373 protein-coding genes, 2 tRNA genes, 2 pseudogenes, 4 riboswitches and 1 other annotated feature (2 of these 382 running past the window's edge) are annotated in these 461,373 nt (G+C 52.6%); of the genes and pseudogenes, 287 read left to right on the top strand and 90 right to left on the bottom strand.

Annotated elements, in window-relative coordinates; genetic code table 11:
* A protein-coding gene (locus MKY96_RS20145) for a peptidoglycan D,D-transpeptidase FtsI family protein (RefSeq protein ID WP_340942719.1) crosses the window boundary here: on the top strand, positions 1-655 show its 3' end. 1,163 nt of this gene lie to the left of the window's left edge; the window shows 655 of its 1,818 coding nt (coding positions 1,164-1,818); its start codon lies beyond the left edge, outside the window; it ends in the stop codon at positions 653-655.
* Here the strand turns inward: MKY96_RS20145 and MKY96_RS20140 are convergent.
* The gene (locus MKY96_RS20140; RefSeq protein WP_340942718.1) at positions 604-1,845 is read right to left on the bottom strand and encodes an AI-2E family transporter; all 1,242 of its coding nucleotides are present in this window, start codon (positions 1,843-1,845) and stop codon (positions 604-606) included. The two genes, MKY96_RS20145 and MKY96_RS20140, sit on opposite strands and share 52 nt — an antisense overlap.
* A gap of 225 nt (positions 1,846-2,070) precedes the next feature.
* Here MKY96_RS20140 and MKY96_RS20135 point away from each other — a divergent pair, with 225 nt between their 5' ends.
* On the top strand, positions 2,071-3,441 hold the full coding sequence (locus MKY96_RS20135) for a polysaccharide deacetylase family protein (protein WP_340942716.1): 1,371 nt from the start codon (positions 2,071-2,073) through the stop codon (positions 3,439-3,441).
* A 185-nt stretch (positions 3,442-3,626) separates the two neighbouring features.
* On the opposite strand, the gene ilvD is transcribed toward MKY96_RS20135, so the two are convergent.
* Both ilvD and MKY96_RS20125 read right to left on the bottom strand, forming a co-directional pair.
* Positions 3,627-5,312 carry a dihydroxy-acid dehydratase gene (ilvD, locus tag MKY96_RS20130; protein ID WP_340942714.1) on the bottom strand — a complete coding sequence of 562 codons (1,686 nt, stop codon included), beginning with the start codon at positions 5,310-5,312 and terminating at the stop codon, positions 3,627-3,629.
* A 259-nt stretch (positions 5,313-5,571) separates the two neighbouring features.
* On the bottom strand, positions 5,572-6,612 hold the full coding sequence (locus MKY96_RS20125) for an acyltransferase family protein (protein WP_340942713.1): 1,041 nt from the start codon (positions 6,610-6,612) through the stop codon (positions 5,572-5,574).
* 213 nt (positions 6,613-6,825) lie between these two features.
* On the opposite strand from MKY96_RS20125, the gene MKY96_RS20120 reads away from it, so the two are divergent.
* From MKY96_RS20120 to mgrA, 4 genes are all read left to right on the top strand, one after another.
* Entirely contained in the window at positions 6,826-7,575 is a 750-nt protein-coding gene (locus MKY96_RS20120; protein WP_340942710.1) for an alpha/beta hydrolase, read from the top strand.
* 46 nt (positions 7,576-7,621) lie between these two features.
* Positions 7,622-8,392 carry an HAD family hydrolase gene (locus MKY96_RS20115; RefSeq protein WP_340942707.1) on the top strand — a complete coding sequence of 257 codons (771 nt, stop codon included), beginning with the start codon at positions 7,622-7,624 and terminating at the stop codon, positions 8,390-8,392.
* A gap of 40 nt (positions 8,393-8,432) precedes the next feature.
* Positions 8,433-9,173 (top strand): NAD-dependent protein deacylase, encoded by a 741-nt coding sequence (locus MKY96_RS20110; protein WP_340942704.1) that lies wholly within the window; start codon positions 8,433-8,435, stop codon positions 9,171-9,173.
* A 93-nt stretch (positions 9,174-9,266) separates the two neighbouring features.
* The gene (gene mgrA / locus MKY96_RS20105; protein ID WP_340944657.1) at positions 9,267-10,265 is read left to right on the top strand and encodes an L-glyceraldehyde 3-phosphate reductase; all 999 of its coding nucleotides are present in this window, start codon (positions 9,267-9,269) and stop codon (positions 10,263-10,265) included.
* Between the two features lie 96 nt (positions 10,266-10,361).
* On the opposite strand, the gene MKY96_RS20100 is transcribed toward mgrA, so the two are convergent.
* The gene (locus MKY96_RS20100; protein WP_340942703.1) at positions 10,362-11,219 is read right to left on the bottom strand and encodes an AraC family transcriptional regulator; all 858 of its coding nucleotides are present in this window, start codon (positions 11,217-11,219) and stop codon (positions 10,362-10,364) included.
* 235 nt (positions 11,220-11,454) lie between these two features.
* Here MKY96_RS20100 and MKY96_RS20095 point away from each other — a divergent pair, with 235 nt between their 5' ends.
* The 14 genes from MKY96_RS20095 to pulA all read left to right on the top strand — a co-directional run bounded on the left by MKY96_RS20095 (position 11,455) and on the right by pulA (position 31,072).
* Positions 11,455-12,633, top strand: coding sequence for a galactokinase (locus MKY96_RS20095; RefSeq protein WP_340942702.1), 1,179 nt, complete (start codon positions 11,455-11,457; stop codon positions 12,631-12,633).
* Between the two features lies 1 nt (position 12,634).
* Entirely contained in the window at positions 12,635-13,621 is a 987-nt protein-coding gene (galE, locus tag MKY96_RS20090; protein ID WP_340942699.1) for a UDP-glucose 4-epimerase GalE, read from the top strand.
* A gap of 81 nt (positions 13,622-13,702) precedes the next feature.
* Positions 13,703-15,286: a UDP-glucose--hexose-1-phosphate uridylyltransferase gene (locus tag MKY96_RS20085; protein WP_340942698.1), complete on the top strand. Its 1,584-nt coding sequence runs from the start codon at positions 13,703-13,705 to the stop codon at positions 15,284-15,286.
* 426 nt (positions 15,287-15,712) lie between these two features.
* Positions 15,713-16,876 (top strand): iron-containing alcohol dehydrogenase, encoded by a 1,164-nt coding sequence (locus MKY96_RS20080; RefSeq protein WP_340942696.1) that lies wholly within the window; start codon positions 15,713-15,715, stop codon positions 16,874-16,876.
* Positions 16,877-17,055: 179 nt separating this feature from the next.
* Entirely contained in the window at positions 17,056-17,592 is a 537-nt protein-coding gene (locus MKY96_RS20075; RefSeq protein WP_340942694.1) for a protease, read from the top strand.
* Positions 17,592-19,178, top strand: a complete 1,587-nt coding sequence (locus tag MKY96_RS20070) for a flotillin family protein (RefSeq protein WP_340944655.1) — start codon at positions 17,592-17,594, stop codon at positions 19,176-19,178. The genes MKY96_RS20075 and MKY96_RS20070 overlap by 1 nt, the downstream gene beginning before the upstream one ends.
* A gap of 116 nt (positions 19,179-19,294) precedes the next feature.
* Entirely contained in the window at positions 19,295-20,002 is a 708-nt protein-coding gene (locus tag MKY96_RS20065; RefSeq protein ID WP_076082681.1) for an ABC transporter ATP-binding protein, read from the top strand.
* The gene (locus tag MKY96_RS20060; RefSeq protein ID WP_340942692.1) at positions 19,995-21,614 is read left to right on the top strand and encodes a hypothetical protein; all 1,620 of its coding nucleotides are present in this window, start codon (positions 19,995-19,997) and stop codon (positions 21,612-21,614) included. The genes MKY96_RS20065 and MKY96_RS20060 overlap by 8 nt, the downstream gene beginning before the upstream one ends.
* Before the next feature lie 147 nt (positions 21,615-21,761).
* Positions 21,762-22,625 (top strand): glucose PTS transporter transcription antiterminator GlcT, encoded by an 864-nt coding sequence (glcT, locus tag MKY96_RS20055; RefSeq protein WP_340942691.1) that lies wholly within the window; start codon positions 21,762-21,764, stop codon positions 22,623-22,625.
* 239 nt (positions 22,626-22,864) lie between these two features.
* Positions 22,865-24,922, top strand: a complete 2,058-nt coding sequence (gene ptsG / locus MKY96_RS20050; protein WP_340942689.1) for a glucose-specific PTS transporter subunit IIBC — start codon at positions 22,865-22,867, stop codon at positions 24,920-24,922.
* Positions 24,923-25,022: 100 nt separating this feature from the next.
* Positions 25,023-25,298, top strand: coding sequence for an HPr family phosphocarrier protein (locus MKY96_RS20045; protein ID WP_036696683.1), 276 nt, complete (start codon positions 25,023-25,025; stop codon positions 25,296-25,298).
* Complete coding sequence (gene ptsP / locus MKY96_RS20040; protein WP_340942687.1) at positions 25,291-27,003, top strand: phosphoenolpyruvate--protein phosphotransferase; 1,713 nt, start codon at positions 25,291-25,293, stop codon at positions 27,001-27,003. Before MKY96_RS20045 ends, ptsP begins: the two co-directional genes overlap by 8 nt.
* 124 nt (positions 27,004-27,127) lie before the next feature.
* A complete protein-coding gene (locus MKY96_RS20035; RefSeq protein WP_340942685.1) occupies positions 27,128-28,405 on the top strand; it encodes an MFS transporter in 1,278 nt (425 codons plus the stop codon).
* Positions 28,406-28,672: 267 nt separating this feature from the next.
* Entirely contained in the window at positions 28,673-31,072 is a 2,400-nt protein-coding gene (gene pulA / locus MKY96_RS20030; protein WP_340942684.1) for a type I pullulanase, read from the top strand.
* Positions 31,073-31,172: 100 nt separating this feature from the next.
* Here pulA and MKY96_RS20025 read toward each other — a convergent pair whose 3' ends face one another.
* From MKY96_RS20025 to MKY96_RS20005, 5 genes are all read right to left on the bottom strand, one after another.
* Complete coding sequence (locus tag MKY96_RS20025; RefSeq protein WP_340942683.1) at positions 31,173-32,777, bottom strand: sensor domain-containing diguanylate cyclase; 1,605 nt, start codon at positions 32,775-32,777, stop codon at positions 31,173-31,175.
* 531 nt (positions 32,778-33,308) lie between these two features.
* Positions 33,309-34,481, bottom strand: coding sequence for an ABC transporter permease (locus MKY96_RS20020; RefSeq protein WP_340942680.1), 1,173 nt, complete (start codon positions 34,479-34,481; stop codon positions 33,309-33,311).
* Positions 34,478-35,179, bottom strand: coding sequence for an ABC transporter ATP-binding protein (locus MKY96_RS20015; protein ID WP_340942677.1), 702 nt, complete (start codon positions 35,177-35,179; stop codon positions 34,478-34,480). Before MKY96_RS20015 ends, MKY96_RS20020 begins: the two co-directional genes overlap by 4 nt.
* A complete protein-coding gene (locus tag MKY96_RS20010; RefSeq protein WP_340942675.1) occupies positions 35,176-36,480 on the bottom strand; it encodes an efflux RND transporter periplasmic adaptor subunit in 1,305 nt (434 codons plus the stop codon). Before MKY96_RS20010 ends, MKY96_RS20015 begins: the two co-directional genes overlap by 4 nt.
* Positions 36,477-39,023 carry a hypothetical protein gene (locus tag MKY96_RS20005; protein ID WP_340942674.1) on the bottom strand — a complete coding sequence of 849 codons (2,547 nt, stop codon included), beginning with the start codon at positions 39,021-39,023 and terminating at the stop codon, positions 36,477-36,479. The genes MKY96_RS20010 and MKY96_RS20005 overlap by 4 nt, the downstream gene beginning before the upstream one ends.
* Before the next feature lie 220 nt (positions 39,024-39,243).
* Positions 39,244-39,520 (top strand) — a binding site (T-box leader).
* 59 nt (positions 39,521-39,579) lie between these two features.
* Here MKY96_RS20005 and pheS point away from each other — a divergent pair.
* The 9 genes from pheS to MKY96_RS19960 all read left to right on the top strand — a co-directional run bounded on the left by pheS (position 39,580) and on the right by MKY96_RS19960 (position 54,477).
* Positions 39,580-40,614, top strand: a complete 1,035-nt coding sequence (gene pheS, locus MKY96_RS20000; RefSeq protein ID WP_340942672.1) for a phenylalanine--tRNA ligase subunit alpha — start codon at positions 39,580-39,582, stop codon at positions 40,612-40,614.
* 341 nt (positions 40,615-40,955) lie between these two features.
* The gene (gene pheT, locus MKY96_RS19995) at positions 40,956-43,400 is read left to right on the top strand and encodes a phenylalanine--tRNA ligase subunit beta (RefSeq protein WP_340942670.1); all 2,445 of its coding nucleotides are present in this window, start codon (positions 40,956-40,958) and stop codon (positions 43,398-43,400) included.
* Between the two features lie 204 nt (positions 43,401-43,604).
* Positions 43,605-45,923, top strand: coding sequence for a hypothetical protein (locus tag MKY96_RS19990; RefSeq protein ID WP_340942667.1), 2,319 nt, complete (start codon positions 43,605-43,607; stop codon positions 45,921-45,923).
* 427 nt (positions 45,924-46,350) lie between these two features.
* Positions 46,351-47,340 carry a sugar-binding protein gene (locus MKY96_RS19985; RefSeq protein WP_340942665.1) on the top strand — a complete coding sequence of 330 codons (990 nt, stop codon included), beginning with the start codon at positions 46,351-46,353 and terminating at the stop codon, positions 47,338-47,340.
* On the top strand, positions 47,337-48,770 hold the full coding sequence (locus tag MKY96_RS19980) for a sensor histidine kinase (RefSeq protein WP_340942663.1): 1,434 nt from the start codon (positions 47,337-47,339) through the stop codon (positions 48,768-48,770). The genes MKY96_RS19985 and MKY96_RS19980 overlap by 4 nt, the downstream gene beginning before the upstream one ends.
* 36 nt (positions 48,771-48,806) lie before the next feature.
* A complete protein-coding gene (locus MKY96_RS19975; protein ID WP_340942661.1) occupies positions 48,807-50,387 on the top strand; it encodes a helix-turn-helix domain-containing protein in 1,581 nt (526 codons plus the stop codon).
* 248 nt (positions 50,388-50,635) lie between these two features.
* Positions 50,636-51,682: a D-xylose ABC transporter substrate-binding protein gene (gene xylF, locus MKY96_RS19970; protein WP_340944654.1), complete on the top strand. Its 1,047-nt coding sequence runs from the start codon at positions 50,636-50,638 to the stop codon at positions 51,680-51,682.
* 87 nt (positions 51,683-51,769) lie between these two features.
* Positions 51,770-53,281, top strand: a complete 1,512-nt coding sequence (locus MKY96_RS19965; protein ID WP_209878383.1) for a xylose ABC transporter ATP-binding protein — start codon at positions 51,770-51,772, stop codon at positions 53,279-53,281.
* Between the two features lie 2 nt (positions 53,282-53,283).
* Positions 53,284-54,477, top strand: a complete 1,194-nt coding sequence (locus tag MKY96_RS19960; protein ID WP_340942657.1) for a sugar ABC transporter permease — start codon at positions 53,284-53,286, stop codon at positions 54,475-54,477.
* 69 nt (positions 54,478-54,546) lie between these two features.
* Here the strand turns inward: MKY96_RS19960 and MKY96_RS19955 are convergent, their stop codons facing one another.
* The 4 genes from MKY96_RS19955 to MKY96_RS19940 all read right to left on the bottom strand — a co-directional run bounded on the left by MKY96_RS19955 (position 54,547) and on the right by MKY96_RS19940 (position 56,154).
* Positions 54,547-54,837: a hypothetical protein gene (locus MKY96_RS19955; protein WP_340942654.1), complete on the bottom strand. Its 291-nt coding sequence runs from the start codon at positions 54,835-54,837 to the stop codon at positions 54,547-54,549.
* A gap of 65 nt (positions 54,838-54,902) precedes the next feature.
* Complete coding sequence (locus MKY96_RS19950; protein ID WP_340942648.1) at positions 54,903-55,643, bottom strand: IS3 family transposase; 741 nt, start codon at positions 55,641-55,643, stop codon at positions 54,903-54,905.
* Entirely contained in the window at positions 55,628-55,789 is a 162-nt protein-coding gene (locus tag MKY96_RS19945; RefSeq protein ID WP_340942646.1) for a hypothetical protein, read from the bottom strand. Before MKY96_RS19945 ends, MKY96_RS19950 begins: the two co-directional genes overlap by 16 nt.
* 50 nt (positions 55,790-55,839) lie before the next feature.
* Positions 55,840-56,154: a helix-turn-helix domain-containing protein gene (locus tag MKY96_RS19940; protein WP_340942644.1), complete on the bottom strand. Its 315-nt coding sequence runs from the start codon at positions 56,152-56,154 to the stop codon at positions 55,840-55,842.
* A 238-nt stretch (positions 56,155-56,392) separates the two neighbouring features.
* Between MKY96_RS19940 and MKY96_RS19935 the strand changes: the two genes are divergently transcribed.
* A complete protein-coding gene (locus MKY96_RS19935; RefSeq protein ID WP_340942642.1) occupies positions 56,393-56,764 on the top strand; it encodes a hypothetical protein in 372 nt (123 codons plus the stop codon).
* Between the two features lie 8 nt (positions 56,765-56,772).
* On the opposite strand, the gene MKY96_RS19930 is transcribed toward MKY96_RS19935, so the two are convergent.
* Complete coding sequence (locus MKY96_RS19930) at positions 56,773-57,159, bottom strand: cytochrome C oxidase subunit II (protein ID WP_340942641.1); 387 nt, start codon at positions 57,157-57,159, stop codon at positions 56,773-56,775.
* A gap of 241 nt (positions 57,160-57,400) precedes the next feature.
* Here MKY96_RS19930 and MKY96_RS19925 point away from each other — a divergent pair, with 241 nt between their 5' ends.
* A complete protein-coding gene (locus tag MKY96_RS19925; RefSeq protein ID WP_340942640.1) occupies positions 57,401-58,534 on the top strand; it encodes a GGDEF domain-containing protein in 1,134 nt (377 codons plus the stop codon).
* A gap of 44 nt (positions 58,535-58,578) precedes the next feature.
* Here MKY96_RS19925 and MKY96_RS19920 read toward each other — a convergent pair whose 3' ends face one another.
* Positions 58,579-58,926: a phage holin family protein gene (locus tag MKY96_RS19920; RefSeq protein WP_076083650.1), complete on the bottom strand. Its 348-nt coding sequence runs from the start codon at positions 58,924-58,926 to the stop codon at positions 58,579-58,581.
* Between the two features lie 152 nt (positions 58,927-59,078).
* Between MKY96_RS19920 and MKY96_RS19915 the strand changes: the two genes are divergently transcribed.
* The 10 genes from MKY96_RS19915 to MKY96_RS19870 all read left to right on the top strand — a co-directional run bounded on the left by MKY96_RS19915 (position 59,079) and on the right by MKY96_RS19870 (position 83,482).
* Positions 59,079-61,445, top strand: a complete 2,367-nt coding sequence (locus tag MKY96_RS19915; RefSeq protein ID WP_340942639.1) for an endonuclease MutS2 — start codon at positions 59,079-59,081, stop codon at positions 61,443-61,445.
* 32 nt (positions 61,446-61,477) lie between these two features.
* Positions 61,478-61,897 carry a DUF350 domain-containing protein gene (locus tag MKY96_RS19910; RefSeq protein ID WP_036696710.1) on the top strand — a complete coding sequence of 140 codons (420 nt, stop codon included), beginning with the start codon at positions 61,478-61,480 and terminating at the stop codon, positions 61,895-61,897.
* A gap of 129 nt (positions 61,898-62,026) precedes the next feature.
* Complete coding sequence (locus MKY96_RS19905) at positions 62,027-62,572, top strand: hypothetical protein (protein WP_340942638.1); 546 nt, start codon at positions 62,027-62,029, stop codon at positions 62,570-62,572.
* A gap of 81 nt (positions 62,573-62,653) precedes the next feature.
* Entirely contained in the window at positions 62,654-63,871 is a 1,218-nt protein-coding gene (locus tag MKY96_RS19900) for an MFS transporter (protein WP_340942636.1), read from the top strand.
* A gap of 84 nt (positions 63,872-63,955) precedes the next feature.
* Positions 63,956-64,057: riboswitch (cyclic di-GMP riboswitch) on the top strand.
* Positions 64,038-68,234: a fibronectin type III domain-containing protein gene (locus tag MKY96_RS19895; protein WP_340942634.1), complete on the top strand. Its 4,197-nt coding sequence runs from the start codon at positions 64,038-64,040 to the stop codon at positions 68,232-68,234. (Overlaps the previous riboswitch by 20 nt.)
* Before the next feature lie 27 nt (positions 68,235-68,261).
* On the top strand, positions 68,262-71,585 hold the full coding sequence (locus tag MKY96_RS19890; RefSeq protein ID WP_340942633.1) for a fibronectin type III domain-containing protein: 3,324 nt from the start codon (positions 68,262-68,264) through the stop codon (positions 71,583-71,585).
* Between the two features lie 21 nt (positions 71,586-71,606).
* Positions 71,607-72,545 carry a hypothetical protein gene (locus MKY96_RS19885; RefSeq protein WP_340942631.1) on the top strand — a complete coding sequence of 313 codons (939 nt, stop codon included), beginning with the start codon at positions 71,607-71,609 and terminating at the stop codon, positions 72,543-72,545.
* Between the two features lie 14 nt (positions 72,546-72,559).
* Positions 72,560-73,354, top strand: coding sequence for a hypothetical protein (locus tag MKY96_RS19880; RefSeq protein WP_340942630.1), 795 nt, complete (start codon positions 72,560-72,562; stop codon positions 73,352-73,354).
* Between the two features lie 26 nt (positions 73,355-73,380).
* Positions 73,381-83,151 (top strand): RHS repeat-associated core domain-containing protein, encoded by a 9,771-nt coding sequence (locus MKY96_RS19875; protein WP_340942629.1) that lies wholly within the window; start codon positions 73,381-73,383, stop codon positions 83,149-83,151.
* Positions 83,138-83,482 carry a hypothetical protein gene (locus MKY96_RS19870; protein ID WP_340942627.1) on the top strand — a complete coding sequence of 115 codons (345 nt, stop codon included), beginning with the start codon at positions 83,138-83,140 and terminating at the stop codon, positions 83,480-83,482. Before MKY96_RS19875 ends, MKY96_RS19870 begins: the two co-directional genes overlap by 14 nt.
* Before the next feature lie 241 nt (positions 83,483-83,723).
* Here MKY96_RS19870 and MKY96_RS19865 read toward each other — a convergent pair whose 3' ends face one another.
* A complete protein-coding gene (locus MKY96_RS19865; RefSeq protein WP_340942626.1) occupies positions 83,724-84,407 on the bottom strand; it encodes a Crp/Fnr family transcriptional regulator in 684 nt (227 codons plus the stop codon).
* Positions 84,408-84,520: 113 nt separating this feature from the next.
* Here MKY96_RS19865 and MKY96_RS19860 point away from each other — a divergent pair, with 113 nt between their 5' ends.
* Together MKY96_RS19860 and MKY96_RS19855 are read left to right on the top strand one after the other, a co-directional pair.
* Positions 84,521-85,198 (top strand): lactate utilization protein, encoded by a 678-nt coding sequence (locus MKY96_RS19860; protein ID WP_340942624.1) that lies wholly within the window; start codon positions 84,521-84,523, stop codon positions 85,196-85,198.
* A 146-nt stretch (positions 85,199-85,344) separates the two neighbouring features.
* A complete protein-coding gene (locus tag MKY96_RS19855) occupies positions 85,345-86,064 on the top strand; it encodes a response regulator (protein ID WP_340942622.1) in 720 nt (239 codons plus the stop codon).
* Between the two features lie 135 nt (positions 86,065-86,199).
* Here the strand turns inward: MKY96_RS19855 and MKY96_RS19850 are convergent, their stop codons facing one another.
* Entirely contained in the window at positions 86,200-86,658 is a 459-nt protein-coding gene (locus MKY96_RS19850; RefSeq protein WP_340942621.1) for a hypothetical protein, read from the bottom strand.
* A gap of 184 nt (positions 86,659-86,842) precedes the next feature.
* Here MKY96_RS19850 and MKY96_RS19845 point away from each other — a divergent pair, with 184 nt between their 5' ends.
* The 4 genes from MKY96_RS19845 (at position 86,843) to MKY96_RS19830 (ending at position 92,163) form a co-directional block, all read left to right on the top strand.
* Complete coding sequence (locus tag MKY96_RS19845) at positions 86,843-88,273, top strand: flavocytochrome c (protein ID WP_340942619.1); 1,431 nt, start codon at positions 86,843-86,845, stop codon at positions 88,271-88,273.
* A gap of 25 nt (positions 88,274-88,298) precedes the next feature.
* Positions 88,299-88,658 (top strand): FMN-binding protein, encoded by a 360-nt coding sequence (locus MKY96_RS19840; RefSeq protein ID WP_036696731.1) that lies wholly within the window; start codon positions 88,299-88,301, stop codon positions 88,656-88,658.
* Positions 88,659-88,862: 204 nt separating this feature from the next.
* On the top strand, positions 88,863-90,476 hold the full coding sequence (gene dcuS, locus MKY96_RS19835) for a DcuS/MalK family sensor histidine kinase (protein ID WP_340942617.1): 1,614 nt from the start codon (positions 88,863-88,865) through the stop codon (positions 90,474-90,476).
* A gap of 127 nt (positions 90,477-90,603) precedes the next feature.
* Complete coding sequence (locus tag MKY96_RS19830; protein WP_340942615.1) at positions 90,604-92,163, top strand: flavocytochrome c; 1,560 nt, start codon at positions 90,604-90,606, stop codon at positions 92,161-92,163.
* Positions 92,164-92,262: 99 nt separating this feature from the next.
* Here MKY96_RS19830 and MKY96_RS19825 read toward each other — a convergent pair whose 3' ends face one another.
* Positions 92,263-93,501 (bottom strand): NAD(P)/FAD-dependent oxidoreductase, encoded by a 1,239-nt coding sequence (locus MKY96_RS19825; RefSeq protein WP_340942613.1) that lies wholly within the window; start codon positions 93,499-93,501, stop codon positions 92,263-92,265.
* Positions 93,502-93,689: 188 nt separating this feature from the next.
* On the opposite strand from MKY96_RS19825, the gene MKY96_RS19820 reads away from it, so the two are divergent.
* The 6 genes from MKY96_RS19820 (at position 93,690) to MKY96_RS19795 (ending at position 98,070) form a co-directional block, all read left to right on the top strand.
* Entirely contained in the window at positions 93,690-93,923 is a 234-nt protein-coding gene (locus MKY96_RS19820) for a hypothetical protein (RefSeq protein ID WP_036696741.1), read from the top strand.
* 36 nt (positions 93,924-93,959) lie between these two features.
* Positions 93,960-94,358: a spore coat protein gene (locus MKY96_RS19815; RefSeq protein WP_076083710.1), complete on the top strand. Its 399-nt coding sequence runs from the start codon at positions 93,960-93,962 to the stop codon at positions 94,356-94,358.
* A gap of 168 nt (positions 94,359-94,526) precedes the next feature.
* Positions 94,527-95,018, top strand: coding sequence for an Lrp/AsnC family transcriptional regulator (locus MKY96_RS19810; protein ID WP_036696743.1), 492 nt, complete (start codon positions 94,527-94,529; stop codon positions 95,016-95,018).
* Positions 95,019-95,031: 13 nt separating this feature from the next.
* Positions 95,032-96,249, top strand: a complete 1,218-nt coding sequence (locus tag MKY96_RS19805) for an aminotransferase class I/II-fold pyridoxal phosphate-dependent enzyme (protein ID WP_340942610.1) — start codon at positions 95,032-95,034, stop codon at positions 96,247-96,249.
* Between the two features lie 194 nt (positions 96,250-96,443).
* Positions 96,444-96,704 carry an aspartyl-phosphate phosphatase Spo0E family protein gene (locus tag MKY96_RS19800; protein ID WP_340942608.1) on the top strand — a complete coding sequence of 87 codons (261 nt, stop codon included), beginning with the start codon at positions 96,444-96,446 and terminating at the stop codon, positions 96,702-96,704.
* 463 nt (positions 96,705-97,167) lie between these two features.
* On the top strand, positions 97,168-98,070 hold the full coding sequence (locus MKY96_RS19795; protein ID WP_340942605.1) for an alpha/beta fold hydrolase: 903 nt from the start codon (positions 97,168-97,170) through the stop codon (positions 98,068-98,070).
* Between the two features lie 57 nt (positions 98,071-98,127).
* Here MKY96_RS19795 and MKY96_RS19790 read toward each other — a convergent pair whose 3' ends face one another.
* Positions 98,128-100,149, bottom strand: coding sequence for a methyl-accepting chemotaxis protein (locus MKY96_RS19790; protein WP_340942602.1), 2,022 nt, complete (start codon positions 100,147-100,149; stop codon positions 98,128-98,130).
* Between the two features lie 312 nt (positions 100,150-100,461).
* Here MKY96_RS19790 and MKY96_RS19785 point away from each other — a divergent pair, with 312 nt between their 5' ends.
* The 5 genes from MKY96_RS19785 (at position 100,462) to MKY96_RS19765 (ending at position 104,531) form a co-directional block, all read left to right on the top strand.
* The gene (locus tag MKY96_RS19785) at positions 100,462-101,241 is read left to right on the top strand and encodes a class I SAM-dependent methyltransferase (RefSeq protein ID WP_340942600.1); all 780 of its coding nucleotides are present in this window, start codon (positions 100,462-100,464) and stop codon (positions 101,239-101,241) included.
* Positions 101,242-101,480: 239 nt separating this feature from the next.
* The gene (locus MKY96_RS19780) at positions 101,481-102,047 is read left to right on the top strand and encodes a cob(I)yrinic acid a,c-diamide adenosyltransferase (RefSeq protein WP_036696754.1); all 567 of its coding nucleotides are present in this window, start codon (positions 101,481-101,483) and stop codon (positions 102,045-102,047) included.
* A complete protein-coding gene (locus MKY96_RS19775; protein WP_340942599.1) occupies positions 102,044-103,105 on the top strand; it encodes an RluA family pseudouridine synthase in 1,062 nt (353 codons plus the stop codon). Before MKY96_RS19780 ends, MKY96_RS19775 begins: the two co-directional genes overlap by 4 nt.
* Positions 103,106-103,195: 90 nt before the next feature.
* The gene (locus tag MKY96_RS19770) at positions 103,196-103,561 is read left to right on the top strand and encodes an arsenate reductase family protein (protein WP_076083731.1); all 366 of its coding nucleotides are present in this window, start codon (positions 103,196-103,198) and stop codon (positions 103,559-103,561) included.
* A 28-nt stretch (positions 103,562-103,589) separates the two neighbouring features.
* Positions 103,590-104,531, top strand: coding sequence for a 5'-3' exonuclease (locus MKY96_RS19765; RefSeq protein ID WP_340942598.1), 942 nt, complete (start codon positions 103,590-103,592; stop codon positions 104,529-104,531).
* A gap of 43 nt (positions 104,532-104,574) precedes the next feature.
* Here the strand turns inward: MKY96_RS19765 and MKY96_RS19760 are convergent, their stop codons facing one another.
* Both MKY96_RS19760 and MKY96_RS19755 read right to left on the bottom strand, forming a co-directional pair.
* Positions 104,575-105,552: a hypothetical protein gene (locus MKY96_RS19760; protein WP_340942597.1), complete on the bottom strand. Its 978-nt coding sequence runs from the start codon at positions 105,550-105,552 to the stop codon at positions 104,575-104,577.
* Positions 105,549-105,962: a peptide deformylase gene (locus tag MKY96_RS19755; protein WP_340942595.1), complete on the bottom strand. Its 414-nt coding sequence runs from the start codon at positions 105,960-105,962 to the stop codon at positions 105,549-105,551. Before MKY96_RS19755 ends, MKY96_RS19760 begins: the two co-directional genes overlap by 4 nt.
* Before the next feature lie 189 nt (positions 105,963-106,151).
* On the opposite strand from MKY96_RS19755, the gene MKY96_RS19750 reads away from it, so the two are divergent.
* From MKY96_RS19750 to MKY96_RS19740, 3 genes are all read left to right on the top strand, one after another.
* Entirely contained in the window at positions 106,152-107,645 is a 1,494-nt protein-coding gene (locus tag MKY96_RS19750) for an alpha-N-arabinofuranosidase (protein WP_340942593.1), read from the top strand.
* A 12-nt stretch (positions 107,646-107,657) separates the two neighbouring features.
* Positions 107,658-107,933 carry a DUF6171 family protein gene (locus tag MKY96_RS19745; RefSeq protein WP_340942591.1) on the top strand — a complete coding sequence of 92 codons (276 nt, stop codon included), beginning with the start codon at positions 107,658-107,660 and terminating at the stop codon, positions 107,931-107,933.
* 133 nt (positions 107,934-108,066) lie between these two features.
* Positions 108,067-108,363 (top strand): hypothetical protein, encoded by a 297-nt coding sequence (locus MKY96_RS19740; protein WP_340942587.1) that lies wholly within the window; start codon positions 108,067-108,069, stop codon positions 108,361-108,363.
* Positions 108,364-108,609: 246 nt separating this feature from the next.
* On the opposite strand, the gene MKY96_RS19735 is transcribed toward MKY96_RS19740, so the two are convergent.
* Complete coding sequence (locus tag MKY96_RS19735; protein ID WP_076079751.1) at positions 108,610-109,542, bottom strand: ArsR/SmtB family transcription factor; 933 nt, start codon at positions 109,540-109,542, stop codon at positions 108,610-108,612.
* 139 nt (positions 109,543-109,681) lie between these two features.
* Positions 109,682-109,875, top strand: a riboswitch (cobalamin riboswitch).
* Between the two features lie 385 nt (positions 109,876-110,260).
* Between MKY96_RS19735 and MKY96_RS19730 the strand changes: the two genes are divergently transcribed.
* From MKY96_RS19730 to MKY96_RS19660, 16 genes and pseudogenes are all read left to right on the top strand, one after another.
* Positions 110,261-111,025, top strand: coding sequence for an energy-coupling factor ABC transporter permease (locus MKY96_RS19730; protein ID WP_340942585.1), 765 nt, complete (start codon positions 110,261-110,263; stop codon positions 111,023-111,025).
* Positions 111,025-111,318, top strand: coding sequence for an energy-coupling factor ABC transporter substrate-binding protein (locus MKY96_RS19725; RefSeq protein WP_036722466.1), 294 nt, complete (start codon positions 111,025-111,027; stop codon positions 111,316-111,318). Before MKY96_RS19730 ends, MKY96_RS19725 begins: the two co-directional genes overlap by 1 nt.
* Positions 111,315-112,103, top strand: coding sequence for a cobalt ECF transporter T component CbiQ (gene cbiQ / locus MKY96_RS19720; protein ID WP_340942583.1), 789 nt, complete (start codon positions 111,315-111,317; stop codon positions 112,101-112,103). Before MKY96_RS19725 ends, cbiQ begins: the two co-directional genes overlap by 4 nt.
* A gap of 4 nt (positions 112,104-112,107) precedes the next feature.
* Positions 112,108-113,022, top strand: coding sequence for an energy-coupling factor ABC transporter ATP-binding protein (locus MKY96_RS19715; protein ID WP_340942581.1), 915 nt, complete (start codon positions 112,108-112,110; stop codon positions 113,020-113,022).
* 14 nt (positions 113,023-113,036) lie between these two features.
* A pseudogene (gene cobJ, locus MKY96_RS33970) lies at positions 113,037-114,662 on the top strand (precorrin-3B C(17)-methyltransferase); the annotation flags it as partial.
* Positions 114,639-115,934 carry a sirohydrochlorin chelatase gene (locus tag MKY96_RS33965; RefSeq protein WP_445671492.1) on the top strand — a complete coding sequence of 432 codons (1,296 nt, stop codon included), beginning with the start codon at positions 114,639-114,641 and terminating at the stop codon, positions 115,932-115,934. The pseudogene cobJ and the gene MKY96_RS33965, both read left to right, overlap by 24 nt.
* Positions 115,931-116,725 carry a precorrin-6A reductase gene (cobK, locus tag MKY96_RS19705; RefSeq protein WP_340942579.1) on the top strand — a complete coding sequence of 265 codons (795 nt, stop codon included), beginning with the start codon at positions 115,931-115,933 and terminating at the stop codon, positions 116,723-116,725. The genes MKY96_RS33965 and cobK overlap by 4 nt, the downstream gene beginning before the upstream one ends.
* Positions 116,726-116,727: 2 nt before the next feature.
* Positions 116,728-117,393 carry a precorrin-8X methylmutase gene (locus tag MKY96_RS19700; protein ID WP_340942578.1) on the top strand — a complete coding sequence of 222 codons (666 nt, stop codon included), beginning with the start codon at positions 116,728-116,730 and terminating at the stop codon, positions 117,391-117,393.
* A 691-nt stretch (positions 117,394-118,084) separates the two neighbouring features.
* Entirely contained in the window at positions 118,085-119,383 is a 1,299-nt protein-coding gene (locus MKY96_RS19695) for a cobalt-precorrin-5B (C(1))-methyltransferase (protein WP_340942577.1), read from the top strand.
* Complete coding sequence (gene cbiE, locus MKY96_RS19690) at positions 119,376-120,602, top strand: precorrin-6y C5,15-methyltransferase (decarboxylating) subunit CbiE (RefSeq protein WP_340942576.1); 1,227 nt, start codon at positions 119,376-119,378, stop codon at positions 120,600-120,602. The genes MKY96_RS19695 and cbiE overlap by 8 nt, the downstream gene beginning before the upstream one ends.
* Positions 120,603-120,633: 31 nt before the next feature.
* Entirely contained in the window at positions 120,634-121,509 is an 876-nt protein-coding gene (cobI, locus tag MKY96_RS19685; RefSeq protein WP_340942575.1) for a precorrin-2 C(20)-methyltransferase, read from the top strand.
* The gene (gene cobM / locus MKY96_RS19680) at positions 121,506-122,309 is read left to right on the top strand and encodes a precorrin-4 C(11)-methyltransferase (RefSeq protein WP_340942573.1); all 804 of its coding nucleotides are present in this window, start codon (positions 121,506-121,508) and stop codon (positions 122,307-122,309) included. Before cobI ends, cobM begins: the two co-directional genes overlap by 4 nt.
* Entirely contained in the window at positions 122,302-123,441 is a 1,140-nt protein-coding gene (locus MKY96_RS19675; RefSeq protein WP_445671491.1) for a cobalt-precorrin 5A hydrolase, read from the top strand. The genes cobM and MKY96_RS19675 overlap by 8 nt, the downstream gene beginning before the upstream one ends.
* A 70-nt stretch (positions 123,442-123,511) precedes the next feature.
* Positions 123,512-125,035, top strand: a complete 1,524-nt coding sequence (locus tag MKY96_RS19670; protein WP_340944651.1) for a cobyrinate a,c-diamide synthase — start codon at positions 123,512-123,514, stop codon at positions 125,033-125,035.
* Between the two features lie 481 nt (positions 125,036-125,516).
* On the top strand, positions 125,517-126,398 hold the full coding sequence (locus tag MKY96_RS19665; protein WP_340942571.1) for an ROK family protein: 882 nt from the start codon (positions 125,517-125,519) through the stop codon (positions 126,396-126,398).
* Between the two features lie 168 nt (positions 126,399-126,566).
* Positions 126,567-127,583: an HRDC domain-containing protein gene (locus MKY96_RS19660; protein ID WP_340942570.1), complete on the top strand. Its 1,017-nt coding sequence runs from the start codon at positions 126,567-126,569 to the stop codon at positions 127,581-127,583.
* A gap of 169 nt (positions 127,584-127,752) precedes the next feature.
* Here MKY96_RS19660 and corA read toward each other — a convergent pair whose 3' ends face one another.
* The gene (corA, locus tag MKY96_RS19655; RefSeq protein ID WP_036696789.1) at positions 127,753-128,688 is read right to left on the bottom strand and encodes a magnesium/cobalt transporter CorA; all 936 of its coding nucleotides are present in this window, start codon (positions 128,686-128,688) and stop codon (positions 127,753-127,755) included.
* A 426-nt stretch (positions 128,689-129,114) separates the two neighbouring features.
* Positions 129,115-129,246: riboswitch (SAM riboswitch) on the top strand.
* A gap of 116 nt (positions 129,247-129,362) precedes the next feature.
* Here corA and metA point away from each other — a divergent pair.
* The 25 genes from metA to MKY96_RS19530 all read left to right on the top strand — a co-directional run bounded on the left by metA (position 129,363) and on the right by MKY96_RS19530 (position 162,458).
* Positions 129,363-130,280, top strand: coding sequence for a homoserine O-acetyltransferase MetA (gene metA / locus MKY96_RS19650; protein ID WP_340942568.1), 918 nt, complete (start codon positions 129,363-129,365; stop codon positions 130,278-130,280).
* A 48-nt stretch (positions 130,281-130,328) separates the two neighbouring features.
* Positions 130,329-131,495 (top strand): aminotransferase class I/II-fold pyridoxal phosphate-dependent enzyme, encoded by a 1,167-nt coding sequence (locus MKY96_RS19645; protein ID WP_340942567.1) that lies wholly within the window; start codon positions 130,329-130,331, stop codon positions 131,493-131,495.
* Between the two features lie 228 nt (positions 131,496-131,723).
* On the top strand, positions 131,724-132,860 hold the full coding sequence (gene mqnC, locus MKY96_RS19640) for a cyclic dehypoxanthinyl futalosine synthase (RefSeq protein WP_340942565.1): 1,137 nt from the start codon (positions 131,724-131,726) through the stop codon (positions 132,858-132,860).
* A gap of 573 nt (positions 132,861-133,433) precedes the next feature.
* A complete protein-coding gene (locus tag MKY96_RS19635; RefSeq protein WP_340942564.1) occupies positions 133,434-137,831 on the top strand; it encodes a bifunctional 2',3'-cyclic-nucleotide 2'-phosphodiesterase/3'-nucleotidase in 4,398 nt (1,465 codons plus the stop codon).
* 518 nt (positions 137,832-138,349) lie between these two features.
* Complete coding sequence (thrS, locus tag MKY96_RS19630; protein WP_340942562.1) at positions 138,350-140,287, top strand: threonine--tRNA ligase; 1,938 nt, start codon at positions 138,350-138,352, stop codon at positions 140,285-140,287.
* 171 nt (positions 140,288-140,458) lie between these two features.
* Positions 140,459-141,160, top strand: a complete 702-nt coding sequence (locus MKY96_RS19625; protein WP_445253484.1) for a 3D domain-containing protein — start codon at positions 140,459-140,461, stop codon at positions 141,158-141,160.
* Positions 141,161-141,293: 133 nt separating this feature from the next.
* Positions 141,294-141,440 (top strand): hypothetical protein, encoded by a 147-nt coding sequence (locus tag MKY96_RS19620; protein WP_156949683.1) that lies wholly within the window; start codon positions 141,294-141,296, stop codon positions 141,438-141,440.
* 266 nt (positions 141,441-141,706) lie between these two features.
* Positions 141,707-142,786 (top strand): cell wall-active antibiotics response protein LiaF, encoded by a 1,080-nt coding sequence (gene liaF, locus MKY96_RS19615; RefSeq protein ID WP_340942559.1) that lies wholly within the window; start codon positions 141,707-141,709, stop codon positions 142,784-142,786.
* Entirely contained in the window at positions 142,787-143,827 is a 1,041-nt protein-coding gene (locus MKY96_RS19610; protein ID WP_340942556.1) for a sensor histidine kinase, read from the top strand.
* Positions 143,828-143,891: 64 nt separating this feature from the next.
* The gene (locus MKY96_RS19605) at positions 143,892-144,545 is read left to right on the top strand and encodes a response regulator transcription factor (RefSeq protein WP_340942555.1); all 654 of its coding nucleotides are present in this window, start codon (positions 143,892-143,894) and stop codon (positions 144,543-144,545) included.
* 267 nt (positions 144,546-144,812) lie between these two features.
* The gene (locus tag MKY96_RS19600; RefSeq protein WP_340944649.1) at positions 144,813-145,808 is read left to right on the top strand and encodes an ROK family protein; all 996 of its coding nucleotides are present in this window, start codon (positions 144,813-144,815) and stop codon (positions 145,806-145,808) included.
* Positions 145,809-145,962: 154 nt separating this feature from the next.
* The gene (locus MKY96_RS19595) at positions 145,963-147,174 is read left to right on the top strand and encodes an MFS transporter (protein WP_340942554.1); all 1,212 of its coding nucleotides are present in this window, start codon (positions 145,963-145,965) and stop codon (positions 147,172-147,174) included.
* A gap of 263 nt (positions 147,175-147,437) precedes the next feature.
* A complete protein-coding gene (locus MKY96_RS19590) occupies positions 147,438-149,102 on the top strand; it encodes a S1C family serine protease (RefSeq protein WP_340942552.1) in 1,665 nt (554 codons plus the stop codon).
* A 130-nt stretch (positions 149,103-149,232) separates the two neighbouring features.
* Positions 149,233-149,919 (top strand): response regulator transcription factor, encoded by a 687-nt coding sequence (locus MKY96_RS19585; RefSeq protein ID WP_036722376.1) that lies wholly within the window; start codon positions 149,233-149,235, stop codon positions 149,917-149,919.
* A gap of 1 nt (position 149,920) precedes the next feature.
* Positions 149,921-151,369, top strand: a complete 1,449-nt coding sequence (locus tag MKY96_RS19580; RefSeq protein WP_340942551.1) for a sensor histidine kinase — start codon at positions 149,921-149,923, stop codon at positions 151,367-151,369.
* A 57-nt stretch (positions 151,370-151,426) separates the two neighbouring features.
* Positions 151,427-152,383: a 4-hydroxy-3-methylbut-2-enyl diphosphate reductase gene (locus tag MKY96_RS19575; RefSeq protein ID WP_340944648.1), complete on the top strand. Its 957-nt coding sequence runs from the start codon at positions 151,427-151,429 to the stop codon at positions 152,381-152,383.
* Between the two features lie 264 nt (positions 152,384-152,647).
* Positions 152,648-153,694 (top strand): 3-deoxy-7-phosphoheptulonate synthase, encoded by a 1,047-nt coding sequence (gene aroF, locus MKY96_RS19570; protein WP_340942547.1) that lies wholly within the window; start codon positions 152,648-152,650, stop codon positions 153,692-153,694.
* Between the two features lie 100 nt (positions 153,695-153,794).
* Positions 153,795-153,998 carry a hypothetical protein gene (locus tag MKY96_RS19565; protein ID WP_340942544.1) on the top strand — a complete coding sequence of 68 codons (204 nt, stop codon included), beginning with the start codon at positions 153,795-153,797 and terminating at the stop codon, positions 153,996-153,998.
* Positions 153,988-155,412 (top strand): type I glutamate--ammonia ligase, encoded by a 1,425-nt coding sequence (glnA, locus tag MKY96_RS19560; RefSeq protein WP_340942542.1) that lies wholly within the window; start codon positions 153,988-153,990, stop codon positions 155,410-155,412. The genes MKY96_RS19565 and glnA overlap by 11 nt, the downstream gene beginning before the upstream one ends.
* A gap of 141 nt (positions 155,413-155,553) precedes the next feature.
* On the top strand, positions 155,554-155,748 hold the full coding sequence (locus tag MKY96_RS19555; RefSeq protein ID WP_340942539.1) for a hypothetical protein: 195 nt from the start codon (positions 155,554-155,556) through the stop codon (positions 155,746-155,748).
* A 627-nt stretch (positions 155,749-156,375) separates the two neighbouring features.
* Positions 156,376-159,105, top strand: coding sequence for a GH36-type glycosyl hydrolase domain-containing protein (locus tag MKY96_RS19550; protein ID WP_340942537.1), 2,730 nt, complete (start codon positions 156,376-156,378; stop codon positions 159,103-159,105).
* 145 nt (positions 159,106-159,250) lie between these two features.
* Positions 159,251-160,135, top strand: a complete 885-nt coding sequence (locus tag MKY96_RS19545) for a hypothetical protein (protein WP_340942534.1) — start codon at positions 159,251-159,253, stop codon at positions 160,133-160,135.
* Between the two features lie 106 nt (positions 160,136-160,241).
* A complete protein-coding gene (gene serC, locus MKY96_RS19540; protein WP_036722639.1) occupies positions 160,242-161,333 on the top strand; it encodes a 3-phosphoserine/phosphohydroxythreonine transaminase in 1,092 nt (363 codons plus the stop codon).
* Between the two features lie 252 nt (positions 161,334-161,585).
* Positions 161,586-162,050, top strand: a complete 465-nt coding sequence (gene trmL, locus MKY96_RS19535; protein WP_036697752.1) for a tRNA (uridine(34)/cytosine(34)/5-carboxymethylaminomethyluridine(34)-2'-O)-methyltransferase TrmL — start codon at positions 161,586-161,588, stop codon at positions 162,048-162,050.
* Between the two features lie 153 nt (positions 162,051-162,203).
* The gene (locus MKY96_RS19530) at positions 162,204-162,458 is read left to right on the top strand and encodes an AbrB/MazE/SpoVT family DNA-binding domain-containing protein (RefSeq protein WP_036697751.1); all 255 of its coding nucleotides are present in this window, start codon (positions 162,204-162,206) and stop codon (positions 162,456-162,458) included.
* A gap of 386 nt (positions 162,459-162,844) precedes the next feature.
* On the opposite strand, the gene MKY96_RS19525 is transcribed toward MKY96_RS19530, so the two are convergent.
* Both MKY96_RS19525 and MKY96_RS19520 read right to left on the bottom strand, forming a co-directional pair.
* On the bottom strand, positions 162,845-163,912 hold the full coding sequence (locus tag MKY96_RS19525; RefSeq protein WP_209872933.1) for a phosphodiester glycosidase family protein: 1,068 nt from the start codon (positions 163,910-163,912) through the stop codon (positions 162,845-162,847).
* Entirely contained in the window at positions 163,909-164,316 is a 408-nt protein-coding gene (locus MKY96_RS19520; protein ID WP_036722356.1) for a hypothetical protein, read from the bottom strand. Before MKY96_RS19520 ends, MKY96_RS19525 begins: the two co-directional genes overlap by 4 nt.
* Before the next feature lie 369 nt (positions 164,317-164,685).
* Between MKY96_RS19520 and MKY96_RS19515 the strand changes: the two genes are divergently transcribed.
* The 5 genes from MKY96_RS19515 to MKY96_RS19495 all read left to right on the top strand — a co-directional run bounded on the left by MKY96_RS19515 (position 164,686) and on the right by MKY96_RS19495 (position 171,588).
* Entirely contained in the window at positions 164,686-165,342 is a 657-nt protein-coding gene (locus tag MKY96_RS19515) for a response regulator transcription factor (RefSeq protein ID WP_340942532.1), read from the top strand.
* Positions 165,343-165,409: 67 nt separating this feature from the next.
* Positions 165,410-166,627 carry an aminotransferase-like domain-containing protein gene (locus MKY96_RS19510; RefSeq protein ID WP_340942530.1) on the top strand — a complete coding sequence of 406 codons (1,218 nt, stop codon included), beginning with the start codon at positions 165,410-165,412 and terminating at the stop codon, positions 166,625-166,627.
* Between the two features lie 267 nt (positions 166,628-166,894).
* Positions 166,895-168,352 (top strand): glycoside hydrolase family 1 protein, encoded by a 1,458-nt coding sequence (locus MKY96_RS19505; RefSeq protein WP_340942527.1) that lies wholly within the window; start codon positions 166,895-166,897, stop codon positions 168,350-168,352.
* A 247-nt stretch (positions 168,353-168,599) separates the two neighbouring features.
* Positions 168,600-169,451: a BglG family transcription antiterminator LicT gene (gene licT / locus MKY96_RS19500; RefSeq protein WP_340942525.1), complete on the top strand. Its 852-nt coding sequence runs from the start codon at positions 168,600-168,602 to the stop codon at positions 169,449-169,451.
* A 238-nt stretch (positions 169,452-169,689) separates the two neighbouring features.
* Positions 169,690-171,588 (top strand): beta-glucoside-specific PTS transporter subunit IIABC, encoded by a 1,899-nt coding sequence (locus MKY96_RS19495; protein WP_340942523.1) that lies wholly within the window; start codon positions 169,690-169,692, stop codon positions 171,586-171,588.
* A gap of 292 nt (positions 171,589-171,880) precedes the next feature.
* Here MKY96_RS19495 and MKY96_RS19490 read toward each other — a convergent pair whose 3' ends face one another.
* The gene (locus tag MKY96_RS19490; protein ID WP_340942521.1) at positions 171,881-172,771 is read right to left on the bottom strand and encodes a DUF2161 family putative PD-(D/E)XK-type phosphodiesterase; all 891 of its coding nucleotides are present in this window, start codon (positions 172,769-172,771) and stop codon (positions 171,881-171,883) included.
* Positions 172,772-172,942: 171 nt separating this feature from the next.
* On the opposite strand from MKY96_RS19490, the gene MKY96_RS19485 reads away from it, so the two are divergent.
* Positions 172,943-174,838, top strand: a complete 1,896-nt coding sequence (locus MKY96_RS19485) for a PrkA family serine protein kinase (protein WP_340942520.1) — start codon at positions 172,943-172,945, stop codon at positions 174,836-174,838.
* 234 nt (positions 174,839-175,072) lie between these two features.
* Here MKY96_RS19485 and MKY96_RS19480 read toward each other — a convergent pair whose 3' ends face one another.
* The gene (locus MKY96_RS19480; RefSeq protein WP_340942518.1) at positions 175,073-175,954 is read right to left on the bottom strand and encodes a hypothetical protein; all 882 of its coding nucleotides are present in this window, start codon (positions 175,952-175,954) and stop codon (positions 175,073-175,075) included.
* A 162-nt stretch (positions 175,955-176,116) separates the two neighbouring features.
* Here MKY96_RS19480 and MKY96_RS19475 point away from each other — a divergent pair, with 162 nt between their 5' ends.
* The 4 genes from MKY96_RS19475 (at position 176,117) to MKY96_RS19460 (ending at position 179,309) form a co-directional block, all read left to right on the top strand.
* Complete coding sequence (locus MKY96_RS19475) at positions 176,117-176,701, top strand: TetR/AcrR family transcriptional regulator (RefSeq protein WP_340942516.1); 585 nt, start codon at positions 176,117-176,119, stop codon at positions 176,699-176,701.
* 77 nt (positions 176,702-176,778) lie between these two features.
* Positions 176,779-177,678 carry an AraC family transcriptional regulator gene (locus MKY96_RS19470; RefSeq protein WP_340942514.1) on the top strand — a complete coding sequence of 300 codons (900 nt, stop codon included), beginning with the start codon at positions 176,779-176,781 and terminating at the stop codon, positions 177,676-177,678.
* A 24-nt stretch (positions 177,679-177,702) separates the two neighbouring features.
* On the top strand, positions 177,703-178,665 hold the full coding sequence (locus MKY96_RS19465) for a VanZ family protein (protein WP_340942511.1): 963 nt from the start codon (positions 177,703-177,705) through the stop codon (positions 178,663-178,665).
* Between the two features lie 38 nt (positions 178,666-178,703).
* Positions 178,704-179,309 (top strand): DJ-1/PfpI family protein, encoded by a 606-nt coding sequence (locus MKY96_RS19460; protein ID WP_340942509.1) that lies wholly within the window; start codon positions 178,704-178,706, stop codon positions 179,307-179,309.
* Between the two features lie 58 nt (positions 179,310-179,367).
* On the opposite strand, the gene MKY96_RS19455 is transcribed toward MKY96_RS19460, so the two are convergent.
* Complete coding sequence (locus MKY96_RS19455) at positions 179,368-181,782, bottom strand: transglutaminase domain-containing protein (protein ID WP_340942505.1); 2,415 nt, start codon at positions 181,780-181,782, stop codon at positions 179,368-179,370.
* Between the two features lie 152 nt (positions 181,783-181,934).
* On the opposite strand from MKY96_RS19455, the gene MKY96_RS19450 reads away from it, so the two are divergent.
* Positions 181,935-182,186 carry a Uma2 family endonuclease gene (locus MKY96_RS19450; protein ID WP_340942503.1) on the top strand — a complete coding sequence of 84 codons (252 nt, stop codon included), beginning with the start codon at positions 181,935-181,937 and terminating at the stop codon, positions 182,184-182,186.
* A gap of 78 nt (positions 182,187-182,264) precedes the next feature.
* Here MKY96_RS19450 and MKY96_RS19445 read toward each other — a convergent pair.
* The 5 genes and pseudogenes from MKY96_RS19445 to MKY96_RS19425 form a co-directional block, all read right to left on the bottom strand.
* Positions 182,265-182,702: pseudogene (locus MKY96_RS19445) on the bottom strand (SpoVR family protein); the annotation flags it as partial.
* Between the two features lie 7 nt (positions 182,703-182,709).
* Entirely contained in the window at positions 182,710-185,160 is a 2,451-nt protein-coding gene (locus MKY96_RS19440; protein ID WP_340942501.1) for a hypothetical protein, read from the bottom strand.
* Between the two features lie 377 nt (positions 185,161-185,537).
* Positions 185,538-186,935, bottom strand: coding sequence for a SpoVR family protein (locus MKY96_RS19435; RefSeq protein WP_340942498.1), 1,398 nt, complete (start codon positions 186,933-186,935; stop codon positions 185,538-185,540).
* A 156-nt stretch (positions 186,936-187,091) separates the two neighbouring features.
* Positions 187,092-187,511, bottom strand: a complete 420-nt coding sequence (locus MKY96_RS19430) for a hypothetical protein (RefSeq protein ID WP_340942496.1) — start codon at positions 187,509-187,511, stop codon at positions 187,092-187,094.
* Positions 187,512-187,586: 75 nt separating this feature from the next.
* Positions 187,587-188,504 carry an ArsR/SmtB family transcription factor gene (locus tag MKY96_RS19425; RefSeq protein WP_339255000.1) on the bottom strand — a complete coding sequence of 306 codons (918 nt, stop codon included), beginning with the start codon at positions 188,502-188,504 and terminating at the stop codon, positions 187,587-187,589.
* Between the two features lie 227 nt (positions 188,505-188,731).
* Here MKY96_RS19425 and MKY96_RS19420 point away from each other — a divergent pair, with 227 nt between their 5' ends.
* The 3 genes from MKY96_RS19420 to MKY96_RS19410 all read left to right on the top strand — a co-directional run bounded on the left by MKY96_RS19420 (position 188,732) and on the right by MKY96_RS19410 (position 192,429).
* The gene (locus tag MKY96_RS19420; protein ID WP_340942492.1) at positions 188,732-190,528 is read left to right on the top strand and encodes a glycoside hydrolase family 2 protein; all 1,797 of its coding nucleotides are present in this window, start codon (positions 188,732-188,734) and stop codon (positions 190,526-190,528) included.
* Positions 190,529-190,560: 32 nt separating this feature from the next.
* Positions 190,561-191,679 (top strand): glycoside hydrolase family 88/105 protein, encoded by a 1,119-nt coding sequence (locus tag MKY96_RS19415; protein WP_340942490.1) that lies wholly within the window; start codon positions 190,561-190,563, stop codon positions 191,677-191,679.
* Between the two features lie 120 nt (positions 191,680-191,799).
* Positions 191,800-192,429 (top strand): hypothetical protein, encoded by a 630-nt coding sequence (locus MKY96_RS19410; protein WP_340942488.1) that lies wholly within the window; start codon positions 191,800-191,802, stop codon positions 192,427-192,429.
* A 294-nt stretch (positions 192,430-192,723) separates the two neighbouring features.
* Here MKY96_RS19410 and MKY96_RS19405 read toward each other — a convergent pair whose 3' ends face one another.
* Positions 192,724-194,976 carry an FAD-dependent oxidoreductase gene (locus MKY96_RS19405; protein WP_340942486.1) on the bottom strand — a complete coding sequence of 751 codons (2,253 nt, stop codon included), beginning with the start codon at positions 194,974-194,976 and terminating at the stop codon, positions 192,724-192,726.
* A gap of 137 nt (positions 194,977-195,113) precedes the next feature.
* On the opposite strand from MKY96_RS19405, the gene MKY96_RS19400 reads away from it, so the two are divergent.
* From MKY96_RS19400 to MKY96_RS19385, 4 genes are all read left to right on the top strand, one after another.
* Entirely contained in the window at positions 195,114-195,911 is a 798-nt protein-coding gene (locus MKY96_RS19400; RefSeq protein ID WP_340942484.1) for an AraC family transcriptional regulator, read from the top strand.
* A 103-nt stretch (positions 195,912-196,014) separates the two neighbouring features.
* Positions 196,015-196,791 carry a GNAT family N-acetyltransferase gene (locus tag MKY96_RS19395; protein ID WP_340942482.1) on the top strand — a complete coding sequence of 259 codons (777 nt, stop codon included), beginning with the start codon at positions 196,015-196,017 and terminating at the stop codon, positions 196,789-196,791.
* A gap of 223 nt (positions 196,792-197,014) precedes the next feature.
* A complete protein-coding gene (locus MKY96_RS19390) occupies positions 197,015-198,580 on the top strand; it encodes a glycoside hydrolase family 43 protein (RefSeq protein WP_340942481.1) in 1,566 nt (521 codons plus the stop codon).
* A gap of 30 nt (positions 198,581-198,610) precedes the next feature.
* Complete coding sequence (locus MKY96_RS19385) at positions 198,611-200,062, top strand: glycoside hydrolase family 28 protein (RefSeq protein WP_340942480.1); 1,452 nt, start codon at positions 198,611-198,613, stop codon at positions 200,060-200,062.
* Between the two features lie 25 nt (positions 200,063-200,087).
* On the opposite strand, the gene MKY96_RS19380 is transcribed toward MKY96_RS19385, so the two are convergent.
* On the bottom strand, positions 200,088-200,957 hold the full coding sequence (locus MKY96_RS19380) for a helix-turn-helix domain-containing protein (RefSeq protein ID WP_340942479.1): 870 nt from the start codon (positions 200,955-200,957) through the stop codon (positions 200,088-200,090).
* Between the two features lie 73 nt (positions 200,958-201,030).
* Here MKY96_RS19380 and MKY96_RS19375 point away from each other — a divergent pair, with 73 nt between their 5' ends.
* The 16 genes from MKY96_RS19375 to MKY96_RS19305 all read left to right on the top strand — a co-directional run bounded on the left by MKY96_RS19375 (position 201,031) and on the right by MKY96_RS19305 (position 218,664).
* The gene (locus tag MKY96_RS19375; RefSeq protein WP_340942476.1) at positions 201,031-201,921 is read left to right on the top strand and encodes a pectinesterase family protein; all 891 of its coding nucleotides are present in this window, start codon (positions 201,031-201,033) and stop codon (positions 201,919-201,921) included.
* 54 nt (positions 201,922-201,975) lie between these two features.
* Entirely contained in the window at positions 201,976-203,010 is a 1,035-nt protein-coding gene (locus MKY96_RS19370; protein ID WP_340942475.1) for a dienelactone hydrolase family protein, read from the top strand.
* A 35-nt stretch (positions 203,011-203,045) separates the two neighbouring features.
* The gene (locus MKY96_RS19365) at positions 203,046-204,173 is read left to right on the top strand and encodes a glycoside hydrolase family 88/105 protein (RefSeq protein ID WP_340942473.1); all 1,128 of its coding nucleotides are present in this window, start codon (positions 203,046-203,048) and stop codon (positions 204,171-204,173) included.
* A 129-nt stretch (positions 204,174-204,302) separates the two neighbouring features.
* Entirely contained in the window at positions 204,303-204,920 is a 618-nt protein-coding gene (locus tag MKY96_RS19360; protein WP_340942472.1) for a uridine kinase family protein, read from the top strand.
* A 202-nt stretch (positions 204,921-205,122) separates the two neighbouring features.
* Entirely contained in the window at positions 205,123-208,032 is a 2,910-nt protein-coding gene (locus MKY96_RS19355; protein ID WP_340942470.1) for an S-layer homology domain-containing protein, read from the top strand.
* Positions 208,033-208,485: 453 nt separating this feature from the next.
* Positions 208,486-209,892: a transposase gene (locus tag MKY96_RS19350; protein ID WP_340938816.1), complete on the top strand. Its 1,407-nt coding sequence runs from the start codon at positions 208,486-208,488 to the stop codon at positions 209,890-209,892.
* 474 nt (positions 209,893-210,366) lie between these two features.
* Positions 210,367-211,116: a response regulator transcription factor gene (locus tag MKY96_RS19345; RefSeq protein ID WP_340942468.1), complete on the top strand. Its 750-nt coding sequence runs from the start codon at positions 210,367-210,369 to the stop codon at positions 211,114-211,116.
* On the top strand, positions 211,113-212,048 hold the full coding sequence (locus tag MKY96_RS19340; protein ID WP_340942466.1) for a sensor histidine kinase: 936 nt from the start codon (positions 211,113-211,115) through the stop codon (positions 212,046-212,048). Before MKY96_RS19345 ends, MKY96_RS19340 begins: the two co-directional genes overlap by 4 nt.
* Positions 212,049-212,152: 104 nt before the next feature.
* Positions 212,153-213,070 carry an ABC transporter ATP-binding protein gene (locus MKY96_RS19335; protein WP_340942464.1) on the top strand — a complete coding sequence of 306 codons (918 nt, stop codon included), beginning with the start codon at positions 212,153-212,155 and terminating at the stop codon, positions 213,068-213,070.
* The gene (locus MKY96_RS19330) at positions 213,063-213,749 is read left to right on the top strand and encodes an ABC transporter permease (protein WP_340942463.1); all 687 of its coding nucleotides are present in this window, start codon (positions 213,063-213,065) and stop codon (positions 213,747-213,749) included. Before MKY96_RS19335 ends, MKY96_RS19330 begins: the two co-directional genes overlap by 8 nt.
* 242 nt (positions 213,750-213,991) lie before the next feature.
* A complete protein-coding gene (locus tag MKY96_RS19325) occupies positions 213,992-215,827 on the top strand; it encodes a PAS domain-containing sensor histidine kinase (RefSeq protein ID WP_340942462.1) in 1,836 nt (611 codons plus the stop codon).
* Between the two features lie 295 nt (positions 215,828-216,122).
* Positions 216,123-216,923, top strand: a complete 801-nt coding sequence (locus MKY96_RS19320) for a class I SAM-dependent methyltransferase (protein ID WP_340942461.1) — start codon at positions 216,123-216,125, stop codon at positions 216,921-216,923.
* Between the two features lie 133 nt (positions 216,924-217,056).
* Entirely contained in the window at positions 217,057-217,185 is a 129-nt protein-coding gene (locus MKY96_RS19315) for a hypothetical protein (protein WP_340942459.1), read from the top strand.
* A gap of 62 nt (positions 217,186-217,247) precedes the next feature.
* Positions 217,248-217,550 carry a transposase gene (locus MKY96_RS33960; protein ID WP_445671425.1) on the top strand — a complete coding sequence of 101 codons (303 nt, stop codon included), beginning with the start codon at positions 217,248-217,250 and terminating at the stop codon, positions 217,548-217,550.
* Positions 217,472-218,425, top strand: a complete 954-nt coding sequence (locus MKY96_RS19310) for an IS3 family transposase (RefSeq protein WP_445671478.1) — start codon at positions 217,472-217,474, stop codon at positions 218,423-218,425. The genes MKY96_RS33960 and MKY96_RS19310 overlap by 79 nt, the downstream gene beginning before the upstream one ends.
* Before the next feature lie 29 nt (positions 218,426-218,454).
* Positions 218,455-218,664 (top strand): hypothetical protein, encoded by a 210-nt coding sequence (locus tag MKY96_RS19305; protein ID WP_340942457.1) that lies wholly within the window; start codon positions 218,455-218,457, stop codon positions 218,662-218,664.
* 24 nt (positions 218,665-218,688) lie between these two features.
* Here the strand turns inward: MKY96_RS19305 and MKY96_RS19300 are convergent, their stop codons facing one another.
* From MKY96_RS19300 to MKY96_RS19290, 3 genes are all read right to left on the bottom strand, one after another.
* Positions 218,689-219,534 (bottom strand): DegV family protein, encoded by an 846-nt coding sequence (locus tag MKY96_RS19300; RefSeq protein WP_340942453.1) that lies wholly within the window; start codon positions 219,532-219,534, stop codon positions 218,689-218,691.
* Positions 219,535-219,696: 162 nt separating this feature from the next.
* A complete protein-coding gene (locus tag MKY96_RS19295) occupies positions 219,697-220,539 on the bottom strand; it encodes an AraC family transcriptional regulator (RefSeq protein WP_340942450.1) in 843 nt (280 codons plus the stop codon).
* Between the two features lie 157 nt (positions 220,540-220,696).
* Positions 220,697-222,382, bottom strand: coding sequence for a glycoside hydrolase family 13 protein (locus tag MKY96_RS19290; RefSeq protein WP_340942449.1), 1,686 nt, complete (start codon positions 222,380-222,382; stop codon positions 220,697-220,699).
* Positions 222,383-222,445: 63 nt separating this feature from the next.
* Between MKY96_RS19290 and MKY96_RS19285 the strand changes: the two genes are divergently transcribed.
* Entirely contained in the window at positions 222,446-223,138 is a 693-nt protein-coding gene (locus MKY96_RS19285) for an HAD family hydrolase (RefSeq protein WP_340942448.1), read from the top strand.
* Positions 223,139-223,143: 5 nt separating this feature from the next.
* Here MKY96_RS19285 and MKY96_RS19280 read toward each other — a convergent pair whose 3' ends face one another.
* From MKY96_RS19280 to MKY96_RS19265, 4 genes are all read right to left on the bottom strand, one after another.
* Positions 223,144-225,462: a glycoside hydrolase family 65 protein gene (locus MKY96_RS19280; RefSeq protein ID WP_340942447.1), complete on the bottom strand. Its 2,319-nt coding sequence runs from the start codon at positions 225,460-225,462 to the stop codon at positions 223,144-223,146.
* A gap of 636 nt (positions 225,463-226,098) precedes the next feature.
* Positions 226,099-226,761: a beta-phosphoglucomutase gene (pgmB, locus tag MKY96_RS19275; protein ID WP_340942445.1), complete on the bottom strand. Its 663-nt coding sequence runs from the start codon at positions 226,759-226,761 to the stop codon at positions 226,099-226,101.
* A gap of 663 nt (positions 226,762-227,424) precedes the next feature.
* Complete coding sequence (locus tag MKY96_RS19270) at positions 227,425-228,468, bottom strand: LacI family DNA-binding transcriptional regulator (RefSeq protein WP_340942443.1); 1,044 nt, start codon at positions 228,466-228,468, stop codon at positions 227,425-227,427.
* A 448-nt stretch (positions 228,469-228,916) separates the two neighbouring features.
* Complete coding sequence (locus MKY96_RS19265; protein ID WP_340942441.1) at positions 228,917-230,665, bottom strand: alpha-glycosidase; 1,749 nt, start codon at positions 230,663-230,665, stop codon at positions 228,917-228,919.
* 898 nt (positions 230,666-231,563) lie between these two features.
* Between MKY96_RS19265 and MKY96_RS19260 the strand changes: the two genes are divergently transcribed.
* The 7 genes from MKY96_RS19260 to MKY96_RS19230 all read left to right on the top strand — a co-directional run bounded on the left by MKY96_RS19260 (position 231,564) and on the right by MKY96_RS19230 (position 241,238).
* On the top strand, positions 231,564-232,898 hold the full coding sequence (locus MKY96_RS19260; protein ID WP_340942439.1) for a sugar ABC transporter substrate-binding protein: 1,335 nt from the start codon (positions 231,564-231,566) through the stop codon (positions 232,896-232,898).
* A 101-nt stretch (positions 232,899-232,999) separates the two neighbouring features.
* On the top strand, positions 233,000-234,313 hold the full coding sequence (locus tag MKY96_RS19255; RefSeq protein ID WP_340942437.1) for a sugar ABC transporter permease: 1,314 nt from the start codon (positions 233,000-233,002) through the stop codon (positions 234,311-234,313).
* Positions 234,310-235,158 (top strand): sugar ABC transporter permease, encoded by an 849-nt coding sequence (locus MKY96_RS19250; protein ID WP_340942434.1) that lies wholly within the window; start codon positions 234,310-234,312, stop codon positions 235,156-235,158. The genes MKY96_RS19255 and MKY96_RS19250 overlap by 4 nt, the downstream gene beginning before the upstream one ends.
* Before the next feature lie 134 nt (positions 235,159-235,292).
* Positions 235,293-237,461 carry a methyl-accepting chemotaxis protein gene (locus tag MKY96_RS19245; RefSeq protein ID WP_340942433.1) on the top strand — a complete coding sequence of 723 codons (2,169 nt, stop codon included), beginning with the start codon at positions 235,293-235,295 and terminating at the stop codon, positions 237,459-237,461.
* Between the two features lie 120 nt (positions 237,462-237,581).
* Entirely contained in the window at positions 237,582-238,235 is a 654-nt protein-coding gene (locus MKY96_RS19240) for a Type 1 glutamine amidotransferase-like domain-containing protein (RefSeq protein ID WP_340942431.1), read from the top strand.
* A gap of 448 nt (positions 238,236-238,683) precedes the next feature.
* Positions 238,684-239,580 carry an AraC family transcriptional regulator gene (locus MKY96_RS19235; protein ID WP_340944647.1) on the top strand — a complete coding sequence of 299 codons (897 nt, stop codon included), beginning with the start codon at positions 238,684-238,686 and terminating at the stop codon, positions 239,578-239,580.
* Between the two features lie 152 nt (positions 239,581-239,732).
* Positions 239,733-241,238, top strand: coding sequence for an alpha-glucosidase/alpha-galactosidase (locus MKY96_RS19230; protein WP_340942429.1), 1,506 nt, complete (start codon positions 239,733-239,735; stop codon positions 241,236-241,238).
* 242 nt (positions 241,239-241,480) lie between these two features.
* Here MKY96_RS19230 and MKY96_RS19225 read toward each other — a convergent pair whose 3' ends face one another.
* From MKY96_RS19225 to MKY96_RS19200, 6 genes are all read right to left on the bottom strand, one after another.
* Positions 241,481-242,056 (bottom strand): DUF2812 domain-containing protein, encoded by a 576-nt coding sequence (locus tag MKY96_RS19225; protein ID WP_340942428.1) that lies wholly within the window; start codon positions 242,054-242,056, stop codon positions 241,481-241,483.
* The gene (locus MKY96_RS19220) at positions 242,056-242,388 is read right to left on the bottom strand and encodes a PadR family transcriptional regulator (protein ID WP_340944645.1); all 333 of its coding nucleotides are present in this window, start codon (positions 242,386-242,388) and stop codon (positions 242,056-242,058) included. The genes MKY96_RS19225 and MKY96_RS19220 overlap by 1 nt, the downstream gene beginning before the upstream one ends.
* Before the next feature lie 285 nt (positions 242,389-242,673).
* Entirely contained in the window at positions 242,674-243,834 is a 1,161-nt protein-coding gene (yhbH, locus tag MKY96_RS19215; protein WP_209872814.1) for a sporulation protein YhbH, read from the bottom strand.
* Between the two features lie 114 nt (positions 243,835-243,948).
* Positions 243,949-245,634: a hypothetical protein gene (locus MKY96_RS19210; RefSeq protein WP_340942425.1), complete on the bottom strand. Its 1,686-nt coding sequence runs from the start codon at positions 245,632-245,634 to the stop codon at positions 243,949-243,951.
* The gene (locus tag MKY96_RS19205; protein WP_340942423.1) at positions 245,631-252,350 is read right to left on the bottom strand and encodes a DUF7507 domain-containing protein; all 6,720 of its coding nucleotides are present in this window, start codon (positions 252,348-252,350) and stop codon (positions 245,631-245,633) included. The genes MKY96_RS19210 and MKY96_RS19205 overlap by 4 nt, the downstream gene beginning before the upstream one ends.
* 131 nt (positions 252,351-252,481) lie before the next feature.
* Positions 252,482-253,126: a methyltransferase domain-containing protein gene (locus tag MKY96_RS19200; protein WP_340942421.1), complete on the bottom strand. Its 645-nt coding sequence runs from the start codon at positions 253,124-253,126 to the stop codon at positions 252,482-252,484.
* A gap of 171 nt (positions 253,127-253,297) precedes the next feature.
* Here MKY96_RS19200 and MKY96_RS19195 point away from each other — a divergent pair, with 171 nt between their 5' ends.
* A complete protein-coding gene (locus MKY96_RS19195; RefSeq protein ID WP_340942418.1) occupies positions 253,298-253,726 on the top strand; it encodes a hypothetical protein in 429 nt (142 codons plus the stop codon).
* Positions 253,727-253,924: 198 nt separating this feature from the next.
* Positions 253,925-256,201 carry a copper amine oxidase N-terminal domain-containing protein gene (locus MKY96_RS19190; RefSeq protein WP_340942416.1) on the top strand — a complete coding sequence of 759 codons (2,277 nt, stop codon included), beginning with the start codon at positions 253,925-253,927 and terminating at the stop codon, positions 256,199-256,201.
* An 85-nt stretch (positions 256,202-256,286) separates the two neighbouring features.
* Here MKY96_RS19190 and MKY96_RS19185 read toward each other — a convergent pair whose 3' ends face one another.
* Entirely contained in the window at positions 256,287-256,742 is a 456-nt protein-coding gene (locus MKY96_RS19185) for a hypothetical protein (protein ID WP_340942415.1), read from the bottom strand.
* Positions 256,743-256,909: 167 nt separating this feature from the next.
* Here MKY96_RS19185 and MKY96_RS19180 point away from each other — a divergent pair, with 167 nt between their 5' ends.
* Positions 256,910-257,287: a DUF423 domain-containing protein gene (locus tag MKY96_RS19180; RefSeq protein WP_036721421.1), complete on the top strand. Its 378-nt coding sequence runs from the start codon at positions 256,910-256,912 to the stop codon at positions 257,285-257,287.
* Between the two features lie 87 nt (positions 257,288-257,374).
* On the opposite strand, the gene MKY96_RS19175 is transcribed toward MKY96_RS19180, so the two are convergent.
* Entirely contained in the window at positions 257,375-257,908 is a 534-nt protein-coding gene (locus MKY96_RS19175; RefSeq protein WP_340942413.1) for a hypothetical protein, read from the bottom strand.
* A gap of 213 nt (positions 257,909-258,121) precedes the next feature.
* On the opposite strand from MKY96_RS19175, the gene MKY96_RS19170 reads away from it, so the two are divergent.
* Both MKY96_RS19170 and MKY96_RS19165 read left to right on the top strand, forming a co-directional pair.
* The gene (locus MKY96_RS19170) at positions 258,122-258,424 is read left to right on the top strand and encodes a YunC family protein (protein WP_340942412.1); all 303 of its coding nucleotides are present in this window, start codon (positions 258,122-258,124) and stop codon (positions 258,422-258,424) included.
* Between the two features lie 276 nt (positions 258,425-258,700).
* Entirely contained in the window at positions 258,701-259,162 is a 462-nt protein-coding gene (locus tag MKY96_RS19165) for a Dps family protein (protein WP_036692784.1), read from the top strand.
* Between the two features lie 131 nt (positions 259,163-259,293).
* On the opposite strand, the gene MKY96_RS19160 is transcribed toward MKY96_RS19165, so the two are convergent.
* On the bottom strand, positions 259,294-259,803 hold the full coding sequence (locus MKY96_RS19160) for a MarR family transcriptional regulator (protein ID WP_340942411.1): 510 nt from the start codon (positions 259,801-259,803) through the stop codon (positions 259,294-259,296).
* A 209-nt stretch (positions 259,804-260,012) separates the two neighbouring features.
* On the opposite strand from MKY96_RS19160, the gene MKY96_RS19155 reads away from it, so the two are divergent.
* The 8 genes from MKY96_RS19155 to MKY96_RS19120 all read left to right on the top strand — a co-directional run bounded on the left by MKY96_RS19155 (position 260,013) and on the right by MKY96_RS19120 (position 270,486).
* Entirely contained in the window at positions 260,013-261,041 is a 1,029-nt protein-coding gene (locus MKY96_RS19155) for a nitroreductase family protein (protein ID WP_340942410.1), read from the top strand.
* A gap of 173 nt (positions 261,042-261,214) precedes the next feature.
* Positions 261,215-261,997: a Fe-S cluster assembly ATPase SufC gene (sufC, locus tag MKY96_RS19150; RefSeq protein ID WP_340942409.1), complete on the top strand. Its 783-nt coding sequence runs from the start codon at positions 261,215-261,217 to the stop codon at positions 261,995-261,997.
* A gap of 25 nt (positions 261,998-262,022) precedes the next feature.
* Complete coding sequence (sufD, locus tag MKY96_RS19145; protein ID WP_340942407.1) at positions 262,023-263,324, top strand: Fe-S cluster assembly protein SufD; 1,302 nt, start codon at positions 262,023-262,025, stop codon at positions 263,322-263,324.
* Positions 263,321-264,547: a cysteine desulfurase gene (locus MKY96_RS19140; RefSeq protein ID WP_340942405.1), complete on the top strand. Its 1,227-nt coding sequence runs from the start codon at positions 263,321-263,323 to the stop codon at positions 264,545-264,547. The genes sufD and MKY96_RS19140 overlap by 4 nt, the downstream gene beginning before the upstream one ends.
* On the top strand, positions 264,534-264,962 hold the full coding sequence (sufU, locus tag MKY96_RS19135; protein ID WP_036721441.1) for a Fe-S cluster assembly sulfur transfer protein SufU: 429 nt from the start codon (positions 264,534-264,536) through the stop codon (positions 264,960-264,962). Before MKY96_RS19140 ends, sufU begins: the two co-directional genes overlap by 14 nt.
* Positions 264,963-264,992: 30 nt before the next feature.
* Complete coding sequence (sufB, locus tag MKY96_RS19130; RefSeq protein WP_340942403.1) at positions 264,993-266,390, top strand: Fe-S cluster assembly protein SufB; 1,398 nt, start codon at positions 264,993-264,995, stop codon at positions 266,388-266,390.
* A gap of 461 nt (positions 266,391-266,851) precedes the next feature.
* Positions 266,852-268,621 carry an ABC transporter ATP-binding protein gene (locus MKY96_RS19125; RefSeq protein WP_340942401.1) on the top strand — a complete coding sequence of 590 codons (1,770 nt, stop codon included), beginning with the start codon at positions 266,852-266,854 and terminating at the stop codon, positions 268,619-268,621.
* Positions 268,618-270,486, top strand: coding sequence for an ABC transporter ATP-binding protein (locus MKY96_RS19120; protein ID WP_340942399.1), 1,869 nt, complete (start codon positions 268,618-268,620; stop codon positions 270,484-270,486). The genes MKY96_RS19125 and MKY96_RS19120 overlap by 4 nt, the downstream gene beginning before the upstream one ends.
* A 92-nt stretch (positions 270,487-270,578) precedes the next feature.
* On the opposite strand, the gene MKY96_RS19115 is transcribed toward MKY96_RS19120, so the two are convergent.
* Complete coding sequence (locus MKY96_RS19115) at positions 270,579-270,824, bottom strand: DUF7667 family protein (protein ID WP_340942397.1); 246 nt, start codon at positions 270,822-270,824, stop codon at positions 270,579-270,581.
* Positions 270,825-271,092: 268 nt separating this feature from the next.
* On the opposite strand from MKY96_RS19115, the gene licT (MKY96_RS19110) reads away from it, so the two are divergent.
* Together licT (MKY96_RS19110) and MKY96_RS19105 are read left to right on the top strand one after the other, a co-directional pair.
* Entirely contained in the window at positions 271,093-271,938 is an 846-nt protein-coding gene (licT, locus tag MKY96_RS19110; protein WP_340942395.1) for a BglG family transcription antiterminator LicT, read from the top strand.
* A 230-nt stretch (positions 271,939-272,168) separates the two neighbouring features.
* Entirely contained in the window at positions 272,169-274,031 is a 1,863-nt protein-coding gene (locus tag MKY96_RS19105; RefSeq protein ID WP_340942392.1) for a beta-glucoside-specific PTS transporter subunit IIABC, read from the top strand.
* 113 nt (positions 274,032-274,144) lie between these two features.
* Here MKY96_RS19105 and MKY96_RS19100 read toward each other — a convergent pair whose 3' ends face one another.
* Together MKY96_RS19100 and moaD are read right to left on the bottom strand one after the other, a co-directional pair.
* Positions 274,145-275,185, bottom strand: coding sequence for an HD-GYP domain-containing protein (locus tag MKY96_RS19100; RefSeq protein ID WP_340942390.1), 1,041 nt, complete (start codon positions 275,183-275,185; stop codon positions 274,145-274,147).
* Between the two features lie 158 nt (positions 275,186-275,343).
* The gene (gene moaD / locus MKY96_RS19095; protein WP_340755251.1) at positions 275,344-275,592 is read right to left on the bottom strand and encodes a molybdopterin converting factor subunit 1; all 249 of its coding nucleotides are present in this window, start codon (positions 275,590-275,592) and stop codon (positions 275,344-275,346) included.
* Between the two features lie 152 nt (positions 275,593-275,744).
* On the opposite strand from moaD, the gene MKY96_RS19090 reads away from it, so the two are divergent.
* The 15 genes from MKY96_RS19090 to MKY96_RS19020 all read left to right on the top strand — a co-directional run bounded on the left by MKY96_RS19090 (position 275,745) and on the right by MKY96_RS19020 (position 293,692).
* Positions 275,745-277,184 carry a bifunctional metallophosphatase/5'-nucleotidase gene (locus MKY96_RS19090; protein WP_340942389.1) on the top strand — a complete coding sequence of 480 codons (1,440 nt, stop codon included), beginning with the start codon at positions 275,745-275,747 and terminating at the stop codon, positions 277,182-277,184.
* Positions 277,185-277,259: 75 nt separating this feature from the next.
* Positions 277,260-278,081, top strand: a complete 822-nt coding sequence (locus tag MKY96_RS19085; RefSeq protein ID WP_036721455.1) for an undecaprenyl-diphosphate phosphatase — start codon at positions 277,260-277,262, stop codon at positions 278,079-278,081.
* Between the two features lie 58 nt (positions 278,082-278,139).
* On the top strand, positions 278,140-279,246 hold the full coding sequence (locus tag MKY96_RS19080) for an HD-GYP domain-containing protein (RefSeq protein ID WP_036721458.1): 1,107 nt from the start codon (positions 278,140-278,142) through the stop codon (positions 279,244-279,246).
* Positions 279,247-279,415: 169 nt separating this feature from the next.
* Entirely contained in the window at positions 279,416-280,555 is a 1,140-nt protein-coding gene (gene yfkAB, locus MKY96_RS19075) for a radical SAM/CxCxxxxC motif protein YfkAB (protein ID WP_340942386.1), read from the top strand.
* 18 nt (positions 280,556-280,573) lie between these two features.
* Complete coding sequence (locus tag MKY96_RS19070; RefSeq protein WP_445671450.1) at positions 280,574-281,932, top strand: hemolysin family protein; 1,359 nt, start codon at positions 280,574-280,576, stop codon at positions 281,930-281,932.
* Positions 281,933-282,221: 289 nt separating this feature from the next.
* Positions 282,222-282,437: a spore coat associated protein CotJA gene (locus tag MKY96_RS19065; protein ID WP_036692819.1), complete on the top strand. Its 216-nt coding sequence runs from the start codon at positions 282,222-282,224 to the stop codon at positions 282,435-282,437.
* A 3-nt stretch (positions 282,438-282,440) separates the two neighbouring features.
* Complete coding sequence (locus MKY96_RS19060) at positions 282,441-282,707, top strand: spore coat protein CotJB (protein WP_036721463.1); 267 nt, start codon at positions 282,441-282,443, stop codon at positions 282,705-282,707.
* Positions 282,708-282,756: 49 nt separating this feature from the next.
* Positions 282,757-283,326: a manganese catalase family protein gene (locus MKY96_RS19055; protein ID WP_036692823.1), complete on the top strand. Its 570-nt coding sequence runs from the start codon at positions 282,757-282,759 to the stop codon at positions 283,324-283,326.
* A 164-nt stretch (positions 283,327-283,490) separates the two neighbouring features.
* Entirely contained in the window at positions 283,491-284,372 is an 882-nt protein-coding gene (locus MKY96_RS19050; protein WP_340944641.1) for an Rpn family recombination-promoting nuclease/putative transposase, read from the top strand.
* Positions 284,373-284,809: 437 nt separating this feature from the next.
* Positions 284,810-285,994, top strand: a complete 1,185-nt coding sequence (locus MKY96_RS19045; protein ID WP_340942385.1) for an acetyl-CoA C-acetyltransferase — start codon at positions 284,810-284,812, stop codon at positions 285,992-285,994.
* Between the two features lie 34 nt (positions 285,995-286,028).
* Complete coding sequence (locus tag MKY96_RS19040; RefSeq protein WP_340942382.1) at positions 286,029-286,769, top strand: acetoacetate decarboxylase; 741 nt, start codon at positions 286,029-286,031, stop codon at positions 286,767-286,769.
* 40 nt (positions 286,770-286,809) lie between these two features.
* Positions 286,810-287,478, top strand: coding sequence for a CoA transferase subunit A (locus MKY96_RS19035; RefSeq protein ID WP_340942381.1), 669 nt, complete (start codon positions 286,810-286,812; stop codon positions 287,476-287,478).
* A complete protein-coding gene (locus MKY96_RS19030; protein ID WP_340942379.1) occupies positions 287,471-288,127 on the top strand; it encodes a 3-oxoacid CoA-transferase subunit B in 657 nt (218 codons plus the stop codon). Before MKY96_RS19035 ends, MKY96_RS19030 begins: the two co-directional genes overlap by 8 nt.
* Positions 288,128-288,225: 98 nt before the next feature.
* Entirely contained in the window at positions 288,226-292,557 is a 4,332-nt protein-coding gene (locus tag MKY96_RS19025) for an S-layer homology domain-containing protein (RefSeq protein WP_340942378.1), read from the top strand.
* 205 nt (positions 292,558-292,762) lie between these two features.
* Complete coding sequence (locus MKY96_RS19020) at positions 292,763-293,692, top strand: Rpn family recombination-promoting nuclease/putative transposase (protein WP_340944640.1); 930 nt, start codon at positions 292,763-292,765, stop codon at positions 293,690-293,692.
* 85 nt (positions 293,693-293,777) lie between these two features.
* Here the strand turns inward: MKY96_RS19020 and MKY96_RS19015 are convergent, their stop codons facing one another.
* Both MKY96_RS19015 and MKY96_RS19010 read right to left on the bottom strand, forming a co-directional pair.
* Entirely contained in the window at positions 293,778-294,539 is a 762-nt protein-coding gene (locus MKY96_RS19015) for an SDR family oxidoreductase (RefSeq protein ID WP_340942376.1), read from the bottom strand.
* Positions 294,536-294,922 carry a MerR family transcriptional regulator gene (locus tag MKY96_RS19010; RefSeq protein ID WP_340942374.1) on the bottom strand — a complete coding sequence of 129 codons (387 nt, stop codon included), beginning with the start codon at positions 294,920-294,922 and terminating at the stop codon, positions 294,536-294,538. Before MKY96_RS19010 ends, MKY96_RS19015 begins: the two co-directional genes overlap by 4 nt.
* A 388-nt stretch (positions 294,923-295,310) precedes the next feature.
* Here MKY96_RS19010 and essC point away from each other — a divergent pair, with 388 nt between their 5' ends.
* From essC to MKY96_RS18890, 24 genes are all read left to right on the top strand, one after another.
* Positions 295,311-299,300, top strand: coding sequence for a type VII secretion protein EssC (essC, locus tag MKY96_RS19005; RefSeq protein ID WP_340942373.1), 3,990 nt, complete (start codon positions 295,311-295,313; stop codon positions 299,298-299,300).
* A 19-nt stretch (positions 299,301-299,319) separates the two neighbouring features.
* Positions 299,320-300,030: a hypothetical protein gene (locus MKY96_RS19000; protein WP_340942371.1), complete on the top strand. Its 711-nt coding sequence runs from the start codon at positions 299,320-299,322 to the stop codon at positions 300,028-300,030.
* Positions 300,031-300,049: 19 nt separating this feature from the next.
* On the top strand, positions 300,050-300,301 hold the full coding sequence (locus MKY96_RS18995; protein ID WP_340942370.1) for a hypothetical protein: 252 nt from the start codon (positions 300,050-300,052) through the stop codon (positions 300,299-300,301).
* A gap of 27 nt (positions 300,302-300,328) precedes the next feature.
* Positions 300,329-301,786, top strand: coding sequence for a hypothetical protein (locus tag MKY96_RS18990; RefSeq protein WP_340942369.1), 1,458 nt, complete (start codon positions 300,329-300,331; stop codon positions 301,784-301,786).
* 45 nt (positions 301,787-301,831) lie between these two features.
* Positions 301,832-302,137, top strand: coding sequence for a hypothetical protein (locus MKY96_RS18985; protein WP_340942368.1), 306 nt, complete (start codon positions 301,832-301,834; stop codon positions 302,135-302,137).
* 21 nt (positions 302,138-302,158) lie between these two features.
* Positions 302,159-303,205 (top strand): SAF domain-containing protein, encoded by a 1,047-nt coding sequence (locus MKY96_RS18980; RefSeq protein WP_340942366.1) that lies wholly within the window; start codon positions 302,159-302,161, stop codon positions 303,203-303,205.
* A 5-nt stretch (positions 303,206-303,210) separates the two neighbouring features.
* The gene (locus MKY96_RS18975; RefSeq protein ID WP_340942364.1) at positions 303,211-303,780 is read left to right on the top strand and encodes a hypothetical protein; all 570 of its coding nucleotides are present in this window, start codon (positions 303,211-303,213) and stop codon (positions 303,778-303,780) included.
* Positions 303,781-303,786: 6 nt separating this feature from the next.
* Positions 303,787-304,620, top strand: coding sequence for a hypothetical protein (locus MKY96_RS18970; RefSeq protein ID WP_340942362.1), 834 nt, complete (start codon positions 303,787-303,789; stop codon positions 304,618-304,620).
* Positions 304,613-306,460, top strand: coding sequence for an ATPase, T2SS/T4P/T4SS family (locus tag MKY96_RS18965; RefSeq protein WP_340942361.1), 1,848 nt, complete (start codon positions 304,613-304,615; stop codon positions 306,458-306,460). Before MKY96_RS18970 ends, MKY96_RS18965 begins: the two co-directional genes overlap by 8 nt.
* Entirely contained in the window at positions 306,457-308,538 is a 2,082-nt protein-coding gene (locus MKY96_RS18960; protein ID WP_340942360.1) for a hypothetical protein, read from the top strand. The genes MKY96_RS18965 and MKY96_RS18960 overlap by 4 nt, the downstream gene beginning before the upstream one ends.
* A gap of 13 nt (positions 308,539-308,551) precedes the next feature.
* On the top strand, positions 308,552-309,064 hold the full coding sequence (locus MKY96_RS18955; RefSeq protein ID WP_340942358.1) for a hypothetical protein: 513 nt from the start codon (positions 308,552-308,554) through the stop codon (positions 309,062-309,064).
* Positions 309,065-309,075: 11 nt separating this feature from the next.
* Positions 309,076-309,570, top strand: a complete 495-nt coding sequence (locus MKY96_RS18950) for a hypothetical protein (protein ID WP_340942357.1) — start codon at positions 309,076-309,078, stop codon at positions 309,568-309,570.
* A 23-nt stretch (positions 309,571-309,593) separates the two neighbouring features.
* Positions 309,594-310,121, top strand: coding sequence for a hypothetical protein (locus MKY96_RS18945; RefSeq protein WP_340942356.1), 528 nt, complete (start codon positions 309,594-309,596; stop codon positions 310,119-310,121).
* Positions 310,118-310,483, top strand: a complete 366-nt coding sequence (locus tag MKY96_RS18940) for a hypothetical protein (RefSeq protein ID WP_340942354.1) — start codon at positions 310,118-310,120, stop codon at positions 310,481-310,483. The genes MKY96_RS18945 and MKY96_RS18940 overlap by 4 nt, the downstream gene beginning before the upstream one ends.
* Before the next feature lie 15 nt (positions 310,484-310,498).
* Positions 310,499-311,050 (top strand): hypothetical protein, encoded by a 552-nt coding sequence (locus MKY96_RS18935; protein ID WP_340942353.1) that lies wholly within the window; start codon positions 310,499-310,501, stop codon positions 311,048-311,050.
* Positions 311,037-312,023, top strand: a complete 987-nt coding sequence (locus tag MKY96_RS18930) for a hypothetical protein (RefSeq protein WP_340942352.1) — start codon at positions 311,037-311,039, stop codon at positions 312,021-312,023. The genes MKY96_RS18935 and MKY96_RS18930 overlap by 14 nt, the downstream gene beginning before the upstream one ends.
* A gap of 15 nt (positions 312,024-312,038) precedes the next feature.
* The gene (locus MKY96_RS18925; protein ID WP_340942351.1) at positions 312,039-312,203 is read left to right on the top strand and encodes a hypothetical protein; all 165 of its coding nucleotides are present in this window, start codon (positions 312,039-312,041) and stop codon (positions 312,201-312,203) included.
* On the top strand, positions 312,200-312,979 hold the full coding sequence (locus MKY96_RS18920) for a hypothetical protein (RefSeq protein ID WP_340942348.1): 780 nt from the start codon (positions 312,200-312,202) through the stop codon (positions 312,977-312,979). The genes MKY96_RS18925 and MKY96_RS18920 overlap by 4 nt, the downstream gene beginning before the upstream one ends.
* Before the next feature lie 66 nt (positions 312,980-313,045).
* On the top strand, positions 313,046-314,266 hold the full coding sequence (locus MKY96_RS18915; RefSeq protein WP_340942346.1) for an S-layer homology domain-containing protein: 1,221 nt from the start codon (positions 313,046-313,048) through the stop codon (positions 314,264-314,266).
* Positions 314,267-314,285: 19 nt separating this feature from the next.
* Positions 314,286-317,666, top strand: coding sequence for a DUF5704 domain-containing protein (locus MKY96_RS18910; protein ID WP_340942343.1), 3,381 nt, complete (start codon positions 314,286-314,288; stop codon positions 317,664-317,666).
* Between the two features lie 193 nt (positions 317,667-317,859).
* Entirely contained in the window at positions 317,860-318,159 is a 300-nt protein-coding gene (locus tag MKY96_RS18905; protein WP_076079049.1) for a WXG100 family type VII secretion target, read from the top strand.
* 109 nt (positions 318,160-318,268) lie between these two features.
* The gene (locus tag MKY96_RS18900) at positions 318,269-320,044 is read left to right on the top strand and encodes a deaminase domain-containing protein (protein ID WP_340942340.1); all 1,776 of its coding nucleotides are present in this window, start codon (positions 318,269-318,271) and stop codon (positions 320,042-320,044) included.
* 18 nt (positions 320,045-320,062) lie between these two features.
* Positions 320,063-320,398 carry an Imm3 family immunity protein gene (locus tag MKY96_RS18895; RefSeq protein WP_340942337.1) on the top strand — a complete coding sequence of 112 codons (336 nt, stop codon included), beginning with the start codon at positions 320,063-320,065 and terminating at the stop codon, positions 320,396-320,398.
* 103 nt (positions 320,399-320,501) lie between these two features.
* On the top strand, positions 320,502-321,107 hold the full coding sequence (locus MKY96_RS18890) for a DUF1349 domain-containing protein (protein WP_340942335.1): 606 nt from the start codon (positions 320,502-320,504) through the stop codon (positions 321,105-321,107).
* 40 nt (positions 321,108-321,147) lie between these two features.
* On the opposite strand, the gene MKY96_RS18885 is transcribed toward MKY96_RS18890, so the two are convergent.
* Positions 321,148-321,693, bottom strand: a complete 546-nt coding sequence (locus MKY96_RS18885; RefSeq protein ID WP_340942333.1) for a hypothetical protein — start codon at positions 321,691-321,693, stop codon at positions 321,148-321,150.
* A 123-nt stretch (positions 321,694-321,816) separates the two neighbouring features.
* Here MKY96_RS18885 and MKY96_RS18880 point away from each other — a divergent pair, with 123 nt between their 5' ends.
* The 14 genes from MKY96_RS18880 (at position 321,817) to MKY96_RS18815 (ending at position 338,184) form a co-directional block, all read left to right on the top strand.
* Positions 321,817-322,416, top strand: a complete 600-nt coding sequence (locus tag MKY96_RS18880; protein ID WP_340942332.1) for a TetR/AcrR family transcriptional regulator — start codon at positions 321,817-321,819, stop codon at positions 322,414-322,416.
* A 107-nt stretch (positions 322,417-322,523) separates the two neighbouring features.
* Positions 322,524-323,462 carry an aldo/keto reductase family protein gene (locus tag MKY96_RS18875; protein WP_340942331.1) on the top strand — a complete coding sequence of 313 codons (939 nt, stop codon included), beginning with the start codon at positions 322,524-322,526 and terminating at the stop codon, positions 323,460-323,462.
* Between the two features lie 18 nt (positions 323,463-323,480).
* Complete coding sequence (locus tag MKY96_RS18870; RefSeq protein ID WP_340942330.1) at positions 323,481-324,503, top strand: SDR family oxidoreductase; 1,023 nt, start codon at positions 323,481-323,483, stop codon at positions 324,501-324,503.
* Between the two features lie 187 nt (positions 324,504-324,690).
* Entirely contained in the window at positions 324,691-325,431 is a 741-nt protein-coding gene (locus MKY96_RS18865) for a MerR family transcriptional regulator (RefSeq protein ID WP_340942329.1), read from the top strand.
* Between the two features lie 3 nt (positions 325,432-325,434).
* Positions 325,435-326,043, top strand: a complete 609-nt coding sequence (locus MKY96_RS18860) for a CPBP family intramembrane glutamic endopeptidase (RefSeq protein WP_340942327.1) — start codon at positions 325,435-325,437, stop codon at positions 326,041-326,043.
* 96 nt (positions 326,044-326,139) lie between these two features.
* Positions 326,140-326,799, top strand: a complete 660-nt coding sequence (locus MKY96_RS18855) for a class I SAM-dependent methyltransferase (protein WP_340942326.1) — start codon at positions 326,140-326,142, stop codon at positions 326,797-326,799.
* An 80-nt stretch (positions 326,800-326,879) separates the two neighbouring features.
* Entirely contained in the window at positions 326,880-327,344 is a 465-nt protein-coding gene (locus tag MKY96_RS18850; RefSeq protein ID WP_340942324.1) for a YfbM family protein, read from the top strand.
* Between the two features lie 69 nt (positions 327,345-327,413).
* Complete coding sequence (locus tag MKY96_RS18845) at positions 327,414-328,418, top strand: CapA family protein (protein WP_445671490.1); 1,005 nt, start codon at positions 327,414-327,416, stop codon at positions 328,416-328,418.
* A 274-nt stretch (positions 328,419-328,692) separates the two neighbouring features.
* Positions 328,693-330,414, top strand: coding sequence for a sensor histidine kinase (locus MKY96_RS18840; protein ID WP_340942319.1), 1,722 nt, complete (start codon positions 328,693-328,695; stop codon positions 330,412-330,414).
* A 37-nt stretch (positions 330,415-330,451) separates the two neighbouring features.
* Positions 330,452-332,011, top strand: a complete 1,560-nt coding sequence (locus MKY96_RS18835; protein ID WP_340942316.1) for a response regulator — start codon at positions 330,452-330,454, stop codon at positions 332,009-332,011.
* Between the two features lie 192 nt (positions 332,012-332,203).
* Positions 332,204-333,130, top strand: a complete 927-nt coding sequence (locus MKY96_RS18830; RefSeq protein WP_340942315.1) for an ABC transporter permease — start codon at positions 332,204-332,206, stop codon at positions 333,128-333,130.
* Between the two features lie 19 nt (positions 333,131-333,149).
* Positions 333,150-334,079, top strand: a complete 930-nt coding sequence (locus tag MKY96_RS18825; protein ID WP_340942314.1) for a carbohydrate ABC transporter permease — start codon at positions 333,150-333,152, stop codon at positions 334,077-334,079.
* A gap of 69 nt (positions 334,080-334,148) precedes the next feature.
* Complete coding sequence (locus MKY96_RS18820; RefSeq protein ID WP_445671489.1) at positions 334,149-335,720, top strand: DUF3502 domain-containing protein; 1,572 nt, start codon at positions 334,149-334,151, stop codon at positions 335,718-335,720.
* 109 nt (positions 335,721-335,829) lie between these two features.
* Complete coding sequence (locus MKY96_RS18815; RefSeq protein ID WP_340942312.1) at positions 335,830-338,184, top strand: beta-galactosidase; 2,355 nt, start codon at positions 335,830-335,832, stop codon at positions 338,182-338,184.
* A 694-nt stretch (positions 338,185-338,878) separates the two neighbouring features.
* Here MKY96_RS18815 and MKY96_RS18810 read toward each other — a convergent pair.
* Positions 338,879-339,715 carry a carbohydrate ABC transporter permease gene (locus MKY96_RS18810; RefSeq protein ID WP_076079033.1) on the bottom strand — a complete coding sequence of 279 codons (837 nt, stop codon included), beginning with the start codon at positions 339,713-339,715 and terminating at the stop codon, positions 338,879-338,881.
* The gene (locus tag MKY96_RS18805) at positions 339,715-340,605 is read right to left on the bottom strand and encodes a carbohydrate ABC transporter permease (protein WP_340942311.1); all 891 of its coding nucleotides are present in this window, start codon (positions 340,603-340,605) and stop codon (positions 339,715-339,717) included. The genes MKY96_RS18810 and MKY96_RS18805 overlap by 1 nt, the downstream gene beginning before the upstream one ends.
* 206 nt (positions 340,606-340,811) lie before the next feature.
* On the opposite strand from MKY96_RS18805, the gene MKY96_RS18800 reads away from it, so the two are divergent.
* The 4 genes from MKY96_RS18800 (at position 340,812) to MKY96_RS18785 (ending at position 348,212) form a co-directional block, all read left to right on the top strand.
* A complete protein-coding gene (locus MKY96_RS18800) occupies positions 340,812-342,674 on the top strand; it encodes a cache domain-containing sensor histidine kinase (RefSeq protein WP_340942309.1) in 1,863 nt (620 codons plus the stop codon).
* Positions 342,667-344,313, top strand: coding sequence for a response regulator transcription factor (locus MKY96_RS18795; RefSeq protein WP_340942308.1), 1,647 nt, complete (start codon positions 342,667-342,669; stop codon positions 344,311-344,313). Before MKY96_RS18800 ends, MKY96_RS18795 begins: the two co-directional genes overlap by 8 nt.
* A gap of 122 nt (positions 344,314-344,435) precedes the next feature.
* Entirely contained in the window at positions 344,436-345,761 is a 1,326-nt protein-coding gene (locus MKY96_RS18790) for an ABC transporter substrate-binding protein (RefSeq protein WP_076079030.1), read from the top strand.
* Between the two features lie 354 nt (positions 345,762-346,115).
* Entirely contained in the window at positions 346,116-348,212 is a 2,097-nt protein-coding gene (locus MKY96_RS18785) for a glycoside hydrolase family 36 protein (protein ID WP_340942305.1), read from the top strand.
* A gap of 399 nt (positions 348,213-348,611) precedes the next feature.
* On the opposite strand, the gene MKY96_RS18780 is transcribed toward MKY96_RS18785, so the two are convergent.
* From MKY96_RS18780 to MKY96_RS18770, 3 genes are all read right to left on the bottom strand, one after another.
* Positions 348,612-348,920, bottom strand: coding sequence for a hypothetical protein (locus MKY96_RS18780; protein ID WP_340942304.1), 309 nt, complete (start codon positions 348,918-348,920; stop codon positions 348,612-348,614).
* A 17-nt stretch (positions 348,921-348,937) separates the two neighbouring features.
* A complete protein-coding gene (locus MKY96_RS18775; RefSeq protein ID WP_340942303.1) occupies positions 348,938-349,573 on the bottom strand; it encodes a hypothetical protein in 636 nt (211 codons plus the stop codon).
* Between the two features lie 143 nt (positions 349,574-349,716).
* The gene (locus MKY96_RS18770) at positions 349,717-350,136 is read right to left on the bottom strand and encodes a MarR family winged helix-turn-helix transcriptional regulator (RefSeq protein WP_340942301.1); all 420 of its coding nucleotides are present in this window, start codon (positions 350,134-350,136) and stop codon (positions 349,717-349,719) included.
* 385 nt (positions 350,137-350,521) lie between these two features.
* On the opposite strand from MKY96_RS18770, the gene MKY96_RS18765 reads away from it, so the two are divergent.
* The 9 genes from MKY96_RS18765 (at position 350,522) to MKY96_RS18725 (ending at position 361,573) form a co-directional block, all read left to right on the top strand.
* The gene (locus tag MKY96_RS18765; protein WP_036721536.1) at positions 350,522-350,779 is read left to right on the top strand and encodes an AbrB/MazE/SpoVT family DNA-binding domain-containing protein; all 258 of its coding nucleotides are present in this window, start codon (positions 350,522-350,524) and stop codon (positions 350,777-350,779) included.
* Positions 350,780-350,952: 173 nt separating this feature from the next.
* On the top strand, positions 350,953-351,681 hold the full coding sequence (locus MKY96_RS18760; protein ID WP_340942300.1) for an HAD family hydrolase: 729 nt from the start codon (positions 350,953-350,955) through the stop codon (positions 351,679-351,681).
* A gap of 270 nt (positions 351,682-351,951) precedes the next feature.
* Complete coding sequence (locus MKY96_RS18755; RefSeq protein ID WP_340942299.1) at positions 351,952-352,692, top strand: response regulator transcription factor; 741 nt, start codon at positions 351,952-351,954, stop codon at positions 352,690-352,692.
* Between the two features lie 38 nt (positions 352,693-352,730).
* On the top strand, positions 352,731-354,080 hold the full coding sequence (locus tag MKY96_RS18750) for an FAD-dependent oxidoreductase (protein WP_340942298.1): 1,350 nt from the start codon (positions 352,731-352,733) through the stop codon (positions 354,078-354,080).
* A 104-nt stretch (positions 354,081-354,184) separates the two neighbouring features.
* Positions 354,185-355,468, top strand: coding sequence for a citrate transporter (locus MKY96_RS18745; protein ID WP_340944638.1), 1,284 nt, complete (start codon positions 354,185-354,187; stop codon positions 355,466-355,468).
* A gap of 42 nt (positions 355,469-355,510) precedes the next feature.
* The gene (locus MKY96_RS18740) at positions 355,511-357,655 is read left to right on the top strand and encodes a hydantoinase/oxoprolinase family protein (RefSeq protein ID WP_340942296.1); all 2,145 of its coding nucleotides are present in this window, start codon (positions 355,511-355,513) and stop codon (positions 357,653-357,655) included.
* A 15-nt stretch (positions 357,656-357,670) separates the two neighbouring features.
* Positions 357,671-358,339, top strand: a complete 669-nt coding sequence (locus tag MKY96_RS18735) for a hypothetical protein (RefSeq protein ID WP_340942295.1) — start codon at positions 357,671-357,673, stop codon at positions 358,337-358,339.
* A 118-nt stretch (positions 358,340-358,457) separates the two neighbouring features.
* Positions 358,458-360,257, top strand: coding sequence for a sensor histidine kinase (locus MKY96_RS18730; RefSeq protein WP_340942293.1), 1,800 nt, complete (start codon positions 358,458-358,460; stop codon positions 360,255-360,257).
* 2 nt (positions 360,258-360,259) lie between these two features.
* Entirely contained in the window at positions 360,260-361,573 is a 1,314-nt protein-coding gene (locus tag MKY96_RS18725; protein ID WP_340942292.1) for an ABC transporter substrate-binding protein, read from the top strand.
* 380 nt (positions 361,574-361,953) lie between these two features.
* On the opposite strand, the gene MKY96_RS18720 is transcribed toward MKY96_RS18725, so the two are convergent.
* The gene (locus MKY96_RS18720) at positions 361,954-362,619 is read right to left on the bottom strand and encodes a hypothetical protein (protein WP_076079130.1); all 666 of its coding nucleotides are present in this window, start codon (positions 362,617-362,619) and stop codon (positions 361,954-361,956) included.
* Positions 362,620-362,887: 268 nt separating this feature from the next.
* Here MKY96_RS18720 and MKY96_RS18715 point away from each other — a divergent pair, with 268 nt between their 5' ends.
* From MKY96_RS18715 to MKY96_RS18695, 5 genes are all read left to right on the top strand, one after another.
* The gene (locus MKY96_RS18715) at positions 362,888-364,879 is read left to right on the top strand and encodes a Na+/H+ antiporter (protein WP_340942289.1); all 1,992 of its coding nucleotides are present in this window, start codon (positions 362,888-362,890) and stop codon (positions 364,877-364,879) included.
* 52 nt (positions 364,880-364,931) lie between these two features.
* Positions 364,932-365,513 carry a CueP family metal-binding protein gene (locus MKY96_RS18710; RefSeq protein ID WP_340942286.1) on the top strand — a complete coding sequence of 194 codons (582 nt, stop codon included), beginning with the start codon at positions 364,932-364,934 and terminating at the stop codon, positions 365,511-365,513.
* Between the two features lie 677 nt (positions 365,514-366,190).
* Entirely contained in the window at positions 366,191-368,152 is a 1,962-nt protein-coding gene (locus tag MKY96_RS18705) for a serine hydrolase domain-containing protein (RefSeq protein WP_340942284.1), read from the top strand.
* Positions 368,153-368,174: 22 nt separating this feature from the next.
* The gene (locus MKY96_RS18700; RefSeq protein WP_340942281.1) at positions 368,175-368,852 is read left to right on the top strand and encodes a response regulator transcription factor; all 678 of its coding nucleotides are present in this window, start codon (positions 368,175-368,177) and stop codon (positions 368,850-368,852) included.
* On the top strand, positions 368,849-370,207 hold the full coding sequence (locus tag MKY96_RS18695) for a HAMP domain-containing sensor histidine kinase (RefSeq protein WP_340942279.1): 1,359 nt from the start codon (positions 368,849-368,851) through the stop codon (positions 370,205-370,207). The genes MKY96_RS18700 and MKY96_RS18695 overlap by 4 nt, the downstream gene beginning before the upstream one ends.
* Here the strand turns inward: MKY96_RS18695 and MKY96_RS18690 are convergent.
* On the bottom strand, positions 370,182-370,799 hold the full coding sequence (locus tag MKY96_RS18690; protein ID WP_340942275.1) for a TetR/AcrR family transcriptional regulator: 618 nt from the start codon (positions 370,797-370,799) through the stop codon (positions 370,182-370,184). The genes MKY96_RS18695 and MKY96_RS18690 overlap by 26 nt on opposite strands.
* A gap of 46 nt (positions 370,800-370,845) precedes the next feature.
* Positions 370,846-372,036, bottom strand: a complete 1,191-nt coding sequence (locus MKY96_RS18685) for a pectin acetylesterase-family hydrolase (protein WP_340942273.1) — start codon at positions 372,034-372,036, stop codon at positions 370,846-370,848.
* A 167-nt stretch (positions 372,037-372,203) separates the two neighbouring features.
* Between MKY96_RS18685 and MKY96_RS18680 the strand changes: the two genes are divergently transcribed.
* Both MKY96_RS18680 and MKY96_RS18675 read left to right on the top strand, forming a co-directional pair.
* On the top strand, positions 372,204-372,554 hold the full coding sequence (locus MKY96_RS18680; protein WP_340942272.1) for a hypothetical protein: 351 nt from the start codon (positions 372,204-372,206) through the stop codon (positions 372,552-372,554).
* 565 nt (positions 372,555-373,119) lie between these two features.
* Entirely contained in the window at positions 373,120-373,884 is a 765-nt protein-coding gene (locus MKY96_RS18675) for a phosphotransferase (protein WP_340942270.1), read from the top strand.
* A gap of 205 nt (positions 373,885-374,089) precedes the next feature.
* Here MKY96_RS18675 and MKY96_RS18670 read toward each other — a convergent pair whose 3' ends face one another.
* The 7 genes from MKY96_RS18670 to MKY96_RS18640 form a co-directional block, all read right to left on the bottom strand.
* Positions 374,090-374,527: a DUF6843 domain-containing protein gene (locus MKY96_RS18670; RefSeq protein WP_340942268.1), complete on the bottom strand. Its 438-nt coding sequence runs from the start codon at positions 374,525-374,527 to the stop codon at positions 374,090-374,092.
* A 259-nt stretch (positions 374,528-374,786) separates the two neighbouring features.
* On the bottom strand, positions 374,787-375,917 hold the full coding sequence (locus tag MKY96_RS18665; RefSeq protein WP_340942266.1) for a YheC/YheD family endospore coat-associated protein: 1,131 nt from the start codon (positions 375,915-375,917) through the stop codon (positions 374,787-374,789).
* Positions 375,899-376,417: an N-acetyltransferase gene (locus tag MKY96_RS18660; RefSeq protein ID WP_340942265.1), complete on the bottom strand. Its 519-nt coding sequence runs from the start codon at positions 376,415-376,417 to the stop codon at positions 375,899-375,901. The genes MKY96_RS18665 and MKY96_RS18660 overlap by 19 nt, the downstream gene beginning before the upstream one ends.
* Positions 376,418-376,445: 28 nt before the next feature.
* Positions 376,446-377,558 carry a YheC/YheD family endospore coat-associated protein gene (locus MKY96_RS18655; protein WP_340942264.1) on the bottom strand — a complete coding sequence of 371 codons (1,113 nt, stop codon included), beginning with the start codon at positions 377,556-377,558 and terminating at the stop codon, positions 376,446-376,448.
* A complete protein-coding gene (locus MKY96_RS18650) occupies positions 377,555-378,928 on the bottom strand; it encodes a YheC/YheD family endospore coat-associated protein (protein ID WP_340942263.1) in 1,374 nt (457 codons plus the stop codon). The genes MKY96_RS18655 and MKY96_RS18650 overlap by 4 nt, the downstream gene beginning before the upstream one ends.
* The gene (locus MKY96_RS18645; protein ID WP_340942262.1) at positions 378,929-380,107 is read right to left on the bottom strand and encodes a YheC/YheD family endospore coat-associated protein; all 1,179 of its coding nucleotides are present in this window, start codon (positions 380,105-380,107) and stop codon (positions 378,929-378,931) included.
* A 10-nt stretch (positions 380,108-380,117) separates the two neighbouring features.
* Positions 380,118-381,485, bottom strand: a complete 1,368-nt coding sequence (locus MKY96_RS18640; RefSeq protein ID WP_340942261.1) for a YheC/YheD family endospore coat-associated protein — start codon at positions 381,483-381,485, stop codon at positions 380,118-380,120.
* Between the two features lie 354 nt (positions 381,486-381,839).
* Between MKY96_RS18640 and MKY96_RS18635 the strand changes: the two genes are divergently transcribed.
* On the top strand, positions 381,840-382,181 hold the full coding sequence (locus MKY96_RS18635; RefSeq protein WP_340942260.1) for a YlbF family regulator: 342 nt from the start codon (positions 381,840-381,842) through the stop codon (positions 382,179-382,181).
* A 93-nt stretch (positions 382,182-382,274) separates the two neighbouring features.
* On the opposite strand, the gene MKY96_RS18630 is transcribed toward MKY96_RS18635, so the two are convergent.
* Positions 382,275-382,856 carry a hypothetical protein gene (locus MKY96_RS18630; protein ID WP_340944636.1) on the bottom strand — a complete coding sequence of 194 codons (582 nt, stop codon included), beginning with the start codon at positions 382,854-382,856 and terminating at the stop codon, positions 382,275-382,277.
* A gap of 178 nt (positions 382,857-383,034) precedes the next feature.
* Between MKY96_RS18630 and MKY96_RS18625 the strand changes: the two genes are divergently transcribed.
* Both MKY96_RS18625 and MKY96_RS18620 read left to right on the top strand, forming a co-directional pair.
* The gene (locus MKY96_RS18625) at positions 383,035-383,319 is read left to right on the top strand and encodes a hypothetical protein (protein WP_036721603.1); all 285 of its coding nucleotides are present in this window, start codon (positions 383,035-383,037) and stop codon (positions 383,317-383,319) included.
* Positions 383,320-383,626: 307 nt separating this feature from the next.
* Positions 383,627-384,961 carry a DRTGG domain-containing protein gene (locus MKY96_RS18620; RefSeq protein ID WP_340942257.1) on the top strand — a complete coding sequence of 445 codons (1,335 nt, stop codon included), beginning with the start codon at positions 383,627-383,629 and terminating at the stop codon, positions 384,959-384,961.
* A gap of 148 nt (positions 384,962-385,109) precedes the next feature.
* Here the strand turns inward: MKY96_RS18620 and MKY96_RS18615 are convergent, their stop codons facing one another.
* From MKY96_RS18615 to MKY96_RS18605, 3 genes are all read right to left on the bottom strand, one after another.
* Positions 385,110-385,412 carry a YtpI family protein gene (locus MKY96_RS18615; protein ID WP_076082940.1) on the bottom strand — a complete coding sequence of 101 codons (303 nt, stop codon included), beginning with the start codon at positions 385,410-385,412 and terminating at the stop codon, positions 385,110-385,112.
* Between the two features lie 106 nt (positions 385,413-385,518).
* Complete coding sequence (locus MKY96_RS18610; protein ID WP_340942256.1) at positions 385,519-386,022, bottom strand: hypothetical protein; 504 nt, start codon at positions 386,020-386,022, stop codon at positions 385,519-385,521.
* 51 nt (positions 386,023-386,073) lie between these two features.
* Positions 386,074-386,394, bottom strand: coding sequence for a YtrH family sporulation protein (locus tag MKY96_RS18605; protein WP_036721610.1), 321 nt, complete (start codon positions 386,392-386,394; stop codon positions 386,074-386,076).
* 145 nt (positions 386,395-386,539) lie between these two features.
* Between MKY96_RS18605 and MKY96_RS18600 the strand changes: the two genes are divergently transcribed.
* From MKY96_RS18600 to pyk, 6 genes are all read left to right on the top strand, one after another.
* Positions 386,540-390,268 carry a DNA polymerase III subunit alpha gene (locus MKY96_RS18600; RefSeq protein WP_340942255.1) on the top strand — a complete coding sequence of 1,243 codons (3,729 nt, stop codon included), beginning with the start codon at positions 386,540-386,542 and terminating at the stop codon, positions 390,266-390,268.
* Positions 390,269-390,886: 618 nt separating this feature from the next.
* The gene (locus tag MKY96_RS18595; RefSeq protein ID WP_036725608.1) at positions 390,887-391,387 is read left to right on the top strand and encodes a phosphatidylglycerophosphatase A family protein; all 501 of its coding nucleotides are present in this window, start codon (positions 390,887-390,889) and stop codon (positions 391,385-391,387) included.
* Positions 391,388-391,534: 147 nt separating this feature from the next.
* Complete coding sequence (locus MKY96_RS18590; protein WP_036725605.1) at positions 391,535-391,723, top strand: hypothetical protein; 189 nt, start codon at positions 391,535-391,537, stop codon at positions 391,721-391,723.
* 84 nt (positions 391,724-391,807) lie between these two features.
* Entirely contained in the window at positions 391,808-392,701 is an 894-nt protein-coding gene (gene accD, locus MKY96_RS18585; protein ID WP_036725603.1) for an acetyl-CoA carboxylase, carboxyltransferase subunit beta, read from the top strand.
* A gap of 1 nt (position 392,702) precedes the next feature.
* Positions 392,703-393,704: an acetyl-CoA carboxylase carboxyltransferase subunit alpha gene (locus tag MKY96_RS18580; protein WP_340942250.1), complete on the top strand. Its 1,002-nt coding sequence runs from the start codon at positions 392,703-392,705 to the stop codon at positions 393,702-393,704.
* Positions 393,705-394,079: 375 nt separating this feature from the next.
* Positions 394,080-395,504: a pyruvate kinase gene (gene pyk, locus MKY96_RS18575; RefSeq protein ID WP_340942247.1), complete on the top strand. Its 1,425-nt coding sequence runs from the start codon at positions 394,080-394,082 to the stop codon at positions 395,502-395,504.
* 134 nt (positions 395,505-395,638) lie between these two features.
* Here pyk and MKY96_RS18570 read toward each other — a convergent pair whose 3' ends face one another.
* A complete protein-coding gene (locus MKY96_RS18570; RefSeq protein ID WP_340942245.1) occupies positions 395,639-396,382 on the bottom strand; it encodes a G1 family glutamic endopeptidase in 744 nt (247 codons plus the stop codon).
* 102 nt (positions 396,383-396,484) lie between these two features.
* On the opposite strand from MKY96_RS18570, the gene MKY96_RS18565 reads away from it, so the two are divergent.
* The 3 genes from MKY96_RS18565 to MKY96_RS18555 are packed head-to-tail and all read left to right on the top strand — an operon-like array spanning position 396,485 to position 398,634.
* Entirely contained in the window at positions 396,485-397,666 is a 1,182-nt protein-coding gene (locus MKY96_RS18565; protein ID WP_340942243.1) for an MFS transporter, read from the top strand.
* Between the two features lie 48 nt (positions 397,667-397,714).
* Positions 397,715-398,206, top strand: coding sequence for an acyl-CoA thioesterase (locus MKY96_RS18560; RefSeq protein WP_340942241.1), 492 nt, complete (start codon positions 397,715-397,717; stop codon positions 398,204-398,206).
* 29 nt (positions 398,207-398,235) lie between these two features.
* Positions 398,236-398,634, top strand: a complete 399-nt coding sequence (locus MKY96_RS18555) for an FxsA family protein (protein WP_036695825.1) — start codon at positions 398,236-398,238, stop codon at positions 398,632-398,634.
* A 177-nt stretch (positions 398,635-398,811) separates the two neighbouring features.
* On the opposite strand, the gene ytvI is transcribed toward MKY96_RS18555, so the two are convergent.
* Positions 398,812-399,927 carry a sporulation integral membrane protein YtvI gene (gene ytvI, locus MKY96_RS18550; protein WP_340944635.1) on the bottom strand — a complete coding sequence of 372 codons (1,116 nt, stop codon included), beginning with the start codon at positions 399,925-399,927 and terminating at the stop codon, positions 398,812-398,814.
* A gap of 392 nt (positions 399,928-400,319) precedes the next feature.
* Between ytvI and citZ the strand changes: the two genes are divergently transcribed.
* From citZ to MKY96_RS18525, 5 genes are all read left to right on the top strand, one after another.
* Entirely contained in the window at positions 400,320-401,432 is a 1,113-nt protein-coding gene (gene citZ / locus MKY96_RS18545; RefSeq protein WP_036725592.1) for a citrate synthase, read from the top strand.
* Between the two features lie 102 nt (positions 401,433-401,534).
* Positions 401,535-402,830, top strand: coding sequence for an NADP-dependent isocitrate dehydrogenase (icd, locus tag MKY96_RS18540; protein WP_340942239.1), 1,296 nt, complete (start codon positions 401,535-401,537; stop codon positions 402,828-402,830).
* Between the two features lie 101 nt (positions 402,831-402,931).
* Positions 402,932-403,873 (top strand): malate dehydrogenase, encoded by a 942-nt coding sequence (gene mdh / locus MKY96_RS18535; RefSeq protein ID WP_340942236.1) that lies wholly within the window; start codon positions 402,932-402,934, stop codon positions 403,871-403,873.
* A gap of 49 nt (positions 403,874-403,922) precedes the next feature.
* A complete protein-coding gene (locus tag MKY96_RS18530) occupies positions 403,923-404,348 on the top strand; it encodes a hypothetical protein (protein WP_036695834.1) in 426 nt (141 codons plus the stop codon).
* A gap of 181 nt (positions 404,349-404,529) precedes the next feature.
* Entirely contained in the window at positions 404,530-405,780 is a 1,251-nt protein-coding gene (locus MKY96_RS18525) for an S-layer homology domain-containing protein (protein ID WP_340942233.1), read from the top strand.
* Between the two features lie 59 nt (positions 405,781-405,839).
* On the opposite strand, the gene MKY96_RS18520 is transcribed toward MKY96_RS18525, so the two are convergent.
* A complete protein-coding gene (locus MKY96_RS18520) occupies positions 405,840-406,370 on the bottom strand; it encodes a GNAT family N-acetyltransferase (protein WP_340942232.1) in 531 nt (176 codons plus the stop codon).
* 303 nt (positions 406,371-406,673) lie between these two features.
* On the opposite strand from MKY96_RS18520, the gene MKY96_RS18515 reads away from it, so the two are divergent.
* The 5 genes from MKY96_RS18515 to thiH all read left to right on the top strand — a co-directional run bounded on the left by MKY96_RS18515 (position 406,674) and on the right by thiH (position 410,739).
* Entirely contained in the window at positions 406,674-407,546 is an 873-nt protein-coding gene (locus MKY96_RS18515) for an SDR family oxidoreductase (RefSeq protein ID WP_076082909.1), read from the top strand.
* 148 nt (positions 407,547-407,694) lie between these two features.
* Positions 407,695-407,797: riboswitch (TPP riboswitch) on the top strand.
* Positions 407,798-407,925: 128 nt separating this feature from the next.
* The gene (locus MKY96_RS18510; RefSeq protein WP_340942230.1) at positions 407,926-408,594 is read left to right on the top strand and encodes a thiamine phosphate synthase; all 669 of its coding nucleotides are present in this window, start codon (positions 407,926-407,928) and stop codon (positions 408,592-408,594) included.
* A complete protein-coding gene (thiS, locus tag MKY96_RS18505; RefSeq protein WP_036725578.1) occupies positions 408,591-408,794 on the top strand; it encodes a sulfur carrier protein ThiS in 204 nt (67 codons plus the stop codon). Before MKY96_RS18510 ends, thiS begins: the two co-directional genes overlap by 4 nt.
* A 30-nt stretch (positions 408,795-408,824) precedes the next feature.
* Positions 408,825-409,589: a thiazole synthase gene (locus MKY96_RS18500; protein WP_340942227.1), complete on the top strand. Its 765-nt coding sequence runs from the start codon at positions 408,825-408,827 to the stop codon at positions 409,587-409,589.
* Positions 409,590-409,617: 28 nt separating this feature from the next.
* Entirely contained in the window at positions 409,618-410,739 is a 1,122-nt protein-coding gene (gene thiH / locus MKY96_RS18495) for a 2-iminoacetate synthase ThiH (RefSeq protein WP_340942225.1), read from the top strand.
* A gap of 344 nt (positions 410,740-411,083) precedes the next feature.
* Here the strand turns inward: thiH and yfbR are convergent, their stop codons facing one another.
* Positions 411,084-411,728: a 5'-deoxynucleotidase gene (gene yfbR / locus MKY96_RS18490; protein WP_340942224.1), complete on the bottom strand. Its 645-nt coding sequence runs from the start codon at positions 411,726-411,728 to the stop codon at positions 411,084-411,086.
* Between the two features lie 104 nt (positions 411,729-411,832).
* Between yfbR and MKY96_RS18485 the strand changes: the two genes are divergently transcribed.
* A complete protein-coding gene (locus MKY96_RS18485) occupies positions 411,833-413,536 on the top strand; it encodes a fumarate hydratase (protein ID WP_340942222.1) in 1,704 nt (567 codons plus the stop codon).
* Between the two features lie 86 nt (positions 413,537-413,622).
* Here the strand turns inward: MKY96_RS18485 and bioB are convergent, their stop codons facing one another.
* Positions 413,623-414,621 carry a biotin synthase BioB gene (gene bioB / locus MKY96_RS18480; protein ID WP_445671449.1) on the bottom strand — a complete coding sequence of 333 codons (999 nt, stop codon included), beginning with the start codon at positions 414,619-414,621 and terminating at the stop codon, positions 413,623-413,625.
* A gap of 407 nt (positions 414,622-415,028) precedes the next feature.
* Between bioB and MKY96_RS18475 the strand changes: the two genes are divergently transcribed.
* From MKY96_RS18475 to MKY96_RS18425, 11 genes are all read left to right on the top strand, one after another.
* A complete protein-coding gene (locus MKY96_RS18475) occupies positions 415,029-418,040 on the top strand; it encodes a carbohydrate binding domain-containing protein (RefSeq protein WP_340942219.1) in 3,012 nt (1,003 codons plus the stop codon).
* An 86-nt stretch (positions 418,041-418,126) separates the two neighbouring features.
* The gene (locus MKY96_RS18470) at positions 418,127-422,035 is read left to right on the top strand and encodes a carbohydrate binding domain-containing protein (RefSeq protein WP_340942217.1); all 3,909 of its coding nucleotides are present in this window, start codon (positions 418,127-418,129) and stop codon (positions 422,033-422,035) included.
* 972 nt (positions 422,036-423,007) lie between these two features.
* Positions 423,008-424,801 (top strand): two-component system histidine kinase PnpS, encoded by a 1,794-nt coding sequence (pnpS, locus tag MKY96_RS18465; RefSeq protein ID WP_340942215.1) that lies wholly within the window; start codon positions 423,008-423,010, stop codon positions 424,799-424,801.
* Between the two features lie 130 nt (positions 424,802-424,931).
* The gene (locus MKY96_RS18460) at positions 424,932-425,660 is read left to right on the top strand and encodes a response regulator transcription factor (protein ID WP_076082862.1); all 729 of its coding nucleotides are present in this window, start codon (positions 424,932-424,934) and stop codon (positions 425,658-425,660) included.
* Positions 425,661-425,820: 160 nt separating this feature from the next.
* On the top strand, positions 425,821-426,576 hold the full coding sequence (gene pstB / locus MKY96_RS18455; RefSeq protein WP_036725565.1) for a phosphate ABC transporter ATP-binding protein PstB: 756 nt from the start codon (positions 425,821-425,823) through the stop codon (positions 426,574-426,576).
* 80 nt (positions 426,577-426,656) lie between these two features.
* Positions 426,657-427,316, top strand: coding sequence for a phosphate signaling complex protein PhoU (gene phoU / locus MKY96_RS18450; protein WP_076082856.1), 660 nt, complete (start codon positions 426,657-426,659; stop codon positions 427,314-427,316).
* Between the two features lie 236 nt (positions 427,317-427,552).
* Positions 427,553-430,225 (top strand): DNA polymerase I, encoded by a 2,673-nt coding sequence (gene polA, locus MKY96_RS18445; protein ID WP_340942213.1) that lies wholly within the window; start codon positions 427,553-427,555, stop codon positions 430,223-430,225.
* A 51-nt stretch (positions 430,226-430,276) separates the two neighbouring features.
* Entirely contained in the window at positions 430,277-431,119 is an 843-nt protein-coding gene (gene mutM, locus MKY96_RS18440) for a DNA-formamidopyrimidine glycosylase (RefSeq protein ID WP_340944630.1), read from the top strand.
* Between the two features lie 187 nt (positions 431,120-431,306).
* Positions 431,307-432,029, top strand: coding sequence for a manganese efflux pump (locus MKY96_RS18435; protein WP_340942212.1), 723 nt, complete (start codon positions 431,307-431,309; stop codon positions 432,027-432,029).
* Positions 432,030-432,038: 9 nt separating this feature from the next.
* A complete protein-coding gene (coaE, locus tag MKY96_RS18430; RefSeq protein ID WP_076082848.1) occupies positions 432,039-432,635 on the top strand; it encodes a dephospho-CoA kinase in 597 nt (198 codons plus the stop codon).
* Positions 432,635-433,198, top strand: a complete 564-nt coding sequence (locus tag MKY96_RS18425) for a lytic transglycosylase domain-containing protein (RefSeq protein WP_340944628.1) — start codon at positions 432,635-432,637, stop codon at positions 433,196-433,198. The genes coaE and MKY96_RS18425 overlap by 1 nt, the downstream gene beginning before the upstream one ends.
* Before the next feature lie 101 nt (positions 433,199-433,299).
* On the opposite strand, the gene MKY96_RS18420 is transcribed toward MKY96_RS18425, so the two are convergent.
* On the bottom strand, positions 433,300-433,518 hold the full coding sequence (locus MKY96_RS18420; protein WP_036695868.1) for an alpha/beta-type small acid-soluble spore protein: 219 nt from the start codon (positions 433,516-433,518) through the stop codon (positions 433,300-433,302).
* Between the two features lie 165 nt (positions 433,519-433,683).
* On the opposite strand from MKY96_RS18420, the gene nrdR reads away from it, so the two are divergent.
* From nrdR to MKY96_RS18375, 9 genes are all read left to right on the top strand, one after another.
* Positions 433,684-434,160, top strand: coding sequence for a transcriptional regulator NrdR (gene nrdR / locus MKY96_RS18415; RefSeq protein WP_036695870.1), 477 nt, complete (start codon positions 433,684-433,686; stop codon positions 434,158-434,160).
* A gap of 245 nt (positions 434,161-434,405) precedes the next feature.
* A tRNA-Ala gene (locus MKY96_RS18410) sits at positions 434,406-434,481 on the top strand.
* A gap of 9 nt (positions 434,482-434,490) precedes the next feature.
* A tRNA-Lys gene (locus MKY96_RS18405) sits at positions 434,491-434,563 on the top strand.
* Positions 434,564-434,749: 186 nt separating this feature from the next.
* Positions 434,750-434,983 (top strand): hypothetical protein, encoded by a 234-nt coding sequence (locus MKY96_RS18400; protein WP_340942209.1) that lies wholly within the window; start codon positions 434,750-434,752, stop codon positions 434,981-434,983.
* Positions 434,974-435,375, top strand: a complete 402-nt coding sequence (locus MKY96_RS18395) for a PIN domain-containing protein (RefSeq protein WP_340942207.1) — start codon at positions 434,974-434,976, stop codon at positions 435,373-435,375. Before MKY96_RS18400 ends, MKY96_RS18395 begins: the two co-directional genes overlap by 10 nt.
* A gap of 78 nt (positions 435,376-435,453) precedes the next feature.
* Positions 435,454-435,708, top strand: coding sequence for a hypothetical protein (locus MKY96_RS18390; RefSeq protein WP_340942204.1), 255 nt, complete (start codon positions 435,454-435,456; stop codon positions 435,706-435,708).
* Between the two features lie 129 nt (positions 435,709-435,837).
* Entirely contained in the window at positions 435,838-435,975 is a 138-nt protein-coding gene (locus MKY96_RS18385; RefSeq protein ID WP_340942202.1) for a hypothetical protein, read from the top strand.
* A gap of 214 nt (positions 435,976-436,189) precedes the next feature.
* Positions 436,190-436,783, top strand: a complete 594-nt coding sequence (locus MKY96_RS18380; RefSeq protein WP_076085127.1) for a TetR/AcrR family transcriptional regulator — start codon at positions 436,190-436,192, stop codon at positions 436,781-436,783.
* Between the two features lie 20 nt (positions 436,784-436,803).
* Entirely contained in the window at positions 436,804-437,256 is a 453-nt protein-coding gene (locus MKY96_RS18375) for a DoxX family protein (RefSeq protein ID WP_340942198.1), read from the top strand.
* Here MKY96_RS18375 and MKY96_RS18370 read toward each other — a convergent pair.
* Positions 437,239-438,135 carry a LysR family transcriptional regulator gene (locus tag MKY96_RS18370; RefSeq protein WP_340942195.1) on the bottom strand — a complete coding sequence of 299 codons (897 nt, stop codon included), beginning with the start codon at positions 438,133-438,135 and terminating at the stop codon, positions 437,239-437,241. The two genes, MKY96_RS18375 and MKY96_RS18370, sit on opposite strands and share 18 nt — an antisense overlap.
* 110 nt (positions 438,136-438,245) lie before the next feature.
* Between MKY96_RS18370 and MKY96_RS18365 the strand changes: the two genes are divergently transcribed.
* The 4 genes from MKY96_RS18365 to MKY96_RS18350 all read left to right on the top strand — a co-directional run bounded on the left by MKY96_RS18365 (position 438,246) and on the right by MKY96_RS18350 (position 444,457).
* Positions 438,246-438,632 carry a tautomerase family protein gene (locus MKY96_RS18365; RefSeq protein WP_340942192.1) on the top strand — a complete coding sequence of 129 codons (387 nt, stop codon included), beginning with the start codon at positions 438,246-438,248 and terminating at the stop codon, positions 438,630-438,632.
* 30 nt (positions 438,633-438,662) lie between these two features.
* Positions 438,663-438,989: a carboxymuconolactone decarboxylase family protein gene (locus MKY96_RS18360; protein ID WP_340942190.1), complete on the top strand. Its 327-nt coding sequence runs from the start codon at positions 438,663-438,665 to the stop codon at positions 438,987-438,989.
* Between the two features lie 321 nt (positions 438,990-439,310).
* Complete coding sequence (locus tag MKY96_RS18355; RefSeq protein WP_340942188.1) at positions 439,311-444,023, top strand: Ig-like domain-containing protein; 4,713 nt, start codon at positions 439,311-439,313, stop codon at positions 444,021-444,023.
* Positions 444,024-444,076: 53 nt separating this feature from the next.
* Positions 444,077-444,457 carry a hypothetical protein gene (locus MKY96_RS18350; RefSeq protein ID WP_340942186.1) on the top strand — a complete coding sequence of 127 codons (381 nt, stop codon included), beginning with the start codon at positions 444,077-444,079 and terminating at the stop codon, positions 444,455-444,457.
* 34 nt (positions 444,458-444,491) lie between these two features.
* On the opposite strand, the gene MKY96_RS18345 is transcribed toward MKY96_RS18350, so the two are convergent.
* The 4 genes from MKY96_RS18345 to MKY96_RS18330 all read right to left on the bottom strand — a co-directional run bounded on the left by MKY96_RS18345 (position 444,492) and on the right by MKY96_RS18330 (position 448,644).
* Positions 444,492-445,799, bottom strand: coding sequence for a TerD family protein (locus MKY96_RS18345; protein ID WP_340942184.1), 1,308 nt, complete (start codon positions 445,797-445,799; stop codon positions 444,492-444,494).
* Between the two features lie 55 nt (positions 445,800-445,854).
* Entirely contained in the window at positions 445,855-446,418 is a 564-nt protein-coding gene (locus tag MKY96_RS18340) for a hypothetical protein (protein WP_209874654.1), read from the bottom strand.
* A gap of 139 nt (positions 446,419-446,557) precedes the next feature.
* Entirely contained in the window at positions 446,558-447,940 is a 1,383-nt protein-coding gene (locus tag MKY96_RS18335; protein ID WP_340942181.1) for a sensor histidine kinase, read from the bottom strand.
* A complete protein-coding gene (locus MKY96_RS18330) occupies positions 447,940-448,644 on the bottom strand; it encodes a response regulator transcription factor (RefSeq protein ID WP_445671488.1) in 705 nt (234 codons plus the stop codon). Before MKY96_RS18330 ends, MKY96_RS18335 begins: the two co-directional genes overlap by 1 nt.
* Positions 448,645-448,816: 172 nt before the next feature.
* Here MKY96_RS18330 and MKY96_RS18325 point away from each other — a divergent pair, with 172 nt between their 5' ends.
* The 3 genes from MKY96_RS18325 to MKY96_RS18315 are packed head-to-tail and all read left to right on the top strand — an operon-like array spanning position 448,817 to position 451,221.
* On the top strand, positions 448,817-449,734 hold the full coding sequence (locus MKY96_RS18325; protein ID WP_340942178.1) for an ABC transporter ATP-binding protein: 918 nt from the start codon (positions 448,817-448,819) through the stop codon (positions 449,732-449,734).
* Positions 449,731-450,483, top strand: coding sequence for an ABC transporter permease (locus tag MKY96_RS18320; protein WP_445671448.1), 753 nt, complete (start codon positions 449,731-449,733; stop codon positions 450,481-450,483). Before MKY96_RS18325 ends, MKY96_RS18320 begins: the two co-directional genes overlap by 4 nt.
* Positions 450,484-450,495: 12 nt before the next feature.
* Positions 450,496-451,221 (top strand): ABC transporter permease, encoded by a 726-nt coding sequence (locus tag MKY96_RS18315; RefSeq protein ID WP_340942177.1) that lies wholly within the window; start codon positions 450,496-450,498, stop codon positions 451,219-451,221.
* 75 nt (positions 451,222-451,296) lie between these two features.
* On the opposite strand, the gene MKY96_RS18310 is transcribed toward MKY96_RS18315, so the two are convergent.
* The gene (locus MKY96_RS18310; protein ID WP_340942176.1) at positions 451,297-452,439 is read right to left on the bottom strand and encodes an asparaginase; all 1,143 of its coding nucleotides are present in this window, start codon (positions 452,437-452,439) and stop codon (positions 451,297-451,299) included.
* A gap of 588 nt (positions 452,440-453,027) precedes the next feature.
* Between MKY96_RS18310 and MKY96_RS18305 the strand changes: the two genes are divergently transcribed.
* From MKY96_RS18305 to MKY96_RS18285, 5 genes are all read left to right on the top strand, one after another.
* Positions 453,028-454,065, top strand: a complete 1,038-nt coding sequence (locus tag MKY96_RS18305; protein WP_340942175.1) for an ABC transporter substrate-binding protein — start codon at positions 453,028-453,030, stop codon at positions 454,063-454,065.
* 45 nt (positions 454,066-454,110) lie between these two features.
* On the top strand, positions 454,111-455,217 hold the full coding sequence (locus MKY96_RS18300) for an ABC transporter ATP-binding protein (RefSeq protein ID WP_340942173.1): 1,107 nt from the start codon (positions 454,111-454,113) through the stop codon (positions 455,215-455,217).
* Complete coding sequence (locus MKY96_RS18295; RefSeq protein ID WP_340942171.1) at positions 455,214-456,869, top strand: ABC transporter permease; 1,656 nt, start codon at positions 455,214-455,216, stop codon at positions 456,867-456,869. Before MKY96_RS18300 ends, MKY96_RS18295 begins: the two co-directional genes overlap by 4 nt.
* A gap of 94 nt (positions 456,870-456,963) precedes the next feature.
* Positions 456,964-458,682: a sensor histidine kinase gene (locus MKY96_RS18290; protein ID WP_340942169.1), complete on the top strand. Its 1,719-nt coding sequence runs from the start codon at positions 456,964-456,966 to the stop codon at positions 458,680-458,682.
* Positions 458,654-459,484 (top strand): response regulator transcription factor, encoded by an 831-nt coding sequence (locus tag MKY96_RS18285; protein WP_340942166.1) that lies wholly within the window; start codon positions 458,654-458,656, stop codon positions 459,482-459,484. The genes MKY96_RS18290 and MKY96_RS18285 overlap by 29 nt, the downstream gene beginning before the upstream one ends.
* 64 nt (positions 459,485-459,548) lie before the next feature.
* On the opposite strand, the gene MKY96_RS18280 is transcribed toward MKY96_RS18285, so the two are convergent.
* Together MKY96_RS18280 and MKY96_RS18275 are read right to left on the bottom strand one after the other, a co-directional pair.
* Positions 459,549-460,316 (bottom strand): ABC transporter ATP-binding protein, encoded by a 768-nt coding sequence (locus MKY96_RS18280; RefSeq protein WP_340942165.1) that lies wholly within the window; start codon positions 460,314-460,316, stop codon positions 459,549-459,551.
* Positions 460,316-461,373, bottom strand: the 3' portion of a protein-coding gene (locus MKY96_RS18275) for a FecCD family ABC transporter permease (RefSeq protein ID WP_340942163.1). It continues 49 nt past the right edge of the window; the window shows 1,058 of its 1,107 coding nt (coding positions 50-1,107); its start codon lies beyond the right edge, outside the window; its stop codon occupies positions 460,316-460,318. The genes MKY96_RS18280 and MKY96_RS18275 overlap by 1 nt, the downstream gene beginning before the upstream one ends.

The following is a 461,373-nucleotide window of genomic DNA, read 5'->3' as shown; positions in this document are numbered from 1 at the left end:
GAGCGGTGTGAAGCTTCAAGCTACCGCCCTTGCCCTTGGACTGGGCCGGAGCATCGGGTGGCAGGCGGAGAATACGCTCGGTTTGCCGTTGCTCCGGCCGCTGGCCGGAGAGCAGCCGGGTACTATCTTCACCACGCTCCTGCCGGATGACGGCGGGGCGAGAGTCCAGACGGCGATCGGCCAGCGCGATGTGCGGATCACTCCGCTGCAGGCAGCGAATCTGGTCGTCACACTGCTGCATGGCGGTGAGGTGAGAGCGCCGCGGATTCTGGAGCGGGTTGCTTTTGCCAATGGACAGACGCTTAAGGAGCTCCCGGGACATCTGACGCCAGCGCCGGAGGGCCGGATCGCTCCGGCCACTGCCCGTGTGCTGCTGGGTATGATGCGCAGCGTAGTCACAGAGGGCACAGGCCGGATGCTGAAGCCTTCCGCTTGGCCGCTCGCCGGCAAATCAGGCACGGCCCAGACGCTGGTGCATGGCACGCCGCGCAACAATCAATGGTTCATCGGCTATGGTCCGGTTGACCATCCGAAATATGCGGTGTCTGTGGCGATAGAGAATGTGGCTCCAGACAGTCCGCAGGCCGCCACCCGCCTGTTCGGTCAGGTGTTCGAGCTGTTGTCGGGGCTGGAAGGCGGATCAACCGGGGCCTGAGGGCCTGGACCGGCAGGCTGCGCATTAGACTCGGCATTCCCGGCTGGACTGCCGCTTACGGGACCGCCTGCCGTAGAGGTCCCCGAGGCCGCGAAGGGCGAGACGACGAACTCCTCCTGCGGCAGATAGATCCACTGCTGGAGATATCCCTGCTGGAGCAGCTCCTTGAGCAGAATCAGCAGAATCGGCGACAGAATGAGTCCTGCTATCCCGAACAGGGAGGAGGACAGAATCACGAAGGAGAGCATCAGGAAGGCGGAGGAGACACCGATCGAATTCCCTGTGATTTTGGGCTCCAGCAGCTGTCTAACCACCATTACCACCGCCAGCAGAACGATGAGCCCGATAGCCAGTGACGTATTGCCTACAATGAACAGATAGATGATCCAAGGGATCAGCACCGCAGGTACCCCGAGCAGCGGAAGCAGATCGACCACGGCGCAGACCAGCGCGATGGTGAGTACATTGCCCGTCCGAAGAATCAGCAGGCCAGCAAGAATAATGACGAAGGTGATGCTGATCAGGATCATCTGTGCTTTGATATAAGAACCGATAGCCTTGAACACATTTCCCTGCAGGAAGGCATAGGCGGTCTTGAACGTCTTCGGCAGCTTCTCATGGGCAATTCGGCGCCAGTCCTTAATCTCCATGCTGAGGAAAAAGGCGAGAATGATCGCAATCCCGAAATTAGCCATAAAGGAAGAGAAAGAGCCAAGCACTCCGACCATATATTTAAAGAAGGCGACCATCCACTTCGAGAGAATATTGGTGGCATCCGTGAAATAACCGTTCAGCTTATCCGTCACATCGGATGGAAGCGAATCGATTTTGAGCTGAAGATAGGTCGTAGTCTCTGCGAAATGCTGCTGGACCACGTATGTATATTTGGGCAGATTATTCTGGAGGTGAATCGCCTGGGTCGTTATCAGCAGTCCGGCACCGAACAGGACGCCCAGCAGGATGACCAGGAAGAGCACCACGGAGATCGCGGAGGCGAAGGGCTTGGCCATTCCCTTGCGGTTCAGGAAGCGGGCGAGCGGCTCAATCAGCAGAAATACAAAAAAGGACAGGAACACCGGCGCAGCCAGCTGGTACAATTTACTGAAGCCGAGCATCACTAAATATACGGTCAGAACAAGCAGCCCAATGTCGAAAAAGGTGCGCCAATATTTTTTGTACAGCGGCAGCATAGATTTAAACGACCCCTTTGTGAAGATGAATTTGTAACCTGCACTTCAACTCATTGTACACGATTTTAATAAAAAACGTCTATTTCTTTGGCAGCTGTGTTAAACTAGGAGGTGATGTTTTTTAAAGCTGTCGCTTCTACTTACTCTACTTGGCCGTATCACATCTATCTCTCTTAACAGACGTAAGGCGAGCCAAAGTCAACTCTGGAAAAGCGGTGATTGTACATGCAGACTTTGCTGCTCTGGCTATTTTATATCTCTACCTTTTATGCTTTTATTCCCGGTATGATCAGCCGTTTATTTGGTTATCGTGTCTTCCGCAAAGGAATCGGGCGTACGGATTACGGCCTGACCTTTGATGACGGGCCAGACCCGCATTATACACCGCTGCTGCTGGATCTGCTTAAACGCTACGATGCGAAGGCGACCTTTTTTGTCGTTGGCTCGCACGCGGAGCAGCACCCCGAGATCATCAAGCGAATGCATGACGAAGGGCATTTGATCGGAATTCATAATTATGTGCACAAGACGAACTGGCTGATGCGTCCCGCCACGGTGAGGAAGCAGATTGACCGGACGGACGAGATCATCTTCTCCATTACCGGCGAGCGCAGCACTTATTACCGTCCTCCATGGGGAATCGTGAACCTGTTCGACTTCTCCAAACGCCGTCAGGTGCAGATTGTGCTGTGGTCGGCAATGTTCGGCGACTGGAAGGAGAAGCTTGGAGCGGAGAAGCTGACCGAGAAGCTCATTGCGAAGCTCGGCCCGGGTGAGGTGCTGCTGCTGCATGACTGCGGGAAGACGATCGGCGCTGATCCGAATGCACCGGAGCATATGCTGATTGCGCTGGAGCGGATGCTGGCCGAGGCCGAGCGGCGCGGACTGCACAGCGTCCGGATTGACGAGATGATCAAGGCGGTGCAGCGCTCCCCGATCACGCATCTGTCCTTCCGCAAGCGGCTGCTTGTCGGCTTGTGGCTGGCGTGGGAGAAGCTGTTCCAGCTAATGTTCCAGCTCAAGACGATAACGCCTGCAGATCCGTTCCTTCATTACCGTCTGCGCAAGTATCAGGGTAATACAGTGCTGATGGACAACGGCGAGACCTTGAGCAAAGGCGACAAGGTCATTGAGCTGCATATCGACAACAGGCAGCTGTTCGAGCTGGGGATTCATTCCCGTTCTCCGGCCCAGCTGGCGATCCGCATGATCCGCCGGATGGAGAAGGATCTGCCGCTGCTCGCAGTGCAGATTGCCGGTGAACTCGAGCTGGCCGAAGCGAAGGCGCTCTACGGCGTGAGTATGATCAACCGCGGGCCGGAGAAATTCGGCTTCATGGTGGTGGATCTGCCCAGCGGCATGTTCGCCCGCTCGACCAAATTCTACCTTAGTGTTCTGCTGAGCGTCATCCACCCCTCGGGCGGGGCAAGGCTCAAGGTACGCAGCGAGGTACTGGTGCCCAAGATGATGCTGATGCCGGTGTCTCAGCTGCTGAACCAGATGAACCAGCGGCGTCCGCATAAGCATGTGGAGCGGGTACACGAAGAGGAACTGACGCTTGAAGCTGAGCTGCCCGGAGCAACGGTAGTTCATTGAAGAGGAAGCCTAAGCAGTTTAATGCACTTATATTGATTATAATCTCCGCTGGCCTATCTGGGCTGGCGGTTTTTTTGTGCGCCTCAAAGCTGCAATTCCATGCAACAAAAAGAGCAGCTCCGGCCGCATTCGCGGTTGGAACTGCTCTTCATCATTACATTTGCTTAAGGCTGCGGCTCTGACGATTAGATCTTCAGCACGCCGCCCTTGCTTGCATTGGTAACCAGCTTGGAGTAACGGGCCAGATAACCGGTCTTCACCTTCGGCTCGAATTCTTTCCAGCCCTGGCGGCGGACAGCCAGTACTTCTTCTTCCACCAGCAGCTCAATCTTGCGGTTAATCAGATCCAGTTCGATGATGTCGCCATCCTCTACAAAAGCAATCGGTCCGCCCTCGGCCGCTTCCGGCGAGATATGGCCGATGCTGATGCCGCGGGACGCTCCGGAGAAGCGGCCGTCGGTGATCAGGCCGACCTTGGCGCCAAGACCCATACCGACGATCTGTGAAGTCGGTGCCAGCATTTCCGGCATCCCCGGTCCGCCCTTCGGACCTTCATACCGGATAACTACGACATGGCCTTCTTTGACCTTGCCGTTCGCAATCCCTTCCAGCGCCTGTTCCTGGGAGTCGAAGCAGATGGCAGGCCCTTTGTGGTATCCGCCAACGGAAGCATCTACGGCACCCACCTTGATGATGGAGCCTTCGGGAGCCAGGTTGCCGTAGAGTACAGCCAATCCGCCAACTTGGGAATAGGGGTTGTCGATGGTATGGATAACAGATGTATCCTGGATCTCATGGCCGGTTACATTCTGGGCCAGTGTCTTGCCGGTAACCGTCATGCAATCGCCGAAGATTGCGCCCGGCTTCTTCAGTAATTCGTTCAGCACGGCGCTTACGCCGCCCGCCCGGTCCACATCTTCGATGAAGATATCGGAGGCCGGAGCCAGCTTGGCCAGATAAGGAACGCGGTTGGCTACTTCATTAATCCGTTCCAGCGGATAATCGATTTCGGCTTCCTGAGCCAGTGCCAAGGTATGCAGTACGGTGTTGGTCGAGCCGCCCATCGCCATATCCAGTGCGAAGGCATTGTCCAGCGATTCCTGGGTTACGATATCACGCGGCTTCAGGTCCAGCTTAATCAGCTCCATAAGCTGGGTTGCTGATTTGCGGACGAAGTCTCTGCGTTCTTCGGCTACGGCCAGGATAGTGCCGTTGCCCGGAAGCGCAAGGCCCATAGCTTCGGCCAGACAGTTCATGGAGTTGGCAGTGAACATGCCGGAGCATGAACCGCAGGTAGGACAGCCGAATTGTTCGAGTTCAAGCAGCTCGGCGTCATTGATTTTACCGACCTGATGTGCACCAACGCCTTCGAAGACGGAGGTCAGGGAGAGCTTCTTGCCTTTGCTGTCTACGCCGGCCTTCATCGGCCCGCCGCTGACGAAGATCGTCGGGATGTTGACGCGCAGTGCGCCCATCATCATGCCCGGGGTGATTTTATCACAGTTGGGAATGCACACCATGCCGTCGAACCAGTGCGCGGATACTACCGTTTCCAGAGAGTCGGCAATGATCTCGCGGCTTGGCAGCGAATAACGCATACCGATATGACCCATGGCAATTCCGTCATCTACGCCGATCGTATTGAATTCAAACGGAACCCCGCCGGCTTCACGGATGGCTTCCTTCACGATCTTGCCGAATTCCTGCAAATGCACATGACCCGGTACAATATCGATATAGGAATTGCAGACCGCGATGAACGGTTTGCCGAAATCCTCTTCTTTAACGCCTGCTGCCCGCAGAAGGCTGCGGTGAGGAGCGCGGTCGAAGCCTTTTTTGATCATATCTGAACGCATTTTCTTGTTTGCCATGATGACTTTTCCCCCTAACAGTATTGGTGAAGCGAATATAGTGCCGCATTAACGCAATGCAATCCCGAAATATACGTACTCTGCGGTGATTGGTTACGAACGTTAATAGAGAGTCTATCACAAAAAAGCTCTTTTTTCTACCGGACAATGTGAAGTTTGTCGGCGGGTTACGCATGTAAAGTCTGGGCTAATATACAGAAAGAAGCCTATTCCGTAAAGGATAGACTTCAGTAAATTGATATAGCATGGCAGCTTCATTCTATAGAGAGCGCCGGATGGCGGCACGCTGCAGGGAGATCATCCAGTCTACGGACGGCTCCACGAGCGGGTTCAGCAGACGTCTGACCGCAGGCTGGGCGAGCAGCACCGTACATCCTACTGCACCGGCGAGCAGCAATGCTGCTCCGGCAGGATTACTGATATAGGTATACAATCCGGAAATCACCGCCGTGCGGACCACAAAGCCATGCAGCAGAAAAACATAGAGGGTCCGGCGTCCCAGGCCGGTCATACGGCTTAACCCGTAAGGCACCAGACCCAAAAATGCCAGGGAAGCGATGAATTGCAGGCCATAGACCGCGAGCCGGAACAGCCCCGCGTACCATTCATGGGCACCAAGCTGCATATAAGTCATACTGCCGTATAGCCAGCCTATGGGGAGATTACCGTCAAGCAGGCCGATAGCAAGGAGCAGCAGGAGCGAAGCGGCGGCGGCAATGCTTTTGACATACCGCTGATACAGCTTCACGAATGCCCCGAAGGAGAAATGGTACCCGATCACAAAAAAGGGCAGGTAGACAAAGGTGCGGCTGATGCTGAACCAGATCCCGTCCAGTTGCAGATAACCTACGGCCACCCCTGCGGTAACAGCGAAGGACAACTGGGCGCTGACGGTCCAGCGGCTCATGCCCAGCATCAGCAGGCGCCAGCAGATGTGGCTGGCCAGGAACCAGAGCAGCAGATAGGGAGCGAAGAACGAATGCTGTATATTATTGACATGAAACAGGGAAGCGTCAAGTAGGGAGTAGAGGCTCTGAAAAATAACATATTGCAGGGCAATCTGCAGCAGGACTTTGCGTCCTGGCGCTCCATGTAAGCTTGAACGGGCGAAGTATCCGGTCACCAGCACAAACAGCGGCATATGAAAACTGAAGATCCACTGGTAAAGAGTGTGAAGTCCGCTCATTTCTTGAATCAGGGGTTCGATCGCATTGGCCACAAAGACAGTTACAATAAGCATGAAGCGCAGATTAAGAAAAAATGTCTCTCCGCGCTTGTTAAGCGGGCTTTCCCGGGTCATGACGTAACCTCCAATGAAATTAGGGTTTGCGCAGGGTACGATACTTTAATTTTAAAATACATGATTTCCGGACAATAAATTGTGAAATACATCACAATAGTAAGCGCTATCATTGGAAATGGATAGGGCCAGATGTGGCGAAGTCTTGAAGGTTGTTTGAATTCACCGATTCCCTTATAATTTTCAGTATGCAGGAATCGGGAGTGAACACTAATGAAAAAGAATATAATCAGACGCCGTGTGCTTATTGGAGTGGTATTGGTTCTGTTGACGGCGGGGGTGTTTATATGGAGATATCTGACTCCGTATACACCGGAAGCACGGGCGGAAACGGCTCTGATCTCTGCCGGGGGAGTCTCTGTCGAGCAGAATGACAACTGGATCTCGTTCGACCCTTCAGTGGTGCTCGGCACCTCCGTAATTTTTTATCCGGGAGCACTGGTCAAGGCGGAAGCATATGCGCCGCTGGCCCGTAAAGTTGCCGCTGCCGGTCACCCGTTCTATATTGCCAGAATGCCGCTTAATCTGGCTGTAATCAAAGGGGATGCCGCCGAAGAGATTATCCGCGTGCATCCGAAGCAGTCCTTCGTCCTGGGCGGACATTCGCTCGGCGGCGTAATGGCTTCACGCTTCGCTGCGGATCATGCCGGCCAGCTGGAAGGCGTTTTTTTTCTGGCCTCGTATCCCGATGAGAAAGGCAGCCTGAAGGACACCACGCTATCCGTCTTGTCTGTGCTGGGCACGCAGGATGAAGTCGTAGACCAGAAGAGCTATAACAAAGGGCGTTCCTATTTACCGGGCAATACCGTATATGTGTCGGTTGACGGCGGTAACCATGCCCAATTTGGCAGTTATGGAGCGCAAAAGGGTGACGGTACCGCTACGATTACCGAAGAAGAACAGCAGACACGGACCGCCCGGGCGATGCTGGACTGGCTGGGGAATCTGCGCCAGAGCAAATAAATACGAATACCTGAAGTAATATAACTTATGCGGAAGGAGCGCTGGAATGCCTGTATTGCACATCAATGAACTCTCTGTTCCCGTAAGCGGCCTCCTGTTCGATAAGGACGGCACGCTGCTTGATCTCCTGGCCACCTGGGGCAGCTGGGCTGAGCTGGTGCTTGAGGGGCTGGGCAGCCAGCTGACTTTAATAGGCAGCAGACCTGTAACGGGAGCAGATTTGGCCCCGGTGCTGGGGACGACGCATGATGCTTCCGGACGAATTACCGGTTATGATCCTGCCGGTCCGCTCTCCATGGCAACGGCTGAGGAATCCACCGGGATTCTGGCCTGGCAGCTCTATACAGCGGGTGTCCCCTGGAATGAAGCGGTGACGCGAGTGAATGCCATCTCCAAGGAGGCCATGAATGAGCTTCGCCGCCGCCCTACGGTTGTGCCCATGCCGGGATTATTGCCATTCCTGGAGCAGTGTGCTGCCGCCTCCCTGAAGCTTGGCGTTGTGACCTCCGACAATCTGTCCACCACCCGCGAGCATCTGGAATGGCTGGGCATCTCCGGGTACTTCGGGGCGGTGGTTACCCGCGACCGGGTAAAGTACGGCAAGCCTGCACCGGAGATGGCCGAGAAGGCCTGCCGGGAGCTGGAGCTGCGGCCTGAAGAGACGGTTATCATAGGTGACAGCAATGCGGATATGCAGCTGGGCCGGGGGGCGGGGCTGCGTCTTGCGGTCGCGATCTCCCCGGACGGAAATACAGACCATCTGCTGGATGCGGATATTGTGGTAACCGGCTATCCGGCGCTCCGCTTAACGATCTGAATTCATTACGATTTACGTACAGAGAGGACAGGTGTAGATTATGGAACAATTACAGCTACTGGCTTCCTGGATACAAGACAGCAACAATATTGTGTTTTTCGGCGGTGCCGGAACATCGACAGAGAGCGGCATCCCGGACTTCCGTTCGGCAGCCGGTCTGTACCAGACCCAGCACAACTCTCCCTATCCGCCTGAGGTGATGCTCAGCCGCAGCTTTTTTATGTCCTCGCCGGACATTTTTTTTGATTTCTACCGCAGCAAGATGATTCATCCCGGAGCGAAGCCGAACGGGGCCCACCGGCTGCTTGCGGAGCTGGAGGATAGCGGCAGGCTGAAGGCGGTCATTACGCAAAATATCGACGGACTTCATCAGATTGCCGGAAGCCGCCGGGTTCTGGAGCTGCACGGCTCTATCCACCGCAATTACTGCATGGGCTGCCAGCGCTATTACGGCCTGGAGGAATGGCTGGAGCAGGAAGGCTCTGTGCCGCGCTGCGAGGACTGCGGGGGGATCATCAAGCCGAATGTGGTGCTCTATGAGGAAGCACTCGATCATGAGGTGCTTGTTGAGGCCGTGGATGCCATTGCAGCGGCGGATCTGCTGATCATCGGCGGTACCTCGCTTACCGTTCATCCTGCCGCAAGCCTGGTCACTTACTTCAGGGGGCGGCATACTGTACTGATTAACGGCGAGCCTACCCCGTATGATGATCAGGCAGACCTGATTATTACAGAACGGATCGGAGATGTGCTGGGCAGAGTGCAGGGACTGCTGGGCTAACGCCCAGTCTTTTTTATTGAACAAGATTACTAATGACGCCGTGAGTTTATAGAAGGGTATTCACACATGAGATACGAGAGGCAGGGATATAACATGGTATATGTGGCTAGTGATGAACGGTATGAAGGAATGCGTTACAACCGCACCGGCAGGTCAGGTCTCAAGCTTCCGGCCATCTCACTGGGCCTGTGGCATAATTTTGGCGGCATTGATGCTTATGAGAACGGACGTGAGATGATTACCCGCGCCTTTGATCTCGGGATTACCCACTTCGACCTGGCGAATAACTACGGGCCTCCGGCCGGATCGGCGGAGGAGCTGTTCGGCAAGGTGCTGGCCCGGGATCTCGCGCCGTACCGTGACGAGCTGGTAATCTCCACCAAGGCGGGATATACGATGTGGCCCGGCCCTTACGGGGACTGGGGTTCACGTAAATATATCCTGTCGAGTCTGGACCAGAGCCTGAAGCGGCTGGGGCTGGACTATGTGGATATCTTCTACTCCCACCGTCCGGACCCGGACACGCCTATGGAAGAAACGATGGGAGCGCTGGATCATGCTGTACGCTCAGGCAAGGCACTGTACATCGGCTTGTCCAACTATACGGCAGAGCAGACGCAGCAGGCTATTGCGATCCTGAAGGAGCTGGGCACCCCGCTGCTGATTCATCAGCCAAGGTATTCCATGCTGGACCGCTGGATTGAAGGCGGGCTTCAGGATGTACTGGAGGAGCATGGGGTGGGCAGCATCGCCTTCACTCCGCTGGCGCAGGGCCTGCTGACGAATAAATATCTGAACGGCATCCCCGAAGATTCCCGGGCAGCCGGACCTTCGGCTGCGCTGAATGAGAGCCGGATTACGCCGGAGGTGCTGCGCAGAATCCACGCGCTGAACCAGATGGCCGTAGCGCGCGGCCAGAGTCTGGCCCAGTTCGCCCTGCTCTGGACGCTGCGCGGCGGCCGGATCACCTCGGCGCTGATCGGCGCCAGCCGGGTCAGCCAGATCGAGGAGAATATCGCCGCGCTGTCCCACAGTGACTTCACGCAGGAGGAGCTGGACCGGATCGAAACGATCCTTAAGACAGAGGAGTGAAGCCTAAGAGTTGCCATAAGGTCCGGCTTCCATAGATAACCATGCAAGCAGCCCGCTTCCTGTTCAGGAGACGGGCTGTTGCTCTAGGCGATAGGGCTATTTCTCTCCAGGGTTCACCGTGGCCTGGCGGTAAGCGGAGGGGGATTGGCGGTAGAAGCGCTTGAACTGCCGGGAGAAATACAGGGCATCAGTCAGTCCGACCGATGCCGCAACCTGCTCCACGGACAGCTCGGGACGTTCACGCAGCAGCTGGCGGGATTTCTCTACCCGCAGCTTGAGCAGGTAAGTGACCGGAGAGAGCCCCGTCTCCTGCTTGAAGATACGGGAGAGATAAGCGCGGTTATATCCCAGAGAGCCGCACATCTGTTCAATTGAGACCGGATGGGCATACTGGGAAGCCATGTAGTGAATCATCTGCTTCACCGTCCGCTTGATCTGTGATTCCGCACCCGGCAGCCGGGAGGATGAGACCAGCAGCTCCGCTGCCTCCCCTGCAATGAGGTACAGATATCCCAGAGAGGTCAGGGCGGCGCTCTCCTTATTGGCATAGAAGGCGGACATCATCCCGGCAAGCGCTCCGGGAATGACACTGCCGCCTGCGGTAGACAGCACCGGGGCTAGGGGAGCGAAGCCCGCCTGCTGCGCAAGCTGCCCGGCGTCAGCGCCGGTGAAGGCCGCCCAGCGGTAACGCCAGGGCTGCTGCTGATCCGAAATGTAGCTGACCAGCTGGCCCGGATGGATCAGGAAGCAGTCTCCTGCTCCCAGCTCATACGTGTGCTCCTCTGTCCGGAAGATCCCGGCGCCTGATTCAATATAATGGAGCAGATAGTAATCGTAGATCTTGGGACCCGCCTGATGCAGCGGGAGGGTCTGGCTCTCTCCCGCAAAGAGTACATGCAGCAGCTGCTTATCGTAATATACAGGATTTGATCCTACTGAATAGGTATGTTGCACTGCAAGCCGCCCTTCTTGAAGAGAACGCTCCTATAGCTAAGTGTATAAGGAGCGCCCGTTCACTTTTCTTCTTACTGAGTATAGTCTCTTCAGAGACGAAAGTCACATTTGTCCATATATTGCACACATGATTGCATTATCAGGGCAAGTCTGATTTTATTATAATGTAAGCATGAAGGACGCAAGCTATAATCCACAGTCCCAGCACAAGCAGCGAAAGGATGGAGTGTCAATAATGAGCATACAGGAACTTAACAGTACATTTATCAAGAAGTACGGGGAGAGCGGGGAAGCCGCGCGGGTATTCTACGCACCGGGCCGCGTGAATCTGATCGGAGAGCATCTGGACTACAACGGAGGTTATGTTTTCCCGGCCGCCCTGGATTTCGGAACCACCCTGATCGTGCGCCCGCGTACAGACGGCAAGGTTCAATTCGCATCCACGAATTTCCCTTATGAAGCTTCCATCGACTTCCGCGACATCGGCGCAGCCAAGACCGGCGAATGGGTGGACTACCCGGTCGGCGTAATGGTGGAGCTGGCTAAGAAGGGTCACCCGGTATCCGGGGGCTACGATCTTTTGTTCCATGGTGAGATTCCTAACGGCTCGGGCTTGTCCTCTTCCGCTTCGATTGAGGTTGTGACCGGCTATGCCTTCCTGACGCTGCTTGGCGGTGACACAGATACGGTGGAGATTGCACTGTTGTCCCAGCGTGCGGAGAACCAGTATGTCGGCGTGAATTCCGGGATCATGGACCAGTTCGCAGTAGCCAACGGCAAGCGCGACCATGCCATCCTGCTGATGTGCGATACGCTGGAGTACAGCCTGGTCCCATTCGTGACGGGCAGCTATAAGCTGGTCATCGGCAACACGAACAAGAAGCGCGGTCTGGTGGACTCGAAGTATAATGAGCGCCGCAGCCAATGTGAAGAGGCACTCGCTATTCTGAAGCAGGAGGTTCCATCCCTGTCCTATCTGGCTGAGATGAAGCCTGAGCAGTTCGAGCTTCACCAGGATAAAATCGCTGACGAGACCGTCAGACGCCGGGCCCGCCATGTGGTGGAGGAGAATCAGCGTGTGCTTGACTCGGTGGAGGTGCTGAAGAACAATGATCTGAAGCAATTCGGACTCTATATGAATGACTCGCACGTATCCCTGCGCGATCTGTATGAAGTCAGCTGCGAGGAGCTGGACGTTATGGTAGAAGAAGCGCAGCGCATTCCTGGCACACTGGGCTCACGGATGACCGGCGCAGGATTCGGGGGATGTACGGTATCTCTGGTGCACGAGGATGATGTGCAACGTTTCATAACAGAAGTTGGAGAAGCTTACAAGAACAGAACCGGCCTGACCGGCGAATTCTATGTATGCGGCATCGGCAACGGCGTGGAAGAATTGAAAGGAGTGAAATAAGATGGCGATTCTGGTAACGGGCGGCGCAGGATACATCGGTTCACACACAGTAGCAGAGCTGCTGGACCGCGGTGAAGAGGTTGTGGTGATTGACAATCTGCTGACAGGGCACCGGGAGGCGCTGCTGGGCGGCAAGCTGTACGAGGGCGACCTGCGCGACAAGGCGCTGCTGGCGAAGCTGTTCTCCGAGAATGAGATCGAAGCGGTGATTCACTTCGCAGCCAGCTCCCTGGTGGGCGAGAGCATGAAGGACCCGGTTAAATACTACGACAACAATGTGTACGGAACGCAGTGTCTTCTAGAAGCCATGCAGCATGCCGGTGTGGATAAAATCGTCTTCTCCTCCACAGCCGCCACCTACGGCGAACCGGAAAAGGTACCTATCGAAGAGACCGACCGCACCGAGCCTGCGAATGTCTACGGCGAGACCAAGCTGACCATGGAACGCATGATGGCCTGGTTCGACAAAGTGCTCGGCATCAAATACGTAGCGCTTCGCTACTTCAATGCCGCAGGCGCACACGCCAGCGGCAAGATCGGCGAAGACCACCGTCCGGAGAGCCATCTGATTCCGCTGGTGCTCCAGGCTGCGCTGAAGCAGCGCGAGAATATCGCAGTGTTCGGGGAAGACTATCCGACAGAGGACGGAACCTGCGTACGCGACTACATCCATGTCAGCGATCTGGCGGATGCGCATGTCCGTGCAGTCACTTATCTGCGCAGCGGCAGTGCAAGCAATATCTTCAACCTTGGCAACGGCCTGGGCTTCTCAGTGAAGCAGGTCATTGAGACTGCGAAGAAGGTTACCGGCCTGGACATTCCGGTTGTGGTTCAGGAACGCCGCGCCGGAGATCCGGCAGTGCTCGTCGCTTCCTCTGACAAAGCCCGCAAGGTTCTGGGCTGGGACCCGCAGCATGCCGACTTGGAAGGCATCATTCAGAGCGCCTGGAGCTGGCACTCTGCCAATCCGCAAGGGTACGGGGAGTAAGCAGCAATTCTGCTTGTTGCCCGAAGGTGAAATAGACAGAATGCAAAGCGCCGCATAAGGCACCATAGAAGGAGAAATGAAATGCAGAACGATAATAGTACGGCTTCTGCCGCTGAGAAGGCGCTGTATGCGATTGAACAGCTGGTTCTGTTTGCCGGACATACGGGACTTATCCAGCCAGCAGATGTGGATTACAGCCGCAATGAACTTCTGGACCAGTTCGGCTTCAGCGAGCCGTATCCCGGCGAGTTCACTGAAGGTCCGCTGGGCAGTCCGCAGGCCCCGCTGGACCAGCTGATTGATTACGGGTTCAGTCTCGGGCTGATCCCGGAGAATACCGATACGTACCGCGACCTGCTGGAGGCGAAGATTATGGGCCTTCTGATGGCCCGCCCGTCTGAGGTCAATGCGGAGTTCGCCGCGATCCAGGCGGCACAGGGCATTCAGGCGGCAACGGACCGCTTTTATAAGCTGAGCATTGATTCCAACTATATCCGTATGGACCGTGTAGCGAAGAATGTGTATTGGCTTCAGGAGTCGCCGTACGGGGATATTGAGATGACGATCAACCTCTCCAAGCCGGAGAAAAGTCCGAAGGAAATCGCCATGGCCCGGCTGCTTCCGCCTCCGGTCTATCCGAAGTGCCAGCTCTGCCGCGAGAATGTCGGCTATGCCGGCCGGGTCAATCACCCGCCGCGTCAGAACCTGCGCGTGATCCCGCTCCCGATGAACAACGAGAAGTGGTTCTTCCAGTACTCGCCGTATGTCTACTATAACGAGCATTGCATCGTGTTCCACCACGATCATGTGCCGATGAAGCTGACGAAGGATACGCTGAAGCGTCTGCTTAGCTTCGTGGAAGCCTTCCCGCATTATTTCATCGGCTCGAATGCCGATCTGCCGATTGTCGGCGGCTCGATTCTGACGCATGACCACTTCCAGGGCGGACGGCATACGTTCCCGATCCAGAAGGCACCCAAAGAGGATACCTTCACGCATGCCTCGTATCCCGGTGTCAGCTTAAGTACTGTGAAGTGGCCGATGTCCGTGCTGCGGATGCATGCGGAAGATCCGGCGGTGCTGCTGGAGGCAGGCAACCATATCTACGAGTCCTGGAAAAGGTATAGCGATCCGGCCGCCGAAGTGCTGGCGTTCAGTGAAGAGGACGGAGAGAGCGTTCCGCACAACACTGTTACCCCTATCGTGCGCCGGGCAGAGGACGGCGGCTACGAGATGGATCTGGTGCTGCGCAACAACCGGACCAGCGAAGAATATCCCGAAGGGATCTTCCACCCGCACCGGGAGATGCACCATATCAAGAAGGAGAACATCGGCCTGATTGAGGTGATGGGCCTGGCGATTCTGCCGGGACGGCTCAAGGAAGAGCTTGACGCCATCGCTGGCATACTGGCGGGCGATACTGCGCTTCTCGGAGCTGTCCAGAGCGAGGGCAAGGATCATCCGCTGGCGCTGCATGCTTCCTGGATTGTAGAGCTGGTAAGCCGCTTCAGTACCTCCCTGAACCGCGAAGAAGCGGTGAAGGCCGTGCAGAATGAGGTGGGTACGAAGTTCACCCACATTCTGGAGCATGCCGGAGTCTACAAACGCACGCCGGAAGGGCAGGCGGCCTTCCGCCGGTTCCTGAACAGCAGTGGTTTTAACTGAGAGCATACTTACTTAATTTAATGATCGCAAAATTTACTGTCCCTGCCGGATTCGGCGGGGGCATTTTTTATCATTGGGAAATGATGATATTCGCCTCTATTGTGGATTAATTACTGCTGCCTGCGGATGAAACGGACTGAGAAGACGTTATATCCCTCAGAAACTAATAAATGAGGATGTAACGGACTGAGAAGCGCTTATCTTGTTCATTTGAGCGTAATATGACGGATATCAGGACGCTTAGCGGAATCTCAGTCCGTTTATCCTGTCATCTGATCAGATTTGCCAACATAACGGAATCTCAGTCCAACTTACGGGTAGAGGAGTAAAGTATGCCTGTCTCTGTCCGGGCCATTTGAATGCGCCAAGCCGGAGGACTATAATAGACAGTGCTTCACATTCACATACTCATGGAGGTTTACCCATATGCGCAAGTTTGAATTTTATAACCCGACCAAGCTTATTTTCGGACAGGGAACATTGCAGGCACTCCGTACCGAGGTGCCGAAATACGGTAAGAACGTACTGCTGATGTACGGCGGCGGCAGCATCAAGCGCAGCGGCCTGTACGATAACGTCATCGCTGAGCTGGCTGTGGTTGGTGCCGTAGTTACCGAGCTTGCCGGAGTGGAGCCGAATCCGCGTCTCTCAACGGTACATAAAGGTGTAGCGTTGTGCCGTGAGAATCAGATTGACCTGATTCTTGCCGTCGGCGGCGGCAGTGTGCTCGATTGTGCCAAGGCGGTGGCCGTCGGAGCGAAATATGAAGGGGATATGTGGGACTTCGTAGAACGCAAGGCTGCACCTCAAGGTGCGCTTCCGCTGGGAACTGTGCTGACGATGGCAGCTACCGGCTCCGAAATGAACAACGGCTCGGTGATCACCAACGAAGTGACCCAGGAGAAAATGGGCTGGGGCAGCATCCATGCCTATCCGGCCTTCTCAATCCTTGACCCGGAGAACACCTTCTCTCTGCCGCGCGACCAGACGGTGTACGGTATGGTGGACATCATGTCCCATACGCTGGAGCATTATTTCCATACTGACAGCAATACGCCTTTACAGGACGGATTCTTGGAGACTCTGCTTCGTACGGTCATTGAGACGGCGCCGAAGCTGATTGAGGATCTGAACAACTACGAGCTGCGCGAGACCATTATGTACTGCGGGACGATGGCGCTGAACGGAATGGTCAGCATGGGCTTTGCCGGTGACTGGGCAACGCACAACATTGAGCATGCCGTATCCGCTGTGTATGATATTCCCCACGGCGGCGGCCTGGCGATTCTCTTCCCGCAGTGGATGAGATATAACCTCAGCACGAATCCTGCCCGCTTCCGCCAACTGGCTGTGAATGTGTTCGGCATTGACCCTGCCGGCAAGACCGATGAACAGACCGGCCTCGAAGGCATTGACGCGCTCCGCCGCTTCTGGGATTCCATTGGCGCTCCGAAGACGCTTGGCGATTACGATATCGACGACAGCGAAATCGGCAGTATGGCCGATAAGGCGGTCCGCTTCGGTCCGTTCGGCAACTTCCGCAAGCTGGAGCGTCAGGACGTAGTTGAAATTTATAAGCTGGCTTTGTAAGTTAGCCATCGTCATTACAGCCGCTTCCCATCTACGGGGGGCGGCTTCTTTGGTCTGTTAATTTTAACGCTTCCGGCATACATTAATGAGAGCAATACCCAACTTTGTGAAACCAAGGGCATGGCAGTTGCGTTTATACTAGTATGACAGTCCGGAAGTAATGACGGGAGGAGACTAACATGCAAACGCTGTATTTGGGCTGTTTGGCGCTGGGTATTCTTTTTGCTGTAGTCAGTGTAGTGGTAGGCGACCTGATTGGGAGCGCTCTGGACGGGATTTTTGACATCGTATCCTTTGATTTCCTGAATCCTACCCTATTGGCAGGAGGGATCACTGTATTCGGTGGAGCAGGTATGCTGCTGGGCCGCTACAGCGGACTGGAAGATGGCGTGATTCTCGCCTTGTCCCTGCTGGTTGCGGCATTCATGGGCGTATTGATGCATTTGGTGGTAGTGAAGCCAATGAGGAACAGCGAAATGTCGAACGGCTTCTCCATGAATGAACTGCCGGGTAAGATCGGTGAGGTTACCGTCCCGGTCCCCGGCACAGGCTACGGTGAGATTATGGTGAAGTTCGGTGCAGGCAACAGCCTGCATACTGCGGCCAGCTTCGAGCAGCATGCACTGCCGGCCGGAATCAAGGTTGTAGTAGTTGAGGTACGTGAGGGTGTAGCACTTGTGTCTGAATTCGAAGAGAGAAAAGGAGTGGACTTATGATGCTAGAGAATATTCCAGAATCCCTATTTATACCTGCGATAGTAATCGCTGTACTGCTTGTCCTCGGACTCGCCTTCTGGGCGCGTTACAAGACGGTTGGCCCGGATGAAGGCATGATCGTCACCGGTTCCTTCCTGGGCAACAATCACATATCAGATGATGGCTCCGGCCGCAAAATCAAAATCGTCCGCGGCGGCGGTGCATTCATTCTGCCTGTCTTCCAGAAGGCGGAGTTCATGTCGCTGCTCTCCCATAAGCTCGATGTGACGACCCCGGAGGTCTATACGGAGCAAGGCGTGCCGGTCATTGCCGACGGGGTCGCCATCATCAAGGTAGGCAGCTCCACGGAAGATGTGGCAACGGCAGCCGAGCAGTTCATGGGCAAGCCGATTGAATCCCTGAAGAGTGAAGCGCAGGAAGTGCTGGAAGGACATCTGCGGGCGATTCTTGGTACGATGACCGTAGAAGAGGTCTACCGCAACCGGGACCGTTTCGCCCAGGAGGTTCAGGGGGTTGCTGCCCGTGACCTCAAGAAGATGGGACTTCAGATTGTCTCATTTACCATCAAGGACGTACGCGATAAGCACGGATACCTGGAAGCACTGGGTAAACCGCGGATTGCCGCAGTGAAGCGGGATGCGGAGATTGCGGAAGCGGAAGCTGTCCGTGACGCGCGGATCCAGAAGGCCAATGCCGAGGAGCAGGGGCAGAAGGCGGAGCTGCTGCGTGATACCAACATCGCCGAAGCATCGAAGGAGAACCAGCTCAAGGTCGCCGCGTTCAAACGTGATCAGGATACTGCCAAGGCGGAAGCCGATCAGGCGTACCACATTCAGGAGGCGCGTGCCAAGCAGACCGTGGTGGAAGAGCAGATGAAGGTTGAGCTGGTCCGCAAGGAACGCGAAATCGATATTCAGGCGAAGGAAATCCAGGTACGCGAGAAGCAGTATGATGCTGAAGTGAAGAAGAAAGCGGAAGCAGACCGTTATGCGGTAGAGCAGGCGGCGGAAGCCGACAAGGCCAAGCGCATGCGTGAAGCCGATGCTGTGCAGTACAGCATTGAGACTCAGGCTAAGGCAACCTCCGAGCAGAAGCGGCTGGAAGGTCAGGCGATTGCGGATGCAGAGCTGGCCAAAGGTAAAGCAGAGTCCGAAGTTATCCGTCTGCGCGGTCTGGCCGAAGCGGAAGCCAAGGAGAAGCTGGCAGAAGCCTTTCAGAAATTCGGCGAAGCGGCGGTTCTCGATATTATCGTCAAAATGCTGCCTGAGCTGGCCGGGAAGATTGCCGAGCCGCTGGCGTCTATCGACAAGCTGACTGTGGTGGATACCGGCAACGGTGAAGGAGCTGCGCGTGTCAGTAATTATGTGACCCAACTGATGTCGACAGCCCCTGAGATGCTCAAAAGCGTGTCCGGTATTGACGTCGAGGCGCTGATTAAAGGGCTGACGAAGGGCAAGTCTGAACAGAAGGATGTTGTCAGACACACAGCAGCACCCATAACCTCTGTGGTCTCAAGACCGGCCCCGGCTGCTGCTCCGGTCCCTCCGGCACAAGCGGTGGAACCTTCAGAACACCCTGAAGGATAAGAGCAGAGCAAGCCACCAAGGTATGGCAGGCAGCAGTAACGCCAGCCATACCTTTTTTGTAAGTAATCCGCGCAACAGAGATTCCTTATCTTTCACGCTGAAACGGAGGCAGAGGCATGGAGCTTATACTGGATAATATACGCAAGAGCTTTGACGGCAGAGAGGTGCTGAAGGGAATTGACTTCACCTTCGAGCAAGGCAAGATATACGGCTTGCTCGGCCGTAACGGCGCGGGGAAGACCTCGTTGTTCAACTGCCTGAGCGGGGAGATCCAAATGGACAGCGGCGGGGCTTTTCTGCGGAGAGATGAAGTGAGTCTTCCGCTGCTTGAGGAGGAGATCGGCTACGTCTTTTCCTTGCCGATTCTGCCTGACTTCCTGACCGGTTATGAGTTTGTGAAGTTCTACATGGACATCAATAAAGGGAAGATCCAAGCGGACCGGACCATCGAGGAATATTTTGATATCATCCGTTTCGAGGAGGCGGACAGGCACCGTCTGATCAAGGGCTATTCCCACGGAATGAAGAACAAAATTCAGATGCTGTGCTTTATCATCTCCCGTCCGCCGCTGATCCTGCTGGATGAGCCGTTAACCTCGTTCGATGTGGTAGTTGCGCTGGAGATCAAGAAGCTGCTGCGGGAGATGAAGCAGGATCATATCATTATTTTCTCCACTCATATTCTGCAGCTGGCCGCCGATCTCTGCGATGAGCTGGTGATTCTGAATAACGGCACGCTGCGCGAGATTCCGGCGGAGACCCTGCACAGTCCGGAATTTGAAGAGCAGATTATCGCCCTGCTGAAGGATGAGGATCATGATTAGGACGCTGAAGGCGATTCTGGAAGTGCGGGGGATGTCCGGCGCTAACCGGCTGATGTTCTATGCCCGTAAGCTCCCTGTGCTGGGCAAGCTGATCCCGGCCTCGGTCTATTCGGAAACCACGCTGAAGCGGACCTTATCTGTTATCGTGCATATCCTCAAGGTACTTATGGCCTTTGTGACGAAGTTCGCTTATCTTGGGATCATGATCTATCTGCCGGTGAAGTTCATCGGTAATGATATCGCCTTATCCCTTTCTGTTCAGTACCAGCTTTATTTGCAGATGCTGCTATGTATAAGCTTCCTTACGGCCGGGGTTTCCAGCGCGGTTATTCTGGAGCCGAAGCGGGATAAATACATATTCGTGAAGCTGATGAGGCTGCCGGCAGAGCGGTATATGCGGACCACACTGACCTTGCGCGGGATCAGCTTCCTGGTTACTTTTATGCCGGCGATGCTGGTCTTCGGGAATCTTCTCGGTGCTCCGCTGTGGCATGGGGCGGTTCTTACGCTGCTGCTGACGTTCTGGCGTACGGCTTGCGAGGCGCTGCATCTGCGGGTGTTTGACCGCTACGGCATCGTTATTGTCAAAAAAACAAGCTGGATCTGGACCGCCATCGGCGCTGGCTACCTGCTGGCCTATCTTCCGCTGCTCCCCGGATTTGCGGTAGTAGAGAGCGGAATGCTGTTCAATCTGCCTGTGGTGCTTGGCGTGCTGGTGCTGGGAGCCTTAAGTGCGGTCTATATCGCCCGTTATAAGGACTATACGAATGCCGTCGATGCCGTCACCAAAATCGATGATCCGCTGCTCGACATGAGCCGGATGATGAAAGAAGCACGGGTGAAGGATGTGGCCACCCAAGATCAGCACTACTCGGCGGAACAACAGAATCAAGGCCAGTTCGAGGGGAAAAGCGGGTACGCTTACCTGAATGCAATCTTTTTCTCACGTCACCGGCGGCTGATCACCAGTCCGATAGAGCGCAGGCTGGTCATCATTGGCTCGCTTTTTGCCGCTGCTTTGCTGACGATGCTGTTGTCCCAATCCGCTTTTACCAAACTGACTCATTATCTGATTACCGCATTGCCGACCTTCCTGATCATTATGAACTATACGTCCATTGGCGAACGCCTCTGCAAGGCGATGTTCTATAACTGTGATCTCAGCCTGCTGCGCTACGGATTCTACCGTGAACAATCGGCGATTCTAAGCAACTTCCGCATCCGGCTGCTGCGTATCAGCGTGCTTAATCTGATCCCGGCTGCCGCGATCTGTCTGGCGGTGAACGTGCTGCTGCTGCTGTCAGCGGAGAACTGGGGGGCGGGGGATGCTGCACTCTTTTGCGTGACGATTGTGGCACTGTCCCTGTTCTTCTCGGTGCATCATCTGTTCATGTACTATATCTTCCAGCCCTATAGCACGGAGCTCAATGTGAAGAATCCGTTCTTTACGATTGTGAACAGTGTGGTGCTGGGGGTAGGATTCATCGCCATGCAGTTCAAGAGTGAGCTTGGTATGTTTGCCATGATCGTAGTGCTCTCTGCTGTGGTGTATATGCTGGCTGCCCTGATTATGGTATACAGGTTCTCGGGCCGGACGTTTCGGGTGAAATGAAGGGAGCCTGCGGGCGGGTTGCGGCACACTTCTAATTTGAGATTCTTGATGTTATGATAGGAGCTTAAGGGAACGAATCACACACGTTGAACCATGTATCGTGCTGCTGGAATAGATCAGGATTCAGAAGTAAAAGAGGTGTCGCAAGTGAGCAGCATTACCGTGGGCAAGGTGCTTAATAATAACGTGATCATTGCCGAGCATCCCCAGTATGCCGAGGTTGTGGTTATCGGCAAGGGGATCGGCTTCAACCGTAAGACGCGGGACCGGATCAATCTGTCCTCGGTAGAGAAGATGTTCATCCTGCGCAGCCAGGAGGAGCAGGAGCAATACAAGCAGCTGGTGCCGCAGGTAGACGAGAAGCTGATTGAGGTGGTCCAGGAGATTGTGCTGCATATTATGCAGAGCAGCCGCCAGACGCTGAATGAGCATATCCATATTGCTCTTACCGACCATATTTCCTTTGCGATCCGCAGAAGCGAACAGCATATGGCTATTCATAATCCGTTTCTGTACGAGACCCGGGAGATTTATCCGGAGGAATACAGTCTGGCGGAATATGCGGTGGAGCGGATCAATGAGGCGATGAAGGTGTCGCTGCCGCCGGATGAGATCGGCTTCGTGGCTCTGCATATTGTCAGTGCGCTTAGCAACCGCCATATCTCCGAGGTGAAGCAGCATTCCCAGCTTATCGGGGATATGGTGGGGCTGGTGGAGGATAATCTGGAATACCGTATTCCGCGGGATTCGCTGGATTATTCAAGGCTGGTGACCCATTTGCGGTTCGTTCTGGAACGTCTGCGCCGGGGAGAGACTGTGCGCGAGACCTCGTCCCTGGATGGACTAATGAAGCGGGAGTATCCCGAGATGTACATGCTTGCCTGGAAGCTGACGAAGGTGATTGAGCAGCGGGTGCGCATTCCGGTATATCCGGCCGAGGTCAGCTATCTGACGATTCATCTGCAGCGTATCGCCCAGAAGAAGGAAGATGAGCCGGAGCTGGACCTGTAGCCGATTTTAGGGGTTGCAACTTCAAATCAATGGTGCTACAATGATCCCTGTTATGAAATACAACAGAATACCTACGTGTAACTGATACGATCAGGCATGAGTGATTTACAGTATTATGGTTGTCCAGCCCCATCTCGGGGTACTCTAACGTTAGCGTTAGCCGGGCAATCTGCGTGCTGTATTGCTCATGCCTTTTTTGGCTTCTGTTGACAGAAATTAAGGATTAGGAAGTGACCCGAATGTTTAAAAAATTATTTGGCGTTCTGCAGAGAGTCGGTAAGGCGCTTATGCTCCCTGTGGCCATTCTGCCTGCGGCGGGCCTGCTGCTTGGAATCGGGAACATGCTGGTTAACCCGGACTTCCTGCAATATGTGCCTGCATTGGAGAACCATACTGTTCAGGCGATAGCCACCGTGCTTATGAACTCCGGGCAAATCGTATTTGATAACCTCTCCCTGCTCTTTGCAGTCGGCGTAGCCATCGGGCTGGCCGGAGGAGAAGGCGTAGCCGGGCTTGCGGCGATTATCGGCTTCCTGGTGATGAACGTAACCATGGGTACGGTAGTGGGCGTCAATGCTTACGTGCTGACCTGGAAGGATTTCTCGTATTCCAGCGTGCTGGGGATTCCCACCCTGCAGACAGGGGTGTTCGGTGGTATCCTGGTCGGGATCCTGGCTGCATCCATGTACAAAAGGTTCTTCCGTATAGAATTGCCGTCGTACTTAGGCTTCTTCGCGGGTAAACGGTTCGTACCGATTATGACGGCGGTGACCTCCCTGATGCTTGGTCTTGCGCTCACGATTGTGTGGCCGCCGATCCAGCACGGTCTGAACTATGTGTCACAGAGTATGATTAATACCAACCTGACGCTGTCGGCCTTTATCTTCGGGGTCATCGAGCGTTCCCTGATTCCGTTCGGCCTGCACCATATCTTCTATTCACCGTTCTGGTATGAATTCGGAAGCTACATTGACAAGGCGGGCGATCTGGTCCGCGGCGACCAGCGGATCTTCATGCAGCAGCTCCGTGACGGTGTGGAGTTCACAGCGGGTACATTTACAACCGGTAAATATCCGTTCATGATGTTCGGTCTTCCGGCTGCAGCCCTTGCGATCTACCACGAGTCGAAGCCTGAGAACAGACGGATTGTCGGAAGCTTGATGATCTCCGCAGCGCTGACCTCGTTCCTGACGGGGATTACCGAGCCGCTGGAATTCTCCTTCCTGTTCGTGGCTCCGCTGCTGTTCGCCGTCCATGCTGTATTCGCAGGATTGTCCTTCATGACCATGCACATCCTTGATGTTAAAATCGGCATGACCTTCTCCGGCGGGTTCATCGACTATGTGCTGTTCGGCGTCATTCCTAACCGTACCGCCTGGTGGCTGGTTATCCCGGTAGGTCTGGTATTGGCCGTGATCTATTACTTCGGGTTCCGCTTCGTCATCCGTAAGTTTAACCTGAAGACTCCGGGCCGTGAGGATGATTCCGGGGATGAGGATGAAGTAAGCACGGAGAGCGTGTCCAAGACGGGCGACGATCTGCCGCGCAACATTCTGTCCGCCCTGGGCGGCAAAGAGAACATCACCCATCTGGATGCCTGCATCACGCGTCTGCGGGTCGAAGTGAAGGACAAAGCAGGCGTAGACAAGAACCGTCTGAAGAAACTGGGTGCTTCTGGTGTTCTCGAAGTGGGTAACAACGTACAAGCGATCTTCGGCACACGTTCGGACACGATCAAGTCACAGATTCAGGATGTGATGAACGGCAGAACACCGGCTGCAGCCCCTGCTGCTCCGAAGCCGGAGCTTGAACAACAGGCCGGCGAGCAGGGCGATGCTATTATCCCTGAGGATATCGTATCTCCGGTAAACGGCCAGCTGATGGATATTACAGAGGTTCCTGATGCGGTCTTCTCGCAGAAAATGACCGGTGACGGCTTCGCCTTCCTGTCCGAAGACGGCAAGATTGCTTCGCCGGTATACGGCAAGGTATTCAACGTGTTCCCTAGTAAGCATGCCATTGGCATCATGTCAGACGGCGGCAAGGAGGTCCTTGTGCATATCGGGGTCAACACCGTTAAGCTTAAGGGCCAGGGCTTCACGGTTCTGGTGGAGGAAGGCGATCTGGTAGCTGCCGGACAGCCGATTATGGAAGTGGATCTGGAGTATGTGAAGGCGAATGCACCTTCTGTCATCTCTCCGGTCATCTTCTCCAACCTGCCTGAAGGCTCCTCTGTTACGCTGAAGAAGCCCGGCAAGGTAGTTATCGGCGACAAGGATATCATCACCATTCAGTAAAATGTGCAATGGCGAAGCGCTTCCATTATAATGAAGGGGAGCGCAAGCCTTCACTATAATTCACCATCCCAAATTAACAGAAAGCGAGTTGGATTATATTATGCAAACAACTTTCAGAATTATTGACGAAGACGGAATTCACGCACGCCCGGCAACAGCGCTGGTAAATACAGCTACAAAATTTAAAGGCACTGAAGCTTTTGCAGAAGCTAAAGGCAAAAAAGTTACCCTTAAATCCATCCTGGGCGTTCTATCCCTGGGCCTTGAAGCAGGAGATACCCTGACTCTTATTACTGAAGGCAGTGAAGAAGCAGAAGCATTGAACGCGCTACAGGAGGTTATGGTTAAAGAAGGGCTGGGAGAAGTTCATGAATAAAATTTCAGGAATCGCGGCTTCCGCAGGTATTGCAGTAGCCCGTGCCTTTATCCTGGAACACCCGGACTATACCATTACCAAAACAGCGGTCAAGGATGTGGACGCTGAGCTTGCGAAGCTGAAGGATGCCCTGGACAAATCCAGAGGCGAACTTCAGACCATCAAAGAGCGTACCCTGGCTGAGCTTGGCGAGAAGAAGGCGGAGATTTTCGAATCACATCTGCTGATCCTTGATGACCCTGAGCTCATTACCCCTGTAATGGACAAAATCCGTGAGGAATCGGTAAATGCGGACTACGCACTGAATGAAGTAGCTACTCAATTCGTGGAAATGTTCCAGAACATGAAGAGCGCATACCTGCAGGAACGTGCAGCGGATATGCGTGACGTAACCAAACGTGTGCTGAACCACCTGCTTGGCATTCACTATGTGAGCCCGGCTGAGATCAGTGAAGAGGTTATTGTTATTGCACTGGATCTGACCCCATCGGATACAGCACAGCTTAACCGCAACTTCGTCAAAGGCTTCACCACCAATATCGGCGGACGGACTTCCCATTCGGCCATTATGGCCCGTTCCCTGGAGATTCCGGCGGTTGTGGGCACGAAGAACGTGATGTCCCTGGTCAAAGCAGGCGATCTGGTTATCGTGGATGGTCTGAGCGGCGATGTGCTGATCAACCCTTCGGAAGCTGAAGTGGCCGAGTATACAGCGAAGCAGGAAGCTTACAATCTTCAGATTGCGGAATGGAAAAAGCTCCGCGACGAGCCAACGGTATCTGCCGACGGCAAGCATGTAGAGCTGGCAGCCAACATCGGGACTCCGAATGATGTGACTGGCGTGATTGAGAACGGCGGCGAAGGTGTAGGTCTGTACCGCACCGAGTTCCTCTATATGGGCCGCGATAAGCTGCCTTCCGAAGAGATCCAGTATAACGCCTACAAGACAGTGCTTGAGAATATGCAAGGCAAGCCGGTAGTAGTGCGTACGCTGGATATCGGCGGAGACAAGGAGCTGCCTTATCTGGAGCTGCCGAAGGAAATGAACCCGTTCCTCGGCTACCGTGCGATCCGTCTCTGTCTGGACCGTCAGGATATCTTCCGCACCCAGCTGCGTGCCTTGCTCAGAGCAAGTGCCCACGGCGACCTGCGCATTATGTTCCCGATGATCGCTACCCTTGGTGAATTCCGTGCGGCCCGTGATCTGCTGCTGGAAGAGAAGGCCAAGCTGCGTGAAGAAGGCAAAGAAGTGTCCGACAGCATCCAGCTGGGCATCATGGTAGAGATTCCTTCGACGGCTGTACTGGCGGATCAGTTCGCCAAGGAAGTGGATTTCTTCAGTATCGGAACCAACGACCTTATCCAATATACAATGGCTGCGGACCGTATGAATGAACAGGTTGCCTACCTGTATCAGCCATACAACCCGGCAATTCTGCGACTGGTCAAAATCGTCATTGATGCTGCACACGCCGAAGGCAAGTGGACCGGGATGTGCGGAGAAATGGCGGGGGATGCCACGGCTATTCCTCTGCTGCTCGGTCTTGGTCTCGATGAATTCAGCATGAGCGCTACTTCTATCCTGCCAGCACGCAGCCAGATCTCGAAGCTGTCTGCGGCCGACATGAAGGAAATGGCTGCCCAGGCCCTGCAGCTCGGCACGGCCGAGGAAGTAGCCGCACTGGTGCAATCCCGCGTGAATTAATTCTTTACTCAAGCATTGGTTATAACTCCAACTACTTTGCGGCCTCCTTTACAGGGGGCTTTTTTTTGCGGTTATTTGAATTTCAGCAAATCTGGAACCGCCCGCCCGGGCCTTATTTTATATAATGAGTCCATTACTTTCGGAGGGTGGAACCTTTGTGCAGAGATTCAGTGCTTCACAGATTTATTTGTTTATCGTATTTATGATGTCTTTGGCGGCCAGTACTATATTTACAACCTACAGTATTTACTATGTAACGGAGCTTGGGCTGAATCCGCTCCAGCTTGTGCTGGTGGGAACCGTTGTGGAGCTCACCGTGCTTGTGTTCGAGGGAATTACCGGAGTGGTCGCTGATACCTATAGCCGCAGACTGTCCGTCATTATTGCCGTGTTCGTTCTGGGGAGTGCCTTTGTTCTGGAAGGGAGTATTGTCTGGATCATGCATCCGGCTTCCCTGTTGCCTGCCTTCGGCTGGCTGCTGATCTCCCAGATACTGTACGGGATCGGCTGGACCTTCCTGAGCGGAGCGGATACCGCATGGATCGTGGACGAGCTTGGAGAAGAACATACGGGAAGCCTCTTCATGCGCTCCAAAATATTCGGCTTAAGCGCTTCCCTGCTAGGCATCGCGGTCAGCGTAGGTTTATCCCAGGTTGCGTCTAATCTCCCTTTTCTGGCGGGCGGAGTCATCTATTTCGTCCTGGGGTTCATACTGATCCGGTACATGAAGGAGACGGGGTTCATACGCCGGGAGCGTGCGCCGCATTCCTCTGCTATCCGTGAGCTGGGCAAGACCTGGGTCAGCGGCGCGGCTATCCTGAGGCATCATCCGCTGCTCCTGCTGCTGACGGTTGTAACTTTATTCAGCGGTGCTGCGTCTGAGGGATATGATCGTCTGTGGCCAGTCTTTCTTATGAATGAAATCGGGTTCCCGGAGATTGGAGTCTCGATGGCGGCTAGCTTCGGGCTGATCAGTGCGGCGACTACTCTGCTGGGTGTGCTGGCTGTCTATATGGCCGGGAAAATCATTGATTTGCAGAAGGAACGTCAAGTAGCGGCCGCCTTGTTCCTCCTGACCTCCGTCCGTGCTGGCTGCATTATACTGGTGGCGCTTGCGCCTAATTTCTACTGGGCGATCGGGGCGGTACTGCTCCTAGGGGTGGTCGCTTCGGTCAGCGACCCGATCTATACCACCTGGCTGAACACGAAGCTGCCATCCCAGAACCGGGCTACGCTCTTGTCGATGATCAGCCAGTCCGATGCCCTGGGCCAGAGCGCAGGCGGTCCGGTTGTAGGTTATATCGGCAGCCGGATCTCTATCAGAGCTTCGCTGCTGTCGGCGGGCTTCCTGCTGGTACCTGTGATTGCGTTATACGGCAGGGTGCTGCGGAGGCGGTCATGATGTTCTGGAACTTCATTAGCTTCAATCCCCGGCGATCCCTGCCGATATAGGATATATCCGGTGACATAATTCAACCCTTAACCCAGACCTGTGAACATAGTGTTACATATTATATAATGAACCCTATGTAGCAAATCCGGCGTCATCCGCTTGCAGAGCTGTGCAAGTACAAAGTATTAGTTAAGGAGAATGTGGACATAGCTTGATAGTAATAGAATGATAGTTCTCCGGGAGTATTACGGATGAGCGTAGGGATGGTGAATAGCAATGAGCAGCAATTATATACAAGCAGAACAAGAAATCGATACCTATCAAGGCAATGACCTCGGGTTAACCTACACGGCGGAATATAGTGTATTCAAGGTCTGGGCGCCAACAGCCTTCACAGTGTCGCTCGTATTATATGCAACAGGCGGAAACGGGTTGACCCCGCAGACCGCAGATTACAAGGACAGCGGCAAAATTCTTAGTATGGAGCGCGCTGAGGGCGGAGTATGGACGATCCAGGTTCCCGGTAACCTGAAGGGGAAGTATTATATGTACCGCGCCGTATTTGCTGACGGTTCGATTAATGAAGCGGCCGATCCTTATGCAGTAGCTGTATCGGCCAATGGAACACGGACAGCCATCGTGGATTTGTCCGAGACAGACCCGGACGGCTGGGAGAGCGATGCCTCTCCGGTGCTGCCGCATCCGGCAGATGCTGTAATCTATGAGCTGCATGTCCGTGATTTCTCGGCGGACCAGAGCTCCGGTATGACGTATAAGGGGAAATTCAAGGCCTTCACCGAGACTGGCCTGCGGGATGAGGCGGGTCATCTGCTGGGCATTGATCATCTGGCCGAGCTGGGCATCACGCATGTTCATCTGCTGCCGGTGTTCGATTATCAGACGGTGGATGAGCTGGGCAAGCCAGGGGAAGAACCGGCATCCTCCATCTTCACAGACTATAACTGGGGCTACGACCCCCAGCACTATAATGTGCCGGAAGGCTCCTACAGCACAGACCCGGCTAACCCGCTAACCCGTATCCGGGAATTCAAGGAGCTGGTTCAGGCGCTGCACAGCCGCGGCATCTCGGTGATTATGGATGTGGTATACAATCATACCTATGGCTTCCAGAAGGGACCCTTCCAGCCGCTGGTGCCGGACTATTACTACCGGCATGATCAGAGCGGCCGGCTCTCTAACGGCTCGGGCGTCGGCAATGAGCTGGCTACAGAACGGCCGATGGTCCGCAAGTATATCAAGGATTCCCTGTCCTACTGGGCTAAGGAGTACCATATTGACGGGTTCCGCTTCGATCTGATGGGGCTGATGGACAGCGTGACCATGCGCGAGATTACCGAGGAGCTGCGGCTGGAGATTAATCCGGGGCTGCTGCTCTACGGTGAGCCGTGGACAGGCGGCGACTCCCCGCTTGCCGCCAAGACGCTGAAGGGCGTACAGCGCGGCAAAGGCTACGCCGTCTTCAACGACAACTTCCGTGCGGCCATCAAGGGAGACAGCGACGGCTGGGGCAAAGGCTTCGTGACCGGGGAATACGGCAAGGAAGGTGCGATCGCGTCCGGGGTGAGCGGGGCGATTCATGAATTCACCGATGCGCCTACAGAGACTGTGAACTATGTAACCGCACATGATAATCTCAACCTGTGGGACAAAATTCTGGCGACCCAAGGACTTCGCGGGGAAGCCGGGCTGCCGGAGCTTGAGGGCGGCAAGCTGCGGAGCGGCGGGGATCTAAAGGCCGCACTAGAGCAGGCGAATCCGTATGTGGGAGTAGATCCCGAGAATGTGCTGGACCATGAGACGGTACGCCGTTCGTTGCTGGCTAACGGAATCATTCTGACCTCGCAGGGGATTCCGTTCCTCCATGCCGGGGATGAGCTCCTGCGCAGCAAATACGGAGATCATAACAGCTACCGCAGCCCGGACTGTATCAATGCGATCCGGTGGGAGAACAAAAGCAAATTCCTTGCAGTATTTCAATATTACAAAGGGCTGATTGAGCTGCGCCGGACACATCCGGCCTTCCGCCTGCACGGGCGCCAGGAGATTGAGCGCAGTCTGGAGTTCCTGCGCTGTGATGGCGGAGTCGTTGCCTATAGACTGAAGGATCACGCCGGCGGAGATACATGGAATAATATCGTGGTGATCTACAATGCCAATATGGAGCCGGTCACCCAGTGTCTCCCGGAGACCTCCGGCTGCTGGAACATCGTAGTCGATCATACCCATGCCGGACCTGAGGCCTTCCGGCAGACGGAGAACGGCAGTGTAGAGGTGGCCGGACTGTCGATGATGGTACTCTATGATAAATACGGGGAGCCTGAGCCGAGATCGAAGATTGTAGAAGTTCATTATGACCGTCCGGACGGCGATTACCGGGGCTGGAATCTCTGGGTGTGGGGTACAGGCATTCAGGATGGACAACGGGACTTCCAGTATATGGAGGAAGATCATGCCGTAGCACGGATTGAAGTGCTGCCGGGGACCTCCACGATAGGCTACATCCTCCGGCTGAACGACTGGGAGGAGAAGGACGGCACTGCTGACCGCTTCATCGACTGCTCGGGCAGCGGGGAGCAGGTTATCAAGGTGACGGTTCGGGAGCGTAGTCCGGAGCATAGCACCGAACTGGCTGATCCGCTGCAGCGGACCAGCTAGAACATTAGAAGAGCTGATTAGTTCCATCTCCTTGGGGGAGGGGAGCTAATCAGCTCTTTTTGGCTAGGAGTTATATGTAGGAAGTCAGCTTCTGCCGGTGCTAGTTCCGCTGATCGCTGTACTTCTTATCCACATGCTCGCTGTACAGATTAGCCTCATTGCCGCCATGGTTCTTGGAGCGGTACATCGCAAGATCGGCGGCACGAAGCAGCTCGTTGATGCTGCTGCCGTGCTGCGGGTACAGAGCCACGCCAATGCTGGCGGAGGTGTGGAAGCTGGAGCCCTGATTGACGGACCAGGATTTGTTGAACAGCTGGAGCAGACGGTTCAGCAGCTCGTCCAGCATTTGCGGGCTGGTGAACCGGTGCAGCACCACCGCGAATTCATCTCCGCCGATCCGGAAGGCTTGGCCGGAGCCCTTCACGGTCTGCTGCAGCTCCCGGGAGAGCAGCTGCAGGAACTCATCTCCGGCCAGATGGCCGAGTGTATCATTGAGCTGCTTGAACCGGTCGCAGTCCAGCAGCGCCACGGCGATCTCCTGCCGGCGCTCCTCAGGCTGGTTGATCAGGTTCTCCATGTACATTTTGAAATGGGCACGGTTGGGAATCGCGGTCAGATGATCATAGAAGGCCAGCTTGTGCAGGCGCTCCTCATATTGCTTGCGCTGGGTAATCTCACGCGAGACCAGCATGAACTGTGCCGGGAAATTGCGGCTGCCCGCAATAGGGGTAACCTTGGTCTCCAGCCACACCCAGTGCCCTTCGGCCGAACGCATGCGCAGCTCGGATATTCTCGGTGAAGACTGCACCACGCTCTTGAGCTTGGCCCAGGAGATTTCGGCTTCACGGATATAGTTGGAGAGCGGCGCCCCTTTGCTTGGCACATAGCCCAGTGCAGCTGCATGGGAAGGCGAGGCATACAGGATCAGACCGTTCGGATCTGTCAGCACAATGAAGTCGGACATCGTCTCACCGATCAGCTGGTAGAGCGATTGCTCGTCCTGCATTTCGTTCTGCAGGGAGATCAGTCTGCGGCTGAGATAGATGATGACCATAACCAGCATGAACAGAAATACAGAGTAGACGGCGAACAGGGAGCTTTTGAGATTATTGAACTCTGTCATCACTTGGCTTGCATAGGTGTCAATCTTGTCCTCTGCCTGATTCAAGCTTTCCCGTACTTCATTCAGCTCGGTATGTATGGTAAGGGCAGAATAAGAGGCGGGATTCCAGCTCTTCTGAACCCGCTGCGAGATCAGCTCCCGGCCGTTATCCCTCCACGCGGTAAGCGTGGTTCCGAAGTGATCCAGCTCGTTCCTCAGCTCGTCCAGCAGCAGCTCGCTCTGCTTCATTCCATTGAACGGGCTCTTCACAGCATCCAGATTGTAGCGGGCGGTATTGACCCGCTGCAGCGCCTGGGCATTATTGTCCTCGAATTCCTGCGACAGCGTACTGCGCTGCGCGCTGGTCAGCGCCCCGCCGACTGTGGTCTGAAGCGCAAGGGCTGCCTGATAGAGATCGCGGTCGGCATTCAGAATGAGCTCGGAATTCTGGTAGACGTCACTGTATAGGGAGTCGGATAATTTGTTCATCGTATGATTCAGAATCAGCAGGGAGGCCACACTGATCCCAACCAGAAGAACGGTGATGGACGTGAATAATATAATCAGTCTGCGTGTACTTGTGTTTTCCGAAAAAACTGCCACTGTCATCCTCTCCCCGCGCAGAACTTTTGCAAATCTCATGGGTGTAGCTTTGGTGCATGCGAAACTTATCCTTATGCGGAATATGGCTTCATGCAGGCATGTAAGAGAGTATACATTAGCGAGTCCTAGAGAGCAGGGGAAGAAAGAGGCAATAGAAAGAATAACTTCCGGTTAGATCGCGGTTTCTTTTCACCAGTATATAGGACATCCCTTAAGCAGAGCAATTGCTGAAAAAATAATAAGCCCCGTCAGCTTCCGCTGCGGATGCACAGGCCGTGAAGCACACCCTGGAGCCGGAGTGGAAACAGTGGAGACATATCCGTTACAGCCGATACAAAGAACTATTATGTATACCCTACTACTATGTAAAAGGTATTCTGACCTTTGAGTCCTATTACCCACTTTTGCTGCAAACGATACCCCTTTGGTATCAATTGTGCATTAAAAATAAAACAGAAAAATCCGCCAGCCCGGGAATCTGAGACTGGCGGATGGAACAGCAGATTACAAACTGCAGCGTCTAGGAGGACGCTACTCGTTGCGTAGCGCATGAATAGGGCGCATTCTTGCAGCCTTGCTTGCAGGAATCATTCCGAATACGACACCGATGATCAAGGAGAAGGAAAAGGAGATCAGGACCATATTCCAGGAGGGCGCCACATTCAAGGCGGTATAATGACCGACAGCCCAGCTAGCGCCAAGTCCCAGTGCGACTCCGATCAGGCCCCCGGTGCCGCTTAAGACCACGGACTCGATCATGAACTGCAGCATAATATTCTTTTTTTTGGCCCCGATGGCCTTGCGGATGCCTATCTCTCTGGTTCGCTCATTGACCGAGACAATCATAATGTTCATAATCCCTATCCCGCCTACAAATAACGAGATACCCGCGATACCACCAAGGGCCAAGGACAGAGTGGCGCTGGTCTCATTTACCGTTTCCAGCATCTCCCGGGAATCAAAAACAGAGTAGGCATTCTCGGCTGCACTGAATTTGGCAGTAAGGCTGGCCTCCAGCTTGGTTTTGACATCATCCACATTGTCATTTGAAGTGGTGGTGAGGGTAATGGAGCGGACTCCCTTGCTCTGCAGGAACCGTTCGGCTGTGGAGATGGGGATCAGCAGCTTTTCGTCGCTTGAGCCGACGCTGGTGGAGCCTTTACTCTCCAGCAGCCCGACGATCTTGAAGCTGCTTCCGTTGATCTGTACCTTTTGGCCTACAGGATTATCTGTACCGAATAGATCCTCCGCTGTATCTGATCCGATTAACGCAACCTTCTGCCGGTATTCTGTATCCATCTCAAGCAGGAATCTTCCGGATTGCACGTGGAAATCCTGAACCTCTTCGTAGGCAGGTGTAATGCCTTCTACGGATACGGAAACGTTCTCGGTACCGTGCTTGGCGGTAACGTTCCCGGAGATTACCGGGGATACATTGTCCACCCCTTCAATCTCACCCAGGGCCAGGGCCTCCTCGTAGGTTAGCGAAGTGGTGGCTCCGCGGCCCATAATGTTGACGGTCAGCTGGTTGGTTCCCAGGGAGCTTAGGGACTCTGTAATCTGTGAGGTGGTGCCCTGGCCCACAGCGACAAGTGCAATAACGGAGGATACCCCGATAATGATGCCCAGCATGGTAAGAAAGGCTCTTATTTTACTGCTGAGGATACTTTTGAAGGCCATTTTCATACTCTGGTACAGCATCATGAATGCGCCACCTTCCGATCCTCTACAAGATCCCCGTCCTGAATCCGGATCACCCGTTTGGCCTGCTCGGCTATCTCCAGGTCATGCGTGATCAGAATAATGGTATGCCCCTGTGCGTTAAGCTCCTTAATCATCTCCAGAACTTCCTTGCCTGTCTTGGAGTCCAGCGCTCCGGTTGGCTCATCGGCAAGAAGAATAGGGGGGGTTCCGGCAAGGGCGCGGGCAATAGCCACACGCTGCTGCTGGCCTCCGGACAGCTCGGAGGGACGATGATTCATTCTGCTCTCCAGGCCTACCCGGACCAGGGCACTGCGGGCAATCTCTCTGCGCTCCCTATGGGACATTCCACGATAGATCAAGGGCAGCTCTACATTCTCTACCGCTGATAATTTCGGCAATAGATTAAAGTTTTGAAATATAAAGCCAATCTTTTCGTTGCGGATCTGGGCCAGCCTGTTGTCAGACAGCCTGCGGATCTCCTGGCCGTCCAGGAAATAATCGCCTTCATTCGCCACATCCAGGCAGCCCAGCATGTTCATCAGGGTGGACTTGCCTGAACCTGACGGGCCGATGATCGCAACGAATTCACCGTGATGAATGTTGAAGCTCAGGCTTCTCAGAACCGTCATCGATTCTCCGGCCATCGTGTAGCTGTGCTGCATCTTCTCCACCCGGATCAGCGGCTCTGGTGAGGTCATCGTCCGCCACCGCCTCCACTGAAGCCACCGCCGCCGAAGCCGCCCATCCCGCCGCCAGCACCTCCACCGGTACCACCTCCGCCACCGAAGCCGCCCATCCCGCCCATGCCGCCTTGCTGCGGAAGCTGCGGGGAGGTAGCATTGCCTGAGGAGATCACGGTCGGGAGGATCACTTCATCCCCTTCACTTAAGCCGCTGACGATTTCGATGCTGCTCTCATTGTGGATACCAGCCTCTACAGCTATCCGTTTCATGCCTGAGGCGAGACCGGCTGGACCTCTGCTTCCGGCTGCTCTGCCGGGGAACTCCGCGCCAGCAGAGGGCTTGGTTTCAGCAGCACCTCTGTCCGCCCTGCCGGATTCTTCATCCCCGGTCCCCGGCACATTGACGAAGGATTTCCCGTTTATCTTCGTTACAGCTTCGATGGGAACGGTCAGAATATCCTTCTTCTCTTCGATCGTAATCGCCACCTCCGCAGACATGCCGATAAGCACACCCTCTGAGTCATTTAATCCTACAGTGACGTTGAACAGGGAGACACCATTAGAGGAGGTCCCTTCTTTGGCGATATCTATGACCTTACCGGTAAAAGACTTGTCCTCAAGGGCATCCAGTGTAATGGCCGAGGCTTGATTCAGCTTGATTTGGGGGATATCCAGCTCATCTACCTGTACGGTTACGCTTAGATTCACGTAGTCGGTCATAGTGAACAGCTCTGTGCCATTCTGGGCCTGTTCGCCGTCCGTAATATTTACGGCAGTGATCGTTCCGTCGATAGGAGCGGTCAGCGGATCAGGCGGAGCCATATCTTCATGGATGGCAGCGATGGATTCCTGCCCGTCCACGATATCGCTATTGGCTTTATCAATAGCTTTTTTTGCCGATTCCAGCTCCTCCTCTGTCGCGTTATTCATAGCCAGCGTCTTGTAGCTCTCCTGTTTATTCTTAAGCTCTGTCTTGAGATTCTCCAGTGACTTTGTCGCTTCCTTCAGCTTATCGTCCAGATCGCCCGCAACAAACGTGATCAGCACAGCACCTTTTTCAACAACATCGCCTTTCTTAACCATGACCGTATCGACCTTCCCGGCTTCTTTGGTACGGATGCTCTCGCTGTTGATCGCCGATACTGCACCTGAACCCGAGACACCCACCAGGATATCCCCCTTACTGGCAACTGCCGTATTCAGCGGAGCGGCATTGATCTGCCGGTTCTGATCCGGCCAGAGCCTATAGCCCGCAATCCCTGCAATAGCAACGAGGACTATCGCTGAAGCGATAATGATGATCTTCTTCTTATTCATTGTGCAGCTCCTTCGGGGGAAGAGGTGGTTGCTTTGGCGGTAACCTCAAGGGAATAGGCCTGGCTGGCGAGCTCTGTCCGCACTCCCTGGAATTCATCGTAGAATTTAAGGGCATAGGTGCCGGAGCTCAGATTTTTGAACAGGACGCTGGTAAGGGTCGTAGAATAAGAATTGTTTGTTCCCAGGGTCAAGTCGGTGCCGAGCATCAGTGCTTTCTCATGAGACTGTCCATAAGGATCTATAACCTGAAGGATGAGCTTATGCTGGTAAGCGCCTGTCTGATAGGTAGTATCCTGATTGAGATTGTAATTGAACGTCACTGCAATGCTGCTTGCACCCTTGGTGAGTTCCCCTGTAGAGCTGGTAACTGCCAGTGTATAAGGGAAGAGGGGGACAGAAGCCAGATTGGTCAAAGGGGTAACCTCTGCCGGTGTCAGTGTCAGCGCTGCCGTATTCACGTATCCCGTCGCAGCCGTTCCTGCGGCAGTCAGCTTGCCATCCGCAATCGCCTGGCTGATATACAGCTGAAGACCTGCGGTGTCCAGTGTGGCCGGGACTTTCGCCCAGAAGGTAACCAGTGTTTTGCCTTCAGGGCTGGTCGACAGCTCGGACTGGTTGGCGGTTGCTTCAAAATATTGCCCGTCAGCAGTCCTGAACTGCCCGTACAGACGGGCCAGATCTGCCTGCCGGACTTCGTCGCTGTTCATTTCCACTTCGCTGTACACCAGGTTCGAGCCGGTTCCTGTATACAGGAGGGTGGAACGTTCCTTCACGGTGGCTTTTTTGCCGGTGGCTGTGATCTTGAAGGCTTCCCCTGCAGCCAGCGGAGCTACACTCTTAACGGTACTGTCGCTTGTACTGAGAGAGAGGAATTGCGACACTTCTGTACCCTTGGTCTCCTGGAGGATGAGCTTGACTAGCCTGAAATCCAGAGTGTATGGAATATGGCCTTGAACCGTTATTTGAGTGCTGGCACCAGGGGCAAGGACTGAAGAGCTGTTGTCCGTATAAGTCTGCGAAGAGGAGCTGAGATCCTTCTGATCCACCAGGAGTATTCCTGTAAAAGCAGGCAAAGTAATGGTCTTGGACGTTGCATTGCGTATCGTTAGTACAGCCTGTACCAGATCCTCGCTGCCCCAAGGCAGACGCAGCAGGGAGTCCAGAGAGACAGCGAAGGTACCATAGGTATTGGTTACGCTGGTCTCGGCAGCGAGATGAATCTGGCTCTCCGGCGTGTAAGGGATGCGGAAATAGGCCACAGGCAGCGTTACTTTATCCGCGCTGGCCGCAGGAGCAATCATTTGCAGCTCCAGAGAATTCTGAGCCAGCTCCAGCGGAACATTCGCGCTCAGCTCAATCAGCTTCTCTTCCAGCGGCTTCAGGGTCAGGCTGCTCAAGGCAGTGGCCGTCACCGGGAAGCTATAGCCTTCCGCCGACTTGACGTTAAGCTCATAAGCAGGCAAAGTGACCGCTGTGCTGCCGGTATTCTTCACCCGGAGCTGATAGCTCCAGACACCGTTCCCGTTATCCGCATGCACATTTGCCTTCAGCAGCTGCATGTCCACCGTATTGCTGCCGATGGAGACCTTCTTGGTGTAGCCCGCCGCTACGGTGAAATCTGCGGTTACCGCAGCCGGAAGTGCGTAGGAAGAGACAGGCAGGTACAGCTTGAGTCCTTCATCCAGCTTGGCGATCTGTAGCGTCAGCTTGCTGACATTCATGTAAGAAGGGATCTCGGTCATATAATAGAGCGTCCTCTTCTCCTGAGGCTGGAGCTTGAATTCGGGGCTGCTGTCATCCAGCGTAAGCGTGAAGACAGAGCCGCCCAAGGATTTCAGGTACAAGGTATAGCCCGGATCTGTAAGCACTTTGTTACCCAGATTGGTTAGGCTAAGCCCGACCTTGGCATAGACTTTGCTGTTATATTTGTAGATTTGCACGGATTCGGCTTTGGTGCCGGCTGTAATACCGCCGAGTTCGACCTTTCGGGTCTCCCCTATCAGGGAAGACAGTGAGTAATTGGAAGGAATCGTGAACGTGCCTATACGCTGTTCATAATTAGCGGCGCTGAAATTCCAGCCGTAGATGTTGATTTTGAGTCCTTTGACTGAGGCGGCAGTTCCAATATTCGCATAGTATGTAAGACTGGTGCTTTGTTTAGCAGGGATTTTCTTGACCGCACTGTCTGCGCTGACCGGAATTCCCTTAATGATGCTGCCGCCCGCAGTTACAACTTTGGAGAAATAGTCCGCCAGATTGACGCTGCTGCCGGCAGTGTTGGTATAGGTAAGCGTGTAGGTGAGAATATTACCGCCGGTTTGGCTCTGAATCCCTACATGGCTCAGCTTCACCTGAAGCGCGGTGCCGAGCTTGAGCGCACTTAGACCGTTAAGTGTGGAGACTTCCGTGACCGCGCTTGCTGCTGTGGCAGCCGTTGAACCGGATGAAGCGGCATAGGCCGTGGTTCCCGTGCTGCCTGCGGTTTGACTTGCGGCAAATGTGCTGAGCAGCAGCAGAACAAATGCTTTTTTTCGTGTAAGCATGTAATTTCCTCCTTGTATGATCTCTTAAGGGAAAATATCAACATTGACTGAATGTCCGCTGAAAAAAAAGCCGTCAAACCGCGCTGAAGCTTAAAGGGAGCTTAAAAGAAGATAAAAAATAAGCGGAATGTGCGAGGCTTGTCAAACGGGCTGTTTTTGCATATAATAGATGGGTATATCTTCCCAAGTGGAGGATCGAAGTGCAGAGGTTATAATCCGCATACATGCAATGATGGAGAAGAGTACGCAGTGCCTGGCTTACAGGGAGGAAGCGCCGCAGATTGAGAGCGTTTCTAAGAGAGCAGAGCTGCCGAAGTTCACTCCGGAGCAGTTCCCTGAATGTGCTTGAAGAGCGCTAGTAGGGGGGACCGGCCGCAGACCGTTATTTCTGTATAAAGTGAGACAGGTCTTTGCCGCACCGAAAGAGGGAATATTGCTCTTAAGGGAAGCGTACGGCCGTCTAACAAGGGTGGTACCACGGTCTTTTCGTCCCTTTACCGGGAGGAAAGGCCTTTTTTTGTTGAACAATATGAGATTTGAGGGGGCAGTACAAGCCATGAAAGACAAATTGGAAGCACTGAAGGCTGAGGCGCTGACGAAGCTGCAGGCGGTAAACGATCCGCAGATTCTGAATGACCTTCGTGTCAAATACCTTGGCAAAAAAGGCGAGCTGACAGAGGTTCTGCGCGGTATGGGCGGACTAAGCGCGGAGGAGCGTCCGGTGATCGGCCAGGTGGCCAATCTGGTGCGCAGCGCCATTGAAGAGGTGATCGGCGCCAAGCAGGAGCTGTTCCAGCAGCAGGAGACAGAGAGCCGTCTGAATGCGGAGAAGGTCGATGTAACCCTGCCGGGCCGCGGCCTGCCGCAGGGCGGCATTCATCCGCTGAGCCGGGTGATCCAGGAGATCGAGGATATTTTCATCGGCATGGGCTTCCAGGTTGCAGAAGGACCGGAAGTGGAGACGGATTATTATAACTTCGAGGCGCTGAACCTGCCGAAGAACCATCCGGCCCGCGACATGCAGGATTCCTTCTATATCACGGAAGATATTCTGATGCGTACCCAGACCTCGCCGGTACAGGTGCGTACCATGCAGGCCATGAACGGGGAGAGTCCGGTCAAGGTCATCTGTCCGGGCAAGGTGTTCCGCCGTGACGACGACGATGCGACCCACTCCTTCCAGTTCCACCAGATTGAAGGCCTGGTGATCGGCCGCAATATCCGCATGAGTGACCTGAAGGGTACCCTGCAGCAGTTCACCAAGGAGATGTTCGGGCCCGCGGCGGGCATCCGCCTGCGCCCAAGCTTCTTCCCGTTCACCGAGCCTAGCGTTGAGGTGGATGTAAGCTGCTTCAAATGCGGCGGCGAAGGCTGCCGTCTCTGCAAGCAGAGCGGCTGGCTGGAGATTCTCGGTGCCGGTATGGTGCACCCGAATGTGCTGCGGATGGGCGGATATGATCCAGAAGAATACAGCGGCTTCGCGTTCGGCATGGGCGCTGAGCGGATCGCGATGCTGAAATATGGTATTGATGACATCCGTTACTTCTACACGAATGATATGGGCTTTGTGAAGCAATTCAAGGGTATTTAGGGATTTGGCGGGTGTGTGCGGGGGCGGGACGGATATTGTTAAGCCGGAGGGATGACGGCAGTGCTAATTAAATGACTGCGATTGAAGGACCGGAGGGGAATTTTGGAACTGGAGGAGCGGTAGCGTCCGCCTTTAGGATTGGATTTCTACTGCGGCCAGCAGTGTAATCAGGAAATTCAATCCTAACAGCGGCCGGAAGTCCAAATATTCTCTGTAGGAACACTGCAATGCAGAATTTTGTTGCGCGAAGTTGACGTGGGCTTGTTTATATCCGCTTCCGCGCCCCGGCGCAGGCCGGCATGGAGATCAATACATCTGAAACAAAAAGGAAGTGTGCGATTATGAAAGTATCAACCGCCTGGCTGGCCGATTATATATCGCTGGAAGGGGTGACCGCAGATGAGCTGGCGGATAAAATCACCACCGCCGGCATTGAGATTGACGGAGTAGAACGCCGCAACAAAGGGATTTCCGGGATTGTGACCGGCTACGTGAAATCCAAGGAGAAGCACCCGGACGCCGATAAGCTGAACATCTGTATCGTCGATGCAGGGCAGGGTGAGGATCTGCAGATTGTCTGCGGAGCTAAGAATGTCGCAGCGGGCCAGAAGGTTCCGGTCGCGCTGGTAGGCGCCAAGCTGCCGGGCCTGGAGATCAAAAAAGCCAAGCTGCGCGGCGTGCTGTCGCAGGGGATGATCTGCTCGGCCAAAGAGCTGGGCCTGAACGACAAGCTGCTGCCCAAAGAGCTGCAGGAGGGCATTCTCGTGCTGCCGGAGCAGACCGAGGTGGGCCAGGATATTCTCAAGCTGCTGGGTCTGAATGACGAAATCCTTGATTTCGACCTGACGCCGAACCGTTCCGACTGCCTGAGCATGATCGGTGCCGCTTATGAAGTAAGTGCAGTGCTGGGCCGTGAGCTGAAGCTGGCTGATCCGGCGGCAGAGCTCGTGGAAACGGGCGGGAAGGCTGCGGACTCCATCACGGTTACCATTGAGGACGAGGCATTCTGCAGCCATTACGCCGTGCGTTATATTGCCGGAGTGAAGACCGCGCCGTCCCCGCTGTGGATTCAGAACCGCCTGATGGCGGCCGGGGTACGTCCGATTAACAATATCGTAGACATCACCAACTATGTGATGCTGGAATACGGACAGCCGCTGCATGCATTTGACGGCGGGCAGGTCCAGGGCGGAACCATCGGTGTACGGTTTGCCCATGAAGGGGAAGGACTGGTTACCCTTGACGGACAAGAGCGCAAGCTGGAGCCGCAGATGCTGGTGATTGCAGATGGCTCAGGTGCCATTGGCCTGGCCGGAGTGATGGGCGGACTGTCTACAGAGGTTACCGCAGACACCGTTAATATCGTACTGGAATCAGCCAGATTCGATGGCGGAACAGTACGCAAGACCTCGCGTCAGCTGGGTCTGCGCTCGGAAGCATCCCAGCGGTTCGAGAAGGAAGTCGACCCGAATGCAGTCATCCCTGCACTTAACCGTGCGGCTGCCCTGATTGCCCAGTATGCCGGAGGAATGGTGCATGAAGGAATTGTTCAGGCCGGCAGTATCGCTGGTCAGGAGAAGGTGCTGCACTTATCGCTGGAGAAGCTGAACCGCTATCTTGGCACGGAGCTGTCGCTGCTGGAAGTGAAAACCTTGTTCGGACGTCTGCACTTCAAGTGTGGTGATGCGGCCCAGGGAATCGTCGAGGTCGAGGTTCCGACACGGCGCGGAGACATTACCCAGGATGTGGATCTGATAGAAGAGATCGCCCGCTTGTACGGCTACGACAACATTCCGACCACCCTGATCGAAGGCACTACGACGCCGGGCGCGCTTACCAGACAGCAGTCCCTGCGCCGTGAACTGCGACGCCTGCTCTCGCTCGGCGGGTATCAGGAGGTTATGGGCTATTCCTTCATCCAGCCGGAGCAGACCAAGCTCTTCCCGATCCTGGCGGAAGGCAGGCAGTCTGTGAAGCTGGCGATGCCGATGAGCGAGGAGCGCAGCGTGCTGCGTACCAGCCTGCTGCCGCAGCTGCTGGAAATTGCCCTCTACAATACGAACCGCCGCCAAGGCGATCTGGCGTTATTCGAAATCGGCAACGTCTTCTTCACGGAGGAAGAAGTCCTTACCCGCCAGCCGAGTGAGCTGCCGGTACTGGGACTGCTGCTGAGCGGTACGCGTGCAGCCAAGCAGTGGAACGTGACTGCTGAGCCGGTGGATTTCTTCGACCTTAAGGGTGGGCTGGAGACTGTATTTGCGCATCTGGGCCTTACGGATCGCGTAGTCTACGAAGGGGATGCGCCTGAAGGCTATCATCCGGGACGCTCCGCTTCCATCTATCTGCTTCAGGCAGAGGGCCGTGTGAAGATCGGTTCGATGGGGCAGCTTCATCCTGAGCTGCAGCGCCGGATGGATCTGGAGGATACGTACGTATCTGAAGTTCTGCTGCAGCCTCTCTATGATGCGGCACGCGCCCAGCTGCAGTACAGCGAGCTTCACCGCTTCCCGGGCATGGAGCGGGACATTGCGGTGGTAGTGGATGACGCGGTTCCGGCAGGCGACCTGATCGCGGCGATCCGTGAGCATGGCGGCACATTGCTGCAGAATGTGCAGGTATTCGATATCTACACAGGAGGCAAAATGGAGGCGGGCAAGAAGAGTGTTGCCCTGTCGCTCCTGTACCGCCATACCGAGCATACGCTGACAGACGAAGAAGTTGTGGAAGTGCATGACAAAGTGGTCTCAGCGCTTGAACAAACTTTTGGTGCAGAATTAAGAAAATAGCAGGAATTGTGCAAAGCCGCAGCGAATCCATTTAGAAACAGAGATTCGCTGCGGCTTTTCTGTACCCTTGTGAAGTGCGGAGGAACATGCAAATAAATGCAGTGGACGCGTGCTTTTGCCAAAGGTCAGGAAATCACGCTACAATAGGAGTAAGAGCAAAGAAACCAACTTAGAATCCGCACACATACAAAGGAGGGCACAACTGTGGCTATGGACCGGACCCGTGTCGCCGTGGAGATATACGGAACTTCCTACAAGCTTGTCGGAAGCAGCACAGAATATATGAAGCAGGTCGCCCGTCATGTCGATGAGCATATGCGTGCAATATCGAAATCACATTCCAGACTGGATACGCCGCGGATTGCGGTGCTTACAGCTGTACATATGGCAGAGCAGGCAATCCAGGTTCAGGATTTCAAGAATGAGCTGAATATGCTGACCGGTGAACGTACCGAGCTGCGAGTAGAGGTGTCACGCCTTCAGGAAGCGCAGCGTGAACAGCAGGAAGAATATGAGAAGCTGGAAGCGGCAGCGAAGGAAGAGGCGGCGCGGCTGATTGCCGCTGCCGAAGAAGAACGCTCAAGGCATCTGGAGCAGCAAGAGCAGGAGCGGCAGCTGCAAGCCCAGCTGCTGGAGGAAGAGAAGCAGGCTGCGGCCGCCGCCCGCGAGCAGCTAGTGCAGGAGCTGAAGGCACGCGAGGAAGAGCTTAAGGCGCTGCGCCAAGGTCATGAAGCAGAGCAGGCTGCAAGCCGTGAGGCGGCGCGGCAGGAGCTGGAAGCCGCAGAAGCCATGCGGCTGCAGCAGCTGGAAGAGTTGAAGTCTGCCCATCAGCAGGAATTGGAGCAGCTGCGCGAGACGCTGATCCGCGAGAAGACAGAGACGTTGTCTGCCCTGGAGCAGGAGCTGCATGAGACGCGGGAGTCGATGGGCAGCGAGATCGTGGAGATCCGCTCCACGCTCAGCAAGGAGCTGGCTGATACCAAGGCCGCGCTCACGAGTGAGCTTACCGGGGAACGGGAAGCGCTCGAGAAGGAGCTGGCCAAGAACAAGGAGCTGCGGCAGTCCCAGGGGACGCAGGAGCACCGGCACAAGCAGCAGCTTCAGGAGCTGGAGAAGCAGCTTGGCGAGCTGCGCGGCGGAACCGGGCAGCTCCAGTCCCGGCTGCGGGCGGCGGAGGCCGGGCTGAAGGGCGAACGCGATGCGCGGCTGACGCTGCTGGCGCAGTACGAAGCTGTGCTGAAGCGGGAGGAGCAGCTCGGGGAGGAGCTGCGGCTCGCGGCAGAGGGGGCGCAGCAGCATAGCGCCGAGCTGGAGGAAGCTCGCCAGCGCTATGGGGCTGTAGAGAGCGAAGCGGCAGAGCTGCGCGGCGCGCTGCAGGAGACGGCGGACAAGCTGAGCACGGCGCTTGAGGAGCTGCACACTGCTACGGAGCTTGGCAATCTGCTGAACGATGAACTGGAAGGGCTCCGCCAGCGTTATGAGCTGACGCAGGAAGAGGCGGCAGCTCTACGCACATCGCTGCGTGAGACCGCAGACAAGCTGAGCACGGCGCTTGAGGAGCTGCACACCGCTACGGAGCTTGGCAATCAGCTGAACGATGAGCTGGAAGGGCTCCGCCAGCGTTATGAGCTGACGCAGGAAGAAGCGGCAGCACTGCGCACATCTCTGCGGGAGACCGCGGACCAGCTCAGCCGGACGCAGGTCGAATTCGACCGGACGGCCGAGGAGGCTGCTTCCTGGCAGGAACGTGCGAACAAGCATATGGAGGATATCGGCGAGCTGGAGATGAAGCTTCTGGAAGAAGGGGAGAAGTCGGCAGCACTGCAGCGCGAAGTGGAGACCCTGCGCGGACAGGCAGACGGCATGGTTCAGCAGCTTGATCAGGAAGCGCGGCTTCGTGCCGAAGCGGAGCAGGAGCTTACCGTTCAGCAGGAGGCGGCAGAAGCAGCCCGCAAGGAACTGGCAGCGCTGCGCGGCCGTTACGAGGAGCTGATCGCGCAGTACGACGAGATTCTGCAGGACGGGGAGCAGCTGAAGGAACGCTGCGAGCTGCTGGAAGCTGAAGGCGAGGAAGCTGTGCGGCGAATGGAAGAGCTATACGAGGCAGGCCGTGAAGCTGCCGCTGCGGCGGCGGAGCAGCAGGAAGCACTCCGTGAGACCCGGGAGTACGAAGCTACCTGGAAGCAGAAAGTTGAGGAGCTTCAGCAGCGCGAGCAGCAGTGGAACGAGCAGGAGGCACAGCTGCGAGAGGAGATTGAGATCTGGCAGCAGGAGGCCGGGGAAGCCGAGGCTCAGGCGGAAGCAGTCAGCCGCTCGCGCACTGAGGCGGCGCAGCAGCTGGATGAAATCGGCGAGAGCTATGAGATGGTCCAAGGCCAGCTGCGGCTCGTTCAGGCCCAGTTCGAGCTGCAGCAGGGGGAGATGGAGAAGCTGTCCCAGGAGCATCGCAGCTTGCAGGCGGAATATGCCAAGCTGCAGAGTGAATATAATGAATGGATTCAACTGATCGAACAGGACAGTTGAATGGCGGATGCATCACAGGAAGAGCTGTTGTAAGCAGGAATGCTTAGAACGGCTTTTTCTGCTGTACAGGGACAGGGGGCGGCCTCCTATTAGGGGGACTGCAAGGGAGGGCTGCTGCTCTAAAGTTGGCTGAAGTGAAGTATTGCACCAATCCTGCACTAAATACAACATTTGTACCTCTGAGGCAGCAAATTGCGGGAAATCCTGCCTATAATGCAACATATCTTAGGCAATGACCCGCTCCACCGGTAACATTCCTGCAAAATGTGCAACATTAGGCGTTCTCATGCTGCAATCCGGTAGGAATCCTGCAAAAAATGCAACACTTGGCGAGCCCAGGCTGCAATGAAGAGCACAAGTGCCCTTGACATAATAAGTATTGCAACCGGTTACAACCCGGGGTAGGATGTTGGTTGAGGTGAACGGGATGGATAAGAAATGGGTTAGCGGCGCTGGGGTTATTGTGCTTTTTATACTGTTGTCATATTTGTTTATAGGCTTCGCGCGCCATTCTGCCCGGATGGGCAATATTGTCAAGGAATTAAGCGGCCAGCCCAGTCAGGACAAGCCCGGATATCATATTGTGCTGATCGAGCAGGAGCGGTACCACCCGTACTGGGAGATGGTCGAGAAGGGGGCGGCGGAGGCCGCAGCGAAATACGGGATAGAGATCGAATTCACGGGACCGGTGCGCAATAACATGGAGGAGCAGATCAGCCTGCTGGAAAAAGCGATTGCCGCCCAGGTGGATGCCATCATCGTCCAGGGGCTCAACGACGAGAAGTTCACGCCGGTGATTGATAAGGCCGTGAACCGGGGGATTCCGGTGATCACGATTGACACGGATGCTCCGGCCAGCCGGAGACTGGCCTATGTGGGCACTGACAATGTAGCTGCCGGTGAGGCGCTGGGGCGCATGGTAGTGAAGACGACCGGCGGAAAAGGCAAAATAGGCGTAATCATCGGCAGCGAGCTGGCCAAGAACCAGCTTCAGCGTCTGGACGGGCTGAAGAACATCGTGAAGGACTACGGCGGCATGGAGATTGTCGATGTCCGCAGCTCCAACATCTCGCATATGGAGGCGATCCAGCAGGCGGCAGATATGCTACGGTATCATCCGGAGATCGATGTCATGGTCGGGACCAGTTCAACGGACGCGCTGGGAGTCTTGCAGGCATCGAGGAGCCTGAAGCGCGGGCCGCTGACCATTATCGGCTTCGATAATCAGGCGGAGACGCTGGATGCCATCAGCCGGGGAGCGATCACAGCGACTGTTGCGCAGCAGCCCTACCTGATGGGGAATATGGCGGTCCGGCTGCTCCATGAGCATTTTAATGGTGCTGAGTTACAGCCCAGGTACTATACCGGTGTGAAGGTGCTGGATAAGACCAATGTGCAGGAGGGAGAGAGCCTATGAGTATCCGCCTGAAGCTGCTGATCTGCATTCCGCTGCTGGTGCTGCTGATGAGCTCGGTCTCCTTCGTACTGTTCCAGAGCGGGAAGAATGTGCAGGAGAGCTACCACCTGATGATGAACCGGATCATGCTGTATAAGGAGGTATCCTATGAGGTCGGCGAGAATATGCGCTCCTTGAACCGCTTCATTATGCAGGTGGATACAGACAGCTTCCCGGAGGTGGAGAAGCATCTGGGCGCGGTGCTGGAGCTGCGCAGCAGGCTGGACGGGATGAATACCATCGGGGGAAGCGGCCTTCCGCTGATGAACTACAGCCACCTTATAGATACTTTTGTCGAGCAGGCGGGCCAGATGATCACGGAGATTGACGGACAGGATGCGAATTCGCTGGCAGGTGCCTATATCGAGGCGGAGCAGACACAAAGGTTCATCCGCGAGGAGGCCCAGGAGCTGGTCGATCTGGAGCTGGACCAATATAAGCCGATCTACGCCGAGATTATGTCCACGACAGCGAAGCTGAACCGGATGGGCAGTCTGCTGGTGATTACCGCGGCGCTGCTTAGCATCTGTATGGCGGTCTGGCTGTCCGGCAGCATTACCGGACCGATCCGCCGCCTGGTGGCAACGGCCAAGCAAATCTCGAAGGGACGGATGGATACCAAGGCGCCGGAGAGCGCGGGTAACGATGAGATCAGCATACTGTGCCGCGCGTTTAACGGGATGATCGATAATATCCAGGAGCTGATGAAGGAGAACATCAAGAGTGCGGAGAAGGACCGGCTGGTCAAGGAGCTGGAGCTGAAAATGCTGCAGAGCCAGATCAATCCGCATTTCCTGTTCAACACACTGAATTCCATCGCCAAGCTTGCGTATCTTGAAGGGGCGGCGAGAACCAGTGATCTGACCGTATCCGTCTCGCGTCTGCTCCGCTATAATCTGCAAAAGCTGGACCAGGCCGTTCCGCTGCGCGAGGAGGTCGAGCATGTGAACGAGTATATCAACATCCAGCGGGCCCGCTTCCGGGACCGGATTGCTTTTGAGATGGAGATTGATGAGGAGGCGATGGACGGGATGGTGCCGTGTCTGACGCTGCAGCCGATCTTCGAGAATGCCTTCGTTCACGGTCTGGAGCAGATGGAGGAGGGGGCTATACTTACGCTGTCCATCCGTTACCGCAGCGGGCAGGTGGAGATTGTGATTAGCGATAACGGAGCGGGTATGAATCGCGAGACGGTAGCCCGGCTGATGGGATCGATTCAGCAGGAGGCGCCGCATTCCAGCGGCAAGGGCCAGTCTACCGGGCTTGGGACACATAATGTTTTTAAAAGACTGCATTTATTCTTCGACGGCCAGCAGCTCATCGAGATCAACAGCAGTGAAGGGCAGGGGACGGCGGTGCTGTTCCGGCTGCCCTTCCGGACCTCGGCCTAGAGGCACTCACCTGAAGTGAAGGGGGAAGCGATAACGATGTACAAGCTGCTGATCGCAGATGATGAAGCACTGGAGCGGGAGGGGCTGGAGCTGATGATCCGGCATCTGATCCCGGACAAATTCGAATTCCTGCATGCGGGGAACGGGCGGAAAGCGATTCAGCTGGCAGAGGAGCACCGGCCGGATATGATTTTCATGGATATTAAGATGCCCGGAATTCAGGGGCTGGAGGCGGTGCGGCAGATCCGGGAGAAGCTACCGGCGGCGCAGATTGTGATGATTACGGCCCATGACTACTTCGCGTATGCCAAGGAGGGGCTGCTGCTGGGTGTGCGCGACTATCTGCTGAAGCCGGCCCGGCGGGAAGAGGTTGCGGAGGTGCTGAGGAAGCTGATGGCGGTCATAGAGGAGGCGCGGGCGCGCAGGAATGAACAGCTGGAGCTCCAGGAAAAGCTGGCCCATCTGCTGCCGCTGGCCGAGAATGAGCTGACCCTGATGCTGATGCTGGAGCATGTGCAGGATCTGGAGCCGGAGCAGCTGGCCGGGCTGCTGGAGCTGCACTTCAGCAAGGGCTACGCAATGGTCCTGTCATTCCCCCGGCATGGGGAGACGGGCTGGGAGACATTCCGGCAGTCCAAGCGGGAGATCTATGAGGCGATCAAGCAGTTTGCCAAAACAGGACTGGGCTGCCTCGCCGGACCGCTGGCCGGGCATCAGCTGGCGCTGTTCATTCCCTTGCCGCCGGGGAGGACCGGATATTCCCAGCGCGTCAGCTCGCTGGACTGGGGAGAGCGGCTCCGCACCTATACCCGGGAGCGCTTCGGCCTGCCCCTTGGCGTCGGGATCGGCTCGATCCGTGAAGGCTGGGACGGGCTTAGCCGTTCCTACCGCGAAGCCGTCCGCGTATGTGCGGACCACCAGCATTCATTCGGTGTGCACCATTATGATGATATGATCCAGAGCTCGGGGCAGACGGCGGTCTCTCTGGATGAAGAGAAGAAGCTGCTTACCGCCCTGCTCCAGCGCAGCAAGCAGGAGGCCGCCCAGCGCTTCAGCCTGCTGTATGACTCCTTCGAGCAGGGAGGGGAGCAGCCGCTGTCCGCCGTGCGCGGGGAGGTAACCGGCCTGCTGCTGTTCCTGGCCAGAGGCGTTCACTCCACGGCCGGTGCGGAGCTGCTGGCTTCGCTGAATGCAGCGGAAGATCCGCATGCTTTGCGATTAAGCGCGGAGGCCTGGCTGGAGCGGCTGATCGATGGCCTGGAGGAGGAGCAGGAGCATCACCGGTCCCATGTGCATCAGCGGGCGCTGCTCTATATCAGCCAGAAATATAAAGAGGATATCTCCATGGAGCAAACGGCTGAATATGTGAACCTTAGCCCGCATTATTTCAGCAAATTATTCCGGCAGCATGAAGGAGAGACCTTCATCGATTATGTCACACGGCTGCGGATGAATGAAGCGAAACGCCTGATCTCTGAGGATCAGCTGAACCTGAAGGAAATCTGCTATGAAGTAGGCTATAAGGACCCGAATTATTTCAGCCGGGTCTTCAAGAAGGCTGCGGGGATGACGCCAAGCGAATTCCGCCAGCAGCAGGAGAAGCCGGGTCCTTGCTGAGCGCAGCAAGGACTTTTTTGTGCTGTTGCCCCGGTTTATCCTATGAAAGCCGGGGCGGAGAATTACATTACAGCAGGCAAGACCAAGAATGCGGGTGGAGGGCAAATAAGTGCAGGGAATCACTGCTCCTGGGGCGGTTTTTCCATGCTACACTTTTTTTGTAAGCGCAATCAAATATAGGGCTGACGAAAAGGGGCGTAGCAATCGTGAGAAAATACGGAAGAATAGTTTCCCTCGGGCTGGCGGCGATGGTGCTGGCGGCATCGGTGGCGGGCTGCGGTGTGGTCTCAAGCGGTGACAACGAGAAGAAGGAGACTGCGGGAGCGGCCAAGGACGGGGACAAAATTGTCATCGGCATGTCCATGGATACCTTGAAGGAGGAGCGCTGGCAGAAGGACCGGGATATTTTCACAGCAAAAGTACAGGAGCTTGGCGGTGAAGTGAAGGTGCTGGCGGCGAACGGAGATGATGCAACCCAGCTCAGCCAGGCGGAGCAGCTCATCTCGCAGGGTGTGGATGTCCTGGTGGTGATTGCGCATAATGCGGAGGCGACCGCTCCGATTGTGGATAAAGCGCATAAGGAAGGCATCAAGGTCATTGCCTATGACCGGCTGATTAACAATTCCGAGGTGGATTATTACATCTCCTTCGATAATGTGCGTGTCGGCGAGTTCCAGGCCCAGGCGGTCATTGATAAGGCTCCGAAAGGCAACATCGTCTACATCGGCGGTGCGGATACCGATAACAATGCCCACATGTTCAAGGAAGGCGCGATGAATATTCTGAAGCCGCTGGAAGAGAAGGGCGATATCAAAATCGTCTACGACCAGTTCTCCAAAGACTGGAAGCCGGAAGAAGCGCTGAAGAATATGGAGAATGCGCTGACCGCGAACAATAATGATGTACAGGGCGTGGTAGCTGCGAATGACGGAACAGCGGGCGGCTCGATTCAGGCGCTTACGGCGCAGGGGATGGCGGGCAAAATTCCGGTATCCGGCCAGGATGCCGACCTTGCCGCTGTACAGCGCATCGCCGAAGGCACGCAGCTGATGACGGTCTACAAGCCGATCAACGCGATTGCCACGAAGGCGGCGGAAATGGCGGTGGCGGCTGCCAAGGGCGAGACAATTTCAACTGATAAGACTGTTAACAACGGTAAAATTGATGTTCCATCCGTGCTGCTTGATCCGCTTGCCGTCAACAAGGATAACCTGGATGTGCTGATCAAGGACGGCTTCCACAAGCTGGAGGATGTGTACAAGAACGTTCCGAAGGACCAGTGGCCGAAACAATAAGGGCAGCCTGTACGGCAAGCAGATGCGGCGCCAGTGGCGAACCCGCATCTGCTTGCTGCTTGAGGGCAGGAAGGAGGAACGGCAGGCATGGATGTACTTGAAATGGTAGAGATCAGCAAGAGCTTCCCCGGTGTGAAGGCGCTGGACCATGTGAACTTCAAGGTGAAGCAAGGAGAGATTCACGCCTTGTGCGGAGAGAATGGCGCAGGCAAATCCACGCTGATGAAGGTGCTGAGCGGACTGTACCCTGCGGGGACCTACGAAGGCGAAATCCGCATCGGCGGGGAGAAGAAGGCATTCCACCAAATTACCGATGCAGAGCAGGCCGGTATTGCGATTATCCATCAGGAGCTGGCGCTCGTGAAGGAGATGACGGTCGGCGAGAATATTTTTCTGGGGGCAGAGCCGGTGAAGCGCGGGGCCATCCAATGGAATGAGCTGTACCATCAGGCATCGCTGTGGCTTAAGAAGGTGGGGTTGAACCTGTCGCCGGATACGAAGATCGGCAATCTGGGCATCGGCCAGCAGCAGCTCGTAGAGATCGCCAAGGCGCTCTCCAAGCATACCCGGATTCTCATTCTGGATGAACCGACAGCGGCGCTGACCGAGAGCGAGGTGTCCATCCTGATGGGCATCCTGAACCAGCTGCGGCGCGAAGGGGTTACCTGTGTCTATATCTCCCACAAAATGCCCGAGGTGTTCGCACTGGCCGATTCGATTACCGTGCTGCGCGACGGGCGGACGGTGGCAACCCTGGAGCGCCAGGCGACGAACGACGACCAGGTGGTATCGCTGATGGTCGGCCGTGAGCTGACCGAGCGCTATCCGCGCGTCCCGCATTCCCCCGGGGACAAGGTGCTTGAGGTCGCAGACTATAATGTCTGGCACCCGGAGAAGCGTCAGCAGAAGGTGCTTAGAGATATTGGATTTACGCTCCGCCAGGGCGAAATTCTGGGCATTGCCGGGCTGATGGGGGCCGGACGGACAGAGCTGGTCAGCAGCCTGTTCGGTGCGTATGGCGGAAGAAGCGAAGGCACGGTTCTGATCGAAGGCAAGGCCGTTAAGATCCGTTCCATTGCCGAAGCGATCAAGGCCGGGATTGCCCTGGTCACGGAAGACCGCAAGCGCCAGGGGCTGGTCATGGGGATGGATGTCAAGCGCAATACGACGCTGGCTACACTCGGCAAGGTCTCAAGGCTCGGAGTGATCAATGAGAATGAGGAGATCAAGTGGTCTGAGCAGTACGTGAAGGATCTGAAGACGAAGACTGCTTCGCTGGAGACACTGGTCGGCACACTCTCCGGGGGGAACCAGCAGAAGGTAGTTATCGGCAAATGGCTGATGAGTGACCCCAAGATTCTGATTATGGACGAACCCACCCGGGGCATCGATGTCGGGGCAAAGTACGAAATCTATAATCTGATGAACAAGCTGGTAGAGCAGGGAGTAGCTATTATAATGATCTCCTCGGAGCTTCCGGAGGTGCTCGGGATGAGCGACCGGATTCTGGTGATGTGCGAAGGACAACTGGTACGGGAATATGACTGGCGCGAGGCAACGCAGGAGAATATTATGCTGGCCGCCACAGGAGGCAGATAGAGATGCAGCTGCAAAAAGAGCTTAAGGAACCTGAAACGGTTCCGGCCGCCGGAGGATCGCGCTTGCGTACCCTGTTCGGCAAAATGGATATGCGTGCTTATACGATGATTGGCGCATTAATTCTGATCTGGGTCCTGTTCGGCGCGTTGAATCCGACCTTCCTGACCTCGCGGAACCTGTCCAATCTGTTCACGCAGATGTCGGTGACCTCTATACTCGCCATTGGCATGGTGCTGGTTATCGTAGCGGGCCATATCGATCTGTCCGTCGGCTCCATCGTCGGCTTGACCGGCGGGATGGCGGCGATTCTCAGCAACTGGCTGGAGCTGCCCGCTATCGTGGTCATTCTTGGTACCGTGGCCGCAGGTGCGGTGCTGGGTCTGGTGCAGGGCTGGCTGGTCGCCTATAAAATGATTCCCGCCTTCATCGTCACCCTCGGCGGGATGATGGTGTTCCGCGGGGTGCTGATGGGCGTGACTGAATCAATGACCATTCCGGTATCTGATCCGGTGCTGGCGCTGCTCGGCAATGCCTATTTTGCCTCAGGCTTCGGAATCATTCTGGGCGTACTCGCAGTGGCTCTGCTGCTGTATAGCGCGTTCACGAAGCGGCGCTCCCGCAAGAAATACGGGTTCACTGTCGCCCCGCTCGGCATGGATATCGCGAGGGTAACAGGACTGTCCCTGCTCGTGGTAGTCTTCGTGGCCTTGATGAACAACTACAAAGGGATTCCGTTCCCGATCATCTTCGTCATTGTGCTGGCGGCCATCTTCTACTTCCTGTCCACCAAGACGACCTTCGGCCGCCATATCTATGCCATAGGCGGTAATATTGAGGCAGCGCGGCTCTCCGGGATCAACATCAAGCGCAAGACGATGATGGTCTTCATCCTCAGCGGCCTGCTCGGCTCCATCGCCGCCATCGTGCTGACCTCCCGCCTGGCCTCGGCGACCATTACCGCAGGCAATATGGCCGAGATGGACGCCATTGCCGCCTGTGTCATCGGCGGCACCTCGCTGATGGGCGGAGCCGGAACGGTCATCGGCGCTCTGATCGGGGCGCTGGTCATGACCTCGCTCGACAACGGCATGTCGCTGATGGGACTGGAGTCGTTCTGGCAGTATGTGGTCAAAGGCTCGATCCTGGTCATCGCCGTCTGGCTGGACATTTCAGGCCGCAGCAAGGGTGTGAAGTAAGAGGAGGGGTGTAGCAGCCCCTTAAGCATACAGAGCAAATAAGCCGGCAGGGATGTTGTCCCTTCCGGCTTATTTGCTGACTAGAAAATCATTATTTTCGTCCGATATGTTGTGCGCGTAGGTGCGAGAATCGAATGTAATCGAAAAACCGATCACATTGGGCACGGCGGAGGCGAGAGGGCCGGATAAGGTCGGAAAACCGATTACATTCGGCGCTGCGGAGGTGTGTGAGCCGAATAAGGTCGAAAAACCGATTACATTGGGCGCGGCGGAGGCGAGCGGGCCGGATAAGGTCGAAAAACCGATTACATTGGGCGTGGCGGAGGCGAGCGGGCGGGATGTATGCGGAAAACCGAACACAACGGTGCGACCCCCTTATCCCGGAGTCCTCCGTATAAAATCGGTACTTGTTGTACATATGCTCTTTATTTCGCTTTTTCTCTCGGCCAGAAGAAGCGGGAGCGGTCTTCCAGGGTCAGGACCCACTCCGCAAAGGTAGCTGGCGGCATGTTCCGAAGGCTCGTATGCATTCTGCGATTGTTGTAAAAGTCCATGTACCGGTCCACCGCTTCATAGGCCTCTTCGAACGTGTCGAAGGCCTCTTTACGGAACAAATCCCGATCAATATTACTGTGGAACGATTCAATAAAAGCATTGAAATCCGGCGTTCGAGGCGGAATGCGTTCATGGGTCATTTCCCAGCTTTCACACATGTCGCCAAACAGGTGGCTGACGAACTGTGGACCGTTGTCGGTGCGGATCACCGGGCGTGCGCTGTCAGGGGCGCAGTGTTGCTCCATGGCGCGTCCCAGCGTCTGGCAGGCGTGCTTGGCCTCACACGACGATCCTCGGTGGTAGCCGACGATAACACGGGTAAACACATCGATAATGCTCAGGACAAAGAAATGCCGGTCACGGCCCGCCACGTACCCGTACTTAATGTCCATCTGCCAGAGCTGGCCCGCCCCGGTAATGACTCGGTTCTCCGGCAGCTTCCGGGGGTGCTTAAAGCGCTTGTGGCGCTGCGGCTGCAGGATATCCAGCGCCTGACACAGCCGGTAGCTTTTCTTGTGATTGAGCCTCAGCCCGTGCTGGTTCCACAAGCACTTGGCCAGCAGTTTGTACCCGTACACGTGCTCCTCTCCAGCGATTATTCCAGCAGCCATTCCTGGATTTCCTCGTCGCTAATCTTCTCTCCAGACTCGGTCAGGGAATAGCCGGGTACGGGTCTTCCGCGCCCCTGGGATACGGCCTGTGCAACCTGCTTCTTGCGTTTCTTACGGTCGTAATACGTAGACTCTGCTAGCCCCACGAGACGTAGTACCAACGCTGCGGTATTCCCCTGCTTAATGAATAGGTCGGCTACCTCGATTTTTTCGGATAAGCAGGGGTTGGCTTTTTTAGCAGTTCACGTAGAATCTCGATCTCTAACTCCTTTTCGCCGAGGATCTTGACGGCCTTCTCGTATTTCTGCTCCACTTCCAGGAGGCGCTTCAGTTCCTCCACCTGCTCCTGGGGATACGGATGATCTTGTTCCCCATGGATCTCTCGGTAGTCCCTCACCCACTGATTCACCGTCGATGGGGTCACCCCATACTTTCGGGCAACCACCGCTGCCTTAATGCCAGACAACACCTCTTGCGCAGCCTTCTCTCTTGTTCCTGTTAAGTGTCCCATACCGTTCATCCTCCTCCTATATCTAGTCTACATTTTTGTGGGGGAGGACTCCAACTTCTTTAGGGGGCTGTGGAGACAATGTGTCGTACGGGGGTGGGGGAGCCGAATGTATGCGGAAAACCGAACACAATGTGCCAATACTGAGGTGAAGGGTCGGGTGCAGGCCAAACGAGCTAATGAGGTGCACTAGTGCTGCACAATTGCCCTTGAGTCACTGGAAAGTTGACCAACTGAGCGAATGAAGGAAATGAAAGGGATAAATCCCTCTGAATCCGCCGAATGCGGGCGTACGGATCAAATGAAAGGGATAAATCCCTCTGAATCCGCCGAATGCGGGCGTACGGATCAAACGAAAGGGATAAATCCCTCTGAATCCGCCGAAAGTGAGCGGACGGATCAAATAAAAGGGATAAATCCCTCTGAATTCGCCGAAAGTGGGCGGACGGATCAAACGAAAGGGATAAATCCCTCTGATTCCGTCGAAAGTGGTCGGACGGAGGAAATGAAAGGGATAAATCCCTCTGAATTCGCCGAAAGTGGGCGGACGGATCAAACGAAAGGGATAAATCCTTCAGAGCCCGCCGGAAGCTGGGTTATTCCACTCTGTTAATCCCCCCTTTATTCCACAATAATCTTAGCGGTCATTGCGCTGTGGCCGGAGCCGCACATGATGGCACAGGTCATCTCGAAGGTTCCGGCTTCCTCGGGCAGCACCACCTGCGAGGCGTTCTTGGCGTCCAGCCGCAGCTTCATCTCCGGGATCAGAATGCCGTGATTGCCGCTCTCATTTTCAAAGATGATTTTGACAGGGACACCCTTCTTCAAATGGTACTCCGGCTGGTCAAAGCTATAATTGCTGGCCGTAATGACGAGTTCTTCCTCCGCCGTCAGATTGCTCCCGGCAGCTGCGTTGTTTGCGCTATCAGAATTGCTGCTGTTCCCTCCGCAGGCCGTTAGCAGAAGCACAAAAAGAATAGAACAAAGAATAGCCGACTTCCTGATCATATGCATCCTCCTCATCTACTTGGACAGTTGACCTTAGCATAGCCTAAATCGGTCAAGTTGTCTTGATCAATCTATGAAAAACACTCTATCCACCGTTATTCAACGTAGCTGCAAACTTTGTCGAATTTTGCAAAAATATGATGCAAAATAGTTTAAAATTAATTATAATTAAGCCTAATATAATTAAAGCTTCATATTATTCCACTAGAAGCAGGGGAGTCAGATCATTATAGATTACGCGTTGCAAAGTGCAGAGAGATGGCACCGGAGAATATTGTATGGCTACTGGATCATCGTACTCTGTCTGCTGCTCGCCCAGTTCCTGTATATGCTGTACTCCCGTTCTGCCCAGATGCAGACGATTTTTAGTCCCGGCAAAGGCCATGTGTTCATAGTCTGCAACCTGATGATTGTCCTGACAATGGCTTCTGCCGAGGTCTGGCTGCGGCGCTCGTTCCGTTATCATAAGCAGGCGGTTGTAGTCTGCAGCTTTATGGTTTCCTATCTGATGTATTTTGTGCTTGAGCCTTATGTAGACGGTGCCCAGATGACGCTGATGATGCCGATTATGCTGGCCCTCATCTATTTCGACCAGCGGTTGCTGTATTCGCTTGGAGCGTTTAGCATTGTATTCTACGGGGGGATCTATTTCGGGCTTGAACGGCCGCTGCTTGGTAAGCCGCTGCTGGAGTTTGTGCTGGTGGAGTGTGTGTATGTTGTTTTTGCCCTGATGGCGCAGGCTGTGATCCTCCGTGGCCGCGAGACGCGCGAATATCTGGAGCAGCTCACCAAGTCGGAGCAGGAGCTGATGGTAGAGCGGGCGATTTCGGACAAGCTGCTGAAGATGGATGCGTTAACCGGCCTATATAATCACAAGACGTTCCATGAGTATCTGGATTCGCTGCTGGAGCAGTGTGAGAGCAACGGACTGAGGCTGCAGCTTGCGCTGCTGGACATCGATAATTTCAAGCAGGTCAATGACAGATACGGACACTGGGTGGGCGATCTTGTGCTGAAAGAGGTGGCGGCCAAGATGGGCAGCCTGATCGGGTTGAATGACTTCGCGGCAAGGTATGGCGGGGAAGAATTCGCAGTGATTTTTACGGATAAAAGCTTCCAGGAAGCCTACGCTGCTGTCGAACAAATGCGTATCAGCATTGCCGCCATGTGCCATCCGTATGCCGGGAACAAGCCCATTACTGTCAGTATCGGACTATGTCACTACCAGCTTGGAGACGGCAAGGAGCTGTTGTTCCGCAAGACGGACGATTCGCTCTATACAGCCAAGCGCAGCGGGAAAAATGCTGTGGTGACCTCTGCGGTTACTTCCGGTGAAGAACATAAATTTACAGAAAACCCCCAAGTTCCGATATAAACCGGGAGCTGGGGGTTTCATTGTCTGCACGGGCCTGGCGTAAGTTATTTGCCTGCCTCGAACGGAGTGGATACCGGCAGGAAGAGGTCGATGATCCCGATGACCAGTGCGGCAAGCAAGGCACCAAGCACCGAGACACTGACTCCGCTGACGACAAACTGGGCAATCCAGATAACCAGAGCGCTGACCAGGAAGCCGACGATACCGCGGCCGAAGGGCGTTGTTTTTTTGCCGAAAATGCCTTCAACGACCCAGCCGAGCAGCGCGATCACCAGAGCAAGCATGAATGCGCTCCAGAATCCCCCGACCGTGAACTGCGGAACAATCCAGCCGACCACCATCAGCACGATTGCAGCGACTATGAACCGTACTACATGAGCTAAGAATCTCAATGAACTAACCTCCTTTGGCGTTCGCTTAAGGATATGTGCGTTGTTATTGTGGCCCGAAGCCGGTTTTCTATGCCCAGAAATCATACCCAAATAGCGAAAATGGGCTAAATTAGGTATAATGGTTCCATCTATGAAGGGAGCTGTGACAGTAATTGGACGACAAAATTTTGCATACGCTTGAATATCGCAAGATTTTAAATAAATTGATGCAGTATACGCAGACGCCGATGGGACGGCTGACCGCCGAGCTCCTGAAGCCTTCCGGTGATTTCGAAGGGGTGAAGAAGCTCCTGCAGGCTACGGATGAGGCGGTAAATGTTGACCGGTTGAAGGGAATTCCCTCCTTCGGCGGCGTGACCGATATCCGTCCTGCGCTGAAGCGTGCATCAATTGGCGGGATGCTGGGCACAGCAGAGCTGCTTGCGGTAGGCAACACGATTGGCGGGGCCCGCCGGGTCAAGCGGTTCCTGAATGCCATGCATGACGATGAGAGCATTCCTGCCCTCTTCGCGCAGAGTGATCTGCTGTCGGAGCAGAAGCATGTTGAGGATGCCATCCGCATGTGTATTGACGAGAACGCCGATGTGATGGATTCGGCGAGCACGGAGCTTGCCGCCATCCGCCGCGAGCTGCGCGGGGGAGAGACACGCATCCGTGAGAAGCTGGATTCGATGATCCGCTCGTCTTCGGTCTCGAAGATGCTGCAGGATCAGCTCGTGACGATCCGTGGTGACCGGTTCGTCATTCCGGTCAAGGCAGAGTACCGCGCCCACTTCGGCGGTATCGTGCATGACCAGTCGGGCTCAGGAGCCACGCTGTTCATCGAGCCGGAATCCATTGTGGCGATGAACAACAAGCTGCGGGAGACGCGGCTGCGCGAAGAACGCGAGATTGAGATCATCCTGCACCGGCTGACTGCGCTGGTAGGCGATATTGCCGAGGAGATGGCTTATGATATCGACATTCTCGGCGAGCTGGACTTCATCTTCGCCAAGGCGCGGCTCGCACGCGACCTGAAGGCTACCCAGCCGCGGATGAATGACCGCGGATACCTGCGCCTGCGCAAGGGCCGCCATCCGCTAATTCCGGCGGAGCAGGTTGTGCCTCTGGATGTGGAACTGGGCAATGATTACCGCTCCATCATCGTGACTGGACCGAATACGGGCGGAAAGACTGTGACCCTCAAGACGATCGGCCTGCTCAGTCTGATGGCCATGTCCGGTCTATTCATTCCGGCCGAGGAAGGCAGCCAGCTGTGTGTCTTCGATGCGATCTACGCTGACATCGGCGATGAGCAGAGCATCGAGCAGAGCCTCAGTACCTTCTCCAGCCATATGACGAATATTATATCCATTCTGAAGCGGATGACACCGAAGAGTCTGATTCTGCTCGATGAGGTCGGGGCAGGAACAGATCCGGCTGAAGGCTCTGCGCTCGCGATAGCGATTCTGGAGAATATTCACCGGACGGAATCCCGGATGGTTGCTACTACACATTACAGTGAACTGAAGGCATACGCTTATGAACGGGCAGGCGTTATTAACGCCAGTATGGAATTCGACGTGCAGAGCCTGAGTCCTACTTACCGGCTGCTGGTCGGTGTACCTGGACGAAGCAATGCGTTCGCTATTGCTGAACGCCTCGGGATGCCAAGTGCGATCCTTGAGCATGCGCGCGGCGAAGTGAAGGAAGAAGATATGCGCGTTGAGCATATGATTGCGTCCCTTGAGGAGAACCGCCTCACCGCGGAGAACGAACGCGTACGGGCGGAAGAGATTCGCCGCGAAGCGGAGGAATTCCGCAAGCGGCAGCAGCAGGAGCTGGAGAAGCTCGAAGGCTCACGCGACAAACGTCTGGAGAAGGCAGAGAAGGATGCCAGCGATCTTCTGGCCAAGGCGCGCAAGGAAGCTGAGGAGATTATCAGTGACCTCCGCCGCCTGGCGCTGGAGGAAGGCGCGTCCGTCAAGGAGCATAAGCTGATCGAAGCGCGCCGCCGGCTGGATGAAGCAGAGCCTGCCCCGCGTAAGAAGGCTGTGCCGCGCAGCACGGTCAAGGCGCCGCGCAAGATTCAGCCAGGGGATGAAGTTAAGGTAGCGAATGTGAATCAGAAGGGCCTTGTGGTTGAGCTGAGCGGCACCAAGGAAGCTGTTGTACAATTCGGCATCATGAAGATGAAGGTCAATCTGAGTGATCTGGAGTTCCTGGCTTCCGCACCGGATGCTCCTCCGCCGGCTCTGCGCAGGGCGACAACGGTCAAGCGTACACGTGATGAGAATATCCGTAATGAGCTTGATTTGCGCGGAGCGAACCTGGAGGAGGCGATAATGGAGACCGACCGCTTCATCGACGAAGCTTTTCTCGGCAATTTGGGGCAGATCTCCATTATCCACGGCAAGGGGACGGGAGTCCTGCGGACAGGAATACAGGAATACCTCCGCAAGCACAAGCATGTCAAAAGCTATCGGCTCGGGAACTACAATGAAGGCGGCGCGGGTGTGACGGTAGCTGAACTGGAGTAGCGCCCATAGTCCGGCAGGGAAGAGGGAAAAGTGTGCAGGATAATATTGATCTTTTGCTGGAACATCCGCTGGGGGCGCTGCTAGGCTACTTCACTGTCGCCATATTGGGGCTGGTCGTATTTTTGTCCTTCTTCGAAATGGTGACGAAATACAACTGCTGGGAAGAGATCCGCAAGGGGAATGTGGCCGTAGCCATGGCAACCGGAGGCAAAATCTTCGGAATCTGCAACATCTTACGCTTCAGCATTGAAGCGGGGGCATCAATCTATGAGACGATGAAATGGTCGGTTGTAGGCTTTTTGCTGCTGCTGCTGGCTTACTTCCTGTTCGAGTTTTTTACTCCGGTCTTTTCAATTGATGAAGAGATTGCTGCGGATAACCGGGCCGTAGGACTGACAGCTATGCTGCTCTCCATATCCTTGTCCTATGTTATCGGCGCGGCCATATTCTGAATAGGGGGCAGGAATGATGAAGATTCTGGTTCGGATTTTGTTTATTTCCGCCCTGGCATTTCTAGCGGCCGGCATTATATATTTAACGGTAAATTGAACCGAATGTGAGGAACGAAGGAGATTATACAGATGGAGACAACAGTTTGCCCATGGTGCCATACCGAGATAGTATGGGATGAGGAGTTTGGACCCGAAGATACCTGTCCTCATTGCAACAACGAGCTTAGCGGATACCGCACAGTGACGATAGGTGCAGAGGATCTGGAGGATGAAGAGCCGGATACACAGGAAGCTTCCAGGGAGGAAAAGATCAGCGACGATGATTTGTGGGATGACGACGACAAGGATAGCGTGGTGCCTGTATGGGGTACGCTGGGCCAGTTCGGCGATGACTATGATCTGAAGCGTTATGAGGACAAGGTCTCCGCTATTCTGGCTGCCCAGCTGGAAGCGCCGGAATGTCCGCAATGCCATGAGCTGATGCTTCACTCCGGTACGCAGCAGGTGGACGGGTTCACCCCGGCAACGCCGGGAGCGCTGGGCGGTGCAGCTGTGCTGAAGCCTCCTTTTGCGCTGAATCTGTACGTCTGTCCTTCCTGCTTCCATGTGCAGCACAGCCTGGCGCAGGAAGACCGCATCCAGCTTGTCCGCAATCTCAGCACCTCAGCCGAATAAAGATCGGATTCATGCTTTCCCTGCCGTCTGGACATGATATGGATAGATGAAGTGTCTAAGGACGAGCAGGGAGGGCTAAGCATGAGAGGTTCAGAACGGGGACAGGCGGCGCTGCTGCTGGCTGTAGGCGGGCTATACCTTCTGGCTACAGTGCTTGCAGGAACGTTCCTCAACGTATATCTGTGGAAAAGCCGGCAGAACTTCGCCATGATCGGCTGGTTCACCGTGGCCCAGCAGCTTGCCGTGGGTCTCAGCTTTTGGCTGGGCGGCAAGTGGGTGAAAGAGCGTAACACAATGAATGCCCTACGGCTGGGAATTGCCGTATCGGGCTTTTTTTATTTGCTGGTGCTGTGGCTGCGGGGCGACGCGATTCATTACATTTGGCCGCTGGGCGGGGTCCTCGGGCTATCCATCGGGCTGTACTGGCTGGCGTTCAATATTGTTTTCTTCGAGATTACGGATGCCAAGAACCGCGATTACTATAACGGGTGGATGGGCCTGCTGGGTTCCCTGACGGGAATAGCCGGACCCTGGGTGTCCGGCTGGATGATCTCCCGTTGGCATGGCGGGCAGGGATACCGCATGGTATTTATACTGTCGCTCTGTATTTACGGGGTTGCTGCTATACTCAGCTTCGGCCTGCGCAAGCGGCCGCGCGGCGAAGCCTATCTCTGGCTGGAGCCCTGGCGCGAGCTTACCCGCAGACGCAGCTCTTGGCGTCCAGTGGCGGCAGCGCTAGTGTTCCAGGGCATCCGGGAAGGCGTATTCTCCTTCCTCATCGGTCTGCTCGTCTACATTGCAGCACAGGAGGAGAGCAAGCTGGGACAGTTCGCCCTGCTGACCTCCGCCGTCTCCCTGATCAGCTATTATGCGGCCGGCAGATGGTTCAAACCCCGTGCCCGGCTCGGCGGTATGCTGGCTGGCAGCCTGCTGCTCATCGCCTTCCTTCTTCCGCTGTTGTGGAAGGTGAGCTTCACCACCCTCCTAATCATGGGAATCGGGACCTCGCTCTGCCTGCCGCTCTACATGCTGCCGATGCTGTCCACCAGCTTCGACCTGATGGGAGTGTCCGAGGAGAGCGCCGGCAAACGCGTGGAGCTGGTAGTGCTCAGGGAGCTTAGCTTGATGAGCGGCCGCCTCCTCGGCCTGCTGATCTTCATCGCCGTACTGTCGCTGGACCAGTCCCCGCAGACGATTACTCTGCTCATGCTGCTGCTGGGTGCCGCGCCGCTGGGGAGCTGGGTGGTGGTACGGGGGTTGCTGAATTGGAATGTTCACAAAAATAACAATATTATATGATTCAAATATAGGGTATTATTGCCAAGGTAAGTACAGATTGTAATTGAAGTGAATTACACATGATTTCTCTTGAATTAACCATTAGAACTAAAAAGGCAAACCTGTACGAAAGTCAGGGACGCAAAGCCACGGGCCTTATCACAGGGAGGGGGACACCCCTCTGTGAATGGCAGCCGGGCCGCTCTTTCCGGTGGTTTTTTTGCGCCCTTTTTTAAATGATTTTTTAATTGAGCGGAGGTCTTTTATGACAAATAGGAAAAGCTTGATATGTAAGGTACTGTGTTTTATTATTCTGGCTCAATTTCTCGCCCCTTTTATGGAATTCTCAGGGATGAAAATTTCCGCACAGGACAGTATGCTCAAAATCCGGTTTCAGCCCGCAGAAACTCCCGTACAGGAAGGGGAGCTTGCAGATTCTGGAGCCGTTTTTAGCGTCAAAAACCAATACTCCTACGGCTGGAACATAGATCATACTGATGCAACCGTCTCAAGAGATACATACGACGACTCCAGCATAAGCAGCCTGACACGAATCCATCCGGATGGGAAGTGGGAAATTGCGCTAGACAATGGTACTTATGAAGTCTCAGTAACCGTAGGTGACTCTGTATACAGCAGCAACAATTCACTTGCCGTAGAGAATGTCAAATTGATGGAGGGACTGTCTCTTGAAGCAGGGCAGTATAAAACGATCAAGAAGAAGGTTGCTGTTGAAGATGGAAGACTGACTTTAAGTCAAATCAATGCTACTGGAATTGAGACTGCTCTAAATAGCATAGATATTTCATTGATGAATACATACACTCCCACTTTGATCCCGCCTCAAATCCGCCTGCCTTTTGAACCCAATAAGGTTGCCGGAGACAAAGTTCTTCTGTCTGGAAGTATGACCAATATACATAACGCTCCGCCGTTTATCAGGGTAAATGGTCTGCAGGGAGAGATCTCCCGGCATATCCGCGAACAAATAGAATCCATCGGACAACAAATACAGCAGGTTAGCAAAAATGCAGTGGCAATAAGAAATGCTGATATTGAAACGATTCAAAGCTCTATCCGCTCAAACAGCAACAAGCCTGCAATAATAGCAGTTGGGCAGATGAATCTAGAATCAAGCGTTTCGTTCGGAAGTGAAGAACAGCCTGTCATCTTAATCGCAGATGGCATCAATACGAACCGGAGTCTGAATATAACAGTTTACGGATCGTTAATCCTCCGTGGAGGATTAAATGCAAATACTGAGTTGGATGTTAATGTTATCAACCCTGCACCAGATGAGAATCTTGGTAACCTATGGGTACAGGGGACTGTGCATTTGAATAATAATTCCAATGTGCATGTAGATAATGAATTGTTTGCAGGTTCTTTGGTTTATAACAATGGCTCGCTCGATCTATCCGCGAAACGGGTAGTAGTACAAGGCAATATGAATATCAATACTATGGTAACTATGAATGTAGACGAAGAAATGTCTGTAGGAGAAGTGGTATCCAATAACTCAAGGGCAGAACTTAATGTAGCCCAAGGAGACCTCTTCGTCCGGGACAACGTCAGTATAAATAATCATTTGAATATCAATACAGGCGGATTATTTGCAGTTGGCGGCAATGTCATCTCGAATCAAAGACCTGTAATTCACACGGGGAATGAGCAAGCAGGACGTACATTATTGAAGTATGTTCTGTCCGGCCTTAAGGCTGAGTATTACAGCAGTAAAGATTTTACGGGCAAGAAGGCAGTGAAGGTTGATGATACCATCTCTCTATCAGGTCAGCCTCTTCTGGGTGTGCCGGGAGTAGCGGACCAGCGCTTCTCCGTTAGATGGACTGGGCAGATTCAACCTAACTATACAGACCAATATACTTTCTCGGTTAAAACGTCAGGTGGAGTCAGACTTTGGGTGAATGATCAGCTCCTGGTCGATGCCTGGACAGCGAAGCAGCATGTGGAGCAAGGGACCATCCAGCTTGAAGCCGGTAAAAAATATGATCTGAAGATGGAATACGCGAATGACATGGGGAATCCTCAGGCCAGCTTACTGTGGGAGAGTGAGCAGCAGATTCGTGAAGTGGTACCCTCTGCATCTTTAAGACCTTTTTCTATACCAGCAGTAAATGCAAGTGCAACAGACTCAGCCATTACACTGGGCTGGCCTTCTTTGTTCAATGCGGACGGATATGAGGTGGAATTTGATAAGGAGGTTGCCGTCCTTGGCAGTGAACCTGATTTTACCAAGGAGGAGCTTAGTCCGGGAACAGAACATCTCTATCGTATTCGGGCAATCAGTGGCGACATCAAAGGGGAGTGGTCAATAACTTCTTCTTATTGGACCTTACCGGCTGCACCACTGAATATTCAAATGAATGCAACAAGCCATACCATTACTCTTGAATGGGAGCCGGTCATCGGAGCCTCCAGTTATGAAATAGAGGTTAATAACAGCACGAAGAATATAGGACCGGTGCTAACTTACCAGGAGAATGATCTGAATCCAAACATGCCCAAAGTATTCCGTATCCGGGCGGTGAACAGCAGCGGAGCAGGAGCATGGAGCGAAGTGGTTACGAAGACTACTCTGGTTGGAGTACCCTCCAAGCTGCAGGGAACAGCAGACGAGCGGTCTGTTCATCTGAACTGGGATGCTGTATCAGGGGCTGCCTCGTATGATTTGGAGATAGACGGAACCGTTAGTAATAGCATCATGGATCATTCGTATATACATGACAACCTGCAATCTAACAGCGAGCACAGTTATCGTGTACGGGCTAAGAACGATGATGGAATCAGTGAATGGAGCGATCCCATTACAGTGTACACTTCGCCTGGAGTTCCCCAGAACCTTATAGCGCAAGTCGAAGGAACCTCAGTTCATGTGACCTGGGATAAAGTGGCCGGGGCCACAGGATATGACATCGAGGTAGATGGGGACGTGCTGGATAATGAAATGAAGCTTGAATTCACTCATTCACAGCTCCCGTTGAATTCAGAGCATACCTACAGAGTGCGGGCCAAGAATGAGAACAGAGTCGGAAGCTGGACCCAAACAATTGTTTATTCTACTCATGCGGGAGTTCCTAATAATATTCAGACTACAGCGAATAGCAACGAAATCACCATAACGTGGGACATAGTTGCAGGTGCCCTGAGTTACGATATTGAACTGGATGGGACAACGATTCGCAACATTTCGGATAACCTCTACATCCACAAGAAGCTGGCACCCTTCTCCACGCACAAATATAGAGTAAGAGCTGTTAATGCGGCAGGAGCAGCCGAATGGAGCGGATACGTAACTGTAACCACGACCTTCGGCAAACCATCTAATCTGAAGGCATTAGCCAAGAATACAAGTATTGAACTTACGTGGGACAAGGTAGAGAGTGCGACTGGCTATGATCTCCTGGTAGATGGCGAGGTTCTGAATAATGAAGAATCGTTATCCTATAAGCATACTGAATTGGAACCCTATTCCTGGCATAATTATCGGGTCAGAGCGAAGCAGGGAAGCTTTCTTGGAGAATGGAGCGAACCTCTGACGATTTCAACAGTGCTCGGGATTCCGGGAAATGTAAAGACGGAGACCAAGAGCAATCAAATCCGATTATCCTGGGATTCAGTTAAGGGTGCTACCGGCTACGAAATTGAAGCGGACGGTACAATTATTGACAATGGCAGCAAGATGGCTTTCACGCATACCAGTTTGTTGCCTAACACCAAGCACAATTATCGGATACGGGCCAAGAACACTCAGGCCGTCAGCGATTGGAGTGAATGGACTACCATTGTTACTGGTGTTACAGCACCAGAGGTGCCTAAGAATCTTAGAGGTGAAGTGACGGTGAATTCCGTTCAGCTTGCCTGGGATTCCGTGAATGGCGCGTCCAGCTATGATTTGGAGATAGATGGACAAGTCGTTTCAAATTCCAACCAGTTGGAATACAAACATAGCGGACTTGAGCCCAATACAATGCACGCTTATCGCGTTCGGGCTAAGAATGCAGGAGCGACGAGCGACTGGTCAGAGATTTTGAAGAAAACAACGACTCCTGCAGTAACAATCAAGCCGGAAAAGGATACTCAGCTCAATTTTGTAATGATCATCCCTTATAAAAGTGACAAATCTGAGCGCAGAGTTACGGTCACGTATAATGCCAATGATCTTGAGGTGATGGATCTGCGGGCAGAGACTCCGGACATGGAGCTTGGGACTGGCGGTATTGCAGGCACACCAGTGAATGTAATCCAGTTTGAACCGGGGAAAATTGTCTTCAGCGTACAAATGAGCAATAAGGCTGCGATGAACACTATTATTTTCAATGCGAAGACGAATCAATTTACTAAAGTAACCTATACCATAGAGTAGATTTTATAGAGGTGAGAGTGGAAAACTATGAAAAATATATTCTTAAAATCTATTACTATTTTCATGGCATTAATGTTAATTATCCTTATTTCGGGATTGTTTCCAGGGAATGAAGTTGTCAAGGCTTCAAATACTGATATTGTTTCCTATGCGGATGTGCGTATTCCTGCTTGGTATGAGAAATCTGAAATTATTACATATGATGCGCATGGATGGTTATCCGGAGATTTTCAAGAGACAGTTATAACTGATATTCAATATAATAAATTGACAAAAAAAATGTCCCTTAGAGTAGTTCCGGCTCAATACAATTTAAAAATGTCTCTCAATACCGACACCATGTATTATAACACTTCTACATTTATTAATATGTTTGCACGGATGCAATTAAAACATCCTAACCAAGACGGTTATGGGTATTTATCGTATGAACTGGTTAAAGCCTCTTATGAAACTGTCCATAGTAGTAATTATCGTACTATTGACGCAATTATTGATGCTAGCACAGGTGTTATAAATCCAATTCAAATGGAGTTAGATGAACCTCCAACAAAACTATTATGGAGTGCGTTTTTTTCGAAAACTTTTAGTGATGGATACAACTGGCAGGGAGATAAAGAATTTTATGGAAGAAGAAATTTTGAAATTGATCTTGTTCCGAATAGTGAGCCTACCCTTGATATTTTGAATTCAAGCAATCAATTTATAAGTGGAAGCTCCAATTTCATACCCTTAGTTAGAGTTGCAGACCCTAATGGGGATCAACTTGAAATAAAATACTATTTAGATTCCGACACAGAGCCTCGAGAGGTTAAAGCAGTAACGAATACAACATCAGGCCAAACTGTTTCATTCAACGTATTAAACACTTCAAATCTGTACGAAGGCAGCCATAACATCCGCTTTACCGCCAGCGACGGAAAAGTCACCACCCAGAATTCGGTTACCATCGTTGTAGATAAATCACCACCTGTGATTGGAAATATCAATATTATTTCTTCAGATTCACAGGTTCAAGTATCGGGAACAGCGGCAGATTCCATATCAGGGCTGGATAACGTTCCATATCGTTACACAGTGGGAAGTCAGTCGAGCGGCTGGACCACAAATCCAAGCTTTACGGCAACAGGATTAACCTCCAATACCGCATTGTATACGAAGATTGAAGCGAGAGATAAAGTGGGGAATATCGCTGTTCATGAGCAGAATGTCTATACGAGAGCACAGGTTCCATCACTATCTCTTCAGCAAAATGGTGAAACCTCGCTAGTAATGCAGCTTCATGATCAGAATGCCGCTTCAACCCAATATTTAATTCAGATGGGTACTGCTTATGTTAATTCATCCGGTACGCTCACCTCTTCACCTGTATGGATTACCCCGTCTGGCAAGACCGTGGTGATTAACGGATTAACAGCAAATACTTCATACTCCTTCCAGGTGAAGGCAAGGAATAATGAAGGGCTGGAGACAGCATTTGGAGGTCCGGCAACCGGAACTACATTAGCCGCTGCACCTGAAGGGATTACTGCGGAAGCTTCACAGCAATGGATTAAGCTATCATGGCCGCCATCAGCAGGTGCATTAGGTTATGAGGTAGAGACAGGGGGAGCGATTATCAATAATGGAACCTCCACCTCATATACGCAAAATGGATTATTACCGAATACTCAGCACACCTACAGAGTTAGAATTATCAATCCGGGAGGTGCGGGGAGCTGGAGTAAGGCTTTTACTCAGATGACACTGCCTGAACCGCCGGCTTCACCACTCAATCTATTGACAGCTCCTTCGCAGAAGTTCGTTTCATTAACCTGGGATCTGGTTCCTCATGCTACACGGTATGAAGTAGAGGCAGATGGAGTTGTATTGGATAATGGAAAGCTGAACTCCTTCACGCACAAAGATCTGGAAGCCTCCACAGAGCATACGTATCGTGTGCGGGCCGGTAACGCAGGAGGGGTGAGTGAATGGAGCGCAGCTGCCATACAACAGACCTGGCCTAACCCGCCAGAGACCCCCACGAAGATATCTGCAGTACAGGATATCCATACGGTAACTGTGAAGTGGGAGGAGATGGAACGGGCCAGCGGCTACGAGATTGAAGTGGACGGGCTAATTATCGACAACAAGCAGATGACCAGCTATACGCATGAAGGATTAGAGGCTCTGAGCGGTCATACTTACCGAATTCGAGCTGTTAACATAGGAGGCAAAAGTAAGTGGAGCGCTCCTCTAGACGTGACCACTCATCCGGAAATACCAGATGTACCCACGAACATCATGACTACAGCGGATGAAGGACAGATTACAGCATCATGGCACAATGTTCCTCATACGGATAGTTACGATATTGAAGTGGATGGCGGGACTATAATCACAGTAAAGGATAACCTGTTCGTGCATGACCAGCTTGCTGCTGATTCCAAGCACACGTATCGCATCAGAGCTGCTAATATTAGCGGAACAAGCGAATGGTCTAAACCGGTAACCATGACTACTATGCCTGCTGGAATAAACACAGAATCCCTAACCAATGTAGTAGCGGTAGTGACGAATAAGTCGATTACTCTGTCGTGGGATACTGTTGCAGCGAATGCACGATATGAAATAGAAGTGGACGGCAAAATATTGGATAACGGTGCGGATACCATTTACAATCATACCGGACTGCAGGCAGAAGAGTACCATCTCTATAAAATCAGAGTGAAGCAAGGCACTGAACGTGGAGACTGGGTGGCCGTATTGGCGCTCTCTACACTACCTAACCTGCCAGACTCTCCTTCCAAAATCGAGGGCTTTGCGCAAAACAACTCGATTGAATTGCGCTGGGAGAAGATGGAGGGGGCTAGTGGCTACCAGCTTGAAGTAGACGGGAAGACAATTGATGTTGGTAACAATATCACCTATCTCCATAACGAGCTTGCTTCAGGAACCGCCCATACGTACCGGGTAAGAGCGAAGAATACTACTGGGGTGACTGCATGGAGCCCTTCCCTGCAGAAGAGTACCACCAGTCCGGATTACGTTCTTAAAGTGAAGAAGGATAAGGAAGCTAGTCTGACTTTGCTGGCTCAGAATGTACAGGATTTCAGTGAACTGGAGTTTGTAGTGACCTATAATCCCGATGAGCTTGAATTGATCGACTTATATGATTTCACTCCGGCCAGTGATCTCTCGAATGGAAGAATTGCCGGTTCTAATCTAACTGCAACCTATGCCCCCGGGAAAATCACCTTTTCCATCGATCAGAATGTTGTTCCTGGAACCTCCTGGTCTGGAGAGATTACGACGCTCACCTTCAAGTCGAAAATAACGAGCGACAGCAACGTGAAAGTTACAGTAGATTGATTGATGTTAAGGAGAATGGAAATGATCTTCAAACGAAAGCACAGATATATATCCATAGCAATTATAGTGGCGTTGCTGGCTGAAGCTGCAATTGTGACCTTTCCTAGGCTTAGCCGAGAATCAGCAGTACAAGAGTCTTCACAGCAACTAGATGAACAGACGGCTGCGGAGCTCTCGAACCTGAGCGGAGTTGCCGCAGTTAAAATATTAGAAATGAAAAAATCAGGTTCTTCCTGGAATGAAATTACGGAAACCTTAAAGCAGCAGTCGCAGGCGAACAATGATGAGGACAAGCTGGGGCGTTCCAATCTGCTGCATGAGGCGGGTCTAGGTGAGGAATTGCTTAAGGAATTGCGGCAGAAGGGCTTTCAAGATGATGAGATCATGGAAGCCAAAATGCTGGCAGAGAGAACCATGCAGCAGTTAAAGGAAGTAGTCAGCAGCGCAGCTTCTATGGTAGAGAAACCGGAAGCATCCGCAGAACCGTTCGGCTCAGCTGAGGAGGACATGCAGTCTGCATTCGTAACGATTAACGAGCAATTTAATGAGGGAGAGGCGGTTACTCTCCTTCTTACCTTGCAGCAGGAATTCGGTTCCATGGAAGCCGTAATGAATGAATATTTACTGTCGCTTCAGATTGGGCTGAATCTCAAGGACTATATCACTGACCCCAAAGCGTATCAGGAAAATAAAGAGCAGCAAACGATCACACTCAAAGAGAGCGAGAGGGTAACGCAGGACGCTCTGGAGAAGCGAATGCTTGAGCAATTACAGCAGGCGAGTCAAGCACCCAACCTTGAAGTTGAAGAGAGGGTTAGTGGTCCCGAAAATATTGTAACTGATGACAAGGAGTCACTAGTTCCTGATATTAATCCGCCTACGGTGCAGGATGTAAGACCAGAGAATCCGGGTGAAGCAGTCAGACAAGAGATTCAGGCGATGAATCCTAATTACAAATAGAGGAGTTAAGAGGAATGAACAAACGCAAGGTCATTCAAGCTTCCGCTTTAATCATCATTCTGGTTCTGGTACTCCAGGCAGGAGTATTTGCCTATGCCAAGGTGGCCGTTACTCCTAAGGCAGAGACTGAAGAAAGTCAGGAAACGAATACCGGATCTGTTCAGTCTGAAGTGGTTCGGAGTACATATGATCAGTTCCTGAAGGAATTCAGTGTTCAAGAGACATACCGTAAACAGATTGAAGAGTTGGTTGCCGGCGGTTATAGCCGTGCTGCGGTCATGACCGCTTATGACTTTTTATACCACAATTTCGGTAATGTGAACGATTGGACCGCCATGCTTGAGGCCAGAAATACAGGCAAGACCTGGGAGACGCTTTTCACACAATATCGTGAGACCCATAAGGAGTTTATCCCCAGATCCTTCGAATCGGAAGAGCTTGAGCTTCTAATGCAGGTGCAGGGAGCGACTTCAGACGATATTATGATCGCCGACAGACTATCTTTCGTAACCGGCAAGCTGTTTGGAGATTTACTGAATGCGAAGCTGAAAAGTGGCAATTGGAGCAGCATTTTTGAGCAGGAAAAGGTATTGTACAGCGGGAATCCGTTTCCCAGGGTTCAGATAACAGAGGAAGAAGTTCGTAAATATACTGGGCAAGGCAAGCTTTCTGATCAGCAGGTTACACATGCCTTTGTCCTCGCACAGAAGCTTGGAGAGTCTGCCAAGGTTGTAGTGACTCAAGTGGCGCAAGGGATTTCAGATGAAATGATCATGGCCCAAGGTTATACGGAAAAGTACGGGCAATAATTTAACTGGCAGACGGGGGGAGCTTTGTGAAGAAAGCATGTATACGAATATCGTTGGCTTCTTTTATCTTGATGATGTTTTTCTTACCGGCAGCAAGCGCCGAGACTTTACAGGATCAGCTTAACAATCTGGTAGGTCCGAAGCAAAAGTATAACACTATGCTCTCACCGGCTTATTTGCGGACAAATGAAACGGTTGAAGAGATTAGCCCGCAGAGCGGCTCGCTGACCATCACTCAGACAGACTATGTTCTGCCCGGCAAGAACGGATTGGATCTTGAGTTTAAACGAATCTATAAGAATGAAGCGGCCAATGTGCAAGAGATGGAAGTGAACTATGTAGATGGAGCCTGGGTGGACAGGGCCTTCTCTTATGCCAAAACCTCCTCCTTCTATGAAGATCGATATAACCTGGGCATGGGGATGCGCTTCTCCTTCCCGAATATTGAGGTGAAGGAGAATTCGGACGGCTCCAGCCATAAGTTTTTACACACAGAGAGCGGTGATGTATACCGTCTTAAGCCTGCGAATCTGGACGGAGCCTATGTATTTTTGCCGGAGGGGCAGACGGTTAAGGACGTGGTGGTCCGTGAAGCTGCCTCTTATAAGAATGGACAAACGGATGGAACCTCGAAGTATGTAATGACGGGCAAAGATGGGAAGAACACCTATTTCGCCGAGGACGGCCGGATCTTGGGCATCGTAGACCGGTACGGCAACACTATTAATTTTCAGTATGAGACATTGAATTATTACATGGATGGTCATTCCATTAATAAGAAGCTGATCTCCAAAATTACGGATTCCGTGGGCCGTGACACGACGATTGAATACAAAGAGGATGTCAAGTATACCGTAGGGCCTGCCAGCATCGACTCTCCTGTAAGTGCAAGCAATTATTACAACGCATCGCAAAGCCCCAATAATACGGATTCCGGAGATCTGAAAGAGAAGTTCCAAGTAATTCTCCATCTTCCGGGCGATAAAAGTATTGTCTATGACAAATCAGCGGCGCTTGTGAATGACTCCAAGCATGTTATACGTACCCGACTGCAGCGCGTATATGATACAGATGCCAAACCGAAATTCATGTTCTGGTATGAACAGCCGGATCTGGGCTTCACCTATTTCAATAAAGATAAATATTCTGCCTATTCCCGTTACGAGAATCTTGTACTGGTGGATGAAGTGAAGAGCAATAAAGCGAAGCGCTTTGTATATAACACGTATACCAGACGGCTGAATGAAGGCAGTATGCAGTACAGAAAGATTTTTGAGAGTAACGATCTGATCAAGAAAGGGTTCGATCCTGCCAAACCAAACTTTCTGGATAAATTCATAACCGAAACCTATAACAAGAAGACCTACACCTATACTAATGAAGCTGACGGGTACGGTACCGCAGACTATAAGCAGGATGATAAGACTTATCTTAAAGATACATACCGTTATTACACAACCATCACAGATGTTAACGGCAGCACTGTCAAATATACATACAACGGTAATCAGGAAATGATTCTCACCGAGAAGTTGGGCAAGAATCACAAGGAGACCGTTACCAGTGAGCATGATGAGCTGAAGCTGGTCAAGAAACAGGAGACCCTTATCTATCAAGTGGCTGGCGGGCAGGCTACAGGTGAGCCGGTTCATAGCATTGAGAACTACCGCTATGATGAGTACGGAAATATGACCAGCCATACCGGACCGATTGCCGAGCGTGACAGCAAGGGGTATCCGGTGAACAATGAACACACCGAACTATTTACCTATGATATTAATAAATATCATATTCTGACCCAGAAAACCTGGAAGCTCAACCCCAATACAACGGCTCAGACCAATTATGAGCTGGATAGTAAAGGTAACGTAATCAAAGAGAGCAAAGCCACAAATGATCCGGCGAATCCCTGGTTAATCACAGATTACGCCTATGATTCCTATGGCAATCTAATCCGTAAAACGGCCCATGACCGTTCACAGGATTTCACCACTCACTATGAATATGGCATCGACGCCAATGGCACAAATACCAAAGGGGCCTACCTGACCAAGCAGTATCAGCAGGCGGATGGCAGGACTTATGCCAAAACCTATGCCTATGATATGCAGACCGGCAATATCGTCAGCGAGATCGATGCGAATGGCAACAAGACTTCGTACCAGTATGATGCAGTAGGCCGTGTACTGAAGAACATCCGGCCGGATAATAAGGCACTGCAATACGACTATCAGGAGAGCCCGTATGCCAACTTCAAAATCCAGTATACGGATGCCGGGGATTACAAGTATCTGAATGAATATGATATTCAGGGGAATTTGCTGAGCTCCAAAGTTTGGAAAGATAATGAGTGGCAAACAACCGCAGTCAAGCAGTACGACTCCTTCGGTAATTTAATGAAAGAGGTTGATGCCAACGGGCATAGTGCCCGGTACAGCTATGACTCTAATCAGAGGGTTGTAGAGAAGGCATATTACGCTAATGACCAGACGCTTAAGGGCAAGCTTACCTTAAGTTATCAAAATAACAATGATCCATTGATGCCCTTAATGCTGACAGTTACAGATGAAGAGGGGTACGATAAGCGATCTTATTATGACCCTCTGGGCCAGATGGTGAAACGTGAAATCACTCCGGATCGCCAAAAGTTCTATACTTTAACTGCTTCCTTTGATTATGTGGGCAACTTATTGAGCGAAACAGATCAGAAGCAAAATATCACCCGGTATACCTATGACTCACAAGGCAGGAAGATCAGCCAAACGGATGCTATAGGCAATACCACAGAATATGAATACAACATTCTTGGACAGATGGTTAGAGAAAAGGCTCCCGGAGGCAAAGTCACTGAGTGGACCTATGATAATCTGGGCAGAAATACAGCTAAGAAAATATTGCAATCAGGTTCTGCAGATTATTATTACACCAGAAATGAGTACGACGCTGTAAATAATGTTATCAAAACAACAGCGGGTACTTTCCTCAAGGGTGTTGACCAGGAATCATCTAATATTTCTTACGTCTATGATTCCCTAAACAGAATCTCTGATGAATACTCTAAGTTATCGGAGTCTGCTTCATCGCACATTCATTACGATTATGATGCTAACGGAAACAAAATAAAGGTAGTTGAATACGGTGACTCTGCAGGCAATCGGCTGATAATCCGTAATTCCCAGTATGATTTTGCCGGACGGCCTGTACTTGAATCTGGCGTCTCCAGAGAGAAGGCAGGGGACGGTAAGGAATTAGAACGGGGACAATTCGAAACGAAGAATACCTATGATCTTGCAGGCAACCTTTTAAAGAAACAAATATTTAATGGTACAGGCTACGATACTGAAGAGAATACCTACACCTATAGAAATTTAATTGCTACGACTAAGTCTCCTTTTAATGCTAAGGGAGCAAGACAGAAACGTTATGAGTATGATAAGGTCGGTAATTTGGTTGCTGAAACTTCTATTATTTCTGGAACCGAACGTACCACTTCTTACACCTATGACGGTATGGCTCTAAAAACAAGTGTAACAGATCCGCTTGGCAATACTGTCCGCTATCAATATGATCCGGCAGGTAATGTTGTGAAGATGGTGGATGCCAGATTCTATAACCAATCTGTGGAAGAAGCTCCGGGAATGGAGAAGGAATATGATGCACTCAACCGTCTGGTGAAAACCACTGCATACGATGGGATAACAAGAGAGGTAGTTGATTACAAGGAGTACGATGGTAGAGGCAATCTCATTAAACAAGCTGATGGTGAAGGATACAATACTGAGAATCCTGGTAAGTCTATAGGAACAGAATATCGTTATAATGTGCTGGATAAGCCGGTTCTGGTAATATCCGCACAAACAGCTTACCTAAATCAGCAACAGGGTACAAGCAAATTCACCAAAAGTCTTAGCTACGACGGCTCAGGCAATGTGTTGGTTGAAACGACTGGTTCAGGAGACACAACTCTCTTCAATTACGACCTGGGCGGAAGATTACAACAATTAACCTATCCAGACGGGTCAACGGTTAAAATGGCGTATGACTTAACCGGCAAATGGGAAGTTAGCAGTACCGACCAGTTAGGGCATGTAACTAAAACGTATAATAATATTTTTGGCAAGCCGTATTTGATCGAATATCCTGATGCTACAACAGAAATGTTCAAGTATTCGGCTAAAGGAGAGCTCTTAGAACATGTAGATAAAGAAGGCAACTCCTCATATTACAGCTATGACCTGGCAGGAAACCAGATTTCTGAGAAAAGCTTCATCAATAAACATGAAACGAATACCAACTACCGGCTAACCCGAATGGATTATGATGAGGCTTCTAATCTTCTGGTCAAAGAAAGTTTCCTGAACAAGGTGAATACTTCGAGTGGTGCTGTGAACGATACCAGCGCTAATAATCGAACAGAGCAAATCTTCGATAAAGCAGGGCGGTTAATCGCAGTAAAGGGACCATTCGGCAGAGAGAGTAAAAATGATTATGACCGCTCCGGTAATGTAGTGGCTAGCTACCAGAAAGTAAGTGACGGTAACTACGATATTACAAGATTCAGTTATGATTCCAGAGGAAGACTAATCAAGTCAACATTGCTGATAAAGACTGCTGATGTAAGCTCTGAATATCTGGCTGGCGCAGAATTCGACAATGAGTATGTGGACCGTCTAGATGCGGTTACGAGTTATTCCTACTACAAAAATGATCAAATGAAGAGTAAGAACGATCCCAGAGGCAATAAGACTCTATACGAATATGACTATGATAAGCTCATGGTTAAGAAAACAGATGCTCTGGAGGGAATATCAAAATATCAATATGACAGTAATGGTAATTTGATTGCTGAGACAAACCCCAAAGGAGTCGCTACTCTGTACGAGTATGATGCACTGAAACGCTTGCTGCGAAAGATTACACCATCAAGTGACGGAGATAAAGCAATTACAAGATATGTATATGATTTGGCTGGAAATCTGACTAAAGAAATATCACCTAATCAATACTCCTCCGAAAAGGATAAGAACGGCCAGTTGTCTCAAATGAAAGGTTACTCGTATACCTATGATACGATGAACCGCCGGATCTCAAAGATTTCTCCTGAAGGGGCCGGACTGGAATACATCCAGTACAATCTGAATGGCCAGGTTGCCAAGTTTGTTGACGGCTTAAGGTATAAGGGAGACATGAAGTCCTCCAAAGGGACAACATATGCCTATGATGGTTTAGGAAGAATGGTTAAAGAGATCAATGCCCTGAGCGTGTCCAAGCAATATGAATATAATGTGCTGGATCATTTGGTGAAACAAACTGATGCTAGAGGAAACTCCACGCTTTATAAAGTCAATCCAGACGGCACCGTTGCTCAAGTTACCAATCCAGATGGAGGAGTGGTGAAATATGAATATGACAAACTGGGCAGAAAGATCTCAGAAACCAATCCGCTAGGAGCAACAACAGCTTACAGTTACAACGCTTTTGGCAAAGAGAAAACCATAAAAGATCCTTACGGATATTCAATTGAAAAAAAGTACGACCTTAACGGAAATCTGGTTTCTGAAAAAGACAAACGGGGGAGTCTGTCATTATTCAGTTTTGATGCCCTTGACCGGCTTACTGTGAAGAAAATCCCCTTAGAGATGGATAGTAGCAAAAACATTGTGTATTTATCTGAACAATATAGCTATGATTCACTAGGGAATCTGCTTAGTAAGACAATTACTGGATCAAAGGATGGTTCTCCTAAACGTGAAACAACCTACAGCTACTATGACAACAATCTTGTTAGAAACACTGCGGACAACAGTGGAGCGTATACATCAAGAAAATATGACAAGAACGGGAATATGATCTGGCAGGAAAGCCTGAGATCAGAAGGTCATACGGATGTGCAAGATTTTGAATTTGATTCGGAAAATAGATTGACTCAAAAAACAAACTGGCTGGATGAAGAAAGTGTAGGTGATGCCTCCAGCCTGACTAATGGAACTGCCCTAAGATCTACAGATATGCCTGGGAAAATTCGTCAGACCACTGGTTATGTCTATGATATATTAGGCAACAAAGTTCAGGAGATCAGTCCGCGTGCTTATGGTTATCTGGATACGGATACTGCTAACAGAAAACTATACACCTCCTACTATACTTATGATATCTTGAACCGTCCTGAGAAGTTCATTCGGTATAAGGGTGACACTGCGGTATATAAGCAGTATGAATATGATGAAGCAGGAAATAAAATTACAAGCAGGGATGAACGGGGCGGAGTAACCCGTTATCAATATGATGCAATTAACCGTTTAACAGTCACTACAAATACAAAAGGTAAAGAATTTACATCGGGATACGATCTGTCAGGAAATAAAATACAGGAAGAGAATGCAAAGGGCCATACTATTTCCTACACTTATGACAAGCTGAATCGTCTAATTTTAACCAAAGACCCTGATGGTACAGTGATCTCCAAAAATATCTATGATGCCAACAGTAATATTACCAAAAAAATCGATGCCAAAGGGTATGCAGCAGGCAGTACAGATAGTGCCCAATACGGAAGTATCTATCAATATGATCTGGCTAACCGGCTTGTAGCATTCATTGATCCTGAGCTTGCAGTTCTTAATGGAACTTCCAAGTTCACTACGAAATATCAATACAATATCTATGGAGATATGGTCAGTCAAACAGATGCATTAGGCAACTTCATTCAATATGAGTATGATAATGCCGGACGTCTAAGCAAGGTCATTGACGGAGAACAGGTTGAAGTTACTTATGGCTATGACAGTATAGGAAATAAGCTGTTCATGAAAGATGGGCGGGGGAAACTGACCCAATACCGTTATGGCTCCTTTGGAGTTCAGCAGGCTATTACGGATGCCTCCAATCAAACGATTAGTTATCAATATGATCTTGGACTTAACAAAGTACAGATGACTGACCAGATGATGCATGATACTAAGTATACTTACGATAACTTTAATCAGTTAATTGAAACGAAGGTTGTACAGACTGGTGATAAGGTTCTCTATGGATACGATGAATCAGGTAATCGTGTTCTCATGACTGATGAGAGTGGGACGTCTAGTTATACTTATGACTCTGAGAATCTGTTATTAGAATTGTCCAAGGATGGTAAGAAACAAATTGGTTATTCTTATGATGATATTGGTAATCTTGCTAAGATAACCGATGCTCTAGGGTATGTAACAGCCTATCATTATGACAAATCAAGCAGGATGGACCAGGTAACCTATGATGGTCATACCACGGTCTACACTTATGATTCGAATGGTAACCGGACAGCAGTTAAGTATGAAGATGGCGTTAGTGAAGTATATAGCTATGACCGGAACAACCGCATCCTTAACTTAATCAATAAGCGTAAGGACGGTTCTGAAGTATCCCGTTACCTTTATACCTACGATGCTGCCGGGAGACAAGAGACGAAGTCTGATAGCTACGGTACAACCACATACAAATACGATCAGGCTGGCCGTATTAAGCAGATTGAAGCTCCAGGGAAGACGACCGTCTATGCTTATGATGGAGCGGGTAACCGTAAGTCTATGCTTGAGACCTATACTTCTATGCAGCCAAACAGCTTTAAAAGTTCGAAAACTCAACAAGCTATCGAATATAAATTGAAGAAGGCAGAGTACTTATACTCTTCCAGTAATCAATTAATGAAGCTGGAAGAGCGGATGCATGGGGCAGACGGCAAAGAGATTCTGCTCAAAACCGTGGATTATCTGTATGATGCAAGGGGCAATGAGATCAGCCAGCGGACCAGTTATATTCAACCGCACTCTGCGGATCTGCACCAGTCAACCGGGGGAGAAACATACGGTGCGGGTGAACTACAGGAAAATAACCGGTTCATCGAAAAGGTGACGCGAACTTACGATGGCTTCAACCGATTGAAGAAAGCAGTAACCGTCAAATCCGGTGATCGATCTGAAATTGAGTTCCTGTATAATGGAGATGGTCTCCGGACCCAAAAGACGGTACGGAGTGCAAAAACACCGGATATCGCTAAAGAGACCAATTATGTGTATGACCGGCAGCATGTCATTCTGGAGCTGGATAGCAGCGGCAAGCTAAGTACCCGCTACATCCGGGGGATCAATTATATTGCAAGAATGGACCAGGCTCAGAAATATACTTACTATCTCTACAATGGTCATGGCGATGTTGTACAGACAGTGACAGCTAGCGGTGAAGTGCAGAACCAATATGACTATGATGTCTTCGGTAACCGCACATTAACGATAGAACTCTATGCAGAATCTATTCAATATGCGGGAGAATTCTATGATGCGGAGTCAGGACTCTATTATCTGCGTGCCCGCTATTACGATCCCTACACAGCAAGATTCATATCCGAAGACAGCTATCGGGGCGAAGATACGAATCCATTAAGCCTGAACCTGTATACTTACGCGCACAATAATCCAATCCTGTTCCTGGACCCAACGGGCCACTGGGCAGCGGGTGATGAGAAGTTAAATGTTGAGGCGCAAGCGAAGATTATTGCGTTAACCAATGCTTATTATAAGGCTGTGACGGACGCCGAGAAGAAGGCCATCTCCGCTCAAGCCACAACAGTTAGAACAACAGCAGGGGCAAAGGATACTTCCGTAATCACTCCATTGCAATTCCAGGCAGGCAAAATTACTGATATTGTGGTGCGAGGGACATCAAAAGGCTATGCAACTGAAAAGGAATGGAGACAAGCCTTACAAAGCGTTGGGATAAGTGCCACTAATTCTGCTCGTACAACAGTTGGGGATTCATTCTCTGGCGGAGCAAGTACAATCAACTATTCCATGGTCAACACTGTAACTATTGGACGCACAAATCTGACAGTTACAGTAAAATCTTCAACCCAGAAGTTCAATTCAACAAAGAAGACTACGGAGAGTGCGACTGCTTCACTTGCGATGTCGTATAAGGTTACAGCGAACGAACTGAAGTTTATAGCGAATACAGCCTCCTATATGGGAAGTCTGGAAAAATCCTTATATTTTATTGATGCAGTGAAGCTAAACCAAGGGAAAGTGACTCCTGAGATTCTTAAAGCTGCCAAACTAGAAGCAAAAGATCCCAAGCAAACAGCAACTATGCTAAATTTAACTTATGATATGGCTGAAAAAGGGATATCTGTGGGTGAAGCACTTAGAATGTATAAGGAGGAGGTCACCGATCCAAGATTGGCGGAAGCCTATGCTACCGTTACATTAAACCTCGCAGGCAGTGGTTTCAGTTTAAAGAAAATGGCACAAGGTGAGAGTAAGGTAAGTGTAACTAAAAGCCCGGGTAAGTCTAAATTGGCGGGAATTATTGAGGGTGAGGTTAAGGGGACTGGAACATCTGGAAATGCTGTTGGAGCTAACAAATATAGAAAAACTTCTTCAATTGATGAAGCAAGTCTATTTAAAAATCCAGATGGAACAATTAAAATCCAGATTGGAGATGGAAAAAAGATTTATACACTTACCCAATCTCAAGTTAATGAATTAAAAGCAATAGAAAACCTTGATCAAAGGTGGGCTGCAGGTAGCATTAAGAATAATACTGAAAGTTTGGTTGAGCATTATTTTAAGCATAAAGATGAAGTCAACGCAACTAGTTTAACTCAATATCTTAATAAAGCAGAGGGTTTTAAGCAGAATTTGAGAGGTGCTAATTCATATTACGTTGATGGTTATATTGAAGGTGTTAAAAGATATGTAAAGAATGGAAAGTATATAGATTTAGCACCAGATGGTTCAATAGTATCATATGGTAGCAGATGAGGTGAGGGCTATGGAAGGTTGGAGAAGTATGAAAATACCTGGAATTGCATCGATACGAAAATGTGTCGCTGAATTTGAAGTTCAGGAATTAGAGAAAACCCCATATTCAAAATTTAAAGTGAAAATTTTTGAGGGGATGAAAGGAGAATTAACAGGCTATACAAATTTGTTGATAAAGGATATTGATGGTTGCCCCTATCCTGGTTTAGGAAGAGGTTTTAACATCGAAGATACATTAAAAAATACTATAATAAATTTTCTTGAGACACTTAGTCAAAAAGAATTATGGCATGAAGATGAGTTTACAATAGCAGACCCATTCGATTTTTAGATTAACCAACAACCTTGGGAGGCCCAGAGCCTTTCAAGGTTGTTTTGATTGGCGAACTTTACTAATAATGGTTAACTAAATACACCCTTCTGCGCAACATTTGTAAAGTAAATAACCGGCCAACAAGGTTTTTTTCAATAGAAAACCATCACCAATATCATCCAATCAGAATTAAAAACACGGAACCCCCCCCATAACGACTACCCCGCATAAGCGAAGACTACATCAGCCCCACTTCCCGTTATTTAATATCCCTTTCTACTGCTTGTTCCAACAGCCGAAATTCATTCCTATAAAACTCAATCAAGCCGTCCCGCTTCATCCATGCCAGCTCTCTGGACAGGGCGCTGCGGTCTACATCCAGATACTCGGCCATGGCTTCCCGGTCAAAGGGAATCTTAAAAGTCTCTGTTCCGCTTTCGCGCATCACTCTTGTTAAATAAGTTAAAACCTTATCCCGGATCGTCGGCATAATCAGACAATCATTCCGGTCATGCATTTCTAAAGCCCGTTCTGCGATACTGTCAAACAGATTGCCAAGTAATTGTTCGTGACCCATACATAGCTTCGTACAACGGCTCAATATGTTTTGGATAGGAATAAACAGAACTTTAAGCGGTTCTATTGCCTTGACGGACATAGGGCATCTCCTTCCACGGCTGGCCGCTGTCAGAACAGCGGTATATCCGCCCGGATGATGGAGGGATACAATAATTTGTTTTCCTTTGACGTTCAATTTCGTACTTTGAGCGGTACCCTGCAATATGATGCCGACATCATCAACGAAATCGCCCTCCCGGACTACCATCTCATCTTTTGCATATTCTTTCCGTGTGGCTGACAGACATTTTAGCATTTGGGAAATATCATCTGGGGAAATCCCCGCAAACAAACGTGATTGACACAGGGAAGCTAAGTTATTCATGAGCGGCTTCTCGTTGCATGTGCAACATCCTTTTTCTTTTTACTATACTATATTAATTATACATACACACGAAGTTTAGCCACCTTGTCTAACGTCAGAACGGAGGAAGAACCATGCAAACGAAAGAAGATTCAATCAAAGCGAGAAATAGGCTGTTAGCTACCAAGGTTATTAAGAATCTGCAAAACAGAAAGTTTGAGGCTTATTACTGTGATAACGCCATAGAAGCTGCAGAAAAGGCACTATCCTTAATTGAGGAACATTCTTCGGTATCTTGGGGCGGGTCAGTCACGCTGGAGGACATCGGGCTTCTTGATCGGGTCCGCCAAGGCAGCTATACAGTCATTGATCGTGATACAGCGCAAACGATGGAGGAACGTTATGATCTCATGCGCCACTCTCTTTTGTGCGACACCTATTTAACCAGCTTCAACGCGGTTAGCGAAGATGGGATATTGGTCAATATCGACAGTGTGGGCAATCGGGCGGCAGCGATTACTTTTGGACCGAGAAGTGTGGTTGCTGTCGTTGGGATGAATAAGGTGTGCAAGACCGCTGAAGACGCAGTAATTAGAGCCAGAACCTACGCCGCCCCCATTAATGCAAGCCGTTGTTCGAGTTCGTCCAGCCCATTTTTACATTCACCGCAAAAAACGCCCTGCCTGATCAATGGTGCTTGCGCAGATTGTAAATCAGAGGATTGTATCTGTTCTTACATCGTCGAAACAAGAATGTGTAAAACAGCGGGGAGAATAAAGGTTATCCTCGTTGGTGAATCTTTGGGATTTTAATTTTTTCGGCACCGTTCGGGTAATTTCTCGAATTGGTGTCTTTTTGTTAGTTTTGATTCTATGTCTCAGCACACCTCCCTCCAAAATTCCCCGCCGCAATGTTATATTAGTTGTAGTTATAGTTGCACAAAAGACAAGGAGAACCCATGAACATTAAAGTATTGATCGTAGAGGATGACCCGATGGTGGCGAAGTTCAACCGGCATTATCTGGAGCAGGTTCCGGGCTTTGAGTATGCGGGCTGGGCGGCGACAGGGGATGAAGCGAGAACTATGCTGGAGGAGCAGCAGGTAGATCTGGTGCTGCTGGATATTTATATGCCGCGCGTCAGCGGGCTGCAGCTGCTCTCTGCACTGCGGGAGCAGGGGAGCAAGGTGGATATCATTGTGATCTCCGCCGCCAGTGACAATGCCAGCATCCGCAAAGCGCTGCAGAACGGGGCCGTGGATTATTTGATCAAGCCGTTTGAGTTTGCCCGCTTTCAGGCGGCCTTGTCGGCGTATCGTGAGGATTATAAGCTGATGCACAAGGAGCATCTCAGCCAGGAGCAGCTGGATAAGCTGCTACGGCATTCGCTGGGAACGGAAGAGGAGAAGTCCGCTGCCCTGCCGCTGCCCAAGGGACTTGCCGAGGGCACCCTGGAGAGCATCTGGAGCACGATTAACCGGCTGGAGAGCCCGGTGTTCTCCACGGAGGATATCAGCAGCCATGCGCCCATCTCGCGGATCTCGGTCCGTAAGTATCTGGCTTTTCTGACGGAGGCAGGGATTCTGGAAATGGAGCTTAGCTACGGGGCGGTAGGCAGGCCGGTGTATATGTATAAGGTGAGACCTGAAGGGCATGAACTTATCCGTAAATATCTATGAGCGTTCTCTTTAAATAAAACGGAGTCACGGTTGCCCCAGGCTGCCCCAGGCGTTCCATGACTCCATATAGCCGTCACAGTAGCTGTGAAGGTTAATTAAGCTATTAAGCTATGCCATACATAAGCGTACGCAGCATCACTCGAAGGCCTGCTGCAGAGCCAGCGGACTAAACTCGTTAATGATTTTGTAGGCTACCAGGTGCGGGTTGTTCATGTCATTGTCATAGATAATCATGTGATGCTTGCCCTTCAAAATAATGTCGAACCGCTGCTTCCGGTCGGCCTGGACAATGGTAATGTAATAGCTGTACTTGTTGTCTGTGCTCACATTGCGGGCGGATTTCATCAGGCGGACGCCGGAGAAATCATCGTAAATCTGCTTAATCGCTTCCGGCTCAGTAAGCACAACGTCCTTCTGTTCACCGGGAACAGAAGACAGGCGGGTAATTTCCAGAGCGGCGATATCTTCCAGACGGACGGTTCGGGTAACTACTCTTTTGAATGAAGTATAGCGGCTCGCGGTGTAGCTCATCAGGGAGACACCGGCTGCTGCCAGAACAGCACCGGCCAGCCAATATTTTTCGCTTTTTTCCATAGTTTCTGCTCCTCCTAGTGATACGGTTGTATAAGCTCCAATTATAAATCTATAAACACATTCAAGCAAATTCACTACCTTTATTTACTTTATCATTTCTTTAATTACTAAATATTCTTGTCAGGGCTCCTTCAGGTTATGATGATTGTGAAAATATGCACAATTACAATTGGAGGAGAACAGAATGAACAGAAAGAGATGGGGAAGCCTGCTGGGCAAGGGGCTGCTGCTGGCAAGTCTGGTGGTATTGCCTGCATGTAACAGCACCAAAGGGGAGTCTACGGACATCGTAATTATCGGCGGCGGCGGCGCGGGAATGACTGCTGCCATTGAAGCGCATAATCAGGGAGCCAAGGTGATACTAGTCGAAAAAATGCCTATGCTTGGAGGAAACACCGTCCGTGCGGAAGGCGGATTGAATGCGGCAGGAACACCTTATCAGGTGGCTGCCGGAATCAAGGACAGTCCGGAGCTGCATTTCGAGGATACCATGAAGGGCGGCAAGAATCTCAATAACCCGGATCTGGTCAGAACGCTTACGAACGGCGCGGCGGCTTCGGTGGAGTGGCTGAAGGAGAATGGAGCCGAGTTGTCTGAGGTGGGACGCGCAGGCGGGGCAAGCGTGAACCGGATTCACCGTCCGGCAGGCGGAGAAGCGGCAGGGAATTTCATCGTAGTCGCGCTGAAGAAGAAGCTGGAGGAGTACAAAATTGATGTGCGCCTGCGGACGACTGCCGATGAGATCGTCAAGAATAAGGACGGCGTGGTTACCGGAGTGAAGGTGACGGATAAGGATGGCAAGCAGTACACGATCAGTGCGAATTCCGTTATTCTGGCGGCCGGCGGTTTTGGAGCCAATATGGACATGATCAAGGGGTACCAGCCGAAGCTGGAAGGGTTCTCCACCACTAACCATCCGGGCGCAACCGGCGATGGTACAACGATGGCAGAGAAGATCGGTGCCAAGCTGGTAGACATGAAGGAGATTCAGATTCATCCGACCACCATTCCGAATCAAGGCGTGCTGATCACAGAAGGGGTACGCGGAGACGGTGCAATTCTGGTCAATAGCGAAGGCAAGCGCTTCACGAATGAACTGCTGACCCGCGATGTTGTGTCCCAGAATATTCTGGCCCAGTCCGGCAAAGTAGCTTATCTGATCTTCAATGATGAGCTGCGTGCGAACCTGAAGGCAACCGAGGTTTATTTTGGAATGGATCTGGTCAAAGAAGCGGCAACACCTGAAGAATTGGCGGCACAGATCGGTGTAGACGGCCAAGCACTGGCAGATACACTGAATACGTATAATGGCTTTGTTGCTTCCGGTAAGGATACAGAGTTTGAACGGCCGGATCTTAAGTTGTCTTTTGAAAAGGGTAAATATTACGCAATTCAGGTAACACCGGGAATCCACCATACCATGGGCGGAGTAGCGATTAACACTCAGGCTCAGGTACTGGATACCAAGGATCAGGTCATTGCCGGGCTGTATGCTGCGGGCGAAGTAACCGGCGGAGTACACGGCGCGAACCGTCTGGGCGGTAATGCTCTGGCAGACATCACTACCTTCGGGCGGATTGCAGCGGATGAAGCTGTGAAGGCACTTAAGAAATAGGAACTTTTAGAAGGAGGAATTACTCATGCACAAGTGGACAAAAACCTTGCTGTTCTCTGCCCTCGCGGCTGCAACAGTACTAACGGCGGGCTGCTCTTCATCTTCCGGCAAGTATGTGGACGGGACATATGATGGTACAGGCAAAGGGGTCAAGAGTGATATTAAAGTGGCGGTAGAGATCAAGGATGAGAAGATCGACGCTATTACCGTAGAGGAGCATAAGGAGACGCAGGCGATGATCGATGCGGCCGTGGAGAATACGATTCCTGAAATTATTGAAAAACAAACCACAGAAGGCGTAGACGCTCTCTCTGGTGCTTCCGGCTCCAGCGGCGGAATTATTGAAGCGGTGACCCAGGCGCTGGAACAGGCCAAGAAGCAGTAAGTCATCATTCAATTGCTTATAAAAGAGTTGTGGTCATATCACCCGAGCAAGCCCAGCCCTCCTGTCTCCGGCAGAACGGCTGGGCTTGCTGCATAGTTCCATCCCCAGGAAGCGATTCCCGGGAGTAGCTTTACAAATTCAGGTTCAACTAATATAGTTCGAATGGTATAGGAACATGGGACATGAAGGGAGGTCTTCGCACAAGTGGCCAGGAAAAAAAGCTACAGTCTGCGCACAATGATTGCCGTCATGGTGTCTGCCGTTGTTCTGCTGGTATTGCTGATTTTATATTTTATTTTCCGCAATCAGATTATTCCGCAGACCCGGCAGGCGCTGGAGGATAAGGCGATTACGATTGCCCGTACCATCGCCCTGATTCCGCTGGTCTCGGAGGGACTCAGTGAAGGCAACAGCAAGGAGATTCAGGACTACACCTCAAGAATCGCCCGCCGTAATGATATTATGTTCGTGGTAGTGACAGATATGAAGGGAATCCGCTATTCCCATCCGGATGCCTCGCTGGTCGGTCTGCCCTTTGCGGGAGGCGGTCAGGAGATATCGCTGCGCGGAGGGGAGAGTATCTCCGAAGGGGCCGGGCCGCTCGGCAGATCCCTGCGCGGCTTCGTGCCGGTCTATAACAACCGGGGGCATCAGGTGGGAGTGGTCATTGCCGGTCTGTCCCTGGAGCGGGTCGAGCGGCTGGTCCTGATGAATGAGTGGACGATTATTGCGATTCTGGTCTCGGGAGCCTTGCTTGGAGCGGGAGGAGCATTCATCCTCGCAGCCCGGATCAAGCGGATGGTGTTCGGGATGGAGCCGGAGGACATCTCCAAGCTGCTCCAGGAACGCAGTGCGATGCTGGAATCCACGCGCGAGGGAATTATTGCCGTAGATCAGGAGGCGCGGATCACCATCCTTAATATGGAGGCGCAGCGGCTTCTGAGGGCAGCGGGGATTGGCGGGAGCGCCATGAACCGGCAGATTGCCGAGTATTGGCCGGAGCTGGGTCTGGAGCGGGTATTGGCTGAGGGAGAAGGAATACAGGACCGGGAGCTGGAGCTGGGAGACAGCTCTCTATTGGTGAACAGCCTTCCTGTCCGTGTTAACGGTAATATTGTTGGCGCGATTGCCACCTTCCGGGATGAGACCGAGCTGGCTGTGCTGGCGGAGAAGCTGTCGGGAGTCTCGGTCTATGCAGAAGCGCTGCGCTCCGGTGCCCATGAGTTCATGAACAAGCTGCACGTGATAATGGGCATGACACATATGGGCCTGTATGATGAGCTGCAGCAATATATTCTGGGGACGGTAAGCAACTACCAGAAGGAGATCGGGGCGATTACGAGACAGATCAAGGACCCGGTGATGGCCGGATTTCTGCTGGGGAAGCTGAGCCGGGCGCGCGAAGCGGGAATCGAGCTGCTGTTGACCGGGGACAGCTATCTGCCGGAGCCGGCCGATCCGCAGGTGATTCATGAGCTGATTACGATTGCCGGCAATCTGCTGGATAATGCTCTGGAGGCGCTGGGGGAGCTCCGCGAGCAACCCGTGAAGCGCGTGGAGCTTGCTTTTCAATATGAAGAGGGGCGGCTGCTATGCGAGGTTAGCGATAACGGTCCGGGAATTCCGGCAGGCCTGAAGGAGAAGATCTTCGTTCAGGGCTACTCCTCCAAGGGTGAACAGCGGGGGATCGGCCTATATCTGGTGAAGAAAAGTGTGGACAAACTCAAGGGCCATCTTGAGCTTGCCGCCGGCTGCGGGCCGGGAGCGCATTTTATCGTGGATGTGCCTTATGAGGTGAAGGAGGAGGAGGGGATGTGAACATTTAAGGTCCATATGCCCGCTTACTTTAGTTACAAAACTCTTTAATAATTTACGGAAGGTTCCACAAACCGCTTCTTTGACGCTATGATAATTGTGAAAATATGCACAAGGGGGCACAACTCACATGAATAAGAGATTAACAGCGGCACTTATCCTCATTCTCTCTGTGATGCTGGTGATTGCAGGCTGCGGAAACAACAATGCGGGCAGCAGCAAGAATGAGAGCAAGGGAACAAACAGCGCGACCACAGAGCCTGCAGCAACGGCTGCACCTAAAGAGACAGCAGAGGCCGTATCGGGGGCATCCGAAGCGAGCTATACTCCGTATGATCAGTTAAAAGATAAATATGATATCGTCATCGTCGGCGCGGGCGGTGCGGGAATGTCTGCTGCACTGGAAGCCAAAGCGGCCGGCATGAACCCGGTCATTCTGGAGAAGATGCCGGTAGCTGGCGGCAATACTACGAAATCCTCCTCGGGAATGAATGCATCGCAGACCAAGTTCCAGAAGGAGCAGGGCATCGAAGACAGCAACGAACTGTTCTATGAAGAGACCCTTAAGGGCGGACATGATACGAACAATAAGGAGCTGCTGCACTTCTTCGTGGATCAATCCGCAGGGGCCATTGACTGGCTCGATTCCATCGGAATCCGCTTGAACAATATTACGATTACCGGCGGAATGAAGGAGAAGCGTACGCACCGTCCTGAAGACGGCTCGGCAGTGGGACAATATCTTGTAGCAGGCCTCGTCCGCAATGTTCAGGAGCAGGGAATTCCGCTATTCGTCAATGCGGATGTGAAGGAACTAACGGTACAGGACGGTAAGGTGAACGGCGTGAAGGTGCTGTTCAACCAGGCCGACGACAAAACGATCAGCGCAGCAGCAGTTATCGTAACCACCGGCGGTTTCGGTGCCAACAAGGAGCTGATCTCCAAAGTCAGACCGGACCTGGAAGGCCTGGTCACCACTAACCAGATTGGCAGCACGGGCGACGGTATTGCCATGATCGAGAAGGTCGGCGGAACTACCGTAGACCTGGATCAGATTCAGGTTCACCCGACCGTACAGCAGGAGAAATCCTACCTGATCGGTGAAGCGGTCCGGGGCGAAGGGGCTATTCTCGTATCTGCTGAGGGCAAGCGCTTCGGCAACGAGATGGACACCCGGGACAAGGTAACAGCTTCAATTAATACGCTTCCTGAGAAATCCGCTTATCTCGTGTTCGACGCCGGAGTGAAATCCCGTGTCAAAGCAGTGGATCAATACATCAAGATGGGTGTGGTCAAGACCGCAGATACCATCGAGGCACTGGCGGATCAGATGAAGGTTCCGGCTGCTGCACTTAAGACCACCGTGGATACTTGGAACGGTGCGGTGAAAAGTAAGTCGGATGCCGAGTTCGGCAGAGCTACCGGTATGGATAATGATCTGTCTGGTGCTCCGTATTATGCCATCCAGATCGGCCCTGGGATTCACTATACGATGGGCGGAGTGGTGATCAACACCAACACAGAAGTCTTGAACAAAGAGGGCAAGGCGATTACCGGCCTGTTCGCGGCTGGGGAAGTGGTTGGCGGGCTGCACGGCGAGAACCGTATCGGCGGCAACTCGGTAGCCGAGATTATTATCTTCGGACGTCAGGCCGGGATCAAGTCGGCTGAATTTGTAAAAGCGCAATAAGCTATTATTTCATATTGTTGTCATGTAAAAGGGATGCCCCGCAGCCGTCACAGACTGTTGCAGGCATCCCTTTTTGATCCTCTTGCCGCACTATACCGTTTAAGCCTCTATAGCCGGGGAGGGCGCAGGCTTCGCCGAACGGGTCAGCGAGAACAGCTCCAGCTCCGGGCGGCTTTTGCCGGACAGTGTATCTGCAAGCAGTTCGGCGGCAATCATGCTGTAGACCGTACCGTTTCCGCCATAGCCTTCAATGAAGTAGCAATGCGGGAACTCCGGGTGCGGTCCCATATAAGGCAGTCCGTCATGGGTGGAGCCGAAGACCGCTCCCCAGGAATATTCGGCCTTGATTCCTTGCAATTCCGGGAAAAGGGCCGTAAGCTCCTCGACCAGACGCTCACACTGGGAGAGGACCCTTACCTCACGCCGCTCCACGCTGGTAAGCTGCTCATCCTTGCCGCCGGCGATAATCCGTCCTTCAGGAGTAGTCCGGAAATACAGATAAGGCCGGGCCGTTTCCCAGAGCAGGCTCTGCTCATGCCATTTTGGAAGATGCGGCAGAGGCTCGGTCATAATAGCATAGGTGTTAATCAGCTCTGCCCCCCGGTCCTTCTTCATCTCCTGGGTCTCATACCCCATAGCAAACACCACCTTCTTGGCGAAGATCCGGCCGTTTGCAGTATGACAGATGACTCCGTCGGCATTGTAATCATAATGAAGGGCTTCGGTCTGCTCATAGACCTGGACTCCGCCCGAGTGCGCTTTATGAATCAGGCTGTGTACGGTGCGCAGCGGATTAGTCTCCGCATCTCCCTTAGCATACAGCGCACCTGGTTTGGAGAAGGCGTAATGGGCACGGATATTCTCCTCCTCCCAGAATTCCGAATCGAAGCCGTGCTTGATCAGATTCTCATTCTCCAGCTTCAGCATAGCTACATCTTCCGGCGTACTGGCATATAGCAGACTGCTGCGCTCAATAATCTGCGGATCGATGTCCAGCTTGCCGGGCAGGGCAAGAATCGCACGCATGGCCTGCTGGCACAGCTTGTAGAACAACACGCCATTCTCTTCCCCGAAAGTATTCATGCAAGCTGTCAGCGACTTGTCATTGGCGATCTGCAGCAGTCCCGTATTGGCGTGGGAGCTTCCGGTGCCGATGGTTCTTTTATCGATGAGGACAGTATCTGCTCCGCTAAGAGACATGCGGTACGACATCATTGCTCCGCCCATCCCGCCGCCTACAATGAGACAGTCGCAGGTTATATCTTCCTCAAGCACCGGATATACCGGAGGCTCAGGCAGTGTGTGTTCCCAGGGCAGTTGCCCGCTGACGAGTTTCATAGATCTGTTCGCTCCTTTATGTCATTCAGAGTAGTATTATTTGCACTATTGAAGAGTCTCATGCGTCAAGACCTTAAGGATTATTCATCAAGTGTGAGCTTGCTTAATGTACCTTCCGGCACATAAACAGCCTTTCCCGGAAGCATACTAAGGAACGCTTGAACAACCAGAAGGAGGGAATACCGAACATGCAATCTAACCAAATGCAGGCACTAAGCGGAAAAGAATTGGAGTATATCGCCGATTCTATTTCCAATGAGGATTTGCTGATTAAGCAGCTCGCGGCTACAGCCGGAACCACTCAGAACTCGGCCGTGCAGGGGATCTGCATCCAGCAGATTCAGAGTCATACCCATCATATGGATATGCTGGTCCAGCTGCTCCATCAGCATCAGCAGTACGCACCATCGCAGCCGCAATAACAGGGATAACCCACAAATTCTAAAGGAGGTTTTACTGTGTACGCACAGAATGGAACGCCGTTTATGGCGGATGAAGATTTACTCTACACGATTTTGGCCGATCTGAAGCGGACAGTCCGCGAGTACACCACAGCAGCAACAGAATCGAACTGTCCCGCTGTAAGACGGGTATTCAATGATTTGACCATGGATACCCTCAGAATTCAGGGGGAATTGTACATGAAGATGTCGCAAATGAACATGTACACCGTTCCGGGCAAGGCACTGCGCCAGGATGTGGACAAGCAGATTCAGAGTGCCCAGCAGACCCAGCAGAAGCTGCAGCAGTTCGTGCGTGAGAAAACAGGCGGGGCAGGAGCCTATAACCAGGCTTCGAATGTTCAGCAGCACCAGCCGAACGTCCAGCAGCATCATAACGGTTCCTATTATATGTAACCCTGGCGATGGTCTTGTGAAGCATTAGAGCGCTTCCCCGGCCATGCAGAAGAAAATACAAAGGGAATGAAGTCATATAGCCCCGCCTCGGCGGGGTTATTTTGTTTGCAGAACGGTACTTTTCATGTCATATTAATACTAAACTCTTTTTTGCAGGAGGCCCTAAGAATGAATGAATTGAAGAGGAAAGTGCTGGAACTGCTCAAGGAGGACGCGCGAAGCTCAACGGCATTAATGGCGACCCTGCTTGGTGCGGAGGAAGAAGATGTCAAGACCGTGATCGCCGAAATGGAGCAGGATCATGTCATTGTGAAATACGCGACGGTTGTCAATTGGGACAAAGTCGATGATGAACGGGTGACTGCCCTGATCGAGGTACAGATCACCCCGGAACGGGGCCGCGGCTTCGAGGGCATCGCCGAACGCATCTATCTGTATCCGCAGGTTAAATCCGTCTATCTGATGTCTGGCGCTTACGATCTGCTGGTGGAAGTGGAAGGCCGCAATCTGCGCGAGGTTGCTAATTTTGTGTCCGAGAAGCTGTCACCGATTGATGCTGTGCTCTCTACCAAGACTAACTTTACGCTCAAAAAATACAAACAGGACGGTATCATCTTTGAAGAGCATGAGGAAGACAACCGTCTGATGATATCTCCGTGAAGGATGTAATGTCATGATCATTAATAACGCTCAGCATACAGGAGATAAAGGCAAGTCGATGAACTCTTATTTGGCCCCGCTGGTCCGGCAGATTCAGCCTTCGGGCATCCGCAAGTTTTTTGATCTGGCGGCAGGCAGCAAGGATATTATCTCGCTCGGTGTCGGCGAGCCGGACTTCAAGACACCTTGGCATGTCAGAGAGGCCTGCGTCTATTCACTCGAACGCGGCTTCACCGGTTACACCTCCAATGCCGGAATGCCTGAGCTGCGCGAGGGTATCGCTCAGTACCTGGAGACCCGCTTCGCCGTGAAGTATGATCCGGCGAACCAGATTATCGCCACGGTCGGCGGCAGCGAAGCCATTGATTTGGCCCTGCGTGCCCTGATCTCTCCGGGAGACGAGATTCTGATTCCCGAGCCTTGTTACATCTCTTATTCTCCGATCACGGCCATCGGCGGCGGTATTCCGGTAGGCATTGAGACCTTCGGGAAGAACAACTTCAAGCTGACTGCCGAAGATCTGGAAGCTAAGATTACCCCCCGTTCCAAGATTCTGATTCTCTGCTATCCAAGCAATCCGACCGGCGCAATCATGAGCCGTGAAGATTGGGAGCCGATTGCCAAGGTGGTAGAGAAGCATGATCTTATTGTCATTTCAGATGAGATATACGCCGAGCTTACGTATGGAAGCAATCATGTCAGCTTCGCTTCGCTGCCGGGGATGCTTGACCGGACGATCCTGGTCAGCGGGTTCTCCAAGGCCTTCGCCATGACCGGCTGGCGGATGGGCTATGCCTGCGGCCACCCGGACCTGATCTCCGCCATGCTGAAGATTCACCAGTATACCGTCATGTGCGCGCCTTCGATGGGCCAGGTGGCTGCTCTGGAGGCACTCACCAACGGAATGGAAGAGAAGGACCGCATGACAGACTCGTATAACCAGCGCCGCCGGCTGATTGTCAAAGGACTGCGGGAGGCGGGACTTGAGTGTCATGAGCCGCAGGGTGCCTTCTATGCATTTCCGAGTATCCAGGCCACCGGCCTGACCTCCGACCAGTTCGCCCAGCGTCTGCTGCTTGAATATAAGGTCGCTGCTGTTCCGGGAAGTGTCTTCGGTCTGGGCGGGGAAGGCTATCTGCGCTGCTCCTATGCCACCTCGGTGTCCCAGTTGAATGAAGCGGTGGAGCGAATTGGGGCATTGGTCTCACAGCTGGCCCGGGAAGGGGCCTGACAAGGCTCGACAAAGAAGTAAATAGAACTATAGCCGATCACCTTCTGATATGGTATTATTTTACTCTAAGGACAAGAAACACCTGTAATACACTTACATGGACCTCTTATTCCGGAATAAAGGCGCTTCATATCTGGTTGCATAGAACTACACAGTTCTTATCTGGATGAGGCGCAATACTTTTATCAGGAAGGGTGATTGTGCTGAGCGCAGATTATTACTTATCCTCCTATGGCGGGAAATGTGGTTCCGGAAGCGGGCAACCTCCTGCCAGAGGAGATGCGAATGCACGCAGGCTCTCGCTGGAAGATGAAATCCAGATGCTCCGCAGCAGAATGGAACAGCTCTTTATGCAGGAGAATTCCTTTACCTCGGATAATGTAATAGCAATCAGCAGCTTGCTGGATCTCAAGATTAATGAGTATATGAGAGGCCGCCACCGCAAGAGCAATTAATACGGCAGATGTATATGAAGCGGATGTCTTCCTTTGGGGAGATGTCCGTTTTTTTGTTCATTAGGAAATTATGAATTTCTTTTGTTATGGATAAGTTGTCTATGAAAACCGGACACAAGGTGCCAGTATGGAAACCGAACAATTGGTGCTGCTGCGATGAGAGATGGGCCCCATACTACCTAAGCCCGTAACACTGTATAGAAATCCTGCAAAATGTGCAACAATACCGCCTTATAGAAGCGCCCGATGCTGAAATCCTGCATGAAATGCAACAAAGTCAGCGCTAAGCAGCACTAAACACCGGAATTCCTGCAAATGATGCAACAATACGCCGCAGCTCTTAACATTTTTAGAGAAATCCTGCAAAATGTGCAACAATGAGTCTAGCTAATTCTAAAATGATCCTGTGCTCATGAAGTAAGATTAATAAAAATTTGCCAAGGCGGAAAGGCAGGGGTTTTCTTTGATCAAGGTATTCAAAAGCGAGGCCGGCAAAGAACAGGTTCTAAGGTCCTATAACCAGCTTCTTGAAGCGTGGGGGACGGAATATCAGGAGCTTGATGTGGAGACTCCTTATGGGACAACCCATTGTATAACAGCGGGAGAGCCGGAGTTACCGCCGTTGCTCCTGTTCCACGGGGTAGGCGATAATTCGGCCGTGATGTGGCTGCTGAATATGAAGGAGCTGTCCCGGCACTTCTACTGCATTGCAGTAGATACGCTGGGAGGACCGGGGAAGAGTGTTCCAGGTGAGCTGTTCGATAAACGGACCTTCGATCAGGTGGATTGGATCAACAAGGTTGCTGACGGGCTGAGGCTTGAACAATTCTGTGTGGCAGGTGTGTCGAATGGAGCGTATATGGCCTTCAATTACACGGTGAACGGGCCGGGACGAGTGCTTAGGGCTGTCTGTATGGAGGGAGGAATGGTCACTGCTCCAATTAAAAGTATGATACATACGCTGATGATGATGTTCCCGGAGATTCTTGTTCCTACGCGCAGCAATCTGCTCAAGGCAGCCCGCAAGCTCAGCTCCCCGACCTCAGGCCTGTTCGACAAGCATCCCGAAGTCGGGGAGCATCTGGTGCTGTTAATGCAGAATCATAACCAGCAGGCGATGTTCGCCCATAAGCTTCAGCCCTACGAACAAGAGAAAGCGGTTACGTTCCAAGATCAGCTATACTTCCTGCTGGGAGATTATAAGCTGAAGCAGAAGCGGGAGCTCACTAGTACACTGGACGCTGGCGGGTTCCGCTACACGGTTATCCCGGACGCCGGTCACGGCGTGAATCATGAGCAGCCGAAGCGGGTGAACCGGGAGCTGGTGGCTTTTTTGAAGGGGAGTGAAGGGAGTGAATCTATATAAATAACCCCCTGTGCTGGTCCGGAGACCTATCAGGGGGTTGTTAGAACTGCCTCTCTGTTAGTTTACCTTGAACGTGGCCACTGCCTGCTGCAGCCCATCGGCCATTTTCGCCAGCTCGGTAGAGGCTGCGGCTACCTCTTCCATGGAGGCGAGCTGCTCCTCAGAGGCTGCGGCAGCGCTCTGTGAACGCTCTGCGGCCTGTTTCGCCACTTCAGCCATCTCCGCCACCGAAGAGGTCAGCTCCTCGGTTCCGGCCAGCAGCTGCTCGGAGGAAGCAGACATCTCATGAACCTGGGTGTTAATCTCGCCGATGCCGCCGAGAATATCCGTGAACAGACGCCCGGCCTCGCCTACCATCCGCGAGCCTTCCTGAACGGCGCCGGCATTCGCCAGCACCGCATCTGAGGCTGCCCGGTTGCCTTGCTGGATCTCGAGAATCAGGGTGCTGATAGACCCGGCGGCTTCGGCCGTCTGCTCGGACAGCTTCTTCACCTCACCGGCCACCACGGAGAAGCCCCGTCCGTATTCGCCCGCTCTGGCAGCCTCAATCGCCGCGTTTAAGGCCAGCATGCCGGTCTGGTCGCTGATGCCTTTGATCAGACCAATGATGTTACCGATCTGCTGGGACTGTGCGCTAAGAGAGGTAATCATGATTGAAGCATCTGCGGCGGTCCGCTCCATCTCTTCCATCCGGTCCACCGCCTCCGTAATGACGGAATACCCGTTCTGCGCCTGGCCTGCCGCCCGCCCGGCAGCTGCGGCAGTGTCCATCGAGGCCTCCGCGATCCGCTGCACACCGGCGGCCATCTCCTCCATCGCCCTTGCAGACTCGCGGGTGGACTGCATCTGCTGATCCGCTCCGGCTGAGAGATCCTGAATATTCTCCACAATGGCCTCTGTGGTGTGATTGGTCTGAGTGGCGCTAGACATTAATTCTTCTGAGGTCGAGGCGACTTGCAGGGAGTGATCGGCAATCGTCCCCAGGAGTCTGCTCAGATTGGTAATCATCTGGTTCAGATGCCCGGCCATTTTGCCGAATTCATCCTCACTGTCCACCTCCAGCTTCCCGGTGAAGTCTCCGGCGGCCATCTGCTGGGACATCTCATTGACACGGGTCAGTTTACGGGTAATATAGCGGCTGTATAGATATACGGCTGCTACCGTCAGGATAAGACCCGCTAAGCTTACCAGCAGAATAGACCTTAGCAGCCCTTTAAGCGGCGCGTACAGCTCTTGCTCCGGCATGGCGAGACCAACGGTCCAGCCGGTATCCGGCAGCTTTTCATAATACATCTGAATGGTCCCGCCCGAATCGGCATAGGTTACCATGCCCTGATTCTGCTGAAGCATTTCCGCTCCTGCTGCGGCCAGGCTTGCGTTTGGTTCGTCGTTTATTTTCAGCTGCATATTCTTCTCGGCATCCGGTCCGGCAATGTAATTCCCCTGCTTGTCCAGCAGGAACGCCCAGCCTGTATTCCCCACCTTGGTCTGTTCGATCCTGCTCTGCAGCGTCTTGAGATCGATATCGCCGGCCATGACACCCAGCAAGGTATTCGTGGTATCCCGGAAAGGAACAGTAAACGTAGCCATCGTTGTCCCTGTAATTGTGTCATAGAATGGATCTGTAAACGCTGCATGCTCCCTGCCAATCGTGTACCAGCTCTGCCCGTGATAATTATAATCGGGGTCATTATACTGCTCGGTAGTCACAATCTTGTCGCCGTCACGGTGGGCATAGGTGGAGAAGTACTTCAGCTTGCTGTCATACCGTCCGGGTTCAAAATAAATACCCACACCATAGGTATCCGGATTGGCCTTCAGCGCACTGGACAGCATGGTACGGTATTGATCCAGTGTGAATTCAGCAGCGTGGCTCTCCAGCGTACGTGCTAGAACCTCGGGAACCTTGCTGTGCACACTTAAGTTCGCATTAATTTCGTTAGAAATATCTGATATCTGCACATTCATTTTTTGTGTAACCTCGCGCTGGATAATGCTTTTGGAATACATGTACGATAACAGAGCGACCAGCACCAGCGTGATCAGAAAGATGGGCAGGATGAATGCAAATGTTCTCATACGTATGCTTTTGAACCGGAGCCTGGAAATTGCCTTGTGAACAACATTAGCCATGTGAATCCCCCCATTATATAGTGAAGCTATTTATACTTATATTGAATATCATCGGCTGGAGAACTGATTTTGTTGTTACTTTTTGTCGAAAAAAATAAAAAAATGTCGTGTATCTAAGTCTGCGGGGTACGACCAAAGGCGGAGACGGCGGCAGACCCGGGACTGATGTCCGCTTCCAATTGTAGGCATATAATGAATATTCACGAACATCACAAAGTATGGGCTTGAACCGTACTGCGTCAGGAGAGGAAGATATTCATGCTGCATGATCAGCTGTTGAGGGACCCGAATACATATGAAGAGCTTAAGTTGGTTAGTACGGGGGCGGTCAATCCGGCAAATGGACGGCAGTACCCGTGGAAGCACGGGTATTTGGCTTTTATGGAGGAAGCGGATGCCGCAGGCAGTAACCGGAAGTACCTGGAGCTTTACAACCGGATTGCCCGTTTCTACCGGCTGTCCAACAAGCTGTATTTCGTGCTGAAGTTCGGCGGAGAACGCAGCTATAGAGAGCAGTTCCTGTCTGCGCTTGAGCTGGGCGGCGGTCAGCGTGTGCTGGAGACCTCGGTGGGCAGCGGCGATAATTTCCCGTACCTTAACATGAAGGCCAAGAACGCGCAGGCCGAGCTGTACGGGCTGGATATTTCCAGCGGAATGCTGAAGCAGGCGGTGCGCAATCTGCGGCGGTGGAAGCTGGAGGCACATCTGTTCCAGGGGACTGCTGAGCGGCTGCCTTTTCAGGACAACAGCTTTGACTGCGTGTACCATGTCGGCGGAATCAACTGTTTCAGTGATCCGCATGCTGCGGTACTGGAGATGATCCGGGTAGCGAAGCCGGGCACAAGGCTGATGATTGCCGATGAGACGCAGAAGCTGGTGAAGGGAACGTACGGGAAGGTACCGGTGGTTAAGGGGTATTTTGCAGAGGGAGCGGACTTGCCGGAGATGCTTGGACTGATTCCGCAGGAGATGCTGGAGGTAGAGTACAAGGAGGTGTGCAAGGGCCTGATGTATTGCATTACCTTTCGTAAGCCATGAGGCAGGTTGAGCAGGGAGACAATTAAGGCTTCCTCTTAAGGGAGTTATTTAAAATATAAAAATTTATATGTTTCACGCTATAAATGATCCTTCTATTTCCCGCTGAAACGGTACCGTCCTTTAAAAGGACGGCAAAGCCGTTTCCACTTGCATATCGAAAATGCTGATCTTTGTTTGCCACCCTACCTAAGAACGATTACACTATTATTATGTGATTTGCAACTTAGGAGGGAAGTATCGTGGCGATCTATACGCGTACGGGGGATAAGGGCGAGACCTCGGTGATTGGCGGCCGGGTAGGCAAGGACGATGTCCGCGTCGAGGCTTACGGCACCATTGACGAGCTGAACTGCTTCGTTGGCCAGGCACGGAGCCTGATGGAGGACGAGCGGTTTCTAGATGTCCGCGAGCAGCTGCTGGAGATTCAGCATGAGCTGTTCGACTGCGGATCGGATCTGGCGTTCGTGAAGCTGAGTGAGAACCGCTATAAGGTAAAAAGCGAGATGGCCACGCGCCTGGAAGGCTGGATCGATGCGCTTCAGGCCGAGAATCCGGTGCTGGAGCGCTTCATTCTGCCGGGCGGAAGCCAGCTGTCCTCGGTGCTGCATGTCTGCCGGACAGTCTGCCGCCGGGCCGAGCGCCGGGCAGTGACGCTGGGCCGCAGTGCGGAGATTAACCCGGAGGCGGTAATCTATCTGAACCGGCTGTCCGACTATTTCTTCGCTCTGGCCCGTGCCGCCAACACCCGGCTGGAGATTGCTGAAGTAGAATATCTGCGCAGCAAAAAGGTGTTCCGGAACAAATGACCAGCTATTATCCGCCCATCTCCTACACAGTGCCGCCGCTTGAAGACGGCTGGCTGCTTAAAACCATCCTGCAGAAGCGGATGGATGTCTCCCGCAAGCTGCTCTCCCGGCTCAAAATGACGGACCTCGGCATTACACTGAACGGAGAGCGTGTCTATATTAGCGTTAAGGTTAACACCGGCGATCTAGTGCAGATCCGGATGGAGGAGGAGACCTCTGAGGATATTTTGCCGCAGCCGATTCCCTTCGAGATTCTGTATGAGGACGGGCATCTGCTTGTGGTAAGCAAGGCCGCAGGAATGATTGTCCATCCGACCCACGGCCATTATACCGAGACCCTGGCGAACGGTGTGGTTCATTACTGGGCAGAGAAGGGCGAGCGGGTCCGCTTCCGCCCCGTCCACCGGCTGGACCAGGAGACCTCCGGGGTGCTGGTGATTGCCAAGAACCCGTACAGCCACCAGCACATCTCCGAGCAGATGATCGCCGGCACGGTGGACAAGCGGTATACCGCGTTCGTGCACGGCGTGCCTGCTCTGCCCAGCGGGGATATCGACGGTCCGATCGACCGCGACCCGCTGGAGCCGCACCGGCGGATTGTGACGCCGGACGGCTATCCTTCCTTGACCCGTTATGAGGTCAAGGAGGTCTATGGCGAGGCAGCTTCGCGCGTAGAGCTGAAGCTGGAGACCGGGCGCACCCACCAGATCCGGGTGCATATGGGATCAGTCGGCTGCCCGCTGATCGGTGACGGGATGTACCGTCACCCGCTGTATGGGCAGGCGGCGGCTGCGCCGGGCGAAGCGGCGCATACGCGAGAGCAGGCGCTGCCCGGCGGGCCGCCGGAGGCTTCGGCAGGCGGAGCAGCGCTGACGCCTGCCGAAGCCGCGCAGCTCGCGCAGATCGCGGAGCTGGACGCGGCCATTCCGCGCCAGGCGCTGCACGCGGTGCGGCTGGCCTTCCGGCATCCGGTGACGCATGCCGGGCTGGTCTTCGAGGCACCGCTGCCGCCGGATATGGCGCTGCTGCAGGAGAAGCTCCGGCAGTCGGCGCTGTAAGCGCCGGGCATGTCCTGGCCGCAGCTGCCATCTGCAGCAGTATGCAGTATTTTTCATGCACTTTTATTTTATATATAGAAGGAGAAGCCGATGAGTGACCTCAAGGTATATCAATATCCGAAATGCAGCACCTGCCGCAGCGCAGTCAAATGGCTGAAGGAAGCAGGGCATGAGCTGGAGCTGCAGCATATCGCCGAGCAGCCGCCAACCGTGGAGGAGCTGCGCGAATTGGTGAAGCACAGCGGCCTGCCGCTGAAGAAGTTTTTTAATACAAGTGGTGAGGTCTACCGGGAGCTTGGCCTGAAGGATAAGCTTGCAGACTTAAGCGAAGACGAGCAGCTTGCGCTGCTGTCCGCACATGGGATGCTGATCAAGCGTCCGGTAGTCACTGACGGCAAGAAGGTTACCGTAGGCTATAAGGAAGACCAGTACGCCGAAGCTTGGAGCAACGCCTAAATTTATGGAATACAAGGAGAGGTTACACATGAGCACAGCAACAGAAATGAAGGGCCGGGTTATGATCGTCGATGGAATGGCTCTGCTGTTCCGCGCTTTTTATGCTACCTCTTATGGTGGATATATCCGCAAGACCCGCGACGGGCTGCCGACGAATGCGGTGTATGGATTTTTGCAGTATTTTTTCGACGCGGTAAGTACGTTTGAGCCTTCACATGTGGTCTGCTGCTGGGATATGGGCAAGGGCACGTTCCGCTCCGAGAAGTACGAAGGCTACAAATCGAACCGCATTGACGCGCCGCTGGAGCTGATCCCGCAGTTCGACCTCGTGAAGGAGGTTGTGGCAGAGCTGGGCGTGCCGAATATAGGCTTGGCCGGGTACGAGGCAGATGATTGCATCGGTACACTAGCTTCATGCTACAGCGGGGAGTCGGAGGTCTATATTCTTACCGGGGACCACGACATGCTCCAGCTGGTCAATGATAGCGTCAAGGTCGTGATTATGAAAAAAGGCCGCTCCAACTATAAAGTGTATGATCCGGCAGAGCTTCTGGCAGAACGGGGCCTCACTCCTGCACAGGTGATCGACCTGAAGGGCTTCATGGGCGATACCAGCGATAATTATCCCGGCGTGAAGGGCATAGGCGAGAAGACCGCCACCAAGCTGCTGACGGAATACGGTACTGTGGAAGGAGTCATCGAGAACCTGCATCTGCTGCCCAAGGGCGTGCGGGCTAAGATTGAAGCGGACCTCGACATGTTGCATCTCTCACGGGAGCTGGCGGAAATCCGCTGTGATGTGCCGGTGGTCTGCGAGCTGGCCGAATGTCTCTGGGAGCTGCAGCGGGATAACGCCGCACGTAAGTTCAATGAGCTGGAGTTCGGCAGCTTGATGCATCTGATCGGCGGGATCGCCGAGGAACGGGATGACCGGGGAATCGTGCAGATTGAGCTGGGAGATCTGGGCTGAGGCCGGAATAGACTGCAATGAAAACAAGACAGTATGTACTCACCTATCGTGAGCGTGTACTGTCTTGTTTGCGTGTGAAGAGATAGACCGCATTGTCCTTGGAGGGCGGCACAAGCAGGCGGGATAATTCCTCATTCAGCTCCATGCTGAAATGCTTAGCCTGATCATACGCGTCGAAGTCACCGGTAATCGCCGGGTCTCTTGTGCCGATTACTATATACAACTCTACAGATTCCGTATGAAAAACATGCTTCTCGTACGGGTTGCCGGGCACCGGCCAGGAACAAAGTACAACCTTAGGAGCGTATTTGCTCAGAGCGGCTTTGGCATCGGCTTTTTCCACAAAATCGGGGTAGGTGATATAATGCGCCCAGCTATAATCATCGGTTGCCCGGCAGGCTGTGCCGTTCTCGTTAAGGAATCTCGTCAAGGTACCGTCACCGGCACCGATCTCCAAGCACTCCTTATCCCCAATCAGAGCGGACAAGCGCTTGATTAACGAACGGGAGTAGAAACAGTAGATCCCTTGTTTATTGACAAGCGGCATCAGCACTTTGGGGCGGATAATCAGCTTCCAGCATACCCGGAACAGAGGGAGCGATACGGGCTTCCGTACAAGCTTTTCCTTGAACAGGAGCTTCTGCAGAATATAACCGTCCCAGAGATTGAACCGGACAGGCCCGGAGGCTGATTCGGTAGACACCGCTAATTGCAGCTGTTCGATCAGATAAATGGCAAAGCGGGCTTTAATAATATTAGGAAGAAAAGCGTTAATGGTAGTTTGATTAAAGCCGCTTTTGACAATTTTGCTCTTCGCTATTTTGGCGCTGCTTGTATAGCTGGCGAGTAAATGTTGGATCAGCTTGGCGCGTTTTTGGCTCGATAGGGCATTGATCTCAAGCAGCACTTCTTCTTTGTACTCCGGATATTCTGACAAAAGCGTGCGGGTATCGGTCTCATTCCTCAGAATTTGCTCGGCGGCCGTCTTACTGAAGGTTAGCGCTCTCAGGTCCCGGCTCAAATGACAATACCCTCGCAGTGATCCACCTCATGCTGGATAACCTGCGCTGTAAATCCGGTAAAGCTATCCCGGTGCTTCTTAAAATTATAATCGAGGTACTCTACCTCAATATAGTCGTACCGTTTCGTTGGGCGTACGCCTTCAAGCGACAGGCAGCCTTCCTCAGTGTCATAAGGACGGGCGCGCTTGACGATCACCGGATTGATCATCGAAATGGTCAGCTGCTGCTCTAGACGGACGGCAATGATGCGTTTGTTGACGCCAATCATGTCCGCAGCCATGCCGACGCACCGGTCGGAGTTGGCGTTCAGAGTCTCCACAAGATCCATTAACACGGGCAGATCCTTTTCCGTGGCCGGAGCAGATTTCTGGCTAAGAAGCGATATATCTTTATTGATAGGTCTAATCATCATACTCTCCAATTATGCTGTATTTGTGTGTCCATAATATCATTTTTGGCGGGGAAGTGAAATGCGGGAATACGAGAGATATGCGGTTAAGATAAAGATTGACGAACCGGAGGAAGCTTGATTATAATGTTAATATAAGTATTAAATGATTAACAAATATATTAACCTAAAGAGGAGCGTTAACTTCCCATGGCAGAACGCATTGTACTGAACACCGACATCCGCAAAGGTAAGATTGACCGCAACATCTACGGACATTTCGCTGAGCATCTTGGACGCTGTATCTATGAAGGCATCTGGGTGGGCGAAGATTCCCCTATTCCGAACACCAAGGGTATCCGCAACGACGTAGTGGAAGCGCTTAAGGAAATGAAGATTCCGGTACTTCGCTGGCCGGGCGGATGCTTCGCCGATGAATACCACTGGAAGGACGGTATCGGCCCAAGCGAAGAGCGCAAGCGGATGATCAACACACACTGGGGCGGCGCGGTAGAGAACAACCATTTCGGTACGCATGAATTCATGCTCCTCTGCGAGATGCTGGGCTGCGAGCCGTACATCAACGGTAACGTAGGCAGCGGAACTGTTCAAGAGATGTCCGAGTGGGTTGAGTATTTGACCTTCAACGGAGTCTCTCCAATGGCTGAGCTGCGTCAGAAGAACGGCCAGGAAGATGCCTGGAGTGTCAAGTATTTCGGCGTGGGCAACGAGAACTGGGGCTGCGGCGGTAACATGCGTCCTGAATTCTATGCTGACCTGTACCGTCAATATCAGACGTATGTGCGCAACTATGGAGACAACAAGATCCACCGGATCGCCTGCGGGGCGAATGCGGATGATTATAACTGGACGGAAGTGCTGATGCGTGAAGCTACCCGCTTCATGGATTCGATCACCCTGCATTACTACACCCTGCCTACTTCGGACTGGAATCATAAGGGCGCGGCTACAGGCTACGGAACAGACGAATACTTCACAACGTTGAAGAAGGCACTGTTCATGGATGAACTGGTTACCCGCCATATCGCCATCATGGACAAATATGATCCTGAGAAAAGAGTCGGCCTGATCGTTGACGAGTGGGGCACCTGGTATGATGTTGAGCCGGGTACAAACCCAGGCTTCCTGTACCAGCAGAACACGATCCGCGATGCGCTTGTGGCCGGCTTGACGCTGAATATTTTCCACAAGCATAGTGACCGTGTACGGATGGCGAACATTGCCCAGACCGTGAACGTGCTGCAGGCAGTTATTCTGACTGAAGGCGAGAAAATGCTCCTGACTCCTACTTACCATGTATTCAACATGTACAAAGTGCATCAGGATGCAGAACTGCTGGAGCTCACTGTAGACAGCCCTGTATACAGCTATGATGGCGTAGAGATTCCTGAAGTATCGGCTTCGGCTTCGGTCAATGCTGAGGGCATCATTCATGTCAGCCTGTGTAACCTGAATCACGCGTCATCGGCAGTGTTGCCGCTTGCCCTGCGCGGTTTGGCTGGTCAAGCATCCGTAAGCGGAACGACGCTGGCCGGAGCTTCCATCGATGCCCACAATAGCTTTGAACAGCCGGAAGCTGTAACACCAGAGGCATTCAGCGCCTTCAAGCTTGAAGGGGATACGCTGACTGTAGAGCTGCCGCCAATGTCGGTAACGGTACTGGCTATCACTCCACAAGCCTAAGGAGAGAACCGCATGACAACCACTTCAGCCTGCAAAGGATGCCGGGAGGAGTACAAGGTCACGGAAGCACAGATTGCCCGCATTCTGGCCTCCTCCATGTTCAATCCCGGCAATTCAGCTTCCGACGAGGTCTACGCCGAGCGGCTGGCGATCTGCGCGGCTTGTCCCAAGCTGCAGGATGGCGTGACCTGTACCGCCTGCGGCTGTATCATCCCTGTCGTGGCCCGGTTGAAGGCCCGCAGCTGTCCGCTGCCGGGCGGCGGAAAGTGGCAGCCGGTGGCGGAATGACGGCCCACGCCTAACGGCAAGGGGCCAGGCAAAAAGATAGGCTAGAAGCCGTTCTTGCCATAAGAGACGGACCGATCACCGATAGCCCCTCCAACCTGCACAATGCGGCGGTTGGAGGGGCTTATTTTGCGTTGTGGAGGAAAGTGGGCTGGAGGAGGAAAAGAGAGGGATAAATCCCTCTAATGCGGCGGAAAGTGGGCTGGAGGAGGAAAAGAGAGGGATAAATCCCTCTAATGCGGCGGAAAGTGGGCTGGAGGAGGAAAAGAGAGGGATAAATCCCTCTGGTGCGGCGGGAAATGGGCTGGAGGAGGAAAAGAGAGGGATAAATCCCTCTGGTGCGGCGGGAAGTGGGCTGGGTGAGGAAAAGAGAGGGATAAATCCCTCTAATGCGGCGGGAAGCGGGCAGCTGAGCGGAAATGAGGAGCACTAGTGCACCTGAATTGGCCGAAAGTGGGCGATGAGCGGAAATGAGGAGCATTAGCTCCAAAAGTAGCTGAATCGAAAACTAACCTAATTAGTCTAACTAATCTATCTCCACTACCTACCTACCTACCTACCTACCTACCTACCTACCTACCTACCTACCTACCTACCTACCTACCTACCTACCTACCTACCTACCTACCTACCTACCTACCTACCTACCTACCTACCTACCTACCTTCTAAGCAGGCCTTTATATAGAACCCGGCAAATCTGCCACGCCATCTGTATAAAACAACTCAAACACAAGGTCCTCGTTGTAATTGCCGAAGCCTTTACCGAACAGGGTGAGGCCGCCGATGTGCTCGGCATCCTCCTCGACAGAGAGCCGGAAGGTCCATTGTTTGTTGCGGATGCCTACCTGATCCAGGGTGACCTCCGACAGCTTTTGCCCATCCATGAAAGTGCCCGTCTGAGTAATCCGCAGCTGCTTGAGCAGGCCGTATTGATTGGTGAGTGCGGGCCACCAGGCCGGGGTGTATTTTCCCGGATTATCTCCGTAGTCACCGGGGCTGGTCCAGAAGCCGAGCGATTGTCCGTTCAGTGTGAAGGTAATATCCGACGGCCAGTTGTTGTTGACCGACGGGGCTTCGGAGGCGATCTCCATTGTGATGGCAAGCTCCTCCGGCTGCTGGCTCGACAGCAGGAAATTCGGGATTTTATACTCGACGAACCCCTTGCCGAACCAGAGAATCCCGGCGTTCACCCGCTCCTGGTCCCAGAAATAACGGGGATCGTCAAAGTGCCCGATGACCCTCTCCGTCGTAGACAGTCCACAGGTAGGCTCAATCTGGAAGTCGGAATAATGCCCCACCGGAATGTCCTTGCGGTACCCCCTGCGCGGAGTCCGGGCTTGTCCCGGAAAAACAATCTCAGCCCCGTCGGCGGCCAGTGTACAGATCTTCTGCAGACCGCTTTTGCCGGGAGCCATATGGCTGCGGATCAGCCCGGCGGCTTCGAGCTTGCGCACATGCATGGTCATAATCGCACTGCTGAGCTTGAGGGCTGCAGCCAGCTCCTTCACGTTCATGGGCTTCTCGGACAGCAGCCGCAGCATATGCAGGCGCACGGTACTGGACAGGGCCTCGTACACGGGCAGGGATTGTTCGGTTAGATCAAGTTTCATCGGATGCCTCCACGTTCAGGTTATATAGTTAATAATTATATTACTCAAATAAAATTTCTACAAGCCATGATTGGCTTCAGGCCAGCTTTTCCAATTTATATCACAGACACGCTAAGCCCGGTCCGCTATGATGTGAGATGAATTAGCGATGAAACAAGGTGCTCTTGCCGGAAGCGGCAAGGGATAACAGGGAATCGGGTGAAACTCCCGAGCGGTCCCGCCACTGTATGGAAGAGCTGCACTTCATGAGGTCACTCGGGAAGCCCCGGGGAAGACGAAGTCTGCGGCGCCTGTATTCCAAGCCAGGAGACCTACCTTGTCGACGCACACCACGACTCTACGCGGATAGGAGCGGTGTACGGATAGGTTAATGAGAAGAGGCGTTCTGCCCTGATGGACCGGAGGAATCTTGGAATCTTAGAGATGACACCCGGCTTACAGCTGCGGGATACAAGGACACGGCCCATAGTGATGGGACGATGAGAAGCACCTTGTTTCGCTTGGCTGCGTGCAGCGCGCTCTATCGAACTTGCCTGCGTACATACACTCCCACCCTTTAGGGTGGGTTTTTTGGAATATAAGGATTTTTATGCTTCACGCTATAAATCATCCTTATATTCCGCGCTGAAACGTACCGTCCTAATAAAAGGACGGCAAAGATGTTTCCACTTGGGTTTTAAGATTTTGAATGGAAAACAACAAACATGGAGGGTGACAAATGAAAAAGCACAGATGGTGGAGCTTTGCGGCACTGGTTGCCGGATTTACGGTGTACTTTATGCTGAATGAACCGGGGACGGCCCGGGCAATGCACATTATGGAAGGATTCCTGCCGGTAGGCTGGGCGGTGTTCTGGTGGGCGGCGTTTATCCCGTTCTTTGTGCTCGGAATCTTCAAGCTGAAATCCATGACAAGGGAGAATCCGGAGCTGAAGCTGCTGCTGGGCCTGGCCGGGGCGTTTACCTTCGTACTGTCTGCGCTCAAAATGCCTTCCGTCACCGGAAGCAGCTCCCATCCCACCGGTACCGGACTTGGTGCGGTTATGCTGGGGCCGCTCCCCATGAGCGTAATCGGCTCGATTGTCCTGCTGTTTCAAGCGCTGCTGCTGGCGCATGGCGGGATTACTACGCTTGGGGCCAATGCGTTCTCGATGGCGGTGGCGGGTCCTTTTGCCGGCTATGCAGTGTATAAGCTGATGATGAAGCGGCCGGACCGCGAGAAGCTGGCCTTGTTCTGTGCGGCTGCGGTAGCGGATCTGAGTACGTATGTAGTGACTTCCTTTCAGCTGGCGGTGGCTTTTCCGGCGGCGGATGGCGGCGTGCTGGCTTCTTTTCTCAAATTCGGGGGCATCTTTGCCGTGACGCAAATCCCGCTGGCCATCAGTGAAGGGCTGTTGACGGTACTGCTCTGGAACTGGCTGAAATCGTATAGTCCGAATGAATTGTCGCTTCTGAAACGCAAGGTGAACGGAGGAAGAGCCTAATGAGCAATAAATGGAAAAATGGGTTGATGCTGCTGGTTGTTATTCTGCTGGTTATTCTGCCGCTGCTGCTGGTCAATGGGGAATTCGGCGGGGCCGATGATGCGGCTGAAGGTGTGATTACCGAGATGAATCCTGACTATAAGCCGTGGTTCAAGCCGCTGACCGAGCTGCCGGGTGAGACGGAGAGTATGCTGTTTGCATTGCAGGCAGCGATTGGTGCCGGTGTGATCGGTTATACCTTGGGGCTGCTCAAGGGCAAGCAGGGCGGGACGAAGCAGCATAGCAGCAAGTGATTCGGCGGATTGACGTTCTCTCCTACAATAATGCTCTGCGCCAGTTATCCCCGATGTGGAAAAGCTCGTTCGCAGCCCTGATGTTCCTGCTCTCTTACACTGTACATCCGGTACTACAGGCTGCAATCACCCTATGGATGATGTCCTGGTGTGTATTGCAGGCCCGTATTCCCTTGCGTGCTTATGGCATGCTGTTCGGCACAGCGCTGCTGTTCTATGCGCTTAGCGTACCGGCGCTGCTCGTGGAATTCGGGCATCCTGCTGCGGGAGAGGCAGGAATATTCCCGCTTCCGGGACTGAATCTGCCGGTATATGTCACAGCGGCGGGACTTCAGCGGGCAGGGGAGCTGCTGGCCAGAATCTCTGCCTGTATGAGTTGTTTCTTTTTCCTGATGTTCACTACTCCGTTCAGTGAGCTTTTGCAGGTGCTGCGCAGGCTGCGGATGCCGCAGATTGTTCTGGAGCTGATGCTGATTATGTACCGCTTCTTATTCCTGCTGAGTGATGCAGCGCATGGGCTGCTGCTGGCCCGCAGGCTGCGCGGAGGCCGTAGAGGCTATAAGGCGAAGCTGCGTGAGACTGCGGCTATGGCGGGAGCGCTTTTTGGCAACACCATGCACCGTTATTATGGATTATCGCAGGGGCTGCTGGCCCGCGGATTCACCGATGAGATTATTCTGCCGCCTTATACGGCGCGTCCTGTGCCGCGGCGCTATGCTGTCCAGGCGTATGCCGGGATAGCAGTGCTGGTGCTGGCGCAGCTCTGGCTGTGGACGCGGGGGTGAAATCATGCGCAAAGTACAACAACTTCCGATCGGCCAAATCACATTAGAGGAGCAAGTGATGGATATGGAATATAGTCTGGCTTGTGACGGGGTGGTGTTCCATTACCCTGACACGAAGGAGCCCGCGCTGAATGAACTGACGTTCTCCATCCCCGCAGGCAGCAAGACGGCGGTGCTCGGTCATAACGGTTCAGGCAAATCGACGTTGTTCCTGCATGCCGTCGGCATTCTGCGCCCGCAGCAGGGGACGGTTATGCATGGAGGGAAGGCGTTATCCTACTCCAAAAAAGAGCTGGCCGCTCTGCGGCGGAAAGTGGGCCTGGTCTTCCAGGACCCCGAGCAGCAGCTGATCCTCAGCACTCCGCTGGAGGATGTATCGTTCGGGCTGCGCGGCAGCGGCATGGCTGAACCGGCTATCGCTGCGCGCTGCCGGGAGGTCATGGAGCTGCTGAATCTGACTGATCTGGGCAATAAACCTATTCACCAGCTTAGTCTGGGCCAGAAGAAACGCACGGCACTCGCCGGTGTACTGGCTATGGAGCCGGAGCTGATTCTGCTGGATGAGCCGACCTCGTATCTGGACCCGTTATCGGAGCAGCAGATGCTGAAGGGGCTTGAAGCCATACATGATAAAGGGACAACCGTAGTTATGGCTACGCATGATATGGACCTGGCTTACCGCTGGGCGGACTGGATTATTGTGCTGGAGCATGGAAGATGCCGGGCGGCGGGGACGCCGGAGGAGATTTTTGCGGGACGGGAGGAGCTATTGTCCATCGGGCTGGGATTGCCGCTGCTGGCTGATTTATGGTTCAGCCTGCCAGCCAGTCTGACCGCAGGGCAGAGCGCTCCCCGCACCGCCGGAGAATTCAAGGTGCAGCTGCGTAAGCTGCTTGCGCTTGACCACAGCTATTCATGAACGGGGGAAGAAGAATGAAGAAACAAGGGAAGCTGCTGATTATCGGCTTCGGCCCCGGAGCGCTGGAGCATATTACCGGCCGCGCACTGGCTGCGCTGGATGAGAGTGAGGCGGTCATCGGCTATACCACTTATGTAGATCTGATCAGGCCGCTGCTGCGGCACCAGGAGATCGTCGGCACCGGGATGACCGAGGAGGTCAGCCGGGCCCAGGAGGCCGTCCGCAGAGCAGAAGAAGGACAGAGCATTGCGGTAATCTCCAGCGGCGATGCCGGTGTCTACGGAATGGCCGGGCTGGTCTACGAGGTGCTGATCGAACGCGGCTGGAGCCGCTCAGAGGGGGTACAAGTGGAGGTGATCCCGGGAATATCGGCGATCCAGTCCTGTTCCTCACTGCTGGGGGCCCCGATTATGCACGATTCCTGCACGATCAGCCTGAGTGATCATCTAACTCCGTGGGAGAGCATTGCTGCACGTGTGGAAGCGGCGGGGGCTGCGGATTTCGTTATCGCTTTCTACAATCCGCGCAGCGGCAGACGGACGCGGCAGATTGAAGAAGCGCGCAAGATCCTGCTGCGCTATCGTGATCCGGCTACACCGGTAGGCATTGTCAAAAGCGCCTACCGTGACCGTCAGCAGACGATCGTAACAACGCTGCAGGATATGCTGGAGCATGAGATCGGCATGCTCTCCACCGTGGTGGTCGGCAACTCTGCTACCGTTGTCTATGAGGATCTTATGATTACGCCGCGCGGATATGAGCGCAAGTACAATCTCGGATCACAGGCGCAGACGCTGAAGCCGCACGAGCGGCTGCGCACGGCAGCAGAGCCTTGGTCGCTGGCTGCGGCGGAGTCCGGGCAGGCAGAGGGGGCCGGAGCAAGAGCGGCACAAGCTGTGGATGCGGGGAGAGAAGCTGCTATCGCAGGAAGAGAAGCGGAATCAGGGCGGGCGGAAGAAGCGGCTGTGCAGAGTCTGGCTGCTGCTCCGCAGGTGGAGCGGCTGCGTAGCTTGTCCGATCGCCTGACGGCATCGACCGAGACTTCCTTCGAGCTGGAGATTGCTCCGGCAGCCGGCAGCCGCAGCTTCAGCGGTGAGCAGATGAAGCTGTTGGCTGAGCTTGCAGGCAGCGATGGGCAATTGGTCTATACGAAGGACGGGTATTTCCTGCTGCGCGGCAGCCGGAGTGAAGAGGCAGAGGCAGGAGCAGGAGCAAGGCTGCTGGAGGCCGGACTGAATGTAAGTACGCCTGGAGGTTACGTGAAGGTGAAGACCTGCGGGTTCTGTGAGCTGCGCAGAAGCGGGGCGTTAAGTACGGCTGTCCGCCTGCATGAGCTGTTGCACGGGCTTGCCGTGCCGAGAGAGCTGCACATCAGTGTAGCGGGCTGCGGAATGGCTTGCAGCTCGGCTGTGCTGGATGACATCGGGCTGGTATGCTCGCGCGGCAGCTATGAGCTGTATCTCGGCGGCAAAAAGTCCGGGCGGAGCGCCCATGCAGGGATTTTGATGCGTGAAGGGATGGACGAGGAGCAAGCGGTAGCGGCTGTAGCTGCGGCAGTTGAGGATTACAGGGCCCATGGCCGGGAGCAGGAGCGTTATCATGCGTTCCGGGAACGGATGGACAGCACCAAAGGTGGTGCAGCCCTTACATCCGACAACAATAACAGCATAGAAGGAGTGCAGACGATGAGAACGGTATTACTGGTGGGACACGGGAGCCGGGTTCAAGCGGGCAATGAGGAGCTGCTGGAATTCACCCGCCTGCTCGCGGCCCGGAAGCCGGAGCTGAAGGTCGAGACCTGCTTCATAGAGTTGGCCTCGCCTTCAATCGCTGGCGGAATTGCCAGATGTATCGAGGGCGGTGCGGCGGAGATATACGTTGTGCCGATTATTTTGTTCGCGGCGGGGCATTCCAAGCTCGATATTCCACTGGCCATTGATGAAGCCAAGCGGAGATATCCCGGGGTGAAGTTCATCTACGGGCGTCCGCTGGGGGTGCAGGACCGTGCCGTCGATATTCTGCTGGAGCGGATTCAGGAAGCAGAACAACCTCCATTGGCGCAGGAGAAGGCGGCTGGCGGAATGGGGCTGGACCTGCACGGGAACAGTGCATCCACGATAGAGGATAAGGACACCATCGTGCTGCTGATGGGACGCGGGGGCAGTGACCCGGATGCCAACAGCGATCTGTATAAAATAAGCCGGCTGCTCTGGGAGAGAACAGGCTACCGCAGCGTGGAAAGCTGCTTCATTGCCATCGCCAAGCCCTCGCTGCCGGACGGGCTAGAACGCTGCCTTGCACTGGGGGCGCGCAGAATTATCGTTCTCCCGTACCTGCTGTTCACCGGAGTGCTGATGCAGCAGTTCACTGAGAGAGTTGCACAATTCGCAGCCGCACATCCAGAGCTTGAAGTGGAGATCGGCGGCACACTGGGCGCACATCCGCTGCTGGTGGATATGCTGACAGAGCGGATCGAGGAGACGCTGGAAGGCCGTGCCTTCAGCAACTGCGATAACTGCAAATACCGCGATGCAGCCTCTGTGCATCATCATCACCATCATGGTGAGGAGGGGCACGGGGAGCACGGGCATGGGCATCACGGGCATGGGCATCACAGTCATGAAGGACATGGACATTGCAGCCACGGGGAACATGGGCATCACAGCCACGGGGAGCACGGGCAACACAGCCACGGGGAACATGGGCATCACAGCCACTGCCAGCATGGACATCACAGCCATGGGGAGCATGGACATCACAGCCACTGCCAGCACGGGCATCACAGTCAAGGTGAACATGAGCAACGAAAGCATGAGCATCACAGCCATGTCCATCATGGGCAGCATGGGCGGCATGATGTAACGGAGGCGGCGGCTCCGGCAGACGATCAGGCGCTTCGCCAGCCGCGATGATCTTCATGTTATGCGGCACCAGCGACGCCCGGGAGCTGGCACAGAGTCTGCTGCGCCAAGGCCTGCCGCTGCAGGCCAGCGTGGTGACGCCCAGCGGGGCAGAACGCCTGGAGGCCGTAGGCATCCGCACACGTGTCGGCAGACTGGACCGTGCGGCGATGATTGCTTTGCTGCAAGCGGGCGGGTACCGTGCCGTGGTGGACGGCAGCCATCCTTTTGCGCTGGAGGCCCATGCCAATGCGATGGAAGCTGCTGCTGCGGTGGGATTGCCGTACTTCCGCTACGAGCGGCAGAGTCTCCTCTATAACAGCCATCCCCGGCTGTTGCTTGTGCATTCGTATGAGGAGGCTGCGCGCAAGGCTAAGGAATTAAAGGGCTCAGTAATGCTGACCACCGGCGGCAAAACGCTGGAGATTTTTGCGGAGGTGCTGCTGGGAGATCCGGATATCCGGCTGACTGTAAGGCTGCTGCCTTGTCTGGAGAATCTGGAGAAGTGCCTGGCTCTTGGGATAGAGCAGCGGAATATTATTGCGCTTCAGGGCCCTTTTAGCAGAGAGATGAATGAGGCCTTGTACCGGCAGTACGGCACCCGGGTGATGATTACCAAGGAGAGCGGAGCTGAGGGGTCGGTGGATGAGAAGCTGCATGCTGCGCTGGATATGGGATTATATGTAATTTTAATTATGCGGCCGGGGCTGTCCTTCGGGGATGGCGGAACGGTGTTTGATTCTTTTGACGAGATTACGGCTGCTGTGAAGCATGCGCTGCTAATGACCAGGGAAGAGGGATGAATGTGGATTTCGGGACAGAGTTCAAGCCGGTGACCGTACAGCCGCAGGAGATAGAGGGTCTAAGCTTTCAGATGATTACGGAGGAGCTGGGTGAACATTCGTTTAGTGCATTCGAGTACCCGATTGTACAGCGGATTATTCATGCTTCGGCTGATTTTGAGCTGGGACGCAGCCTGGTGTTCCATCCCGGGGCGATTGAGGCGGGGATTCACGCGATTCTGCAGGGCAAGCCGATTATAGCGGATGTGCGGATGGTAGAGGCGGGCATTGCCAAGGAGCGGATTCAGCGGTACGGCGGCGAGGTCCGGGTACATATTTCAGATCCTGATGTGGTGGATGAGGCGAAGGCGCTGGGAACCACAAGGGCGATTATCGCAACGCGCAAGGCCTGCGCCCAGGCACCGGGGGGCATCTATGTCATCGGCAACGCGCCGACTGCCCTGCTGGAGCTAATCCGTCTGGTAAAAGCAGGTGCCGCCCAGCCAGGCCTCGTCATCGGCATGCCCGTTGGCTTCGTCTCGGCGGCCGAATCCAAGGATGAGCTGCGCAAGCTGGATATTCCCTACATCACCAATATCGGCCGCAAAGGCGGCAGTACAATCGTGGTCGCCGCAGTCAACGCGCTAAGTCTGCTGGCAGTCCGGCGGGCGGCGGGTGAGCTGGGTTAGCGGATTAGAGAAGCAGATGCTTGGAGCGTAGGGCTGTGAGTTGTCATATCCCGATTAAGTTGTAAGCGGTAAGTTTAATCGCACTCTGTACAACTAAATGCTCTGATGTACGATCGAATATCCATTTTAGCTGTATAACGTGCAATTAAACTTTTCTCTAATCGGTGTTCTCCCTCATTTGGGCAGATATGAATGCAGCTATCTCAAATTATTTACTTCTTTAGTTCTAACAGTCTGGCAGTTGAAGTTTGTGGCTGGAGCATTCTTACCGATGACCGGGTTAATGTGCTTAAGGTGCGGGGTTGCGGTAGCGTGTAGGCTCACTAATTGTATTCTCTGCAACAGAATTCGTAATTTTATAGTTGAAATCTGGTTCTGTTGCAGTTCATACACTTGATTTCTGAAAAAGGGCTCCACAACAGCTCCCTCACCAAATTCTAATGTACAAAATGCAGCAGATTCACTTTTTTGGCGGATATGGGGTTTAACTAATGTACAAAATGCAGTGGAGCTAGAAAGACTAGAAAAATTTGTATAAAAATCTCCTGATTTGCTTAGAAGCAGCAGTATAATCAGGTTATATAGAGAGTAAGACAGGTTACCTGCCAAGGGTTAACGCTCAGAGGATAAGCTTCAGCTATGTGCAGATTGTGAGGATTCATTCTTAGACCATCAGCAAAGAGGGATTGCCATGACCAAGGAAATACCCGGTCACGCCATCAGGCAGAACCGGAGCCAAGAAAGCGGGGAGGCAGGGGCGGGGAAAGCCAAACAGCCTGCCGGACCCGCATTCGAGCGGTTACCGGAGCAGTCGGCAGCGGCCGAACCCGCATTCAAGCAGTTACCGGAGCAGTCGGTGCAAGCAGCCGTTCCTGCAAGGCCCGATCCCTCCGGAGAGGTAATCCCTGCTCCCCCGCTGCGCAGGGGCTACACGACAGGGGCTTGTGCCGCAGCGGCAGCCGCAGGTGCGGCCACCCTGCTCATTACAGGGGAGAGCCTGCCCGTGGTAGAGATTGATCTGCCGGCCGGCTTCCGTCATACCTTTGAGCTGACCGGCTGGCAGCGTACAGGATCACACACGGCAAGCTGTGCCACCGTCAAGGACGCCGGAGACGACCCGGATGCGACACATCTGGCGCGGATCGAGGCGGTGGTGAGCTGGCGGGATCAGCCGGGCGTGGAGATTGACGGGGGCCGCGGTGTCGGCCGGGTGACGAAGCCTGGACTGCCGGTAGGTGTGGGAGAGGCGGCAATTAACCCGGTGCCCCGGCGGATGATTCAAGAGGCGGTAACCGCCGTACTGGAGGAGCACGGTGCAGCACGGGGCCTTAGGGTAGTCATCAGCGTGCCGGAGGGCGAGAGCATCGCTCTTAAGACGCTGAATCCCCGGCTGGGTATTCTGGGCGGCATTTCGATCCTGGGCACGCGAGGCGTGGTGACGCCGTTTTCCACCGAGGCCTATAAGGCCAGCGTGGTTCAGACCATCTCGGTGGCGGCTGCGGCGGGGAACCGGCAGATCGTGCTTACCACAGGCGGCAGCAGCGAGAAATACGCCATCGCGATGTTCGCGGAGCTTCCGGAGGAAGCTTTTGTGCAGATGGGGGAATATGTAGGCTTCTCGCTGGAGCATGCGAAGGCTTACGGGATTGGGAAGGTTACCTTCGTCGGGATGGCCGGTAAATTCTCCAAGGTAGCTCAGGGGGCCATGCTGATTCACTCCAAGAACGCGCCCGTAGATTTCGGATTTCTGGCTTCCGTTGCGGCTGGTGCGGGAGCAACCCCGGAGCAGGTGCAGGAGATTGCTGCCGCCAACACAGCCTCACAGGTCGTGGACATGATGACTGAGGCGGGGAATCACGTTTTTTTCGAGCAGCTGTGCAGGCATGCCTGTGAACAGAGTCTGGCGCATATGAACGGAGGCATGATTGTGGAAATGGTGCTCATTACAATGAAGGGCCGGGTGCTGGGAAGGGCGGAGATTCATGGATAACCTGATTTATGTGATCGGGATCGGTGAGGATGGCGCCGGCGGCCTGACACCGGATAGCTTAAGCATAGTGAACAACAGCGAGGTGCTGCTGGGCGGCGAGCGGCAATTGAATTTTTTCAGCAGGTACAGAGGGGAGAAAATCGTCCTGCAAGGCGGCCTGAAGCCTTTTACAGACAAGCTGGAGAAGGTGTGGCGTGAGCGGCGGACGGTGGTGCTGGCCTCGGGGGACCCGTTCTTTTTTGGGATTGCCGGGTATCTCGTCCGCAGGTTCGGGCCGGAGCATGTGGAGGTGATCCCCCATTATAGCAGTGTGCAGCTTGCGTTTGCACGGCTTGGGGACAGCTGGCAGGATGCGGAGCTGATCAGTCTGCACGGGCGTCCCATCCAGGGACTGGCCCAGCGTATCGACGGCAAGCATAAAATCGCCCTGCTGACAGACGAGAACAACACCCCTGCGGTCATTGCCGCTTATCTGCAGGAGTTCGGGATGGTGGAATATGAGGCGTTTATCTGTGAGCGGCTTGGCGGGGCGGAGGAAGTCTGCCGGTTCTGGACGCTGGAGGAGATGGTGACCAGGGAGTTCGCAGCGCTTAATGTCGTGATCCTGCGCCGTAAGCAGGAGGTCACTGCTCCTGTGCGGCGCGGCTTCGCCTATCCGGATGAGGAGTTCCGGCAGCGCAAGCCGGAGAAAGGCCTGATTACGAAGCGCGAGGTCCGCGCTCTGGTGCTGTCGGAGCTGAACCTGTCCGAGGATGCAGTCGTGTGGGACATCGGCTCCGGTTCGGGTGCGGTGGCTGCGGAATGCGCGCGGATCGCCAGACTCGGGAAGGTCTACGCGCTGGAGAAAAGTGCCGAGAACCTGCCGAACATGGCTGCGAACCGTCTGAAGTTCCGGGCGGATTTCCAGATCATTCAGGAGAAGGCGCCGCAGGGCCTGGCCGCTCTGCCTGACCCGGATGCCGTCTTCATCGGCGGCAGCGGGGGGGAGCTGGCGAACATTATTGCGCACAGCGCCGCCAGACTGCGCCCGGAGGGCCGGATTGTGGTTGGGGCGATCACGGTGGAGACGCTGCATGGCAGCATGGAGGCGCTTAAGGCCGCAGGACTGGCCTGCGAGGTGACGATGCTACAGGCGTCACGCGGCAAGCCGATTCTCGGCATGACCCGGTTCGACGGAATGAATCCCGTCTACGTGGTCAGCGGCCGGAGGCTTCATTAATCATCAGACAATAACGGAGGAGGAACCCGCAATGAAGACCAATGTAACTTCGCCGCGTGAGCAGGCTGCGGACGGACAGGGAATATCGTCAGGAGAAGCGGCCGGAACGCTGTGGACAGAAGCAGCGATGCAGGCGGCAAGTGCGTTATTTGACCCGCTGGATGCAGAAGAGCCGGAGCTGGAGGAACGGCTGACTCCCCGGGCGATCGGAACGTTATACGGCGTAGGCGTTGGCCCCGGCGACCCGGAGCTGATTACGCTTAAGGCTTGCCGTCTGCTGCGGGAATGTCCGGTGATTGCCTACCCGGCTACCAAGAAGGGCGGCAAATCCTACGCCTATGAAATCATTGAGCTGCATGTAGACCCGCAGGACAAAATCATGCTTGGACTGGTCTTTCCGATGACGAAGGATCCGGAGCTGCTGGCCAGCGGCTGGACCCGTACGGTAGAGCTGTGCTGGGGAGAGCTGAGACAGGGCCGGGATGTGGCTTTTGTGACGGAAGGCGATCCTAATCTCTACAGCACCTTCATTCATCTGGCCCGGCTGATGCAGGAGCTGCATCCCGGTGTGCCGGTCATCTCGGTTCCGGGAATATCCTCGGTGCTGGGCGCGGCGGCTGCGCTGGAGCAGCCCCTGGCGGACGGCAATCAGCGGGTGGGGATCATCCCGGCTACGGATGACAGGGAGGCGCTTCGGGAAGCGCTGCTGCATCATGATACGGTGGTGTTCCTTAAGGTGGCCAAGGTGCTGGATGTGGTGCTGGATGTGCTGGAGGAGCTGGGCTTGTCCGGCCGCGCCTCGGTGGTGACCAAGGTCACCTCCCACTATGAGACTGTCTGGCGCGATGCACGGGACCTGCGGGGCAAGGAAGTGGAGTACCTGAGTCTGATGGTGGTGAGCAAATGACGAATAAGCTGTTGGAGCCAAAAGTATATATTGTCGGTGCCGGACCCGGCGATCCCGAGCTAATTACGGTAAAAGGCAGCCGAATCTTGCGCTCCGCTGATCTGGTGCTCTATGCGGATTCGCTGGTCAGCGAGGAGCTGATCCGCAGCGCCAAGCCCGGTGCGCAGGTGCTTCAGAGCTCGGGCATGGATCTGGAGCAGCAGGTGGAGCTGATGACGCTTGCCGTGCAGTCCGGTCAAAGCGTAGCCCGCGTCCACACCGGAGACCCCGCCATGTACGGCGCGATTCTGGAGCAGATGTCGCTGCTGAAGCTCTGCGGCGTAAGCTATGAAATCGTGCCGGGCGTAAGCTCGGTTTTTGCCTCGGCGGCGGCGGTTGGCGCAGAGCTGACCGTGCCGGAGCTGACGCAGACGGTCATTCTGACCCGTGCGGAAGGTCGCACACCCGTGCCGGAGCGCGAGCAGCTGCGCAAGCTGGCGGAGCATCACTGCACGGTGGCGCTGTTTCTGAGTGCATCACTGGCCGGTCATGTGAGCAGTGAATTCCTGGCCGCAGGCTGGAGCCCGGAGACCCCGGTGGCGGTCGTGAAGCGGGCCACTTGGCCGGATCAGCAGATTCTGCGGACCACGATTGAGAAGCTGGAGGCGGACCTGCAAGGTGCTGGCATCACCATGCATGCCATGATCCTGGCCGGCTGGGCGCTGGACCCCGGGCTGACGGACCGCGATCAGCACCGCTCCAAGCTGTATGACAAGACCTTCACCCACGGCTGCCGGGAAGGAATCGGCTCCGGTGAGTAAGCGGTATGCGGCTGTTGCCATTACGCGCAGCGGGATAGAGCTGGCTGTGAAGCTTGGCGGGCGGCTTGGCGGGACTGAGGTCTTTGTCTATGCCAAGTATAGCGGCGGGCTGGAGGCGCGGAGCGGGGAGATCACTGTTTTTGACGGACCGGTCAGAGGGTTGCTGCCCAGGCTCTTCGGGAGCTATGAGGCGGTCATTCTATTCTTCTCGCTGGGGGCGGCAGTCCGGCTGACGGCTCCGCTGCTGGGGGATAAAAGAACCGATCCTGCTGTCATCGTCATCGATGAGCGCGGGGAGCATGTCATCAGCATGCTCTCCGGCCATCTCGGCGGAGCGAATAAGCTGACACTGGAGATTGCGGAGCTGCTGGGCAGCCATCCGGTGATCACCACGGCTTCGGATGTGCAGGGCATCTTCGCTGTTGACCTGCTGGGCCGGGAGTACGGCTGGCGCGCGGACAGCTTCACCCCCATGAAGGGGGTTAGTGCTGCGCTCGTTAACGGGGAGCCGGTGGCCTGGGTGCAGGAGAGCGGGGAACGTGACTGGCTGCCGCCGGGTGCTGAGGTGCCGGAGCATGTCTCTATGTTCGCAAGCAGAGCTGAGCTTCGGCATAGCGGACGCAGCTTCAGTGCAGCGATTGTGGTAAGCGACCGGCTGGCGGAGGAACCGGAGGAGGACGCACCGGCAGGTACTACTCCGGCCGAGCACACTGTAGTGTATCGCCCGCGCAGTCTGGTGCTTGGACTCGGCTGTAACCGCGGGACGTCTGCGGAAGAGCTGGAAGCCGTGGTCCTGAACACGCTGAATGAGCTTCATCTGTCGCTCCATAGTGTGCGGAATGTGGCGACGGCCGGAATCAAGGGGGATGAAGCGGGGCTCTTGGCCTTGTGCGCCAAATACAGCTGGGAGCTGGTTCTGTACACCCCGGAGCAGCTCAATACAGTAGAACTGGACCATCCGTCTGAGGTGGTATTCAGGGCAACGGGGGCTTACGGTGTCTGTGAACCTGCTGCGCTGCTGTCTTCAGGTGCGCATTCGCTTCTGCAGCCTAAGCTCAAGAGCGGTAATGTCACCATTGCTGTAGCCCGGATTGTCTATCCCGGAGAGAAGGAGGGGAAGAGCAGTGAATGAGCCGGGGAATGCAGCCGGATATGAAAAAGAGCCTGGATCAGCCCCCCGTGAGCCGCAGGCGCGTCCCCGCCTGGTCATCGCAGGCACAGGCAGCGGCTCGGGCAAAACAACGGTCACGCTGGGGCTGATGCGCGCTTTTGCCCGGCGGGGCCTGAAGGTTCAGGGCTTCAAATGCGGCCCTGACTATATCGATCCCGCCTATCACACTGCGGTCACAGGCTCTCCCTCGCGCAATCTGGACTCCTGGATGACTTCAAGCGCTTATCTGCAGGAGTATTTCCTGCAGGCTTCGGCAGAGGCGGACCTGTCCGTCATTGAGGGCGTGATGGGGCTGTATGACGGTAAGGAGGATACGGCACTGACGGGATCAACGGCGGAGATCGCCATCCTGACCGCCAGCCCTGTGCTGCTGGTGGTCGATGTCCGCAGCATGGGGCGCAGTGCGGCGGCGATAGTGCTGGGCTTCCGGCAGTTGGAGCCGCAGGTGCGGATTGCCGCCGTTCTGGTGAACCGCTGCGGCAGCGAGGGTCACTACCGGTTAGTTAAGGCGGCCATTGAAGCAGCCTGCGGGATTCCCGTGGTCGGCTGGCTCCCCCGCGACAGCGGGCTGGACATTCCGGAGCGGCATCTGGGACTGCTGCCCGCCGTGGAGCGCGGGGAGCTTGCGCCCTTGTTCGACCGTGCTGCCGACCTGCTGGAGCAAGGCACGGATCTGGAGCGGATGCTGGAGCTTGCTGCGGCCGCTCCTCCTGTGAGGGCGCAGCTTGTGGCGGCGGAGCCAGAAGCTGTGCCTGCCTGCGAGCAGAGGCCGGACCAGCAAGTTCGCCCAGTTCCATATGATGCTGAACTTTGTAAATCCGCTGCGCCGATGATACATAAGACACAGGCAGGCCCGGCGGAGCCTGTCCCGGTCATTGCCGTAGCCCGGGACGCGGCGTTCAATTTCTACTACGCCGATAATCTGGAGCTGCTTGCACGTGAAGGTGCGAGGCTAGTGTACTTCAGTCCGCTCAGCGGTGAAGGCATTCCGCCGGAAGCTGACGGCATCTATATCGGCGGCGGGTTCCCGGAAGAATTCGCGGCGGTGATTGCCGCGAACCAGCTGTTCCTCGGCGGCCTGAGGACTGCCGCAGCCGCCGGAATGCCGCTGTATGCGGAGTGCGGCGGCTACATGGTGCTGGCCCGCAGTCTGACCGACCGCACCGGCACGGTGCATGAGATGGCCGGAATCATTCCGGCACACACCGTGATGCAGGAACGCCGGGTGGCGCTTGGGTACCGTGAAGTCACGGCACTTCACGACTGTCTGCTGCTTAGGCAGGGAGAGCGCCTGCGCGGCCATGAATTTCATTACTCCGTCATGAGCTATCCTGAGGGGGCAGCCCGGACCTATGCCTACGAGAGTATGGGCAGAGGGGGCTGCCAGCCTGAAGGCTACATCAGAGGAAGCATCATGGCGGCTTATGCGCATATCCATCTGGCCTCCCATCTCCCGGCAGCAGCCCGGCTTGTAGCAGCCTGCCGGGCCTATCATGACCGCAAACAGACTATGCAGCAACAAGATTCCGATTCCTGCAACCAACAAATGGAATAATGTATCTTAATTTATTGATTGTAACGGTGTACTCGGTAACAAGTGGAAAAACAACAGCTGTTCATGTTACTTTTGGCTACTTGGGCTAAAATGGGCGGAATTAAGTGTTGTTTTTCCAAATGTTGTCCCAGCATCGGCCATTCGTTCATTAGCAGGTGTACAAAATCCAACGATCTCCCGTTCCCATTCAATCCAGCCTAAGCCTCATCAGCAAATCACTTGTTTAACCTGTATGTCAACCGCTTGTCATACATATAAGAGCCACGTATAATAGGATAAGAGAACGCTTTATCATTGCGCTGTGCCGGTCTACCGGCATATTTGTATCACGGAAATCTGTCGCTGTGCTAGAGAAATCTATCGCCGCCGTACTTAGAGAAATCTATCGTATCCGTGAGAGCGATCATCGTGTTAGGCAAATCTATTGAAGTTATGAGAAGCAACAGCATATGGATGCATCAGGAGAAGGGGGAACGCTGCAGTGAAATTGTTGGGAGCGATTGAAGCAGGGGGAACGAAGTTTGTATGCGGGATCGGGAATGAGGACGGGACGATTATCGACCGGGTGAGCTTTCCGACAGCCACTCCTCAGGAGACTATGGGCCAGGTAATGGAATATTTCAGCGGAAAAGCTGTGGAGGCTATCGGGATCGGTTCCTTCGGACCGATTGATCCTGTTATCGGCAGCCCCACCTATGGATATATTACAACCACACCTAAGCCGCATTGGGGCGGGTATAATCTGGTGGGAGCCGTGGAGGAGCAATTCCAGGTTCCGATCGGCTTTGATACCGATGTGAACGGTGCAGCGCTGGGCGAGTACACCTGGGGAGCAGCGCAAGGGCTGGACAGTTGTCTCTATATCACGGTGGGCACCGGGATTGGTGCCGGTGCTGTGGTAGGCGGGAAGCTCGTTCACGGGCTGTCCCACCCGGAGATGGGCCATATACTGGTCCGTCGTCATCCCGAGGACCACTACGAAGGCTTCTGCCCTTATCACGGCGATTGTCTGGAGGGTCTGGCGGCAGGTCCGGCAATCGGCAAGCGCTGGGGTAAGCCGGCGGGCGAGCTGCCTGCAGATCATCCGGCCTGGGCGATGGAGGCCCACTATCTGGCCCATGCTCTTATGAACTATGTGCTGATCCTCTCGCCGCAGAAGATCGTAATGGGCGGCGGTGTGATGAAGCAGAGCCAGCTCTTCCCGCTGATCCATGCCAAGCTGCAGGAGCTGCTCGGCGGATATGTGCAGCATCCGGCGCTCAATGAACAGATTGGCAGCTATATTGTGCCTCCGCAGCTTGGAGATAACGCCGGTCTGTCGGGCGCACTGGGTCTGGCCAAGCTGGCTTTGGACCGCAAGTAGGATCTTCTGTCAAAAAGACATTGACTGTTACGTAATATATGGTATTCTAGTTTCTAACAGTATAGCATTTAAGAGGAAGCACCTCTTTCACGAATGTCGTGGGAGAGGTGCTTTTTTTGCGTTCAAATATATCATGCGTACTGTAAGACGACGAAAGTAGGGATTCATATGCAAATCGTATTCATGAACCGTTTGTGCAAAAGATCAGGAGTGGACGAAGGGATTTTTGCTCAGCTATGGATTGGAGAGGAAGAGGGGCAGTGGCGTCTGGGCTGGCGTGATTTCTCCGGGGAACAGGAGACGGGCGACAGCCTGTGGTATGAAGGCGGATCATGGAATGAGATGCTGTGTGTATACCGGCACGAGCTTGCCGTGAAGATGGGAGATGGCTACCGCCCGCTGATTGACGGGGTATTTCATGACGAGGATAACCTCAGCAGCCGCAGCCAGGAGCAGCTTAAGCTGCAGTATTTCAGTGAGCAATACGGGAATGAAGCCATCTTCGAGGAGCTGTGCTCCTGGCGCAGGGGGAAGGCTTCCAGTGAACGGAAGGCGCCTTATATCCTGGCCAGCAACCGTCTGCTGCGCATGATCAGCGCGTTTCTTCCCCGGACAGAGGAGGAGCTGCTGCAGCTTCCGGGTGTGGGAGAAGGCAAAGTTTCACAGTATGGTGCAGACTGGCTTAGCATCACCGCGGCGGCTCCGCGCGAGCATGATTTTCCCCTAAGCTGGGTGAATCATGCAATAGACGAAGAGAGCTTCGTATCCTGGCACTATAAGCAGAAGGAGCTTAAGTACAAGAAGCAGTTGGAGCGGCTGAGACTGCGGCGCGTTCTATTACAGGGGATCGAGGAGGGGCAAGGGATGGAGCAGCTCAGGGCACTTAGCGGAGTTTCCCGCCGTGAAGTGCTTGAAGTATTGGAAGAGCTGGAGAAGGACGGCTACTCGGCTGAGAAGCTCATTGCCCTGGAGCTGAGTGAAGTGAGTCCCGAAGAACAGAACAATATTTGGACAGCCTATGAACTGATCGGCGACAACTTCCTGAAGCCTGTCCTCTACAAAGCCTACGGCGACAACTTCGTACCTGCTGACGGACTTGATCTGTATTATGAACGCCTGCGGCTGATCCGCATCCGCTTCCGGCGGGAGCATCCGGCGGCGCTTGGAATGGCTGCCCCTTTGTAAGAGGGTGACTGACGGCCTGCATCAGTCCCAATCTGCGGTCCTGGTAACCGGAGCTCCTGATCGGCGCAGACGCATTACATACTGGTGACATACCAAAAAGACGAAGGCTCTCCGAGTCCCGGTAGCCGGGTATACGGTGCCTTCGTCCTTCGTATTCGTCCGCTCTGCTTCATAGCCACTCCTTTTTACGGAAGATAATGAGCATTCCGCAGCCTAGCGTCACCATGACGGCAATGACGCCATAGTAGCCGTACTCGGTGTGGATCTCCGGGATATTGTCAAAGTTCATGCCGTAGATCCCGGTAATCACGGTCAGCGGCATGAATATAGTGGTAATTGCCGTAAATACACGCATGATTTCATTGGCGCGGTTCGCAATACTGGACTGATAAGCTTCGCGCAAGTTGCCCATGAGATCGCGGTATGTTTCGAAGGTCTCAGAGATCTTGACCGCATTCTCATAGATATCGCTGAAATACTTCTGCAGCTGATCGTCGATCAGGCGAAGATCCTTTTTGTTGAGCGTGTTGATAACTTCCTTCTGCGGGCCGAGCATCTTCTTCAGCCAGAGAATCTCACTGCGCAGACCGATGATCTCGCTCAGATGCGATTTCTTGGTATGCATGAGGATGTCTTCCTCGAGCTTCTCGATCCGCGCTTCAATCCGGTCACCGACCGAGAAGAAGTTGTCGACAACGAGGTCGATCAGCAGATACAGGAAGCGGTCAGGCGTACTGACCTCCTGCTCCCACAGTACGGGCTTCAGGACACGCAGCTCATGGATCTTCTGCTTCGTAACGGTAATAATATAATGTCTGCCAAGGAATACGTTGAGCGCACGGAGGAAGATTTCCTCATCATCGAACCGGATGCTGTTCACCACGATGAAATAATGACTCTCATAAATCTCCAGCTTCGGACGCTGATCCTCTTCACTCAGACAGTCTTCCACAGCCAGATCATGCAGGCCGTATATAGGCTGAAGCTCTACAAGGTCCTCCACATCCGCATCAATCCAGTAGAACCCCTCGGCAGGGGCGGTTAAAGTTTCTTCAATATTGTCAATAGGCGTAAAAACCCCTGCATTCACCAGCCGGATTTTCATCTGATTCACTCCTTATGTCCCTGGTCTTCTCCAGGGGTATGCTAATTTCAGCACACGGAAAAAATCAGCTTGGCCGGTGGTACAATCATGGATGAAGGCCAAAAGACGGTCCGAGAGCATGAAGAAAAAGGGCTCCCGCCGCCGGCAAGCTGATGTTAATCCTGTGTGGTTGTTCATTCTGCACGCTTATTCGCGAGCCCGGGTCGCCTTCCATTGTTCTCTCACCTCTTCTTTTCGCCGTTTTTGGGTTTGAAACACTTGTCTAGTATAACGCCGGGATATGGCTCTTACAAGAGAAATTGTTTTCTGTTATAAGGCCCCTTCAGCATTGTATGGACTTGACGAAAAGGAGGTTCATGATTTAAAGTGAAATTTAAGAAAAAGCATCGTTCAGATGCTTAAGGTTATTCAACTGAATACAGCTAAATCTTATCAAGAGCAGGTGGAGGGACTAGCCCGATGAAACCCGGCAACCGGCGTGTGAACGCACGGTGCTAATTCTTGCGGAAGCTTTGCAGGGCGTTATTCGTCCGGCGGAAGTTCTCTGGCAGATGAGAGAGGCGCATATGACTGCATGATATGACCTTTCTCGCCCGGGAAAGGTCTTTTTTCGCTACCCTGCCTCAGGTTGAACCACCAAGTGGAACCCCATTTCAGTTAAGGAGTGAACAGCAATGCCTATCAAAATTCCCGACAGCCTGCCGGCCAAAGAAGTGTTATCCGGTGAGAATATTTTTGTAATGGATGAAAGCCAGGCCTTCCATCAGGATATCCGTCCTCTGCGGATCGCCATCCTGAATCTGATGCCTACCAAAGAAACTACTGAGACCCAGCTGCTGCGCCTTATCGGGAATTCCCCGCTTCAGGTGGATGTTGTTCTGCTTCATCCCAGCTCTCATACGTCGAAGAATACTTCGGCTGAGCATTTGAAGAGCTTTTACAAAACCTTTGATGAGATCAGCCACCGCCGGTTCGACGGCTTGATTGTAACAGGCGCTCCCGTAGAACAGCTGGAGTTCGAGGATGTGAACTACTGGGAGGAGCTGAAAGTGATTTTTGAGTGGAGCAAGCAGAATGTAACCTCGACCATGCACATCTGTTGGGCGGCACAGGCAGGACTGTACCATCACTTCGGCGTGCGCAAGGTGAGTCTGCCGGACAAATGCTTCGGAGTGTTTCCGCATACAATGAGCCATAATAATGTCAAGCTGCTGCGCGGCTTCGATGAAGTGTTCCATGTTCCGCATTCCCGCCATACCGACGTCTCCCGTGAAGATATTGAGCAGAACCCGGAGCTGCAGATTCTGGCAGAATCCGAGGAAGCCGGGGTGTACCTGGTGGCTACGCATGACGGGAAGCAGATTTTTGTCACCGGACATTCGGAATATGATCCCTTCTCGCTGAAATGGGAGTATGACCGGGATATCGCCAAGGGGATGGAGGTTGCCCTGCCGAAGCACTATTATCCCAAGGATGATCCGACGCGTACTCCACCAGCAGTCTGGCGCGCCCATGCCAACTTATTATTCGCTAATTGGCTCAATTACTATGTATACCAGGAGACTCCTTACGATATCGGGGCATTTATCTGAGAGGTTGACTTATTCTTAATAGAAGTAATTAATCAGGAGGCAATGGAGATGGATGAGAAACTGAGAATTGAGAGCAGACTGGCACAGATTGGTTCGATGGAGGACCCCGCCACCGGGGCCATTAATTACCCGATTTATCATGCGACGGCTTTCCGTCACCCTAGACTTGGGCAGAGTACAGGCTTTGACTACATCCGCACCAAAAATCCTACCCGCTCTGTCCTCGAAGAAGCGGCAGCGGCCCTGGAATCCGGAGATGCCGGCTTCGCCTGCGCTTCCGGTATGGCTGCACTGACTACGGTGTTCACCTTGTTTGGACAAGGGGACCATCTCATTGTATCGCTGGACTTGTACGGCGGTACTTACCGGCTGCTGGAACGGATTCTCTCCAAATACGGCATCAGCGCCTCCTATGTAGATACGAATGATCTGGATGGACTGGAAGCGGCCCGCCAGCCGGGCACGAAGGTTGTATTCATTGAGACGCCGACCAACCCGCTGATGATGATAACGGATGTCGAAGCCGTATGTACCTGGGCCCGCCGTCACGGGCTGCTCACGATTGTAGACAATACGCTGCTGACTCCGTTCTTCCAGCGCCCGCTGGAGCTTGGAGCAGATATCGTGGTTCACAGTGCGACTAAGTACCTGGGCGGGCATAACGATGTGCTGGCGGGTCTGATCGTGACCAAGGGAGCAGAATTGTCGGCTGAAATGGCTGTCCTGCATAACTCCCTGGGAGCGGTTCTCGCGCCGAATGACAGCTACCAGCTGATGAAGGGTATGAAGACCCTCGCGCTGCGCATGGAGCGGCATGAGAGCAACGCTCTGGCTATTGCCCGTTATCTGCAGGAGCATCCGACGATTGCCGAGGTCTTCCACCCGGGCCTGCCTGATCATCCGGGCTATGCCATCCAGAACCGCCAGTCCTCCGGCAACACGGGAATCTTCTCCTTCAAGGTAAAAGAGGCCAGCTATGTGGAGCCGCTGCTCCGCCATATCCGGCTGATCGCCTTCGCCGAGAGTCTGGGCGGTGTTGAATCGCTGATGACCTATCCGGCGATACAGACCCACGCCGATATTCCGGCTGAAATCCGCGATGCGGTCGGTGTGGATGACCGGCTGCTGCGCTTCTCTGTCGGCATAGAGCATGTAGATGATCTGATCGCTGATCTGGGACAGGCTCTGGAGGCCGCCCGGAGCGAGCTGGAATAAGGCGGTGCAGCGGGCCTGGCCCGGCATGCGAGATTCGCAGAACGTACAAGCAGCAGTGCCTTCGGGCGCTGCTGTTTAATTTTGTATGGGACAAGGGAAATTATCCGTCCTGCGCTGCGAAACATTTTTCAAGAACAGCCGATTGTGATACGATGGGAGAACGGACTATTTTTATTTCAAATTGTATTTATCTCATAGACTTCATAGATGAAGAGGAGGCCGTCAACAGTGAGTGCAGTCGATCTTATACTGGATAAGGCACTGAAAGGTGAACGTCTTCAGTTGGAAGATACGGTCACATTGTTCGAGAGCAATGAAATTGAGAAAATGGGCGCTGCCGCAGATATTATTATGAAGCGCTGGCACCCGGAGCCGATAACGACATTCGTTATCGGCCGCAACATTAACTACACCAATGTATGTGATGTCTATTGCCGCTTCTGCGCCTTCTACCGCAGACCCGGTTCGGAGGAAGGCTATGTGCTTCCCGATGAGACAATCTATCAGAAGATTGCTGAGACCATGAGCGTGAACGGAACCGAAATTCTGATGCAGGGCGGTACGAATCCCAACCTGCCGTTCAGCTATTATACGGATATTCTGCGCGGCATCAAGCAGCGGTTCCCGGAGATTACCATGCATTCCTTCTCACCAGCTGAGATTATGAAAATGGTTGAGGTCTCCGGCCTGCCGCTGGAACAGGTCATGCGTGAGATTCATGCTGCGGGCCTCGATTCCCTGCCCGGCGGTGGCGCAGAGATTCTCGATGACCGTACCCGCCGCAAGATCAGCCGGCTCAAGGGCTCCTGGCGCGAGTGGATGGATGTCATGCAGACCGCACACCGGATCGGCATGAATACAACGGCCACGATGGTAATTGGTCTGGGTGAGACTATGGAAGAACGGGCTCTGCATCTGCTTCGTGTCCGTGAAGCCCAGGACGAATGCATTGCGAACAAATATGATTCCGAAGGCTTCCTGGCGTTCATCTCCTGGACCTTCCAGCCGGATAATACGAACCTGAAGCTGGACCGCCAGACCCCTGAGGAATACCTGAAGACCGTAGCCATCAGCCGCCTGGTGCTGGACAATATCAAGAATTTCCAGTCCTCCTGGGTAACGATGGGTCCTGAAGTAGGCAAGCTCTCCCTGCAATACGGCTGCAATGACTTCGGCAGCACGATGATTGAGGAGAACGTAGTCTCCTCGGCGGGCGCGACCTACAAGGTCAACATCGAGTCGATCACCCAGCTCATCCGCGAAGCGGGCAAGATCCCGGCGCAGCGCAACACGCGCTATGACATCCTGCGGACGTTCGAGGATGCGAATGCGAAGATTGACAATGATTTTGTGATGCAGAATTAGAATATAGCTATTACCAACAGATCAATAACGGGGCTGTGCTACCTATAGGTAGCACAGCCCCGTTATGTTTTTTGGAAACTATTGTTTCCTCCAGTTCCGAACAAGAAGTATATCAATGCTAAAACTACGCGAAAACCGAATAGCAATCGTTACAGCGTCATGTAGCTAATGTATACGAAAAACAGCATACATTGTGTTCACTTGCAGGCATATGACCGAATGTATGCGGAAAACAACATACATTGTGCTTGCTCACAGGCATATGGCCCGAATGTATGCGGAAAACAGCATACATTGTGCTCGCACGCAGGCGCATAACCCGAATGTATGTGAAAAACAGTATATATTGAGCTGGATTTCCAGGTAATCCCATTGTATTGGATTTTCGTTGTTTTGTCATAGAGTTGTAAAATTTAATCGGTATATTTTACAAAAATCGCTGAAATAATGTGAGATTTTACACAACAATTTATAAGAGTTAATGGAATTTGATAGATTCATAGGGAAGGCTATGATACAATTTTTCGGACAGTGGTAGAATAATCTAGCAATCACAGGGAGGAAATTAGATTTATGGGAGAGAGAAGATGGAACAAGCCGATAGCTTCTTTATTGGCTACCACAGTTCTGGCAGCACAGATGCTGGGCGGAGTATTCAATGTTCCTGTGCTGGCGGCAGGAAAGGCTGAGGCTTCTCCGGTGATTAATCCGGGAACCATTAATTTACGCTTGATGAGCACCACTGATGTTCATACGAACGTATATGGATGGGACTATTTCAAGGGTGCCGCCTCCGCGACTGTAGGTCTGGACCGTACTTCAACCTTGGTAAAGGCTGCACGCAATGATCCAGAGGGCGAGTACAACCTTTTGCTGGATAATGGCGATTTAATTCAAGGAACACCACTGGGAACGTATATGGCCCAAGTGTCTGATTTCAGGGAAAGTGAAGACCAGATTCATCCGATCATTGCAGCTATGAATCTCATGGGTTATGATGCAGCAACCTTCGGCAATCATGAATTCAATTATGGTTTGGATTATCTGGACCGGACCGTTAAAGGCAATGTAAACAGCGCAACTTATAAGGAGTCTACGGGAGCGAAGTTCCCTTATGTGAATGCAAATATTTATAATAAGTCAGACGGTGAAAATACATTTGAACCTTATAAAATCATCGATAAAGAAGTAAAAGACAGCAACGGCAACACCGTTACTATTAAAGTCGGCCTCCTGGGTCTGGTTACTCCGCAAATCATGGAGTGGGACAAGGTGAACCTGGAGAACAACGTTATTGCCGAAGATATTGTGGAAACGGCGAAGAAGTTTGTTCCTGAAATGAAGACGGCTGGTGCGGACGTTATCGTCGCCATGACTCATTCCGGGTTCGACGCTGCTGCCGCAGAAGGAACCGGAGCAGAGAATGTCATTAACCTGCTGAGCAAGGTTCCCGACATTGATGCCATTACCTTCTCGCATACCCACAAGGTATTCCCGACGAACGGCGTTGACAGCGCGCTGGATGCTTCCTTCAAAGATCCGTCCACCAAGAAACCTTACAATAATGGTGTAGCTAAGGTAGATAACGTTAACGGCCACATCAATGGGACTCCGGCAGTACAAGCGGGCTATGGCGGGGGCTATCTGGGTCTTATTGATCTGAAAATCGCCCAGAACAGCAACGGCAAATGGACAGTAGATAAAGAAGCCTCCAAGGCTTCTACGCGCTCTATTGCTGGCGCAGCCATTGACACTGCCATTGATGATCTTGCCGGTGCGGCACATGAAGCAACTATTAAATACGTGAATCAACCGCTTGGTTTAACATCTGCGCCGATGAACAGCTATTTTGCTATGGTACAGGATGATCCGACAGTCCAGCTCGTAACCTATGCCCAGCAGCAGTATGTATCTAACTTGATTCATACGAACGAGAATCTGGCCGGTTATAGAAACCTGCCGATCCTGAGCGTTGGTGCGCCATTCAAGGCTGGACGCAACGGCCCTGAGGAGTATACAGACATTAAGAAAGGCAGCCTTACGATTGCCAGCGCAAGCGATTTGTACTTGTATGACAACACACTCAAGGCGATTGTTGTTAACGGTGAAACCGTCAAGAATTGGGTAGAGATGAGCGCAGGAGCGTTCAACCGTATCAAGCCATCCATCTCCACCCCCCAGCCGCTTTTGAATTCAGCATTTGCTGTATTCAATTTCGATGTGATTGACGGGATCAAATATACAATTGATGTTACCCGTCCTGCTAAATACATGCCTGATGGAACGCTTGTCGATAAGTCTTACAGCCGGGTAACCTCCATTACTTACAACGACCAGCCGCTGAACCTAGAGGATAAGTTCGTGGTCGTTACCAACAATTACCGTGCAAGTGGCGGAGGAAACTTCCCGGGTGTCAAAGGCGCTAACATGATCATTGATTCCCAGATGGAGAACCGCCAGGTGCTGATGGATTACATCAAGGAAGCGGGAACCGTTGATCCTACCGCAGACAACAACTGGTCGATTGCACCTATTGAAGGCAATGTTACTGTAACATTCCCGTCTTCACCCAAAGCAGCAGCAGTCGCTCCTGCAAACATTACTGCTACGGGAACTCAAGATGTCAATAAATTTGAAATCTACAACCTTGATTTGAAAAAAGCTCCTCCAGTCCCAACAGGAGATGTTGAAGTCCATCTGCTGGGCATTAATGACTTCCACGGCCAACTGGACACTACCTCGGTGGTGAATGGGGAAGCAGTAGGCACAGCGGCTACACTTGCGGCTTATTTGAAGGAAGCCCGTGCCAAATATGAGCATTCGCTGCTGTTCCATAACGGCGACTCTGTGGGCGCATCCGCTCCGGTATCTTCGCTGGAACGCGACAAGCCTACAATGGAATGGATGAATCTCATGAAGTTCGACGTCGGCACCCTGGGCAACCATGAATTTGACCAAGGTGTTGAGGCGATGAAGGCTCAAATCTATGGCGGTAAAGACCCTAAGAACGAGAAAGTCGTCCATAACGGCGCAGATTTCGATTATATCAATGCCAACGCAGTAGACAGTACTACTGGCAAACCTATTATCACCCCTTATGTTGTAAAAGAAGTTGGCGGCGTGAAAATCGGCTTCATCGGAGTTGTGACCAAAGCAACGCCAAGCAAAGTATCGCCAGCCGGTACAGCCGGTGTGAAATTCCTGAGTGCCGAGGAAGAGGTCGCGGCGATTGAGAAATATGCGGCCGAGCTGAATGCTCAAGGCGTCAAGACGATCGTAGTGCTTGCCCATGATCCGGCAACAACCAAGGTTGATTCGGTTACCAAAAAGAATGTATCCACCGGCGAAGCTGTAGATCTGGCTAATGCGCTTCCTGCCAATTCCCCGGTTGATGTGATCGTAGCCGGAGACAACCATGGCTATGCCAATGATACGGTGAACGGTAAGCTGATCGTTCAGGCTTACTCTTACGGAACGGCTTTCGAAGACATCAAGCTGGTGATTGACGGAGCTACAGGTACAGTGAAGAGTAAAACAGCTACTGTAACGAACACGGTTCAGAGTAAAATCACACCGGATGCCGAAACCAAGGCGTTGGTGGACTACTATCTGAGTCGGCACCCTGAGCTGACTCAGCCTGTAGGAACTACTGACGGTACAATTACCCGTACAGATGCCTACACTAAGGAATCAGCATTGGGTAATCTGATTGCAGATGCGATGCGCAGCGCTGATTTCGAAGACGGTTCTACGGTTCCTGCTGATTTCGCCTTCATGAACCCGGGCGGTATTCGTGCGGATCTTCCGAAAGGTAATGTAGCGTTCGGAGATCTGGCGAAGATTCAGCCATTCGGCAACACGCTGGTGAAGCTGACGCTGACCGGTCAGCAGATCAAGACTCTGCTGCAGCAGCAATGGGCGGTTAAGGCTGACGGCACCGCAGACACGAAGACACTACAAATCTCAGGTCTGAAATATACAGCCAACATGTATCTGCCGGTTGCAGAGCGTGTGGCTAACCTGACCAAGACAGACGGAACACCTATTGAAATGTCGAAGAGCTACACGGCTGTAGTCAATAATTTCATGGCTGCGGGCGGCGATAATTACAAGGTATTGACTGAGGCGAGCGCCTCGCTGGCCGGACCGATTGACCTGAATGTATTCTATGAATATATCGTCAAAACATTCAACGGCGGTGCGATCACGGCTGCCATTGAAGGCCGGATCACTAATGTGGAGAAAGACCCTGGAACAGCTACTCCAAGTCCTAGCTCTAACCCTGGTACTGGATATAACCCGGGACCGGTTGTAACAGCAACGCCTAAGCCGACAGCTGCGCCATCGGCTACGCCGGCAGCATCTGCTACACCAGCTCCTGTGGCTACACCGGCACCTACAGCAACTCCTGCTGTACCTGCTGTAGCCTTCAAGGATCTGGGCAAGGTAGCCTGGGCTGCAGATGCCATTAATGCATTGGCAGCCAAAGGCATTATCAAAGGAATGGACGGCACAAACTTTGCACCAATGAAAAGTGTAACCCGCGCAGAATTCGTAACCATGCTGGTTCGTTCACTTGATTTGAGCAATTCGGCTTCACCTGCGACATTCAGCGATGTGAAGCAGGGAGTCTGGTACTCGGGTACGATTGCTGCGGCTGTCAATGCAGGTCTTGTAAAAGGCTCCGGCAACGGTAAATTCGAGCCGGGCCGTGAGATTACCCGTGAGGAAATGGCGATTATGATCGCAAATGCCCTTAAGGGTCAGCTGCAGCCGGTTGATGCTGCAACGTTGAACAAATTCACGGATAAGGGCAAGATTGCCCCTTACGCTCAGCAGGCAGTGGCACAGCTGACTCAGATGGGTATCGTCAACGGTGTGGATGCCAAGCAGTTCGCACCGAAGAGTATGGCCAACCGTGCTCAGGCTGCGGTCATTATCTTCCGTATGCTGGAGAACAAAGCTTCATAAGTTAAAGTTTCATGATCATGTGATCATGAAATGATAATCAATCAGAGGAAGGCCCGTGCTGAAATAGCACGGGCCCTTTTCTGTCTGAGGACGGGCAGCCGTTTTGCGCTTGACGGAAGATAAGCTGAGATTTATAATTGCCTTAATTCATGTTATCAGCGTTGACAAAGATATGAACCGTTTGCTTTGGACCGTTTCAGAGAGAGGAAGCCTCAGGCTGCAACTTCCTCCGGTACCGGTATTGGTTTACCCCTTTGTAGCTGCGGTTATGAACTCCTGAGGGTTTCCGTACTCCGGAATCTTAATGGATAGTAAGAACCGCCGGTTCATGGCCGTTATCCCCATGCTAACGAAGGATTATATTCTGCAGTGAAGCTGAAGCATAAGCAGCAATTGCAAGGATAGATCGAATTTGGGTGGAATCACGGGTGCAATCACTCGTCCCTTTGCGGGACGGGTGTTTTTTGTGTGAAGAGTTCAGCGAAGTATAGCCCAACAAACCTTAGGAGGAAGTAATCATGTCAGTAAATATTAAGCTTCCGGACGGATCGGTCCGGGAATACGCAGACGGCAGCAGCATTGATGATGTAGCCGCCTCAATCAGCAGCGGACTGCGCAAGAACGCCGCAGCAGGCAAGCTCAACGGGATTGTCGTAGACCTGTCAACACCGCTGCACGAAGGCGATCTGGTGGAGATTGTAACTCTTGATTCGCCGGAAGGTCTCGAAGTGATGCGCCACAGTACAGCTCACCTGATGGCGCAGGCAGTAAGACGCCTGTTCGGCACCAAGGAAGTGAAGCTTGGAGTAGGTCCTGTGATCGAAGACGGCTTCTATTATGATATGGACCTGGAGCATCCGCTCAATCCCGAGGATCTGCTGAAGATCGAGAAGGAAATGGACCGCATCGTCTCGGAGAATCTGCCGATTGTCCGCCATGAGGTCAGCCGCAAGGAAGCGCTGGAGCGCTTCGGCGAGCTGGGTGATCCTTATAAGCTGGAGCTGATTGAAGCTCTGCCGGAAGACAGTGTCATCACCATCTATGAGCAGGGCGAATTCTTCGACCTTTGCCGTGGCCCGCATTTGCCGTCTACAGCCAAGATCAAGGTATTTAAGCTGATGAATGTGGCCGGGGCTTACTGGCGCGGGGACAGCAAGAACAAGATGCTGCAGCGTGTCTACGGCACAGCCTGGATCAAGAAGGCACAGCTGGATGAGCATCTGCGCCTGCTGGAGGAAGCGAAGAAGCGCGACCACCGGAAGCTGGGCAAGGAGCTGGAGATTTTCACCTTCAACCAGTTAGTTGGACAAGGCCTGCCGATCTGGCTGCCTAAGGGTGCGAAGCTGCGCAGTATTCTGGAGCGTTATATTGTGGATCTGGAAGCAAGCCTCGGATACCAGCATGTCTACACTCCTGTACTCGGGAACGTAGAGCTGTACAAGACTTCCGGCCACTGGGAGCACTACCAGGAAGATATGTTCCCTAAGATGACTATCGATAACGAAGAGTTCGTGCTCCGCCCGATGAACTGCCCGCATCATATGATGATCTACAAGAGCTCGATGCACAGCTACCGCGATCTGCCGATCCGTATTGCCGAGCTCGGGATTCAGCACCGTTATGAAATGTCGGGAGCCTTGACAGGTCTGCACCGTGTGCGTTCCATGACGCTGAATGATTCGCATATTTTCTGCCGTCTGGACCAGATTAAGAGCGAGTTCATCCGCGTGCTGGAATTAATTAAGCAGGTATACAGTGACTTCGGGATTGAAGATTACCGGTTCCGCCTCTCTTACCGTGATCCTAAGGATACTGAGAAATATTATGCCAACGACGAGATGTGGGAGACTGCACAGCGTATGCTGCGTGAGGTAGTCGAAGAAGCCGGTCTGCCGTTCTACGAAGCTGAAGGCGAAGCGGCCTTCTATGGTCCGAAGCTAGATGTGCAGATTAAGACTGTACTCGGCAAAGAAGAGACACTCTCGACCGTACAGATTGACTTCCTGCTGCCGGAGCGCTTTGAGCTGGAATATGTTGGCGACGACGGCCAAAAGCACCGCCCGGTGGTCCTGCACCGCGGGATTCTGGGAACGATGGAACGGTTCGTAGCCTTCCTGCTGGAGAACTTTGCCGGTTCACTGCCGCTGTGGCTGTCCCCTCAGCAGGTGAAGATTATCCCGGTATCCTCAGCCTTTGATGAATATGCGAAGGAAGTGGAAGCGAAGCTGCTGAAGAGCGGCATCCGTGCGGAAGTGGACTTACGCAATGAGAAGATGGGCTACAAGATCCGTGAAGCTCAGCTTGAGAAGCTGCCATACATGTTCGTTGTCGGCGAGAACGAGATGAATGCGGGCAGCGTATCGATCCGCAAACGCGGCGAAGGCGACATCGGCGCCCGTCCGCTGCAAGAAGCCATTGATTCGCTTGCCCAGGAAATTGCCGGACGTGTAATCTAATTCATTCTGCTCACTGAACCTCTGTTATAAGCCTTATGAGACCGCTATGGCGCGGTGTCATGTATAAAGTTTTGCGAATCGGGAAACCCTCGTACTATGGGGAGGGTTTAACTAATGAACAAAATGGGCTTATACCAGAGGTTTTGGTGTCTTTTCGTCACGATCGTCCTTATGCTGACCGCTGCCGGGATCTTCCCGGACTACGCGCGGAAGTCAGTCCAGGCGAGAGGGATGGAGGACACTGCAGGGCAGCATGGAAGCAGCATACAGAAGCAGTCACCCGTTGATCGTCAGCAGGCAGGCTCAGCATCCCGTCTTGGAGGCTCTTCAAGAGCCGTACAGCCGGATGCCGCAGACAAAGCTGCTAAGCCAGAGGTACAGGCAGCTAAGCCTAAGAATGCTGTCAAAGCACCCGGCTCGGTACCGGTAGCCGCTCCGGCTCCAGAGCAGATTATCACCTCGCTGAAAGTAATGGCGACCGGCTATACAGCCGGATACGAATCCACAGGCAAGACCGCGAAGCATCCGGAGTACGGGATTACGTATTCAGGAGTGAAGGTACGGCGGGACAAGAATGCGGTATCCACGATTGCAGCGGACCCGAAGGTGCTGCCGCTGGGAAGTATTTTATATATACCGGGTTACGGATATGGCATTGTGGCCGATACCGGATCGGCAATCAAAGGGCGCAAGATCGATCTCTACTTCAGCACCACCAAGCAGGTCTACAAAGAATGGGGCAAGAAGTCAGTCGTGGTTCAAGTGATTAAGCGCGGCGACGGCAAATGCACGGAAAGTATGCTGAAGAGCCTTGGCCACGCCATTCAGACTTATAATGCGGTTCCGCAATATTTGCTGGAAGAAGCTATTTAGGGGTTGCTTACGCCGGTCAATCCGGAGTTTGAATTTATTTTCACGTGAGCATGCATAATACAGCGGTCTGCTTCCCATAATATCGACTGGAGCAAATACTTGCTTCTTCCGATACAATAGGGAGGTGATTCTCGTGGCTAATTCCAAGAAACCAAAGGTACAAGAAAATTTCAAAACACCAAATGAAAAATACAATGCAGAGTTCGCTGTTGAAAATGACGGTGCTACTAAGCAAAGCAGCAATTCTATGACCAAACCGGCTCAGAAACCGCAGCAGTAATGCTGGGTTCCCGGTAAGCTCCTGAAGCAACAAGCTGTCCTGCCATGTCCGGATTACGGGCTGGAGGGCAGCTTTTTTAATAGAATTTATATGTTTTGGTTTATTTTATGCAGCTATAATCTTACTTAATATTCCAGCTCTCTCGGTCTGGAGACGGAGATACGGTTCCTTCTTACGCCGCTGTTCTCCGCCGCAATCTTCCTGTAGACTAAGGTTATAAATGTTTACTGAGGAAGAGTTGTATTTACGACAAGGGGGATGACATTATGAAACGAAGGTTCACCAGCCAGGTACTCGGAGGCCTGCTCCTTATCGGTCTTGGGGGAATGTTCCTGCTCCGGCAGATGGGCTACACGGATTTCAGTCTGGGTTCACTGATCTCCACCTATTGGCCGGTTATTCTGATCGTGATGGGAATCAAACGGTTTTTGGCTCCGGATGAGGAGCACTCCAGATTCTCGGCAACACTCGGCGGGTTCATCTATCTGGCCATCGGGGTGTTTTTCCTGGGAAGGAATTTAGACTGGTTCTATTACTCGGCAAGCGATTTCTTCAAAATGCTGATTCCGCTCATGCTGATCGGCGGCGGATTATCTGTCATCTTCAGACCGCGGCGTAATACTCCGCCTATACCTCCGGCACCGCCTTCACCGCCGGGCTACTACCCGCCTGGACCCGGCAAGAGTCCGCTGGATACAGCACCGCCCGCTCCGCTGGAATCTACGCTCGATCAGCAGTTTGAGCAGAAATTCGGTAAGCCGGCTGGCAGCGAGGACCGGAACTGGAATGATTATCTGCATAAGGATGAGGAGGACGCAGACGGTAACCCGCTGCATGCCTCGTCAGATACCCGCTGGCAGGAGAAGCAAGAGCGGCAGGAGCGCAGACGCCAGGAGCGTCAGGAACGGCAGGCCCGCCGTCACGGCGAATGGCATGAGGAGTTTCAGGATTCCGGGCATGATAAGGATGCGACGAACCGTTCGGCTTTTATCGGCGATGTGCATATGGGCAAGGAGCATTTCCAACTGAAGCGGACTAACATTTCGCAGTTCATCGGGGATACGGTGCTGGATCTGACCAATGCGCAGATTCCTTACGGCGAGACCAAGATTAATATCTCTGCTTTTGTCGGCGACATTAAAGTGTACATTCCAGACGATATGGATCTGGGTGTGGCTGTGACCGGCAGCTCGTTCATCGGTGACATGCAGGTGCTGGAGCAGTCGCGCAGCGGGTTCATGAGCAATGTACAATGCAAGACACCATATTACAAGGAATCCGGCAAGAAGGTCCGTATCAATGTCAGCTGCTTCATCGGCGACGTTAAAGTGAAAACGGTGGGTTAAATGGGGATCTTCAGTAATACCAAGTGGATGCTGCTGGTGTATTTCCTGCTTAGCGGCGGGGTAACGGCGGGGCTGATGTATGCCGGGACATGCCTGGGCTATATTCAGGTGGTGGATACCCGGATGTGGATCTATCTGTGTCTGGGCATTGTATTGTTCACCGTCATTATCGGCTACATTGCCGGTCAGCGGATTCAGCGGCGGATCGATCATCTGGATCTGAATATGCTGCAGGTGGCCAAGGGGAATATGTCGGTGCGGATGCCTGAGAGCGAGGACCAGTCTTTCGCACGTGTCTACCATGAGTTCAACATCATGATGGATACGGTGGAGAAGAAGATGAAGCGGCTCCAGCAGCTCGGGGAGCAGGAAGTGATCGAGAAGGAAAAGGCAGCGGAGAGCGCGGTACTGGAAGAGCGCAGGCGTATGGCCCGGGATCTGCATGATACGGTGAGCCAGCAGCTGTTCGCTATTCACATGTCCGCCTCTTCGCTGCCTAAAGTGCTTGAGCGCAGCGCAGAGCACGGGCAGACGGTGATGGATCAGCTGATCAGCATGTCCCAGATGGCACAGAAGCAGATGAGGGCGCTGATCGCACAGCTGCGTCCGGTGGAGCTGGAGGGGCGCAATCTGTTCGAGGCACTGGAGAAGTGGTTCCCGGATTACTGCCGCCAGAACGGGCTCAAAGGGGTGAAGGAGCTCGAGCTTCAGGGTGAGCTGTCCGAAGCGATTGAGCATCAGCTGTTCCTGATTATTCAGGAATCCATGGCGAATATCGTGAAGCATGCCGGTGCACGGGTGGTCAGTCTGTCCCTGCGGGAGGTGCCGCGCCAGGTGGTGCTGAGCATCAGCGATGACGGTCAGGGCTTCGAGCATGTGCAGCACAAGCAAGGCTCCTACGGGCTCACGACCATGCGTGAGCGTGCCGAGAAGCTCGGCGGTCAGGTCGAGATTATCAGCCGCAGGGGAGCGGGAACGACGATCCGTGTACATATTCCAAAGTTTATCCAAGAGACTGAGGCCGATTCTGAAGAGGCTTGATGTGCTCTTGCTGTGATGAAGCCGGGGCCGAATCATGCTTACACAATGTTAGGGGGAGTACAGAATGAGTCTCATAAGAGTACTGCTTGTAGATGATCACGATATGGTGAGGATGGGCCTCAAAACCTATCTGATGCTGGAGCCGATGTTTGAAGTGATTGGAGAAGCAGCCAACGGGCATGAAGCGCTGGCGATGCTGCGTGAGCTGGGACAGGAGGCGCTGCCGGATCTGGTGCTGATGGATCTGATGATGCCGGTAATGAACGGGGCTGAGACTACCCGCGCGGTCCTGGCCGAATTCCCCGGGCTCAAAATTGTCATCCTTACCAGCTTCCTGGAGGACGATCTGGTGGTCGATGCAATTGAAGCAGGAGCTGTCAGCTATGTGCTTAAGACCGTCTCGGCGGAAGAGCTGATCTACGCGCTGCAAGGCGCCTATCGCGGCATGCCGGTGATGACCGGTGATGTGTCGCAGGCACTGACACGCGGTATCCGCCAGCGCACGGTCCAGGGCGACTCCTCCGGCTTGACCGAGCGGGAGAAGGAAGTGCTGCTGCTGATCGCTGAGGGCAAGACGAATAAGGATATCGGCGAGGAGCTGCATATCAGCATCAAGACCGTGAAGACCCATGTCAGCAACCTGCTGATGAAATGCGAGCTGGACGACCGCACCCAGCTGGCGATCTACGCCCACCGCAAGGGCTGGGCGCAGGGGTAGCAGCTGCGGGTTTTTTGACTAAATCTAATGATCTATATAGATTGAACTAAAAATTTAAGTTAAAGGGAAAGTGGCGGAGGGGAATTTTGGAACTGGAGGAGCGGTAGCGACCGCCTTTGTCTACGGATTTCAACCGTTAACAACGGTATAAAATCATGAAATCTGTAGACAACAGCGGCCGGAAGTCCAAAACTTCTCTGGAGTCACGGCTAATTCCAAAACATAAAAACATTAGTTCAATTTATATAGTGAACCGATAAGGAGGCTATCCGAATAGCAAACGCTAATTTGATGAAGGAAATTAACCTGAATCATGTGCGCCAGGTGATGAAACGTATGGAGACGGCTACAAAACCCCAGCTGGCTGCACGGACCAAGCTAAGCGTAGTAACTGTGAACTCATTAGTTAAGGAGCTGTCCGAGTTAGGGGAGTTGTTTGAAGACTTGGTGGTGCCTTCCAACGGGGGCAGACCCGCACAGACCTATCGCTTTAATTACGATTTCAGCCTCGCATTGGTGATGTACGTGACAGAAAAAGCGGGAAAGGTCCTGATCTCCGCCACAGTTATCAATTTGAAGGACGATATTCTGATGAAGGATGAGCATATTATCCCGGTTTTCGAAAGAGATTTTTGCTATACAATCATTGAACATGCCCTGAGCCAGTACCCTTCCATCAAGGTCATTGGCATAGGTATTCCGGGACAGGCGGTAAACGGTGAAATTAAAGTTAGCAGTCTCCGGGAACTGACGGGCTCCAGGTTGATAGAAGAGATTGAGTCCCGGTTTGGACTGCCTATCCTGGTGGAGAATGATGTGAATGCTGCGATCAGCGGATATTGCATGAAGCATAGCGAAGGCGAAGAGCAATATTTACTGGGTCTCTACTTTCCGAACGGGTACCCGCCGGGGATGGGGATCTACCTGCACGGCAGCATCCTGAAAGGAAATCAGGGGATGTCAGGAGAGGTAAAGTTCCTTCCCGATATGCCTGAGTGGAGCCTGGAGATGACCCCGGACATATTCATAGCTGCAACCTGCAGGATCTTACAGACGGTGAATGCTGTTCTGGCCCCGGATAGAATTGTCATCTATCAGGACAGAGTGGAGGATTCCGTCTGGACATCGGCCTGGACAGCCTATCAGCTTCAGCACCCCATGCCTGTTTATCCGGAAGTCGTCTTACAGCATACCTTTCAGGAAGATTTCGAGAACGGTTTGCGCAGGCTGACCCTGAAGGAGCTAGAGCCGGAGCCCGTTTAGACCTAACGTGCGAAGAACCCTTGTTAACTACAGGGGTTTTTTGTTGTTTTCTGGATAAGTAAAACCGCTTCTTGACAAAAAACAAGAGAGAGAACATACTTAGTATATATACTTTATAAAGTTTATTTATTAAGTGGTTTTAGGAGGAGAATCTTTGTCTACGTATTTTTTAATTATTATTTATCTGGCTTTTATTAGTCTGGGACTTCCCGATTCTTTACTTGGCTCTGCGTGGCCTGTGATCTGGCCAGAGATGGGTTCATCGCTTGGATCGGCGGGAATCATCTCGATGATTATTGCCGGAGGGACCATCGTGTCCAGTCTGTTCAGTAATATAATAGTCAAGCGCTTGGGGACAGGACGAATAACTCTTGTCAGTTGCCTCGTAACCGCCGCTTCATTGTTCGGATTCTCCATGTCGCCATCCGTGTTGTGGTTCATAGTAATGGCCGTTCCGCTAGGTCTTGGGGCAGGTGCAGTGGACGCGGCACTGAATCATTATGTGGCCGAACATTACAAGGCTCATCATATGAGCTGGCTGCACTGCTTCTGGGGCGTAGGCGCGACACTGGGACCCATGATTATGGCAGTCAATCTCGTACACGCCCAGTCCTGGAGAGGGGGATATGCGGTTGTGGCCTTCATTCAGTTCGGGTTCGCGTTGATTCTGTTAGTGACGCTTCCGTTATGGAACAAGGTTGCTGCCACGCGGGAGCCTCAGCTTCCCGCAGCGCTTAGCGGCAAGCTTCCAGATGAAGCAGCTGTGAACCTTAAGCCGCAGGCGAACACCATCCGCTTGCGGGGCGTTAAGCCTACCCTGTTGACGTTCTTGTTGTACTGCGGAATAGAAGCAATGGTTGGACTGTGGGGCGCCAGTTATCTGGTAGGCGCAAGGGGAGTGGCGCCAGATACAGCAGCGGCTTGGATCTCCGTATACTACGCGGGCATTACAGTTGGCAGGCTGATTACCGGCTTCATCACGTTAAAAGTCCATAACCGCCTTCTTATCCGTTACGGTCAATTGGTGACCATCGCAGGCGGGGCTGTTCTTGTATTGCCGTTCGATCCGGCCCTCTCACTTGCAGGACTGATATTGATTGGTCTGGGCCTCGCACCGATTTATCCGGGTCTCCTGCATGAGACGCCGGCCCGGTTCGGCAAGGAGAATTCAGCCCGCTTAATCGGGTATCAGATGGCGGTAGCCTACACGGGGACAACGTTAATTCCGCCGTTATTCGGGCTTTTATCCGTGCGCACCAGCATTGCCGTATTCCCCTTTGCTGTACTTGCGCTACTGATCTTCATGTTCTGCAGTGCAGAGCGGGTGAACCGGCTGCTGGGCCAATCCATTTTAGGGAGGGAATAAACTGATGGCTTATATTCTTATATGCGCAATCATCTGGCTGGCCGCCTACTTTCATATGGCAGCATTCAAAGAACCTATGGAAGTGAAGCCTATCCGTACTGTAGAAGATCTGTTTGATTAATCAACGATCCATCATCGTCTGGGTATCTTTTATCTCCGCTTAAATTGTTTTTAATGTGACCTTAAGGTTTACAGTACAAAATAAGGACATCAAAACAAATAACACTTTGCCTGACACGGCAAGGCGCGGGAGGAAAGTAAACATGGACGATAACAAAAACAACTTCAATCGTGAGAACAACTACAATCGTGATCATGAACCGGGACCGGATCGTGAATGGGACAATAATCATAATGATACTGATAACAGCACTAATTCATCTGCAGAAGGCGGTTCCTACTACTACTCTTACGGACCTTTCAAATCGATGAACAATGATGAGATGAACGGCAATGACCCGCAGCATTATAACCGCCGCGAACCCGAACGGGTAGAGGTTACACCGCCACAGCCGGTGAAGTCCTTACCGTATAACACATCGCTCCGCACTACCGGCAATGACGGGAACGGCGGACGCGGCGGCAATCCTCCGGAGGGGGGTAACGGCTGGCAGTATAACCGTAAACCGAAGAAGCCGGTGAAAGCGGTACTGGTATCTTTTCTCGCCGGAATGGTGGTCTTATCAGGCTCCATGTTCATGGCAGACCGGGGGAATTGGTTCACCGGAGGCCAGGAGGCAGCCACGGTTGCAACGAATCCGGCAGGGAAGACGGCTAGCGGCAATGCCAACATTACACCTTCCACTTCCGCAGCGGCGCTGGTTACCGGCTCAGGAGATGTATCCGGCGTAGTTGAAGGGGTAGGGCCGGCAGTCGTCAAAATTGAGACACTGGTGAAATCAAATAGCTCGCGGAATAGAAGCAGCAGCCCGAATATGAGTGATCCGTTCTCACAGTTCTTCTTCGGGGATCAATTCGGCGGAGGAGGTTCCGGCTCGAATAATTCGGAATCCCAGTCTCCATCGAACAATTCGGATTCCTCGCAGCTGGTTCCTTACGGAATCGGTACAGGCTTCATCTATGATTCTGCCGGATACATTTTGACTAACCAGCACGTTGTTGATAATGCCGATGTGATTCAGGTTACGGTGGACGGCAATACTAAGCCTTACGAAGCGAAGCTGCTGGGCTCCAGCAAGGATCTGGATCTCGCCGTACTGAAGATTGAAGGCTCGGACTTCCCGTCTGTGGCGCTTGGCGATTCCGACAGCATCAAGGTCGGCTCAGAGGTCGTGGCGATCGGGAACCCGCAGGGCTTCGACCATACGGTGACAACCGGAGTGCTTAGCGCCAGAGGCCGCAGCATCGATATCAACGAAGAAGACGGCAGTGGCGTGAAGACCTACAAAAATCTGCTGCAGACTGACGCCTCCATTAACCCGGGGAACTCCGGCGGACCGCTGCTCAACATGAACGGCCAGGTCATTGGTATGAACGTTGCAGTAAGCAGAGACGCTCAGGGTATCGGCTTTGCCATTCCGGTAAATACCATAAAAGGCGTAGTAGATAAGCTTGAAGCCAATCAGGAAATTCCGAAGGAACCGGTACCATTCATTGGGGCTACTCTGATGACAATTACCGATGAAGTTGCCAAGCAAATGGGAACCACGATTAAAGAAGGCTCTGTAGTAGCTGAAATTGTCTTTAAATCTCCTGCTTATACAGCGGATCTGCGTCCTTACGATATCATTACAGGAATTGACGGAAAGAGCTACGCTACCAGCCAGGATCTGATCACTTACATCCAGACGCTTAAGGTAGGCGATAAGGCGACTCTGAATGTGGTCCGTGACGGTAAGAAGCTGGATCTGCCGGTAACGATCGGCAACAAGAATGATTTCGAGACCACGCAGACTCAGAAGCAATAAGCACATCATGCGGTGGGCGTTAGAGCGGAAGGGGCAACCCTTCCGCTCTGTGCTGTTCGTGTACGGATGCGGAGAGACGGGTGCATCTGATACAATAGAGATATATGAATGAGACAATGGGGGCTGCCGGATGCGACCGAATATACTGATAATTGATGATGATGAGAAAATAACCTCTATGCTCCGCCGGGGGCTGGCTTTTGAGGGCTATGATGTCAAGACGGCGTCCAACGGGGCTGACGGGTTGCGTGCCGTTCTGAACAGTGATCCCGATGTGGTCATTCTGGACGTTATGATGCCCCAGGTGGACGGGTTCGAGGTCTGCCGCCGTCTGCGGGAAGGCGGTAGCAGCGTTCCTGTTCTGATGCTGACGGCCAAGGATGAAATCGAGCACCGGGTGAAGGGGCTGGACCTCGGTGCGGATGACTATCTGGTGAAGCCGTTTGCCCTGGAGGAGCTGCTGGCCAGAGTCCGGGCGCTGCTCCGGCGCAAAAGCGAGCAGGGCGGAAGCCCGGATCAGGCGGTCACCTATGAGGATATTACGCTGGATGTGGATTCCCGGGAAGTGACCCGCGCCGGACGGCGTCTGGAGCTGACGGCGAAGGAATTCGAGCTGCTGCATCTGTTCATGCAGAATCCGAAGCGGGTGCTCTCCCGCGATCTCATCATGGATAAGATCTGGGGCTACGATTACAGCGGGGAATCGAATGTCCTGGAGGTATATATTGCCATGCTGCGCCAGAAGACGGAGGAGCATGGCGGCAAACGACTGATTCAGACGATCCGGGGAGCCGGTTACATCCTAAGAGGTGACTAATATGTCCATACGACTGCGGCTGACTGCCTGGTACTCGGGGATTCTTGCCGTTATGCTGCTGGTCTTGTCCGGCGTGATCTACGCGTTTGTCTATATTAATACGTACGGCGATTTGAAAAGCCGGCTCCTGAGCCAGTCTCATCAGGTTGAACTGAAGCAGGGGCTGACCTCTGACGGTACGCTGCAGCCGATTTTAGGCGGACCTGCGGGCCAAAGCCTGTTCGCCCAGATGTACATCTATGATCTGGACAGACTGATCCCCAGTCCGAACATGACCGAGATCAGCTTGAAGTTCAAGGTTCCCGCCAAGGAGGATCTCCCCGGACAGGAGGGATTCCTGCAAGCCAGCTATGGCGGCAATCCTTTTCTGATTTATCAGAAGGGCTTTGACATTAATCTTAATAACAGCAGTTTCCCTGCTGTCCTTCAGGTTGCTGTGTATACGGGTGAGCAGGTCACCCTGCTGAACCGGCTGAAGAATATTCTGCTGGCCGGCTCCTTCGCTACATTGCTCGCAGCCTTCACCTTCGGCCTCTTCCTGGCCCGTAAGGCGATGAGTCCGATTGGCAAGGTCATTGAAGCTGCGAACGGGATACAGACGGGAACTGACCTCAGCTCGCGGATCGTATATGACGGTCCGCAGGATGAGATCGGGCGGCTGATTGAGACGGTGAACAGTATGCTCGGGCGCATGGAGGGCTTCTATACAGGGCTGGAGGAGGCCTACGCCACGCAGCGCCGCTTTGTCTCGGATGCTTCGCATGAGCTGCGGACACCGCTTACAACCATCCGCGGGAATATCGATCTGCTGCAAAAGGTCTGGGAGATGAAGCCGGATGACAGCCGGATGTCCGAGGCGGATATCCGCCAGCTCTCGCTTGAATCGGTGAAGGATATCGCTGATGAAGCGGCACGCATGAGCCGTCTGGTAGCGGATATGCTCTCCCTGGCCCGGGCGGATACCGGCCGGACCTTCGAGATCGAGCCGGTGGCGCTGGAGCCGATGATGACTGAGGTAGCCCGCCGGGCATCCTTCCTGACGCGCGAAGCGGAGTGGTCTGTCGGTGAGATGGGCCATCTGAACGGTAAGTATATCCTGGGCAATAAGGATTATCTGCAGCAGATGATGTTCATTTTCATTGACAATGCTTTCAAATACACCCCGGCCGGTGAGGTAGCGCTGGATGCCTTACTGTATCAGAATCAGGTGGGAATCCGCATTGCCGATACGGGAATCGGGATGGACAAAGATGAGGTGCCGCATATCTTCGACCGCTTCTACCGCGCAGATGAATCCAGAGGAATTACGGAAGGCATCGGGCTCGGACTGTCCATTGCCAAATGGATTATTGAGGAGCACGGAGGCTCTGTTGAGGTGGTTACCCGTCAGGGGGAAGGGACGACCTTTGTGATCTGGCTGCCGCTTCTCTTTGCCCCGCCGCTGGAATAGGGTATAATTGAGTGGCTCCTATTACAGCAGTCATTGACAGCAGAAAGCGGTGAATTCATGGAAGTCATCAAAATCTCTCCCCGGGGTTATTGCTATGGCGTCGTCGATGCTATGGTAATGGCACGGCAGGCTGCGCAGAATCTTGACCTGCCCCGGCCGATTTATATACTGGGCATGATTGTGCATAACAGCCATGTCACGAACTCCTTCGAGGACGACGGAATTATTACGCTGGACGGGCATAACCGTCTGGATATTCTAGATAAGGTGGACAAGGGCACAGTTATTTTCACTGCGCACGGCGTATCTCCCGAGGTACGCAAGATGGCACGGGCCAAAGGGCTGACTACGGTGGATGCCACCTGTCCGGATGTAACGAAGACGCATGACCTCATCAAGGAGAAGGTTGAAGAGGGCTGTGAGATTATTTATATCGGCAAGAAAGGCCATCCCGAGCCGGAGGGTGCGGTGGGCATTGCTCCTGAGCATGTCCATCTGATTGAGAAGGAGGAGGACATTGCCGGCCTGAGAATTCCTCCTTCACGTATTGTCATTACGAACCAGACTACTATGAGCCAGTGGGATATCAAGCATATTATGCGCAAGCTGCTGGAGACCTTCCCCGGAGCCGAGGTCCATAATGAGATTTGTATGGCGACACAGGTCCGCCAGGAGGCTGTGGCTGAGCAGGCGGGCCAGTGTGAGCTGGTGATTGTGGTCGGTGATCCGCGCAGCAATAACTCCAACCGCTTGGCGCAGGTATCAGAGGAGATCGCGGGAGTTACGGCTTACCGGATCGCTGACGTCTCCGAGTTGAATACGGAGTGGCTGAAGGGAATTACCAAGGTAGGCGTGACTTCCGGCGCTTCTACGCCGACGCCGATCACCAAGGAAGTTATTAATTATCTGGAGCAGTATGACGAAGCGAAGCCGGAGACCTGGGAGATCAAGCGCACGGTCAATATGGCGAAGCTTCTGCCTCCGGTGAAGAATAAGACGGCCAGCACCAGCTGACAGGTCTGAATAATAATAACGATGAACTCATAGCGGTTACCCGGCAGTGCGGCCTGAGAGGGCTGTGCTGCTTTTTTGTAGTGTGGACTGGATACAATTTACATAAAACGGGGGAATAACGGTTGACGGAAAGGGGAATATGCGTTAAAATCACTTTAGTGCTTAAAAGCGTACACGCGTCGTAGCGAGATAGTATATCAGAGGATTAGCAGTGTGCCGGTCTATCTTACAACACTAATACGGGTCCAAAAGGGGAGCTATAATATGATCGTTATTACATCCAACCAAACACCTCAGGAACAGGTGAATGAGATTATTGCCGTGATTGAGAAGGAAGGCTTGCAGGCCCATCTCTCTGTAGGCGCTGACCATACCGTAATCGGACTGGTCGGGGGCGTCACTCCGAAGCTTGCCGAGCATCTTCGTCAGATGAAGGGCGTGGAGAATGTAGTTAAGATTACCAAATCCTATAAGCTGGCGAGCCGCGACTTCCATCCGGAGGATACGGTTATCGATATCCGCGGAGTAAAGATCGGCGGAGAGAATATGGTCATTATGGGCGGTCCGTGTGCCGTGGAATCTCCCGAACAGATCGATGAGATTGCCCGGCTGGTTAAGGCTTCCGGCGGCCAGGTACTGCGCGGAGGTGCCTTCAAGCCGCGTACCGGACCTTACAGCTTCCAAGGGGTTGGCGTGGAAGGGCTGACAATGATGGCTGAAGCCGGCAAACGTCACGGCCTGCTGACTATTACTGAGGTCATGACGCCGGAATACGTGGATATCTGTGCCGAGCATGCGGATATTCTGCAGGTAGGTACACGCAACATGCAGAACTTTGACCTGCTGCGCAAGCTGGGGACCTGCGGCCGTCCTGTACTGCTGAAGCGCGGGTTCAGTGCGACCTATGATGAGCTGCTGAATGCGGCAGAATACATTCTCGCCGGGGGCAACCGGGATGTCATGCTGTGCGAGCGCGGCATCCGTACCTTCGAGACTTACACGCGCAACACGCTGGATCTGTCGGCCATTCCTGTGCTGCAGAATCTCAGCCATCTGCCTGTGATCTCTGACCCGAGCCACGGTACCGGACGCCGTGAACTGGTAGCCCCTATGGCCAAGGCCTCGGTTGCTGCAGGCGCTAACGGTCTGATCATCGAGATGCATACCGACCCCGATAACTCCATGACTGGTGACGGCGTTCAGTCCCTGTTCCCTGAGCAATTCGACAGCCTGCTGCGGGATCTGGAGAAGCTGGCACCGCTGGTGGGCCGCAAGTTCTCTCCGTCTCTGGAGGCTGCGCCTGTAGTATGAGTGTCAACGTATAAATGACTATTGAACAGCTCTCTTCTCCCGTTTCAGTATGGGGGATGAGGGCTGTTTTTGCTGCATTTTTGTTGCATAGGGGACAAAGGTGACATGGAATCCGGATGAATTTGGTATTTTCACCAAAGCGTCAGAATATCTTACATTGTCGCAAGAAATACCTGACATAAGCATTGACGATGTTAGGTATGCGATTTATAATGACGACAGCAAAAAAATAAAAACAAGAACATTTGATACGATGAGCGGCCTAATGTTCGGAATCTGGGGAGGAATTAAGCATGTCGGTTGAAAAAGTATTGCAGACGATCAAGGAAAACAATATCGAGTGGGTGGATTTCCGGTTTGTAGATTTGGGTGGACGTGCTCACCATATCTCTTTGCCAGCATCCGCAGTTGAAGAAGAAACATTTGTAAATGGAGTAGCATTCGATGGTTCTTCCATTACAGGCTTCCGGGGGATTGAAGAGTCGGATATGGTAATGATGCCTGATCCAAGCACCACTTACATTGACCCGTTCACTGCTCACCCGACACTGAACATTATGTGCGACATTTTCACACCTGATGGCGAACGTTATGAGCGCGACCCGCGCGGGATCGCAGTGAAGGCTGAAGAATTCCTGCAATCCAGCGGTGTAGGTACAGCAGCATTCTTCGCACCTGAATCCGAGTTCTTCATCTTCGACGATGTCCGTTACGAGAGCGGAATGAATACTTCCTCCTTCTACGTAGATTCCGAAGAAGCAGCATGGAACACAGGCCGCAAGGAAGAAGGCGGCAACATGGCATTCAAGGTTGGCGTGAAGGGCGGATACGTGCCTGTAGCTCCAGTGGATTCCCAGCAGGATATCCGCAGTGAAATGTGCCGTTTGCTTGGTGAAGCCGGACTCGAAATCGAGCGTCATCACCATGAAGTAGCAACAGCAGGCCAAGCGGAAATCAACTTCCGTTTCGACACCTTGAAGAAAACAGCTGATAATCTCCTCACTTACAAATACATTGTGCAGAACACTGCACGCCAATACGGCAAGGTAGCCACCTTCATGCCAAAACCGCTGTTCGGCGATAACGGTAGCGGAATGCACGTTCACCAATCGATTTTCAACGGCGATGCCCCATTGTTCTACGAAAAAGGCGCATATGCCAACCTGAGTGAAATGGCGCTGCACTACATCGGCGGTATCCTGTATCATGCTCCTGCATTGATCGCGCTGACGAACCCAAGCACCAACTCATTCAAACGTCTGGTTCCTGGCTATGAAGCACCGGTCAACCTGGTATATTCTAAGGGTAACCGTTCCGCTGCAGTCCGTATCCCGGTAGCTGCTGTGACACCTAAGGGCTGTCGTATCGAATTCCGTACACCGGACTCCACGGCTAACCCATACCTGGCCTTCTCCGCTATGCTGATGGCTGGTCTGGACGGAATCAAGAAGAAGATCAACCCTGAAGAGATGGGCTACGGTCCGCTGGACAAGAACATCTACGAATTGTCTGATGCAGACAAAGAGAAGATCCGCAGCGTTCCGGGTACCCTGGACGAAGCTCTGGATGCACTGGAGGCTGACTTCGAATTCCTGACAGAGGGCGGCGTATTCACCAAAGACTTCATCGATAACTATATCGCCCTGAAGCGTTCCGAAGCTCAAGCCGTTGCCATCCGCGTTCATCCGCATGAATACTCCCTGTACTTCGACGTATAAGCTTTTAAGATAAGCTAGTGTAAAACTAGCTGGATAGAGAGGCCCCTGGAATCTTTTGATTCCGGGGGCTTTTTGCATTTATCGTGTAAACAAACTTCGGTGGCGGCTGATCGTGCTGGAGGGCGAGGTGAATGGTGGAAGGTGAAAGGGATAAATCCCTCTGATTTAGCGGGGAGTTGGCTGGAAGGTGAGATGAAGGGGATAAATCCCTCAGAATTAGCTGGAAGTTGGCAAATGAGTGAAATAAAAGGGATAAATCCCTCAGATTCAGCGAAAAGTTGGCTGGAAGCTAAAATAAAAGGCATAAATCCCTCTGTTGGTGCTACTGCTGATTAAAATAAAGGGAGAGTAATGATGAAGAGCACTAGTGCACCTGAATTCAGCAATAGTGGGCAAATGAGCTAAATGAGGAGCACTAGTACACCTGAATTCGGCCAAAGTGGGCAAATGAGCTAAATTGGGAGCACTAGTGCACCTGAATCCGGCCAAAGGGGGCAAATGGGCTAAATTGGGAGCACAAGTGCACCTGAATTCGGGGAAGTTGGGTGTGCTAGTTGGGCAAATGTGGAGCCCTGTTCTCATTTGTCGCAAATAGCTTAATATTGTGGTTTCGTTAAGTTTCGTTACTAAAATAGTATTAATGTAATAAAGTTACAATAATATGTGGTGATCTGAGTTTTGGAGTATTAATTGTGCACATTAATCTCTGCTAATAAGTAACAAATAACGCTTTACAAAGGGAATTAACGGTGTAATAATAAAACCGAAACCGATTTCGGAAAGCGGTATCGGGCAAGGGCATTGCGATTATGTGTATTGCGATTATGAGTTAATGCAACTATGTGGTTATGCAATCATGTATTAATCAATTATGTATTTATGCAATTATGTGGTCATCGCAAACAAGAAGATATCTACTGTTAGGGAACAGGGAGGATGAATGTATTGAAGGAGCAATCAAAGGTGTCAAGATCAGGATGGAGCTTCACCGGAAATAACGGGGACTTTCGGCTGGAGCAGCCGGACCGGAGCAGCTTTTTATATTTTCCGCTGGTGAATGAAGGGGGCATGATGTCCTCGGTCAGTCCTAAGCTGCATGGTCAGGCCACTTCGGGCCATAATACCTTTCTGACACCGCCAATCTCCGTGGAGGATCTGCATAATTCCCGCGCATCGCGCAATTTCTGGGTGTACATTGAAGGCAAGGGCGCCTGGTCAGCTGCGGGTAATTCTGCACGGCAGAATGCGGCGTTCTATGGCGAAGCAGCAGATGAATCCTTGCTGGAGGCAGGACTTCTGTGGCATCGGGTGGCGCGGGAGAGTAAGGAGCTGGGGCTGAGGGCGGAGATCACAAGCTTCGTACCCTGCGGCAACGACAAGGTTGAGCTGATGAAGGTGGTACTTACGAACAGCGGCACGGAGGCGCTTACGCTGACATCTACTGCGGCTATTCCGTTGTATGCGCGTTCTGCGGATGATCTGCGCGATCACCGGCATGTCACCTCGCTGCTGAACCGGATCTATACTTCGGCGTATGGCGTAGAGGTGCAGCCTGCGTTGTCCTTCGACGAACGCGGCCACCGGGTGAATCATACTTCGTACGGGGTTTTCGGGGCTGGTGAGGGCGGAGCGCTGCCAACCGGATTATTCCCGGTGCAGGAGGAATTCATCGGCGAGGGCGGAAGTCTGGACTGGCCGGAAGCGGTCGTGAATAATCTGGCGCCGCCGATTGGGGAAGATGGCGGAGTACCTTGCGAAGGATATGAGGCGCTGGGTGGTTTGCGGTTCGCCGCAATCACTTTGGAGCCGGGTCAGAGTCATTCTTATGTCATAGTCATGGCGATTGACAATGATAGAATCGATGTGCAGGCGCTGATGGCCAAATATGGCTCTGCTGCGGCTTTTGACGCGTTGCTTGATGAGAATAAACGCTTCTGGGCGGATAAAGTCAATACGGTAGAATTCCATACTGGAGATCATGCCGCCGACGAATGGATGAAATGGGTCACGCTGCAGCCAGTGCTGCGCAGACTATACGGCAATTCGTTCCTGCCTTACCACGATTATGGCAGAGGGGGACGCGGCTGGCGCGATCTTTGGCAGGATTGCCTGGCTCTATTGATTATGGAGCCTGCGGATGTGCGCAGCCTGCTGCTGAACAACTATGCGGGAGTGCGAATTGACGGCAGCAATGCGACGATCATCGGGCAGCAGCCGGGCGAATTCATTGCCGACCGCAACAATATTCCCCGGGTCTGGATGGACCATGGAGCGTGGCCGTTCCTGACCACCATGCTATACCTGGATCAGAGCGGGGATCTGGACTTCCTGCTGCAGGAGCAGACCTACTTCCGTGATACCTTCATGAACCGCTGTAAGGACCGCGATGCCTCCTGGGAGCCGGGTGCAGGAAGCAGTCTGCGGACGAATGCGGGCGAAGTCTATACAGGTACTATTCTGGAGCATATTCTGCTGCAGAATCTGGTTCCTTTCTTCAATGCGGGTGAGCATAACAACATCCTGCTGGAAGGAGCGGACTGGAACGATGGCCTCGATATGGCAGCACAGCGGGGCGAAAGTGTCACCTTCACAGCCTTCTATGCCAGCAACCTGCTGGATCTGTCCAAGCTGCTGATTACCCTGAAGGAACGGACTGGCGGAGATACACTGGAGCTGGCAGAAGAGATGGTGCTGCTGCTTGACTCGCTCGGCCAAGCTGTCGATTATGAATCGGTTACGGCCAAGCATGAGCTCCTCAGCCGCTTCTATGCTGCCGCACCGAATAAGGTGAGCGGGGTAAGAGCCGTTCTGAAGCTTGAAGAGGTTGCAGCAGATCTTGCCCGTAAGGCGGAATGGATATTCGATCACCTGCGCCGCAATGAATGGGTAGAGAGCGGACACGGCGACGGCTGGTTCAACGGCTATTATAATAATGACGGTGAGCGCGTAGAAGGGGAATGGGCTGAGAGTACACGGATGACGCTTACCGGACAGGTCTTCCCGCTCCTGGGACACGCGGCTGCTTCAGAGCAGATTCCTGCGATCATCTCTGCGGTAGAGCGCAATCTGTACGATGAGAAGATCGGCTACCGTCTGAACAGCAACTTCGGCGGCATTCAGCAGAATCTGGGCCGGGCGTTCGGCTTCGCCTTCGGACACAAGGAGAACGGGGCCATGTTCAGCCACATGACCGTTATGTACGGCAATGCGCTGTATAAGCGCGGATACGTCAAAGAAGGCCGCAAAGTGCTAGATTCACTGTATCGCCTGAGTGCGAACTTCGAGGTGAGCCGGATGTATCCCGGAATTCCGGAATATATCAACGAGCAGGGCAGAGGAATGTACACGTATCTGACAGGCTCGGCAAGCTGGCTGCTCCTGACGATGGTAACTGAAGTATTTGGCGTCAAAGGCAAGCTCGGCGACCTGCTGCTGCAGCCGAAGCTGGTGAATGAACAGTTTGACGGCGATAAGAGCGCCTCAATCAAGACTATCTTTGCCGGACGTGAGCTGAAAGTCGTCTATATGGCCTCTGGAAGCACGGAATACGGAGAGTATCAAATACACGCAGCCCGCTTGAACGGAGCTGAGGTAACGCTTCAGCGCGTCTCAGAGGGTGCTGTGATCCCGCGCAGTCTGTTGACAGACCTGCCAGAAGGAGAAATTCATCTGCTGGAGGTAGAACTGGTCTAAAGCCGGAGCTGCTGAATTCTATCGCCTGCTCTGCCGGTCCGCGCGGAGCAGGCATTTTAATATCCAAATATCCGGTATAGAATGGCCCAGGAAATGCTATGATAGGATGTGCTGCGTCCAACCAGGACAGAAAGGAAAGAGATCAATGACACGTATATTATCCAACGGAGTACTGACCGTAGAGATTGCTGATGTAGGGGCATACGGAGGCACCCGTTTTGACTGGACGGGATTTATTACAGGAGTGAAGCTGGAGCAGGGAGGACATACCTTTTGCGTTCCGGAAAGTCTGGTGCCTGGGCAGGGTACGGGAGGGATAGGCCTCTGCAATGAGTTTGGCATTTCCCGGGCAATTGGCTATGAAGATGCTGCTACTGGGGAATGGTTCCCCAAGCCCGGCATCGGGCTGCTGCAGAAGCAAAGTGATGAGCCTTATTCATTCGTCGGGGAGTATCCGCTTAAGCGATTCCCGATCACAGAAGAGTGGAGCGAAGACTCGGTTACATACACTGTGCAGCCGCTGGAATGCCGGGGCTACAGCATGCGGCTGGTCAAGACATTGAAGCTTGAAAATAACCGGCTGGATATTTCCTACATGATAGAGAATACAGGGACCGAAGCGCTGCGGATTGAAGAGTATATTCATAATTTTGTCGGCATTGATGGGGCGCTCGTAGGGACGGATTATGAGCTTAAGCTGCCGGGAACGCCGCAGATCGTGGCCCCGGAATCGGCGTATACGGAGAATTTGCTCAGCATAGACGGGAATAGCCTGACATGGGCCGGGGAAACGGACCGCCAATTCTATTGCAGACTCGAAGGCTGGGAGCAGGCGGAGGCGGACTATTACTGGGAGCTGATCCATAAGCCTACTGGAGCCTGCATCAGAGAGAGCGGAGATTTCGCTGCTGAGCGGATTGCGCTGTGGGGAGACAAGCATGTGATTTCACCTGAAGTTTTTGCTGACATCACTATTTTACCGCGTCACAGCAAGGGGTGGAGCCGCAGTTACCTGTTTTCAGCCTTCTGATTGCGGTCCAGCTTACCTCATATGTGAATAATTATACTTGCTGGTGTTTATCGTTATCTGCTATCATAGCGATATCCATATTCATAGGAGAGAAAGGGTGGGAGTTATTTTGAGCAAGAGAGCATACAATTTTAATGCCGGTCCGGCAGCATTGCCGCTGGCAGTATTGGAACGTGCACAGGCGGAGTTCGTTGAATTCCGGGAGAGCGGAATGTCCATTATGGAGATGTCGCACCGTGGGGCGATATACGAATCCGTGCATAATGAAGCTCAGGAACGCCTGCTTTCGCTCCTCGGCAATCCGCAGGGCTACAAGGTATTGTTCATCCAGGGCGGAGCAAGCACACAGTTCGCCATGGTTCCGATGAACCTTATCGCTGAAGGCCAGGTCGGCAGCTATGTCATGACAGGAAGCTGGGCGGACAAAGCCCTGAAGGAAGCCAAGCTGACAGGCGGCGGCCATGTAGCCGCATCCTCCGCAGACAAGAAATTCCTGGCTATTCCCGAGCTTAGCAGCATCAAGGCTGCGGACAACGCGGCTTATCTGCATATCACCTCGAATGAGACGATTGAAGGCACACAGTATGCACAGTATCCTGATGCCGGTAACATTCCGCTGGTTGCCGATATGTCCAGTGATATTCTGAGCCGCGACTTCGATGTGAACCAATTCGGCCTGATCTATGCCGGTGCACAGAAGAATCTCGGACCGTCGGGCGTTACCGTAGTGATTGCCAAGGAAGAGCTGATCGCAAGTTCTCCGGCGAATATTCCGACGATTCTGCGGTATGATACTCATTACAAGAACAACTCTCTCTACAATACGCCGCCATCCTTCTCTGTATATATGGTTAACGAAGTGTTAAAATGGATTGAGGAACAGGGCGGGCTTGCCGGCACTGAAGCCAAGAACCGTGACAAAGCAGGTCTCCTGTATGATTATATCGACGGCAGCGACGGCTTCTACCGCGGAGTTGCGGAAGAAGGCAGCCGTTCCATCATGAATGTAACGTTCCGGATGCAATCGGAGGAGCTGGAGAAGCAGTTCATCAAAGCTTCCGAAGCCGAAGGCTTTGTCGGCCTCAAGGGACACCGCAGCGTAGGCGGCTTACGGGCTTCGATCTACAACGCCGTTCCGCATGAGAGCGTGAAGGCACTGGCTGATTTCATGAAGCATTTCCGGCAAACTCAAGGGTAATCTAAGAACGTTCCTGACCTTCCGCCTGGCAGCGGAAGGTTTATATGTTTTGGGGTCCCCGCAAAGTACCTGAGTCATCACCCTACGCTAAAGCCCCACTTTGTGGGGTTATTTTGCCCATAGCCAGGATCATCTGAGCCCGGCCTGTAACTGCAAGCAGCATCAAGAATACATCACAGGGCCATGGAAGGCACTGCGGATACTTACGCCGCCGCACTCCTTAAGACCCTACAGAGAGGAAGCATCCGACTTATGGCATTACACATTGTGCTGGTGGAACCGGAAATACCGGCGAATACCGGCAATATCGCCCGTACCTGTGCGGCCACAGGAACCCATCTCCATCTCGTACACCCGCTGGGCTTCCGCACAGACGATGCTACACTGAAGCGTGCCGGACTCGATTATTGGCATGCAGTGAATATTGAATATCATAATTCCTTCAGTGAAGTATTGGAGAAGTATCAGGAAGGGCGGTTCTTCTACGCGACTACCAAGGCCAAGAAGCGCTATAGCGATTTCGCCTTCCGGGATGGAGACTTCTTCGTGTTCGGGAAAGAAACCAAGGGGTTGCCGGCAGAGATCCTGGAGGCTGGTCAGGAAACGGCGATGCGGATGCCGATGAGCGAGGCGGTCAGATCGCTTAATTTGTCCAATTCGGCAGCGATTGTGGTCTATGAAGCGCTCCGGCAGCTCGATTTCCCACAACTTTTCTAAAAGTTGACATCATTTTTTATTTTTTTCAGCAGGATTCGACATTTTAGTAACGAAATAGTTGATTAGTGCCGAAGAAAGTAATAGGGTACGTGAACTTGGATGTCAGAAATGGCACTACTAATCATAAGTTGAACAGGAGAGTGTAAGTTAGATATGAAACCTGCTGGCGTTGTACGTAAAGTAGATCAGCTGGGTAGAATCGTTCTGCCTAAGTCTCTGCGTAAAAGGTATCAAATGAATGAAGGGGATCCTGTAGAAATTCTTGTTCAGGGTGACCACATTATTCTGGAGCGTTACCGTCCGAAGTGTGTCTTCTGCGGATCGATGGAAGGCGTAAGCGAGTATAAAGACCGTTACATTTGTTCAAGCTGCCTTACCGAGATGACCCAACTGCCAAAACACGCGTAAGCGTAGAGCGCATCAATTATCTACATAGGGTAAAACGCGTAAGCGCGTCTTATAACATGGATGCTGGTTGGACTCGGCTTCAGTGAATAGTGAAGAACACAAAAAGAGCGCCGCACACATCAGTGCGGTGCTCCTTTTTGTGGTATACGTCCATCAGATTGTTCGCGGAGGGCGTGTCACAGCCCCTTAGTCTTGTCGTCGTTGTAGGAAGAAGTAAGAATACCAGCCAGAAACAGTACAAATACCAGGGTCACGATCCAAAAAGTCAGGGAGAACGACATGCAGGCACCTCCATTATTGACGATCTTCGTTACCCTGAGTATACCCTTTTAATCTGTAAAAATAAATGAAAATGTGATATTTAGCATTGACGGTTATACTCGGAATTACTTGAAGAACAAGAAATTGGTTGGGACGCGGCGCAAATTGCCGTCGGAAGGCTTGTTAATGACCTTGCCGCGGAAAATCATGGACGATGAGCCGCCGCCATCCAGGTTATAAGCATCGATGACGCCGAGATTGTACAGCTTATCCTGCAGCTCAGCCAGTGTAGCTCCCGAGTTACCGTTCTCGTTATATCCGTCAGCGACCAGAATCAGCAGCTGATTATCCTTGTAGTTACCGATGATGGTCCGCGGTGCCCGCTTCGGGGCCAGCTGCCATTTCAGCGGAATGGCTGTCTTGCTCTGATTCTTCAGCAGCACAGGGACGAAGGTTGCTCCGAATACCGGCTCCAGCTGATCGAGCTGGTCACGGCTGGTGAATTTGCCGCCGATCAGCTGGCCGGATTTGTTCAGGCCAACGAAGCTGAGATCCTTGTAGCTGGGCTCGAAGCCGTACAGATATTCTCCGCCGACGATGGTGGTCGAGAGCGGATAACGCTTGCCGTTCTGATCAGCGAAGCCGCCGGCATTAATACCGGCCGAGGCACCGTAGCGGTTCACGGCCTGCAGTGTGGTCTCGGAAGCGCCCGTGCCGTCACCGGCCAGGCTCATCTTCATGGCTGAGGTGTCCTTCAGCTTAATCTTCATTGCGTATGCTGTATAATTGCCGGGGTTCAGCCGGTATAATTCAATGGTAATCCGGTCGCTGCTGATCACATCGGCAGGAATGCCGAGCCGGGAACTAATCCGGCGGTTGTAGATCCGCTCAGGACGGGAGGTCTGGGCCGTTGCTGTGCTGACCAGTGTGTTCATAGCATTCGTGGTCTGCTTGTAGAGCTGTGCGCTGGTACCGATAGAGTCTATGGTGTAAGCGGCATAGCTCTTGGCTACAGCCAGGTCCTGCTTCAATTGCGCGGTTTCATTCACGGGTCCGGGGTCAGCTGCGAAGGGGGCAGTATTCAGCTTAAGCTCAAGCGGAGGCTGGTACAGCCACAGACAGAGCAGCAGTCCGAACAATGGAGCGGTCAGGAGCATGAAGAACCGGTTCACTCTTTTGACAGGAGTCATCATTTCAGCAGATCCATCTCTTTCTTGAGCGTATCAAGCTGTTTCTTGACCTCGCTTAATTGCGTGTACAGCTTGTTGCTGTTGTCCGTCTTATTACTGGCATTATCCTTGGTGAAGGTCAGCAGCTCGTTGAATGTCTGCACGGTGCTCTGAAGCTCCTTCACTTGTTCTGACAGGACGGCGATCTTCGACTCGTAGTCGGTCTTCAAAACGGTAAGCTGCTGCTGGCTTTGAGATCCAAGCTCGCTCAGCACCTGATCCTTTAGATGATTGGTGTAGCTGTACACGGCATATACGCCGGCTGTGATCATCAGAATCCAGAACAGTAGAAACCATTTGACGGACGAGCCGCTTCTCTCTGCACTCCGGCGAGAGTGTACCCGGGTCGATTCCGCTAGCGGTTGCATTTCATCACCTCAAGCCATATTTTTCAAGATAAGAATTTACATGTTTCGGGGTCCCCGCAAAGTATCTGAGTAAACATTGAAGCCAAAGCCTCACTTTGTGGGGTTATTTTTCAAGTCCTCATTCTATCAGACTTTCAGGTTTTTCGCAAAAGTGAAAGAGCCGCGCAGAAACGACAAAAAGTAATTGCATCCTGTTAAACTACTGCGATACAATTTCTATAGATTGGAATATCTGATGGACGTATTCAAGGTAAAAGTAGGAAGAATAGACTTATGACAGCATAGATCCTTGCTTGCGTGTTGACGGGAAACGCTTACAGCGCTTTCCATTCTGGAAAATTATATAGATAGCAGGAGGTCTGGGCATTAATGACGAAGGTCTGGCAGGTGGTCATCGTGGGATGTCATCCCACAAGTATGCTGGGAACAAAATTAATTCTGGAAGATGAGGAGGGACTGACGGTAGACGGCATGTTCGCTACCTGGGAAGAATGTCTCGCGGGCATGGAGGAATTAAGGCCTGATCTGGTGCTGAGTGATTATCAGATGCAAGGTGGAACCGTAGAGCAGGTGCTGCCGGATATGAAAAAAAGCTCACCGTGTTCTCACATTATTATCATGACAGAGGAGAACGATAAGGAAATATTCCTGCCCCTGATTGAACTCGGAGCGAGCGGGGTATTGTCGAAGGGAGCCACTCCGGGTCAGCTTCTGCAGATGATCCGCGGTATCCGCGAAGGGTTCCTCTCCATTCCGCTGGAATGGATCGAAAAGGGCTTCCGTCCGGTAGCCTCCTCCAGAGGGCTGGAAGGTGTTTTGCAGCTAACGCAGACTGAGATGTTCATCATGGAACGCATTGTGCAAGGAATTACATACGACAAAATCGCACTTGAAATTGAAGTCAGCCGCCGTTCGATCGATAACTACCTGCGCAAGATTTATGTGAAGCTGGAAGTATCGACAAGAGCGCAGGCGATTGAGAAGTTCGCGCTTTTCTCAAGACAGAACAAGCAAATCTACGCATAATCCCTGTATTACGACATAATGGCGTCAGGACTGGAATATTCTTAAACCAGATAAAGGGGGGAAGCGTATGAAGTATGAGTTTTCTTCGCGCGCACATACATTGTTATCTTCACCGCTGCTGAGCATCCGTAAGGAGACGCGCCGGGGTACGCTGATCTCGCTGGCGGAGGAGCTCCCGGCAGAAGAATTATTTCCGCTGTCACTGCTGTCTGAGGCGGCATCTACCGTGATCTCCACAGATGCAAGTGCGCTGCAATACGGGGAGCCTGAGGGGTATGGCCCGCTCCGCGAATGGCTGACCGGAGATTGGCTCCGCAGTAAAGGAGTGGCGGTAGCCGAAGGCGGAGTGCTGCTGACAACAGGCAGTCAGCAGGCCATCGATCTGCTGTCCAGGGTGTATATCGATCCCGGGGATCATGTGCTGGTTGAGAATCCGACATCTCCCGGTATTCTGCAGGCGCTGCGGATGCAGGGAGCCGTCATTATTCCGGTCCAGGGGGATGGGGACGGCCTGCTGCCGGATCATTTGCGCCGAACGATCCGCAGCTATAGGCCCAAGATGCTGTTCGCTGCGCCAAGCTTCACCAATCCCAGCGGAGTGCTCTGGAGCCTTGCCCGGCGGCAAGAGATTCTGGAGCTGTGCATCTCACATAATGTGCTGATCGTGGAGGATGATTCCTATGGCGATCTGCATTTCCAGCGGAGTGAAGGCCATCCCTCCAAGAGATACCCAACGCTATACGCACTGGAGAATGTCAGCGAAGGCGGGCATGTGCTGTACATCGGCTCCTTCAGCAAGACGGTCGCACCGGCGCTGCGGACGGGCTGGGCGGCGGGAAGCCGCGAGCTGATCGGCATGATGGCTGCCGCCAAGCAGATGGCGGACTGGCAGTCCAGTTCGCTGAACCAGCGGCTGCTGCATCATCTGCTCAGTGTGTCGGCCTTTGATCTGCGGGAGCATATCGCTCTGCTGAACCGCGAATACAATACCCGCCTGAAGCTGATGGCGGAGCTGCTGAAGCGTCCGGCCTGGAAGAACAGTGTGTATGATATGCCGGCCGGCGGCATGTTCCTCTGGGTATCGCTGCCCGAAGGACTGGACGCTATGGCTCTGCTGCGTGCTTCGCTATCCAAGGGGGTAGCCTTCCTGCCTGGTCCGCTCTGCAGTGTAAGCGGAGGCTCGGACCGCATCCGGCTCAACTTCAGCCATCCCGGCCGTGATGAGCTGCTGCTGGGAATGAACCTGATGAGTGAAGCGGTGACCGAGTTCACGGCGCGCAGCTAGGCGAGAAGGAACGGGCGCAAATATGAGCTTCACGGAAAATGAGCGGATTTTCATTTGAATTTTACCGGATGCTATGTTAGGCTGGAGTCAATTAAATCTTCCATAAACATATCGTTTACTGGATTGTTACTGGCCGTGCCAGGCAAAACCTAAACTGATGGTGACTGATTTGAACCCGTTCACCGGGCTCGATGATCTTGCCATAGGTTTAGGTTTTTCTGTTATATAGGCCATGCAGAAAGATCATAATGAAAAGGGGTAAGGACTATGGCTACAGTACTTAACGGATTTCCTGAGCATTTCTTATGGGGCGGCGCAACCGCTGCCAATCAGCTGGAGGGCGCTTTTGATCAGGGGGGCAAAGGGCTGTCTACGGCAGATATGATCGCCTTCGTGCCCAAGGATAAGCGCACAGGGGATCATTCCATGGAGATCTCTTCGGAGCGTATCGCCCGGATTCTTGCCGGAGAGACGGATGACTGGTTCCCGAAACGCGAAGGCGTTGACTTCTATCACCGCTACAAGGAGGACATTGCTCTATTCGCCGAAATGGGCTTCAAGGTGTTCCGGCTGTCGATTAACTGGGCACGGATTTTCCCGAACGGCGATGATGCCGAGCCTAACGAGCAGGGGCTGCAATTCTACGACGATGTATTTGATGAACTGTTGAAATACGGCATTGAGCCGCTGGTTACTCTCTCGCACTATGAGACTCCGCTCGGTCTTACACAGAAGTATAACGGCTGGGCCAGCCGTGAAGTGATTGGCTTCTATGTGAAGTATGCTGAGACTGTATTTACACGTTACCGGAAAAAAGTGAAGTACTGGCTGACCTTCAACGAGATCAATGTCATGCTGTTTAGCCCGTATACCGGAGGCGGTATTCTTACAGACCGCGTGGAGAACAAGCTGCAAGCGGTCTTTCAGGGGCTGCACCATCAGTTTGTAGCAAGCGCCTTGGTCACCAGACTGGGACATGAGATTATTCCAGGCTCGCAGATCGGCTGTATGCTGGCCCGTATGGAGAGCTACGCGAATACCTGCAATCCGGCGGATGTGCGTAAGAGACAGCAGGAGGACCAGCTGAATCTGTTCTTCACGGATGTGCATGCGCGCGGTAAGTACCCGCGTTATATGAACCGTTATTTTGCCGAGAACCAGATTGAGATTATCCGTGAGCCGGGGGATGATGAGCTGCTTGCTGCGAATACAGTAGATTTCATCTCGTTCAGCTATTATATGACGCTTACGGTGTCCGCAGGTCCGGAGGGTGAGGCGACTGAAGGAAATCTGCTGGGCGGTATCAAGAACCCGTATCTGAAAGCCTCTGATTGGGGCTGGCAGATTGATCCTGTGGGTCTGCGCATTACCCTGAACAACCTGTACGACCGTTACCAGAAGCCGTTGTTCATCGTAGAGAACGGGCTGGGTGCCTATGACAAGGTGGAGGAAGACGGATCGATCCATGACCATTACCGGATTGATTATTTGCGGGAACACATCAAGGAGATGAAGGAAGCGGTTAAGGACGGCGTGGAGCTGATGGGCTATACGGCCTGGGGCCCGATTGACCTGGTGAGCATGTCGACCTCGGAAATGTCCAAGCGCTACGGCTTCATCTACGTAGACCTGGACGACACGGGAAGCGGCACGCTGAACCGCAGCAAGAAGGATTCGTTTGAGTGGTACAAGCAGGTGATTTCGTCGAACGGTGAAATATTGTAGGTGAAATGGGGCAAGCTTAAGAAGCACAGGCCTTAATAAAACGTTTTCATAAAAGTGTTGTCATATTTACAATGATATGCTAAGATGCTGCTACAGGTAGAATAACTGGATTGTTACTGTTCATTCAGGCAAAACCAGAAACGGGCACTCTTTTGATGCCGTTTTGGTTTTGCCTTTTTTAACACAATAATGTTGTATCCCCGCGCCTGCGGGAGATTATATTACTCTGACGGTGTAAGGTGATGGAATGAAAATTGCTAAGGTGCTCAACAACAATGTGGTCACCGTACTCGATGCCAGCGGGAAGGAACGGGTCGTAATGGGCCGTGGTATCGCCTTCAAGAAGCAGGCAGGGGATGCTGTTGAGGATGCTCAGGTCGAGAAGGTATTCGCCCTGGAGAATAAAGAAGGTTCACAGAAGCTGATGTCGCTTCTCTCGGAGATCCCGCTGGAATATGTGGAATGCACCGATGAAGTGATCCGTTATGCCGAGACGGTGCTCGGGGAGAAGCTGCATGACAGCATCTATATCTCACTGACGGACCATATCCATTTCGCCATCGACCGCCACCGTCAGGGGCTTCAAATCAAGAATGCACTGCTGTGGGAAATCAAGCGGATGTACCGCAAGGAGTTCTCCATTGGACTCAAGGCGCTGCAAATTATCGAGGAACGGCTTGGGGTTCTGCTGCCGGAGGACGAGTGCGCTTTCATCGCGATGCATCTGGTTAATGCGCAGATGAACGGTGAGATGCGGGAGACGGTAAGTATCACGAATATCGTGAAGGACATCTTGAATATTGTCCGGCGGAGCTTCCTGATTGAGCTGGATGAAGAATCACTCGGGTATTACCGCTTCCTGACCCATCTGAAGTTCTTTGCGCAGCGGGTGGTTCAGGGCACTCCGATGGAGGAGCGGGACCAGGATCATGCGCTGCATGATCTGGTCATGAAGCAGTACCCGGCTGCCCATGCGGTTGCGGTGAAGATAGCGGACTATTCCCGCAAGATATACAAACGGGTCTTGTCCAAGGAAGAAATATTGTATCTGACCATTCATATTGAACGGATTATCCGTAGTGGGGATATAACAGAATAATGTGGTGCAGGATTGCTACTCGATACAGAGGCAAAACCTAAACCCGGACAGTGCTGGAGGCAGAAGACTGCCTTTCCCCGCTGATCGGCGTTTAGGTTTTTTTAAATATAAAAATTTATATGTTTCACGCTATAAATTATCCTTCTATTTCTCGCTGAAACGGTACCGTCCTTTAAAAGGACGGCGAAGCCGTTTCTGCTTGTGCGGAAAACATACTACATCTAAGGAGCAACATCTTATGAATACAAAAGAGCTGTCCAAAGAAATATTGAAGCTTGTTGGCGGAGAAGACAATATCGATCAGGTAACCCACTGTATGACCCGTCTGCGCTTCAACCTGAATGACAACAACCGTGCGGACAAAGCGGCCCTGCAGAAGACGGACGGGGTAATGGGCGTGATGATTAACGGCGGGCAATTCCAGGTCATTATCGGCAATGATGTCCCGGTGGTCTACAATGAGCTGATTGGCAATATGTCCGTTTCTCCTGAGAAGAAGGCTTCCGCTGACAAGGTGGAGAAAAAGAAGCAGAATCCGCTGAGCAAGCTGTTTGACTTCATCTCGGGCATCTTCACACCGATCCTGCCGGCCATTACCGGTGCGGGGATGATCAAGGGGATTGTCGCCCTGCTTGTCGCAGTAGGCTGGATGGGAACGGAGAACTCCACGTATATCATACTATCGGCAATCGGGGACGGCGCCTTCTACTTCCTGCCGATTGTTCTGGCCATCAGCGCTGCCCGTAAGCTGGGAAGCAATATGTACATCGCTGCTGCGATAGGGGCGGCCATTCTGCATCCGACTGTCACCACACTGCTGGGGTCCGGAGAGCCTGTTACCTTCGCTTCACTGCCGGTGGTAGCTGCAACCTACGCTTCGTCCGTCATTCCGATTGTGATTGCCGTATGGCTGGCCTCCTATGTGGAAAAAGCCGTTGATAAAGTAACCCATGCTTCCCTGAAGCTGATTATCGTTCCGACGGTTACGCTGCTGGTCATTGTGCCGCTTACCCTGATTGCCGTAGGCCCGCTGGGAGTAATTATCGGGGATGGCCTGACTGGAGGGATCAGCTGGCTGTTCGAGAATACGGGATTGTTCGCAGGCCTGCTGCTGGGCGGAACCATGTCGCTGCTGATCATTACCGGGATGCACTATGCCCTGATTCCAATCATGATCGCATCCATTGCACAGCTTGGCTATGACTATATGATTCCGATTATGATGGTAGCGAACTTCGCCCAGGCGGGCAGTGCGCTTGGTGTCTCGCTGAGAACGAAGAACAGCAAGCTGAAGTCCCTCTCCCTGTCCACAAGTATCACGGCCTTCATGGGAATTACAGAACCGGCTATGTACGGTGTAAATATGCGTCTTAAGAAACCGTTCATCTCTGCCCTGATCGGCGGAGCCGCCGGTGGTGCGTTCCTCAGCTTGTTCAAGGTAAAAGCGTATGTCATCGGCGGACTCGCCGGACTCTCCGGCATTCCGATGGTTCTCGGTGCGACCTTTGTCTATTCGGTCATCGGCTTCGCCATCGGGGCGGCAGTTGCTGCGATTGTCACTTATATTCTCGGTTTCGAGGATGAGCCGGAAGCTGCTGCTGCGCCTGCGGTGACTCCTGCCGAGCCTGTAGTATCTGCCGCTAACACTACTGTAATGGGCGCTGCTGCTGAGTCTACGATGGTGAATCAAGAGGTATTCAGTCCGATTGCCGGAGCGGTGAAGCCGCTCAGCGAAGTGAGCGACCCGGCCTTCTCGGAGGAGATCATGGGTAAGGGGTATGCGATTCAGCCGTCCGAAGGCCGCGTAGTCTCGCCGGTTCAGGGAACGGTGTTCTCGCTCTCGAAGAGCGGACATGCCATTGGTCTGGTCAGCGACAGCGGAGCGGAAATGCTGATCCATATCGGCATCGACACGGTGAAGCTAAAGGGCCTGCATTTCTCGCCCAAGGTAACCGCCGGAACCCGGGTGGCTGTCGGCGATCTCCTGATGGAATTCGATCTGGCCCAGATCGAGAAGGCGGGCTATAGTACGATTACGCCGGTTATTATTACGAACATCCAGCAGTACCAGTCCATCCAGTCTGCTGGCGCCACCTCGGTTAAGGAGAAGGAGCTGCTGTATACGGTGCTTGCTTAGGGCGAGCCATGAGCAAATAAGCGAAGGGCTGGGGGCTTGGAGTGAATGAGCGAAGAGCAAGGTATAGAACAGTAGGATGTTCTAGAGTATAGATCAGGTAAGTGGATAGAGAAGGTACAAAGGAGTTGTCGCTCGCAGCAGGTCTGCGTGCGGACAACTCCTTTTTGGCTTGTATAGTTGCCGGAAGGGAAGGGAAGTAGGCCGGATGGGTGTGGAAAACTGTGTACAATGGTTGGGCAGTCGAGCGTGAACGCCTCATGGTTGCGTGAATGCCTATGTAAGGCGCGCGGGCCTACAGCTTGCCCGCGCTGATCTCCGCGATCGCCGCATACTCGATCAGCGCCGCTTGTCCGGCGGCCGTGAGCGTGTAGCGGCCGCGCTGCACCCGGAAGAACCACGCATAGTAGTTCTTCTGCAGGATCGCAGCGGCGCCGGGCACGCCGCTGCGCTTCCGCAGCGCGGCGGGCGTGACGCCGCGCGCGCTCTCCGCCCGGCTGTGCGCAGCCGCCGGGCCCGCACCCGCAGCAGCGTCCCCCGCCGCTGCTGCCGTACCCGCGGCCGCCGTCTCCCCGGCGGCCAGGGCAGTGCCCGGCGCGCCGCTTAGCGCCGCGCGCCCTCCGCCGAGGCCGGCCGCTCCGGCGGCTTCGGCCTCCAGGGCCTGCAGCGCGAGTGCCACGCGCAGCGCCTTCTCGCGGTAGGCCGTCACGAGCTTAACGCGCGTGCTGCCGCCGGTGTTGTAGTCTCCGCTGCGTTCGCGGAACTCGTAGAGCAGCCGCTCGCGGCGGCGGACGGCGCTGCGGGCCTGCGGCGGCGCGTCGCCCGGCTCCGCGAGCACCTCGACGAGCGGGGCCTTCGTCTTGTAGAAGACGACGGTGATCAGCCCCAGGCCGAGCCGGCGGCACAGTCCGGTGAGCTCGCCCCAGCGCTGGTTGACCGCGCCCTTCTTCTCCCTGACGCGTTCAACCGCGAGGTAGACGTTAGGGCTGAGCCGCAGCCGTTCAATCCCCTGCAGCAGCAGGGCGAGATTGAACGATTTTTTCATCTCCACAATGAGCGGCTGCGCCTCGTCCTCCCGGATGCCCACCAGATCACAGGTCCGCACCTCACCCTTGATGTCATAGCCTTGCCGCTCAAAAAAACTCTTCAAAGGAGCATACAGCTCCGTCTCCTGCTTGATCGCCATTCTGTATTCACTCCTGCCCTGAATTGCAGCGTAATTATTCTATAGAAATCATGATTCTCTATTATAGCACAGCAAAAAAGAGGTCAACTATTCCGGGCTCGCCGCATAGGTATGTAATACACTTTCTAAGCTTGGTGGAGCAAGTAGGAGCGCAAGAGGAGGCAGCGAGCCATGGATATTTTTGAGCGTATAGCAACGCATCGGGCTGAGAACAACCGTTTGGCGTGGAGCGGCACTTTCAAGGACTATATAGAACTGCTTAAAGTAGACCCTTCTCCCGCCAAAACGGCTCATTCCCGCGTATACGACATGATCAAGTCACACGGCGTCGAGGACATTAACGGACGTAAACGGTATAAGTTTTTTGAACAGGAGATCTTTGGACTGGATCGTGCGGTGGAAAAGCTGGTGGAGGAATACTTCCATTCCGCAGCCCGGAGGCTGGATGTACGTAAACGGATTCTGCTGCTGATGGGACCGGTCAGTGGAGGAAAGTCCACCCTGGTCACGCTGCTGAAGCGCGGCCTGGAGCAATATTCTCGCACGGATGCGGGTGCGGTGTATGCCATTGAGGGCTGCCCGATGCATGAGGACCCGCTGCATCTGATTCCGCTGGAGCTGCGGCCTGAGATCGAACGCGAGCTGGATGTACGGATTGAAGGCAATCTCTGCCCGTCCTGCCAGATGCGGCTGAAGAATGACTACCAAGGGGATATTGAACGTGTGGCGGTTACCCGGGTGCTGTTGTCCGAAGAGGAGCGGGTAGGGATTGGTACATTCAGCCCTTCCGATCCGAAGTCGCAGGATATCGCGGATCTGACCGGCAGCATCGACTTCTCCACCATTACCGAATTCGGCTCGGAATCCGATCCGCGGGCCTACCGCTTCGACGGGGAGCTGAACAAGGCCAACCGCGGGATTATGGAATTCCAGGAAATGCTGAAATGTGACGAGAAGTTCCTGTGGAATCTGCTGTCGCTGACTCAGGAGGGCAACTTCAAGGCCGGACGGTTTGCGTTAATTTCGGCGGATGAGATGATTATTGCCCACACGAATGAGACCGAATATAAATCCTTCATCTCCAATAAAAAGAACGAAGCGCTCCAGTCCCGCATGATCGTCATGCCGGTTCCCTATAATCTGCGCGTCTCTGAAGAGGAAAAGATCTACGCCAAGCTGATCGGCCAGAGCGATATGAAGCATGTTCATATTGCCCCTCACGCGCTGCGCGCGGCGGCGATCTTCTCGATCCTGACCCGGCTCAAGGAGAGCAAGAAGCAGGGGATGGATCTGATCAAGAAGCTGCGCATGTACGACGGCGAAGAGGTCGAGGGCTACAAGGAAGCGGATCTGAAGGAGATGCAGACCGAATACTTAGATGAAGGCATGTCCGGCATCGACCCGCGTTATGTCATTAACCGCATCTCCAGCGCCCTGATCAAAGGCGATCTGCAGTGCATGAACGCGCTGGATGTGCTGCGGGCAATCAAGGACGGTCTGGATCAGCATCCCTCGATTACGAAGGAGGAGCGTGAGCGTTATCTGAACTTTATTTCCATTGCCCGCAAGGAATACGATATTCTTGCCAAAAGTGAAGTGCAGAAGGCCTTCGTTTACTCTTTTGAAGAATCCGCCAAAACGTTGTTCGAGAATTATCTCGACAATATCGAAGCCTTCTGCAACTGGTCCAAAATCCGCGACCCGCTCACCGATGAGGAGATGGAACCGGATGAGCGGCTGATGCGCTCCATTGAAGAGCAGATCGGCATCTCGGAGAATGCGAAGAAGGCCTTCCGCGAGGAGATCCTGATCCGTATTTCCTCCTACTCCCGCAAGGGCAAGAAGTTCGAGTACAACAATCACGACCGGCTGCGGGAAGCCATCGAGAAGAAGCTGTTCACGGATCTCAAGGATATCGTCAAAATCACCACTTCCTCCAAGACACCGGATGAAAGCCAGCTAAAACGGATCAACGAGGTCAGCCGCCGCCTGATCGACGAGCATAACTACTGCCCGATCTGTGCCAATGAGCTGCTGAAATATGTCGGAAGCCTGCTGAACCGCTGACGGAGGCGGCTTCACGGATACTGGGGACCGGGGACTGCCATCAGGCAGTCCTCTTGTCTGTCCCGGAGTTAATTAAGACTTGTACGCTCAGCCAAAAGGGAATATCCCAGGCCATGGTGATGGCTGAGGGATATTCCCTTTAGTCTAGCGAAGTGCCTGATTCGCGAATCCGTGCGGACTGGATAACCGGCAGTGTCAGGGGATTCTTTATCATCCTGAAGAACGCTAATTCTCCTAATCCTCCTGGGAGTCCTTAGGCTCCTGCTCCTTACCGCCAATCTTGAAGCTGAATTGGCCTTTATATTTGCCGAGCTGCCCGCCCACGCCGATGCCTGCGCCTTCGCCGCCGCCGAACTGGGCCTTGGCCTCAGCCCCGACCCCCTTGTTGCCGCCTAGCTGAACATGGGAGTCAAAACCGGCGCCTTGACTGAGACCCAGATGAGCACCCGCATCTGCATCTAGCCCGTGGTCACCGCCGGCCTGCGCCCCCATGTGAACATCGGCTCCCTGCCCGCCGCCGAGCTGGGCCTTGCCCTGCGCGGCGACGCCGTATTTGCCGAAGGCTTGGGCTCCGGCGCTCACTCCGAGGCCCTGCCCGTTACCTAAATGGGAATCACCTTGCGCTTCAATGCCATAGGAGGGGCTGCCAATATGGCCGCCTGCCTGAAGATCAGCGCCGCTGTAGGCCAGATTCCCGCCGGCGTGTAAGCCAATGCCGTGTTTGCCCCCGATTTCGCCTCCCGTATCGATATGAATTCCATTTCCTTCAGTCTGACTTGGTCCGGGATGGCCGTCCACCGCCTTGTTCGCGGCAGCCGGATGTCCGCTTTCCACCACCTTTTGCGGCTTGCTGGCACTCTGAAGCTGCTGCCAGCCGTCCATTTGGTCCTCCGCAGGGTCATTCTCAAGCTTACTTGGAGCGGCCGGGGGTTCGGAAGCCCTGACAGCCTGAGTATTCCCGGCAGCTGCAGACTTCTGAGCAATTCTCTGAGCGGTCTCCTCAGCGGTCTCTGAATGTACCAGGTAGTGGTAATGCGAATAAGGATAGGGCTGCGGCAGATGCCGATAGCCTGACGAATGGGCTGAACTGCTTGAATCTTCGTTCCTGTAATTCATGCGGGAACCCTCCATTCTTGATTTCATTACAATAGCCTATTCGTCGAAATGGGAAGTGATTCGTATCAGACCAATATAAAAGTACATTGTAATGGCTGCATGGCTGTGCTACATTGTGTGAATGAATTGAAAACGATTCACTCAGGCATGGAGGGCTTATAGATGGAAGATAAGAAGGCAGAGATTTTCAGATGCGGTACCGAGCTGTTCAGCTCCAAGGGCTTCAAGGACACTAATGTGTCCGACATCACCAAGCTGTGCGGATATGCCGTAGGCACGTTCTATAATTATTACGCCTCCAAAGAGAAGCTGTTCATAGAGATCTACCTGCGGGAGAATGAGGAGCTGAAGCGGAGCATGATGGCTAAGGTCGATGTGGATGATGAGCCAGCCAAGGTGCTTAAGCAGATGATGGAGCTTAATTACAGGGGGATGAATGAGCACCCTATCCTGAAGGAATGGTACAATAAAGCACTCTTCAGCAAGCTGGAGAAGGAATTCTATGCCCATGGCGGGATAGAGGGGATTCATGAGATGATGAACAGCGGCATGCTGGAGCTAATCCGGCTCTGGAAGTCCAAGGGGAAAATCAGAACGGATCTTGCGGACGGGATGATTCTCGCTTTGTTCAACTCTATTCCGTATATCGACATTCACAAGGAAGAGATCGGGGCAAGCCATTTTCCGCAGCTTCTGGATTATATAGTGGAATTCATCATGAAAGGCTTGACGGATACGCAGCGCTGATAATATAGCAAGACTGGAACGGTGCCGCATGCCGCTGTCTGCTATAATGTTTTCACCTATGTGGACCTGAAAGGCCGGTGGAGCAACTGAATTACAGCAGAGAGATCGGGCAGACGATTGATTATATTGAGGAGCATCTCATGGACCCGCTGACAGCGGAGCAGATTGCGGCGTATGCGGGTTATTCGCTGTACCATTTCTGCCGGATGTTCAGCCAGTCGCAGGATATGCCGGTCATGGAATATGTGCGCACCCGGAGATTGTCGCGGGCTGCCGTTGAATTGTTTAACGGGCGGAGAATTACGGAGATTGCGCTGGAATATGGCTTCGAGACACCCGGGGGCTTCGCCAAAGCCTTCCGCAAGACCTACGGCTACAGTCCCTCCCAGTATGCGGCGCGGATGAGCGGGTATCTGCGGGACAGGTTGGAGTATGAGATTAAGGCGTATATGGCAGAGCCGGTGAGGGTAGAGCGGCCTGCTTTTAACGTAGCGGGTTACGGGATTGAGACGAATGTGGAGGCGGGGAATGCTACGCAGGATGTCGCTTCTTTCTGGTATCATTACGAGGGCGACAATCTGGAGGACCAAATGTATGCGAAGCTGAATCCGCCGAAGCATGGGGAGGTCGGCTTATGTATACCGTCAGACGCTGGCGGTAATGCTGTGTATCTGCTGGGGGTTATAGTGGAGGACTTCAGTAAGGCCACTCCTGACATGCTTACGGCTGTTGTGCCTGCGGCACAGTATGCGGTATTTACGACACCACCGGTAGACGCTACCGATGAGGCGGGACCGGAGACTTTTGCCGAGGTGGTCAAGAGTACCTGGAGATATATCTTCGAGGACTGGTTCCCAGGCAGCGGCTACATGCATGACGAAGATAAACTGAACTTTGAGTTCTACGACGAACGCTGTCACGCCCGCGTGGATTCCGTGATGGAGATTTATGTCCCTGTACGGGAGCGGGTTTCATGAAATCACTAACCGTTTAATTGTAATATGTGGAAAAATAGTATGAAGGAGCTAACCATGGTCAAACAACGCAAGATTCTACTAACAGTAACCGTATTGTACACGCTGCTTGTGCTTTATTTTATGTTCTTTGCTTTCGGCAGAGGAGAGGCTTCGGATCATACCGTTTACACCTTTATTTTCATGCCTGAAAACTTCATTTTGATGCCGACTCCGTCTGATCTTTTTCCTCCCACCCTGATGGATTTGGTGGGCTTCGGGAACACACTTGCGTTTGTTCCTTTCGGTATATTGATTCCATGGTTGTACCGGGTCAGCTTCGTCCGGTTCATCACCTTGTTCTTCATCGCGATTCTTGTGCTTGAAACGCTTCAGGCCCTTACCTTCCTGGGCAGCTTCGATATCAATGATGCTCTTCAGAATTCGGTTGGTGCAGCCCTCGGTTTCGGGGCGTACAAGCTTGGCTTCCGTTACCGGAGCCTCGGGCGCAATCTGGCGGCAACGGCTATAGCGGGGTTGGTCCTTTTTATAGTTTTATGGGGACTAGGCGCAGCGGTAAACAAAATAATAACTAAAGTAGAGGGTCCGTTCACAGCGATCACGGAATGGACGGACACCTCGGGCAATTCATCCGCAGACAAACCGGACAGCATTCAAATCAACGGACAGAAGATACCGCTCCGCTATAACCTGTATGGCGCTGAAGACGGAGATTCCAGAACGTTCACGTATAAGTCTGAGGGACAGACGACTTTCTGCTTCACTTTCGGAAACCCCGAACCAACGGATTATTCCGGTGAGATCAGTATTACCCGGGATGGCCAGGAATTCTTGAATTATACTGGAGATTTTCAGCGTACTAATCCTGAACAGTACCCTGTGGTATACGAGATGCCGGTTGAGCCAGGGCAAGAGCTGAAGATCACGATTAAAGGCGGCTTGAAAGTATGGGATGTAGGATATAAGCGGATGCAGTATATCTGGAACTGAGTACTTAATCTTCTGCTTAGAGAGGAGGGGGGACGGTTATGAAAATGGCATTTGTTCTGTTCGACGGCATGACCAGCATGGATTTTGTGGGGTTCTATGAAGCGGTGAGCTGGGTGGCGATCCTGAAGGCGAAGGAGAACGTATCCTGGACCTTCTGCGCTAACAAGGCGGAGGTGACGGATGACCGGGGGCTGACCATGAAGGCTAATGAGGTGTTGCCTGATCTGGGCACATTCGATCTGGTCTTCCTCCCGGGTGGTCTTGCGACCCGGACGCTCCGCTACGATGAGGACTTCATAAGCTGGATACGGACGGCAGAAGGCGCACGTTATAAGGTGTCGGTCTGCACAGGTGCGCTGCTCTTAGGGGCAGCAGGATTCCTGGAGGGGAAAAGAGCGACCACGAACTCTTCGGCCTACGATCTGCTAGCCCCTTACTGCGGGGAAGTCATTAAAGCCCGGGCGGTCCGGGACGGCGATACCTTCACCGGAGGCGGAGTGACGGCTTCAATCGACCTTGGCCTGTACCTGATTGAGTGCTTAGTAAATACAGACACTGCGCGACAGGTGCAACAAAAACTTGAGTACCCCTATTATCAGGCAGGTAACCTGAGCGATATTTACTATCCGTATGAAGAGGAATAATGAGGGTTCAGCAAAAAAGGCAAGCCCCGTAGCAGGGGGTTGCCTTTTTTGCTGTCCGTTATTGCCCGGCTGCGGCGTCCAATTGAACAGCAACGTAGCTTCCAAGCTCCACCATGCCTGCACTATCCAGCTTGGCGGCATCGTGTTGCTTGATGACCTCGGCGGTTTTCTGCATCAGCTCCGAGCTGTCGGTATTGCCCAGAACGCGCAGGACTACCAGCGTCTCGCCTTTCTTCAGCTGTTCGGCCAGCTTGGTCTTGTAGGCTTCCAGGGAATCTACTTCAAGTCCTTGCGTCACGTAATAATCATAGGCATTGCTGGTGGCCTTGAACAGAGGCAGCTCATGGTCCAGCCAGTAGGCCTTGTCCATCACATACTCTACATCGGAGGCTGTAGCGTCATTGGAGTTATAGAGCAGATAAGGAAGTCCGGTATTGGTGGCGTTATTGGTCGGGTCAACGTTGACCCATTCGTCGCCGATCTTCACCTTGTTCCAGGCGTGATTCACGCCGCTCATGGTTCCTGTGACGACCATCGAAGGGACCTGGACGAGATCCGAGAGCAGCTGGAAGGTATGCGCATAGCTCATACATACACCGACCTTTTTGACCAGAATGCCATAGGTATTGAAAGAATCGTTATACTTCGCATCTACTGTCTTGAACTCCTGCTCCATGGCATTCTCCAGAGCAGCATCGTCATAGGCGGTGTTATCATTCAGATAATCGTAGATTGCCATCTGCTTCTCATCCGCGCTCATGCCTTCCTTGATCACAGCAGCGATTACTTTATCTGCCTCGGCAAGGATCTCCTTCTGCTTGGAGCGGATGGTCTCGGCAGAATCATCGTACTTCACATTCAGCGTCAGCTTCTCATAATCGTAGCCATAGCCGCGGAAGCCGAGAATGAGCGGGTTCTGGTAGACTACCTTCTCAATTACATCGACCAGGGTACGGGCATTCTGCGCCTCCGGGAAGGCTTGCAGCGAGATTTCGGTGTCGCCGTTCATCAGGGTCAATGCGAGATATTCCTCCAGCGCAGAGTCGGCATGAATCAGGTCTGCCCGTATCGTGGTGCCCGGTACCGCCTGTTTGTTGCCTTCCTCTACCTTGCTCTTCGTATTCTCTTTTTGCTGGTCGATGACATTATCTCCAGGTTCACTGGCGTTCCCGTTATCGTTGTCGATGATGGTCGGTACGTCCGGTGCAGGCACATAATCCGTGTTATTCTGCGGCTCCACATACCCGGGATTCGCTTTGTTGCTCTGGGTGGCGGCAAGACTGGAAATATCCGCTTCGGTCAACTGCGTAACCTGGACATATCCCTTAAGTGCAGTGCCTTGAATTGTGTATGGGACATCGGTTGGGCCGGAAGCCTTAAGAGTCACAGCTCCGGTGTCGTACATCACTGTTACTGAGGCTTTGGAGCCGTCAATGAACTGGACCGGAACGGTCTTGGGCAGCTCTTTGGCATTCTTGTACAATTTCAGGTTGATGTTATCCTCAGGAGCCACAGTGCGCGGCAGACGTTTGGATAACGCTACGGTATCTGCCGAACGGCTGAACCGGGATTCTTTGTCCCCCTGAACGGCAGTGACGTAATATTCCCCTTGGACATTATTATTCTGTACGCTCGTAATCATCTCATCTACTACACCGAGCGCACCGCGTCCGTCCTTCATGAAATCGTTATACGAAGTGCCCTTCACGGTTGCAATCAGCAGCGGACGCTGATCCGCATAGCCCTGCTCGGCGCCGCTGAGCGGCTCATTGATGTTCTCCATTGTAATATGGGAGGCGCTGTAAATATTGTAGCTCTCCGCGCCCGGAACTTCATTCCACACCAGAGTCAGTCTTCCGTCAGGACTGATGTCGGCTTGCAGCGTCGGCGTGGGCAGATCCGATTTCACCGTAAACGGAATAATCACCGGCTGCTTCAGCAGAGTAGGCGACTTAGCATCCAGGTCATAGTTGAGCCGGATGTAGTAGACAGGCGCGTTCCCCCAGGAGCTGGCTCCGGTAGCGCGCAGGGAATCGGAGGGAAGGACGCCGAAGCCGAGCGGCTTGATGGAGTACACGCTTTTGCCGTCAACAAGCTGTGAATCCTCAAGGGTCCCGACCTTACTCTCCGGCAGTGCCTTGATATCGGTATGTACGGATAATGTCTTACCAATGGCTTCTGAGCCAAGATCGGTATTGAATCTGAAGATGAATTCCATATCCTGCTCCACATTATACATAGGCATGATGCCCGGACTGTGATCTGCTTCATCTGAATCATACTTCTGCTTCAGATCGTACACGGTCTGTGAAGCGTCCGGCGGAGGGTTCCCCGAAGTGTTCTTCGTCTCGGCAGCTGCCGTGGCGGCCGGACTGGATGAAGGCGCTGGACTTCCTTCTTTGCTGCCCCCCATGCAGCCTGTCAGAATCACACACATGATGAGCAGCAGTATTGCCATTTGTTTCACTTTCACTAACGTCCTCTCCCGTCTGGTTTCTGTATGAGAGTAATCATGGACCATCCAGAATTACCCATTATAAATCACAGGAGATATATAACCCATTGGGATACTATTAAAACAAAATTGGGATAATTTATATTTAAGTATTTTTTGCAGCAGGGGATATGGGGGAGGGGGCGCTGAGTATTGGCGGTGAGGCACTCAAGGACTTTAATGAGAAGTTCAATCTGTACCAGAAGTATGGCGTCCAGGAATATTGGATCGTCGATCCCGGCAACCGCACGGTTCATGTATATGCGCTGCAGGATGGCGTGTATCAGGTGAGGGACTTATATTCGGAGCAGGATAGTGTGCGGTCGAATGTGTTTCAGGATTTTCAGCTGCCGCTGGGCAAGCTGTTTGACCTCCCAATCTGATACCATTCAAAAACAAGCCGCAGCGTAATTGCACATAGCAACTACACTGCGGCTTATTGTGCGAAACCATACGTTTCTTTACATAAACTTCCGCTGCACCTTCTTACCGTCATAGGTAAAAAGGGCTTTTTTGTCTTCGACAACGGTCTGCAGATGCACGGTCCGGCCCCAGAGGGCGTAGATATGCGGGAGCGTGCGCTCCAGGTATTTCAGATCCAGCTCGATGCTCTCATAGCGATGGGCAATCAAGAGTTCGCCGTTCCGCTCATAATCGGCATCTTGGATGACGAGGATGAAGGAGAGGTCGGAATCCAGTTCGCGCACCTCGAACATTTTGTCCCGGTCCCAGCGCTTCTCAATGTCCTCGAAAATCTTCAGGCCTAGGTAATACGGGTTCAGGCTCTGGCGGGAGGGCTGCACCACCGATGAATTCAGCTTGGCGTATTCGACCGTCTCTTCGGCAGTCAGGTCCAGCTCGCGCATAATCCGCTGATGCCAGTAGGAGGCCCAGCCTTCGTATTTTCTAAGTTGCTTTAATAATTTTATTTGTAGAAGTTTGTTTTGAAGAGGCTATCTGATCAAATGTTTCATTTAAAACCAGTAAATCAGTATAACTGTAATATTTACCTAAATTTATACCGTCATTATAATATTTCGTATACATTTCATAATTTATATTTCTTCTAAAATAGAACAAAGCAAGTTCATAATAATATCGTTGTTTTAAATCAATTTCAGAATCAGCGTGGTCAGTGTTAACCTTATCCAATGCCAATTCGTAATAGTATTTCCCTTGCTGCTCGCATATCTCCACATCCATGTCAGTATTTCTAAAATACCACAGGCCCATCGTAGCATATGCAAATGATTCACATTTATCATATGACAAACATATTTCTAAAAATTTTTTGGAAGCATCAAATGAATTATTAATAATAAGTTCATGCGATACTAAATTCAGATATTGGGTAAAGGAGTAAAAAAGCTGATGATTATCACCTTTAAGATAATGATTCAAAGAGGTTGGTTTAATCTCAATTACGCCCGCAACGTAAAAAGCCTTTGATATGTCATCTGATTCTGTCAGTATATTATATAACTCGTTCTCAGTTGGATTATTAATATTTTTAAATACTTCTAGAAGTTCGATACCTTCATGTCTCGGAGATTTTTCATCATCAATATCGATATGGAAATTTAAAATAAAAGTTTTAGAGTTACCTTTGAAAGCCTCTGAATTTATTTGTATTGAGAGAGGCAAGTTAAGTAGTGTTGATTCTAACCCAAAGTTAACTCTAAAATAAATTCTATATTGTTCAATAATAATATTAGGAAATTGTGTTGTTAGTTTGAATTTTTCTTTTATATCACTTAGAAGAGTTTTAATTATCCACGCGTTTCGATCCATTATTGAATTACTCATCTTATATATTGTTTCAATTTTTAATGAGTCATGGGTTTCGGCGCGAATTGTATAATTGGGATAAGAAACGCACAACTGTGGTATGTATTTGGGATTTTCATATTCACGGTAATTATTAAATATTTGATCGCAAAAACGATCAAAAACTACAATCAAATCATTTTCAGATAATACTTGGTATTTAGCTGAATCTTTATTAACCCATAATGTCCATCTTCCATCTTTGTCTAACTTGACGTTTACATTTACTGGTAAAGGATCGAGTAATTCATATATATAGTATTCCGCTCTGTTTGTAATACTATGAGTGAAATTTATTGATGAAACGATTTCATCATAGCAAAAATCACTATCTAAATGTAAAGCAGTCATACAAAGGTATGAGTTAATTTCAGAATTCATAAGCTCTTTTATATCAGACTGAAAATATGTCTTTTCTATAGAGATAGATTGTTGATTAATAGGGCTTTGTTGACTAATGGGATTTTGAAGGTTCTTTTTTGATTCAATATCATCAATAATTACTTCTTTCTTGGCAAAGGTTGTGAATTCACAAAGCTTATAATATTGTTGGATAGCGTTTAAAAGTAAACTAATTTCTCTTGTTGAAGTCTTGACTTCAAAGTCGTAATCGTAGTCAGCAGTTTGTCTTAACCAATATAGCCTTAGAGCTATAATATAAAATGACCAAGTTATTCGCTCGTTCTTTACATTAGTTTCAATGAATGATTTATATGCAAAAGCAATTGAAGCTTTCACCTCTAATTCTTGTTTATAGGCCTTATCTTTAGTTCTGTTTTTTAAGGATGAATTAATAAAGTTTTCTAAAGTATCAATGTTATTTGTGGAAAACTTCTCTCCGAATAACTCCTTGTACAGATAATTTATATAAGAGTCCAGATAAACTGAAATACTCTGATCTATATTTAGCAAAACAAGGGGTACTATTTTAAAAGGATTTGCAGAATGCTTATTTCTTCCTGTACATAAATTATTTGTGTAATTATCTTGGTTTATTTCATCAGTAATAAAATTAGATAGGTTGAATTGCTTTTTGAAAATATCATTGAAAAATAGTTGACTTGTGAAGTGATCAACTTCATTAAAAGTTACATTGTATTCGTCAATACTATTTTTTTCTGATAGGAATTGATACATTTTTCCTGTAGTGAAGTTATGAAATGAATAATATAAAAGAGAAGCAGTAGCACGAAGATCTTTTCCTAACAATCTCGAGGTTGAAAGCTCAATTTTTTCTATTGAATTACTTATATATATTTCTGATCGTTGGGCAATTAATTTATAGATTCTTTTTTTATTAAGTTCTGCTATTTCAGCTGATAATTGTGGGAAAAAGGTGATTAAATTATCGGAAATTTCGAGAACTGATTTCTTAGGATTTATGAGCTTTATATAATTTCTTCCGATGTAGTGTTCGGAGTAATCATTATGAAATTCTTTTATTATTCGTAGTCTGGCATGCCAACTTAATTCTTTCATTTTGAAAATTGTAGCATTATTTTCGTTGTTGTAAGATAGAATTTCTGCCAAAATAATCACTCCTTTAAAATATTGCAGTTATTAATTAGATGTAAGTTGTATTCGGTGAAAATCGCCAAATTCCTTTAATTAACAACGGAAGCATAACGTCAATACTAAAAAATTTATAATTTATTTAATGCTACATCCCCCACATCCAAAACCAAAGTCCGAAGGAGACCTTAGCCTCCTCAAAATGCAGAGTATAAATTGCATTAATTAACGTTCTAATCTGGCTCTCTGCCATCAACCGCTTGAGCTGAGGGCGGTATGTGCTTCTTGCGAAGTAGCTATCGTCAATAAGTAATAGGGTTCGCTGTTGATCACTCATAAAAAGAGAGTCTAGCCTCTGTGAGGCATAGACTCTCTAAGAAATATTTTATTATCACTTACATAAACTTCCGCTGCACCTTCTTGCCGTCATAGGTGAACAAGGCGTTTTTGTCTTCGACAACAGTCTGGAGATGCACGGTGCGGCCCCATAGGGCGTAGATATGCGGGAGCGTGCGCTCCAGATATTTCAGATCCAGCTCGATACTCTCATAGCGGTGGGCAATCAAGAGTTCGCCGTTCCGCTCATAATCGGCATCCTGGATGACGAGGTACGGGGAGCCGCCGTTCACCCGGGCCAGCACCAGCTGGTCGCGCACATTCTCCCACGCTTTATCGGTAATTTTCCATTCCGGTCCCTTTTTCTCGAATACATAGAGGTCCAGGTCGTTCACCAGCTCCTTCGACAGATAGCTGCGGATGAAGGAGAGGTCGGAATCCAGCTCGCGGACCTCGAACATTTTGTCCCGGTCCCAGCGCTTCTCAATGTCCTCGAAAATCTTCAGGCCTAGGTAATACGGGTTCAGGCTCTGGCGGGAGGGCTGCACCACCGATGAATTCAACTTGGCGTATTCGACCGTCTCTTCGGCAGTCAGGTCCAGCTCGCGCATAATCCGCTGATGCCAGTAGGAGGCCCAGCCTTCGTTCATGATCTTGGTCTCCATCTGCGGCCAGAAATAGAGCATCTCGTCATGCAGCATCGTCATGATGTCGCGCTGCCAGTCCTCCAGGGCGGTAGAGTATTGCTGAATGAACCAGACGATATCCTTTTCCGGCTCCGGGGGGAAGGTGCGCTTACCGGCGGTTTCGGGCTCTGGCGGGACGTCAGTACTCTTTTCCAGATCCCACAGTTCGCTGTAGGCATTAGGCGGACCAGATCCGCCGGGCGGGGCGTCCTTGCGCTCCTTCATCTTGGCTTCGAGCAGATGGGTCTTGCCCAGCTTGCGCGGCTGGATCAGGCTGGGATCGATATGCTCCTGGATCGCCAGCACTGAATCAATGAAGCTCTCTACGGTGTCTGTGCCATAAGTGACGGAATAATCGTTGATCCGGTCGGCGGTAGCAGCCATGCTCTCGACCATATCCCGGTTGGACATGGAGAAGCGCATATTGTTCTTGAAGAAGTCGCAGTGCGCCAGCACATGCGCGACAATCAGCTTATTCTGCACCAGGGAGTTGCCGTCCAACAGGAAGGCGTAGCACGGGTTAGAGTTGATGACCAGCTCATAAATTTTGCTCAGGCCGAAATCGTATTGAGCCTTCATTTTATGAAAAGTCTTGCCAAAGCTCCAGTGCCCGAACCGGGTAGGCATCCCGTACGCACCGAAGGTATAAATAATATCCGCCGGACATATCTCATAACGCATCGGATAAAAATCGAGCCCAAACCCGGAAGCAATCTCCGTAATCTCGGCAATCGACCGCTCCAGCGCTTTAATCTCATCATCACCGGGCATGCATCCATCTCTCCTTCCAGCTTGTGAACCGTTCTTCCTATGTATATGGGGGGAGGGGAGGGAGTATGATGGGGAAGAATGCGGCATGAGAGGGCAGATGAGTTATTGTACAAAAACAGCCTAACCCGCAGCGAATATGCTAAGGGGTTAGACTATTTATTCGTTCTGGATATTGTTCAGTAACTGAGCAAACTCCTCTTCGCTGTCACTGTAAGTGGAAATTCCATCTCTGCGATCCTTTTGAGCTTGTTGAAGTTGAGAGAGGACACCTTCATCTTTGAAGATAACCGAGGTCATTTGTTTCTTTTGTTTGTCTGTAAGTGTCCTAGTCATTCGAGCGGCTCTAGGTCTTCTAAAGGCACGAATCTCAACATTCAGTTCTTCGTTTGCGGTATGCGACACAATCACGCCATCCTTAGATTGAAGCAATTCTTTCGTCGCCTCTTTCGGGTCCTGAATGGCACGGATCAGTGCGACTTCATCAACATACTTGATGTTTCTTTCGGTATGTGACGCAAGGATTTGCAGCTTAACATATTGATCGGGGTAAATCTTACGAACCTCTTCCCATTGCATAGCTGGCACCTCCAATTAGGCTTGTCATTTTATTGTACCAGAATATTTGCCATTAAAAAGCTCTCCAAATATCCCCTACTCCGCTTCCGTATAGAACAGCTTAAGCAGAATATTCTGCGGATAATTTCCAAAGTGCTCCCCGAAGATGGTAAGTCCGCCTTTGTTTGTAGAATTCCCATCAATCCCAATCCTCAGCTTGATGAAGGGAGAGTCTTCGATCTTTAGCTCAGCGAGGGTGACCGATGATATTTTTTGACCGTCTATTCCAGTATCCTTCTTGGTGACTCTTAAATGCTTCAAAAGTCCATACTGGCTTAGTTCGTTATCCCACCAGTTTGGTGTTAATTTCCCGCGCACATCTGAAAAATTACCCGGAGCCGTCCAGGTGCCTAAAAAAACATCGTTGATATAAAAGGCGATATCACTTGGCCAATTATTGTTGGACCCAGGAAACTCTGAAGATAGCTCCAAGGATAACTCTAATAATTCTGCAGTAAAATTTCGGTTAAAATCATTCGGAATTATATATTCAACGAAGCCCTCCGCAAACCAAATTAAAGAAGCATCGATCCGGTCATTGGAGACGAAGGTCCGTTGATCGTCTAACTTGCCGATGACTTTAGTCTGGCCGGCTAACCCGCAGGTAGGGGTGACTGAGAAATTAGAATAGTATCCCAGCTTGATTTCATTCGTAATGACTTTAAAAGGAAGATGGAGCTTTTGGGGCAAGTTGAGGGCAATATGATCAACGGCAAGCACAAAACTCTTCTTTCTGTTATCGGTACCCTCCAGGTTGTCCTGGAGCTTGATGATCTTGGCGTCCTCCAGTAACCGGATATGGCGTGACACGATCGCTTTGCTTAAGTTTAGTTTTACGGCCAGCTCACTGACCGTAAGGGGTGTATGCAGCAATAGTCTAAGAATCGAAGCTCTTGTGTCCGATGCCAGTGCTTTTAATACAGAAATACCATGATCATCGAGTTCTAAGAACATATGGACCTCCAATTGTTAACTTTTTGGTTTACAATAAACGATCTGGTTAAGCGCTGATTTTATTTAGTATACCACAAAGTTGAAAATCAGGAATAACGCTGATATAGCCTTGAAAAAACGCTTTCATCATGATAGTATTTGCTTGCTTGCGGGGGAGATTTATTGCGATAACCACAAAGAAGTTAACTTTTATTGTTGTGGACTACTAAGATAGGAGCTGAAGCTAGATGACACACAGGATGGAATATCCGCGTCCGCAGTTCGTCAGAGACGCATGGCTTAACTTAAATGGAACCTGGCAATTTGAATTTGATGACAGCAATGAGGGAGCCGCGCAGCGGTGGTTTGATCCAGGTGAGAGCTTAAGCCAGACCATTGAGGTTCCCTTTGCTTTTCAGACGCCTGCCAGCGGAATACACGATACCACTTTTCATGACTATGTATGGTATAAGCGTAATTTCACACTCGAGCCAGATTGGTATAAGAAGCGTGTGATATTACATTTTGGAGCGGTAGATTATCGGGCTTGGGTGTATGTGAATGGTCATTATATCGGCGTGCATGAGGGTGGACACACTTCATTTTCGTTTGATATTACCCATGCCTTGACCGGACAGGAGGAACAGGTAACAGTTCATGTGGAGGACCCATCAACAGACGAGACTATTCCCCGGGGCAAACAGTTCTGGTTAGAGAAGCCCGAAAGCATCTGGTATACCCGCACGAGCGGAATTTGGCAGACCGTGTGGCTGGAGGCGGTCAACCCTGTGCATATTCAGCAGGTGAAATTTACGCCTGATCTGGATCAAGGAAGTGTTGGAATTGAAGTGAAGTCTGAGGGGCATGGATCAGAAGAATTAGATTTGGAACTTCGTATTTCTTTTGGCGGAGAACTGGTTATTCAGGACCGGGTACGATTGTTACAGCCTATAACACGCAGAATGGTAGATCTGTTTGGTCTGAAAATATTCCGCACAAACTTTCACCGCGCCGGCTGGACATGGAGCCCGGAAGCTCCTAATTTGTTCGATGTGGAAATGAAGCTGTACGATCACGGGGTTGAGGTGGACTCTATAGAGTCGTATTTCGGCATGCGGAAGGTTCATACAGAGGATGGTATGGTCTATCTGAATAACAAACCGTATTATCAAAAGCTTGTACTGGATCAGGGGTATTGGCAGGAAGGATTACTTACGGCGCCAACGGACGACCATCTGAAGAAGGATATTGAATTAGCCAAAGAATTAGGGTTCAACGGTTGCCGTAAGCATCAGAAGGTCGAGGACCCGCGCTTTTTATACTGGGCAGATCAGATAGGGTTCCTTGTATGGGGAGAATGTGCGGCGAACGCCTCTTACAATAATGATGCTGTAGCCCGGTTAACCAAAGAATGGATCGAGATTATTGACCGTGACTTTAATCATCCCTCGATTGTGGCCTGGGTTCCGCTTAACGAAAGCTGGGGGATTCCGATGGTGAAATCGGATAAGCAGCAGCAGTATCACAGCTTAGCTATGTATAGTCTTATTCATTCCTTGGATGATACCCGGTTAGTGATATCGAATGACGGATGGGAAATGACGCAGACGGACATTTGTGCGGTTCACAATTATCAGCATGGCAGAGCAGATGAGCCCGATAAGTATGAAGAATTCAAGCGGATTCTATCCACCAAGGATACGATGCTTGCATCCAATCCATCAGCCCGCAGTGTGTATGCAGACGGTTATGAGCATCGGGGAGAGCCCATCTTGTTAACTGAATTCGGCGGGATAAGCTATAAGGCTGGCGCTGACGACGGCTGGGGTTATACCAGTGCACAATCTGCAGAGGATCTTGTTCTGGAATACGGAAGAATTATGAAAGCGGTATACGCGTCGAAGATTATTTACGGATATTGTTATACACAGTTAACAGATGTGGAGCAGGAGATTAACGGCCTGGTAGCCTATGACCGGACACCCAAATGCGACCTGTCGTTAATTAAAGAAATTAACGATCAATGGCATCTGCGGACCATTTAACCGGGCTTATTTAATAATAAGGAGCTGATGGAATGATGACAAACGAACTATTGCTTCAAAAGATCGGTCTGGTCGTAGACAGGCTTATGAACCTGGGCGGCAGCGACTATGAAAAGGATAAAACCGTGGTTCAGGCCGATACCAGGGTAGGGATTGTGCAACGTGATTTCGGAATTGAAGAATGGGATTGGCCTCAGGGCGTAGGTCTTTATGGTCTTTATAAGCTGCAGAACTACTACGGCGATACGCGTTATATGGAATTTTTTCAGAATTGGGTTTCCCGTAATCTGGAGGCGGGACTGCCTTCCAAAAATATCAATACGACAGCTCCTTATTTGCCTTTGGTGCTGCTTCTGGATCAGCTTGAGCCTTCCAGCGAACTGGAAGAGCTATGCCGGGAGCATGCGGATTGGCTCATTCATGAGCTGCCCAAAACCAAAGAAGGCGGCTTCCAGCATACGGTCACTGCCATCGGCAACCGGGATGGCATTCACCTGCACAATGGACAGTTATGGATTGATACGCTCTTTATGGCGGTTCTGTTTCTGAACCAGGCGGGGCTCAAGTTCAACCGGCCGGACTGGGGGCATGAGGCTGAACACCAGATTTTGCTGCATATCAAGTATTTGTTCGACAAGCATACCGGTCTGTTCTTCCACGGCTGGAGCTTCGAACGCAATGATAATTTCGGCAGTATCTTCTGGTGCCGCGGCAACTCCTGGTTCACCTATGGGATCGTCGATTACCTGGAAGCTTGCCAGGATTCGATTAGTCCGGGTTTCCGGCAGTTTCTGGTTGATACGTATACAGCCCAGGTCAATGCCCTGGTATCCCTCCAGGCCGCTTCCGGTCTGTGGCATACCGTCCTGCAGGACCCGTCCAGCTATGAAGAGGTATCGGGATCGGCCGCAATCGCCGCAGGGATTATCAAAGGGATTAAAGCCGGTATTCTGGATGCCTCCTATCAGGCTGCGGCAGACAAGGCCATTCAGTCGGTATGTCAAAATATTAGCGGAGACGGAACCGTGATGAATGTGTCGGCCGGAACCGGTATGGGGATGGATAAGGAGCATTACAAGAACATTGCCCTCCGGCCTATGGCCTACGGACAGTCCTTGGCTCTTATCGCTTTATATGAAGCGTTAAATTAAACAGCAGAAAGCCTGATCCTTGAGCATTTACGCCAGAGGATTAGGCTTTTTTTCACAATAAATTATGTTAAGATTACGTTAATTAACACTTGGAAATCTACGAACGGGGAGAGAGAAGTAATGACTGACTTTACAGCGATTCGGGACCTGTTCCACATGACGGAACCGTGCGGATTCGATAATGAATCGTTAACACCGTGGCTGGAACGCTACGGGCATATTCCTCAGGTGTTGCGGGCGTATTATACTGAGCTTGGGGCCCACTCTGCATTGAACGCAACTCAGGATTTTCTGGTTCCGCCTCACAAATTTCCGCGTTATATGGAAGAAGACTACTGCATCTTTTATACCGAAAATCAGGAAGCCTGCGTCTGGGGAATCCGTGCAGCGGATATGAAGCTTGATAATCCTCCCGTTTATGTGCGCAGCGGAGAAGAATGGGAGCGCCTGCGTTCGACTGTCAAGGAATTTTTGCTGGCCATGGCCCATATGCAGGCAGTGCTGGCGATGGAGTATAGCAGCGAAGAATATTGGGAGATCGATGAGGATGTTGCGGAGCGGATTGAGCAGAATTTTCCATCCCGCCAAGCGGATTCAGATTTATACACGGGGGTTCGTTTTTTTGGCCGGCCGGGTGAATTGATTATGATTATGAACAACAACGGTGGCCATCTGCTAATGTTCGCGGCCGTAGACGAGGAACGCCTTGATGAATTGTACAACCTCTTTGAGCAGTGGACGGATCAATAGCTCTTTCTGCGTCAAAAGGGCCTGACCGCAGTCAGGCCCCGCTCAACATACATCAAACAGCTTTCATTCCATTTGAACTGGAACCAAGTTAAATTTGCAACTGTGGAGGAATCTGACTTCACAAAAGTAACATATAACGTATGGGTTCCTACCGCTGTTCCGGCATTGATCGGGATATTCTTAACTGACCATGTCTGCCATCCATACTTGTTTTAGCTGTACTACTGAAGTCCACATTTTAAATGCTATAGCCTTCCGCTTCAAATTTCAATGTGTTAAATTTAGTCCGCTCCCTTAACCATATACCCGCACTTCAATAATCTCCGCATACTCACTGCCGTTGGTCTCAAGCACTACCACGCGAAGGCGGCCTGTTCTCACAGCTTCGTGCAGCGTGTGTACCCGCTTGCGCTTGTAATTGCCCTGTTCTTCGGCAACCACAGTCCACTCCCCGCCGGTATAGGCTTCGATCCGGTAATCCTTGACCAGGGTCGGCAGGATTTCGGCGTCTGTAATATGATGATGCAGGTTGATCAGGTCCTCGTTCACATCGTCGTTAAAGGTAACGTGAACCTCGCGCAGAGTTACCGGCTCGTTCCAGGCCAGCTCCAGCCATTCCGGCTGGCCGGAGTTCATCTTGTCAGAGGACCACAGATGCGGGCCGCCGTAAGGACGGAGGTATCCGTCAATCGCTTTGTCTGCGGCGAAGGCACTCGTAGGAGCAGACAGACGGAGGCACGGGGCTTTGTGATCGAATTTCTTTTTGTCCCACTGCACTACGGGCTGTGCAGGCGGATTCTCGCCGAAATCCCGCGAGGCTGCGGGGGTCTCATTATGCCCGTAGGCGAGCATACCCGAAGCTGGCTCATCCGCCATATGCAGCGACAGTGCAGGATGGGCCTTCAAGATCAGGAACGCGTTGCGCGGTGACTCCGGCTGCCACTGAACCGGGAGCTTCACCCACTGGGCGGCTCCGGCCTGAACGGGAGCTGACGCGGACTGAATCAGCGTATGGGGAACATAGTTCTCGGGACGTCCGGTCTCCCATAGCTCGACCGTCAGCTCTGCGGCTTCGGCCGCATCGATCAGCAGCTCAATTCCGTCCAGCCCCGGATCGGCCGCAACGGTGATGCCGATGTTCGCTGTGAGCGGGACGCTGAACGCGGATTGCTCCACGCCGAACCGGGTCCGCTCGCTGGAAGCGCTGAGCCCAGCCTTCAGCGCCAGATCGGCATCATCCTCGTTGCGTAGCCCGAGGACGGAAGCATCCTGGCGCAGCATCGTCTGCTGCAGCTCGTTCAGGTGAGCCGCATGCAGTTCGCGCGGCGATATTCCCTTGGCGGCGCAGAGTGCCGCGCCGGTACCAGCCGCTTCGCCAATGACCGCGCAGGTAGCCATGACGCGGGTTGTGCCGAACGCGACATGCGAGGCGCTGATGTCGCGGCCGGCCATCAGCAGATTGCTGACGTTCACCGAATACAGCGAACGGAACGGGATGTGATAGCTGCCGTCCGAATACATATGCTTCGAGCCTGACTCTGTAGCGTACACTCCCTGCGGCGGATGCAGGTCAATGGACCAGCCGCCGAACGCCACACGGTCCGGGAATTCGCGCTGGGCCAGGATATCGTTCTGATTCAGGACATAATCGCCAATGAACCGGCGGTACTCCCGCTTGCCCGGAGTCGAACCTACCCATTCCAGCGTCATGTTGTCAGCGTCGAATTTGCCGGAGTTCTTAATATAGTCCCAGATCCCGTAGATCACAGACCACAGCTCGTCGCGGATGGCCTCATTGTCGTGAACAGTGTCCTGCTCGCCCCCGAATTCGATCCACCAGTAGGCGCAGCCGTTGTCGCCGCTGCGGATGATACGGCGCTCGGCAATAGAGGTTTGTGTAATATCCTTTGCCATGGCTGGAGCGATATATTTGACCGGATGACCTGCGTCCTTGGTATAGAAGAGCAGTGTGCTGCCGAGTGTAATATCATCTGCGATTAACGGTGCCCATTCCTCATTATATTCTTCGCGTGCTTCACGGCCCAGCCGGTACTCTGCCCCTGCCAGGAAGCCTACCAGGCCATCTCCCGTACAGTCCAGAAAGACCGCGCTTTCAAAAGTAATTCTCCGCTCCGACCCCATCATCCACCCGGTCACGGACCGGAGGCTCCGCTGGCCGCTGCCATCCTCGTAAGCATCGACTTCATGAATATCCGTGTTCAGAAACAGCTGAATGTTCGGTTCGGCCTTAACCGCTTCAAGCACAACCATATCCCAGAGATACGGATTGCCGTCTTTGTTGCGGTACTGGTTCTCCACAAACAGCTCGCCCATAATCCCCGTCTCACGGGCATACCGGTGGATACCGTGCGAGGTTGCGCCGCATACCCATACCCGCACCTCACTGCTGGAGTTACCGCCGAGCACCGGACGGTTATTAATCAGCGCCACACGCTGGCCCAGCCGGGCTGCTGCAATTGCCGCGCATACCCCTGCCAGTCCGCCGCCTACCACAGTTACATCCGTGTTGACCGTTTCACTACGCATTGTTGAACCTCTCCTTTGGTGTGTGTTAATATATCCGTAGTTTCATGATAGGATAATCTATAATCAAATGACATGCATATAATTTCTTGATTTATACACTTTATTTCATTGAATAATGCATCTAAGGAGCGTCAGACATGCGCATGAATTGGTCGGTTCGTCCGGCAGTCTATCTGTATTGGGAGCAGAAAAAACAGTTCCTGCTGGAGCACGACACCTACCCCGTGTGGACCTTATTTGCGGTGGAGCAGGGACAATTCGCTTACCGCTTCGGAGACCACGAAGGGGAAGGCGGGTCAGGGGATATCATTGTATGTCCGCCGGGGACAACCTTTTACCGGAGAACACTTAGTCCGTTGACCTTTCATTTCATACAATTCGAGTGGGAGGAAGAGGAGGGACCGGAGGACGCCGCAACGCTTGGAGGCAGATGGACTGTCCGGGATGTGGAGCGCCTGATGTCTACCTGCCGCTATATGCGGAGTATCGGAAGAGGGATTCAGGAGGAGCCGGGCTATAGCCGGATGAAGCATATGCTGGAGGATTTGTGGAGGCTGCTTGAAATTGAGCGCAGCAGTGCATCCGAGGAACTGCGCTCTGGAGAGACAAGCCCGGGCCCGCTGATGCAACAGGCTAAGCAATGGCTGCTGGAGCATGCCTGTACACCTATGACCCTGCAGGAGCTGGCGGCTACCCTTGCTATTACACCGGTACAATTAACGCGGCGTTTCCGTGCAGCCTATGGGACGGCCCCTTCAGACTTCGTAACCGGACTCCGGCTCAGACGGGCCTGCCAGCTCTTGGAGGATTCAAGGTTGCCCATTGAGCTGATCGCCCAGCAGTGCGGTTACGAGAACGGCTTCTATCTGAGCCGGGTGTTCACGGCGAAGCTGGGATTAACACCATCCCGGTACCGTAAGCTGCACCGCGTATAATAATAACAATTGTATGGATCAACGAATTATATTATCATGTAATTAGCTGTTTATCTAATTTGTTGTAAACCATACTGTTTTCTCTAGAAAGGAACGTTTTGAAATGATCGAGAACGAAGCTTCTGCCATCGCCGCAAGAAATATAATGGATGCTGATCAAGATAACACTTTTCCCACATTTGCGTATTCGGTATTAGACCGTTACATTGCCGGGGACATCATCATCGATAAGTCTTCGGCGCTGATCGGTACTTCTTCAGGCATTTATGCAGTGATGGGGGATGAGACTAATGATGATTTTGCACTCATGCTTATGCACGAATTCAAGCGCAGAGAGAAGCTTAATCAGAGGTTTACGTTATTTTCATCCTCTGAACGATGGGATCGAAGAATTAATGAGCTTTTAGGGGCGAAGCTGCAGCGGATGCAGAGGTATTCTTTTACATTCAATGAGCATCGTTTCATGCAATCGGGAAGAGCGGGTATACCGGATGGCTTCCGGCTGAACAGGACAAATGAGGAATCGCTTGAGGGACATAGAGAGTTCGATGCAGCGTACATCCGGAAATACTGGGGATCGGTGGAGCGTTTTGCGGACAAGGGCTTCGGTTTCTTTGTTACGGAACACGAAGTAATTGCAGGAGAGTGTGTCTCTATTTTCTCGTCTGATCAGTATGCGGAGATTGATATTGTGACGAATCCTTTGTATAGGGGAAGGGGCGTGGCGGGGTGTGTTGCCGAAGCTTTTATCCTGGAGAGCTTAGAACGTCAGATCACGCCAAGATGGGACTGTGACCTTCACAATACGGCCTCCATCCGATTGGCGCAGAAACTACATTTTGCCGCTCCAGAGACCTATTCGCTCTATGCGAGGAAGTAAGGCTGAATTATTGTTGTAATATATTCATACAGCGACAGCCAGAGACGTTATCCGTCCTCTGCTGTCGCTGTTTCTGTTTGCAGGACAAGAAAGTATAAAAAACAAGAAAAAGAACATAGAAAGCGCAAGAAATTTAAACTTATACGAACTATAATGGGTTATGCTTACCTATCGTTGATTGAGTGTTTGTACATAATGCCCGTGTGAAGGAGGACTTCCGAATTTGAGAACATTCCGTAATCCGGTGCTGCCGGGCTTCTATCCAGATCCTTCGGCCATCCGTGTAGGAGAGGACTATTATCTGGTCACTTCAAGCTTTGAATTCTACCCCGGGGTTCCGATTTTCTACAGCAGGGATCTTGTCCACTGGCGCCAGCTGGGCCATGTGCTGGACCGTCCGTCCCAGCTCAATCTGGACGGGATTCTCCCGTCAAGGGGGATTTGGGCGCCGACCCTCCGGTATCATCAAGGTCTCTTTTATATGATCACAACGTTCGTAGATAATCACAAGGACCCGCATAATTTTTATGTCACATCCGCCGATCCGGCGGGAGACTGGTCAGATCCGGTCTGGCTGGAGGATGCGCCCGGCATTGATCCTTCCCTGTTCTTCGATGAGGACAGCAAGGTCTACTACACCGGTAACCGGGTGCCTCCCGGAGGCCAGGATTATCCGAAGCATATGGACATCTGGCTGCAGGAGATTGATCTGGCGCAGGGCAGGCTTACCGGTCCGAAGCACAGTCTCTGGCAAGGTGCGCTGAAGACTGCCCATGCCCAGGAAGGGCCGCATCTGTATTCCATAGGAGGATGGTATTATCTGCTGATCGCCGAGGGCGGCACCGGCCATACCCATGCGGTAACGGTTGCCAGAAGCCGGAACGTGACAGGGCCTTATGAGGGGCACCGGGCCAATCCAATCCTGACCCACCGCCATCTCGGCAGGGAGTACCCCATCGTGAATACGGGTCACGGGGAGCTTGTGGAGACGCAGCACGGGGATTGGTGGATGCTCTGCCTGGCCTCCCGGACCTGCGGGGGATATTACCGCAACCTGGGCCGGGAGACCTTCCTGGCACCGGTCAAGTGGGAGGACGAATGGCCAGTAGTGAATCCCGGCAAGGGCGTACTTGAGCTTGAGGGGCCAGCGCCGGATCTGCCGGTGACGCAGTGGCCGCTGCTGCCAGTGCGGGATGATTTCGATGCCGGGGAGCTTAGCCTCGTCTGGAACTTCCTGCGCACGCCGCGCGGTGAATTCTGGAGCCTCAGCGAGCATCCGGGACATCTGCGGCTGCGGCTGAAGCCGGAGGTGCTGGCGGAGACCGGCAATCCGGCTTATATCGGGAGACGGCAGCAGCATCTCAGCTTCAGAGCCGCAGCGGAGATGCGCTTCCAGCCGGAGGCCGCAGGCGAGAGCGCCGGACTGGCTCTGATCCAGAATGCGGACAACCACTTCCGCTATGAACGGGCGCTGGAGGATGGCAGGCAGCTGCTGAAGCTGACCGTCCGCAGCAGAGGAGCTGAGCAAATGCTGGCCTCTGCACCGTATCCTCTGGATACCGTACAGCTTAAGGTAGAAGCCAGGGGGCAGGAGTACAGCTTTTATTATAGAGCCGCAGACTCTGACACCTGGACCGCACTGCATGAACGGGCTGACGGCCGGGTGCTGAGCACGGATTGGGCCGGAGGTTTTACAGGGGCCTATATCGGAATGTATGCCAGTGCGGGCGGAGCACAGAGCAGCAATGTTGCGGATTACGGCTGGTTCAGCTATGAAGAGCTTGAATAGATCTTGATTAGACAGAGATGGAGGAATACGATGAATAATAAATATGATTCCGAAGTTTATCCAATCCCGGAGCTGCCGCAGATTCCGCAGCGGACCTTCTGTATTACAGACTATGGGGCAGAAGCTGAAGGGCTGCTCTGTACATCTGCTATACAGGATACCCTGGATGCCTGCGCAGCTGCGGGAGGAGGAACGGTGATCATCCCGCCGGGAATCTGGCGTACCGGGCCGCTGACGCTGCACAGCCGGATCAATCTGTGTGCCGAGCGGGGGGCACTGGTACGCTTTGAACCCGAGTATAATCTGTATCCGCTGCTGTTCTCCCATTACGAAGGGACTGCCGGCTGGCGGTGCAAGGCTCCGCTGGACGGTGAGGATCTGAGCGATGTAGCCATTACCGGTGAAGGCATCTTCGATGGCAGCGGTGAGGCCTGGCGTCCGGTGAAGCGCTTCAAGCGGACGGAACTGGAGTGGAATAGCCTGCTTGCCTCCGGGGGGGCCTTGGATGAACAGGGTGAGATCTGGTGGCCTTCCAAGGAAGCGCTTACGGGAGAAGCTTATGTTCTGAAGCTGAAGGAAGGCGGCGAGACAGCAATGGAAGCCTACCTTCCTGCCCGGGCGTATCTGCGTCCAGCGCTGCTGAGCCTGCGGAATTGCCGCAGAGTGCTGCTGGAGGGGCCGACCTTTCAGAATTCTCCTGCCTGGTGTCTGCACCCCATGGGCTGTGAGCAGGTTACAATCAGACATATTCAAGTGCGCAATCCATGGTACTCCCAGAACGGGGACGGGCTGGATCTGGAGTCCTGTACACATGCGCTGGTCGAGCGCTGCGGGTTCGATGTAGGCGACGATGCCATCTGTCTGAAATCGGGCAAGGATGAGGAGGGCCGCCGGGCAGGAAGAGCTTGCCGGTACATTACGATCCGTCATTGTACGGTCTATCACGGGCATGGCGGGGTAGTGATCGGCAGTGAAATGTCGGGCGGTGTATATGCGGTCCGGGTGAACGACTGCGTGTTCATGGGTACGGACATCGGGCTGCGCTTCAAGAGTACCCGGGGAAGAGGCGGCGTAGTAGAGGATATCCGGGTAGAAAATATACAAATGTCAGGCATCGTCCATGAAACGGTATCCTTCCACCTGTTCTATGCCGGGGTTGAGGGGTCTGAGGGCTATGACGAGCAGGAGGTTCCGGTCACGGAGGAGACTCCGCAGTTCCGTAACATTACGCTGCGGAATATGGCCTGCCACGGGGCGGCAACCGCGCTGCTGGTGAACGGGCTGCCGGAAATGCCGCTTGCTGCGCTTACGGTGGAGAACTTCACCGCCATAAGCAGGCGGGGCATCATCCTGCGCCATGCAGCAGGTCTGAAGCTGGACCGGATCAGGCTGCAGACGCAGGAGGAGCCGCAGGTACAGATGCATAAGTGCAGTGATGTTGAGCTTGTCCGTTCAGGAGAGCTGGCCATCACGGAGCTTTAAGCAGAGGTGCGAGGCGGACCGGATACTAGCCTCGGGACTCCGGTGCAGGCTGCGCTCCCGCTTCCTTACGGTACTGGAGCGGGGTCAGGCCGGTTGATTTTTTGAAAGTTTTATTGAAATGGGACAGATGCTCGAAGCCGACTGCCCCGGCAATCTCCTGGATTCTGGCGGGGGTCCCGGCCAGCAGACGCTGGGCCTCTCGGACCCGGATATGGACGATATATTCCCGGAAATGAAAGCCGGTCAGGCGATGAAATACCCGGCTCAAATAAGAGGGACTGATGAAAAAGTCCTTGGCGGTCTCTTCCAGCGTAAGCGCTTCCCGGTAATGGGTGCGTATATAGGTGGCGACATCTGTTACCAGATGGTGCAGCGGATGGCGGGTGCCGCCAGCCTGGGCCGTACTCTCCGAACGCTGGAGCAGAATCATCAGCTCGGTCAATAGCGCGGTGACACAGGCTTCGTACAAGGGCCGCCGGATGCGGGATTCCTCCAGCATGCGGTTCAGCAGGGACTCCGCTTCATTCTGCTCGCGCAGGGTCAGCCTGAACAAGCGGTAGCGGCGGCTCTGGAACCACTGCTGCTCGTCCCTCAGCACCGGAGGCAGTAGCAGCGGGTCATAATTGATCAGGATCCGCTCGAACTCGGCCTTCTCGGAGCTTGCCGTGGAATGGAGCTCGCGGCCGGGAATCAGAATCAGCTCGCCTTTGTGAACCGTAACCACCCGGTCGTCCACAAAATATACACGCTCCCCGTCCGTCAGATAATACAGCTCCGTCCATTCATGGCTGTGGGGGCGCGGCATCGCAGTGATGCCTTTACGCTTCATATGCTGGATGCTGAAGCGTCCGTCTTCAAGATAATATTTGGGATTAGGGCCAGATACGCTGTTCATACATCTCCTCTTCTCCTGGAAGCTGTTACAGTTATTATAGAATACATTCAGGTTGCTGTGAAAGGAGCCGTCCATGTTAATGATAGTCTCGAAGAATGCCGGAGAAGGATTCAGCAGTCTGCAGGAGGCGCTGGATTCCATTCCGCCGGGGGAGTTGCAAGCCGTAACTATACGGATTAAGCCAGGGATCTATGAGGAAAAGGTTACGATCGCCCGCGAAGCCCCGCCCATCCTGCTGCTGGGAGAGGATCAGCATTCCACCATTATCTCGTGGAATGATAATGCCCATACGCTCGGCGCGGACGGTGAACCGCTGCGTACCTTCCGTACCGGGACGCTGAATGTGTTCGCAGAAGGCTTCACTGCCGAGAATCTGACGATCCGCAACACTTCCGGCCCGGGAACAGGACAGGCGGTCGCGGCGTTCGTGGATGCCGGGCAGGCTGTGTTCCGTCGTGTACGTCTGTTAGGGGATCAGGATACCCTGTATACCGGGCCGGGGCGGCAATATTATGATGATTGCTACATTGAAGGGGATGTGGATTATATTTTTGGTCCGGCCACCGCGTTGTTTGACCGCTGCCATCTCCATAACAAGCGTTCCAGAGGGTATATCACAGCGGCTTCAACGCCGGAGGGAGCCGCCTTCGGTTATGTGTTCCTGGATTGCCGGATTACCGGCGGCGAAGGGGTAAGTGAGTGCTATCTCGGACGCCCTTGGCGCCCTTACGCGCATGTCGCCTTCATCCGCACGGTGATGGACGGCTCGGTGACCGGCGAAGGCTGGCATAACTGGGGGCAGCCGGACCGGGAGCAGACCAGCCGCTATGAAGAGTATGGCAGCAGCGGCCCGGGCGCTTGCCCCGAAGGCCGGGTGGCGTGGTCACGCCAATTAACTGCGGAGGAAGCCGCACAGTACCGGATTCTGTCTGTGCTGGACGGCTGGCATCCCGAGGGCTATTAATCGCTTGGGCCGTGGTTCACCCGAACCCAGTAACAGGATTGGAGGATATCCCTGATGGAATCACTTGAACAATATATCAATCAACAGACGGCTTCTGCACCGCGCAGCTCTGCCTTCAGGGCAGACCTTCCATTCGGACAATGGCGGGCATCCCTTGCCGCAGGATTCATAGAGCGGCTGGGCGGATTCCCTGCTCAGAGGGCGGCGCTTGAACCGGTACAGCTGGAGCGGACAGTCTGTCCCGGCTATATCCGCGAACGGGTCGGGATTACCACCTATGAAGGACTGCGAATGGCAATGTATCTTCTGCTCCCGGAGCAGCCGCTGTCCTCTCCCTGCCCGGCTGTGCTGGCTATTCACGGGCATGGCTACGGCAGCCGCGAGATCACCGGCTTGAACCCGGACGGGTCGGAGCGGACGGGGGACCCGGGTCTGCATAAGGATTTTGCCGTTTCTCTGGTGAAGCAGGGCTTCGTCGTTGCGGCTCCCGAGGTACTCGGTTTCGGAGACAGGCGTCTGGCTGAGGATCTGAAGAGCGGCGAGCCTGGACGTAATTCCTGCTTCCGCCTGTCCGCGGCGCTGCTGATGACAGGGCAGACGATGGCAGGCTTCCGCATCTATGAGACGATGCGGGCGCTGGATTATCTGCAGCAGCGGGATGAGGTTGACGGTGAGCGGATCGGCATTATGGGTATCTCCGGCGGCGGGCTGGTGGCAGGCTTCACGGCTGCACTGGATGAACGGATCAGCAGTGCGGTCGTCAGCGGCTACGCCAATACGTTCCAAGACAGCATTCTCACGCGGAATCATTGTCTGGACAATTACATTCCGGGCATTCTGCTGGAAGCGGAGATGCCGGACCTGCTGGGCCTGATTGCACCGCGCGGGCTGTTCCTGGAGGCGGGGGATGCGGACCATTTGTTTGGTCCCGCCGGCGCGAGGGAGGCTCTGGAGCGGCTGGAGCAAATCTATGCCGCAGAGGGTCATGGCGGGCAGCTTGCGGCGGATTTTTTCACAGGGGGTCATGAGATTCACGGGGAACCGGCGTATGCCTGGCTGCTTAAGCAGCTTGCCGGTCCGCAGGAGTAGGGTAACAGGTAGCGCAAATGACAGGAGGAATAGAGATGTCTATATCAGAAGCAGTAAGCACAGGCTTATCCCGCAGAATTGCGGATACATTCATCGGTCAATGCAATGAACAAGGGGAGCATGAGTATGTGATGGAGCGCTGGGCGTATGTTCCCGGCATGCTGCTGATGTCAGTAGCCCGGGCCGGGATGCAGCATAGCGAGCCTGAGTACCTCTCCTTCATGCAGCGGCATATGGACAGCTTCATCGGGGAGGACGGGGCCATCCGCTCCTATTCGCTGGAGGAATATAACCTGGATCAGATCAATCAGGGCAAGAATCTGTTCTGGCTGTACCATCAGACGGGCGAGCAGCGCTATGCGGAAGCCGCCCATCTGCTGGCAGCGCAGCTCATCGGACAGCCCCGGACCTCCGAAGGCGGCTTCTGGCATAAGAAAATATATCCCTTCCAGATGTGGCTGGACGGATTATACATGGCTTCGCCGTTCCTGGCCGAATACGGGGCGGTCTTCGGGCGTCCGGAGCTGATCGATGAAGCCGCCCGTCAGCTGCTGCTGATTGAGCGCAGAACCCGTGATCCGCGGACCGGCCTGTTCTATCACGGCTGGGATGAATCCAGGGAGCAGGAGTGGGCGGATTCCTCCACCGGATTGTCCGCCCACTTCTGGAGCCGGGCGATGGGCTGGTACGCGATGGCTGCCGTGGACTGCCTGGAGCACTTCCCGTTGACCCATCCGCAGCGGGGAACGGTGATGGGGATTTTTCAGCGGATGTGCGGTGCGCTGGTTGAGGTGCAGGATCAGGTGAGCGGCCTCTGGTATCAGGTGCTGGATCAGGCGGGACGCAAGGGCAACTACCTTGAAGCGACAGGCTCCTGCATGTTCGTCTATGCGATGGCCAAAGCCCTGCGGCTGCGTTATCTGGAGCCTTCCTTCAAGGCAGCGATGCTTCGAGGCTATGAGGGAATCCTTAAGCATCTGGTTACCGAAGACGAACAAGGTGTTCATCTGCACCAGATCTGCCACGGGGCAGGTCTCAGCAAGGACCGCAACGGCTCCTACGATTACTACATTTCCGAAGCGGTTGTATCAGATGTGCCTATGGGTGTAGCGCCGCTGCTGCTGGCATCTCTTGAAGTGGAGAGGTACGTTGCCGGGCAATAGACAGACGGCAGAATAAGCTTCACCGTTGCCGGGATTTTGCTGGAAGGGCAGCAGCTTCCCGGGCCGCATTGTATGATAGTATAAGATGTTATTACATCTATCAAAAGGATATGCGGAGGACACAGGCCAATGGAACAGGAATTACAGAGAATCGTCAAGTGGATCAGCGGTCAGGCCGGGAGGGTTATCATAGGGATTTCGGGTCACGGAGCATCAGGCAAAACCACATTTGCCAGTCGTCTGATCAGCCTGCTCGGGCAGGAGAATGTGAATCTATTAAATACGGACCCTTATATTATCGGTTCTAGTCTCAGGAAGTACGCGATGATTGACTATGAATATAACAATGAACATCACCGTGATAAAATGACGGCGTGCCACCCGCTGGCCCATAACGTTGCCGCGCTGGAGCGGGATATCCGTATGCTGAGGGACGGCCTCGGCCTGTATACGATGGATACCCATTACACCAAGAGTACGCTGTTATCTTCGCACAACAAGATTAATATTGTCGAAGGCATGAGTGTTGCTTTTACCGATCCGGGGCTGTATGACCTCAAAGTATATCTGCACACGGATGGGGAGACCGAGCTGAGGCGCAGGGGAATCCGGGATGTGGCCGAGCGGGGCACGGATATCGGATACTTAATGAAGTCCCATGAACAGCGTAGAATTCAGTATGAATTATTCATGCATCCGTATCATGAGAAGTTCGAGATTGTGATTAGGAATCAGGAAGAAGGTTAGTTTCGGTTAAAAGAGAGTCATACGCAGCTGCGGCCCCCGCTTTCCGGTAATATGGAGAGTTGGGGCCGTATTTTGCTGCCGGGAATGAGGGAAATAAAATCCGAAAATATTACCAATCCCTATACTGAATCATGTTATAATTTAACGGATTAATAGGGCTTAAGTAATAGACTTTTATAACTACATAGTCGGGGGAATCAGTTTGTTTATCAAAAGAAGTGTAAGGAAAAAAGTTATCGCAGGAGCACTTGCTATGTGCCTTTCCATGCTGCCGGCTGTCTCAGCTTTTGCGGGCAATGTATCCGATCTCGGTGGTAACTGGGCGAAGAATCAAATCAGTAAATGGATGGATCAAGGTCTGATCGCCGGCTACCCTGATGGTGAATTCAAGCCGAATAACCCGGTGACTCGGGCGGAATTAACGGTTTTGATTAATAGGGCTTTTGGATTCACTGAAACGAAAAAAGCTAATTTTAGCGATATCTCCAGCAGTAAATGGTATTATTCAAGTATTTTGCAGGCTAATGCTGCGGGCTATGTTCAGGGCTACGAGGATGGGACCTTTAAGCCTGATCAGAAGATCAACCGTCAGGAGCTGGCTGTGATCATTAGCAAGCTGCTCAAGCTGACAGCACCGGCTGCGGCTCCGGAGTTCAGAGATATTACTAAGAGTGCAGCTTGGAGCAAAGGTGCTATCGGGGCTGTAAGCGAACAAGGTATCATGACGGGTTCCGGTGATGGGAACTTTCGGCCCCTCGCTTATGCAACCCGGGCAGAGACCGTAGTCATTTTGGACAGGGCTCTATCGGTGCTAAATGCAGATTCCGATGAATATGTAATCATCTATGAAACACCAGGTATATATGGTCCGTTGTCAGGAATGTCGGAAGTAGACAGTGATGTAGTGGTCAGCGTGCCAGGTGTCACACTCCGTAATATGAATATCACTGGAGATCTGCTGCTGGGAGAAGGCATAGCTGAAGGCGATGTGCGGCTCCAGAATGTAACAGTAAGAGGAAATACCGCAATTGAGGGCGGCGGGGCTAACAGTATTCATCTTGCGGATTCCACACTGGGATCTGTGCGTGTTGACAAGGAAGATGGCAGTGTAAGAGTAGTAGCTGAAGGAAAGACCCAAATCCAGAATCTTCAGATTCAGTCCGTTGCTGCCGTTGAATCCCTCACCGGAGCTGAGATCAGCACCCTCACGTTATCACCTGAAATTCCAGCCGATGCCCGCATTCTGTTGACCGGCAGCTTCAAGGCTGTAAATATTCTTGCATCACGCCTTAACATTGAACTCAGCGGGGGCACTGTCGAGACAGTCAATGTTGATAAGACAGCGGGCAGTAATAAATTGGCCAATAGCAGCAATATCAAATCTATGACAATGAACGCCGGAATACAAATATCAGGCAAAGGCAACATTGAAAATGCGGTAGTGAATGCTTTGGGCATTACAATAGAGAATGGTCCAGGTAATCTTACGATCGGCACAGATGTTCCGGCAGATGTAAAAGTGAATATAGCGGGTTCTGATAAAACAGTAGCTGCGTCTTCTGCAGTTCCAACAGCGGCTGTGTCAGTTGGCGGCGGGGGAGGAACTGGTGGAGGCGGCAGTACGGCAGAAACACCGGCGCCAGCAGCGACACCAACAGCAGCACCAACGGAGGAGCCAACAGCAACGCCAATACCAACAGCGGAACCAACGGCAACGCCGACACCAATAGCAACGCCAGAACCGACGGCAACGCCGACACCAATAGCAACGCCAGAACCGACGGCAACGCCGACACCAATAGCAACGCCAGAACCGACGGCAACGCCGACACCAGTAGCAACGCCAGCACCAACGGCAACGCCGACACCAGTAGCAACGCCAGCACCAACGGCAACGCCGACACCAGCGGCGACAGCGAAGCCAACGGCGGTAACTTCACCGTCACCATCGCCGTTAGCGACACCAACGGCGGTGAATTCACCGTCGCCATCCCCATCCTCGTGGCCGGTAGTAACACCCATAGTAACACCTGGGTCAACGGTGGCCCCCACACCGCCCATTGTAAATCATGGTGTTGTAAAAGGTTTCATTGAGCGTGCAGACGGGAAGGTTGTAGATTCAGGCACTATATACTTAGTACGGGATAGCGATCATATGATGTACACCTCTGATTTGACAAAAGGGGAATTCTCTATAGATTTGCCGGATGGGACGTACAGAATTTACTCCATGCGTTCTACAACTACACAAGAGAATATTTCACTCTACTATATGTTTTACGTTATGAATGGCAAGGCTGACCGGGAAGTGCATATTCTCATTCCTGAGCAGCAGGCAGGTATGATACAGTATTCGGACGGGACAATAGTTGAGGATGGAGAAATTTTTGTACAGCGCCTGGACAGCGGGCCGATTGGCTGGTATAGTGCCAAAATCCAAGCAGGCAGGTTCAACTTTAATTTACCCGACGGTCATTATAACGTAGAAATGTTAATCTATGGCGAAACTAACAATCAATTAAGAATTAATTATTTATTTGAGGTCATTGACGGGAAGAGTAATCTGAATATAAAATTGCCTCCAAAAATTGAAGGAAGCATTACCTTCGCGGACGGCTCCCCGATTGACGACGGATGGCTGGAAATTAGAGAAATGAATGCTCAGAATTTCGGGGTTTATACGGTCAATGTGGTTGCAGGTAAGTTTGATCTTTATTTACCGGATGGCGCTTATAACATACAGATGCTGAACATTAAGAATTCAGAAAGTATACCCTTACGTACACAGATAACAATTGTCAATGGTGAACCTGCCGCCGGACCGGTTGATATCAAGGTACCTTTAGCAATATCAGGCAAGATCTATAATGAGGATGGAACTCCACATGCTAATGGAGTGCTAATGATTACTGAGGCCGGTACGGATTCTCCGCTTTCCTATGCAGCAACAGTTACCAATGGCAATTTTGATTTTTATCTGCCGGATGGGGAATACGATGTATATTTCTATTGGGATGCTGAGCATCAGAAGAGAATCGATATAAATCGTAAATTTAAAGTTAAAGAGGGCCGGCTTGTTGATCCCCTGGATATTACTTTGGCTAAGGAATAATAACCAAATACAGCAGATTATCAGAAATAACAGAGCAGCGCTTCTCCCGTTACTTGGAGAGCCGCTGCTTTGTTGCATATTGTTCTGGCGGTATCAGCGGGTAATATGCAGTCAACCCAGAGTTAAGCTGCTGAGCAGTGATGCTGTATTTGAATAATGTTGCAGATATTACAACTTGGTTCTGTAAATAGCTTTTGTTCGGAGGGGGTTGTTGCACGAAATGCAAGAATTTTTCTATTAATCCGCCTGTAGGTGGAGAAATGCTGCAATTCCGAGACAATTTCATAATTCAAAACCCTTGCTATACCTGGTTTTTTTGAGCATAGAAAAAGGAGTACCTCCCCAAATTCTCGAAGTTATAGGCGACGAAACCAACACCCGAGAAGAAAAGAGGTAATCCCCATCTATTCTATTCGACAAGAAGAACTGTTTTCCTTCGAGGAATTGCTCCAAATGAGTCCAGAAGATAAATACAGCCAAATCTTTGAACACTTACATTTAGCTCCAGTTCTGTTCGCACTAGGGAAAAAGAACCATCGCGGACGGCCTGAAAAATTAAATGTACCTGCCATGATCTACTCGCTGCTGATTGCAAAAATGGAGAACATCGAGTTTGTCTCTGCCCTGGTCCGGCGACTGAATCATAGCAACGAATTTCGAGTCCAGTGCCGGTTCACCGGCTCGGATAACATTCCAAGTCAGGCCTCCTATTCCCGTTTGATTCATGCGCTGGAGCAAACGGGAATGCTGGAACAACTTCAGGATCGCCTAGTCACGTCTGCCCTAGAAGAAGGCTTTGTGAGCGGAACCCATCTGGCTGTGGATTCATCCATGGTCGAGGCTTGGGATTGCCAATTTAGCGAATCGGCCTCCAAGCGTCGTGCGGCTCGCCGGGGGCAAAAGAAAGGCGAAGCTTCGGTGGCCGAGCAAATTCAGCTCGAACATCCCGAGCCTGAGCCTAAGGTGGCGAACGAGCCGCTGAAGAAACCCAGATATAGCAAGCCCGGCCGTCCATCCCAGGCGGAAAAGGAACGTCGGCGCGAGGAAATGGAAGCCTATGAACAAAGTCTCGGACCGTTCCAGAAAACCATTGAAGCGATGTTGCCGTACCCGTACGATGAACTACTGACCGCGTTGCCCCGGCATGCTGCGCGTTGTGACAAGAAAAATACGAAGGGCCGAATGACCAGCTATTACGGGTTCAAGGCGAATCTGCTGGTCGACACGGACAGCCAGTATATCCTCAGCGGCCTCTTTAGTTCGGCCAATCCGAATGACCAGCGTATGGCGGTCGTCCTTCTCAAAGGCCTGCTCCTGAAGTTTCCGATGCTAAAGGTCAAGCATATCTTGGGCGACAAGGGGTACGATTGCGCGGCGATCTACCAGTTGATTCATTCGCTCGGCGCCTATCCTGCGATTTCCCTGATTCACCACAAAGACCCGCCTGCGGGAATGAATCTCGATTACACGCCGGTGTGCGCTCAAGGGCATGCGTACCGTTACGACAGTTTTGATGCCAAATATGAGACCCTGAAGTACACCCGGCCTAGTGAATGCAAAGGCTGTGCGCTTTCCGGTACCGAATGCCAAAAAGTGTTTAAAATTCGAATCCAAACGGATTTGCGTTTACACACCTATCCCGCCAGAGGGAGCGAAAGTTTTACAACACTGTACAAGAAGCGTACGGCCGTGGAGCGTGTGTTTGCCTATCTCAAAGAGTATTTCGGGATGAAGCGCACACGCCACCGCGGTGTCCGGGCAAGTGTCGATTTCCAGCTCAGTACGCTCGCGTACAATTTGAGTAAGTTTGCGTTAGACAAATTGAACCAGCAGTTGAGGAATTCCCAGCAAATCGCCTGATTTTTTAAAAATGTGACCTTAGATTTTGGCCTAATCTTGCTATTTAACAAATTGAATTATGAAATTGACTCATTCCTACAACAATTCTAATTTATGGACGCTTTTATGAGCAGAATGTTGTATTATGGGCATGATTTTAAAAAAAGAAGCGGCGTACCCTCTACCCCATACTGTAAGCTAATTGAGAGCTTGTTGCGGCAACGGCAGGTGGAAGTTCTATCAGTAATTATGGTGAAATCCGGAAGTATGTTACTAACTTAAGTTCCCGAGTGTAGAGATAGCTCTTTTTAGTAGAATCGCGTCCGCAGCATTGGTATACTTTAACAAAAGCTCCATCCGATCAAGGTATTGCCATCGAAATCAACGATTTTGGCTTGTCGCAGATCTATAATCGGGCTTGTAGAAGCCGGCGTTAGTTTGTTATAGCTGCCTGTTACTACATGCGTTGTTAAATAGAAGTACAGGAGGTTCATTATGCAACAGAGGGTGCTGCTGATCGAGGATGATGAAGCGATCAGCGAAATGGTCCATTCTTATCTGACCAAAGAGGGCTATGAGGTGGAGATCGCATATGACGGGGACATGGCAGTGAGCAAGTTCATGGGCGGCCATGCTTACGATCTCGTGCTGCTGGATTTGATGCTGCCGAAGCGCAGCGGTACGGATGTGCTGCAGATCATCCGCAGCGGCAGCCTTGTGCCGGTGCTGATCATGTCGGCGAAGGACAGCGATGTGGACAAGGCGCTGGGGCTGGGCTTCGGCGCGGATGATTATATTACGAAGCCATTCTCGATGATTGAGCTGGCGGCCCGGGTGAAGGCGGCGATCCGCCGGGCGGGGTATGCTGCATCTAGAAGCCAGGCTGCTGCAGGGAGCGGAGCGCAGGGCAGCGGGGAGTCTCAGCCAGAGAAGCCGAAGGGCATCGAGCTGCGCGGACTGAGCGTGGACCTGGATAACTTCTCCGTGCGGAAGAACGGGCAAGACCTGAAGCTGACCGCCAAGGAGTTCCACATCCTGAAGCTGTTCGTGAGCAGTCCGGGCCGGGTATTCACCAAGGCGCAGATTTACAGCCAAGTCTGGGAAGAGGATTATTTTGGCGATGAGAACGTAATTAATGTACATATGCGCAGATTGCGCGAGAAAATTGAGGATGATCCCTCCCGTCCAGAGTATATCAAGACGCTGTGGGGGATCGGCTACAAGCTGGGGGATGTCCTATTATGATCATCCTGTTGCTGGTTCTGCTTGTGCTGCTGCTTGTGATCACTACGCTGCAGTTCCTGAATTCACGGCAGCATGCCCGCCAATTGGACTACATTCACTATAAACTGGAGAGCATCATAGAAGGCGGATCGCATGAGCGGCTGCTGCTGATGAGCAGCAGTCCGCAGGTGCAGCAGCTGCTGACCGATCTGAACCGGCTGCTCGATGTCAATCATCAGGGAGCGGCCAAGCGGAGTAAGCTGGAGCAATCCATGCGCGGAATGCTGGCGAATGTATCGCATGATCTGAAGACGCCCCTGACGGTGGTGCTGGGCTATATTGAGACGCTGCTGCATGATGAGGCGATATCCAAGGAAGAGCAGGAACGGATGCTGCGGACGATTCATAACAAGGCTGGTGAGGTCATTGTGCTGATGAACCGGTTCTTTGATCTGGCGAAGCTGGAGTCCGGGGACCGGGATATCCCGCTCTCGCGGGTAGAACTGGGCGAGGTCTGCCGCCGGAATATTCTGGCCTTCTATGATCTGCTTAGTGAGAGCGGCACGGATGTGCAGATCGAGATCCCGGAGGAGCCGCTTCATATCATGGGCAACGATGAGGCGCTGGACCGGATTCTGACGAATCTGCTCTCCAACGCGATTACCTATGGTAATGCAGGGGGAGTGCTGGGGCTGAGGCTGTACCCGGACGCCGGACGGGTCTGCATAGAAGTGTGGGACCGGGGCAAGGGCATCGCCGAAGGCCACGAGGATAAGGTGTTCGAGCGGCTGTACACCCTGGAGGATTCGCGCAACCGCGACTATCAGGGCAGCGGCCTGGGGCTGACGATTACGAAGCGGCTGACCGAGCAGATGAACGGCACCATTTCCCTGAGCAGCCAGCCACACGTGCGTACGGCGTTTACACTTTCTTTTCCCAGACAGTCCTTCTGAAGCTTCTTAAGAATTAAGTAAGATTTCAGTAAGAAAAAAGCAAATTCCGCCCTGTAGAATAAATACCAGGAAGAACAAGACGAGGCTAAAGGGGATAACGGAAAATGACAACGATACTCCGGACATGGGATCTGACCAAGGTCTATGAGGATAAGGAAATTGTTAGCAGTGTGAATATGGAGATTAAGCAGGGTGAAATTTACGGATTCCTGGGACCGAACGGCGCCGGCAAAACAACGGTGATGAAAATGATCACGAATCTGGTGAAGCCGACGGCGGGCGAGATTGAATTTGCCGGGGAGAAGATGACCCACCGCTCTTACGACATGCTGAAGCGCATGGGCAGCATTATTGAATACCCGGTGTTCTACGACAAGCTGAGTGCCCGCGAGAACCTGGCGCTGCATGGGGAGTATATGGGTTTTTATGATACCAACGCGATAGAGGAAGCACTCGAATTGGTGAAGCTGGGAGCGGTGGACAGCAAGCCGGTGAAGAATTTCTCCCTGGGGATGAAGCAGCGGCTGGGCATTGCCAGAGCGGTCATGACCAAGCCGGAGCTGCTGATCCTAGATGAACCGATTAACGGACTGGACCCGCTTGGAATCAAGGAGCTGCGCGAGGTGTTCCGTATGCTGAGCCGTGATTATGGCATGACCCTGCTGATCTCCAGCCACATTCTGGGCGAAATCGAGCAGATTGCCGACACGATCGGCGTAATCCGTGAAGGGGTGCTGGTAGAGCAGGTGGCTATGGATACGATCCGAAATCAGCAAACTCAGTATATCGAACTGGTGACTAGCGAGTGCACGAAGGCCGTCTTCATCCTGGAGGGGAAGCTGGGCATCCGCAATTACAAGGTGCTTGACCCGCGGACCATTCGTGTCTATGAAGATATCCCGCAGCTTGAGCTGAGCCGGGCCCTGTCCGCAGCAGAGGTGGAGCTGGAGAGTATGAGCAAGAAGCATCATTCGCTGGAGGATCATTTTGTGGAACTGATGGGGGGCGTCAACCATGTTTAAGTTAATCCGGCTGGAGTTGCGCAAGAGTAAATTCACTTTTCTTAAGGGCGTGCTGATTGCGGATCTGGCCATTTTGGTCCTTATGCTTCTTCTAGCCTTTACCGGGATGGATGATGGGGAATTCGGAACGTATGGCGATTTATTTCAAGGGGTGTCTGTTTTTGTAAAAGCGACCTATATCATCTTCGCCTCCGTTCTGATCAGCAAGCTGGTCATCGACGAGTATAAGAATAATACAATCACAGTGCTGTTCATGTACCCTGTACCGCGTAAAATGCTCATGGCGGCCAAGCTGATCATTGTCTTCCTGTTCACCTTCTTAAGTATTTGGCTGTCTAATATTGTGATTAGCGGTATTCTTGCAGGTGTCGGTTATTTCCTGCCTAATGTTATTCAAGGCGCGCTGACACAGAAGCTGCTGCTTACCCACCTGATAACAGCCGGAACAGATGCGCTCTACTCGGCAGGCATCGGACTGATTCCGTTATACTTCGGGATGCGCCGCAAATCCGTATCGGCCACGATTGTCTCCGCCGTGCTGATCGTCATGCTGATCTCCTCAGGCTTCGGGAACTTCCGCATGGGTAACCTGCTCGGGATCTCGGTTAGCCTGGCCCTGGCCGGGGTGGCGATTGCCTACCTCTCCATCCGCAAGATCGAGCATCAGGATATAAGCTGACATCGCCGGAATTCAAGCCTGTCCTCTCATAGAAATGCAGTGAACAGTGCGGTCCTTCTACAGGACTAGCACTGTTTCTGTCGTTGTACAGTCTGCCTCGGTGCCATGTTTTTCTGGCGACCGTTAACGTTTTTTTTGCTATAATAGGAACTAATTCAGAGAGTTCTACATAATCAGAGCGTTTATACAGTCTTCGGACGCTAACTATAGCAGGGTTGAAGGAGCAGCGGAGGAGGTGAGCTATGCTTAAAGACTGGGCTTCTATTCTGGACAACGCGCTGTCTGGTGAAAGTGCTTATAGGGCGTTGTTCGATCATCATCCGGACCTCATCATTGTGCTGGACAGGCAGGGAAGGTACAGGGACAGTAACCGGATGTTAAGTGCCGAGGAGGCAGGCATACTGAACGATTGCCGGATGCATCCGCCCGGTGAGGCTCATTTTGCAGCGGCCCTGGCCGGGATTACATCGGGCTTCGAGCTGGCCGTGGAAGCCTCGGAAGGACGTGAAGAGACGGGGAGAGGGGCCGGCGGTGCTGAGTCTGGGGGTAATTATGGTGCTGGAAGTGCGGGAAATACTAGTGCTGTAAATGTGGTAAGTACTGGTGTTGGAAGTACTGAGAGTGCTGAGAGTGCTGAGAGTGCTGGGAATTCTGGAAGTGCCAAGAGTACGGGAAGTGCTTGCGGTGCAGGGGTTACGGTACGCTATGTGCCGCTTCACACAGACGAAGGCATTGCCGGTGTATTCGCTATCCTCCATGATTCGGGGAACCAGCCCCTGTCCAGTCTGCTGCATAGCTGGGTGAGCATGAGCAGCAGCCATGCGGCAGGTGCTGAGCGGAATGTGCAGGCAGGAGACGGGTATTCTGCGTATGCGGATGAAGTGGCCGCCGCGAAGGATGACGAGGAGCTGCCGCAGGCCGAATTCGTGTTCGAGATGGCCGAGGACAAGCGGCTTAGCCTCATTCTGAACTCTGTCTCTGCCGGAATCTTCGGCCTGGACAACCTCGGCCGGACCATCTTCATTAACCGTGAAGGGGCAGAGATGCTGGGTTACGAGCCGTCAGAGCTGACCGGGCTGCCGATGATGGAGATGATCCATTACATGCATGGAGGCGCGCCCCGCCATTCTCCGCTGGAGTGTCCCATCGTGCTTACCCTGCAAGACGGGGTTACCCGCAGCAAGGCGGATGATGTTTTCTGGCGCAAGGATGGAACCAGCTTCTTCGTGAATTACCGGATCGCTCCGCTGCTGGACAGAGGCGTGATCTGCGGTGTGGTTATTTCGTTCAGCGATATTACGAACGAGCGGGAGATCCTCCGCGCCAAGGAATCAGCAGAGCAGGCTGCACAGGCCAAGTCGGATTTCCTGGCGATGATGAGCCATGAGATCCGTACGCCGATGAACGGAATGATCGGCATGGCCGACCTGCTGCTGGAGACCGAGCTTGGGGAGGAGCAGCGCAGCTACGCCGAGATTCTGCGCAGCAGCAGCTACAGCCTGCTGCAGATTCTTAATGACATCCTCGATTTCAGCAAGATGGAGGCCGGCAAGATGCCGCTGCAATCCGAACGCTTCGATCTGCGGGAGATGCTGGAGGGCATTATTGATCTGTTCACTCCAAAGGCGGAGGAGAAGAAGCTCTCCCTGCGCTGGTGGGCAGATACCAGTGTGCCGGACATTGTCACGACCGATCCGAGCCGGCTGCGCCAGATTATCGTTAATCTGGTCGGCAACGCGCTGAAATTCACCGATCGGGGCAGTGTCACCTTGTCAGTCAAGAACATCCCGCTGCCCGCTTCAACGGAATATCTGCTGGAGTTCTCGGTCCGTGATACCGGTGTAGGCATTGCCGACAGCAAGCTGAATCTGCTCTTCCAGTCCTTCTCCCAGCTGCATCCGTCCATTAACCGCAAATACGGCGGAACCGGGCTGGGACTTGCCATCTGCAAGCAGCTCGTGGAGCTGATGGGCGGAACGATCTTCGTGGAGAGCGAGGAGGACCGGGGATCGATCTTCCGGTTTATGCTGCCTTTTATGAAGGAAGAGGCGGAGCCCGAGCCTGAGTTACTCTCCTGAGGGGTAACCCGAGCCGAGTGCTGACGTTCATTTGTATTCTCGTATATCGAGGACAATCACCTGTTCTCAACTATCAAGCCAGACAACCCGTTCCCAAGATACAGTGGGAGCGGGTTGTTTCTGTCTGTTATATCCACTCTAACGCTTGGGCAGCGTAAACAATTGTATGTTCTCCACTTGCTCACCTTCGATTGGCTCTTAACGGGACACAGTAAAAATGCTTGTTGCATTGTAAGCGGATTATAGTAAAATCAGAAAGTGCCATTTCCAAATTCTTCTTACCAGGGGGAGTAACATGCAAGAGCAGATGTCACGGACGAACAAGGCGGCTTGGGAGACGAAAGCGTATCAGGCTTGGACACAGTATCATGGTTCACCTGAGGAGCTTGCAGTGCAGCTGCAGCAGGACCCCGCACATACGCTGCGGTATTGGCTCAAGTACACGGGCGATCCATCAGGCTTGAAGGTGCTGAATCTGCTCGGCTCTCACGGCAGGAAGGCCATTTGCTTCGCTGTGCTGGGAGCAGAGGTCACCGTCGTGGATATTTCTGAAGAGAACCGTTTATATGCCTGCGAGGTAGCGGGAGCAGCGGGAGTGAAGCTGGATTACATCTGTGCAGACGTCATGAATATCCCCGATGAAGAAGCTTTGGGAACGTTCGACGTAGTGCTGATGGAGTTTGGTATTTTACATTATTTCACTGATTTGAATGCGGTGTTTGCCTTGGTCCGCAGACGGCTGAAGGCAGACGGACGACTCCTGCTAACCGACTTCCACCCGTTCGCCAGGGCATGGCTGACCACGAAGACGCTTCAGCATCCCACCGGTAATTATTTTGACGATACGCTTAGAGAAGGTGAAGTTGCATTCGCCAAGCTGCTTCCTGAAGAGGAGCGCTCCGGCCTAGGACAAGTGGTGGTGCGGAGCTGGACGCTGGGGGATATCCTGACCTCTGTCGCTTCGCAAGGGTTATATATCCGTACCTTCGAAGAAATCAAGAGTGCCGAGCACCCGGGATTCCCCGAGTTCTACACGCTGGTTGCCGATGCTGTTGAGGGTCCGCTGAGCCCGTTATATCCCGATACGACAACTTAATTCAATCCCATACACAAGAAAAACAGCAGGTCCCCTCGGAGGGCCTGCTGTTTCTTGTTGGCAGAATGTAATCGAAAAACCGATCACATTCCGCGAGGCAAGTGAGCCAAATGTAATCGAAAAACCGATCACATTGCGCGAGGCACGTGAGTCAAATGTAATCGAAAAACCGATCACAATGGGCGGCGCGGAGGCACGTGAGTCAAATGTAATCGAAAAACCGATCACATTGTGCTACCGTGGTATTATCCCCTTTAAGTAGACACTCGAAAAAACCTCATGTGTTAACATGAGGAAATGAGTGAACTGGGAGGGGATTTTGGTATGGCCAAAAAGGGACAAGTGTTTCAATCGTACACGGAGGCATTCAAGAAAGAGGCTATTCAAGCCTATTTTACAGGAGGGGAGAGCTATAAGGTCGTCTCCGACAGGTTGGGGATTGTGAACTGTACCCAGCTTAAAGTATGGGTAAAGAAATATCGGAATGGGGAGCCACTCGATACACCAAAAGGGGCAACAAGCCCTTTAAAAGGACGTCCACGTTCTACATTTGCCAGTATAGAAGAAGAACGAGATTACTTAAAGGCACAGGTGGACTACTTAAAAAAGCGGTATCCAAATCTGTAAAGGGAGGGAAGCTTGGACTGCATGACAAATACGCCGTAATTGAAGAACTACGTGACCAACATGGCATCACCCGCCTATTAGCCATTGCAGAGGTATCGCGGGCAAATTACTACAAGTGGCGAGGTGCAGAGGTTCGACGAATGGATGCCCATGAGCAAGAGCACGCCATGAAAGAGCATATGGTGGCGATTCACCTGGTTCATCCCTATTTCGGGTACCCTCGAATGCAGGCAGCCCTGCGGGAGGCAGGCTACCTCGTCAACCACAAGAAGGTATGGCGGCTCATGAAAGAGCTATCGATCCAGTCTGTCATTCGCAAGAAAAGGAGTCGTGCGGGCTCTACTCCTTCCGTGGTCTACCCGAACCGATTAAAGCGTAAGTTTCATGCGACAGCACCTCAGCAGAAGCTAGTAACGGACATTACGTATATCTCAGACGGCACCCGTTTTTATTATCTGTCTGCGATTCAGGACCTCTTCAACAATGAAATTGTAGCTTGGCAGATCTCGGAGCGAAACGACGTAAACCTCGTCTTGGATACGGTTGAACAGTGGACACGGAAAAGAGACGTGTCTGAGGCCGTGCTCCATTCGGACCAAGGCTTTCAGTACACGTCTCAGGCGTACAACACACGATTAGAGGCATTCAGCGTCAAGGGCAGCCACTCTCGCAAAGCAACCTGCCTGGATAACGCCTGCATCGAATCCTTCTTTTCGCATCTGAAGACAGAAAAGTTGTACCTTCACCAGTGTAAGTCAGAAGCAGAGATTCATCAAGCCGTTGAGGAGTATATCTACTTTTACAATTACCAACGTTTTCAGGCGAAACTGAAACAGCGCGCGCCGATTGAGTATCGACACGCGCTGGCTGCTTAGCTTTTTTCATCTGTCTACTTGACAGGGGTATGACCAACCGTGAGGCGAGAGAGCCCAATGTAATCGAAAAACCGATCACATTACGCTACCGCGAGGCAAGTGAGCCCAATGTAATCGAAAAACCGATCACATTGTGCTACCGTGAGGCGAGAGAGCCAAATGTAATCGAAAAACCGATCACATTACGCTACTGCGAGGCAAGTGGGCTAAATGTAATCGAAAAACACTACCTGACCTGATGCCAACTGCGGGGCTCACCCGCTCTAGCGCATATACATCAGACCCACCGTTGCAGGTCCGCAGTGACTGCCGATGACACAGCCGGCATGAATGACGGCGATCTCCTCAACACTGGTCTGCGCGCGCAGCGCGCTCTCCAGAATCTTGGCATCCTCTTCAGCCAGCGTATGGGCAATAATGAGCAGCTCCTTGTCCATATTGGCGGCATTCGCCAGCGCATGGTGGAGCATCTGCTCCACGGCCTTCTCCTTCTTGCCGCGGATGCGGGCAACGGGGACAATGGCTCCGTCCACCAGCCGGAGGACCGGACGGATCTTCAGCAGGCTGCCGATAAAGTTCTGCATCCCAGAACAACGGCCGCCCATGTATAAGTAGTCCAGCGTATCGACCACGAATTCCGATTCTACCCGGTTACGGGCTTCGGTAATCATTGCTGCGATGTTGGCAGCGCTCTCGCCTTTGGCTGCGGCACGTGCAGCCTTCATGACCAGCAACGCGATTCCGCCGCATAAGGTCTCAGAATCTACGACATGCACCCGGCCTTCGGGGAATTCACCCGCTGCCAGGAGTGCATTCTGATATGTAGAAGATAAAGAAGAGGACAGACTGATATAGACAATATCATGGCCGCTGCTGATCACCGGCTGGAACGCGGCGATGAAATCAGCAGGGGAAGGCGCAGCAGTCTTAGGCAGGGCGCCGCCTGCAGCAACGCGGCGGTAGACCTCTTCAGGGGTGATTTCGACCCCGTCCTTGAAGGTACCATCTCCAAAAACAACATATAACGGCACAATACCGATATCATATGTGTCCTTCCAGCCTTGCGGCAAATCGGAAGTGCTGTCTGAAAAGATTTTTACGATAGACATGAATATCTCCTTCACCGTTCTTGGATGAGAATACACTAGATTAAGAAAACTATAATCTGTTTATTATACCAAGCTTGGGAAGAATCTCAAAACAAAAAAAACAGCTTCACCGTCCATACAGACAGGCGAAGCCGTTCCCGCATTACATGTAACCCTTGATTCTTATTTCTTCATCACCGGAATCCAGACTTCACACACATATTCCTCAGCTGACGTATCGCCGGGCGGGTATAGCTCAATCTCAGGTCCGCCGGTATGCTCATAGCCGGTTCCCGGGAACCATTCCTGATAGATCCGCTGCCAAACCCCTTGAATCGCATGCGGCAAAGCACCCTCGGACCGGAATACGGCCCAGCTGGCAGCCGGAATGACAGTGGTCTCATAACCTTGAGCATCTGTCTGCGGAGTACCTTCGACACCGATCCAATAGGTAAGCTGTTCCTTTTTCATATCCATATCCGTGCAGATGCCAAGCCATTCGCGGGAGGCACTAAGCTCAATCAGCTTGTCGGAAGTGCCGTCCTCATTGCATTCGTCCCAGAACTGCGGGATTCTGCGGAAATTCTCCCCGTCACGGGTAGTTACCTCCATTGATTTGCCGATAACGGTAAAAGCTGGTTTATCCACGATTTTGTAGTCCATATCCTGATCTCCCTTCAATGATAGGTGGAACGAGATGCGGGGGAAAGCTTTGAGCTGGACGCCAGACTTACGCGCTGCTGAAGGGGTAATCCCATGGGCTTTGCGGAACGCCTTGGCGAAGGACTCCGGCGAGTCATATCCGTATTTCAGCGCCACATCCAGTACACGGATATTGGATACCGCCAGCTCCTGGGCGGCCAGCGTCAATCTGCGTTTGCGGATATAGTCGGCTACCGTGAAGCCGGTCAGCATACTGAACATGCGCTGGAAGTGGAACGGTGAGACATAAGCTACCTCAGCCACATCCTCGATACGCAGAGTTTCAGTCATTTTCAGCTCCATATAGTCCAGTGCATGCTTCATTCGAATCAGCCATTCCAAAGCTCCCCATCTCCTTCTGAGTTCATCCTAACATGCCACCGCACAGATGTTCCTGTTATTCTCTGCTCATTAATGACAGGTCATGCGTTCTATCCACCTATGATGTCATATTCGAAGGGATTTGTCAGCTTTCGTTACGCTACCCGATCCGGCAGACTCTGGCCTCGTAAGGACGGAGGGTGCTGCGGTCCATGGCTGCGGGCTCCTCCGGATAATTGCTGATGATCGTTCCGGTGACGGCGTTCAGTTCATCTGTAAGCTCTACAGTCTGCGGGGTATCACCGAAATTGAGCAGGATGAGCCACTTTTCATCGTCCAAGGTGCGGGTATAGGCATAGATAAATTCATGCTCCGGCAGCAGCAGCTCATACTCGCCATAGACCATAATGGGATGCTGCTTACGCAGACGAATCAATTCCTGATAATAGTAAAATACAGAGTCCGGATCAGCCAGCGCCTGCTCCACATTAATCTCGGTGTAGCGCGGATTGAGCTTCAGCCACGGGGTTCCGGTGGTGAAGCCGGCGTTGCTTGAGGCATTCCACTGCATCGGGGTGCGGGCATTGTCGCGGCCTTTGGAATGAATCGCCTGGAGAATGGTGTCGTGGTCTGCGCCGCCTTCGGTCACCTTTTCCCGGTACATATTGAGAATCTCGATATCCTTATAATCCTCCAGCGCGGGGAACTTCACATTGGTCATGCCAATTTCCTCGCCCTGATAGATGTAAGGCGTGCCTTTGAGCGTGTGCAGCAGGGTAGCCAGCATTTTGGCCGATTGTACGCGGTACTTGCCGTCATCTCCGAACCGTGAGACCATCCGCGGCTGATCGTGGTTGTTGAGATATAGACTGTTCCAGCCCTTGTCTGCAAGCCCCACCTGCCATTTATGCAAAATATCCCGCAGCCCCTTCAGCGTCCACGGCACCACATTCCATTTGCCGCCCGGGCCGGAATCTACGTCCATATGCTCGAACTGGAACACCATTTGCAGCTCATGGCGGTCTTCGTCTGTATAGAGAATGGCATCCTCTACGGTGGCTCCCGGCGTCTCCCCGACAGTCATTACGTCGTATTTGGAGAGAACTTCACGGTTCATCTCCTGCAGATACTCATGAACCCTGGGTCCATTCATATAGTATTCGCCGCCGCCGGCAAGCTCGCCCGGGGCCAGGTCCTCATGCTGGACGGAAGGCAGGCCTTCCACCTTGGAAATCAGGTTAATGACATCCATCCGCAGCCCGTCCACACCCTTGTCGAGCCAGAAGGCCATCATCTTGTAGAGCGCCTCCCGCAGCCGGGGGTTCTCCCAGTTCAGATCCGGCTGCTTGCGCAAGAACAGGTGGAGATAATATTCGCCGGTAGTCTCATCCTGCTCCCAGGCCGGGCCGCTGAAGATGGAGCTCCAGTTGTTCGGCAGCGCGCCATCTGGTCCGCCCGGACGCCAGATGTAATAATCGCGGTAGGGATTATCCTTGGAGGAACGGGATTCTACGAACCAGGCATGCTCGTCCGAGGAATGGTTAATGACGAGGTCCATCATCAGCTTGATGCCGCGTTCATGCAGTCCGGCGAGCAGCTCCTCCCAGTCCCGCAATGTGCCGAACTCATCCATAATATCCTCGTAGTCGCTGATGTCATAACCGTTGTCATCGTTCGGTGATTTGTAGACCGGTGACAGCCAGACGACAGTAACGCCCAGCTTCTGCAGATAATCCAGTCGGGAGAGGATGCCCTGCAGGTCGCCGATACCGTCTCCGTTGCTGTCCTGGAAGCTGCGCGGGTAGATCTGGTAGACTACGGCTTCTTTCCAAAAGGTTCTTTTCATTAATGTAGCTCCTTTACCATGGTATATTAGGTTTATAGGTTACAAGGGAATGGAGGGATTGGATTGTCAATCCAAGCGGTTCTTTTTGATTTGGATGGAACATTGCTGGACCGGGATACATCCCTGTTAAAGTTCGTACAAGATCAATACAGGCGTTACCCGGAGCTTCAGATTGTTGATCATGATTTGTTTGTTCAGCGCTTTATCGAACTTGATAATCACGGTTACCTATGGAAGGACAAAGTGTATCAACAGATCCTACAAGAGTTCTCTATTTCGAAGCTGGACTGGAGCTTGCTATTGGATGATTACTTATACAACTTCCAGCAACACTGTACAGGTTACCCGAATTTGTTAACTATGCTTACTGAGCTCAAGAATCATGGTCTGAAGATTGCGTTAATCTCGAACGGTTATGGTCAATTTCAATACGATAATTTCAAGGCCTTGAACATCGGGCATTTATTCGATGAGGTGCTTATCTCCGAATGGGAGGGACTGCGCAAGCCAGATCCGGCCATCTTTCATCGTGCATTAACAAGATTAGGTGTAGATGCGGGCAATGCTCTTTTTGTTGGCGATCATCCGGATAACGATATTCGGGCAAGCCGCGAAGCGGGAATGAAGGCCGTCTGGAAACGGAATGAACAGTTTGTCACAGCGGCGGAAGCGGATGCTGTTATTGATGATTTGGGAGATCTAGTAGATCTCTTATTGAAAAAAAGCCCCGAAGAAGCCATACATCTTCGGGGCTGATAAGCTTACACCGTTACAGAAGCGCCCCCGGCATTGACAGTGCCCAGTCCGTTCACCGTATACTCCTTGCCGTGAATGGTGAGGGAGGCTGGAACCTCGGTTTCGTTGCTGACGGTAACCTGTGCATCGGTCACGGTCACTTTTAGCCGGGAGCCGCGGAACATGATTTTGAACGAATAGGAGGTCCAGTGTCCCGGGTTAGACGGGTTCAGAACCAGCCGGTCGTTCAGCACGCGAAGTCCGCCGAAGCCATGAACAACGGACATCCATGTACCCGCCATGCTGGTGGTATGGCAGCCGTCCTCCGTATCGTTATTGTAATTGTCGAGATCCAGGCGTGAGGTCCGCAGGTACATCTCATACGCCTTCTCCTTGTAGCCCAGCTCACTGGCCAGAATGGAATGGATGCAAGGGGAGAGGGAGGACTCATGCACGGTGATCGGCTCGTAAAAGTCGAAGTTGCGCTTCTTGGTCTCCAGATCATAGCGGTCGCCGAGGAAGTAGAGTCCCTGAAGCACATCTGCCTGCTTGATGAAGCATGAGCGCAGAATCCGGTCCCATGACCATTTCTGGTTCAGCGGCAGGTTCTCCGGCAGCACATCCTTGACCTGAATGATCTCCTTGTCAAGAAAGCCGTCCTGCTGGAGGAAGATACCGCGTTCCTCGTCAGCCGGATAGTACATTTTGGCGATAATCTCACTCCACTTGGCCGTTTCGCTCTCCAGCAGCTCCAGCTTGTCGGCCAGCTCAGCGTAACGCGAAGCCTCATTCTCCTGCACATAGGCCAGAGCCTCAAGCGTGTATTCCATCGTCCAGGCGGCCATCCGGTTCGTGTACCAGTTGTTATTGACGTTATTCTCGTATTCATTCGGGCCGGTGACGCCCAGCATCACGTATTTGTCCTTATGCGCCACATAGTTCACACGCTCCTCCCAAAAGCGCGCAATCTCCACCAGCACCTCCAGGCCGTATTGGCCCAGATAAGCCTTGTCGCCGGTATAATTCACATAGTTATAAATAGCATAGGCAATCGCGCCGTTGCGGTGAATCTCCTCGAACGTAATCTCCCACTCGTTGTGGCATTCCTCGCCGTTCATTGTGACCATCGGGTAGAGCGCGCCTTTGCCGTAGCCGAGCTTGCGGGCGTTCTCCTTGGCCTTCTCCAGATGCTTGTAGCGGTAGATCAGCAGATTGCGGGCAATCGCGGAGTCGGCGGTACTGAGATAGAACGGCACACAATAAGCTTCCGTATCCCAGTAGGTGCTGCCGCCGTATTTTTCCCCGGTGAAGCCCTTCGGTCCGATGTTGAGCCGGTCATCCTCGCCCGTATACGTCTGATTCAGCTGGAAAATATTGAACCGGATCGCCTGCTGCGCCGACACATCGCCTTCAATAATAATGTCGCTCTCTTTCCACTTGTCGCCCCAAGCCGCAGCCTGTTCCGCCAAAAGCGCCACAAAACCCGCCTCCCGCGCACTCTGAAGTGCAGCCGATGCGGCATCCACGAGCTGTCCCAGCCCGTAATTGCGGGAGGTGACATTCGCAGCATACTTATAAATAACCAGCTGATTGCCGGATTCTACCGGAACGTTCACTGTACTGCCCACATATTTGTCCTGCTCCAGCACCTCTGCTTCGGCCGCAACCGGCTCCCCATTCAGCAGAATGTCGAAGGCGAAGGCGGAGGTGACATGGAAATCAAGCTTTTTGGTCTTCAGGGTCAAATGTCCGCCTTCTGGTCCTGCCTTCTTCTCCACTTCGTTCCAGAACTTCTCGTCATAGTTGGAATCCTTGTTCTTGATATCGCCGTCCAGGTAGGGGGTTACGGTAATATTCCCTGCAAAATTGAGCGGAGTGAGCGAATAGCGGATCGCCCCGATCTCCTGACGGACCATGCTGACGATGCGGATGCTCTCTACCTTGAATTCTTTGCCATCCTGGGTGGTTGCGGTGAAGCTGCGTGAGAGCGTGCCTTCCTTCATATTGAGTACCCGGCGGAACTCGCTGACCGTGCACTCTGCCAGATCCAGCGGCGTCCCGTCCAGCTCAATGTTAATCCCGATCCAGTTGGTGCTGTTCAGCACTTTGGCAAAATACTCCGGGTACCCGTTCTTCCACCAGCCGACCCGTGTCTTGTCAGGATAATAGACCCCGGCCATGTAGCTGCCTTGCAGGCTGGGTCCGCTGTACTGCTCCTCGAAGTTGGCTCTCCCGCCCATGTATCCGTTCCCGATACTAAATACGCTTTCGGATATTTCCTGGGTCTGCGGATCAAAGGACTCTTCGATGATGGACCATTCGTTGATTGTTAAGTATTGTTTCATGATTTTGGCTCCTTTAAGGGGGGATGTGGATATAAAATGAACCGTATGCCTCAGTCTTGCCGGTACGTGCAGGCCGCTCCGAATGCGAAAGGATGTTACGATCGCTGTTGTCCCCGGATGCCTTTATTCAAGCTATAAGGTAAGCATCCGGGGACAAAGGCGAACGCTGGCGCTTCTACACATTCCTTTCGCTTTCTCCGCTGATCACGTACCTGTTGGATAACGCACACAGTTCTTTACTGAGGGTAGGGTAGAAGATGCAAGTGCAGCATCTGATCTGACTGATGATCTGAGATGATGAACTGAACTAATAAGTGCATAGAGTAATTGACGCTTTCTGCACCCGGAGTGAAGCGCAGAGGTTCAGACTTAGAGTTAGTTGTATTCTGTGCATTTAAAAGGTGCGATTAGAGGGACTTGAGCCGTATAACTGTAGTCTGTACAACTAAATCTGCCCTAACGGGTCATAGCAGCCTAAAAGTGATTGCATAATTGTACAAAGTACAACTAAGCGGATGAACGGGGGGGGGGTAAATGGCTGAATAGTTGTACAAAGTGCAGTAAGGCTGTCCGGCCGACTAGAGATTCTGTTCAACGGAAGGTCTCGCTTTCCGGCTCCTGTACTGTTACTATTCGTCATACAGTGGCAAAAGATTCCTTCAGCGTGGCAACACTAAGCTGCCGCAGTGAAGGGACAACTAGCGTCGCTTCGCCTAGCGTCTCGGGTGAGCCTATGCCCACGCTGCGCATACCGGCACGGGAAGCGGCCAGGATACCGGCAGCGGCATCCTCGAAGACAACGCATTGTGCGGGAGCGGTGTCCAGAGCCTTCGCACCCAGCAGGAAGACCTCCGGGTCAGGCTTGGCCGCGCTGGTATGCGTGCCGTCGATGATGGCATCGAAGTATGGGGTCAGGCCGGTATTGTTCAGGATGGTCATCGCGTTCTTGCTGGCGGAGCCGAGGGCTACCTTGATGCCGGCTGTCCGGCATTCCTGCAGAAAGTCCAGGGCGCCGGGCAGAATCTCCGAGCTGTCCATCTTGGCGATATACTCGACATAGCGGTTATTCTTCTGCTCAGCCAGCCGGGCTTTCTCGTCTTCGCCAAGTGTGATGCCGCCGATCTCCAGCAGAATATTCAGCGAAGCGGCCCGGCTGACCCCCTTGAGCCGCTCGTTATCCTGCTCTGTGAAGACAAATCCAAGCTCTTCGGCCAGCTCCCTCCAAGCAATATAGTGGTACCGGGCAGTGTCTACGAGAACGCCGTCCAGATCGAACAGGCAGGCTTTGATATCTGACATGTTGAACCTCCTAAAATGATTAGTGAACAAATAGATATGGGCAACCCGCCAAATGGGCGGAATTCCTGCAAAAGGTGCAACATTCCTGTGCGGAACAAGTCCCGCTGGCGGAAATCCTGCATAAAGTACAACAATCGGTGAGAGTTGCGCGCCAAATGGGTGAGAATCCTGCAAAACATGCAACATTTGTCTGCGAATCGTACCTTGGTGGCTGAAATCCTGCAAAAGGTGCAACATTTCTCTGCACAGGAGGGAAGGCTTTAGAGTAGCATCGAACATCCCAAAGTGCGCAGCCCCGGAGCTCCAGCCTCCGTATCAGTCCCGGCCCCAGCCCGATCACCAGCCCTCGTTATGAGTGCCGCCATCAGTTCCGGTCTCGATCACCAGCATCAGTATCAGTCCCGCCGCCAGCACTTGTACCAGCACTAACGTCAGCCCCAGCTCGATCACCAGCCCTCGTTATGAGCGCCGCCACAAGTTCCGGGCTCCCACCAGTCTCCGTATGAGCGCCGCCATCAGCCTCAGCGCCACATTAGCACAGGGGAAACGCCGCTGCCGGCAACATTCTTTTATATTAGCGCAAACGTTTGAACAATGCTCCAAAAAATAAATGAAGCGAAGGTCTGCTTCATTCATTTTCTTGTACATGCCTTACTGTTGCTTCTACATGTCTTGATGTCCCGGAGCATGCATAGAGGACTCCCGTACGATTAGACGGTGGGGAATGACAAAACGATTCGTATATCCGTCCTGATTATCCGGCTTCTGGATGTTCTGAATCAGCACCTGAGAGGCCGTATAGCCAAGATGATAGATTCCGATATCAATACTGCTGATCGGAGGACTAGACAGCTCGGACAGCGGGATGTTGTTGAAGCTGACTATCGCCAGATCCTCGGGGACCTTGTACTTCAGCTCGTTCAATCCGCGGAGTACCCCGAAGGAGACCATATCATCCACCGCGACAAGTGCTGTCGGACGGTTCGGAAGATTCATGAAGAAGGACATCGCCCTATAGCCGCTGTCCTGCAGGAATTCGCCTTCAACGATCCATTCTTCCTTCATCGTAAGCCCCTTACCTTGCATGGCCTTGCGGTAACCCTCCAGACGGTCGCTTGAGACGATGAGGTTCGGCGGGCCGCTGACGAAGCCGATGCGTTCATGTCCCATGGAGATGAGATGATTCGTCGCATCATAGGCGGCCATGATATTATCATTGTCCACTGACAGAATATCCTCGTAGCGGTCGCTTCGTCCTACCAGGACAAAGGGATAACCGCCCGACTGCAGGAAATCGATCACCGCATCGTCTTTACGGGAATACAGCAGAATAACGCCGTCCACACGGCGTCCCTTGAGCAGACGGGAGACAGCTTCAAGCTCCTCCTTCTCGTTCGCTCCAGAGCTGATCAGCACATCATAGCCCGAACGGCTGGACTGAGTGACGATCCCGCGGATTAATTCCATAAAAAACAAATTGGAGAACAGCTCTTCGGCCGGTTTCGGAAGAATGATGCAGATACTGTTAGTGGTCTTGGATACCAGACTTTTGGCCATCATGTTCGGGGTGTAGCCCATTTCTTCCATAATCACTTTGACCTTACGGGAAGTTTCTAAGCTGATTCTGGGATGGCCTGACAACACCCGGGACACCGTGGAGGGAGAGACTCCCGCTTTCTTGGCAACGTCCTTAATGGTAACTGTCATAGAAACCTCCTAATGGAACCGTTTGCTTTACACAGTAATATTAATCGAAGTGGGGATGATTGTAAATAGTGAAACCTCGCATAGGGCGTAATCCCCGTGGCTTCTACGTTCTGAGCACCACACAGCGATACGGCTTAAGCTATTGTGAATCTGGAAGTGGAGCAGAGGTGTATGCAAATCTGTGCAATTAACAAGGGGATTTTGTGCACAATTAGTGCAAGTGGAGTAGAGTTTGTCTTATCCATCTCTAAAAAGTAAGCAGTTGAACATTACTTTTCCGGAAGATTAGCAGGTTCAAAATTTCAACCGACACCTATAAATACTGATTATATAGAGGACACAACAGAATTGATTCTATTGTGTCCTGTACTAAGTAGTAGCTCTGTTTCATTCTACAAACGTTTGCGCCAAAATGTTCTGAATCAGCTTATAAGAGAACGAGCAGAGATTAGGACAAGCTCGCCTGAAGCACGGCGAAGCCGTATGCAGGCAGTCTCAGTGACAGCTTGCCGCGTTCGGCATGGATCGCTTCGCCAGTCCACAGATTCTCCCAATTGCGTTCCTGGACGTCCAGCCGGAAGGTCTGCACCGTCTCCTCCGTATTAATCAGCACGATGATCAGATCATCGCCCAGACTGCGCTCATAGGCCAGCTTGCTGCCCCCGGCTCCGGCTTCAAGGAAGGTGAAGCGTCCGGTGCGCAGCGCCGGATGGCTGCCGCGGATCTCAATCAGCTTACGGTAAAAGTTGAATAAATCGCGATCCTGCCGCTCCGGGTCCCACTCCATGCATTTACGGCAGTCCGGGTCGCCTGCGCCATCCATTCCGATCTCGTCCCCGTAGTAAATGCAGGGCGTGCCCATGAAGGTGAACTGGAACAGTGCAGCCAGCTTCATGACGTTCTTATCGCCCTCGGCTACAGTCAGCAGACGCGCAGTATCATGGCTGTCGAGGAGATTGAAGGCGACCTCACTGGCCTGGAGCGGATACCGGGACAGCTGTCTGCCGATCGAATGGGCGAAGCCTTCCGCATCCAGCGTTCCGTAGACGAAGAAGTCAAGCACCGCGTCTGTGAACGGGTAGTTCATGACGGCATCGAATTTGTCGCCTTCCAGCCAAGGGGCTGATTCATGCCAGATCTCGCCCAGAATGTAAGCCTCGGGATTGGCACGCTTCACGACTTTGCGGAAATCACGCCAGAATTCGTGATCCACCTCGTTGGCCACATCCAGACGCCAGCCGTCGATGCCGACCTCCTTGATCCAATACTCGGCGACCTTCAGCAGATACTCCTTCACCTCAGGATGCTCCGTGTTCAGCTTCGGCATCAGCGGCTCGAAGGCGAAGGCATCGTAAGTCGGGATATTGTTCACTACCTGGAGCGGATATTCCCGGATATGGAACCAGTTCTTATACTCCGAATCCTCGCCCTTCTCCAGTACATCCACGAACGGGGCGAAGGTACGGCCCGCATGGTTGAAGACTGCGTCCAGCAGCACACGGATGCCGCGCTCATGACAAGCATCGACCAATCTTTTCAGCGTGTCCACATCACCGAAATGCGGATCGACCTGCATATAGTCCTCCGTGTCATATTTGTGATTGGTGGTGGCAGTGAAGACCGGTGTGAAATAAATGCCCGTAATGCCCAGCTCCGTCAGATGGTCGAGATGATCTATGACACCCTGCAGATCTCCGCCGAAGAAATTATCCGGCCGGGGGGTTCCGCCCCAAGGCTCCACATTAGCAGGGCTTATGCCGGGATTGCCGTTAGCGAACCGCTCCGGGAAAATCTGATAAAACACCGCATCCTTGACCCAGGCCGGAGGCGTGAAGACATCACCGCGGCTTATGTAGGGGAATTCAAACAGCCGGTTGGGGTTCGCGGGACGCTCCTTCTGGAAATCACTCTCTGTCATCCAGATCCGTTCTTGGCCCTGCTGCAGCAGGAAGCCGTATTTCAGCCTGCGGTAGAGCGGAACCGATTCGCATTCCCAGTAATCGAACATCGCATCGGAAGTGAACAGGGTCATCGGGATCAATTCCTTGGTGGTGTCCCAGGCATATTTATCGCCCGCCCAGGCGAAGACCTCAGTCAGATCCCCCTTCTTGGCCCGCAGACGCAGGTGGATGGTATTGTGGTCATAGGCATACGACCAGTTCAGACGGGGACGATGATACACGGCTTCTAGTAACATTTTAATTCCTCCTAAATTTAGTTTGGCTATATAGATTGAACTTAGAAATTTAAGTTAAGGGAAAAGTGGCGGAGGGGAATTTTGGAACTGGAGGAGCGGTAGCGTCCGCCTTTGTATTTTGATTTCTACCGCGTAGAGCGGTTCTAATCAGGAAATCCAAATACAACAGCGGCCGGAAGTCCAAAACTTCTCTGGAGTCACGGCTAATCCCAAAACATAAGACCAGTAATTCAATTTATATAGATTACGCACCCGATTCTGCACATGGCAAATAGGCACAACCCCGGATAATTACGCCGAGGTTGTACCTGATAAGGAACAGTGCCTTTAGATTAGTGAAGAATGGGTGTTTCATAATGGTTTGGATTATAGCATGGAATAAAATGAGGTTCAAGAGGTTTGTACAAACAGTTGCACAAAGTTTTAGGAAGGGGAAACCGATTTCCAAAGTCTGTAAATTGATAATATTTAGCAATTATACAACAATATTCGCCTAAATACGACAAAAAATGCAGAAATGAATTTTGAAAATGAAGTAAATTCAAGTTATTTAAAGAAATCATGTGATAAATAGAGTAAATAAAACATTATCCACTATAAACGGCTGAATTTTATTGATTTTAGTATGTGCAAACGTTTTTACATCTGCGAGCCTGCTGATGTATTATGGATTCAGGAATGAAGCGCTTTCTAAACAGGGTATAACGTATTCGGAAGAGGCAATTGGAGAAAGCAGAATTTTTTTTGAATCCTCTGAAATCGTTTGCGCAAAGTGGGAAGCACGATCGTCAAATGAACACCATCGTCAAATGAAGCACCATCGTCAAATGAAGCACCATCGTCAAATGAAGCACCATCGTCAAATCAAGTGATATACACACAGGAGGGGTTAAAAGGAATGGATCTCAAAAAACTTATGGTTCTCACCGCAGCGTGTTCGATGGCAATCTCAATTACGGCGTGCGGCTCAAACAACAATGCCGGGGGAAATGCAGCGGCGACGAATGCTCCTGCAGATAGTGCAGCAGCAACGGATAATGCGGGGGCAGGCAGCGACAACGCACCGGCAGCGGGTGAGATCGTCCCGGAAGAGGGCGCTTCCCTTGTGATCTGGGAGAGTAAGGAAGAAAGACAGTTCGCCGAAGAGGTCGCCAAGCAGTTCACTGCCAAGTATAATGTTCCAGTTAAAATCGAAGAGGTAGCCCCGCCGGATCAAGTCGGCAAGCTTACCCAGGATGGACCTTCCGGCCTGGCAGCTGATGTCATCGTCATTCCTCATGATAATCTCGGTAAGGCGGCCAGTGCGAGTCTGCTGCTCCCAAATGATATCTTCGGAGAAGAGACCAAGGCGGAGAACACCGAGGCTTCCATCGTGGGTTCATCCTATGACGGCGAGCTGTACGGCTATCCGAGAGCGGCAGAGACCTATGCGCTGTTCTACAACAAGTCTCTGGTCAAAGAAGCCCCGAAATCCTTCGATGACGTCATTGCCTTCAGCAAAACGTTCACGGATAAAGCTAAGAACCGTTACGGCATTATGTGGGAAGTCGGCAATATGTACTTCAACTATCCGTTCATCGCAACTACCGGAGGTTACCTGTTCGGCAAAGACGGTACCGACAAAGACGATATCGGCCTGAACAATGAAGGTGCGATCAAAGGCCTGACTGAATTTGCGAAGCTGAAGGAAGTCTTGCCGATCAAGAGCGGTGACATTAACCCGGACATCAAGCGCAGCCTGTTCAACAGCGGGGATGTAGCCATGGATATTACAGGACCTTGGGAGCTTGCCGGATATAAAGAAGCGCTGGGCGACAACCTGGGAATCGCTCCGGTTCCTACCATTGACGGCAAGACTGCCATTACCTTCTCCGGGATCAAAATCTTTACCGTCAACGCCTATACGCAATATCCGAATGCTGCTAAGCTCTATGCCCACTTTGCTTCCGGCAAAGATTCGCAGCTGACACTCAACAAGCTGATCGGTTCCGTACCGACGAACAATGAAGCCCTGCAGGACCCGCAGATTACGGGTGATCCGTTCGTATCCGCATTTGCAGAACAAGCGAAGAACTCCCAGCCGATGCCTTCGATTCCTGAGATGGGGAACGTATGGAGCCCGGTGAATGCGGCACTTCCGGCCATCTGGGATAACAACACTGATCCGAAGGCAGCCATGGACAAAGCCGTAGAGCAGATTAAAGACCTGAACAACGGGGCTTCTGCCCAGTAACTACACAATCATCAGCTTACCGTGGAATTAGAGTTGCCCGCCGCATAGCCTGCGGCGGGCAGTTTACTTGAATTCCGCACGGAGAGGAGAACGGAAGGGAAATGCAGCGACACAAAGCGAGAGCTGGAATACTGTCGGCCATTTTTATGGGACTCGGGCAAATATATAACCGCCAATTCATCAAAGGGCTTATTTTCATAGCTGTAGAGGCTGTGGCACTTATCTATTTCATTAGCAATCTGGGAAGAGCCTTCTGGGGGATCACCACACTCGGGGAATCGCCAAGCCGGCTGGAGAAGGTTAAAGGCATTGCCAAAATGGTTCCCGGAGACCATTCCATCGTCATTCTGATTGAAAGCCTGATCACCCTGCTATTCTTTGTGTTATTCCTGATTCTCTGGTACATGAATATTAGGGATGCCTATAAAATCGGAGCAGAACGCGAAAACGGCCGTCCATCGCATACATTTACACAATCCGTACGTTATATTCTGGATTATAAATTTGCCCAGAGCTTCCTGCTGCTCCCGGGGCTTGGAATACTGTTCTTTACCATTATGCCGATCATCTTTATGATCATGCTGGCTTTTACCAACTATGCTGCACCGAACCACATTCCTCCGGCGAAGCTTGTAGACTGGGTAGGGTTCGAGACCTTCCGCAATCTGCTGGTGCTGAAATCCTGGAGCCATACCTTTTACGGTGTACTTACCTGGACGATTATCTGGGCGGTTCTTTCGACTGTAACTACTTATTTCGGCGGGATGCTGGTTGCCCTGCTGATTAACCAAAAAGGTATCCGCTTCAAGGGCATGTGGAGAATGCTCCTGATCATCCCTTATGCCATTCCGCAGATGATCTCGCTCCTCTTGATGCGCAATCTGTTCAACGGGCAGTTCGGCCCGATCAACCAGTATCTCGGGTTTTTCGGACTGCATGGCCTACCTTGGCTGACTGATCCGTTCTGGGCCAAAGTTACGGTCATTGTCGTGAACATGTGGGTCGGTATTCCGGTATCCATGCTGCTGATCATGGGGGTATTGACTACGATTCCGCGTGATATGTATGAGGCGGCTGAGGTGGACGGTGCAACCAACTATCAGAAATTCCGCATCGTCACCCTGCCGATGATTCTGTTCTCTACCGCACCTACGCTGATTATGCAGTTCGCCGGTAACATCAACAACTTCAATGCGATCTTCCTGCTGACGGGAGGGAACCCGGTGAACGGGAACTACCAGTATGCAGGTTCAACGGATCTGCTCGTTACCTGGCTGTATAAGCTGACGCTGGATCAGAACAAGAATAATATGGCGTCGGCGATCGGCATCATTCTGTTCATCATTGTTGCCGGGTTCTCCCTGTACAATTACCGCCGGACCAAATCGTTCCAAGAGGAGGATATGATTCAATGATTATCGGACGCAAAGCTGCGAACTTTATTCGCCTCTGCTTAAGCTATATTGTTCTCGTTGCCCTGGCGGTCGCTGCAATCTATCCGGCACTCTGGATCCTGCTTGCATCCTTCCGTCCGGGTAAATCCCTGTACAGCAAGACGCTGATTCCCGAGACATTCACCCTCGCCCACTATAAGGAGCTGTTCACCTCACCAGTCTATATGTTTGGAACCTGGTATGGGAATACGCTTAAGATTGCGGTGTTCTCGATGCTGATCGGGGTGGTGCTGACGCTGTTGACCAGCTATGCCTTATCCCGGTTCCGGTTCAAAAGCCGCAAGACCACCATGTCCACACTGCTGATTCTCGGGATGTTCCCGGGCTTCATGAGCATGATTGCCATCTATCTGCTGCTGAAGGAGTTCAATTTGCTGGATACTCATCTGGCGCTTATTATCGTCTATGCAGCCGGAGCACCGCTCGGAGGGACACTGATCGCCAAGGGCTTCCTGGACACGATTCCGCGTTCGCTGGATGAAGCCGCGCGGATTGACGGGGCGAGCAACTTCGGGATTTTTACCCGGATAATTCTGCCTTTATCCCGTCCGATGATCACTTATATCGCGCTGACCCTGTTTGTCGGCCCGTGGGTCGATTTCATCTTCGCCAAGCTGATTCTGCGGACCAAGGAGAACTGGACGGTCGCCGTGGGGATGTGGGATATGGTCAATACGATGCAGAATTCCAACTTCACCCTGTTCGCAGCGGGTGCGGTGCTAATCTCTGTACCGATTATGATTCTCTTCGCCTTCCTGCAGCGTCTGCTGGTTGACGGTCTGACGGCGGGGGCAAGTAAGGGTTAGGAATTCAGGAAGTTAGAAATATAGGAAGTTGTCCATGTTTGTACGAATAACAGGTGCGGCCTTGAAGCAGTTCTGAGGGGCTGCACCTTTCTTTTGTCGGGAAATCGTGATCTGGTTGATAAGGGGAGAATGTAATGCAACGGTGGCGATTCATTAATTTCAGCTCGGTTGGCGTCAAGTTATTCGTAATTCTGTTCTGTACTATTGTCCTGTTGTCCTCAGTTCTAGGCTTAACTTCCTATTATGCGGCAAAAGGGATCATTACCGATGAGGTGGCAGCAGCCTCCTCACAGTCTATTGTCCAGGCGGCGGACAAGCTGGATTTCCTGTTCGCTGAATATGAAGCGCTCTCCAGGCAATTCGCTGTAGATCCGGCGCTAAAGGCTGATATGGAGACGGTTAATCTTCCAACCGCCGGTACGGTTGCGCGGGCAGCCGCAGAAGACCGGATACGCCGCAAGCTGGACTCCGTCAGAGGATCGGATGAGCGGCTGCTTGGTGTCCGGCTGGTCGCAAGAAGCATGGTGGACGCCGAATCCTACAAATCGACGGGGATTAGCGGTGTGCGCAGTGATGAGGGCATCCTTGCCCGGATGAAGGAGATCGATAACGGTAAAGGCAATCCCGTCTGGTTCCCCGTCCGGGCTAGAGGCTTCTTCGACGCGTACAGCGAGTCCGCTATGACGATGGGCCGTCTGCTGCGGAATATTCAGAATCCGGCTGCCGAGTATTACATGCTGATTGAGGTGAAGGGCCAGGCGCTGACGGATGTGCTGTCCAACCTGCATATCGGGCTGGCTGGAGAGATCCGCATCCTCGATTCTTCGGGTCGGGTTGCATACAGTGCTGACGATGCACTGCTCGGGCAGGCTTCTTACATACATAGCGGAGAGTTGAAGGCCGGAACGCAGAAGGGTGAGGAGCAGAAGCTGCCGGGGGCAGGGAAGAGTGAGGAGCCGGATCTGACCGGGCAACGGGAGAATGAGGGACAAGAGCCGGCCGGAGCACCGCAGAGGGAGAGCGGGAAGCGGTCCTTCACGGCGGGGGATGAGCAGGGGAGTCCACAGCTGGTAGTCTACCAGCCGCTGAGCACAGCGGACTGGACGCTGCTGGGCTATGCGCCGGTGAGTGATTTTACCAAATCTGCCGACAGGCTGCTCTACATAACCTTGCTGGTAGTCTTGGCTGCAGCCTTGATTGCTCTCATCATCGGCTATGTTCTGGTGCGGCTGATCGGCCGTCCGCTTGGCAAGCTGGCCCGGCTGATGGAAGAGGGCGAGCGGGGCAATCTGCAGGTGCGGACCAGCTTCAAGGGCCGGGATGAGATCGGGCGGGTGGGTCACAGCTTCAACCGGATGATGGAGCAGATCTCCCGGATGGCCGGGCAGAGCAGCAGTTCGGCTGCGGAGGTGCTGGCAACCTCGGAGCAGCTCGTTGCCGCTTCCGGCGCGATTAGCGGCCAGGCCAGTGAGGTCGCGACTGCCACCGGTGAAATTGCCGGGGGAGCCGCCAGTCTGGCAGCCGAGGCCGAGAGCAGCAATGCCAAGGTGGAGCTGATGGGCGGCAAGACCAGCGAAGTGGCTGAGAAGAATGCAGTTATGGCAGCATCCGCAGAGAAGGTCATGGAGGTCAGTGACCAGGGAGCGGAGCGGATGAAGAAGCTGGTATCGCAGAGTGAGGATGTGCTGAAGCTGATGGACCTGATTCAGGAGAATTCAGCCATGCTGCGGGATAGCACAGTGCTGATCCGCAGCATCCTCTCCCCGATGATTGCGATGAACAAGCAGACGAATATTCTGGCGCTGAATGCTTCAATTGAAGCCGTGCGCGCTGGCGCCGCCGGGAGAGGCTTCATTGTCATTGCCAATGAGATCAGAGGGCTGGCCAATCAGTCGAGCGAGTCGATTGCCTCCGTCTCCCGAATTACCGAGGAGATCAGCGGTCATATCGAGAACACGGTTAAGGTTGTGAGTGAGGCTGCGCCGATGTTTGGCAGCCAGCTGGCCTCGGTCCGGGAATCCTCGCTCATCTTCGCGAGTGTAAGGGCCGAGATGGAGGTGTTCAGCGGATACCTGGGCCAGTCTTCGGCGGCTGTCTCCGAGCTGGCCGAATACCAGCAGCAGCTGGGACAATCCATGGCAAGTGTGATCTCGGTAGTGCAGCAGACCAGCGCCTCTACGGAAGAGGTGGCGTCCATGTCCTCACAGCAATTCACGGTCAGCAGGGAGCTGGTCGCCCTCTCGGGCAAGCTGGAGGAGCTGGCGGAGCAGCTGAAGCAGTCGATGATTTCTTTTCAGGGTTAGGGCTGAAGGGATAAAAGGATGAAGGGAGAGCGGTTGTGGAAGCGTATTGCGGGAACCTGCGCTTTTCTATAAGATGGATGAGGTTAGATGCAGGATATCTTGAATACTGAAGGTGATGTCATGGACAAGCATTTATTTCTGAACGGCGGCGGTCCGCCGTTTACCCGTGGTCTGGCACGGAGATTCGTAAGCGTAATGGCAGCAGGACCAGTCGCTGTGTTATTTGAAGAAAGGGAAGACTGGCCGGACTATATGCCTGCCTATATGCAGCCGCTGGCTGACGCGGGAATATCCGAATTCTGTTATCTGCCGCTGAAGTCTACTGAGGTGCATACTGCTATAGAGAGCCTCCAGGCCTGCGGCGGGATCATCATCGGGGGCGGGGATACGGATCTGTATGCCGACCTGATTGTGGATACCCCTATCGGTGAGGTGATCCGGCAGCGTTATGAGGCGGGAATACCGGTTGCGGGATTCTCGGCAGGAGCGTTGATTAGCCCGGAGCGGTGTGTAATTTCCGCCAAGGATAATGAGAGCAGACAATTCAAACACCGCAAGGGTCTCCATCTGATTCCTGATCTGCTGCTATCTGTCCATTTCACCCAGTGGGATGAGGAGGAGCATTTACGGACAGCGGTCCGTACCCTCGGCGAGCTGCCGAATTACGGAATTGACGAAGAGACCGGCATCTACCTGCTGAACGGACAGCCCGAAGAGATAGAGGGCGGCGGGGTGTATAGTCTGGTGAATGGAATATTGACAAGAATCCACTGAGGATGATGAGCGGGAGCAGAGGGCGCGGGCCTTCTGCTCTTGTTTTTTGCGCCGGGGAACCTGGGTATGTAGGTCCAGACTGGTATGAAGGCATGTAGCGGAATGTAATCGAAAAACCGATCACATTTTGCTGGCGAGGGGAGCAAAGGCGGATTGTAATCGAAAAACCGCTCACATTTTGCTGGTGAGGGGAGCGTGGGCGGAATGTAATCGAAAAACCGATCACATTTTGCTGGTGAGGGGAGCGTGGGCGAAATGTAATCGAAAAACCGATCATATTTTGCTGGTGAGGGGAGCGTAGGCGGAATGTAATCGAAAAACCGATCACAATGTGTTGGGAGGAGGCATCCGGGCCCGAGGGGTTAACCCGCTGCTTGTCCTGCCTACGCTCAAGCGATACACTTGTGCTATCGATACTGGCAGAGGGGAGGCGGGCGGTGTGGCAGAGATGAACGGGAGTCTTTTTGAGCAGGGATTGCTGGAGAGGGATTACAGTCCGCACTTTCTGGCTTATTACTATAGGCAATGGAGCAATTACGCGATGCCTTACCATCATCACAACTCCACGGAGATCATGTATCTCATCTCAGGCAGCTGTGTGGTGGAGGTGCGGGATGAAGCGGGCGGCGATACGCCCTTCCGGCTGAAGCGGGGAGAGATGATTCTGCTGGATGCGGAGGTGCCGCACCGGCTGATTGTGGGAGAGGGCTCCTCCTGCCGGATGCTAAACGTGGAATTTGCTTTTACCGAATATGGGGGCGTAGTTCCGTCCATTGGCAGCTTGGCCCGGGAGGAGGAGGTGCTGGCAGAGCTGCTTCGGCATCCGTTCGATAGTCTGGTGTTGTCCGATCAGGAGGAGGTCTTCCATGTGCTGAAGGCGCTGGTGCTGGAGCTGGATCAGCGCGGGCGGAAGGGGAGCAGCATGGTGCATCTGCTCTTTGCGGAGCTGCTGCTGCGTCTGGCCCGGTTGCGCATGGAGTCGCTCCCGTCCAGCCAGCAGCCCTCACAGCTCTATGTGCGGCGGGCCATCGAGTTCCTGCATCAGAATTATGACCGGAGCATTCAGGTTAAGGAGGTTGCGCTCTCCGTGAATGTTCACCCGGGTTATCTGCACCGCATCTTCAGGACGCACACGGGGCAGACCCTGACGGACTACTTGAACCAGCTGCGTATGGAGAAGGCCCGGATGCTGCTGGGTCAGGGGGAGATTCCGGTAGCGGAGATTGCCGACTATGTGGGGATCAGCAGCAGGCAGTATTTTCATCTGCTATTCAAGAAGTATTCAGGCTGTACTCCTATCGAATACCGCAACTCTATCGAACGCCACTACTGGAGTGAAGGATAGTTTCGTGTTCAACCCTGGAGGGGTATGGTATGGAGAAGGTTAGGATTGTTGACAGGTTACCCGCAAAATGGTCATGATATTGGTTACGCTTCCGGCAGTCCCCTTGTTACAATGGACAGGAGTCAATAATTCATTGCCGGAGGATGATTATTATGTCTTTTAAAGTAACTTTTATCGGGGCAGGCAGTATCGGATTCACCCGCGGACTGCTGCGTGACCTGCTGACTGTGCCGGAATTCCGTAATATCGAAGTTTCGTTCATGGATATAAACAGCCATAACCTGGACATGGTCACTGAGCTGTGCCAGCGGGATATTAAGGAGAATGGTCTGGATATCACTATCTCTTCCACGACGGACCGCAGGGAAGCGCTCAAGGATGCCAAGTACGTATTTTGTACTATCCGTATGGGGGGCTTGGAGGCCTTCGCTACCGATGTGGATATTCCACTTAAGTATGGCGTGGATCAGTGTGTAGGAGATACGCTGTGTGCAGGCGGGATTATGTACGGGCAGCGCGGGATTGCGGAGATGCTGGAGATCTGCCGTGATATCCGTGAGACAGCTGCTCCGGATGTGCTTCTGCTGAATTACTCGAATCCGATGGCTATGCTGACCTGGGCCTGCAATAAATACGGCGGTGTGCAGACCATCGGGCTGTGCCATGGCGTGCAGCATGGGCATTCGCAGATCGCTCAGGTGTACGGCCTGGAGAAGTCGCAGGTGGATATTATCTGTGCCGGAATCAATCACCAGACCTGGTATATCTCTGCGAAGCATGAGGGCAAGGATCTGACGGCGGGTCTGCTTGAGGCCTTCGAGAAGCATCCCGAGTACAGCCGCACCGAGAAGGTGCGGATCGATATGCTCCGCCGCTTCGGCTATTACAGCACGGAATCGAACGGACACCTGAGCGAATATGTGCCCTGGTACCGCAAGCGCCCGAGCGAGATCATGGACTGGATCGATCTGGGCGTATGGATCAACGGGGAGACGGGCGGCTACCTGCGGGTCTGTACGGAAGGCCGCAACTGGTTCGAGACGGATTTCCCGAACTGGATGAAGGACCCGGCGCTGGAGTACATCCCGGAGAAGCGGGGAGAGGAGCACGGCTCGTATATCATCGAAGGGCTGGAGACAGGACGCGTCTACAGAGGTCACTTCAACATGGTGAATAACGGCGTCATCTCCAATCTGCCGGATGATGCCATTATTGAAGCGCCGGGCTACGTGGACCGTAACGGCATCTCGATGCCGCTGGTCGGCGACCTGCCGCTCGGCCTGGCGGCCGTCTGCAACGTCAGCATTTCCGTGCAGCGCCTGGCGGTGGAAGCGGCTGTGCATGGCGACGACAAGCTGCTGCGCCAGGCGTTCATGATGGACCCGCTGGTCGGTGCCGTCTGCAATCCGAAGGAAATCTGGCAGATGGTTGACGAGATGCTGGTGGCCGGAGAACAGTGGCTGCCGCAGTACAGCGCAGCTATTGCAGAAGCGAAGGAACGCCTCGCCTCCGGTGATCTGATCCCGACGAATGCCAGCAACGAAGGTGCGGCCCGACTGAAGGTGAAGACGGTAGATGAGATGATGCAGGACCGCGAGGCCGCGAACAAGAACGCCGGGGAATCCGACAAGGGCAAGGACAGGGAGAAGGTGCAGTAAGCGGAGGAGACATAAGTCTGGGCGGAGCGGAGAAATATTGGAATGAGGGCTGTCCCAAAAGTCATGATGACTGCTTGGGATAGCCCTTTTTGTGTAGAGTTGGAAGTGTGCATGAGCGCGTAGGGTCCAGTGTGTGTATGCGAAAAACCGAACACAATTTACTCAACGTAGGCGCTTGGGTCAGATGTATGCGAAAAACAGCATCCTTTCCCTTAATGGGGGAAATAGGCAGGTGTAATCCCTCACTCCCGAATCAGCTTCTCCTGCTGCAGACGGTGGATCTTGCGGCGGACGGGTATGCTGAGCCAGACGAAGAACAGGCCCAGAATGATAACAGACACTCCCACGATGAGGTTGATTTTGTAGATGTTAGATGAAGTATTCAGCGTAATCAGCATGAGATTTAAGGAGCCGATGATCAGCTCCATGAACGCGAGGGACAGATAGACTTTATAGATTCTCTGATAGTGCTTGATCTTGGAGTCTGCATCGGTATAGATCTGGAAGGGGCCTTCTGAGGCCTTCCTTCTGAAGAACACCCAGCGTTGGTTCATAAAGGCACGATTGGCCTTGTTAGGGGTCCCGGACGGCACCCGCTCGGCTCCGGTCTCCTCCATGAATTGCAAGTAGCCTGCCGCCTCCTTCGGGTCCTTCTCCAGCAGCTCAATCCGGTAAATATACTCCCCCTTAGCGCTCTCTTCGAACACATAACGGGCCCAGGAATGCTCCACCAGGGCCAATCCCTTGGCCGACATTTCATTCAGCCACGCTTCTTCCTTCTCGTAATCCATGAAAAATTTGCGCACCACCTTACTCATTACGCTTCGCCTCCCATTAGCTTTCTTCCATTGGTGAGCAGCTCGTCAAGCCGGGTCATTTCATTCCGGACTATCGATTTGCCCAGCTCTGTAATCTGATACTCCTTCTTGCGGGAATCTTCTCCGCCAGCCAGCAGCGTGATCCATCCTCGTTCCACAAGTGTGCTTAACGCCCCGTATAACGTGCCTGCACCCAGCTCCACACGCTGATTGCTCAGCAGCTTCACGTTCTGCATAATCCCGTAGCCGTGCATTGGGGTGAGCAGTGACAAGAGGATATAATAGACGCCTTCAGTCAGCGCCCCGTATTCATTGTTGCCGGACAATGCCATCACCTTCCTTATCGCGCATCTTTAAATCTCATTTCACAGACCGGAAATTTCCTTTGTATCATTCGGCGTTATAGCATCTGACGTTATACCATCAATCGTTATATCGTCAACCGATAGATTTAGTATATCGGCTGACGATATAATAGTCAATAGACTTTTGCGGCACAATTGGATTCCACGCATCAAAAATCCCCCGCCCGCCGTTCGCACGGTTTGCAGGGGATCGTCTTTACAATATGAATCTGCGCGTAACGCTCGCTCTACGGTCAGCCGGAGAGCAGGCGCTCAGGCTTCGATTGCCTTTTTGCCGAAAAAAGCCTTCAGCGCCAGATACACTTCCTTCTTATCCTTAATCACATAATGCATGAACTGCTCCTGCTTCAGGTGGCGGTAGGCGGACATCAGGGTGCTGCTGCGGTTGTACTGGTTCACCTCGCCGTAGCCGAACATGTTGCTGCGCTTCAGCAGCTCGCCGATCAGCTTGACGCAGCGCTCATTGTCGGAGGTCAGATTGTCGCCATCCGAGAAGTGGAAGGGATAGATGTTGTACTTGGCAGGCGGATAGCGGCTGTCGATAATCTCCAGTGCTTTCTGATACGCCGAGGAGCAGATCGTCCCCCCGCTCTCGCCCCGGGTGAAGAAGTCATGCTCGCTGACCTCCTTAGCTTCCGTATGATGGGCCAGGAACACAATATCCACCTTCTCATACTGGCGGCGCAGGAAGCGGGTCATCCAGAAGAAGAAGCTGCGGGCGCAGTATTTTTCAAAAGTGCCCATACTGCCCGAGGTGTCCATCATGGCAATAATCACGGCATTCGAGTGAGGGACCGTGATGTCATCCCAGGTTTTGTAACGCAGATCATCGGGGCTGATGCTGTGTATTCCAGGGTTGCCGCTGCTGGCATTGCGCCGCAAATTCTCAAGTAACGTACGTTTTTTGTCGATGTTCGACATCATGCCTTTTTTGCGGATATCGTTGAAGACAATCGATTTGACCTCAATCTCTTCCTTATCCTTCGGCTTCAGATGGGGAAGCTCCATGTCCTGGAACAGTATATCCTCCAGATCCTCCAGATCGACTTCGGCCTCAACGGTATCTGCGCCGGGCTGATCCCCCGCTTTATCCCCTTTGCCCGGCTGGGCCGACTGGGAATCGCGGCCAAGTACATCCCCCACCTGGCTGTCCCCGTCCCCCTGGCCGACATGCTTCTGCTTGCGGAAATTATAGATAATCCGGTATTCATCCAGACTGCGGATCGGCACCTTCACAATCTGCTTGCCGCCCGACAAAATAATATTCTCTTCAGTAACCAGATCGGGCAGGTTGCCCTTGATGGCTTCTCTGACCTTTTGCTGGTGACGCTCCTGATCCTGATGGCCTTTGCGGTGAAGGGACCAGTCTTCTTTGGATACGACAAATGCGTATGGACCGGACGGCTGGGACAAGGATGACCACCTCCCATGGACTGTATTCTTCGGTATTGTCACTACGGAGACTGAGACGAAGCAGCAGGTTGTAACTAAAGTATATTCAGGGAGATGGGGGATATGTGAGCAGTATTATTCACTGATTTCTTCAATGAGCAGCCGATAGCTGTTAGAACGGGCTTCACCGGAGTACCGGCGTCCGTCGATGGTGAACAGATACAGGGCGGCCGCAGAGCCTTGAAGATCCTTGCCCATATAATCCGCATTTATTCTGACAAAATAAGTGAGTGTGACGGTCTGCCCCGCTTCCAGCGTTCCCAGAGCAACTGTTCCGCTATACGGCGTACCGGGCACGGCGATAGCGCTTATGGTAACGATATCGGGATCAATGACGGTACCCTGCGGTACAATTCGGATCACCGAGACCTCAGCCGGATAATTCCCGCGGTTGGACACGTAAATGTTGAATTCAGCCATGCCTCCAGCCTCGACAACGGGCGGTTCTCCCTGAATCTGAATGGAAATGATGGGCGTGAACAGCAACGTGGTCACCGTATTGGAGCGGGAGAGCTGCCCGACATTGCGCCCGTCCGGCAGGGAGAACGTATACTGGACCACTCCCTGATTCTGAATGGCCGGCGTCTGGCGGATATCGGTGGCACCTGGAATAGATACGAGAAAATCTACTGCCACAACAGCGCCTGCCCGTAAGGTGCCCAGCGGAATTCCGTCCCCGGGGCGGACGCCCCTCTGGGGAACCCCGTCAATACGGACGCTGTCCCAGACGAACAGTACACTTGGCGGAATGGCGTCCGTCAGCAGCGCGTTCACCGCCAGATTGCCGCTGTTCTGTACAGTGAACTCGTACCGCAGGTTGTCGCCGGGCGCTGCGCTGTAGAGATCAACCTTCAGCGTTACCGATAATCCGGGCTGGATGACCGTAATCTGAACCGTGTTGCTTGTGGTGGAGGTTCTGTTGTCGTTAGCCTCATAAGAGATCTGTGCATTCGCCAGAATCACCGATCCTGGAGGATTCGAGGTCACCCTAGCACGGTAGGAGACCTCGGCGGCTGCGCCTGCTGGGAGTGAACCCAGCCCGATGCCTGAAGCCGGGTCGGCCTCAGGCTGATAAATCCCGGCTGCGGTAACACTTCCGGGAAGGAATGAGGTGCCTTCCGGCAGGGGGAGCACAGCAAGGACTCCGGTCAGCGGCAGGGTGCCTTCATTCCTGAGCTGAAGGGTATAGGTGACGACATCCCCAATGAAGGTAGTGGGAGTGCTGGCCGAGAGCAGTGAGGATAACTGGTAAGACAGCAGGGAGACACTGACCGGATTGGAGCGGATCTCCCCGTTCACCGTTCTTCCTTCAGGTGTACTGAAGGAATACGTGCCAACCGCCCTGTTATGCAGCGCGAGTGAAGGCGGAAGCGAGATGACAATGACCTGGAAGGCGATACTGACTCCCGAATGGGGGGCGAGTAGGCCCAGAGGAATGCCGGAAGACGGAGTGACCCCCGGAAGGGGGACTCCGTCTCTAAGCACACTATTGGCAATGAACGAGACGCCTGGGGGAAGCACATCCGTGATGGTGACAACCGCCCCGGTATTGCCGCTATTCCTGGCGGTCACAGTGTAGACGAGCGTCTCTCCCAGGGAGGCGCTCAGGCGGTCTGCTTGCTTCTGCAGCGATAGTACCGGACCTACGACAAGCGTATTGACGGTATTGGAATAGGTAACCGATTCAGTGCCCTCTGCCGAGCTGTACAGAACCATGGACTGATTACTTACGACAGGCTGGAGCTGTGAGCCGTCTGTCATATGACGATGACCTGAACCTGGAAGGTTACCGTTGTGGTCGCTCCCGGGGCGATCGTTCCGATCACGATACCAGTGCCCGGATTGGCTCCGGGACGCGGAGTGCCGTCCACAGTTACGCTGCCAGCAACGAACTGGCTGCCGGCCGGGATCGGGTCAACAAGGACCACATTGTTGACGGGAACAATGCCGTTGTTGGTTACGGCAATCGTGTAGGTGATGATATCGCCGACAACCGCGTCGACAGCTGGTGTGCTCTTCACTGCTGTTACATCCGGTGAGGAGACCGGGATGACGAGTGTATTCGATAGTGTAGAGCCTGAGAGCAGACGTCCATCCGGCGGCGTGAAGGTGAAGGTTGCCGCCGCCTGGTTCACTAGCTGCTGCGGTGAAGGCAGGGAAGCGACAGTTACCTGCAGGGTGACTGTCATGGTGACGGTAGCTCCGGCTGCAACGGTGCCAAGATTGATGCCGGTAGTCGGATCTGCACCCGGAACAGGCTGGCCGTTGATCAGGACGCTGTTCGGAATGAATACAGCTCCTGCCGGAATGGAGTCTGTTAAGGTAACAACCGCTGCAAGATTACCCGTATTCGTCACACTGAGGAAATAAGTGACGGTATCTCCAACCGTGGCATTAGTAGTATCCGCAGATTTCAGGACACCGATAATCGGCTGGAATACCGGGGTAATCAGATTATTGGAATAAGAGGCGCCGGAGAATGCCCCGGAGGTGAAGCTGACCGAAGCCTGATTGTTGAGTGTGGCCGGATTAGGAAGACTGTTGACGAGAATATTGAAGGTGACCTGGACCACTGCACCAGGGGCGATAGTGCCGAGCGAGATCCCGTTCGCAGGGTTCCCTCCCGGCAGCGGAGTGCCGTCCACGACCACGCTGCCGGCTACAAAGGAAGAACCGGCCGGAATCGGATCACTCAGCACCACATTGCTGACCGGGGCAATACCGCTGTTGGTAACTGTAATACTGTACGGAACGGTATCGGTCACTACGGCATCGGTAACAGTAGTGCTCTTGACCACAAGGACATTCGGCGAAGATACGGAAATCTGGTTGATGTTCGAGCTGGCCGACTGGTTGAAGACGCGTCCGTCAGGCAGCGTATAGTTAAAGGCGATAATGGCCTGATTGCTGAGCTGCTGGCTGGCTGGCAGCGTGTCGATCACCACAGAGAATAGTACGGCCAGTGATGCACCGGCTGCAACACTGCCCAGAGGGATTCCGGTAGCGGGATCTGCACCCGGAGCAGGGAAGCCGTTAATCAGCACACTGTTCGGAACCAGAGTTGTACCTGCGGGAATGGTATCAGTCAGCGTGGCCGATGCCGCATAGTTCCCTGAATTGCTGACATTGACGGTATAGACAATGGTATCGCCTACCGTTGCATTCTGAGAGCTGGAGCTCTTGGCTGCAGCGATAACCGGCTGGAAGACCGGAGTGGTCACAATGTTCGAGAAGGCTACACTGGACAGGGCGCCGGAAGTGAAGCTGACGGATGACTGATTGTTCAGTACACCTGAAGCCGGCAGAGAAGTAACCGTTACGTTAAAGGCCACCGTTACAGAAGCGCCCGGAGCGATGCTGCCTATGGTCACCCCGGTAGCCGGTGAAGAAGCAGGGCGGGACACGCCGTCTACGAGCACACTGCCCGGAACAAAGGCGGTACCGGCAGGCAGAGCATCTGTGAATACCACATTATTAACCGTAGCAATACCGTTATTGGTCAGGGTCACGGAATAAGTGATGGTGTCGCCCACATGGGTTGCGGTGGTTGCGGTGGTTTTGACGACAGCCAGATTCGGGTTCGAGACAGGGATGGTCAGGGTGTTGGTGAGCACCGACCCTCCCAGGGTTCTTCCGTCAGGCAAGGTGAAGCTGTAAGCAACCGTTCCCTGATTCACCAGCAGCTGCGGCGATGGCAGTGAAGTGATCACCACCGAGAACGAGACAGCTACAGTCGCCCCCGGAGCGACAGTTCCGGCAGCAATTCCTGTGGAGGGATTAGCCTGCGGCAGAGGCAGCCCGCCAATCAGCACGCTATTGTCTACAAAGGTGGTGCCGGCCGGAATATTGTCCCTAACCGTCAGGCTTGCTCCATAGTTGCCTGTATTGGTGACATTTATGGTGTAGGTTACGGTATCGCCGACCGTTGCATTTGCAGTATTTGCAGTTTTGGAAGCAGCGATATTCGGCTGGAAGACTGGGACTGCGACCGGATTCGAGAAGGTGGAGCCGGTAAAGACGCCGGAGGTGTAAGTGACAGTCGCCTGATTATCGATCGCGGCATCCAGAGGCACCGAGGTTACGGTAACGCTATAGGAGACCACCGTAGAAGCGCCGGAGGCAAGTGTGCCGATAGTGATCCCCGAGGCCGGATTGGCACCCGGGAACAGCACACCGTTCACCGATACACTGCCCGGTACGAAGGTAGCCCCGTCCGGTGTTGGATCACTGAGCACGACATTGTTGACAGGGTCCATCCCGTTATTAGTGATGTTCACGGAGTAGGAAATCGTATCCCCAAGGGCAACGGAAGTGGAAGTTGTGCTCTTCACCACCGCCAGATTGGGGGCGGAGACTGCGATGGTTACGGTGTTGGAGACGGCGCTGCCGCTCAGCAGCCGTCCGTCGGGCGGAGTGAAGGTATAGGTGGAAGTGGCCTGATTGACAAGCTGCTGCGGTGAAGGCAGAGATACGATGAAGACGGTGAAGCTGACGGATACACTTGCCCCGGGAGCGACGGTTCCGACTGTGATTCCGGTATCCGGTGCAGCCCCCGGCTGAGGAAAACCGCCGACAATGACGCTGTTGGGGTCAAAGGTGGTACCGGCCGGAATATTGTCGGTTAACGTGACATTGGCCGCAACATTACCGGTATTGCTGACCAGAATGGTATATATGACCGTATCACCGACTGTAGCGTTCAGGTCATTGGCGCTTTTGACAAGGGAGATCTGCGGCTGTGTGACCGGAGTGGTGGTGACGTTGGACGATGAAGAGCCGGAGAAGACCCCGGAGGTGAAGCTGACGGTGGACTGGTTATTCACCTGTGAAGGAATCGGCATGGTTATTCTCACCTCGAATGTGACGGCAACGGAGGCTCCAGGCCCCAGGCTGCCGATTGGGATGCCGGCGGACGGAACTGACAACGGCTGGGAGACGCCGCCGACAATTACGGTTCCGGGAAGAAAAGCTGTATTCTCTGGCAAGGGATCGCTGAGAATGATGTTGCTGACAGAAGTAATACTGTTATTCGTCAGCACAGAGGTGAAGGTAAGAATGTCTCCGGTCACCGCATCAATGGCATTGACGCTTTTGACAACACTGACATTCGGTGCCGAGACGGGAACCGTAAGTGTGTTCGACACTGTGTTACCGCCGAGCTGACGGCCATCCGGCAGTGTGAAGGTGAATGAGGCGGCGGCCGAATTAAGCAGCTGCTGGTTTGGGGGAAGCGAAGTAACCGTAACAAGGAAGCTGACTACGACGCTGTCTCCGGGAGCAAGCGGCCCCACCGGAATGCCAGTTAATGGGCTATACCCGGGCAGGGGGGTCCCGCCTATACTTACGCTGTTGGTCTCGAATACCGTCTGCGGCGGCAGGGCATCGGTCAGATTCAGCATTGCCGCGATATTGCCAGTGTTGCTGGCCAGGATGGAGAAGGAGAGCAGACTGCCGACAGAGGCCTGCGCAGGGCTAGAGGTTTTGACAAGTCCAATGACTGGAATGAAGACCGGGGTAGACACTGTATTGGACAGGGCTGCTCCGCTGAATGATCCGGCCGTAAAGGATGCGCTGGCCCGGTTGCTCAGCTGAGGCGGGCTTGGAATAGAGTTCGCATTAACCTGAAAGGCAACGATGCTTGTGGCGCCCGCAGCAAGTGTTCCGAGAGCAATCCCGGCATTTGGATTGGCAGAGGGTACGGCCGTTCCGTTCACCGTAACAGTTCCTGCTACAAAGGCACTGCCTGCCGGAGCCGGGTCAGACAGCACTACATTATTAACAGCTACGCCGCTGGGGTTGGATACAGAGACGGTGTAGGTAAGATATTCGCCTACAGCCACTGAGGTGAGATTGGCATTTTTGAGAATCGTGATGTTGGGGGCAGAGACTGGAATAGTTACCGTATTGGATACACTTCCGCCGGACAGAGAGCGCCCGCTGGGCAACTGATAGGTATAGCTGCTGCTGCCCTGGTCCGTCAAGGTTGCCGGAGACGGCAGGGATTGGACAGCGGTCAGGAAGGTTACGGTCAAGGCGGCTCCCGGTGCTGCAGACCCGAGAGGGATTCCGCTTACCGGAGAATCTGACGGACGGACCACACCGTTTACGGTGACGCTTCCGGCGACGAAGGCAGACCCGGCAGGGATCGTGTCAGTTAAGGTCACCGTTGCTGCGAGGTTGCCAGTATTTTGTACTTGCAGGGTATACAGAACATTTCCTCCAACCGTGGCGCTGCTTGGGCTGGAGCTTTTGACGATACCGATTATTGGCTGGTACACAGGAGTGAGGATTGTATTGGACTGTGTGATGGCGTTAAATGTCCCCGAGCTGTAAGAGGCTGATGACTGGTTGGCAAGCTGGCCGTTTCCCGGCACAGAGGTGACACTAACCTGGAAGGTTACCGTTACGCTGGTGCCCGGAGCGATAGTACCCACAGATATCCCTGAAGCCGGATCAGCCGAAGGCCGGGCGGTACCCGCCACCACCACGCTTCCGGGCACTAGAGTGCTGCCTGCGGGTATCGCATCAGAGAGCACAACGTTAGTGATGGCGACGATTCCGTTATTAGTAACCACAGACGTATACTGCAGGGTATCGCCTACGGCGACATCCGGGAAGCTGGCGCTTTTGACAAGGGCAACATTCGGCAGTCTGACCGGTATGGTGAGCGTATTGGAGGCAGCCGTACCGTTCACGGTCCGCCCGTCAGGAACCTGGAAGGTATAGGCGGCTGTAGCCTGGTCCACCAGCTGCGGGGGAGAAGGCAGACTGTTCACCAGTACACGGAACTGGACCGTAGAGCTTCCTCCCGCCGCGATGGTGCCGATGGCGATCCCGGCGGCGGGATTACCCGCCACAGGCGTGCCGTTTACCGTGAAGCTTCCCGGAATATAGGAGCTGCCGGCAGGAATGTTATCCGTGAGCGTAGTAGTGGCGCCGATATTGCCGGTGTTGGAGATTTGCAGGGTGTAGAGAATTTGGTCTCCGACAGTTGCGTTGGTCGTATTGGCGCTTTTGACAATGCCGAGAACGGGAGAATATACCGGCAGTGATTGTGTATTGGATGGAATGACTCCGCTGACAATCGGGCCTCCGGCTACACTCTGGAAGGTGAAGGCAGCGTTAGCCGTGTTGGGCACAAATTGCGGATTCGGCAAGGAAGTCACCCTGGCTTGATAAGTCACCGTTATGGAAGTGCCCAGAGCAAGTGAACCCAGCGGGATGCCGGAGGTTATATCATAAGTCGGCCTGGCAACACCGGCTACCACCACGCTTCCTGTGACAAAAGTAAGACCTGCCGGTAATGCGTCCGACAATACAACACTGGCTGCGCTTGCCGTACCTGTATTGTTGACCGTTACAGTGTAGGTGACCAGATCACCAACGATGGTACCGGCGACATTTGCGCTTTTGGTCAAGGAGATCTTGGGCGCATTAATATCTATTTGCAGCCCGTTGGCGTTAACGACATACGCATCGCCCGATGTAGTCAAGGTCAGGAGAGCCGAGGACTGGTTATTGACCAGGCGTGCAGAGACATCCACATTTGTAATATCCCAGCCCTGCCGCCCGCCGATAATGTTGGAACCCGGACTGCCGTTGGTCTGGTTACGGGTGCCGAACGTGCCGGTCGTATTCAGATTGCCGGTATCATTGTTAATCTGCGAGGCGAAGAAGTTGCCCGCAAAATTGTTAGGCCCGGAGAGGGCGACTTGAGTGGTAGAGGTAGGGCCGAATAGTGCCTGGTCGCCCGAGCGGTTGGCATCTCCTTCCTGGGCGCTGAACTGGATACGTCCGCCCAGCGCACCGGTGACGGGGGTGGCGAACCCGGTAATCGTCGTAACTACCGGTGCCGAGGAGGCTTGGACAAGGACAGCACCTGCGCGCAGAGACATGTTGCGGAAGGGCAGCGACGGATTCTGGTAGATAACGGCAAGTGTCCAGCCGGCATGGTTGGCAGTGGAATCACCGGGAATTACGATAGTCCCAACTACACCGCCAGTGACATAGGTTCCGGCACCGGAGGCTTGAATGGTGCTGGTGACATTGGCGGAACGGACATATGCGAGTGCACCGCCGCCCAGATCCACCGAATTGGCTGTGGCTGAATCGGGGGTTACACTGACCGTGTTCCCGAGCGGTGTAGTGAAGGATACAGGGTTGTTGATTGCCGCAGTGAGATTTACGGTACCGTTAACATAGGAGCCGCCCCAGATCAGCTCGGCATACAGAACTGTGCTTCCGGCAGGGAGAACCAGAATGGCTGCTGAACTATTGTTCTGATATAGACTGGTAGTGCCGGCAGGGTAAGTGCCGTATACAGAAGCTGTATTAATCGTAGAGAAGCCTCCGATACTGTCCTGTGTACCCGGTACACCGGCAGTTTCAGAGCGGCTTAGTCCCAGCGTGTTGCCAGTGAAAGTGATGGCGCCTGTTGCATTAACCGTAGACCGAACGACTAGAGGAATAATTTTCACCTCCTTTTGAGTAGAAGCTCAGACAGTCAAAAAAAAGCAGACCGGCTCCTGTGTGAGCCGATATGCCATCTTGCTTGTGTTGTATTAGCCTATGTTCCGTTTTGGGCAATCTTGTATGTCCACCCCGAATTTTATAACATATATTTCCTGTTCTGCAGCCGAAGCCGGCGCTCTAGCAGTGCCTGTGGTTCAGGCAGCACCTTCCGGCTCATCGCCTCGAGTTCCTCATCGGTAATCTCCCGCTTAATGACGGCGAAGTGGTACATAATTTCGTGAATGACATTGGACTGCAGCGTCTTCAGAACCTCGAGCTCTTCCGCATCATACAGATTGTCGTCATACGGATATTGATAGAACAGCTCCATCCGCAGCAGTCTGAAGTCAAACGGCGGCAGCGGCACGGGATAATCCGGGATCTCCGGGCACAGCGGGCTTTGATAGGGCTGGAAGAAGCAGCCGGTGAAATACCGTGGGGTATACTCATCGAACTTTTGCTTAAACATAGGGTTGGAGGCATGCGGGAAGCTATGGGCATAGGGTGAGAGAATACACACGACCGCTTGGTGCGTGCTTATTCTATAAATCTCTGACATCGCTGCAAACAGATCGTTCACGTAAGGCATCACCCGGCTGGCCATAACGAATTCAGCCGTATTGTCGGGCAGGGGGATTCCTTCGCAAATATCGCAGACGATATCCACTCCGGGGTACTGGGTGCGGTCGATTCCCAGATACCCGGACTCTTTGCCGGGGCCGCAGCCGATATCGATTCTCAAGGATACCACTCCTTCAAATGCTGAATAAGGCTCTTCATGTATTGTATTAATCCGGCGCTTCTGTGCGTACGGCTGATGCCCAGCCCGTAACGGCAAGTTTACACTACCCGGTATGCGGGGTAATCCTTAGGTAAGGTAAGCAGCACATAACGAACAGAGGAGGCACACATCATGAGACTAAAGCGTACTCTACCTGCAATGGCAGCAAGCGCTGTATTGATGCTCACCCTGACGGCTTGCGGCGGGAACAGCCCGGCTGAAGCTCCTGGAGCGTCGTCCTCAGCAGGCTCTTCGGGCATCCCTGTACAGACGGAGGTGGTACCTCTCGCCAGTCCGGTGCTGAAGCCTGGTCCTTCCGCAGCCGCAGAATCCGAGAAGATTCAGGGCTCCGGCACCTATGTCGGGCAGATGGATCCCCATTCCGTGGAGATTGTGACAGAGGAAGGGCCCACAGCCTTTGAACTCGGTGCAGGAACCGAGGACGCGCCGGAATTGCTTGAGATGGATGATACTGTAGTATTTACCTATGTGGAAAAAATAGTCGGAAAAGATCCTAAAGTGATCCAGCGCATATTGTCCAGTCTGAGCAAAACGGACTGATTCGGCAGTGTGCCGGAACCGGGACTGTAATGGCGGAATCCCCCCTTGGTATCCTGCTGTTGCAGTCCTTTTGCTGTCTTTGAAACCGGTTCCAAAGGTTATTTTATTGTAACCGGTGCAGAGAGAAACTTTTTCCACCCGGCTTGCGTCAAAGAGATAGCAAAATGAGATAGGTGTCCAATCCGGGAGGGTGAGCTTGTGAAAAAGTTATGGATTTCGATTGTCGCAGGATTATTGGTGGTACCGATGTTGTTTCAGGCTCCGGCCCAGGCAGCAGCTAAGCCCATCAGAGTAATTATTGACGGGGTGACCTTGTCCACAGATCAGCCGCCGGTAATGGTGAACGGACGGACTATGGTTCCGCTGCGGGCTATCTTTGAAGCCTTCAATGCCGACATCAAGTGGAATCAGAAGACACAGACAGTAACAGCTTCCCAGAACGATACAACGATTGTACTGAAGATTGGCTCCAAGATCGCAACCATCAACAACAAGGCAGTCAGCCTGGATGTGCCGGGCCAGAATCTGAAGGGCCGCACAATGGTGCCTACCCGGTTCGTGAGTGAAGCGCTCGGCCGCGAGGTCGGCTGGAATCCGGCTGCGCAGATTGTAACGATCACCACTCCGGTTCCGGTTGGCGGGAATGCGGCTCCGGTATCGGGAGTAGCCGCCCAGGATATCGGCGATTATGGAGACGGCCGGGATCTGCAGGTCAGCTTCAACCGTGCAGCTGACGAGTCGCTGGTGGATCACTACCGCGTACTTATCGCCAAGAGCGGTACCACACTGAATCTGTCGTCTGCACTGGCAGTAGGTTCCTCTAACTATTCCGTTGCTCTGGTAACAGGAGCCAATCCTGTTGTGAAGCTGAACGCTGCCGCCAGAACGATCGACGGTGACCTGATTAAGAATAATCAGGGATATAGCGTATATGTAGTGACAGTCGGCAAAGGCAATAATACCAGTGCCCTCTCCAGTGCAGCTTCCGTTATTACATTGCAGAATAAGGCAGTTCCGGCACTGGGCACCGTCCAGGCAACGGATACCAGTGATTACGGCGATGGCCGGGATCTCTCTGTCAGCTTCAACAAGCTGGCCGATGAGAGTAAGATAAGCTCCTACCGGATCTTCGTAGTCAAAGCGTCCAATTCCACGGTGTTTGACCTGGGCAGAGCCAATGCGGTCTCCAGCAGCAATTACACGCAGATCAACAAGACGGGGAACAACATCAGTATGAACCTCTCCTCCGGCTCCAGAGATACAGATGGAGCGCTGATCAAGACGGGTGTCAGCTACCGGGTATACGTACTGGCGGTTGACAGCAGCAATGCTGCGAATAATGTGCTGTCACCTGCTTCGGCGGCCTTTACACTGGCCAATGCAGGGGTATCCAACCTGAATGTGACCGATGTGAACGATTATAATGACGGGCGGGACTTGAAGGTTACCTTTAACCATGCCTCAGACGAGACCAATATCAGCCAGTACCGCATTCTGGTTGTGCCAACGAACTTTTACAGCAGCTTCAGCTTAAATGATGCGAATAATGTATCCAGTGCGAATTATACGGCGGTAAACACATCAGGAACCTATACCGAGCAGATACTGAATTCCTCCAGCAGAGATGTGCGCGGTTCCCTGATCAGGAACGGAACCAGCTACAAAGTGTATGTGCTCGCGGCAGGCAACTGGAACAATTCGGGCTCGAATGTGCTTTCCGCTGCTTCTCCGGCGATTACGCTGGTGAATACCTCCGGCCTCAGTGCCATTTCGAATCTAGGTGTGAGTGATGTGAACGATTATGGAGACGGCCGTGATCTGAGAGTATCGTTCAATCATGCCGGAGACGAATCCTACATCAGCCATTACCGGATTCTGGTGGTGCCTATGAATTATTACAACAGCTTCAGCTTGTCGGATGCGAATAATGCGGGGAATTATACAACCGCAGGTACATCCGGGGACAGCACCAATCAGGTGCTCGATGCTTCAGCCAAAGACGTACGCGGTGCAGCCATCAAGCCGGGAGTCAGCTACCGGGTATATGTATTGACGGTCAGAAACGGCAGCTACCAGGGAGCTAATGTATTATCGGAGGGATCGGCAGCCATTACCTTATCGGCTAAGCTTCCCGTCACCTCCGTGACGAATGTGACCTACGGCATGGATAACGGCAAACTTGCGGTTAACTTCACCAAGTCTGCCCGTGAGTCGAATATTTCCGAATACCGGGTATTCGTTGTCCCTTCCAAGCAGAGCTTCGGTACTGCAGAAGCCCTTAGCGTGCAATCGTCTTACTACAGATCAGCAGTCCCTAACGGAAGCAATCTCTCGATAGCGGCTGCAGCCAGAGATATTAACGGTAACCCGATAGTAAAAGGAACCAAGTATAAGGTATACGTGCTTGCGGTAGCCAACAGCTCTGGAGTGCAGAACGGCGGACTGTCCGATTCAAGCGAAGAATTCGAAATATAAGAGTCCGGCTCTGTTTAGAGGGTTGCACCAAAAAACACAGCATGTCCCGGTTAGGGGATATGCTGTGTTTGCTGTAGAGCGGCTATCAGGACGCTCCGGCATTCACCAGAACAACGGATAGCAGAAGCATGAACAGAAGCAGGAAGCCGGCGTTGATGATGGTGCCAATGACAGCAAAAACCTTGCGCCTTCTTCGCAGGGTCAGACCGATAATACCGGTAACCGCCCCGATGATATTCACTGCGACCAGGATCAGCATCGTCAGGCCCAGATACATGATCGTTTCTGCCGAACCGGCAATCAGCATTTTATTCTCATTCATTAGAGAAGCTGCTTGGGCTCCTACATACACGAAAGTAATGGCGTAACAGATCAAGGTAATCAGAGCGATTACGAACGAAGCGATACCGGGGCCCGAGTGTTTATAATCGCGTTTGTTCTCCTGGTAAGCATAATCCGGGTTCATGTCTTGTTCCGAAGAGCCCCATCTTGCAGGCTCGGTTGCTGCGGTGTCCGGTTTGGGAGGTGAATGATAGTCCATTTGGCTGCACTCCTTGGGGTGTAATAGGTTATTACTACCACTTCATCATAACAGCGCTCTAAATGCAAGTCCTCAGGACATACAGCTACATAATGATGCGGCTGGCAAAAGGCGAAGCTGATTGTTAAGATAGGAGAAGTTCAACTCAGGGAAGGAGCTGTATATCCATGCAACGAAGATTGGTAGGCTGGGGAGCCTTGCTGGGTATGCTGTCTGTTGCCATTGGCGCGTTCGGATCGCATATCCTTAAGCCTGTAATCAGTGAGCACTATCTGCAGGTGTACGAGACGGGCGTACAGTATCATATGTTCCATGCGCTGGCCCTGATACTTATCGGGCTTACCGCTGGGCAATGGGGCGAAAGTGTCCGTCTGCGCTGGGCAGGGCGGCTGATGGTTGCCGGGGTTGTCCTGTTCTCGGGCAGCCTGTACATCCTCAGTATTTCCGGTGTCAAGGTTCTCGGAGCAATCACTCCGCTGGGAGGCGTATGCTTCATTGCGGGCTGGATCTGCCTGGCCTTGGAGGCCTTCTCGCGCAAGAAGTGAAGTGCGGCAAGAGCTGCGTATTCGCCAAAATAATCGTAAGAGAAAGAAGCACCCGCCCCCGGAACCCGGAGCGGGTGCTTCTGTGTCTTACAGAAATTCATCGATTTCATTAAGCTTGAACGTGTAGACCTGCTTCTCGTCTACATGGTATACACTCAGCGAATTCTCCGTTTCGTCTAAGTTCAGAATACGGCAGGGCATGGATACCTGTTTGCCATGCCGGTTCGCACGCAGCCGGACGAGCTGGTTATTCTGAATGTACTGTCTGATTTTGCCGAATACATCTGCTGGAGTTTCTGCCGGTGCTGCTACAGGCTTCTTAGCTGCGGGCTTCTCCGCAGGCTTGGCTGCCTGAGGGTCTGCCGGCTTCTCCGGCAATTTCACTGGCACCGGAGCAGGTGTGAAGCTGTCATTCTTCAGAGCCATTTTTGCGGACTTCAGCAGATGATCAATGGCTCTTCCAAGCTCCAGCCCGGAGTTGATGTTGAAATCAGTGACTTTGTCGCTTGAATTCAACATTTCAAGCAGGAACTGCAGCGCAAGCGGGTTGGTGCGGGCATTAATCAGGATGTCGACATTGAAAAGATAATTGCCGTCGGTGTGTTGTAGTTTCTTATCCATTAATCCCCCAGCTTAATCGTTAGTCACGATTTCTTTAATTTAAATTAGTGTATAAACTATACCACTAAATAAGCGGAAATTATATACCCTCCTGCATAGAAATAAGGACTTCTGACCCTCCGATTTCTCCATGAACTAGGACCATCGTCCACACGCGCTCCGAAATGAAAGCATAACCTACAACGTGAGTGTGAAAAGAAGGAGGTGCTGCAAATGGTAACGTTAGAGCCTATGCAGGTCGGCGGTCATGTCCTGGTGGGAGTTGAGGTGAAGCTGCCCAAAACTACGCTGCTCAGCATCAGTACAGACAAGGGGTATATCATGTGCGGGGCGCTGGATATAGGACTGCTGAACGAGGTGCTGAGCGACCGGCAGATTATTGCGGCAAGGGCTGTCGGGGTGCGCACGCTTCAACAGCTGCTGGCCGCGCCGCTGGAGTCTGTAACTATAGAAGCAGAAAAGCTGGGAATCGTTCCGGGCATGTCCGGTGCAGAGGCCCTGCTGCTAATGATGTAAGGCGCATATCGATGTGTAGTCAGCCAAGGAGCTTCCCGGCCCCTTGGCTGACTTTATTCTGTCTTGAACCGCCTCATTTAGCATAACCGGCGCTTGCTTGGTTCATCCTACGGGTGAAGACACAAGCTTGCAGCCAGCGGGCGGGGAAGAGGGCTTGTCCGGGGTCAGACTTGTTTCGCTCTCCAGGCAAAAGGGTAAATGGAGAATAGACAACTGCAAGGCCGGACAATGGACAAGCAGCCGGCTAAATTCAATGGATAAGGAAGGGATCATCTCATGGCTAAAGCATCAAACAAAGTGAACACCGCTTCATTGGAACAGGTACTGAACCGTCAGGTTGCCAACCTGAACGTATTGTATGTGAAGGTGCATAACTATCACTGGTATGTGAAGGGTGAGCAGTTCTTCGCCTTGCATGTGAAGTTCGAAGAGCTGTACGATGATATTACACTCAAAATGGACGAGGTGGCTGAGCGCCTGCTGAGCATCAAAGGCAGTCCTGCAGCAACTATGAAAGAATATCTGGAGCTGGCTACCATTCAGGAAGCCACAGGCAAAGAAGATGCCCGCGGTATGGTTCAGGCGCTGATTGAAGACTTCGCTACAGTGGCTGAAGAACTGACAGAGGGCATCGAGCTGGCGGAAGAAATCAGCGACCAGCCGACAGCAGACCTTTTCATCAAGATCCGCACGGATCTGGAGAAGAACCAGTGGATGCTGCGCGCTTTCCTGGGCTGATTGCCGGATAAATAGCACAATGAATTGAATATAGGAATAAAGTCTCCCTTCGGGAGGCTTTATTTATTTTTCAAAATATAAGGATTCATGTGCTTCATACACACCCCTTTAAAAAGACAGCGTAGCCGTTTTTACTTGTCGAATTGACTAAGATTTAAGGGAAGCATTGTATTCTCATCAATCATCGTTTGAATGAATTTCAGTGAAGCCTGCAGCTCCGGTTCCGAGAATTCACCCATTTTCTCGATGAATTTCTCCTCCAGGTTCTCGTGCATCCGCGCGTGGAGTTCAAAGAGCTGTCTGCCTTTAGGAGTAAGGCTGAAGTAGATTTCTTTCTTGTTGTCATTCATCCGGCTCCGCTTAATGCAGCCATCCTGGAGAAGCTTGGTGCTGATCTTAGTGATGCTCGCCTTGGACAATTTCATGGCCTCCGCGATGGTGGTGCTGTTGACAGGCTCTTGATGGCCGATGCAGTCGATGACATGAATACTGGTCAAGCTGGTTGAAGTGAGAGTAATCCCGTATTTCCGTGTGAGATCAGTAAATACATCCATTTCGGTTACAAAAGTCTCTTCAACTAAATGGGATAGATGGAGAAAACGGTCATACAGCAGCCGCTTAAGTCCTTCAGAGGAATGCATAGGGGTTAGCATCTCCTTTCTGCAAAGTACCTTTATTCTAACTTAAAATTATTAACGTGTAAACTAACTGTTCAGATAAGTTATTTATAATAAATTAACTGATATTAAATTTAATAATACAGATTGACATCGTGTTTCTTTCAAAATATAGTTAACTGGTAAACAATATTAATTATTGATTGCCAAACGATATTTTGGGGGGGATGAAGATGAAGGATGTGTTCACAACGGTTAGAGAACGGCGGACCATTCGGAGATTCAGCGCTGCACCGGTTGAACAAGAACGGATTATTTCGTTGGTGAATGAGGCAGCTGGCTTATACGAAGCCAAAGGAACGCCGCACTGGCGCTGTCTTTACTTTGGCACTCCCGAGTCCCGTGAAGAGCTGGCTGAATCCATGATGGCGAAGGTGACGGGCACATGGCTCGGGAAGCTACTTCCTGCCCCAATGACAGATCTTCTAAAAAAGCAAATCACGGGTACTCCCGCTCATGTGATCTTCATTGCAGAGTCTGCCAGTACGGAGCTGGAGCGGGACGAGAATTACGCCGCGGTCTGCAGCATCATGCAAACGGTACAGCTTCTGGGCTGGGAACAAGGGCTGGGGATGCTGTGGTTCTCAGATCCCATGATTCTGAGCGAATCGTTCTATGAGCTCATCGGTTGGCGGGAAGGTGAGAGGTTTGCCGGAATGCTGGAAATCGGCTACTTTGACAAAGCGCCGCGAGGACGAAAAAGAACACCGGCAGAACGAAAATGGACGATTATCGGCGAAGACAGCAGCCAGCTTGCGGATGCCGCCCCTTTCTCCGCATACAATGTCCTGAGGCTGCTGAACGAGGCGGTCTGGGCGCCGAATGACGGCATGCGGGAGCCTTGGCGGTTCATCTATGTGACGGGCGATCAGACAGAGGCCTCAGGCAAACGTCGGTTCTCTGAAGAGGCACCTTCTCCGCCGTTCCTTCTAGTCGTAGCCAGAGAAGAGACAGACCCGCACAAGCAGAACGAGGATTATGCCGCGGTGTGCAGCTTGATACAGAATTTTCAACTGCTGGCCCAGTCCGAAGGGCGGCACATTCGCCGCAGGATTCCGGGATGGGTCTATGACCGGAAGCAGTGTGAGTCCTTCGGGCTTCGTCCGCTGGAGAGGATCGTCGCAGTGCTTGAAGCGGGGGAACCTAAGCGATATTCAAATTCCGGGTTTCGTTCTCCCGCAGTGAAGATAACCATTAATTAATTTGATAAAAAAGGGCCGTTGTAATAAAATTAGTGAGAATCATTGATAATCATCCTGATTCACTTTATAATAATTATAATGTGATATAAAATCTAATTGCTTGTAATCAGGGTTAACCTGTGACAATACAACTTTCTGATTTCGCAAATCGATCAATGGAGGGAATATTAATTATGGCAGCAGAATTTGTCATTGAGGGACTGAAAGCGACGATTGAAGGAAAAGAAATTCTGAAGGGGATCAACCTTCAGATGAAGGGCGGGGAAATTCACGCCGTAATGGGACCGAACGGTACTGGTAAAAGTACTCTGGCCTCCGCGTTGATGGGTCACCCGAAATATGTTGTTACAGAAGGCACAGCTGTGCTTGAAGGTGAGGATCTGCTGGAGATGGCCGTGGATGAACGTGCCCGTGCCGGACTATTCCTGGGGATGCAATATCCAAGCGAAATCAGCGGAGTGACCAACTCCGACTTCCTGCGCAGTGCGATTAATTCCCGCCGTGAAGAGGGCAGTGAAATCTCGCTGATCAAGTTCATCCGTCTGATGGAAGCCAAGATGAAGGAGCTGGATATGAACCCTGAATTCCTGCACCGTTATCTGAATGAAGGCTTCTCCGGCGGGGAGAAGAAACGTAATGAAATCCTGCAAATGATGATGCTGGACCCTAAGATCGTCATCCTTGACGAGATTGACTCGGGCCTTGACATTGATGCGCTCAAAATTGTCGCCGATGGTGTGAACTCCATGCGCAGCCCGGAACGCGGCTTCCTGGTTATTACCCACTATCAGCGTTTGTTGAATTATATCAAGCCTGACTATGTTCATGTCATGATGCAGGGACGGATTGTGAAATCGGGCGGTCCTGAGCTGGCACAGAAACTGGAAGCAGAAGGCTACGAATGGATCAAGGAAGAGCTCGGCATTGAAGACGAAACCGTAGGACAAGACGCTTAGAAACGCTGGAAGGAGGAAACCACTTATGACGACGCAAACCATACTTCCCGTGGACGCCCAGCAGCTCAGCGCACAGTCGCAGAGTAGCGGCGAACCGGGCTGGCTGAAGGACAGCCGCTTGAAGGCACTGGAGCTTGCTGCTGAGCTTGAACTGCCGAAGCTGGAGAAGACACGGATCGACCGCTGGAATATCAACAACTATGGCGAATTTAAGGCGAGCCAGGCGCTGGCCTCCCTTAACGAGGCTCCTGCCTCTATCGCCGGACTGATCAAGGGCCAGGAGGAAGGCAGCCTGATTATTCAACGCAATTCAGGGGCAGTGTATGCCCGCCTGGCTCCGGAGCTGGCTGCGCAAGGCGTAATCTTCACTGATTTGCAGAGTGCTGTCAAAGAGCATGGAGACCTGGTCCAGCGTTATCTGCACAAGGCAGTCTTGCCGCAAGAGCACTCTATTGCAGCACTGCATGCAGCGCTGTGGAACGGCGGGGTGTTCCTCTATGTTCCGAAGAATGTGGTCATTGAGACTCCGCTGCAGGCGGTGCTGCTCGCTGATGACGCCGAAGCTGCTTTTGCTCCGCATATTCTGATTGTGGCTGATTCTAACAGCTCTGTAACCTATGTAGACAACTATGTATCTGATAAATCCGAAGCGGGGCTGCACAACGGAGCCGTTGAAGTATTCGTCGGCGCTGGTGCGACGGTACGTTACGCCACTGTACATCAACTGGGACAGGATACAACGGATGTGACTTACCGCCGTGCCGTTGTGGAGAATGACGGTACTATCGAATGGATCATCGGTGAGATGAACTATGGAGATACAGCCAGCGATACCAAATCGGTGCTCAAAGGCAACGGTTCAAGCTCAGATGCGAAGGTCATTGCTGTAGGCTCCGGCTCGCAGAAGCTGAGCTACACTACACAGGCGCAGCATTTCGGACGGAATACACCGAGTGACATGATCACCCGTGCTGTTATGCGGGATTCAGCAACCTCGATTATTAACGGAATTACGAAGATTGAGAAGGGCGCTACCAGAGCTGACGGACAGCAGACTGAGAAGGTTCTGATGCTAAGCCCCAAAGCACGCGGAGACGCCAACCCGATCCTCCTTATAGATGAAGATGATGTAACCGCAGGCCATGCCGCTTCCGTAGGACAGGTCAATTACGAGCAAGTCTATTACCTGATGTCCCGGGGATTATCGCGGCATGACGCAGAAACACTGATCATATACGGCTTCCTTGCACCTGTTGTGTCGCAAATTCCACTGGAGGGACTGCGCAATCAGCTCCAAACTCTTGTGGAAAGGAAGTTAGGCCAATGATTAGCAGTCAGATCCGGGAGCAGTTTCCCATCCTGAACCAGAAGATCAACGGCCATCCGCTGGTCTACCTGGACAGTGCGGCCACTTCCCAGAAGCCGCGTCAAGTCATTGAGGCGGTCAAGTCTTACTACGAATGGGATAATGCCAACGTACACCGCGGGGTGCATACCCTGGGGAGCCGGGCAACCGATGCGTATGAAGGCGCCCGCGAGAAGCTGAAGAACTTCATTAATGCCCGCAGTGTGAAGGAAATTATCTTCACACGCGGGACAACGACCGCGCTCAACATTGTAGCTTCCTCTTACGGTCCTTCCGTCCTGAAGGAAGGGGATGAGATCGTGATTACCCAGATGGAGCATCACAGCAATTTCATTCCCTGGCAGCAGCTGGCCAAGAATACCGGGGCTACCCTGAAATTCCTGCCGCTGCAGAAGGACGGTACGATCACGCTGGAGGATGCCGAGCAGACGATTACTGCCCGGACCAAGATCGTAGCCATAGCGTATGTATCTAATGTCATGGGCGTTACTCATCCTATCAAAGAGCTTGCAGCGATTGCCCACCGGAACGGTGCAGTAATCGTGGTGGACGGTGCACAGAGCACTCCGCATCTGAAGGTGGATGTGCAGGACCTGGATTGCGATTTCTACGCCTTGTCGGGGCACAAGATGCTTGCGCCTACTGGTATTGGTGCTCTCTACGGCAAGAAGGCGCTGCTGGAAGCTATGGAGCCGGTTGAATTCGGCGGCGAGATGATCGATGACGTCGGGCTGTATGAGTCTACCTGGAAGGAGCTGCCATGGAAGTTCGAAGGCGGAACACCGATTATTGCAGGTGCCGTCGGCTTAGGAGCAGCGATTGATTTCCTGCAGGAGGTCGGGATGGATGAGATCCACCGCCACGAAATGCAGCTTGCAGCATATGCGGAACAGCGGCTGTCGGAGGTCAGTGATCTGACGATCTATGGTCCCCGCAACCGTCAGGTGGGGGTAGTCACCTTCAACCTGGGTGATGTTCATCCGCATGATGTGGCCACCGTGCTGGATGCGGAAGGCGTGGCTGTCCGCGCGGGGCATCATTGCTGCCAGCCGCTCATGCGCTGGCTGGAGGTTAGCTCCACCGCCCGGGCGAGCTTCTACCTGTACAACACTGAACAGGATGTAGATGCGCTGGTGCAAGCCTTAATTAAGGCAAAGGAGTATTTCAGCTATGAACTTGGATGATTTATATAGACGCGTAATTATGGATCATTACAAAAATCCCCGGAATCGCGGCTCATTTGAAGATGACGCACTTAAGATTGAGCTCAATAACCCTACCTGCGGCGACCGCATTACGCTTCAGCTTAAGGTGGAGGACGGCGTCGTCCAGGACGCCCGTTTCAGCGGCGAAGGCTGTTCAATCAGCATGTCGTCGGCTTCGATGATGACGGAAGCGGTCAAAGGCCAATCGATAGCGCATGCGCTTGAGATGGCTGACAGCTTCTCCTCTCTAATGAAGGGTGAAGAAGCAGATTTCGGTGACTACGAAGATATTGAAGCCCTGTCCGGTGTTAATAAATTTCCGGCGCGGATCAAATGTGCCACTCTGGCCTGGAACGCGCTGCGCAAAGGCATAGATACGCAAAGAAGCTTATAAAATAATATTACACTCAAGGAGGCTGACACCATGGCTAAGAAAGCGCCTGATATGGAGGAATACCAGTACGGATTCCGTGACGAGCACAAGTCGATATTTCAGTCTGGTAAAGGACTCACGGAAGAAATCGTCCGGGAAATCTCCGCAATCAAAAACGAGCCGGATTGGATGCTGGAATTCCGGCTGAAATCCCTGGAGCAGTTCCGTAAGATGCCTATGCCGAAGTGGGGCGGCAATCTGGATGATCTGGATTTCGAGGATATCCAATATTATGTTAGACCTTCCGAGAAGCAGGGCAAGACTTGGGAGGAGGTTCCTTCCGAGATCAAAGAGACCTTCGACAAGCTGGGAATTCCGGAAGCGGAGCAGAAGTTCCTTGCCGGTGTCTCTGCACAGTATGAATCTGAGGTAGTCTATCACAGCATGCAGCAGAACCTGGAGGATCAGGGTGTAATCTTCACAGATACGGATTCCGCACTGCGTGATCATCCTGAGCTGTTCAAGAAGTTCTTCGGCACAATAATTCCGCCTGCTGACAACAAGTTCGCCGCACTTAACAGTGCCGTTTGGTCAGGAGGCAGCTTCATCTATGTTCCGAAGGGTGTGAAGTGTGAAGTTCCTTTGCAGGCCTACTTCCGCATCAACTCCGAGAATATGGGACAATTCGAGCGTACGCTGATTCTGGCAGACGAAGACAGCTTCGTGCATTATGTTGAAGGCTGTACTGCCCCGATCTACAGCACGAACTCTCTGCATAGTGCAGTGGTTGAGATTCTCTGCATGAAGAACGCCCGTGTCCGTTATACCACCATTCAGAACTGGGCACCGAACATCTATAACCTCGTTACCAAACGTGCGGTTGCCGAAGAGAATGCTACGATGGAATGGGTAGACGGCAACATCGGCTCCAAGCTGACTATGAAATATCCGGCGGTTGTTCTTAAAGGCCGTGGAGCCAAGGGTTCGGTCTTGTCCATCGCGGTAGCGGGCAAGAACCAGCATCAGGATGCAGGCGCCAAAATGATTCACTTGGCACCGGATACCACCTCAACCATCGTATCCAAGTCGATCAGCAAGCACGGCGGCAAGGTCACTTACCGTGGACTCGCTTCCTTCGGCCGCAAGGCAGAAGGTGCGAAATCCAATATCAAATGCGATACGCTCATTCTGGATAACGAGTCCACCTCGGACACGATTCCTTACAATGAGATCATGAACGATAACATTGTGCTTGAGCACGAAGCGACGGTCTCCAAGGTATCTGAGGAGCAGCTATTCTACCTCATGAGCCGCGGTCTTTCCGAAGCTGATGCTACACAGATGATTATCATGGGCTTCATCGAGCCGTTCACCAAAGAGCTGCCGATGGAATATGCGGTCGAGATGAACAGATTGATCAAGTTCGAAATGGAAGGCAGTATAGGGTAAACTAGCTGCCTCCTTCAATAACCAGGCGATATACAGTGAGTGTCCACAGAACTTTGATGCAGGTTGGTCAAAGCTCTGTGGGCACTTTTGTGTTTTATAGGAACATAAAATACATTTATTAGGCTTCCAAAAAGCTGCTTCGCATTGTTGAATCTTGCTATATCTTAATTGAGCAGTATTTGCGAGGAAATAGCAGCATTTAAAACGACGGGCGTCCTTTAGCCCCTGCTTAAGCCCGGTTTATTCCGGAAAAAGAGGGAAAACGGTGGTTTCTCCCCTTTGCCGCATTAAATTAGGGATGATAAACTGCTTAAAGTCACTAAATTGGAAGCGCTAAAAAAGCTAGCCTACAGTTCGATATTTAGAGACCAAGTTCTTGCTTACGGGGCAGGTTACTTCGTAAAGCTAAGTTTATGCTTACGGAGCCAGCTTTACTTCGTAAAGCTTTAAGGAGGAGAGATATGGATGTTCTCAGGCAACTGCGGGGCTTTTATCGGGAGAAGCTGCACTATCTGATTCTGTCGATTGTATGTTTGGCGGCCGCAACTGCAGTGGGGCTTATTACCCCCAATTTGTTAAGGAGATTGATCGATGATGTTATTGTTCCCCTAAAGTTTACTGAGGTGCCCGTACTCGCTCTCAGTGTGCTTGCTGTCATTATTGTCAAGGCGTGCCTGCAGTTTGCCCATGGATTTTTCGGCGGACGGCTGGGGAATTTCCTGGCCTACCGGCTGCGCAATGCCTGCTATGAGAAGCTGCAATTCCTGTCCTTCCGTTATTATGATACGGCGAAGACAGGTGACCTGATGTCCCGGCTGACCGGGGATTTGGAAGCAATCCGGATGTTCATTGGCTTCGGATTTGCCCAATTGCTGAATGTGTTCTTCATGGTTCTGTTCGGCTCCATTATGATGTTCACCATCAATTGGCAGCTGACGCTGGTTACTCTGATCACAATGCCGTTTTTGGCGGTAGTCGCACTCAGATTTGAATCCAAGATTCATCCGGCCTTTCAGGAGATGCGCCTGGCGTTAAGTTCCCTGACAACGGCTGTACAGGAGAATGTCACCGGGGTAAGAACGGTCAAATCGTTTGCCAGAGAGGCCTACGAAGTTGATAAATTCTCACACCGTAATGAACGTTATAAAGATAATCAGATTTTTGCAGCTGAGCTGTGGAGTAAATTCTTCCCGTTCATGGAGCTGCTGGCTTCGGTCAGTGTAGCGATCCTGCTGGGTGTCGGCGGTACGCTGGTGATCAACGGGAAGATGTCGCTGGGTGAGCTGGTTGCGTTCTTCAGCCTGATCTGGTACATCATCGGTCCGGTATGGGGGCTAGGGTTCCACATCAACAACTATACCCAGTCGAAGGCCTCCGGCGAACGTGTGCTGGAAGTGCTGAATCAGCAGATTGATGTCCGGGATAAAGAGAATGCCCGCGAGCTTGCAGCGGCTGAAGTGAAAGGGGAGGTCGAGTTCGATCATGTGACCTTCGCTTACGGCAACAAAATGCCGGCAGTCAAGGATATTCATTTCCATGCCGAGCCGGGTGCGGTCATTGGCTTCCTCGGCGGAACGGGGTCCGGTAAATCCACGATTACCCAGCTGATGATGCGTGCTTATGATGTGAATCAGGGCAGTATTAAGCTTGACGGTGTGGATATCCGTGAGTTCCAGGTCCGCAGTCTGCGCTCGCAAATATCGACGGTGTTCCAGGAGACCTTCCTGTTCTCCTCATCGATCCGTAATAATATCTCTTATGGACTGAAGGATGTCAGCATGGATGAGATTATCCGTGCCGCCGAGCTGGCGAAGGCGCATGACTTCATTATGGAGATGCCGGAAGGCTATGATACCGTAGTCGGTGAGCGGGGAATGGGTCTCTCGGGCGGCCAAAAGCAGCGGATTGCCATTGCCCGCGCGCTGCTCAAGAATCCGCGGATTCTTATTCTGGATGATGCCACCAGTGCGGTGGACATGGAGACGGAGCATGAGATTCAGGCCGGGTTCCAGGAGGTTATGCGCGGACGGACCACCCTGATTATTGCCCACCGGATCTCCTCCCTGCGTCATGCCGATCAGATCATTGTCATGAATGAAGGGAGAATGGTCCAGCAGGGCACCCATCAGGAATTGATCGCTGTCCCGGGACCTTATCAGGATGTATACCGGATTCAGTACGCCGATTATTTAGCCAGGGATAACGGACGAGAGGCAGGTGATCCGGCATGAGTCTTGAGACCTCCAAGAAGGCCGCTGACGGCGTATTAAATACCGACAACAGTAAGGTTGAAGAACAGACGCTTGAAGAACGTTTTATCTATAAAGACGATGATGTGATCGACAAGGCTTTTGACTGGAATCAGTTCACCCGCTTATTCGGCTATATGAAGCCATATGCGAAGCAGATGCTGCCGCTGGTCTCGATCATGATGATTCTGGGCACGATTACCAAGCTGACGGTTCCATTCCTGACCAGTATGGCGATTGATAAAGCGATTGCTCCAAAAGAGGGAAGCACCAGCTTGACGCTGCTCTACACGCTCACAGCCAGTGTAATCGTGCTGTATCTGATTCAATGGATCGCCGGCGTATACCGGATCAAATATACGAATGTGATCGGCCAGCGGGTGATCTATGACCTGCGCTCGGACCTGTTCCGGCATATCCAGAAGCTGTCCTTCAATTTCTTCGATAAACGTCCGGCCGGGTCAGTGCTGGTCCGGGTGACCAATGATATCAACTCGCTGCAGGATTTGTTCACCAACGGGGTGGTCAATCTGATGATTGACTGTGTGCAGCTGCTGGGTATTATGATTATTCTGCTGCTGATCAACTGGAAGCTGGGGCTGGCCGTAATGATTACGGTGCCCATCATGTTCCTGATCTCGACCAAGCTGCGGCAGAGAATCCGGATTGCCTGGCAGGATGTGCGCATGAAGAATTCCCGGATCAACTCCCATCTAAATGAGTCGATACAGGGGATTCGCGTCACCCAGGCCTACACACAGGAAGAAGAGAACATGCATTATTTCGATGCCATGAATATGGACAGCCGGAAGTCGTGGAACAAGGCCTCAGCCATGAACCAGGCATTCGGTCCGATCATTGAAGTCACCGGCGGCTTCGGGACGATGATTCTGTTCTGGTTCGGGGCATACCTGATCCAGTCTGGAGAGCTTACGGTCGGCTTCCTGGTCGCCTTCAGCAGTTATGTCAGCAACTTCTGGGACCCGATCAACCGGCTCGGGCAGATGTACAATCAGCTGCTGGTGGCGATGGCTTCCTCCGAGCGGATCTTCGAGTATCTCGACGAACAGCCTGCGGTGCAGGATAAGCCGGGAGCAACGCCGCTGTCCAAGATTCAAGGGGATATTCACTTTAATAACGTAGTGTTTGAATATGAGAAAGGCCGTGCGGCACTCAAAGGCATCAATCTGGATGTCAAAGCAGGCCAGTCCATCGCCCTTGTAGGACATACCGGCTCCGGCAAAAGCACGATCATCAACCTGATTGGCCGGTTCTATGATATTAAGAGCGGTCACATTACAATTGACGGCCGGGATATCCGCGAGGTTACACTCCAGAGTCTGCGCGAACAGATCGGGATTGTACTGCAGGATACCTTCATCTTCTCGGGAACGATCCGCGACAACATCCGCTTCGGGCGGCTGGATGCCACGGATGAAGAGATTGAAGCGGCTGCGAAGGCCGTAGACGCCCATGATTTCATCGTCAAGCTGCCTGCCGGCTATGATACCGAGGTGGAGGAGCGGGGAAGCGCACTGTCCATGGGACAGCGCCAGCTGCTGTCCTTCGCCCGGGCGCTGCTGGCCGATCCGCGGATTCTGATTCTGGATGAAGCGACCGCCAGTATTGATACGGAGACGGAGATCAAGATTCAGGAAGCGCTGAAGCTGCTGCTTCAGGGCCGGACCTCCTTCATCGTCGCCCACCGCCTCTCGACCATCCGCCATGCGGATAAGATCGTAGTGCTGGATCACGGCGAGATCAAGGAAGAAGGCAACCATGCCGAGCTGACCAAGCACGACGGTATTTATAACGGATTAATAGAAGCACAGTTCCGCTTCTTATAGATGCACATGCAGCAGCCTGGCCCCGATGTGAGGGAGGGGCTGCTGTTTTTTTGCGTTTGGAATAATAAGGGGAAATGTAGAGTTCCTTCTAGTTAAGGCCGTTTCCCCGGCTTCCCGCTTACCCGGACCTCCAGCAGCTGCACGCTGATCTCCTGCTGCCATCCGGTATCTTGAGTACCCTCTGCCAACAGAGCTTCGATATGGAGGCGGGCCATTTCCCAGCAGTAGACGGTGTTGACATGCAGGCAGTGCTGAAGCTCGTCTTGCTCCGCCGGAGCCAGCGGACGCTTCAGACTAAGGGTATATAGCTCGGCAAGGCGCTGATGAACCGCAAGCATCCTATCTCCTCCTTGTATTACTGTCTTCTATTAGCGTGACCCTGGAGATGCGGTTTCAAACCGGAATGAAGCCTAATATGAATATTCAGATCTTTAGAATAAAAAAGTTCTTGAAATCGCTTTTATTTATGCTACAATAACAGTAATACAGGATTGTGACCGGTAACGCGGGCAATGCCTAAGCTGATGCGAGTATCATTTTATGAATGATATTGGGATCAACTTAGGCTTTTTTTGTACAAACTATGCGTCAGGAGGTGAAATTGAGATGATTATCGAGAAGGTGCTGAACAATAATGTGCTCCTGACCAAGAACCAGAAGGGCAAGGAGGTTATTGTGATGGGCAGAGGAATTTCCTTCAATAAGGTGGCGGGTGATTATGTGGACCCTGCCAAGGTGGATAAGATTTTTCTGCTGAATGAGAATGAATTCACTGCCCGGCTGACTGAACTGCTGAATGATATTCCGGTAGCTCACCTGGAGCTGGCCAGCGGCATCGTCACCTACGCGAGTGGAGTGCTGCACACAGAGCTGAACGATAATCTCTATCTGACGCTGACGGATCATATTCATTTCGCGCTGGAGCGTTTTGAGAAGGGGATTCAGCTGAAGAATGCGATGCTGTTTGAGATCAAGCGCTTTTACCCGAAGGAATTCGGAATCGGGCTGGATGCCCTGAAGATGATTGAACAGACCACCGGCCTCTCGCTGGGTGAGGATGAAGCCGGCTTCATTGCCCTTCACCTGGTCAACGCCAGAATGGATGGCACGGAGGTAAGATCGACGATCAAGATGACGGAGATCGTTCAGAATATCCTGAACATCGTTACCTATCATTATAAGGTTGTGCTGGACGAGACTTCGCTTAATTATTCGCGGTTCCTGACCCATCTGCAGTATTTTTCCATGCGGGTGCTGAAGAAGGAGACCAACAACAGCGGGGAAGAGTTCCTGTACAATCAGGTGAGGCTAACCTATGTCAAGGCTTTCGAATGCGTAGGCAAGATTAATGAATATCTGGAGAAATCCCATGGCCAGAGCCTCAGCAAGGATGAATATGTCTATTTGACGATTCACATTCAGCGTGTAACTGAACGCAATAATCTGGAGTAACACGTAACATACGTAAGACTACAATATTTCATATATTTTCATATCATCTGTCAGGGTGTAACTGGTCATGCAGGCAAAACCTGAGCTGATGGCAAAATAGCGTGTGTTCTACGCCTTTTTTGCCTTGAGTTCAGGTTTTTCTTGTTTGCAGAGGGGAAAGATAGAAGGGCTGGCACAACTCGCCTCTGCAGCGATGCTTATATTACAGATTTCAGAAGGAGCAAACCCAAATGAGCAATAAAGACTTATCCAAACAAATTATCACACTCGTTGGCGGAGAAGAGAATGTGAATTCCGTCTTCCATTGTGCCACGCGCTTAAGATTCAAGCTGAAGGATAACAGCAAAGCCAATAAAGCAGCGCTGGAGAAGACTCCGGGAGTCATCACAGTTGTTGAGAACAGCGGACAATTTCAGGTGGTCATCGGCAACAATGTCAGCCAGGTGTTCGAGCAGATTATGAAGGAAACCTCGCTTCAGGATGCGGAGAAAAGCGGCAGTGACGAAAGCTCGGAAAGCACCGGAGTTCTGGGTAAAGCGGTGGACATCATTTCGAGTATTTTCTCGCCGATTCTGGGTGCACTGGCCGGGGCGGGGATTCTCAAAGGCTTGCTGGCCCTGATTCTGTCACTGGACTGGATTAGTGCTGCCAGCGGCACCTACATGATCCTCAATGCGGCTGCCGACAGCGTGTTCTATTTCCTGCCTGTCTTCCTGGCGGTTACGGCAGCGCGCAAATTCAAGGCGAATCAATTCGTGTCCATTGCCATAGCCGGAGCCTTGATCTATCCCGCAGTCATTGCGGCTGTAGGCTCACCTGACCCGCTGCACTTCCTGGGGATCAAGATCGTACTGATCAACTATTCCTCCAGCGTGATCCCGATTATTCTGGCGGTATGGGTGCAGTCGTATGTGGAACGCTGGTTCCGTTCCTTCATTCATGAGTCCGTGCGGAATATTCTTGTTCCCATGTTCGCACTGCTCATTGTTATTCCGCTTACGTTCCTGGCCTTCGGACCTGTCGGCTCCCTGATCAGTGACGGCTTGGCCTCTGGCTATACCTGGCTCTACAATCTAAGTCCGCTTGTGGCCGGAGCCATAGCCGGGGCGTTCTGGCAAGTGTTCGTAATCTTCGGTGTACACTGGGGCTTCGTACCGATCATGCTCAGCAATATTGCTACACTGGGACAGGATACCATGCTGCCTATTCTCAGTGCGGCCGTTCTGTCGCAGGCCGGGGCTGTATTCGGTGTATTCCTGAAATCGCGGAACCCTCAGCTTAAGGCACTTGCCGGTTCTTCTACACTATCTGCGGTCTTCGGGATTACTGAACCAACCATTTATGGAGTCACCCTGAAGCTCAAAAAACCGTTCATCTATGCGTGTATCTCCGGCGCTATCGGCGGTGCAATTATTGCAACAGGCGGCGCAAGAGCATTATCCTTCTCGCTGCCGGGTCTGCTGGCTCTGCCGACCTATTTCGGCACGGGATTTGTCTGGGTAGTCATTGGTATACTGGTAGCATTTGTACTGGCCGCTGTACTGGTGCTGGTGTTTGGCTACGAGGAGCCTGAGACAGATGCTGCGGCATCGGTTAACTTAAGTGCAACCTCGGGTACGACTACACCGACGCTGATTGATAAAGAACTGGTTGTAAGCCCGCTGGCAGGAACGCTGCAGCCGCTTGACACCCTGCCTGACGAAGCTTTTGCTTCCGGCGCCATGGGCAAGGGCATTGTAATCGAGCCTTCTTCCGGCATCTTAACCAGCCCTGTGAATGGAACGGTAACTACTGTATTCCCCACAGGACATGCCATCGGCATCACTTCGGAGGGCGGTGCGGAGCTGCTGATTCATGTCGGTGTCAATACCGTGAAGCTTAAGGGTCAGCATTTTACCAAAAAAGTGAAGGAAGGCGAGAAGGTGGTCAAGGGTCAGCTATTGCTTGAATTTGACCTCGAAGCCATCCGTGCAGCCGGATTTGTAACCGCGACACCGGTGATTGTCACCAACTCGGCACAGTACCTTGATGTGCTTAAGAGCACAGCGACAGAAGTACCTAGCGGCGAGATACTGTTTACACTTATTCGATAAAAAGATAGCCTCCCCCGGCCGGGGGAGGCTATCTAGTTGGTATTCAACTTCAAGCAGCACTTCTGCGGCAACGCAGGGGGCTGCTTGATTTATTTTGCGAAGAGGAAATCTCTCTACTCCATGTAAATCTCAACGACGGCAATTGTGCGTTCGCGGGACAGGTCAAGGAACTTGCCTTCGCTCTGTACAAGCGGACGGAAAACATCCAGCGGGTTGTTCATCACGATAACACCCATATCACCGGTGCTCAGCAAAACGCGCTTGCCGATAAAGTTCGGCATCAGGTGATTGATGAAGGCCTGAACCGGTTTGCCGTTCAGCTTCCCGAAGCTGAGGGAGTTGATCTCACGCAGAACGGAAATCAGCTCCTGCTTGGACTGGTAGACCCGGTGAGTGGTCATGGCGCTGTAAATATCCGCAACGGCTGCAATCTGGGCGTAAGGATGGATATCTGTCTTGGTCAGCTGCTTGGGATAACCGGAGCCGTCCTCGCGTTCATGATGCTGCAAGGCAACCAGCGCTGTGAATGGATCGTTCATGGAATTCTGTATGATTTCGTGCCCGTAAACCGTATGTAATTTGATCTCTTCGTATTCATCAGGGGTTAACTTGCCGGGCTTGTTCAGAATCGCAGGGGAGATGCGGCATTTGCCGATATCAATCAGGTATCCCGCACGCCCGATCTCGTAGCACTCTGTCTTGGAATATCCGAGCCACGAGGCAAGATAATAGGAGAGCATGCCTACCTGCAGGGAATGATTGTAGGTATAGTTATCTTCCCGGTCCAGCAGCAGCAGGAGTGTTACTACGTCCTTATGTTTGTCCAGCGTGGACAAGGTCGGCTGCAGAATATCATCTACTACGGACTGGTTGAAGCTGCCTTTGCTGAGCGCTTCCATATATAGAGACTCAAAACCGTCAATCGTGGTATCGAAGCTGCTGGCTGCTGCCTGAATGATTGAGGTCCGGCTGGAAGGAGCAGGCTCTTCCTGTACCGTTTCAATATCTACATAATCAACGCCGTGCTGTATCAGCTTGGCGATTTCCTCCAGTTGCAGCCGTGATCCCTTAGGGAGTACATGCAGCCCGCGGGAGCTGAAGGTATCCATCCGCAGATGATCACCCGGTTTAAGATCCATCACGTGTACTCTCAATGAATAGGCCACCTTACTATAGCAATTTTTTACAGCATAGCAACAAAGACTGCAATATTCAATGGTGTAAGAGTACTGATTGTAGCTTGCAGATTGTGCAACCCGCTGGTCCTACCCTGTTGTGTATCTGTGCAGATTCGCAGAAGGGGACGGTCCGATTAACCGCCGGACACGGGCGGAATGAAGGCCACCTCTGAGCCTTCGGTAATATCCGTATCATCAGGCGCATATTCCTGATCAACGGCTACCAGGGATACACTGATCTGCGGCGCGGCGTCAGGATAGGAGGCGGAGAGGAGTTCCTTCAGCCGGCCTGCTGTCACAGGGGACTCATGGGCGTGGAAGACCAGCGTGGAGGAGCCGATGATTTCGGCCAGACCGGCGAACAGCCGGATGGAGATATGCATGCTTTCTTCACCCTTTCTGACTTAAGCTTAGGACAGCTTATAATGATTACAATATACCATATTGAGTCTGAAAATGTTATGCTAACTCTAGAACTGAACAAGCCTGCCGCTTACTTTATAAACGGCTGTACAAGTGGGAGGGAAGCCAGCTTATGAAGCCTGGGCCGCACAGATTAACCATTATTCATACCAATGATATACATAGCCACTTTGAAATGATGAGTCCGCTCGCGGCAGTGATATCCGCGATGAAGGCAGAGGCGGGCGGGGAGCCGGTGCTGCTGCTAGATATCGGCGATCATATGGACCGCGCTGCTGTAGAGACGGAAGGCACGATGGGTCAGGCCAACATAGACATTATGAATCTGACCGGATACGATGCGGTTACCATCGGCAACAACGAGGGTCTCACCTTCTCCAAGGAGATGCTATCAGCCATATTCACAGGTATCCAGTGTCCTGTGGTATGCTGCAATTTCCTGGAGTCCGCCACGGGTAAGCCGCCGCACTGGATGCAGCGCAGCGCGGTCCTGGAGAAGGACGGCATCAAGATTGGACTGACCGGTGCGACGGCGGCCTTCACCTCCTTCTATTCCTTGCTCGGCTGGGATGTTCTGGACCCGGAAGAGGCGCTGCGCGAGCAGATTCAGCTGCTTGCCCCGCAGGTGGATATCGTGATCATTCTGTCTCATCTGGGGCTGCCCGCAGACCAGAGACTGGCAGAGAAGCTGGAAGGCGTGCATGCCATTCTGGGCGGGCATACCCACCATATGCTGGAGCAGCCGCAGATGATTAACGGGACAGCCGTATGCGGCGCCGGCAAATTCGGCAGGTACGCCGGACGGCTGGTCTTCGAGCGGGAGCAGCCGGACGGAGGATTTCACTTGGCCGAAGGAGGCTGCACGGAAGTTGATCCTGCCTTGACAGAGGAGCTTATTGCTCCGGCGGCAGCGATCCATCTGCAGCGCGGGCGTGAGGCCCTGGAGGAGACGGTTGCCATCAGCGACCGCATGCTGCCGCTGGATCTGCAGGGGGAGTCTCCCTTTGGCAACCTGCTGGCACAGGCGGTCCGCCAGTTCACAGGCAGTCCCATCTCGCTCGTTAATACAGGCCAGCTGCTCGGCCCGCTGCCGGAGGGTAACATTACCGCAGGCATGCTGCATGCCTTATGTCCTTCTCCGATTAATCCCTGTATTGTACAGCTGACAGGCAAGGATATCCGCACTGCACTGGAACAGAGTCTGATGGCAGAGTTCCGGAATAAGGTCATCTACGGATATGGCTTCCGGGGAGAGGTACTGGGCACCCTGGCCGTGGACGGATTAAAAATCTTGTACGATCCAAGGGTCATGCCTTATGATAACGGTATTGCGATTTTTGCCGGCGGGGAGCAGCTGGAGGATACCAAGGTATATAGTGTCGGCACGCTGGATATGTTTACATTCCGTACAGGCTACGAGAGTATAGCTAATGGCCGGGAGGCGGTATATTTGCTGCCTCATTTCCTCCGCGATCTGCTGCGGATGGAGCTGCAGCGGCCGGGGAGTCTGGATGAGTGTGAAGCGGTTCGCTGGGAGAGGCAATCCACCTGATGATCCACACCATTTTTTGTAAAATTGATAGTTCACGCAGTACCAGGTTTCATTGACTAGATCAGGAGGAGTAATATGGATACAATTACAGCCATTATTCTGGCAATTGTGGAAGGAATCACGGAGTTCATTCCGGTTTCTTCGACGGGACACATGATACTAACGACTAAGCTTCTGGGATTCAATGAGCAGGATTCGATTATGAAGACGTATGAAATTGTGATTCAGCTGGGGGCTATACTGGCGATTGCGCTGGTCTACCGCCAGCGGATTGTGGATCTGCTCGGATTCGGCCGCAGAGACAGAGGGGGCGTAATGCCGGCAGCCCGATTGAACCTGATTCATGTGCTGCTGGGTATCGTGCCTGCGCTCGCTGTAGCTTTTTTTGCCCGGGACTTCATCAAAAGCCTCTTCGGGGCATCCACCGTCCTCTGGGCGCTGGTCGCAGGCGGTATTCTGATGATCATTGCCGAATGGGTTAACAAACGCAAGATCCGCGTGACAGCGCATGATCTGGATGATCTGTCCTACGGGCAGGCACTCTCGATCGGACTGTTCCAGATTATTTCCGTCCTCTGGCCCGGGTTCTCCCGCTCCGGCTCGACGATTTCCGGGGGGATGCTGAGCGGGGTGAGCTACAAGGCCTCGGCCGACTTCTCCTTCCTCATCGCAATTCCGATTATGTGCGCGGCCTCGGGGTATGAGCTGCTGGATTCCTACAAGAATTTCACGAGTGAGACGATCGGATATTTTGTCATCGGCTTCATTATTTCCTTCATCGTGGCTTATGTGGTGGTGGTTCTGTTCATGAGAATGATCCAGAAGATCAGACCGACGCATTTTGCTATTTACCGCTTTATCCTTGCAGCCGTCTTCTGGCTGTTTATTATGCGTTGATTCTCAGCTTGGCATCACAGCAAAGCAATTTTACCGTTAAAGGCAGGAGTGAGCCAAGGTGCGTCTAGTATCCGTTAACCGGCTTCAGGCGGGAATGAAGCTGGGTAAAAAAATATATAATGATGAAGGGCTGGTTCTGCTTGCGGACGGAGTGGAGCTTACCGATTCCCTGATCAAGCGGCTCGCCAGAATCGATATCGGCTATATCTATATTGAGGATTCACTCACGGAGGATATTGTGATCCCCGGAATGCTGCAGGATGAGACGCGTAATCAGGCGCTCAAGGTGATTCGTAACCAGTTCCAGCAGATGTCCGGTGCCTCGGGGATCACCAAAGGCTTTTATCATCTGGATAAGAAGTTCTCCAAGGTGATGGATTCCATCCTCGACGACATGTCCCTGCAGGAGGACCCGATGATCATGCTGCTTGACATGCACACGGCTGACAATTACCTGTACGTCCATTCCCTGAACGTATGCCTGTATACGCTGGTGCTGGGCATTGCCCATGGTTACAGCAAAGAAGAGCTGCGGGTCATCGGGCTTGGTGCGCTGCTGCATGATATCGGCAAGACGCAGATTCCTGTCAAAATTGTTCAAAAGCCCGGCATGCTCAGCGAGGAGGAGTTCCGGCATATGCAGGCGCATACCGAGATCGGATACCGCATTCTTAAGGAAGAGCCTAATATTCCTCTGCTGGCGGCCCACTGTGCCCTGCAGCATCATGAACGGATTGACGGCTCCGGCTATCCGCGCGGACTGACCGGCCCGCAGATCCATGAATATGCGAAATGGCTGGGGGTCGCAGATTCCTATGATGCGATGACCTCCAACCGGATCTACAAAAAAGCCATGCTGCCCCATCAGGCGGTAGAAGCGCTGTATGTCGGCTCTGGAACTCTGTACGAGCAGAAGCAGCTGGAGTTATTCAGAGACCGTGTGGCCATCTATCCGCTGGGGCTTACGGTGAAGCTCAGCTCCGGCGAGAGCGGTGTGGTGGTCAAGATTGATCCCAGCACACCGCATCGGCCTGTTGTCCGGGTGCTGAATGGACCCGAAGGCGAAACGGTTACCCCCTATGAGCGTGATCTCAGCAAAGCCCTCTCTGTAGTCATTGTGGATGTGACGGACGGGGGAGAACCTGTAGTGAAAAGTACCGGATAGGTGTTCTGCGCAGCGAGGAGAGAATAGGGTATCTGCAGGAATTGCGGAGCTGTATTCTCCGCCTTGCTGTTTTTTTGAGTAGTCGTGGTATGATATAGCTTAAGTTATCGTTCTTTTTCTTTTGTTTTGGGTTAATAATAAGGAATAAGCATTAAAGGAGCATTAAGAAATGAGTATATTAGAGCCATCATCTATAATTCCTGTAAAAGAGCTGTCGCCGGAGTATGATCCGTGGGACCCGATTACTTCACTCCGCGAGTACGGACAGCATGTGCTGACCAGTGTAGAGATGACGGTCACGAATCTATGCAATATGCGCTGTGAGCATTGCGCCGTCGGCGACAGTCTTACGATGAAAGAGGGAGAGCTGCTGCCTTTAACCAAGATGCTGAAGCGTCTGGACGAGGTAGAGCACCTGCAGACTATCAGCATTACGGGCGGGGAGCCGATGTTCCGTGCCGGGACGGTGGAGAATACCATCGTACCGCTGCTGAAATATGCACGGGAGCGCGGCATCCGTTCACAGATCAACTCGAATCTGACCATGCCGTATTCCCGTTATGAGCAGCTGCTCCCTTACCTGGACGTCATGCATATCTCGTTCAATTATGTGAACGGCGATGATTTCCACGAGGTGGGCTTCGCGAACAGCGGGCACCCGGTCTCGAAGGAGGCCGCCTACCGGCTCTACGACACGATGCTGGAGAATTCCCGCCGGCTGAGCAGCGACGGTATGCTGATCTCTGCCGAGTCGATGATCAACTACCGTACACACACCAAGCTTCCCGAGATTCACCGGCTGATTGGGGACATGGGGGCAAGACGGCATGAGGTACACCCGATGTACGCATCCAGCTTCGCCTCGAAGCTGCCTGTGCTGTCGCTCCGGGAGATGAATACTGCCATTCATTCCCTGCTGGATCATCGTGACCCGGAGATGTGGATGCTGTTCGGCACGCTGCCGTTCTTCGCCTGCAGCTTCCTGGAGGAAGACCAGAAGCTGCTGGGCAGACTGCGCAGCGAGAAGAATTTAACGCTGCGCAATGATCCGGACGGAAGAAACCGGGTCAATGTCAACCTGTTCACGGGCGATGTCTTTGTAACGGACTTCGCCGATATATCCGCCTTTGGCAATATCAGCGACGCGAAGCTGGATGACATTTTCACTGAGTGGCAGACTAAGCATCCCTTGAATCAGCAAGTGAACTGTTATTGTGATGCAGCAGGCTGTTGCGGGCCTAACCTGCTCGTGGCCGATATGTATTATCCCGGGGTCGATTTCAAAACCAGAAAAGCGATCACCTTGTAGAAATGGGGCGTTATTATAGTGCATACGGAATTTGAAATAGGAAGATTAGTGCTTAATCTTTTGCTCGTTCTGGTGCTCGTATTATTAAATGGTGTATTTGTTGCGGCGGAATTCTCGCTGGTTAAGGTCAGACAGTCCCGTCTGACCCAGCTGGTCAGCGAAGGGAACAAAATGGCGGGATATGCGCTAAAGGTCAACAAGCGGCTGGATTCGTATCTGTCGGCCACCCAGTTCGGGATCACACTCGCTTCCCTTGGACTCGGCTGGGTCGGGGAACCGGCGATCTCGGAGCTGCTGGTGGAGCCTCTGATGTACCAGATCGGTGTTACTGACCAGACGCTAATCTCAACGGTATCTGTGATTATCGGCTTCTCGATTATTACCTTTTTACATATTGTGCTGGGGGAACTGGCACCGAAATCTCTGGCTATTCAAAAAACAGAAGGCTCAGCACTGCTGCTGTCCGCTCCGCTGATGTTCTTCTATAATCTGTTTCTGCCCTTCATCTGGGTGCTGAATGCATCAGCGAACGCTCTGCTGAGATTGTTCGGAGTGGAGCCGGCCAGTGAAGCCGAGGCTGCCCATTCGGAGGAGGAAATCCGCATTCTGATGAATCAGAGCGCGAAGAGCGGGGTAATCGATCAGGATGAGATGAAGCTGATGGATAACATCTTCGAATTCTCGGACCTGCTGGCCCGTGAGGTCATGCTGCCGCGTACGGATATGGATGTACTCTACAGCAATCTTCCGCTGGAGGAGAACATGCGGATCATCACGGAAACGAAGCATTCGCGTTATCCGGTAGCCTTCGAGGACAAGGACCGGATTATCGGCTTCATCCATATCACGGATCTGCTGTTCGCCCCGCCGGAGCAGCAGAATGATCTGGCTTCCCTGGTCCGGCCGATTCTGAACGTGCCGGAATCGATGGAGATCAGCCATGCGCTGCGGCTGATGCAGAAGAACAAGGCCCAGCTGACACTGGTCGTTGACGAGTACGGCGGAACGGCGGGGCTGCTGACCGCTGAAGAGATTCTGGAGGAGATCGTAGGCGATCTGCATGACGAGTTCGAGGATGAACGCCCCAGCGTAGAGCGTAACGGCGATTACATCTCCGTAGAGGGCCGGATGCTGATTGAAGACGTCAACGATCTCACAGGCGTCGTGATTGAGGATGACGAGGTGGATTCCATCGGCGGCTGGCTGTTCAAGGAGCTGGAGGGCAATCCGTCCAAGGGTAAACAGGTAGTGGTTGGCGATGTCACCTTCGAGGTGGAGGAGTCCACCCGGCTGCGGATTACCCGGATTAATATCCACCGCGAGCCTGCGCCAGAGCCTGAAGAGGATGCGGAAGGCGGGGAAGAGGAGAAGGAGTAAATGTAGTGAGTGGAAGGGGAAGCGTAAGAGAAGAGGGATGCTTAAGCGAATGCGGCTATCCCCCGCCCTTATATTTTCCAATATAGCAGGGTACTTCAGAAGCCGGTTTACAAGGTTTTTGGGGTCCCTGTTTTTTTGTTGTGCAGGAATGATGATTATCGGCGGCGATTTTATTGGGCTGTTGTTCTTTTCCACCCTTGGACCGTCATAAGTTAGTTACGAAGGTAATGATCAGAGATCTGGACATCCATCAGGCAATACTGTCAAACCCAAAGAGGAGGAATGATCATTGAACTCCCAGGATCGCGTATGGACACCGTACAGGGGACCGTTTGATCCTTGTCCGCCAGTGCCGTTCAAGACGTATGTTGTGCCGCCGAACCAATTCGTCACGTTTCAGCCCCCGAATCTGCCGCAGTTCTCCCTGCCGGAGGCGCTCAAGCATGGAACGTTATGGCCATCGCTATACAGCCCTTATGAATCCAAGTTCAAAGGAGGGAAGTAGGCTATGGAAGCTAATCCTTGCGAGCCCCGTTATTACGAGATGCTGGAGCAGCTGCAGGTACTTGATTTTGCACTCGTAGAGCTGAATCTGTACCTGGACACTCATCCGCAGGATGTGAAGGCGATTGAGCAGTTCAATCAGCTGACGTATGAGCGCACCAAGCTGGCGAACCAGTTCCAGGAGCTATACGGACCGCTGCAGAATTTCGGCCGCGCCTATTCCAAGGCTCCATGGCAATGGAGCGAGAGTCCCTGGCCTTGGCAAGTCTAAGGCATGAAGCCGGGAATGAAATAAGTCTTAAGGAGGGGGAAGTTCACGAATGTGGATCTATGAGAAAAAGCTGCAATACCCGGTGCGTGTCGGCAAATGTGATGTGCGGATGGCCCGGTATCTGATGGAGCAATACGGCGGTGCGGACGGCGAGCTGGCTGCGGCGCTGCGCTATATGAACCAGCGGTATGCAATACCCGATAAGGTAATTGGTGTACTTACAGATATTTCCACTGAGGAATTCGCCCACTTGGAAATGATTGCCACCATGATCTACAAGCTGACCAAGGACGCCTCGGTGCAGGAGCTGGAAGCCGCAGGCTTAGGCCCGAACTATGCGCAGCGGGATCATGCGTTGTTCTACAACAACTCTGCCGGTGTTCCGTTCACAGCTGCCTACATCGCTGCGAAGGGAGATCCGATCGCTGACCTGTATGAAGACATCGCCGCAGAAGAGAAGGCCCGGGCTACATACCAGTGGCTGATTGACATGACCGACGATGTGGATCTGCAGGACAGCCTCAAGTTCCTGCGCGAGCGGGAGATCATTCATGCGATCCGGTTCAAGGAATCGGTGCAGATTTTGATTGAGGAGAAGGATAAGAAGCGGGTGTTTTGAGCGCTGATGCATATACAAATAGTTTAAAAAGAAGAGCCACAGGAGCAACATCTGCGGCTCTTCTTGCATTAAATGCGAACATGTGTTCTTTTTGTTATATTGAATTCCACTAAAATGGAATATACTCACAAGAAACAGTCAGGATATAACAGGAGGCGACTAAAATACCCTTACCACATGATGAGGCTTTTAAGAAGCTGCTGGAGACGTTCTTTCAGGAATTTATTGAGTTGTTTTTTCCTGAGCTTGATTCCATGCTGGACTATAGTGAAACCCGGTTTCTGATGCAGGAATTGCTGGTGGATATTGTTGGCGAGGAAGCGCGGGAGCTGGATCTGCTGTTGGAAATCCGCTATAAAGGACTGGACGGTTATATTTTAATCCACCTGGAGCCGCAGTCTTATCGGGATTCACGGTTCCATGAAAGGATGTTTATTTACTTCAGCCGTCTGTTTGAGCGCTACCGTAAAGAGCATAAGCTGATTATTCCGATTGCCATCTTCACTTCAGATGAGATCAGGGAAGAGCAGGACACCTTGGAGATGGTTATTCCTGAGCATCAGATCCTGCGCTTTCAGTTTCTCAAGGTAGAATTGCGTAAGCAGAACTGGCGAAGATTTATTGATTCAGACAATGCAGTAGCTGCTGCGTTACTAGCTAAGATGGGGTATACTACAAGAGAAGCAAGAGATGTGCGCCGGGAGTTCCTGCGCATGTTCATGAAGCTGAAGACACGGCTCGATCAAGGACGGCTGGCACTTGTGATGTCAGTGGCGGATTTATATTTCCAGCCGGACCGGGTCCAGGATGAAGAGATTATAAAAGAATTGATGATACAATACCCGGAGGAGGGTGAAGCGATTATGGAACTCATGCCAGCCTGGAAGCGTTGGGGATATGAAGAAGGTATAGCTGAAGGAATAGAACAAGGCATAGAAAAGGGCCAAGCCGAGATTATCCGTAAGTTACTGCTTCATGGATTTACCCCGGAAGAGGTGTCCAAAGCCGTGGAGTTACCGGTGGACGAGATTAAGAAGCTGGTGTAAGCAGGGCTGCTTCAAATAACGGAACATTATGCTAAGAGAGCTGCAAAAAACGCCTCCAGACCCAAGTAAGGGTCGGAGGCGTTTTAAATATGAACTCTTTTGGTATGTTTTCATGCGTTTTTCTGAAATAATCATTAATAACCAGAATATCAAAGGAAATGATAGCATGACCTCGTTGGGGGAGTGTACAAGGGCCTAGAGGTATTTGTATGTAAAATTATGTAATAATACCAATGTTGAGCAAAAGGGAATTTAGACTTACACTAAATATGTAAATAAATTACAAATATTCAGATGGAGGAAGGCGATCAAGGCAACTAATCCGATCAAGCGAATCAAGCGAATCAAGCTGAACAAGCCGTAGCGCATACTCTCTCATACATTGTGATCATACCCGCATGTAAGTCCAATACCATCTGAAAGGAATGTGAGATTTTGTGAACAGAGTTGCACTGGTTAGTCCCTTACGGACAGCAGTTGGTTCATTTAACAACGGACTTTCGACACTAAGTGCTACAGAATTAGGAGCAAATGTGATGACGGCCTGTCTTCAGCAAAGTCATGTAGAGCCTGCGCTAGTGGAGCAGATCTACCTGGGCAATGTTCTACAGGCGGGCGAGGGCCAGAATCCTGCCAGACAGGCGGCGCTGCAAGCCGGTATTCCTATTGAAGTGCCTGCAACAACCATTAACACCGTTTGCGGTTCAGGGCTTCATGCCGTCGCTTTAGCTTACAACTCTATTCGGGCTGAACAAGGGAGTGTCCTTCTGGCCGGGGGGATGGAGAGTATGTCTAATGCCCCTTATGTGCTGAGAAATGCAAGAAACGGCTATAAGCTTGGAAACAGCGAGCTGATAGATACCGTGGTCGCTGACGGGCTGACCTGCCCGATCAATCATTACCATATGGGCATTACAGCCGAGAACATTGCCGAGAAATATCATATTTCACGACTGGAGCAGGATGAATTTGCCTATGACAGCCAGATCAAGGCCGCCGAAGCTAAACGGAACCAGGTTTTTGCAGAGCAGATTGTGCCCGTGATGACTAAAATCAAAAAAGAGACAGTCTGGTTTGCGGAGGACGAGCATGTAAGAGGAGAGGTCAGCAAAGAGAAGCTTGCTCATCTGAAGTCTGCTTTTAAAGAAAACGGGTCGGTTACTGCCGGAAATGCCTCGGGGATCAATGATGGAGCGGCGGCTGTGCTGGTCATGTCGGAAGATAAATGCAAGGCGCTTGAGGTAGAGCCTTTAGCCTATATTAAGGGTTATTCACTGGTTGGCGTAGATCCTGCCTACATGGGAATGGGTCCGGTAAGAGCTATTAAGTCGCTGCTTAAGAACCAGGATATCCCTCTAGAAGCTATCGATCTGTTCGAGATTAATGAAGCCTTCGCGGCACAGGCCATAGCGGTATTGCATGAGCTGGAGATTAACCCGGAGAAGGTGAATGTCAATGGCGGCGCGATTGCGATTGGACATCCTGTCGGGGCAAGCGGAGCCAGGGTACTTGTTACGCTGGTCCATGAAATGGTCCGAAGCTCTAAGCATTACGGTATAGCCAGCTTGTGCATCGGAACGGGGATGGGCATTGCCATGCTGGTTGAGAACGCACACTATTAACACAACGCTGACAGAAAGGGAGTTTAAGATCATTATGAATGCAAAAGAGGTTCTAGCGCTGCAATCCATGCCTGCGGCCAGTCCGGGTTACGGACGTCCGCCTTACCGCTTCATCAACCGTGAATTTATGGTCATCACTTATGAATCTGACCCTGCTGCGATCAGACAGGCGGTCCCGGAACCCTTACAGCCGGATGGAAGCAATACCGTGTCTTATGAATGGATCAAGATGCCCGATTCGTCGGGCCTGGGAAGCTATGAGGAGAGCGGGATCGTGATTCCGTGTACCTTTCAGGGGGAGCCGTGCAATTTTGTCGCCCAGATGTATCTGGATAATGCGCCTGCCATTCTGGGAGGACGGGAGATCTGGGGGTTCCCCAAAAAGTGGGCCTCTCCCCGCCTGAGCGTTGCAGGCACAGAGACGCTGACCGGTACGCTGCACTATAACGATGTCCTGGTAGCCGTGGGAACCATGCTTTACAAGCATAATGTGATGGATACAGAGGACACTGCTAGAGCTATCGCCAAAACCCAAGTGAATCTGAAGCTGATTCCCGATGTGGATGGGACCCCTAAGATTGCGCAGCTGGTTGCCTACACTCTTGAAGATGTTCATGTGAAAGGCGCTTGGACCGGGCCAGCCCGCTTAAGCCTGATTCCCCATGTGAATGCCCCTGTGGCCGATTTGCCGGTGAAGACGTACCTCGGGGGAAAGCATTTTATTGCCGATCTAACACTGCCCTATGGCCAAGTCATTCATGATTATCTCCAGTAACCAGCTTTTCTCCAAATAATGAACAAGGAGCCTGAAATCTATGATAAACAAACTAATCTCCGCCGAAGATGCCGTGAAGAGGGTGAAGGATGGAGATACCGTGATGATCGGCGGTTTTCTGGCTGGTGGCCACCCCGAAGAGCTGGTGCGTGCGCTTGTCGAGACGCAGTCAGCCGGTCAGCTCTCGCTAATTTCCAATGATACGGGCACCCCGGAATTATCGATCTATAAGCTGGTAAAAAGCGGCCGGGTCAAGCGGATCTATGCCTCTTACATCGGCGCAAACCCGGAAACCGGAAGACTGCTGATGACCAGAGAAGCTGAGGTGAACCTCTATCCGCAAGGGACGTTAGCCGAGAAAATCCGTGCCGGAGGAGCAGGGCTGGGCGGTGTGCTAACCCCTGTAGGGGTAGGGACGATTGTCGAGGAAGGGAAGAGGAAGCTCGATATTGAAGGAAGGGAATATCTGCTTGAGCTGCCCCTTCATGCAAATGTGGCGCTGATCCGGGCCCATAAGGCGGACGAAGCGGGGAATCTGGTGATCGACGGCTCTTCCCGGAACTTCAATTTCGTAATGGCGATGGCGGCGGATTATGTAGTAGCTGAGGTAGATACTTATGTGAAGCTTGGGGAGATTGATCCCAATCATGTCAACGTCCCGGGGATTTTGATCGATGCCATTGTAAAGGTGGGGAATACGCATGAATAACCGGGAATTTATTGTCAGAAGAATCGCCCAGGAGTTCAGAGACGGCGATGTAGTGAATCTGGGGATCGGGATGCCGACCCTGGCAGTCGATTATATCCCGGATGATGTCCAGATTATGCTGCAGGCGGAGAACGGAATACTTGGTGTAGGCCCCAAAGCGGCCAAGTCAGAGGAAAACATCGACTGCATCGATTCTGGCGGGAGCTTCGTGACTACGACGGCCGGAGCCTGCTATTTTGACAGCGCACTCTCCTTTTCAATTATCCGTGGAGGGCATGTGGACATCACCGTGCTGGGTGCGCTTGAAGTCGATGAGCAGGGCAATCTGGCCAGCTGGATGATTCCGGGGAAAAAGGTGCCGGGCATGGGCGGAGCGATGGATCTGGTCGTCGGGGCTAAGCGGGTTATTATCGCCATGGATCATGTAAGCAAGGACGGGCAGCCGAAAATAGTGAAGAACTGCAAGCTGCCCCTGACGGCGGTACATGTCGTAAACACGATTGTCACTGAAATGGCGGTCATCGAGGTGATCCCGGGCCAGGGGCTGATGCTGATGGAAATTGCACCGGGTCTGACGGTGGAAGACGTTCAGAAGGCTACAGGGGCCGAGCTATGGATCTCCCCGGATCTTAAGGCGATTGCTATCTAATACAATAAAATTTAATATGCTTACATTGCGATGATTCTACGAACATATTACGCCGTTATGCTGTCTACTAGAACAGACAACAAGGAGCGTGAAAGTTCGTGAGTAATCATCCATTTGTAAAGAGAGTCTTGAGCGGAATTCTGGCAGTAACAGTTATGCTTCCGCTCATGCCACCCTCTCTATCCCAGTCACCCACCGTCTATGGGGAGGCAGGGGAACCTAGTGGTGTCGTGAAGGTAGAGGATTTTGAACAGGTGAGCTTAGCAGACCTGACCTTCGACAGTGCCCGCATTCATAGCGGCAGTATGGCGCTTGAGACGAATCCGAAATACGTACATAGCGGAGAGAAGTCCCTGCGGATTGATTATGACTTCATTGGCATCACCGATAACCCCTCTCAGGTTGCCGTGGGTCCGGCCACTCAGCTGCCGCTCTCAAACCGGACCCCTAAAAGAATCGGGATGTGGGTATACGCCAATCAGGAAGGTCATGGTCTGACCTCCAAGTTCTACGTGTCTTCCACCAGCAAATCCAAAACGTATGAAATCAGGAGTGAAGAGACCGGGATCGACTGGAGCGACTGGAAGTATGTTGAGGCGGATATAGGGTCAGATCTGACCATGCCGGGTACACTGGCCTTCTACTTCCAGATGAAAGAAAGACAAATGAGCAAAAAGAATAAAGGCTCGATCTGGATTGATGACGTCAGGCTGATCTATGATGAGCCGGTTAATGAAGATATGGATGTACCTGTGCTGACTCCAGCGGCACCGGCTTCTAATCAAACCTTGAGCTCTCCTGTCTCTGACATTATTCTGTCAGCGGAGGATGCCCAGTCGGGCATTGATCCGGATTCCATCCGGTTAACGGTGGATGGTCAGCCTGCGGCACCGTCAACTTATGCCTATGATCTGAATCATAAGCATATTACCTATCACCCGGAGCTTCCGCTGGCTGGAGGTTATCATCAAGTACTGGCAGAAGTGAAGGATAAGGCTGGCAATCCGGCAGCGGCAGAATATGCTTTTCAGATTGAGCATGGGGCCAGATTTACCATGGAAGCACCGGAGGAGGCTGTCAGTAATGAGACCTACCGGCTGAAGCTGAAGGCAACGGATGTAGGCGAAGCCAAGAGCTTCCATGCCAGAATCAAGTTCGATCCAGAGACATTGCAGGCCAATGTGATTACTGCACGCTCCGGCTTGAGCCAGGTAGAGACCCAACTTGATAATACAGGCGGCTATGTTGAAGTCAGTGCCGAGGGATTGCAAGGGGATCAGGCGGATGCGCTGGCAAGTATTGATTTTGAGGTGAACCGCTCTGCGAAAATGGAACGCGGCGAGACAGCTAAGCATATAGAGATGGTGGAGGGCGGATTCGGGTATGAAAGCGGGACGCCAGTTCCTTCCTTAGCCTCCCCGCTTAGGTATAAGATCGGGTTTCCTTACAAGCTCAGCATCAAGGGATCAGCCTTGCACACTCAAAGTATCATCACGGTTACCTCTCGCGCAGGAGCGCTGGTTGAAGGAGCAGGGATTGATTTTACCGATACCAGCGGTCCTCAGACTTATGTGCGTGTAACCGCCGACGGGTCCAAAGTATATGCCAAAGCCGATCCATCGTCCGCAGTGTTGCTTGCTGTTGAAAAAGACGCGCGGATGTTCGCCACAGCAGGCAGTGCCTCCGGATTCATCAAGGTGTATTTGCCGGATGGCAGCAAGGCGGGGTACATCTCATCCGCAGATGTGGAGCAGAGTGATCTTAGCACAGGAATAGGCTTGACGGATGCCAAGGGAGAGATTCATACGACCCTGACTAACCTTGCCATTGGCACTTGGAGCGTTCAGGCTGTCAAGGATGGCGGTACCAGTGAGAGTATCCGTATGAATGTTGTAGCTCCGTTTGGCGGGGCAGATCCGCAATATGTGCAGACCTTTGTGACCGAAGATATGAAGACGATGATGAGCGTAGGGTGGCAGAGCGCGCCAACTGTTCAAGAAGCTTACATCCAGTACATGAAAGATAGTGATTGGGCGGACAGTGACCTGACGAATGCGCCGGCAAAAGCAGCTATGCAGCGTGCACTCTCCGAGGTGGAGGTTATTCCTGAGGTGGCAGGCGGACCTATGGGCGAAATCAAGTTTCATAACGCATTAGTCACGGGTCTTGAGCCAGGTACGGGCTATCGTTACAGAGTTGGCTACGAAGGCCATTGGAGCGATTGGTCCAATTATAAGACGGTGGAGGCTGCGCCGGACAAGCCCGTTTCTTTTGTATTTGTAACCGATTCGCATACCAAAGGGGATAACGGGCTGGAGACCTATCAACAATTGATCAAGAATGCGCTCACTAATTATCCCGATACCCAGTTCGTTATGCATGGCGGTGATATGGTCGATGATGGGGCGGTTTTGAATGAATGGAACCAATTCTGGCAAGCCTCGTCGGTCTATTCCTCCTCGATTCCTTCAGCGTATGCCATGGGGAATCATGATGTAAAAGGGGGAGGGAAGTACATTTTCGCCAAAGGCCTGGGACTTCCTGTTAATGGGCCTGAGATTCAGAAGGAATACGCCTATTCGTTCGATTCAGGAGAGGTGCATTTCGTGGTGCTGAACTCTGAAGCAGACGAAGTCACGATGGGCAAGCAAGCGGAGTGGCTGCGGGAGGATCTTCAAGCCAGCAATAAAAAATGGAAGATTGTCATGTTCCACAAACCTGCCTATCATACCGAAGATGGACGCGGCAATCTGATTGAATACACTCAGACTTATTTTGCCCCTATTCTCGAAGAATTGAAGGTCGATCTGGTGCTGGAAGGCCATGACCATGTATATGCGCGCACCTATCCGATGAGCAAAGGCAAGCCACTGCCAAGCGGAGAGCAAGGAACAGTCTATCTGGACGGCGGGGCGTCGGGCTGGAAGTTCTACGATGGAAGCAAATACGAGTATATTGATTTCATGTTTGACGAGGATGTTCCCGTCTATTCTGCCATTCAGGTAAGCCATGATAAGATCATCATCCAAGCCCGCACTACGCAGAGCGCCGAATTAATTGACAACTATACGATTATGAAAAAGGATGAGCGGACAGTGACTTCCGTGGCCGTAGCCCCGGCCGAATTGAAGCTGAATGTCGGCGACACGCACACGACGGTGCTTACGGCTACCTATAGCGATAACTCCACTGCCGATGTCACGAATCAAGCGGTATGGACATCTTCTAATGAGCGGGCAGCTACGGTAGACGCCCAGGGTATCATTCATGCCGTTGAAGTGGGAGAAGCTACCATCCAGGCGAACTACGGTAACATGCCGCCGGTGAAGCTATCGGTAACGGTTCAGACAGAAGGTACGGTGCCTAAGCTGCTGAAGCTGACCGCCGAGCCTGGCACACACACCTTACAGGTGAACAAGCAAGCGGCTTCCGTGATTACAGCGGTATATGACAATGGAACAAATATAGTGGTTACGGATCAGGTTCGTTGGACAACTTCAGATCCTGCGGTCGCCTCTTTATCGGACAAGGGGATCATAACGGGTGTTGCAGCAGGGGACGGGGTAACGATTACAGCTTCCTTCGGCGGCTTAACCATTGCGATTTCCATCGTGGTTGAGGGCGGAACGGTACCGGTGGCAACGCCGACGCCGACACCAACGCCAACGCCACAATCGGGAGGAACACCGGCAGCAACGCCAACACCAAAGCCGGCGGTAACACCGACAGCAACACCGTCACCAACAGCAACGACGACACCGGCACCGGCACCGGCACCAACACCAGCTATAACTGCCGGTCCCGCAAAGCCAACGGTAACCAGGCCTGTCCTGAAAGACACCTTGGACTTAGATGTGCTTAAATCTATCGTTGCAAAAGGCCGGACGGCTGCAGTTGTCAAGTTCCAGGATGTACCTGCCGTTCTGTGGAGTGCATCGTTCATTGAACGTGCAGCCCGGATGGGGATCATAACGGGTTATGCGGATGGTTCATTCCATCCTGAAGCCAAAGTAACACGCGCCGAGTTTGCTGCCATGCTTGCAAAAGCTTTTGGCTTGACGGGCTCGCAAGGGGCCGGATTCTCCGATACACAGGGGCATTGGGCTTCGGAGGCACTTGCGGCGCTTAAAGAGCATGGTGTGATCCAGGGCTTCGCCGATGGTTCCTTCCACCCCAAGCAGGAAATCACCCGTGCGGAAGCTGTAGCTATGCTGGCGCGTCTTACGAACTATGTTCCCGGTGCATCGGCGCCATTCTCTGACCTCACAGCAAGCTGGGCTGCGGAGCCGATCAATGCCTTCGCTAATGCGGGGATTATCTCAGGGAAAGGCAACGGAGCCTTTAAACCGGAGGAATCTGCTTCCCGCGCTGAAGCCGTAGTGATGATTATCCGGCTCATGGATAAGCTTGTTGAACCGGGTGAGGAGTAGGATAAGTAGACAAAGCTAAAGCTTCTGAGCAGACAAGGGCAGCCCCATTTAATCGGGGCTGCTCTTTTTTTAGCAAGGTAAAGCGGAGGGTAAGGCAGTTGTCTACGATTAAAATGAGAACGCATGTGCTTTTTATTATATTATATTCCATTGAAATGGAATATAATCACAAGAAATAGGCAGGATATAACAGGAGGCGACTAAAATACCCTTACCACATGATAAGGCTTTTAAGAAGCTGCTGGAGACGTTTTTTCAGGAATTTATTGAGTTGTTTTTTCCTGAGCTAGATTCCATGCTGGACTATAGTGAAACCCGGTTCCTCATGCAGGAATTGCTGGTGGATATTGTTGGCGAGGAAGCGCGGGAGCTGGATCTGCTGTTGGAAATCCGCTATAAAGGACTGGACGGTTATATTTTGATTCACCTGGAACCGCAGTCTTATCGGGATTCACGGTTCCATGAAAGGATGTTTATTTACTTCAGCCGTCTGTTTGAACGCTACCGTAAAGAGCATAAGCTGATTATTCCGATTGCCATCTTCACTTCAGATGAGATCAGGGAAGAGCAGGACACTTTGGAGATGGTTATTCCTGAGCATCAGATCCTGCGCTTCCAGTTTCTCAAGGTAGAATTGCGTAAGCAGAACTGGCGAAGATTTATTGATTCAGACAATGCAGTGGCTGCTGCGTTACTGGCCAAGATGGGGTATACTACAAGAGAAGCGAGAGATGTGCGCCGGGAGTTCCTGCGCATGTTCATGAAGCTGAAGACACGGCTCGATCAAGGACGGCTGGCGCTTGTGATGTCTGTGGCAGATTTATATTTCAAGCCGGACCGCGCCCAGGATGAAGAGATTATAAAGGAATTGATGATACAATATCCGGAGGAGGGTGAAGCGATTATGGAACTCATGCCAGCCTGGAAGCGTTGGGGATATGAAGAAGGTATAGCTGAAGGAATAGAGCAGGGAATTGAGAAAGGTATAGAACAAGGGATAGAACGAGGAATTGAACAAGGAGTAGAAAAAGGCCAGGCGGAGATTATCCGTAAATTACTGCTTCATGGATTTACCCCGGAAGAGGTGTCCAAAGCCGTGGAGTTACCGGTGGAAAAGATTAAGAAGCTGATGTAAGCAGGCTTTCTTCAAATAACGCATACGCCCAAAGTAGACCGTCTACCCTAAGACGGTCTCTTTGGTGCGTTCTGATCCTAATCTTTTATTCAATGTAGCTCTTCGTCGCCTCATACATCTGGGCTGCATATTCGTCAATCCGGTCCCGTGACATGCGCAGCCGTTCCACCGAACTGCCGTATCCGATCTCCTGGAGTCCCTCAGCGAATCCCTGAAAAATTCCATCCGTGAACGCAGCTAACGGCTCGCCATGGACATGCAGTCCTGACCCGCCGAGATCTGTATTTACGGCTGGCGGGGCCACCTCAATGACCTCAACGTTGGTCCCGGAGAGCTGGAGTCGCAGACTGATTGTGAACGAATGAAGGGCAGCCTTCGTTGCTGAATAGATGGGTGCGATGGCGAACGGAGTAAAGGCCAGACCTGAAGTCACATTCATGATCGTTGCAGCTTCCTGTGCTGCGAAGAATGGGGCAAACAGCATAGCCAGATGAAGAGGGGCTTCAAGGTTAGTGGTGATTTCATGATTGAAATCAGCCCAATGATTCCTCACATCCGCTGTCTGTATATTGAAGCGCTGCTGAATCCCGGCATTGTTCACCAGGACATTGACTCCGGGATAGTTTGCAGTTACCCAGTCGAACAAAGCGAGACGTTCAGACTCTGCTTTTAAATCACATACATGGGTAATTAGATTCGGGAATCTGTCCTGTGCAGCCTGCAATACCTGCTCACGCCGTCCGGTAATGATGACTGTGTTCCCCATACGGATGAACCGTTCCGCCATAGCCAGTCCGATGCCGGAGCCTCCGCCTGTAATCAGAAGAGTGTTTCCTGAGAGCTTCATGATAAAACCTCTTTCCCGTTAGTCTCTAAATAATTCGTATAACGTTCTATTTTCTTCTCAATACCCTGCAAGGCTTCGGTCATGAGCGCGATTTGTGCCAATACAGCCTGCTTATGTTCTTGAAACATGGCTAGCCGCAATGCAATCGTGCTGTCCCCCTCCGCCATCCAGTCTACATATTGCCTGATCTGGCTTATGGGCATCTGTGTATTTTTCAGATAGAGAATGATCTTAAGGAAAACCAGGTAATTCTCCGTGAAAATCCGCCTGCCCGCTTCATCCCGCTCCATCCGGGGCAATAGCCCCTTCTTCTCATAATAACGTATGGTAGATTCCGGAATCCCTAACCGCGTTGCAGCTTCGCCAATGGAATAATAGTTCATCTGGAGGCCTCCAAGTGATTGTTTAGATGTCGACAGTTATAGGATACGACTTAAACCAAGGTTTAAGTCAAGATACCTTTTAGATTGAAGTATAGATGAAACGTAAATCCGACAAAATCCTTATATCTAAATTCTTTTCGACAAAAAAACATGACTAAGGAACTATAACTTTCTCCTCTGTTAACTTTAATAGAGTAAAGATAAAAAACGTCTATAAGGGATCAATGAACTATTTTAGCAGAAAATGTTATGTAAAATATAAACTATTCACTTGATGATCCGATAAAAAATAAAGCATGTCCCAATTTAATGAAAATATACAATAATTGTTTAAAAATTAAATTATCTTCTTCGTAATCCAAAATTCCTATCCAGTGGTGATGAAAAAATGAACATTCAAGAAATGACAACCAATCAGGTCCAAAGAACCCCCCGGATTAAACCAAACTACCCGGCAGGAGTGCTGGAGCTGGAAGATCCCGCCAGGCCTTCGGAGAAACCGTCCTTCTCTTGGTTAACGATTATCGTTCCGCCGCTGGGAATGCTGATCATATCTATTTTTATGTCAACCCTGACCCGGTCCTATATTATGCTTGTCTCCACGATGGGGATGACGGCGCTCACGGTTATGGTCTCGATCATGAATTATAGAGCCAGTGTGAACAAGCACCAGGAGCACAACAAGAAATTAGAAAAGAAATATCTCAGCTACTTATTCCAGGTCCGCAATGATCTGCAGGGTGCTGCCAGTATGCAGCGAGAGGCCCATACATATATTCATCCAAGTATTCAAAGCTGTACAGAAATCGCCCGCAGCCGGAGTAAACAGCTCTGGGAGAGAACAGCTATTGAGGACGATTTTTTACACATACGGATTGGTGTCGGGGTTCAGCCGATCTCTCTCGTACCTACATACACCCCGACTACCAAGGCTATAGATGATGAGAATCCGCTCGAAGAGATTGCCAGTAAGATCTGCGAGGAGATGTATTACGTAAAAGATATCCCGGTCTATATCCCGCTAAGCAGTATCAGCACGCTCGGGTTATACGGTAAACGGCCGGAGGTTCGCAATTTCCTGAATGCTGCAATCGTTCATCTCACCACACACCAGGGATACGATGATTTAAGAATAGTGTGTGTCATGCAGCCCGAAGATCTGGAGCACTGGGAGTGGCTGAAATGGCTGCCGCATACCTGGAATAAGGACTGGAGCCAAAGAACTCTGGCCACGACAGCCTACGAGGCTTCTGCGATTGCCGATGAACTGCTTGCGGACCTCAGGAAGAGGGAAGACAGTAACAAAGGAAGCTACGGCCTGCAGAATTTGCAGACACCGCATTATGTTTTTTTGGTTTTTGCTCCTGAACTGTGGGACAGTACGGAAATGATGAAATACTTGCTGTCAGGTGATTCGATGCTTGGAATGACAAGTATTTTTATATCGGAGAAAATCGACGTTGCTTTGCCGCTGAATTGCCAGGTCATTCTGGAGATTAAGGACGGGCAGGGACTGGTCCGTAAGGATACTCATAATCTGCTGGGCCATTTGGCTGATTTTTTCACAACAGATTCCATGGATAACACTCAAGCAGAGTATTTCGCCCGGTCTTTGGCACCGCTCCGCATTAAGGCCGCACAGAATAACAGCTACATTCCGCCTATGGTTACTTTTCTGGAGAGCTTTGAGGCCCGGCAGGTCGGGGAACTGAAGGTACTGGAACGCTGGTCCAAAAACCAGGCCAACCGTACGCTGTCCACTCCCCTTGGGCTGGGTGCAGGCGGAAAGTCCCTTGTCTTCGACATGCATGAGAAAAGCTATGGTCCCCATGGACTGGTAGCCGGTACAACCGGATCAGGGAAAAGTGAGCTGCTTCAATCTCTGCTGCTCGGTCTGGCGGTGAATTATCATCCGCATGAAATTGCGTTTGTGCTGATTGACTATAAGGGTGGCGGGATGGCCAATGCCTTCACGGGACTTCCGCATCTGGTGGGAACGATCACCAACCTGGGCGGCAATCAGATTAACCGGGCGCTGGCCTCCATCAAAAGCGAGCTGATGCGCAGGCAGAGACTCTTCAGTGAAGCCGGTGTGACCAGTATTGACAGCTATATTGTTCTTTACCGCAATAAGGAAGCTCGGCTTCCCCTGCCGCATTTAATCATCGTGGTTGATGAGTTCGCAGAGCTGAAATCGGATCAGCCGGAGTTCATGAAGGAGCTGGTCAGTGCGGCGCGGGTCGGAAGAAGCTTGGGTATTCACTTAATATTGGCAACTCAGAAGCCATCCGGAGTGGTGGACGATCAAATCTGGAGTAACTCCAGATTCAAGCTGTGCCTGAAGGTGCAGACTCCCTCTGACAGTAATGAGATGCTGAAACGTCCGGAGGCTGCCGAGATCAAAGAAAAGGGCCGCGGCTATCTGCAGGTGGGCAATAATGAGCTATTCACCTTGTTCCAGTCTTCCTGGAGCGGGGCGCCTTACCATACAGGTGAAGCTGAAGGTGAGGGGCTGCCCAAGCTGGACATCGTTTCATTAAGCGGAGAGCGCAGAGCGCTGCTTCCGAAGCAGCAACAGGGTGACAATGACTTGGCGTTAAGTGAACTGCAGGCTGTAGTTCAACACATTGCCGAACTTTCAGCAAAGGAATCCATTGGAGAGGCCTTCCAGCTGTGGCTTCCTCCGCTTCCGGAGACTTTGGCGCTGTCGGAAGTGCTTGATCAGGAACGGATATGGAATGGGGTACAGTGGCAGGAGCCAAGGGACCAGCTGGTGGCAAGCGTTGGGCGGGTAGACAACCCCTCAGATCAGGAGCAGTACAATCTGGAGATTAATTTTAATCTTAATGGACATTTGCTGGTCTATGGAGCGCCAAGCAGCGGGAAGACGACTTTGCTAAAGACCATGATCATGTCGCTTGCCATGAAATATGATCCTGGGTATGTAAATTTTTATATTCTGGATTTCGGCACAAGAACCTTGGGCGTCTATCATGAGCTTCCGCATTTAGGGGATGTCATTTATCCGGAGGATGAACAAAAGCTCGGGAAGCTGATTAGCTGGCTGCTCGCCCAACTCAATGAGCGTAAACGTAAATTTTCTCAGCTTGGCATCAGCAATCTGGTCTCCTACTGTAACGCAACTGGAGAAAAGGTCCCTTATATCGTTATTATGCTGGATAATTTCACAGGCTTCGCAGAGGCGTACGATGACTATGTTATGGATCTGGCTAAGCTTGTGCGAGAAGGGGGCGGCTACGGAATTTACTTTGTGTTTACGGCCAATACGGTCAGCTCCTATCCTTACCGGATTAGCCAGAATATTAAGCAGTCGCTTGTATTTCAAATGTCTGACAGGCTGGATTACTCCAGCGTTCTGGGAAGGACAGACGGAATGGAGCCAACGAATACCGTAGGCCGTGGCTTGCTAAAAGAAAAAGGGATTCTGGAATTCCATATTGCGCAGCCTGCCGAAGGCGGCTCGGATGATCAAATAGCGGCCTCCATCCGCCGGATCAGCTCAGAGATGAGGGCGGTAGCAGGAGACACTAGTCCTGCCGAGATTTCTGTAATACCGGATAAGCTTTCCCTTGCAGAGCTTCTGGAGCGTGCAGTGAAGAACCGGCCGGAAGGAACCGGGGGAACGCTGGTGCCGCTTGGACTGGAACAGGCTACGACACTGCCGGTAGAGCTCAATCTGAAGGAAATCAGCAGCTTTGTAGTCTCTTATACCGGGCAGCAGGATGCAGAGTTAACCTTACCTTCGATCCTGAAGGCGTTTGAAGCCTCTGCCGATTCCATAACCAAGGAGCTGTATGTATTCGACAGCAACATTTCGAAATGGACTGGCCTGAAATCCATGACCTCGCTTACGGTTATGGATACAGCAGAGGAGTTTCTGCAGCTCACCCATTCCTTCATAGAGCAATTGCAGCTTAGAAAAAACGATGCCCGACAAGCTTTGGCTGACAGCTCCACACCTGGAGAATTCGATGAAACGGATTATATTTTGTCCAAGTATCCGCTCCTTGTCATGGTAATGCCGCATTTCAAGTCGGCCTTCGACCGGATGGAGAATGATTCACTGGATCATCTGGAGCGGATTGCCCGCTTTGGCGGCGGACTTGGCGTGCTGCTCATGGTTGGCAGTGATGTGCATGAGCTTAACCAGCTGCAGCTGATCACGAATCTGGCCGGAGAGATGATTAATAGCGGCAACGCGCTGCTGACCGGCGGAAGGTTGAACGATCATATGGCTTACGCTCACTTACTGGAGAGCATGGAGTATAACGAGCTTAATCAAATGATGGAGCCGGCTGAGGCTATGCTGCTGATTGCAGGCTCCAGAACGCAAATTAGAATGGTCACAGATTTATAGATGGCAGGTGAATGAAGCGATGGAACCGGCACGTGAGATTTTTGAATTACAGGCTCTCGAAATTATATATTTAGCTGCATTAACCGGGGAGACGGGTTTTCCGGGGTTAGCCGTAGATTTGGAAGCAGAAACGGAGAGCAGGCAGCGTGCCTTGATGAATGCCCAGATGAGAACGCTTGAAGCGAAGGGATATCTGGAGATCGACTTCATGGGGGTTGCCAAAGTAAATGAAGTGCTTCATCAATGTATTGCTGCAGGTGCCAATAGTACTTCTTACCTCTGCCAGCTTGTACAGAACGGGGATATCCCTTCTACAATCTATTATTTTCATCAGGGGAACAAGCGGTTTCAGCTGGAGCATCTGTCTGAGACCAATACATATATCCTGCAGGAACTCTATGCACAGCATGAAATGATGTTCCAGGTTATAGAGCGGATTCCACTGCTCCAGAGCCTGGAGGACGAAGGGGATGTTGAACAAGCATTCTTCGATGAACCGGACCTTAAGCGTTGGACAGAGGGACTTCTTCACGCTGGAGCATCGCTATACGCACTGGCGGAAATTGGGTGCATCGACAAGGAAGCTCAGGTCATTCGTGAACTGAACCTAGTGATTCATAAGGAGCTGATGTGGGTGCTGAAGCGTGAACCGGAAGAGGAAATTACTAGAGACAGAGTAACATTGTCAGCGGCTATTGAGGAGTTATGCCTATGGCTGCAAGCCGTGTAATGATCAGGGGGATCAGGAGATGTCAACAGCGGTTACCACAGTAATATTTAATGGAGCGCACAAGAAAACAATGGATTTGGATATCACCCTATCAATGACCGCAGGGCAATGTCTTGAATGGCTGAAGCAGGCGGGCTGGCTCCCCGGTGACTGGGAATTCAAATGTGAGGTTAGCAGCACGGGAGAGCATTGGACAGAGCTTGGCCAACAAGTGGTTTTGGCGGATGTGATTCAGGGGGACGGGGCGCTTATCCGGATTTGGCCCTATTGAACGGGAGGATTATAGAGGAGGTTACATATGAAAAGCGTACATCTGGTCTGCTCGCCTGATCTCATCATGCTTTTGTCACGGTCACTGGAGCATGAAGGGTATGTGATCTCAGGCAAACATTCTACACTTCACAGCTTTATACGGGGCTTCAGCAGTAAAGAGGTAGATTCTTCTTCCATAGTCATTATAGAAGGCGGAGCAGGTCTTAGCACACCTGTGAAGTCAGCCGAAATTGCCTCGCTCATGACACTGATCCGGAAGTATCTCAAAACTACCCGGCTGATTGTTCAATTAGATCCGGCGCTGAAAACGGATATTGAGTTCATTCGGACGATGGTCAATATGAATATTCACGATCTGCAGTTCACCACTGAATTCCGGGGCGAGGAGCTATTGAATTGGATCAGGGAGAAAAAAACGACAAGAGATTATTATAGCATCCTTGGCAAAAAGAAGCGCCTGTTCTCATTCAAGGGCTCAACCGCAGCCCCTGCTCCTGTTCAGCCTGTGGAAGAATCTGAACAAGCTGCTGCAAGAACCGTAGATTCGCTTGCCCGTCCACAGCCGGCTGCAAGTCCAAGAACAGCAGCGGCACCGGCTGGTGTCAGGCAGGCTCCTTCCTCAGGCGCTGGCGGAGGAGGGATAACTCCCCGGCCGAGACCATCAGCCCGGACTGAAGCACCGGCAACTGATGCTGGAACGTTAGAGAGTCTGGAACGGTCTATACCAGTAGAAAGCCAGCAACAACCTTCCTTAGCAGGGAATGAGAGAATACTAGGCAGCCATGTGCCGCTGGTGATTGGCATCTGCGGTGCCGGGGGAGAAGAAGATGTTGGTGCTGCGGCCTTTTTGCTGGCTGCTGGTCTGGCAGATCTCGGCTGGAAGCCGCTGGTATGCGGAGATAACCGGCCGGAGATCAGTTCGCTGGAGCAGATTGTATTTGAGGGCGAGCAAGAGGATTCCACATCGACCATGTTTGAATATGAGGGGGTTACCTTCTATCGCAGGGGTTATACGTGGGATATCTCAGAGCTCTTGGCCAGTGAGTTCACCCATATTATTCTATGGCTGGATATACATCAGGAGCGTAAGGGAACTAGCGGAATGGAGCTATGGTGGAATTCGCAGATTCCTATCCTGATTGGTAATGGAGCCATGTGGAAATACGAACTGCTGAAAGAAAAACTGAACACGCTGAATCCATATGAACGTAAGCGTTGCAGACTGCTGCTGGAGAATGGGCATCAGGAGGTGCTGCACATGCTGAAGAAGGACTTCCCGGAGATGCAGGCGATGCTGATGCCTGCACATCAAGATCCGCTATACCCGGATAAGGCGGCTGTGGAATGGGTCATGAAGCTGCTGAGTGTCCAGAAAAAACTCATCCGCAAGCAAACCATGCTCTGGGCCATTGCAGGCACTGTTCTGCTTGTGACTTTACTATTAATAGGCATTGGATTTTCGTTTGTTCCGCAGAGCCGCTAGATTTGCAACAGCAGGATACCTTACCAACTTATAAGGAGGCTGAATATGGATTCAGGTACGGTTAGAGGGCTCGCATTCAATTGTCACCGGCTGTTGTCTCCTGCCCAGGAATGCAAGGATAAAATGACCGCTGCCATAACCGGACTTCCGGGTTATTGGGTGGATCTGGGCGGGGAAGAGTTCAAGAATCATTGCACAGATTGGATCAGAAAGATGGAGACCTTCAAGCAGGCGATTAGCAGTCTGGAGACGGATATGCTGAGATATGCGGATACCCTTCAGGCAGAAGAAAAGGCCGCTGCTGACAGGGCTAAAGAAGCCGCAACAAAGATGACGGGGAAAATGAAATAGCCTTAGAAAAGAGGTCATGAAGTGGCAGTACGCAAACGCAAAAAGATTCTACGATACACGATGATTTCAGGTTCTCTTGTTGCCGTTATTACATCGGGCGTATGGTTTGCAACCTATCGCCACTATAATGCCAAGCTGATTGATGAACGGGCCGCTTATGAGCAGCAGCTGCTGGATAAGGATCAGGTCTTGCAGCGTTACATGGATCAGTCCCAGACCGCTTACGTGCTGATGGCCCCTAAGCTGGCGGGTGAAGTTATTGCTGAGGAGGATGTCATCCAGGAGAAGCTTCCGAAGTTCTCCTCGCCCGATAATCTGATCAGTGAGTCCAAAGCGATTGTCGGGAAATATCTCAAGATTGATGTTATGCCGGGCACGGCCGTAACGACGGAGATGGTTCGTGATGAGGCGAGACTCGACCCGTCAGAGCGTAAAGAAGAGACGGAATATATTAAGCTTCCGCTCCGTCTGACGAAGAAGGATGTCGTTGATATCCGGATTGTATTTCCTAACGGTGAAGATTACATAGTAGTGGGCAAGAAGTCGCTGAAGGACGTTGACTTGGCGAATCAGTACACCTTCTTCAATGACAATGAAGAAGAGGCACAATTGCTTAATTCTGCTCTGGTAGATGCTTATATTAACAATGCAGAGCTGTATATGAAGCAGTATGTAGAGCCGGAGCTCCAGCCTGAACCCGTGATTAACTATGTGCCCAATCTGCATGTACTGGGCGTGATCAAGAGTAATCCGTCCATTATTGAACAGGCCAAGTGGGGACTTGCCGAGAAGCTTCGTACAGAGCTGGATAAACGCCTTAAGGCTATTGACGATGGCAACCGAATCCGTATAGGTGCACAGGAACCAAGCGGAAGCGGAGTCAGCAAGCGGAAGTCTGAGCAGGGAGCGGCACAGGAGCAGGCTGCCCCGGTAGATAATTCGCAATCGGTGAACGGAATTATAGATCAGACCCATCAGGCGCCAATCGACTCAAGTACAGATCAGAATTCAGCGGGCTTAACGGAGGATGCACCGGCAACTGAGAATCAACTGCTCGAAGGAGAGTGACAGCTTTGAATATCGTTGTGGCAGGAGATTGTGAGAAGCATGATTTCATACTTGCAGCAGCCATACTGCTGAAGAACTATTTTAACAATGAGGTCATGGTCATCACGGATAACAACAGGCATTATCAGTATTTAGATGGAGAGGTGTCCGGTATAACGATCACAGATTCCTTTGTTACTGAGAAGCCGGATATAGTGCTGTACGACTGGCATCAGGGTTACCCGGAAGGACTGGTGGATGAGGTTACTGTCTTTGCCACCACCTATGAACGTCACGCTATGGAGAACGTAGATGCGCTGCTTGATCAGAAGCATATACCTGCTGTACTTCTGGTTATTGAAGAAGAGTGCGGGCTTGGCCTGAAGTATATAGATCATTACTATCCGGTGATTCATTCAAAGATTAGCTACATTAGCAGTCCGGGCCGAAAAATTGACTGGATTCATGATGGAAGAGTGAACCTGAAGGTTGACAAGGATTTCGCTGAAGCTGTGAATGACTTCTTGATTGAAGTTTGTAATATTCCAAAGCATGAGATTAAGAAGCTGTGGCAATATGCACGGAAACGGGGGTAGTTCATTGTGCTTATAGCTTTTTGGGGGCCTGCCCAAGGGCAGGGGAGAACGACCTCGAATATGGCCGCTGTTGCGGCAACCATCGCGCTGGATCATCATATCCGGGTGCTGATGACCCATACAGATTCCGGGCAAGGCATGCTTGAGTATGTCTTCGCACAGACAAGATCACTGGGTCAGCCTGTAAGCGGCTCGGGCGGGCTGGATGCGATTGAACGGTTAGTGCAGTGCGGGATGCTTACTCCTGAAGGGATACGCGATCATGCAGAATCTATTCTTAAAAACCGCCTGGAGCTGCTTAGAGGGTCGGTGAGTACGGAGAAGCATGATCCGGTGCTGTTGCTTCCGCATATTTTTAAAGACTATAGACGCTTTTATGATTTGCTGTTTGTAGAGATTGCTACCGGTGAAGACCCGGAGGTGGTTCAGATGGTGATGAAGCAGGCAGATTTAATTGTAGTGAATCTGAATCAGAGCCAGTCCAGTCTCAATGCCTATTTCGCGCAGAAGGGCAGAGCTCCAGTGCCGGACAACAAACCAGTCTTGTATTGTCTAGGTTCTTATGAGCGTAAAGCCAGATTTAATAAAGAAAAAATGTTGAAGCTATACGGATTACATAAGAATGAGGTCGGCTTCATTCCACATCATATCAATTATATGGATGCTCTGAACGAACAACGCATCATTCAGTTCCTGCTCAAGACGCGGGAAGCCAGGAAGCGGTTCCTGGACTTCAACGAGGATGTCTACTTCAATGATGCGGCACGTCAAATGGGGAAGCTGATCCTGCAGACCCTCGAGATATTCCCTGTAATGGAATTGGACGCTGCTAATGATTAATATCATCCTGATCATTGTTGTGTTGGCAGCTATTGGAGTATTCCTGTACTTGTGGGTAGGCAAAAGCAAGAAATCAGCGCCGCCTGCCGTTCAATTGAAATATGATATGAACGAAATTGTGCAGTTTCTGAGGAGAGCCTTCGAGGAGATTATTGCTTCTTCCCTCTACGAAGGAAGCCCGAGTGAGGAAGAATACAACCGCCGTAAGGCACGGCGCAGAGAATTACAGAAGGCGCTGCGCTCTTGTATGCACGGGGATTTATCGGCGAAGAGATATGTGAAGCTCTATATGAAGGATCTGCTTTTGCAGACCTATGGGCTGGATGAAGGGAACGCGGATAAAATAATCCCCTTCGGTCATGCCAACCGGCTCACTTCTCAGGACTGCTTCGACATTCTGCTCTATACCTTCAAGAAAGACTATGGGCAGGATGCCTTCAATGAAATGGTTGGCAAATACAATCTGGATACGCTGCATAGATTACCTGACGGTTCTAGGGGCTACAAGGTCACCGAAGAGCAAATTCGCAGCATTTACAGCGCAGAGCAGCCGGGATTATCCTTTCAGGATAAGGTTGAGGTCATTGTGCAGAGAGCGTACCAAATCTATAAAGGTCTGGGTGTGATCGATGAGCTTCGGGACCAGAATATTGACGGTGTCAACGGGGGGACAAGCGGGATGCCGCCGGATGTTGTCCAGACCACAGACTTTCTGGAGTATACGAAGCAGCAGCATTTCCTTCCTCAATCCTATGATGCTGTCTGGACCTTTTACCGCGGAAAGTCACTCCATCTGGAATTCTTAAGCTTCGGATCGGAGAAGGAGCTTAAACGGGTCTGTCAGAATATTTACGGCTTCGGGAATCCGGGACAGCTGAATGAATCCAAGGGATACATTATTAACGACATGGCGGATGGAAGCAGAGTTGTGGTGGTCCGCCCCAAAATGGCGGAGAGCTGGGCTTTTTTTGTCCGCAAATTCAATGACTCTCTGGTAGAGCTGGAGCAGCAGATCAAAGATGAAGGGGCACCGCTGGCTATAGAAATGCTGGAGTTCCTGATTCTGGGTCACCAGGTTACTGCAATTACCGGCCGGCAGGGCTCCGGGAAAACCACCTTGCTGAAGGCGCTGATCAAATACATTGATGCGAAGAACATCCGGATTCAGGAGACGTCATTTGAGATCTGGGCGAGAAAAATGTATCCGGGCAAAAATATTCTATCCTTCCGGGAGACTCCTTCTGTCAGCGGACAGGATGGGCTGGATGTGCAGAAGAAAACAGATGGTGCGGTGAATATCGTCGGTGAAGCGGCCACGCACAGCGTTGTCAGTTATGTCATTCAGGCAGCCCAGGTGGCTTCTGAATATACTCTTTTTACGCATCACGGCAAAACATTGCCGAATCTGATCAGCGCTTTGCGCAACAGTCTTGTCGCTTCGGGAGCCTTCAGCAATGAGAAGATTGCCGAGGTACAGGTTGTTGAGGCGCTCGGCTTCAATGTTCATCTGGTATTGCGTGCCGGCAAACGGTATATCGAGCGCATTACCGAGATCATTCCGGCAGACTCACAGTACGAGTATCCTCAGGAATATAAGAACCAGGAGACTCCCATGGAGAAGCTGGATGCATTCATGGATACCATGTCCGAATATTTCGGACGGATGACAGACCGGCGTGCTTACAGTTATACAGATATTATCGTCTGGGAAGCCGGGGAGTACGTAGCGAAGCAACCGATCAGCAGCCGGAAAAGGGAAGAGATGCTGAAGAATATGGATAAAGATGAGGGTGAGCGTTTTGAAGCCTTTATCGAACAATATTGGGGGCAATCCGCATGAATCTGCAAACGGTAATGCTGATTGTCCTGATCTCCCTGGGCCTTCTGCTGGCTATTCTGCTCATTCTGCTCAGTATAGTGCAGCGCAAATTAAAAGGAATACAGTATCAGGAGCAAAGACGCCTGAAGGCACTGCTGCCAACACGAACCAAGGAGAAAAAATGGCTCGAGCAAGCACATAAAGCCTATCCGGTATTGGATGAGCTGCCGGTGGTGAAGAAGCTTCTGCACCGTATCCGTTCACGCCTGACGATCATCCATGCCGGGAATGAGATCATGGTCAGAAGCCGTTCGGCTGCATTGACGGTCATGATCCTTGCCTGCATCCTGCTGATCTCGCTGCTGTCCTTCTTCTGGACTACCTCTTGGGTAAGCCGGGTGACCATTATGCTGGTCTCCATCTACATGGGAGGGATACTGAGTGATCTCTTCATTGGACGGTTAGTGAAGCAGATGCTGTATGACCAGTCCTCTATGATTCTGGACATCCGGCATGAATATCATCAAACGCATATGGTACAAGTCAGCCTGGAGAATTCGGCGGAGCGTTCTAAGCCGATGGTTGCTGTTCACGCCCGGCAGATTGCCGGAATTCTCGCGGCAGTAGACCCGGAGGATGAGCTGCAGAAATATTATGAAGTGGCGCCGAACCGGTACATGAAGCAATTGGCCGGAGTCAGCTACAAGATAGGCGAATACGGCGATGCGGATATTCATAAAGGAGAACGTTCCATTTACTTATCCATGCTCGGTAACATCCGAGAAGAGATACATATGGATATTAACCGCCGGGAGCGGATTGACCGGCTGCTGTACGGCATCGTATTTGTGGCGATTTCACCAGTCTTCATGCTGGACCCGATCCGTAACTGGGCGGAGAATATGTTTCCGGTTGTATCTAATTACTATAATTCTGCGTGGGGACTGTACTCATTAATTCTGCTGTATATCACTTTTATTGTATCTTTTATCGCGCTGCGGATTCTCAAAGGTGTGGATGAAGATACCCAGGCGATCAAGGATGAAGGGAAATGGCTGAACCGGCTGCTGAAGCGGAAATGGGTCTTCCGGGCAGCAGACCGCATTACTCCGGCAGAGCATGAGCCCGTTCATTTCAAGGTTGCCCGGCGATTGAAGGATGCCAACTCGGGGTTGTCCCAGCATGCGTATTATCTGCAGAAAAGCTTAACGGCAGCAGCGGTTTTCCTGCTGGTTCTGGTGCTTCAATTCTCTATTCATGGAAACATCAGGCATAACCTTCTGCATCCTAATGTGCAGATTACGACAGGCGGCAATCAGACCGAATCGCAAAGGATGCTCAGCGAGGAACGGTATGCTTTTGAACAATCATTAATGGGCGAACTGATAGCAAAGGATATTACACCGGATGAGATGCTGATCTATATTCAGAAGAAAGCGGAGAACAAGCATTTTTTGCAGTTCAATACGGATCAGAATGCGTATGCGCAGCAATTGATTCACCGGGTAGACCAATATCATCAGGAGTATTTCAAATGGTACGAGCTTCTGCTGGCCTTTACACTAGCTTTTGCCGGCTTCTATGTGCCCGATCTGTTCCTGCTCATCCGCACACAGCTCCGGAAATGGGAAATGCAGAATGAGGTGGACGGCTTCAATACCCTCTCCATGATGTTATCCCAATTTCCCAATATCAGCGTGTACGAAATGATAGAGTGGCTGCACCGGTACAGCTATATATTTGAGCGGCAGCTGCTGCGGTGCATGCTGGATTATGAGGCCGGTGGCTGGGATGCCATAGACCGGTTGAAGGAGGATGCACGGTTCGTACCTCTCGAACGTCTGGCCGACCGCTTGCAGGTTGCTGCAGATTTGATTCCGGTGAAGAAGGCGTTCGATGACATGGATGCAGAGCGGGCATTCGCCATGGATCAGCGCAAGGAGCACTATGAGAAGGTAATCAGCAGGAAAAACACACTGGGTAAAATGTTCGGGTTCTTGCCGATGCAGGCAACGTTCACCTTATATTTACTGCTTCCCTTCGTCTATATGGCCTTCCAGCAGCTGGGTGACCTGACTGTTGTAACTGGCAAAATGTGAAGGAGATACAGGCATGGAGAATATAGCAAGCTTCTTGAAGACCACCATATCCATTCTGATTACACTAGCCATCATCTCAGCGGGGCTGTTCCTCTGGGGGAAGACACAGCCTGTAGTCGAGCTGGCCAACAGCCAGGCGGCCGCACAGGCCAGGGAGCTCTCAGAGCAGCAATATTCGGCCTTCGACAATCAGCTGGTCAGCGGATCACAGATTCTGACCGCTTATCGGCGGTATGAATCGGAGCAGAACTTCTGTCTATATGTGGAGCGGCCTTATGTCTATGGTCAGCCTGATTCTAATAGATACATTAGTATGAATCCAAGCGGAGACGGCTATTGCCGTGCGTTTGATTATTCGGCAGAAGCTTTTAAAGAAGGAACGGGGAATGATTATAACAAAGTCGATGATAAGGCGATTTCGGATGCTTCTAGCGGATTCTATATCAGTCCCCAGTCCAGGTTCAGGGCGACGCTAATCAAAGACCACAATGAGCGGATTGCCGCTATCTACTTCAGGGCTAAATAAAGGAGGGCACTATGGAAAATATCTCAACAGGACTCAAATGGGTAATCGGGATCATCGTTACCATTCTGATTATCGCAGCCGGAGTCAGCATCTATCTGATCATTAACAACTACTTCATCCGCGCCCAAGAGCAGACGCTGGCTCAGACCCAGATGATTAACCAGGCAGAGTTCAACAGCTACGATAACAAGGATGTCTCCGGCCAGGATGTAATTAATGCGGCGATGCGTTATAAAGGGCGTCCGCAGTTCGCGATAAAGATTTATACAGGGGAGAACCAGACTAAAGGATTTTATGCTGAGAATACGTATGGAGTTAATTATAAAGATTTGGATTCTGGAGTGGTGGAGTTGGATCAGACAGAAAGTGGAGACGTCAGAAGTGTTTCTGCAATGCTGGATATAAAAAATGATGATTGTAACGTGAATACGCTGGGACGCTTCCACGCTCAAGTATACAGAGACAAGAACCAAGAAGTCAGACTCATTGTGTTTAGACAGCCTTAAAATAACGTGAGAGGAGAGCAACTATGGAGAATATATCAACCGGACTTAAATGGGTGATTGGAATTATAGTAACTATTCTAATTGTTGCGGCGGGTGTAAGTATTTACCTGGTGATTAATAATTATTTCATCCGCGCCCAGGAGCAGACGCTGGCCCAGACCCAGATGATCAATCAGGCAGAGTTCAACAGCTATGATAATAAGGTGGTTTCCGGCCAGGATGTAATTAATGCAGCAATGAAGTTTAGAGGACGTCCGCAATTCTCCATTTTAATTAAAACCGGAGTGAATTTGGCGGGCTTCTACGCAGAGAATACTTATGCAACTTATTATGGTATTCCCGCAGTGTCAGAAGATAACCCCACTGCTAGTTTTAAGGAAAATTCTTCGGCAAAACCGCACAGTGTCTCAGAAATGCTGGATCAGAGTATAAAATTGGGAGATTCAGATAACTACAATGTAAATACGCTTTCACTATTTAAAGCCACCGTATTTAGAGATAAGAATGATGAGGTCAGATTAATCGAATTTGATCAAAATGAAGTTAAATGAAAAACGGGATCCAGTTCCTCCTAACCCTCTTTGCCTGGATTTTGTTCGCTATGGGCGGCTTTACGTTTCTGCGGCTGGAAGGGGAGAACTCTGCTGCTGAACTCCGGCAGCCGGAGCAGCGAACAGTGGCATCCGCGCTTTACACAGGGACAGGTGATTTGAAGCGGATAAGCGGAGAGCAAGTGCTGGGCATGATCCCTGCGGCGCTCGAGGGGGACTATATTTTATATATCGACGGCATGGTTATTAATGAAGCTACAGATCTCACAGCAATTGATTTACGCGGAGTGCCGGGGGCTGCTTATCAGTTAGAGGTTACCCGGACGGATGAGATGATTAAGCAAATCTCTGCCACCCGTTGAGAAAGGAGAGCCTGTATGGCAGATGCACTGAAAGGTGTAATTATCGTAATTCTACTGGCCTTCGTGTTCGGGGTGTATCCGGCATTCCGCCAATCTGAAGTTGTCGAGAGGAATACTAAGCTTGCAGCCAATGCAGCAGTAGTGGAATTCGTCGATACGGTTCGCAGTAAGGGGTATGTGGACGTAGGCGATTATGAGCTGTTCCTTCATTCGCTCGATGCTTCCTACGGTGTATTTGACGTCAAGCTGGAATATTACAAAAAGAATCTGCAGCCCTTATACGGTAACCCGGATGATTACTCCACATTCCAGAACAGCTTCAGTGTACGGTTCGATGGCTATTTCACCAAAGATATACTGAATGTCTTGTATCCGGCTTCAAGCGATTCCATTCCAGCGGATAATCCCCAGAAAAGATTCACTATGCATGTGGGCGACTTATTCAATGTCCGGCTGGAATCCGCAGGTACAACGCTGGCCTCACGGATGCGCTCTCTGCTGTTTCATAGTGAACTGATTCCGGTCAATTTGAAGTACGGGGGGATGGTACGTAGTGAAGCCCCTTAGTGTGGTGCTTATTTTTCTGATTCTGATCATCCCGCTGGTGCTTATGAATGACACGCGGGCGGAGCTTCAGTTATCCAATCAGGAGATGTATAAACGCTATTCGGATGACTTTCAGTCTGCGGTGGATGATGCGGGCGGCTATCTGGCACGGCTGGAGAAGCAGCCAACCACCACAGCGGTGCATTACGGGAGGGAACGGCAGCTGCAGATGGATCAGGATGTGCTCAGTGTATTTTACAGTAATCTGGCTATGAAGTTTGGACTGGAGAACAATCAGAGCGCAATCAATAATTTGAAAATACATATACCTGCACTGGTGATGTTCGGTTATAACGGCTACACCTTAGTGACTCTGGACGACACAGCCAGCTACAGCGGAGATAAAGAGTTGACACCTGTCAGTTGGCCTGAGCGGCCCTATTACTATAAGCTGAGGAACGGTAATTTGCTCTATTTTACCTTGGATGATCACGCACGGGTGTATGATACGGGCTCTAATGAATTCTATGAAGGTGAGTATGCAGCACTGACTGCGGAGACCAATCTTGACCCGCTTACTTCGATCGATAGATTTCGTGAGGTGAGGCAGAGTACGATCACTTCACTGGTGGAAAAGGATTTGGCCACAGCCATTAACAGGCATCTGGAATTGGTGAGACGGATGGGATTATCCGTGCAGTTCACCCTCCCGCGCGGCTTACACGAGCAGTCCATACAGGACACCGGTATTATGGCATTTATCCAGGGATATCCGCTTCCGGGCGGAGAGCTGCTGGATGCTTACTCTTTGGGCAGCGGGGCGGTCATGCAGCGGAAGGGTCTGGTCGGAACCCGGAATAATGCAGGCAGGCATATCGCTTACGGAGAGAGCTGCGTACCAGCCGGAGCTACTGTGATAGAAAGCCTATTTGACCCGGAGGAGGCTGTGCGGAAGGGGTATTTTATAGAGGATTGTTCGGTCTATATCCATTAGCAAAGGAGAAGTGAAATGAAATTATTCGGCATCAGTAAAAGCTTAATTATAGGAATGAGTGTAATGGTAGGCATGGCATTGACCATGGATACTGCGGGAGCTGAAGGAACGTCATCCCAGGCGGTAAGTGTGATTGTTGACGGGATCAAATCTCCGTTAGCGGCAGGATATCCGGGATGACGATGATTCCCCTAACGGTTGTCAGCGATCTTCTGGGTGCAGAAGTCGAAGTAGATGAATTGATTCAAAGTGTACATATTCATACGCCAGGCAAGGAACTTGGCAAGCTGGATGATTTCGGCAGAAAAATTCGTACAACAAACCTTCCTAAGAATTATAAGGACTACCCTTATATTCTGGAAGACATCCCAAATGAGATGTATGAGATGAAAAAAACAATAAATTACGTTGCCAAGGAAGCTGACACTGGGGCAAAATTGTATGCTACTAAAGAAGTGACAAGTGAAGGTATAGCAAAGGTCATAAACCGGATGATTATAGGATATAATCTGCGGTTAAATGTGGACTACAAGACGATCAATCCGGTGGAATTTGCGAGGGAAGTCTTTAAGTATGAGAATCAGTCCGTATCCGTTCGTGAGAATTATATAAGAGAATATGCTGAATGGGTGAAGAAGAACAGAATTCAGATTGAAGGGTCACTCGATCCGGAGCCTTCGGTCATGTATTATCCGGGAACCGGGGATTACCGTGTCCGGTCCAAGTTCCGGTTCAGAATTAATAGTTTTACAGAATATAAAGATTTGATGCTTGATGAGTATTTTTCGACCACACACTATATGAACAATGAGAGATTAAAAAAGGGAGTCTGGTATGAGGGCTACGCAGATATATCTGTGTCTACCAATTACTATAATGGGGACCCATTTGAGCACATCGCATTAGATGCATTTTCCAGTTTGTTTGAAAATTCTATTAAGTATGAAGTGAAGTGATGGAAGATTGGGTTAGATTAAGTTAGATTAAGTCTACATAAACATTGATTCGAGAGGGTGTTATCTATGAATAATAATCTAGTGAAAAGCATCAAAAAAATAATGCTGGTTCTCGTACTGCTGGCTACAGGCCTAGCTTCATTCTCAACCTCAGGAGTAAGGGCAGATTCTGTTCAATTTAGTGATATTCCGGCTAATCATTGGGCGAAAGGCGGGATTGACTCAGCAGTAAAAAAAGGCATTGTAGTTGGATATCCCAGCGGACAATTTATGCCGAACGCGAAAGTAAGCCGTGCAGAATTCATTAAGATGATCGTGACTGCAATTGGTCAAACTGTGGAGACGACGGAAGGTAAATGGTATGAAGGCTACGTTAATGCTGCGGAACAGGCGAAGCTGTACGTTAACAGTGATTTTGCTAATTCAGAACTGGAATGGAACGCGAAAATAACTCGCAAGGAGATGGCACGTATTGCTGCCCGTGCAACCGGATTAGAGACAAAAGAAGATGACAAGTGGATGTATCTGGCTGCGAAGACAGGCTTAATCTCTGGACTGGGCTCAGGCAAGCTTGGAGAAAAGGAAAATACAACTAGAGCCCAAGCAGTAGTTACTGTTGAGCGCGTACTGACTGTTAAAGGTGGAGGTAAGCTGCCTATAGATAAGTACGCCGTGGGAAGCGCAGAATTGGTCTGGCACAAAACGAATATTTTTACGGTAATGCCCGAGATTATGACAACTGGTGATCCTGTGAAGGATTTAACCGTGGCAGATCTTTGGAAAGAAGATAAGATGAAAATCACTTCTAAGGATGGTCTTTATAGCGCAGAAATTGATGAATTGATTGTAATAGACTTAGCTGACAAAAATGATCCGAATTTAGCTCAAATTCCTGATTTAGCTACTTTGAAATGGAAAAACACTTCTGATGGTACATCAGATGGAATGAGAATCCTCGGAAAATACATGAATAGTTACTTGCTCTATTCTAAAAGCCATGTGAACTTCAATAAAGATACTACAAGATATTCACCCTACAGTCATTATACAGTTTATTTTTCAGGTCTTGATAATTCTGATCGAATGGCCTTCGTCAATGGGGATTTAAATTCTCAAGCATTTGTATTTCAAAAAAAACCATTCGATTTACCAATAACTATAATACCCAAAAGTGGGTGGGTGAATAAGAGAGGCATATCTGTATCTATTGATGTCCCGTCCTATGCTGCTTACTATTCCTTACGAAATGAAATTATAAGAATTGCAGGCCCTAATCGTATTCAATAACAAGAGAGGTGGAGAAGCATTGATATTAAAACGATCAAAAATCATAACAATGATAAATATAGTATTCTTTATCCTCGTTATTTTTTTGATCTTGTTCCTACAATTCAAACCGGTACCAATGAATGCTGCGGGTACAGACGAGGTTTTGTTGCAAACAAAGGATCTGCAGTATCAGGCGAATAATGAAAATCTGAAACGTGCCTATCAATCCGTCTTCAATAATAATAAAGAATTAAAAACAGTTCCATTCACGCTTAATGTAGGGGCAGGTAAAATAATCACAAAGATTATATTGAAAAAAGATAATCAGATCTTACAGACAATTAGCGTAAATGCTCAATCGTATAATCAAACTTTAACATTGAATGGAGAACCCGTTGCAGTAAAATCTGTAGGAAATGTAGCAAATGGGAGCTGGTTTGCCTGGAATAGGAGTATTGCAGGGACATCCTGGGAACCAGGTCTAGGGGGGACTTGGCATTATGACACCCCAGAGAATAGTACTAAAGGTGTTGAAGTAATTGGGGGTATAGCAAGAGATAAATGGCCCGGAAAACGGATTATTATGGACAATGTCCCCTTTCAAAGAGATAAAGCCTTCTATAGTGTCGGTGCAGTAGATTATGGAAGTTTTGCTACTTCATTAATAGATAATGATTCTGATAGGCTAACAGCAGCTAACCCTATGCAGATTGGTACCAATGTTAAAATTGTCGATGACAAATTAATAGAAGGGCCTGGTGGCGTAAAAGGAAAAACTGATCCAAGCACCGTGATCAAAGATTACAAAGTAACAGATTTAGAGCATGGACTTGTAACCTATGGGCAAGATTTTGGCCATGAGGGATACAGAGTGAATATTGCCAGCAATGGCTCCTCGGCCATGATGTATTATTTCGCAAATTATGAATTTGATATCAAATCCTTTACTTATCGTTACCCTAATATCTTTGAAGTATATGTGAAGGAGGGTCCTGCAACATCGCCTACCCCTACCCCTGGGCCAACCCCTGGTAACTCGTCAGTAAATTGCACTGAACCTGTTCCAGCCTCAGTGATCCCGGGTGAGTATCTAGAACCTGGAGTGACTGCCGAGATCCGGGCGGATCAGCGCGGGAATGAGCAGTTTGATGTTCTGCAGGGTATTCCAAGCTCAGAAAGTTTGTATGGGCACACTTCTACCCGAGATTATCTGTATAAGAATAACTTTGTTCAGATGAAAGGAACATGTACTTATGAAATTAAAATCAAAAAAACATATACCTTAAAATGGGACCCGACTAAACCTGCTCCTTCCGGGACAGGGACTGTACCTGCTCCAACAAGTGAACCGAAGGAAGTTGAATACTCCTACAGCATCAATCGTCCGTACTCTTATTGGACGATTGATACTCTGGAAGTCTACTCTCTGGCCAAAGCGGTATTAATGAATGATGCTTTTTCCGGCGGGAAAATCATTTTGGAGCCTAATGGCTATACTGCTCCGGTTTTTTCAACGGAAACCACAGGCAAGTATTTTCCTCCTGAGGTTCCCCCCGCTATTTCTGTACCAGGCTCTACTGTGGATGGGGGGACTACCCGGCCGCAACCAAATGATGAAAAAGAAACATTCCGGTCAAAAGCCGAGGAAGCTGCAAAGAAAATCAAAGTGAAAAATGACAGTCTTATCTTCACCGGTCAAACAATAATGAATGGAAACGAAGCTGTTGAAGAGGGGATTCCGCCTACGACGATCCCGAACCCTCTGCCTATTGGGGACAATGTGTTATTTAGTCCAGGACACATCATTGAGCCCACTCATTTGAATGCTCCGTATCTTAGCAGTTCGGGGGAAGTAACCTACACTCCAATGAACGGGAATATTAAGGGCGGGACTGAGGATAAGGTATATTCCATTAGTGGCATTAACTCCGTGACAGTCCATACCCCAGTCGTCAATTACTCCCAGCTTCCTGATGACAACCGGCCGTTCGACCAGCGGATGGCGCCGGATATGACACGGACGGTGCTGATTCTGGACCGGCCCTTCACTGTATATTTTACGGAGAGCGGTCAGCATCTGGGGATTCCGGGGTATGGAAACCGGGACTACAGTAAATATACGAAGGACAAACGCATTCAATTTCCGTTCGGGGTGTTTCAGGGCAGTCAATACTATCCGGACAATACCTGGATATCCATCCCGGTGGGCACTCCCGCTATGACTTTTACCCTGCCGACCTGGGTGAATGAAGGGGACTATACGGTGCGTACTCAGTCCTGGGCGATTAATGCCCCGTCAGACGGTGAATATCTGTGTCAACAGAACCTGAATGGAGATCTTGTCAATTACTGTGCAGCGGAAAACTTCAATGTGGGTGTGGTGGGTCGGCTGTTTGATTTTAGAATCTGGGATATTGGAGATTTCCGGTTTGAAAAGGTATTTCGCACCGGAACAGGCACTCTTGCGCATAGTACTGCAATGTACTACACCGGCGGCAATGATGAGAACGGAATTCCCACAGCTTTGAGCGGACAGCCACAATGGCAGCTGCCGATCCGCAAGGGTTCTCATCCCACGGAGCAATTGACGGTACCGCATAACGGGTATTCCTTTCTGTTTGATTTTCGCACCATCGGGAATCTGTGGCAGCCGGGCGAGGGGATAAGGATTGAACCCAGCTTCTACTTCATCCCCAAGACTGGAGGTGCTGCGGCCCCTGTAGATCTGTACTATGACATTTCCGGGTCGAAGAATAAGATGATTGGGGTGGGCTCTGCTAAGGACAAGCTTAGCTATAGCCGTACTTACCGCCTGGCAGATGGCTTACGGAATATTGCGGATGGTGAGCTATCCACTTCAGCCAGCTACGAGTATAACTATATACTCACTCAGGAGGAGCGGGAGAAGAGGCCGTGGATCAAATTCTACCCGCAATATCTGAAGCGCAAAACTAACATTGGAGCAGGCTATAATCTCGAAGTGTTGTCCTATAAATCGCGTACCCTGGTGGGTCCAACGGACATCCCCGCAGTCGTAGATCCAATCACGGCTGTCCGCAGTGTTCAGCATTGGTATGGCGAGTATAACCTGCCCATTGCCCCATATATCCTGCCGAAAGGAACGAATCTGCTCAATCTTGCGAATCAATATGGGGGTTCACTGGACGGACATGAGCCAGAATTCATTACCGGCGGCTATATTCTTGTGAAGTTTGAAATCTACACCCTCAAGAACGGAGATGCAGATACGCGGATTCTGGGCTACAAGGCGCCGATTGCGAATATGTGGGCGATCGAGGGACAGATGACAGGCGCGACAGATGAACGAGGACAGACCTTTTACTTTTCATCCGGGGATATCATGCTCTTCGAATCGGATTTCTCGGTGCGTAATGACTATCTGGGGCAGGGTAGATAACATATTGAATTAAATTCCTTAGTAGTTAAAAATAATATTTAAAGGGATTATATATAAGATTATTGAGTCCATTGACCGATAATAATGGAAGAGCACACGGATGCTATATTAATGAATTTGGAATTTCTCATAGAGTTACAGGACTTTCCGGATTCATTTTTATATAAAACATTAATCAAAGGAGCGGTTAATTATGGCAAGCCCTAAAGTAACATTGGACTATGAAGGATTGAAGAAGCAGGCAAGCGTTATCCTGAAGCAAAAGGCGGATTTCGACACACTAATTAAAAACGTAAAAACTACCACGCAGAATCTCAATCAGGTGTGGGATGATGCTGCTGCTAAGAATTTTACGGAAAAGGTTAATGCCATGGACAAAACGTTCAAGCAATTCTCCGAAGCACTGAAGGGTTTGGGAGATCACATGAACAATGTATCCGATAAGTACAAAGAGCTGTCGCAGGCAGTCATTAAGGCACAATCCGGCTTCTAAAAGGTTTCGTTAATACCCATACTTCATGAGCTTTACTACATAAGAAGGCAATTAGCTATGCAGAACGCTGCATAGCTAATTTTATGAGCTGCAAGCGGGGAGGAAGCATATGGCTTCAGCAAAGCTTATATTCGATACCGATCAAGTCCGGCGACTGCAGACGAAAATAGGACAGGTGAGTCAAGATACGAACCGGCTGTATCTGCAGTTGAAAGGCCAGTCTAGCGGCTGGAGCGGTATTCCAGTGGGAGACCACCTGATGAAAGCCCAGGTGCTGATAAACGAATTAACCCTAGAAGCAGAGAAACTGGAGGATGTCATCCGAACTGCCCTCAAGGGAGTCGAAGGACTCCAGGCGGAGAACCAACTGAAGGCGGATCAGTTGACCCAACAGTTTAGTTTATTTGTAGGGATGCTTGGAAGGGATGGAGCACAAGAGGTGGGGGGACGGAGTTCAATCCCGCCTTTTGCGCAAAATGCGGCTACGAATCTAATCCGTTCGTTCGCTGTCCTGCCGGGACGGGATGAGCTGGATAGCGATCCTGCGGTGAAGCAGCTCCGGCTGACCATCCAAACCTCAGGGACGGGAAGCCTCGGAGCTATTGCTGCTGAGAGTAAGCTTAAGGATATCTTCACAGCGCGGGATCAGATTGCGCAGGCACAAATGGCTTTTAAAGTCTACGAGAGCTTTGGAAACAAGAGTCAGATGAATGCGGTGCATCTGAAGGCAGATGAAGCGCGCCAGACACTGGCTTCGCTGGGGATAGAAGAAGTGCATTATACAGCGAGTAAAGACCTGAGTATGTACTTCAAGCAACCTGCGCTTCAGGCATGTGACTATGATCCATCCATCTTAACAAGGAATGTGCCGCTGCCGAAGAATGAATCTTATCTGCTACTGCTGCGGATGGCCATGGAGCCTGGAGATAAAGGCGGGTGGGCGAAAGGGCAGTTGCAGGCTATTCATGCAGGAGGTATCATGCCAGACTTGACGAATTGGGAGAGCCAGCCGGCCAAAAAGGATTTTATAGATAAATACCTGGTGGATCCGCTCATTGAACTATTCACAGGAGAGAAACCGCAGCCCAAGACGCAACTGGAGCAAGTCCTCTCCGCCCAATTCTATGGTATGCAAATCGAGCAGCAATTCGTACTCAGTGATCTATCCAGCGAGTTCGAATCCGTCTTGCGTGGAGCAGCCAGTGCAGATCGGATTAGTGAAGTCTTCGGGACGGGAACCATTAATGTAAAGACCGGAATGCAAAAGAACAGACAAATAGAGCCTGACAGTGGAATAACTGGAAGCCCTTTTGGTAAGATAAAAGCGTTGGATGAGGCTGAAGGTATGGGCCCCGCGAAACCTTTGCTGGAGGATTTTGATCCTGGGGTTAGAGGGATGGGAGGAACGAGGAATTTTAATGACTTGCCTATTATCATAGAACGGGTTAAAGAGATAAGATCCCAACTACCTAGTAGTTTGAAGAAGTCAGGTAACTTTGGTTACGCAGAAGTTGATATTCAAGGGATAAACAGGAACGAATTCTTTGCCCATAGTTCAGTAAATCATACTTCAGATAAGGGTGTAATGCCAGGAATTTCATTGAAGCCTCAAGGTAAGGTTGAATTCAATGCAAAAAAGGTTGATCCTGATAATGTAAGAATTAATACACCTGAAGCATATTTAAGGGATTATGATACTGAATATAAAATACTGAATAACATTGCATCACTCCTGGGTGATAATAAGGATGCAACTGGTACTATCAACTTATTTACAGAACGTCTGACTTGTCAGAGTTGTTCTGATATAATATTGGAATTTAGAAGAAGATATCCAAACATAACAGTAAGTATTCTTACAAACGATGGGAAAGTCGTTAAATAGAAAAAGGACGGTGAACATATGAAAGAATGGAATTATACAGAACTTAGTGAATACATACGTGAAGTTTTTAATAATTCAATAAGTGATGGACTAAATACTCTCCAAGCAGGAGGGAGATGCTTGTATGAGTTATCCAATGTTATAGAGGAGGGAGAAGTTGAGAAAATTATATTTTATGTTTGCCTAGCAGATTTACAAATTGATAAAGGTGTAGTCTCACAACGAATCCTCGATGAAGTGAATAATATTATTAAGGATTTTAATATTGATAAATTCGCCAATGAGTTAGAGACGGAAGATATTGAGGATTTGAGCAGACTTGCTCATAAAGTGAAGGGTAAGCTATGTATTTAATTGATGCAAAAAAACGAATAAATAGTATAAACTAGGTTTTAGCTTAGGATCGAAATATAATAGAAATATATTTTGAATTTCCCAAAAACAGGAGGACTACCAAATGACCAAGACTGATTTCGCAACGTATCAATGGATGAATGAGGGGAACATCCGGTTTGAGGATGACAGTATTATATTACAAGCCACTGCTAACAGTGATTTTTTCTGCAACAACGGGGCGGTTGCTGAAGAAGGGCTGACGCCTGAGAGTCTGACCAATGCGCCGTTCTTCTATACTGAAGTATCCGGGGATTTCGTGCTGCGGGTGAAGGTGAGTCATGACTTCCGGGACACGTACGATTCTTCTTCCATTATGATTATGCAGGATCTTTCGGTCTGGGCGAAGGCTTGCTTCGAGCTGACAGATTTCGATACCCATGCGGTGGTCAGCGTAGTTACGAACCAGACCTCGGATGATGCCAATGGCTGTAACATTGACGGCAATGAGGTATGGCTGCAAGCCGCCAGATCCGGGAATGCCTTTGCTTTTCATTATTCGATTGACGGCGTACGGTTTGACATGATGCGTTTCTTTAACCTTCCGGTGGGAGACACAGTCAAGGTCGGGTTGTTGGCGCAAGCCCCTACCGGCGATGGCGGGGATAGAATATACAAGCATTTCTCACTGGAACAGCGGACGGTGAAAAATATAAGAGCCGGCGTATAAGCCGGCTTTCTTCCGTTGAACCAGCCGCTCCGGCCGCAGCTTAGCTCGAACCTTTGGCCTGTCGGGGCCAGATGAAATAGGTAACAGTGATGATCAGGTCAATGCCGACCACGACGGACCATACGGTCAGGATACTTAACAGCGCCTCCGTGCGGGCGGCATCGTCGATCCACAATATCAATCCATACAGAATACCAGCGGCGAGCACAAAAGAGAGCAAGTGCTTCACCCAGCCCTTGAAATAATGCCTGGCATGGTCCATGCCGTAACGCTTGGCCGGCTTCGTCCCTTCCTTGGTAACATAGTAGCGGAAGCGTTCGTCGGCCCAGGCGATCATGCTTTTACCGAATACAAGAGACACAGAAATATACACAGCCGCAAGCGCATGTGCTGTCGTAGCGGTAGCGCCCCGTGCCAAATCCACGCCGGAGATCATTAACAGCAGGATATCGAGGACCGGAGTCATCGCCAGAAAAATCAGTCCCAGCGTAGGGCGCTTGAAGATATAACGTGCTGTAAAGCCTGCAAGAATGACCACCCAGAACAACACCTCACAGGTAACAATTGCCCATGCAACCAGATTCATATCGCACCCCTTGTTATAGTTGATAGTAAGTATAGTCTAGTCGAAGTATAACAGCGGATTTTAAATAATACAACCGTATTATTTAAATTGTGCTTATCATTTCCGGTATGCTACAATATGGTCATGCCAAAAATTGTAGATCATTCCGAACGAAAATCGAATATTGCCGAAGCCACCTGGCGGGTCATTATCCGGCAGGGAATCAAAGGGGCTACGGTGCGTAATATTGCTGCCGAGGCGGGGGTTTCCTTGGGGGCGCTGCGCCATTATTTCTCTACCCAGCAGGAATTGCTGGAGTTTGCTATGAATCTGGTGAAGGAGCGCGTAACAGCGAGGATTGTGGACATAATGCAGTCGGAGCTTCCTCCACGGGAGCAGATTTTGAAGGTGCTGCTGGAGCTGCTCCCTACAGATGACAGCAGCATGGCTGAGATGGAGGTATGGTTCGCTTTTACCTTCCACCTCAAGACTGCCGGGGAGAAGCCTGCAGAGCTTAATGATGCGATCTATCCGCTGATTGTGCAAATTATTGACTATCTGGATCAGCATGAGCTCTTCAAGCAGGGGCTGGATAAGGACGATGAAGCTGAACGGCTGTATGCTCTGGTTGACGGCCTGGCCCTTCATGCCATGCTTGAGCCTGACCGGATGAATAAACAACGTGTGACCCGGGTGCTGAATGTTCACCTGGACTCTATCAGCACAAGTGGAGTGGAACGGTAGATCCGTCCGCTCCGCTTTCTATTTCTACCAAATTGTTCTAGAATGAATAGGTGCATATAGCAACCGGTTGGCGGGACCCGCCGGATTCGGAAAGGAGCAAGGGATTAATGAAATACCGCAGATTAGGTGGAACCGGACTTAAGGTCAGTGAGATCAGCCTGGGAAGCTGGTTGACCTACGGAGGTTATGTGGAGCAGGACAATGCCGTTAAGGCCATTGAAACCGCTTACTCCCTGGGCATTAATTTTTTTGATACCGCGAATGTCTATGAGAAAGGGGCGGCGGAAAAGGTGCTGGGAGCTACCCTAAGCAGCTATCCGCGCGAATCCTACGTGCTGGCGACCAAGGTGTTCGGGGTAATGGGTGACGGTCCCAATGACCGCGGCCTGTCCCGGAAGCATATTACCGAGCAATGCCATGCCAGCCTGAAGCGGCTGGGTGCTGAATATGTAGATTTGCTCTACTGTCACCGGTATGATCCGGAGACCCCGATTCAAGAGACACTGCGGGCGCTGGATGATCTGGTCCGTCAGGGCAAGGTGCTCTATGTGGGAGTCAGTGAATGGACGGCGGCGCAGATGACCGAAGCTCTTGCGGTTGCCGACCGGTATCTGCTGGATCATATCGTGGTCAATCAGCCGGTCTATAATATGTTTGAACGTTATATCGAGAAGGAGATTATCCCGCTTGGGCAGCGCAAGGGAATCGGACAAGTCGTATTCTCCCCGCTTGCTCAAGGTCTGCTGACCGGCAAATACAGCTCGGTCTCCGATATTCCGGCAGACAGCCGGGCTGCCCGGCTCGACTGGATGCGCAAAGGAATTACGGAGGAGAAGCTTACGAAGGTTCAGGAGCTGGGCAAGATTGCGGCTGAACTGGATATCTCTGTAGGCAATCTGGCGCTGGCCTGGATTCTGCGCCAGCCTAATGTATCCAGTGCCTTGGTCGGTGCGAGCCGCCCGGAGCAGGTGGAGGAGAATGTGAAGGCTTCCGGCATTGAGCTGAATGAGGATATACTGACACGGATTGATGAAATTATCGGTTAAGAGAGAGGGAGGATACAGATGAAGGTTCTATTTATCGGAGGTACGGGGCTTATCAGTCAGGCGGTTTCCCGGCTGGCAGTGGAACGGGGAATAGAACTGTATCTGTTCAATCGTGGAGAGCGCAGCAGCTTCGTGCCGCAGGGCGCACAGGTGATACATGGTGATATCCGTGACAAGGAGCAGGCCGCCGAGGCGTTGAAGGGGTATGACTTCGATGTTGTAGTCGACTGGATTGCCTTCACGCCGGAGCATGTGCAGACGGATATTGACCTGTTCACAGGCAAGACGCGGCAGTATATCTATATCAGCTCGGCTTCCGCTTATCAGAAGCCCCAGCGTAATTATCTGATTACCGAAGAGACTCCGCTGGTGAACCCCTACTGGCAGTATTCCCGGGACAAGATTGCTTCCGAGGACCTGCTTCTGGAAGCGTATCAGAGCAGCGGCTTCCCGGTGACTATTGTCCGTCCATCCCATACTTACGGAGATACAGCTATTCCGGCGGCGCTGACCAGCTGGAGCCATCCATGGTCCCTGGTAGAACGCATCCGCAAGGGACAGCCGCTCGTCATTCATGGCGATGGCACCTCGCTTTGGACATTGACGCATAATACGGATTTTGCCAAAGGCTTCGTTGGTTTGCTGGGGCTCCAGGAGGCGATTGGAGAAGCGGTTCATATTACCTCGGATGAGGTGCTGAACTGGAATCAGATCTATGCGGCCATCGGGGAGGCCGCAGGCCGTGAGCCGAAGGTTGTACACATGTCTACGGATTTCATCGCTGCGAATACTCCGGCGGGAACCGCAGACGGGCTGATCGGGGATCAGGCAGTCAGCAGTGTGTTCGACAACAGCAAGATCAAGCGTCTGGTGCCTGACTTCCAGGCTACCCTGCCGTTTGCGGAAGGGGTGAAGCGGTCGGTGGCCTGGTTCGAAGCCCGGCCGGAACGCTGCACCTCAGACCATGACTGGTCCAAGATGCTGGACGGATTGATTGCTAAGCACGGAGTTGATGCGAAGCTGCTCAGCTATTATGTATAAGTAGACATTATAGATACAAGTCCTATAGATTACGCTGAGCAGGTGCTGTCCGTTAACGGATAGCGCCTGTTTCGCTTGCGGATCAATCAACCCTGAATATTAGGGATTGAGTAGGACGTTACGTCACAGTTTATAATAAAAAACACGGTGCTTATAAATCTGGAGCAGTAATACCTGGGGGGATTATATGGAGCTTACGGTGGGCAAATTCGCCAGCGCAGTCAACACGACGATAAGGACACTAAGATATTATGAGAAAATCGGGCTTCTTGTTCCTGGAAAGAAAAACGACGCTAATCAGAAAGTTTATGCCAGAGATGACCTCAAGAAATTCTATAACATACAGTTGCTCAAGAGTATGGGCTGGCCGCTAATCGAAATCAAACAAATGCTTGAAGAGACCGCATATTCTTTTGGAGAAATCGTTGAAATGCAGGAGGCTGTGCTTCTGGATAAGCGAAATACAATAAACGAATCCTTGAAAATGATAGCCCGCATTAAGAATGTAATGAATGAAACGGGCGATTTGAGCAATGAAGATCTGATGTTGCTCATGAATACGATCCGGTTAGAAGAAGATCAAAGAATGATTTTACAACAATACTTCTCTGCAACCACGGTAGATAAAATCATGCCCAAAAACAAACGGCAACAGCTGGCGTTCGATCGATTAAACAAGAGGTTATTGTCTTTTTTTCAGGCTTCCATTCACAGCGGACTGCGTCCTGATAGTCAAGAGGTACAACGAGAGCTAGAGGAACTGTTTGCCCTTATTCCGGTATCTAGGAACGAGCTTTTTCATTTAGACCGGGCCTTGGACAAACCATCGGAGATTTTGAAGGCTTTGTTGCCTGATGATATGGCTGAATTTTTCGGTGAAGCGATTCAGGTCTTTTATAACAACCAGTTTGAAGGAAGGGGGGAATAGAAATTGGGTGAATTCAATGCCCGGCAGCATAATCAATGGTTGGTCCAAATGGTGTTAGGGTTAGTGCCATTTCTGGTTTTAGGCTTAGCACTCATTGCAATTTTCCGGTGGGGTGAAATAACCCCCTATATCAAGTCCATATTTGTTCCAAGCGGGATGTCTTTTCTTGAAGTTACCTTGCTGGGTCTGATCGTCGGTACAATTGTAGTGCTTATCTCTGTGGGGCTTATCATAAAAACCAAAACGGTGCTTCCGCAGTCGGAAAGTACGGAGCTTATACGTAATATCATGAGAACTCCAAGCGGCATTGCCGTCAGTTCACTGGGGGGAGGAATGGTTGAAGAGTTTTTCTTCAGAGGAGTATTAATCGGATTGTTTATCGGTTATAGTCCTATCCTTGATGGAATTGTGATCTGTATAAGTACTTTTTTATTTTGGGTTATTCATGTCCCGCAGTATAAAGGAGTGTATTTGGCTTACGGATTAGTATTTATCAATGGCCTAGTATTTGCTGTATTGTTCTATTTTACGGATTCATTGATTTCTTCCATCCTCGCCCATGCTATTTATAATCTGGGTATAGGGATCTACTTTACGCAGCTTACCAAATAATCTGTATGTCAGGCTGCTGCGAGGTTATAGCATGAAACCGGGATTCGTGAATATACTCTGACTACCGAAATCCCCACGAGTAAAGGAGTCCTGGCCATGCCGACACATCCTTACGTCTCCCGTTTTTTTGTGAATACCGATGCACGCCGTGACAAGCTGGTTTATGATTTGCCGGAAGCCTGGTGGAGCCGTCCGTATGAATACGAATGGTGTACCCATTTCATCTCACCGCATGATGTGGTACTGGACGCAGCCTGCGGAATTTCACACCCGCTCAAATTCTATCTTGCCGAGCATAGCGCTGAGGTCTATGCCTGTGATAAGGATGCCCGGATTCTGTCGCATGAAGCGATGATGCAGAATATCGCCGAGGATATCGGAGCAGCTGCAGCCCGTCAGGTGGAGGCCGGACCTGTGAACAGGCTGCACTTGGCCCAGGCTGATCTGACCTCACTGCCTTATGAGGATGAGAGCTTTGATACGGTTTTTTGTATCTCGGTGCTGGAGCATCTGTCTGTGCAGGAAGCGGTCCTGGCCGTCCGTGAGTTTCATAGAACGCTTAACGGAGAAGGACTGCTGGTGCTGACCTTTGATCATCCGACGGTCAACCTGCCGCGGATGAATGAGATTCTGCTCCAGGCTGGATTTCAGTATTGGGGCGAGACGGATTTCAATCTTCCGGCAGATGCCGTGCGTACAGACCAGTGGGGCGGCCTGAGCTGCTTCCGGGCAGTGCTGAAGAAGGCGCAAATCTAGCAAAATTCATCCATCATTTGGTTGTTTCCTTCCCTTGTAGTAGAATAGCTTCAAGGCAGAAGAAAGAAGGAGACAATCTCATGGGGATGATCGGCAATTACCTGGCTGTACATGCTGAATTGCTTCAGTCGATCCGGACGGAAGAAGTGAGCCTGCACGAAATCGGGCCCAAGCTGGATATCGATAAGTCCTGGCAAGCCCTGCATTATATACTGAATGGCGGACAGGAAGGCAATTCTTCGCCCCTGGGCGCTGCTGTCCCTCTGACCAGTCATTATATCGGTCACTATTCAGATGCCGAGGTGTTCGCCCTGGAACCGGATGAGGTGAAGCTGACTGCAGAGGCTCTGGAGGGAATAGAAGAAGCCTGGCTAAGGGAACACTACCCTTTCCGGCAGATGATGGAGGAAGGAGTCTACCCCCTTATGGAGGAGGATGAGGCGGAAGAATTCTTTGATTATATCTATACGTATTTCAAGGCCATCCGGGAGTTCTACCAGCAGGCAAGCGCGAGTGCATCCTGCGTTGTGTTCTATATTTCCTAGTCACAGTCATTATTATATTACATTAGAAAAAGGAGCTAGAGAACTTTGCGCAGATATGCTGTTATATTCATGATTCTTCTGCTGCTGGTCCCTGCCGCGGGGATAAGCGCCAAGGGGGCTGCTACGCAGGAGGAGATCCGCCTTACGTTTGCCGGGGATATTCTGCTGGACGGCTTTGTCGGCGATCAGATTGCCAAGTATGGCGTAGATTTCCCGTTCGCCAAGGTGGCGCCTGTGCTGCAGAAGGCCGATCTTGCTTTTGCCAATCTGGAGACTCCGGTCTCGGTGCGCGGGGCAGCGGCCAGCAAGATGTTCGCCTTCCGTTCCAAGCCGGCGGCACTCGCGGGATTAAGCAAAGCGGGGATTGACGGTGTCACCATAGCTAATAACCATATTCTGGATTACGGCCGGACCGCGATGCTGGACACGCTGATTCATCTGGATAAGAACAATATTGGACACACCGGTGCAGGTGCCAATATGGATGAAGCCTTCAAACCTTATGTCAAGACCGTCAAGGGCAAGCGGATCGCCGTTCTGGGTACAAGCCGTGTGCTGTCTGACCCTTCCTGGTATGCAGGCAAGAACAGCCCGGGAGCTGCCTCAGCCTATACGGCAGAGCCGCTGCTGAGTGCGATTAAGAAGTCTGCCAAGGATAATGATTATACGGTTGTATATATTCACTGGAATCAGGAATTCAAGGATTACCCGGAAGCGTATGCCCGGAAGCTGGCCAAGCAGATGATCGACAGCGGGGCGGATATCATCCTTGGCGCGCATAGTCATTGTCTGATGAGTATTGAATATTACAAGCATAAGCCGATCTATTATTCATTGGGCAACTTTGTGTTCAACCGTTCTACACGGGGCGGAGACAAGACCCTGCATTCCATGCTGGTTAATTTCACCATTAACCCGTCAGGGGTGACCAGCAGCATTACTCCGGTCAAAATCATTGGCGGCCAGCCGAATTTCATGGGGGATGCCTACAATAAAGAGACCATCAAGAAGCTGAACCAGCTCTCCTTCAATGCGAAGATTGCAGCGAGCGGGGCAGTCAGTGAGAAGCTGTGAAATAAGCCGCGTAACAGTTCTTATCAATGAATCTGTATGATCGATCTCTTACAGCCCGGGGAGCCGCTTCCTAATCCTCCTTGGGCTGTTTTGCGTTATCCCGGTATTCTTCATTTTGTGCTATTCATTCTTAGCATTGTGCTAACAGCGCGGAGTGAATCTGCTCTACAATATGAATATTAGTTCTGCCAAGGGGGATGACGCAGAAGTGGTGCTGCGGTCCGTTTCGGAATAGAATAGCTATAACGAATTCCATGCAGAGGATGTCCAGTGAATGATGCCCAAGCTTAAGAAGTACATGCCTTTCACCTATAAAATGATGATTCCTTATCTGCTGCTGGTTCTCCTCACGGATGTGTTCATCGGCTATATCTCCTATTCCATGCTGACGGATTCCAGGACAGAGATGGCCGAGTCCAACATCCGCACAGGCATGGAGCAGTCGAGGAACAATATCCGCTATCAGATGGATGAAATACAGCGGATGTCGGACAACCTGTTCGGCAGCCAGCCGTTCCAGCGTGCGCTTGAGCTGAAGGGGACGCCGTTTGAGATCTATCTGACGATGCTTGACGAGATTATCCCCCAGATTACCGCGCCGCTGCAGCTGTTCGGGAACAAGATCCGCTTCATGCTCTACACCCCGAACCCAGATCTGAACATTGTGTCCGGGGATAATCTGGATGAGCCGATCATTACCAGCGATTACTATATACTGCCACTGGATGATATTGCCGGCAGTGAATGGTACCGGTCGCTCAAGGATTCCAAGCGTGATAATCTGTGGCTGCAGATTGATACGGACCAGAAGCTGGGCAACCTCTCACATGTGCGCAGACTCGTCAACTTCAGTGATTACAAGTCGCTGATCGGTTATGTGCGGATTACGGTATCGCTGGAGGACCTGTTCGGCGGCTTCGACACCTTCCCGCTGGAGGAAGGAATTACGCTGCGGCTGGTGGAGGAGACCACCGGGGACGTTCTGTTCCAGCGGGGGCCTGCCAATAACAGCAGCGGAGAGGAGAATTTCCTCAGGCTGCAGGAACAGATTCCGGGCAGTAACTTCATGATTGAAGCAATGGTTCCGCATAAATATCTGACCCAGGATGCCGGACGCCTGCGCCGTGTGATTATCGCGGTCTGCAGTCTGAGCTTCCTGGTGATGACCTTGATCGGTTATGTTGTGGCACGGATATCGGGACGCAAAATGAGCCGGATCGTAGGTCTGGTGCGTTCCTTCCAGGACGGGAACTTCCAGAAGCGCATCCGCTTCTCCGGCAATGATGAATTCGTGCAGATCGCAGATTCCTTCAATGATATGGCCTCCAACATCCAGGGGCTGATCAACAGCGTGTATGTGCAGGGAATCCAGAAGAAGCAGGCGGAGCTGGAAGCCCTGCAGGCACAGATCAATCCGCATTTTCTATATAATACGCTCTCTACGATCAGCAGCTTGGCCAATCTTGGCGAGATCGGCAAGGTCACGGAGATGGTCCAGGGGCTGTCCCGGTTCTACCGGCTGACGCTCAATCAGGGCAATGTCTATATTGAACTGGAGAAGGAGCTGGACCAGGTGGCTACTTACTTGGAGATCCAGCGGGTCAAATATGCGGATGCCTTCACGCTGCACGTGGATGTGGACGAGGAGATTTTGCACATGCAGGTGATTAAGCTGCTGCTTCAGCCTTTTGTCGAGAATATATTCAAGCACGCCTGGTTCGGTGAGACCATCGCCATCCGGCTGACCGGCAAGCGGGTGGGGGACAATATTGAGCTCAAGGTAATTGATAACGGGATTGGCATGCGTCCTGAAGTGGTTAAGCGTATGATGCAGGGGCCGAGCCAGTCGGGCGGTTACGGTGTGAAAAATGTGGATGAGCGGATCAAGCTCAGATACGGCGATGCTTACGGGGTGAGCATTGCCAGCTTCTACGGAGGCGGGACAACCGTGCGGCTGCTGCTTCCCGCCGGGCTTCAGGGACATGAAGAGCTGTAAGACAGACGCTGTATAAGTACAGGAGGACAAGATTGCGATGAGTATCAATGTATTGCTGGTTGACGATGAAGCGATTGATCTGGAATGGCTGCGGCGCAGAGTGCTGGCCAGCCCGCTGGATCTTGCAGTGGTAGGAACGGCGAACAGCGGCTTCAATGCGCTTAAGATCATGGAACAGGAGCGGGTGGATATCATCCTGTCCGATATACGGATGCCCATTATGACGGGGACGGAATTCGCGCGCCGGGCGAAGGTAATCCATCCAAAGGTCAAAATTGTCTTCATCAGCGGCCATGAGGATTTCAGCTATGCCAAGGAAGCGATTGAGATCAATGCCTCCGGTTATTTATTGAAGCCTGTGGAAGACAAGGATCTCTACGACATGCTGGAATCTCTGTCTGCTGCTCTGGAGCAGGAACGGGAGAAGAACCGCTCCTTCACAGAGGCACTGTCTCTGGTGAACAAGGAGCTGATTCTGCGCTGGTTCGAGGATGCATCGCCTGAGCCGGCGGAGCAGCATCTGCGCAGTGCCCTGAATCCGCTGCTCATGAAGGGGGCGGCTGCAGCAATTATTGAGATCGATGATCTGGAATGGAAAATGCGCGACCTGTCTGAGGAGGATGCGCGGGTCAAGACGCGGCAGATGGCAGGACTGATTAGAGCATTCGTAGAGAGCACCCAGCTGGGAACACTGATCCCCGTCCATCATCACCGGTTCGTCATTCTGTGCAGCCTTCCGCAGGACAGCTTCCTCAGTCTGCTGGATGAGCTGATTAAGCAGATGGCCGGGAGCTCACCCTGCACCTTAACCATCGGGGTCGGGCGCTACGCCCAGGATGAGGCGGGGCTGCATGAATCCTATCAGCAGGCAACGGCTGCACTCAGTGCGAAGTGGCTGCTGGGCAAGAACCGGCTGATCCGCGATAATCTGGAGTCCTCCCCGCGCGGGACGCCGGGGGCAAGGATTGAACAGACCGTTGTGCAGCTGCTGGAGGCTATCATCCAGTACGATCTGGTGGCGATTGACGATCATCTGCTGGAGCTGTTCACGAATGCCGGCAAGAAGGATGTCTATGAGCTGATTATCCGGATCACCTCCAAGTTGCATGCGGACCTGCAGCAGCAGAATGAGAATCTGTATGAGCTGCTCCAGTGGGAGTCCCATCAGCCGGACATCCTGTTCCAGTTCGAGACAATTCACGATATCCTGTCGTGGATGAGGCGGAGATTCTTCGAGCTGTCGGAGCTGCTGTATGTGAAGCGGCAGCGGCAGAAGCGCAAGCTGATCGACGAGATTATGAATTATGTGGAGGAGAATCTGGAGAAGAAGATCACGCTGAAGGAGGTGGCTGCCCACTTCGACTTCACTCCGAATTATCTGGGCTTCCTGTTCAAGGAAGAGTATGGGGTTCCCTTCAGCGAGTATGTTAACGAACGCAAGACAGGCAGAGTGTTCGAGCTGCTCGGTGATCCAACGCTTAAGATCTATGAGATAGCCGAACGGATGGGCTATAAGAATATTATCTATTTCAACCGGCAGTTCAAGCAGATCACCGGCATGACGCCGGGGGAATACCGCAAGAAGCAGAAAATCTAAGTTGATGATTACCAAACGTTGCCAGTCCTGATTTCCAAATCAGAGGCAACGTTTTTTGTTTTTTTGGAAAGTATATATTTAAACGGATCGTTGAAAAAGTATTACTTTTAGTTGATAGCCCTAATCCACACCGGAAGGACGCTTATTTATAATAAGGCTATAGAGAAATGGGAATGGGAAAGGGGATTCAAGATGAAACAGAAACAACATGGATTCTGGGATGACGTCAAGAAATACAGATCCTTGCTTCTTATGCTGACACCGGCAGTATTGTTCTTTCTGCTATTTGCTTATCTGCCCATGTCGGGCATAGTGCTGGCATTCAAGCAATTTGATTATACGGGCGGGGTATTCGGCAGTCCGTGGAACGGGCTGGATAACTTCAAATTCTTCATAGATTCCGGTGACGCCTGGCGCGTAACCCGAAATACAGCGCTATATAATATCGCATTCATCGTTGTGAACAACGTCCTTCAGATCTTCGCAGCGATCCTGCTGTTCGAGGTAGCGGGCAAATGGTTCCGCAAGCTGACCCAAACGGTATTGTTCCTGCCTTATTTCATCTCCTGGGTTGTTGTGGGCGCGATTGCGTACAATCTGTTCAACTTCGATGTAGGTACGGTCAATGTGCTGCTGAAGGGACTGGGGATGCAGCCAATCGATATTTATAATACGGCAGCCTACTGGCCGTTCATTCTGGTCGTCGTATCTGCGTGGAAGACACTGGGTTACGGAACGATCATGTATCTGGCCGCGATTACCAGCATTGACACCGAGATGTATGAAGCCGCTGAAATTGACGGCGCGAATATTTTCCAGCGTATTATGAAAATTACGGTTCCGAACCTGATGCCGACCGTCATCATTCTGGTGCTGCTGGCGATCGGTAATATCTTCCGCGGAGACTTCGGGATGTTCTACAATATGGTCGGCAACAACGGCCTGCTGTTCTCATCCACAGACGTAATCGACACCTTCGTCTTCCGCTCACTGACCACATCCAATGAAATCGGAATGTCTGCGGCAGCCGGCTTCTACCAATCTCTGCTCGGCTTCGCAACTATCATGCTGGCCAACTATGCAGTACGCCGATACGACAAGGATCGCGCTCTATTCTAGGACAAGGAGGTAATGCCCGATGAGTTCAACCACTGCTAATATTCAATCACCGGAAGTACGCAGAAAGTCTGCAGGCCGGGACAAAATGGTACTATCCATCATCGGATACGTAACCCTAACGGTACTGGCTATCTTCTGTATCTTCCCGTTCATTCTGGTGATCTCTTCCTCTCTGAGTGAAGAGAGCGCGATTATCGAGAAAGGGTTCCAGATCTTCCCGACCGCCTTCTCGACAGAGGCGTACAGCCTGCTGTTCAAGTATCCGGCTGAGATGCTCAGAGCGTATGGCGTGACGATCTCCGTTACAGCCATCGGTACTATTGTCGGATTGTTCCTGACGTCAATGACAGCCTACGTGCTGTCCCGGAGAGATTTCAAATGGCGCAGCCGCTTCTCCTTCTTCTTCTTCTTCACTACATTGTTCAGCGGCGGTCTGGTTCCATGGTATCTGATGATCATCAACTATCTGCATCTGAAGGATACGCTTCTGGTACTGATTCTGCCGATGATGATGAACGTCTTCTATATTATTGTCATGAAGTCCTTCATGAGCAGCATCCCGGATGCGATTACAGAATCCGCCAAAATTGACGGAGCCGGCGATTTCCGGATCTTCATGCAGCTGATTGTGCCGTTGTCCAAGCCCGCCCTGGCGACCATTGGTCTATTCATTGCCTTGGCCTACTGGAATGACTGGTATAATGCATTGCTCTTCATCTCCAAGTCGGAGCTGATGCCGCTGCAGTATTATCTCTACAAAATGTTAGGCAATATGGATGGAATGCGTAAGGCGATGATGGCTTCCGGTGCGGTGGTCAACACGGACCTGCCAACCGAAAGTCTGAAGATGGCCATGACGATTGTGGCTACAGGGCCGATCCTGCTGGCGTATCCGTTCATCCAGAAGTATTTTGTAACAGGACTTACGATTGGCGCAGTTAAAGGATGATTACAGGGTAACCTGGTTATCAATAAAAGACTTAAGCAACTATTACTTAAGGGGGAAATATCGGTCATGATGAACAAGAAAAAGAAACTGACAGTAACGCTTGCAACAATGATGGCGCTTGGAACGGTCCTCAGTGCCTGCGGCGGCAATAATAACGCTAACACAGGAGCGGAGGCCACTAAGGCTCCGGCGGCATCGGAAGGCGCAACAAATTCTGGCGCTCCGGACACCTCCAAAGAAGTGAAGCTCAAAATGATCCTGGTTGGAGCACAGCCTGGAGATTATGACAAGGTCTTCGGTGAGCTGAACACCAAGCTCAAGGAGAAAATCAATGCTACCGTAGAAACCGAATTCCTCGACTGGTCTGACTGGACGCAGAAGTACCCGCTGAAATTCGCTGCGAATGAAGACTTCGACCTCGTATATACTGCGAACTGGGCCTTCTATAACGATCAGGCGCTGAAAGGCGGATTCCTGGAGCTGACTGAGGATATGCTGACCAAGTATATGCCGCAGACCTGGGAAGCTATGCCGAAAGTGAACTGGGATCAGGCCAAGGTGGACGGCAAGCTCTTCATGGTTCCAAACAACAATGTTGAAGTAACCGACAAAGTGGTGCTGTACCGTGAGGATCTGCGCAAAAAGCATAACCTGCCGGAAATCAACAGTCCGGAATCGTACGCGACTTACCTGAAGGCGATTGCCAAGGACGAAAAAGGGATTACTGCCTATGGAGCCAAGCCGGCAGACGGCTGGAAATTCCATGAGCTGGATCAGACGCTGCTGGAGCAGAACAACAACTTCAATCTGGTAGATGCAAGTCTGCTGCCGCTGGCGTACAAGCTGGATGATGCATCCGGTAAAGTCTTCAATATCTATGACACACCGGAATTCACTTCCCTGCTTCAATATTACAAAGACCTGGCCGATAACGGTGCGTGGTCGAAGAACGTAGTCAGCAACAAAAACGATGTATGGCAGGATGTGAAAGCAGGCAAGGTATCCTCCTATGCACACAATCTGGGTACTGTAGCTGCTAACCTGGCTGAAATGCGCCGTGACAAACCGGATGTGGAGCTGGGCATTGCCGACCTTACGCCGGACAAGAAGAAAATTGCTGCGATCTCGACTCAGAACGGGATGTCGGTTCATGCAACCTCCAAGAATCCTGAGCGCGCACTGATGCTGCTCGATCTGCTGCAGAATGACAAGGAAATTCACGACTTGACTATGTACGGCATCGCCGGAAGCAACTACAATCCGGAAGGTGACAAGAAGTTCACCGCAGGTCCTGCTGCCGCTAACTACACGGGCTTCTCGAACTGGGGCTGGAACTCCCCGCTGAACCGTCAGGATGCAGCGTATCCTAAGGAAGCGGACGATATGTTCAACACTTGGCAGTCCAGCATCTATCACTTCCCGCTGGAAACCTTCGTCTTCGACACTACGCCAGTGAAGAACGAAGTGGCTAACATCGGTAACGTGATGCTGCGTTATGCGATTCCGCTGGAGTATGGACTGATTGATGATCTGGCGAAAGGCCAGGCAGACCTGATCAAGCAGCTGAAATCAGCTGGTCTGGATAAGGTGCAGACTGAAATGCAGAAACAAATCGATGCTTTCCTTGCAGCGCAGAAATAACAGAATAAGCTTACGGGCTGCTCCAAAGCAATAGCTTTGGGGCAGTTTTTGTGAAATTATAGGTATAGGTTATATACGGATCATACATTATGGCAAAGGAGCAATTTCAATGAAATATACGATTCAGGCCCTAAGGGCCGCCAAAGAGATCTACCCGTCCACCCTGCGTCTGGGCGGGAGCAATCCCCAAGGGGATGAGATCCGCTTCACGAATTATTATATGGAGCTGAACGGCAAGCCTTATTTCGCCATCTGCGGGGAATTCCATTATTCACGGTATCCCGAAGCGGATTGGGGGAGTGAAATCGCCAAGATGAAGCTGTCCGGCATCAATGTGGTGGCGACCTATATCTTCTGGAATCATCATGAAGAGGTGGAAGGAGCGTTCGAATGGGCAGGCAACCGCAATCTCCGGAGATTCGTGGAGCTGTGCCGGGATAATGGACTATACGTCATCCTGCGTGTGGGTCCGTTCTGTCATGGCGAGGTCCGTAACGGCGGACTGCCGGACTGGCTGTTCGGCCGGGAATTCGATGTGCGCTCCAATGACGAGGGCTACCTGAAGTATGTGAACCGCCTGTTCAAGGAGATCGGCAATCAGGCCGATGGGCTGATGTTCAAGGATGGCGGACCGGTGATCGGAATTCAGCTGGAGAATGAGCTGAATGCTGCGGCCGCTCTCTGGGAAGAGACCGCCAAGCAGGGTGACGAATATCTCAGCGGCGGAGCGAGCGGTGAAGCGGGTTCTGAGCATATGCGTCTGCTTAAGGAGTATGCGGTGGATTCCGGTCTGATCGCTCCGATCTATACCAGCACCGGCTGGGGCGAGGCGCCGTTCCTGGAGGATGAGGTGCTTCCGCTCTACGGAGGGTATGCCTATACTCCGTGGAGCATCAGTGACCCGAATCAGGTCCAGAAGCCGACGCCGGAATACGTATTCGTGAACTTCCATGATGACAAGGCGCCGGGCGGCGAATTCGATCCGCCGTATGCGCGGACGAAATACCCGTTCGCCTGCTGTGAGATGGGCGGCGGGATGCAGACCTGGTATCTGTCCCGGTTCCAGGTGGAGCCGGAAAGTGTCATCGCCATGACCTTAATGAAGCTTGCCGGAGGCTGCAACTTCATCGGGTATTATATGTTCCATGGCGGAACCAATCCGGTGGGAAGAACGGGATACCTGAATGAAAGCACTACGCCGAAGCTGACCTATGACTTCCAGGCGCCGATTGGTGAATTCGGCCAGATCCGTGAGTCGAATCACCTGCTTCGTCCGCTTCATTATTTCCTGCGCCGGTTCGCAGACCGGCTTGCACCGATGGCAACTGTGCTTCCTGAAGGGGCAGAAGCAGTTACGCCGGAGGATGCGCACACACTGCGTTATGCAGTCCGCACGGACGGCAAGGCTGGCTTCCTGTTCGTCAATAATTATCAGGACCATGTGGAGATGGATACGCACGAGGAGGTTGTGTTTGCGGTAGAACTGGGAGAGGAGACGCTTCGCTTCCCGCAGCGCAGCAAGCTGACGGTTCAGCCCAAGGCTTCCTTCCTGCTGCCGTTCAACTTCGCGCTGGATGGTCTTAATCTTAAGGCAGCTACGGCCCAGCCTGTTACTGTTATTGAAACGGAGGAAGCAGCCACCTACTTCTTCTCTATGCCAGAGGGCGTCGACGCTGAGTTCCAGATTGACGCAGCTGCCGGTATTCTGGAGGTGAGCGCGGAGACCGGAGACGTAGCAGAGAATGGCGGCTATAATGTGCTGATTCCGCATCACCAATCTTCTATGATTGTGATCCGGCGGGAGGGAGCCAGAGAAGTCCGTATCTATGCCATGAGTGCACGTGAAGCCGCGACTCTGTGGGAGCTTGAGGAGAACGGCTGCAGCCGCATCATCTTCTCACCAGCTCCTCCGGTTCAGACCGCAACCGGAATTGAATTCATCAGCCAGGGACATCATGCATTAACATTCCGTGAATACACAGGCGGAGCAGAGACGGCAACGCAGTGGAATACGGCACAGGCTGATGCTACGGTCAGCGGACGACAGGATGGCTGGTTCCAGGCTTATGAGGTACAGGTACCGCAGGAGGAAATCACGGTTACGATGCGCCGGATTCAGGACCACAAGGTTGTCCTCCAGTTACCTGAGGAAATCCTGGAGAGCACGGAAGAAGTCCTGCTGAGCATTGATTATACAGGGAATGTGGGCTATGCCTTCGCTGCCGGGAAGCTGTTCCACGACCATTTCTATAACGGCTTGCCGTGGGAAATCGGCCTATCCCGGTTCCGGGAGGTACTGCGCCGGGGCGAGATCGTTCTGGAAACGACACCTCGCCGGACAGGTGCTGTTAAGCTGGCCGACGATGCCGCCATGGCTGTGGAGAAGGTATTCGAGGGCGAAGCCGTTGCCGTGTTCCATAGTGTGACCGCTACGCCGGTGTACCGGATCGGGCTTAGACGGTAAAGAAGTAACTAAGTAACTTCATCGTCCCATGGACCCTCTGCTCCCGTGGCCCATCGCCCCGTGGACATCGCCCCATTGCTTTCGCAGGGAGGCTGGAGTGGTGCTTCACGGTTTTATGCGGACAGGGAGGCCCTTATTAGTCCTGAAAAGGCTGGATTCGCCGAACTTGCGGACTCAGAAGACCTTAAGCTGCTTATTTGCAGTCATTGCAGGCCCGAAATTGCAAAATAAGTGCTTCTGAGTCCGCAGGCGCGAAAAACAGGGCAATATCAGCGAAATAAGGTCATCTGAGTCCGCATCTCCTGGGGGAATCCGGGATGGCTGGCAGGTGGTGCATAGATTTTGCTAATTCAGAAGTGACTGCGAACGTCTAATTTTTAAGTTGGTTGGAAATTTTTTTGAATTTGGTTGTGAACTACTTATTGTTTTATAAAACGATTCAAGGGTGAAGGAACGGAGGGGATTTTGGAACTGGAGGAGCGGCAGCGTCCGCCTTTAGGTTTGGATTTCTACTGCGGCCAGCAGTTTGAATCGGGAAATCCAAACCTAACAGCGGTCGGAAGTCCAAAATCACCGCAGTGACGATTAGACCCGCAATCAAAACAGAAACAGGCACGGCCCAAGCAAATTTGCTCAGGCCGTGCCTTTCTTTATTTCCAGCTGGTAAAAGAGAAGGGAGAGGCGAAGGTTAGCATCACCCCTTAACCGCCCCTGCGACAACGCCCTTCACAATGTATTTCTGCAGGAAGATGAATACCACGATCGATGGAAGCACTGCCATTACCATAGCGGTCATGGCATACTGCCAGTCCGAGGTATACTGGCCCACGAAGGTGTAAGCGGCCAGCGTTAACGTCTTCGTCTCCGGCGAACCATTGACCATCAATAGCGGGAGCAGGAAGTCATTCCAGATCCACATGACATCGATGATGACAATGGTCGTGGTGACCGATTTCAGCAGCGGGAAGATCACGCTGAAGAACAGGCGGAAGCCGGAAGCGCCGTCAATCGTCGCACTCTCGTCAATCTCTGTCGGGATACCCTTCACGAAGCCGTGATAGATGAACACCGCCAGCGGAGCGCCGAAGCCCCAATACAGCAGACCCAGTCCCCAGGTGCTCTCCGACAGGTTGAGGTTCTTGGCGGTCTGGAGGACCGTGAGCATGATCGACTGGAACGGGATCAGCATCGGCATAATGCACAGGAAGTACAGGACACCGCTCCATCTGGTCTTGGTCCGGGCCAGCTTATAGGCGGCGATGGAGGAGATGAATACGATACCGAGCAGGCCTACACCAGTAATGATGAAGTTGTTCAGGAACAGACGCGGATAGTTAATGAACTCCCAGACATAGGCGTAGTTGCTGAAGGTCAGCTTCTGCGGGAGGGCGATGACATCGGTCATGACCTCGCCGAAGCTTTTGAGCGAATTGATGATGGTTAGAAACAGCGGATACAGGAATAGCAGAGACAAGAGGACCAGAATAACCTCCAGGATGATCTTGCCTGCCTTGTTGTGTTTGGTTGTCATTAGGCCTCTACCTCTCTCCGTTTGAAGACGGTCAGCTGGATGATCGTCACGACAAGCACAGCCAGGAACAGGATAAGCGCTTTCGCCGTGCCGTAGCCGTACAGATTGTTCTGGAACGTATCCCTGTAGATATCATAAGCAATACTGTAAGTAGTTCCGCCGGGACCGCCGCCGGTTAGCGACAGGATGACGTCGAACACCTTGATTGAATTGGTGAGCGCCATGAACACAGAGATCGTGATCGATGGGGCAAGCAGCGGCAGCGTAATGCTGAAGAATCGTCTCATCGGTCCGGCACCGTCAACCGTGGCAGCTTCCTTGAGATCTTCAGGTACGGATTGCAGACCAGCGATGTAGATGACCAGATAGAACCCGATCGACTGCCAGATGGATACACCCAGGATGGAGATGAAGGCCAGTCCCGGTGTCCCGAGCCAGCTTAAGTCGAAGATCGCCCAGCCGGTGCTCTCGCCCAGCGAGTTGAAGCCCTGCATGAAGATGAACTTCCAGATGAAGCCGACAATGACCAGACTGAGGATATAAGGGATGAAGAAGGCCGCTCTCAGCCAGGAGGTGCTTCTCAGCTTCATGTCCAGCAGCACGGCCAGCAGAATCGCCAGCACATTGACTATGACAATGTAGAGTACTGCATATTTAATCGTGAACCAGGCGGCATCGGAGAAGTTGGTATCGCCCGAGAAGATCTGCTTGAAATTATCCAGTCCGACGAACTTGGGGTGCTTGGAGATCCCGTTCCACTTGGTCATCGAATAGCGGATGGTCATGGCGAAGGGGATATAGAAGGCAACAGCGATACAGATCAGAACCGGGAGAGTAAAGATTCCGAATTCGAATTTCTCACGCCACTGTTTTCCGAGTGTTTTTAACATGGATGCACCTCTTCTTGAGTTATAGGGTGGGAGTATTAGGCCTGGCTTGCCACACTTAACCATTCCGGTTAGTCTATATTGTGTATTATAGAGCAGACCCGGATCGTCAAAAATGGATTTAAGAGTACAGTTAAGGGTAAAAAGGTGAACGGACTGCGGAGGCCGGAAAAGTCCCCAAACCGGCAGCGGGGAGAGCGGAGAGCATCATGAGAAAAGTGTGGAGTAAGCTGATAGAGCCACTGCTTGCGCGGGTATCCCGCCGTCTGGCTAACAAGCTGATTCTGTTGTTTACGATTATTATCATCCTGGTGGTCAGTTCACTCACCTACATATCCTATAGCATGCTGCAGCGGGAATCGGTCGATAACAGCATTGCCAGTACGGGCAATAACCTGCTCCTGGTCGGACGGAATCTGGAGAGCTACCTGAGCGGGGTGGAGCAATTGTCTCTGCCGCAGATCTCCTACGATGAGTTCAATTATGCGCTTCTGCATGAATCAGAAGATTACAGCTCCCGGATGTACGTGGAGGATTATCTGCGGAATTTGTATTTTTCGCGCAATGATCTGGAGGCTGTATATCTCTATGTAATCAAGGAGCAGAAATATTATTATGTCACCAAGGAGAACTATAACATCACCGTCCGCGTATCCGAGCATCCGCCTATTGATGACCTGCCGTGGTATAAGCGGGCGCTGAAGAGTCCGTATAACCGTTCCTATCAGTCGTTCGTGGAGGAGCAGACGGCCAGCGTGAACAGCGCCGATTACCCTGTTAACCATAACAAGGTGTTCATGGGCTACCACCGGCTGATCCGCTCCATCGTGTCACGCGAGCCGCAGGCGGTATTATCGCTATATTTGAACGCTTCTGTGACCGATGAGATTATGCGGGATATCCCGTTCAGCACCGGAGAGCATCTGATGTATATCAGCCCGGACGGGGAGCCCTTCAAGGTGGATGATACGGAATTCTACCGGGAGAGCAAGGAGGCGGGACTGGCGAAGCTGCTGACACCGGAGCAGAAGGGACGAGTAACCTGGTCGGACAAGGGGCAGAAGTACCTGGTAATCTATGATATCAGCCAAAAGGAGGGCTGGAAGCTCGTTAAGCCGATTCCCTACACTCAAATCTATGAAGCAGCTACAACGACGCGTACGTTAAGTGTGGCGATTGGCCTGCTGTTCCTGATCGTCTCTGTGGTGCTGGTCAGCTTCACCTCGAACCGGATTACTCATCCGCTGAAGAATCTGTCGCTCCAGATGCAGCGGTTCAGTACCGGGAGCTTCGATGCGCAGGCTTATGTTGCAGGCAAGGATGAGATCGCCTACCTGTCGCGCCATTTCAACAAGATGGTCGAGAAGACGAATGAGCTGATCAATGAACGCTATAAAATGAAAATCGTTGAAAAGAACGCCGTCCTTAAAGCCCTGGAGGCTGAAATTAATCCCCATTTCCTGTACAATGCGCTCCAGGCGATCTCTACCAAGGCACTCAAGAACAACAATGACGATATTGTCGAGATGGTGGACAACCTGGCCCTGACCCTGCGATACTGCATTAGCGGCAAGGATGTCGTGCAAGCAAGGGAGGAGCTGCGGCATATTGAGCGGTATCTGGCGCTGCAGAAGGCGCGGTTCGGGAGCCGGATGCAGGTGGTGTACGACTGGGATGAGAGCCTGATGGAGCTGCGGATTCCCAAGCTGTCGATCCAGACACTGGTGGAGAACTGCATCAAGCATGCGCTGGAAAAGGTATCGAGTACGGTTACCATCACCATTGAGGCGCGTATCACCGGCACACACAGCGTCATCTCTGTGCTGGACGATGGTCCGGGCATCCGCGGAGAACGGCTGGAGCAGGTGCTGAGCTCCCTTCAGATGCAGTGGGAGGACCGGGCAGCGGACACGGCCGAAGAGGACGGTATGGAGAGTATCGGGCTGAAGAATCTGAATACCCGGCTGAAGCTTTTGTATGGGGAAGAGTCGGGTCTGGTCATTCATAGCACAGAGCAGGGAACACGAATGGATATGCGGCTGCCGCGGGGAGGAGTAGGACAACATGTATAGAGTGCTGATTATTGATGATGAGGAGCCGCTGCGCGAAGCGATCCACATTCTGGGGGATTGGGAGGGTCTCGGGGTCAGCGAGGTGCGGGAGGCGACAGACGGGAAGGCGGGACTTGAGCTGCTGCGCCGTGAGCGGTTCGATCTGGTGCTGGTGGATATGAAAATGCCGGAGCTGAGCGGAGCCGAGCTGCTGCAGATTGCCGAGCAGGAATTCCCGGACCTGCTGCTGATTGTGATCAGCGGCTATAATGATTTCGAGTATACGCGCCAGGCCATCCGCTCGAAGGTGGTGGATTACCTGCTGAAGCCGGTGAACCGCACAGATCTTAACCATGCGCTGCGCAAGGCGGTGGGGGTGCTGGAGGCCAAGCGGAAGCGGGAGAGCGAGTTCATAAGCCGCAATATTACACTCAATATGTCGCTGCCGAAGCTGAAGGAGAAGATGTATCTGTCCATCATTGACCGGAGCTTCAAGACCCAGTCCAATGAGGCTTTTCTCCCGCTGATCGGGGCGGACGGGGCGGCCAGCCACTTCGCTGTCGGCCTGCTGCGGATGCTTAATCTGGAGCAGGTGCGTAAGGAAAGATTCCATGGGGACCGGGATCTGCTGCATTTTGCCGTAACGAATGTGATGAACGAGAACACGGACGGACAGTTCGAGTCGTTCAGCTTCGCCAGCCCCAAGGGGGAGCGCGAGTTCATTGCCATCTTCACCATGAAGGGCGGGTATGAAGCGGATGCAGCCTTCCTGTCGCTGCACCATATGAAGAAAGCAGCCTCTACCTTGAAGGAGCTGTTCGGGATCATCTGTGCAGGCGGAATCGGGGAGCCTTACAGTGATTCGCTCAGCATTGCCGCTTCTTATGAGCAGGCCAAAGCATCACTGGATACGATTGACCTGCTCAGCCTGAGGGGCAGTCTGATTGTGCAGGGCATCGTGATGAATCCCGCAGCGAAGGATATTCCCTCCCTGACCGGGCGGATGCCGCAGATCCGCAGTGCGCTGGAGGGCGGGAATGTGAATCATGCCCGCAGCATCCTCAGCGAATTCATCCGCAACTGCCAGGAGACGGAAGGGTTCACGCTCGGGGAAGCGGACCGGACCCTGCAGGGCTTTCTCTTGCTGCTGGGCGAGATTGCTGCCCAGCTGGATGCCATGCCGCCGCAGATCCGCAGCGGGAAGGACAGCAGCCTGGCATCTCTGGGCATCCTCAGCGACTTCTCTTCCTTTGAGCAGTTTGCGGGCGTGCTTAACAATATCTTCGACCGTTATGCGGGCGAGATCAGCCGGACAGTGGCCGGAGACCGCAGCAGCGTGCTGGAGAATATCAAGGCGTATATTGATAACCATTATTTCGAGGACATTAAAATATCGATGTTCACGGAACAATATTTCCTCAGCAGAGAGTATCTGATGAAGCTGTTCAAGGGACAATACGGCTACGGCATTCACGAGTATGTGCAAAAGGTAAGGATGGACAAGGCCAAAGCGCTGCTACGCGACCCTGCCCTCAAAATTCAGGATATCTCTGAAATGCTGGGATACAAGGACAAGAACTATTTCAGCAAGGCTTTCCGCAATTACTATGATTGCTCCCCTTCTGAATTCCGGCTGCAGCTGCCAGGGGTAGAAAAGTGAAACGGTTACATGGACACTTTTTTACCCTCATCAGTTCACTTATGTACATTCTTATCCTTTTTCTTTTTATTTAGAATGATGAGCAAGACCACAAGATGCATAAGGAAAAAGGGGGCAACATCATGTTAAAACGATTCATGGCATTATCTGCGAGTCTGCTGCTGGTGGGCGGACTGCTGGCCGGCTGCGGCGGAAATAACACCAATAATGCCGCTAACAACACGGGTGGAGCAGCTGGTTCAGGCAATACACCAACGGATTCCGCTAAGCCCGTCACGATTAATATGTTCACCGCCTCTCCCGAATACACGGATGCCTTCAATGCTTATATTGCGGAATACAAGAAGGTTAAGCCGAATGTTACGATCAATCTGGAAATCATGCAGGCAGACTACAATACGGTGCTGAAGTCCAAAATTGCCGCCGGCAGCACACCGGATGTGTTCCAGACCACGGCGGGCGGGGATATCGATACTTTTGCCGAATACAGTGCCGATCTTACCAATGAACCGCTGGCCGCAGCGATGACGGATGCCGTCCGCTCCAACATGAGCTCTACAGATGGCAAAGTCCTCGGACTGCCGGTGAAGGGCAACCTGTTCGTCCTGATGTACAACAAGAAGCTGCTGGCCGATGCCGGCATCACTGAAGTGCCTAAGACAACTGCTGAAATGGACGATGCGATTACCAAGCTTGAAGCCAAGGGCATCACCCCCTTCGCCAACGCCTACAAAGAGTGGTGGGTATGGAAGCATATCTTCCAGCACTTCGTAGATGCCGCAGCGACCGATGCCGGAACGGATGCTAAGACGCTCGTAGCGGACTTCATCGCCGGGAAGACGACCTTCAAGGATCATCCGGTGCTGAGCGATAACTTCTTCAGCTTCATTGATACAACGGTTAAACACGGAACAGACAAGCCGCTTGAACGCGACAGCAATGCTGAGGTCAGTGATTTCGCCCTGGGCAAAACAGCCTTCATGACCGGTAAAGGCGCGTGGGATGAAGAAGCGATTAAGAAAATCACCCCTGACTTTGACCTCGGCATCGCCGGGTATCCTGTCAGTGACAAACCGGAGCAGTCCCAGATCATCACCGGTGCCGACCAGGCACTGCGGATCAATAAGGATTCTGCGGTAGCGGCAGAGACGATTGAGTTCTTCAACTGGCTGTATACTTCCGACTACGGGAAGAGCTGGTTCTCTAACGTAGCCAAGGTCATTCCTCCAATCAAGGATGCGCCGATGCCTGACCTGCAAATGCCTAAGGAAATGGAAGAAATCCTGAAGACGGAGAAATCCGGCGACCTGTCGGTCAACTACTCGCTGGATACGTTCCACCAGAAATTCGGTGAGCTGATGCAGGCTTATATCGGCGGCAGCAAGACGAAGGATCAGGCGATGGATGAAATTCAGAAGGCCTGGATTCAATTCGGGTCTGCGGAATAAAATTAGGATTAAGGATGGCCTCTGAGGATTGCTGAGAGGCCATCTTTCTATGTAACGCGGATTAATCGGCGGGGGAGGTTGTAAGTGGCTGGACGTAACTGCGTGAGCTTTGGATTTCCGGCCGCTGTTATGTTTGGATTTCCCGATTTAAACTGCTGGCCGCAGTAGAAATCCAAACATAAAGGCGGGCGCTGCCGCTCCTCCAATTCCAAACCTCCCTCCGTTACTTCGCCACTTACACGAGCACCGCAGGAAAATTAGGAGTTACGAATAGAAGAGATGGCCTCCTAATCAGGGGAGGCAGAAAAAGAGGGAATCAAGGACAACATCCTTTATAAGGAGGGTAAATCAGATATGCAGAGCAGGCTCATAGACATAGCCGAGAACGGGCTTTATCTTACAATAGAAATTACAGCGGAGCAGGATGTGCGGCTGCTGCATTTCGGCGCAGCGCCGCTGGAAGCAGGGAGCATAGAAGACAAGCATAAGGCAAGCTTCCGGCTGCTGGAACTGCAGCTGTCGGGGGAAGACCGGGCGGAATATCACGGGCGGACGCACCGTGCATCCTATCCGGGATTGCGCATGGTGTATGACGGGCACAGGGACACGGTGAATCCGCTGGGACGGAAGCTGGAGCTTACGCTGGCTGACCCGCTGACGGGTGTGAAGGCAGTACAGCATTATCAGTTCTATACTGGTGTGCAGATTGTCCGTTCCTGGACAGTGGTTCGAAATGAAGGCGGTGCGGAAGCGGCTGTGGAGTATATCTCTTCATTCGCACTCACTGGGGTGGACAAAGAGGGCAGCGGAGACCGCAATGACAAAATCGAAGTGAGTATTGCTCACAGCGGGTGGCAGAGTGAGCTGCAGTGGAAAAGCTACAGCCTGCCCGAGCTGGGCATGTCCCATCTCGCCGATCGTGGCTCGAAGCGGGTTGCCGCCAGCAATACCGGCTCCTGGTCGGCGGCGGAGCTGCTGCCAATGGCTGTGCTGCGCAACAAGGAGAGCGGGACAAGCTTGTTCTGGCAGATTGAACATAACGGCTCCTGGCACTGGGAGCTGACGGATCAGGCAGATCAGCTTACGCTGCTGGTCAGCGGACCTACGGAACATGACAACCACTGGTGGTTGAAGCTTGCCCCTGGCGAAGCGTTCACCTCCGTGCCGGTGGCCGCAGGTGTAGTAGAGGGCGGGTTCGGAGAGGCGGCAGAGCAGCTTACCGCGTACCGGCGGCTGATCCGCAGACCGAATGAGGATAATGAGCTGCTGCGGGTGATTTTCAACGACTACATGAACTGCCTGTGGGGAAGCCCGACAACGGAGAAGCTGCTGCCGCTGATTGATGCTGCTGCCGAGGTTGGCTGTGAATACTTCTGCATCGACGCGGGCTGGTATGCTCCCGGTGAATGGTGGGACGGGGTTGGGGAATGGGAGCCTTCGGCTGAACGCTTCCCGGAAGGCATCAAATACGTGCTGGATGTGATCCGCAGCAAGGGGATGATTCCGGGTCTGTGGCTGGAGCTTGAGGTGATGGGTATCAACAGTCCGAAGCTTGCGGAGACCGACGACAGCTGGTTCTTCATGCGCCATGGCAAGCGGGTCAAGGACCGCAGCCGCTATCAGCTCGATTACCGTAATCCGGCGGTCATCAAGCATGCTGACAGCGTGATTGCCCGGCTGGTCGGGGAATACGGCGTCGGGTATATCAAGATGGACTATAATATTAATGCAGGCATTGGCACGGAGACGGCGGCGGACAGCTTCGGGGATGGTCTATTGCAGCATAACCGCGCTTATCTGGCCTGGCTGGACAGCATCTTCGCCCGTTATCCGCAGCTCGTCATCGAGAACTGCTCCAGCGGCGGGATGCGGATGGATTACGCCATGCTCAGCCGCCACAGCATCCAGTCTACCAGTGACCAGGAGGATTATGTGAAGTATGCTGCCATTGCTGCAGGCTCTCCGGCTGCACTGACTCCCGAGCAATCGGCAGTCTGGTCGTATCCGCTGCGCGAAGGCGACGATGAAGAGGTCATCTTCAATATGGTTAACTCGCTGCTGCTTCGCGTTCATCAGAGCGGCCATCTGGCCGAGCTGACGCCAAGACGCCGGGCGCTGGTGAAGGAGGCGCTGGATTATTACAAGTCTATCCGCGCCTGTATTCCGCAAGCCTTCGCCTTCTGGCCGCTCGGTCTGCCTGACAGTGGAGGGGAATGGGTCAGCTTCGGCCTCCGTCATGGAGACATCCGCTATATTGCTGTATGGCGGATTGCCGGAGAAGCGGCTGCGGTTACGCTGCCCGTTCCTGAGCTGAGGGGCCGCGAGGCGAAGGCCCGGTGTGCGTATCCTGAGGCGCACGGGTCGCAGTGGAGCTGGGACGCTGTGGAAGGCAGCTTGACCGTTACGCTGCCCGCTGGCAAGATTGCCAGGCTCTTTGAGCTTCGTTCATAGGGCCGGCTTCGCACACCTAGAAGAGGCTGAACAGCTGGTACGGAGTGATTCGCATACAAACAGGGGTATTTCTGCACCGGAGAATGGCTGCTGAAATACCCCTTTTTGGCTACCTGTTTAGGAAATTATGATTTTCTTCTGATGTGGATAAGTGGCACACAGGCATGCGGCCCGAATGTATGCGAAAAACAGCATACATTTGCTGGCACGCAGGCCATGAGGCCCGAATGTATGAGAAAAACAGCATACATTTGCTGGCACGCAGGCCATGAGGCCCGAATGTATGCGAAAAACAGCATACATTTGCTGGCGCGCAGGCATGTGGCCCGAATGTATGCGGAAAACAGCATACATTTGCTGGTACGCAAGTAATCTTATTCACCCGTAAGGGTGATTTGGCTACCTGATGAAGCTTAGGCTTTTCAGCAGCAAACGGCGGGTGTAATAAAAGGATAAGAGAAGGAGGAAAGCGAGAACTAGGCTGAAGGGCAAGCTGAGAAAGACCGGGACCGAATAGGTCGGGGTCAGATTCATCCCTATGGCACTGACTCCGAAGGTCCGCAGCAAGCCGGCTATCGGAGCGATGACGGCACAGATGAGGCTCCCGGCCACCCAGACGCCCAGCACGGGCAATGCAAAGAGGATGACGAATCCTTTTGCCAGATAGTTCAGCAGTATAGGCATTGCACCAGAAGAAGAAGATTTCATGTCGTGTACCTCCAACGTTATGTATTCATCTGAATAATCTTGCCTACCTGGGAATGTGGATGAATCGTCAGCGTCTCCCGGTAACGGATCTCCCGGATGGAGCATCCCGGCCCGAGCGTAACATTCTGTCCGCACACAAGGTCTGCCTGCGTCCGGTATAGGGTGAGGTCAGCCCCTTCAATGATCCCGCAGCGCAGCTTGCGGAAAGGGCTCAGCGGAATAGGGAGCAGCCTGGAGGAGGGCGACACGATAATAGCACCTTCTGAGGTCATGTGCCTGATCTTGCACAAGGCCCCCGGCTTGATGCGGATGGTTCCCGTGCAGGACAAGCGGTCTATACGTACGCAGCCCTCAGCTTTGAATTCTTCTGCGGCAACCTCACCGGTAACAGACAGGTATCCATTGGCTGTGATGCTCACGCCCCTGAGTTCAGGAACGCGCAGACTGCCGAAGCTGCTTAGCTCCTGCGTATTGCAAGATAACCCTATGGAGCATTCTCCTCTAAGCCTCAGGCGTGCTGTGGTCAAGCTCCCGCTGACATGCAGGTGGCCCAGCACTTCCACTTGGGAGGCGTCCATATCCCCCCGGCAGATCCGGGAGCCGTTGATTTTAAGAGGTGTATTGACCGCAGGTGTCGGGTTCAGTGCAGGCATAGGTTCATTCACCGCCGTTTTATACTATTTTAGTAACTATAATATATATTAAATGAAATATTTAATCAATATATGTTCTTCAACAAAAAAACTGCACTCCCCGATAGGAAATGCAGTCTGTGCTTAAAGGATAGCCGTTGATGCTACTGTAACATTCCGCCCATCAGCTCATCGATCCTCTGCAGGGCTGCCGATATGTTGTCAAGGTCAGTCAATGCAAAGGTGTCGAAGAGAGAAAGGATGTGCTGCTTGCCTGATCCGGTGAGAACAATATTGACGACTCTGCGGTCTTCCTTCGTGCGCACTCTCTCGATGTATCCCAGATCCTCCAGCTTATCGCACATGAACGAAGCGGCTCCCGGCGTAATGACTAGCCGCTCTGAGATATCCGTAATATTAAGAGAGCCGGTGAGCTGCAGCAGGAACATCAGCATGATCTGGTTCTGCGAGAGTGACCCTTTTTTCGTAATCCGGTCTATGAACGCCTGTGATTTCTGCTGCACGCTGGCCATATGCTCCATGACGGTATAGACGGCTTGCTCTTTCTCAGCTTCTTTGCTCATGGAAACACTCCAATATAGTATATTACGTAAAATATATAGATTGTATATCTTTCTTGTCAAGTAAAGGAAGAGCATAGTTCCTAAGGAGCAGCCGTAAGTTAAGGGGAGAACTGCTTCAACCATACCCCTACAGCATTCCGGGCAAAAATTGAATGAAAAGAATAAAATGGATATAAAACGGTTTCGGTTATAGATTTGTCGAAAAAACTCTAAACTTTGTCGAATATTTTGTCGATAAATATCAAAAGATGTAGAAATAAAATTGACAGGAAAGAAATAGCACTTTACAATGCAATTATAGAGTAATCATTTCTACTTATTAGAAGCTTTGATAGCTTTTAACACCGAATGATGATCCAAGTGTTATTTCAAGGGAGGATGCATAATGATGAAAGCAACTGGCATAGTAAGAAAAGTAGATGAACTGGGACGTATTGTGATTCCGATTGAGCTGCGCAGAACAATGGGAATTGACATAAAGGATCCGCTCGAAATTTTTGTGGACGGCGAAAAGATCATTCTCAGAAAATATGAACCTACTTGCATCTTCTCCGGAAGTTCCGAGAACCTGATCAACTTCAAGGGTAAGATGGTCAGCAAAGATGTTCTTGATGAACTGATCTCAAGTTTCGACAACGTATAAGTTAAGGCTCTGAGGCAGTAGGCAGTATGAACAGAAGGGACCGCAGTGTAAGCACGCTATGTGTTTGCACTGCGGTCCCTTTCTGTAATTAGGGGTTCGTAGACAACATCTGCTGCTTCCTATATCATTAGGGCGTGTGACCGAAGAACAATTGGGAAGGGATGATTCACCTCATGAGCAACGAAGAACAGACACAGGCGGGGAACAGACCGCTGCCGAACTTAAACCAGCCGGAAGCCATCGTATTTGATATGGATGGTACGCTGTTCCAGACAGAGAGCCTGTTATTGCCCGCCTATCATAAAATGTTTGATATTCTGCGGGAAGAAGGCCTGCATTCCGGCCCGACTCCGCCGGAGGAGCGCATTCTGGGCAGTCTAGGCATGCTGCTTGCGGATATCTGGAAGAACGTAATGCCGGAAGCGGATGAGGCGGTACACCGCCGGGCGGATGAACTGCTCCTGCAGCTGGAGATTGAGGGGCTGGAGGCCGGAGGGACAGTCCTGTACCCTAAGGTAGTCGAGACGCTGCGTGCGCTGCACACGCGCGGAGTGAAGCTGTTCGTAGCCAGCAACGGGCTGGAGGATTACATCCATAGCATCGTTGTCGTACACGAGCTGAAGGACCTGTTCGAGGGGCTGTACAGTGCGGGCGGCTCGGGCACGGCAACGAAGACCGAGCTGCTCGGCCTGCTGCTGGACAATCACAAGATCGGCAGCGCCTGGATGGTCGGGGACCGTTCCTCCGATGTACAGGCGGGCAAGGGCAACGGACAGACCGTTATCGGCTGCGCCTATGCCGGCTTCGGGCGGCAGGATGAGCTGAAGGGCTCGGATGTCATTATCTCATCATTCGATGAATTGATTGCGCTGTATGATAACAGCACAGCGCAAAGCCTGTAATCAGCCAGGCCAGAAGCGGGCTGTGTATATACAAGCAAGCACAACCGGATGTCATTTCCGCCGTACTACAGGCGTGAAGGGCATCCGGTTTCATATCTTGCGGAGCGCAAGCGGATACATCTCGAAATTTCATACCTTTTCTCGAATGAGGACCGTTTCATTGAAGGTGCTCAAATTTTATACTGGTACTGTAAGCGTTTCACCAGGAATGAGCCTCAGAAGCCTGGCGAAGCGCAGCGGCGGCCAGATGCTGTATTTGGAGGGATAGGGTTGCACAAGCTGTTTCTGGTTGAGGATGAAGCCCTGATCCGTGCGGGCCTCAAGCATTTGATTGAGGAGGTCATCGGCGGCTTTCAGGTGGTGGGTGAGGCAGAGAACGGAAGAATTGCACTGGAGGCACTCAAGAGTGTGAAGCCTGATGTCCTGATCTCGGATATACGGATGAATGAAATGAACGGCCTGGAGATGATCCGGCGGGTTCGTGACCAGTACCCTGAATTGTATATCCTGATTCTGAGCGGGTATGCCGATTTCGAATATGCAAAGCAGGCCATCAAATACGGCATCAGCGATTATCTCCTGAAGCCGGTTGACCGCACGGAGCTGGCCCAGGCCTTAGGGGAGTTCAAGCGCAAGCATGGCGCCCGGAATGCTCTGCCGGGCCAGCCGGAAGAGGGGGAGACCGACCAGAAGGGCAGGCAACTGATCCGTAAAGTGAAAGAATTGGTGGCCCAGCGGCTGGATCAGGAAATTTCGCTGCAATATATGGCGGAGCAGGTGCATCTGAATCACCAGTACCTGTCGGTGCTGTTCAAGACGGAGACCGGACAGAACTTTACGGATTATGTCTCCCGGTGCCGGATGAACCGGGCCAAGCAGCTGCTGAAGGAGACGAATCTCAAAATCTATGAGGTTGCCAAATTATCCGGCTACCTAAGCTCGAAGCATTTCATGGCGGTATTCAAGGACTATGCCGGCTGCACCCCAACGCAATACAGGGAGCAGCAGTAATGTAACCGTTCACTTTAGAAGAAGAAGGAGGAGCAAGGATGCGTAAATATGAAGTGGTTGTGGCGGGAGGCGGGGTTTCCGGCTCCATTGCGGCTATCGCAGCAGCAAGAGCAGGCGCCCGGACGCTGATCATCGAGGCGGGGGGGTTCCTGGGCGGCACCCTGACTGCTGCGGGCGTAGGACCGATGATGACTTTTCACGCGGGGGATAAGCAGGCTATCCAGGGAATCACCGATGAGCTGATTCAGCGGCTCCGGGCGCTCGGCAAATCGCCGGGGCATATCCCGGATGCGACGAATTACACCTATTCGGTGACACCGTTCGATGCCGAAGCGATGAAATACGAGCTGGATCTGATGCTGCAGGAGAGCGGAGGCGAGGTGCTGTATCATACGATGCTGGCCGGTGCTGAAGTCTCCGGCAGACACATTACATCGCTTACCTTGTGCAATAAAGCCGGGCTTAGCAGGGTCTCGGCGGATGTATTCATTGATGCTACGGGGGATGGTGATCTGGCGGCCTGGTCCGGCGTCCCGTTCACCAAAGGGCGCGAATCCGACGAGCAGTCGCAGCCGATGACCCTAAAGATGAAGATGAGGGGAGTAGACACAGAGAAGATCAAGGCGTATATCCGCGGGCACCGTGAGGACTTTCCGCGCATGAATCTGGATATTACGGTGATGGACTCGGCGGCCAGACTCTCTGTCGTCGGCTTCGACAAGCAATTCCGTGAAGCGAAGGCGCGCGGTGAGATCAGTATTCCGAGAGAGGATGTGTTATTCTTCGAGACGAGCAATCCCGGTGAGATTATCATGAATACAACGCGCATTCTCGGCAAGGACAGCACAGACCCGTGGAGCCTCAGCGAGGCCGAGATTGAGGGCCGCAAGCAGTGCCGGGAGCTGGAGCTTTTTCTGAAAAAGTATATTCCCGGCTTTGAAGAATCAGTGGTCGTCTCCACAGGCCCGTCCATCGGCGTACGCGGCTCCCGCCAGATCAAAGGAGTGTATACACTGACTGCGCAGGATATTCTCTCCGTGAAGCCCTTCGAGGATGTGATTGCCCACTCCGGGTATCCGATTGATATTCACAGTCCGGACGGCGAGGGAACCGCAACAGATCATCTGGAGTGGGGCACGATGTACGGCATCCCTTACCGCTGCCTGATCACAAACGAGATCGACAACCTGATCGTGGTCGGACGATGCCTCTCGGCTACCTTTGAAGCCCAGGCGGCTGTGCGGACTACACCGACGGTAGGCGCAATCGGGCAGGCGGGCGGTACGGCGGCGGCGCTGGCTGTCCGGGAAGGAGTTCCAGTGCAGCAGGTGGATTATAAGAGCTTGCAGGAGATGCTTGTGGCGCACGGTGCTTATCTGGAGGTGTAAATTAATTCTTATAACAACGATAATCAGAGTAATTATAGCAGAGAATATTCATTGATTTAGGATGTATCACTCACACGATTTTAGGAGGAATTGGTTTGGAAACCGTGCAAATTATCGGGATTTTACTTGTATTCATTGTGTTTGTGGGCCTGATGATGACCCGCAAGCTGACCACGCTGCTGGCTTTGCCGATGATGGCAATTCTGCTGGCGGCGATCGCGGGTATCCCGCTCTTGTCAGATAACCCGGATACCTTCACCATCACGAAGGGTGTGCTTGCAGGCGGAGCCATGAAGCTGTCTACCGCCATCGCCGGACTGATCTTCGGCGCCTGGTTCGGCCAGATTCTCAGCAAGGTCGGCATCACGAAGACCATTATCCGCAAGGCAGCAGAGCTGGCGGGAGATAAGCCGCTGGCGATTGCCATTATCTTTTTCCTCGCTGCCTCTGTAATCTTCTCGGCTGCGAATGGCCTGGGTATGGTTATTCTGGTCGGGACCATCGCTATCCCTATTATGCTGACAGCCGGGCTTAAGCCCTTTGTAAGCGGCCTGGTAGTATTGCTGGCCAATGCGGTCGGCGTGGTGTTCAACGTCTCCACCTGGGCGATCTATACCGATGTGCTTAAGGTACCGACGAACACGATTGCTTCTTATTCGCTGGTCTGTGCCGTCCCGCTGATTGTGATTGCCCTGATTATGATCGTCTATTATACCCGCAAAGACGGCAAGGTCCGCCGTGCCTGGGCGATGCCGCTCAAGCCGGAATTCCAGGCTCAGGACAACAAGAATGTAAGAGCGGTTGCGCTCATCAGTCCGCTTGTTCCGGTGCTGCTCGTGTTTTTCCTGAAGGTGGATATTGTCTCGGCGGTCTTCATGGGGGCTCTGGTCACCCTGCTGCTCGCCACCCCTAAGCGTCCATTCCATGTGTTGTCGAGTGCGCTGGTAGAAGGCATTCAGGATGTAGCCGGTGCGCTGGGTCTGATGATCGGCATCGGGATGCTGCTCAGTGCGGTAACCGCACCTCAAGTGGCTTCATTGATTCAGCCGCTGATCGAAGGCATCATTCCAACCAGTCCGCTGATGTATATTCTCATCTTCACCCTGTTGTCTCCGCTGGCGATTTACCGTGGACCGCTCAACGTATGGGGACTGGGCAGCGGTATCGCGGCATTGATCGTGGCTGGTGGCATGGCCCCTGTGGCAGCGATGCTCGCACTGCGTATTGTGAGCAATCTGCAGGCCGTCAGTGATCCGACCAACTCGCATAATGTCTGGATCGCCGATTACACGAAGACGGATATTATTGAAACGCTGCGCAAGACGCTGCCATGGATGTTCGTTGCGGTGATGATCTCGATGATTATTGCGGGAATGATTGCCTTTTAGAGACTCTTAGAGACCTAAGCTTCATGGAGAGGAGAACCTGCTATGAGCAATAAACAGATCAGAATCGGCATCGATGTCGGAGGAACCTTCACGGATGCCGTGGCGATAGATAACGAGACCTTTGAGGTGCTGTCCAAGGTCAAAATGCCCACCACGCACCACGATGAACGCGGGGTAGCCAGCGGGATTGTCCAGATTATCCAGCGGATTATGAGCGAGAACGGGATTCTTCCCGGCGATATCAAGTTCATCGCCCACGGGACGACGCAGGCTACCAACGCGCTGCTGGAAGGCGATGTTGCCCGTGTCGGCATTGTAGGGATGGGCACGGGGATGGATGCCCGCAGTGCCCGCTCGGAGACCAATGTGGCGGATATCGAATTGGCCACGGGCAAATTTCTGAAGACGTATCACAAGTTCATCGACTCCAAAGAACTTACCGCAGAAGCCATTGATGATGCCATTGATCAGCTGCTGGCCCAGGGGGCAGAGGTTATTGTAGCCTCGGAAGCTTACAGCGTCGATGATCCGGCCAATGAGCTGAGAGTGATGGAAGCGGCGCGCAGCCGGGGCGTGTACGCCACCGGCGGACATGAAATCTCCCAGCTCTACGGGCTGAAGACCCGCACCCGCACAGCGGTCGTCAATGCGAGCCTGATTCCGAAGATGATGGAGACGGCCAATATGACCGAGCAGGCGGTCAAAGAGGCGGGGATTACCTCCCAGCTGATGATCATGCGCTGTGACGGCGGGGTCATGAGCATCGACGAGGTGCGCAAGCGTCCGATCCTGACCATGCTGTCGGGGCTGGCGGCCGGCGTGGCTGGTGCCCTGATGTATGAGAAGATCTCGGACGGCATCTTCTTCGAGGTCGGAGGCACCAGCGTAGATATTTCTGTGATCAAGAACGGTAAGGTCATGATTGAGAACGCCCAGGTCGGCGGGCACAAGACCTATCTGCGCTCGCTGGATGTGCGGACGCTGGCCGTTGCCGGAGGCAGCATGATCCAGATCGGCGGGGGCAAGATCACGGATGTCGGCCCGCGCAGTGCGCATATTGCCGGACTGGAATACGAGTGCTTCACCGGCAAGGAGAATCTGGAGCAGCCTGTGATTGGTCTCATTAGCCCGCGTGACGGCGATCCGGATTACGTTACGGTACGCAGTGCGGGCGGGCATGAATACGCACTGACTCTGGCGGGAGCGGCGAATCTGCTGAATCATGTGCCGGAGACGGATTATGCGCGCGGGAATATGGAGAGCACCCGGATCGCCTGGCAGGCACTGGGTTCCCATCTGGGGATGTCTGCGGAAGAGGCGGCCAGGGCAGCGATGGATATTGCCATCCGTAAGGTAATGGCGGTGGTGAACCAGATGATCAGCGATTATGAGCTGGACACCGGCTTCGTTACGCTGGTAGGCGGCGGAGGCAGCGGTGCGGTTCTGGTCCCGGCCATGGCGGCGAAGGAGGGCTTCAAGCATCAGATTGCGAATAACGCACCGTATATCTCCACGATTGGCGTCGGGATGGCGATGGTCCGTGAGCAGATCGAGAAGACTGTAGTGGGCGCGACAGAGCATGACATCAAGCTGATCCGGGCAGAGATTATGGAGAAGATCGTCCAGTCCGGGGCGAATGAAGCCACGGTCGATGTCACGATCGAGATTGACTCCCAGCGCAACATTCTGCGGGCAATCGCCACCGGCTCGACGGAGCTGCGTTCGAAGGATCTGGCCAGCCGCGAGGTGCCGGTGAACGAGCTGATGCAGACGGCTGCGGAGGCGCTGGGACAGCCGGCGGACAAGACGGAGCTGAAGGCGGCCTCCGGCAGATGGTATCTGTTCGAATCCAGCGAGATTAAGAAGTCGATGTTCGGGCTGGTGAAGAAGAAGCTCAGCCATGTCGGTGTGATGGACCGCGAGGGTGTGGTGCGCTTCAAGAAGAGCAATGCGTATCATCTGGCTTTTTTGAAGAAGAATATGGCCGACCGGTTCGCCTCCTTCCTGGAGGAGAATACGATCTATTCGGACGCCAATGCCACGATCCCCAAGACCTTCATCTTCTATAAGGAAAAAATGCTCGATCTGACCGGGATGCAGACCAAGGAGCAGCTGTTCTCCATTCTTGAAGTGGAGACGCAATTGCTTGAGGACAACAGCGAAATGCTCGCCGTCGTCTATCAGTAGGAGGTGGACAGGAGGATGAAGACGGCTGTAAAGACAGTGCCCGGCGATCATGTACTGGGGTATGCCGAGCTGAAGAACGACCTGTTGTTTCACAGAATACCGCACAGCAAACGGCGTTATTATGTGGAGCAGCCGCTTGCCATTGGCAGGGAGCAGGCACTGGCCTTCAAGGCCCGTTATGGCACGGATGTCGGAGCCATCTGCAGGGACAGGGGCATCCAGGTGAACCTCAATGAACGGCAGGGCACCATCGGGCAGATCCGCTTCCGCGCCCAGATTGAGCTGTCGGCCAAGGAACGCGTCATTACGCTGTACCGCTCCTCCATGGAGGAGCTGCGGCAATGTGCCGGTGTGCTGCTTCCCGGCTGTTCCTTCAGCCTCATGGAGGTTACAGACATTCATCTTGCCCATGAGCTGTTCCATGATCTGGAGTTCACGGAGCTGGGCTACACCAATAAGCGGCTGGATGACATCAGCAGCCTCTCCCTGGGGCCGCTGCGCATCCGGGCGGGCGTAACGAAGACCTCGGAGATCGCCGCGCATGCGTTCAGCCGTTATCTGCTGGACCTGCCCTGCTTGCCGAATCTGCTGGATTACGCATATATGATTCACAGCGGGACACTGACAGCCGCCGAATTCTGGAGGCAGACGGAGGTCTGGTCAAGCGAGCTTGAGAATAGCTGAGCCGGAATCTCCGGGCAGCTGCCTTTTGCCAGTAAATACACATGGTGAACTCCTCTGACTTGATACTCAAATTATGCTATCTTTGTGTAAGAAACCAGAGTCCGGGAGGCTGTTTCGCATGTTATCCGGTAAAAGATTCAACCGTTCCGCTTATGTGCCGCTGCGCACGAAGTTTATCATTTTATTCTGCCTGCTGATTACCATTCCGTTCCTGATCATCGGCACTATCAGCTATAGAAAATATATTGCCGGAGTAGAACGCAGCACGGTGGAGCTGTCCAATCTGGTCGTCAGCCAGATTAATATTAATCTGGAGCATTATATTAAAGAGCTGGACCGTCTGACGCTTGCACCTCTGTATGATGAGGATATGATGCACATTCTCCGCAAGCACAGGGACCCGGGGAAGCCCGGCACCTATCTGAGCACGGATGAGACGCTGAAGATGAACCTGTTTATCTCTTCGCTGGCTTTTGACAGGGGGGAAATCGAGAGCATTCTGGTATTCACCAATGACGGCGGAATCTTCAGTAATCTGGACCAGAGTGTGAGGAAGCGGTGGGACCGCAGCTCGGCAGAGTGGATGGAGACCGTAAAGCAGGCGGATGGCGGGCTGGCCATTCTTCCGCCGCATAACGCAGCTTACTACACAGAGGCGAAGCAGGGGATCATCTCCGTGGCCAGAGTCATCCGTGAACCGTACACCCATGCTATGCTGGGGATAGTCAAGGTGGATCTGACGGCGCGAGGGTTCGGTTCGATTGTATCTACGGTACGTTCCAGTGGGAGCGGTCTGCTGCAGATTACAGGCAAGGATCAGGTGGTTCTATACTCCGGGGCCGGCAAGCTTCCTGATTCAGGCGAATCTTATATTACTGCCTCTGCGCAATCAACGTACACAGGACTTAAGGTCACCTCGCTGATGCCGCGGGCGCAGCTCCGGGAGGATGCCCGTGAATTAACCAACTCTACGCTGGTGGTGTCCATTATTGCCTTGATGGCGGCTTATGCGGCAGCTATTCTGCTGTCCAGCCGCCTGATTAAGCCGATTGCCCATCTCCAGTCGAAGATGAGGCAAGTGAAGCGGGGGCTGTTCCTGGAACGTGCGACAGTCACCACCAGCGATGAAATCGGGCAGCTGACTGAAGGGTTCAATACGATGATCGGCGAGATCGACCGTCTGGTCAAAGAGGTCTATGAGACCCGGCTGAAGGAGCGGGAGGCAGAGCTGCTGGCGCTGCAGAGCCAGATTCATCCGCATTTTCTGTACAATACGCTGGAGATGGTGAACATGCTGGCCCTTCAGGGTAATACCCGGGAGCTCTCTGGTGTGGTAACTAGTCTCGGCAAGCTGCTGCGTTATACCGTAGGCCACCGGGAACAGATGGTGTATGTGCTGGATGAGGTGAAATTCGTGGAAGCGTACCTGCGCATTCAGGGCATGCGCCTGGGGGACAAGCTGCAAGCTGTAATTCACATTGATTCTTCCTTCGATTACTGTATGGTGCCGAAGCTGATTCTGCAGCCGCTGATCGAGAATGTCATTGAACATGCGATGGGACCGGATACGCTGCATCTTACCTTGGCCGCTTCTGTGGACGAAGAGGATCTGGTCCTGTCAGTCAAGGATGACGGCCTTGGCATCGACGGCGCACGGATGCTGGAGCTTGAAGAACAGCTATATGGCCGTCAGCCCCGGGCCGCAGCCGATGCGGAGCAGGGAGGATTTGGCCGGATACTCAAGGGGTTCGCGCTGCGCAATGTCCATCAGCGGCTGCGTCTGCTCTATGGAGAGCCTTACGGCCTGACACTGGATAACACGGCAGAGCGCGGTGTAACGGTCTCGCTGCGGCTGCCGATGAACTGGGAAGCGATGAACAATACCGGCCCCGCCGGGGACAGACAGGAGGAGGCATAAGGATGCGGACAAGGCTGCTAGGTCTGATTGCTGCAGTGCTGCTGGCTACAGGGTGCTCCTCAGGTGCAGGGAGGGGAGCGGTTGACGGGAAAGCGGGGGATGGAGAAGGAGGGACGGTGACGGCTGCTGTGCAGGAGCCTGTGAAGCTGAAGTTCAGCATCTGGGGCAATGATGCGCAGAAGGCGATGGTCGAGGAGCTGGTGGATGAATTTGAACAGCTTCATTCCGGGATCGAGGTTGAGATTATGACGATTCCTTTTGCTGACTACCAGCAAAAGCTGTCGATTATGATGGCCTCCCGTACCGCGCCGGATGCCGGCTGGCTGGCGGAGCGGATGATTCCGCAGCTCCTGGAATCGGGCCAGCTGGTGGATATTGCAGCGGAGGTGAAGGAAGACGCCGGATATCAGTATGAGGATATCTATCCTTCTACGCTCGACATCTTCAAGCGTGGAGACCAGTTATACGGCATCCCGTTCTCCACGCCCCCGGTGCTGATCTATTACAATAAGGATCTGTTCCTGAAGAACGGCCTGAAGACGCCAACGGAGCTGTACGAGGAAGGGAAATGGAACTATGAGGAGTTCCTCAAGGCGGCGCGAAGCCTCACCGACCCGCAGCGCGGAATCTACGGCGTGAAGCTGGTCCGCGACTGGAACAATTGGTCGGATGCGCTGCTGCCGCTGCTCTGGTCGCATGGGGCAGAGCTGTTCGACAGCAGCGGAGCATCGTTTGCGCTGAATTCCCCCGCAGGGAAGGAAGCGCTGCAGCTCTACAGCGATATGATGTTCAAGAACAAGGTTCACCCGCTACCCGGGGATGAGATTGCCTTCGACAGCGGCCGGCTTGGCATGTATACGGACCGTTACAGCTATACGTCGAAGGCCCGCGCAGTTACCGATTTCGCCTGGGACATCGCTCCGATGCCGTCAGGCATTAAGGGGACAGGGACTTCCCTCGGCTATGCGGGAGTGTCTGTCTTCGAGACCAGTCATCCGGCAGAGGCTGCAGAATTCCTAAAGTTCATCACCAATGCAGAATCGATGAGCATCACCGCGCAATATTTTGTCCCGTCACGCAAGTCTGTTCTGGAATCCGATGTCTTCCTGCGGGCAGCCTCCGAGCCTTCACCGGAGAGCATTCAGCGGGCGGTTCTCGATCAGATCGCCACGGCGCGGATCGCGCCCGGGCATAAGAACTGGCAGCAGATAGATACGAAGATCCAGCTGTTAATGGACGGTCTCTACACGCAAACGTCCACCGTTGACGAGTTGCTCGGGCAAATGGAGCAGGAAGTTACCCCGCTTATGAGATAAGCGGGGTGTTCCTCTGTGCTTGTGCTTGTAACTATTCGCTGAGCCATCCCCTGCTGATTTGGAGGTGGAGGCGGCAGCGCAATTACAATTCCTGCACATAATGCAACATTGCCTCTCATTAAGGGTCCATAATCAGAAAATGTTGCACAAAAAGCAGGAATACTCCGCACTTAAGTAACTTCACGTTAAGATTCCTGCATTTCCTGCAACAATTCTCCCGCACACCCCAGTATCTAGATAGCCAAGTTGCAATATCTGCAACATTATTAAGGCTGCTAGCCTGTCAAACCGCTACAATCCCCGCCAAATTGCATACTGTAGATTTACTTATGAAGCTTACCTATGCTCAGGGCGGTTCACCCAAGACTAGTCATCAGCACTTACTGATACAAATCAGGCAATCCCTGCACAGGCTCATAATAACAAATGTATCTGTTTTGTATGACCGGGCGCAGCAGTCCTTTATGGACCAGCTCCTGAAGCTGTTTGCGTGCTGTCCTAAAGCTCATATTGTACTGGAGCATCAGATCTTTGGGCCGTAACCCCTTTTTTTGACTCAAGGAGAGTCTGACAATCTCTCTTTCCCTCGGTGAAAGTGAGGGTCCTGTCGGAACACGGAGCAAAGAAGGGGAAATGACCATTTGCAGCAGCATGCGGCAGATTTCCGGACGATTCTGCACATCGTCGAAGGAGAAATGTATAATCCTCCAGCCCAGTCCGTTCAGATAATTCTCCCGATTCAGTGAGTAGCTGAACCTTTCGCGGTCCATATCCTTCACATGGCTCTGGTAACCGTCACATTCCAGGCCGAATTTTCCATACGACGGAAGAAAAGCAACATCCAGAAATTGCGATTTACGGTTCCAGTCGTAGACCTCATACTCCGGATGCAGATCATCCAGATTGCCAAACAGCGGCCACCAGACATTACGCAGCAGCAGCTTCTCTGCATACTGATGCCCCCGTGACAGCCGGCCTCTGCGCTCTCCTGTTCTGATCGACAAATGATGGTCCAAGAGCAGCTGATGCGCTTTTTCAAAATCCATTTCCATTCCCTCCATCTCTCCTTTACGCAAAAAAAGAACGCCCCTCTGCCAGCGATGGCTTGGGACGTTCTTCGTCTGAGCTAATTATACGCCAGCACACGGGCGAGCGGCAATAAATGGTTTATCGATGTCCGTACATTAACCTTTTGTATGAAATCTATAGCAGCCGCCAAGAGGATATTTCCTCCCAGATCGTTTATACTGAGTTTACATACATAACGTAATTTAGTATCTGCACAAGCAAGTGTAGAGATGGAGGTTTGTCCGATTGGAATTATTTGAGTATATTTTGTTGATGCTGGCAGCCGTGTCGCTGTCAAATCTGGTGAACCGGTTCATCCCATCGCTCTCCGTGCCGATCATTCAGATTGCACTGGGTATGGCCTTGACCTGGCTGCCCCTGCATTTCGAGCTGGAGCTGAACCCGGAGCTGTTCCTGCTGTTATTCATTGCTCCCTTGCTGTTCAATGATGGCAGGCTTGCCGATAAAGTGGCCTTATGGAAGCTGAAAAAGCCGATTTTGCTGCTGGCGTTGGGACTGGTTTTTCTAACGGTAGGGGTGCTGGGCTATTTCCTGCACTGGCTGCTGCCGGTACTGCCTCTGGCGGCTGCATTTGCGCTGGCGGCGGCACTGGCCCCTACGGATGCGATCGCTGTAGGCGCACTGGAGCAAAAGGTGAAAATTCCCCATCAGACGATGCAAATTCTCGAAGGAGAATCTTTGATTAACGACGCATCGGGTCTGGTCTCCTTTCAATTTGCAGTCGCAGCTATGGTCACAGGCGCATTCTCTTTCAAAACGGCCAGTCTGAGCTTTATCTCCATTTCTCTTGGCGGTGTGGTGCTGGGCCTTGTGCTGACATTCATTAAATACGGGATCGTCCGCTGGCTGCGCAGGCTAGGGATGGAGAATGTGACGCTACATATGCTGATTGAGATCCTGACGCCATTTGCTATTTTTATGGCCGCCGAGGAATTGGGGGTCAATGGAATTCTGGCGGTTGTGAGCGCCGGGATTGCCCATTCCTTCGGATATAAGCAGATGAATCCTGAGGTAGCCAAGCTGAATATCGTGTCCAAAAGCACCTGGTCCGTCATTATCTTCGTCCTGAACGGACTGGTCTTCCTGCTGCTGGGCACCCAATTGCCGGAGATCATACAAACGGTCTGGAACAACCCGGATATAGGGAATGTCCAGGTTATCCTGTATACCCTCCTATTAACCGCTGCTGTCCTCGGTCTGAGGCTGATCTGGATGCTGGTTATGGATATCCCCGAAGGGGAGGAGCCGCGCGGACCCTGGAAGCTGGAGTTCAAGAAGGCACTGATTCTCACGCTGTCAGGAGTGCGCGGTACGATTACCCTGGCGAGTACGATGTCACTGCCGTTTTTCCTGGATGACGGCTCTTACTTTCCGGCGAGAGACCTTATTATTTTCCTGGCGGCGGGTGTCATTCTGTGGACCCTGCTGGCGTCTAACTTTCTGCTGCCGCTGCTGCTTGGCTCAGATCATGAAGCGGAGCATAGCGCCGAGGAAGCCCAGGCCCGGATCGAAATTCTGCGCAGCGTGGTTGCGGGGCTAAATGAGCAGGCTACAGACCAGTCCCGCCTGGCTTTGAACCATCTAACCGGCATCTATAACACACGAATCCGCATGCTCAAGAAGAATGAAGAGGCCGAGGAAATGGAACGAAAGCTTGGAGTGAAGGCGCTCAAGTGGCAGAGGGAATACACGATGCTTGCGCTTAAGCAGCACGAGGTGAACCCGTATACGGCATATCGTTATCTGAACCGGCTGAACCGGCAGTTGTTCATCTACACCCGTGATCCGCAGTACAAGAATGATCTGATTCCGTTCAAAAGCTGGGAAGAAATCACCGGTGTCATCCAGCAGGTCCGCTTAAGCGCGCAGGAGCGGCGTGAGGAATCGAACCGGCTGCAATCCGGGATTTTCGCTTACGTTCTTGAGAAGCTGAGAGAGCTGCAAAATACGGGGGAGATGGAGCCTGAAGTGATCAGCGCCCTGATTCTGCGCTATGAGCGGGGAAGAATGCGGTTAACCCGTCCGGAGTCCATCTCTGCTACGAAGCGGGAGTTCGAAGAGTCGCTGCATGAGCTGTCCCGCGCGGGCATTCAGCTGGAGCGTGATCATATTCAGCTGATGTTCGAAGCCGGACGGATCTCTAGAGCTAGCATGAAGGAAATGAAACGTGATATCCTGTTCATGGAACATGATTTGCGGGAAGAGATGGGCTATTGAGCCCTATTCTATATAAAGCATTACATTCCATAAGGAGATGAATATTCGGAGTATGAGAAAACAAATCGTGGCGGGTACCTGTGCAGTCATTGCGGCAGTCGGAATCTTTTGGTATGCAGGAAACGAGGGGCGTAAGACGGCTGATAACCGGGAAGTAGCGGTCAGCACCCAACCGGACACTCAGGCAGCATCCAGTCAAAATATCAAGCAAATGGTGGCAGATTACAGCTCGCGCACCTTGACGGCAGATTCCGCTTCGATTACCTCCACACAGCTCATCGTGGACAGCGGAGGTCCAAACGAAGCAGCTTATGAGCTTCCGGAGGATGAATTCTTCCTGTCGGTTGCTCCATATGTGCAAAATACGCATCCCTGCGCAACGCACAGCCTGACGGGCTGCCAGGGAGAGCTGACGGACCAGGAATTTGACGTATACATCGAAGACGCCGAAGGCAAGGAAGTGATGAACAAGTCCGTGAAATCCCAGTCCAACGGCTTCATCGACCTCTGGCTCCCGCGCGACCAGAACTACCGGATGACAATCTCCCAAGAGGGCAAACAAGCCCAGTCCGAGATTTCTACCTTTGAGAGCGATGATACTTGCCTGACTACTATGCAATTAACAGCTAATTAGTGCACCTTTAGTTATCCTATATAGACTGTGATATAAGGAGAAGATAGTAGTAAATAAAATGAAAATCTCATGGATTGTACTTTGCGGCAGGCACCCTGCATATGAGGAGTACCCCCTTTGCCCGCCAATCTAAGAGAGGTGAAGGGGGCTCACGCTGAAGCTTGGAAATCCTGCACATATTGCAACATTCTACTCATTAAAAGAGCCGTAATCCGGAAATGTTGTACAAAAGTCAATATTTTACCCTCATCCAAGCGGCTGTGCAAGTAGATTCTTGCATTTCCTGCAACACTTCTCCCGTACCCCCAAGTTTCTATGAACCAAAGTTGCAAAATCTGCAATATTACGGGTATGCCTTGACCATTTGGAAGCAGCGGAGGATGAAGCCGTACATGGCCTACCGTTATTTGCAGCGGCTGACCATGCAGCTTACTGCAAATTAAGCTGAACCTACTTGTGTAGCCCAGAGACGCGTGCCTGAAATGAAAAATCCGGAAGAACTTCCATACAGGGGAGCCTTCCGGATTTTTTTATACATTAATTCAAATACTAATCCTGTCCGAAGTCCTGAAAATCATAGTTGATAGCGTTGTTAACGTTCCATTCACACTACTCTGATAATCTCTATAAGTGTTAGGCGGAGGAAAATTATATATAAGATGATGCGGAGGGTAATCATGTTAACACCTAAGAAAAAATGGCGGGACGCTGCTCTGGCAATATTGGCTGTGATGGGATTAAGTGCGAGCCTTATATTTCCCGGGAAACATGCCAGTGCGGAGACAGGGCAAGCTGCTTCACCGGATTCCCGGATTGAATCTCCTGCCAAGCTTGAGGATACGGCAAGTCTGACAGCCTTCGTGGATGGAATGATGGAAGAGTATATGAACCGGCTGCAAATTCCGGGAGCGGTGGTCTCTATCGTCAAGGACGGCAAGATTATTCTGGGCAAGGGGTATGGAAGCTCGAATCTGGAGCAAGCGGCTCCGGTTGACCCTGCAACCAGCATGTTCCGAATCGCTTCAACGACCAAGCTGTTTACCTGGACGGCTGTGATGCAATTGGTGGAGCAGGGCAAGATTGATCTGGACACGGACATTAACACCTACCTGAAATCTGTGAAGATTCCTGCCACTTATCCTAAACCCATCACCATGCGCCATTTGATGACCCATACCGCAGGCTTTGAAGAGGGCGGAGTCGGTTATCAGATCGTTACTGATCCAGCCGGATTGCCCGGTTCTATCTCGGAGACACTCAATAAACATATGCTCGCCCGGATCAGACCGCCCGGTGATATGAGTGCCTATTCTAACTATGGAGCCACGCTTGCAGGGATGATCGTGGAGGATGTTAGCGGTATTCCTTATAATGATTATATTCAGAAGTATATCTTCGATCCGCTGGACATGAAGCATTCAACGGTAGTTGAGCCTTTGCCGGAGTCATTCATCCCTTACCAGGTGGTAGGGTATAATAGCGGGAACGGCAGCTTTATTCCTGGCACACCTACATTCGAGGGCGGATTTCGTCCTGCCGGCTCGGGTACTGTATCTGCAATAGACATGGCACATTTCATGATCGCGCATCTGCAGAACGGGAAATATGGCAACGGGCAGATTCTGAAGCCTGAGACGGCTGCATTCATGCATTCAACGGCATTCCAGCTCGATAAGCGCCTGCCGGGAGTAGCTCTCGGATTCGCAGAGAAGCGGGTGAACGGGGTGAGATTAATCTCTCATGGCGGCTCCGATCCCATGTTTAATACGGAATTGTATCTCGCACCAGCCAAACAACTGGGGATTTTCTTATCCTACAATGGCGGTCAAGGCAGCGAAGCTGCGACCCATCTGGTCCAGGCCTTGTTTAACCGGTACTATCCCTCTCCTGAAGTGAAGCAGCCGGAGTTCTCCGCTTCCGCGGAATCCGTACAGAAATATGCCGGCTCCTATCAATTTACACGCCGCAACATAAGTGATATTGACAAGTTCTTTAACTTTTTTGCCCAACTGAATGTTACGATTGTGGATAACAAGATATCCTTGGGAAGCGGCAGTGAACAACAGATGTACAGAGCAGTCGCTCCTAACCTGTTTCAGCTGGAGGAAGGGACCGATCAGATCGGCTTCCTTACGGATGAGTCCGGCACAGTAACACATATGCTCCTGGACATGGCTCCGGAGATGCCGCTGGAGCGTACGCCGCTTTTGGATCAGAGTAAGTTTTGGCTTATCCTCCTTGGTGTCTCAGGATTCATTTTCATCACGGCTTTGCCCGGACCCCTCTTCTTCAGACGCAGGTTCAAGGCGATGACGCTCCCGGAAAAGCGGGCTATCCGATTATCTGCGGGAACTGCAGTTTGGGCGCTGCTATCTTTTATGACTCTGTTTATGGTTATTATGTCCATGGACATTATGCAGAAGCTCAGCAGTATCAGCCCTTTACTGTCTGTCAGCTTGGTTATGCCAATCATTATGGCGGGCTTGACCTTAGCAATGCTGGTCTCGGCTATACTGGTATGGAAGAATAAATATTGGACCGCCCTCAGGCGGGTGCATTACACATTAGTGACGCTTTCGGCTGCCCAACTGACGTTCTTCTTCTACTATTGGAATCTGCTCGGCTGGCAGTTTGGATAACGCTTAAGAGAGAAGGATGATCGTGGCTACTATACTGATCGCGGATGATGATGACAATATCCGGAAGCTGATGTCTCTATATCTGCGCAAGGAAGGGTTCGGCCTCGAAGAAGCCGAGGATGGCAGCAAGGCGATGTCCATCATTGAGAACTCACATGTCGATCTTGTGATTCTGGATATTATGATGCCGGGACTGAACGGCTGGGAGCTGTGCCGGGAAATCCGGCGTTCGGATGCCAACCTGCCCCTTCTCATGGTGACGGCCAAAGCGGAATCGGCCCATAAAGTGAAAGGATTTCAGCTCGGAACGGACGATTACCTGACCAAGCCCTTTGATCCGGTTGAGCTGGTCATGCGGGTAAAAGCGCTGCTCAAACGCTCATTGGTTGTCACTTCCCAGTCCGTGCAGCTTGGCAATGTGGTGCTTAACCGCCGGACCTTTCAGGTTACACGCGGTGGAATGCCGGTCACGTTACCTTTGAAGGAATTTGATCTTCTGTTTTTGCTGGTCAGCCACCCCAGGCAGATCTTCACCAGAGAACAGCTGATTCAGCAAATCTGGGGACTCAATTATGAAGGAGACGGTCGGACTGTGGATGTGCATGTCAGCCGGCTGAGAGAGAAATTCAGTGGCAATGGCGAGGGTTTTCATATCGAAACCGCCCGCGGTCTGGGCTACCGCCTGATTCCTGAGTCATGATCAAGACACTGTATGTTCGGGTCATTCTCACATTTCTCGGCATTATTGTCTTTAGTCTGATCTGTTCCTTTTTCATCGGCTTGTATGTATTTCAGAAGCAAATAAGCTATGAGGGACAGAACGAGATGATTACAGTGGGCAGGGAGATCATTCACCGCTATGATGACGCCAGGCCTGAAGATACGGACGAGTTCCTGAATAGTATGGTTAAGGTATCAGCGCATCCTATCCATCTGTACGACCAGTCGGGGGAACATACTTTTTACGGGCTCGCGGATAGCCCGGCTGTTACCATCACTCCCGGGGCTGTCCGGCAAGTGTTGCAGGGGAAGGTCTATCGTTCTTCCACGGAAGATAATGATACGTTTATTGGAATGCCCTTTATGCTCAAGGGAGAGTGGCGTGCGATGTTCCTGCAGTACTCGGCCGAGAACGAACATATCGTCAACCGTCTGGTACTCTTTGTGCTGCTGCTCGTGCTTGTGCTGGGAAGCGGTTGTATTGTTGTGGCTGCCAGATACCTGGTGGAGCCGATCAAGGCTTTGACGAATGCCACCAGAAGACTGGCCAAGGGTGACTTTGAGGTAGATCTTAAGATGAACCGTGTAGACGAGATTGGAGAGCTGACACAGAGCTATGTGGAGATGGCGGGGGAATTGAAGCAGCTGGAGCAGATGAGGCAGGATTTCGTCTCTAATGTCTCCCATGAAATTCAGACACCGCTTACCTCCATTTCGGGTTTTGCCAAGGCACTGCAGAACAATGATTTGATTGCGGAAGAGGAGCGTAAGGACTATCTGGATATCATCATTGCGGAGAGTGGACGTCTGTCACGGCTGAGTGATAATCTGCTGAAGCTGGCTTCCCTGGATTCCGAGCATCACCCCTTCTCGGCAGTCTCCTTCCGGCTTGATGAGCAGATTAGAACCATCGTGGTGACCTGTGAGCCGCAATGGGCAGCCCGAAGCATCGTTATCGACCTGGAGCTGCCGGAAGCGGTCTATATCATTGGCGATGAAGATCAGCTGAAGCAGGTGTGGATGAATCTGCTGGGCAACAGCATCAAGTTCACGCCCGAAGGCGGGAAGATCCGCATCCGTATAGACCACAGTGCAGCAGAAGTTGCGGTCACGATCAGCGATAATGGCATCGGGATCTCCCCGGAAGAGTGGGGTGCCGTATTCCAAAGATTCTATACCATAGACAAGTCGCGGAATGGAAGGAATAACGGGAACGGTCTGGGACTGGCCATTGTCTCAAAAATCGTCTCCCTGCATCAGGGCAGTATTGAGCTGGACGGTGCGGCAAAAGAGGGAACAACGATTATCGTCAGGTTGCCCGCACGCCAGCCATAATGAAATCCTTGAATTGCCGGTCTGCTGCCCGGTCTTCCTCCGTAACGGAACCGCCCCGCTGATGAGACAGAATAACGGCTTTTTGTAAATACATGAAATACAGGTGGGTGGACTTCTGCAGAAGATCCAGCCACTTTTTTTGATACTCTGGAGCCACCGCTGCTGTCTCAAGGTTTATGTACCGGGAATACCAGACATCCATAGCTCTCTTGAAATCAGGCAGCTCCGCCGGATTCTTGGACAGGGTGCTGTAGTAGACTCCAAAAATGGCATCATAATAGATCAGTGCCTCGTGATGATCTTTTAATGCCAGATATTGATCCAGAATCTTCTCCAGGGATTGTACAGGCTGGGCAAAATCAAAATCAAACAGCAGCCTGCCAAACATCCGCTCCAGATTATCCACATAGAGCTTAGCAGCTAAGTCTTCCTTGTCCTTATAATGAAGGTACAACGTGCGGCGGGAGACACCGGCTTGTCCGGCGATCTGTGCCATATCCGTGCGTTCGATCCCCTGAGTACAGAATAGGCCCAGCGCGGCCTCCTTAATGAGCTCTTTGGTCATTTGCATTTGCTTTTCACGTAAATTCAATGATCTTCTCTCCTGTCTTCCTGCGAAAATACCGCTGCTGCAGGAGCTACTCCTGAGCAGGTGCTGACGTCCCCAAGAACTTGCTGCCTACCGAATAGCGCTTCTGCTGATTGACCGCATCCCCCAGCCACTTCACAAGCTTCACACCATCCTGCTCTGCCTGATAGAAGGTCTCCCGGGTGGAAAAAGTGTGCGGGGTTGTCCCGTTCTCAGCGTTCAGCCCGTAATCAGTCAGATAGTAATAATAATTAGGAACTGTGGCCGCTAGAGCTGCTACCGATTGCCGCATTTCCTCTGACCATTCCTTAATGAGCTTCTGGTCCAGTGGCCCGTTGTAATCGTTAATTTTGTTCTGGAAGTGGATCAGAATCTCATCATATACCGAGTAGGCTTGTAAAAGCACCGTGTCTGCAGGCAGCAGCCGGCCATCCGCGCGAAAAGCAGCCCCGATGATATCTGCCTCCGGCGCATACCCGAAGTTTGCAGTGAAATCCGAGTCCCATTCCTGCTTCATCACCTGCGGCCACTTGTCTGACTTCAGGAAGGAGCTGTCCGCATATTGGAAAATCTCAGAATCCCGGTAATGTGAAGCAATCTCGGGCGCCCAGAAGGCGGACCCGAATCCCCCGGCGCTCTCGCCTGCAATCAGCAGCTTCCCGGGCTTAGCCACGTTCGCATAGATCCAGTCAAGGCTGCTGCGCACATTAGTACGCCCGTTATACCGCATGGTGAAGGTGCTGCCGTCCTCCCGCGGATACGTAACGGTGCGGTTCCCAATGTGGAAGTCACCTGTTGAATAAGGGAGGTAGACCACATTCCAGCCGTGAAAAGGATTATCCGGGTTGTCCGTATCCATCATCCCGCCCAGCAAAGTCAGCATATAAAACGGAATGTCAGCGAAATAGTTGCCTGTATCTCCGCCTTTAATAAAGTTCATGAGCTTAATAGGATGGGCAGCGCTCCGGGCATCCCAGCTGACCCCGCCGCCGGAAAAAAAGATGATCCAGTTGTTGCTCTCACCAGTCTTAGTCCATATGAAATACTCTGATCCATCACTGGAAAGGGTATTCCCGCCCAGCTTGACCTTATTCCACTCGTAGGGCTTCACTTCCGTGATTACGGGAGTAGAGGTCACCGGCCGTTGGATTACGAAGGCGTAGACCGCAACAAGGGCAATGACAACAACGCTCAACAATCCAATACCCGTAAATATCGTGATTTTCTTCATTCTGCTCATCTCATCGCCCCCTTAATAGAAGTATACGTCTAGTTAACTCATTGCACAAGGTGTATACTTTTCCCCTGGCGTAATTCAGCTTACTCCTTAATTTTTGGTTTTTCATAAATTACGATATAATTATCCCTAAGATTACCAGTGGAATGATAAGGACCTGGAGGGATTGTATGACACTATCCAAATGCCTCAAGTTTTCAGTGACATTGTTATTTCTCTTAATGTTCAGTACAGCCTGCCAAAGTCATAAGGAGCTAAGAACAAGCGGCTATATTTCGTTAAATGAATTAGAGAGCTTAGTGGACAATGGAGCCGCACTGAATTGGAGCGATTTTGACAAGTATCCGTATGAGGATATCGGTTCAGGAGTGTATATCAGAAAGTACGAGATCGAAGGGGAAGGACAGTTGTTAGTTAGGGGAAAAAGTCTGGAAAATCTGCCTGAGCAAATTTCTGTGGTTGATGCAGAGGGTAAAGAGCGGGAATTTAATCCTGAGAATTTGAGTGAATCCCTTAAGTAAGTGAAAAGCTCAACGAAGGGCGATGAAAGATGAAAGCGTTACAAACGATACTCCAAGCCATTCTCTACGTACTGCTGGTTATTGGACTACACTTAATCCTAATTTATTTTTTAGAGATAAGAATGGAGAGATGGGGAACAGCACTATTAGAAGAAACCATTAGGGTGTACATCATACCGCTGATATTATGCAGTGTAAATGCTATTATAATTTCACGCAATCGGAGGATAAAGTACAAAATCAACTGGTTTTTAGTAACTATGTTATCAAGTCTACTACTTCTTTTATTCTTCACAGCCGTGCAGACTGACGGAGAGCCTTATGAGGGAGGGTTCGTAACTATTGAATTTTTCCCGAAGTATCAATTGGAGATGCTCTTTATTCTTCCTTGGAGTATCGCAATTATACAGTTTATCTTAACGCTCTATTATCTGTTTAAAATGAGAAAAGAGGATTAATATAGATCGGCAGGTGAATTAATGTGGAATCTCATATGCTCCTCGCTGCGCAAGGTTTAGCTGATGTACTAGGGCCAGGAAAGGTTCTTCATTTGAAGCAAGGGTCCATGACAGAAGACGAACGCGGGTGGTCTGGTGCGGAAGTGCGCCGCGTAGGAGTTACTTATGAAGAGGGTCAAAGGGGAAGTATGATCTTTAAAGAAGCGGCCTTGAAAGAACGCCTGGCGATGGAACGGTTAACTGACCAGGGACACCGGAACACGCCAGCAGCCTTTTCACCGGATATCGAGACAGATGAGCCTAAGTGGATGGCGATGGAGGACTTGGGGAGAATCAAGACACCTCCGCCTGGCCCAAATTGGACATCAAGGGTTGCAGAAGCACTGGCAAAAATCCATGCCCGTAATCTGCGTAGAGGTTCTGAGATGCCGTGGCTTCCCCACGCTGACCGTAAGTATTGGGAGGATTATTTCATTACGACATTGTCTGTGGACCATTTTGAAGCGCTCACTGGGCAAAACCCCGATTTTAGCCGGGAGTTTGGTGCTTATCTGCCATTACTGCGTGAGAAGGCTCACACTTTTGCACGTGATATGGCTTCTTTGTATGGTGAGAAGGACAGCCTGACTCTTACGCATGGGGATTTACAATCGGTGGATGGTTCACATGTCCATTATTATAAGGGAGAGCCTTATATTATTGATTTCGGCTTCTGCCATTACGCCCCTTTTTATATAGATCTGGTCGGTTATTTCAACCATGAGGATGCCAAAATGTATTACAACGAACTTATAGCAAACGGTGTCTCCCTCAGCTATGCTGATTTTTATGAAAGATTGAGGGCGGCCTTTCGTTACAGCGGGTTGATCTAGCTATACCCCAGTATCAGACAATGGTCTTCCGGGCCTACGGAATTAACGGGCAAGCGTCTGCTTCAGATGTTGAAAATTATACTTACCGGCGAATTCCCTGAACGTAAGATTGATTATTCCAGCCAGCTTTTCTCAAAGCTGCTTAAGGAACATAATAGCGGTATACTTCATCTATGCAGTCATGCGGATTAAACTCCTTATTTCATTAGTTTATCAGGATAACCAGGAACGGGAGTGTTTTAAGCTCAGCTTCTGTTCCTATAAAAAAACTCTCCACCGTAGGCCCCTCGATTTTACCGGAACTGCTAACCGACTCGCCGTCTCCTATAGTGTGGCCATGGATCATTTGATCGACTTCTAATTTTTGCTGCTTATTTTGTTCATCATAGTAGTAAAATTCTTTGAAAGATATCCCATATTCAACATCTGGAGCGGATGTTTTTAATACTCCAGATTCAGGAATGGTAAAAATGTTTCTCCCATTATCCTGTTTGATAGCGTTAAACCCCTCTTGATTATAAATAATCTGTACCCAGCCCACATAATTATTTGGAATAAGATATGTATTTAGATTGCTTTTATTAGAGTTGCAGGATGCAAGGAGCAGCACCAAAGGAACGAATAGTAATAGTAACTTTTTCATGTGCTATAACCTCCGTGAATTTAAATTGAAATATGTAGCCTGCGAAGGATGTAACATCACAATACAATATAGATATCATAAGGGGGTCAAATTATAAAAAAGTAAAGTCGGGTGTTGACTGGAACTAGAGAAATGAGCTGCTCCGGATGCCGCATCAGTATAGTAGGGCTCAATATTCCAGTACGAATCGTCAAGTTGATAGCGGAAAAGACAGCCGCTCTCCACAAGGCAGGGACGGCTGTCTTATCTATATATTACCCTACTCCTCAACCACCTTAGACGAACTAGGCGTGTTCTTATTCTTATACACCCACATCGCGTACTCCAGCGGGCGGACCAGCGCTTTGCGGTAGGTGCTGTTGTCGCCGGAGCGGGCGAAGACCTCGCGGGCGGGCTTAGGGTTGACTTCCAGCACGTAGATCCGGCCCTCGCGGTCAATGGCCAGATCCAGGGCCAGCTCGCAGAGGGCGCCGAAGCTGTCTTCGAGATAGGCGGCTGCCTCGATCCCCAGCTTCTCGGCAGCGCGCATGGCCTTGTCGGCCCGATCTTCGCTGCCGAGCCACTGCTTCAGCAGCGTCTCGGCCTTCATGGCATGCCCGCCGCCATGAAGGTTCGAGGTGACGCTGCGGGCGGCGCCCACCCGGCCGGCCATGCCGGTGAACTCCCAGTCGCCCTGGCCGTTCTTCTGCACCAGCATCCGGTAATCGTGGAACCGGCCGCTGGGCAGCCGCAGCGGGATGCCCTGCTGCACGAGAAATTTACCGCTGATGCACCATTGGCGGACGATGGTCTCCAGCCGGTTCAGCGACACCTTGCGCGGGGCGATGATCTGGCGGCTCTGGCGGCGTCCCTGGATATCGAAGAGGGACTTGCCTTCACGCTGGCGTTCGATCCGCAGGATGCCGCGCCCCCCGGTGCCGTTAATCGGCTTGACGTAGACGACGGGGCTTACTTTCAGCATCCGGTGCAGATCGGCAGAGGACTGGTAGAGCAGCGTCTCCGGCATATGGGTCCGGAAGCGGCTCCGCTGGGAGAAGGTCTGATGCACTGTCCATTTATTGCGCAGCGGGCGGTTCAGGAAGGTCAGATGGTCGTACCGCGCACGGAAGCGCAGCAGCTGCTGGAAGCGCTGGCTGCGCTGAATCCGGCAGCGGTCATAGATCATATTCGGGAAGGAGCGCCATTTGCGCGACCATACTCCGCTTTTGACATCATAGACCATGGCATTGATCAGGTCCTTGCTGACATGTACATCTGCCGGGGTGAACACAAAGACATCCAATCCAATCCGGCTGCCTTCGATAATCATCCTCCGGTATACACTCTTCTCTTCGAGCTGCTTGGCGTCGTTCATATACAGGGTGAGGATGCCTAGGACGGGCTCTGGCACAGGAGTTCACCTCCTTGCGGGAGAATGGCGGGATCAACTTCGCTCCTCGGGGAACGCAAGAGCAGGGTGGGCTTGCCTGTAGGTCCGGTGACCAGATCAACAGCGGAAAGGCCGATGTTGAAGCACATCTTGAGGCTGGCTGCATTGTCGCAGGCGACTTGGCATTCCAGCTGCCCGAGGCGCTCCAGCTGTGCAGCAAGCAGGGCTGTGCCCGTATGCCTGTTCCGGTACAGGGGATGGACGGCGACTACACAGGCCTCCTTGCCGAAGCCGGACACGAAGCTGACGCCTGCGAGCTGGCGGCCGTTCTGACCCCGCACCGTGGCAACGAGCAGGGAGACCCCCGGCAGGGCGAGCTGATCCGTTGTCAGCCGGGCCAGCCTCCTGCATCCGCGAAGTGTAATCCGCTGCTCCCCATACTCCCTCAGGAACTCAAGCAATCCGTTTCGCCTGGATTCCCACTGTACGGGATTGCTGTCGTAGAGTGAGGATATCTGCATGGTGTCACTTCCTTTGACGGGTAATGGATTATTTGGATTGTCGGGACAGATGATTGCCGTATTGGAAAATGCGTTCGAGCGACAGCTTGCGGATGGCCGGCTCGTCGAATTTCATCGGGCGGGAATTGGCTTCAAAAAACCATACTCCGCCTTCTTCATCGACCCCGAGGTCCATCGACATCTCGCCCAGCATGCTGGATGAAGCCCGCTCAATCTGCCGGGCCACCAGCAGCGCCGTGGTAGAGACATTCTTCAGGATAACCTCTGCCTGCTCGGGCCCGAAGGTTCCCTCCAGCATGCTGGAGGGGTCTTCAATGCTGCCGCCGCGCGGCACATGGGTGGTGATGCTGCGGGCCCCGGCCAGCCGGGCGCCGATGCCGGTTACCGCCCAGGCGCCCCGGCCGTTCTTCTGCAGCAGCACCCGCAGATCGAAGGGGCGGCCGCGGTGTCCGGCAAGCACGATGGCTTGCTGGACAATATAGCGGGCGGACCCTTTTTCCCGGCCGATCCGGGCCCATAGCCGTTCGACAGACGCGGCTTTGTAAGTGGTGTTTTTTTTGCCGCTCTGAATCTGCAGCCGGTAGGGAAGGAGAGTGTCCGGCCGGTATCCCAGCCGCATGATGCCTTTGCCCGCCTTGCCCTTCTCCGGCTTGAGATAGAGGCTCTCGTGATTTTTCAGCATCGCGGTAAGGGTCGCTGCGCTGCGCAGGCGCCGGGTTTTGGGCACATGCCTCGAGGTTGCTTTGGATTCCTTGAGCCACTCGAAGAGATTCCATTTATTGAAAAAGCTCGGATTGTACAGTGAGATTTCGGGATGCTCCAGACACTCGGCAATTTTGCGCGCGACCGGTGCCTTCTCCTCCTCCTCGCGGTTGGGAATCCGGTTATAGATGACCTGCGGCAGCGGAACAGGAATGGCATACCAGAGCCTTCCGCTGGCGGAGGGCACGTAGCCGGTCACGGTCTGTTCATTCAGCTTCAGGTCACGGACCGTGATGACATAGACCATATAGCCCATTTCTCTGCCAGTACGGATAATGTCGCGAAAGTTATTGCGGTTACCGCGGAACTGCTTAAGCCGGTCACTGGTGGTCAGAATGGCGATTACGGGCTTGCTGGGATCGGGTATCCGGCTGTTCACAAGTCATCCCTCCTGCGGAATTTGCTGAGATACAGACAATGCTCCAGGATGTGCTCAATGGAAGCTTTGCCCTCAGCGCGCAGGGAGGGGTGGCGGAAGATAGAGCGTCCCGGTTTGGCATTGGCCTCGAACATCCAGATATCCTCATCCTGGTCAATGCCGAGGTCGAACCCGATCTCGCCGAGCAGATGGCGGTGCTGGATCTCCAGAGATTCTGCCAGCTTGACGGCAGTGGTCTTGGCGCGCTGGAGGACTTCATCTGATCTGGCCCCGAACACACGGCCGAGGGCCTGCTGCGGGGTCAATAGCGCTCCGCCGTTCTTCAGATGGGTGGTGACACTGCCCCGTCCGGCTTTTTTGGCCCCGATTCCGACGACGACCCATTGATTGCTGCCGTTCTTGTGCATGTGGAAGCGGAAATCAATCGGGCAGTTGTCAATCTCAATAAGGCGGATACCCTGCTGGACCACATAGTTCTGCATGCTCTGCCCATGGCGTCCCCGCAGCATACGCATCAGGCTGTCGAAGCTGGTGAAGCGCAGCAGCACATTCTTGCCGTTCCTGCGGTACCGGGCGAAATACCCTTTTTTCGGCAGGTAGGTCAGGCGGTAGATGCCGTGTCCCAGGCTGCCGGCCGAGGGTTTGTAATAGACGAAGTGGTGACGGTCGAGCATATCCCGCATTTGTTCGGAGCTGGGGTTACTGTGCGTTTCAGGCACGAAGCGGTTCGCTGCCCCGTCATTCTCCAGCAGCCGGTAGACATCCGATTTGTTGAAGAAGCTCCAGTTGAAGTACGGAATCTTCTTGCGTCCGAAGCGCTCGCGCAGCTGGTTGATGTAAGGGGAGGTCTCAGCTCTGCGGCTGGGCAGGCGGTTATAGACTACATCCGGCAGGGGCACCAGCTTGCGCTCGAAGCGGCCGGTTGCCGTCAGGAAATATCCGTTGACCTGTTCCTGCTGCCAGTCGATATCGCGCGGCATGAAGGCGAAAATGTAGCATTTGTTGCTGCCTTCGCGCAGCAGCTGCTTGATGAAGCCGGTGCGGGAGCCGAAGGGCTGCGCAGCAGAAGAGGGGCCGTCTGAGAGCACACCGACCAGCGGTCCGAGCTGCACCTCGTCATTCTGCAGATTGCGCAGGTAGATGCCGCCGGACTTCGGGACCTTGATGGCGCTTTTGACGCCCGAGGCCAGGAAGAGGTGCTTGCCGGCACGCTTGATCGGTTTGATCGTGGCCGGAATGGCATCTTTTCCGAGGCGCAGGCGGATATTTTTCTTGCCGGATAATTTCAGGCTTCTCATCAGTTCACCCGAGACATATACTACTCGATCAGGCTGCTTGGTGAAATGTACATTGCAAAAAGTGAGACCCATTTATGAATCCTCCTTTGGAACCATAGATATCATTCTCCCGTGTGAACGGAGCTGCCCGGGAGGCAGCTTGTGATGGCTGCTTGAGGTAAGCAGCAGATGGCGCGCATAGCGCAGCGGGTTCTCGGCGGCGAGTCTAGCAGCCCGGCGGTCGCCCGTCAGCCGGAACACCGTGCGCCCTGGCTTGGAATTGGCTTCCAGCAGATAGATTCTTCCTCCGGCATCGATACCAAAATCCAGGCCCAGCTCTCCGAGTCTGCCGCAGGATTCTTCCAGCAGCGGAGGCAGGAGCGCAGACGCCAGGGTCAGCTCCTCCAGCAGGTCTCTTCCTCCCGCGCCGTATTCGTCCAGCAGGAAGGGGAGAGCAGGAACGGCCGTGCCTCCTCCGTGCAGATTGGAGGTCAGTGATCCCCGGGTGCCGAGCCGGACGGCCATGCCGGTCAGGGTCCAGGCACCAGTGCCGTTCTTCTGCATCAGAACACGTACATCGAACGGCTGTCCTTCACTGCCGGTGAGATGCAGGTAAGGCTGTATGATATAGCGGTGCTGGCCGATGAAGCGGCCGATCCATTCCAGACCTTCGTCCAGCGTACCGAAAACATATTGAAAAGGTTTGTTATCCCGGTCTCTGCCCCGCACCTTCACTCCGCCGCCTTCGCTTCTGCCGAGCAGTACAGCGTGCAGGGTGCGCTTGCCGTGGGAGCCGGTCCGGGGCTTCAGAAAGACGCCGTATTCCCTTCCGGCGAGCATATTGCCAAGCACTTCGCGGCTGCTGTATAGCTCAGTTTCCGGCAGCAGGGGGGCGGCAGCGGGGCTGCGCCGCAGAATCTCGTAGACTCCCCATTTATCAGGAAGCCCGCGTGACCAGGGCAGACAGCGGGTCAATACAGACAGGGCAGCCGCTGCTGCTCTTTTCTCCTCCGGTGTCCGGTAGAAGCAGCGGTTATAGAGAATGTCGGGCGCCGGAGCCTGCACAGGCTCCCATTGTCCGTTCTGCCACTCATATCCGCGGACATAGGAGCCGTCTGCAGCCACACCCTCCGGATGAAAGATCAGGACCTTCAACTCATACAGCGGGGCCGCACGGCAGAGATGACTGCAGAACTCCGGCTCTGCGATGGGAGGAATCCCGTGGCGACGGCCTGTCATAATGCCAAGGAACCCCATTGCTGTTGTGGTCATGATGTCCTCCTTATAACCCGGCCAGATAACGGCAGTATAGAATCATTTGTTTGACTGAGGGTCTGATTTTCTGATCATTCAGGGGGGTGTTGTCGTTCTTGGACGGCTTGGAGTTGACCTCCAGCAGCCAGATCCGGCCGGATTGGTCAAGTGCGAGGTCGATGCCGAGTTCCCCGAAATGGGCGGGAATGTAGGTCTCAACCCCTCTTGCAATGGCCAGCGCTGCTCTGGGCAGCTGAATCTGGGTGCTCTCTTTGACACCGGCCGGAAGACTGCTTTTGCTGACGGCCTCCTTGACTGTACTGAGCGTACCGCCACGGGCAAGATTGGAGACGAAATGATTACTTCCGGCGGTCCGGGCCACGATGGAGGTGACGCCCCATTTGCCGGTGCCGTTCTTCTGTACCAGTGCCCGGAAATCGACCGGCCGCCGTCCAAGCTCCATCAGGGAGAGACCCTGCTGGATCTGGAAGCGGGTGGTTTTCATCTTGGGGGCAATGGACTGAAATAGCTTCGCCAGGCTGGAATAGCTCTGCTTGCGTGTACCCATCGGAGTGGTGGACAGCAGCCGGTAGCCGCCGCCTTCCTCCTTGGAAATGCGCAGAATGCCCTTGCCCAGGCTGCCGCGTACCGGCTTCAGGAACACGCTGGGGTAGCTGCTGCACATTTTTTTGAGTATGGCGAAGCCGTTCAGGGCATGCGATTCGGGCAAGTACCGCTGCAGGGCGGGGTCCAGAGCCAGCGCCTCGAATACCTCTGTCTTGTCTAGGAACTTTTCGTTGAAGAAGTGAGTTCCGTAGCGGGATTTTACATCTGCCAAAAAATGCTGTACGCTAGGTTTATTCTCTACCTTTCGCGTGGTCAGCCGATTGTTGATCACATCGGCAACAGGAAGACTCAGCTTCCGCCAGCCCTCATCGTAGACCCAGCCCTGGATGGTAGTGGTGCGTGATTCCAGCGCTTCCGGGGTGAAGAAATAGACATAAGCGCCTTGTGCATGGCAGGCATGAGTCAGCTCCCGGCAGAACATGGTGATCTGGCCGAAGACCCGCTCCGGCTGTTCGGGATGGTCCCGGCTCACCAGGACGCCAATCATCGGCCCCAGACGCAGAATGCGGCTGCCGGTGCTGTAGGAAGCGTTAAGCGTCAAGCGCTGTCTTAAGCCAAGCCGCCGGGCGAGTGCCTCGCTAACGCGCAGACTGTCGGATTTGGGAACAGGAATTACGGTAACCTCCTGCCGGAAAGAGCCGAAGTTCAGCTGAATGGTTCCGTGCGCCGGTATTTTGAGCCTCTTCATGGATTTGTCGCCTAGCATTACAGCATTTTCCTGCAGGATGCCCGAGTGGACCGTTTGAACCGGGATCTTTAGCTTAGACATCGTGAATCTCCTTCCGGTAGGCAAGCATGGTGCCGGCAATATGAATCTTGAGGGTTACATATCATTCATCATATGGAGACATCTGACCCTTGGTGATTGACCTATTCCCGAAAAAGCCGTGCCGGGCGGATTAATATCGCCGGTAGCCAGGGGGCTGGCAGGCGCGCCCTGGACCGGAGGGCGGGAGCACAGAAGGAAGTAGGCTTGCCCGGTCGGAACTTGCGCGGCTGTCAAATTTGGGCGCAGACAGCCCCCGGGGCTGGCTGCTGAACAGGCATAGATCCGCTGCCTGCTGAATGAGCGGGGGCTTTGGAAGCGAAGCAGAGACGAACATTATTTGGAGGAGGAAATAGAATGAACGTGATTGACAAGGCGCATGAATTGGCGCGTGCCATTAAAGACAGCAGTGAGGTATCTGATATTACCAGTGCAATGAAGGTGATCGAAGCAGATCCGGAGAGCAAGGCGATGCTCGACAACTTCCGCCAGAGCCAGATTGAGCTGCAGCAGCGGATGATGAGCGGGGACATGCCTCCACAGGAGGACATGGAGAAGATGGAGAAGCTCTTTGAGGTGCTTAACCTGAACCTGGGCATCCGCCGTCTGTTCGACGCAGAACGCCGCCTCAGTGTAGTCATCGAAGATGTGAACAAAATCATCACAGACAGCCTGTCCCAAATGTACGGCGCACAATAAGCACCGGCAGCGCATCGGGGATACTCTCTGATACAGAAAAAGGGTGATTTCAGGGCCATACGGCTCTGGAATCACCCTTTTATTAACACTTCGTTAATCCTGCTTGCCCTCTACCAGACACAGTAGAATAGTAGCGGCCATCCCGAGACGGCGGTCCAGCTTGCCGTGGGTGTCCTTTGAGAAATCGGCAGTGATTTTGGTGACAAACGGGTTGAAGCTGTACCGGAAGGCAGGAATCACCATTCCCCCGATCTCCAAGTTATATTTCAGCGGAATGATGGCAACCGCACGGCGCAGCAAAGCGAGCAAGGCGTTATCCTCCTTAATGGTGCCTATCTCGTTATCCTGCGTGTCCAGGATGGCCCATTCGTCCTTGATGAGAGACTTCAGGCCTTTGCGGCGGAGTGCGCCCACCGTTTCACCGGTCTCCATATCATACACATCATAGGTTGAGCTGATATCAAGAATCTTGCGCGCTTTGATCCGCAGCAGCTCCCTCCCCATTGTCTCGTCAGGGTACAGTGTAATGTCCTCTCTCAGCCGGAACGCTTTCATTTCCGAGAACAGCAGCAGCTCACCCGAATCACCCAAGATATGTAGCTTTCCGCCCGGCGCAGAGAATATTTTTTTGCGGGCGATGTACCGGGTCTGGTTATAAATGGGATTCAAGGTCATTCCCTCCTTCGCTATATAACATCTCATACCCGAGCCATGCAGGATAGAATCTGCTAACAAGGTGGGATCAGCCTGCTGAAAAATTACGCAGCTTGTCTCATATTTCAGGCCGCAGGTTCATAGAATAGAGATATAGATTCATTCTAACAATCCTGTAGAGCGAAGGAGCGGTCCTGCAATGAGAAAAAGAAGTAAATTCAAACATTCCGTGTATCTGCTGGTTGCCCTGGCCATGCTGTTATACGCGCTGCCGAAGCTGTCTTTTCAGAATGGTTCCGGCTGGGTGCTGGGCTTCGGTCTGGTCTGGTGTGTCTTCGCGTTCCTGGTTATTGCCTCACATCTGCATTTTATTATCGGAGTGGATGAAGAGAAGCAGAAGCGCCTGGATGCCGTCCGCAAGGCCAAGCTTGCACAGTGGCAGGGCCAGTGGAACGAAGAAGGCCGGGTGTCGCAGAGATCATAGTTCCGGGATTAAGCTAACGGTGCAAAAGTACCCCCTGTTTGCCTGTGCGGCGGACTGGGGGTTACCTGTGCATGCCACTCCTGCCGGAAGTAAGGTGTGCGGTGTTATATATATATTCCCGGCTGTACTCATTGATGTCAATCCTGGGAAGGCCCGTTCTTTCCACATATCTCCCATACATTTATAGCTGCTTGTCATAGAGCTGTCATAACTTTTGAAAGATACAGTGTAACCTGTTGTACTCCGGTGTGCCCAGCATGTATAATGGGTACAGAATAGTACAGATCGGGGTATGGGGGTGTAACAGTTGGAAGGTCAAGGCGATAATATCACAAAGCATGAACAACTGCTGCAGCACATTGAAAGTCTGAAGGTGGGAACCAAGATCTCCGTCCGCAAGCTGGCGAAGGAGATGGGGGTCAGCGAAGGTACGGCTTACCGTGCAGTGAAGGAAGCGGAGAACCTGGGAATCGTCATCACCAAGGAACGGATTGGCACGGTCCGGGTGGAGAAGAAGCCGCGCAATATTTCCGAACAGCTTACCTTCGCGGATGTAGTGGATATCGTCGAGGGGCATGTGCTTGGCGGAGCAGAGGGGCTGAACAAGCATCTTCATAAATATGTGATCGGTGCGATGAAGGTCGATGCCATGATCCGGTACATCGATGCGGACAGTCTGCTGATCGTAGGGAACCGCGATGATGTGCACTCGCTTGCACTGGAGCAGGGGGCAGGCGTCCTTGTAACGGGGGGCTTCGGCACCAGCCGCGAGGTCAAAGCGCTGGCCGATGCGCTGGACCTGCCGGTCATCTCGTCCAGACATGATACGTTTACGGTGGCTTCGATGATTAACCGCGCGATCTTTGACCGGCTGATCAAGAAGAAGATTATGCTGGTCGAGGATATCGTGGAGGGCAAGCTGCGCCTGAATACACTCAAAATCTCCAGCACCGTAGGAGAGCTGCGTGAACTGTCGCAGGCCAGCGGCGAGCAGCGGTTCCCGGTCACGGATGAGTGGAACCGGGTCATCGGGATAATAGGCCGGCGTGATGTGGAGGATCTCAGCGAAGGGCAAATTATTGAGAAGGCGATGGTGCGCAGTCCGGTCACCGCTGCACTCCAGACCTCGCTGGCTTCGGCGGCGCAGATTATGATGTGGGAGGGGATCGATTTTCTGCCCATTGTGGACCGCAACCGCAAGCTGGTAGGGTCGGTCACCCGGCGTGAAGTGTTGCAGAGCCTGCGCGACGCCAGCAATCAGCCGCAGCTTGGAGAGACGTTCGATCATCTGATCTGGAACGGGTTCGCGGATGAGCGGGATGAGGAGGGGAGATTATTCTTCCACGGCTTCATTACCCCGCAGATGGCAACTGATCTGGGGACGATCTCGGAAGGGGTTCTGTCCACCCTGATGACCCTGTCCGCCTTCAAAGCAGCCAAGGACATCACCGGGAACGACTATGTACTGGACAATATGTCAACCTATTTCATCCGTCCGGTACAGATCGAGCATTCCATCACCGTCATGCCGAAGCTGCTGGAGATCAGCCGCCGCACCTGCAAGCTGGAGATCGAGATCAGCTATATGGATACCATTGTAGCCAAGGCTGTTCTGATGCTCCAGTCGATTGACCATGGGTAGCGGGATAAGCGGGTAATGCTGGGTGAATAACGATGAGAGTGACGATGAACGAGGATTCATTTTCGGAAAAATATTAATTAGACCAGGGCTGTCCTGCAGGCGATCAGGAGGGGCAACTGGTCTATTTGTATGAGCGGCGGCTGAACCCTCAGCTTCCGCTGCGCATCCGGCTGTAGTAGCTGAAGCTGCGCAGTCCCGAGAAGATATTGAACAGGCCCAGCAGCAGAAAAGCAGCCTCAATGACCACGTTAAGCGTCGAGCCGCGGAAGATGAACATCGACATGAGTGAAAGCGTGACCAGCATTCCGCCCAGCAGCATATTCATGATCGAGCGCCTGGTGCCTTGTATGAGCGGGTCGGCGGTTCTGCGGGAAGAGATGCTGTACGCGGCGGCGCATACCATGAAGATAACGAGCAGGGCAAACAGCAGATACTTAATGAACATAATCATGAACGGACAGCTCCTTTGTGGAAGACCGGGCAGTCAGCGTAGCCTCAGCCGGGCACTCTGTATCCTGTGATTGTGATTTGTCCACTATTGTATCATGATTTGCGCCTCAGCTGCGCTTATAAGGGCTGATTTCCACCCAGATTTGCAGCACGCCCTCCATCACCAGCATGGTGCGGATTTTGACGGTGTATTCCTTCTCGCGGGCCAGATAGATTTTGCTGTCCAGCAGCAGGCGCGCCAGCTTGCCGTCGGAATCGATATCGAACATGCTGCGCCCGCGCAGCGGCTCCAGATCGCCCGAAAGCTTGCTGAGGACCTCCTTGGCTATCACCGGGTCCAGTGTCGCCGTATTGTCCTTGACCTTGCTGCCCTCGGTACGCACCTTAATCTCACGGATGACGGTGGAGGTGTTGTTGTATTTTTTGAGCGTCAGAATGTCTTTCCGGTTCTGTTCAATCTCCAGCCGTAGAGCCTGGTTATTGACCCAGAGTATGTTATAGCCCATATGATAAATGGCGTTGTACAGGGCGGCTCCCACAATCATCCCCAGCACAAACACAGCAGCAATCTGCGAGAAACGGCGGTAGCGGTCAAACGGCGGAAGTCGCATGTATCTTTTCACCCCTTGATCTATAGGCATTTGGTTGGAGGCGTGATTGTTCTACTTGCCGCATACCCACTTGACCAGCTCGCTGCCCATATGAGCGCCCAGGAAGGCGAACACCAGATAGAGAATCTGCTTGATCGCCGGGGAGAGATTGCCTCCCAGCATATTGCTCTCAATGACCCGCATCGGGTCAATGGTTCCGCCTACAGCAGCAGCTAGTGCCCATATCTTAATCCGGTCTGCGATTTCCACCATGGTATCGGTTGGCGGCTGAAGAGAGACGACGGCGCCGATTCCGCCCAGCATCGCTCCGCCCAGCACTATGCCGAACGCGATGAAGAAGTCGAGGACGGCCTTGCTTAAGAAAATATCCATAAAAAGCTCCCTCCTTAGATCAGGCGGCGTCCTGGCTTTTGCCTGTCCATATGCTCTTAATCCATTCTATGGGCGGCTCCCCCTCTAATATGATAAAATAGTTTCATCTTATGTTTTGATTTGGAGCTGAAGGGAAGTGGGGAATATGAGCCCATTCGTGCATTTGCATGTGCACAGCGAATACAGTTTACTGGACGGGGCGGCGCGCATTACAGATCTCGTGCGCCGGGCCGGCGAATACGGCATGACATCGCTGGCGCTGACGGATCATGGTGTGATGTACGGGGCCATCCCTTTCTATAAAGCCTGCCGGGCGCAGGGAATCAAGCCGATTATCGGCTGTGAGGCTTATTTGACCGCAGGCTCGCGCCGTGAGCGGGGGAGCCGTAAGGATCAGCCGATCTATCATCTGATTCTGCTGGCGAAGAATATGACCGGCTACCGGAATCTGATGAAGCTGATCTCCATCGGCCATCTGGAGGGCCAGCATTATAAGCCGCGTATTGATATGGAGGCGCTGGCAGCACATTCCGAAGGCATTATCTGCCTCAGTGCCTGCCTGGGCGGTGAAGTACCGCAGCACCTGCTGCACGGCCGGGAGGATGAGGCGCGTAAGGCGGCGCTGCGGTATAAGGAGATTTTTGGAAGCGACTTCTATCTGGAGCTGCAGGATCACGGGATTGCCGAGCAGAAGCGGGTGAATCCGCAGCTGATAGCACTTGCTGAAGAGCTCGATATTCCGCTGGTAGTGACCAATGATGTCCACTATATGGACAAGGAGGATGCCGAGGTCCAGGATGTGCTGATCTGCATCGGCACGGGCAAATCCGTAGACGATGAGGACCGGCTGAAGATCGGAACGGACCAGCTGTTCTTCAAAAGCGGAGAGCAGATGGCTGCGCTGTTTCCGCATGTGCCGCAGGCGATAGAGAACACGCAGCGGATCGCTGAAGCGTGCAATCTGGAGCTGACGTTCGGCCATCATATTCTCCCGGAATTCTCGCCTCTGCCGGAAGGGCTGGATGCCGCTGCTTATCTGCGCGAGCTGTGCCGCAGCGGACTTGCGCAGCGTTATGCGGATACGCCGCTCTGGGAATCGCCGGAGCAGAAGGAGACGGCCGAGAAGCGGCTAGACTACGAGCTGGGAGTCATTGAGAGCATGGGGTTCAGCGATTACTTCCTGATCGTGTGGGATTTTATCGCTTTTTGTCACCGCAGCGGTATTGTTACAGGTCCGGGCCGTGGTTCCTCCGCAGGGAGTCTTACCGCGTACACGCTGAAGATTACCGATGTGGACCCGCTGAAATATAATCTGCTGTTTGAGCGGTTCCTGAACCCTGAGCGGATCACGATGCCCGATATTGATATCGACTTCAGCGACGAACGCCGCGATGAGGTGATTGCATATGTGGTGGACAAGTACGGTAAGGAGCATGTGGCGCAGATCATCACCTTCGGTACGATGGCGGCCAGGGCTGCTGTCCGTGATGTGGGCCGGGCGCTGAATCTGCCGTATAACGAGGTGGACAAGGCAGCGAAGCTGATTCCGGGCCAGCTCGGCATCAGCATCACCCGGGCGCTGGAGAGTACGCCTGAGCTGAAGGCGCTGTATGAGAGTAATCCGAAGACCAGAACGCTGCTGGATACGGCCATGAAGGTGGAGGGCATGCCGCGCCATGCTTCAACACATGCGGCTGGTGTGGTCATCTCCAAGGGGCCGCTGACTGACGCGGTTCCGCTCCAGGCGGGCAATGAGAGCACGGCGCTGACCCAGTACTCCATGGAGCATCTGGAGAGTGTGGGCCTGCTCAAGATGGACTTCCTCGGGCTGCGGACCTTGTCGATTATTGAACGCTGCATGAAATGGGTGAAGGAGATGACCGGGAGCGTACCGGATTTCCGCTTCATCCCGGATCATGATCCGCTCACCTATGAGATGCTGGGAGCAGGCGAGACCACCGGCGTATTCCAGCTGGAATCGGCAGGCGTACGGCGGGTGCTGAAGGACCTGAAGCCGAGCGGGTTCGAGGATATTGTCTCGGTGGTAGCGCTATACCGTCCGGGTCCGATGGAATTCATCCCGAAATTCATCGGGGGCAAGCACGGGGAGTTCGAGGTCGTCTATCCGCATGCGGATCTGCAGCCGATTCTGGCCGATACGTACGGCATTATCGTCTACCAGGAGCAGATCATGCAGATTGCCTCCCTGATGGCCGGCTTCTCGCTTGGCGAAGCAGATCTGCTGCGCCGTGCAGTATCCAAGAAGAAGCGGGAGACACTCGATCAGGAGCGCAGCCACTTCGTGGAGGGCAGTCTGAAGCAGGGCTACAGCGAAGCGGATGCCCATGCGGTCTATGATATGATCGTGCGGTTCGCCAACTACGGCTTCCCGCGCGCGCATGCGGCTGCTTACGGGGTGCTGGCCTTCCAGACCGCTTATCTTAAGGCGCATTATCCGGTGCAGTTCATGGCCGCGATGCTGACTGCTGTGATGGGGAGCCACCGCAAGGTGGCGGAATATGTTCTGGAATGCCGCCGGTCCGGGATTGGCGTACTGCCGCCGGATGTCAACGAGAGCGGGGTGCTGTTCACTCCGGTGCCCGGTGAAGGCCGGGGGCATATCCGCTTCGGGCTGGCTGCGGTGAAGAATGTCGGCACACAGGCTGTAGAGAATATTATAGCAGTCCGCAAGGAGCGGCCGTTCGATAGCCTGCTCGATTTCTGCCGCCGGGTCGATCTGCGGGTCTGCAACAAGCGCGTGATCGAATCGCTGCTGCAGACCGGAGCGTTCGATGCGCTGCCCGGACACCGGGCGCAGCTGCTGGCGATGCTGGATGAGACGGTGGATGCGGCGGCCAAATGGCGCAAGGAGCGCGATGAACTGCAGATCCAGCTGTTCGATGACCTCATTGAGACGCCGAACTGGGAGATCCGCTACCCGGATATTCCGAGGTTCAGCGGAACCCAGCAGCTGGAGCTGGAGCGAGAGCTGCTCGGGCTCTATCTCTCCGGCCACCCGCTGGATGACCATGCGGGGCTGCTGGAGGAGCCGGGAGTTCAGAAGCTGATGGATCTTGGCGAAGCAGCGGATGAGAGTATGACCGTGACGGCCGGTATGGTCGTGTCGCTGAAGGAGATCACGACCAAAGCCGGTAAGGCGATGGCTTTTGTGGAGTGGGAAGACCAGATCGAGCGCTGCGAGGTCGTACTCTTCCCGGAGGTGTGGAAACGCAGCCGCGCCCTGATTGAGAAGGGCGCGCTGCTGGCCCTGCGCGCCAAGGTGCAGCAGGAGGACGAGGGCTTCAAGCTGCTGGCCGAGGAGGTAGCTCCGCTCACCTCGGACAGCGTGCGCGGCCTGCTGCAGCGCCGCAGCGCCGGGTCCCGGCCCGCCTACGGCGCGGGCCGCAGTGCCTCCGCAGGAGCGCCTGCGGCCGCTCCTGCAGCCCGCACGGGCGCCGGTGGCCCCGGCGCCCGGCCCGGCGGTGCAGCTGGCGCCGCCGCTGCACCGGGCACGCGCACACCGGCGGCACAGCCGCCCGGTGCGCGCGCTTCCGCGGCCGCGGCAGACGCGCGGCCGGGCAGCCCTGCCCCGCTGCGCACGGGGCAGGCCCCAGCCGCTGAGCGCGATGCAGGCTCAGCGGCAGGCGCCCAGCGTGTCTTCATCAAGATCACGCCGGGCGCTGAGCTGAAGGGTCTGCTGCCGCGCCTCCAGGCGCTGCTGCAGACCCATCCGGGACCCGCAGCGACGCTGCTGTTCTACGAGCGTAACCAAAAGGTGTTGGCGCTGAGCGACAGCTACCGGATCGAGCCCTCGGAGGAGCTGTTCGCAGCCATTGAAGAGATGCTGGGTGCCGGAACCGTCCGCCTCAGATAGGAGCAGCCTGACTAGCCTAGTGCAACGTCAGAATTTAATTTATATGGGTTGGATTAGTAAAACGATACCACCTACAAATGTGTTCGGTTTTTCGCATACAATGGGCCTGATTACCTTGCGCTATCAAAATGTGTTCGGTTTTCCGCATACATTTGTCCCAAGCAATGCACTCTTTTAGTCGTTCAGGCCTCATCATGCCGACCCGCTATTTTTAATCTGATGCGCTACAGGAGCTTGTTCAAAGTGAACATTCACATAGATGTATTATGTGCAATTAAAAACCGTGAGCAGGACGGCTTTCCTCTCCTAACTGTAGTCTGTACAACTAAATCTGCCCGAAAGGGTGAGAACCCGCATATAGAGGCAGTTTAATTGTATGAATTACAGCCAAAAGTATATTCGGCGGTAAAACAGACGATCTAGTTGTACAGATTGCACTTAAGCATACCCAATGCACCATAATCGGGGCATGCAACACTGATCTTTTTAGCACATTTGCCCCCTCTTCCGCATACATTAGGGAACCAATAGAGTGAACTTATGAATCTGTCAGGCTTCACTCTCAAGTTCAGCTAAATCATAGCGGGGCATTGTCCCGTGCGGAAGGGGAATGACATCATGTCCTATCAAATGGCGGAGGATCTGCTGGAGCGCCGGGGAGTATCACTGGATTCGATCGCAGAGATCGTCTATATCCTGCAATCGGTCTATTATCCCAGCTTAACGCAGGAGGAGTGCCTGAGCAGCGTCAAGTCTGTCCTGAACAAAAGAGAGGTCCAGTATACGCTTATGACGGGGATTGCGCTGGATGAGCTGGCCGAGAAGAAGCTGCTGCCCCAGCCGTTTCAGGCGGTAATGGAAGCGGATGAGTCGCTCTATGGGGCGGACGAGACTCTGGCGCTGGGCATCACGAGCGTGTATGGAATGATCGGCCTGACCAGCTTCGGCTACCTCGATAAAATAAAGCTTGGAATTATCGGCAAATTGAATGATGATAAGGGGAGCATTCATGTATTTCTGGATGATCTTGTAGCCGGAATTGCGGCTGCAGCTTCAGCCCGGATCGCCCACGGGCATGAGGGTGCGAAGGTCTATCCCCATGTGACCGGGACCGAATAACGGCTGCTCCTGATGCGCTGCGATCGGCCTCCCGGGCCTGAGTCCTTCCTGCCGGGCTTGCTTGCGGGAAAAAAGAAAACTGTGTTATCATAATTTCATTATATTCAGGATACGGCTGGATTCGAGATTAGGGAGGCCTTGCAGGGCATGTGGACGGTAATCTATATAGCGCCGACCGCCAAAGTGGCGGAGATGATCGAGAGGAAGCTTACGGAAGAAGGATTTCTGATTAAATGCCGTCCCATCAATATGTCCAAGCAGCAGTTTGAGATTCTGGTTCCTTCGGGAGAGCTTGAAGAAGTGCAGGAGGTCCTCAATCTGATCCTGCATCCCTGAAGAGTATGGCGTAGAGATTCAAGAGCATTCATGACAGCGGCAAGCTGCTATTTACGCAAATAAACGGCTGAAGAGGTGCGACCCTTGTTCAAAGATTTATTTCAGAAAAAACGGAAGTACGCGACTATTCCTTCAGAGCGTCTGGAGCGAAGCGGCGGACCGGCAGAAGGCGAGCGCCCCAAGCGGGAGATTCCCGAAGGCCTAATGAGCAAGTGTGCTAAATGCGGAACGATCCAGTACAGCAAGGAACTGGAGAAGAATTTGAAAGTATGCCCGTCCTGCGGCTATCATATGCGTCTGAATGCGACCGAACGGATTGCGATGATCCTGGATCCGGAAGGGTTCATTGAGTTCGACAGCGAGATGGCGTCCATTGATCCGCTGAAGTTCCCCGGCTATGCCTCCAAGCTGGAACAGCAGCAGTCCAAAACCGGACAGGTTGAGGCTGTAATCACCGGCCAGGGCAGCATCGGCGGACATGCGGTTATTGTAGCCGTGATGAACTTTGAGTTCTTCACCGGCAGTATGGGGTCCGTGGTTGGCGAGAAAATCACAAGAGCGGTGGAAGAAGCGACAGAGCGGGGACTGCCGATGCTGATCTTCTCCACCTCCGGCGGAGCCAGGATGCAGGAGAGCATTCTCAGTCTTATGCAGATGGCGAAGACAAGCGCCGCGCTGGCCCGGTTCAGTGAAGCGGGCGGCCTGTACATCTCCGTCATTACTGATCCGACCACCGGCGGGGTATCGGCGAGCTTTGCCAGCCTGGGCGATATTATTATTGCCGAGCCCGGAGCGGTCTTCGGCTTTGCCGGACGGATTGTCATCGAGCAGACGATCCGCCAGAAGCTGCCGGAGGATTTCCAGACGGCAGAGTTCAATCTGCAGCACGGACAGCTGGATCTGGTCGTGCACCGTAAGGAAATGCGCTCCACACTCACGAAGCTGCTGGAGCTGCATGATGTGAAAGGGGGATTTTAGGTTGGCAGGAGAGTTGCCTTTTGAAATGCCTCTGGTAGAAATGCGCAAAAAAATCGCCGAGCTCAAGCAGTTCGGCGAAGAGAAGGGCATTGATTTCAGCGATGAGGTAGCCCGGCTTGAGGAGCGCTACAGCGAGCTGGAGAATGAGATCTATTCCAATATATCCCCGGCCCAGAAGATGCATCTGGCCCGGCATCACGTACGCCCGACCTCGCTGGATCTGATCGGGCTTATCTTCACGGACTTTATCGAGCTGCATGGTGACCGCCTGTACGGTGACGATCTTGCTGTAGTCGGCGGAATCGCCAAGCTGAACGGCCGGCCTGTAACTGTCATCGGTCAACAGCGCGGCAAGGATACGAAGGAGAATATTCTGCGCTTCTTCGGCAGCGCCCATCCGGAAGGCTTCCGCAAGTCACTGCGCCTGATGAAGCAGGCGGAGAAGTTCGGCCGTCCGATCATCACCTTTGTGGACACCAAGGGGGCTTACCCCGGCAATACCGCAGAGGAACGCGGACAATCGGAAGCGATTGCCCGCAATTTGTTCGAGATGTCCCAGTTGGCCGTGCCGGTCATCTGCGTGATTATCGGCGAGGGCGGCAGCGGCGGAGCTTTAGCGATGGCCGTGGGCAACCGTGTGCTGATGCTGGAGAATGCGATCTATTCGGCGATCTCCCCTAACGGTGCAGCTTCTATTCTGTGGAAGGATGCCACCAAGGCGGAGCAGGCCGCAGAGGCCATGAAGATCACGGCCACCGATCTGCTGGAGATGGAAGTGATCGAGGAGATTATTCCGGAGCCCAGAGGCGGTGCGCACCGGGATTACGAGGCTGCGGCGGAGGCGGTTAAGGACACAGTCTGGCGTCACCTGCAGGAGCTGTCCGGCATGGATGCAGCAGCGCTGAAGGAAGACCGTTACCTGAAATTCCGCAAAATCGGCGAGTTCTCCGAGTCGGTACTGGAGCAGGATGCCGATCAGGATGAAGCGCAAATTGTGGAGTAAGCGGGAGATTCTCTCCGGGGAATTAGACGGCAGTGCCGGTACCGCCGGTTTGCACTTTTTAGCATATTCCAGCTGATTCCAGGCCGCGAACTGGACAAGACCCATAATACATTTATTCCCATTCTAATCATCCCGCAAGAAGTGCGGGATGGTTTTTCTTTTATCGGCCATCCTATATTATTCGACTTTAATTTACAGCAAAAACAGGCACTAACATTGATTTTGTGTTCAACATGCAGTAATATTCATAAGGGCGCAATAAAACGTGCATGTCTTTACATGTGATAAAGTTCCTATACAAAGAGCAAGCCTTATAGTAGATTTTGTAGTTGGAAAAGATGAGACAGAGAGAACGAAAAAACGGAGGAAAACCTAATGCGGAAAAGTAAAATTGTATGTACGATCGGACCTGCAAGTGAATCGTTGGAGAATATCAAAAAATTGATTTTGGCTGGTATGAATGTGGCCCGTCTGAACTTCTCCCACGGCGATTTTGATGAGCATGGAGCCCGGATCAACACGATCCGTCAAGCATCCAAGGAACTTGGCAAGACTGTTGCCATCCTGCTCGACACCAAAGGACCGGAGATTCGTACAGGCAAGCTGGAAGTAGAACCGATTGAACTGGTTCAGGATGAGTATCTGACATTGACTACGGAAGAGATCCTTGGCGACCACAACCGTATTTCCATCACTTACAACAACCTGCCTAACGATGTTCAAGTAGGATCGACGATCCTGATCGACGACGGCCTGATCGGCCTTACAGTTGTCGACATTCAAGGCACCGAAATCAAGACCCGTATTGTTAACGGCGGTACGATCAAGAGCAAGAAGGGTGTTAACGTACCAGGAGTATCCATCTCCCTGCCGGGTATTACGGAAAAAGATACCAATGATATCATTTTTGGGATCGGACAGGACATTGATTTTATTGCCGCTTCTTTCGTACGCAAAGCCAGCGACGTTCAGGAAATCCGTGAACTGCTTGCGAAGCATGATGCTTCCCACATCCAGATCATCTCCAAGATCGAGAACCAGGAAGGTGTCGATAACCTGGATGAAATCCTGGCAGTATCCGACGGCCTGATGGTTGCCCGTGGCGACCTTGGTGTAGAAATCCCTGCTGAAGATGTACCTTTGGCACAGAAGCTGATGATTCAGAAATGTAACATCGCCGGCAAACCGGTAATCACAGCTACCCAAATGCTGGATTCCATGCAGCGCAACCCGCGCCCAACCCGCGCTGAAGCAAGTGACGTAGCGAACGCAATCTTCGACGGAACCGATGCAATCATGCTGTCCGGTGAGACTGCTGCCGGGAAATATCCGGTTGAATCCGTACTGACTATGTCCCGTATTGCTGAGAAAGCAGAATCTGCTCTGAACCACCGTGAGATCTTCATGAAGCAGCAGATTGCTCAAGAAACTACTGTAACTGAAGCGATCAGCCAATCCGTAGCGATCTCCGCTCTGGATCTGAATGCTAAAGCGATCATTTCTTCAACGGTAACTGGCCACACTGCACGCGTGGTTTCCAAATATCGTCCTAAATCACAGATCATTGCTGTTACCACCCAGGAAAGAACCATGCGTCAGCTGGCGCTGGTATGGGGCGTAACTCCTGTATTCGGCCCTGAAGCTCATTCTACTGACGAATTGCTGGAAACAGCTCTTAACGGCGGTAAAGCTTCCGGTCTGGTTAAAGCCGGCGATCTTGTAGTCATCACTGCAGGTATCCCGCTTGGACGTTCCGGTTCCACTAACCTGGTGAAGGTAGATACGATTCCAGCCGACTAGGATTTGGAAGAGCTTCTGCAGCACGAATAAGATATAATGATAAGAGCAGTGGCGCTTGATTGCCGCTGCTCTTTTTTGATATCGATCATGCAAATGGATATATTGGACCTGAGTGTCTGGAACAGGACGGCAGGTCAGGGAGTCGTATAAATAGGGTTCCTGGAATACACAGCAGGAGGACTCTTATGATAGATTCGTCTGACCGAAAAGGCGCTTCCGCAAGAGCGCGGAGGAGAAGGCACGGCCAGCAGCTTCTTATTCTGGATCATAATGCCGCCGTCTGAGACCTTTAGTCTGGGGCTGCGTCCATTGACTTGGCAACAGGTGAAGCAGACTGTGGAAAACTTGGACAGCGGAGCGATATCGAACCCCACCTGCGGCGCTTCGACAATCCATTCGGCCGAGCTTTGCGGTCCGTTATAGCGCTGTACGGTACGGAAGACCCAGCATTTGCTGAGATTGCGCAGGGTGATACACCATTTGCCGGGACTCAGCTTGACGATGGAAGCACGCATATGGTTGCCGGGAGAGACGGGAAGAGGAATTACGGTTTCGGAGGCGGGGAGAATCTCCCACCAGGCATAATACCGGACTTTGCCGTTCACTGACTCATGGCCGGTGCCGGTCTGGATCAGGCTGCTGTTCTTGAAGCCGTCGATGCCAATCCAGGCCGAGGAGAACGTAGGTTTTACCGTAGGCTTTACATAAGGGACGATCCAGTCGGCGGATATCTGCCGGTAGCTGCCTTTTTTGCCGGAAATGGCATAACCGCTCCAATTGCTTGAGGTCCAGCCGAAGCCTGAACTGGCGGCTCTGCCCGTATTGAGTTTATCCTTCAGACAGGGTTTGCTTCGTGTTAATCTATTGACTTGGCCCACTTGTCCACCGCCTCATAATAGGTTGTGCTCTATTTAATGCAGCAGGCGGCTATGAAGGTTGGGTATTCTGTTAAAAAGAATGAGAGAGGACTTGTAATCCCCATGGAAAAAATAACAAAGCTGCGCGGGTTCTATCTGTTTCTGGGACTGGCCGGGGGCTCCTTCGGCTCCTACCTCTCGCTGCTGCTGAAATCGAACGGACTTGAAGTCAGCCAGATCGGCGTGCTGATGGCTATGGGTACGCTGATCGCAATCTGTGTCCAGCCCTTATGGGGAATGGTCTCCGACCGGTATAACCAGGCGCGGCTGGTTCTGATTCTGAGCGTAGCGGTTCCGGCGGTGCTTGCGGTTCTGTACCGTTCGGAATATTTCATCGTGCTGATGCTGGTGTATACCGTGTCCACGATCTTCTCCTCTACACAGGCGCCTATAGCCGACTCGTACGCCATAGCGGCTGCGAACAGGGCCGGAGCCACTTACGGCAGCATCCGCATGATGATGAGCATAGGCGCCGCCGTAGGGGCCATTGCGGGGGGGCAGTATGTATCCAAGTTCTCTGTATCGACCATCTGGCTGCCGTTTCTGCTGCTGAATAGCGTCGCTGTAGTGATAGCCTTCACTCTTCCCAAGCAGGCGGAGGAGAATCATATGATGAGCCAGTCCTTCTCCCAGGGGATCAAAAAACTGCTCGGCAACCGCATCTTCCTGGCCTTCTTAGGCGGAAGCTTTCTGGTCAACCAGACGATGACGGCCTTCGGGACCTATTTTGTCATTGCCTTCCAGTCGGTGGGCGGATCGACCGGCACTGCCGGAATCGCCCTGTTCCTGGCCTCGATTACCAATGTGCCTTCTATGTTCTTCGCCTCCAAGGTGATACGCAGAATGGGGATGGAGCGGACGCTGCTGCTCGGTGCGCTAATCTATGTGCTGCGCTGGGGCATCCAGGTGGCCTTCCCGTACCCTTCCGTCATGATCGGCGTACAGGTGCTTCACGGCCTCTCCTTCGGGTTCTTTTATATCGCTGCGGTTGAATATGTATCGAAGATTACCTCAGCGGAGATGCAGGCGACCGGGCAAAGTGTGTTTAACATCGTATTCTCCGGGTTAGCCGGGATTCTGGGCAATCTGTTGAACGGGATGCTGCTCAATCAGGGCGGGGTCGGACTGATGAACCTCTCCTGTATGATTAGTGCAGCTGCGGGCGCAGCCCTTCTGTTCTATGTTGCCCGAAGCTCCCGCCGCAAGCTGCCGCTGAAGTCTGCTTCCGGCGGTGTTGGCGCGTAGTGGACTGCTGGCTGCCGGGCAGACTGTATTTTAGAAAGGAGCATGAATATGAATATGAATATGAATCCGCATCAACCGGGATGGGCCAGCCGCTGGCATAGTACCTCTATCCGTGTACGTTATCAGGAGACCGACCAGATGGGCGTCGTCTATCATGCCAACTATTTGATCTGGTTTGAGTGCGGCCGTACGGAGATGTTCCGTGAGCTGGGCTTCGACTACAAGAGGCTGGAGGGCCTTGGTCTGCTGCTGCCGGTAACCTCTGCAGATTTGCAATTTAAAAGCCCCGCGCGATATGATGATCTTATTACCGTGTATGCGCGGTTAACGACCTTCTCGGCTCTGAGGGTTGTGTATGAATATGAAATCCGCCGGATGGCGGGGGGTCAGGAAGGGCAGGAGCGGACCGCAGGCGAGCTTCTGGTCAGCGGCTCGACGAGTCATGTCTGGCTGAACGGGGAATGGAGGCCGGTGCGGATCGACAGGGCACAGCCTGAGCTGTTCCATGCCATCCTGGCTGCGCTGAAGGAAGAAGAATAGCGTTAACGTAAAGAAGAAGGAGGAGCAGTATGATCAGGAACAAATGGCTGTGGGCCGCCCTATTTGCAGTCCCGGCCGTGGAATTATTCGGTTTCATCTATGTCTCAAGTTTTCTTGGAGCGCCCAAGACGCTGCTGATCATGCTGGCTACTTCAGTCATCGGTTTGCTAATGATGCGGTTCGAAGGCAAGAAAGTGCTGCAGGACAGCAGAACACATATGCAGGAGGGCCGGGTGCCCGGACGGACCATGCTGGACGGCTTATGTATTTTCTTCGGCGGTCTGCTGCTGATTCTGCCGGGGTTTGTCACGGATCTGATCGGCTTTACTCTGGTATTTCCGCTGACCCGGCCGCTTTACCGGGTTTTTCTGCTGAAATGGATTGAGAAAAAGATGAAGAACGGCACGTTCACCTTTTACCGCAGGTAAGCGGGTAGAGATGCAGAGCAGGCGGGCGGTTGCTGGCGTTAATAAGGAGTTGTAAGGATCGCTTAGGAGTACTATGGAGTAATCAGGCTTGCCAAAGGTGTTCAGTTGCAGGGTGCTGCGGCTGGATGCCTTTTTGGTGTTAGGGAGTGGTGTGGAGCAAAGTTGTTTCGGACGCCCCTAATGCAGCCTGCCGCTGAGGATATAAGTGCGCAGGGCGCGGAATACGCCGGCGCGGGCGAACGCGTCGAGAATAACGAGCAGCACCGGGCCGAGGATCAGGCCGAGCATGCCCATTAGCTGAAGGCCGGCGAACATGCCGATCAGCATGGCGAGCGGATCGACGCCGATGCTGCTGGCGAGTACCTTGGGCTCCAGTACCTGGCGGGTGATCAGGATGATGCCGTAGAGCACCAGCAGCCCGATGGCCAGCGCCATGTTCCCGGTCATGTATGAATACAAGGCCCAGGGCAGAATGACGATACCGACACCCAGATAAGGAATCAGATCGACGATACCGATGGTCAGGCCGATGGCAAAGGCTGATTTGACCCCCAGCAGCAGCAGGCCGATGATCACAATTACCGCCGTTACGGAGATCAGCACCAGCTGGGCGCGGATGTAGCCGAACAGCGCCTTGCGGAGATCCTTCCAGATCTCCGACACCGGTCTCAGCAGCGGGGCCGGGAGTAAGGCAGTCAGTTTGGCATTATGCCGTTCCCAGCCGGTGCTGAGGAAGAAGGCGGCCAATACGATGACAATCAGAATGGTGCCAAGGCTCGGCAGCGAGGAGATCAGCTTCAGGATGATATTAAAGAATCCGGTAATCATCTGCGTCACGGCTTGGCCGACCGTTTCAGTGGTCCGGTTGATATTGCTGTCAATGGTGGCGTGATAGCCCGGGTTGTCGTGGTAAAACTGGTTGATTTGGTTAATAATATTCTGAATGCTGGCATTGCGGCTCAGGGACAGCAGCAGCTCCCGCCACTGACCGGTATGAATATCGAAGGTCTGGAGCAATCCGATCAGCTCTTTGACCAGCCGCGTGATTAGAGCGGTCAGTACAAGTGCGATGCCTCCGATGTAGAACAGCAGCGAGAGGGATACGGCGAGCCAGCCGGGGAGCTTCAGCCCCTTAAGAATCAGGACCAGCGGATGCATGAAATAAGCCAGCAGCCAGGCGATCAGCAGGGGGTACAGGAGCGGCAGCAGTACATATACAGCCAGCAGAATCAGGGCGGCGGCAAGCACGACCCAGAGGCCGCGCAGCATTCTTTTCAGCACAAGTGTATCGATCTTACGTCCCTCCTACTCTGGCGTGATTCCAGTAATAACGGCTCGTCTTATATATATTCATAGGGGGTGTGAAAAGACTAGCAGCGCCAGAAAAGGGCAGACAGCGGGCATATCCATAACCTGGAAGCGCGTTCATGAATCAGGTTTTTCGTTCGTTTTTTTCTATCCCTCCGATAAAATCATTTGATGTCCTGTAAAGCTTCCACGTTGTTCACATAACCGTCAAAATCCGGTATGATAATTAAAGGTTAAAGAGCAGAAATTTAGTTGCAATCTTCTGAGCCGGTCCTGAAGCTTTTTTTCTGAGAGAGTTGAAATACTTGGAAATGTAAATGTTTACATGAGATTTGAAGCGGCACTATACACTCTTGTTGGCAAAGGAGAGAGATACTATGACAGCTACTAAAGGACTTGAAGGCATTGTTGCAACGACCTCCTCAATCAGCTCTATCGTAGATGGAGTGCTCACTTACCGCGGCTATGATATTGACGATCTTGCGGACCATGCCACATTTGAGGAGACCGCTTATTTGCTGTGGTTCGGCAGTCTGCCGACGGTGCCGGAGCTTGAAGCTCTGCGGCGCGACCTCAGCGCTCACGCTCCGATTCCGGAGCAGGTGCTCACTCAAATGAAGCTGTATCCCAAGGAAGCCAACACCATGGCCGCTTTGCGCTCTGCCGTATCAAGTCTGGCGTTGTACGATGAAGCCGCCGATGATATGAGCAAGGAAGCGAACCAGACCAAGGCGCTGAAGCTGCAGGCGCAGATTCCGACCGTAGTTGCCGCACTGGCACGCATCCGCAAAGGCCTGGAGCCGGTAGCTCCCAAGGAAGGCTTGACCATCGCCGAGAACTTCCTCTACATGCTGTGGGGAAAAGAGCCGGATGCGGTATCCGTCAAGGCGCTGGATACCGCGCTTGTGCTGCATGCCGACCATGAGCTGAATGCTTCGACTTTTGCCGGACGGGTAACGGTTGCGACCTTGTCTGACATCTATTCCGGTGTGACCTCAGCGATCGGGGCGCTTAAGGGGCCGCTGCATGGCGGGGCGAATGAAGCTGTAATGAAGATGCTTGAGGAGATCGGCAGCCTGGACGCGGTGGAGCCGTATATCCAGGGCAAGCTGGAGCGCCGCGAGAAGATTATGGGCTTCGGACACCGTGTCTACAAGAACGGCGACCCGCGCGCCAAGCACCTGATGAAGATGTCCAGCGAGCTGGGCACGATGAAGAATGACACCAGTCTCTATGACATGTCCGTCAAGGTGGAAGAGCTGATCACCAGCCAAAAGGGGCTGAAACCAAACGTCGATTTCTATTCGGCATCGGTCTACACACAGCTGGGGATTGAACGGGAGCTGTTCACCCCGATCTTCGCGATCAGCCGCACTTCGGGCTGGACGGCGCACATTTTGGAGCAGTACGAAGACAACCGTATCATCCGTCCGCGTGCGGAATATACAGGCATGTCCGACATGAAGTACGTCCCTGTAGACGAGCGATAACAGGACGGCAGGGAGGGCTGCCCTTGCGGGCTGCTCTACCCCTTTAGTACAATGAATGATATGAATGCTTATACATCATACTTTTAGGAGGAATATCTACCAATGTTGAAACTGGAACAATACGATCTGCCCACAGAAGGCGAACAAATTACAATCGAAGACGGCAAGCTGCTGGTTCCGGATCAGCCGATCATTCCATTCATCGAGGGTGACGGGACAGGCCGTGACATTTGGAAAGCCTCCAAGCGGGTGCTGGATGCAGCTGTAGAGAAAGCCTACGGCGGTGAGAAAAAAATTGCGTGGTACGAAGTGTTTGCCGGCGAGAAGGCCTTCAATACATATGGTGAATGGCTGCCGAACGACACGCTGGAAGCGATCCGCGAGTACATTGTGGCCATCAAGGGTCCGCTGACCACTCCGATTGGAGGAGGTATCCGCTCCCTGAACGTAGCGCTGCGCCAGGAGCTTGACCTGTACGTATGTCTGCGTCCGGTGCGCTACTTCGACGGCGTTCCTTCTCCGGTGAAGCATCCTGAACTGGTGGATATGGTTATTTTCCGTGAGAATACTGAGGATATCTATGCTGGTATTGAATATCAGGAAGGCTCTGCCGAAGTGAAGAAGGTGATCGAATTCCTGCAGAAGGAAATGGGCGTGAACAAAATCCGCTTCCCGGAAACATCCGGTATCGGTATTAAGCCTGTATCCGAGGAAGGCTCGAAACGCCTTGTTCGTTCAGCAGTAGAGTATGCGATCAAGCACGGACGCAAGAGCGTGACCCTGGTACACAAAGGCAACATCATGAAGTTCACTGAAGGCGCCTTTAAGAACTGGGGCTATGAAGTGGCTGAACAGGAGTTCGGCGATAAGGTCTTCACCTGGAACCAGTACGATGTCATCAAGGAACGCGACGGTGAAGCGGCTGCGAATGCCGCCCAGAAGGAAGCCGAAGCAGCAGGCAAGATCATCGTGAAGGATGCCATTGCCGACATTGCGCTCCAGCAGGTATTGACACGCCCGACAGACTTCGATGTCATTGCGACGCTGAACCTGAACGGTGACTATCTCTCCGACGCACTGGCTGCCCAGATTGGCGGCATCGGTATCGCTCCGGGAGCGAATATTAACTATATTACGGGACATGCTATTTTCGAAGCTACACATGGTACGGCACCTAAGTATGCTGACAAGGATGTAGTGAATCCGGGCTCTGTTATTCTCTCCGGCGTTATGCTGCTTGAGCATCTGGGCTGGCAGGAAGCGGCTGACCTGATCTACCAGGGAATGAGTACGGCGATTAACAACAAGACGGTTACTTACGATTTTGCCCGCCAGATGGAAGGCGCGACTGAGCTGAAATGCTCTGCTTTTGCTGACGAGATCATCAACCATCTGTAAGCAGGCCGGGCCGGTAAATACTACAGATATAAGCTGCACATCCGTGTAGCTTATATCTATGTAGGCCGCCTTCAGACTATCATCAGGTTAGGAGGGCTACCGTGGCGATCAAACGTTCAAAAATCACTGTCGTAGGTGCCGGATTCACCGGCGCGACCACGGCGCTTATGCTTGCCCAGAAGGAGCTTGGCAATGTAGTGCTGCTTGACATTCCTCAGCTTGAGAATCCGACCAAGGGCAAGGTGCTGGATATGCTCCAAGCGGGCCCCGTGCAGAATTTCGATGCTCAAATTACCGGAACCTCCAGCTATGAGGACGCAGCGGATTCTGACATTGTGATTATTACCGCAGGGATTGCCCGTAAGCCCGGCATGAGCCGTGAGGATCTTGTCAATACCAATGCGAACATCGTCAGATCGGTCTGTGAGAATGTGAAGCGCGTGGCTCCAGAGTCCATTGTGATCATACTGAGCAATCCGGTGGATGCCATGACATACGTGGCCTATCATGCGCTTGGCTTCCCCAAAAACCGCGTCATCGGGCAATCCGGGGTGCTGGATACGGCCCGCTACTGCACCTTCATCGCTCAGGAGCTGAATGTATCGGTAGAGGATGTGCGCGGCTTCGTGCTGGGCGGCCATGGCGACGATATGGTGCCGTTAGTGCGTTATTCCAGCGTAGGCGGTATTCCGATCGAGACGCTTATCCCGGCAGAGCGCATCGCAGAGATTGTGCAGCGTACCCGTGTCGGCGGCGGTGAGATTGTCGGCCTGCTTGGGAACGGCAGCGCGTATTATGCTCCGGCAGCATCCCTGGTTCAGATGGCGGAGGCTATTCTCAAGGACAAGAAACGGATCATACCGGTAATCGCTCTGCTTGAGGGTGAATACGGCTATGAGAACCTGTTCATGGGAGTTCCTGCGCTTTTGGGAGCGGAGGGCATTGAGCGGATTTTTGAACTGGAGCTTACGGCGGAGGAACAGGCGGCGCTTGACCAGTCCGCTGATTCGGTCCGGGCGGTGACTTCTTCGGTAACAATGTAACCCCGGCAATCTGCCGGAGCCCCGCAAATTGAAATTGGAGGAGATTATGATGGGTCATGTTTTCTTTTTTCTGCATATGATCGGGACACTGGCACTTGGCTTCTATCTGGTGCTGCCGTTTATCTTAAGCGGGACGGCTAAGCTGTCCTCCCCGGCGAAGGAAGGCACGCTCAGTGCAATCGGCGGATTCAACCGTTTTGCCCAATACGGGCTGGTAATTCAGCTGCTGACCGGCGGCTACATGATGACTAAGGGCGAGTATTCTGTACCCTGGATGATCATTGTTACGGTGCTTCTGCTGGCTATGTTCGCGTTCGGCGGGATTATGACCAAGCCTCTGCGCCTTGCTGCGGCAGGCATGAGAGAGAACCGCGATGTCTCTGCCGAGACTGCCAAGATTCGTACCATGAGTCTGCTGCTGATGGTCTCGCTGGTCGTCATGATCTTTTTCATGGTCTACAACACAATTATCTAAATAACCTGCTGCCGGATGGGCAGTGTGATAACAGCTCTGGAAGCCTCGGCCTCCAGGGCTGTTTCGCATGTCTGGATGCACATGGTTGGATATTGTTCCCAACGGCTGTGTATTCCGCTACACTATGATTAGGTGCTTGGTTCATTTGGCATCACATACATACTTAGGAGTGAGCGCAGTAATGATAGGAAGAAAATTAGTAACGGTCGGGCTGAGTCTGGGCTTGCTGCTGGGTTCAGCCGGGCATATGTCTGCGGCAGCCGATTATGAAGGACACTGGGCGCAGAAGCAGATGAGCCGCTGGCTGGAACAGGGATGGCTGAAGGGATTCGCGGACGGGTCAGTCCGGCCGGATCAGGCGATCACTAGAGCGGAATTTATCGCGTTAATCAACCAGTTGGCCGGGCTGACGGCTGAGAGCAAGGTGAAGGCTGATTTCAGCGATCTGCCTAAGACGAGCTGGGCATACGAAGAAATCTCGAAAGCGCTGGAAGTGGGCATCATCAAGGGTTACGGAGGCACGATTCGTCCGGGCGATCCCGTTATGCGCCAGGAGGCGGCGATTATGGTGAGCAGAATGATGTATTTTGAGACGGGAAGCACGGAGGTATTATCCATGTTCAGCGATAAGGATCAGATTGCAGGCTGGAGTGAAGCCGATGTCGCTGCACTGATCAATGACGGAGGAATGAAGGGGTACCCGGACGGGCGGTTTGCTCCAGAACAGGCGATGACCCGGGCCGAAGCGATTGCACTGCTGGATTACTACAATGTCACAAGCGGCGGCTTGCAGAGTGTAACTATCAGCCATTCTGAGGGGCTTGGAAGCTTTGAACCAGGAGCCATCAAATACTATAACAATGTCACTGTATCCGGCTATGATGTGCTGCTGCAGAATCTGAAGATTTTTGGAGACCTGGTCCTGGAGGAAGGAATCGGCAACGGAGAGGTGAACTTGGACAGTGTTGAAGTACTAGGCAAGGTCATCATACAGGGCAGCGGAGATCCCTCAGTGCAGCTAAAGAACACAACCATGAACCAAGTGATTGTGCAGAAGAATAGTGGAACTGCCCGCCTGGTCACCGAAGGTACAACCTGGGTGAAGGCATTGTCGGTACAGTCCGGTGTAAATCTGGAAGAGGGGGAGGGTACCGGAGAAGGGTTCACAGATATTGATCTGCCATCCGGCCTTGCAGCCGGGATCGTAGTGACGCTTAACGGCAATTTCGGAGATGTGAACATTGAAGCCAAAGGACCCGTCCTCCACCTGCAAAAAGGCTCCATACGCACGCTTAAGACCGCTGCCTCTGCAACAGGGGTTAAGATAGAGCTAGATGAAGGGACAACGGTGACGCAGGCGATTCTGAATACGTCAACGAAGGTTATGGGTGCGGGTAAGGTTCAGGATGCAATTGTGAAGGAAGATGAATAGAGCGTGCCTAAAAACAGAATGTCCACAATTGGACCGGGCGCGCCGCGTAGGCCGTGCGTTTATCGTATCCCGGTAATCGCCCGGTACTCCCGGTCCAGCATCGCATAAAAGTATTGGTTCACCCACTGGTTGTTCCAGTGTATTTCTTCCCGGAATACGCCTTCGCGGACCATGCCTAACCTATCCAGCACTTTGATGGATGAGGTATTGTATTCATTGCACATAGCCACAACTCTGTGGGCCTTCCATTCTTCAAAAGCAAGCTTCAAGGCCAGCTGCGCAGCTTCGGTGCAGTAGCCTTGCCCCCGGTATTCTGGGAAAAGGCTGTAGCCCAGCTCCCAGCTTTCGCGCTCTTTTACATACCAATGTATACTCAGTTCCCCTACAGGGGTTGCTTCGGGAGTGGCTAGCCTGATCAGGAATTGTCTATGCCAGTCGCTCTGGATTCGTTCCGCCACAGTCTTCCGGACGGCCTCCTTGTCGGTTGGAATCATATCCTCGAAGGGCCAGAGTGAAACGCTCATTTCCAGATCTGTGATGAAATCGATATCGTCCGGGGTGACCGGAGATAAGGTGATTCTTGCATTCATTGTGCGATACCCTCCTGCTAGTATGATTTCGATATGATCTTGCCGTTGTTCCCCACAAAGTATAGGTCATTCCCCTTAGCGGATATAGATAATAATCTTTTTGGAAACGTTCCTTACTTACTGACTATCGTTCCGCTATAGGAACCGTTGAATGAAGATTACTTGTTTGGGCGGCTGCCAAGTGTGGTAAGTAACATAACGTAGAGCCAAGCAGGCACACTGCCTGATGCATAAACACCAGACCTTAAGCCATGCTAACATGATTGATCAACAATACTGTGGACAGCGAAAGGAGAATGGATTATGCCAGACACTAGCAAGCAACCTGTCAAAACTTTACCACCGCAGGTGCAGGATCAGCGCCCCGGAATTGAAAGTGAGATGAACCCGCTTCCGGAGTTTGAGACACCGGCGTACAAGGCAGCAGGCAAGCTGCTGGGCAAGGCTGCGCTCATTACCGGAGGCGACAGCGGGATCGGGCGTGCAGTTGCCGTTCATTTTGCCAAGGAGGGCGCGGATGTGGTGATCTCCTACTTGAACGAGCATGAGGATGCGGAAGAGACCAAGCGCCAGGTGGAACAGGAGGGCAGAACGTGTATTCTGATCGCCGGGGATATCGGGGACGAATGCTTTTGTCAGAGCTTGATTCGTCAAACCGTTGAAGGACTCGGCAAGCTTGACATTCTAATCAACAATGCGGCGGAGCAGCATCCGCAGGATCATATTGAGGACATTACGGCGGAGCAACTGGAGCGTACGTTCCGGACGAATATTTTCTCCATGTTCTATCTGACCAAGGCTGCCATGCCTCATCTCAAAAAAGGCGCTACCATCATTAACACCACCTCCATCACGGCGTATCGCGGCAGCCCGCAGCTGCTGGACTATTCGTCCACCAAGGGAGCCATTCTCAGCTTCACCCGGTCACTGTCGATGAATCTGGCGGATAAGGGCATCCGCGTGAATGCGGTAGCTCCCGGACCGATCTGGACCCCGCTGATCCCGTCAACCTTTGACGCTAAGAAGGTCAGTGAGTTCGGCGGCACCCAGCCGATGAAGCGCCCGGGACAGCCTGAAGAGCTGGCACCGGCGTATGTGTACCTGGCTTCGGACGATTCCTCCTATGTGAGCGGGCAGGTGATGCATGTGAACGGCGGCGAGGTTGTGAACGGATAAGAAGCAGTGTAACCATACGTATTACACAATTTGCTCAGCAAATGTGGAGAAGCCAGCCGGGAGGCTGGCTTTTGTGAGACGAGATAGGTATAGCCCTAACAGAAATAATATGCTAATATACAACAAGCAAGACGAAACAACCGCATAGAACGATCACTAGGGGTGCCGCAAGGCTGAGACGGGCGTAGTTGTCCGGACCCTTTGAACCTGATCTGGTTTATACCAGCGTAGGGAAGTGGAGAACGAATAATGCAGCGGGGGTATACGGCTAATCCCGGTATTCCTGCTTTTATTCCAGACTGCTTCCTTTACGGGGAGCGGTCTTTTTTGTGTTGCGGGGTGGTGCAAAGCGGGCTTGGAGCAGACGGGAGGCGAAAGAGTGTTGTATGAGATTCATGCGGTCTCGGACGGGCGGCTGCCGCCTGAAGCGCTGACCGAATGGGCCGTGGCTGTACATTCTATAGTGGATTATATCCATCTCCGCGAAAAAGCCATGCCCGCCCGCCAACTGTTGGCGGCGGCGCAGCAGATGCTTCAGGCCGGGGTTCCGCCTTCGAAGCTGGTCATTAATGACCGGATCGATGTTGCCCTGGCCGCCGGGGCAGGCGGTGTACATTTAGCCTGGCACAGTCTTCCTCCAGCCGCAGTGCGCGGCCTTGCACCGGACCTGCGGATCGGCAGATCGGTACACTCGCGGGAAGAGGCGGCAGAGGCTGGAAGGCAGGGAGCAGACTTCTGCCTCTACGGGCATGTGTTCCCGACGGCCTGTAAGCCGGGACAGCAGGCACGCGGACTTGCGCAGCTGGCAGAGGCCGTCCGCTGGAGCTGCATCCCGCTGATTGCGCTTGGAGGGATTACCCCGGGGAATGCCGGGGCGGTGTTAGCCCAAGGGGCGGCTGGCATTGCCGTCATGTCGGGGATCTGCGGAGCCCCGGACCCTGTGGCAGCGGCCCGGGCGTACAGGGAAGCGGTCCACAGGGCAGCAGAGCTGGCTGAAGCGCTGGATATGGCTCAAGCACAGGGCACAGCAGGAGGTGAACAGGCATGAATGTGACCGTTAACGGGAAGAGGCAAAGAATTGAAGAGAGCTGCCGGACGCTGGAGGATCTGCTGTCCCGGCCCGAATGGGCCGGTAAGCTGGTGATTGTCGAGCTGAACGGTGAGCTTGCCGGCAGAGAGGTTTATGGAGAGACACTGCTCAGCGAGGGGGACCGGGTGGAGCTGGTTCATTTTGTAGGCGGAGGCTAAACAAGAAGACTTATTCCGGGAGGCGTTAACATGCAAGACTCATTGATGATTGGCGGAGTGACTCTAACCAGCAGACTGTTCATTGGCACCGGAAAATACAGCCGCAACACCCTCATTCCCGAGGTGATTACGCGATCAGGCTCACAGGTCATTACCGTTGCTCTGCGCCGGGTGGACCCGGAGAGCAGTGACAATATTGTCAGCCATATTCCTTCCCATATGACCTTGCTGCCTAATACCTCTGGTGCGCGCACCGCAGAGGAAGCAGTACGGATTGCCCGGCTGGCGAGATCGGCGGGGCTGGGGAACTGGGTGAAGATTGAGGTCATCAACGACCAGAAATATCTGCTGCCGGATAACACCGAGACCATCCGGGCGACCGAGATTCTTGCAGCTGAGGGCTTCGTGGTGCTGCCGTATATGAGTCCTGACCTGTCCGCCGCCCTGCGGTTGAAGGCAGCGGGGGCTGCGGCCGTGATGCCGCTGGGAGCGCCGATCGGGTCCAACCGCGGACTGCAGACCAAGGAACTGATCCGCATTCTGATCTCCGAGACGGAGCTGCCGGTGATCGTGGATGCCGGAATCGGCAGACCGTCCGAGGCGGCTGAGGCGATGGAGATGGGTGCCGCAGCGGTGCTGCTTAATACAGCGATTGCCACCGCCTCAGATCCGCTGCTGATGGCAGAAGCCTTCCGTGACGCGGTAGCTGCAGGGCGCAAGGCTTATCTCGCTGGACTAGGGCCCGTAGAGGAGACGGCGGCAGCCTCTTCACCGTTGACCGGGTTCTTGGCCTGACAGATGGAATAGGGAGGAGAGAACGGTTATGAGCTTTTATGAGACGATGACCCGGCTGGAGCAGCTTCCTTACGGAACGCTATGGAGCCGCTATACGGCAGAGGATGTGAAGCGTGCGCTTCGTGCAGAGCGGGTCGATGAAGAGGGGCTGATGGCACTGCTGTCACCGGCAGCGGAGCCTTATCTGGAGGAGATGGCGCAGAAGGCGCACCGGTTAACGCGTACGCATTTCGGCCATGTGATGCAGCTGTTTACACCGATGTATCTGGCTGATTTTTGCGTGAATCACTGCACGTATTGCAGCTTCAGTTCGATCTATGATTTTCCGCGCAAAAAGCTGACGCTGGAGCAGGTCGCCAGGGAAGCAGAGATCATCGCTGCCACGGGCCTGCGCCACATTCTGATCCTGACCGGAGAATCCCGGAATGACAGTCCGGCCGGTTATGTGAGGGACTGCGTGAACGTGCTGCGCCGCTATTTTTCCTCCGTCAGCATTGAAGTGAATCCGCTCTCGACAGCCGAATATGCTGAGCTCAGAGAAGCCGGTGTGGACGGTCTGACGCTCTATCAGGAGGTCTACCATCAGGAGACTTATCGTGCGCTGCATATCAAAGGACCCAAACGTGTCTACCGCAACCGGCTGGATGCTCCCGAGCGGGGCTGTCAGGCGGGCTTCCGTTCGGTAAATATCGGGGCTCTGCTCGGCATGTACGAATGGCGCCAGGAGGCGCTGGCAACTGCGCTGCATGCGAGGTATTTGCAGGACAAGTACCCGGAATGCGAAATCGGGCTGTCGACTCCCCGATTCCGGCCTTACTTAGGCGAATTCAACCCGGCAAGCGATGTTACCGACCGTGCGTTGGTGCAGATCATCCTGGCGTACCGCCTGTTCCTGCCGCGTTCCGGCATCTCATTGTCCACACGCGAGCCTGCCGCTCTGCGCGATCATCTGGTCCAGCTCGGCATCACGAAGATGTCCGCCGGGGTATCCACCGAAGTGGGAGGACATTCCCTGGAAGGGGGAACGCCGCAGTTTGAAATCTCGGACAACCGCAGCGTGAACGAGATGGCCGAGATGCTGCGCTCGCAAGGACTCCAGCCGGTATTCAAGGACTGGGATATCCTGTCCGAGCCGCTTGGGTTGAGGTAGGCAAGCTGAATCTGGTTGAGAGCCTGATGTGACCAAACCGGGTGCAACTTAAACTGATCAGGTATATCGAATCAGCTTGACCTGAACAGCCAAACTGAATGAACTTAGACTGACTTGACTAATCGTGCTTAACTTAACTTGACTAGACTAACCGTGTCTAACTTAACCTGACCATATGCAAATAACCCGCTTCATGGCGGGTTATTTGCATTGTATATGGGTTGTAGGCTGCTCACGCTGACTTCTCCTTCTACCACGAAGGCTCGTGGGCAGGATGTATGCGAAAAACCGAATACAATCGCTAGCGCGAAGGCTGATGGGCCAAATGTATGTGTGTACTCTATCTACTCTATAGATTCAGGCTGTCCGGCAGACTGTCCCTGACTCGCACTGGAAGTCAGCTCGTCCAGCGACATCTCGAAGCCCGGAGCCATGTGTTTAAGGAAATACTCCATCTCAGGCATCTCCAGTACATGCAGCTTCGCGGCAGTCTGCTCTCTGGCAGCGGCGAATTCGCGGTTGCCTGCGGCGACCTCCCAGACGCATTTCAGGTAAGCGTCCAGCACATCCGCTGCCTTGACGTAGCGGAGCAGTCCGGCATCCTCGGAGCCGGGCGGGCTGGTGTGCGGCTGCAGGAGCGGCGCATAGACTGCGCTCAGCTCCGGCGGGATCATGGCCGCCAGCCGGTCGGCGGCCACCTGCTCCATCTCGCGGAAGCTCGACAGCAGACGCGAGTTGTTATGCTTCACCGGCGTAGCGATGTCGCCGGTGAAGACCTCGGTGGCGTCGTGGAACAGCGCCATCGTGGATGCGCGGTCGGCGTTCAGCGACCGGCCGAAATGGGCATTGCCGATGGTGCACAGCATGTGCGCCAGCAGGGCGACCTGGAATGAATGCTGCGCCACGTTCTCCGGGGCGGTGCTGCGCATGAGGCTCCAGCGCTGGATATATTGCAGCCGGTAGAGATAGGCGGAGAAATGGTAGTTCAATTTTGAAGTAACCCCTTTCATGAGCAGCTTAATGTGCTATTATAGTAACTAATTGTACCAGAGTTAGGGCCGCTTGAACCAGATGGAGAGGAGACTGAATGAAGATGCAGCATTTTGAAGAGAGCATTTATAATTTGATTGTAGAGACCTCCACGAACCTGCCGGGCGATGTGCGCCGGGCAGTGGCCAGAGGGCGGGCGCTGGAAGACCGAGCGACACGCTCCGGACTGGCACTAACCACGATAGCGCAGAATATCGGAATGGCGGAGCAGCAAATATCGCCGATCTGCCAGGATACGGGGATGCCGACTTTTATAATTCATACGCCGGTGGGCGTGAATCAGATAGAGATGAAGAAGGATATTCACAGCGCAATTATCCGCGCTACGAAGAACGGCAAGCTGCGGCCCAATTCCGTGGATTCGCTAACCGGCGAGAACAGCGGGGATAATCTGGGGGCAGGCACTCCGGTGATTCACTTCGAGCAGTGGGAGGAAGAGAGCATTGACGTCCGGCTGATCCTGAAGGGCGGCGGCTGCGAGAATAAGAACATCCAGTACAGCCTTCCGGCAGAGCTGGAGGGACTCGGCAAAGCCGGACGCGACCTCGACGGTATCCGCAAGTGCATCCTGCATTCCGTGTACCAGGCGCAGGGCCAGGGCTGTAGCGCAGGATTCATTGGTGTAGGCATTGGCGGCGACCGTACCACGGGCTATGAGCTGGCGAAGAAGCAGCTGTTCCGCAAGGTTGAGGATGTGAATCCTAATGAAGATTTGGGCAAGCTGGAGCATTACATTATGGAGAATGCCAACAAGCTCGGAATCGGCACGATGGGCTTCGGCGGTGAAGTGACGCTGCTGGGCTGCAAAATCGGAGTAATGAACAGGCTGCCTGCCAGCTTCTTTGTCTCCGTAGCCTATAACTGCTGGGCCTTCCGCCGCCAGGGCATTCTGGTTCATCCGGCTACCGGTGACATTCAGGAATGGCTGTATGAGAGCGGCACCGGGATATCTGTTGAGGGGGAAGCTGCACCGCAGCCTGTTGCTGAACCTGTGGGTGTAGCTGCGGCAGAACGGACAGCTTCCGGCGTGGTGCCAGAGGATGCTACGATTCCTGCGGCACCGGCTATTGTATCCGGGACGGGTGAAGCAGCTTCGGATGCGGCCGTCTCAGGGAATGGGGCAGCATCTGAACCGTCTGCGGCAGCTTCCGCCGGCTCAGGCGGCTCGCGCGAGATCCGCCTGACCACACCGATCAGTGAGGAGGATATACGCAGCCTGCGCGTCGGCGATGTGGTGATCCTCTCCGGCGAGATGCACACCGGCCGCGATGCCCTGCACAAATTCCTCATGGATCACGACACCCCTGTCGACCTGAACGGTGCCGTCATCTATCACTGTGGCCCGGTCATGCTGAAGGATGATGAAGGCTGGCATGTGAAGGCGGCTGGCCCGACGACCAGTATCCGCGAGGAGCCGTATCAGGGCGATATTATTAAGAAGTTCGGTATCCGCGCCGTAATCGGCAAAGGCGGTATGGGACCCAAGACCCTTAAGGCCTTAGGGGAGCACGGCGCGGTCTACCTCAATGCCATCGGCGGTGCAGCGCAGTATTACGCAGAATGTATCAAGAAGGTCAACGCGGTAGACTTCATGGAATTCGGTATTCCTGAAGCGATGTGGCATTTACAGGTGGACGGCTTCGCAGCGATAGTGACTATGGATGCGCACGGCAACAGCCTGCATGCCGATGTCGAGAAGGATTCCGCCGCCAAGCTGGCCCAGTTCCGGGAACCGGTGTTTAAGTAACCCATAAAAGAAACAGCGGCAGTTAAGGACGAGAAATTGAAGTCCGGACTGCCGCTGTTTTTATTGAATGAATACTCTGCACCGTCCTAAAGGGCATTTTGTTCAATCTCAAAGCCCAAGTCCTCAATCATTTGATGATCAGCCGGTATATCTTGGCCTGTTGTCGTTAGATAATCACCTACAAAGAGTGAATTTGCAGCGAACAGAGATAAAGGCTGCAGCGTACGGAGGCTGATCTCCCGGCCGCCAGCCACGCGGATTTCTTTAGACGGACAAATGAAACGGAACAGGGCGAGTACCTTCAACGCTTTAGTCGACGGCGTGCGGCCAGCGTGCTGCAAGGGGGTTCCCGGTATGGAATTCAGGAAATTGATTGGAATCGAATCCGCATCCAGTTCGCGGAGCGCATAGGCCATTTCAACAATTTCTTGATTGGTTTCGCCCATACCGATAATGACACCAGAGCAGGGGGACATGCCGTGTGCTTTTACCTTCTCCACAGTTTCAATGCGTTGCTCAAAGGTATGGGTCGTCGTGATGGCAGGATAGTTGGCTTTACTGGTGTTCAAGTTGTGGTTGTACCGATGTACGCCGGCTTCAGCAAGACGTCTGGCTTGATCATCCCTGAGAATGCCCAGACATGCGCAAATTTTTAGCGGCATTGTCTTGCGGATTTCTCTAACCGCGTCCGCCACTTGGTCTAGCTCCTTGTCTGTCGGCCCTTTTCCGGATGCTACAATGCAATAGGTCCCGGCTTTGCGTGCTATAGCTTCACGTGCGCCTGAGAGCAAGGTGTCTTTATCTAGCAAGGGGTATTTTTTAACCGGAGCCGTCGACACAATAGATTGCGAGCAGTAGCCGCAGTCCTCGGGGCAAAGGCCGCTTTTGGCGTTGATGATCATATTGAGCTTGACTTTTTTACTGTAAAAATGCTTTCGCACCTTAAACGCTGCATGCATGAGCAGAAGCAGCTCATCGTCGTTGGCTTCGAGTACAGCATGTCCTGCCTCTAATGTTAAACATTCTCCACGTAGTGCTTTATCGGCAAGCAGTTGCCATTCCATCTCCGCTCCCATTGTGGTCATTTCAATCATCCTCCCATAGGTTGAATAGCCAATTAAGCTCGAATTGTATTGTTTTTGGTACGCTGAAGTATTAGAGCGCCGTATATTTCTATTGTAGACCTAATAACTAATTTAGGTTTACAATTAGCTTTGGATATTTTAGCAGACCTGAACATCTCTGTAAAGGGAATTTTAAGAGCTGTGCTGAATAATGATTTTTTCATGTTTTGCAGAGTCGGCAGCCCATATAGGAACCCGCTTGCGGAAGTCATAAATTATTATGTCTTGACAGCGCATACAGGGACATGTTAATTTTTAGTGGGGAAACCGGTTTCCCCAACGTTTAGTTAGACTCAAGTTATTGACGGCAAGAGTATCCGCTGGCTCCAAAGTGTTGCATTCGGTTTTACATGAGAGGGAGATGAGGAATGAAAAGAAAACGTAACCGCCTGCTTGTTCCCGTTCTAATCACATCCATTGTATTGTCGGTCATGGTGAATCTGTTTGTCCTGCCGCAAGCTAAGGTGGAAGCAGCCAGTATTGGCACCGTAACCGAGAATGACACGATTTATCAGATTATGGTTGACCGCTTCCATGATGGGGATTCTTCCAATAATGCAACAGGTGCGGCTATCCGCTTCGGGGAGAACTCCGAGGAGGACTTCCGTTATATGAAGGGCGGCGACTGGCAGGGGGTCATTGACAAGCTCCCGTATATTCACAATATGGGCTATACCGCGATCTGGATCTCACCGGTAGCCGAGCCGCAGATGACTAACCGCGAGAACAACGGCACAGGCAAGAACACGGCCTACCACGGCTACAATGTCAAAGATCCGAACAAGGCCAACCCTTACTTCGGCACCAAAGAAAAGCTGAAAGAGCTCGTAGACTCCGCGCATGCGCTCGGAATTAAGGTGATCATCGATGTCGTTCCCAACCACATCGGCGATTACATGCTGGGCACCCAGGCTTATTATGATATCCCTTCCTTGCAGCCTGCCGCTCCATTCAATAATCCGGCCTGGTATCACCATAACGGTGACATTAACTGGTCGCTTGCCGATGGACGCTACGATCAGTGGGCCCAGGATTATCTGGAGAATCATGATCTGGGCGGTCTGGATGATATCGACTTCGATGTTCCTGCTGCCAAGCAGGCCATCTTCAGCTCAATTAAGGGCTGGTTTGATTATACGGGGGCAGACGGCGCCCGGGTCGATGCGGCCAAGCTGATGAAGCCGACCGATATCGGCGAGCTGCAAAATTTGCTGGGCGTGAATACTTTTGGGGAGAATTTCGACGGCAATGCCGAATTCGTCTCCCGCTGGGTCGGTACCAATAAGGAGTGGGGGATGCTCGACTTCCCGTTGTTCTTTTCCGTGCTGAACAGCTTCGCGTACGGGCAGTCTTTTGACGCGAATATTAAAGGCACCCTGGCTCAAGATTCCTACTACGGCGGCAACGCTAACCATATGGTAACCTTCATCGACAATCATGACCGCAACCGCTTCCTGACCGAGGCCGGGGGCAGTGTTGAGAAGCTGCAGAATGCTTTGTCCTTTATCTTCACCGTGCGCGGAACGCCTGTGGTCTTCCAGGGAACCGAGCAGAACAAGGGCAACGGCAACGGGCAGATTATGACGGGCGGAATCGCGGATACGTGGAACCGCTGGTCGATGGTGAAGCGGGATGCAAACGGCAATGTACTGGAGAATTATTTCAATGAGAATGCCAGTACCTTCAAGCATGTAGCCAAGCTGAACGAGATCCGTAAAAACAACCCGGCCCTGCGCACCGGCACCCAGCGCGAAATGTGGTCCGCACAGAATCTGTACGCCTTCTCCCGGCGGATTGATACAGGCACGAATGTCGGCCAGGAGGTCATCTCAGCATTCAGTAATGCATCCGGCGGATCACAGACGGTGACGCTGCCGCTGCGCGCCGAAAGCACGCTTACCGCAGGTACGGTTCTGGTGAATCAGCTGAACCCATCTGATACTGTGACCGTGCAGGCAGGCGGTGTTACCGGTAAGCAAATTACAGTTACCCTGGGCGCCAATTCGGCCAAAATCTACTCCAAAACCCAGCCGGTAACCGATACGCAAGCACCAAGTGTTCCGGGAAATGTAACAGCCACCGTACAGAATGCCTCCAGCGCGTTGGTATCCTGGTCTGCATCCACCGATAATGTCGGGGTTACCGGCTACGAGATTTACCGCAACGGGGTGAAGATCGGGACTTCGGCAACGACCTCTTTTACAGATAACGGACTTGTAGGCAGCACTAATTATTCTTATACGGTAAAAGCGTATGACGCCGCCATGAATCTGTCGGCCTTCAGCGCAGCCGCTCTGATCGTTACCCCGGCCGGTAACAGTGTGACGATCTACTACAAGCAGGGTTACACCAATCCATATATTCATTACCGCCCGGTGGGCGGGACTTGGACGACATCTCCGGGGGTAGCCATTCCAGCCGCCGAAGTAGCAGGCTATAACAAAATCACGATTAACATTGGCGCAGCCACCCAGCTCGAAGCCTGCTTCAATAACGGCAGCGGCACCTGGGACAGCAACGGCGGCAGCAATTACCTGTTCGGCACAGGCACTTGGACCTATACGCCTACAGGCAATATCCAGGCAGGTGGTCCAGTGACGCCAACGGCTACGCCGACCGCGACACCGACCGCGACACCGACGGTAGCACCTACAGCGACACCAACCGTGACGCCAACACCAACCGTAGCACCAACAGCGTCACCAACTGTAGCGCCGACGGCAACACCTACACCGACTGTAGCGCCAACGGCGACACCTGTGCCAACCGCCACTCCGGCGGGCAACACGGCGACGATCTATTACAAGAATACGGCCTTCAGCAATTCGTATATCCATTACAAGCTGGACGGGGCAACCACCTGGACGACTTCACCGGGAGTGCCTATGCAGGCCTCAACCTTCAGCGGCTACAAGTCCATTACCATTCCGCTCGGCACTGCCACAGGCCTAACCGCAGCCTTCAATAACGGCAGCGGCACCTGGGATAACAATGGCGGGAATAACTATCATTTTGATACCGGCAGCTCTAGTCTGGTAGGAGGAAGCTTGACGACTGGTGAACCTCAGGCGGATAGCGTAACCTTCCGGGTGAGCGTTCCGGGTTCCACTCCAGCGAATGCTCCGGTCTATCTGACGGGTTCGTTCAATAGCTGGAATGCAGCAGATCCGGCCTATCAGCTGACCCGCAGCAGTGACGGCGTCTATTCCGTCACCTTGAGCCTTCCGGCAGGCAGCGCCGTGACGTATAAGCTGACGCGCGGGAGCTGGGCCACGGTAGAGACCGCGTCCAACGGTACAGATATCGCGAACCGGACGCTTACACCGGCAGGCGGAGCACAGACAGTGACGCTGACCGTGCAGCGCTGGAAGGATCAGTAAGCAGCTTGAGGGGGTGAAGGATGGATGTCCGCCGCCCCCGTTTTTTTTGACGAAGAAGAATGAACCCGATCAGAAGGAGTTGACCAATGACCAAGCAATCCAGGTACCTGCGCAAAATTACAGCCCTGCTCCTGGGCGGGCTTCTAACCGTTCCGGCATTAGTGTCCCCTGTCTCGGCAGATATTGCCGCTACGCATGTCTATCATAATCATATGCCGAATTTCTGGGCTTACTATGATCTGAACACTTATAATTCCACGCCTGTAGGCAGCCCGATCCGTTATACCTACGATGGCGAAGTCATCCAGCTGAAGCAGAATCCGCCTACGGGATATCCCTATTATCTGCCGAATGGATCTCCCATGCCCCACGATGACCTGGTCTCTTACTATTCCCATCACGCCAAGACAGGTGCGTATTTAACCTGGCCCTGGAGTGTGGCGAACACGCTGCACAGCAATCATCCCCAGGCACAGATGCATGTCACCATGTCGGGGTCAGTAGTGAACAATGTGAACAGTATTATACAACAAGGAAATGTAAGCGGATACAATAATCCGGCCTGGGGAACCCCTTGGAAGAACGCTGTGAATCAGCTTCGGACCACAGGCGGGGACAACATGCTCGACCTGATTCATTTCTCCGGACACCATTCTATGGGACCTCTGGTCGGCAACGATTATTTGCTCAAGGATATGATCTATCATGGAGCTACAATGGCTCAGCCTTATTTCCTGGGCAGCAGCTATAAGTCATCGAAGGGATTTTTTCCGACAGAGCTGGGGTTCTCAGAGCGGATCATCCCGGTGCTGAATAAGCTCGGCATCCAGTGGTCCGTGATCGGCAACAACCATTTCTCCCGCACACTTAAGGATTATCCGCTGCTGGACAGTCCAGGCACAGATACGATGATCTCACCGCCCAACCGCAGCGATCTGCAGAATGTAAGCACGGCCGGGGCCTGGGTGAGTGAACCGATGTTCAATGAACAGCAGGTGGTTCACAATAAATATCCTTTTGCCTCAACGGCCCATTGGGTCCGTTATGTGGACCCGGCAACCGGGGTTGAATCGAGAGTGGTTGGCGTGCCTGTTGCCCAGGCGCAGTCCTGGGAAGAGGGGTATCTCGGCCAGGTAAAAGCAGATGTGCTTAAGCCGTATGAGAATCTGGTTGCGCAGAAGCAGATTTTTGTCGTGGCCCATGACGGGGATAATTCTTCGGGCCGGGCCGGCTCCGAGGAGACCTGGCGTAATGCCGGGAATGTCACCTATGCCAGCAGCGGTGTGACTGGAATGGGGATCGATGAGTATCTGCGCAGCAATACACCGGCCGCTTCCGATGTGGTCCATGTGCAGGACGGCTCCTGGATCGATACCCGGGATTCGTCCTCCGATCCAACCTGGTACCACTGGCATCTGCCGTTTGGGATCTGGAAAGGCCAGTTCGCGGCCTTCAATCAGGTGAACGGGACTGCTTACGCCCCGAAGAAGAATCTGGCGGGTGCCGAGGAAGGCATGACGGTATCCTTCGAGAAGGGCTATCATTATCTGGAGCGTAATTTCGCGTTATTACAAGCTTCCCTGAACTATGCCAAGACCGCCGAGCAGATCTGGCTGGAGGAGCATCCGAATTACTGGAAGCCGGCGAACCCGCTGGACCGTGAGGTGACCTACGAAGGCAACCAATTGAATCCGTGGATGCTTTCTTATCCTGTGAAGGGGAACGCTGCGAATGATTACGCCGGAGGTGCCAATCCCGCTGAGCTGGCCTGGTATTTCCTGCTGCCTGCGATGGACTCGGGGTTCGGTTATTACGATGAGAATGTGGATGACAGTGTGAAGCCGGCGTTGTCCTTCAATCAATCGCTGTATTTCTCGAAGCCCTATGTGTCGCAAAAGCTGGCCAAAGACAAAACCGGCCCCTCCGTCTGGTGGCCCCAGCGTTACCCGTACAATCCGGGCAGCGCCAATGTCAGCAAGGCAGAGGGCTGGACCCTGCAGCATTACAATAATGCTTTTGCCATCTATACGTATGCCTTCGACACCAGCGGAATCAGCGAGATCAAGGTAAAGGTCCGGCCACACCGCGATAAGACGGCAGACGCAGCGGATAATTCGTTCAAAGTATATGATCCCGCAGGTCTGGCCGCAGCAGGAGTACCTGATATTGATCCCGCCAAGGTTGGTGCGTGGACAGAATACCCGATGAATGTCCGTGACCTGAGCGCCGATATTAACGGTGTCGACTGGCAGCCGAGCAGCAAGACGATTATGCAGAAGGTTCCGGCCACGGATATCGGGAACCTGTATTTCTCCTACATCTCCGATTACCGGGATCAGCTGTTAGACTACTATATTGAAGCCAAGGATGCTAAAGGCAATGTGACCAAAAGCGATATCCAGCAGGTCTATGTCGGCGCCGGCAAATATAAGCTGGAGAACGGCAAATATAAGGAGAGCATGCAAGGTACTATTGAAGGAACGCATCCGTTCATCACAGATGTGCCCGCTGTCCCGGATACTGAAGCTCCGGCTGTTCCAGGCAATTTTCAGGCCACGGTAATTAATGCTTCTTCTATCGGGCTGACCTGGAATGCTGCTACGGATAACGTCCGTGTCACCGGCTATGAGATCTACCGCAATGGCGTCCGAATCGGAACAACAACTTCCACCTCATATACAGACAGCGGCTTGTCAGCCAGTACAGCATATGAATACAGAGTTAAAGCCTATGATGCCTCCGGCAATCTCTCCGGCTTCAGTGCGGCAGCAACTGCCACCACACCGGCGGGCAATAATGTAACGCTCTATTATAAGCAGGGTTATTCGACTCCGTACATCCATTACCGCCCGGCTGGGGGGACCTGGACGACAGCCCCTGGCGTAGCGATTCCGGCCGCCGAGCTAGCAGGCTATCACAAAATCACCATTAATATCGGCGCAGCCACCCAGCTCGAAGCCTGCTTCAACAACGGCAGCGGCACCTGGGACAGTAACGGCGGCAGCAATTATCTGTTCGGCACCGGTACCTGGACCTACACGCCTACAGGCAATATTCAGTCGGGTGGTCCCGCTGCGCCAACCGTTACGCCGACAGTTACGCCCACTGTAGCTCCGACAGCTACACCAACCGTAGCTCCAACAGCGACAGTTAAGCCAAGTGCAACGCCTGTTGTAACACCGACCGCAACACCGACCATGGCGCCTACTCCAACACCAACGGCAACGCCAACGGTGGCACCGACAGTTAAACCAAGTGCAACGCCTATTGCAACGCCAACAGCTACACCAACTGTATCGCCGACCGCCACACCGACTGTAGCACCAACGGTAGCACCGAGCGCAACACCAACCATAGCACCAACGGCGACCCCTGTGCCAACCGCCACTCCGGCGGGCAACACCGCGACGATCTATTACAAGAATACGGCATTCAGTAACTCATACATTCATTACAAGCTGGATGGAGCAACTACCTGGACGACTTCACCAGGCGTGCAGATGCAAGCCTCTGTCTTCAGCGGCTACAAGTCCATTACCATTCCACTCGGCACTGCCACCGGATTGACCGCAGCTTTCAATAATGGCAGCGGGACCTGGGATAACAATGGCGGGAATAACTATCATTTTGGTACCGGCAGCTCCAGTCTGACGGGAGGCCACCTGATTACCGGCGAACCTCAGGCGGATAGCGTAACCTTCCGGGTCAGCGTTCCCGGGTCCACTCCGGCGAATGCTCCGGTCTATCTGACGGGTTCATTCAATAGCTGGAATACGGCAGATCCGGCCTACCTGCTGACCCGTGGCAGTGACGGCGTCCATTCCATCACCTTGAGCCTTCCGGCAGGCAGCGCCGTGACGTATAAGCTGACGCGCGGAAGCTGGGGCACGGTAGAGACCACATCCAGTGGAGCGGATATTGCGAACCGCACGCTCACGCCGGTAGGCGGAGCACAGACAGTGACGCTAAGTGTGCAGCGCTGGAAGGACCAATAGCGCTTGTAGCTTGTAAGTAACTAGCAGTAACGCCTTTTCTAAATGGTGCGGTCGCCATTTAGGAGGGCGTTTTCTGGTTGGTGAGGTAAGCGGACCAAATGTAATCGAAAACCGATTACAATGCTCCGGTCGGGGGTAAGCGAGCCAAATGTAATCGGAAAACCGATTACAATGCGCAGCGTCGGGGTAAGTGGACCCAATGTAATCGAAAAACTGATTACAATGAGCCGGTCGGGGGTGTGCGTGCCAAATGTAATCGAAAAACCGATTACATTGCGCCGGTCGGGGGTGTGCGTGCCAAATGTAATCGAAAAACCGATTACAATGCGCAGCGTTGGTAAGCGAGCCAAATGTAATCGAAAAACCGATTACAATGCTCAGCGGCAGGGTAAGTGGACCCAATGTAATCGGAAAACCGATTACAATGCGCCGGTCTGGGGTAAGCGAGCCAAATGTAATCGGAAAACCGATTACAATGCTCAGCGGCAGGGTGAGCGGATCAAATGTAATCGAGAAACCGATTACAATGCGCTGGAGCGAGGGTGCACGAGCTAAATGTATGCGGGGGGTTGAGGTATACAGGGTTTACTGTAACTCCCACTCTCAAACAGCGCAGCGGGCGGACTGATTGTGGAGAAGCGGTAGCGTTCGCCTTTGTGTCCGGATTTTAACCGATCAGGTAAAAATAATAAAAATCTGGACACAACAGCGATCGGAACAACGGTCCGTTTGCGGAGCGTCCATTATAGATCCCACAGCGCTCCATCCTCGGCCCAGGCTCTTGGATCTCAGATACCGCTCCTCCCTCGACTTAATATCCCAATCTTCCCTGGCGCTTCCTCCCAGCCCCCGCATCCCGCTGAGCGCACATTTTACACCCCGTTGATAATCGCCGCCGGAACTGGTATTTTGCCGAAAATGCAGGTAGAGTGTTCACATGGACATAAACACGAGGGAAGAGGACCGCCGCAGATGAAACCATTCCGCATTCGACTTACCATCATACTTATGGCACTGATAGGAATATCAATGACCGGGGCCGGGATCACCATGGCTCAGCTGTTCAAGGATTCGCATATTTCCGTGCTGGAAGAGAACATGTCCCGGGAAATAAAGCTGCTCTCCGGCACCTTCTCATTCATGGATACCAGCAGCCCGGATGCCCTGAACTACTATACAGAACAGGCAGAGAGGATATCCGTCTTGACCGGGTCACGCGTCACCTTCATTACGAAGCAAGGCCGGGTCATTGGGGACTCGGAGAAGAATCCGCGTGATATGGACAACCACTCTACCCGCGAAGAGGAGCTGCTGGCCGCGAAGGAAGGGATTGGCCGGGCGATCCGTTACAGCGATACATTAGACCGTGAAATGATGTATGTGGCGGGTTCCGTGTCCTCGGATCAGGGCTTTGACGGGTATATACGGCTGTCTATGGGGCTCGATACCGTATCCGAAGGACTGAACCGGGCGTGGATGATCATGGCAGGCGGGCTGGTGCTGCTGTTCATTGCCGCAACCTTGGTGAGCTATAAGGTGGCTTCCAGTATGACCTCACCGCTGGAGCAGATCACCAGAGTGGCGCGGCGGATTACCGATCTCGATTACGATGCCCGGGTGCCCATGAAGCGCAAGGATGAGATCGGCCAGCTGGCAACAGCCATCAACGCGATGGCCGACAGTCTCCAGGCCCAGCTGAAGACCATCCGCGACAATGAGGATCTGCTGCAGAGCGTACTCGACAATATGACCGGCGGTATCGTGATGATCAACGCTGAAGGGGAGATTGCCCTGCTCAACCGGGCCGCCGAACGGCTGCTCGATGTGAAGCACAGCGAGATGACCGGACATTCCTATAAGGAGATTAAGCATCATTATGAGCTTACCCGGCTGATTGATGATGGAGTGTCCGCAGGTGTACCTATTCACGAGGAGCGCAGCATTTATAATCCGGTGGAGCGGATTGTGCGTCTGGACGGGGTGCCGATGATCCAGGACGGCTGCTCCCGGGGCATGCTGTTCCTGCTTCAGGAGGTTACAGAGATTCGTAGGCTTGAGAAAATGCGCAGCGAATTCGTCGCCAATGTCTCCCACGAGCTGAAGACCCCTGTCGCTGCGGTAAAAGGCTTCGCCGAGACCCTCCTCGGGGGTGGCGTTACGGATGAGAAGACGGCGCGTTCGTTCCTGCAGATTATTTACGATGAGAACGAACGGCTGAACCGCCTGATCGGCGACATTCTGGAGCTGTCCAAAATCGAATCCAAACGCGTTCAGCTGGAATGCTCCCCGGTTCATCTCATCGAGTTCTTCGACTCCGTGCTGGAAACGCTCAGCAAGGTAGCGGAGAAGAAGAAGATTACGCTCAGCTCGGATGTGCCTGCAGAGCTATTCATTGAGGGAGATGAAGACAAGCTGCGCCAGATCTTCATGAATCTGCTCTCCAATGCGATCAACTACACCCAGGACGGGGGCAATGTCAGAGTCACCGCAGTAAGCATCCTGAAGAAGGATGGTACGGAGAGTGTGCGTTTTACAGTCAGTGATACGGGGATGGGGATTCCGCGCAAGGATCTGCCCCGGATCTTTGAACGCTTTTACCGGGTGGACAAAGCCCGCTCCAGAAGCTCCGGCGGAACTGGCCTCGGTCTTTCCATCGTGAAGCATCTGGTTGAGCTGCACCGCGGGTCCATTAATGTTGAGAGCGATCTGGGCATCGGCAGCTCGTTCATCCTTGAACTGCCGCTGCTGCAGGAAGAGAATCTATAACCCTTCAGATCATAGCGGATCATCATAGAGAATAAATTTATGATTTTACACCAAGTTAACATTGTGGTGCTATGATGTGCATGTGTGCAGTTTTGTAAAATTAATAACCTATGAAAAGACGGGGGAACCTATGGCACAACGATTGCTTGTCATTGAAGACGAACCGACACTGGCCCGGCTGCTGTCTTACAACCTGACACAGGAAGGCTACGAGGTGACGGTGGAGGATCATGGAACGGCAGGATATGACCGTGCGACTAGAGAACCTTTTGACTTGATCGTACTGGATCTGATGCTGCCCGGCATGAACGGCATTGACATTCTGGATAAATTGCGTGGACAAGGCATCCGCACACCGGTTATAGTGCTGACGGCCAAGAATGCGGAAGAGGATGTCGTCCGCGGACTGAAGTCCGGGGCGGATGACTATATTACGAAGCCCTTCGGCGTATCCGAGCTGCTGGCCCGGGTCAGCGCTGTACTGCGGCGGATCTCAGGTATTGCCGAAGAAGCTCCGCCCGAGACGGCGGTGTCTGCATCGACGATTATTCTTGGACAGCTGGAGATCTACCCCGAGCGTTATGAAGTCTCGCTGGGCGGGCAGAGCATCAATCTGCGGCCGAAGGAATTTGAAGTGCTGCTATATCTGGCCCGCAAGCCGGGCGTCGTCCTGACACGGGATGATCTGATGAATGCGGTCTGGGGCTTCGACTATATCGGAGGCCAGCGTACCGTTGATGTGCATGTCAGCTCCCTGCGCAAGAAGCTGGAGCTTGACCCTGAATCCGTGCATATCGATTCCATCCGCGGCGTGGGCTACAAGCTGGTCGTCAACAAGAAGAGAACACCGGTCATTTAAAATGACGGTGTTCTTTTCTCACAAGATAAGCATCTTCTCCTCCGGCATTGTCTAATTTTACAAGGATTTTTACACTGCGTTAACAATTCTCTGGAGCTCTATTTACACTGAAAGCTTATCATGGGGAACGAAGATGATGAGAAGGAGACAACAGAAACTAATGAAATCCATCATTGACATAGAGAAGCTAGATCTCTACTATGAGTCATTCCATGCCCTGAAGAAGGTGGATTTGCAGATTCCGGAGAAGCAGGTGACTGCGTTTATCGGACCCTCCGGCTGCGGGAAATCCACATTGCTGCGTACCCTTAACCGTATGAACGACATGATTCCCGGAACACGTATTGAAGGTAAAGTGAATATCGGCGGTAAAAACATCTACAGCGACGAGATCGAAGTGGAGAGTCTGCGCAAGCAGGTGGGGATGGTGTTCCAGCAGCCCAATCCTTTTCCCAAGTCGATCTATGATAACGTGGCTTATGGCCCGCGCCTGCACGGTGTGAAGAGCAAAGCCGAGCTGGATGTCCTGGTAGAGCAAAGCCTGCGCCAGTCTGCACTCTGGGAGGAAGTGAAGGATTTCCTTAAGAAGTCTGCCTTAAGTCTGTCCGGAGGCCAGCAGCAGCGTCTCTGTATTGCCAGAGCCCTTGCCGTACAGCCGGATATTCTGCTGATGGATGAGGCGACTTCAGCGCTCGACCCGGTGTCCACACTCAAGATTGAAGAGCTGGTCCAGGAGCTGCGGGATAAGTATACCATTGTAATGGTCACGCATAATATGCATCAGGCCGCCCGGGTATCGGGACGCACTGTATTTTTCCTGAACGGTGTTATTGTGGAGGCTGCGGACACGGAGCTGCTGTTCTCGAACCCTAAGGATTCCCGCACAGAAGACTATATTTCCGGCCGCTTCGGCTAAGAATGGCTGATTCGTAAGTCTAAGGTTCACTCTTGTTCACCCGATATGACCAAATGTTTGTGAGGAGGATCACTTTCGATATGATTCGCAGAAAAGAATTCGATAAAGATCTGGAAGAACTGCGCTCCCTGCTGCAGCAGATGGGCGAGCATGTAACGGATGCACTCGACGGTGCGATACTGGCCCTGCAGACCCTTGATACGGTACGGGCGCAGGAGATTGTTAAAGCGGACCTGCGGCTGAACGCCATGGAAGACCGGATTATGGAGATCGGCTCACGGCTGATCATCACCCAGCAGCCGGTGGCGAAGGATCTGCGCCGCATTATTGTAGCCTTCAAAATCTCCAGCGATCTTGAGCGTATGGGCGATCTAGCACTGGATGTAGCCAAGGTAACGATGCGCATCCAGGGACAGCAGCTGATTAAGCCGCTTGTGGATATTCCGCGCATGGCTGAGCTTGTCACGATCATGACCACAGAGGCTATTCAGTCTTATCTGGACGAGAATACGGATCTGGCCTACAAAATGGCGCAGGATGACGATCAGGTCGATGGCCTGTACAGCGCGATGATTAACGAACTGTACACTTATATGGTTCAGAAGCCTGAAACAGTGAATCAGGCGATGCTGCTCACACTGGTTGGCCGTTACATTGAGCGGATTGCCGATCATGCCACGAATATTGGCGAGAGTGTAGTGTATCTGGTTACAGGTAAACGTCCGGATTTGAACCAATAATTGCATAAGGTTGGCGCACAGACACAGCTTAAGCCAAGCTCTGCGCCTCGAACGTCAGGCAGCAAGCCTCCTCCCCGGGGCTTGTTTTTTTGTTATAAAGAGCGCATCGCTTGGCCCATACCATCAGCAGCGGCTGAGGGCCGGGGCAGGGATGGATCTTCTTGTCTCAGGTTCTGTTTTGTACGGAGCATATGTTACTATGTAAGGAGAAAGCAAGAAAAAGGCGAGGTGCTAGTGTGGACAAGCTGATACTCATTGATGGAAATAATATCATTTACCGGGCGTTCTTCGCCATGCCGCCGCTGACGAATACAGCGGGACAGCAGACGAATGCGGTATACGGTTTCACGACGATGCTGCTGCGTCTGCTGGAGGAGCATAAACCGACACATATGATTGTGGCCTTCGACGCGGGGAAGATTACCTTCCGGCATGAAGGCTATGAGGAGTATAAGGGCGGGCGCCAGAAGACCCCGCCGGAGCTGTCCGAGCAGTTCCCGCTGCTCAAGGAGCTGCTGAAGGGTCTGGGGGTTCCGCAATTCGAGATTGCAGGCTACGAGGCTGACGATATTATCGGCACCATCTCCAGGGAAGCGGATGCCGCCGGCCGTCAGGTGATGATTGTGTCCGGGGATAAGGATATGCTGCAGCTGGCTTCCGAGCATACCACCATAGCGCTGGTGCGCAAGGGAGTTACGGAAGTGGAGCTCTACGGACCTAAGCAGATCCGTGACAAATATGATCTCACCCCTGAGCAGATCATTGATCTGAAGGGGCTGATGGGCGATGCCAGCGACAATATTCCCGGGGTGCCGGGAGTCGGGGAGAAGACAGCGCTTAAGCTGCTCCAGCAGTTCGGATCGGTGGAGGGCGTGCTGGCCGGAACCGGTGAGCTGAAGGGGAAGATGAAGGAGAAGCTGGAAGAGCACGCGGACAGCGCCGTCATGAGCAAAAAGCTGGCGACGATCTACCGCGAGGTTCCGCTTGAGCATACGTGGGAGGATATGGTGTTCAGCGGGATTAACACGGACACGGCTGGGCCTGCGCTCGCCAAGCTGGAATTCCGCTCGCTGCTGGAACGCCTGTCGCTGAGCGCCTATTCGCATGCGGCGGACGGCAGCCTGACGGGTTCCCCCGTGGTGGAAGCCGCAGAGCTTAATATTACGATCGTTGACGAAGCCGGAATAGGCGGGCTGGTTCAGGCACTGCCGGGCATCTCCGCCCTGCATGTGGAATCTAACGGAGAGAACCCGCACCGTGCCGAAGTGATCGGCCTCGGGCTGTCTTCGCCGGAGCAGCATTATTTTGTGCCTTTTGCCCTGCTGAAGAGTAAGGCTGCGGCACCTCTGCTGGACTGGCTCGGTGACGAGCAGGCGCCGAAGAGCGGGTATGATCTGCACCGTGCCGATCTGGCGCTGCATTGGCAAGGGATTGCTTTTGCCGGAGCCGCTAACGATGTTCAGCTTGCCGCTTACCTGCTGGACCCGACCGAAGCGAGCCAGAATCTGAATGACCTGACCACGAAATACGGCCTGCCCCGCTTGTCGCCGGATGAGGATGTCTTCGGCAAAGGGGCCAAATATAGAATTCCTGAGCCTAAGATTCTCGGTGAGCATGTCGCCCGTAAGAGTGCGACCGTGCTAGGCATTGTGCAGAAGCAGCAGGAGGAGCTGGACAAGACGGGCATGACCGGTCTGTTCCAGGACCTGGAGATGCCGCTGTCACGGATTCTCGCCGATATGGAGAAGCAGGGGATTGCTGTAAACAAAGATGATCTCGTCCAGCTCGGCAAGGAATTTGAAGCCCAGATCTCCCGGCTGGTCACTGAGATCTACTCCGCTTGCGGAACCGAATTCAATCTTAATTCTCCGAAGCAGCTGGGCGAGGTTCTGTTCGTGAAGCTGGGTCTGCCGGTCGTGAAGAAGACGAAGACCGGGTATTCTACGGATGCCGAGGTACTGGAAAAGCTTGCGCCTTATCATGACGCCGTGCGCCTGATCCTGCAATACCGTTCCATTGCCAAGCTGCAATCCACGTATGTGGAAGGTCTGATGAAGGAAATCTCGCCGGAGACCGGCAAGGTACACACCTTCTACCGGCAGACGATTGCGGCCACGGGCCGGCTCAGCAGCCAGTTCCCGAACCTGCAGAATATTCCGATCCGGCTCGAAGAGGGCCGCAAGATCCGTAAGGTATTCGTGCCCTCCGAGCCGGGCTGGTCGATTCTGGCGGCGGATTACTCACAGATCGAGCTGCGTGTGCTTGCGCATATCTCGGGTGATGAGCGAATGAAGGAAGCTTTTGTCGAGGATATGGATATTCATACTAAGACCGCCATGGACGTATTCGGCGTCCCTGCGGAGAGTGTGGACAGTAATATGCGCCGCTCCGCCAAAGCGGTTAACTTCGGCATTGTGTACGGCATCAGCGATTACGGGCTGTCTCAGAACCTGAACATTCCGCGTAAGGAAGCGGCCCGGTTCATTGAGCAGTATTTCGAGGTGTTCCAAGGTGTGCGCCGTTACATGGATGATATCGTAGTCGAGGCCCGTAAGCAGGGGTATGTGACTACTCTGCTGGAACGCCGCCGTTATCTGCCGGAGATCAATGCGAAGAACTTCAATCTGCGGTCCTTCGCAGAACGTACGGCGATGAATACGCCGATTCAGGGAACCGCTGCGGATATTATCAAGCTGGCCATGGTTCATATGGACAAGGCGCTGCATGAGCGCGGCCTGAAGAGCCGGATGCTGCTCCAGGTACACGATGAGTTAGTGTTTGAGGTGCCGGAGGAGGAGCTGGAAGAGATGAAGCAGCTGCTGCCTGAGGTGATGGCCGGAGCGCTGCAGCTGTCTGTTCCGCTGAAGGCAGAGGTAAGTTATGGCAGCAACTGGTACGAAGCGAAATAGGCTCCCCGCACATGGCAGATATCCGGTATAATGGAGTGGAGGTGAGCCATGATGCCGGAATTGCCGGAAGTCGAAACAGTCAGAAGAACACTTAATGAGTTAATTACAGGTAAGCAGATAGAGCATGTCACCGTCCGGTTGCCGCGGATTATTCAGCGCCCGGATGATATTCAGGCCTTTGCCCATATGCTGGCTGGTCATAGTGTGGTTACAGTTGAACGCAGAGGCAAGTTCCTGAGGTTCGTCTTTGACGGGCTGGTGATGGTCTCCCATCTGCGGATGGAGGGCCGTTACGGGATGTACCGTGAGGGCGAGCTGCTGGACAAGCATACGCATGTTATTTTCCATTTCACAGATGGGACGGAGCTGCGTTATACGGATGTGCGCCAATTCGGAACGATGCATCTGTTCCAGCCGGGAGAGGATCTGCAGCTGAAGCCGCTGAACAAGCTGGGGCAGGAGCCGCTGGATGCCGATTTCACGCTGGAGCGGTTCAAGGAGATTGTCTCGAAGCGGAGCACCAAGATCAAGCCGCTGCTGCTCAATCAGGAATATATAGTAGGTATCGGCAATATTTATGTAGATGAGTCCCTGCACCGTGCAGGCATCCACCCGGAGGAGACCGCGAAATCCCTCACGGAGGATCAGTTGGCCAGACTGCACCATGCTATCGTCGCAACGCTGACGGAAGCGGTGAATGCCGGAGGCTCCTCGGTGAAGTCGTATGTCAACGGCCAGGGGGAGAGCGGGAGCTACCAGGATCAGCACAAGATCTACGGACGCAAGGATCAGCCGTGTGCCACCTGCGGCACGCTGATTGAGAAGAGCGTGGTCGGCGGACGGGGGACGCATTATTGTCCCAGCTGCCAGCCGGTACCTCTGTTGATTCTGTGATTTTTTAAGTGACAGCGCTGTGTTTCCGGCCCGTTTCCGGGCTGAGTTATAACTGTTATGTATAAAGGCAGGCACTTCCTGCCCGTCCCGCCCATATAATGTGTGAAGATTGCTGATTATGGCGAAACGGAGCTCCGGCTTGGATACTTAATCCACCGGCTCCGGTTCTTCACGGGAGGGATTGCGGGTGCTTAGCCCATTGTTGTCACTATTGCTGCTTGCATTTGCGCTTAGTCTGGATGGATTTGGTGTAGGCATTACATATGGACTGCGTAAAATGAAAATTCCCCTGCTCTCCATTATCATTATCTCGCTCTGTTCAGGGGTCGTCATTTATGGTTCTATGCAGGTCGGCGTGCTGCTGGCCAAGGTAGTCTCCCCGAATGCCGCTTCCAGTGTCGGAGCGGTTATTCTCGTCTTAATGGGCTGCTGGTCCCTGTTCCAGATGCTGACGCAGAAGGAGAAGGAGCAGGAAGAGCCTGCGCCGGCAGCCGATAAAGGCTATTCGGGGCAGGAGACCAGGCAGGAGACGGCTGCTGCCGCACAACTTGCTGAGACAGAGCTGAAGCCGGCCGTATTCTCGCTGGAGCTTCGCCATCTGGGCGTGGTTATACAGATTCTACGCACGCCATCTTCTGCGGATATGGATGCCTCGGGGAGCATCTCCTCCATGGAAGCCATGATTCTGGGGATCGCGTTGTCGCTGGATGCCTTCGGAGCCGGTCTTGGTGCAGCATTGCTCGGATTCAGCCCGTGGTCCACCTCGCTGATGATCGCTGTATTCAGCGGGACCTTTCTGCTGATGGGGATGAAGACAGGACTGAGATTATCAGGCAGCTACTGGATGAAGCATGCGGCTGCGCTGCCCGCGATATTATTAATTGTAATGGGTATAATGAAGTTATTATGAGGTGAGTACATGATTATAGGCTTAACCGGAGGCATCGCTTCGGGAAAAAGCACCGTGTCTGCACTGTTTGTCCGTAAGGGAGCTGCGCTGGTGGATGCTGATGTCATCGCCCGAGAGGTGATGCTCCCCGGACACCCGGTGCTGGCGGCAGCGGTGGAGGCTTTTGGAGACCGCATCCTGCTGCCTGACGGTTCGCTGGACCGGGCAGGTCTTGGCGAGATTGTCTTCCGGGACCCGGAGGCGCTTAAGACACTGAATAACCTGACCCATCCGGCAATCCGCAGGGAGATCAAGGACAGGATGTATGCGCTTGAACAGGAGAATCCGCAACGTCTCGTCATTGTGGACATTCCGCTGCTCTACGAATCAGAGCTGGATTCCTTGTTTGATCAGATTATTGTGGTCTATGTTCCGAGGAGGGTGCAGTTAGCCCGCCTCATGGAGCGCAGCGGAATGAAGCTGGAACAGGCGGAGGACCGGCTGAGGTCCCAGATGGATATTGAACTGAAGCGCAGGAAAGCAACATTTGTGATCGACAATAGCGGTGATCTGGAGTCTGCAGAGCTTCAGGTTGCCCGGCTGTGGGACAGGCTGGGCCTGATATGATGAAGTGGCTGCGTAAAAAAAGAGTTCTGCTGCTGCTGTTCATCGGCTTCACCGCGATCCTGTTTCTTGGCTCCAACTGGATGTCATGGTTTTATCCTATTCATTATAAAGCAGAGATCCGCCAGCACAGCCAGACGTATGAGATGGACCCGTTCCTGGTGGCGTCCATCATCCGTGTGGAGACCAATTATAAGACCGGCCGCGAATCCAAAAAAGGCGCACTGGGGCTCATGCAGCTCATGCCGGATACCGCCAAGTGGGCGCTCGAAAAGGCCAAGCTCCCCGACGTGTCGCTGGAGCGGCTGAAGCAAGAGCCCTCCTCCAATATTGAACTGGGCACCTGGTATTTGTCTTCGCTGTCCAAGCAGTTCGACGGCAACCGTATAGCGGTCATAGCTGCCTATAATGCCGGGCCCGGTAAGGTGCAGAGCTGGTTGGATGAAGGGCAATGGGACGGAACAGAAGCCTCTGTGAAGGACATTCCGTTCGGTGAGACGCGTCACTACGTGCAGCGTGTAATTTATTATTATGATCAATATACTGAGCTCTATAGTGAGTTCTAGGGTGCTTGTTACTTCTGCTGCTGTTATGTAAAAAGAAGCATCAAACGGCCGGAGGCCGTTCGATACTTCTTAGGCAAGCTTATGTCGCGCTTAGCAGGTTATTATTTGTACTGACCTGCCAACTGCTGCTCAGCCAGGGTTACAAGACGTTTAGTGATGTAACCACCGATCGAACCGTTTTCGTAAGAAGTTTTATTGCCTTGGTATCCGTCTGGGGAGAGGGTGATACCTAGTTCCTGGGCAACTTCATATTTCAGTTGTTCCAAGGCACCGCGTGAGTTTGGAGCTACCAGGTTATTGGAGTTGTTATTTTGGCTCATTGCTGTTCACCTCCTATCGGTTGGTAACTGTATTATGTGCCGGACATGTCAGATTCATAACAACAAATAAACGGTGTTTTCTGGAAATTAAATGATGCCCGCATAGCCCTTGTGTATCAAGGGGCGGGGCCTGACCATTCTAATGATGAGGAAGTGAAGAAGCTTATGAAATGTCCTTACTGCGACCACACCAACACCAAAGTCCTGGACTCGCGCCCGGCCAATGAGAATAAGTCCATCCGCCGCAGGCGGGAATGCGAGCTGTGCAGCCGCCGTTTCACCACCTTCGAGATGATTGAAGAGACCCCCCTGATTGTGATCAAAAAAGGCGGCAGCCGTGAAGAGTTCAGCCGTGACAAAATCCTCCGTGGCCTGATCCGTGCCTGCGAGAAGCGTCCGGTTCCTGTTGAGCGCCTGGAGGTCATCGTATCCGAGGTGGAGAAAAGCCTGCGCGGCATCGCCCTCGCCGAGATCGAGAGCCGCCAGATCGGCGAGCTGGTCATGGAGCAGCTCTACCCTGTAGATGAGGTAGCCTACGTCCGCTTCGCGTCCGTGTACCGTCAGTTCAAGGACATTAACATGTTCATGAAGGAACTGAAGGGACTGCTGTCCAAGAACACGGAGGAGCTGGACGGGTTGTAGGTGGAGGGAGTAGAGGGGTTTGATTGGGGTAGCGGGGCTGGCTCTGGGGTTATAGGGCCAGTTCCCGGGTAGGGCGTTTGTCCTCAAAAATAATTTCGAAAAAGTGTTGACACTGAAAGCAGATTTCTGTATTATATAGAAGTCGCCTACGAAACACATTGATGAATAAGCGGCTTGAGCTTATCTCTAAGATTAGATTTTAGAATACATAATGTAATTCTAAATTGGCAAAATTGTAAAAATATGGGGCCATAGCTCAGCTGGGAGAGCGCATCGCTGGCAGCGATGAGGTCAGGGGTTCGATCCCCCTTGGCTCCACCAATTTCATACGGACTCTTAGCTCAGTTGGTAGAGCAGTAGACTCTTAATCTATTTGTCCAGGGTTCGAGCCCCTGAGAGTCCATCACATGAAGAACGGCAGAGATGTCGTTCTTTTGCTATGCATCCACAACCTTCAACAACTAGAGAGCATATTTTTCCTGATATCTATATACTTTGATTCTAGGCGATATAACACCAACTTTCTTTTTTTATTTAATGTCTGCATGTTATACTACCCTTAAACCCTCATAGGAGGCTGAAATAAGACATGTCTGTGCCAAAAAGAATGGATAAACAAACGGCTCGCGAGTTACGTTCGATTCTAGAAAAAATGAATATCACCCAGAGTAAAGTTAAAATAAATCTTGATAATGACACCATCGAAGTTGAAGATGATTATTCAATTGACGATATCCTTGAATCCGCAGGTATGCTGACCCCTAACGAAGCAAAAGAACTGTCCGATGAGGTTCGGAGAATGCGTGAAGAAGAGTGGAATTGATAAAAGGTTATTTAATTGATACCAACATTGCTATCGCATTTTTGGCAGGGGAACCTGACGCCATGTCTTTTGCCCGTCAAGCCAAAGAAGATAAAATGAATATCTATTTTTCAGTCATTACCGAATGTGAAGTATTCAGCGGCCTAAGCACTGAATTACGTTTGAAGGGAATTAAATTATTTAATTCGCGGAGATGTCTGGATGTTACCTCGCTAATTGCACAAAAAGCTGGGGATTTAAGAAGAAAACAGCGTGAGAAAGGGCGAAAACTTAAAACGCCTGATGCTTTAATTATCGCAACTGCAACAGAGTATCATCTTGGATTAGTTTCACGTGATCATGATATGAGCTTTGTTGGTGATGAGTTTGGTATTCCCCTTATTAATCTTTAAGGTGCTTGAACCAACGAGATATCTGAGAGCTTCATCAGAAGTATTATAACTTATGGCAAACCGAAAGGATTGTTAATGATGAGAAGTGCTAAGGGAGCCGAAAACTTTCCATATAGTGCAAGTACCATTTGTTATTTTGAAGTGGGTGGAGGTGGTGATGTATCGCAGGTTTATCATAAGAATAAGTCAGATAGACTAAAGATTCTGGAGATATATAATAGGGTTTCGAGCAAAGAAACAACATTATATGCTGTGTGGCCCGGTAAATATAGTAGTGATTTGTTTATCATTGATGACCTTGATGCTTTTGCAAAGGCATTCGATTTGATTTAACCGGTGCGTGGACGGTCTACCCGGAGGATTGCAATATCTGCAAAGGCATCGCTGTAGGATCTTGCGGCAGTTACGAATACCCCCAAACATAAGCTGCTCCTCTTATTCGATTATGGCGATGAGTGGAGAATGATTGTTCAATATCTGGGAGAGACAGAAGTGAAGCCGGGACAAAAGCTGCCTTTGATTACGGAGATCGAGGGAGAGGCACCGGATCAACATGGAGATTTTGATGATGATGAAGACGAAGAGGATGAAGAGGCATAACTGGATATAAGATCCAGATCGGACAGGTATTAAAATCACGGGTGCGGTAGCCGGAGAAATGATGGAGGAATTAATCCGCGTTATCCGGAACATTCCGAGCCTTTTTTTATTTACACACCAATTTACAAACCGACGGTCGGTATGTATAATCAACAGTAATCATATTCTAATTTAATCTAATCTAAACTATGCAAGGCAGAAGAGGAGAATAGCGATGAAGAACGCAGACCGGCGGGAGCAGACGATCCGGCAGCTGCTGGAGGCTACCAAGCAGCTGCTGCGGGATAAGAGCTGTCATGCCATCACTTTGAAGGATATTATGGAGCAATCGCAATTGTCGAAGGGGGCTATATTTCATTACGTGAAGAGTAAGGATGAGATTTTTGCCTGGGTGCTGGAGGAGCGGCTTGACGCTGTGAATAATCGTTTTGAGGAGGAGGTGGCAGGCAGTCCGGATAAAGCTTTTGACGGGCCGATGCTGGCCATTGCCAGAAGTCTGGCTGGTCTTGAGGACAGCCATGAAGCGACCAACAAGGTGCTCCTATATCTGCTGGGCAAGGAGAATGAACCGGCGGTAGCGGAGGTACTTGAGCATTTTCATGAGCGGTCGGTGTCAGTCTCCAGACAGTGGATTATCACGGGGCAAAAGTACGGCGTGATCAAAGACAGCGTTAATCCTGATGAGACGGCGGAGCTGTTCGTCCTGCTGTCGCTGGGTCTGCGGGTACGCACCTCCATGCGCGCCTCTTCCGAGTCCCTGTCAGCGAAAGAGGTAGCCGGCTTTATGGCGGGTATCCTGAAGAATTAATGGTGAAGGAGGAGTATACAATGGTTCCTTTTATCGCGCTTATCGCATCCTTTTTGCTGTTCCGGGGGATGGGTCTCCTGGGCTTGACATATTGGAATGACTGGCAAACCGCCCTTCAGTGGGCCGTAGCCATTATGCTGCTTCTGGGTGCTTCGGCTCACTGGGGACGGCGGCGGGCTGATCTGGTGAGAATGGTACCACCCCTTTTTCCAAGGAAGGAATGGATTGTGACGGTTACCGGAATGCTGGAGATCGCCGGGGCTATTGGATTATTGCTGCCAGCTGTTTCCTTGGCCGCTGCCGTGTGCCTGATTGTGCTGCTGATTGCCATGCTCCCCGCCAATATCTATGCAGCACGCACTCAGTTGACGATTGGCGGCAAGCCGGTTCCGAAATTACCAGTCCGCATAGGGATTCAGCTCGTTTTTATCACTGCAGTGCTGCTCGCATCCCCGTTACTCTACCTGCCTTAATCGTGGACAGGACTCCAGCTCCTCTTTTACAAATTGCATTAAAAGCTTCTTGGATGAGGAATGATACTCAACATTGCGTGATTGCAGCAGACCTACGGGAATGGCGGCGTTCTTCAGCTCAACATGAAGTCTTACGACATTCGGCGGTAACGGCGTAGATTCGAGGACGGCTCCGATAGAAGGGATTTGCCGGACGAAGCCCGCAATGGCGGAGATTTGACTTACTGTATGCAGAAAAGGAGTGTCGGTGTACCGGGAGAAATGCTTCGCTAATTGGGAATGATATAGACAGGTAGCTCCCCCGGCAATGATTGGATAACCAAGCAATTCCTCGAAAGTGATCTCATCTTTTGCGGCCAAAGTGTGGTTGTTCCCTGCGATAAAAGATATCCGCTCCTGATACAAGGGTTCGAAGTGATACGAAGATAGGTCAACAGGCTCTCCACAGATGGCAAAATCCAATTGATTCTGAAGCAGTGCATGCGAGAGCGAAGCGGTGTTACCGATCACAAAATGGCAGGATACATTAGGCTTATGCTCCATGAAGCGAAGAAGCGACTTTGGCAGTACATGCTCCGTCAACATTTCCAGCCCGCCGATACTAAGCGTACCGATCTCTTCTTTTTGCAGAGCCTTGGCCTGACCCGCAACATAGGTCCAATGCCGAATCAGACTATCGATCTCAGCGGCAAATATCCGCCCCGAAGCTGTAAGCTCAGAGTCCCAGCCCCGTTTGAACAGCTTGATGCCCAGTTCCTTCTCCAGACGTTGAACCTGATTGGTGATTGTGGACTGCGCGTAGTTCAGTTTGGCGGCGGCTTTAGAGAAGTTTCCTTCTTGCAGGATAGTTTGAAATGTAGTTAGTTCTTTTAGGTCCATTAGCAGATATCTCCATCGGATAAATTGAATTATTATATCATTTAATTCAATTATACAGAATAAGAGGCGGAGAGTACAATGAAGTTACACCAGTAAAGGAGTGAAGTGACATGCCTTTTGTCAGAGTCAGTTACTTGGAGAACAAATATGATGACCAACAGCTGCCCATCATTAGCCGTGAAATTATGAGTGCTCTCGTGGAGCATTTTAACGTGCCGCCAGATGATTTCTTTCAGGTATTTCATGCCCATAAAGCTAGCGGATTTTATTACAGTCCGAATTACTTAAACATAGAGCGGAGTGATGGGTTGCTCTTTATTCAAATTACGCTGAAATCCGGGAGAAGCAAGGAGCAGAAAAAGGGCTTTTACAGCAAGTTGGCCGAAATGTTGTCGAGCACCCTGGGCATCAGGAAAGAAGACGTCTTCGTCGTACTGGTCGATACAGAATTCGAGGATTGGACGTTTGGCAATGGCATCGCTCAGATGATTGAATGAATGATCCTTGAAGGAAATGGAGGTTTTGGAATGAAGCATCGGAAAATTGCATCGAATGCCCATGAGGCCTTCGGAGATATTGCTCCTTCGTTCGCGCGTTATTCGGAGGAGGTGCTCTTCGGGGAGGTATGGAGAAGGGAACAGTTATCGCTTCGGGAACGCAGTCTCCTGACGATATCGGCCCTGGTTGCCGGCGGGCTTACCGAACAGTTACCCTTTCATATCCGTCTGGCCCTGGACAACGGTCTATCCGAGGAAGAATTGATCGAGGCCATGACTCATCTCGCCTTTTATGCAGGCTGGCCGCGTGCCGCATCGGCGATACTGGTTGCCAAGGGGATTTTCGAGGAGATATAACCACAATTGCGCATGTGAGCGAAAGCTCCGTGCGCTTTTTTTGGTTTAGACAATTTTTTTGATAAGTGGTTAGAAAATCGCTGTTTTTTCATTTTTTTTAGAGCTATACCCCAATTAGGTCCTGGTGAATCGGTTTTTGTCGAGAATTGTTAAGAGTTTGTTTAGAGCTGTCTGCTAGAATGGAGCCCAGATATGAAATTTCTAAGGGGGCAGGTGCTACACTCCAGCAGAATTTGCAATATAGCACAGGATGAATGAACAAGGGGGAGCGATACATTGTTTAAGGGTAAGGGATTGAAAAAATATTTCTCGTTGTTACTCGTGATCAGCTTAGTTTGGACCGGAGCCTTTCCGGTATATGCGGGTTCGACAGACAATGGTGCGGCAAGCTGGTTGTCTCTCGATACGGCGCCAGGCGGAATTACATTAAATGCAGTAGCAATAGGCACCGGTACAGTAATGGTGGGCAATGGAGGAGAAATTGGTGCATTAAGCAGCTCCATGACCTGGACAGACCGCGAATCAGGTGTGACCGAGAATTTGAACGATATTATCCATACGGGTACAGATGGCGAATATGTTGCAGTCGGTGACAATGGGATAGTCCTAACGTCACCAGATGGCGTGTCCTGGACACCCTCCGATGGATCCTTCGGTATGAACTGGAATGGAGTCAGTTACGGCGATGAAACATTAGTTCTAGTTGGCGATTCAGGATTTATCATGATAAAAAATGATAACGATCCTGACTGGTATATAGTATCCTCAGACACTACTGAGAATCTGAACGCTGTGGCTTACGGCAACGGTACGTTTGTAGCAGTGGGCGATAACGGTACGGTGGTAATTTCCGAGGATGGACTTGAGTGGACCCCGGTAACACGTAAAACTACCGAAAATTTAAAGGGCATCAGCTTCGGCGGTGGCATGTTCATGGCTGTCGGGGCGTCGGGAACCATTATTATCTCTCCGGAAAGTAAAAAAGGCGTTGAGCAGACCCTGGATTCTAAAGTGAATCTGAACGGAGTGGCTTCCGGGAACGGGGTATTTATGGCCGCAGGAGACGGCGGTAAGGTTTTCTCTACTAGTGATATGGGGCAGAATTGGAAGCCTGAAAATACAGGTGTGACTACAACCCTTAATGGAATCGCATTTAATCAGAACCATAACCGCTTTATCGCTGTGGGTATAACTGGTGGGATCATTGAGTCCAATGCCGTTCCAAACATTCCGCGGGTGCTCAGTCTGACTCCGGGAAATGATGATACCGATGTAGCAGTAGATGCAAACCTGGAGCTGATGTTTAATCAGCCGGTGACGGCAGCCACTGGAGACGACTTTAATATTAAAATATTCAAGGCTGCGGATCTGTCCGCTCCGGTTGAAATCATCCCGGCGGATGACACCAGCAGAGTAACGGTAAATCCAGCTACCAATACTGTAACGGTTAATCCGGGTAAGAATTTCGATCAAGGTACGAAATATGCCGTAACAATTGACGCGGATGTTTTCACTAATGGTGGAAGCGGCAATGCAGCGATCGCAGCGGGTGATTGGAGCTTCACGACACTAGCTGGACCAGGAGATGAGACCGCTCCAACCGTTATCGATTATTCTCCTGTGCCAGGGGCGACAGGGGTTGATATTGAATCGAATCTGACGCTTACGTTCGATGAGCCTGTGACGAAGGATAGCGGCAACATTCTGATTTACAAAAGTACGGATGAAGTTAATCCGGTAGAAGTCATTCAGCTTGATGATGTTGCAGTTCTTGATAAGGTGGTAACGATTGATCCTTATGCAAAACTGGAATATGGTACAACCTACTATGTAATCATTAGTGACGGAGCTTTCAAAGATCTGGCAGAAAACTCTAACTCTTATACGGGTATCTCGGATAAGGACACTTGGAGCTTCACAACCGCCGAAGCGCCTGATACAACACCGCCGGTGGCAAGCGGGTTTACTCCTGAGAATGGAGCAAAGAATGTAGAGATTGGCACTAACCTGAGCTTTATTTTCAACGAGGATGTACAGAGATCGGAAGGCAATATTAAAATTTACAACAGCACGAACAGCAGTGCTCCACCGGTCACGATTCCTGCCGATTCTATGCAAGTCATTATTGACGCCAACGTAGTAACGATCAATCTGGAGGCTGACCTTGATTACAGTACAACCTACTATGTACAGATTGAGAACAATGCATTTGCGGATATGGCGGGCAACAGCTATGCGGGTATCACTAACGATACAACCTGGCGCTTTAGTACCACCAGCGAACCCGATAAGACGGCACCCATCGTAAGCACATACTCGCCTGAGAATGGGGCAACAGAGGTAGCTATCGGAGCTAACCTGGAGCTTGCTTTCAGCGAGAATGTAGTGGCAGGGGAAGGCAGCATTAAGATCTACAGCCCTGACTCCGACAAAGCGGTAGCTACTATTGCTGCCAGTGATGCAATCATTCTGAACAATAAAGCAACAATCCATCTGGCTCAACATCTGGAGTATGGTACAAGCTACTATGTAAGAATTACAGGCGATGCTTTCGCAGATCTATCCGGTAACTTCTACTCCGGTATCGCAGACGATACTACCTGGCAGTTCACCACCCCGGCTGCGCCGGATACAACTGCACCTGTGTTAAACGCGTACTCACCTGCGAATGGTGCAACAGGTGTAGCTATTGGGACTAATCTGGAACTTACCTTCAGCGAGAATGTAAAAGCAGGGGAAGGCAATATCGTAATCTACAATAGTGCGAATCATGCACCGGCAGCGACGATTCCTGCGGCTTCCGGGAATGTAACTATTCATAGCAATGTAGTGACGATTAACCCTACGGATGATCTGAAGTATGGTGTGAGCTACTATGTACAGATTGGAGCCGGAGCATTTACTGATCTCGCAGGCAACAGCTATGCGGGCAATGCGGAGAGCACAATCTGGCAATTCACAACCACAGATGCACCGGATCGGATCTCGCCTACGGTGATTACGTATTCGCCGGAGCCGTGGGCCACCGAAGTGGCAGTGAATGCGAATCTGGTTCTGACCTTCAGCGAAAATGTACGGGCGGCAGCGGGTACCATTGAGATTTTCCGCAGCACCGATGACATTCATCCGGTCGTGACGATTCCTGCCCTTTCGGACATGATAACGATCCTGAACAATGTCGTAACCATCAATCCGGCGGATAACCTGGAGCATGGGACGAGTTACTTTGTACGTATTTCCGAAGGATCATTTACAGATCTCGCAGGCAACAGCTATACCGGCATTGCAGGCATTAACGCCTGGCGGTTTGTGACCACCAGTGCCCCAGATACAGCAGCCCCGGTAGTAACATCTTACAGTCCGGCAGGTAATGCAACGCATGTACCTGTATCTACTGCACTCATATTGACCTTTAACGAGAATGTGTTAGCTGGAAATGCCAATATTGAGCTTGTTAATGCAGAGAATGGTGAGGTCGTTAAGTCGATTAAAGCGGACGATAAGGCGCTAGTTTCGATTGCGAACTCAACCGTCAGCATCAACACGAACGGTCTGCTTAAGCAGGGCGGCAGCTATTATGTGTTGATTAAGGCAGGTGCTTTTACAGATGAATCAGGTAACAGCTATGCAGGACTTGCGGATAGTAAGGTCTGGAGCTTCTCGGCAGTTCCTGTACCGGTCACGCCAACTGATCCTCCTACACCGGCACCGGGCGGCGGCTCAGGATCAGGCGGGGGAGCACCGGCTCCGGTTCCAACACCAAGTCCTCAGACAGAAAGTATTAACGCAAACGTTGAAAACGGGGCTGCTCAAGGCTCCATGGTATCCTCCGTTATCATTACCCGCACCAAGGATGCGAACGGTGTGAAGAGTGATACCCTTACGTTCACATTGGAACAAGCCATCCGCGCGGTTAATGAGCTTAAGGCTGCGGGTTCGAGTATTGCAAGAATCATCGTACCGGATCAGAAGGATGAGGTTGCGGGAACCAGATTGACGATTCCGGCAGCTTCCAACAAGCAATTTGCTGATAATCAGATCACGCTGGATCTATTCACAGTGAATGCTGAGGTGAAGGTGCCGGGCAGCTCGATGGCTGGATTTGGTACAGATATTTATTTCAACCTCGTTCCACTGAAGACATCGCAGCAGAGCGCAGAGGTAGAAGCGCTTGCCAAAGCACAGGTACAGAGTGTATCCCGCGGTGCAACAGTTACGCTGGTAAGCCGTCCGGTAACGATTGAGACCAATCTGCAGAGCCGTCCGGTTACCCTGGTATTGCCGCTTAGCAACAGTTCGTTAACAGCGGAGCAACTGAAGGCCCTGGCGGTCTTTATCCAGCACAGCGACGGCACCAAAGAATTGGTCAAGGGTGAGATCGTACCTTTCGGCCAGACCGGAAAGTCAGGCATTCAATTCAGTATCAGCAAATTCAGTACATTTACCGTAGTTCTTGCGCAAGATCCAGCGGCACAACTGAAGGCGTATATGACGGGGTATACCGATGGCACCTTCAAGCCGGGGAATAGCATCACCCGGGCAGAAGCGGCCAGCATCATTGCCCGCACCTTCAGCCAGTCCGCAGTCACTGCTGGTGTTGCGTATTCCGATGTTCCTGCCGGACACTGGGCTGCAGATGCAATCGGTCAAGTGACGCGAAGCGGCATCATGAAAGGTTATGGGGGCGGCAGCTTCAAGCCTAACCAGACGATTACAAGAGCTGAAATGGCGACGATCTTGTCCCGCTTGATTACAAGCGCTCAAACCCAAGCGGCCGGCTTCATTGATATTGCCGGACACTGGGCTCAGGCAGCTGTTGAGCAGATGTCCCAGGCAGGCATCATCACAGGCTACGAAGACGGCACGTTCCGTCCAGACCAGACGTTAACGCGTGCGGAAGCCGTAACCATCGTTAACCGTGCCCTTGGGATCGCTCCGCTGACCAGCGCAGTCCAGAAATGGACAGATGTTCCGGCTGGCTACTGGGCATTCGGCAGCATCCAGGCAGCTTCTGTAGATCATTCTGCAGAATAAAATAATTACAGCAAAAAAGCCCTTCCATCCGTCTTTGACGGGGAAGGGCTTTTTTGTGTGCGGATGAAGCGAGAGCACGTGGGCCCAATGTAATCGAAAAACCGACCACATTGGGCCAGTGTGAGGCGAGTGAGCCCAATGTAATCGAAAAACCGACCACATTGGTCTGGCGTGGAGCGAGTGGGCCCAATGTAATCGAAAAACCGACCACATTGGTCTGGCGTGGAGCGAGTGAGCCCAATGTAATCGAAAAACCGACCACATTGGGCCAGCGTGGAGCACGTGGGCCCAATGTAATCGAAAAACCGACCACATTGGGCCAGCGTGGGGCGAGTGAGCCCAATGTAATCGAAAAACCGATTACATTGGTCCGGCAGAAGGTGGATCAGCGCTATCGGCGGTATCACCCGCCCGCCAGGGGACGTTGTTCCTGATCGTGCTGGCCGCTACTTGCCCCCTACTTGCCCCCTACTTACTCCCCAACTCCCACCGCAGATTCCAGTGGTAACGCTGGTCCAGCTCCTCGTGTCCGCTGAAATACTCCACAAGCCGTTCCACGCTGAAGCTTCCGTCCTGCTTGCTGCGAAGCATGGCGATGGCGCACATTCCCTTATCGTTGTTATGCTCGTCCAGCTGCACCTTGATCTCCGGCCCGCCCTGCTGGCTGATGGTTATAACGGCGCCGGCTTGTGACCAGTTCGTAACGCCTTCATAGATAAAAGCAAAGATGACGATCCGGCTGATCTCGGACAGGTGATGGCCGTTAATCCGCAGGTTCTCGCCAGTGGCGATAGAGCCGGTGCGGTCATCCCCGTCCAGCGAGATGTAAGGCGGGCGGTTCAAGCTGCCGAACGATTCGCCAAGCGCCTGGACCGTACCCTTCAGGCCGTTCTTCAGCTCAAACAGGCAGCCGAGGTCCAGGTCAATGCCCCTGCTTCCGAACCACCCGGAGGATGGAGTCTGAAGCCAGTTAAGATTGATAAGAATCTCTCCTGAGGCTCCTGCTCCCTGCTGGAGACGGAGGGTCTCCCCGTGCCGCTTGAGAACGATGGTGTCCGGGTTCAAGGGCGAAGCGGAAGGAGCGGGTGGTGCTGCGGGAGGCAATGAATCGACCGGCTTAGGCCGTGACCGCAGCTCCGGAAGAACAAAGGGGGAGTTGCGGGCAGGTTCGGCTGCTCTGGAAGCTTGAACAACGGGCAGGATGTCCTTGACCTGTATTCCGTAGCTGTGGCAGAGCGCGGCTAAGCCTCCCGCATAACCGGAGCCGACCGCGCTGAATTTCCATTCGTTCTGATATCTGTAGATCTCCCCTGCCACAATGGCAGTCTCCACGGAATAACCGCCGCCCAGGCGGTACTGGAGGAGCTCCGTTCCATCCGCAGCGTTCATAATGCGCAGATAGGGATCGGAGAGCAGCGAGAAGCTCTGCTGTCTTGATTCCGCCTCATAGATCGTCAGGGCGAAGGCAATCCGCTCAACCTCCGCAGGAATTAGACTAAGCTCTATAGCAATTTGTGTATCGTCAGCGGGTCCGCTATGGACTCGTTGCGCGGGCGGCAATATCACTACAGACTGGTCCGGGGCCGCAGGATTGCCATAGAAAATAAGATCCTTCTCTGTTGCAACCTTCTGCGACGCGGTAAGTAAAAATACGGAGAAATCAATCTCGACCCCAGCCCTTGCTTCATTCCAGCCCATGCCTACGATGATGCGGCCGAGGAGAGGATTGTCTTTGGTTAAGCTGCATTTTTGCCCCTTGATAAGCTCAAGTGTCATGAGAACCAGCCTTTCCTATGAGTAGTTCAAGCTTGTATAAGTGCGGGTGGCAGACTCAGAATCTGCCCCGGCTTCCGGCATCCAGATTGGGACCATTCAGATCCGTCAGGCGCTCCAGGGATTGCTCGTAGATCCGTACAATATCCTGTATCTTCTGGAACTCGGGGTCCGAGGGGCCCAGGTTGTCCATGAACATGCGCTGTAGAATTTCTTGGTAAAAGGAGATACGGCTCCCCACCAGCTTGCATTCGTAGTCAATTACCTCTTCAATCGAGTGCTGCTGAACGAATTCCATCAGATCGTCTGCAGGATTACCGCGTGACTCGCGTTCATTGCGTGCGGCAACCGGCGCGCTGACATTATCCAGATTGACGGTGGAGCGTATGTCAGTGAACAGAATCCCTTCCTTGGCCAGCATCACCTGAAAAGGCTTGTGCTTGAACAGCTCCTGCGCAACCAGCGTACACATTGCCTGATTCCTCAGCAGCATCCCGTCAAACGGATGCAGCACCCACCCGCTGTCATCCCGGAACAGGTTGAATGTAAAATATTCACCCCCATACTCATATCTCAAGTTGATAGCTGTCTCAGATGTAAGCTCGTATTGAAATGCATCCATTCTATTGCGCGCCTCCTGCTTCTACTTTGGATTTCTATTAGCATAGCAGAAAATGGGGAATCTTGGAGAGAGGATTTTAGCCTAAATGAAAGAACCTCTTGCGCCGCAAGAGGCTCTTCCATTCGCTGTCAATCCGTCTTCACGCCAAAGGGGGAAAACGCAGGGTGGCCCGCAGTCCGTGGCCGGCGCTGCTCTCCAGAACAAGCTTGCCCTTATGGGCTTCGGCAATGCGGGCGACCATCGGAAGGCCAAGCCCGTGGCCCTGCCGGACGGGGCGGGTCCGCTTCCCGGAGTACGGCAGCAGGACCAGCTCCGGCAAAAGCTCTGACGGAACACCCTGACCATTGTCCGATACGGACAAGGCGAAACAGGAGTCTTCCTCGCTGCGGAGGATGCTAACCACAATCCGGCACCCATCCGGGTTATGCCGGATGCTGTTCTGGACCAGATTGCTTACTGCACGGTAGAGCAACTTCTCATCTCCCATCACTTGCAGGCTCTCATCCATAATGCACAGATCCAGTGTATACCGCTCCTCCAGGCCGTTATTCATGAAGTCGGATACCACGGTCCGGGCCAGAGCGGATAAGCGTACCGGCTTAAGCTGCAACGGTTGCATGTCATACTCCAGCATAGAGACGAGGTTCAAGTCGCTCACCAGCGACCTTAGCTGCTCGCCTTGGCGGCGGATGATGGCAGCCTGCTGGCGTTGCTCTCCGGTCAGGTTGTCTTGTTCCTCCAGATTGCTCGCGTAGCCCAGGATCATCGAGAGCGGGGTACGGATGTCATGGGAGATCCCGGCGATCCAGTTGGAGCGGGCTTCATCCCGTGATTTCAGCTGCGCGCTCCGGGTCTGCAGGGTAGCGGAAGCCGAATTAATGCTCTCGGACAAATCACTGAAGAGTCCGGCAGTCTCCAGGTTAACCGGCTTGTCTTTGGCCAGGGCATGAATGCTGTTGATCAGGGGCCGGATATTGCGGATCAGCCGGGTGCCGATGAACAAGGAGAGGGCCACGGCCAGTACCGCATTGCAGATCAGGAGCAGCAGCACTCTTAAGGGAAGGGAGCGCAGCCAGTCCGTCAGGTATCCGAGCTGATATTTTTCATATGAATATTTAGGATAGCCTACGACAATAAGTCCTTCCGGGTGCTCCCAGATATACACAGGATATTCCAGCAAGTAGTAGCGTGAGAACTTCGCCACCTCTACGATGTTGTAAGCGCGCGGAACCTCCGGCGGCAGCTGCTCACTCCACGTTACCTTGCCTCCGGCATCCAGCAGCATGGCCCAGGCCCGGTTCTGCTGAAGCAGCGCGGCCGCCTTGGGATTCAGGGAGTACTTGCCGTCTGACCCTTGCAGATCGGAGGATATTTCCCTTACGACCTTCTCCGGCGAAGCCTCCTGATGGGTCTCCTTGAAGATTAGCAAGCCGAGCAGAATCAGATTGAACAGGAGCAGGAGAGCAGAGACCAGCAGGGTGGAGCCTACGAATTTGCGTAAAATCCGGACCGCACTGTCCATTAGAGCGCCTCCTGCACTATGAGCTTATAGCCCAGCCCTCTGACCGTGAGCAATTGCACCGGCTTCGAAGGGTCGGCTTCGATCTTCTCGCGGATACGCCGGATATGTACCATTAAGGTATTCTCATACCCGTAGCTGTCATCTCCCCATACCGCCAGGCAGAGAGCATCGCTGGTCACAATCCGGCCGCGGTTCTCATAGAGCTTAACCAGAATGGCGTGCTCCTTAGCCGTCAGGGGCAGCTCCTGGCTGTCTCTTCGTACTACAGCGCTGTCCAGATCCACCACCTGTTCCCCCGACCTGAAGACAGGAAGCCGCTCCGGAACGGAGGGCGCATATACCCGCTTCAGCACAGCCGTCAGACGCAGCATTAGCTCCCTCGGCAGAAAGGGCTTGACGATATAGTCGTCTGCCCCAAGGCCCAGCCCCAGCAGGCGGTCCTCATCTTCACCGCGTGCCGACAGGAAGAGTACCGGCATATCAGAGAAGGTTCGTATGGCGGAGAGAAGCGAGAACCCGTCTCCGTCCGGCAGCATCACATCGAGAATGGCGATATCCGGTTTTTCCTGGCGGCACATGGCGAGGGCACTGCTATAATCTCCAGCCGCATATATGCGGTAATACCCTTCTTTTCGTAAAAAGAGCTCGATCATCTCACGTATTTTTGGCTCGTCCTCAACGATCATTATTTTGCGGTTCTTCATCGTATTCAATCGTCATCACCCATGAATCAGTATACACGATCAGGCAGTGAAGAATGGGAGGAACCGGTGTATTTAAGGTAGGCGTAAGGTTATCTTCAGCCTGGAGCAAGGGAAGGCCTCTATGCTAGGAAGCAAGAGCCGACTTGAGAGAAATGGAGCTGAAATGGAACCTATGAACATTCAACCAATTATCGAGACACAGCAATTGACCAAGATCTATGGGGGAACGCCCCGGGTGGATCAGGTAAATCTGAAGGTGCAGCAGGGAGAGATTTTTGGCTTCCTTGGTCCGAACGGAGCAGGGAAGACGACTACGCTTAAGATGCTGCTGGGACTGGTGCAACCCACCCAAGGAACCGTTAAGCTGTTCGGGCAAGAGCTGCGGAACCACCGGCTGGAGATTCTGAACCGGACGGGTTCGCTGATTGAGTCGCCTTCCTATTACGGACATCTGACGGGCCTTGAGAATCTGAGAGTCATGCAGCGGCTGCGCAGCCTGCCTGCCAAAAATATTGATAAGGTACTGCAGATTGTCCGGCTGGACAATCACCGGCACAAGCCTGCCGGGCAGTATTCACTCGGAATGAAGCAGCGTCTGGGTCTGGCTATGGCCTTGCTGGCTTTCCCGAGTCTGCTGATTCTGGACGAGCCTACGAATGGACTCGATCCTGCGGGGATCGGAGAGATCCGGGAGCTGATTAAATCCTTGCCTGCCCAGTATGACATGACGATTGTGGTATCCAGCCACCTGTTGTCGGAGATTGAGCAGACTGCTACATCGGTTGGCATCATCAGTGACGGCAAGCTGCTGTTCCAGGGGGCGATGGCTGCACTTCAGGCGCAGAACCGGGCGGCCGTTCACTTTCGGATCGATGATCCCGTCCGGGCAGTCCGGATACTGTCGGAGTACGGGTATAGGCCCAGAATGCAGGAGCAGCAGCTGGTGTTCAGCGCCATGCCGGACGCTGAGGTGGCCCGGGTCAATGAGATTCTGGTGTCCGGGCAGATTGCTGTGAGCCGGATCGTGGAATTCAGGCAGAGTCTGGAGGATATCTTCCTGGATCTCACCGGAAAGGAGCGGAGCCTGTGATGAAGGCCTTGTTGCTCGAATATTACAAAATCCGGCGGAGAAAGGTATGGGCGATGCTGACGCTCTTTCTGGCCGCCGAGCTGGGGTGGGCGGCCATGTCCATGAGCATCTCGATCTCGCGGAGTGCGGACAATGCCACCTGGGAAGCGCTGATTTTTAGCCTCTCGTCCATGAACGGGCTGTTCCTGCCGATTCTGTCGGCGATTGTGGTATCAAGGATTTGCGACATGGAGCATAAAGGGGATACCTGGAAAATGCTGATGACCACTTCTGTCGGACGCCAGGCGGTCTATGCCGCCAAATTCGTCTGTGCCGGAAGTCTGATCCTCTACGGCATTCTGGCCCAGGTTGTTTTTATTGCCGGCTTCGGCATGTTCCATAGACTCACAGAACCGCTTCCGGCAGGCCTGCTGCTGCAGTTCACTGCGGGTACTCTGATTGCCAGTCTGCTGATTATTGCGATGCAGCAATGGATATCGCTGGCGGTGAAGAATCAGGCATTTGCCCTGTGTCTTGGCATGCTGGGCGGGTTCCTGGGGACGACCGCAAGCTTGTTCCCTGCCGCTGTCCGGCAGTTGGTCGTCTGGTCCTATTATCTGGATCTCAGTCCGGTGACTTATGTGTATAAGGCTTCATCAGGAACTTATGTTACCGGAAGCATGCCTCTGATTCAGTTAAGTGCAGCTCTGATACTGACACTGGTTCTGTATGTTGCCGGGAATACCCATGTCTCGAAACAATCGGTCTAAGGAGGAGAACGTATGCTTAGAAGTGTTGCTGCCGAATGGCCCAAGCTGCGCCGCTCGCGGATGGGACTGGTACTGGTCAGTCTGCCTGTGGTCAGCCTGATGATCGGCTGTGCTAATTTTGTAATGAACCGGGAGGCCTTGCAGGGAGAGTGGTATAGCTTATGGACTCAGGTAAGCTTATTTTATGGAGAGTTCTTCCTGCCGATTCTGATTGCCATCTGCTGCGCCTTTGTCTGCAGGCTGGAGCATGTGAACCGGAACTGGAACATGATCCTGGCTGCTCCAGTATCCATAACCAGTCTCTTTATAGCCAAGCTTGTTATTGTCGGCGTGCTGATTGCGGGAGCGCAGGGCATGTTTCTATTATTGTACTGGACTGCTGGGCAGATGCTCGCCTTTAGCGGGCCTTTTCCGCTGGAAATGGTGATCTGGACCCTTCGCGGCTGGGTAGCTTCGCTGAGCATTGCCGCTCTGCAGCTCGGGTTGTCCATCCGTATCCGCAGCTTTGCCACACCAGTCGGAATCAGCCTGTGTGCGGTTTTTGTGGGGCTGGGCCTGTATGTGCTGAAGCTGGGGCTGCTGTTCCCATATTCGCTGCTGACCATTGGCATGGGCGTGCTTACCCAGCGCGGACTGACGGCTATGGAGAATCTGCTATTCTTCCTGATGAATGGAGTGTACCTCGTAGTTCTATCGGTCTGGTCGATCCGCAGATTGAGATATAAGGATGTAGGCTGATGCGTGGCGGGCAGGCGTAGAAGCATTAAGCAGCAGAAAGCGGAGGCCGGGGGCCTCCGCTTATCTTTTGTTGTCTTATTTGCTCATATCGTAATCCGGCATTCCAATGGTAGAGAACCACTGACGGATCTGCTCCTGGTCCTTGGAGAAGGTAAGACCCAGCTGAAGCAGGATTCTTGCCTTCTGCGGGAGTAAATCGCCTGCACCGATGATACCTTTGGCTCCGGTGTCGTATACTGCCCCTGAGCCTGCTCGCGTAGCGCTTACGAATAAGACACCCTTCTCGATAGCCGCTGTACGGGCTGCCTGCTGTGCGGTGGAGATGCCTCCGGCACCGTGACCCGCAGTTACGATCCCCTTAACCCCTTCATCAGCCAAGGCAGTAATGGGGGTTGCGGAGGCTTCCGTATAGCTGTATACAACATCAACCTTAGCCAGATCCTCCGGCTGGATCGTACTGAGATCAAAAGGAGTTTTCCACTTCTCGGTTCCGGCATCCTTGACGCGGGCCGGTGCACGAACCGCACGAATCCGGTTCTCATCTACCGTCCCCAGAGCGCCGTAGCGGCCCCCGCCGAAGGTATCCAGACGCAGCGCATCCGTCTTGGTAACTTCTCTGGCTGCAAAGAACTCATCATTCATCATCAGAACTGTACCATAGTAAGTGGTTTTCTGACTTGCAGCCAGCCGGATGGCATTCAGCAGATTAGCTTCTCCGTCGAAGGAGATCGTATTGGATTGTCGCATGGACCCGGTGAAGATAACAGGCTTGGGACTGCGGACAGTGAGATCAGTCCAGTAAGCCAGCTCTTCCATGATGTTGGTGCCGGTAGTAACAACTACAGCATGAACAGCCGGGTTGGCCAGTTCCTTGTCGATAGCGATGGTAAGGTTGTATAAGTCCTTGGAGGTGGTTTGCGCAGAGCTGATATTGCTTAGCTCTGTACTGGTGACATTGGCTATTTTGGATAGCTCGGGCTGTAGTCTTTGGATAATATCATTAATGGGTACCTTTGGCGTGCCGTACGTCTGAAACAGCTCTCTGGAAGGAGAAGTGGAGGTAATGGTTCCTCCGACACCGACCACTACGACATTCGGAATGATTCTCCCGGGTGTGGTGACTTCGGCGGCCTTCGTGATAGATGGGAAGGATAACATGATGAAGAGAACCAACAGAGCGGTAAAGAGACTTAGACTTCTTTTGTGCATAAGATTCATAAGTGACCTCCTCTTAATTTGATCTCTGTGTAAGTATATATGACATTTTTCATAATTGTCAAAATGATAATTTTACTTTTATGTAAAATAAATTCATAAATATGCATAAAAATTTAATGAAAATTAATTTTATGTGATTATACAAAACATATAAATGACACATACATTACATATAAGTCCGTAACCATGAGCGATCGCCCATCAGGTGTATAGAGGGGATTTCATCTGGAGCTGCAATTAGTCTGTCAAAAGCCTGGTAAAGATCCAGCTTCTCTTCCAGTGGAACTGCATGCTCATCACCGGTATCGCTCTGCGAGTGATCCTCCATGTAAGTCACCCGTTTGTTTCGGTTAAGATGGTCAATAGCGAAGTTGATGACAATCCGGGACATCCGGGCCTCGAAATACTGCGGGTTTCAGTATCCGGCAAAAAGTTATAAAACGATTTCCATTTTGTTTTAATGTCAGTTAACATAACGCAAATCGTTATTTTAGTTGCGCATTTTAGATGATTTTGTCGAATAATAGGATTTTAATGAAATTTCAAGCTGCTAAAATAGACCTATATCCAAATAAGGGGTGAATGAAAATGAAAAAGTGGTTGAAGGTGTCACTTATTATGACAATGATGGTGGTTGTGCTCTCGGCGTGCGGAGGAAACAAAGCGAATGAAGGCGCGGCGGGCGGCAGCACGAATAAGCTGGTAGTCTATACCCCTAATAGTGAAGCGATGATTAACGCACTTATTCCGGCCTTTGAGAAGCAGACAGGCGTTACCGTAGAGCTGGTATCGGCGGGCAGCGGTGAGCTTATCAAGCGGATTCAGTCAGAGAAAACAAACCCGTACGCGGACGTTATGTTCGGCGGAGCTTTCGCCCTGTTCAATGATAATGCGGACCTGTTCGAGGAATATGTGTCTTCTAATGATAAGGATCTGTTGCAGGGACACACGAATACGACAGGGATCATGACCTCTTATGTCTCTGACGGAAGTGTGCTGCTGGTGAATACGAATCTGGCAGGCGACATTCCGATTAAGGGCTATGCGGATCTGCTTAATCCGGCGCTGAAGGGCAAGATTGCCATGGCGGACCCGGCCAACTCCAGTTCGGCATTTGCCCAATTGACGAATATGCTCAGAGCGATGGGCGGCGATTATACCTCAGAGGCAGGCTGGGAGTATGTAGCTAAGCTGCTGGAGAATCTGGATGGCAAAATTGCAGGCGGCTCCAGTAAAGCGCACAAGAGCGTCGCAGACGGCGAATATGTGGTGGCTTTGACATACGAAGATCCGGCAGTCAGCTATGTCAGAGACGGTGCCCCGGTCAAGGTAGTGTACCCCGAAGAGGGCGCGGTATTTCTGGATGCGGTAGCGGGAGTGGTCAAGGGCTCGCCGAATCAGGAGAACGCCAAGAAGTTCATTGACTTCCTCATTTCCAAAGAAGGACAGGATGCACTGGGACAAGAGACCACGAACCGTCCGTTACGCTCGGATGCGGTAATCGCAGACTTCATGACACCGATGGACCAGATCAAGGTAATCGATGAGGATGTGGCTTATGTTGCTGAGAATAAGGCGGCGATTGTGGAACGTTATAACGAGTTGTTTACGAGTATTGCTAAATAATCCAAGCTACTGAGCAGCTAAATAGAGAGAAGGCGGGTGTGCAACATGAGCGTTACAATATCCTTCAAGAATATTGTCAAAAAATATGGCGACACCACCGTAATCCCCGAGCTGTCCCTGAACATCCAAAAGGGTGAGTTCTTCACCCTCTTGGGTCCTTCAGGCTGCGGGAAGACGACACTGCTGCGGATGGTGGCTGGCTTCAACAGTATTGAAGGCGGGGATCTCGGCTTCAACGATAAAGTCATGAACAACGTCCCTCCGGGCAAACGGAACATCGGAATGGTCTTTCAGAATTACGCCATTTTTCCCCATCTAAGCGTGTCGGAGAATGTAGCCTTCGGGCTGGAGAACCGTAAAGTGGGCAAGGAGGAGCGGCAGCGCAGAGTCGCAGAGATTCTGGATACGGTGCAGATTGAAATTTACAAGAACAGAATGCCAAAAAATCTGTCAGGCGGGCAGCAGCAGCGCGTAGCCCTTGCCCGTGCTATCGTCATTAATCCCGATGTGCTGCTGATGGATGAGCCGCTGTCCAATCTGGATGCGCAGCTCCGCGTGGATATGCGTAACGCTATCAAGCGTATCCAGCGTGAGGTGGGAATTACGACAGTCTACGTCACGCATGATCAGGAAGAGGCGATGGCGGTATCCGACCGGATCGCGGTGATGAAGTCCGGTATCATCCAGCAGGTGGGAACACCGCGGGATATCTATCAGCGTCCGGCCAATCTGTTCGTCGCCACCTTCATCGGGCGGACCAATGTTATTGCGGCGAAGCTGGAGAGCGGAGCCGGAGGCAGCGCGGTTATTCGTGTGGGCAACAGTTATTCACTGGAAATCCCGGGGCTTCAGGAGGAATTTATATCTGCTGCAACGGCAGAGGTGAAGCTCTCGGTCCGGCCGGAGGAATTCGTACTGGCTGAAGACGGGACAGGTCTCACGGGAACTGTGGTGAACAATGTGTTCCTGGGGCTGAACACCCACCTGGTGGTGGCGCTTGAGAACGGGCAGGAGGTGGAGGTCATCCAGCAGTCTGCTTCCACTCAGGCGGTGGAGATCGGACAGCAGGTGACGCTTGCCATTCTCCCGGAATCGGTCAATGTCTACGATCAATCCGGGGAACGCAATCTGAACCGGGGGATTCGGCTATGAGCGGCCGGATGAAGCGTTGGGACATCTGGTCGCTGATTACCTTTGTTATTTTTGCCGGATATCTGGTATTCCTGGCTCTGCCCTTGTTCATGCTATTGATAAAAAGCTTCTTCGACGGTAACACCGGAGAGTTCTCACTCGCCTACTTCCATAAATTCTTCAGCAAGGCTTATTATATGAACGCAGTGTGGAACAGCATCAAGGTTACAGTGAGTGTTACCCTGCTGTCTATCCTGGTTGCTGGGCCGCTGGCCTACATTATGACGATTGCCAGAATCAAAGGCAGCGCTGCGGTGCGGATTCTGATTCTGATCTCCTCCATGTCCGCTCCGTTTATCGGGGCGTATGCCTGGATTCTGCTGCTCGGACGCAGCGGGGTGATCACTGCCTTCATGTCCCGGGTCTTCGGGTTCACGATGCCAGATATTTACGGTTTCTCCGGCATTCTGCTGGTACTGACGCTTCAGTTGTCTCCGCTGATCTTCATGTATGTATCAGGGGCGCTGAAGAATGTGGACAACTCCCTGATGGAAGCGGCGGAGAGTATGAACTGTACGGGGCTGCGCAAAATGTGGAAAATACTCGTGCCCCTGATTACGCCGACCCTTCTTGCCGGAGGACTGCTTGTCTTCATGCGGGCGTTCGCGGATTTCGGCACACCGATGCTGATCGGTGAAGGGTACCGGACGGTGCCTGTCCTGATTTTCAACGAATTCATCAGTGAAGTCGGGGGAGATGACGGCTTTGCTGCGGCAATCAGTGTGATTGTTGTGTTGTTCGCGGTCGCAGTATTCCTGCTCCAGAAGTACGTGGCGAACCGGAAGTCGTACAGCATGAGTGCGCTGAATCCGATTGAACCGAAGAAGCTGAAGGGTGCGGCCAATCTGGCGGCCCACGCCTATGTGTATCTGTTCACGTTACTGGCGCTGATGCCTCAGGTCTATGTTGCCTATACCTCCTTTCTGAAGACCTCCGGCAAAATATTCGTCGACGGTTATTCGCTGGACAGCTACCGGGCGGCCTTCTCCAAAGTGGGAGATGCGATCTACAACACCTTCATGATGGCCAGTATCACGATTGTGATCATTACGCTGGCAGCGGTGCTGATCGCCTATGTAACGGTGAAACGCAAAGGTGCGGCAGCGAATGTTCTCGATACCTTCACGATGCTGCCTTATATCGTACCGGGCTCGATTCTGGGGATAGCCCTGCTCGTGACCTTCAATAAAGAACCACTGGTGCTGAGCGGCACCGCCGTGATTCTGATTGCTGCTTTTGTCATCCGGCGTCTGCCTTATACGATCCGCTCCAGTGCTGCTGTGCTCCATCAGGTGAATGACAGCATAGAGGAGGCGGCGATCAGTCTCGGAGCCTCTACCTTGCGGACGTTCTTCAAGATTACAGTGCCGATGATGATCTCCGGGGTATTCGCCGGGGCAATTATCAGCTGGATCAGCATTATTACAGAGCTTAGCACCTCGATTATTCTGTATACAGGGAAGACCCGGACGATGACCGTAGCGGTCTATACTGAGGTAGTACGCGGCAATTATGGTGTGGCTGCTGCCTTATCGACACTGCTGACGGCGATCACTGTACTGTCCCTGCTGCTGTTCTTCAAGCTCTCCGGCAAAAAAGAAGTAACCATGTAGCTGTAGTCCGGGCCCGCGCCAGCGGGTACCGGGCTTTGCTGCATCCTGATGTATAATAGCAGGACGAATAGCAGGACGAATAGGAGGAGAAGGCATGGGGGCAAAAAGGAGCTTCAAGGACTCGCTGCGCAGACTGTTTTTGCTGCATACGCTTGTGCCGATTTCCATTCTGTTTGTGCTGTTCCTGATGTTCATGATGATCAATTCGCGGTTCCTGCTCATCAATCAGACGACAGAAGCGGGCAAAAAAATCAAGCTGGCGATGGAGGAGGTCTACAGCTCCTACGTTAAGGAAATGAATGAAGCTTCGGCGCTGGATTCCGTTAGGGCGTTCACAAGTGTGCAGTTCCGAGGTGCTGAGGTGTTCGAGCGGTTCTATGCCTTCAATAACCGGCAGCGGGTGAAGAGTATTATGTATATCATGGGTACAGACGGAGACATTCTGGCCTCCTCTGCCAACTATGGCTCTGATTCCTCTGACCTTGCGCTGCAGGCTATCGCCCGGCGGATGCACACTCAGGGCCTGACGGAATTGGCCGAGACCAACCCTATCCGCTTCTCGCATGACCGCTATACTGCTTATACGTTTGCCAAGGCAATTACCGGCAGCGGGGGAGTGCAAGGGTATCTGATCTATCAATTGTACGAGCTGGATCTGCAGAAGCTGCTCTTTGTGCAGAATAACGAAATTGCCGTAGTCACCGATCCCTACCGGACCATCATTGCCACAACCAATAATCTGACTCAGGGCCTGATGAACAAATACAGCCTGACCAGTGATTCCAAGGGCTACGTATGGATCGATAACGGAAAATATTACAGTAAGGAAACGTACCTCCCGTTGTCGCAATGGCGCATTTACACGTTAAGTGCCGCCGAAGGGAACCGGAGCGCCTATTTATCTCTGGCTGTATTTTTTGTGATGGCAAGTCTGCTGCTCTGGATTGTCATTTGGTATTCGGCCCGCATTATCTCCACGCGCCAATCGAGGGCGATCGATAAGCTGATCTATGCCGTCAGAGAGCTGCAATCCGGCAATATGGATTCTTACGTGTACATCGGAACCGGTGACGAGTTCGAGACGCTGGCGAATCAGTATAACCAGATGCTTCAGCGCCTGAATGAGCTTGTCGCCCAGAATACAGAACTGTCTGATCTGCGCAGAGTCATTGAAGTGAAGCATCTGCAATCGCAGTTTCATCCGCATTTCATATTCAATGTACTGGAGACGCTCCGTTACGCCATTATCGTGGATAATCGGCTTGCCCAGGATATGGTGCTTACGTTGTCCCGCCATCTGCGCTACAGTATAGGCAACGAGCAGGATCATGTGGTGCTCGGGAATGATCTGGAATATATAGCAGGCTATATGAAGCTGCAGCAGATCCGCTTCAAGGACAGGCTCCATTACCACGAGGAGGTGGATCAGGCGGCCCGGACGGCGCTCGTTCCCCGGCTGATGCTCCAGCCCGTGATTGAGAATACCATTAAGTACGGCTACCGCCAGCGTCAATCGGTTGCGGTTACGGTGCTGGGCTGGGTAGAGGGGACGGATCTCATTCTTGAAGTGAAGGATGATGCCGGAGGAATGAGCAGGGAGCGGCTTGCGGAGGTACGGGACATCATGCATTCACAGGATAACCGTGCCCCGCATATCGGGCTGCATAATCTGCACCGGCGGCTGGTGCTGATGTACGGCGACCGTTACGGGATTGAGCTGGACAGCACGCAGGGAGAAGGCACCGTCGTTACATTCAGATTGCCATACCGGAAGGAGGAGACAGATGTTCAAGGTGCTGCTGGTAGAGGATGAGGAGATGATCCGCAAGGGGCTGCGTTTCACCTTCGATTGGATGGGGGCAGGCTGTGTCGTGGTAGGGGAAGCCGAGAATGGCGAGGACGGACTGCGTCAGATCGCCGAGCTCCGGCCTGATATCGTCATTGTTGATGTGAATATGCCGCTGCTGGACGGAATTGGCATGATTGAGCAGAGCGTAGAAGAGGCCGATTGCAGTTACATTATCCTATCGGGCTACGATGAGTTCAGACTGGCCAAGGATGCCATCCGGCTAGGCGTGACCGAGTACCTGTTGAAGCCACTGGAGCAGAAGCAGCTATTGGCTGCACTGGAGCGGGCCAAGGGGCAGCTGGCGATGAAGCGGCAGTACTCGGCTATGCTGACATCAGGTGGTACTAACGGGGAAGCGCTACAAGCTTCTGTCGTTAAGCTCCCCGGGAAATCGTCCCGTTACGTGTCGAGGATGATCCGGTATGTTCAGGAGCATTATGCGGAGAAAATCGGGATTAAGGATCTCGTGGAAAGCCTGGGAGTAAGCGCCACCTACTTGAATCAGAAATTCAAAAGTGAAACGACCTATACCTTCAACGATTTCTTGAACCGTTACCGTATCCAGAAGGCGATGGATCTGCTGCGCAGCGGAGAGGACAAGGTGTATGCCATTGCCGCCGATGTCGGCTATAAGGACTATAAATATTTCATTGCAATCTTCAAGAAATATGCAGGCTGCACACCCAGCTACTACCAGGAGCGGTACGGCCTTGGACAGAACAGCGGGGAAGCGGCAAGGGACAGTCATACGAAACAGGCAGACTAAGAGGCGGCGGTAAGCGCCGCCGCTTCTTAGTCTGCCTAAGTGTAACCTGTCATTAAGCTGATAGTTACCTTGTCTCCAGATAGGCAATGCCCAGCGCCCCGGTGACCGGATTGCGGTAGGTCTCGCACTCCACATCGAAGACCTCGCGGATTAATTCCTTCGTTAGAATATCCTCAGGGACTCCGCTGGCCGCGACCCGGCCTTCCTTCATCACATACAGATAGTCGCAGTATTCGGCGGCCAGGGTGAGATCGTGGAGGGCGGCGAGAATGCCGATATCAAGCTTTCGGACGATATTCAGAATCTGCAGCTGGTATTTGATATCCAGATGGTTGGTCGGTTCGTCCAGGATCATGAATTCCGGCTGCTGGGCCAGCACACGCGCCAGAATGACACGCTGCTTCTCGCCCCCGGATAAGGAGTTATAGCTGCGCCCTGTGTGCCCCTCCAGATTAACCTTGCGGAGTGCAGCCGTGACAATGTCAGCGTCCTCCCGGCTGTCGGTTTCCAGCATCCCCTTGTGGGGCGTCCGGCCCATCGCCACCATCTCACGAACGGTGAAGTCGAAGCTCAGCTCGTTGAACTGGCCGACTACGCCCAGCTTACGGGCCACAAGCTTCGGGCTGGCCTTGATCACATTAAGCTCCGAGAGGAAGACTTCTCCCTGACGGGGCTTGATGACCTTGTAGATGCTTTTGAGCAGCGTCGATTTGCCGCAGCCGTTCGGGCCGATCAGGCCGACGAATTGCTTAATTTGAACCCTTAGAGAGACCTCCTGTACAATCTTCGCCTCGCCGAAAGAGACGCTTAGCCGTTCAACATTCAGATTCATCAGCTTTTCCCTCCGAAGGCGTAGCCTTTTCTAATCAGCATGTACATGAACATTGGCGCTCCAATCAGGGCGGTAATGATCCCGATCGGCAGCTCCACATTCGGAACGATGGTCCGGGCAATGACATCCGTCCAGATCAGGAAGATGGCCCCGAACAGAATCGACGCCGGCAGCAGCCTGCGGTGGTCCGAGCCTACAAGTCCCCGCACCAGATGGGGGATAATCAGTCCCACGAAGCCGATCATCCCGCAGCTTGCTACCATAACGCCGGTAATCAGCGCTGTGAGAATCATGTAGACTCTGCGGTAGGCACCCAGATGAATGCCCAGCGTAACCGCCGCCTCATCTCCGAGCAGCATGGTATTCAGCACACGGAACTGCGAGAGGAACAGGATAACGGCGAGCAGGACGGTGACCGAGATCAGCGGCAGCTTGTCCCAGCTTGCGGCTGCCAGGCTGCCCATCGTCCAGAAGGTAACCGTCTTGATGCCTTCGGCATTGTTGGCGAAATAGACGATAAAGTTGGCAAAAGCGGTACATAGAGCGTTAATGACCATCCCGGCGAGCACCAGCTTGACGGAGGTCATTTTGCCGCCCGCACTGGCAAGTGTGAGCACCAGCAGAGAAGCGCCAACCGCCCCTGCAAAAGCCCAGAAAGCGACTCCCGACTGGCCGAGCAGCCCCATCGAGCCGAAGCCGATCAGGATGGCGAAGGTTGCGCCCAGCGAAGCGCCGGAGGAAATGCCGAGTATGTATGGATCAGCCAGGGGATTCTGTACCGCCGCCTGCATGATCGTCCCGCATAGCGTAAGTCCGGCGCCGATGAACATCGCCATCAGGACACGCGGAAAGCGGATTTTCCAGATAATATCCACGAAAGAACCGTTCGTCAGCTCCTGCATATCTCCAATCTGGATGCCTGTGATGTGGTGCAGCAGAATCCGGTAGGATTGGGAGACAGGAATGTCCACCTGGCCGAAGGAGACCGCAGCTCCGGCAGACAGCAGGGTAATAATGAACAGGACGCCTATAACAGCCATGAAGCCGTAACGGGAAT

Source organism: Paenibacillus sp. FSL R7-0302 (genome assembly GCF_038006885.1).
GTDB lineage: Bacteria > Bacillota > Bacilli > Paenibacillales > Paenibacillaceae > Paenibacillus_AQ.
Note: the sequence above shows the minus strand (reverse complement) of the source record. Positions and strands in the feature narration are given on the sequence as shown.

Coding starts and splice junctions, on each gene's coding strand:
- MKY96_RS20140 (WP_340942718.1), bottom strand. CDS start 1,845: ATGCTGCCGCTGTACAAAAAATATTGGCGCACCTTTTTCGACATTGGG.
- MKY96_RS20135 (WP_340942716.1), top strand. CDS start 2,071: ATGCAGACTTTGCTGCTCTGGCTATTTTATATCTCTACCTTTTATGCT.
- ilvD (WP_340942714.1), bottom strand. CDS start 5,312: ATGGCAAACAAGAAAATGCGTTCAGATATGATCAAAAAAGGCTTCGAC.
- MKY96_RS20125 (WP_340942713.1), bottom strand. CDS start 6,612: ATGACCCGGGAAAGCCCGCTTAACAAGCGCGGAGAGACATTTTTTCTT.
- MKY96_RS20120 (WP_340942710.1), top strand. CDS start 6,826: ATGAAAAAGAATATAATCAGACGCCGTGTGCTTATTGGAGTGGTATTG.
- MKY96_RS20115 (WP_340942707.1), top strand. CDS start 7,622: ATGCCTGTATTGCACATCAATGAACTCTCTGTTCCCGTAAGCGGCCTC.
- MKY96_RS20110 (WP_340942704.1), top strand. CDS start 8,433: ATGGAACAATTACAGCTACTGGCTTCCTGGATACAAGACAGCAACAAT.
- mgrA (WP_340944657.1), top strand. CDS start 9,267: ATGGTATATGTGGCTAGTGATGAACGGTATGAAGGAATGCGTTACAAC.
- MKY96_RS20095 (WP_340942702.1), top strand. CDS start 11,455: ATGAGCATACAGGAACTTAACAGTACATTTATCAAGAAGTACGGGGAG.
- galE (WP_340942699.1), top strand. CDS start 12,635: ATGGCGATTCTGGTAACGGGCGGCGCAGGATACATCGGTTCACACACA.
- MKY96_RS20085 (WP_340942698.1), top strand. CDS start 13,703: ATGCAGAACGATAATAGTACGGCTTCTGCCGCTGAGAAGGCGCTGTAT.
- MKY96_RS20080 (WP_340942696.1), top strand. CDS start 15,713: ATGCGCAAGTTTGAATTTTATAACCCGACCAAGCTTATTTTCGGACAG.
- MKY96_RS20075 (WP_340942694.1), top strand. CDS start 17,056: ATGCAAACGCTGTATTTGGGCTGTTTGGCGCTGGGTATTCTTTTTGCT.
- MKY96_RS20070 (WP_340944655.1), top strand. CDS start 17,592: ATGCTAGAGAATATTCCAGAATCCCTATTTATACCTGCGATAGTAATC.
- MKY96_RS20065 (WP_076082681.1), top strand. CDS start 19,295: ATGGAGCTTATACTGGATAATATACGCAAGAGCTTTGACGGCAGAGAG.
- MKY96_RS20060 (WP_340942692.1), top strand. CDS start 19,995: ATGATTAGGACGCTGAAGGCGATTCTGGAAGTGCGGGGGATGTCCGGC.
- ptsG (WP_340942689.1), top strand. CDS start 22,865: ATGTTTAAAAAATTATTTGGCGTTCTGCAGAGAGTCGGTAAGGCGCTT.
- MKY96_RS20045 (WP_036696683.1), top strand. CDS start 25,023: ATGCAAACAACTTTCAGAATTATTGACGAAGACGGAATTCACGCACGC.
- ptsP (WP_340942687.1), top strand. CDS start 25,291: ATGAATAAAATTTCAGGAATCGCGGCTTCCGCAGGTATTGCAGTAGCC.
- MKY96_RS20035 (WP_340942685.1), top strand. CDS start 27,128: ATGAGTCCATTACTTTCGGAGGGTGGAACCTTTGTGCAGAGATTCAGT.
- pulA (WP_340942684.1), top strand. CDS start 28,673: ATGAGCAGCAATTATATACAAGCAGAACAAGAAATCGATACCTATCAA.
- MKY96_RS20020 (WP_340942680.1), bottom strand. CDS start 34,481: ATGATGCTGTACCAGAGTATGAAAATGGCCTTCAAAAGTATCCTCAGC.
- MKY96_RS20015 (WP_340942677.1), bottom strand. CDS start 35,179: ATGACCTCACCAGAGCCGCTGATCCGGGTGGAGAAGATGCAGCACAGC.
- MKY96_RS20010 (WP_340942675.1), bottom strand. CDS start 36,480: ATGAATAAGAAGAAGATCATCATTATCGCTTCAGCGATAGTCCTCGTT.
- MKY96_RS20005 (WP_340942674.1), bottom strand. CDS start 39,023: ATGCTTACACGAAAAAAAGCATTTGTTCTGCTGCTGCTCAGCACATTT.
- pheS (WP_340942672.1), top strand. CDS start 39,580: ATGAAAGACAAATTGGAAGCACTGAAGGCTGAGGCGCTGACGAAGCTG.
- pheT (WP_340942670.1), top strand. CDS start 40,956: ATGAAAGTATCAACCGCCTGGCTGGCCGATTATATATCGCTGGAAGGG.
- MKY96_RS19985 (WP_340942665.1), top strand. CDS start 46,351: ATGGATAAGAAATGGGTTAGCGGCGCTGGGGTTATTGTGCTTTTTATA.
- MKY96_RS19980 (WP_340942663.1), top strand. CDS start 47,337: ATGAGTATCCGCCTGAAGCTGCTGATCTGCATTCCGCTGCTGGTGCTG.
- MKY96_RS19975 (WP_340942661.1), top strand. CDS start 48,807: ATGTACAAGCTGCTGATCGCAGATGATGAAGCACTGGAGCGGGAGGGG.
- xylF (WP_340944654.1), top strand. CDS start 50,636: ATGGTGCTGGCGGCATCGGTGGCGGGCTGCGGTGTGGTCTCAAGCGGT.
- MKY96_RS19965 (WP_209878383.1), top strand. CDS start 51,770: ATGGATGTACTTGAAATGGTAGAGATCAGCAAGAGCTTCCCCGGTGTG.
- MKY96_RS19960 (WP_340942657.1), top strand. CDS start 53,284: ATGCAGCTGCAAAAAGAGCTTAAGGAACCTGAAACGGTTCCGGCCGCC.
- MKY96_RS19950 (WP_340942648.1), bottom strand. CDS start 55,643: ATGGCTGCTGGAATAATCGCTGGAGAGGAGCACGTGTACGGGTACAAA.
- MKY96_RS19940 (WP_340942644.1), bottom strand. CDS start 56,154: ATGGGACACTTAACAGGAACAAGAGAGAAGGCTGCGCAAGAGGTGTTG.
- MKY96_RS19935 (WP_340942642.1), top strand. CDS start 56,393: ATGAAGGAAATGAAAGGGATAAATCCCTCTGAATCCGCCGAATGCGGG.
- MKY96_RS19930 (WP_340942641.1), bottom strand. CDS start 57,159: ATGATCAGGAAGTCGGCTATTCTTTGTTCTATTCTTTTTGTGCTTCTG.
- MKY96_RS19905 (WP_340942638.1), top strand. CDS start 62,027: ATGGAGACAACAGTTTGCCCATGGTGCCATACCGAGATAGTATGGGAT.
- MKY96_RS19900 (WP_340942636.1), top strand. CDS start 62,654: ATGAGAGGTTCAGAACGGGGACAGGCGGCGCTGCTGCTGGCTGTAGGC.
- MKY96_RS19895 (WP_340942634.1), top strand. CDS start 64,038: ATGGCAGCCGGGCCGCTCTTTCCGGTGGTTTTTTTGCGCCCTTTTTTA.
- MKY96_RS19890 (WP_340942633.1), top strand. CDS start 68,262: ATGAAAAATATATTCTTAAAATCTATTACTATTTTCATGGCATTAATG.
- MKY96_RS19885 (WP_340942631.1), top strand. CDS start 71,607: ATGATCTTCAAACGAAAGCACAGATATATATCCATAGCAATTATAGTG.
- MKY96_RS19880 (WP_340942630.1), top strand. CDS start 72,560: ATGAACAAACGCAAGGTCATTCAAGCTTCCGCTTTAATCATCATTCTG.
- MKY96_RS19870 (WP_340942627.1), top strand. CDS start 83,138: ATGGTAGCAGATGAGGTGAGGGCTATGGAAGGTTGGAGAAGTATGAAA.
- MKY96_RS19865 (WP_340942626.1), bottom strand. CDS start 84,407: ATGAATAACTTAGCTTCCCTGTGTCAATCACGTTTGTTTGCGGGGATT.
- MKY96_RS19860 (WP_340942624.1), top strand. CDS start 84,521: ATGCAAACGAAAGAAGATTCAATCAAAGCGAGAAATAGGCTGTTAGCT.
- MKY96_RS19855 (WP_340942622.1), top strand. CDS start 85,345: ATGAACATTAAAGTATTGATCGTAGAGGATGACCCGATGGTGGCGAAG.
- MKY96_RS19850 (WP_340942621.1), bottom strand. CDS start 86,658: ATGGAAAAAAGCGAAAAATATTGGCTGGCCGGTGCTGTTCTGGCAGCA.
- MKY96_RS19845 (WP_340942619.1), top strand. CDS start 86,843: ATGAACAGAAAGAGATGGGGAAGCCTGCTGGGCAAGGGGCTGCTGCTG.
- MKY96_RS19840 (WP_036696731.1), top strand. CDS start 88,299: ATGCACAAGTGGACAAAAACCTTGCTGTTCTCTGCCCTCGCGGCTGCA.
- MKY96_RS19830 (WP_340942615.1), top strand. CDS start 90,604: ATGAATAAGAGATTAACAGCGGCACTTATCCTCATTCTCTCTGTGATG.
- MKY96_RS19825 (WP_340942613.1), bottom strand. CDS start 93,501: ATGAAACTCGTCAGCGGGCAACTGCCCTGGGAACACACACTGCCTGAG.
- MKY96_RS19820 (WP_036696741.1), top strand. CDS start 93,690: ATGCAATCTAACCAAATGCAGGCACTAAGCGGAAAAGAATTGGAGTAT.
- MKY96_RS19810 (WP_036696743.1), top strand. CDS start 94,527: ATGAATGAATTGAAGAGGAAAGTGCTGGAACTGCTCAAGGAGGACGCG.
- MKY96_RS19805 (WP_340942610.1), top strand. CDS start 95,032: ATGATCATTAATAACGCTCAGCATACAGGAGATAAAGGCAAGTCGATG.
- MKY96_RS19790 (WP_340942602.1), bottom strand. CDS start 100,149: ATGAGAACATTTGCATTCATCCTGCCCATCTTTCTGATCACGCTGGTG.
- MKY96_RS19785 (WP_340942600.1), top strand. CDS start 100,462: ATGCTGCATGATCAGCTGTTGAGGGACCCGAATACATATGAAGAGCTT.
- MKY96_RS19775 (WP_340942599.1), top strand. CDS start 102,044: ATGACCAGCTATTATCCGCCCATCTCCTACACAGTGCCGCCGCTTGAA.
- MKY96_RS19770 (WP_076083731.1), top strand. CDS start 103,196: ATGAGTGACCTCAAGGTATATCAATATCCGAAATGCAGCACCTGCCGC.
- MKY96_RS19765 (WP_340942598.1), top strand. CDS start 103,590: ATGAGCACAGCAACAGAAATGAAGGGCCGGGTTATGATCGTCGATGGA.
- MKY96_RS19755 (WP_340942595.1), bottom strand. CDS start 105,962: ATGATTAGACCTATCAATAAAGATATATCGCTTCTTAGCCAGAAATCT.
- MKY96_RS19750 (WP_340942593.1), top strand. CDS start 106,152: ATGGCAGAACGCATTGTACTGAACACCGACATCCGCAAAGGTAAGATT.
- MKY96_RS19745 (WP_340942591.1), top strand. CDS start 107,658: ATGACAACCACTTCAGCCTGCAAAGGATGCCGGGAGGAGTACAAGGTC.
- MKY96_RS19735 (WP_076079751.1), bottom strand. CDS start 109,542: ATGAAACTTGATCTAACCGAACAATCCCTGCCCGTGTACGAGGCCCTG.
- MKY96_RS19730 (WP_340942585.1), top strand. CDS start 110,261: ATGAAAAAGCACAGATGGTGGAGCTTTGCGGCACTGGTTGCCGGATTT.
- MKY96_RS19725 (WP_036722466.1), top strand. CDS start 111,025: ATGAGCAATAAATGGAAAAATGGGTTGATGCTGCTGGTTGTTATTCTG.
- MKY96_RS19715 (WP_340942581.1), top strand. CDS start 112,108: ATGCGCAAAGTACAACAACTTCCGATCGGCCAAATCACATTAGAGGAG.
- MKY96_RS33965 (WP_445671492.1), top strand. CDS start 114,639: ATGGACAGCACCAAAGGTGGTGCAGCCCTTACATCCGACAACAATAAC.
- cobK (WP_340942579.1), top strand. CDS start 115,931: ATGATCTTCATGTTATGCGGCACCAGCGACGCCCGGGAGCTGGCACAG.
- MKY96_RS19695 (WP_340942577.1), top strand. CDS start 118,085: ATGACCAAGGAAATACCCGGTCACGCCATCAGGCAGAACCGGAGCCAA.
- cbiE (WP_340942576.1), top strand. CDS start 119,376: ATGGATAACCTGATTTATGTGATCGGGATCGGTGAGGATGGCGCCGGC.
- cobI (WP_340942575.1), top strand. CDS start 120,634: ATGAAGACCAATGTAACTTCGCCGCGTGAGCAGGCTGCGGACGGACAG.
- cobM (WP_340942573.1), top strand. CDS start 121,506: ATGACGAATAAGCTGTTGGAGCCAAAAGTATATATTGTCGGTGCCGGA.
- MKY96_RS19660 (WP_340942570.1), top strand. CDS start 126,567: ATGCAAATCGTATTCATGAACCGTTTGTGCAAAAGATCAGGAGTGGAC.
- corA (WP_036696789.1), bottom strand. CDS start 128,688: ATGAAAATCCGGCTGGTGAATGCAGGGGTTTTTACGCCTATTGACAAT.
- metA (WP_340942568.1), top strand. CDS start 129,363: ATGCCTATCAAAATTCCCGACAGCCTGCCGGCCAAAGAAGTGTTATCC.
- MKY96_RS19645 (WP_340942567.1), top strand. CDS start 130,329: ATGGATGAGAAACTGAGAATTGAGAGCAGACTGGCACAGATTGGTTCG.
- MKY96_RS19635 (WP_340942564.1), top strand. CDS start 133,434: ATGGGAGAGAGAAGATGGAACAAGCCGATAGCTTCTTTATTGGCTACC.
- thrS (WP_340942562.1), top strand. CDS start 138,350: ATGTCAGTAAATATTAAGCTTCCGGACGGATCGGTCCGGGAATACGCA.
- MKY96_RS19625 (WP_445253484.1), top strand. CDS start 140,459: ATGCTGACCGCTGCCGGGATCTTCCCGGACTACGCGCGGAAGTCAGTC.
- liaF (WP_340942559.1), top strand. CDS start 141,707: ATGAAACGAAGGTTCACCAGCCAGGTACTCGGAGGCCTGCTCCTTATC.
- MKY96_RS19610 (WP_340942556.1), top strand. CDS start 142,787: ATGGGGATCTTCAGTAATACCAAGTGGATGCTGCTGGTGTATTTCCTG.
- MKY96_RS19605 (WP_340942555.1), top strand. CDS start 143,892: ATGAGTCTCATAAGAGTACTGCTTGTAGATGATCACGATATGGTGAGG.
- MKY96_RS19590 (WP_340942552.1), top strand. CDS start 147,438: ATGGACGATAACAAAAACAACTTCAATCGTGAGAACAACTACAATCGT.
- MKY96_RS19585 (WP_036722376.1), top strand. CDS start 149,233: ATGCGACCGAATATACTGATAATTGATGATGATGAGAAAATAACCTCT.
- MKY96_RS19580 (WP_340942551.1), top strand. CDS start 149,921: ATGTCCATACGACTGCGGCTGACTGCCTGGTACTCGGGGATTCTTGCC.
- MKY96_RS19575 (WP_340944648.1), top strand. CDS start 151,427: ATGGAAGTCATCAAAATCTCTCCCCGGGGTTATTGCTATGGCGTCGTC.
- aroF (WP_340942547.1), top strand. CDS start 152,648: ATGATCGTTATTACATCCAACCAAACACCTCAGGAACAGGTGAATGAG.
- glnA (WP_340942542.1), top strand. CDS start 153,988: ATGTCGGTTGAAAAAGTATTGCAGACGATCAAGGAAAACAATATCGAG.
- MKY96_RS19545 (WP_340942534.1), top strand. CDS start 159,251: ATGACACGTATATTATCCAACGGAGTACTGACCGTAGAGATTGCTGAT.
- trmL (WP_036697752.1), top strand. CDS start 161,586: ATGGCATTACACATTGTGCTGGTGGAACCGGAAATACCGGCGAATACC.
- MKY96_RS19530 (WP_036697751.1), top strand. CDS start 162,204: ATGAAACCTGCTGGCGTTGTACGTAAAGTAGATCAGCTGGGTAGAATC.
- MKY96_RS19525 (WP_209872933.1), bottom strand. CDS start 163,912: ATGATGACTCCTGTCAAAAGAGTGAACCGGTTCTTCATGCTCCTGACC.
- MKY96_RS19520 (WP_036722356.1), bottom strand. CDS start 164,316: ATGCAACCGCTAGCGGAATCGACCCGGGTACACTCTCGCCGGAGTGCA.
- MKY96_RS19515 (WP_340942532.1), top strand. CDS start 164,686: ATGACGAAGGTCTGGCAGGTGGTCATCGTGGGATGTCATCCCACAAGT.
- MKY96_RS19510 (WP_340942530.1), top strand. CDS start 165,410: ATGAAGTATGAGTTTTCTTCGCGCGCACATACATTGTTATCTTCACCG.
- MKY96_RS19505 (WP_340942527.1), top strand. CDS start 166,895: ATGGCTACAGTACTTAACGGATTTCCTGAGCATTTCTTATGGGGCGGC.
- licT (WP_340942525.1), top strand. CDS start 168,600: ATGAAAATTGCTAAGGTGCTCAACAACAATGTGGTCACCGTACTCGAT.
- MKY96_RS19495 (WP_340942523.1), top strand. CDS start 169,690: ATGAATACAAAAGAGCTGTCCAAAGAAATATTGAAGCTTGTTGGCGGA.
- MKY96_RS19490 (WP_340942521.1), bottom strand. CDS start 172,771: ATGGCGATCAAGCAGGAGACGGAGCTGTATGCTCCTTTGAAGAGTTTT.
- MKY96_RS19485 (WP_340942520.1), top strand. CDS start 172,943: ATGGATATTTTTGAGCGTATAGCAACGCATCGGGCTGAGAACAACCGT.
- MKY96_RS19480 (WP_340942518.1), bottom strand. CDS start 175,954: ATGAATTACAGGAACGAAGATTCAAGCAGTTCAGCCCATTCGTCAGGC.
- MKY96_RS19475 (WP_340942516.1), top strand. CDS start 176,117: ATGGAAGATAAGAAGGCAGAGATTTTCAGATGCGGTACCGAGCTGTTC.
- MKY96_RS19465 (WP_340942511.1), top strand. CDS start 177,703: ATGTGGAAAAATAGTATGAAGGAGCTAACCATGGTCAAACAACGCAAG.
- MKY96_RS19460 (WP_340942509.1), top strand. CDS start 178,704: ATGAAAATGGCATTTGTTCTGTTCGACGGCATGACCAGCATGGATTTT.
- MKY96_RS19450 (WP_340942503.1), top strand. CDS start 181,935: ATGGGGGAGGGGGCGCTGAGTATTGGCGGTGAGGCACTCAAGGACTTT.
- MKY96_RS19435 (WP_340942498.1), bottom strand. CDS start 186,935: ATGCCCGGTGATGATGAGATTAAAGCGCTGGAGCGGTCGATTGCCGAG.
- MKY96_RS19430 (WP_340942496.1), bottom strand. CDS start 187,511: ATGCAATGGGAAGAGGTTCGTAAGATTTACCCCGATCAATATGTTAAG.
- MKY96_RS19425 (WP_339255000.1), bottom strand. CDS start 188,504: ATGTTCTTAGAACTCGATGATCATGGTATTTCTGTATTAAAAGCACTG.
- MKY96_RS19420 (WP_340942492.1), top strand. CDS start 188,732: ATGACACACAGGATGGAATATCCGCGTCCGCAGTTCGTCAGAGACGCA.
- MKY96_RS19415 (WP_340942490.1), top strand. CDS start 190,561: ATGATGACAAACGAACTATTGCTTCAAAAGATCGGTCTGGTCGTAGAC.
- MKY96_RS19410 (WP_340942488.1), top strand. CDS start 191,800: ATGACTGACTTTACAGCGATTCGGGACCTGTTCCACATGACGGAACCG.
- MKY96_RS19405 (WP_340942486.1), bottom strand. CDS start 194,976: ATGCGTAGTGAAACGGTCAACACGGATGTAACTGTGGTAGGCGGCGGA.
- MKY96_RS19400 (WP_340942484.1), top strand. CDS start 195,114: ATGCGCATGAATTGGTCGGTTCGTCCGGCAGTCTATCTGTATTGGGAG.
- MKY96_RS19395 (WP_340942482.1), top strand. CDS start 196,015: ATGATCGAGAACGAAGCTTCTGCCATCGCCGCAAGAAATATAATGGAT.
- MKY96_RS19385 (WP_340942480.1), top strand. CDS start 198,611: ATGAATAATAAATATGATTCCGAAGTTTATCCAATCCCGGAGCTGCCG.
- MKY96_RS19380 (WP_340942479.1), bottom strand. CDS start 200,957: ATGAACAGCGTATCTGGCCCTAATCCCAAATATTATCTTGAAGACGGA.
- MKY96_RS19375 (WP_340942476.1), top strand. CDS start 201,031: ATGTTAATGATAGTCTCGAAGAATGCCGGAGAAGGATTCAGCAGTCTG.
- MKY96_RS19370 (WP_340942475.1), top strand. CDS start 201,976: ATGGAATCACTTGAACAATATATCAATCAACAGACGGCTTCTGCACCG.
- MKY96_RS19365 (WP_340942473.1), top strand. CDS start 203,046: ATGTCTATATCAGAAGCAGTAAGCACAGGCTTATCCCGCAGAATTGCG.
- MKY96_RS19360 (WP_340942472.1), top strand. CDS start 204,303: ATGGAACAGGAATTACAGAGAATCGTCAAGTGGATCAGCGGTCAGGCC.
- MKY96_RS19350 (WP_340938816.1), top strand. CDS start 208,486: ATGAGTCCAGAAGATAAATACAGCCAAATCTTTGAACACTTACATTTA.
- MKY96_RS19345 (WP_340942468.1), top strand. CDS start 210,367: ATGCAACAGAGGGTGCTGCTGATCGAGGATGATGAAGCGATCAGCGAA.
- MKY96_RS19340 (WP_340942466.1), top strand. CDS start 211,113: ATGATCATCCTGTTGCTGGTTCTGCTTGTGCTGCTGCTTGTGATCACT.
- MKY96_RS19335 (WP_340942464.1), top strand. CDS start 212,153: ATGACAACGATACTCCGGACATGGGATCTGACCAAGGTCTATGAGGAT.
- MKY96_RS19330 (WP_340942463.1), top strand. CDS start 213,063: ATGTTTAAGTTAATCCGGCTGGAGTTGCGCAAGAGTAAATTCACTTTT.
- MKY96_RS19325 (WP_340942462.1), top strand. CDS start 213,992: ATGCTTAAAGACTGGGCTTCTATTCTGGACAACGCGCTGTCTGGTGAA.
- MKY96_RS19320 (WP_340942461.1), top strand. CDS start 216,123: ATGCAAGAGCAGATGTCACGGACGAACAAGGCGGCTTGGGAGACGAAA.
- MKY96_RS33960 (WP_445671425.1), top strand. CDS start 217,248: ATGGCCAAAAAGGGACAAGTGTTTCAATCGTACACGGAGGCATTCAAG.
- MKY96_RS19305 (WP_340942457.1), top strand. CDS start 218,455: ATGACCAACCGTGAGGCGAGAGAGCCCAATGTAATCGAAAAACCGATC.
- MKY96_RS19300 (WP_340942453.1), bottom strand. CDS start 219,534: ATGTCTATCGTAAAAATCTTTTCAGACAGCACTTCCGATTTGCCGCAA.
- MKY96_RS19295 (WP_340942450.1), bottom strand. CDS start 220,539: ATGAAGCATGCACTGGACTATATGGAGCTGAAAATGACTGAAACTCTG.
- MKY96_RS19290 (WP_340942449.1), bottom strand. CDS start 222,382: ATGAAAAGAACCTTTTGGAAAGAAGCCGTAGTCTACCAGATCTACCCG.
- MKY96_RS19280 (WP_340942447.1), bottom strand. CDS start 225,462: ATGAAACAATACTTAACAATCAACGAATGGTCCATCATCGAAGAGTCC.
- pgmB (WP_340942445.1), bottom strand. CDS start 226,761: ATGTCAGATATCAAAGCCTGCCTGTTCGATCTGGACGGCGTTCTCGTA.
- MKY96_RS19270 (WP_340942443.1), bottom strand. CDS start 228,468: ATGACAGTTACCATTAAGGACGTTGCCAAGAAAGCGGGAGTCTCTCCC.
- MKY96_RS19265 (WP_340942441.1), bottom strand. CDS start 230,665: ATGTTACTAGAAGCCGTGTATCATCGTCCCCGTCTGAACTGGTCGTAT.
- MKY96_RS19260 (WP_340942439.1), top strand. CDS start 231,564: ATGGATCTCAAAAAACTTATGGTTCTCACCGCAGCGTGTTCGATGGCA.
- MKY96_RS19255 (WP_340942437.1), top strand. CDS start 233,000: ATGCAGCGACACAAAGCGAGAGCTGGAATACTGTCGGCCATTTTTATG.
- MKY96_RS19250 (WP_340942434.1), top strand. CDS start 234,310: ATGATTATCGGACGCAAAGCTGCGAACTTTATTCGCCTCTGCTTAAGC.
- MKY96_RS19245 (WP_340942433.1), top strand. CDS start 235,293: ATGCAACGGTGGCGATTCATTAATTTCAGCTCGGTTGGCGTCAAGTTA.
- MKY96_RS19240 (WP_340942431.1), top strand. CDS start 237,582: ATGGACAAGCATTTATTTCTGAACGGCGGCGGTCCGCCGTTTACCCGT.
- MKY96_RS19235 (WP_340944647.1), top strand. CDS start 238,684: ATGAACGGGAGTCTTTTTGAGCAGGGATTGCTGGAGAGGGATTACAGT.
- MKY96_RS19230 (WP_340942429.1), top strand. CDS start 239,733: ATGTCTTTTAAAGTAACTTTTATCGGGGCAGGCAGTATCGGATTCACC.
- MKY96_RS19225 (WP_340942428.1), bottom strand. CDS start 242,056: ATGAGTAAGGTGGTGCGCAAATTTTTCATGGATTACGAGAAGGAAGAA.
- MKY96_RS19220 (WP_340944645.1), bottom strand. CDS start 242,388: ATGGCATTGTCCGGCAACAATGAATACGGGGCGCTGACTGAAGGCGTC.
- MKY96_RS19210 (WP_340942425.1), bottom strand. CDS start 245,634: ATGACAGACGGCTCACAGCTCCAGCCTGTCGTAAGTAATCAGTCCATG.
- MKY96_RS19195 (WP_340942418.1), top strand. CDS start 253,298: ATGAGACTAAAGCGTACTCTACCTGCAATGGCAGCAAGCGCTGTATTG.
- MKY96_RS19185 (WP_340942415.1), bottom strand. CDS start 256,742: ATGGACTATCATTCACCTCCCAAACCGGACACCGCAGCAACCGAGCCT.
- MKY96_RS19180 (WP_036721421.1), top strand. CDS start 256,910: ATGCAACGAAGATTGGTAGGCTGGGGAGCCTTGCTGGGTATGCTGTCT.
- MKY96_RS19175 (WP_340942413.1), bottom strand. CDS start 257,908: ATGGATAAGAAACTACAACACACCGACGGCAATTATCTTTTCAATGTC.
- MKY96_RS19170 (WP_340942412.1), top strand. CDS start 258,122: ATGGTAACGTTAGAGCCTATGCAGGTCGGCGGTCATGTCCTGGTGGGA.
- MKY96_RS19165 (WP_036692784.1), top strand. CDS start 258,701: ATGGCTAAAGCATCAAACAAAGTGAACACCGCTTCATTGGAACAGGTA.
- MKY96_RS19160 (WP_340942411.1), bottom strand. CDS start 259,803: ATGCATTCCTCTGAAGGACTTAAGCGGCTGCTGTATGACCGTTTTCTC.
- MKY96_RS19155 (WP_340942410.1), top strand. CDS start 260,013: ATGAAGGATGTGTTCACAACGGTTAGAGAACGGCGGACCATTCGGAGA.
- sufC (WP_340942409.1), top strand. CDS start 261,215: ATGGCAGCAGAATTTGTCATTGAGGGACTGAAAGCGACGATTGAAGGA.
- sufD (WP_340942407.1), top strand. CDS start 262,023: ATGACGACGCAAACCATACTTCCCGTGGACGCCCAGCAGCTCAGCGCA.
- MKY96_RS19140 (WP_340942405.1), top strand. CDS start 263,321: ATGATTAGCAGTCAGATCCGGGAGCAGTTTCCCATCCTGAACCAGAAG.
- sufU (WP_036721441.1), top strand. CDS start 264,534: ATGAACTTGGATGATTTATATAGACGCGTAATTATGGATCATTACAAA.
- sufB (WP_340942403.1), top strand. CDS start 264,993: ATGGCTAAGAAAGCGCCTGATATGGAGGAATACCAGTACGGATTCCGT.
- MKY96_RS19125 (WP_340942401.1), top strand. CDS start 266,852: ATGGATGTTCTCAGGCAACTGCGGGGCTTTTATCGGGAGAAGCTGCAC.
- MKY96_RS19120 (WP_340942399.1), top strand. CDS start 268,618: ATGAGTCTTGAGACCTCCAAGAAGGCCGCTGACGGCGTATTAAATACC.
- MKY96_RS19115 (WP_340942397.1), bottom strand. CDS start 270,824: ATGCTTGCGGTTCATCAGCGCCTTGCCGAGCTATATACCCTTAGTCTG.
- licT (WP_340942395.1), top strand. CDS start 271,093: ATGATTATCGAGAAGGTGCTGAACAATAATGTGCTCCTGACCAAGAAC.
- MKY96_RS19105 (WP_340942392.1), top strand. CDS start 272,169: ATGAGCAATAAAGACTTATCCAAACAAATTATCACACTCGTTGGCGGA.
- moaD (WP_340755251.1), bottom strand. CDS start 275,592: ATGCATATCTCCATCCGGCTGTTCGCCGGTCTGGCCGAAATCATCGGC.
- MKY96_RS19090 (WP_340942389.1), top strand. CDS start 275,745: ATGAAGCCTGGGCCGCACAGATTAACCATTATTCATACCAATGATATA.
- MKY96_RS19085 (WP_036721455.1), top strand. CDS start 277,260: ATGGATACAATTACAGCCATTATTCTGGCAATTGTGGAAGGAATCACG.
- yfkAB (WP_340942386.1), top strand. CDS start 279,416: ATGAGTATATTAGAGCCATCATCTATAATTCCTGTAAAAGAGCTGTCG.
- MKY96_RS19060 (WP_036721463.1), top strand. CDS start 282,441: ATGGAAGCTAATCCTTGCGAGCCCCGTTATTACGAGATGCTGGAGCAG.
- MKY96_RS19055 (WP_036692823.1), top strand. CDS start 282,757: ATGTGGATCTATGAGAAAAAGCTGCAATACCCGGTGCGTGTCGGCAAA.
- MKY96_RS19040 (WP_340942382.1), top strand. CDS start 286,029: ATGAATGCAAAAGAGGTTCTAGCGCTGCAATCCATGCCTGCGGCCAGT.
- MKY96_RS19035 (WP_340942381.1), top strand. CDS start 286,810: ATGATAAACAAACTAATCTCCGCCGAAGATGCCGTGAAGAGGGTGAAG.
- MKY96_RS19030 (WP_340942379.1), top strand. CDS start 287,471: ATGAATAACCGGGAATTTATTGTCAGAAGAATCGCCCAGGAGTTCAGA.
- MKY96_RS19015 (WP_340942376.1), bottom strand. CDS start 294,539: ATGAAGCTCTCAGGAAACACTCTTCTGATTACAGGCGGAGGCTCCGGC.
- MKY96_RS19010 (WP_340942374.1), bottom strand. CDS start 294,922: ATGAACTATTATTCCATTGGCGAAGCTGCAACGCGGTTAGGGATTCCG.
- essC (WP_340942373.1), top strand. CDS start 295,311: ATGAACATTCAAGAAATGACAACCAATCAGGTCCAAAGAACCCCCCGG.
- MKY96_RS19000 (WP_340942371.1), top strand. CDS start 299,320: ATGGAACCGGCACGTGAGATTTTTGAATTACAGGCTCTCGAAATTATA.
- MKY96_RS18995 (WP_340942370.1), top strand. CDS start 300,050: ATGTCAACAGCGGTTACCACAGTAATATTTAATGGAGCGCACAAGAAA.
- MKY96_RS18990 (WP_340942369.1), top strand. CDS start 300,329: ATGAAAAGCGTACATCTGGTCTGCTCGCCTGATCTCATCATGCTTTTG.
- MKY96_RS18985 (WP_340942368.1), top strand. CDS start 301,832: ATGGATTCAGGTACGGTTAGAGGGCTCGCATTCAATTGTCACCGGCTG.
- MKY96_RS18965 (WP_340942361.1), top strand. CDS start 304,613: ATGATTAATATCATCCTGATCATTGTTGTGTTGGCAGCTATTGGAGTA.
- MKY96_RS18960 (WP_340942360.1), top strand. CDS start 306,457: ATGAATCTGCAAACGGTAATGCTGATTGTCCTGATCTCCCTGGGCCTT.
- MKY96_RS18955 (WP_340942358.1), top strand. CDS start 308,552: ATGGAGAATATAGCAAGCTTCTTGAAGACCACCATATCCATTCTGATT.
- MKY96_RS18950 (WP_340942357.1), top strand. CDS start 309,076: ATGGAAAATATCTCAACAGGACTCAAATGGGTAATCGGGATCATCGTT.
- MKY96_RS18945 (WP_340942356.1), top strand. CDS start 309,594: ATGGAGAATATATCAACCGGACTTAAATGGGTGATTGGAATTATAGTA.
- MKY96_RS18940 (WP_340942354.1), top strand. CDS start 310,118: ATGAAAAACGGGATCCAGTTCCTCCTAACCCTCTTTGCCTGGATTTTG.
- MKY96_RS18935 (WP_340942353.1), top strand. CDS start 310,499: ATGGCAGATGCACTGAAAGGTGTAATTATCGTAATTCTACTGGCCTTC.
- MKY96_RS18925 (WP_340942351.1), top strand. CDS start 312,039: ATGAAATTATTCGGCATCAGTAAAAGCTTAATTATAGGAATGAGTGTA.
- MKY96_RS18920 (WP_340942348.1), top strand. CDS start 312,200: ATGACGATGATTCCCCTAACGGTTGTCAGCGATCTTCTGGGTGCAGAA.
- MKY96_RS18915 (WP_340942346.1), top strand. CDS start 313,046: ATGAATAATAATCTAGTGAAAAGCATCAAAAAAATAATGCTGGTTCTC.
- MKY96_RS18905 (WP_076079049.1), top strand. CDS start 317,860: ATGGCAAGCCCTAAAGTAACATTGGACTATGAAGGATTGAAGAAGCAG.
- MKY96_RS18900 (WP_340942340.1), top strand. CDS start 318,269: ATGGCTTCAGCAAAGCTTATATTCGATACCGATCAAGTCCGGCGACTG.
- MKY96_RS18895 (WP_340942337.1), top strand. CDS start 320,063: ATGAAAGAATGGAATTATACAGAACTTAGTGAATACATACGTGAAGTT.
- MKY96_RS18890 (WP_340942335.1), top strand. CDS start 320,502: ATGACCAAGACTGATTTCGCAACGTATCAATGGATGAATGAGGGGAAC.
- MKY96_RS18885 (WP_340942333.1), bottom strand. CDS start 321,693: ATGAATCTGGTTGCATGGGCAATTGTTACCTGTGAGGTGTTGTTCTGG.
- MKY96_RS18880 (WP_340942332.1), top strand. CDS start 321,817: ATGCCAAAAATTGTAGATCATTCCGAACGAAAATCGAATATTGCCGAA.
- MKY96_RS18875 (WP_340942331.1), top strand. CDS start 322,524: ATGAAATACCGCAGATTAGGTGGAACCGGACTTAAGGTCAGTGAGATC.
- MKY96_RS18870 (WP_340942330.1), top strand. CDS start 323,481: ATGAAGGTTCTATTTATCGGAGGTACGGGGCTTATCAGTCAGGCGGTT.
- MKY96_RS18865 (WP_340942329.1), top strand. CDS start 324,691: ATGGAGCTTACGGTGGGCAAATTCGCCAGCGCAGTCAACACGACGATA.
- MKY96_RS18855 (WP_340942326.1), top strand. CDS start 326,140: ATGCCGACACATCCTTACGTCTCCCGTTTTTTTGTGAATACCGATGCA.
- MKY96_RS18850 (WP_340942324.1), top strand. CDS start 326,880: ATGGGGATGATCGGCAATTACCTGGCTGTACATGCTGAATTGCTTCAG.
- MKY96_RS18845 (WP_445671490.1), top strand. CDS start 327,414: ATGATTCTTCTGCTGCTGGTCCCTGCCGCGGGGATAAGCGCCAAGGGG.
- MKY96_RS18840 (WP_340942319.1), top strand. CDS start 328,693: ATGATGCCCAAGCTTAAGAAGTACATGCCTTTCACCTATAAAATGATG.
- MKY96_RS18835 (WP_340942316.1), top strand. CDS start 330,452: ATGAGTATCAATGTATTGCTGGTTGACGATGAAGCGATTGATCTGGAA.
- MKY96_RS18830 (WP_340942315.1), top strand. CDS start 332,204: ATGAAACAGAAACAACATGGATTCTGGGATGACGTCAAGAAATACAGA.
- MKY96_RS18825 (WP_340942314.1), top strand. CDS start 333,150: ATGAGTTCAACCACTGCTAATATTCAATCACCGGAAGTACGCAGAAAG.
- MKY96_RS18820 (WP_445671489.1), top strand. CDS start 334,149: ATGAACAAGAAAAAGAAACTGACAGTAACGCTTGCAACAATGATGGCG.
- MKY96_RS18815 (WP_340942312.1), top strand. CDS start 335,830: ATGAAATATACGATTCAGGCCCTAAGGGCCGCCAAAGAGATCTACCCG.
- MKY96_RS18810 (WP_076079033.1), bottom strand. CDS start 339,715: ATGACAACCAAACACAACAAGGCAGGCAAGATCATCCTGGAGGTTATT.
- MKY96_RS18805 (WP_340942311.1), bottom strand. CDS start 340,605: ATGTTAAAAACACTCGGAAAACAGTGGCGTGAGAAATTCGAATTCGGA.
- MKY96_RS18800 (WP_340942309.1), top strand. CDS start 340,812: ATGAGAAAAGTGTGGAGTAAGCTGATAGAGCCACTGCTTGCGCGGGTA.
- MKY96_RS18795 (WP_340942308.1), top strand. CDS start 342,667: ATGTATAGAGTGCTGATTATTGATGATGAGGAGCCGCTGCGCGAAGCG.
- MKY96_RS18790 (WP_076079030.1), top strand. CDS start 344,436: ATGTTAAAACGATTCATGGCATTATCTGCGAGTCTGCTGCTGGTGGGC.
- MKY96_RS18785 (WP_340942305.1), top strand. CDS start 346,116: ATGCAGAGCAGGCTCATAGACATAGCCGAGAACGGGCTTTATCTTACA.
- MKY96_RS18780 (WP_340942304.1), bottom strand. CDS start 348,920: ATGAAATCTTCTTCTTCTGGTGCAATGCCTATACTGCTGAACTATCTG.
- MKY96_RS18775 (WP_340942303.1), bottom strand. CDS start 349,573: ATGCCTGCACTGAACCCGACACCTGCGGTCAATACACCTCTTAAAATC.
- MKY96_RS18770 (WP_340942301.1), bottom strand. CDS start 350,136: ATGAGCAAAGAAGCTGAGAAAGAGCAAGCCGTCTATACCGTCATGGAG.
- MKY96_RS18765 (WP_036721536.1), top strand. CDS start 350,522: ATGATGAAAGCAACTGGCATAGTAAGAAAAGTAGATGAACTGGGACGT.
- MKY96_RS18760 (WP_340942300.1), top strand. CDS start 350,953: ATGAGCAACGAAGAACAGACACAGGCGGGGAACAGACCGCTGCCGAAC.
- MKY96_RS18750 (WP_340942298.1), top strand. CDS start 352,731: ATGCGTAAATATGAAGTGGTTGTGGCGGGAGGCGGGGTTTCCGGCTCC.
- MKY96_RS18740 (WP_340942296.1), top strand. CDS start 355,511: ATGAGCAATAAACAGATCAGAATCGGCATCGATGTCGGAGGAACCTTC.
- MKY96_RS18735 (WP_340942295.1), top strand. CDS start 357,671: ATGAAGACGGCTGTAAAGACAGTGCCCGGCGATCATGTACTGGGGTAT.
- MKY96_RS18730 (WP_340942293.1), top strand. CDS start 358,458: ATGTTATCCGGTAAAAGATTCAACCGTTCCGCTTATGTGCCGCTGCGC.
- MKY96_RS18725 (WP_340942292.1), top strand. CDS start 360,260: ATGCGGACAAGGCTGCTAGGTCTGATTGCTGCAGTGCTGCTGGCTACA.
- MKY96_RS18720 (WP_076079130.1), bottom strand. CDS start 362,619: ATGGATTTTGAAAAAGCGCATCAGCTGCTCTTGGACCATCATTTGTCG.
- MKY96_RS18710 (WP_340942286.1), top strand. CDS start 364,932: ATGAGAAAACAAATCGTGGCGGGTACCTGTGCAGTCATTGCGGCAGTC.
- MKY96_RS18705 (WP_340942284.1), top strand. CDS start 366,191: ATGTTAACACCTAAGAAAAAATGGCGGGACGCTGCTCTGGCAATATTG.
- MKY96_RS18695 (WP_340942279.1), top strand. CDS start 368,849: ATGATCAAGACACTGTATGTTCGGGTCATTCTCACATTTCTCGGCATT.
- MKY96_RS18685 (WP_340942273.1), bottom strand. CDS start 372,036: ATGAGCAGAATGAAGAAAATCACGATATTTACGGGTATTGGATTGTTG.
- MKY96_RS18680 (WP_340942272.1), top strand. CDS start 372,204: ATGACACTATCCAAATGCCTCAAGTTTTCAGTGACATTGTTATTTCTC.
- MKY96_RS18675 (WP_340942270.1), top strand. CDS start 373,120: ATGACAGAAGACGAACGCGGGTGGTCTGGTGCGGAAGTGCGCCGCGTA.
- MKY96_RS18670 (WP_340942268.1), bottom strand. CDS start 374,527: ATGAAAAAGTTACTATTACTATTCGTTCCTTTGGTGCTGCTCCTTGCA.
- MKY96_RS18660 (WP_340942265.1), bottom strand. CDS start 376,417: ATGCAGATATCCTCACTCTACGACAGCAATCCCGTACAGTGGGAATCC.
- MKY96_RS18650 (WP_340942263.1), bottom strand. CDS start 378,928: ATGGGTCTCACTTTTTGCAATGTACATTTCACCAAGCAGCCTGATCGA.
- MKY96_RS18645 (WP_340942262.1), bottom strand. CDS start 380,107: ATGACCACAACAGCAATGGGGTTCCTTGGCATTATGACAGGCCGTCGC.
- MKY96_RS18640 (WP_340942261.1), bottom strand. CDS start 381,485: ATGTCTAAGCTAAAGATCCCGGTTCAAACGGTCCACTCGGGCATCCTG.
- MKY96_RS18635 (WP_340942260.1), top strand. CDS start 381,840: ATGAACGTGATTGACAAGGCGCATGAATTGGCGCGTGCCATTAAAGAC.
- MKY96_RS18630 (WP_340944636.1), bottom strand. CDS start 382,856: ATGACCTTGAATCCCATTTATAACCAGACCCGGTACATCGCCCGCAAA.
- MKY96_RS18625 (WP_036721603.1), top strand. CDS start 383,035: ATGAGAAAAAGAAGTAAATTCAAACATTCCGTGTATCTGCTGGTTGCC.
- MKY96_RS18615 (WP_076082940.1), bottom strand. CDS start 385,412: ATGATTATGTTCATTAAGTATCTGCTGTTTGCCCTGCTCGTTATCTTC.
- MKY96_RS18610 (WP_340942256.1), bottom strand. CDS start 386,022: ATGCGACTTCCGCCGTTTGACCGCTACCGCCGTTTCTCGCAGATTGCT.
- MKY96_RS18605 (WP_036721610.1), bottom strand. CDS start 386,394: ATGGATATTTTCTTAAGCAAGGCCGTCCTCGACTTCTTCATCGCGTTC.
- MKY96_RS18600 (WP_340942255.1), top strand. CDS start 386,540: ATGAGCCCATTCGTGCATTTGCATGTGCACAGCGAATACAGTTTACTG.
- MKY96_RS18595 (WP_036725608.1), top strand. CDS start 390,887: ATGTCCTATCAAATGGCGGAGGATCTGCTGGAGCGCCGGGGAGTATCA.
- MKY96_RS18590 (WP_036725605.1), top strand. CDS start 391,535: ATGTGGACGGTAATCTATATAGCGCCGACCGCCAAAGTGGCGGAGATG.
- pyk (WP_340942247.1), top strand. CDS start 394,080: ATGCGGAAAAGTAAAATTGTATGTACGATCGGACCTGCAAGTGAATCG.
- MKY96_RS18565 (WP_340942243.1), top strand. CDS start 396,485: ATGGAAAAAATAACAAAGCTGCGCGGGTTCTATCTGTTTCTGGGACTG.
- MKY96_RS18560 (WP_340942241.1), top strand. CDS start 397,715: ATGAATATGAATATGAATCCGCATCAACCGGGATGGGCCAGCCGCTGG.
- MKY96_RS18555 (WP_036695825.1), top strand. CDS start 398,236: ATGATCAGGAACAAATGGCTGTGGGCCGCCCTATTTGCAGTCCCGGCC.
- citZ (WP_036725592.1), top strand. CDS start 400,320: ATGACAGCTACTAAAGGACTTGAAGGCATTGTTGCAACGACCTCCTCA.
- icd (WP_340942239.1), top strand. CDS start 401,535: ATGTTGAAACTGGAACAATACGATCTGCCCACAGAAGGCGAACAAATT.
- MKY96_RS18530 (WP_036695834.1), top strand. CDS start 403,923: ATGGGTCATGTTTTCTTTTTTCTGCATATGATCGGGACACTGGCACTT.
- MKY96_RS18525 (WP_340942233.1), top strand. CDS start 404,530: ATGATAGGAAGAAAATTAGTAACGGTCGGGCTGAGTCTGGGCTTGCTG.
- MKY96_RS18520 (WP_340942232.1), bottom strand. CDS start 406,370: ATGAATGCAAGAATCACCTTATCTCCGGTCACCCCGGACGATATCGAT.
- MKY96_RS18515 (WP_076082909.1), top strand. CDS start 406,674: ATGCCAGACACTAGCAAGCAACCTGTCAAAACTTTACCACCGCAGGTG.
- thiS (WP_036725578.1), top strand. CDS start 408,591: ATGAATGTGACCGTTAACGGGAAGAGGCAAAGAATTGAAGAGAGCTGC.
- MKY96_RS18500 (WP_340942227.1), top strand. CDS start 408,825: ATGCAAGACTCATTGATGATTGGCGGAGTGACTCTAACCAGCAGACTG.
- thiH (WP_340942225.1), top strand. CDS start 409,618: ATGAGCTTTTATGAGACGATGACCCGGCTGGAGCAGCTTCCTTACGGA.
- MKY96_RS18485 (WP_340942222.1), top strand. CDS start 411,833: ATGCAGCATTTTGAAGAGAGCATTTATAATTTGATTGTAGAGACCTCC.
- bioB (WP_445671449.1), bottom strand. CDS start 414,621: ATGACCACAATGGGAGCGGAGATGGAATGGCAACTGCTTGCCGATAAA.
- MKY96_RS18475 (WP_340942219.1), top strand. CDS start 415,029: ATGAAAAGAAAACGTAACCGCCTGCTTGTTCCCGTTCTAATCACATCC.
- MKY96_RS18470 (WP_340942217.1), top strand. CDS start 418,127: ATGACCAAGCAATCCAGGTACCTGCGCAAAATTACAGCCCTGCTCCTG.
- pnpS (WP_340942215.1), top strand. CDS start 423,008: ATGAAACCATTCCGCATTCGACTTACCATCATACTTATGGCACTGATA.
- MKY96_RS18460 (WP_076082862.1), top strand. CDS start 424,932: ATGGCACAACGATTGCTTGTCATTGAAGACGAACCGACACTGGCCCGG.
- pstB (WP_036725565.1), top strand. CDS start 425,821: ATGAAATCCATCATTGACATAGAGAAGCTAGATCTCTACTATGAGTCA.
- phoU (WP_076082856.1), top strand. CDS start 426,657: ATGATTCGCAGAAAAGAATTCGATAAAGATCTGGAAGAACTGCGCTCC.
- mutM (WP_340944630.1), top strand. CDS start 430,277: ATGCCGGAATTGCCGGAAGTCGAAACAGTCAGAAGAACACTTAATGAG.
- coaE (WP_076082848.1), top strand. CDS start 432,039: ATGATTATAGGCTTAACCGGAGGCATCGCTTCGGGAAAAAGCACCGTG.
- MKY96_RS18425 (WP_340944628.1), top strand. CDS start 432,635: ATGAAGTGGCTGCGTAAAAAAAGAGTTCTGCTGCTGCTGTTCATCGGC.
- MKY96_RS18420 (WP_036695868.1), bottom strand. CDS start 433,518: ATGAGCCAAAATAACAACTCCAATAACCTGGTAGCTCCAAACTCACGC.
- nrdR (WP_036695870.1), top strand. CDS start 433,684: ATGAAATGTCCTTACTGCGACCACACCAACACCAAAGTCCTGGACTCG.
- MKY96_RS18400 (WP_340942209.1), top strand. CDS start 434,750: ATGTCTGTGCCAAAAAGAATGGATAAACAAACGGCTCGCGAGTTACGT.
- MKY96_RS18390 (WP_340942204.1), top strand. CDS start 435,454: ATGAGAAGTGCTAAGGGAGCCGAAAACTTTCCATATAGTGCAAGTACC.
- MKY96_RS18385 (WP_340942202.1), top strand. CDS start 435,838: ATGATTGTTCAATATCTGGGAGAGACAGAAGTGAAGCCGGGACAAAAG.
- MKY96_RS18380 (WP_076085127.1), top strand. CDS start 436,190: ATGAAGAACGCAGACCGGCGGGAGCAGACGATCCGGCAGCTGCTGGAG.
- MKY96_RS18375 (WP_340942198.1), top strand. CDS start 436,804: ATGGTTCCTTTTATCGCGCTTATCGCATCCTTTTTGCTGTTCCGGGGG.
- MKY96_RS18370 (WP_340942195.1), bottom strand. CDS start 438,135: ATGGACCTAAAAGAACTAACTACATTTCAAACTATCCTGCAAGAAGGA.
- MKY96_RS18365 (WP_340942192.1), top strand. CDS start 438,246: ATGCCTTTTGTCAGAGTCAGTTACTTGGAGAACAAATATGATGACCAA.
- MKY96_RS18360 (WP_340942190.1), top strand. CDS start 438,663: ATGAAGCATCGGAAAATTGCATCGAATGCCCATGAGGCCTTCGGAGAT.
- MKY96_RS18345 (WP_340942184.1), bottom strand. CDS start 445,799: ATGACACTTGAGCTTATCAAGGGGCAAAAATGCAGCTTAACCAAAGAC.
- MKY96_RS18340 (WP_209874654.1), bottom strand. CDS start 446,418: ATGGATGCATTTCAATACGAGCTTACATCTGAGACAGCTATCAACTTG.
- MKY96_RS18335 (WP_340942181.1), bottom strand. CDS start 447,940: ATGGACAGTGCGGTCCGGATTTTACGCAAATTCGTAGGCTCCACCCTG.
- MKY96_RS18330 (WP_445671488.1), bottom strand. CDS start 448,644: ATGAAGAACCGCAAAATAATGATCGTTGAGGACGAGCCAAAAATACGT.
- MKY96_RS18325 (WP_340942178.1), top strand. CDS start 448,817: ATGAACATTCAACCAATTATCGAGACACAGCAATTGACCAAGATCTAT.
- MKY96_RS18315 (WP_340942177.1), top strand. CDS start 450,496: ATGCTTAGAAGTGTTGCTGCCGAATGGCCCAAGCTGCGCCGCTCGCGG.
- MKY96_RS18310 (WP_340942176.1), bottom strand. CDS start 452,439: ATGAATCTTATGCACAAAAGAAGTCTAAGTCTCTTTACCGCTCTGTTG.
- MKY96_RS18305 (WP_340942175.1), top strand. CDS start 453,028: ATGAAAAAGTGGTTGAAGGTGTCACTTATTATGACAATGATGGTGGTT.
- MKY96_RS18300 (WP_340942173.1), top strand. CDS start 454,111: ATGAGCGTTACAATATCCTTCAAGAATATTGTCAAAAAATATGGCGAC.
- MKY96_RS18295 (WP_340942171.1), top strand. CDS start 455,214: ATGAGCGGCCGGATGAAGCGTTGGGACATCTGGTCGCTGATTACCTTT.
- MKY96_RS18290 (WP_340942169.1), top strand. CDS start 456,964: ATGGGGGCAAAAAGGAGCTTCAAGGACTCGCTGCGCAGACTGTTTTTG.
- MKY96_RS18285 (WP_340942166.1), top strand. CDS start 458,654: ATGTTCAAGGTGCTGCTGGTAGAGGATGAGGAGATGATCCGCAAGGGG.
- MKY96_RS18280 (WP_340942165.1), bottom strand. CDS start 460,316: ATGAATCTGAATGTTGAACGGCTAAGCGTCTCTTTCGGCGAGGCGAAG.